Annotated in this window: 420 protein-coding genes, 2 tRNA genes, 4 pseudogenes and 1 riboswitch; of the genes and pseudogenes, 194 read left to right on the forward strand and 232 right to left on the reverse strand. The window is 69.9% G+C overall.

Annotated elements, in window-relative coordinates:
- Positions 1-40 precede the first annotated feature (40 nt).
- The gene (locus OCS65_RS01080) at positions 41-1333 is read right to left on the reverse strand and encodes a lipase family protein (RefSeq protein ID WP_420833225.1); all 1293 of its coding nucleotides are present in this window, start codon (positions 1331-1333) and stop codon (positions 41-43) included.
- Positions 1334-1508: 175 nt separating this feature from the next.
- On the opposite strand from OCS65_RS01080, the gene OCS65_RS01085 reads away from it, so the two are divergent.
- Positions 1509-2189 carry a hypothetical protein gene (locus tag OCS65_RS01085; protein WP_043799086.1) on the forward strand — a complete coding sequence of 227 codons (681 nt, stop codon included), beginning with the start codon at positions 1509-1511 and terminating at the stop codon, positions 2187-2189.
- A 24-nt stretch (positions 2190-2213) separates the two neighbouring features.
- Here OCS65_RS01085 and OCS65_RS01090 read toward each other — a convergent pair.
- Positions 2214-2498, reverse strand: a pseudogene (locus OCS65_RS01090) (alpha/beta-hydrolase family protein); the annotation flags it as partial.
- A 155-nt stretch (positions 2499-2653) separates the two neighbouring features.
- On the opposite strand from OCS65_RS01090, the gene OCS65_RS01095 reads away from it, so the two are divergent.
- Positions 2654-3850, forward strand: coding sequence for a DUF7159 family protein (locus tag OCS65_RS01095; RefSeq protein WP_065923251.1), 1197 nt, complete (start codon positions 2654-2656; stop codon positions 3848-3850).
- 27 nt (positions 3851-3877) lie between these two features.
- Here the strand turns inward: OCS65_RS01095 and OCS65_RS01100 are convergent, their stop codons facing one another.
- From OCS65_RS01100 to OCS65_RS01115, 4 genes are all read right to left on the reverse strand, one after another.
- Entirely contained in the window at positions 3878-4837 is a 960-nt protein-coding gene (locus OCS65_RS01100; RefSeq protein WP_006934498.1) for a R2-like ligand-binding oxidase, read from the reverse strand.
- Positions 4838-4989: 152 nt separating this feature from the next.
- Positions 4990-6174, reverse strand: coding sequence for a Dyp-type peroxidase (locus OCS65_RS01105; protein ID WP_006934496.1), 1185 nt, complete (start codon positions 6172-6174; stop codon positions 4990-4992).
- Positions 6167-6676 carry a copper chaperone PCu(A)C gene (locus tag OCS65_RS01110; RefSeq protein WP_006934494.1) on the reverse strand — a complete coding sequence of 170 codons (510 nt, stop codon included), beginning with the start codon at positions 6674-6676 and terminating at the stop codon, positions 6167-6169. The genes OCS65_RS01105 and OCS65_RS01110 overlap by 8 nt, the downstream gene beginning before the upstream one ends.
- Positions 6677-6753: 77 nt before the next feature.
- Positions 6754-7254, reverse strand: a complete 501-nt coding sequence (locus OCS65_RS01115) for a hypothetical protein (protein WP_029546814.1) — start codon at positions 7252-7254, stop codon at positions 6754-6756.
- A 116-nt stretch (positions 7255-7370) separates the two neighbouring features.
- Here OCS65_RS01115 and OCS65_RS01120 point away from each other — a divergent pair, with 116 nt between their 5' ends.
- The 5 genes from OCS65_RS01120 to OCS65_RS01140 are packed head-to-tail and all read left to right on the forward strand — an operon-like array spanning position 7371 to position 10905.
- The gene (locus tag OCS65_RS01120; protein ID WP_006934490.1) at positions 7371-8501 is read left to right on the forward strand and encodes an FtsX-like permease family protein; all 1131 of its coding nucleotides are present in this window, start codon (positions 7371-7373) and stop codon (positions 8499-8501) included.
- Positions 8498-9184 (forward strand): ABC transporter ATP-binding protein, encoded by a 687-nt coding sequence (locus OCS65_RS01125; RefSeq protein WP_168578828.1) that lies wholly within the window; start codon positions 8498-8500, stop codon positions 9182-9184. Before OCS65_RS01120 ends, OCS65_RS01125 begins: the two co-directional genes overlap by 4 nt.
- A 17-nt stretch (positions 9185-9201) precedes the next feature.
- Entirely contained in the window at positions 9202-9789 is a 588-nt protein-coding gene (locus OCS65_RS01130) for a TetR/AcrR family transcriptional regulator (RefSeq protein ID WP_006934487.1), read from the forward strand.
- A 55-nt stretch (positions 9790-9844) separates the two neighbouring features.
- Entirely contained in the window at positions 9845-10456 is a 612-nt protein-coding gene (locus OCS65_RS01135) for a type 1 glutamine amidotransferase family protein (RefSeq protein ID WP_029546812.1), read from the forward strand.
- Positions 10453-10905: a MarR family winged helix-turn-helix transcriptional regulator gene (locus OCS65_RS01140; RefSeq protein ID WP_263508493.1), complete on the forward strand. Its 453-nt coding sequence runs from the start codon at positions 10453-10455 to the stop codon at positions 10903-10905. The genes OCS65_RS01135 and OCS65_RS01140 overlap by 4 nt, the downstream gene beginning before the upstream one ends.
- A 68-nt stretch (positions 10906-10973) precedes the next feature.
- Here OCS65_RS01140 and OCS65_RS01145 read toward each other — a convergent pair.
- From OCS65_RS01145 to dnaA, 18 genes are all read right to left on the reverse strand, one after another.
- Positions 10974-11046, reverse strand: a tRNA-Ala gene (locus OCS65_RS01145).
- A gap of 138 nt (positions 11047-11184) precedes the next feature.
- A tRNA-Ile gene (locus OCS65_RS01150) sits at positions 11185-11258 on the reverse strand.
- 75 nt (positions 11259-11333) lie between these two features.
- Entirely contained in the window at positions 11334-12530 is a 1197-nt protein-coding gene (locus OCS65_RS01155; RefSeq protein WP_043799099.1) for a DUF3566 domain-containing protein, read from the reverse strand.
- Entirely contained in the window at positions 12531-15035 is a 2505-nt protein-coding gene (gyrA, locus tag OCS65_RS01160) for a DNA gyrase subunit A (protein WP_006934483.1), read from the reverse strand.
- A gap of 150 nt (positions 15036-15185) precedes the next feature.
- A complete protein-coding gene (locus OCS65_RS01165) occupies positions 15186-16016 on the reverse strand; it encodes an MHYT domain-containing protein (protein ID WP_050034258.1) in 831 nt (276 codons plus the stop codon).
- A 157-nt stretch (positions 16017-16173) separates the two neighbouring features.
- Positions 16174-17010 (reverse strand): MHYT domain-containing protein, encoded by an 837-nt coding sequence (locus tag OCS65_RS01170; protein WP_029546809.1) that lies wholly within the window; start codon positions 17008-17010, stop codon positions 16174-16176.
- A complete protein-coding gene (locus OCS65_RS01175) occupies positions 17010-17564 on the reverse strand; it encodes a GTP-binding protein (RefSeq protein WP_006934480.1) in 555 nt (184 codons plus the stop codon). The genes OCS65_RS01170 and OCS65_RS01175 overlap by 1 nt, the downstream gene beginning before the upstream one ends.
- Before the next feature lie 13 nt (positions 17565-17577).
- Positions 17578-17952, reverse strand: coding sequence for a DUF742 domain-containing protein (locus tag OCS65_RS01180; protein WP_006934479.1), 375 nt, complete (start codon positions 17950-17952; stop codon positions 17578-17580).
- Between the two features lie 13 nt (positions 17953-17965).
- Complete coding sequence (locus tag OCS65_RS01185) at positions 17966-18382, reverse strand: roadblock/LC7 domain-containing protein (protein ID WP_006934478.1); 417 nt, start codon at positions 18380-18382, stop codon at positions 17966-17968.
- Complete coding sequence (locus OCS65_RS01190; protein ID WP_185713365.1) at positions 18379-21480, reverse strand: ATP-binding protein; 3102 nt, start codon at positions 21478-21480, stop codon at positions 18379-18381. The genes OCS65_RS01185 and OCS65_RS01190 overlap by 4 nt, the downstream gene beginning before the upstream one ends.
- Positions 21481-21818: 338 nt before the next feature.
- On the reverse strand, positions 21819-23852 hold the full coding sequence (gene gyrB, locus OCS65_RS01195) for a DNA topoisomerase (ATP-hydrolyzing) subunit B (protein ID WP_006934474.1): 2034 nt from the start codon (positions 23850-23852) through the stop codon (positions 21819-21821).
- Between the two features lie 166 nt (positions 23853-24018).
- Entirely contained in the window at positions 24019-24921 is a 903-nt protein-coding gene (locus tag OCS65_RS01200; RefSeq protein WP_006934470.1) for an alpha/beta fold hydrolase, read from the reverse strand.
- A gap of 8 nt (positions 24922-24929) precedes the next feature.
- Entirely contained in the window at positions 24930-26018 is a 1089-nt protein-coding gene (locus tag OCS65_RS01205) for a PDR/VanB family oxidoreductase (protein WP_044475807.1), read from the reverse strand.
- Positions 26015-26905 (reverse strand): metal-dependent hydrolase, encoded by an 891-nt coding sequence (locus OCS65_RS01210; protein ID WP_006934466.1) that lies wholly within the window; start codon positions 26903-26905, stop codon positions 26015-26017. Before OCS65_RS01210 ends, OCS65_RS01205 begins: the two co-directional genes overlap by 4 nt.
- Before the next feature lie 89 nt (positions 26906-26994).
- Entirely contained in the window at positions 26995-27543 is a 549-nt protein-coding gene (locus OCS65_RS01215) for a DUF721 family protein (RefSeq protein WP_006934465.1), read from the reverse strand.
- Positions 27540-28793 (reverse strand): DNA replication/repair protein RecF, encoded by a 1254-nt coding sequence (recF, locus tag OCS65_RS01220; RefSeq protein WP_006934464.1) that lies wholly within the window; start codon positions 28791-28793, stop codon positions 27540-27542. The genes OCS65_RS01215 and recF overlap by 4 nt, the downstream gene beginning before the upstream one ends.
- 27 nt (positions 28794-28820) lie before the next feature.
- Complete coding sequence (gene dnaN / locus OCS65_RS01225) at positions 28821-30005, reverse strand: DNA polymerase III subunit beta (RefSeq protein WP_044475806.1); 1185 nt, start codon at positions 30003-30005, stop codon at positions 28821-28823.
- Between the two features lie 535 nt (positions 30006-30540).
- Complete coding sequence (gene dnaA / locus OCS65_RS01230; protein WP_044475805.1) at positions 30541-32172, reverse strand: chromosomal replication initiator protein DnaA; 1632 nt, start codon at positions 32170-32172, stop codon at positions 30541-30543.
- A gap of 608 nt (positions 32173-32780) precedes the next feature.
- Between dnaA and rpmH the strand changes: the two genes are divergently transcribed.
- From rpmH to OCS65_RS01275, 9 genes are all read left to right on the forward strand, one after another.
- Complete coding sequence (rpmH, locus tag OCS65_RS01235; RefSeq protein ID WP_006934459.1) at positions 32781-32924, forward strand: 50S ribosomal protein L34; 144 nt, start codon at positions 32781-32783, stop codon at positions 32922-32924.
- 22 nt (positions 32925-32946) lie between these two features.
- Entirely contained in the window at positions 32947-33324 is a 378-nt protein-coding gene (rnpA, locus tag OCS65_RS01240) for a ribonuclease P protein component (protein ID WP_006934454.1), read from the forward strand.
- A gap of 11 nt (positions 33325-33335) precedes the next feature.
- Positions 33336-33617 (forward strand): membrane protein insertion efficiency factor YidD, encoded by a 282-nt coding sequence (gene yidD / locus OCS65_RS01245; RefSeq protein WP_006934452.1) that lies wholly within the window; start codon positions 33336-33338, stop codon positions 33615-33617.
- A gap of 70 nt (positions 33618-33687) precedes the next feature.
- Positions 33688-34806, forward strand: coding sequence for a membrane protein insertase YidC (gene yidC / locus OCS65_RS01250; protein WP_006934450.1), 1119 nt, complete (start codon positions 33688-33690; stop codon positions 34804-34806).
- Positions 34807-34827: 21 nt separating this feature from the next.
- On the forward strand, positions 34828-35373 hold the full coding sequence (locus OCS65_RS01255; protein ID WP_029546800.1) for a Jag family protein: 546 nt from the start codon (positions 34828-34830) through the stop codon (positions 35371-35373).
- Between the two features lie 149 nt (positions 35374-35522).
- Positions 35523-36203 (forward strand): 16S rRNA (guanine(527)-N(7))-methyltransferase RsmG, encoded by a 681-nt coding sequence (rsmG, locus tag OCS65_RS01260; protein ID WP_029546799.1) that lies wholly within the window; start codon positions 35523-35525, stop codon positions 36201-36203.
- Between the two features lie 836 nt (positions 36204-37039).
- Positions 37040-38044 carry a ParA family protein gene (locus tag OCS65_RS01265; RefSeq protein WP_006934446.1) on the forward strand — a complete coding sequence of 335 codons (1005 nt, stop codon included), beginning with the start codon at positions 37040-37042 and terminating at the stop codon, positions 38042-38044.
- Positions 38041-39099 carry a ParB/RepB/Spo0J family partition protein gene (locus OCS65_RS01270; RefSeq protein ID WP_029546797.1) on the forward strand — a complete coding sequence of 353 codons (1059 nt, stop codon included), beginning with the start codon at positions 38041-38043 and terminating at the stop codon, positions 39097-39099. Before OCS65_RS01265 ends, OCS65_RS01270 begins: the two co-directional genes overlap by 4 nt.
- Before the next feature lie 57 nt (positions 39100-39156).
- Positions 39157-39846, forward strand: a complete 690-nt coding sequence (locus OCS65_RS01275) for a hypothetical protein (RefSeq protein ID WP_006934444.1) — start codon at positions 39157-39159, stop codon at positions 39844-39846.
- A 9-nt stretch (positions 39847-39855) separates the two neighbouring features.
- Here OCS65_RS01275 and OCS65_RS01280 read toward each other — a convergent pair whose 3' ends face one another.
- The 3 genes from OCS65_RS01280 to trxB form a co-directional block, all read right to left on the reverse strand.
- Positions 39856-41040, reverse strand: a complete 1185-nt coding sequence (locus OCS65_RS01280) for an N-acetylmuramoyl-L-alanine amidase (protein ID WP_006934443.1) — start codon at positions 41038-41040, stop codon at positions 39856-39858.
- Between the two features lie 127 nt (positions 41041-41167).
- Positions 41168-41497 (reverse strand): thioredoxin, encoded by a 330-nt coding sequence (gene trxA / locus OCS65_RS01285; RefSeq protein WP_006934442.1) that lies wholly within the window; start codon positions 41495-41497, stop codon positions 41168-41170.
- Between the two features lie 31 nt (positions 41498-41528).
- The gene (gene trxB, locus OCS65_RS01290; RefSeq protein ID WP_006934439.1) at positions 41529-42497 is read right to left on the reverse strand and encodes a thioredoxin-disulfide reductase; all 969 of its coding nucleotides are present in this window, start codon (positions 42495-42497) and stop codon (positions 41529-41531) included.
- Positions 42498-42749: 252 nt separating this feature from the next.
- Between trxB and OCS65_RS01295 the strand changes: the two genes are divergently transcribed.
- Entirely contained in the window at positions 42750-43445 is a 696-nt protein-coding gene (locus tag OCS65_RS01295) for a hypothetical protein (protein ID WP_044475803.1), read from the forward strand.
- On the opposite strand, the gene OCS65_RS01300 is transcribed toward OCS65_RS01295, so the two are convergent.
- Together OCS65_RS01300 and OCS65_RS01305 are read right to left on the reverse strand one after the other, a co-directional pair.
- On the reverse strand, positions 43390-46605 hold the full coding sequence (locus tag OCS65_RS01300) for an ATP-binding protein (protein WP_231772229.1): 3216 nt from the start codon (positions 46603-46605) through the stop codon (positions 43390-43392). The two genes, OCS65_RS01295 and OCS65_RS01300, sit on opposite strands and share 56 nt — an antisense overlap.
- Before the next feature lie 47 nt (positions 46606-46652).
- A complete protein-coding gene (locus tag OCS65_RS01305) occupies positions 46653-47852 on the reverse strand; it encodes an NADH:flavin oxidoreductase (RefSeq protein ID WP_006934434.1) in 1200 nt (399 codons plus the stop codon).
- An 81-nt stretch (positions 47853-47933) separates the two neighbouring features.
- On the opposite strand from OCS65_RS01305, the gene OCS65_RS01310 reads away from it, so the two are divergent.
- Positions 47934-48509 carry a TetR/AcrR family transcriptional regulator gene (locus OCS65_RS01310; protein ID WP_231772230.1) on the forward strand — a complete coding sequence of 192 codons (576 nt, stop codon included), beginning with the start codon at positions 47934-47936 and terminating at the stop codon, positions 48507-48509.
- Positions 48510-48521: 12 nt separating this feature from the next.
- On the opposite strand, the gene OCS65_RS01315 is transcribed toward OCS65_RS01310, so the two are convergent.
- From OCS65_RS01315 to OCS65_RS01335, 5 genes are all read right to left on the reverse strand, one after another.
- Entirely contained in the window at positions 48522-49235 is a 714-nt protein-coding gene (locus tag OCS65_RS01315) for a hypothetical protein (RefSeq protein ID WP_231772231.1), read from the reverse strand.
- A 52-nt stretch (positions 49236-49287) separates the two neighbouring features.
- Entirely contained in the window at positions 49288-49833 is a 546-nt protein-coding gene (sigM, locus tag OCS65_RS01320; protein WP_006934425.1) for an RNA polymerase sigma factor SigM, read from the reverse strand.
- A gap of 83 nt (positions 49834-49916) precedes the next feature.
- The gene (gene murJ, locus OCS65_RS01325; protein WP_029546790.1) at positions 49917-53753 is read right to left on the reverse strand and encodes a murein biosynthesis integral membrane protein MurJ; all 3837 of its coding nucleotides are present in this window, start codon (positions 53751-53753) and stop codon (positions 49917-49919) included.
- Positions 53750-56089: a DUF6049 family protein gene (locus OCS65_RS01330; protein WP_029546789.1), complete on the reverse strand. Its 2340-nt coding sequence runs from the start codon at positions 56087-56089 to the stop codon at positions 53750-53752. The genes murJ and OCS65_RS01330 overlap by 4 nt, the downstream gene beginning before the upstream one ends.
- The gene (locus OCS65_RS01335; RefSeq protein ID WP_006934418.1) at positions 56086-56679 is read right to left on the reverse strand and encodes an NUDIX hydrolase; all 594 of its coding nucleotides are present in this window, start codon (positions 56677-56679) and stop codon (positions 56086-56088) included. Before OCS65_RS01335 ends, OCS65_RS01330 begins: the two co-directional genes overlap by 4 nt.
- Before the next feature lie 98 nt (positions 56680-56777).
- On the opposite strand from OCS65_RS01335, the gene OCS65_RS01340 reads away from it, so the two are divergent.
- The 8 genes from OCS65_RS01340 to OCS65_RS01375 all read left to right on the forward strand — a co-directional run bounded on the left by OCS65_RS01340 (position 56778) and on the right by OCS65_RS01375 (position 68440).
- Positions 56778-58232: a CCA tRNA nucleotidyltransferase gene (locus tag OCS65_RS01340; protein WP_231772232.1), complete on the forward strand. Its 1455-nt coding sequence runs from the start codon at positions 56778-56780 to the stop codon at positions 58230-58232.
- A gap of 132 nt (positions 58233-58364) precedes the next feature.
- Complete coding sequence (locus tag OCS65_RS01345; RefSeq protein WP_029546787.1) at positions 58365-58808, forward strand: Fur family transcriptional regulator; 444 nt, start codon at positions 58365-58367, stop codon at positions 58806-58808.
- Positions 58809-58848: 40 nt separating this feature from the next.
- Positions 58849-61035 carry a catalase/peroxidase HPI gene (gene katG, locus OCS65_RS01350; protein WP_102800330.1) on the forward strand — a complete coding sequence of 729 codons (2187 nt, stop codon included), beginning with the start codon at positions 58849-58851 and terminating at the stop codon, positions 61033-61035.
- 268 nt (positions 61036-61303) lie between these two features.
- The gene (locus tag OCS65_RS01355) at positions 61304-65359 is read left to right on the forward strand and encodes a bifunctional nitrate reductase/sulfite reductase flavoprotein subunit alpha (protein ID WP_231772233.1); all 4056 of its coding nucleotides are present in this window, start codon (positions 61304-61306) and stop codon (positions 65357-65359) included.
- Between the two features lie 60 nt (positions 65360-65419).
- A complete protein-coding gene (locus OCS65_RS01360; protein ID WP_006934412.1) occupies positions 65420-65824 on the forward strand; it encodes a TOBE domain-containing protein in 405 nt (134 codons plus the stop codon).
- A 38-nt stretch (positions 65825-65862) separates the two neighbouring features.
- The gene (modA, locus tag OCS65_RS01365; protein WP_231772951.1) at positions 65863-66594 is read left to right on the forward strand and encodes a molybdate ABC transporter substrate-binding protein; all 732 of its coding nucleotides are present in this window, start codon (positions 65863-65865) and stop codon (positions 66592-66594) included.
- Positions 66591-67385: an ABC transporter permease gene (locus tag OCS65_RS01370; RefSeq protein WP_231772234.1), complete on the forward strand. Its 795-nt coding sequence runs from the start codon at positions 66591-66593 to the stop codon at positions 67383-67385. The genes modA and OCS65_RS01370 overlap by 4 nt, the downstream gene beginning before the upstream one ends.
- On the forward strand, positions 67382-68440 hold the full coding sequence (locus OCS65_RS01375; RefSeq protein ID WP_029546782.1) for a sulfate/molybdate ABC transporter ATP-binding protein: 1059 nt from the start codon (positions 67382-67384) through the stop codon (positions 68438-68440). The genes OCS65_RS01370 and OCS65_RS01375 overlap by 4 nt, the downstream gene beginning before the upstream one ends.
- A 78-nt stretch (positions 68441-68518) precedes the next feature.
- Here the strand turns inward: OCS65_RS01375 and OCS65_RS01380 are convergent, their stop codons facing one another.
- Together OCS65_RS01380 and OCS65_RS01385 are read right to left on the reverse strand one after the other, a co-directional pair.
- The gene (locus tag OCS65_RS01380) at positions 68519-70063 is read right to left on the reverse strand and encodes a DUF4185 domain-containing protein (RefSeq protein ID WP_251549963.1); all 1545 of its coding nucleotides are present in this window, start codon (positions 70061-70063) and stop codon (positions 68519-68521) included.
- A 73-nt stretch (positions 70064-70136) separates the two neighbouring features.
- Complete coding sequence (locus OCS65_RS01385; RefSeq protein ID WP_029546780.1) at positions 70137-71414, reverse strand: MFS transporter; 1278 nt, start codon at positions 71412-71414, stop codon at positions 70137-70139.
- Positions 71415-71536: 122 nt separating this feature from the next.
- On the opposite strand from OCS65_RS01385, the gene OCS65_RS01390 reads away from it, so the two are divergent.
- Positions 71537-72406: a class II glutamine amidotransferase gene (locus tag OCS65_RS01390; RefSeq protein ID WP_231772236.1), complete on the forward strand. Its 870-nt coding sequence runs from the start codon at positions 71537-71539 to the stop codon at positions 72404-72406.
- A gap of 3 nt (positions 72407-72409) precedes the next feature.
- On the opposite strand, the gene OCS65_RS01395 is transcribed toward OCS65_RS01390, so the two are convergent.
- Complete coding sequence (locus OCS65_RS01395; RefSeq protein ID WP_263508543.1) at positions 72410-73336, reverse strand: NAD-dependent epimerase/dehydratase family protein; 927 nt, start codon at positions 73334-73336, stop codon at positions 72410-72412.
- Between the two features lie 129 nt (positions 73337-73465).
- Here OCS65_RS01395 and OCS65_RS01400 point away from each other — a divergent pair, with 129 nt between their 5' ends.
- Positions 73466-74161 carry a TetR/AcrR family transcriptional regulator gene (locus OCS65_RS01400; protein ID WP_231772238.1) on the forward strand — a complete coding sequence of 232 codons (696 nt, stop codon included), beginning with the start codon at positions 73466-73468 and terminating at the stop codon, positions 74159-74161.
- A 55-nt stretch (positions 74162-74216) separates the two neighbouring features.
- A complete protein-coding gene (locus OCS65_RS01405) occupies positions 74217-74825 on the forward strand; it encodes a YqgE/AlgH family protein (protein WP_006934398.1) in 609 nt (202 codons plus the stop codon).
- Between the two features lie 12 nt (positions 74826-74837).
- Here OCS65_RS01405 and gad read toward each other — a convergent pair whose 3' ends face one another.
- Together gad and OCS65_RS01415 are read right to left on the reverse strand one after the other, a co-directional pair.
- Positions 74838-76226 (reverse strand): glutamate decarboxylase, encoded by a 1389-nt coding sequence (gene gad / locus OCS65_RS01410; RefSeq protein WP_006934397.1) that lies wholly within the window; start codon positions 76224-76226, stop codon positions 74838-74840.
- Between the two features lie 97 nt (positions 76227-76323).
- The gene (locus OCS65_RS01415; RefSeq protein WP_231772239.1) at positions 76324-77277 is read right to left on the reverse strand and encodes a DUF1648 domain-containing protein; all 954 of its coding nucleotides are present in this window, start codon (positions 77275-77277) and stop codon (positions 76324-76326) included.
- A 135-nt stretch (positions 77278-77412) separates the two neighbouring features.
- Between OCS65_RS01415 and OCS65_RS01420 the strand changes: the two genes are divergently transcribed.
- Positions 77413-78066: a hemerythrin domain-containing protein gene (locus OCS65_RS01420; protein ID WP_029546775.1), complete on the forward strand. Its 654-nt coding sequence runs from the start codon at positions 77413-77415 to the stop codon at positions 78064-78066.
- 34 nt (positions 78067-78100) lie between these two features.
- Here the strand turns inward: OCS65_RS01420 and OCS65_RS01425 are convergent, their stop codons facing one another.
- Positions 78101-79246 carry a response regulator transcription factor gene (locus tag OCS65_RS01425; RefSeq protein ID WP_231772240.1) on the reverse strand — a complete coding sequence of 382 codons (1146 nt, stop codon included), beginning with the start codon at positions 79244-79246 and terminating at the stop codon, positions 78101-78103.
- A gap of 121 nt (positions 79247-79367) precedes the next feature.
- On the reverse strand, positions 79368-79772 hold the full coding sequence (locus OCS65_RS01430; protein WP_006934385.1) for an SdpI family protein: 405 nt from the start codon (positions 79770-79772) through the stop codon (positions 79368-79370).
- Positions 79773-79876: 104 nt separating this feature from the next.
- Here OCS65_RS01430 and leuS point away from each other — a divergent pair, with 104 nt between their 5' ends.
- On the forward strand, positions 79877-82756 hold the full coding sequence (leuS, locus tag OCS65_RS01435) for a leucine--tRNA ligase (protein WP_231772241.1): 2880 nt from the start codon (positions 79877-79879) through the stop codon (positions 82754-82756).
- A gap of 30 nt (positions 82757-82786) precedes the next feature.
- On the opposite strand, the gene OCS65_RS01440 is transcribed toward leuS, so the two are convergent.
- Entirely contained in the window at positions 82787-83602 is an 816-nt protein-coding gene (locus tag OCS65_RS01440; protein ID WP_029546772.1) for an alpha/beta hydrolase, read from the reverse strand.
- Positions 83603-83894: 292 nt separating this feature from the next.
- Here OCS65_RS01440 and OCS65_RS01445 point away from each other — a divergent pair, with 292 nt between their 5' ends.
- From OCS65_RS01445 to OCS65_RS01465, 5 genes are all read left to right on the forward strand, one after another.
- Positions 83895-85265: a hemolysin family protein gene (locus OCS65_RS01445; protein WP_231772242.1), complete on the forward strand. Its 1371-nt coding sequence runs from the start codon at positions 83895-83897 to the stop codon at positions 85263-85265.
- The gene (locus OCS65_RS01450) at positions 85258-86271 is read left to right on the forward strand and encodes a hemolysin family protein (RefSeq protein WP_231772243.1); all 1014 of its coding nucleotides are present in this window, start codon (positions 85258-85260) and stop codon (positions 86269-86271) included. The genes OCS65_RS01445 and OCS65_RS01450 overlap by 8 nt, the downstream gene beginning before the upstream one ends.
- Before the next feature lie 126 nt (positions 86272-86397).
- Positions 86398-86781 carry a nuclear transport factor 2 family protein gene (locus OCS65_RS01455; protein WP_050036209.1) on the forward strand — a complete coding sequence of 128 codons (384 nt, stop codon included), beginning with the start codon at positions 86398-86400 and terminating at the stop codon, positions 86779-86781.
- A gap of 145 nt (positions 86782-86926) precedes the next feature.
- Positions 86927-88213: a hemolysin family protein gene (locus OCS65_RS01460; RefSeq protein ID WP_231772244.1), complete on the forward strand. Its 1287-nt coding sequence runs from the start codon at positions 86927-86929 to the stop codon at positions 88211-88213.
- A 51-nt stretch (positions 88214-88264) separates the two neighbouring features.
- On the forward strand, positions 88265-89290 hold the full coding sequence (locus OCS65_RS01465) for a DUF6777 domain-containing protein (protein WP_231772982.1): 1026 nt from the start codon (positions 88265-88267) through the stop codon (positions 89288-89290).
- Between the two features lie 7 nt (positions 89291-89297).
- Here OCS65_RS01465 and OCS65_RS01470 read toward each other — a convergent pair whose 3' ends face one another.
- Together OCS65_RS01470 and OCS65_RS01475 are read right to left on the reverse strand one after the other, a co-directional pair.
- Positions 89298-89969 (reverse strand): SDR family oxidoreductase, encoded by a 672-nt coding sequence (locus OCS65_RS01470; protein WP_231772245.1) that lies wholly within the window; start codon positions 89967-89969, stop codon positions 89298-89300.
- A gap of 9 nt (positions 89970-89978) precedes the next feature.
- Positions 89979-90611 carry a SanA/YdcF family protein gene (locus OCS65_RS01475; protein ID WP_373566456.1) on the reverse strand — a complete coding sequence of 211 codons (633 nt, stop codon included), beginning with the start codon at positions 90609-90611 and terminating at the stop codon, positions 89979-89981.
- A 69-nt stretch (positions 90612-90680) separates the two neighbouring features.
- Here OCS65_RS01475 and OCS65_RS01480 point away from each other — a divergent pair, with 69 nt between their 5' ends.
- On the forward strand, positions 90681-91709 hold the full coding sequence (locus tag OCS65_RS01480) for a PHP domain-containing protein (protein ID WP_006947543.1): 1029 nt from the start codon (positions 90681-90683) through the stop codon (positions 91707-91709).
- Between the two features lie 4 nt (positions 91710-91713).
- Here OCS65_RS01480 and OCS65_RS01485 read toward each other — a convergent pair whose 3' ends face one another.
- A complete protein-coding gene (locus OCS65_RS01485) occupies positions 91714-92601 on the reverse strand; it encodes a spermidine synthase (protein WP_043799140.1) in 888 nt (295 codons plus the stop codon).
- On the opposite strand from OCS65_RS01485, the gene OCS65_RS01490 reads away from it, so the two are divergent.
- The 3 genes from OCS65_RS01490 to OCS65_RS01500 all read left to right on the forward strand — a co-directional run bounded on the left by OCS65_RS01490 (position 92600) and on the right by OCS65_RS01500 (position 94574).
- Positions 92600-92860, forward strand: coding sequence for a four helix bundle protein (locus tag OCS65_RS01490; RefSeq protein WP_043799142.1), 261 nt, complete (start codon positions 92600-92602; stop codon positions 92858-92860). The two genes, OCS65_RS01485 and OCS65_RS01490, sit on opposite strands and share 2 nt — an antisense overlap.
- A 425-nt stretch (positions 92861-93285) precedes the next feature.
- A complete protein-coding gene (locus OCS65_RS01495; protein WP_050036205.1) occupies positions 93286-94113 on the forward strand; it encodes an alpha/beta fold hydrolase in 828 nt (275 codons plus the stop codon).
- A gap of 86 nt (positions 94114-94199) precedes the next feature.
- On the forward strand, positions 94200-94574 hold the full coding sequence (locus OCS65_RS01500) for a helix-turn-helix domain-containing protein (protein ID WP_050036204.1): 375 nt from the start codon (positions 94200-94202) through the stop codon (positions 94572-94574).
- 107 nt (positions 94575-94681) lie between these two features.
- Here the strand turns inward: OCS65_RS01500 and OCS65_RS01505 are convergent, their stop codons facing one another.
- Positions 94682-95344 (reverse strand): TetR/AcrR family transcriptional regulator, encoded by a 663-nt coding sequence (locus OCS65_RS01505; RefSeq protein WP_029546761.1) that lies wholly within the window; start codon positions 95342-95344, stop codon positions 94682-94684.
- Positions 95345-95485: 141 nt separating this feature from the next.
- On the opposite strand from OCS65_RS01505, the gene OCS65_RS01510 reads away from it, so the two are divergent.
- Genes OCS65_RS01510 through mhpA form a run of 5 tightly spaced genes read left to right on the forward strand, consistent with a single transcriptional unit; the run spans position 95486 to position 101331 of the window.
- Positions 95486-96619 (forward strand): VOC family protein, encoded by a 1134-nt coding sequence (locus tag OCS65_RS01510; protein ID WP_029546760.1) that lies wholly within the window; start codon positions 95486-95488, stop codon positions 96617-96619.
- Positions 96616-97554 (forward strand): fumarylacetoacetate hydrolase family protein, encoded by a 939-nt coding sequence (locus tag OCS65_RS01515; RefSeq protein ID WP_029546759.1) that lies wholly within the window; start codon positions 96616-96618, stop codon positions 97552-97554. The genes OCS65_RS01510 and OCS65_RS01515 overlap by 4 nt, the downstream gene beginning before the upstream one ends.
- Entirely contained in the window at positions 97551-99440 is a 1890-nt protein-coding gene (locus tag OCS65_RS01520) for an acyl-CoA synthetase (RefSeq protein ID WP_029546758.1), read from the forward strand. Before OCS65_RS01515 ends, OCS65_RS01520 begins: the two co-directional genes overlap by 4 nt.
- Positions 99437-99793, forward strand: a complete 357-nt coding sequence (locus OCS65_RS01525; RefSeq protein WP_006947529.1) for a DoxX family protein — start codon at positions 99437-99439, stop codon at positions 99791-99793. Before OCS65_RS01520 ends, OCS65_RS01525 begins: the two co-directional genes overlap by 4 nt.
- Positions 99790-101331, forward strand: coding sequence for a bifunctional 3-(3-hydroxy-phenyl)propionate/3-hydroxycinnamic acid hydroxylase MhpA (mhpA, locus tag OCS65_RS01530; RefSeq protein ID WP_231772246.1), 1542 nt, complete (start codon positions 99790-99792; stop codon positions 101329-101331). The genes OCS65_RS01525 and mhpA overlap by 4 nt, the downstream gene beginning before the upstream one ends.
- Positions 101332-102079: 748 nt before the next feature.
- On the opposite strand, the gene OCS65_RS01535 is transcribed toward mhpA, so the two are convergent.
- A complete protein-coding gene (locus OCS65_RS01535) occupies positions 102080-102322 on the reverse strand; it encodes a hypothetical protein (protein WP_231772952.1) in 243 nt (80 codons plus the stop codon).
- A 483-nt stretch (positions 102323-102805) separates the two neighbouring features.
- On the opposite strand from OCS65_RS01535, the gene OCS65_RS01540 reads away from it, so the two are divergent.
- The 3 genes from OCS65_RS01540 (at position 102806) to OCS65_RS01550 (ending at position 104003) form a co-directional block, all read left to right on the forward strand.
- Entirely contained in the window at positions 102806-103291 is a 486-nt protein-coding gene (locus OCS65_RS01540; protein WP_231772247.1) for a hypothetical protein, read from the forward strand.
- The gene (locus tag OCS65_RS01545) at positions 103288-103578 is read left to right on the forward strand and encodes a hypothetical protein (RefSeq protein ID WP_029546754.1); all 291 of its coding nucleotides are present in this window, start codon (positions 103288-103290) and stop codon (positions 103576-103578) included. The genes OCS65_RS01540 and OCS65_RS01545 overlap by 4 nt, the downstream gene beginning before the upstream one ends.
- Positions 103579-103715: 137 nt before the next feature.
- Complete coding sequence (locus OCS65_RS01550; RefSeq protein ID WP_006947522.1) at positions 103716-104003, forward strand: hypothetical protein; 288 nt, start codon at positions 103716-103718, stop codon at positions 104001-104003.
- Positions 104004-104180: 177 nt separating this feature from the next.
- Here OCS65_RS01550 and OCS65_RS01555 read toward each other — a convergent pair whose 3' ends face one another.
- From OCS65_RS01555 to OCS65_RS01570, 4 genes are all read right to left on the reverse strand, one after another.
- On the reverse strand, positions 104181-105416 hold the full coding sequence (locus tag OCS65_RS01555; RefSeq protein ID WP_029546753.1) for a fatty acid desaturase family protein: 1236 nt from the start codon (positions 105414-105416) through the stop codon (positions 104181-104183).
- A gap of 256 nt (positions 105417-105672) precedes the next feature.
- Positions 105673-105900, reverse strand: coding sequence for a hypothetical protein (locus OCS65_RS01560; RefSeq protein ID WP_006947519.1), 228 nt, complete (start codon positions 105898-105900; stop codon positions 105673-105675).
- A gap of 1 nt (position 105901) precedes the next feature.
- Entirely contained in the window at positions 105902-107632 is a 1731-nt protein-coding gene (ctaD, locus tag OCS65_RS01565) for an aa3-type cytochrome oxidase subunit I (protein ID WP_029546752.1), read from the reverse strand.
- Positions 107633-108287: 655 nt separating this feature from the next.
- Complete coding sequence (locus OCS65_RS01570; RefSeq protein ID WP_029546751.1) at positions 108288-109397, reverse strand: alcohol dehydrogenase catalytic domain-containing protein; 1110 nt, start codon at positions 109395-109397, stop codon at positions 108288-108290.
- 214 nt (positions 109398-109611) lie between these two features.
- Between OCS65_RS01570 and ggh the strand changes: the two genes are divergently transcribed.
- Complete coding sequence (ggh, locus tag OCS65_RS01575; RefSeq protein WP_006932115.1) at positions 109612-110949, forward strand: glucosylglycerate hydrolase; 1338 nt, start codon at positions 109612-109614, stop codon at positions 110947-110949.
- A gap of 46 nt (positions 110950-110995) precedes the next feature.
- Here ggh and OCS65_RS01580 read toward each other — a convergent pair whose 3' ends face one another.
- Both OCS65_RS01580 and OCS65_RS01585 read right to left on the reverse strand, forming a co-directional pair.
- Entirely contained in the window at positions 110996-112453 is a 1458-nt protein-coding gene (locus tag OCS65_RS01580; protein ID WP_029546750.1) for a catalase, read from the reverse strand.
- A gap of 118 nt (positions 112454-112571) precedes the next feature.
- Positions 112572-114389: a sigma-54-dependent Fis family transcriptional regulator gene (locus tag OCS65_RS01585; protein ID WP_029546749.1), complete on the reverse strand. Its 1818-nt coding sequence runs from the start codon at positions 114387-114389 to the stop codon at positions 112572-112574.
- A 164-nt stretch (positions 114390-114553) separates the two neighbouring features.
- Here OCS65_RS01585 and OCS65_RS01590 point away from each other — a divergent pair, with 164 nt between their 5' ends.
- From OCS65_RS01590 to OCS65_RS01635, 10 genes are all read left to right on the forward strand, one after another.
- Entirely contained in the window at positions 114554-116185 is a 1632-nt protein-coding gene (locus OCS65_RS01590; protein WP_029546748.1) for a ferritin family protein, read from the forward strand.
- Positions 116186-116269: 84 nt separating this feature from the next.
- Positions 116270-117313 (forward strand): 2Fe-2S iron-sulfur cluster-binding protein, encoded by a 1044-nt coding sequence (locus OCS65_RS01595; RefSeq protein WP_043801009.1) that lies wholly within the window; start codon positions 116270-116272, stop codon positions 117311-117313.
- A 50-nt stretch (positions 117314-117363) separates the two neighbouring features.
- Positions 117364-118470, forward strand: coding sequence for an aromatic/alkene monooxygenase hydroxylase subunit beta (locus tag OCS65_RS01600; RefSeq protein ID WP_029546746.1), 1107 nt, complete (start codon positions 117364-117366; stop codon positions 118468-118470).
- Positions 118467-118808, forward strand: a complete 342-nt coding sequence (mimD, locus tag OCS65_RS01605; RefSeq protein WP_029546745.1) for a propane 2-monooxygenase effector subunit MimD — start codon at positions 118467-118469, stop codon at positions 118806-118808. Before OCS65_RS01600 ends, mimD begins: the two co-directional genes overlap by 4 nt.
- A 78-nt stretch (positions 118809-118886) precedes the next feature.
- Positions 118887-119930, forward strand: a complete 1044-nt coding sequence (locus OCS65_RS01610; protein ID WP_029546744.1) for an amidohydrolase family protein — start codon at positions 118887-118889, stop codon at positions 119928-119930.
- Positions 119927-120685: an iron-sulfur cluster assembly protein gene (locus OCS65_RS01615; RefSeq protein ID WP_006932129.1), complete on the forward strand. Its 759-nt coding sequence runs from the start codon at positions 119927-119929 to the stop codon at positions 120683-120685. Before OCS65_RS01610 ends, OCS65_RS01615 begins: the two co-directional genes overlap by 4 nt.
- Positions 120682-121707: an NAD(P)-dependent alcohol dehydrogenase gene (locus OCS65_RS01620; RefSeq protein WP_029546743.1), complete on the forward strand. Its 1026-nt coding sequence runs from the start codon at positions 120682-120684 to the stop codon at positions 121705-121707. The genes OCS65_RS01615 and OCS65_RS01620 overlap by 4 nt, the downstream gene beginning before the upstream one ends.
- 39 nt (positions 121708-121746) lie before the next feature.
- Complete coding sequence (gene groL / locus OCS65_RS01625) at positions 121747-123396, forward strand: chaperonin GroEL (protein WP_006932131.1); 1650 nt, start codon at positions 121747-121749, stop codon at positions 123394-123396.
- A 106-nt stretch (positions 123397-123502) separates the two neighbouring features.
- Entirely contained in the window at positions 123503-123823 is a 321-nt protein-coding gene (locus OCS65_RS01630) for a putative quinol monooxygenase (RefSeq protein WP_029546742.1), read from the forward strand.
- A gap of 13 nt (positions 123824-123836) precedes the next feature.
- Positions 123837-123983 (forward strand): hypothetical protein, encoded by a 147-nt coding sequence (locus OCS65_RS01635; protein ID WP_263508558.1) that lies wholly within the window; start codon positions 123837-123839, stop codon positions 123981-123983.
- Here the strand turns inward: OCS65_RS01635 and OCS65_RS01640 are convergent.
- Positions 123977-127123 (reverse strand): NAD-glutamate dehydrogenase domain-containing protein, encoded by a 3147-nt coding sequence (locus tag OCS65_RS01640; protein WP_231772249.1) that lies wholly within the window; start codon positions 127121-127123, stop codon positions 123977-123979. The two genes, OCS65_RS01635 and OCS65_RS01640, sit on opposite strands and share 7 nt — an antisense overlap.
- A 177-nt stretch (positions 127124-127300) precedes the next feature.
- On the opposite strand from OCS65_RS01640, the gene gabT reads away from it, so the two are divergent.
- Genes gabT through OCS65_RS01660 form a run of 4 tightly spaced genes read left to right on the forward strand, consistent with a single transcriptional unit; the run spans position 127301 to position 132498 of the window.
- A complete protein-coding gene (gabT, locus tag OCS65_RS01645) occupies positions 127301-128659 on the forward strand; it encodes a 4-aminobutyrate--2-oxoglutarate transaminase (RefSeq protein WP_029546739.1) in 1359 nt (452 codons plus the stop codon).
- A 34-nt stretch (positions 128660-128693) separates the two neighbouring features.
- Positions 128694-129887, forward strand: a complete 1194-nt coding sequence (locus OCS65_RS01650; RefSeq protein WP_006932150.1) for an acyl-CoA dehydrogenase family protein — start codon at positions 128694-128696, stop codon at positions 129885-129887.
- Positions 129888-129919: 32 nt separating this feature from the next.
- Positions 129920-131386 (forward strand): aldehyde dehydrogenase family protein, encoded by a 1467-nt coding sequence (locus OCS65_RS01655; RefSeq protein ID WP_231772250.1) that lies wholly within the window; start codon positions 129920-129922, stop codon positions 131384-131386.
- Positions 131383-132498 (forward strand): CaiB/BaiF CoA transferase family protein, encoded by a 1116-nt coding sequence (locus OCS65_RS01660; RefSeq protein ID WP_006932154.1) that lies wholly within the window; start codon positions 131383-131385, stop codon positions 132496-132498. Before OCS65_RS01655 ends, OCS65_RS01660 begins: the two co-directional genes overlap by 4 nt.
- 112 nt (positions 132499-132610) lie before the next feature.
- On the opposite strand, the gene OCS65_RS01665 is transcribed toward OCS65_RS01660, so the two are convergent.
- Entirely contained in the window at positions 132611-133765 is a 1155-nt protein-coding gene (locus OCS65_RS01665; protein ID WP_006932156.1) for a hypothetical protein, read from the reverse strand.
- A gap of 403 nt (positions 133766-134168) precedes the next feature.
- Between OCS65_RS01665 and OCS65_RS01670 the strand changes: the two genes are divergently transcribed.
- Positions 134169-134459 (forward strand): type II toxin-antitoxin system Phd/YefM family antitoxin, encoded by a 291-nt coding sequence (locus OCS65_RS01670; protein ID WP_006932157.1) that lies wholly within the window; start codon positions 134169-134171, stop codon positions 134457-134459.
- A complete protein-coding gene (locus OCS65_RS01675; protein WP_006932158.1) occupies positions 134456-134737 on the forward strand; it encodes a type II toxin-antitoxin system RelE family toxin in 282 nt (93 codons plus the stop codon). The genes OCS65_RS01670 and OCS65_RS01675 overlap by 4 nt, the downstream gene beginning before the upstream one ends.
- Positions 134738-134798: 61 nt before the next feature.
- Here OCS65_RS01675 and OCS65_RS01680 read toward each other — a convergent pair whose 3' ends face one another.
- Positions 134799-136349, reverse strand: a complete 1551-nt coding sequence (locus OCS65_RS01680; RefSeq protein ID WP_263508562.1) for a PucR family transcriptional regulator — start codon at positions 136347-136349, stop codon at positions 134799-134801.
- A 28-nt stretch (positions 136350-136377) separates the two neighbouring features.
- Complete coding sequence (locus tag OCS65_RS01685) at positions 136378-137937, reverse strand: PucR family transcriptional regulator (RefSeq protein WP_006932166.1); 1560 nt, start codon at positions 137935-137937, stop codon at positions 136378-136380.
- A 111-nt stretch (positions 137938-138048) separates the two neighbouring features.
- On the opposite strand from OCS65_RS01685, the gene OCS65_RS01690 reads away from it, so the two are divergent.
- From OCS65_RS01690 to OCS65_RS01730, 9 genes are all read left to right on the forward strand, one after another.
- Positions 138049-140112, forward strand: coding sequence for a hydantoinase/oxoprolinase family protein (locus OCS65_RS01690; protein WP_029546737.1), 2064 nt, complete (start codon positions 138049-138051; stop codon positions 140110-140112).
- Positions 140109-142070: a hydantoinase B/oxoprolinase family protein gene (locus OCS65_RS01695; RefSeq protein ID WP_050036190.1), complete on the forward strand. Its 1962-nt coding sequence runs from the start codon at positions 140109-140111 to the stop codon at positions 142068-142070. Before OCS65_RS01690 ends, OCS65_RS01695 begins: the two co-directional genes overlap by 4 nt.
- A gap of 158 nt (positions 142071-142228) precedes the next feature.
- On the forward strand, positions 142229-143572 hold the full coding sequence (locus OCS65_RS01700; protein ID WP_050036189.1) for a purine-cytosine permease family protein: 1344 nt from the start codon (positions 142229-142231) through the stop codon (positions 143570-143572).
- Positions 143573-143743: 171 nt separating this feature from the next.
- Positions 143744-145228 (forward strand): amino acid permease, encoded by a 1485-nt coding sequence (locus OCS65_RS01705; protein WP_050036188.1) that lies wholly within the window; start codon positions 143744-143746, stop codon positions 145226-145228.
- 158 nt (positions 145229-145386) lie between these two features.
- Positions 145387-146847, forward strand: coding sequence for a class I adenylate-forming enzyme family protein (locus OCS65_RS01710; RefSeq protein WP_263508564.1), 1461 nt, complete (start codon positions 145387-145389; stop codon positions 146845-146847).
- Positions 146848-146934: 87 nt separating this feature from the next.
- Positions 146935-148734: a DUF3556 domain-containing protein gene (locus OCS65_RS01715; protein WP_263508567.1), complete on the forward strand. Its 1800-nt coding sequence runs from the start codon at positions 146935-146937 to the stop codon at positions 148732-148734.
- Positions 148731-150158 (forward strand): phytoene desaturase family protein, encoded by a 1428-nt coding sequence (locus OCS65_RS01720; protein ID WP_263508569.1) that lies wholly within the window; start codon positions 148731-148733, stop codon positions 150156-150158. The genes OCS65_RS01715 and OCS65_RS01720 overlap by 4 nt, the downstream gene beginning before the upstream one ends.
- Positions 150151-151446, forward strand: coding sequence for a PucR family transcriptional regulator (locus tag OCS65_RS01725; RefSeq protein ID WP_050036186.1), 1296 nt, complete (start codon positions 150151-150153; stop codon positions 151444-151446). Before OCS65_RS01720 ends, OCS65_RS01725 begins: the two co-directional genes overlap by 8 nt.
- A 61-nt stretch (positions 151447-151507) precedes the next feature.
- A complete protein-coding gene (locus OCS65_RS01730; RefSeq protein ID WP_263508571.1) occupies positions 151508-152227 on the forward strand; it encodes a haloacid dehalogenase type II in 720 nt (239 codons plus the stop codon).
- 52 nt (positions 152228-152279) lie between these two features.
- Here the strand turns inward: OCS65_RS01730 and OCS65_RS01735 are convergent, their stop codons facing one another.
- From OCS65_RS01735 to OCS65_RS01755, 5 genes and pseudogenes are all read right to left on the reverse strand, one after another.
- A complete protein-coding gene (locus tag OCS65_RS01735; protein WP_263508572.1) occupies positions 152280-154355 on the reverse strand; it encodes a PhoX family protein in 2076 nt (691 codons plus the stop codon).
- A 207-nt stretch (positions 154356-154562) separates the two neighbouring features.
- Positions 154563-155099: pseudogene (locus tag OCS65_RS01740) on the reverse strand (substrate-binding domain-containing protein); the annotation flags it as partial.
- 286 nt (positions 155100-155385) lie between these two features.
- Positions 155386-156822: an MFS transporter gene (locus OCS65_RS01745; RefSeq protein WP_263508574.1), complete on the reverse strand. Its 1437-nt coding sequence runs from the start codon at positions 156820-156822 to the stop codon at positions 155386-155388.
- Positions 156823-158353: 1531 nt separating this feature from the next.
- Positions 158354-159361, reverse strand: coding sequence for an NADP-dependent oxidoreductase (locus tag OCS65_RS01750; RefSeq protein WP_231772253.1), 1008 nt, complete (start codon positions 159359-159361; stop codon positions 158354-158356).
- Positions 159362-159386: 25 nt separating this feature from the next.
- On the reverse strand, positions 159387-160322 hold the full coding sequence (locus OCS65_RS01755; protein ID WP_168580446.1) for an amidohydrolase family protein: 936 nt from the start codon (positions 160320-160322) through the stop codon (positions 159387-159389).
- A 287-nt stretch (positions 160323-160609) separates the two neighbouring features.
- Here OCS65_RS01755 and OCS65_RS01765 point away from each other — a divergent pair, with 287 nt between their 5' ends.
- From OCS65_RS01765 to OCS65_RS01780, 4 genes are read left to right on the forward strand one after another with little or no spacing between them, the layout of a single operon-like run.
- Positions 160610-161551 (forward strand): zinc-binding dehydrogenase, encoded by a 942-nt coding sequence (locus tag OCS65_RS01765; RefSeq protein ID WP_420833256.1) that lies wholly within the window; start codon positions 160610-160612, stop codon positions 161549-161551.
- On the forward strand, positions 161548-161994 hold the full coding sequence (locus OCS65_RS01770; RefSeq protein ID WP_168580444.1) for a hypothetical protein: 447 nt from the start codon (positions 161548-161550) through the stop codon (positions 161992-161994). The genes OCS65_RS01765 and OCS65_RS01770 overlap by 4 nt, the downstream gene beginning before the upstream one ends.
- Positions 161995-161997: 3 nt before the next feature.
- Positions 161998-162360 (forward strand): hypothetical protein, encoded by a 363-nt coding sequence (locus tag OCS65_RS01775; protein WP_168580443.1) that lies wholly within the window; start codon positions 161998-162000, stop codon positions 162358-162360.
- A gap of 25 nt (positions 162361-162385) precedes the next feature.
- Positions 162386-164038, forward strand: coding sequence for a 3-(methylthio)propionyl-CoA ligase (locus OCS65_RS01780; RefSeq protein ID WP_168580442.1), 1653 nt, complete (start codon positions 162386-162388; stop codon positions 164036-164038).
- Between the two features lie 203 nt (positions 164039-164241).
- Here the strand turns inward: OCS65_RS01780 and OCS65_RS01785 are convergent, their stop codons facing one another.
- Complete coding sequence (locus OCS65_RS01785) at positions 164242-165300, reverse strand: YeiH family protein (protein ID WP_420833226.1); 1059 nt, start codon at positions 165298-165300, stop codon at positions 164242-164244.
- A gap of 98 nt (positions 165301-165398) precedes the next feature.
- Here OCS65_RS01785 and OCS65_RS01790 point away from each other — a divergent pair, with 98 nt between their 5' ends.
- On the forward strand, positions 165399-166313 hold the full coding sequence (locus OCS65_RS01790) for a LysR family transcriptional regulator (RefSeq protein WP_168580441.1): 915 nt from the start codon (positions 165399-165401) through the stop codon (positions 166311-166313).
- 83 nt (positions 166314-166396) lie between these two features.
- On the opposite strand, the gene OCS65_RS01795 is transcribed toward OCS65_RS01790, so the two are convergent.
- The 7 genes from OCS65_RS01795 to OCS65_RS01825 all read right to left on the reverse strand — a co-directional run bounded on the left by OCS65_RS01795 (position 166397) and on the right by OCS65_RS01825 (position 173227).
- Positions 166397-167827, reverse strand: coding sequence for an NAD(P)(+) transhydrogenase (Re/Si-specific) subunit beta (locus tag OCS65_RS01795; protein WP_050035005.1), 1431 nt, complete (start codon positions 167825-167827; stop codon positions 166397-166399).
- Entirely contained in the window at positions 167824-168168 is a 345-nt protein-coding gene (locus OCS65_RS01800; RefSeq protein WP_006940142.1) for an NAD(P) transhydrogenase subunit alpha part 2, read from the reverse strand. Before OCS65_RS01800 ends, OCS65_RS01795 begins: the two co-directional genes overlap by 4 nt.
- Before the next feature lie 140 nt (positions 168169-168308).
- On the reverse strand, positions 168309-169454 hold the full coding sequence (locus tag OCS65_RS01805) for a Re/Si-specific NAD(P)(+) transhydrogenase subunit alpha (protein WP_231772254.1): 1146 nt from the start codon (positions 169452-169454) through the stop codon (positions 168309-168311).
- Between the two features lie 99 nt (positions 169455-169553).
- Positions 169554-170549 (reverse strand): ABC transporter substrate-binding protein, encoded by a 996-nt coding sequence (locus tag OCS65_RS01810; RefSeq protein ID WP_168580439.1) that lies wholly within the window; start codon positions 170547-170549, stop codon positions 169554-169556.
- Positions 170550-170601: 52 nt separating this feature from the next.
- The gene (locus OCS65_RS01815; RefSeq protein ID WP_231772255.1) at positions 170602-171420 is read right to left on the reverse strand and encodes an ABC transporter ATP-binding protein; all 819 of its coding nucleotides are present in this window, start codon (positions 171418-171420) and stop codon (positions 170602-170604) included.
- A gap of 36 nt (positions 171421-171456) precedes the next feature.
- Positions 171457-172296, reverse strand: a complete 840-nt coding sequence (locus OCS65_RS01820; protein ID WP_168580438.1) for an ABC transporter permease — start codon at positions 172294-172296, stop codon at positions 171457-171459.
- 136 nt (positions 172297-172432) lie between these two features.
- A complete protein-coding gene (locus tag OCS65_RS01825; protein ID WP_168580437.1) occupies positions 172433-173227 on the reverse strand; it encodes a TauD/TfdA dioxygenase family protein in 795 nt (264 codons plus the stop codon).
- Between the two features lie 365 nt (positions 173228-173592).
- Between OCS65_RS01825 and OCS65_RS01830 the strand changes: the two genes are divergently transcribed.
- A complete protein-coding gene (locus OCS65_RS01830) occupies positions 173593-174321 on the forward strand; it encodes a GntR family transcriptional regulator (protein ID WP_231772256.1) in 729 nt (242 codons plus the stop codon).
- Between the two features lie 60 nt (positions 174322-174381).
- Here the strand turns inward: OCS65_RS01830 and OCS65_RS01835 are convergent.
- Positions 174382-174575: pseudogene (locus OCS65_RS01835) on the reverse strand (acyl-CoA dehydrogenase family protein); the annotation flags it as partial.
- A gap of 128 nt (positions 174576-174703) precedes the next feature.
- On the opposite strand from OCS65_RS01835, the gene OCS65_RS29900 reads away from it, so the two are divergent.
- Positions 174704-174973, forward strand: a complete 270-nt coding sequence (locus tag OCS65_RS29900) for a hypothetical protein (RefSeq protein WP_210432788.1) — start codon at positions 174704-174706, stop codon at positions 174971-174973.
- On the opposite strand, the gene OCS65_RS01845 is transcribed toward OCS65_RS29900, so the two are convergent.
- From OCS65_RS01845 to OCS65_RS01860, 4 genes and pseudogenes are all read right to left on the reverse strand, one after another.
- Complete coding sequence (locus OCS65_RS01845) at positions 174966-175727, reverse strand: SDR family NAD(P)-dependent oxidoreductase (protein WP_168580435.1); 762 nt, start codon at positions 175725-175727, stop codon at positions 174966-174968. The genes OCS65_RS29900 and OCS65_RS01845 overlap by 8 nt on opposite strands.
- Positions 175728-175747: 20 nt before the next feature.
- Complete coding sequence (locus OCS65_RS01850) at positions 175748-177541, reverse strand: acyl-CoA dehydrogenase (RefSeq protein ID WP_231772257.1); 1794 nt, start codon at positions 177539-177541, stop codon at positions 175748-175750.
- A gap of 21 nt (positions 177542-177562) precedes the next feature.
- Positions 177563-178294, reverse strand: a complete 732-nt coding sequence (locus OCS65_RS01855) for an SDR family oxidoreductase (protein WP_168580433.1) — start codon at positions 178292-178294, stop codon at positions 177563-177565.
- Between the two features lie 15 nt (positions 178295-178309).
- Positions 178310-179526: pseudogene (locus tag OCS65_RS01860) on the reverse strand (acetyl-CoA C-acetyltransferase).
- Positions 179527-179679: 153 nt separating this feature from the next.
- Between OCS65_RS01860 and OCS65_RS01865 the strand changes: the two are divergent.
- From OCS65_RS01865 to OCS65_RS01905, 9 genes are all read left to right on the forward strand, one after another.
- Positions 179680-180288: a TetR/AcrR family transcriptional regulator gene (locus OCS65_RS01865; RefSeq protein WP_168580432.1), complete on the forward strand. Its 609-nt coding sequence runs from the start codon at positions 179680-179682 to the stop codon at positions 180286-180288.
- Positions 180289-180618: 330 nt separating this feature from the next.
- Positions 180619-181635 carry a LysR family transcriptional regulator gene (locus OCS65_RS01870; RefSeq protein ID WP_210432787.1) on the forward strand — a complete coding sequence of 339 codons (1017 nt, stop codon included), beginning with the start codon at positions 180619-180621 and terminating at the stop codon, positions 181633-181635.
- 232 nt (positions 181636-181867) lie between these two features.
- Positions 181868-183124, forward strand: coding sequence for an MFS transporter (locus tag OCS65_RS01875; RefSeq protein WP_168580431.1), 1257 nt, complete (start codon positions 181868-181870; stop codon positions 183122-183124).
- Complete coding sequence (locus OCS65_RS01880; RefSeq protein ID WP_168580430.1) at positions 183121-184311, forward strand: CaiB/BaiF CoA transferase family protein; 1191 nt, start codon at positions 183121-183123, stop codon at positions 184309-184311. The genes OCS65_RS01875 and OCS65_RS01880 overlap by 4 nt, the downstream gene beginning before the upstream one ends.
- Before the next feature lie 47 nt (positions 184312-184358).
- Positions 184359-185507, forward strand: a complete 1149-nt coding sequence (locus OCS65_RS01885; RefSeq protein ID WP_168580429.1) for an acyl-CoA dehydrogenase family protein — start codon at positions 184359-184361, stop codon at positions 185505-185507.
- Between the two features lie 60 nt (positions 185508-185567).
- Positions 185568-186332, forward strand: coding sequence for an SDR family NAD(P)-dependent oxidoreductase (locus OCS65_RS01890; protein WP_168580428.1), 765 nt, complete (start codon positions 185568-185570; stop codon positions 186330-186332).
- Entirely contained in the window at positions 186329-187108 is a 780-nt protein-coding gene (locus OCS65_RS01895) for a crotonase/enoyl-CoA hydratase family protein (RefSeq protein ID WP_168580427.1), read from the forward strand. Before OCS65_RS01890 ends, OCS65_RS01895 begins: the two co-directional genes overlap by 4 nt.
- Before the next feature lie 30 nt (positions 187109-187138).
- On the forward strand, positions 187139-188299 hold the full coding sequence (locus OCS65_RS01900) for a thiolase family protein (protein ID WP_168580426.1): 1161 nt from the start codon (positions 187139-187141) through the stop codon (positions 188297-188299).
- Positions 188300-188572: 273 nt separating this feature from the next.
- Positions 188573-188719: a hypothetical protein gene (locus OCS65_RS01905; protein WP_168580425.1), complete on the forward strand. Its 147-nt coding sequence runs from the start codon at positions 188573-188575 to the stop codon at positions 188717-188719.
- 160 nt (positions 188720-188879) lie between these two features.
- Here OCS65_RS01905 and OCS65_RS01910 read toward each other — a convergent pair whose 3' ends face one another.
- The 4 genes from OCS65_RS01910 to OCS65_RS01925 form a co-directional block, all read right to left on the reverse strand.
- The gene (locus OCS65_RS01910) at positions 188880-192194 is read right to left on the reverse strand and encodes a protein kinase domain-containing protein (RefSeq protein WP_168580424.1); all 3315 of its coding nucleotides are present in this window, start codon (positions 192192-192194) and stop codon (positions 188880-188882) included.
- 552 nt (positions 192195-192746) lie between these two features.
- Positions 192747-193772: a VOC family protein gene (locus OCS65_RS01915; RefSeq protein WP_263508585.1), complete on the reverse strand. Its 1026-nt coding sequence runs from the start codon at positions 193770-193772 to the stop codon at positions 192747-192749.
- A complete protein-coding gene (locus OCS65_RS01920) occupies positions 193769-194632 on the reverse strand; it encodes an alpha/beta fold hydrolase (RefSeq protein ID WP_263508587.1) in 864 nt (287 codons plus the stop codon). The genes OCS65_RS01915 and OCS65_RS01920 overlap by 4 nt, the downstream gene beginning before the upstream one ends.
- Complete coding sequence (locus tag OCS65_RS01925; RefSeq protein ID WP_263508589.1) at positions 194629-196227, reverse strand: bifunctional 3-(3-hydroxy-phenyl)propionate/3-hydroxycinnamic acid hydroxylase; 1599 nt, start codon at positions 196225-196227, stop codon at positions 194629-194631. The genes OCS65_RS01920 and OCS65_RS01925 overlap by 4 nt, the downstream gene beginning before the upstream one ends.
- Positions 196228-196376: 149 nt before the next feature.
- Here OCS65_RS01925 and OCS65_RS01930 point away from each other — a divergent pair, with 149 nt between their 5' ends.
- Complete coding sequence (locus OCS65_RS01930; RefSeq protein WP_029546733.1) at positions 196377-197003, forward strand: TetR/AcrR family transcriptional regulator; 627 nt, start codon at positions 196377-196379, stop codon at positions 197001-197003.
- Positions 197004-197075: 72 nt separating this feature from the next.
- Here OCS65_RS01930 and OCS65_RS01935 read toward each other — a convergent pair whose 3' ends face one another.
- The 6 genes from OCS65_RS01935 to OCS65_RS01960 all read right to left on the reverse strand — a co-directional run bounded on the left by OCS65_RS01935 (position 197076) and on the right by OCS65_RS01960 (position 204315).
- Positions 197076-197819, reverse strand: coding sequence for an amino acid ABC transporter ATP-binding protein (locus tag OCS65_RS01935; RefSeq protein ID WP_065923277.1), 744 nt, complete (start codon positions 197817-197819; stop codon positions 197076-197078).
- A gap of 3 nt (positions 197820-197822) precedes the next feature.
- Positions 197823-199625, reverse strand: a complete 1803-nt coding sequence (locus OCS65_RS01940) for an ABC transporter substrate-binding protein/permease (RefSeq protein WP_263508591.1) — start codon at positions 199623-199625, stop codon at positions 197823-197825.
- 50 nt (positions 199626-199675) lie between these two features.
- Complete coding sequence (locus OCS65_RS01945; RefSeq protein WP_263508593.1) at positions 199676-200617, reverse strand: winged helix-turn-helix transcriptional regulator; 942 nt, start codon at positions 200615-200617, stop codon at positions 199676-199678.
- A gap of 10 nt (positions 200618-200627) precedes the next feature.
- On the reverse strand, positions 200628-202145 hold the full coding sequence (locus OCS65_RS01950; protein WP_006932208.1) for a carotenoid oxygenase family protein: 1518 nt from the start codon (positions 202143-202145) through the stop codon (positions 200628-200630).
- A gap of 10 nt (positions 202146-202155) precedes the next feature.
- On the reverse strand, positions 202156-203382 hold the full coding sequence (locus tag OCS65_RS01955) for an acetyl-CoA acetyltransferase (protein ID WP_043800967.1): 1227 nt from the start codon (positions 203380-203382) through the stop codon (positions 202156-202158).
- 138 nt (positions 203383-203520) lie between these two features.
- A complete protein-coding gene (locus tag OCS65_RS01960) occupies positions 203521-204315 on the reverse strand; it encodes an LLM class F420-dependent oxidoreductase (protein WP_029546728.1) in 795 nt (264 codons plus the stop codon).
- A 92-nt stretch (positions 204316-204407) separates the two neighbouring features.
- Here OCS65_RS01960 and OCS65_RS01965 point away from each other — a divergent pair, with 92 nt between their 5' ends.
- Entirely contained in the window at positions 204408-204911 is a 504-nt protein-coding gene (locus tag OCS65_RS01965) for a nitroreductase family deazaflavin-dependent oxidoreductase (protein ID WP_168580419.1), read from the forward strand.
- On the opposite strand, the gene OCS65_RS01970 is transcribed toward OCS65_RS01965, so the two are convergent.
- Positions 204892-205530, reverse strand: a complete 639-nt coding sequence (locus OCS65_RS01970; RefSeq protein WP_006932215.1) for a TetR/AcrR family transcriptional regulator — start codon at positions 205528-205530, stop codon at positions 204892-204894. The two genes, OCS65_RS01965 and OCS65_RS01970, sit on opposite strands and share 20 nt — an antisense overlap.
- A 203-nt stretch (positions 205531-205733) precedes the next feature.
- Here OCS65_RS01970 and OCS65_RS01975 point away from each other — a divergent pair, with 203 nt between their 5' ends.
- Positions 205734-206906, forward strand: coding sequence for an acyl-CoA dehydrogenase family protein (locus OCS65_RS01975; RefSeq protein WP_029546726.1), 1173 nt, complete (start codon positions 205734-205736; stop codon positions 206904-206906).
- Between the two features lie 9 nt (positions 206907-206915).
- On the forward strand, positions 206916-208052 hold the full coding sequence (locus OCS65_RS01980; RefSeq protein WP_185713323.1) for an acyl-CoA dehydrogenase family protein: 1137 nt from the start codon (positions 206916-206918) through the stop codon (positions 208050-208052).
- An 11-nt stretch (positions 208053-208063) separates the two neighbouring features.
- Here the strand turns inward: OCS65_RS01980 and OCS65_RS01985 are convergent, their stop codons facing one another.
- From OCS65_RS01985 to OCS65_RS02030, 10 genes are read right to left on the reverse strand one after another with little or no spacing between them, the layout of a single operon-like run.
- Positions 208064-208357, reverse strand: coding sequence for a gas vesicle protein K (locus tag OCS65_RS01985; protein WP_072636705.1), 294 nt, complete (start codon positions 208355-208357; stop codon positions 208064-208066).
- Positions 208350-208583 carry a gas vesicle protein gene (locus OCS65_RS01990; protein ID WP_043800949.1) on the reverse strand — a complete coding sequence of 78 codons (234 nt, stop codon included), beginning with the start codon at positions 208581-208583 and terminating at the stop codon, positions 208350-208352. The genes OCS65_RS01985 and OCS65_RS01990 overlap by 8 nt, the downstream gene beginning before the upstream one ends.
- The gene (locus OCS65_RS01995) at positions 208580-209368 is read right to left on the reverse strand and encodes a GvpL/GvpF family gas vesicle protein (RefSeq protein ID WP_263508599.1); all 789 of its coding nucleotides are present in this window, start codon (positions 209366-209368) and stop codon (positions 208580-208582) included. Before OCS65_RS01995 ends, OCS65_RS01990 begins: the two co-directional genes overlap by 4 nt.
- Positions 209361-209750: a gas vesicle protein GvpJ gene (gvpJ, locus tag OCS65_RS02000; RefSeq protein WP_043800943.1), complete on the reverse strand. Its 390-nt coding sequence runs from the start codon at positions 209748-209750 to the stop codon at positions 209361-209363. Before gvpJ (OCS65_RS02000) ends, OCS65_RS01995 begins: the two co-directional genes overlap by 8 nt.
- Complete coding sequence (locus tag OCS65_RS02005; protein ID WP_006932231.1) at positions 209747-210082, reverse strand: gas vesicle protein GvpO; 336 nt, start codon at positions 210080-210082, stop codon at positions 209747-209749. The genes gvpJ (OCS65_RS02000) and OCS65_RS02005 overlap by 4 nt, the downstream gene beginning before the upstream one ends.
- Positions 210079-210342, reverse strand: coding sequence for a gas vesicle protein GvpG (locus tag OCS65_RS02010; protein WP_006932239.1), 264 nt, complete (start codon positions 210340-210342; stop codon positions 210079-210081). Before OCS65_RS02010 ends, OCS65_RS02005 begins: the two co-directional genes overlap by 4 nt.
- Before the next feature lie 3 nt (positions 210343-210345).
- The gene (locus OCS65_RS02015; protein ID WP_006932240.1) at positions 210346-211143 is read right to left on the reverse strand and encodes a GvpL/GvpF family gas vesicle protein; all 798 of its coding nucleotides are present in this window, start codon (positions 211141-211143) and stop codon (positions 210346-210348) included.
- Positions 211143-211553, reverse strand: coding sequence for a gas vesicle protein GvpJ (gvpJ, locus tag OCS65_RS02020; RefSeq protein ID WP_006932242.1), 411 nt, complete (start codon positions 211551-211553; stop codon positions 211143-211145). Before gvpJ (OCS65_RS02020) ends, OCS65_RS02015 begins: the two co-directional genes overlap by 1 nt.
- A complete protein-coding gene (locus tag OCS65_RS02025; RefSeq protein ID WP_006932243.1) occupies positions 211550-212818 on the reverse strand; it encodes an SRPBCC family protein in 1269 nt (422 codons plus the stop codon). Before OCS65_RS02025 ends, gvpJ (OCS65_RS02020) begins: the two co-directional genes overlap by 4 nt.
- Before the next feature lie 5 nt (positions 212819-212823).
- Entirely contained in the window at positions 212824-213555 is a 732-nt protein-coding gene (locus tag OCS65_RS02030; protein WP_029546724.1) for a hypothetical protein, read from the reverse strand.
- Between the two features lie 292 nt (positions 213556-213847).
- Between OCS65_RS02030 and OCS65_RS02035 the strand changes: the two genes are divergently transcribed.
- Positions 213848-214069: a CsbD family protein gene (locus OCS65_RS02035; protein ID WP_263508602.1), complete on the forward strand. Its 222-nt coding sequence runs from the start codon at positions 213848-213850 to the stop codon at positions 214067-214069.
- A 26-nt stretch (positions 214070-214095) separates the two neighbouring features.
- Here OCS65_RS02035 and OCS65_RS02040 read toward each other — a convergent pair whose 3' ends face one another.
- On the reverse strand, positions 214096-214611 hold the full coding sequence (locus OCS65_RS02040; protein WP_006932256.1) for a TIGR04338 family metallohydrolase: 516 nt from the start codon (positions 214609-214611) through the stop codon (positions 214096-214098).
- Positions 214608-215417 (reverse strand): DUF2786 domain-containing protein, encoded by an 810-nt coding sequence (locus OCS65_RS02045; RefSeq protein WP_065923284.1) that lies wholly within the window; start codon positions 215415-215417, stop codon positions 214608-214610. The genes OCS65_RS02040 and OCS65_RS02045 overlap by 4 nt, the downstream gene beginning before the upstream one ends.
- An 85-nt stretch (positions 215418-215502) precedes the next feature.
- On the opposite strand from OCS65_RS02045, the gene OCS65_RS02050 reads away from it, so the two are divergent.
- From OCS65_RS02050 to OCS65_RS02075, 6 genes are all read left to right on the forward strand, one after another.
- Positions 215503-216576 carry an ABC transporter ATP-binding protein gene (locus OCS65_RS02050; protein ID WP_029546720.1) on the forward strand — a complete coding sequence of 358 codons (1074 nt, stop codon included), beginning with the start codon at positions 215503-215505 and terminating at the stop codon, positions 216574-216576.
- A 146-nt stretch (positions 216577-216722) separates the two neighbouring features.
- Complete coding sequence (locus tag OCS65_RS02055; protein ID WP_006932272.1) at positions 216723-218000, forward strand: ABC transporter substrate-binding protein; 1278 nt, start codon at positions 216723-216725, stop codon at positions 217998-218000.
- A 14-nt stretch (positions 218001-218014) separates the two neighbouring features.
- Positions 218015-219097, forward strand: a complete 1083-nt coding sequence (locus OCS65_RS02060; protein WP_029546719.1) for a carbohydrate ABC transporter permease — start codon at positions 218015-218017, stop codon at positions 219095-219097.
- A complete protein-coding gene (locus OCS65_RS02065; RefSeq protein ID WP_006932281.1) occupies positions 219094-219945 on the forward strand; it encodes a carbohydrate ABC transporter permease in 852 nt (283 codons plus the stop codon). Before OCS65_RS02060 ends, OCS65_RS02065 begins: the two co-directional genes overlap by 4 nt.
- Positions 219942-220139: a hypothetical protein gene (locus tag OCS65_RS02070; RefSeq protein ID WP_006932283.1), complete on the forward strand. Its 198-nt coding sequence runs from the start codon at positions 219942-219944 to the stop codon at positions 220137-220139. The genes OCS65_RS02065 and OCS65_RS02070 overlap by 4 nt, the downstream gene beginning before the upstream one ends.
- Before the next feature lie 168 nt (positions 220140-220307).
- Entirely contained in the window at positions 220308-222449 is a 2142-nt protein-coding gene (locus OCS65_RS02075; protein ID WP_050036163.1) for a transglycosylase domain-containing protein, read from the forward strand.
- Here OCS65_RS02075 and OCS65_RS02080 read toward each other — a convergent pair.
- Complete coding sequence (locus OCS65_RS02080; protein WP_065923287.1) at positions 222352-223056, reverse strand: TetR/AcrR family transcriptional regulator; 705 nt, start codon at positions 223054-223056, stop codon at positions 222352-222354. The genes OCS65_RS02075 and OCS65_RS02080 overlap by 98 nt on opposite strands.
- 116 nt (positions 223057-223172) lie before the next feature.
- On the opposite strand from OCS65_RS02080, the gene OCS65_RS02085 reads away from it, so the two are divergent.
- Positions 223173-223892: a class I SAM-dependent methyltransferase gene (locus tag OCS65_RS02085; protein WP_263508605.1), complete on the forward strand. Its 720-nt coding sequence runs from the start codon at positions 223173-223175 to the stop codon at positions 223890-223892.
- On the opposite strand, the gene OCS65_RS02090 is transcribed toward OCS65_RS02085, so the two are convergent.
- A complete protein-coding gene (locus OCS65_RS02090; protein ID WP_006932287.1) occupies positions 223870-224433 on the reverse strand; it encodes a TetR/AcrR family transcriptional regulator in 564 nt (187 codons plus the stop codon). The two genes, OCS65_RS02085 and OCS65_RS02090, sit on opposite strands and share 23 nt — an antisense overlap.
- An 82-nt stretch (positions 224434-224515) precedes the next feature.
- On the opposite strand from OCS65_RS02090, the gene OCS65_RS02095 reads away from it, so the two are divergent.
- The 3 genes from OCS65_RS02095 to OCS65_RS02105 are packed head-to-tail and all read left to right on the forward strand — an operon-like array spanning position 224516 to position 227582.
- On the forward strand, positions 224516-225766 hold the full coding sequence (locus OCS65_RS02095) for an acyl-CoA dehydrogenase family protein (protein WP_263508608.1): 1251 nt from the start codon (positions 224516-224518) through the stop codon (positions 225764-225766).
- Positions 225763-226833 (forward strand): phosphotransferase family protein, encoded by a 1071-nt coding sequence (locus OCS65_RS02100; RefSeq protein ID WP_043800920.1) that lies wholly within the window; start codon positions 225763-225765, stop codon positions 226831-226833. Before OCS65_RS02095 ends, OCS65_RS02100 begins: the two co-directional genes overlap by 4 nt.
- Entirely contained in the window at positions 226830-227582 is a 753-nt protein-coding gene (locus OCS65_RS02105; RefSeq protein WP_006932290.1) for an SDR family oxidoreductase, read from the forward strand. Before OCS65_RS02100 ends, OCS65_RS02105 begins: the two co-directional genes overlap by 4 nt.
- A 96-nt stretch (positions 227583-227678) precedes the next feature.
- On the opposite strand, the gene OCS65_RS02110 is transcribed toward OCS65_RS02105, so the two are convergent.
- The 5 genes from OCS65_RS02110 to OCS65_RS02130 all read right to left on the reverse strand — a co-directional run bounded on the left by OCS65_RS02110 (position 227679) and on the right by OCS65_RS02130 (position 231664).
- Positions 227679-228767 (reverse strand): inositol-3-phosphate synthase, encoded by a 1089-nt coding sequence (locus tag OCS65_RS02110; protein ID WP_006932291.1) that lies wholly within the window; start codon positions 228765-228767, stop codon positions 227679-227681.
- The gene (locus OCS65_RS02115; RefSeq protein WP_006932293.1) at positions 228760-229317 is read right to left on the reverse strand and encodes a PadR family transcriptional regulator; all 558 of its coding nucleotides are present in this window, start codon (positions 229315-229317) and stop codon (positions 228760-228762) included. Before OCS65_RS02115 ends, OCS65_RS02110 begins: the two co-directional genes overlap by 8 nt.
- Before the next feature lie 120 nt (positions 229318-229437).
- Positions 229438-229989, reverse strand: coding sequence for a hypothetical protein (locus OCS65_RS02120; protein WP_231385976.1), 552 nt, complete (start codon positions 229987-229989; stop codon positions 229438-229440).
- Complete coding sequence (locus OCS65_RS02125) at positions 229986-230813, reverse strand: DUF1707 SHOCT-like domain-containing protein (RefSeq protein ID WP_029546712.1); 828 nt, start codon at positions 230811-230813, stop codon at positions 229986-229988. Before OCS65_RS02125 ends, OCS65_RS02120 begins: the two co-directional genes overlap by 4 nt.
- A 23-nt stretch (positions 230814-230836) precedes the next feature.
- Complete coding sequence (locus tag OCS65_RS02130) at positions 230837-231664, reverse strand: DUF1707 SHOCT-like domain-containing protein (RefSeq protein ID WP_263508615.1); 828 nt, start codon at positions 231662-231664, stop codon at positions 230837-230839.
- 97 nt (positions 231665-231761) lie between these two features.
- Between OCS65_RS02130 and OCS65_RS02135 the strand changes: the two genes are divergently transcribed.
- From OCS65_RS02135 to OCS65_RS02145, 3 genes are all read left to right on the forward strand, one after another.
- Entirely contained in the window at positions 231762-232184 is a 423-nt protein-coding gene (locus OCS65_RS02135) for a DUF5318 domain-containing protein (protein ID WP_065923290.1), read from the forward strand.
- A gap of 334 nt (positions 232185-232518) precedes the next feature.
- A complete protein-coding gene (locus tag OCS65_RS02140; protein WP_263508618.1) occupies positions 232519-235047 on the forward strand; it encodes a transglycosylase domain-containing protein in 2529 nt (842 codons plus the stop codon).
- Between the two features lie 9 nt (positions 235048-235056).
- Positions 235057-236634 carry a glycosyltransferase family 87 protein gene (locus OCS65_RS02145; RefSeq protein WP_263508620.1) on the forward strand — a complete coding sequence of 526 codons (1578 nt, stop codon included), beginning with the start codon at positions 235057-235059 and terminating at the stop codon, positions 236632-236634.
- A gap of 99 nt (positions 236635-236733) precedes the next feature.
- Here OCS65_RS02145 and OCS65_RS02150 read toward each other — a convergent pair whose 3' ends face one another.
- The 4 genes from OCS65_RS02150 to OCS65_RS02165 form a co-directional block, all read right to left on the reverse strand.
- On the reverse strand, positions 236734-237147 hold the full coding sequence (locus tag OCS65_RS02150; protein ID WP_263508622.1) for a DUF2752 domain-containing protein: 414 nt from the start codon (positions 237145-237147) through the stop codon (positions 236734-236736).
- Positions 237148-237158: 11 nt separating this feature from the next.
- On the reverse strand, positions 237159-237509 hold the full coding sequence (locus OCS65_RS02155) for a CD225/dispanin family protein (RefSeq protein ID WP_006932305.1): 351 nt from the start codon (positions 237507-237509) through the stop codon (positions 237159-237161).
- Positions 237510-237585: 76 nt separating this feature from the next.
- Positions 237586-238185 (reverse strand): GNAT family N-acetyltransferase, encoded by a 600-nt coding sequence (locus OCS65_RS02160; protein WP_263508626.1) that lies wholly within the window; start codon positions 238183-238185, stop codon positions 237586-237588.
- Positions 238182-239525 (reverse strand): glycosyltransferase 87 family protein, encoded by a 1344-nt coding sequence (locus tag OCS65_RS02165; protein ID WP_231385974.1) that lies wholly within the window; start codon positions 239523-239525, stop codon positions 238182-238184. Before OCS65_RS02165 ends, OCS65_RS02160 begins: the two co-directional genes overlap by 4 nt.
- Before the next feature lie 130 nt (positions 239526-239655).
- Between OCS65_RS02165 and rpsF the strand changes: the two genes are divergently transcribed.
- The 5 genes from rpsF (at position 239656) to dnaB (ending at position 244966) form a co-directional block, all read left to right on the forward strand.
- Positions 239656-239943 carry a 30S ribosomal protein S6 gene (gene rpsF / locus OCS65_RS02170; RefSeq protein ID WP_003938619.1) on the forward strand — a complete coding sequence of 96 codons (288 nt, stop codon included), beginning with the start codon at positions 239656-239658 and terminating at the stop codon, positions 239941-239943.
- A 64-nt stretch (positions 239944-240007) separates the two neighbouring features.
- Positions 240008-240517, forward strand: a complete 510-nt coding sequence (locus OCS65_RS02175) for a single-stranded DNA-binding protein (RefSeq protein WP_006932313.1) — start codon at positions 240008-240010, stop codon at positions 240515-240517.
- A gap of 43 nt (positions 240518-240560) precedes the next feature.
- On the forward strand, positions 240561-240803 hold the full coding sequence (rpsR, locus tag OCS65_RS02180) for a 30S ribosomal protein S18 (protein ID WP_003938621.1): 243 nt from the start codon (positions 240561-240563) through the stop codon (positions 240801-240803).
- A gap of 19 nt (positions 240804-240822) precedes the next feature.
- Positions 240823-241278: a 50S ribosomal protein L9 gene (rplI, locus tag OCS65_RS02185; protein WP_006932315.1), complete on the forward strand. Its 456-nt coding sequence runs from the start codon at positions 240823-240825 to the stop codon at positions 241276-241278.
- Between the two features lie 472 nt (positions 241279-241750).
- Complete coding sequence (gene dnaB / locus OCS65_RS02190; protein WP_072636687.1) at positions 241751-244966, forward strand: replicative DNA helicase; 3216 nt, start codon at positions 241751-241753, stop codon at positions 244964-244966.
- Positions 244967-245076: 110 nt separating this feature from the next.
- On the opposite strand, the gene OCS65_RS02195 is transcribed toward dnaB, so the two are convergent.
- The 3 genes from OCS65_RS02195 to OCS65_RS02205 all read right to left on the reverse strand — a co-directional run bounded on the left by OCS65_RS02195 (position 245077) and on the right by OCS65_RS02205 (position 247740).
- On the reverse strand, positions 245077-246396 hold the full coding sequence (locus OCS65_RS02195; protein ID WP_006932321.1) for an MFS transporter: 1320 nt from the start codon (positions 246394-246396) through the stop codon (positions 245077-245079).
- A 308-nt stretch (positions 246397-246704) separates the two neighbouring features.
- A complete protein-coding gene (locus tag OCS65_RS02200) occupies positions 246705-247121 on the reverse strand; it encodes a TIGR03618 family F420-dependent PPOX class oxidoreductase (protein WP_006932325.1) in 417 nt (138 codons plus the stop codon).
- 58 nt (positions 247122-247179) lie between these two features.
- Positions 247180-247740: a dihydrofolate reductase family protein gene (locus OCS65_RS02205; RefSeq protein ID WP_029546700.1), complete on the reverse strand. Its 561-nt coding sequence runs from the start codon at positions 247738-247740 to the stop codon at positions 247180-247182.
- A gap of 197 nt (positions 247741-247937) precedes the next feature.
- Between OCS65_RS02205 and OCS65_RS02210 the strand changes: the two genes are divergently transcribed.
- Positions 247938-249695: a cutinase family protein gene (locus OCS65_RS02210; RefSeq protein ID WP_263508636.1), complete on the forward strand. Its 1758-nt coding sequence runs from the start codon at positions 247938-247940 to the stop codon at positions 249693-249695.
- On the opposite strand, the gene OCS65_RS02215 is transcribed toward OCS65_RS02210, so the two are convergent.
- From OCS65_RS02215 to OCS65_RS02250, 8 genes are all read right to left on the reverse strand, one after another.
- Positions 249686-250357 carry a hypothetical protein gene (locus tag OCS65_RS02215; RefSeq protein WP_263508638.1) on the reverse strand — a complete coding sequence of 224 codons (672 nt, stop codon included), beginning with the start codon at positions 250355-250357 and terminating at the stop codon, positions 249686-249688. The genes OCS65_RS02210 and OCS65_RS02215 overlap by 10 nt on opposite strands.
- An 81-nt stretch (positions 250358-250438) precedes the next feature.
- Positions 250439-250867: a CBS domain-containing protein gene (locus tag OCS65_RS02220; RefSeq protein ID WP_029546697.1), complete on the reverse strand. Its 429-nt coding sequence runs from the start codon at positions 250865-250867 to the stop codon at positions 250439-250441.
- Between the two features lie 138 nt (positions 250868-251005).
- Complete coding sequence (ggt, locus tag OCS65_RS02225; RefSeq protein WP_231772277.1) at positions 251006-252967, reverse strand: gamma-glutamyltransferase; 1962 nt, start codon at positions 252965-252967, stop codon at positions 251006-251008.
- Between the two features lie 169 nt (positions 252968-253136).
- The gene (locus tag OCS65_RS02230) at positions 253137-254180 is read right to left on the reverse strand and encodes a YeiH family protein (RefSeq protein WP_231772278.1); all 1044 of its coding nucleotides are present in this window, start codon (positions 254178-254180) and stop codon (positions 253137-253139) included.
- Positions 254181-254299: 119 nt separating this feature from the next.
- On the reverse strand, positions 254300-254968 hold the full coding sequence (locus OCS65_RS02235) for a methionine ABC transporter permease (RefSeq protein ID WP_065923583.1): 669 nt from the start codon (positions 254966-254968) through the stop codon (positions 254300-254302).
- Positions 254965-255975, reverse strand: a complete 1011-nt coding sequence (locus tag OCS65_RS02240; protein ID WP_231772279.1) for a methionine ABC transporter ATP-binding protein — start codon at positions 255973-255975, stop codon at positions 254965-254967. Before OCS65_RS02240 ends, OCS65_RS02235 begins: the two co-directional genes overlap by 4 nt.
- On the reverse strand, positions 255972-256799 hold the full coding sequence (locus OCS65_RS02245) for a MetQ/NlpA family ABC transporter substrate-binding protein (protein WP_231772280.1): 828 nt from the start codon (positions 256797-256799) through the stop codon (positions 255972-255974). Before OCS65_RS02245 ends, OCS65_RS02240 begins: the two co-directional genes overlap by 4 nt.
- Positions 256796-257860, reverse strand: a complete 1065-nt coding sequence (locus tag OCS65_RS02250) for an isopenicillin N synthase family dioxygenase (RefSeq protein WP_006943670.1) — start codon at positions 257858-257860, stop codon at positions 256796-256798. Before OCS65_RS02250 ends, OCS65_RS02245 begins: the two co-directional genes overlap by 4 nt.
- 498 nt (positions 257861-258358) lie before the next feature.
- Between OCS65_RS02250 and OCS65_RS02255 the strand changes: the two genes are divergently transcribed.
- The 6 genes from OCS65_RS02255 to OCS65_RS02275 all read left to right on the forward strand — a co-directional run bounded on the left by OCS65_RS02255 (position 258359) and on the right by OCS65_RS02275 (position 262564).
- On the forward strand, positions 258359-259477 hold the full coding sequence (locus tag OCS65_RS02255) for an LLM class flavin-dependent oxidoreductase (RefSeq protein WP_231772281.1): 1119 nt from the start codon (positions 258359-258361) through the stop codon (positions 259475-259477).
- 94 nt (positions 259478-259571) lie between these two features.
- The gene (locus OCS65_RS02260; RefSeq protein ID WP_263510392.1) at positions 259572-260435 is read left to right on the forward strand and encodes an NADPH-dependent oxidoreductase; all 864 of its coding nucleotides are present in this window, start codon (positions 259572-259574) and stop codon (positions 260433-260435) included.
- Between the two features lie 95 nt (positions 260436-260530).
- Positions 260531-260602, forward strand: a complete 72-nt coding sequence (locus OCS65_RS29905) for a putative leader peptide (RefSeq protein WP_353852504.1) — start codon at positions 260531-260533, stop codon at positions 260600-260602.
- Positions 260603-260666: 64 nt separating this feature from the next.
- A complete protein-coding gene (locus OCS65_RS02265) occupies positions 260667-261230 on the forward strand; it encodes a flavin reductase family protein (protein WP_043796867.1) in 564 nt (187 codons plus the stop codon).
- Between the two features lie 101 nt (positions 261231-261331).
- On the forward strand, positions 261332-261844 hold the full coding sequence (locus OCS65_RS02270) for a winged helix-turn-helix domain-containing protein (RefSeq protein ID WP_043796865.1): 513 nt from the start codon (positions 261332-261334) through the stop codon (positions 261842-261844).
- A 228-nt stretch (positions 261845-262072) separates the two neighbouring features.
- The gene (locus OCS65_RS02275) at positions 262073-262564 is read left to right on the forward strand and encodes an NADPH-dependent FMN reductase (RefSeq protein ID WP_231772282.1); all 492 of its coding nucleotides are present in this window, start codon (positions 262073-262075) and stop codon (positions 262562-262564) included.
- Between the two features lie 10 nt (positions 262565-262574).
- On the opposite strand, the gene sfnG is transcribed toward OCS65_RS02275, so the two are convergent.
- From sfnG to OCS65_RS02420, 30 genes are all read right to left on the reverse strand, one after another.
- Entirely contained in the window at positions 262575-263696 is a 1122-nt protein-coding gene (gene sfnG, locus OCS65_RS02280) for a dimethylsulfone monooxygenase SfnG (protein ID WP_065923584.1), read from the reverse strand.
- A gap of 100 nt (positions 263697-263796) precedes the next feature.
- Entirely contained in the window at positions 263797-265170 is a 1374-nt protein-coding gene (locus OCS65_RS02285) for a styrene monooxygenase/indole monooxygenase family protein (RefSeq protein ID WP_006943660.1), read from the reverse strand.
- 29 nt (positions 265171-265199) lie between these two features.
- A complete protein-coding gene (locus OCS65_RS02290; RefSeq protein WP_006943659.1) occupies positions 265200-266612 on the reverse strand; it encodes an LLM class flavin-dependent oxidoreductase in 1413 nt (470 codons plus the stop codon).
- Complete coding sequence (locus OCS65_RS02295) at positions 266609-267826, reverse strand: acyl-CoA dehydrogenase family protein (RefSeq protein ID WP_006943658.1); 1218 nt, start codon at positions 267824-267826, stop codon at positions 266609-266611. Before OCS65_RS02295 ends, OCS65_RS02290 begins: the two co-directional genes overlap by 4 nt.
- Before the next feature lie 122 nt (positions 267827-267948).
- Positions 267949-269163, reverse strand: coding sequence for an SfnB family sulfur acquisition oxidoreductase (locus OCS65_RS02300; RefSeq protein ID WP_231772283.1), 1215 nt, complete (start codon positions 269161-269163; stop codon positions 267949-267951).
- 1 nt (position 269164) lies between these two features.
- Positions 269165-270337, reverse strand: coding sequence for an LLM class flavin-dependent oxidoreductase (locus tag OCS65_RS02305; RefSeq protein WP_043796858.1), 1173 nt, complete (start codon positions 270335-270337; stop codon positions 269165-269167).
- A 171-nt stretch (positions 270338-270508) separates the two neighbouring features.
- The gene (locus OCS65_RS02310; RefSeq protein WP_006943653.1) at positions 270509-271087 is read right to left on the reverse strand and encodes a hypothetical protein; all 579 of its coding nucleotides are present in this window, start codon (positions 271085-271087) and stop codon (positions 270509-270511) included.
- A 242-nt stretch (positions 271088-271329) separates the two neighbouring features.
- Positions 271330-272484, reverse strand: a complete 1155-nt coding sequence (locus OCS65_RS02315) for an LLM class flavin-dependent oxidoreductase (RefSeq protein WP_065923300.1) — start codon at positions 272482-272484, stop codon at positions 271330-271332.
- Positions 272481-273257: a DUF1684 domain-containing protein gene (locus tag OCS65_RS02320; RefSeq protein WP_050036143.1), complete on the reverse strand. Its 777-nt coding sequence runs from the start codon at positions 273255-273257 to the stop codon at positions 272481-272483. The genes OCS65_RS02315 and OCS65_RS02320 overlap by 4 nt, the downstream gene beginning before the upstream one ends.
- Positions 273254-274624 (reverse strand): NtaA/DmoA family FMN-dependent monooxygenase, encoded by a 1371-nt coding sequence (locus tag OCS65_RS02325; protein ID WP_102800098.1) that lies wholly within the window; start codon positions 274622-274624, stop codon positions 273254-273256. The genes OCS65_RS02320 and OCS65_RS02325 overlap by 4 nt, the downstream gene beginning before the upstream one ends.
- Before the next feature lie 14 nt (positions 274625-274638).
- The gene (locus OCS65_RS02330; RefSeq protein WP_102800097.1) at positions 274639-275742 is read right to left on the reverse strand and encodes an LLM class flavin-dependent oxidoreductase; all 1104 of its coding nucleotides are present in this window, start codon (positions 275740-275742) and stop codon (positions 274639-274641) included.
- Positions 275732-277333 carry a dipeptide ABC transporter ATP-binding protein gene (locus OCS65_RS02335; RefSeq protein WP_102800096.1) on the reverse strand — a complete coding sequence of 534 codons (1602 nt, stop codon included), beginning with the start codon at positions 277331-277333 and terminating at the stop codon, positions 275732-275734. Before OCS65_RS02335 ends, OCS65_RS02330 begins: the two co-directional genes overlap by 11 nt.
- Positions 277330-278223 (reverse strand): ABC transporter permease, encoded by an 894-nt coding sequence (locus OCS65_RS02340; protein ID WP_072636660.1) that lies wholly within the window; start codon positions 278221-278223, stop codon positions 277330-277332. Before OCS65_RS02340 ends, OCS65_RS02335 begins: the two co-directional genes overlap by 4 nt.
- Entirely contained in the window at positions 278216-279247 is a 1032-nt protein-coding gene (locus OCS65_RS02345) for an ABC transporter permease (protein ID WP_231772284.1), read from the reverse strand. Before OCS65_RS02345 ends, OCS65_RS02340 begins: the two co-directional genes overlap by 8 nt.
- A 3-nt stretch (positions 279248-279250) precedes the next feature.
- Positions 279251-280882: an ABC transporter substrate-binding protein gene (locus OCS65_RS02350; RefSeq protein WP_231772285.1), complete on the reverse strand. Its 1632-nt coding sequence runs from the start codon at positions 280880-280882 to the stop codon at positions 279251-279253.
- Between the two features lie 204 nt (positions 280883-281086).
- A riboswitch (SAM riboswitch) is annotated at positions 281087-281178 on the reverse strand.
- Between the two features lie 45 nt (positions 281179-281223).
- Entirely contained in the window at positions 281224-282645 is a 1422-nt protein-coding gene (locus OCS65_RS02355) for an MFS transporter (protein WP_231772286.1), read from the reverse strand.
- A gap of 12 nt (positions 282646-282657) precedes the next feature.
- The gene (locus OCS65_RS02360; RefSeq protein ID WP_231772287.1) at positions 282658-284016 is read right to left on the reverse strand and encodes an NtaA/DmoA family FMN-dependent monooxygenase; all 1359 of its coding nucleotides are present in this window, start codon (positions 284014-284016) and stop codon (positions 282658-282660) included.
- Entirely contained in the window at positions 284013-285257 is a 1245-nt protein-coding gene (locus OCS65_RS02365; protein ID WP_231772288.1) for an LLM class flavin-dependent oxidoreductase, read from the reverse strand. The genes OCS65_RS02360 and OCS65_RS02365 overlap by 4 nt, the downstream gene beginning before the upstream one ends.
- 226 nt (positions 285258-285483) lie before the next feature.
- The gene (locus OCS65_RS02370; protein ID WP_231772289.1) at positions 285484-285987 is read right to left on the reverse strand and encodes a GNAT family N-acetyltransferase; all 504 of its coding nucleotides are present in this window, start codon (positions 285985-285987) and stop codon (positions 285484-285486) included.
- Positions 285984-287114, reverse strand: a complete 1131-nt coding sequence (locus OCS65_RS02375; protein ID WP_102800094.1) for an FAD-dependent oxidoreductase — start codon at positions 287112-287114, stop codon at positions 285984-285986. Before OCS65_RS02375 ends, OCS65_RS02370 begins: the two co-directional genes overlap by 4 nt.
- Positions 287115-287141: 27 nt before the next feature.
- Complete coding sequence (locus OCS65_RS02380; protein ID WP_231772956.1) at positions 287142-288101, reverse strand: ABC transporter substrate-binding protein; 960 nt, start codon at positions 288099-288101, stop codon at positions 287142-287144.
- A gap of 20 nt (positions 288102-288121) precedes the next feature.
- Positions 288122-288904 carry an amino acid ABC transporter ATP-binding protein gene (locus tag OCS65_RS02385; protein ID WP_231772290.1) on the reverse strand — a complete coding sequence of 261 codons (783 nt, stop codon included), beginning with the start codon at positions 288902-288904 and terminating at the stop codon, positions 288122-288124.
- Complete coding sequence (locus tag OCS65_RS02390) at positions 288901-289872, reverse strand: amino acid ABC transporter permease (protein WP_006943626.1); 972 nt, start codon at positions 289870-289872, stop codon at positions 288901-288903. Before OCS65_RS02390 ends, OCS65_RS02385 begins: the two co-directional genes overlap by 4 nt.
- A gap of 281 nt (positions 289873-290153) precedes the next feature.
- Entirely contained in the window at positions 290154-291167 is a 1014-nt protein-coding gene (locus OCS65_RS02395) for a sulfate/molybdate ABC transporter ATP-binding protein (RefSeq protein ID WP_231772291.1), read from the reverse strand.
- Complete coding sequence (gene cysW, locus OCS65_RS02400; RefSeq protein ID WP_010594194.1) at positions 291164-291970, reverse strand: sulfate ABC transporter permease subunit CysW; 807 nt, start codon at positions 291968-291970, stop codon at positions 291164-291166. The genes OCS65_RS02395 and cysW overlap by 4 nt, the downstream gene beginning before the upstream one ends.
- The gene (gene cysT / locus OCS65_RS02405) at positions 291967-292839 is read right to left on the reverse strand and encodes a sulfate ABC transporter permease subunit CysT (RefSeq protein WP_050036481.1); all 873 of its coding nucleotides are present in this window, start codon (positions 292837-292839) and stop codon (positions 291967-291969) included. The genes cysW and cysT overlap by 4 nt, the downstream gene beginning before the upstream one ends.
- A gap of 16 nt (positions 292840-292855) precedes the next feature.
- Positions 292856-293887, reverse strand: coding sequence for a sulfate ABC transporter substrate-binding protein (locus tag OCS65_RS02410; RefSeq protein WP_006943619.1), 1032 nt, complete (start codon positions 293885-293887; stop codon positions 292856-292858).
- A 210-nt stretch (positions 293888-294097) separates the two neighbouring features.
- On the reverse strand, positions 294098-294190 hold the full coding sequence (locus tag OCS65_RS29910; RefSeq protein WP_312026504.1) for an Ms4533A family Cys-rich leader peptide: 93 nt from the start codon (positions 294188-294190) through the stop codon (positions 294098-294100).
- 10 nt (positions 294191-294200) lie between these two features.
- Entirely contained in the window at positions 294201-294371 is a 171-nt protein-coding gene (locus OCS65_RS02415; RefSeq protein WP_231772292.1) for a hypothetical protein, read from the reverse strand.
- A gap of 107 nt (positions 294372-294478) precedes the next feature.
- Positions 294479-296053, reverse strand: coding sequence for an FMN-binding glutamate synthase family protein (locus OCS65_RS02420; protein WP_168580398.1), 1575 nt, complete (start codon positions 296051-296053; stop codon positions 294479-294481).
- Between the two features lie 167 nt (positions 296054-296220).
- Between OCS65_RS02420 and OCS65_RS02425 the strand changes: the two genes are divergently transcribed.
- A complete protein-coding gene (locus OCS65_RS02425; RefSeq protein WP_231772293.1) occupies positions 296221-298590 on the forward strand; it encodes an FdhF/YdeP family oxidoreductase in 2370 nt (789 codons plus the stop codon).
- Positions 298591-298597: 7 nt separating this feature from the next.
- Here OCS65_RS02425 and OCS65_RS02430 read toward each other — a convergent pair whose 3' ends face one another.
- On the reverse strand, positions 298598-299584 hold the full coding sequence (locus OCS65_RS02430) for a GlxA family transcriptional regulator (RefSeq protein ID WP_185713297.1): 987 nt from the start codon (positions 299582-299584) through the stop codon (positions 298598-298600).
- A 153-nt stretch (positions 299585-299737) separates the two neighbouring features.
- Between OCS65_RS02430 and OCS65_RS02435 the strand changes: the two genes are divergently transcribed.
- Complete coding sequence (locus tag OCS65_RS02435; RefSeq protein ID WP_231772294.1) at positions 299738-300316, forward strand: hypothetical protein; 579 nt, start codon at positions 299738-299740, stop codon at positions 300314-300316.
- Positions 300317-300332: 16 nt separating this feature from the next.
- Here OCS65_RS02435 and OCS65_RS02440 read toward each other — a convergent pair whose 3' ends face one another.
- Positions 300333-302651, reverse strand: a complete 2319-nt coding sequence (locus tag OCS65_RS02440; protein ID WP_231772295.1) for an FHA domain-containing protein — start codon at positions 302649-302651, stop codon at positions 300333-300335.
- A gap of 289 nt (positions 302652-302940) precedes the next feature.
- Between OCS65_RS02440 and OCS65_RS02445 the strand changes: the two genes are divergently transcribed.
- The 6 genes from OCS65_RS02445 (at position 302941) to OCS65_RS02470 (ending at position 309752) form a co-directional block, all read left to right on the forward strand.
- Positions 302941-304608 carry a class I adenylate-forming enzyme family protein gene (locus tag OCS65_RS02445; RefSeq protein ID WP_102800090.1) on the forward strand — a complete coding sequence of 556 codons (1668 nt, stop codon included), beginning with the start codon at positions 302941-302943 and terminating at the stop codon, positions 304606-304608.
- A gap of 101 nt (positions 304609-304709) precedes the next feature.
- Positions 304710-306011, forward strand: a complete 1302-nt coding sequence (locus OCS65_RS02450; protein WP_029546660.1) for an MFS transporter — start codon at positions 304710-304712, stop codon at positions 306009-306011.
- Positions 306012-306192: 181 nt separating this feature from the next.
- Positions 306193-308778, forward strand: a complete 2586-nt coding sequence (locus OCS65_RS02455; RefSeq protein WP_231772296.1) for a cation-translocating P-type ATPase — start codon at positions 306193-306195, stop codon at positions 308776-308778.
- A 69-nt stretch (positions 308779-308847) separates the two neighbouring features.
- Positions 308848-308988: a hypothetical protein gene (locus OCS65_RS02460; protein WP_231772297.1), complete on the forward strand. Its 141-nt coding sequence runs from the start codon at positions 308848-308850 to the stop codon at positions 308986-308988.
- A gap of 6 nt (positions 308989-308994) precedes the next feature.
- Positions 308995-309225, forward strand: coding sequence for a hypothetical protein (locus OCS65_RS02465; RefSeq protein ID WP_029546658.1), 231 nt, complete (start codon positions 308995-308997; stop codon positions 309223-309225).
- A 35-nt stretch (positions 309226-309260) separates the two neighbouring features.
- Positions 309261-309752: a TspO/MBR family protein gene (locus OCS65_RS02470; RefSeq protein ID WP_006943512.1), complete on the forward strand. Its 492-nt coding sequence runs from the start codon at positions 309261-309263 to the stop codon at positions 309750-309752.
- A gap of 13 nt (positions 309753-309765) precedes the next feature.
- On the opposite strand, the gene OCS65_RS02475 is transcribed toward OCS65_RS02470, so the two are convergent.
- The 4 genes from OCS65_RS02475 to OCS65_RS02490 form a co-directional block, all read right to left on the reverse strand.
- Complete coding sequence (locus OCS65_RS02475) at positions 309766-310935, reverse strand: globin domain-containing protein (RefSeq protein WP_043796911.1); 1170 nt, start codon at positions 310933-310935, stop codon at positions 309766-309768.
- Positions 310936-311335: 400 nt separating this feature from the next.
- Positions 311336-311827, reverse strand: coding sequence for a DUF6069 family protein (locus tag OCS65_RS02480; protein WP_420833228.1), 492 nt, complete (start codon positions 311825-311827; stop codon positions 311336-311338).
- Between the two features lie 45 nt (positions 311828-311872).
- A complete protein-coding gene (locus OCS65_RS02485; RefSeq protein WP_065923311.1) occupies positions 311873-312319 on the reverse strand; it encodes a hypothetical protein in 447 nt (148 codons plus the stop codon).
- Positions 312271-312621 carry a sigma factor-like helix-turn-helix DNA-binding protein gene (locus OCS65_RS02490; RefSeq protein ID WP_006932498.1) on the reverse strand — a complete coding sequence of 117 codons (351 nt, stop codon included), beginning with the start codon at positions 312619-312621 and terminating at the stop codon, positions 312271-312273. Before OCS65_RS02490 ends, OCS65_RS02485 begins: the two co-directional genes overlap by 49 nt.
- A gap of 138 nt (positions 312622-312759) precedes the next feature.
- On the opposite strand from OCS65_RS02490, the gene OCS65_RS02495 reads away from it, so the two are divergent.
- Positions 312760-313743, forward strand: coding sequence for a DUF389 domain-containing protein (locus tag OCS65_RS02495; RefSeq protein WP_102800089.1), 984 nt, complete (start codon positions 312760-312762; stop codon positions 313741-313743).
- A 9-nt stretch (positions 313744-313752) separates the two neighbouring features.
- Here OCS65_RS02495 and OCS65_RS02500 read toward each other — a convergent pair whose 3' ends face one another.
- The gene (locus tag OCS65_RS02500; RefSeq protein WP_080688417.1) at positions 313753-314592 is read right to left on the reverse strand and encodes an esterase/lipase family protein; all 840 of its coding nucleotides are present in this window, start codon (positions 314590-314592) and stop codon (positions 313753-313755) included.
- Between the two features lie 47 nt (positions 314593-314639).
- On the reverse strand, positions 314640-315320 hold the full coding sequence (locus OCS65_RS02505) for a class I SAM-dependent methyltransferase (protein WP_043796830.1): 681 nt from the start codon (positions 315318-315320) through the stop codon (positions 314640-314642).
- A gap of 258 nt (positions 315321-315578) precedes the next feature.
- Between OCS65_RS02505 and OCS65_RS02510 the strand changes: the two genes are divergently transcribed.
- The 3 genes from OCS65_RS02510 to OCS65_RS02520 all read left to right on the forward strand — a co-directional run bounded on the left by OCS65_RS02510 (position 315579) and on the right by OCS65_RS02520 (position 318310).
- Positions 315579-316409 carry an oxygenase MpaB family protein gene (locus tag OCS65_RS02510; protein ID WP_043796829.1) on the forward strand — a complete coding sequence of 277 codons (831 nt, stop codon included), beginning with the start codon at positions 315579-315581 and terminating at the stop codon, positions 316407-316409.
- Positions 316410-316502: 93 nt separating this feature from the next.
- Positions 316503-317648 (forward strand): LLM class flavin-dependent oxidoreductase, encoded by a 1146-nt coding sequence (locus OCS65_RS02515; protein ID WP_006932509.1) that lies wholly within the window; start codon positions 316503-316505, stop codon positions 317646-317648.
- Positions 317645-318310 (forward strand): FMN reductase, encoded by a 666-nt coding sequence (locus tag OCS65_RS02520; protein WP_050036127.1) that lies wholly within the window; start codon positions 317645-317647, stop codon positions 318308-318310. Before OCS65_RS02515 ends, OCS65_RS02520 begins: the two co-directional genes overlap by 4 nt.
- Before the next feature lie 65 nt (positions 318311-318375).
- Here the strand turns inward: OCS65_RS02520 and OCS65_RS02525 are convergent, their stop codons facing one another.
- Positions 318376-319023 carry a maleylpyruvate isomerase family mycothiol-dependent enzyme gene (locus OCS65_RS02525; protein WP_029546648.1) on the reverse strand — a complete coding sequence of 216 codons (648 nt, stop codon included), beginning with the start codon at positions 319021-319023 and terminating at the stop codon, positions 318376-318378.
- Between the two features lie 241 nt (positions 319024-319264).
- Here OCS65_RS02525 and OCS65_RS02530 point away from each other — a divergent pair, with 241 nt between their 5' ends.
- Entirely contained in the window at positions 319265-319711 is a 447-nt protein-coding gene (locus OCS65_RS02530) for a MarR family winged helix-turn-helix transcriptional regulator (protein ID WP_080688420.1), read from the forward strand.
- A 46-nt stretch (positions 319712-319757) separates the two neighbouring features.
- Here the strand turns inward: OCS65_RS02530 and OCS65_RS02535 are convergent, their stop codons facing one another.
- The 5 genes from OCS65_RS02535 to OCS65_RS02555 all read right to left on the reverse strand — a co-directional run bounded on the left by OCS65_RS02535 (position 319758) and on the right by OCS65_RS02555 (position 324699).
- Complete coding sequence (locus OCS65_RS02535; RefSeq protein WP_029546646.1) at positions 319758-321161, reverse strand: FAD-binding oxidoreductase; 1404 nt, start codon at positions 321159-321161, stop codon at positions 319758-319760.
- Complete coding sequence (locus OCS65_RS02540; protein ID WP_006944155.1) at positions 321158-321799, reverse strand: hypothetical protein; 642 nt, start codon at positions 321797-321799, stop codon at positions 321158-321160. Before OCS65_RS02540 ends, OCS65_RS02535 begins: the two co-directional genes overlap by 4 nt.
- A gap of 52 nt (positions 321800-321851) precedes the next feature.
- Positions 321852-323678 carry a glycoside hydrolase family 15 protein gene (locus OCS65_RS02545; RefSeq protein WP_231772299.1) on the reverse strand — a complete coding sequence of 609 codons (1827 nt, stop codon included), beginning with the start codon at positions 323676-323678 and terminating at the stop codon, positions 321852-321854.
- Positions 323679-323691: 13 nt separating this feature from the next.
- Positions 323692-324168: a hypothetical protein gene (locus tag OCS65_RS02550; protein ID WP_006944153.1), complete on the reverse strand. Its 477-nt coding sequence runs from the start codon at positions 324166-324168 to the stop codon at positions 323692-323694.
- Between the two features lie 81 nt (positions 324169-324249).
- Positions 324250-324699, reverse strand: a complete 450-nt coding sequence (locus OCS65_RS02555) for a hypothetical protein (protein WP_006944152.1) — start codon at positions 324697-324699, stop codon at positions 324250-324252.
- Positions 324700-324791: 92 nt separating this feature from the next.
- Here OCS65_RS02555 and OCS65_RS02560 point away from each other — a divergent pair, with 92 nt between their 5' ends.
- Positions 324792-325520 carry a helix-turn-helix transcriptional regulator gene (locus OCS65_RS02560; RefSeq protein ID WP_029546643.1) on the forward strand — a complete coding sequence of 243 codons (729 nt, stop codon included), beginning with the start codon at positions 324792-324794 and terminating at the stop codon, positions 325518-325520.
- Between the two features lie 19 nt (positions 325521-325539).
- Here the strand turns inward: OCS65_RS02560 and OCS65_RS02565 are convergent, their stop codons facing one another.
- Positions 325540-326442 (reverse strand): LLM class F420-dependent oxidoreductase, encoded by a 903-nt coding sequence (locus tag OCS65_RS02565; protein ID WP_231772300.1) that lies wholly within the window; start codon positions 326440-326442, stop codon positions 325540-325542.
- Positions 326443-326597: 155 nt separating this feature from the next.
- Here OCS65_RS02565 and uraD point away from each other — a divergent pair, with 155 nt between their 5' ends.
- The 3 genes from uraD to pucL are packed head-to-tail and all read left to right on the forward strand — an operon-like array spanning position 326598 to position 328361.
- Positions 326598-327116: a 2-oxo-4-hydroxy-4-carboxy-5-ureidoimidazoline decarboxylase gene (uraD, locus tag OCS65_RS02570; RefSeq protein ID WP_231772301.1), complete on the forward strand. Its 519-nt coding sequence runs from the start codon at positions 326598-326600 to the stop codon at positions 327114-327116.
- Positions 327116-327442, forward strand: a complete 327-nt coding sequence (uraH, locus tag OCS65_RS02575; protein WP_006944145.1) for a hydroxyisourate hydrolase — start codon at positions 327116-327118, stop codon at positions 327440-327442. Before uraD ends, uraH begins: the two co-directional genes overlap by 1 nt.
- Before the next feature lie 4 nt (positions 327443-327446).
- A complete protein-coding gene (pucL, locus tag OCS65_RS02580; protein ID WP_161996257.1) occupies positions 327447-328361 on the forward strand; it encodes a factor-independent urate hydroxylase in 915 nt (304 codons plus the stop codon).
- A 10-nt stretch (positions 328362-328371) separates the two neighbouring features.
- On the opposite strand, the gene OCS65_RS02585 is transcribed toward pucL, so the two are convergent.
- A complete protein-coding gene (locus OCS65_RS02585; protein ID WP_065923588.1) occupies positions 328372-329844 on the reverse strand; it encodes a PucR family transcriptional regulator in 1473 nt (490 codons plus the stop codon).
- Positions 329845-329986: 142 nt separating this feature from the next.
- On the opposite strand from OCS65_RS02585, the gene OCS65_RS02590 reads away from it, so the two are divergent.
- From OCS65_RS02590 to OCS65_RS02600, 3 genes are read left to right on the forward strand one after another with little or no spacing between them, the layout of a single operon-like run.
- Positions 329987-331357: an 8-oxoguanine deaminase gene (locus OCS65_RS02590; RefSeq protein WP_006944138.1), complete on the forward strand. Its 1371-nt coding sequence runs from the start codon at positions 329987-329989 to the stop codon at positions 331355-331357.
- A gap of 4 nt (positions 331358-331361) precedes the next feature.
- Positions 331362-332171: an FAD binding domain-containing protein gene (locus OCS65_RS02595; protein WP_231772302.1), complete on the forward strand. Its 810-nt coding sequence runs from the start codon at positions 331362-331364 to the stop codon at positions 332169-332171.
- Positions 332168-334882, forward strand: coding sequence for a molybdopterin-dependent oxidoreductase (locus OCS65_RS02600; protein WP_231772303.1), 2715 nt, complete (start codon positions 332168-332170; stop codon positions 334880-334882). Before OCS65_RS02595 ends, OCS65_RS02600 begins: the two co-directional genes overlap by 4 nt.
- A 109-nt stretch (positions 334883-334991) precedes the next feature.
- Here OCS65_RS02600 and OCS65_RS02605 read toward each other — a convergent pair whose 3' ends face one another.
- From OCS65_RS02605 to OCS65_RS02620, 4 genes are read right to left on the reverse strand one after another with little or no spacing between them, the layout of a single operon-like run.
- The gene (locus tag OCS65_RS02605) at positions 334992-335669 is read right to left on the reverse strand and encodes an SRPBCC family protein (RefSeq protein ID WP_006944129.1); all 678 of its coding nucleotides are present in this window, start codon (positions 335667-335669) and stop codon (positions 334992-334994) included.
- Between the two features lie 20 nt (positions 335670-335689).
- Positions 335690-336547: an FAD binding domain-containing protein gene (locus OCS65_RS02610; protein WP_029546635.1), complete on the reverse strand. Its 858-nt coding sequence runs from the start codon at positions 336545-336547 to the stop codon at positions 335690-335692.
- Positions 336544-338931, reverse strand: a complete 2388-nt coding sequence (locus OCS65_RS02615) for a xanthine dehydrogenase family protein molybdopterin-binding subunit (RefSeq protein ID WP_006944122.1) — start codon at positions 338929-338931, stop codon at positions 336544-336546. The genes OCS65_RS02610 and OCS65_RS02615 overlap by 4 nt, the downstream gene beginning before the upstream one ends.
- A complete protein-coding gene (locus tag OCS65_RS02620; protein WP_006944121.1) occupies positions 338928-339434 on the reverse strand; it encodes a (2Fe-2S)-binding protein in 507 nt (168 codons plus the stop codon). Before OCS65_RS02620 ends, OCS65_RS02615 begins: the two co-directional genes overlap by 4 nt.
- Before the next feature lie 216 nt (positions 339435-339650).
- On the opposite strand from OCS65_RS02620, the gene OCS65_RS02625 reads away from it, so the two are divergent.
- A complete protein-coding gene (locus OCS65_RS02625; protein WP_006944120.1) occupies positions 339651-341117 on the forward strand; it encodes an aminotransferase class I/II-fold pyridoxal phosphate-dependent enzyme in 1467 nt (488 codons plus the stop codon).
- 22 nt (positions 341118-341139) lie between these two features.
- On the opposite strand, the gene OCS65_RS02630 is transcribed toward OCS65_RS02625, so the two are convergent.
- The 13 genes from OCS65_RS02630 to OCS65_RS02690 form a co-directional block, all read right to left on the reverse strand.
- Positions 341140-342279, reverse strand: a complete 1140-nt coding sequence (locus tag OCS65_RS02630; protein WP_006944119.1) for an XdhC family protein — start codon at positions 342277-342279, stop codon at positions 341140-341142.
- Positions 342272-343387, reverse strand: coding sequence for a vWA domain-containing protein (locus tag OCS65_RS02635; RefSeq protein WP_263508673.1), 1116 nt, complete (start codon positions 343385-343387; stop codon positions 342272-342274). Before OCS65_RS02635 ends, OCS65_RS02630 begins: the two co-directional genes overlap by 8 nt.
- Before the next feature lie 8 nt (positions 343388-343395).
- Entirely contained in the window at positions 343396-344286 is an 891-nt protein-coding gene (locus OCS65_RS02640; protein WP_043796805.1) for an AAA family ATPase, read from the reverse strand.
- 9 nt (positions 344287-344295) lie between these two features.
- Positions 344296-345066 (reverse strand): alpha/beta fold hydrolase, encoded by a 771-nt coding sequence (locus OCS65_RS02645; RefSeq protein ID WP_006944115.1) that lies wholly within the window; start codon positions 345064-345066, stop codon positions 344296-344298.
- Positions 345063-346118: an isopenicillin N synthase family dioxygenase gene (locus OCS65_RS02650; RefSeq protein ID WP_102800204.1), complete on the reverse strand. Its 1056-nt coding sequence runs from the start codon at positions 346116-346118 to the stop codon at positions 345063-345065. Before OCS65_RS02650 ends, OCS65_RS02645 begins: the two co-directional genes overlap by 4 nt.
- On the reverse strand, positions 346099-347481 hold the full coding sequence (locus OCS65_RS02655) for a uracil-xanthine permease family protein (protein ID WP_263508676.1): 1383 nt from the start codon (positions 347479-347481) through the stop codon (positions 346099-346101). The genes OCS65_RS02650 and OCS65_RS02655 overlap by 20 nt, the downstream gene beginning before the upstream one ends.
- Positions 347482-347655: 174 nt before the next feature.
- Positions 347656-348624: an allantoicase gene (alc, locus tag OCS65_RS02660; protein WP_263508678.1), complete on the reverse strand. Its 969-nt coding sequence runs from the start codon at positions 348622-348624 to the stop codon at positions 347656-347658.
- Positions 348621-349955 (reverse strand): allantoinase AllB, encoded by a 1335-nt coding sequence (gene allB, locus OCS65_RS02665; protein ID WP_263508680.1) that lies wholly within the window; start codon positions 349953-349955, stop codon positions 348621-348623. The genes alc and allB overlap by 4 nt, the downstream gene beginning before the upstream one ends.
- Positions 349943-351223 (reverse strand): DUF6986 family protein, encoded by a 1281-nt coding sequence (locus OCS65_RS02670; protein ID WP_263508682.1) that lies wholly within the window; start codon positions 351221-351223, stop codon positions 349943-349945. The genes allB and OCS65_RS02670 overlap by 13 nt, the downstream gene beginning before the upstream one ends.
- 196 nt (positions 351224-351419) lie before the next feature.
- Positions 351420-352406: an ROK family glucokinase gene (locus OCS65_RS02675; RefSeq protein WP_006944107.1), complete on the reverse strand. Its 987-nt coding sequence runs from the start codon at positions 352404-352406 to the stop codon at positions 351420-351422.
- Positions 352407-352450: 44 nt separating this feature from the next.
- Complete coding sequence (locus OCS65_RS02680; protein ID WP_006944106.1) at positions 352451-353893, reverse strand: sugar porter family MFS transporter; 1443 nt, start codon at positions 353891-353893, stop codon at positions 352451-352453.
- Between the two features lie 212 nt (positions 353894-354105).
- A complete protein-coding gene (locus tag OCS65_RS02685; RefSeq protein ID WP_161994660.1) occupies positions 354106-355272 on the reverse strand; it encodes an ROK family transcriptional regulator in 1167 nt (388 codons plus the stop codon).
- Between the two features lie 22 nt (positions 355273-355294).
- Positions 355295-355924 (reverse strand): GntR family transcriptional regulator, encoded by a 630-nt coding sequence (locus OCS65_RS02690; protein WP_263508685.1) that lies wholly within the window; start codon positions 355922-355924, stop codon positions 355295-355297.
- Between the two features lie 190 nt (positions 355925-356114).
- On the opposite strand from OCS65_RS02690, the gene OCS65_RS02695 reads away from it, so the two are divergent.
- The 5 genes from OCS65_RS02695 to OCS65_RS02715 are packed head-to-tail and all read left to right on the forward strand — an operon-like array spanning position 356115 to position 360662.
- The gene (locus tag OCS65_RS02695) at positions 356115-356954 is read left to right on the forward strand and encodes an ABC transporter permease (protein WP_203329775.1); all 840 of its coding nucleotides are present in this window, start codon (positions 356115-356117) and stop codon (positions 356952-356954) included.
- Entirely contained in the window at positions 356951-357700 is a 750-nt protein-coding gene (locus OCS65_RS02700) for an ABC transporter ATP-binding protein (protein WP_263508688.1), read from the forward strand. Before OCS65_RS02695 ends, OCS65_RS02700 begins: the two co-directional genes overlap by 4 nt.
- A 31-nt stretch (positions 357701-357731) precedes the next feature.
- The gene (locus tag OCS65_RS02705; RefSeq protein ID WP_050036111.1) at positions 357732-358817 is read left to right on the forward strand and encodes an NrtA/SsuA/CpmA family ABC transporter substrate-binding protein; all 1086 of its coding nucleotides are present in this window, start codon (positions 357732-357734) and stop codon (positions 358815-358817) included.
- Positions 358818-358851: 34 nt separating this feature from the next.
- Positions 358852-360189: an LLM class flavin-dependent oxidoreductase gene (locus OCS65_RS02710; protein ID WP_263510355.1), complete on the forward strand. Its 1338-nt coding sequence runs from the start codon at positions 358852-358854 to the stop codon at positions 360187-360189.
- 32 nt (positions 360190-360221) lie between these two features.
- Positions 360222-360662 carry an OsmC family protein gene (locus OCS65_RS02715; protein ID WP_050036476.1) on the forward strand — a complete coding sequence of 147 codons (441 nt, stop codon included), beginning with the start codon at positions 360222-360224 and terminating at the stop codon, positions 360660-360662.
- Positions 360663-360684: 22 nt separating this feature from the next.
- On the opposite strand, the gene eda is transcribed toward OCS65_RS02715, so the two are convergent.
- From eda to zwf, 3 genes are read right to left on the reverse strand one after another with little or no spacing between them, the layout of a single operon-like run.
- A complete protein-coding gene (gene eda, locus OCS65_RS02720) occupies positions 360685-361308 on the reverse strand; it encodes a bifunctional 4-hydroxy-2-oxoglutarate aldolase/2-dehydro-3-deoxy-phosphogluconate aldolase (protein WP_043799984.1) in 624 nt (207 codons plus the stop codon).
- Between the two features lie 11 nt (positions 361309-361319).
- Positions 361320-363152: a phosphogluconate dehydratase gene (gene edd / locus OCS65_RS02725; protein WP_029546631.1), complete on the reverse strand. Its 1833-nt coding sequence runs from the start codon at positions 363150-363152 to the stop codon at positions 361320-361322.
- The gene (gene zwf, locus OCS65_RS02730) at positions 363149-364612 is read right to left on the reverse strand and encodes a glucose-6-phosphate dehydrogenase (protein WP_072636582.1); all 1464 of its coding nucleotides are present in this window, start codon (positions 364610-364612) and stop codon (positions 363149-363151) included. The genes edd and zwf overlap by 4 nt, the downstream gene beginning before the upstream one ends.
- Positions 364613-364780: 168 nt before the next feature.
- On the opposite strand from zwf, the gene OCS65_RS02735 reads away from it, so the two are divergent.
- A complete protein-coding gene (locus OCS65_RS02735; protein ID WP_263508693.1) occupies positions 364781-365965 on the forward strand; it encodes an ROK family protein in 1185 nt (394 codons plus the stop codon).
- A gap of 5 nt (positions 365966-365970) precedes the next feature.
- Here OCS65_RS02735 and OCS65_RS02740 read toward each other — a convergent pair whose 3' ends face one another.
- The gene (locus OCS65_RS02740) at positions 365971-367146 is read right to left on the reverse strand and encodes an ATP-binding protein (protein WP_102800201.1); all 1176 of its coding nucleotides are present in this window, start codon (positions 367144-367146) and stop codon (positions 365971-365973) included.
- Between the two features lie 171 nt (positions 367147-367317).
- Between OCS65_RS02740 and OCS65_RS02745 the strand changes: the two genes are divergently transcribed.
- The gene (locus tag OCS65_RS02745; protein ID WP_050036107.1) at positions 367318-367932 is read left to right on the forward strand and encodes a TetR family transcriptional regulator; all 615 of its coding nucleotides are present in this window, start codon (positions 367318-367320) and stop codon (positions 367930-367932) included.
- The gene (locus tag OCS65_RS02750; protein WP_263508695.1) at positions 367929-369563 is read left to right on the forward strand and encodes an MDR family MFS transporter; all 1635 of its coding nucleotides are present in this window, start codon (positions 367929-367931) and stop codon (positions 369561-369563) included. The genes OCS65_RS02745 and OCS65_RS02750 overlap by 4 nt, the downstream gene beginning before the upstream one ends.
- On the opposite strand, the gene OCS65_RS29820 is transcribed toward OCS65_RS02750, so the two are convergent.
- The 7 genes from OCS65_RS29820 to OCS65_RS02785 all read right to left on the reverse strand — a co-directional run bounded on the left by OCS65_RS29820 (position 369481) and on the right by OCS65_RS02785 (position 375105).
- On the reverse strand, positions 369481-369903 hold the full coding sequence (locus OCS65_RS29820) for a sigma factor-like helix-turn-helix DNA-binding protein (RefSeq protein WP_338049255.1): 423 nt from the start codon (positions 369901-369903) through the stop codon (positions 369481-369483). The two genes, OCS65_RS02750 and OCS65_RS29820, sit on opposite strands and share 83 nt — an antisense overlap.
- A 180-nt stretch (positions 369904-370083) precedes the next feature.
- On the reverse strand, positions 370084-370665 hold the full coding sequence (locus OCS65_RS02760; RefSeq protein WP_006944086.1) for a P-loop nucleotide/nucleoside kinase family protein: 582 nt from the start codon (positions 370663-370665) through the stop codon (positions 370084-370086).
- Between the two features lie 234 nt (positions 370666-370899).
- On the reverse strand, positions 370900-372462 hold the full coding sequence (locus OCS65_RS02765; RefSeq protein WP_263508697.1) for a CotH kinase family protein: 1563 nt from the start codon (positions 372460-372462) through the stop codon (positions 370900-370902).
- Positions 372462-373139 (reverse strand): DUF4956 domain-containing protein, encoded by a 678-nt coding sequence (locus OCS65_RS02770; protein WP_006944084.1) that lies wholly within the window; start codon positions 373137-373139, stop codon positions 372462-372464. The genes OCS65_RS02765 and OCS65_RS02770 overlap by 1 nt, the downstream gene beginning before the upstream one ends.
- Positions 373140-373207: 68 nt before the next feature.
- Positions 373208-374116, reverse strand: a complete 909-nt coding sequence (locus OCS65_RS02775; protein WP_203329779.1) for a polyphosphate polymerase domain-containing protein — start codon at positions 374114-374116, stop codon at positions 373208-373210.
- A gap of 264 nt (positions 374117-374380) precedes the next feature.
- On the reverse strand, positions 374381-374902 hold the full coding sequence (locus tag OCS65_RS02780) for a DnaJ family domain-containing protein (RefSeq protein ID WP_006944077.1): 522 nt from the start codon (positions 374900-374902) through the stop codon (positions 374381-374383).
- 32 nt (positions 374903-374934) lie between these two features.
- A complete protein-coding gene (locus OCS65_RS02785) occupies positions 374935-375105 on the reverse strand; it encodes a hypothetical protein (protein ID WP_006944075.1) in 171 nt (56 codons plus the stop codon).
- A gap of 26 nt (positions 375106-375131) precedes the next feature.
- Between OCS65_RS02785 and OCS65_RS02790 the strand changes: the two genes are divergently transcribed.
- Positions 375132-375653: a CGNR zinc finger domain-containing protein gene (locus tag OCS65_RS02790; RefSeq protein WP_006944073.1), complete on the forward strand. Its 522-nt coding sequence runs from the start codon at positions 375132-375134 to the stop codon at positions 375651-375653.
- A gap of 10 nt (positions 375654-375663) precedes the next feature.
- On the opposite strand, the gene OCS65_RS02795 is transcribed toward OCS65_RS02790, so the two are convergent.
- The 9 genes from OCS65_RS02795 to OCS65_RS02835 all read right to left on the reverse strand — a co-directional run bounded on the left by OCS65_RS02795 (position 375664) and on the right by OCS65_RS02835 (position 380741).
- On the reverse strand, positions 375664-376446 hold the full coding sequence (locus OCS65_RS02795) for a putative protein N(5)-glutamine methyltransferase (protein ID WP_263508701.1): 783 nt from the start codon (positions 376444-376446) through the stop codon (positions 375664-375666).
- A 17-nt stretch (positions 376447-376463) separates the two neighbouring features.
- Positions 376464-376754, reverse strand: coding sequence for a GNAT family N-acetyltransferase (locus OCS65_RS02800; RefSeq protein ID WP_263508703.1), 291 nt, complete (start codon positions 376752-376754; stop codon positions 376464-376466).
- Between the two features lie 17 nt (positions 376755-376771).
- Positions 376772-377233, reverse strand: a complete 462-nt coding sequence (locus tag OCS65_RS02805; RefSeq protein WP_006944066.1) for a MarR family winged helix-turn-helix transcriptional regulator — start codon at positions 377231-377233, stop codon at positions 376772-376774.
- Positions 377234-377278: 45 nt separating this feature from the next.
- Positions 377279-377743 carry a carboxymuconolactone decarboxylase family protein gene (locus tag OCS65_RS02810; RefSeq protein WP_006944065.1) on the reverse strand — a complete coding sequence of 155 codons (465 nt, stop codon included), beginning with the start codon at positions 377741-377743 and terminating at the stop codon, positions 377279-377281.
- Positions 377740-378216, reverse strand: coding sequence for a bacterioferritin (gene bfr, locus OCS65_RS02815; RefSeq protein WP_006944064.1), 477 nt, complete (start codon positions 378214-378216; stop codon positions 377740-377742). The genes OCS65_RS02810 and bfr overlap by 4 nt, the downstream gene beginning before the upstream one ends.
- A 45-nt stretch (positions 378217-378261) precedes the next feature.
- The gene (locus tag OCS65_RS02820; RefSeq protein ID WP_006944063.1) at positions 378262-378459 is read right to left on the reverse strand and encodes a (2Fe-2S)-binding protein; all 198 of its coding nucleotides are present in this window, start codon (positions 378457-378459) and stop codon (positions 378262-378264) included.
- Positions 378460-378625: 166 nt separating this feature from the next.
- Entirely contained in the window at positions 378626-379381 is a 756-nt protein-coding gene (locus OCS65_RS02825; protein ID WP_072636572.1) for an AIM24 family protein, read from the reverse strand.
- The gene (locus OCS65_RS02830) at positions 379378-380079 is read right to left on the reverse strand and encodes an AIM24 family protein (RefSeq protein ID WP_231772958.1); all 702 of its coding nucleotides are present in this window, start codon (positions 380077-380079) and stop codon (positions 379378-379380) included. Before OCS65_RS02830 ends, OCS65_RS02825 begins: the two co-directional genes overlap by 4 nt.
- A gap of 41 nt (positions 380080-380120) precedes the next feature.
- Positions 380121-380741: an AIM24 family protein gene (locus OCS65_RS02835; protein WP_006944059.1), complete on the reverse strand. Its 621-nt coding sequence runs from the start codon at positions 380739-380741 to the stop codon at positions 380121-380123.
- Between the two features lie 57 nt (positions 380742-380798).
- On the opposite strand from OCS65_RS02835, the gene OCS65_RS02840 reads away from it, so the two are divergent.
- Both OCS65_RS02840 and OCS65_RS02845 read left to right on the forward strand, forming a co-directional pair.
- Positions 380799-381563, forward strand: a complete 765-nt coding sequence (locus OCS65_RS02840; protein WP_044476359.1) for an IclR family transcriptional regulator — start codon at positions 380799-380801, stop codon at positions 381561-381563.
- A gap of 98 nt (positions 381564-381661) precedes the next feature.
- Complete coding sequence (locus OCS65_RS02845; RefSeq protein WP_263508711.1) at positions 381662-382846, forward strand: 4-hydroxybenzoate 3-monooxygenase; 1185 nt, start codon at positions 381662-381664, stop codon at positions 382844-382846.
- A 150-nt stretch (positions 382847-382996) separates the two neighbouring features.
- Here the strand turns inward: OCS65_RS02845 and OCS65_RS02850 are convergent, their stop codons facing one another.
- On the reverse strand, positions 382997-383689 hold the full coding sequence (locus OCS65_RS02850) for an SDR family NAD(P)-dependent oxidoreductase (protein WP_263508713.1): 693 nt from the start codon (positions 383687-383689) through the stop codon (positions 382997-382999).
- A gap of 132 nt (positions 383690-383821) precedes the next feature.
- Between OCS65_RS02850 and OCS65_RS02855 the strand changes: the two genes are divergently transcribed.
- The 8 genes from OCS65_RS02855 to OCS65_RS02890 all read left to right on the forward strand — a co-directional run bounded on the left by OCS65_RS02855 (position 383822) and on the right by OCS65_RS02890 (position 393662).
- On the forward strand, positions 383822-384715 hold the full coding sequence (locus OCS65_RS02855) for a LysR family transcriptional regulator (protein WP_050036100.1): 894 nt from the start codon (positions 383822-383824) through the stop codon (positions 384713-384715).
- A 146-nt stretch (positions 384716-384861) separates the two neighbouring features.
- On the forward strand, positions 384862-386226 hold the full coding sequence (locus OCS65_RS02860; protein ID WP_006944053.1) for an MFS transporter: 1365 nt from the start codon (positions 384862-384864) through the stop codon (positions 386224-386226).
- Between the two features lie 67 nt (positions 386227-386293).
- Positions 386294-387232: a shikimate dehydrogenase gene (locus tag OCS65_RS02865; RefSeq protein WP_263508717.1), complete on the forward strand. Its 939-nt coding sequence runs from the start codon at positions 386294-386296 to the stop codon at positions 387230-387232.
- The gene (locus OCS65_RS02870; protein WP_072636571.1) at positions 387229-389181 is read left to right on the forward strand and encodes an oxidoreductase; all 1953 of its coding nucleotides are present in this window, start codon (positions 387229-387231) and stop codon (positions 389179-389181) included. Before OCS65_RS02865 ends, OCS65_RS02870 begins: the two co-directional genes overlap by 4 nt.
- Positions 389178-390014, forward strand: a complete 837-nt coding sequence (locus tag OCS65_RS02875) for an aldo/keto reductase (protein WP_029546614.1) — start codon at positions 389178-389180, stop codon at positions 390012-390014. Before OCS65_RS02870 ends, OCS65_RS02875 begins: the two co-directional genes overlap by 4 nt.
- Positions 390014-391108 (forward strand): Gfo/Idh/MocA family protein, encoded by a 1095-nt coding sequence (locus tag OCS65_RS02880; RefSeq protein WP_029546613.1) that lies wholly within the window; start codon positions 390014-390016, stop codon positions 391106-391108. Before OCS65_RS02875 ends, OCS65_RS02880 begins: the two co-directional genes overlap by 1 nt.
- Positions 391105-392835 (forward strand): FAD-dependent oxidoreductase, encoded by a 1731-nt coding sequence (locus OCS65_RS02885; protein WP_050036096.1) that lies wholly within the window; start codon positions 391105-391107, stop codon positions 392833-392835. Before OCS65_RS02880 ends, OCS65_RS02885 begins: the two co-directional genes overlap by 4 nt.
- Complete coding sequence (locus OCS65_RS02890) at positions 392832-393662, forward strand: sugar phosphate isomerase/epimerase family protein (RefSeq protein WP_263508722.1); 831 nt, start codon at positions 392832-392834, stop codon at positions 393660-393662. Before OCS65_RS02885 ends, OCS65_RS02890 begins: the two co-directional genes overlap by 4 nt.
- A 99-nt stretch (positions 393663-393761) precedes the next feature.
- On the opposite strand, the gene OCS65_RS02895 is transcribed toward OCS65_RS02890, so the two are convergent.
- The 3 genes from OCS65_RS02895 to OCS65_RS02905 are packed head-to-tail and all read right to left on the reverse strand — an operon-like array spanning position 393762 to position 397409.
- Entirely contained in the window at positions 393762-394919 is a 1158-nt protein-coding gene (locus OCS65_RS02895) for an acyl-CoA dehydrogenase family protein (protein ID WP_263508724.1), read from the reverse strand.
- 34 nt (positions 394920-394953) lie between these two features.
- Positions 394954-396147 carry an acyl-CoA dehydrogenase family protein gene (locus OCS65_RS02900; RefSeq protein ID WP_263508727.1) on the reverse strand — a complete coding sequence of 398 codons (1194 nt, stop codon included), beginning with the start codon at positions 396145-396147 and terminating at the stop codon, positions 394954-394956.
- Complete coding sequence (locus OCS65_RS02905) at positions 396144-397409, reverse strand: CoA transferase (protein ID WP_006944023.1); 1266 nt, start codon at positions 397407-397409, stop codon at positions 396144-396146. Before OCS65_RS02905 ends, OCS65_RS02900 begins: the two co-directional genes overlap by 4 nt.
- 316 nt (positions 397410-397725) lie before the next feature.
- On the opposite strand from OCS65_RS02905, the gene OCS65_RS02910 reads away from it, so the two are divergent.
- From OCS65_RS02910 to OCS65_RS02925, 4 genes are all read left to right on the forward strand, one after another.
- Positions 397726-399066, forward strand: coding sequence for an MFS transporter (locus tag OCS65_RS02910; protein WP_263508730.1), 1341 nt, complete (start codon positions 397726-397728; stop codon positions 399064-399066).
- Between the two features lie 135 nt (positions 399067-399201).
- The gene (locus tag OCS65_RS02915) at positions 399202-400332 is read left to right on the forward strand and encodes a thiolase family protein (RefSeq protein WP_263508732.1); all 1131 of its coding nucleotides are present in this window, start codon (positions 399202-399204) and stop codon (positions 400330-400332) included.
- Between the two features lie 37 nt (positions 400333-400369).
- Positions 400370-401134, forward strand: a complete 765-nt coding sequence (locus tag OCS65_RS02920; protein ID WP_006944010.1) for an SDR family NAD(P)-dependent oxidoreductase — start codon at positions 400370-400372, stop codon at positions 401132-401134.
- Between the two features lie 10 nt (positions 401135-401144).
- Entirely contained in the window at positions 401145-402827 is a 1683-nt protein-coding gene (locus OCS65_RS02925) for a class I adenylate-forming enzyme family protein (RefSeq protein WP_050036474.1), read from the forward strand.
- A gap of 168 nt (positions 402828-402995) precedes the next feature.
- Here OCS65_RS02925 and OCS65_RS02930 read toward each other — a convergent pair whose 3' ends face one another.
- On the reverse strand, positions 402996-404180 hold the full coding sequence (locus OCS65_RS02930) for an acyl-CoA dehydrogenase family protein (protein WP_263508734.1): 1185 nt from the start codon (positions 404178-404180) through the stop codon (positions 402996-402998).
- A gap of 207 nt (positions 404181-404387) precedes the next feature.
- On the opposite strand from OCS65_RS02930, the gene fabG reads away from it, so the two are divergent.
- On the forward strand, positions 404388-405128 hold the full coding sequence (gene fabG / locus OCS65_RS02935; protein ID WP_006944004.1) for a 3-oxoacyl-ACP reductase FabG: 741 nt from the start codon (positions 404388-404390) through the stop codon (positions 405126-405128).
- A gap of 52 nt (positions 405129-405180) precedes the next feature.
- Positions 405181-406389 carry an acetyl-CoA C-acetyltransferase gene (locus tag OCS65_RS02940; RefSeq protein ID WP_263508736.1) on the forward strand — a complete coding sequence of 403 codons (1209 nt, stop codon included), beginning with the start codon at positions 405181-405183 and terminating at the stop codon, positions 406387-406389.
- Positions 406390-406483: 94 nt separating this feature from the next.
- Here OCS65_RS02940 and OCS65_RS02945 read toward each other — a convergent pair whose 3' ends face one another.
- The 11 genes from OCS65_RS02945 to OCS65_RS02995 all read right to left on the reverse strand — a co-directional run bounded on the left by OCS65_RS02945 (position 406484) and on the right by OCS65_RS02995 (position 419485).
- On the reverse strand, positions 406484-407353 hold the full coding sequence (locus tag OCS65_RS02945) for a LysR family transcriptional regulator (RefSeq protein WP_043799932.1): 870 nt from the start codon (positions 407351-407353) through the stop codon (positions 406484-406486).
- A 4-nt stretch (positions 407354-407357) separates the two neighbouring features.
- Positions 407358-408233, reverse strand: a complete 876-nt coding sequence (locus OCS65_RS02950; protein ID WP_006941753.1) for a LysR family transcriptional regulator — start codon at positions 408231-408233, stop codon at positions 407358-407360.
- A 4-nt stretch (positions 408234-408237) separates the two neighbouring features.
- Complete coding sequence (locus OCS65_RS02955) at positions 408238-409296, reverse strand: MBL fold metallo-hydrolase (protein WP_006941752.1); 1059 nt, start codon at positions 409294-409296, stop codon at positions 408238-408240.
- Entirely contained in the window at positions 409293-410855 is a 1563-nt protein-coding gene (locus OCS65_RS02960; protein ID WP_263508739.1) for a long-chain-fatty-acid--CoA ligase, read from the reverse strand. Before OCS65_RS02960 ends, OCS65_RS02955 begins: the two co-directional genes overlap by 4 nt.
- Before the next feature lie 243 nt (positions 410856-411098).
- Positions 411099-412604 carry a TerD family protein gene (locus OCS65_RS02965; protein WP_263508741.1) on the reverse strand — a complete coding sequence of 502 codons (1506 nt, stop codon included), beginning with the start codon at positions 412602-412604 and terminating at the stop codon, positions 411099-411101.
- A gap of 4 nt (positions 412605-412608) precedes the next feature.
- Positions 412609-413913, reverse strand: coding sequence for a TerD family protein (locus OCS65_RS02970; RefSeq protein WP_263508744.1), 1305 nt, complete (start codon positions 413911-413913; stop codon positions 412609-412611).
- Positions 413914-413930: 17 nt separating this feature from the next.
- Complete coding sequence (locus OCS65_RS02975; protein ID WP_050036473.1) at positions 413931-414773, reverse strand: HAD family hydrolase; 843 nt, start codon at positions 414771-414773, stop codon at positions 413931-413933.
- Between the two features lie 35 nt (positions 414774-414808).
- The gene (locus OCS65_RS02980) at positions 414809-415915 is read right to left on the reverse strand and encodes a cysteine protease StiP family protein (protein WP_006941747.1); all 1107 of its coding nucleotides are present in this window, start codon (positions 415913-415915) and stop codon (positions 414809-414811) included.
- On the reverse strand, positions 415912-417180 hold the full coding sequence (locus OCS65_RS02985; RefSeq protein ID WP_006941746.1) for a phosphoribosyltransferase family protein: 1269 nt from the start codon (positions 417178-417180) through the stop codon (positions 415912-415914). The genes OCS65_RS02980 and OCS65_RS02985 overlap by 4 nt, the downstream gene beginning before the upstream one ends.
- Positions 417177-418367 (reverse strand): HpcH/HpaI aldolase/citrate lyase family protein, encoded by a 1191-nt coding sequence (locus tag OCS65_RS02990; protein WP_029546599.1) that lies wholly within the window; start codon positions 418365-418367, stop codon positions 417177-417179. Before OCS65_RS02990 ends, OCS65_RS02985 begins: the two co-directional genes overlap by 4 nt.
- Positions 418364-419485, reverse strand: a complete 1122-nt coding sequence (locus OCS65_RS02995; protein WP_263510356.1) for a hypothetical protein — start codon at positions 419483-419485, stop codon at positions 418364-418366. The genes OCS65_RS02990 and OCS65_RS02995 overlap by 4 nt, the downstream gene beginning before the upstream one ends.
- A gap of 234 nt (positions 419486-419719) precedes the next feature.
- Between OCS65_RS02995 and OCS65_RS03000 the strand changes: the two genes are divergently transcribed.
- The 4 genes from OCS65_RS03000 (at position 419720) to OCS65_RS03015 (ending at position 424416) form a co-directional block, all read left to right on the forward strand.
- Positions 419720-420295, forward strand: a complete 576-nt coding sequence (locus OCS65_RS03000) for a TerD family protein (RefSeq protein WP_006941734.1) — start codon at positions 419720-419722, stop codon at positions 420293-420295.
- 126 nt (positions 420296-420421) lie between these two features.
- Entirely contained in the window at positions 420422-421507 is a 1086-nt protein-coding gene (locus OCS65_RS03005; RefSeq protein ID WP_263508748.1) for a DUF475 domain-containing protein, read from the forward strand.
- 81 nt (positions 421508-421588) lie between these two features.
- Complete coding sequence (locus tag OCS65_RS03010) at positions 421589-422275, forward strand: TerD family protein (protein WP_263508750.1); 687 nt, start codon at positions 421589-421591, stop codon at positions 422273-422275.
- Positions 422276-422388: 113 nt separating this feature from the next.
- Positions 422389-424416, forward strand: coding sequence for a TerD family protein (locus OCS65_RS03015; protein WP_263510357.1), 2028 nt, complete (start codon positions 422389-422391; stop codon positions 424414-424416).
- A 34-nt stretch (positions 424417-424450) separates the two neighbouring features.
- Here OCS65_RS03015 and OCS65_RS03020 read toward each other — a convergent pair whose 3' ends face one another.
- A complete protein-coding gene (locus OCS65_RS03020; protein ID WP_263508752.1) occupies positions 424451-425452 on the reverse strand; it encodes an MBL fold metallo-hydrolase in 1002 nt (333 codons plus the stop codon).
- A 124-nt stretch (positions 425453-425576) separates the two neighbouring features.
- Between OCS65_RS03020 and OCS65_RS03025 the strand changes: the two genes are divergently transcribed.
- Entirely contained in the window at positions 425577-426581 is a 1005-nt protein-coding gene (locus OCS65_RS03025; protein ID WP_043803098.1) for an NAD-dependent epimerase/dehydratase family protein, read from the forward strand.
- Between the two features lie 7 nt (positions 426582-426588).
- On the opposite strand, the gene OCS65_RS03030 is transcribed toward OCS65_RS03025, so the two are convergent.
- The 5 genes from OCS65_RS03030 to OCS65_RS03050 form a co-directional block, all read right to left on the reverse strand.
- Entirely contained in the window at positions 426589-428418 is a 1830-nt protein-coding gene (locus OCS65_RS03030; RefSeq protein WP_102800568.1) for a sugar phosphate isomerase/epimerase and 4-hydroxyphenylpyruvate domain-containing protein, read from the reverse strand.
- 153 nt (positions 428419-428571) lie between these two features.
- Positions 428572-429030, reverse strand: a complete 459-nt coding sequence (gene aroQ / locus OCS65_RS03035) for a type II 3-dehydroquinate dehydratase (protein WP_006941726.1) — start codon at positions 429028-429030, stop codon at positions 428572-428574.
- A gap of 55 nt (positions 429031-429085) precedes the next feature.
- A complete protein-coding gene (locus OCS65_RS03040; protein WP_050036087.1) occupies positions 429086-430081 on the reverse strand; it encodes a LacI family DNA-binding transcriptional regulator in 996 nt (331 codons plus the stop codon).
- 133 nt (positions 430082-430214) lie between these two features.
- A complete protein-coding gene (locus OCS65_RS03045; RefSeq protein WP_231386039.1) occupies positions 430215-431156 on the reverse strand; it encodes an aldo/keto reductase in 942 nt (313 codons plus the stop codon).
- 112 nt (positions 431157-431268) lie between these two features.
- Positions 431269-431691: a MerR family transcriptional regulator gene (locus OCS65_RS03050; RefSeq protein ID WP_029546595.1), complete on the reverse strand. Its 423-nt coding sequence runs from the start codon at positions 431689-431691 to the stop codon at positions 431269-431271.
- 145 nt (positions 431692-431836) lie between these two features.
- On the opposite strand from OCS65_RS03050, the gene OCS65_RS03055 reads away from it, so the two are divergent.
- The 4 genes from OCS65_RS03055 to OCS65_RS03070 all read left to right on the forward strand — a co-directional run bounded on the left by OCS65_RS03055 (position 431837) and on the right by OCS65_RS03070 (position 433215).
- Positions 431837-431977 carry a hypothetical protein gene (locus OCS65_RS03055; RefSeq protein WP_263508755.1) on the forward strand — a complete coding sequence of 47 codons (141 nt, stop codon included), beginning with the start codon at positions 431837-431839 and terminating at the stop codon, positions 431975-431977.
- Positions 431978-432073: 96 nt separating this feature from the next.
- Positions 432074-432256 carry a hypothetical protein gene (locus tag OCS65_RS03060; RefSeq protein WP_006941721.1) on the forward strand — a complete coding sequence of 61 codons (183 nt, stop codon included), beginning with the start codon at positions 432074-432076 and terminating at the stop codon, positions 432254-432256.
- A gap of 95 nt (positions 432257-432351) precedes the next feature.
- Complete coding sequence (locus OCS65_RS03065; protein WP_050036084.1) at positions 432352-432888, forward strand: DinB family protein; 537 nt, start codon at positions 432352-432354, stop codon at positions 432886-432888.
- A 138-nt stretch (positions 432889-433026) separates the two neighbouring features.
- Entirely contained in the window at positions 433027-433215 is a 189-nt protein-coding gene (locus OCS65_RS03070) for a hypothetical protein (RefSeq protein ID WP_003938775.1), read from the forward strand.
- 65 nt (positions 433216-433280) lie between these two features.
- Here the strand turns inward: OCS65_RS03070 and OCS65_RS03075 are convergent, their stop codons facing one another.
- Genes OCS65_RS03075 through OCS65_RS03085 form a run of 3 tightly spaced genes read right to left on the reverse strand, consistent with a single transcriptional unit; the run spans position 433281 to position 435726 of the window.
- Entirely contained in the window at positions 433281-434897 is a 1617-nt protein-coding gene (locus tag OCS65_RS03075; protein WP_006941717.1) for a solute symporter family protein, read from the reverse strand.
- Complete coding sequence (locus OCS65_RS03080; protein WP_006941716.1) at positions 434894-435235, reverse strand: DUF485 domain-containing protein; 342 nt, start codon at positions 435233-435235, stop codon at positions 434894-434896. The genes OCS65_RS03075 and OCS65_RS03080 overlap by 4 nt, the downstream gene beginning before the upstream one ends.
- Positions 435232-435726 carry a nuclear transport factor 2 family protein gene (locus OCS65_RS03085; RefSeq protein ID WP_006941715.1) on the reverse strand — a complete coding sequence of 165 codons (495 nt, stop codon included), beginning with the start codon at positions 435724-435726 and terminating at the stop codon, positions 435232-435234. The genes OCS65_RS03080 and OCS65_RS03085 overlap by 4 nt, the downstream gene beginning before the upstream one ends.
- Positions 435727-435849: 123 nt before the next feature.
- Here OCS65_RS03085 and OCS65_RS03090 point away from each other — a divergent pair, with 123 nt between their 5' ends.
- From OCS65_RS03090 to OCS65_RS03120, 7 genes are all read left to right on the forward strand, one after another.
- The gene (locus OCS65_RS03090) at positions 435850-436452 is read left to right on the forward strand and encodes a TetR/AcrR family transcriptional regulator (RefSeq protein ID WP_029546592.1); all 603 of its coding nucleotides are present in this window, start codon (positions 435850-435852) and stop codon (positions 436450-436452) included.
- Positions 436453-436540: 88 nt separating this feature from the next.
- Positions 436541-437737: an acyl-CoA dehydrogenase family protein gene (locus OCS65_RS03095; RefSeq protein WP_006941711.1), complete on the forward strand. Its 1197-nt coding sequence runs from the start codon at positions 436541-436543 to the stop codon at positions 437735-437737.
- Entirely contained in the window at positions 437734-438468 is a 735-nt protein-coding gene (locus OCS65_RS03100; RefSeq protein ID WP_263508763.1) for a hypothetical protein, read from the forward strand. The genes OCS65_RS03095 and OCS65_RS03100 overlap by 4 nt, the downstream gene beginning before the upstream one ends.
- Positions 438465-439322 carry an alpha/beta fold hydrolase gene (locus OCS65_RS03105; RefSeq protein WP_263508765.1) on the forward strand — a complete coding sequence of 286 codons (858 nt, stop codon included), beginning with the start codon at positions 438465-438467 and terminating at the stop codon, positions 439320-439322. Before OCS65_RS03100 ends, OCS65_RS03105 begins: the two co-directional genes overlap by 4 nt.
- A complete protein-coding gene (locus OCS65_RS03110; protein ID WP_043803128.1) occupies positions 439319-441016 on the forward strand; it encodes an AMP-binding protein in 1698 nt (565 codons plus the stop codon). Before OCS65_RS03105 ends, OCS65_RS03110 begins: the two co-directional genes overlap by 4 nt.
- A complete protein-coding gene (locus OCS65_RS03115; protein ID WP_006941705.1) occupies positions 441003-442238 on the forward strand; it encodes an acetyl-CoA C-acetyltransferase in 1236 nt (411 codons plus the stop codon). Before OCS65_RS03110 ends, OCS65_RS03115 begins: the two co-directional genes overlap by 14 nt.
- On the forward strand, positions 442235-443401 hold the full coding sequence (locus OCS65_RS03120) for a CoA transferase (protein ID WP_043803132.1): 1167 nt from the start codon (positions 442235-442237) through the stop codon (positions 443399-443401). The genes OCS65_RS03115 and OCS65_RS03120 overlap by 4 nt, the downstream gene beginning before the upstream one ends.
- 52 nt (positions 443402-443453) lie before the next feature.
- Here OCS65_RS03120 and OCS65_RS03125 read toward each other — a convergent pair whose 3' ends face one another.
- A complete protein-coding gene (locus tag OCS65_RS03125; RefSeq protein ID WP_006941703.1) occupies positions 443454-444029 on the reverse strand; it encodes a TetR/AcrR family transcriptional regulator in 576 nt (191 codons plus the stop codon).
- 140 nt (positions 444030-444169) lie between these two features.
- Between OCS65_RS03125 and OCS65_RS03130 the strand changes: the two genes are divergently transcribed.
- From OCS65_RS03130 to OCS65_RS03175, 10 genes are all read left to right on the forward strand, one after another.
- Positions 444170-444733, forward strand: coding sequence for an FAS1-like dehydratase domain-containing protein (locus OCS65_RS03130; RefSeq protein WP_006941702.1), 564 nt, complete (start codon positions 444170-444172; stop codon positions 444731-444733).
- A complete protein-coding gene (locus OCS65_RS03135; protein WP_006941694.1) occupies positions 444733-445143 on the forward strand; it encodes a Zn-ribbon domain-containing OB-fold protein in 411 nt (136 codons plus the stop codon). The genes OCS65_RS03130 and OCS65_RS03135 overlap by 1 nt, the downstream gene beginning before the upstream one ends.
- On the forward strand, positions 445140-445550 hold the full coding sequence (locus OCS65_RS03140) for a hotdog family protein (protein ID WP_006941693.1): 411 nt from the start codon (positions 445140-445142) through the stop codon (positions 445548-445550). The genes OCS65_RS03135 and OCS65_RS03140 overlap by 4 nt, the downstream gene beginning before the upstream one ends.
- The gene (locus OCS65_RS03145; protein WP_102800566.1) at positions 445547-446746 is read left to right on the forward strand and encodes a lipid-transfer protein; all 1200 of its coding nucleotides are present in this window, start codon (positions 445547-445549) and stop codon (positions 446744-446746) included. Before OCS65_RS03140 ends, OCS65_RS03145 begins: the two co-directional genes overlap by 4 nt.
- 29 nt (positions 446747-446775) lie before the next feature.
- The gene (locus OCS65_RS03150; protein ID WP_006941691.1) at positions 446776-447981 is read left to right on the forward strand and encodes a DegT/DnrJ/EryC1/StrS family aminotransferase; all 1206 of its coding nucleotides are present in this window, start codon (positions 446776-446778) and stop codon (positions 447979-447981) included.
- Between the two features lie 118 nt (positions 447982-448099).
- On the forward strand, positions 448100-449236 hold the full coding sequence (locus OCS65_RS03155) for a steroid 3-ketoacyl-CoA thiolase (protein ID WP_029546581.1): 1137 nt from the start codon (positions 448100-448102) through the stop codon (positions 449234-449236).
- 3 nt (positions 449237-449239) lie between these two features.
- Positions 449240-451441 carry an acyl-CoA dehydrogenase family protein gene (locus OCS65_RS03160; protein WP_231772320.1) on the forward strand — a complete coding sequence of 734 codons (2202 nt, stop codon included), beginning with the start codon at positions 449240-449242 and terminating at the stop codon, positions 451439-451441.
- A gap of 32 nt (positions 451442-451473) precedes the next feature.
- Complete coding sequence (locus OCS65_RS03165) at positions 451474-452682, forward strand: acyl-CoA dehydrogenase family protein (protein WP_006941685.1); 1209 nt, start codon at positions 451474-451476, stop codon at positions 452680-452682.
- 1 nt (position 452683) lies between these two features.
- Complete coding sequence (locus tag OCS65_RS03170) at positions 452684-453811, forward strand: acyl-CoA dehydrogenase family protein (RefSeq protein ID WP_029546579.1); 1128 nt, start codon at positions 452684-452686, stop codon at positions 453809-453811.
- A gap of 130 nt (positions 453812-453941) precedes the next feature.
- The gene (locus tag OCS65_RS03175; protein WP_231772321.1) at positions 453942-454193 is read left to right on the forward strand and encodes a hotdog fold domain-containing protein; all 252 of its coding nucleotides are present in this window, start codon (positions 453942-453944) and stop codon (positions 454191-454193) included.
- 78 nt (positions 454194-454271) lie between these two features.
- Here the strand turns inward: OCS65_RS03175 and OCS65_RS03180 are convergent, their stop codons facing one another.
- Positions 454272-455099: an IclR family transcriptional regulator gene (locus OCS65_RS03180; protein WP_231772322.1), complete on the reverse strand. Its 828-nt coding sequence runs from the start codon at positions 455097-455099 to the stop codon at positions 454272-454274.
- A gap of 239 nt (positions 455100-455338) precedes the next feature.
- Between OCS65_RS03180 and OCS65_RS03185 the strand changes: the two genes are divergently transcribed.
- Positions 455339-457024, forward strand: coding sequence for an AMP-binding protein (locus tag OCS65_RS03185; RefSeq protein WP_231772323.1), 1686 nt, complete (start codon positions 455339-455341; stop codon positions 457022-457024).
- 170 nt (positions 457025-457194) lie between these two features.
- Here OCS65_RS03185 and OCS65_RS03190 read toward each other — a convergent pair whose 3' ends face one another.
- The gene (locus OCS65_RS03190) at positions 457195-457515 is read right to left on the reverse strand and encodes a GYD domain-containing protein (RefSeq protein WP_010594059.1); all 321 of its coding nucleotides are present in this window, start codon (positions 457513-457515) and stop codon (positions 457195-457197) included.
- A gap of 156 nt (positions 457516-457671) precedes the next feature.
- Here OCS65_RS03190 and OCS65_RS03195 point away from each other — a divergent pair, with 156 nt between their 5' ends.
- A complete protein-coding gene (locus tag OCS65_RS03195; protein ID WP_231772324.1) occupies positions 457672-458082 on the forward strand; it encodes a PPOX class F420-dependent oxidoreductase in 411 nt (136 codons plus the stop codon).
- A 21-nt stretch (positions 458083-458103) separates the two neighbouring features.
- Here OCS65_RS03195 and OCS65_RS03200 read toward each other — a convergent pair whose 3' ends face one another.
- Positions 458104-458697, reverse strand: coding sequence for an HdeD family acid-resistance protein (locus tag OCS65_RS03200; RefSeq protein ID WP_037201226.1), 594 nt, complete (start codon positions 458695-458697; stop codon positions 458104-458106).
- Positions 458698-458745: the final 48 nt, after the last annotated feature.

The raw sequence follows: 458745 nt of genomic DNA on the forward strand, positions 1-458745 counted from the left end.
GGCTGACCGCCCCTTGCGGCGGATCCAACGCCGTGGTGGGTCAGAAGGCGCCGCAGTTGGACGGGGCGGGCCGATTCGCGAACCGGTCGTTCAGGTAGGCGACCGCCTCGGGCATCCCCGCGACCAGAGGAAGCGCGTGATTGACGGCCAGGCCCGGCAGGACGGGCGGGGTGGTGTTCGGGGAGAACTGGACGGTGGCGCCGAGGGCGCACCAGTCCGCCGCGAGCTGGCGACCCTGTCCGTAGGGCACGATGTCGTCCATCGTCCCGTGCTGCACGAGTACCGGCACCGACGGCTGCAGACGTCCGATCCGCTGCGCGGCGATGGCTTCCTTCGCCTCCGGCAACCGATCGACGACCACGCTCAGCGGTTCACCCGTGCGGGTGTAGTCGCTCGTGCGCTGGAAGCCGTAACGGAAGATCGTCTCCGGCGCGCACTGGTTCGCCACCGAATGCAGCATCTCGCGTCCACGGTCGTTGACCTCGGCGTCGACGAGATCCCGGAGCTCGGGGTAGGCCTCGCCGAGGCCGTTGATCGTGTAGCCGATCACGCCGGTGAGCGCCGTTCCGTCGACCTGGCTGAGCGTGGCCTCGAGGTCCGCGGGCGGCGCGCCGGCATAGGCCCCCACGACGTTCAGCTCGGGCGCGTAGGTCGGCTGCAGTTCTGCGGCCGCAGCCACGGCACCGCCGCCCTGGGAGTACCCCCACAGGCCGACAGGACCGTCGGGGGTGATGGACGTGGCGGGCAGGCTCTGCGCCGCCCGGACCGCATCCAGCACCGCGTGCGCCTCGGCGAGCCGGTTGACGTACGTGTGGTGCCCCGGTGTGCCGAGCCCGTCGTAGTCGGTGACGACGACGGCGATGCCCTGCAGCAGCATGGTGTTGATCGAGAGCAGTTCGTACTCGGTGAACAGGTCGAGCGGCGGGGTGTAGGACACGAGCGAGTTCAGCTGCTTGGACGGTGCACACTGGTCGCCCTGGCCCTGGGTGCCCGGCGCGATGGCGACGAGCGGTCGCGGCCCCGGCCCGTTCCACGGCAGCGACGGCTCGAGGTAGGTGCCGCCGACGGCGCTGGGTTCGCCGGTGGCGTCGAGGCTGCGGTACAGCAGCCGGGTGCCCTGCGCGGGGAACACGCCCTGCGGCGACGGGACGCGAATGGAGAGGTCGGACGGCCCGCTGCGGAGGACGTCGCCGGAGGCTCCGAGCAGGTCGAGCGGAGGATCGTAGAAGTTCGCATCCGCGCTCGCCGTCGCCGGCGTGGCAAGCATCGCTCCTGTCAGTGCCGCGGCCGTCGCCGCAGCGCCGATCCACCGTCTTGTGATCCCCATCCCCATCCCCATGGTCCCTTCACAGGTAGCTGTCCGTGTGTCGGACGACACAAGCGGTACGCACTGTAACACCTAACTTACCGGCGCGTAAGTACGTGATCCGGGGGCTCGTGAACCCCGATTCGCACCGCGGTCCGTCGTTCGCCCCCGGGCATCGCCGCTGGTCGGGGACAATCCGGTCATGACCGGGGAGCGCAGCGAACCGCAACTGCACCGACTGACCACACCGCACACCGCCGCCGTCGTCGGGATCGTGTTCGCCGTCCTGTTCGCGACGAGCATCGTCCTGATCCGTCAGGCGATCCCCGCCGATCCCTTCGGCAGCACCGAGTGGCTGGACGCCGGCCGCTCACGGCTCACCGTGGCGCTGACGCTGGCCCAGTTCGCCTGTATCGCGTTCCTGTGGTTCATCGGTGCGCTCCGGCACCGGCTGGGAGACCTCGAGGACCAGTTCTTCTCGACGGTCTTCGTCGGTAGCGGCCTGTTGTTCCTGGCGCTGATCCTCGTCACGATGGCCAGCGCCGGCGGGCTGCTCCTGGCGGACCGGGCGGAGGCGGTGCCCGCCCAGGAATCCGCCGCCTTCGCGCACGCGCTGATCCTGCAGATCAGCAACGTCTATTCGATCCGCATGGCCGCGGTCTTCATGATCTCGCTGGCCACCATCTGGCTGCGCACCGGACTCATGCCCCGATGGCTGGTCCTACCCACGTACCTGCTCGCCCTGGTCCTGCTGTTCGCGGTGACCGAGGCGCTGTGGCTCACGCTCGTCTTCCCGGCGTGGGTGATCGTGATCAGCGTGTTCCTGCTGACCCACGCCCGGCAGGCGTTCCCGCCCCGGCGGGCGTTCCGGCCGAGAACCTGACGGTGCCACGGCGACGGAGCGGCGTCACTCGTCGCCGGGCTGGGCGGGCAGGGCGTTCTGCACCCGGTGGGTGGCCGCGTCGTCCCAGCCGTCGGGGGCGAGGATGTCCGCCCACAACTGCGCGGCCTCCGGCCCGTACGCGTGGCCGAACCCGGACGGGACGTCGGCGGAGAACACCATGTCGAGCGTGACCTGCCAGAACGTGACGAACGGCAGCCACCGCATGCCCGGATCCACATCCGGGCCGAGCGGCTCGCGCAACCAGTCCGGCTCCCGCAGCAGCAGCGCGAACGACCACCGGGTGATCGGCCTGGTAACCGCAGGGGCACACGGGCTGTGCTTATGTCACGCGCGGATCCTAGTGGGCACGGCAATCTCCCGCGCGGTCCTACGGCGCGGCTTCCCCGGACGTGGCCGAGTCGGTAGCAAGATGTACGCCGATCGTTGTCTACGGGAGGTGTGACATGGCTGTGGGAGTCGGTCTCCGGATCGGGAGCGTGGTGTCCACCGCGGTGCTCGCCTCCAACGACCCCGGCAGCCCCGATCCCGTCGTCATAGCCCGTGACACCGTCCTGCACATCGACTCCGACGGCACCACCGTCCTCGGCGGCGCCCCGCATCCCGCCGGCGAGGCCCGCTACCTGTCGGGCTTCCTCGGCCGCGTCGGCGATCCCGCCGGCGTCACCGCCAGTGACGGGCGCATCTACCGGGCCGAGGACTCGATGGCCACGGCGATCGCCTGCCTGTTGCACGAGTGCCAGCCGCTGCCGCCGGACGGCGGGCCCGACGGGGGTCTGCCCGCTGTCACCGCCACCTACCCGTCGCGGTGGGACCAGTCCACGGTGGCCGCGCTGCGGGCCGCGCTCGACTACGCGGATCTGCGGCACATCGCCCTCGTCTCGGACGCCGAGGCCGCGGCCACCTGGTACGCGTCGGAGATCTCGGAGACCCCCGGACAACTCGTCGGCATCTTCCACGTCGACGACGGCGGCTCGACCGTCAATCTCGTGCGCTCCGGTGTGTCGGCCGGCAAGGCGTTCCGCTTCGCCGCCAAGAGCGCCCCGTCTCCCGCGGCCCAGCTGGCTACCGCGCTCGGCGCGTTCGGCTGGCTTTCGCACAACCTCGACGCCGTGGTGGTGATGGGCGACGGGTTCGTCGCGCGCGACCGCTCGCATGTGCAGTCCATCGCGGACAGCCTCGCCGCGAAACTCGGCGTGCGCACTCTCGTCGGCCCCGGCCCCGAGCAGACCGCCGCCCTCGGTGCCGCCATCCTGGCGGCGGGTTTCACGCCCGCGCGCGTGGTCAAGGCGCGGATCGGACTGCCACCGTCGTACGACGTCACCGACGTCCTCACCGGTGGCATCCCACGTATCCGGGAACTCGAAGCGGCCGAACGAGCGCGGGCCGAGGCGGCCGCGGAACGAGACAGGGCGGCCGGCGCACCGGGGAGCCCCGCACCCGTCCCGGCGACGACCGCCTCCGACCCCCGGTCCGGCGACGCCCGGTCCGATGACACCCGGTCCGATGACAGCAGCGCCGACGAGGCCTTCGGGGCGACGGTCACCACCGTCACCACGCGGCCGAGCAGGAACTACTCGGCGATCGGGGCCGTGGTGGCAGTGATCCTGCTGCTGGCCTTCGCGGCCGTCGCGCTGCTCTGACCGTTCGGATTGTTACTACCGCGGAGTTCAGCCCTCCGTGAGCGAGTTCAGCTCCGCGGCGTCCTCCGCGCCGAACTTGTCCTCGAGCACCTCGGGGCTGTAGTCGAGGTCGATCTCCTCGACCGGCCGGCCGCGCGCGGATTCGATGGCCCCGAGCCGCCGCTGGGCCCGGTCGGCCGCGTAGGCGACGAACTCGTCGGGGTCGAGGCCGAAGGGCTGCTCCTCGAACTGGTCGTTGACCCACTGGATCATGCCGAGCGCCAGCGGCAGCAACTCCCCCATGCGCTGCTGTACGACATCCCAGTTCGAGTCGTCGGCTGCGACGTGGCGGCGGCAGGTGAACGTGCCCCACGCCATGTGCCGGCGTTCGTCGTCGCCGATCCGGCGCACGAGTTCCTGCATTCCGGGCAGGATTCCGCGTTTCGTGCACACCTTCTGCCAGGCGTAGTACCCGGTGAGGGCGAGACTGCCCTCGATGACGTGGTTGTAGGTGACGCTGGCGCGGACCTGATTGGCAGGACTCGGATCGGTCTCGAGGACGCGCAACGAATGGGGCAGTTCCTCGTAGAACAGCTGCCGGTAGTACGGATTGTCCGCAACGTAGGAGTGCAGGTCCGCGGTCAGGCCCACCGCGTCCATCCACAGGCGGAAGACCTGGGTGTGCTTGGCCTCCTCGAAGCAGAACTGGGTCAGGTACATCTCGTCGCCGAGCCGGCCCTCGGCGGCCATCGCCCGTAGGAACGGCTGGATGTCCTGTGTGACGGCCTCCTCGCCGGCCACGAACTGCGCGACGAGATAGGTGGCGCTGCGGTGCTGTTCGCTGTTGAGCTCGTTCCAGTCGGCCGCGTCCCGGCTGAAGTCCAGCTCGAGCGGATCCCAGAACTTCGCGTTACCCTTCGCGAACAGCCGCAGCGGGAAGGCGTCCCAGTGCAGACCTCCCGCGCGCAGCGTTCCGAAGCCCTGACGTTCCGGCAGTGCTGTGGTCATGAGTGTGCCCACCCTCCCTCGCCCCGATGGACGCGTGTCCATCTCGACGGTAGCGCCATTTCGGCGGGGCGTGACGGGAACCATACAAACTGTAGGTACGACGGACCCCCGGCCGGGATCGTCGAGCAGATCCCGGCCGGGAGCGCTGCCCGTCAGCCCTCGAGCAGGGTGTCCCCCGGATATCCGCCGGGGCCGAATCCGGGTGGGACGGCGAACACCGCCGACCCGATCGGCGTGATCCACGGGTTCAGCGCGTCGTGCTCGGCGAGCCGCTGCTGCACCGGAACGAACTGGGCGTCCACGTCGGCCTGGTACGACGCGAACAGCAGCCCGGCGCCGTCCGGGTCGTCGTAGTTGTAGCCGCGCCGCAGGAACCGCTCGTTCGCGTTCCGGGGCCGCGCCCGCGCGACGTGCGATTCCGGGGGGATCACCGGAATGCCGTGCACGTCGGTGGCGGCGAAGTCCGGATCGTCGTGCTCCCGGTTGCCGGTCAACGGCGCCCCCGAGGCCAGGTCCCGGCCCACGGCGAGTTCACGGGCCGGCCGGTCCAGCTCGTCCCACGTGTCGAGTTCCATGCGGATACGCCGCACCACCACGGACGTGCCCCCGGCCAGCCAGGCCGGGGTGCCGGGATTCCACACCTGCCGGTCGAAGTCCGTGCTTCCCGCGGCCGGGTTGACCGTGCCGTCGACCTGGCCCATGAGGTTGCGCATCGTGGTGCCGGCGGGCTTGGTGCCCGCCGCGTTGCGGAACCCGCGCTGGACCCAGCGCACGGTGGCCAGCGACCGCACGCTCTTGGCGAGCGTGCGGGTCGCGTGCGAGACGGTGACCGGGTCGTCGGCGCAGACCTGAACCAGCAGATCACCGCCCGACCAGCGCTCCTCGAGGCGATCGATCGAGAACGCGGGCAGCGGCCGCAGCCACTCGGGCCGCTGCGCCGCCAGGCCGGCCGCGTCGAACACGGCGGGACCGAATCCGACGGTCACGGTCAGCCGCGCGGGATCGTGGGCGAGTTCGGGCTCGGTGTCGCCGAGGGCAGGGCTGCCCTCGGTGAGCCGGCGGCCGTCCTCGGCCCACACCTTCATGATCCCGACGAGCGCCCGCCGGTCGAGGCCCGGGCGCAGATCCAGGGCGACGAACGCGGCGAAGGCCTGCGGTTCGGTGTCGATGCCGGCCTGGTGCACGCCGTGGAAAGCGACGGTGCGCCCGCCGGTGGGCTCGGGCTCCCGCGTGGCGGCATAGCCGAGGCCCGTCCCGATCCCGGCCGCGCCGATGCCCGCGACGCCGAGGACGGCGGCGCCGCCCCCGAGGAGGCGCCGCCGGCTCAGCTCAGCCACCGTGGTTCGCCCCCATGCCGGCGCTCGGCTGGTAGTTCTCCCGTGCGCCGGAGAAGTCGCGGACCTGCGCGGTGAACTCGGTGGTCGAGCCGTCCTCGAAGGTCAGCTCGAAGGTCACCTCGGTGCCGGGCAGGACGGGCTCGACGAGGTCCATCAGCATCAGGTGGTCGTTGCCGGGCGCGAGGGAGTGGGTGCTGTGCGCGGGAATGACCAGGCCGTCCTCCTTTTCGCGCATCACCATGGCGCCGCCGTCGCCGGCCGCCATCTCGTGGATCTCGGTGCGGGCCGAGCTGGGGCTGGCGGCGGAGACGATGTGGATGTCGGAGTCGCCGGTGTTCTCGAGCTCGGCGAAAGCACCGGTCATGCCGGATTCGGCGGCCTTCGCCCACGCCGAGGAGACGGTGAGCGAGTCCGCGGAGGCGGCGGCCGGCTCGTCGGACGAGCATCCGGCGGCGAACAGGGTCGCGGCCGCGGCGGCAGCGAGGAACAGGGTCTTCTTCATGAGGTTCTCCGAAATCGGTCCGGGTGCGCACGCGTGCGCGCAGTCCCGCGTAGCGGTGACCGTGAGGTGGGCTGGGATCAGACCGTGTGGGGAGGACCTCGGGTGCCGAGACCTGCGGCGACGAGCAGGCCGCGCCGCACCCGGGGATGGTGTGCGACGGGCGTCCAGCCGGGAACGGCGACGGGCGCCGGCGCGAACGGCGGCACACTCGCGCGCCGCACCGCGGTGAGCCCGACGCGGCAGCCGTGTTCGGCGCCGCGGACGAGCAGCGCCGCGACGACGATCGCGGCCGTGTGGGCGGCCAGCATGCCCGCGCCGGGGACGTGGACGTGTCCCGTGTCGAGGGAGAGGACACCGTGGCCCACCACCTGCCCGGCGGCCAGCACGCCGACGATCGGCAGGCGCGTGCCCGCGGCGAGCAGACCCACCGCGGCCGCGGCGGCGAGCAGCAACACCGCGGATGCCTGTCCCGGCGCGGCCCCGCCGGCGAGCGCATGGGCGGCGATGCTCACCGCCCCCGACATGCCGCCGACGAAGGCGCCGCGCACGCGTGCGGCGAAGTCCTTCTCGGCAGACATGCAGCCAGGATACGCGCCTCCTACTACCGGAAGTAGTAACCGGCCTCACAGAACTTACCGACACATTGTCGATAAGATGTCGACTGTCCGTCGGTAAATCTTCCTCAGGAGCCCACATGTTCCTCGCGCTGCGCGAACTATGGTTCGCGCGCACCCGCTTCCTCCTCATGGGAACCGTCGTAGCCCTGGTGGCGGTGCTGATGGTCATCCTGTCCGGCCTGTCCTCCGGCCTCGTGGCAGACGGCGTCTCGGCCCTCCAGCGCACCCCGGTCCAGGCCTTCGCCTTCGCCGAGGGCACCCGCACCGACTCGGCGTTCTCGCGATCCGTCGTCACCGAGGACCAGGCCGCCGCGTGGCGCGCCCGGCCGGACGTCGCCGACGCCGCGCTGCTCGGCAACGCCATCGTCAACGCCCGGACCGCGTCCGGCACACCGGTCGACCTCACCCTCTTCGGCGTCGAACCCGGCTCGTTCCTCGAACCGGCGCCCGCCGAGGGGCGTCCCCTCACCGGCGACACCGACATCCTGGTCAGCGACACCGTGCGCGAGGCGGGCATCGCCGTCGGCGACACCATCGTCCTCGAGCGCCTCGGCACCGAACTCACGGTCGCCGGCTTCACCGCCGACAAGCGCACCTTCGGCCACGTCGACGTCGCCTACCTGCCGCTGCGAACCTGGCAGGCGATCCACGCCGGCACGCGGGCCGGCGAGCTACCCGATCCGCGCGTCTACACCGAGGCGAGCGTCGTCGCCGTCCGGGGTGTCGACGACCGGCTGCCCGACCTCGCCGCGGGCGATGCCGCCGCCGGCACCGCCGCCAAGACCCTCGAGGAATCCTTCGACGCCTCCCCCGGCTACTCCGCCGAGATGATGACGATGTCCCTCATCAAGGGCTTCCTGTACGCGATCTCCGCCCTCGTCGTCGGCGCCTTCTTCAGCATCTGGACCGTCCAGCGCTCCCGGGAACTGGCCGTGCTGCGGGCCATGGGCGCCTCCACGGGTTTCCTCCTGCGCGACGGCCTGGCACAGGCGACGGTCGTGCTCCTCGCGTCGGTGACCGTCGGAGTCCTCCTCGGCCTCGGCCTCGGGTCGGGCCTCGAGGGCAGCGGCATGCCGTTCGCGCTCGAGACCGGCCCCGTCGCGTCCGGCGCCGCGATCCTGGTCCTGCTGGGACTGCTGGGCGCGGCCGTTGCCGTCGTCCGCGTCACCCGCGTCGATCCCCTCACCGCCCTCGGAGAGAACCGATGACCACCTCGACCATCCCCACCACCGGCCTGGCCCTGTCCGGCGTCACCCTCCGCTTCGGCGACGGCGACAACACCGTCGTGGCACTGGACGACGTGAACCTGCACGTCGCCGCCGGTGAGCTCGTCGCGATCGTCGGGCCCTCCGGCGCCGGCAAGTCGAGTCTGCTGGCCGTCGCCGGCGGTCTCACCCGCCCCACCACGGGTGTCGTCACGCTGGCGGGGATCGACGTCTCCGCCCTGCCGAATCGGGCGCTGACCCGGCTGCGGCGAGAGCGGGTGGGCTTCGTCTTCCAGTCCGGGAACCTCGTTCCCGCCCTGACCGCCCGCGACCAGCTCCGGCTGGTCCCGAAGATCACCGGTCGCCCCGGACGTGATCCGGACGAGCTGCTCGGGGCGGTCGGGATGAGCCATCGCGCCGACCGGCGACCCGGACAGCTCTCCGGCGGCGAACGCCAGCGGGTCGGCATCGCCCGGGCCCTCGTCTCGCGGCCGGCGCTGCTGCTCGTCGACGAACCGACCGCCGCCCTCGACCGCACCCGCAGCCACGAGGTGGTCGAGTTGCTTGCCCGGGAAACCCACGATGCGGGGGTGGCTGGCATCATGGTCACCCACGACCACGACGTGCTGGAGCATTGCGACCGCATCCTGGAGATGGTGGACGGCAGGCTGCACGCCCGCGGCTGACCGCACGAGGAGGGCCCGTGCCGAAGATCTCTGCGGCTACCGTCGCCGAGCATCGCGCAACCCAACTACGGGCACTCCTCGATGCGGCTCACGCACTGTTGACCGAGTCGCCGGAGCGCCCGCCGAGCCTGGGCGAGGTCGCGGCCCGGGCCGGGCTCGCCCGCTCCAGCGTCTACCACTACTTCCGGTCGCGGGAGGATCTGCTGCGCGCGGTCGTCGAGGACATGTTCCCGCGCTGGAACGCGAAGGTGATCGCCGCCATGGACGAGGCCGGCGATCCGGCCGGCCGGGTACTCGCGTACGTCGACGCCAACCTCCGGCTCGTCGCCGAGGGCGAGCACGCGCTCGTCGGAGCGCTCGCCACGGTCACGCCGCAGGCCTTCACCGACGAACGCATGCAGACGCTGCACCGCGAGCTCGTGCTCCCCCTCGTCGAGGCCCTGCGTGAGCACGGGACCACGCATCCGGAACTGGCCGCCGAACTGGTCGGCGCCGTGGTCCACAAGGGCACCGAACTCATCGAATCCGGCCGGAACCTGGAGGAGGTCCGCCGGGCGGTCCGCGATCTGCTCGAGCTCATCGACGTTTCACGTGAAACGGGCTGAGATCTTCCGGGTGCCCCCTATTGACAACAGGCTGTCAAATCGACAGCATATTGTCATGACTGAGACAGTGCATGTCGCCGTGTACGACACCTTCGCCGACTGGGAGGTCGGTCATGCGATCGCCCACATCAACAAGCCCCTCTGGCACAAGCATCCCGGCCGCTACGCCGTCGCCACCGTCGGCGCCACGCGCGAACCCGTCACCACCATGGGCGGAATCCGCATCCTCCCCGACACCACCCTGGACGAGGTGCGGCCGGAGAACAGCGCGATGCTCGTCCTGGCGGGCAACGACATCTGGAACACCGAGCAGTTCACCCCCTTCGCCGAACGGGCGCGCGACTTCCTCGAGGCCGGGGTCCCGGTGGCCGCGATCTGCGGGGCCACGGGCGGGCTCGCCCTCGCCGGCCTGCTCGACGATCGCGCGCACACGAGCAACGCCGCCGAGTTCCTGGCGAGTGTGGGCTACGCGGGCGGGGATCTCTACCGCGACGAACCGGCCGTCACCGACCGGAATCTGATCACCGCGAGTGCCACCGCCCCGGTCGAGTTCGCCCGCGCGATCCTCGAATGCCTCGAGGTGTTCGAGCCGCACGTCCTCGAATCCTGGTTCAAGCTCTACGGCCGACGCGACCCCGCCGGCTTCTACGAACTCATGGCCGGATGAGCGAGCGCCCGGAACAGGAACTGCTCAGCGGCCTCGCTCTGACGTCGTTCCGGCTCAACGGACGGTTCCTCGAGGTCGCCGAATCCCTCGCGCGCCCGGCCGGGCTCACCGCGGCGTGGTGGCAGGTCCTCGGTGCCGTGCTGCGCGAACCCCTGCCGGTCGCCGGCATCGCCCGCGCGATGGGGATCACCCGCCAGAGCGTGCAGCGGATCGCCGACCTGCTGGTCGAGCGAGGCCTCGCCGAGTACCTGCCCAACCCGGCCCACCGGCGCGCCAAGCTCGTCGCGCCGACCCCGGCGGGACGCGAGGCGGTGTCCGGGATCGATCCGGCGCATGCCGCCTTCGCCCGTCGCCTGGCCGACGCCGTGGGCGAGGAAGACCTGGCCGGCGCACTGGCCGCGATGCGCCGGCTCTCGGCGGTCCTCGACGAGCTCGCCGAGGAGAAGTGACCGGGCACGACGACAGGCCCGGACATCCGTGATGTCCGGGCCTGTCGTCGATATTCGAGTGTGCGTTGTGGAGCCTAGGAGATTCGAACTCCTGACATCTGCCTTGCAAAGGCAGCGCTCTACCAACTGAGCTAAGGCCCCGTCTGCCGCCTCAGCGGCCGGTGACCTCGTGCCATTCGTCCTCGCTCCGCAACATCCGAGCGAGTCCGACGGCCACCAGCACCACGGTTCCCACAGTGAGAAGAACCTTCATGCTCGCTGCCCTTTCGGCACGGGGAGTGGGCCTAGGAGGACTTGAACCTCCGACCTCTTCGTTATCAGCGAAGCGCTCTAACCGCCTGAGCTATAGGCCCTCGAACCGAGTTGGAACACTACCCCACCGAGCCGCGAAGTCCAAAATCGGCTCGGCGGGGTCACGTTTTCCCAGCTCAGTCCGGGTCTGCGAGGGTGACCTGCACGCCCCCGACGAGGTCGGTGCACAGGTTGTAGATGAACGCCCCCAGGGTGGCCAGAGCGGTCAGCAGGATCGTGTTGACCAGCCCGATCACCGTCGCGTACCCGAAGACCTGGCCGGCGGTGATGAGGCCACCCCCACCGGTGTCGGACACCATGTCGGTGAAGGCGCTGTTGAGCCGTTCCCACACGCCCATGCCCGCGAGCACGCCGTACAGCAGACCCACGGCGACCATCCACACGAAGAACAACGAGACGGAGATCACCGAGGAGATCTTCAGCATCGACCACGGATCGATGCGGCGCAGCTGCACGGTCGCCCGCAGCGGCTCACCCGGGACCCGGGCCGCGGCCGCCACCACGGCAGCCGGTTGCGCAGCCGCGGATTCCTCGGCCGGCGCGGACGGCAGCGGATGCTTCACCGTCGACAGGTCCGGCAGGTCCTTCGCCAGGTCCTTGCGTTCGATGTGCCGCGTCGGACCGTCGATGACGGCCGCCTTCGTCTTGGCCGCCGACCGGTCCGCACCCGGCATCCCCGTCGTGGGCGCGTTCATCGAGGCGGCCGCCGTGCCGGTGACCACCGGGCGGGTCGGCGGCGTCGCGGCACCGGACCGGCCGCCGGCCGGATTCACGCCGGGGCGAGCCGCCGCCGGCTTCGCCGGGCCCGGCTGCTGTCCTGCGGGCTGCGCCGATCCGGTCGGGGCCGCGCCGCCGGGCCGCGTGGCGGTCTTGTCACCCCCGGGCCGCGTGGCGGTCTTGTCACCCACAGCGCCGCCCGAGGTGGGCACCGCGGGACGCCCGGTCGAGGACGACGTCTGACCCGGGCGGGCCAGATTCGTCTGCGGCACGTTCTGCGGCGCCTCCTGCTGACTCCCGCGCTGCCACGGCGGCGTGGGAGGCCCACCCGGCCGTTGCTGCCCGGGACGCCCCGCCGGCGACGTCCCGCTCTCCGGCGTGGCGGGACCCTGCTTCGCCGCGCCGTCGGCCGGCGCTCCCGGGTTCGCTCCCGCGGCGGGGTTCCGGGCGGCACCCGGCGCGTCCGACGGCGCCGCAGCGCCCTCCGGCTTCACCTCGGGAGCCTGCTTCCCGGGCACCTCTCGTCCGTTCTGTCCCTTCGGCGGCTGAGCGGGCGGCCCCTGCTCGGCCCCGTTCGGTCCCTGGGGAGTGCTCACTTACGACTCCTTCGCTTCGAGTACGGCGCTCTCCTCGGGCTCGTCGGCGTTGCGTGCGATCGCCAGCAACGTGTCCCCCTCCCCCAGGTTCATCAACCGCACACCCTTCGTCTGTCGGCCGGCCTTGCGCACCTGCTTCGCGGGGGTCCGGATGACGCCACCGCCCGAGGTGATCGCGTACAGCTCGTCGTCGTCGTCCACGATGAGCGCTCCGACCAGAGTGCCACGCTTGCGGTCGTACTGGATGGTCAGCACGCCCTTGCCGCCGCGGCCCTGCGCCATGTAGTCCTCGATCGGGGTGCGCTTGGCGTACCCGCCGGACGTCGCGACCAGCAGGTACGTGCCCTCGCGGACCACGTTGAGGGAGAGCAGGGCGTCGTCCTCGTTGAACCGCATGCCCTGCACACCTGAGGTCGCCCGGCCCATCGGCCGCAACGCCTCGTCGCTCGCCGCGAAACGGATCGACTGTCCCTTCGCGGACACCAGCAGCAGGTCGTCGTCCGACGAGCACAGCACCGCGCCGACCAGTTCGTCGTCACCGCGCAGGTTGATCGCGACGATGCCGCCGGACCGGTTGGAGTCGAAGTCCGACAGGCGCGACTTCTTGACCAGGCCGTTGCGGGTCGCGAGCACCAGATACGGGGCGTCCTCGTAGGACTTGAGCCGGATGACGCCCTGGATCCGCTCGTCCGGCTGGAAGGCCAGCAGGTTGGCCACGTGCTGGCCGCGCGCGGTGCGGTTGGCCTCCGGCAGCTCGTAGGCCTTCGCCCGGTACACCCGGCCCTTGGTGGTGAAGAACAGCAGCCAGTCGTGCGTGGACGTCACGAAGAAGTGCTTGACGATGTCGTCCTGCTTGAGGTCGGCACCCTTGACGCCCTTGCCGCCACGCTTCTGGGACCGGTACAGGTCGGTCTTGGTGCGCTTGGCGTAGCCGGTCTCGGTGATGGTGACGACCACGTCCTCGCGGGCGATGAGGTCCTCGTCGGAGACGTCGCCGTCGGCCGCGACGATGCGGGTGCGGCGGTCGTCGCCGTACTTGTCGACGATCTCCTTCAGCTCGTCCCGCACGATCGCGCGCTGGCGCTCGGGCTTGGCGAGGATGTCCTTGAGGTCGTCGATCTCGCGCTCGATCTCGGCGAGTTCGTCGACGATCTTCTGTCGTTCCAGAGCGGCGAGGCGGCGCAGCTGCATCGCCAGGATCGCGTCGGCCTGGATCTCGTCGACGTCGAGCAGCCCGATCAGGCCGGTGCGCGCGTCCTCCACCGTCGCCGAGGCGCGGATCAGCGCGATGACCTCGTCGAGCGCGTCGAGCGCCTTGACGAGTCCGCGCAGGATGTGGGCCCGCTCCTCCGCCTTGCGCAGCAGGTACCGCGTCCGGCGGACGATGACCTCGACCTGATGGTTGACGTACAACCGGATCATCTGGTCGAGCCGCAGGGTGCGCGGCACGCCGTCGACGATCGAGAGCATGTTGCAGCCGAAGCCGGTCTGCAGCTGCGTGTGCTTGTAGAGGTTGTTGAGGACGACCTTCGCCACGGCATCACGGCGGACGGTGACGACGATGCGCATGCCCACACGGTCCGACGACTCGTCGTGGATGTCGGAGATGCCGGCGATCTTGCCGTCCCGGACCTGCTCGGCGATCGAGGTGATCAGGTTGTCCGGGTTGACCTGGTACGGCAGTTCGGTGATGACGATGGAGGTCTTCCCCCGGGCGTCCTCCTCGATCTCCACGACACCGCGCATCCGCACCGAGCCGCGGCCCGTGGTGTACGCGTCCTTGATGCCCTGGCCGCCGACGATCAGGCCCGCCGTCGGGAAGTCCGGCCCCTTGATGCGCTCCATGACGGCCGCCAGGGTGGCTTCCTCGTCGGCCTCGTAGTTCTCGAGCGCCCAGTAGATCGCCTCGGCCACCTCACGGAGGTTGTGCGGCGGGATGTTGGTGGCCATGCCCACCGCGATGCCGCCGGAACCGTTGATCAACAGGTTGGGGATACGGCTGGGGAGAACCACCGGCTCGAGCGTGCGGCCGTCGTAGTTCGGCTGGAAATCGACCGTCTCGTGGTCGATCTCCCGCAGCATCTCCATCGCGAGCGGCGTGAGCCGGCACTCGGTGTACCGCATCGCGGCCGCACCGTCGTTGCCGCGGGAACCGAAGTTGCCCTGGCCGTCCACGAGCGGGTAGCGCATCGACCACGGCTGCGCGAGTCGCACGAGCGTGTCGTAGATCGAGGCGTCGCCGTGCGGATGGTAGTTGCCCATCGTCTCGGCGACGGCACGTGCCGACTTCACGTAGCCGCGGTCCGGGCGGAACCCGTTGTCGTACATTGCGTACAGGACGCGGCGGTGCACCGGCTTGAGACCGTCCCGCACATCGGGCAGGGCGCGGCCCACGATCACGCTCATCGCGTAATCGATGTAGCTGCTCTGCATCTCCTGCTGGATGTCGACGGGCTCGATGCGGTCGTGCCCCGGCCCCTCCGGCGGCAACGTGGTGTCGGTCATGAGCTCCTTCTTCTACTCGGCTCGAACGCCGCGGGCTTCCGCCCGGCGCGCGTCTCGCAACCACACGAGTCTATAGGTGCAGGTCAGCTCGCACACCGACCGATGCGGCGATTCCGCTCGACCGACCCTGCACGTCGCCCGGAATTCACGTCACGATCGCGCCGGAACGGTCCGCGACGAGTCGGTGCCGTCGTCGGTGGTCCAGCGGGCGAACTCCTGTTCCAGTGCCAGATCCCTCCGGCTGGGCGCGAGCAGCAGCGCCGCGATGGGCACGGTGAGAACGACGATGCCGAGCACGAAGGAGGGGAACAGCAGGGCGGTGACGGTCTGGCCCGCCGGCAGCGGGACGGTCGGGTCGACCTGGACGCGCACACCGGCCATGCCGGTGTAGTGCAGCGCGACGACCGCGCAGCCCATGAGCAGGGCGGCCGGTACCCGGAGCGTCCACCGGTCCGCGGCCTGCGCGAGCCACAGGGCGACCGTGGCCGCGACGACACCGATGGCCACCGAGGCCACGACGAACGCCGTGTCGTGCTCGAGCGAGCCCTGGATCCGGATGGCCCACATGCCGCTGTAGTGCATGAGGCTGACCGCCAGGCCCATCCCGAGACCGCCGACGAACAGGCGGACGAGAGACGGGACGCGGTTCACCCACGCGGCGCGGGAGCTCACGAGCCAGAGCCCGAACCAGGTGGCGGCCACCGACAGCGCGACGGAGAAGACGGTCGGTCCCAGCGCGTAACGGACCGCGGTACCCGGGACGTCGAAGCCCATCATCCCGATGAAGTGCATGAGCCAGACGGCCACACCGCCGACGGACAGGGCGGCCATGGCCATCCAGCGGCGGTGGCCGCGGCCGGTCGGGGCGATCAGCGCCTGGCGGGCGCAGGAGAGCCCGACGAACGATCCGACGACGGAGGTGGCATAGGCGAGGAAGAACACCCACATCCCCATGGAGAAGTGGTGCATTTCGTGCGACATCGTGACCTTCTGAGCGTGGCACGCGGAAGTCGGTCCGCACTCGTGCGGTGGCGCGCCACACCGAATCGATACGGGCTGCGACTTCGCCCCCTCGACAGCGATCGGAGCGTATCGCATCGATGTAATTCGCACGGGGGCAGGTCCCGCCCCCGTGCGCTCAGGTGGCCGGATGCCGGGGATCGGCCGGGCTGTGCTGCTGCGCCCACGCCTCGGCCTCGGCCTCCAGTGCGGCCGCCACCCGGTCGGGAGCCATGAGCAACGCCATGATCGGGACCGTCAGGATCAGCATGCCGAGCACGAACACCGGGAAGAGGACGGCGAACACCTCGACCCCCGACGGGGCCGCGGTCGCCGGATCCACCGTCACCTGCACCGCCGCCATCGCGAGGAAGTGCACGCCGATCACCGCCGCGCCGGCGAAGATGCTGCCGCCGATCCGCATCCACCTGCTGTCGGCGACCGTGACCAGCCACAGGACCACCACCGCGGTGAGGCAGGCCGCCACCACGGACGCCGCCACGTAGGTCAGGTCGTATGCGACGGTGCCCTGCAGTTCCATCGCCCACATGATCGAGTAGTGCACGCCGGCGATCCCGGCGCCGAGGACCAGCGACCCGCCCAGCAGCCGTGCCGCCACGGCACCGCGCGACGGCCGGGCCCGGCGCGACACCCGCTTCGGCTGCACGACCACCATGGCGACGAAGGCGGACACCAGCGCCACCGCCATCGAGAAGACGATGCCGAGCAGGTCGTATCGGATGATGCTGCCGTCCACCGTGAAACCCGCCATCGGCAGGAAGTGCGCCAGCCACACCCCGACGCCCCCGGTCGAGAGCGCGGCTCGCATCAGCCAGTACAGCCGCGCCCGTTCCGAACCGGCGGACAACGACTTGCGGGCACTGGCCAGTCCCACGAGCAACCCGATCGCCGACGTCGCGTACGCCAGGACGATCACCCACGTGCCCATGCCGAACAGGTGCACGTGCGTGTCCATCAGGGCGCTACCGGCTGATGCAGCTTGCGCAGCGCGTACTCGGTGACCGTCACGAGCGCCGACTTGGCGGACTCGCGCTGCCGAGCGTCGATCGAGACGATCGGCACGTCCGCCGAGACCGCGAGGGCCTGACGGATGTCCTCGGTCGGGTACCGCGGGGCGTCGTCGAATTCGTTGATCGCGACGATGAACGGCAGGTTCCGGGCCTCGAAGAAGTCGACCGCCGCGAAACTCTCGTCCAGACGCCGGGTGTCGATGAGCACGATGGCACCGATCGCACCTCGGATCAGGTCGTCCCACATGAACCAGAACCGGTGCTGCCCCGGCGTACCGAACAGGTACAGCACGAGATCCTCGGCGAGGCTGATCCGGCCGAAGTCCATCGCGACGGTCGTGGTGGCCTTCTGCGGCGTCGCGCTCAGGTTGTCGACGCCGTCGCTGGCGTTGGTGACCAGCGCTTCGGTGCGCAGCGGAACGATCTCCGAGACCGCCCCCACCAACGTGGTCTTGCCGACACCGAAGCCCCCGGCGATCACGATCTTCGTCGAGGTCACCCGCTTCGGGGAGTTAGAGTTCGCGAAGTCCACTGAGGACCCTTTCAATCAGCTCACGACGCTCCGCGTCGCTCGAATCGTCTTTCAGGGTGGCCAGGATCCGTACGTGCCCGGCTTCGACGAGATCCGCCACGAGTACGCGCGCCACCCCGATCGGCACACCCACCCGCGCCGCGATCTCGGCGACCGACGGGGACTCTCTGCACAAAGCCACGATCGTGGCATTGATGTTGTCCAGGTCCCGGGCACGGTCGTCCGTGCCCGGGAGGACCTGGATCAGTGCCTCCAACGCCAGCTCGACCGCGGGGCTGGTCCGTCCCGAAGTCAGTGAGTACGGCCGGACCAGACTGGGCTGGGCCGGCGGCGACTCCGGCTTGCGTTCTTCCATGGCCACCTCGACGTCAGGACCCCAGACCGATGCGCGGAGTGGCCTCGACCGACGCCCCCACACGATCGACCAGGAGTGCCATCTCGTAACCGACCTGTCCGATGTCGCATTCCGAGGCGGTCAGGGTCGCAAGGTGCGAGCCGTCACCCACGCTCATCAGCAGCAGGTAACCGTGCTGCATCTCCACGACGGACTGGAGCACTCCGCCGCCCTCGAAGAGCTGGGACACGCCGTTGGACAGGCTGGCCAGGCCGGACGTGACGGCAGCGAGCTGCTCGGCACGGTCGACAGGCAGGTGTGCGCTGGCCGCCATCAGGAGGCCGTCCGCGGACACGAGCACGGCGTGGGAGACGCCGGGAACCTCGCGCGCGAAGTTCGACACCAACCAGTCCAGAGGACGAGTTACGTCGGATCCATGGTCAATGTTCATCGAACTCCCTGTTCGTCGGTCTGGGTGGACGCGTGCGCGGAGGCCCGCCCGTTGCGAACCCCTTGCTGGTGACGGCTCAGGTTGGCCCGGATGGCCTCCGGGTCGCGCCGCCGAACAGCCGGCACAGATCCGGTCGCCGGGGAGGCGACCGCACCGGGCACCAGCCTATGACCGGGTGCACGTCGCGGAAGACCCGCGGTGGTGAGTTGCTCCACCGGGGCTTGCGCCGCCTCCTGGGCGGCCCTCCAACCGACGTCCGCCCGCGAGTTCCACTCCGGCCGACGGTCCTCCGGCAGGCTCGTCGGATCGACGAGCCAGCTCGACATCATGTCGGCGAAGATCGGCGTGCCGGCACCCGGACGCAGCGAGTTGACGTCGGGGCGCGGCTGGAAGAACGCGGCCGTCTTGGCCGGGTTCGTCCGGTACCGATGCCGTGCGGCGCGGCCCGGCTGCCCGTCGGCTGCTGCGCTGCCGTGGCCGGCGGACGCGGCGGCCGGGTCTGCGGACTGCTCGAAATGCTGCTGCGGCAGGGAGGAATCGGCGGCGGCCGGCGGCGTCGGCAGCCCGGGAGTGCTCCCAGGGCGGCGCTGCGGCAGACCGTTGCCCGACGCACCGCTGCCCGACGCACCGTTCCCCGACGCACCGTTCCCCGACGCACCGCTGCCCGGCACAGCAGCGGACGGCTGCGGCGACAGGCCCGGCGTGGCACCCGGCCGGCGCTGCGGCAGACCATTGCCCGCGGTGGCCGGAGCCGGCTGCGGCGACAGACCCGGCGTGGCACCCGGCCGGCGCTGCGGCAGACCGCTGCCCGCGGACGACGGAGCCGACTCGGGCGAGGCCGGAGCGGCCGCGGCGGGAGCAGGAGCAGACGAGACCGTCTCCGAGCGGCGCGGCGGCAGGACCGGCGTCGGACCGGGTTGCCGTCGGGGCAGTTCCGACAGCGGCGTGGGCTGGCGCGGCACAGGACCCGGGGTGACACCCGGCTGACGCTGCGGCAGACCGGGAGTCGAGCCGGGGCGGCGCTGCGGCAGACCGGGAGTGGTCCCCGGCTGGCGCTGCGGCAGACCCGCGGATGGCTCCGGAGGAACGGGTGCCGGCTGGCGCTGCGGCAGCGGCGATTCCGGCGCGGGGGTGCGTTCCGGCAGGGCCGGGGCCGCGACGTCGCGCGGCGGCCGCGGAGCCAGGGCCTCGGCCGGACGGCCGTCCTCGCCCATGCGCGGCTGCGGCCCGGTCTGCGACAGGGCGAGCGGCGAGACGAGGAGCACGTCGGGAATGTGGACGCTGGCGGTGATGCCCGGGTTGCGTGCGGTGTCGAACGTCGGGCGCAGCCGCACGGTGAGGCCGTGCCGCGCCGCGAGGCGCGAGACCACGAACAGACCCATGTGGCGGGCGGTGTCGGGACCGACCTCGCCACCGAGAGCAAGCCGCTCGTTGATCGCGTCGAGTTCCTCGGCCGGGATCCCGATACCGCGGTCGGCGATCTCGACGAGCAGGCCACCGTCGACAGCCCGTGCGAAGCTGAACGTCACGGTGCTGTCCGGCGGGGACGCCCGCAGCGAGTTGTCGACGAGCTCGGCGAGCAGGTGGACGATGTCCGTGGCGACCGTGCCGCTGAGTGCGCCTTCCGGCGTCGAGCCGATCTGGACGCGCTGGTAGTCCTCCACCTCGGACATCGCGGCACGCAGGATGTCACCGAGCTGTACGGGCGCGGAGTGGCCGCGCCGCATCCGGGTGCCCGAGAGGATCAGCAGGTTGTCGCCGTTACGGCGCATGCGCGCCGCGAGGTGGTCGAGTCGGAACAGGCTCTCGAGCCGGGCCGGATCCTTCTCCTCGTACTCGAGTCGTTCGATGAGGCCGAGCTGCTGCTCGACGAGCGACTTGCTGCGCCGGGCGAGGGTCTCGAACATGTCGTTGATCTGCAGGCGGAGGTGGGCCTGCTCGCCGGCGAGGCGCAGGGCCTGCCCGTGCATGTCGTCGACGGCGCGGGCGAGCTGGCCGACCTCCTCGGTCGTGTGCACCGGGACCCGCGTGAACTCGATGTCCTCGACGTTGTCACCCACCTTGATGCGGTCGATGGCGTCGGGGAGTTCCTGCCGGGCGACCTTGAGAGCGCCGTAGCGCAGGCGGCGGATCGGGCCGACGAGCGACCGCGACACGAGAAGCGCCAGGACGAGCGCGGCGAGCAGGGCACCGAGCACGATCGCGGTGTCGCGGAGGGCGGCGGAGCGGGTGTCGGAGGCGCGGGCGAGAACGGTCTCGCTGATCGCGTCGGACGCCTCGTCGATGAGGGTGCCGTAGACCTCGACGCTCTGCAGCAGCGACGAGCGCAGGTTCAGGATGGGCAGCGGCCCGTCGCCGGCGGCGTCGATCATCGCGGTGCGCTCGGCGACGCCGTTGCGCAGCTCCTGGATCTGGGCGTCGGACGCCGGATACGACCGGGCGAGCGTCTCGAGCATGGCGAGCTCGGAGCCGGACGCGGACACCAGGGTGGTGCCCGGCTGGTCCGGGTCCCGCAGGATCGCCACGATGCCCATCACTTGATCGAACAGGTAGCGCTGCGACGCCCAGGCGTCGACGAGCCGGGTGCCCTCGGCGAGCACGGACGGATCCTCGATCGGCTCGACGATCGCCTCGACGATGCGGATCAGGTCCTTGCGGATGGCATTGGTCTGCTCGTTGAGCTCGGGGAGCGGGATGTTGCCGGCCGCGATACGGTCTCGCAGCGCCTCGGCGGCGGCCACGGTGCGGGTGAGGTCCGCGGCGATGACCGGATCCAGCTCCGGATTCTGGGACACCGCCCGGACGCGTTCCAGTGTCGCGTCGAGGTTCTCGATCTCGTTCGTGATGCCGGTGCCGGCCGCCAGCGTCGCGGAGGCGGTACCGAAGGCGGTACCGAAGTCGACGAGGTCGGGCACGACGGCCACCTGGTCGGCAGCGGACGAGAAGTGGACGGCGTTGGAGAGCTCCTGCTGCACGCGCAGGCCGCCCAGCACCATTGCCACGGTCACGGGAACGGCGAGAACGGCGGTCACCTTCCAGCGAAGGCCCCACCCTTCGATGTTCCACCACCGCTGCCGAGGTGGCGATTCGTCACTCATCTTCACAGCTCACTTTCCACCCGGTTTCCGCCGCCGACCCACACCCGCGCCACACCGCTCGGTGTCGAGGAGGTGCGGCTGCGGGTGGAGTGGTCGGAAGAGACGTTCCTGAGTGCACGCACCATATCCGTCCGAGTGCGGATAACGAAAGGAGCACGACCACTCCCGGAACCGGCGGGAGTCGCGCCCCGAGCCGGTCACCGAGCCGAAAACTCTACCGACCAGTAACATTCGCGGCCCGGGAACGCGCACCCGACGCGCCGAAGGGCGGCGAAAGCGGTGGTGTGAACCTCGTCACACACCCCTTCCGCCGCCCTCTCCGGCGCCGTGGAACCCGGTCAGACGTCCAGGAAGCGAACGTCCTTGGCGTTACGGGTGATGAAACTGCGACGTGCCTCGACGTCCTCGCCCATCAGGATGCTGAACAGCTCGTCGGCTGCGGCCGCGTCGTCGAGCGTCACCTGACGCAGCACGCGCACGCTGGGATCCATGGTGGTCTCCCACAGTTCCTTGGCGTTCATCTCGCCGAGACCCTTGTAACGCTGGATGCCGTCGTCCTTGTTGATCTTCTTGCCGGCGGCGAGACCGCGCTCGAGCAGGCCGTCACGCTCCCGGTCGGAGTACGCGAACTCGGGCTCGGAACGCTGCCACTTGAGCTTGTACAACGGCGGCTGCGCCAGGTACACGTGGCCGTGCTCGACCAGCGGACGCATGAAGCGGAACAGCAGCGTCAGCAGCAGCGTGGCGATGTGCTGGCCGTCGACGTCGGCGTCGGCCATCAGCACGATCTTGTGGTAGCGCAGCTTCGCGATGTCGAACTCGTCGTGGATACCGGTGCCGAAGGCGGTGATGATCGCCTGGACCTCGTTGTTCTTCAGCACGCGATCGATGCGCGCCTTCTCGACGTTGATGATCTTGCCGCGCAGCGGCAGGATCGCCTGGTACATCGAGTCGCGTCCCGACTTCGCGGAGCCACCGGCGGAGTCGCCCTCGACGATGTAGATCTCGGACTTGCTCGGGTCGTTCGACCGGCAGTCCGCCAGCTTGCCGGGCAGCCCGCCGAGATCGGTGGCGGACTTGCGCCGGACCAGCTCGCGCGCCTTGCGGGCGGCGACGCGGGCCTGCGCGGACGAGACCGCCTTCGTCACGATGGTCTTCGCGTCGGCCGGGTTCGCCTCGAGCCAGTGCGACAGGTGCTCGTTGCAGGCCTTCTGCACGAACGACTTGACCTCGGTGTTGCCGAGCTTGGTCTTGGTCTGGCCCTCGAACTGCGGTTCGCCGACCTTGACCGAGATGATCGCGGCCAGTCCCTCGCGGATGTCGTCGCCGGTGAGGTTCGGGTCCTTGTCCTTGAGGAGCTTCTTGTCCTTCGCGTACTTGTTGACCACCGAGGTCAGGGCCGCGCGGAAGCCCTCCTCGTGGGTGCCGCCCTCGTGGGTGTTGATCGTGTTGGCAAAGGTGTGGACCGACTCGGAGTAGCCCGAGTTCCACTGCATCGCGACCTCGAGCTCGTGGCCGGTGCCCTTCGCGGTGAAGCCGACGACCGAGTTGTGGATCGGCTGCTTGGTGCGGTTGATGTGCCGCACGTAGTCCTCGAGGCCACCCGGGTAGTGGTAGACGCGGGTCTTGACCTTGTGATGCTGTTCGGCCTCGGCCTGTTCCTGCTCCTCGGCCTTCTTCGGTGCCTCGGCGAGTTCGCTGACGACCTCGTCGGTGACCTCCTCGGGGGCGACCCGCTCGTCGGTCAGCGTGATCGTCAGGCCCTTGTTGAGGAACGCCATCTCCTGCAGGCGCCGCGCGACCGTCTCGAAGTTGTAGGTCGTGGTCTCGAAGATGTCCGGGTCCGACCAGAACCGGACGGTGGTGCCGGTGGCCCGCGTGGGCTCGCCCCTGATCAGTTCGCCGGGCTTCGACGACAGGTACGTCTGCTCCCAGTGGTAGCCGTCGTTGTCGATCTCCACCTCGAGCCGGGTGGACAGCGCGTTGACCACCGAGATGCCGACGCCGTGCAGACCGCCGGAGACGGCGTAGGCATCGGAATCGAACTTGCCGCCCGCGTGCAGCTGGGTCAGCACGACCTCGACGGTCGGGATGCCGGAGGCGTGCATCCCGACGGGGATGCCACGGCCGTCGTCGACGACCTGCACGCCGCCGTCCTCGAGGAGGGTCACCTCGACCTTGGTGGCATGGCCGGCCATCGCCTCGTCGACCGAATTGTCGACGACCTCCCAGATCAGGTGGTGCAGGCCGCGCTCACCGGTGGAACCGATGTACATGCCGGGGCGCTTGCGCACCGCCTCGAGACCCTCGAGGACGGTGATGGAGGAAGCACCGTACTCACTGTTGCTCTTGTTCGACTTCTGGGCAGCCACGGGTTGGTAGCTCTCCTTCTTCCGCCTGGGTCTCGCGCACACGCGCACGCATTCGGAATTCATCCTACTGCCCGGAAGCGTACTTGCCCCGCCCGACACAGGACGGGCCGCCGACGCCGCTCACCGGCCCGCAGGCGCGGCGTCGCGAGTACGGGAGGGTGAATCGCTAGGGCGACGAGGTTCGGACAGTGTGCCGCGCCTCGACGTCGCGCACGAAGCGCGCGGTCGCGGCCGCGAGCTCCCCGGCATGCGAGCGCGGCGACCAGTGCCCGGCGTCGAGCGGTTCCCGGCGCAGATCGGGGACCCACTTCTCGGTGTCCTCGTACCCGACCGGCCGCACCGCCCGGTCCCGCAGGCCCTGGATCAGCTGAACGGGGACGTCGGTGCGCCGCTCGCGCGGCGCGCGGAGCCGCCGGCGCAGGTTCGCCCGGTACAGCTTCAGGCCGTGCACCATGTCGTCGGCGAGCGTGGGCGCGACGGGTCCGATCAGGGCCGGGTCGGAGCGGTCGAAGAACCCGACGAATCCCGGCCAGTGCCGGGAGAACCACCACCGCAACGCGGGCACGGGCAGGCCGGGGGTCTGGAACAGCACCGTGTAGGACGACGCCACGGCCTGCTCGAGCGGGCCGAGCGGGCGCCGCTCCCCCAGCCGGCGACGCATCCACAGCGCGAGGTGGTCGAGGTTCGGCCCGGACACCGAGGTGTACGACGCGATCCGCTCCGCCGCCCCGGGTTCGCACACGGCCTCCCAGCCCAGCACCGACCCCCAGTCGTGCCCGAGCAGGTGCACGGGCGCGTCCGGGCTCACCGCGTCGATCACCGCGAACAGGTCCGCGGCGAGCAGTTCGAGCCGGTAGGCCGCGACGTCGCGCGGCACGGTCGACGCGCCGGCACCGCGGTTGTCGAACCGGACGATCCGGAAGTCACCGGCCAGCGCGGGCACCACGCGGTCCCACAGGGCATGCGTGTCGGGCCAGCCGTGGACCAGCACGAGGGTCGGCCCCTGCGGGTTGCCCTCCTCGACGAGGTGGAGGCGGACGGCTCCGTTCGTGACGGTACGAGTGGTCATGTTCTCCCTCAGAGGTCGAGTACGAGCCGGCCACCGTCGGCGCGCGAGACACAGACGAGCATCTCCTCGCGACGTTCCTCGGGGGTGAGCCGGTTCTCGCGGTGGTCGGGGGTGCCGGACAGGACCCGCACCCGGCAGGTTCCGCAGAACCCCTGCCGGCACGAGTAGCCGATGCCGGGCCGGCGCCGGCGGATCACTTCGAGCGCCGATTCGTCGGCCGGGACGGCGAGCACCTCTCCGGTGCTCGCCAGTTGGACCTCGAAGGCCCGGCCGTCGACGACGGGTGGGGCACCGAACCGCTCGAAGTGCAGGGCCGACGCCCCCGTGGCATCGATGCCGGCACGCACCGCGTCCAGCATCGGGGTGGGCCCACAACAGTAGACGGCCCCGCCGGCGGGGGCGCCCGCGAGCAGGTCGGCGCCCGTCGGCGTGCCGTGCTCGTCGTCCGGGCGTACGAAAACCCTTGACGGATCCCATGTTCCGATCTCGTCGAGGAACGGCATCGCGGCCCGGGTGCGTCCGGTGTAGACGAGCCGCCAGTCCATTCCGGCACGGTCCGCGGCGCGGGTCATCGCCAGGACGGGAGTGATGCCGATCCCGCCGGCGACGAACAGGGCCGCACCCTCGGCGACGAACGGGAACCCGTTGCGCGGACCGCGCACGGCCACCGGGTCGCCCGGTTCGAGGGCATGCATCTCGAGCGACCCGCCCCCGCCGCCGGAGATCCGGCGAACCGCGACGGTGTAGCGGGTGCGGTCCTCGTGATCGCCGCACAGCGAGTACTGCCGTCGCCGCCCGGAGGGCAGATGGAAGTCGAGGTGGGCACCCGGGTGCCACGCCGGCAGCTCGGCGCCGCCGGGGGCACGCAGCGTCAACCGCACCACGTCGCCGTCGACTGTCACCGGGTCCTTTTCGGTGACAACCAGATTCAGCTGCAGATCGGGGTCCCCGGCACCGGCGGCGCCGTCGTAGCCGAGAGCCGTGACGAGACGCAGGTAGCTCTCCACGACGGATCCGAGCAGGCCCATCGCACGGTCGGTCCGGTTCCGCCCGTGCAGGTCCGACGGGCGACGGTGCCGCGGCAGCACCCCGGTCATCGGGCTGCCGCCCGGGCCGCGGGGGAGGACGCCAGATAACGGACCGCCTGACCGGTCGAGCCCTCGTGGCTCGGGTGGTACGAGCGGTGGAAGTACCGCGACATGCGCCTGCCGAGGTCCACCGGGCCGGGTAGCGTGCCGCGGCGACTCGCCGCCAGCCAGTCCGAAAGATGGGGTGCACGCACATGTTTCGATGCACGCGCCAGGTCCGGGTCGTGGGCCATGAGGAATCGGGCACCGCGGATCCACAACCACACGAGGACCGGGGTGACGAGGAGCTGGGTGCGGATCCGCCGGGCCTCCCCGGGGTCGAAGTAGCGCATCACGTCGTAGGCGACGCTGCGATGCTCGACCTCCTCGGCGCCGTGCCAGCGCAGCAGGTCGAGCATGGTCGGATCGGTGCCCGCCGCGTCGAGGCCCTTCGCATTGAGGACCCAGTCCCCGAGGAACGCGGTGATGTGCTCGACGGCGGCGATGATGGCGAGCCGCTCGACGAGGTAGTTCTCCGCGCGCAGTCCGGTCAGCGGTCGCCGGCCGAGCAACCGGCCGAACAGCCACCGCATCTGGTCCGTGAACGGGGTGGGATCGAGACCCTTCGACTCGAGTTGCTCGAGTACCCCCTGGTGAGCGTGGGAGTGCACCGATTCCTGGCCGATGAATCCCACGACGTCTTCGCGCAGTTGTTCGTCTTCGATGAGCGGCAGCGCCTCCTTGAACGTCTCGACGAACCACTCCTCCCCCGCCGGCAGCAACAGATGCAGGACGTTGAGCACGTGGGTGCTGAACGGATCGCCCGGCACCCAGTGCAGGGGCAGCGTGCTCCAGTCGAACTCGACGTTGCGGGCCTGGAGCAAGACGCGGTCCGGTTCGATGAGTGGTGTGGACATGGACGTACCTCCCGATGCGGACGTGTGCGGCAGCGCACAACCGGCTGATTTCAACGTAACATCGGGTTACATATAAATCCAGGGTCGGATCAGCCGTATGTGTCCCGGGGTCCGCGGCCGCGGACGTGCCGCTCCCCCTTACGCCAGCTCGGCGCCGTCGGCCCGGTGATCCGCAGCTCCTTGACCACCCCGTGCCCGACCGCGGCGGCGATCTTCGCGAGGATCTGCGCCTGCATCATGCGCAGCTGGGTCGCCCACGCGGTCGACTCCGCCGACACGTGCAGCACCCCGTCGCGCAGCGTCGTCGGCGACGCGTGCGAGGCGATATCGTCGCCGACCACGCGCGCCCAACTGCCCAGCACCGTGCCCTCCGACACGCGCCCCGACCATCCCCGCTGCTTGGCCAGCGAGTTCGCCAGCGCGCCGAGCGGCTGCGGGTCCCGCTCGTCGGGGCCCGGGCCCGACCAGCCGCGGCGGCGGCGCCGTGGCCGCAGCGCCCCGCGTGACGCGCGCCCCTGCCCCACCGACTTCCCGCTCGCCTTCGCCGCCGCACGGGCCTCCTCCAGCGCGCGACGGGCCAGGTCGATCCCGCGCAGCGGCGGCTCGGGGAGTTGTTCGCCCGGATTCTCGGTGCTCATCGCAGTGCTCCGTCCACGGTTCCGTCCAGATCCGGCTGCGAGGGATCGCCGCCGTCGAGCCGGGTCAGCACCGAGAGCCGTCCCCGGTCGGTGTCCTCGGCCCGCACCCCGAACCGGACCGCGGACAGCTCCGCCGGCACGTCCTCGGGAACCGCGGCGGTGATGAGTACCTGCTCGGCCGAGGCCGCGACGGCGGCGAGCGCGGTGCGACGACGCCGATCCAGCTCGGCGAACACATCGTCCAGCATGAGGACCGGGTCGGTGCCGTCGGCCCGCAGGAGCGAGAAGGCGCCCAGGCGCAGCGCCAGCGCGAACGACCAGGACTCCCCGTGGCTGGCGAATCCCTTGGCCGGCTGATCACCCAGGATCAGGTCGAGTTCGTCGCGGTGGGGGCCCACCAGGCACACGCCCCGCTCGATCTCCTTCGTCCGCGCCTGCGCCAGCCGGGTCAGGAACGCGGCCTCGAGCACCTCACGGTCGTCGGATCGCGGCACGCGGGCCGGGTCGGCGAACTCCGGCGGCAGCGCCTCGCCCACCGTGCTGCGGTAACGGAGCAGCGCCGGTCGTGACTCGGGGGCGATCGATCGGTACGCCTCGGCGACGTGCGGGGCGAGCTCGTGCAGCAGCGCGACGCGGGCCGCGAGCAGCTCGGACCCGTGTGCCGCGAGATGGCCGTCCCACACGTCGAGCGTCGCCAGTGCGCTCGCACCGTCGCCGGACCGGCTGCCGCGGCGCAGCGCACCCCCGGCCGTCTTCAGCAGGGCCGAGCGCTGTCGCAGCACCTTGTCGTAGTCGGGGCGGACCCCGCTCATCCGCGGGATGCGGGTGGCGAGCAGCTCGTCGAGGAACCGGCGCCGGTCGCCCGGGTCGCCCCGCACCAGCGACAGGTCCTCCGGCGCGAACAACACCGTCCGCAGGATGCCGAGGATCTCGCGCGGCCGCCGGGTCGGGGACTGGTTGATCCGGCCCCGGTTGGGCCGGCCCTCGTTGAGTTCGACGTCGATACCCAGTTCCCGGCCGCCGTTGACGACGACCGCACCCACCTGGGCGCGCGACGTCCCGCTCCGGAACAACGGGGCATCGCCGGACACCCGGTGCGAGGTCAGCGTCGACAGGTAGCCGAGCGCCTCGAGCAGGTTGGTCTTGCCGTGCCCGTTGCGACCGAGGAACACCGTCGGCCCCGGCGCCAGATTCAGCGAAACGGCTTCCCAGGAACGGAAGTCGCGCAACGAGAAGGTGCGAACGTACACGGGCTCCGACCGTTTCCTGCCCCCGGGTCAGCCCGGCAGGCGCACCGGCATCAGCAGATAGGTGTAGTCGCTGTCCGGGGCGGCGAACGTACCGGAAGCGTCGGGCTCGGGCGCTTCCTCGAGCGCCGGTCGCAGCACCGCGGGACGGCTCGGCGTCGTGAAGCCGAACGACACCTTCTCGCTGTGCAGCGAGCCGAGACCGTCGAGCAGGTACCCGGGGTTGAACGCGATGATCAGCGGCTCGCCCTGGAACTCCGCGGCGAGGGACTCCTCCGCGCGCCCGGCGTCGTCGCCACCGGCCGACAACAGCAGACCGCCTTCGGTGAACTCGAGCCGCACCTGCGCCCCGCGCTCGGCGACGAGCGCGACGCGCTTGATCGCGTCCACGAGCGGCGCGATGTCGACGGTCGCCATCGCGGTGTGCTCGGTCGGCAGCAACTGGCGGAACTTGGGGAATTCGGCGTCGAGGAGGCGGGTGGTGGTGCGCCGGCCGTCCGCAACGATGCCGAGCAGGCCCTCGGCGCCGACCGACGAACCGGCACCCAATGCGAGCTGGACGGGCGAATTAGAAGATCCGCCAACGGTTTTCGCCGACTCGGAGAGGGTCTTGGCCGGCACGAGGACCGCGGCGGTCGCGGTGTCGGCGGTGGGCATCCACTCGATCTTGCGGACCGCGAGGCGGAACCGGTCGGTGGCCGCGAGCACCATGTGGGTGCCGTCGATCTCCACACGGATACCGGTCAGCATCGGCAGGGTGTCGTCCTTGCCGGCCGCGACCGCGACCTGGCTGATCGCCTCGGCGAACACCTCCACGGGCAGCGAACCGGTCTGCTGCGGCAACTCGGGCAGCTGCGGGTAGTCCTCGACCGGCATGGTCGGCAGGGAGAACTTCGCGCTACCGCAGTTGATGAGCACCCGCGTTCCGTCGAGAACCACGTCGACGGGCTTGTTGGGCAGCGCGCGGGTGATGTCGGCGAGCAGGCGGCCCGACACGAGCACCTGCCCGGGGGTGATGACCTCTGCGGAGACATGGACCTGCGCGGAGACCTCGTAGTCGAACCCGGAGACGGTCAGTCCCTGCTCGTCGGCGCCGAGGAGGACGCCGCCGAGCACCGGCACCGGCGGCCGCGACGGAAGACTGCGCGCAACCCACGCGACGGAGTCGGCGAAGTCCTCGCGAGCGACACGAAACTTCATGCTTCCAAGCTCCATCGCCCGGCGGATCCTTTCGCTCTGATGGCTGTCGATCGATTCAACGAAGTCTGGCACAGGACCCCGACACCGAGGTCGGCAGCGGGGACGTCGCTCCACGGTATGCGCTCGTGGAGCACTTGGAAAGCCGGAGGCTCGAGGGGGACGCGGCTCTCGAGACCCTGTGCACTCGAGTCCTCCACAAGCCTGTTTTGAAAGAGGAATCTTCGAGAGAAAACACAGAAGTAGTAATAGGGGTTGTGGAATCTGTGGACGAACGACCGTCTACGCTGGTGGGGCGGGCTTCTCGAGCCCTGCACTCTCGAGGATGAACTCGAGGAATTCTCGAGGACGGATGTGGACATCTCGAGAGTGTTCAACATCGGTACACCGTCCGTCCACAAAGATCCCACGTTGTACACACGGTTGTCCACAGGTGTGAGTCACTGCCCATCCGTCTCGAGAATCACACCCACCGCCCACCGCCGGCCCGTCCCCGGATACGACGAAGGGCCCGGACGCGATCGTCCGGGCCCCTGCCACAGGGCGGTACGGCTCAGCGCTTGGAGCGCTGCTTGATGCGCGCGGTCAGCTCCTGCACCTGGTCGTAGACCTTCCGCCGCTCGGTCATCTCCTTGCGAATCTTCTTGTCCGCGTACATGACCGTCGTGTGGTCCCGGCCGAAGGTCTGCCCGATCTTGGGCAGCGAGAGGTCGGTGAGCTCGCGGCACAGATACATCGCGATCTGTCGCGCTTGGGCCAGCGGCCGCGCCTTGCCGGGCCCGCACAGGTCGTCGATCGAGGTGCCGAAGTACTCGGCGGTCACCGCCATGATGGTGGCCGAGTTGATCTCGAGAGCCGTCGAGTCGGGGATGAGGTCCCGCAGCACCACCTCCGCCAGCGTCAGGTCCAGCGGTTGCCGGTTGAGGGACGCGAAGGCCGTCACCCGGATCAGCGCACCCTCGAGTTCGCGGATGTTGCGTTCGATCCTGCTGGCGATCAACTCGAGGACGTCGTGCGGCACGTCCAGCCGGTCCATCCGCGCCTTCTTGCTGAGGATCGCGATGCGGGTCTCGAGTTCGGGCGGCTGGACGTCGGTGATCAGGCCCCACTCGAACCGGGTCCGCAGGCGCTCCTCGAGCGTCGCGAGCTGCTTCGGGGGACGGTCGGACGACACCACGATCTGCTTGTTCGCATTGTGCAGGGTGTTGAAGGTGTGGAAGAACTCCTCCTGGATACCTTCCTTGCCCTCGATGAACTGGATGTCGTCGACGAGGAGGATGTCCGTCTCGCGGTACCTGCGCTTGAACGCCACCTTGCGGTCGTCGCGGAGGCTGTTGATGAAGTCGTTCGTGAACTCCTCGGTGGAGACGTACTTGACCCGCATGCCCGGGAACAGGCGCTGCGCATAGTGCCCGGCGGCATGCAGCAGGTGCGTCTTGCCCAGGCCGGAGGCACCCCAGATGAACAGCGGGTTGTACGCGCGGGCGGGCGCCTCGGCGATCGCCACCGCGGCCGCGTGGGCGAACCGGTTCGACGCTCCGATGACGAACGTGTCGAACGTGTACTTCGCGTTGAGGCTGCTGCTGCCGGTCGGTGCCGCGGCGGCGGGCGGCGGCGGCTGGGTGAAGTAGGACGGCCACGACTCCCGGACCGCGGTCATGGCCTCCCGGTCGTCGTCGACCTCCTCGAGTTCGCCCGTGTCGACCTCGAGCATGCCGTGGTCGAGGGAGGAGGGGCGGCGCCGCCGGAACGGATGCACCATGTCCCGGGGGTCGGTCTCGCGCGGTCCGGTGGGAATCGGCCGCGTATCGAACGCGTGGGGCTCGGGCGCGCGGGGGTCCGGCGGCAGGCCCTCGAGGGGCAGCGTGTCCCGGGGCACGGCGTAGGGGTCCTCGGCGGGATCGTCGACGGCCGCCGAGGGTTCGATGCGCACGCCGAGTCCCTCGACGCGATGGCCGAGGGTGCGGTGGAGCGCGCGGAGGATCGGCTCGCGCAGATCCCGCTCGATGGCCTCCTGCGCGAACGAGGACGGAACCGACAGGAGGGCGAAACCCTGCGCCAGGGTGATCGGCCTGACCAGGGCGAGCCACGCCTTCTGGCCCTTGCTGAGGCCCTCGCCGTCGGCGGTCAGCTCCGCGACGACGTCCGGCCACACGTCGGCCAGCGCGTTCGGCTCGTCGTTCACGTCGCGTCCTCCCCAGTTCTCTCGATCCGAATTCCACACGATTATCCACAGATGTGGACAACCACAGGGTGGCGGCCTGTGGGATGTGGATTGGGAGTTGTAGAGAGCGGGGCACACCGAGGACGAGACGCGAGGTCCGGCTCGGACACGAAGTGCCCAGTGTGACATGTCTCGAGAAGCCCGGCGCGCGCGGCCCGGGCTAACGACTGCGCGTGCCGGCCCGCGCGCAGACCGGCGGCCGGGCGCAGCGCCGGTGCCCGCGCGGCGGAAGCGAGTGGCCCCGCTCACCGCGGTGGTGGGCGACGAGGAACAACCCCGGCGAAACCATGAACGGGAGCGTACCGGAATGTGAACGGAGTCACACGACTTCGTGTTGTGAACGTGACGCACGGGAAAATGGGTGTGCGGCGTGTCGTCTTGCGTGTGCCGAGCCGGCGCGGTTTGATTTCGTGCTTGCCGCCGAGTAGCCTCGAACAGTCACTCATACAGCAGTGACGGATCCGTGCTGCCACGCAGTATTTTTCGCGTACGGCACGTGTCATGCGATTTCCGTACACGTTGGACCGAGGACGCCGACCGGCGTCATAGAACTTCGAGGAGTGTTGACCGTGGCCAAGGGCAAGCGGACGTTCCAGCCGAACAACCGACGCCGCGCGCGCGTTCACGGCTTCCGTCTCCGGATGCGGACCCGTGCGGGTCGTGCGATCGTGTCGGCGCGTCGCCGCAAGGGCCGCACCTCGCTCACCGCCTGATCCCCGATTCCGGGAGCTCGGGGTGCTACCTGAGCCGTATCGCCTGCGGCGCCGCGCGGACTTCTCCGAGACCGTTCGTCGTGGCCGCCGACAGGGGCGGCGAGATCTGGTCGTTCACGCGATCGAGCGGGAGCAGGCCGAGCTGGTGGTGAGTTTCGGCGGTCCGCGGTTCGGATTCGTCGTGAGCAAGGCTGTCGGGCCGGCGGTGATTCGACATCGAGTCGCCCGCCGGCTTCGTCATATCTGTGCGACTCTCGTCGACGAGGTTCCCGCCGGCGCAGACGTCGTCGTCCGGGCGCTTCCGGGTGCCGCCTCGGCCTCCTCGCAGGAACTCGACCGGCAGGTTCGCTCCGGCCTCGCCCGACTGGGTCTGGTCGCGACGGCGCGGCGGCCGGGATGAACACGGACGGGATGAACGCGGACGGCGTGCTGCGGTCGGTGCGCTCCGCACCGGCCCGGATGTTGATCTTCTGCATCGAGCTCTATCGCACGTACGTGTCTCCGACACGCATGCCGACCTGCCGTTTCACCCCCACCTGCAGCGAATACGCCGTCGAGGCGCTGCGAACCCGGGGGTTCGTGGTCGGCTCCGTGCTGACGGTCGTCCGCCTGCTCAAATGTGCGCCCTGGCACCCTGGGGGTTGGGATCCGGTGCCCGAGCGGCGGCATCGATCGGTCGACCGGGGTCCCTGACCGGCACTGAAGACTTCGGACCGACGCCGCTGGGTGGCGACCTTGGACGACCTGAGGAGTACATAGAGCCGTGCTCGACTTCATCTACTATCCCGTGTCCTGGATCCTCTGGGTCTGGCACAACGCCTTCACGGCCCTGCCCGGACTGGAGCCCGACGACGGCGCGACGTGGGCGCTGTCCGTGGTGTTCCTCGTCTTCACGCTGCGCGCGATCCTGTACAAGCCGTTCGTCAAGCAGGTCCGGACGACGCGGCAGATGCAGGAACTGCAACCGCAGATCAAGGCGCTGCAGAAGAAGTACTCCAACGACCGGCAGCGGCAGGCCGTCGAACTCCAGAAGCTGCAGAAGGAACACGGCTTCAACCCGCTGATGGGTTGCCTCCCGGTCCTGTTGCAGGCGCCGGTGTTCATCGGTCTGTTCCACGTGCTGCGCTCGTTCAACCGCACCGGTGAAGGATTCGGTCAGCTCGGCCTGTCACCGGAGGAGAACGCCCAGCTCGGAAACTATGCGTTCAGCCCGGAGGACGTGCAGTCCTTCCTCAGTGCGCGCCTGTTCGGCGCGCCGATCTCGGCGTGGATCACCCAGCCCGAGGCGTCGCTGGTGGCTTTCGAGCCGTTCGGCGGCATCCCCTCCCGCCTCGACATCGCGCTCGTGGCGATTCCGCTGATGATCGTCGCGGGCATCGCGACCCACTTCAACTCCCGCGCCTCCGTCGCGCGGCAGAGCGCGCAGGCCGCGGCGAATCCGCAGGCCGCGATCATGAACAAGCTGGCGCTGTGGGTGTTCCCGCTCGGCGTCATCGTCGGCGGCCCGTTCCTGCCGATCGCCATCCTCCTGTACTGGGTGAGCAACAACATCTGGACCTACGCCCAGCAGCACATCGTCTTCCGCAAGATCGACCAGGAGGAAGAGGCCAAGAAGCAGGCCGCGATCGCACGCCGCAGCGACAACGCCCCCAAGCCGGGTGCCCGTCCCGATCGGGCCGCGAAGAAGAAGGCTCCGTCCACCACCGGGGAGGACGCTGTCGCCGGTGCCGCGGACGCTTCGGAGATCTCGCTGGAGAAGCCGGCCGCGGACGACACCTCCGGCGGTGCCGGGCCGTCCGCCCCGCCGGCCGGAGGCCCGAAGAACGTCGCCGGATCGAAACGCCCCAGCGGCTCGAAGAACTCCAAGCGCAAGCGGCGCTGACCGAAGAAGAGAGAGCGAATCATGGCCAGTGACCTGGACAAGGCACAGGAGGATGCCGACGTGACCACCGAGACGCCGGATCTCGATGCGGATTCCGACTCCGAGGACGATCTCCTGATCGAGGAGGGCGAAATCGCCGGCGACTACCTCGAGCAGCTGCTCGACGTCCTGGACTTCGACGGCGACATCGATCTCGACGTGGAGGGCGACCGTGCGGTCGTGAGCATCGACGGCGGCAAGGATCTGTCCAAGCTCGTCGGCCGCGACGGCGAGGTACTCGATGCCCTGCAGGAGCTCACCCGCCTCGCGGTGCAGCAGGTCACCGGCGAGCGCAGCAAGCTGATGCTCGACATCGCGGGGTGGCGGGCGGGCAAGCGCGCAGAGCTCAGCCAGCTCGGTACGGCCGCCGCGAAGCGGGTACTCGAGACCGGGGAGCGCGAGGAGCTGACCCCGATGACGCCCTTCGAGCGCAAGATCGTCCACGACGCCGTGGCCAAGATCGAGGGTGTGTCCAGCGAGAGCGAGGGCGCCGAGCCGCAGCGCCGGGTCGTCGTCGTCAAGAACTGACCGGACAGCAGTATCGATCGGACAGCAGTATCGATCGGACAGCAGTAGCGATCGGACAGCAGTATCGATCGGACAGCAGTGCGTGGGAGGGATCTCGGCGGGTGCGTCGGGATCCCTCCTTTCTTCGAGGCCAGTGTCGTCGGGAGAGGATGTTTCACGTGGAACAGGACGAGGCGCGCATCCACGAGATCGCCGTTCGCGTCTTCGGTGAGCGACTCGGTCTTGCCGAGCAGTACCGGGATTCCCTCGCTACCGACGGTGTGGAGCGCGGTCTCATCGGTCCGCGCGAGGTCCCCCGCCTGTGGGACCGCCACCTGCTCAACTGCGCAGTGCTGGGTGAACTGATCGACGAAGGCGAACGTGTCGTCGATGTGGGCAGCGGTGCCGGGCTTCCGGGTATCCCGTTGGCGATCGCCCGCCCCGATCTGCATGTGACCCTCGTCGAACCCCTGCTGCGACGGTCGGTGTATCTGGCCGAGTTCGTCGAAACGCACGGCCTGACCAACGTGCTCGTCATCCGCGGCCGTGCGGAGCAGCCCGGCGTCGTGAAGGAAGCCGGCGGATCCGACGTCGTCACCTCGCGTGCGGTGGCGCCGCTGGCGAAGCTCGCCAAGTGGTCGCTGCCGCTCGTGCACGAGGGCGGACGGATGCTGGCGCTCAAGGGCTCCAGCGCGGCGGAGGAAATCGAACGCGATCGCGACGAACTCGCCCGTCTCGGTGCCGGCAACCTCGAGGTCCTCGAGTGCGGCGTGGGTCTGCTCGAGACCCCCACCCTCGTTGTGAAGGCGGAGCGGATGCCGCGGCCGGTGCGACGGCGCAAGAAGCGCTGATCAGGTTTCACGTGAAACCGCCCCCCTCCCCACTCGAGCGGCCCCCCGCCTCGAGTGCGCCGACTCGAGATGTGCGCGACTCGAGACTCTCGAGCTGAACGATTCTCTCGAGCAGGCGCCACTGTTGTCGCTGCAATCCGTGCGAGCCGCCCCTCGCGTCCCGATGGCGTGACGCGGAAGGCTGCATCCTGACGGCACCTGCATCACCCGCCGCTCACCGCGTGCGCCGCGTCCGGAAATCCCCTCCTCGACTGCGAACTCCGGTTCTGCGCCGCCGAGACCGCGTGGAAGTCCGCCGTCTGCCGTTCCTTTGATCCCAGTTTCGCCCGAAGTTGTTGCTTGCCTTGGCTTTTGGGATCACGAACGGAATTCGTCCGGGAGTGCGGATCTTTCGCGGCAGCCGCCCATCCATCCACTCGATGGCATTTCGTCACTGTGACAGATAATTTCCCGTCCGCTCGGATGGCGCCCGGTCTGCCGCCGCCACCCGGTGGCGTTTCACGTGAAACGACACCGGCGGGGATCTCTGTTTCACGTGAAACGTCAGGTTTCACGTGAAACATCATCTTCGTCGGCGACGTCGTCGCACTCCTCCGGAAGGTGGATGGGATACTGGTCGAAACGAGGAAACGGAGTGGGCCGGCAGGGTCGCCAACCTGCGCTGGCGCAACCCGCTTTCCGAGTTCACGCATCAGCCACTACGCCTCGGCTCACTCCGCCCGGTCGCGGGACCGAAACGGTGGCCGGCCGGGGTGGTCGGTCGTGGACCACCGGCGTGGTTTCGCGAGGGGGATGTACCGTGCCAACCGGGTGTGTCGACAACAAAGGAGCGGTCAATGTCGGGTGGATCTGAATCCGCTGTTTCACGTGAAACCGAGGCGCAGAGGCCGACGGGAGCCGAGTCCGAGTCCGTCGAGGACGAGTTCTCTCCGATTCCGTACGAGGGGCTCTCGCCGTTGGACACACCGATCGGCGCCGCCGCGCACCGAGCCAGCCAGGTACTTCACCCGAGTTCCGTGAACGCACTCCCCAAGCCGGCGCACCGCCGCGTCATCACGATCGCGAACCAGAAGGGTGGCGTCGGCAAGACCACGTCCACGGTGAACCTGGCGTCGGCCCTCGCCGTTCAGGGGTTGACCGTCCTCGTCGTCGATCTCGACCCCCAGGGCAATGCCAGCACCGCCCTCGGGGTGCCGCACCACTCCGGCGTCCCGTCGAGCTACGAGGTGCTCCTCGGGGAGGTGAAGGCCGCCGAAGCCATCCAGCAGAGCCCGCACAGCGAGCGCCTGTTCTGCATCCCGGCCACCATCGACCTCGCCGGCGCCGAGATCGAACTCGTCTCGATGGTCGCGCGGGAGAACCGTCTCAAGAACGCTCTCTCCCCCGCCGCGCTCGGCGATGAGGACTTCGACTACGTCATCATCGACTGCCCGCCGTCGCTGGGTCTCCTCACCGTCAACGCGCTCGTGGCGGCGAAGGAGGTGCTCATCCCCATCCAGTGCGAGTACTACGCGCTGGAGGGGGTCGGCCAGCTGCTGCGCAACATCGAACTCGTCCAGTCGCACCTCAATCCCGAACTGCACGTCTCGACCGTGCTGCTCACCATGTACGACGCCCGCACCAAGCTCGCCGATCAGGTCGCGGAGGAGGTTCGCGCCCACTTCGGCAGCGCGGTGCTGCGGTCCGTCATCCCCCGCAGCGTGAAGGTCTCGGAAGCTCCCGGTTACGGGATGACTGTTCTCGACTACGATCCAGGTTCGCGCGGTGCGATGAGCTACCTCGACGCGGGACGCGAACTGGCGGCACGCGGATACCGGAACGAGAAGCAGGGGAACGAATGAGCGCGACACGCAAAGGCGGGTTGGGGCGGGGTCTGGCATCGCTGATTCCGACCGGCCCGGCGGCCGCCCCCGGCCTCGGTAACGCTGCGGCCGACGTGATCATCGGCGACAACCGCAAGAACGCCGCTCCGAAAACCACGTCGAACAAGGCCACCGCCACCGAACAGGCGACTCCCCCGGCCGCGAAGGCCGCGGGCAACGGCGCCCCGGCGCCGGCGGACACGCCCCTCCCCTCCCCCGCCGGAGCGGTCTACCTCGAGATCGAGGCGGACAAGATCGAGCCGAACCCGCGCCAGCCGCGGCAGGTCTTCGACGAGGAGGCGCTCGCCGAACTCGTCCACTCCATCCGTGAGTTCGGGCTCATGCAGCCCATCGTCGTGCGCAGGCTCGACGGAGAGCGGTACCAGCTCGTCATGGGCGAGCGCCGGTGGCGGGCCGGCCAGGAGGCCGGTCTCGCCACGATCCCGGCGATCGTCCGTGAGACCGACGACCAGTCCCTCCTGCGTGACGCGCTGCTGGAGAACATCCACCGGGTCCAGCTCAACCCGCTCGAGGAGGCGGCGGCGTATCAGCAGTTGCTCGAGGAGTTCGGCGTCACCCACGAGGAACTGGCGGCCCGCATCGGCCGATCCCGGCCGGTGGTCACCAACATGATCCGTCTGCTCAAGCTGCCGATCCCCGTCCAGCGGCGGGTGGCGGCGGGTGTGCTCTCCGCCGGGCACGCTCGCGCGCTGCTGTCGCTCGAGGCCGGACCCGACGCCCAGGAGGTGCTCGCCGCGCGCATCGTCGCCGAGGGCCTTTCCGTGCGGGCCACCGAGGAGGCGGTCATGCTGGCGAACCGCGGCGACGGGAAGGACCCCGCACCGCAGCAGCGCCGCAAGCCCATCCAGATGCCCGGCCTCCAGGACGTCGCGGAGCGCCTGTCCAATTCCTTCGACACCCGTGTCACAGTCAGCCTGGGCAAGCGCAAGGGCAAGATCGTTGTGGAGTTCGGCTCGGTCGACGACCTGGAGCGGATCGTGGCGATGATGGAATCTCAGGCCAACCCCTCTTGACGCCTCGGCACGTCAGGACGACAGTCGAGGATACGGACTTGGAGGCTGAGTAACCCAGTGTCGACTCGAGTCACAACACTCACCCTGGGCGGAATGGATCAGCTGTCGGCACACGCCCGGCGCTGTGTGTTCTGGGAGATGGACCCCGCGGCGGTACACGACGCGGGCGGGTTCTACGATCCGGAGTTCGAGAAGGAGGCATGGCTGTCGATGGTCATGCTCCAGTGGGGTTCCTGCGCCCAGGTCGCCACGCTCGACGACAAGCCCGCCGGTAGCGCGTTCTACGCCCCGCCGAACATGGTGCCGCGCGCTCAGCTGTTCCCGACGTCCCCGGTGAGCGCGGATGCCATCCTGCTGACCACCGTCCGGATCGAGCCGCTCGCGGAGGGCAGCGATCTCGGGGCGGCACTGATCCGCGCGGTGATCTCCGATCTGGTCCGCCGTAACGTGCGCGCGATCGAGGCGTTCGGGTATCGGACTGCCGGCGAGGACGAGAGCGACGTTCCCGGGGCAACGGCCGCACGGGACTGCTCCCCCGCCGAGTGCATGGTCGAGGCCGGCTTCCTCGAGGACATGGGTTTCGAGGTCGTCGCTCCCCACCACCGCTTCCCGAGGTTGCGGCTCGAACTCGACCGCGACCACGAATGGAAGGTGGGGGTCGAGGCGGCGCTGGATCGACTGCTCGAGGAGGCCGCGCTCACCGTCGCGGGCATGTCGGGGCGTACCCCGGTGGGGGCGGCCCGCTGAGCGAACCGCTCAGCGGGTCTCGGTGATCGACAGTTCCTCGGCGAGCAGTTCGGCGAAGGTGTAGGTGCCGGTGGGCTGGTCGTCCTGACCGAGCAGGTACAGCCGCTTGACCGAGATGAGGATGGCTTCGGCGATGATGTCGCGCGAACGCGGGTTGGCGAGGACCGCGGCGTCCTGCGTGTTAGTGAGGTAGCCGAGGTCGATCTGTACGGTCGGCATGTTCGTCAGGCGCAGCAGATCCCAGGTGCGACCGTGGCTACGGCAGTCCCGCAGCGGCGTGCGGGCCGTCACCTCGCGCTGGATGAAGCCGGTGAGCACCTGACCGATCATCGACTCGGAGCCGTGCGCGTTGCCGTAATGGAAGCTCGCGATGCCGCTCGCGGCCGGATTGGGGCTGCTGTCGCAGCGCAGGGAGATCATCAGGTCCGCGCCGAACGCGTTGGAGGTGCCGGCCCGCTCGATGTTCGACGGATTCGCGTGGTACGGCCGGGAGAGGAAGGTCTCCATTCCGGTCGCGGCCATGCGGCCCTCGAGGCGACGAGCGAGGTCCCACAGGATGTCGGCCTCGGAGATGTCGCCGTGCGGGCTGCGCACGATGATGCCGTGGTCGCGGCCACCGAGGCCGGGATCGATGACGATGCGCTTGCCGCTCAGGTGCGGACCGGACCGGCGGACGATCTCCTCCTCGCTGATGGCGTGCGGCGATCCGCCGGTGACCCGGGTGCCGAGCAGTTCCAGCGACCGGAGGGTCTCCGCGCCGCAGATGCCGTCGGGTGCGAGGCCGATCTCCCGCTGGAAGGAGCTCAGGGCCTCGTGGGTGCGCGGCCCGAAGTAGCCGTCGACCCGGTCCACGTAGAACCCGAGATCCTGCAGGCGCCGCTGCAACGTCGCGACGTCGTCGCCGTAGAGCGGTGCGGAGAGCTGATAGATGAGGGTGCGGGCGCCGAGCCGATACGAGGCTTCCTTCAGCGACCGGTATGTGGCGGGACCGACGATGCCGTCGACGAGCAGACCGCGCTGCTGCTGGAACGCACGCACCGCGCTGTCGAGCTCACGGTCGAACACCGCATCGGAGCCCACCCAGCTGTCGCCGGCGGAGACGTCGGACTCGCCGTGCAGAAATCCGAGGCCGGTGAGGGTGCTCCGGATTTCGGCGACGGCAGGGCCATGGTCGCCGTAGCGCAGTCGGTGCATGTCTCGGCCCTTTCCGTGCTGCTGACCTGCTGTGCCCGGTGTGACACCAGACCATCGTTCGATTGTCGCAGATGCGCCCGGATCACGAATAATCCGGGCGCATCCGTGTCGACGGGGAAACGGTGACTCAGAGCACGTCGGCGAGGTCGCGGAGGAGAGCCGCCTTGCCCTTCGCACCGACGATCGTCTTCACCGGCTTGCCACCGGAGAACAGGATCATCGTCGGGATCGACATGACCTTGTAGTCGCGCGCCGCGGCGGGGTTGGCGTCGATGTCGAGCTTGGCGATCTTGAGCTTCTCGGAGTGCTCCCCGGCGATCTCCTCGAGAACGGGAGCCACCATCTTGCACGGGCCGCACCAGGTCGCCCAGAAATCGACCAGTACCGGCTTGTCGGACTGCAGGACGTCCTCGACGAACGAGGCGTCGGAGATGGTGACGGTGTTCTTCTCGGCCACGATGGCTCCTACTCGATGGGTGTGGAAGGGGTCAGTATCCGGCGTTGACGGTGATCGGGTGGCGGTCTTCCTGCTCGGCGAGCCAGCGTTCGGCGTCGAGCGAGGCGGAACAGCCGGTGCCGGCGGCGGTGATGGCCTGGCGGTAGAGGTGGTCGACGAGGTCGCCCGCGGCGAAGACGCCCGGCAGGTTGGTGGCGGTGGTCGGGGTCTGCACCTGGACGTAGCCGGCGTCGTCGAGGTCGATCTGGCCGCGGACGAGTTCGCTGCGCGGGTCGTGGCCGATCGCGACGAACATGCCGGTCACCGGGAGGGTGCTGCGCTCGCCGGTAACGGTGTCCTCGAGGACCAGGCCGGTCACGGCGGTGTCGCCGAGCACCTCGACGGGCTTGGCGTTGGTGACGATGCGGATCTTCTCGTTCGCGCGGGCGCGGTCGAGCATGATCTTCGAGGCGCGGAATTCCTCGCGGCGGTGGATGAGGGTGACGCTGCGGGCGAAGCGGGTCAGGAAGGTGGCTTCCTCCATGGCGGAGTCGCCGCCGCCGACGACGGCGATGTCCTGGTCACGGAAGAAGAAGCCGTCGCAGGTGGCGCAGGCGGACACGCCGCGGCCGAGGAGCTGCTCCTCGCCGGGGATGCCGAGGTAGCGCGCGGCGGCACCCATCGCCAGGATGACGGCGCGGGCGTGGTAGGTCTGTCCGTTGGCGACGACCTTCTTGACCGGGCCGGTCAGGTCGAGTTCGTCGACGTCCTCGGTGCGGATGTCGGCGCCGAAGCGCAGGGCCTGCTCGCGCATCTGGTCCATCAGGTCCGGTCCCGTGATGCCCTCGCGGAAGCCGGGGAAATTCTCGACTTCGGTGGTGGTCATCAGGGCGCCGCCGAACTGGGTTCCCTCGAACAGCAGCGGGGACAGCTCGGCGCGGGCGGCGTAGATCCCGGCGGTGTATCCGGCCGGGCCCGAACCGACGATGATCAGGTCGTGGATCGTGGATTCAGTGGTCATGCGAGCCTTCCGGTGTCTGCTGGTACTTCTGTCTGCTGGTACTTCGATACGGGACGGTCGAGCCTGGAGGCCCGTGACCGGGACGTCAGTGGTCCACAAGACGTCAGTGGTCCACAACATGGGTCAACAACAGGGTAAGGGGTGTTGTTCCTCGAGTGCCGTGCGTCACGCCACACCGAGGCGTACCCTGCCCCACCCGGACGGCAAGCGGACGGCAAGGGAACCGCAAGGCCGAATCGTCACGCTGACGGTATGACCGTAACTCCCGCACTGCTGTACCGCCTCGGCGCGGTGTCCGTCGTCGCCGCGTTCCCGTTGAACCTCGCCGGCGGCCTCCTGCATCCCGTCGTCGACGGCGCCGCGCATTCGGTGCCGGCGCTGTCCGCTCCGATCAATCCCCTCCCCCACGTCCTCCTGCTGTCGGGAACGCTGCTGTTGATGCTCGGTGTGCCCGCGCTGTACGCCTGGGTCGCCGCCGGAACCGGAATGCTCGGTCTCGTCGCGTACGTCACATACTTCCTGTCCTCGGTGCTGGTGGCGTTCTCGCACCTGGTGATCGAAGCCTTCGTCTCCGTGCCGTTCTCGCGCGATCCGGCGACGGCAGGGGTGATCTCCGGGTCGGACACCCTCCTCGACTACGAGCCCTATGTGCTCCTGCAGACCGTCAGCGGACTCGTCTTCATGGGCAGCATGATCCTGTTCGGCATCGCGCTGATCCGTTCGCGTGCGGTACCGGTGTGGATCGGCGCCCTCATGGCGGCGGGCGGTGTCGTTCTCCTGCTGCCGATTCCGGCGATGCCGGGCGTGACCGGACTGGTCGTCGAAATTCCACGCGGTTGCGCGTTCGCGGCGATCGGGCTGTGCGTCCTGTCCGCGACACGACGGAACGGGCTCAACGCCACGCCGCCCACGCCGGGTCGTGCAGTTGTGCCGACACCGTCGCGGTGAGTGTCGCGGCCGCATCGCGGAATCGGTGTGCCGAGTCCGCATCGCCGAGCAGCGCCGCGGTCTCGGCGAGGGCAGCGTCCACGGGGCCGGCGTGGAACGAGCCGGAATCCAGGCCGGCGATGCGGCCGCTGAACGGCAGCAACTGCGCATGGCAGTCCCGGGCCGTCGCCGTGTCCGCGAGCCGGGCCGCGGCACGGGCGCGCAGGCATGTCATGGCCAGCCAGTAGTAGTCGCGCCGGAACGGCCGCTGGGCGCGCCACAACTGCCGCGCCCGTTCGTGTTCACCGCTGTCGAGCAGGGCGAGGACCAACGGGAACCGGACACTGTGCGGCCGTGCCGATTCGAGTGCGGACAACTCGGCGACGAGCGGAGCGAAGTCGTCGCGCGCCGTGGCCACACCGATGCGTCCGACGGTACCGATCCACCGGGCCGAGGCGGTACCCTCCGCCTCGAGTTGTGCTGCGACGGTGTCATATCCGCGCTGTGCGCCGTCCTCGTCGCCGGCGAGGAGGCGCACCAGGGCTCGGAACAGTTCGACCACGCCGAGCAACTGGGAGAGCTGCCGGCCGGCCGCGTACCGCACGGCGAGTTCGGCGTGGCGACGGGCCTCGTCGAGTTCGGTGTCTGCGGCGGCGGCGAGGAACCACTGGAAGTGTGCCTGCGCCTGATACGCGGCGTCCCCCGCGTCGCCGGCGACGGTGAGGAGTTCCGCGGCGATGTCACGCCGCTGCGCCACGAGGTCCGGGCCGTACGCGACGAATCCGAGGGCGTTGAGCGCACGGCAGCGCAGCCCGGCGTCGGCGGTTCCCCGCGCGAGGGCGTGCGCGCGGCGGGCCGCGGCGAGGGCGGCCACCGAGTCGGCGCCCTCGAGTTCGAAGACGGCGGTGACGAGCAGCAGGACCCGGTCGTGGTCGCCGAGGGCGGTGGTGGCGAGGAGTGACTGCATGGGGTCGAGGATGCGCCGGTCCGGTTCGTCGTCGACCCGGACGGTCCAGGTGACCGGCGCGGACCACGAAGTGAGCGCCGCAACGAGGGCCGGCGGGTCACCGATCCGCCGGGCGAGATCCACGGCGCGTTGGCGCACGACGCGTGCGGTGACCACGTCGCCGGTGTGGGCGAGCGCTCCGACGTATCCGGTGAGCAGTGGCAGCAGGCCGTCTTCCGGTACGACGGTGGACATCTCGTGTGCCGACACCGCAGCGCCCCACAGGGTGACCGCATCGGCTCGGGCGCCGAGAGCGTCGGCGCGACGGGCCGCCGCGGTGAGGTGCGCGACGGCGTGGTGGGCGGTGGACGGGGTGGCCGCGAGCGCCGCATGGTGTGCCGTCGCGGCCACCTCGGCCGGCCGCAGGGCGGACAACGCCGCGAGGGCCGCGCCGTGCAGACGGGTGCGCCGGAGGCGTGACTGCCCCGCGTACAGGGTTTCCCGGACGAGATTGTGGGTGAACCGGATCCGCTCGGGCGCGGGTTCCTCGAGCAGGCGGGCGCGCAGGGCCGGCTCGAGTGGCTCGAGGAGGGACTCGAGGTCGGTTCCGCACATCGCGGCGAGCACGTCCAGGTCGGCTTCGCGTCCGAGGACGGCGGCCGCGGACAGCACGGCGACGGTGGCCTCGGGCAGCGTGTGGATGCGGTGGTGCAGTACGTCGGCGATCCCGGCCGGCACGTCGTGATGGAGTGCCCGGACGCCCCGGTCGGCGATCAGCAGAGCAAATTCTCTGACGAACAACGGATTTCGGTCGGTCCGGGCGACGAGCAACGCCATGTCCTCGGGCGCCAGGGCGACGACGCCGCATTCGCGGACGAGGTGGGCGATGCCGTCGTCGGTCAGCGGGGCGAGGCGGAGCTGCCGGCCGGGGCATGCGTTCGTCGCCGCGCGGACGGCGGCGAGTTCGCTCCCCGCCTCGGTGGGCCGATAGGTGGCGACGGCGAGCAGCGGCCGGGTTCGCAGGGCGGCGAGGGTGAGGCGCAGCAGGTGCAGGGTCGGTTCGTCGGCGCGGTGCATGTCGTCGAAGACGAGCAGCACCGGACGGTCGGCGGCGATGCGGCCGAGGTGCCGCGTGAGCGAACGGGCGAGCCCGAACGTGTCGAGGCCGGTGCCGGGCACGGCCAGCCGGGACGTCATCGTGGCCGTGCCGTCGGGGTCGGTGTGGGCGAGGGCGTCGAGGATCTCGATCCAGGGCCACCCCGGTGGCGCTCCGTCCACCTCGGGGCAGTTGCCGCGGGCAACCTGCCAGCCGTCGCCCTCGAGGGCGACGGCGAGCAGCGTGGTCAGATGGGTCTTGCCCGCCCCGGGTTCCCCGGCCAGCCACGTCAGACGCGTCTCACCGCGGGCGGCGCGTCCGGCCTCGTCCAGCAGGACGCCGAGTTCGGCGGGGCGGACGTGGTCGGCGATCGGCGCTCGGTCCCGGGCAGGACCGGCCGTACCGGTGAGGATCTCGTGCTCGGCGGCCCGTAGTGCCGGACCGGGGTCGAGGCCCAGTTCGGTGGCCAGGTACTGCCGCGAGCGGCGGATGACGGCGAGGGCGTCGGCCGGGCCGTCGGCGCGGTACCGGGCGCGCGCCAGGAGCCCGACGGCGCGTTCGCGGCCGGGGTCCGCCGCGACGATGTCGCTCAGCGACGCGATCAGCGGCGCGACGGGAGCACCGAGTTCGAGCGCGGTCTCGGCGTACTGTTCCACCGCCGTGCGGCGCAGTTCCCCGAGCCGGTCGGATTCGATTGCCGCCCAGGGATATCGATCGATGTCGGGCAGCGGATCCCGCCACCGCTGGAGGGCCTGCCCGAGGTGCCGGAGCCGGTCGTGGGGTGCGGTGACGGTGCGGGTGACGGCGTCCTCGAACGCCCACGCGTCCACCGCGGCGACAGGCAGGTTCAGCGCGTACCCGGCGGCGCTCCGTGGCAGCGGGTCGTGGCCCGGACCGAGCACCCGGCGCAGGTGGGAGATGTGCGCCTGCAGCGCCGCCACCGGTTTGGCCGGCGGTGCCCCGCCCCACAGGTCCTCGACGAGCCGGTCGGCGGAGACCGGGTGCCCGCGTGCCGCCACCAGCCGGGCGAGCAGCGCACGACGGACGGGACCGCCGAGGGCGACGGGCTGCCCGTCGACGAGCGCGGCGACGGCGCCCAGCACCCGCACCTGCACGGGCGGGGTCGTCGCGTTCGTCACCGCCCACCGTCCATGGTGTTGCAGGATAGCTGTGGGCCGGCGCACCGTCAGGTGCTGTGCTCCACGTCGCGCAGGGATTCGCGCACGACGCACCGGGTTCCGGTGTAGATGGTGGGCATGCACTTGTTGCAGTGGATGCACAGCCCTTCGCGCACGTGCTCGTCCCGGAACTTGTTGACGAGGTACGGGTCTCGCAGCAGCGCCCGGCCCATCGCGACGAACTCGAATCCCTCGTCGAGCGCATTCTCGATGGTGTCGATCCGGTTGATGCCGCCGAGGAGGATGAGCGGGGTGCGCAGCTCGGACCGGAACTGCCGAGCCATCGGGCGGAAGAACGCCTCCTCGAAGGGGTAGGTCGGGAAGAGCCGCGGCCCGTAGAACCGCAGTCCCAGCCCCACGAGCCTGGGCTGGGACGCGACGAACTCGGCCAGCGGGACGTCGCCGCGGAAGAAGTACATGCCGTTGAGCAGGGAGCTGCCGCCGGTGAGTTCCATCGCGTCGATGTGGCCGTCGGATTCGATCAGCCGCGCCATGGGCAGGCTCTCGTGGAGCCACAGTCCCTTGGGGACGCCGTCCGTCATGTTGAACTTGACGATGACGGCTACCGAGTCGCCGGCCGCCTTGCGGACCGCCTCGAGAACGCGCCGGGGAAACGCGGTTCGGTTCTCGAGACTGCCGCCGTAGCGGTCGCTGCGCTTGTTGAGATTCGGGCTGAGGAACGAGCTGAGCAGATAGTTGTGCCCCAGGTGCACCTCGAGCGCGTCGAATCCGGCCTCGACGGCGCAGCGGGTCGCGTTCTCGTAATCGGTGACGACCTGATCGAGCTGCGCGAGACTCGCGCCCCGCACCAGGCCCATGGCGGGGGCGCTGATGCGGGTGGACGGGGCGAGGGTCTTCGTCCCGTTGGAGATCTGGTTGGCGACGAGTCCGGCGTGCCCGATCTGCGCCGAGGCGAGCGCGCCCTCCGCGTGCACAGCGTCGGTGAGGCGGCGCAGGCCCGGCACGGTGTCGCGGTCGAGGACGACGGTGTTGCGGTGTACGCGTCCGCCGGGTGCGACGGCGCAGTACGCGACGGTGGTCAGTGCGGTGCCGCCGCGGGCGACCTCGGCATGGAACTCGACGAGTTCGTCGGTGACGCGACCGCCGGGCATGACGCCCTCGAACGTCGCGGCCTTGAGGATGCGGTTGCGCAGGGTGAGCGGTCCGAGCCGAACGGGTTCGAACACGGCGGGTCGCGACGAGGTCATGCCCCTACTTTCGATGCCAGTGGTTCTGTAACGTGTTGCAACTATAGTGCCGCGCCGTGCCGTGCACCACAATTACCGGTGATGACCGCATCCCACCGCTCCCCCACGCCCGCCGGCCGCCCCCGCGATCCGCGCATCGACGCCGAGGTCCTCGCCGTGACCCGCGCGATGCTGCTCGAGGTCGGCTGGGAACACCTGAGCCTGCGCGGCATCGCGGCCCGGGCCGGGGTGAGCCGGGCGGCCCTCACCCGGCGGTGGCCGTCGAAGGCGCACCTCGTGCTCGACTCGCTTCTCGGTTCCGCGCCGGACCTGACCCCGATGCACGGGACGGACCGCCGCGGCTGGATCGAATGGGTCGTCAGGGGCAGCGCGGACCTGTTCGCCCGCCCCGACGTCCGCGCCGCCCTGCCCGGGCTCATCGCCGCACTCCGCGATCACGACGATCTGCGGAACACCCTGTGGCGCACCTTCAGCGGCCCCAGCACGACACTGTTCTCCCACGGCGACGGCTCCTCTCCCGCCGACCTCGACGCACGTGCCGTGCTCGTCCTCGCCGCGGGTGCGGCGCTGTTCGCGAGCATCGTTGCGGCCGAGGACGACACGTCCGCCCTGCGGGAGCGGATCCTCGATCTGTTGCTGCCCGCCGCGGACGGTTGAACTCCCTGCGGCTCAGCCGATCTGACGGATCACCAGAGTCGCCGGATCGGAAGCGCCGCATCCCGTGCCCACCACCAGTGCCGTCAACCGCGGCGACGCGGCATCACCCAGGATCAGCGCGACCGCCTCCCGGCCGTCGAACCGGATCGTGCGTGACCCCAGCAGTGGCCGGGATTCGTCGATGCCGTTGGCCTCGAGGCATTCTCGGAGTACTCCGTGATCCGACAGCGGGCCGGGGTCGGACGCGCCGATCATCGCGCGCCAGGTCGCCGGGTCGAGCACGTCGGCACCGGGTGCAGCAGAAGCCGGTGCAGCAGAAGCCGGCGCGGCAGCGGCGGGCGCGGCCATCGGCGCCGCGGCATCGGGGCGTCCGGCGCCGTGGGCGGTGACGGCGAATCCGATCGCCACCGCGGCCGCGGCCCCCGTCCCGGCCGCGGCGAGCAGCCACCGTCGCCGGCGGCGCGCGGCGGCGTCGGCGGTCAGTGCCGCATCGATCCGGGCCGCCACTTCCGGCGGGATCTGCGGGCTCTCAACATCTTCGGCCGCACCGAGGGCCCGGAGCCGGCGGCTGACGGAGTCGAGCGCGGCGATCACCGCCATGGCGTCCGGATCCCGCCGCACCGCCGGCCACAATCCGGCGGTGACGTCGTCGTCCAGGACCCCGGCGTGCAGGTCGGCGAGCAGGTCGGCAGAATACGGCGGCCGCGGCAGCTCGTCCTCGGTCATCCGCTGTCCTCCCCGCCTTCCGGTGCCCTCACCAGGATAAGACGGCCGCCGATCACGATCGGTTCCCCGTATCCCGCAGGTCACCGAGAAGCACCGCGAGCCGCCGGCGCCCGCGCGCGCAGCGGCTCTTGACCGTGCCTTCGGGAACACCGAGCCGCCGGGCCGCCTCGCTCACCGGCCAGCCCTCCACGTCGACGGCGACGACCGCGGCGCGTTGCTCCGGTGGCAGGGTGAACAACGCCGCCTCGATATCGAGCGCGATCTCCCGCTCCGCGATGCGATCCCGTTCGTCGCGGGCATCGGTGCCGTCGTCGTACAGCGGGACGGTCGGTCGCGCCTTGTTGCGCCGGATGCGGTCCAGGCACGCGTTCACCACGATGGTGTGCAGCCAGCTGCGAACCGCCGCGGTGTTCCGGAATTTCCCCGCCGTACGATGCGCCGACAGCAACGCCTCCTGCAGGGCGTCCGCGGCATCCTCGGGCGAATAGCTGGTGCGGCGCGCCACCTGCCACAGATGGTCGTAGTGCCGTTCGAGCAGTTGCGCGAACGCGCGTCGGTCCCCCGCCGCGTGCGCCGCCAGTAACTCGGCGTCGGACACGGCAATTCCTGCGATCCCCCCCAAAATTCGCACGCGCGGATGGTAGCCGATCGAGGTGGGCGACCGGAGGCGCGTGCGCCGGGCTATTCGGCGGCGGTGAACGTCACCTCGGCGATCGAGCTCTTGTTGCCGCCGCCGGACGTGCTCAGCCCCGTGATCCACACCAGCACATCGGAGGTGCGGCCCTCGGCCTCGACGGGGATCTCCGTGACGCCGGACCGCAGCGTCGCCGAGCCGATCACCTGGGTCTGGTCCAGAGAGGCCTGGTCCGACGGTGCGCTGCGGATCTCGACCTTCGTGCCCGGGCTGTCCGACGTCACCGACACCGACGAGAGCGCGGCCGGCTCGGCGAGCGCCACCATCAGTCCCACACCGTTCTTCAGGGCGGGAAACGGCTGGAAGTAGGCGTCGGTGCTCCACTCCGTCGACGGATCACCGTCGATGGCCAACCGCGCCGTCGCCGGCGAATCCGGGGTGCCCTGCGGGGAGAACACCGACACCGCCGATGCCGCCACCGGTCCGGCCGCTGCGGCCGGGGCCGGCGCCTGGGCGACCGGCTCCGACGGCGCCTCGGAGGTCGGGGTGAGGCCGAAGTCCTGGCTCGTGAGCGGCTCGTCGGAGTTGCCTCCGGCGAGCAGGTTCGCGATCCACCAGCCGATCAGGGCGAGGAGCACCACCGTGGTGATGCCGAGGCCGACGAGCGCGAACAGCATCCGCTCGGATCGCTTCTTCTCCTCGGCGAGAGCCTCCGGGTCCGCGAGGGCGTGGTCGGTGGCGCCGGCACTGCGCTGGCCGAGCCGCAGCGCCGGGATCATGTCGGTCTTCTGGTCCACGACCGAGGCCTGGCCGAGGATGTGCTGCACGGTGGCCGCGGTCCGGATTCCGCCGTCGGCGGCGAGCGCACGCACCGCCACCGCGGAGATCTCGAACGGCACCTCCGGCCGCAGCGTGCGGGGCTCGACCGCGATGCCCTCGGCGGTCAGGTCCGCCGGGCGCATCCCGCCGATCGTGCCGCCGGTGTGCGCCGGGGGCTGCTCCCCGGGCGCGGCCTGTTCGGGCAGCGGCCAGCGGGCGGTGATCAGGCCGTAGAGGCTCGCGCCGAGGCCCCGGACGTCGGAGGTCACGTCCGCGTCGGCGAAGGTGGCGGGGAAGGCCAGCACCGCGTCGCCGGCGACACTGATGCGGATCCGGTCGGGGTGATCGATCGAGAGGGCGCCGCCGCTGCGGTGCGCGGCCTCCGCCGCGGCCGCGAGGGCCTGCACAGCGCGGGCCGCGCCGAGCGGGGACGGCTCGGTGCCGGACATCTCGCGCAGCGAACGACCGGGCGTCCACTCGGCGACGACGATGCCGCCCGAGCTGCCGCGGACCACGTCGAGCACCCGTGCGAGCCCCGGTGAGTTGATCCGGCCCAGCCGCAGGGTGCGCGACAGGATGGCCTGCGGACCGTCGGGACCGGTAACGTCCCCGGCGCGCTGCTCGGCGTCGACGAACGTCAGCGCCACCTCGCGGTCGAGCTTGACGTCCTGCGCCTGCCAGAAGCGCAGACCGCGCGCGCCGCCGTGCGGGGCGAGCAGACGGTAGCGGCCACCGGCGACCGACGCGCCGGGGATCAGCTTCGGCCCGCGCATCGGGGTGCGCGGCGCGGACCCCGGCACACGCAGCGGAGGCAGCTGGGGCGAGCCGATCGGGATGACGCCGGTGTCGACGTGGGGATCGCGGCGAGGCCGGCCGGCACCGGAGCGGTTCTCGGCGGGGCTGCCGGCGGACTTCTGCGGCGAGGCGGAACGGTCGGGGATGCCGGCCTGCGGGGACTGCGTCGACGTGCCGTCGGCGTCCGTGGACACCGAACCCGGGTCCGTCGATGCGGACTCATCGACCGTGGACTTACCGGTAGCGTGGTCGTCGCTCACCCTCACTCCTTCTTGTTCGACTCGCCCGCCCCGGAGGTAACCGGGAGGCCGTCCGGCATCCGCGAACCGGCGCGATCCGTCCCGGGTGGTACGAACCTGCCGTCGACCAGGGTACGGGAGTTGCCGGTGTGCATCGATGTGGCTCGGCACGTCCCTGATGGCGGGAATCACCTCGGTGACCGCGTCGTACGGGGCCACCCCGTAGTCGCCGTAGTCCAGGCGCGGCAACACGATGGTCTTCTCGGCCTCCGATTCCTCGAAGCGGGCCGCCTCGAGTTCGGCGATCTCGTCGGCATCCGCCTCGGCGACGGCCGGCTCGACGGGCGTGCGTCCGCGCAGCGCGTCGACCTTGCGCCGGACCGCCGCGGTGATCGCCAGGATCTCGGGCACCTTCAGCAACCACATCACCGTGAGGGTCACCAGCAGCATCAGCGCGCCGGTGATCGCGACCCGCACCATCGAGCCGATGCCGCCGAACCGGTCGCTCAGCGCACCGAGCCGCAGCAGCCGATCGGTGAGCAGCATCGCCGCCGAACCTGCGGCCGAGGCGATCACCACGTGCCACACGGTCCGGCCCACGTTCGCCATCCGCAGGTCGCCGAGGGCGCGGTGCAGCAGGAAGCCGCCGATGCACGCCCCGACGGTGAAGGCCAGGCCGGTCGCCACGCCCAGCAACAGCACCACCTGGTCGTCGTTGCGGGCGACGACGGGCGCGATCGCGGACAGGCCGATCTTCACGGCGGTGATGCCGAGGATGATCCACGTGGGGGTCCACGCCTGCTCGCGTGCGTAGAACACGCGCAGATGGATGAGGACGAGGGCGTACGGGATCAGGGTGAACGCCGACCAGCTGACCGCCTGGCCCAGCCGTTCGGCGTTGCCCTCGCCGAAGCTGCCGTAGCCGTACAGGGCCGTGCCGATCTGCGGGCCGGCGACGGTGAAGAACACGACGATCGGGATCAGCGCGATCATCGTCAGCCGGGTCGCGACCGACAGGTCGTCCACCACAGCGGGGGTGTCCTCCTCGGCGGCGTTGCGGCTCAGCCGCGGCATGATCGCGGTGAGCACCGTGACGCCGAGGACACCGTACGGCAGCTGCAGCAGCAGCCACGCGTTGTTGTAGATCGCCGGACCGGCCGCGTCGGCGCTCGACGAGACGTGTGTCGCGAACACCATGCCGGCCTGGCTGATGAGCACGTACAGCACGATGGCCGCGGCCATGCCGCCGAACTGGCGCAGCCGGTCGTCGAGCCCCCACAGCGGCTTGAGGCTGATCCCCTCGCGGCGCAGCGCCGGCACCAGGGACATCGCCTGGGTCACCACACCGAGGGTGACGCCGCAGCCGAGCAGCAGCAGGTGCGGGTCGCTCATGCGCACCGGGTCGAGGGTGATCTCCCCGGGCAGCAGGAAGTACAGGACCAGGACCGTGATGACGACGATGTTGTTCAGCACCGGCGCCCATGCGCCCGGTTTGAACACCTGCCGCGTGTTCAGGATGGCGGTCAGCAGCGCCGACAGGCCGTAGAACAGGATCGCCGGCAGCAACAGATACGTCAGCGCCGTGGTCAGCGTCGTCGACACCTTGCCCGTGTCGTCGAGGAAGAACCGGGTGACGAGGACCGGCGCCGCGGCGGTGGCCAGCAGGGCGGCGAGGCCGAGCACGGTGACGGAGACGGTGAACAGGCGCCGGACGAACGCCGTACCGCCGTCCGGGTCCTCGCGTTCCGCGCGGACCAGCACCGGCACGACGATCGAGGTGAGGACGGCGCCGAGCACCAGCTCGGAGATCATGTTCGGGATCTGGGCGGCCACCGTGTACGAGCTCGCGACGGCGGCGCCGAGCAGGGTCAGCAACAGCACCTGCTTGACGAAGCCGGTGATGCGGCTGATCAGGGTCGCGAAGGCGATCGAGCCGGTCGCGGCGAGCAGGCCGGGGTTCTTGCGCGGGGCCGGCTCCGCCGCCGCGGGGGCGGGCGGGGCGACGTCCTCACGGGTCGGGTTCCCGGTCATCGTTTCTCGTACCCTTCGTCGGCTGGATCGGGCTCGCCGCGGAAGCGGTGCAGGAGACGACGGCCCGCCAGGAACAGCAGCAGCGCCCCCGCACAGCCGGTGACGATCGCGAGAACCTGGCCGTACGCGTTGGACCGTACCGTCACGTTCGTCGGGGTGCCGAGCGGCAGCCCGGACTCCGTGGTCAGGGCGAACTCGACACCGATCTTCCGCGAGTCGCTGATCTGCGCCGGCACCGTGAGGGTGCGGCTGCCGCGCGGGGGCAGCTGGGTGGGCCCGATGTCGGTGATCTTCATCGCCGACGGCGCGTCCACGTGCAGCCGCACGGTGATGCCCACGGGCAGATCGTTGCGCGCGACCAACAGTAGGGGACTCTGTTCCGAGGTCAGCGTGTAGACACCGCCCGGTGAGAGCACGGTCACTCCCGCGAACATCCCGTCGACGGCGTCGCGTACCTCCTCGCCGCGCTGCCCCGCGTCGCGCGCGGCGGCGCCGGGGTCGGGCCCGCGCCGGCCCGCCAGGCTCATCGCGCGCAGCAGGTCCTCGCGCAGCGGTGCGGTGAACTGCTGCGGTGTCAGCTGCGCCTGCGGATCCTCGACGAGCGCCTCCTGGAACGAGTCGAGCCGGGGTGCCTGCTCGCGGGCCGCGTCGATCACCTCGGCCGACGCACCGTCGACGATGGCCTGCTCCGGGTAGGACAGCGCGACGGTGGGGGCGTCCCCGGCGGCGGGTGCGAACAGGGTGTCGAACGGACGCGGGGTGGCCAGGCCGGAGCGGATCAGGGTGCCGACCATCGACAGGACCGCGGCGGCGTCGTCGCCGGACGCACTCCACGACTGCGGCGGCACGAACAGCGCGGAGCCCGGGGCCGCGGACGCGCCGTCGCCGGTGGACACGGTCCGGGTGGCGCTCTCCGACGTGCGCAGCGCGGACCAGCTCAGGGCGCCCAGCGCGTCCTGCAGCCGGGCGCCCGGGGAATCCTCGGTGAGGTCGTAGCGGGCGTCCTCGGCGGTGAACGACGGCGTCTGGGGAGCGTCGCCCAGCGCGGCGAGCGCGGTGGCGGCGGCGCTGTCGAACAGGACCGTGGACAGGCCGTCCACCCCCCGCACGGGCATCGGACCCGTGCCCGCGTCCGAGTCCGCGGCGTCGACCGCCGTGTCGGCGAGCAGGGTCGTCACCGGGCCGTCGGCGGCGAGCAGCGCCCCCGCCTGCTCGGTGAGCACCCCGGCGTCGGGCCAGACCACGTCCTCCCGGGTCGTGGTGATCCCGAGGATCGTGTTCACGATCTCGGTCGGTGCGGCGAGCGCGGGCCCGGCGAGAGAGGCGTCGTCGAGTTCGGCGAGGGCGGCCACGTCGACCTGGGCGAAGGGCACCGCGACCGTGCACATCGACGCGGCCAGGGTGCGCAGCCGTTCCAGCCACGCGACGGCCGCGGCCGTCCCCTCCCCGTCGTGGGCGTCGCCCCTCGGCTCGGCCGTGTCCTCGACCACCAGGTAGCCGCGGGTCATGTTGGCGACGGTGACGAGCAGATCGGGGTCGACGGCCAGGCACATCGCGTCGGCGACGCGGCGGTCCTCGGCGGTGGCCGCGCGCTCGGCGGCGTCGAGCAGTCCGTCGAGCCGGCCGCCGTCGGCGAGCGACGTCGCGAGGTCGTCGTCGACGAGACGGACCGGGTCCGTCGCCGATCCGGGCACCCCCGCCGCGAGGCGCGGCCGGTCCGCGAGCGGCCACAGCATGGTGACCCCCACGGGTGCGGACGTGTCCGGGGGCACGGGCCGGCTCTCGCTGCTCTCGCCCGCGGGCACCCCCAGCACGGGCAGCAGGAACCGGGCGTCGTCGAGCCGTGCCTGACCGCCGTACTCGGGAGCGCCGTTGACGTTGACGAGCAGCGGATACACCCCGGGGGTGTCGATACCCAGCGAAGGGCTGTCGGCCGAGCGCAGCGCCAGCTCGAGGCGGAACTGCCGCTGCTCACCCCGCTCGAGGACGTCGGTGACCGATTCGAACGGCCCGGTGCGGTCGTAGGCGGTCTGATCCCACGTCAGCGCCGTGCGCAGCTCCTCGGCGGAGCCGACCGCCGGGGCGCGCTGCAGCCGCACGGCGATGTCCTCGACATCGCGGTCGCCGACGTTCTCGAGCGTGCCGGTCACGGTCACCACCGGCTCGCTGCTGGTGGACATCGTCGTCGGCGTCACCGAGTCGATGCGCAGCTCGAGGAAGCGCGGGGCGTCGGACGCGTCGCTGCGCGGCTGGGCGACGGCCACACCCGCCGTCGTCAGGACGAGCGCGAGCACGGCGAGAACGGCCGCCGCGGCCCGGCGAGCTGCCGAGGTCATCCGAGACGGGCCTCCGGTCCGCCGGGTCCGAGCAGCATCGACGGATCCATCTCGGCGATCAGCTGGTCGGCGACGTCGGCGAGCCTGCGCTCGTCCGCGTACGCCAGGCGCGAGCGCAGCTCCGGCAGCGGCACCCAGGCCACCTCGGTGACCTCGACGTCGGCGTCGGAGAGCTCGCCGTCCAGGTAACGCAGCAGGTAGTGGTGCACGGTCTTGTGGACGCGCCGGCCCTCGGTGACGAACCAGTAGTCGATGCTGCCGAGCGTGGCGAGGACGGTGCCGTGGATCCCGGTCTCCTCGTGGACCTCGCGCATCGCCGTCTGCTCGGCGGTCTCGCCCTTCTCGATGTGTCCCTTCGGCAGCGACCACAGCAGCCGGCCGCGCCGGTCCGTGCGGCCGATCAACGCCGCGCACAACTTGTCGGGGGGCCCGCCGAGGCCGTCGACCACCAGTCCCCCGGCCGATGTCTCGCGGACCGTGCGCAGGTGAGGCTTCGCCGCGTCGGAGGTGGCTCGGCCACCGGACTTGGCGCCCGCGCCACGCCGCCGCGAGGTGCGGCGGTTGCGGTTGGCACGTTCTGCGGGCGACACCTCATCGATACTAGTTGGCGGGACGTGCCCGGCGGTCCAACCAGGCACGTCCGGATCGCGCGACTGCGCGTTCGGCCACCTCGGTAAGGTTCGAAGACGTGAACTCTCCCTCCACCGACACCGAGCGGCGCGCCCGACTGCTCGCCGGCGCCGACGCGACGCTGCGTGCGCTGTCGGACATCCTGGCCCCGCTCGGTGAGCGCTTCACCGCCGCCGGTCACGAGCTGTACCTGGTGGGAGGGAGCGTCCGCGACGCGGTGCTCGGTCGCCTCGGCACCGACCTGGACTTCACCACCGACGCGCGGCCCGAGCAGGTGCAGGCGCTGCTGCGCGGCTGGGCCGACCACCAGTGGGACACCGGCATCGACTTCGGCACGATCAGCGCGGTCAAGGGCCCGGAGCAGGTCGAGATCACCACGTTCCGCAGCGACGCGTACGACCGTGTCACCCGCCACCCGATCGTCGAGTACGGCACCAGCCTCGAGGACGACCTGATCCGTCGCGACTTCACCGTCAATGCCATGGCGGTGCGGATCGGCCCGACCGGCGCGGAGGACTTCGTCGACCCGCTCGGCGGGATGGACGCCCTGCTCGCCGGGGTCATCGACACCCCCGCGATGCCGAGCGAGTCGTTCCACGACGATCCGCTGCGGATGCTGCGCGCGGCGCGGTTCGTCTCCCAGCTGGGGTTCGGGCTGGCGGAGCGGGTGCACGACGCGATCGTGGCCATGGGCGACGAGATCCTGCGGATCAGCGCCGAGCGGGTGCAGGCCGAGCTCGACAAGCTGATCCTCGGTGCCTACCCGATCGAGGGCATCGACATCATGGTCGAGACCGGCCTCGCCGAGCGGGTGATCCCGGAGATCCCGGCGATGAAGCTCGAGATCGACGAGCACCATCAGCACAAGGACGTGTACTGGCATTCGCTGACCGTGCTCAGGCAGGCCATCGACCTCGAGGACGGGGATCCCGATCTCGTGCTGCGCTGGGCGGCCCTGTTGCACGACATCGGCAAGCCCGCCACGAAGCACAACGAGCCGGGCGGCGGCGTCAGCTTCCACCACCACGAGGTCGTCGGGGCCAAGCTGGTCCGCAAACGGATGCGGGCCCTGAAGTACTCCAAGCAGATGGTCGACGACGTCAGTCAGCTCGTGTTCCTGCACCTGCGGTTCCACGGCTACGGCAAGGGCCAGTGGACGGACTCGGCGGTCCGGCGCTACGTGCACGACGCCGGTGACCTGCTGCCCCGGCTGCACAAGCTGGTCCGGGCGGACTGCACCACCCGCAACAAGCGCCGGGCCGCGGCGCTGCAGGCCACCTACGACGATCTCGAGACGCGCATCGAGCGGATCGCCGAGCAGGAGGACCTGGCGAAGGTGCGGCCCGACCTCGACGGCAACGCCATCATGGAGCTGCTCGGCCTGAAACCCGGCCCGCAGGTCGGGCAGGCCTGGAAGTTCCTCAAGGAGCTGCGGCTCGACCGTGGTCCCCTCGACCGCGACGAGGCCGAGGCCGAGTTGCTGAAGTGGTGGGCGCAGCAGCCGAAGCCCTAGCGGCCGGGTAGCCGGACGGGTGAGGGTCCGCGCGACCGCCGCCCGCGCCACCGAACACACGCGCGAGTTCTGATCACGCTGCGGTTACCCAAAGTCGTGACTCATTCCAGAAAAGTGCGTCATAGTATCCACGTGCCCTCGACGCGGGATTACGTGGAGCAGTTGCGTACGGCGGAGCTGCGCGTGACCCGGCCCCGGATCGCGGTGCTGGAGGCGGTGAACCAGCATCCGCACGCCGACACGGAGACGATCTTCGGAGCCGTGCGCACCGGTCTGCCGGAGGTTTCCCGGCAGACCGTGTACGACGTGCTGCACGCCCTGACCGGTGCGGGTCTGGTGCGGCGGATCCAGCCGTCCGGTTCCGTCGCCCGGTACGAGTCGCGTGTCGGGGACAACCATCACCACCTCGTCTGCCGGTCCTGTGGGGCCATCGCCGACGTCGACTGTGCCGTCGGCGAGGCGCCCTGCCTGACCGCGTCCGACCACAGCGGCTTCCTCGTCGACGAGGCCGAGGTCATCTACTGGGGCATGTGCCCCGACTGCTCGGCAGCACACGCTTCGCGATCACATCCGTGATCACCGTCCGATTCACCGAAACCCGGAAGGAAGGGCCGACGTGTCCAACAGTGAAAGCGAAAATCCGGTAATCCCGTCCCCCGAGCCGAAGCCGCATCGGCCCAGGACCAACCGGGACTGGTGGCCGAACCAGCTGGACCTGCAGGTTCTCCACCAGCACTCGCCCCTCTCCAATCCGATGGGCCCGGACTACAACTACGCCGAAGAGTTCGCGACCCTCGACGTCGAGGCCCTGAAACAGGACATCTTCGAGTTGATGACGACGTCGCAGGAGTGGTGGCCGGCCGACTACGGCCATTACGGGCCGCTCTTCATCCGGATGAGCTGGCATGCCGCGGGCACATACCGCATCGCCGACGGCCGGGGCGGCGGCGGCAAGGGCGCCCAGCGCTTCGCCCCCCTCAACAGCTGGCCCGACAACGCGAGCCTCGACAAGGCGCGGCGGCTGCTCTGGCCGATCAAGCAGAAGTACGGCCGGAAGCTCTCGTGGGCGGACCTGCTGATCTTCGCCGGCAACTGCGCCTACGAATCGATGGGGTTCAAGACGTTCGGTTTCGGCTTCGGACGCGAGGACATCTGGGAGCCCGACGAGGTGTTCTGGGGACCCGAGGACACGTGGCTCGGGGACGAGCGTTACGCCGGCGACAGGGAACTGTCCGGCCCGTTCGGCGCCGTGCAGATGGGCTTGATCTACGTGAATCCGGAAGGGCCCAACGGTAACCCGGATCCGATCGCCGCGGCCCGGGACATCCGGGAGACGTTCGGCCGGATGGCGATGAACGACGTTGAGACCGCGGCGCTCATCGCCGGTGGTCACAGCATCGGCAAGACCCACGGCGCCGCCACGGCCGACCACGTCGGTCCCGAGCCGGAGGCCGCTCCCATCGAGCAGCAGGGTCTCGGCTGGAAGAACTCCTTCGGCACCGGCGTGGGCGGGGACGCGATCACCAGCGGTCTGGAGGGCGCCTGGACGCCCACCCCCCGGCAGTGGGACAACAGCTTCCTGGAAACCCTGTACGGCTACGAGTGGGAGAAGACCAAGAGCCCCGCCGGTGCGTGGCAGTGGATCCCGAAGGACGGGGCCGGCGCCGACGCCGTCCCCGACGCCCACGACCCGTCGAAGCGGCATTCGCCGGTGATGCTGACCACGGACCTCTCGTTGCGACTCGACCCGATCTACGGACCGATCACCCGGCGCTGGCTGGACAACCCGAAGGAGTTCGAGGAGGAATTCGCGAGGGCCTGGTACAAGCTGCTGCATCGCGACATGGGACCCGTCGCGCGCTACCTCGGACCGTGGGTCCCCGAGCCGCAGCTGTGGCAGGATCCGGTTCCCGCGGTCGATCACGAACTGATCGGAGCGGACGACATCGCCGCCCTCGGGAGCAAGATCCTCGAATCGGGCCTGTCCATCCCCCAGCTGGTCGCCGCCGCGTGGGCGTCGGCGGCGAGCTTCCGCGGCACCGACAAGCGCGGCGGGGCCAACGGGGCACGCATCCGTCTCGAGCCGCAGAAGAACTGGGAGATCAACGAGCCGGGCCGGGTGGCCGAGGTGCTGCAGACCCTCGAACGGATCCAGCAGGACTTCAACGGCGCGCAGTCTGCGAAGAAGGTCTCGCTCGCGGACCTGATCGTCCTGGCCGGCTGCGCCGCCGTCCAGCAGGCGGCGAAGAACGCCGGCGTCGAGATCACGGTCCCGTTCACGCCGGGCCGCACCGATGCCTCGCAGGAACAGACCGATGTGGAGTCGTTCGCCGTGCTCGAACCCGCGGCCGACGGGTTCCGCAACTACCTGCGCGCCGGCGAGAAGCTGCCGCCGGAGCGGCTGATGCTGGACCGGGCGAACCTGTTGACGTTGACCGCTCCGGAGATGACGGTTCTCGTCGGCGGGATGCGTGCCCTGAACGCCAACTTCGGGCAATCCGCCCACGGCGTGTTCACCGATCGGCCCGAGGCACTGACCAACGACTTCTTCGTGAACCTGCTCGACATGCGCACGGAGTGGAAGGTGTCCGAGTCGACCGAGAACGTGTACGAGGGTCGTGATCGTGCCACGGGCGAGGTCAGGTGGACGGCCACGGCCGTCGACCTCGTCTTCGGTTCGAACTCGCAGCTGCGCGGTATCGCCGAGGTCTACGGCAGCGCCGACGCGCAGCAGAAGTTCGTGCAGGACTTCGTCTCTGCGTGGAACAAGGTGATGAACCTCGACCGGTTCGACCTCGCCTGAGCAGCGCTCGATGATCGGCCCCCGGGGCCGATCATCCACACCCCTCGTGCGGCATCCCGCCGGCTGACACAGCCCGCGGGGTGCCGTGCGTCGTTCCGGCGCCCGGGGGCCGCCGATCGGGCCGTTCGGGCCCTCTCACCGCCGCGCGCGGCGAATCGTGAGCCAGATGTCACCGGGGACTCACCACGGTTAATGCCCACGAAACACGGTGTCGGGAGCATGAGACCTGGCCGGAGGAACGTGGCCGACCCAGGTGAGGAGCGGTTCGATGCAGGGCGAGATCACGAAGGTCAAGACCGCCTGCTCATACTGCGGCGTGGGCTGCGGCATGGTGCTCGAGGTCGGCCTCGACCCCGCCACCGGCGCCCGCCGGGTGCTCGACGCGTACGGCGACAAGGAGCACCCCACCAACCTCGGGCGCCTGTGCACGAAGGGGGCGACCAGCGCCGAGATGCTGGCCGCCGGCGGGCGGATGGAGAGCGCGTACCGTCGCGCCGAACGCGGCGGTGCGCCGGTGCCCGTGGAGGTCGACGCCGCGATCGCCGAGACCGCCCGCCGGTTGCGGGAGGTGCTCGACGAGCACGGACCCGACGCCCTGTCCTTCTACGTCTCCGGCCAGATGTCCCTCGAAGCCCAGTACCTGATCACCAAGCTCGCGAAGGGGTTCGTCGGCACCAACAACGTCGAGTCCAACTCGCGGTTGTGCATGGCCAGCGCCGGCACCGGCTACAAGCAGTCGCTCGGCGCGGACGGCCCGCCCGGCTCCTACCAGGACTTCGACCACGCGGACCTGTTCTTCGTCAGCGGCGCGAACATGGCCGACTGCCACCCCATCCTCTTCCTCAGGATGATGAACCGGGTCAAGGCCGGTGCGAAGCTCGTCGTCGTCGACCCCCGCCGCACGGCCACCGCCGAGAAGGCGGACCTGTTCCTGCAGATCGCGCCGGGGACCGACCTGGCGCTGCTGAACGGCCTGCTGCACCTGATCGTCGAGAACGGGCACGTCGACCGGGCGTTCGTGGCGGAATTCACCGAGGGCTGGGACGCCATGCCCGGGTTCCTCGCCGACTACACCCCCGCACGCGTCGCGGAGATCACCGGACTGGCCGAGGAGGACATCCGCACGGCCGCGCGGTGGATCGGCGAGGCCGGTGACTGGATGTCGTGCTGGACCATGGGCCTGAACCAGAGTACCCACGGCACCTGGAACACCAACGCGATCTGCAACCTGCATCTGGCCACCGGCGCGATCTGCCGCACCGGCAGCGGCCCGTTCTCGCTCACCGGCCAGCCCAACGCCATGGGCGGCCGCGAGATGGGATACATGGGGCCCGGCCTGCCGGGGCAGCGCTCCGTCCTCGTCGACGCCGAGCGGGCCTTCGTCGAACAGCAGTGGGGGCTGCCGTCCGGCGCGATCCCCACCACGGTCGGCAAGGGCACCGTCGACATGTTCGAGCAGATGGCCGCGGGCGTCATCCGGGCCTGCTGGATCATCTGCACCAATCCGGTTGCCTCCGTGGCCAATCGACGCACCGTCGTCGAAGCTCTCGAGAAGGCCGATTTCGTCGTCGCGCAGGACGTCTTTCTCGAGACCGAAACCACCGCGTATGCAGACGTCCTGCTGCCGGGAGCGCTGTGGGCGGAGTCGGAGGCGGTGATGGTCAACTCCGAGCGCAACCTGACGCTGCTGCAGCAGGCGATCGATCCGGTCGGCCAGGCCCTGCCGGACTGGCAGATCATCGCGCGCGTCGCCTGCGCCATGGGCTACGCCGAGGCGTTCACCTACTCCTGCCCCGAGGAGATCTTCGAGGAGATCACGCGCTTCTGGAACCCCAAGACCGGATACGACCTGCGCGGAATCACGTACGACCGGTTGCGCGAGACCCCCGTGCAATGGCCGTGCCCGCCGGACGCCGCGACCGACCGGAACCCGATCCGCTATCTCAACGACGGGGTGAGCCAGACCCTGCTGAGGTCGGAGGACGGCACCGCCCCCCGGCTGCGGTTCGCCACCGCCACCGGCAGGGCCGCGTTCCACCCCCGACCACACATGCTGCCGGCCGAGATGCCCGACGACGACTTCCCCGTCGTGCTCGGCACCGGCCGCGTCCAGCACCAGTGGCACACTCTTACCAAGACGGGGAAGGTCGCCAAGCTCAACAAGCTGAACCCCGGACCCTTCGTCGAGATCAATCCCGGCGATGCGCAACGACTCTCGATCGCGGACGGTGACCAGGTGGAGGTCGCGTCCCGCCGGGGCCGGGCGGTGCTGCCGGCCGTGGTCACCGACCGGGTACGGCCGGGATGCTGCTTCGCCCCGTTCCACTGGAACGACATGTTCGGGGAGTACCTGTCGGTCAACGCGGTCACCAACGACGCCGTCGATCCCGCGTCGCTGCAGCCGGAGTTCAAGGTGTGCGCGGTGTCGCTGACCAAGGTGGCAACGCCCGCCCGGCCCGAACCGTCGGGTGCACCGGCCGACCGGCTCGCCTCGACGCTCGGACTGGGGGACGTCGCGCCGCCCGTGCTCGATGATCTCGAAAAGCGTTATCTGACTGGATTTCTCACGGGATTCCGGGAGTCCGGACAGGCGGGTGTGCCGGTGCTCCCGGCGTCGGCTCCCCTTCCGGCTGCCACCCGGGCATGGGTGGACGGGCTGCTCGCGGGGCACTTCGCGCACGCCGCACCGGACCGCGACGAGGCCGACGGGGCGCCGCCGGTGGTGGTGGCGTGGGCGTCGCAGACCGGCAACGCCGAGGAGTTCGCCCGGATGTGCGCCGAGCGCCTCCGCGCCGCGGGCCGGCCCGCCGCCCTGGTCGGGATGGACGACTACGACGTGTCCGCGCTGACCGGGGTGCGCGACCTGCTCGTCATCACCAGCACCTTCGGCGACGGCGACGCCCCGGACAACGGCACCGCCTTCTGGAACGCCCTCAACAGTGACGACACGCCCCGCCTTCCCGACACCCGCTACGCCGTGCTGGCGTTCGGGGACTCGAGCTACGACGACTTCTGCGGTCACGGCCGCCGCATCGACGAGCGGCTCGCCGAACTCGGGGCCACCCGGCTCACGCAACGGGTGGACTGTGAGCCCGACTACGACGAACCGGCCGGCGAATGGCTCGCCGTCGTCGAACAACTCGTGCGTCCCGACGGTGCCGCACCGGCCGCGCCCACCCCGGGACCCCCGGCGAAGCCCGAACCCGCCTACAGCCGGAAGGTGCCGCTCGTCACCCGGCTGACCCGGAACGTCCCGCTCAGTGGACCGGGGTCGTCGAAGGACGTGCGCCAGTTCGGATTCGAGCTGTACGACCCGGACTTCGTGTACGAGGCGGGAGACGCGCTCGGCGTGATGCCCACCAACGGACCCGAGACGGTCGACGAATGGCTGCAGGTCACCGCGCTCGACCCGGAAACACCCGTGGAATTCGCCGATCTGCCGACCATTCCCCTGCGCGAGGCCGCCACCCGGCACCTCGAGATCGCTCGGGTGACCCCGGAGCTGCTGCGGTTCGTCCACGAGCAGACCCAGAGCGCGGAGCTGGCCAAGCTGCTGCGACCGGGTAACAAGATCGAGCTGCAGCAGTGGTTGTGGGGCAAACAGGCGATGGACGTGATCTCGGCGTATCCGTTCAAGGCGCCGATCGAGGAGTGGCTGCCCGTGCTCAAGCGGCTGCAGCCCCGCATGTACTCGATCTCGTCGAGCCCGCGGACCAACCCCCGCGAGGTGCAGCTGACCGTCTCGGTGGTGCGTTACAGCTACGAGGGCATCGGCCGGGCCGGGGTGTGCTCGAGCTTCCTCGCCGACCACAGTCACGGCGTCGACATCCCCATCTTCGTCCAGCGCAGCACCCACTTCCGGCCGCCCCGGACGCCGGACACCCCGATGATCATGGTCGGTCCCGGCACCGGCATCGCGCCGTTCCGCGCCTTCCTGCACGATCGCCGCGAGATGGGCCACACCGGCCGGAACTGGCTGTTCTTCGGCGATCAGCGGTCCTCCACCGACTACCTGTACCGGGACGAGATCGAGGCGATGCACGCCGACGGCTTCCTCACCCGGCTCGACCTGGCCTTCTCCCGCGACCAGCGGCAGAAGGTCTACGTGCAGGACCGGATGCGCGAGCACGGGGCGCAGCTGTGGAAGTGGTTGCAGGACGGTGCCCACTTCTACGTGTGCGGCGACGCGAGCCGGATGGCCAAGGACGTCGACGAGACGCTGCGCGAGGTGGTGCAGGTCCACGGCAGGCTCGACGAGGAGGACGCCGAAACGTACGTCAAGCAGCTCGCCGCCGAGAAGCGCTACGTGCGCGACGTGTACTGATCCGCAAATTCGTTTCCCTACGCTTGATAGGTCCGCAGAAGTGGAAGTAGTGTCTGTTTCGTGACGCAGATTCGCATCAAGGATGCCGCCCGGCTGCTCGGCGTCAGCGACGACACCGTCCGGCGGTGGATCGACCAGGGCGCCCTGCCGGCCGGCAAGGACGGGGCCGGCCGCAAGATCGTCGAGGGGGCCGACCTTGCCGAGTTCGCCCGCCGTCAGGCGGACGAGGCACCCGATCTGCTCGGCGTGGGCAGCTCCGCCCGCAACCGGTTCGCGGGGATCGTGACCCGGGTGGTGTCCGACACCGTCATGGCGCAGGTGGAGATGCAGTGCGGCCCGCACCGCGTCGTCTCGCTGATGAGCACCGAGGCCGTCCGTGAACTCGGCCTCGAACCGGGCAGCCTCGGGGTGGCCGTCGTCAAGGCCACGACGGTGATCGTCGAAACCCCGGCGGGTGCGTCGTGAGACGGCGGGAGGCAGTCGTCGTCGTGCTCTCGGCGCTGATGCTCGCCGCGTGTGGCTCCGGTGGTGACGGCGACCCTGCGCCCGCCACGGCGGTCACCGGCGAGCTGACCGTGTTCGCGGCCGCGTCGCTGCAGGTACCGTTCCGGGAGATCGAAGTGCGGTTCGAGGCCGAAAATCCCGGCACGGATGTTGTTTTCGACTTCGCCGGCTCGGCCGACCTCGTCGCGCGGTTGTCCCAGGGTGCCCCCGCCGATGTCTTCGCCTCCGCCGACACGGCGAACATGACCAGGGCCGTCGATGCCGGTCTCGTGGCCGGCGAACCCGTGAACTTCGCGGCCAACACCCTCACCATCGTCACCGAACCCGGAAACCCAGAGGACGTGCAGACTTTCGCGGATCTGAGTCGTCCCGGACTCGACGTCGTCGTGTGTGCGCCGCAGGTACCGTGCGGCGCCGCGGCCGCCCGCGTCGAGGACGTCGCCGGCGTCACCCTCGAGCCGGTCAGCGAGGAATCCTCGGTGACGGACGTGCTCGGCAAGGTCGCCACCGGGCAGGCCGACGCCGGGCTCGTCTACGTCACCGACGCTCTGCGCGCCGGCGACGACGTGACCGCCGTGCCGTTCTCCGAGTCCGCGGCGGCCGTCAACACCTACCCCGTCGCCGTCCTCGCCGAGGGCGCGAACCCCGTGACGGCGGCGGCGTTCGTCGCGTACGTGACCGGCCCCGAGGGACGACGGATCCTCGCCGAGAAGGGATTCGCGGCCCCGTGACGCGCGTCCGACCGGCCGGGCTGCCGACGTGGATCCACGTCCCCGCGATCGTCGGCGGACTGTTCGTCGCCCTGCCGCTGCTGTCACTGATCCTCGCCGTCGACTGGCGGCGCTTCCCGGAACTGGTGACGTCCGAGGCATCCCTGCAGGCCCTGACGCTGAGCCTGCGCACCGCGGTGGCCGCCACGGTGCTGTGTGTCCTGCTCGGCGTGCCGATGGCGACCGTGCTCGCGCGCAGCACCGTGCGTTTCCTTCCGGTGCTGCGCGCGCTCGTGCTGCTGCCGCTCGTGCTGCCGCCCGTGGTCGGCGGGATCGCACTGTTGTACACCTTCGGGCGCCGCGGACTGATCGGCGAGCACCTCGAGCTGCTCGGAATCCGTATCGCGTTCTCCACCACGGCAGTTGTCCTCGCGCAGACGTTCGTCGCGCTGCCGTTCCTGGTGATGAGCCTCGAGGGCACCCTGCGCACCGCCGGCACCCGGTACGAGACGGTCGCCGCGACGCTCGGGGCGCCGCCCACCACCGTCTTCCGCAGGGTCACCCTGCCGCTCGTGCTGCCGGGCCTCGCGTCCGGCACCGTGCTGGCCTTCGCGCGGGCCCTCGGCGAGTTCGGGGCCACCCTCACCTTCGCCGGCAGCCTCCAGGGTGTCACCCGCACGTTGCCGCTCGAGATCTATCTCCAGCGCGAGACCGACGCCGACGCGGCGGTGGCGTTGTCGCTGCTGCTCGTCGTGGCCGCCCTCGTGATCGTCGTCGCCGCGCGGGGGCGGCGGATCGCGGGCGGACTGTGACCGGCCTGCGGCTGCGTGCCCGGGTCGGGTCCCGCGACGTCGACCTGGCTGTCGCCGTGGAGTCCGGCCGCGTGCTCGCGGTCCTGGGACCCAACGGCGCCGGCAAGTCGACGCTGCTGAACGTGATCGCCGGATTGCTGCAGCCCGACGACGGTCGCATCGAACTCGACGGGTGCGTGCTCACCGACACCGCGGCGGGCGTGGCCGTGCCGCCGCACCGTCGCGGGGTGGCCCTGCTCGCGCAGCAGCCGCTGCTGTTCCCGCACCTGAGCGTCCTCGACAACGTCGCCTTCGCTCCCCGCAGCGCGGGCCGAGGCCGATCGGCCGCCCGCGCCGCGGCGTTGCGGCAGCTCGCCGCCGTCGACGCGACGGAACTCGCCGACCGCCGGCCGCACCAGCTCTCCGGGGGGCAGGCCCAGCGCGTCGCGATTGCCCGCGCGCTGGCGGCCGACCCGCGTTTGTTGCTGCTCGACGAACCGATGGCCGCCCTCGACGTGACGGCCGCCCCGGCCGTGCGGTCGCTGCTGCGCACCGTCCTGCGCGGTCCGGGACGCACGGCGCTGGTGGTCACCCACGACCCCCTCGATGCCCTGGCGCTCGCCGACCGGGCCGTGGTGCTCGACGACGGCCGGATCGTCGAGGAGGGCACGGTGCGCGACGTGCTGTCCCGGCCGCGCAGTGCCTTCGCGGCCCGCATCGCGGGCCTGAACCTGCTCGCCGGCACCGTCACCGCGGACGGACTCGACACCCCCGTCGGCCGGGTCCGCGGTGTGCTCGACGACGACTGTGCCCCAGGGAATTCGGCGGTGGCGGTGTTCACCCCCGCCGCCGTCGCGGTCTATCCCGGGGAACCCCACGGCAGCCCCCGCAACTCGTTCGCCGTCGTCGTCGGCGAACTCGAGGTCCACGGTGCCACCGTCCTCGTCCGGGCCGCCGAGTCCGGAATCACCGCCGAGGTCACCACGTCCGCGGCCGCCGATCTCGCGCTCGCACCGGGTGCGACGATGTGGTTCGTCGTCAAGGCCACCGAGGTCCGCATCCATGCCGCCCGCTGACCGAGCGAATGTATCGTTCCGTCGGACTGAGGAGGTGAACGATACATTCGCTCGGCTCACGCTGCGCGCGAGAGTGATTCAGTTCAGGCGGGCGCGCATCAGGTAGACGTTGTAGCTGTCCCACTCGGACACGGTGAAGTACAGGTCCGCGCCGTGGGACCACGGGTGCATGAAGCCGCCGTATGCCTTCGGGTAGTCCGAGGTCCGTACCAGCGTCGCGGCATCGGACCAGACGCCCTGCGGCGAATCCGACTCGCGGAGAACGATTTCGCCCGCAATCGGTTCCAGGTAGCTCATCTGCCAGCGGCCTCGTCCGGCGTCGAACCGCACCGACAGCTCGCTCGCCGCGCCGTCGGCGAGCGGGGTGGCGAGCTGCTCGAAGACGGGCATCCAGCGGTCGTGCACCCAGTACTGGTACGCGGAGGGATCGAGCACGTCGTCGACCGGCACGCGGGCCAGGCCCACCGATCCGACGCGGCCGTTCGGAGTGCCGAACATGTAGACGTGGTCGCCGTGCGGCACCATCGTCGCGACCTGGAACCGGCCGAGCCCGAACACGTTGTCCCAGCGGGCATGCGGGTCCTTCGTCCACGTCTGGCCGTGGTCGTCGGAGTAGGCGATGCCGCCGTGGTTGGTGTACCACATGCCCGGCACGACGCTCCACCGTCGCACCGACATGTAGCTCAGGTACTGGCGGTCGCCGATCGCGAAGCCGGAGGTGGGGATGACGGTCGTCTCGAAGTTCTTCACATGCCGGGCGTCGAGGATCTCCGCGGCGTGGCAGGGGCTGTCCTGCACCATCGCGTCGATGGTGAGGCCGTCCGCCAGGTCGGTGTCGCGGCTGAATGCCAGGACGTTGCTGCGCCAGTCTCCGCCGGCCCCGCCCGGCGGCGTCCATTCGAGCCCGAACGTGTCCCCGAAGGCGAGGGCGACCTCGCCGGGGCGCGTCTCCCACACGATGCCGAGGTCGGTGCCGTGCACGGCCCAGCGCGCATCGGTGCGGTTCTCCGAGCCGGGACCGGTCAGCTGGGAGACCAGCTCGACGTCGCCCACGGCGGGGGCGGGCGGCCGGGCGGTGACGGTACCCGGCTCGAACGGCGGATTCTCCCGTGGCGGGGCCGGTGGGACGGGTGCACCCGGCGCGCCAGGCACGGGAATCGGGATCGTCTCCGGCTGCGGATCCAGCTCGACGCGCGGCAGGTAACTCGAGGACCCGCTCGAGCCGGCGGACCCACTCGAGCCGCTCGAGCCACTCGAGCCACTCGAGCCGCCGGGCAGGGCGTCGGGAGCGCCCGTCGCGAGACCGAGGTCCGGGCACGGGTCGGCGCACGGGTCGGCGGGCAACGGCTCCTGCGGCACGCGGGTGTTGTCCGGCGCCGGGCCGGGGACCGGGACCGGCACGAGCTCGGGGTACGGCAGGGGGATCGTCACGACGGGCGGGATGTCGATCCGTGGCAGCTGCGGCGCGTCGGGGTCCGGGGGCTCGACCGCGGGATCGAAGCCCGGTTCGCCGCACGAGTTGACGGGCGGGGCGGGCGACGCCTGGGCGGGCAGCGCGAACAGCGGCAGGATCGACGAGACCAGGGCGAGAACAGTCAGCGGCGTGCGGTGCCTGCGTGCCATCGCGTTCTCCTCCGGATACTCGGGGAAATGCCCCGGAGAACCTAACAAATCCGGCGCCCGAAACCGCGGAGACTCACATGCGGAGCCGCCGGATCGTCGTCGCCGCGACCAGACCGGCGACGTACACCGCCACCCCGGCGAGCGCGAGCGCCGGGCTGCGGCCGTCGGGCGCGACGACCAGGGCGCCCGCGACGATCGCCGCGAGGAACGCCATGTTGAACACGGTGTCCTGCAGGGCGAAGACCTGCCCGCGACGGGCGTCGTCGATCTCGATCTGCATCGCGGCGTCCCCGGTGAGCTTGATGGTCTGACCGACGAGACCCAGCAGGAACGCGGCGACGAGCAGTCCCGTCTCGTCGAACCCGGTGACGAGGACGAGCTGGACGACGCCCGCGCAGATCAGTGCCGTGACGACGGTGCGGGGCCGGCCGAGGCGCGGGATGACGAGCGGGGCGGCGACCGCCGCGACGAGCATCCCGGTGGCGGTGGCGCCCACGGCGACGCCGAACCCGACGAGCCCGCCCGGCAGCGTGGCCCCGTCGGCGTCGCGCAGCACCAGCACCATGATGAGTGTGTCGATGCCGAACACGATGCGGTGCGCACCGATACCGATCATCGCGACCGTGACCCCCGGTGCCTCCCACACCGCCGTGGCACCGGTGTGCAGACCGGCGGCGACGGCCCGGATCGGGTGGCGCAGCACGGCACGGTCGGGACCGAGCGCATGACGGGCGAAGCCGCCGGCGGCGAGCGCGGCGACCACGGAGCCGGAGACGCCGAGCGCCACCGCCACCCCGGAGCCGAAGTCGCCTTCCCCGACGAGGCCGATCGTGGTGACCGCGATGCCCGCCCCGAGGGCAGAGATCCCCGATCCTACCGTCGCGAGCACGGAATTGACCGGTACGAGCCATGATTGGCGCACGACGTGCGGGAGGGACGCCGACACCCCGGCGAGCACGAAGCGACTGACGCCGACGGCGGCGAGCGCGAGCAGCAGCAGCGCGGTGGATCCGCCGCCGGTGAGGAGCAGCGCCGACATGGCGAGGATGAGCACGCCGCGCAGGGCATTGGCCGCGAGCAGCACCAGCCGGCGGTCCCAGCGGTCGAGCAGCGCGCCGGCGAACGGCCCGACCACCGAGTAGGGCAGCAGCAACACCGCGAATCCCGCGGCGATCGCGGCGGGATCGGTCTGGCGCTCCGGATTGAACAGGATCGCCCCACCGAGGGCGGCCTGGAACAGTCCGTCCCCGAACTGGCTGGCGAAGCGGACGACCGTCAGCCGCGCCAGTCCCGGCGATCGGCGCAGAGCCGTCGCCGTGGATCGCCACGCCTGCCGTCTCGACTCCCGCACAGTGTCCGACACTATCCGTCCGGTGCGGGGTCGCCCCGCGACGACGGTTCCGCCTCCCCGGCGAGGTTTTCCGGCCTACCCTCGGCGCAACCGGCAACTTCCGGAAGAGGGGACGTCCCGTCATGTGCCGACTGTTCGGGTTGACCGCCGCGCCGCACCGGGTGCACGCCACCTTCTGGCTGCTCGACGCATCGGATTCGCTCGCCCGGCAGAGCCGGCGTGAACCGGACGGCACCGGGCTCGGGACGTTCACCGACGACGGCCGCCCGGTGGTGGAGAAGCAGCCGCTGGCGGCGTACGAGGACCGCGCGTTCGCCACGGAGGCGAAGGAGCGGCGGTCACAGACGTTCCTCGCACACATCCGGTTCGCCTCGACGGGAGGCCTGGACGTGGGCAACACGCACCCGTTCGAGCAGCGCGGGCGGCTGTTCGCCCACAACGGCGTCCTCGGCGATCTGCCGCGGCTCGAGGCCGAGCTCGGCCCGTACCGCGACCTGGTGACGGGCGAGACGGACTCGGAGCGCTTCTTCGCGCTCGTCACCCGTCGCATCGACGAGCACGGCGGCGACGTCGGCGCGGGGCTGACCGCCGCGGTCCGGTGGGCCGCCGAGAATCTGCCCGTCTACGCGTTGAACGTCGTGCTCACGACCGCGACGCAGTTGTGGGCGCTGCGTTATCCGGACACCCACGACCTGTTCGTCCTCCAGCGTCCCGCCGGCGGCCCGCACGGCGGCCGCCATCTCGAGCATGCCAGCGAGGCCGGCACGGTCCGGGTGCGCTCGGGCCACCTGGCACGGCACCCGGCGGTCGTGGTCGCCAGCGAGCGCATGGACGAGGATCCGGGCTGGTCGGACCTGCGCTGCGGGGAGCTGCTGCACGTCGACGGCGAGCTCCGGGTCACCCGCACCGTCGTCGTCGACGAGCCCCCGCGGCACCCGATCACGCTCGCGGACCTCGACGAGCGGGCGGCCGCCTCCCAGACCGGGAAGTGAGTGTCACCGCTCGCGCCACCATCGCACCGTCGCGGCCGCGGCCTCGGGCAGCGGCGTCGGGCGCAGGCCGAGGAGTTCCTCGCTGTACGCGGAGTCCATGACGAACGGATCGGTGAACTGGTAGAGCATCTCGGTCAGTTCGCGGGCGTCGCGGTTGGCCAGCGCGGCGCCGCGCAGCATCCAGGTGGGAATCGTGCCGACCTTCGGAGCCGGCACCTGCGCGGCCGCGGCGAACGCGGCGACGAGGTCGCGCTGCGTGCCGGCCGGACCGGTGGGAGCGTGCAGGACCCGGTTCCACACCGCGGGATTCGCCGCGGCCGCGATCATGGCGGCGGCCAGGTCCGGCACGTACGTGAACGAGTGCGGCACGTCGGGTGAGCCGAGCACGCGGGGGCTGCGCCCGGCCAGGATGGCCGGCACCATCCGCTCGCCCGCGTGGGCGGTGCGGGCGTGGGGGCCGAAGAAGTCGGACGCGACCACGCTCACGGTCGGGGTGGCGCTTTCGGCGCGGCGGTCCAGCAGCCGGGCCCGCACGCCCCGCTTGCCGGTGGTGCTCGCGCGCGGCGAGTCCTCGGTCATGACCCGGTCCGGTTCGCTGTAGGAGTACAGGCTCTCGGGGAAGACCACCACCGCGCCCGTGCGCCCGGCCGCCTCGAGGACCGTGCTCTCCGCCGCCGGCAGTTCGCGCTCCCAGATGTCGGCGCGGTAGGCCGAGCCGTGGATGCAGTGGTACACGGCACCGGCACCCTCGAGCGCGGGGCCGAGCCGGGCGGGATCGGAGACGTCGACCCGGCGGCGTTCGACGAGCGGGTGCTCGGGGCCGTTGCCGGACCGGGTGAGGACGCGGACGCGGTGGCCCCGGTCGGCGAGTTGTTCGGCGACGGTCCAGCCGACCGGCCCGGCTCCGGTGACGACCTGCAGATTCGACATGGTGGTCAGCTCCTTCGAAATGTGAGCACTGCTCTCTGTCTGACATCACGATGCGCCCCCGGGTGCGCAAAGTCAAGAGCAGTGCTCACTTTTGTTGACGGTGCTCGCACATCTGGCAGGGTGAGGGACATGACCGGAACCCCCCGCGCCCGCGCCCGGCAGCAGACGATGGCCGACATCCTGCGGATCGGCCGCGAACACCTCGCCACCCACGGAGCCGCCGCGCTGTCCCTGCGCGCCGTCGCCCGCGACCTCGGCGTCGTCTCCTCGGCGGTGTACCGCTACGTCGCCAGCCGCGACGAACTGCTCACCCTCCTCGTCGTCGACGGCTACACCGAACTCGCCGACACGGTCGACGAGGCGCTCGCCGACGTCGCCGCGGACGCCCACGCCGAGCAGTTCCATGTGCTCGGCCACGTGGTGCGCGCCTGGGCGCTGCGCGAACCCGCGCGCTACGCCCTGCTGTTCGGCAGCCCGGTCCCCGGCTACCACGCCCCCGCCGAGCGGACCACGGGTCCGGGCACCCGCGTCGTCGTCCGGCTCGTCCGCATCCTCGACGACGCCCACGCCGCCGGCACCCTCCGCATCCCCACCACCGTCGCCGTGCCGGACACCCTCACCGCCGACCTGGGCCGGATCCGCGCCGAACTCGGCACCGGCGTTCCCGACGCCGTCCTCGCGCGCGGCGTACTGGTCTGGGCCGCCCTGTTCGGGTCCGTGAACTTCGAGGTCTTCGGCCAGTACGGCACCGACACCTTCACCGACCCCGGGCAGCTGTTCGACCATCACCTCGCGGTGCTCGCCGAGACCGTCGGGCTGTCCTGAACAACTCCCCCGCCTTGCCGCCACGCGCCGTCGGCGACGGTGGGATGATGTCGGGGTGGCGCAGCATCAGGACGAACCCGAGGACCGCACGGCACCGGCGACACCGGCCGTCCGGCCCGGAACCCTGCTCGTGTCGGCCACCGACCTCGTCGAGCCGACCTTCCGGCGAACGGTCGTCTACATCATCGAGCACGGCGACGTGGGCAGCCTCGGCGTGGTGCTCAACCGCACCAGCGACACCGCGGTCCAGGCCGTGCTGCCGCAGTGGACGGCGCTCAGCGCCGATCCGAAGGCGCTCTACGTCGGCGGCCCCGTCCGGCGCGACTCGGCCCTGTGCCTGGGCACGCTGCGCGTCGGCGTCTCCGTCGAGGGCGTGCCGGGGGTGCGCCGGATCGACGGGCGGGTGGTCATGATCGACCTCGACTCCGACCCGGCCGTCATCGGCCCGCTCGTGGAAGGCATCCGCATCTTCGCCGGCTACGCCGGGTGGAGCGCCGGCCAGCTCGATGGCGAGCTCCGCAACGACGACTGGATGGTCATCTCCGCCCTCCCCCAGGACATCCTCGGACCGCCGCGAGTCGACCTGTGGGCGCGGGTGCTGCGCCGGCAGCCGCTACCGCTCGCATTGCTGGCCACCCACCCCATCGAGGTCGAACGGAACTGAGCGACCCGGCGGTCAGTGCGCGAAGTGCTGCTCGCTGGAGTGCCGGAGCGGTCCCTCCTTGCGCAACTCGGCGCACACCCGCTCGAGGTCGGCGAACAGCTGCCGCGCGAGGTCGGCGCTGAACCCCTCCCGGACCACGATCCGCAGGACTGCCACATCCTGGGCATCGGCCGGCATCGTGTAGGCCGGCACCTGCCAGCCGTGCGTCCGCAGCTCGTGCGAGACGTCGAAGACGGTGAAGCCCGGATCCCCGGTGAGCTCGAACGCGATCACCGGGATGGCGGTGCCGTCGGAGATCAGGCGCATCCCCTCGATCCCGGCGATCTGCCCGGCCAGCCGGCTCGCGGTGGACCGTAGCGTCTTCATCACCCGGCGGTACCCGTCGCGGCCGAGCCGCAGGAAGTTGTAGTACTGGCCGACGATCTGGTTCCCGGGCCGGGAGAAGTTCAGGGTGAAGGTCGGCATGTCCCCGCCGAGGTAGTTGACCCGGAAGACCAGATCCTCGGGCAGGTACTCCTTGTCGCGCCACACCACGAACCCGATACCGGGGTAGGTCAGGCCGTACTTGTGCCCGCTGACGTTGATCGACACCACCCGCGGCACCCGGAAGTCCCACTCCAGTTCCGGATGCAGGAACGGCACGACGAATCCTCCGCTCGCCGCGTCGACGTGCAGCGGCACGTCGGGACCGCCCTCGTCGGCCACGTCGTCGAGCATCCCGGCGATCTCGGCCACCGGTTCGAGCTCACCGGTGTACGTGGTGCCGAGGATCGCGACGACACCGATCGTGTTCTCGTCCAACGCCTCCCGCACCTGCTCGGGGGTGATCACGTAGCGGCCGGGCTCCATCGGCAGGTACCTCGCCTCCACGTCGAAGTAGCGGCAGAACTTCTCCCACACCACCTGAACATTGCTGCCCAGCACCAGATTCGGGCGTGAGGTGTCGTCGCCCGCCGCCTGCCGCCGGGCCCGCCAGCGCCACTTGAGCGCCAGGCCCGCGAGCATCACCGCTTCGCTCGAGCCGATCGTGGACACACCCGTCGCGGACGCCGGATCGACGTCGGACAGTCCCGGCGCGTGGAACAGGTCGGCGACCATCGCCACGCAGCGTTCCTCGATCGCCGAGGTCGCCGGGTACTCGTCCTTGTCGATGAGATTCTTGTCGAACGTCTCGGCCATGAGCACATCGGCCTGCGGCTCCATCCACGTGGTGACGAAGGTGGCGAGATTCAGCCGCGAACTGCCGTCGAGCATCAGCTCGTCGTGGATGTACCGGTACGCCTCCCCCGGATCCATCGAGTGCTTCGGCAGCCGCAGCGCCGGAACCGGCTCACTGTCGATGCGCCCGGTGTACGCCGGTTCGAGGACTCCGTCTGGGTGCAACTGCTTCCGATGGCTCACGTCGGCCTCCGTACTCGTCGGCAATCGCTCCCATTAGACCGGATCAGCCGCGTACGCGCGGGCTGTTCGCGTAGCCCGCGTCCTCGGATCGCACCGATCAGCGACGATCGGCGAGGGTGTTGAGCGCGCCGGCCATGCGCTCGGCCTGCGACGCGGTGACGGTGAACTCCTGCCCTCCGGCGACGGTGACCACGAGCGCGGGACCGGTGATCGTGACGAGGCCGTACCGGCCCCGGCCCCTGGCGCGCAGTCCCCACCCGCCCCAGTCCTGGAAGGGACGCACGTGAGCGACCTTCGCGCCGACGATCTCGTCGAGACCGTAGTCCACCGCGGTCATCCCGAGGTTCTGCACCCGCACGCCCGTGTCGTCGACGACGACGCGGAACCGCAGCAGGCTCAGCACGAGCACGGCGACCGGCAGGAAGATCGCCAGCGGCCACCAGCTGCGCGCCGCGCCGCACACGAGGACCGCGGGGGCCAGGACCAGCGCCGCGAGCACGAGGGTGGTGCGCGTTCCGGTGCCGACCTGCTCGACGATCGGCAGCTCGACCGGGCCGCGCGGCAGCGCCGGATCGGGGCGGGCGACGGCGGATCGCCGGACCCGGTGGTCCCGCAGCAGCGACGCCCCGAGTATCCCGACGGCGACGCCGAGCGCGACGCCCGCCCCGATGCTCCACATCGGCAGCTGCGCCTGCTCGGCCGGCGCGTCCAGTTGGCCCACGAGCACCGTCGCGTACAGGGCGAACAGCAGGCCGGTCACCCCGAGACCGAGCACCAGCATGTAGCGCCGCATCATCAGCATTGCGGGGGCCAGCGCCGCGATCGCGCTGCAGCCGCCGCCGACCAGCAGGATCACCAGCGCCATCGTCCACGAGAACGACGCCGGGTCCGAGAATCCGTCCGGTGCCGACCCGGACCAGTGCGTGGCGATCCGCGGGGGCAGGCGCGACTCCCACAGTCGCGGCAGCAGCAGCGCCGCCCCGGCGGCGACGAGGGGCAGCCCCAGCCCGAACAGGGCCCCGGCGGGGTCGATCACGCGGCGGGTGGTCACGGGCCCAGCGTAGGGAACGGTGAACCGCCGCCGCCCGCCCTCCCGATCTCCCCCGAATGTGGGATTGAGCGCCGCCCTCGCCGGTCGCACGCTCGAAAGCAAGGGTTCGAGCACGACGGGATCGAGGTCGACGACATGACCACCACCAAGTCCACTGCATTGACCGACGACGACATGGACGTGATGACGCTGCTGCACGCCGCGTTCCGCCGCGACGCCACGCGCCTGGCGCACGTGGCCCAGACCTACGGCACCGAGAACGACGAGACGCACGACGCCCTGCTCGTCGGGTGGCGCGGCTTCAGCCGGGAACTGCACCACCATCACCGGATCGAGGACACCCACATCTGGCCGCTGATGCGCCGCAAGCTCGCGGACCGCCCCGACGACCTCGCGGTGCTCGACGACATGGAGGCCGAGCACTCCCTCATCGATCCCACGCTCGCCGCACTGGAGGACGCGTTCGACGACCGGGAGCACGGCCCGCGGCAGGTGCCGCATCGGATCGACGACCTCGTGGCGCTGCTGCAGTCGCACCTCGCGCACGAGGAGCGCGACGCGTTCCCGCTCATCAAGGAGGTGATCACCGCGCAGGAATGGCAGGCGCTGTCCAAGGCCGCCGTCAAGGAACTGGCCTACAGCGACATCGCGCAGCTGGGTCCGTACGTCGTCGAGGGGGCCACCCCCGAGCAGGCCCGCCGCGTGCTGAGCGAGCTGCCCGTGCCGCTGCGGCTCGTGCACCGGTTCTGGTGGAACCCGCGCTACCGGCGCGTGCGGCGCTGGGAATGAGCTTCGCAGGCCGAGTCGCCGAGGGGCGCGCGGTTCAGCTCTTCGGGGCCGAAGCCGGCTCCGGGGAACGTCGTTCGGTGAAGAAGCCGTCGGGGCCGATGCGCTGACCGAGGCGCGGTGCGTACTCGGTGTGGGCCAGCTTGGCGACGAGACTCGCGCGGCTGTTGACGCCGGTCTTGGCGAACACGGCCTTGAGGTGATCCTGCACCGTGTACGGGCTGATGCCCAGGACGCGGGCCATCTCGTGACGGGTCCTGCCGGCGAGAACCTGCGTGAGTACCTCCGACTCGCGCCGGGTCAGCCCGTGTGCTGCCGCGGCCAGGCTCACGATCTCCGGGAGTTGCGCCCGCTCCACGGTCATCAGCACGCGCCGCGGCGGGTGCTCGCCGTCGAACCGCCCGACGCGGATCACGACCCACTCACCGTCGAGGGTGCGGGCCCGCAAGACCGCGGAATCCGTCCCGGATCGCCGCAGCCACAGTGCTGCCGACACCGCGGGCGCGGTGGGCACGGGCCTGCCGGGCGGCCCCCAGCCGAGCCGTTCGAAGTACTCGAGTGCGGGGACGGTGATCGACTCGAACTCGTCGTCGGGGCCGACGATCGCGACGGCAGGTCCCTCGGAGCCGGGGTGGGGGGTGCGGGTGCCGTCGCGGAACAGGGTGGTGCGCAACCCCTCCCCGATGTCGGTGAGCACCGTGCCCAGGGTCTCGAGCTCCTCGTCGGCGAACTCCGGGCCGGGCCGCCTGCTCATCGTGCACGCGCCCCAGCAGGCTCCGTCGCGGCCGCGGAAGAGCATGCGTACCTCGTCCTGCATCCCGTAGGGCGCGAGCAGTTCGGCATACTGCCGGCTGCTCCTGACGCGGTTGCCGGTCACCTCGCGGAGCGTCCGGATGGGGACCTCCCGGTGCAGCAGCGAGTCGAACCGGCCCGGTTGGGGGTCCTCGCCGTACTCGAACTCGAGGGCGGACGCATAGGCCCGCGGAACCTCGTATCCGCGGGTCGTCAGTGTGGTCGGGACGAGAGCCGCGGGATCGATGGTGGCCAGACAGACCCCGTCGTACGGCACCCGGGCGCGGATCGCGTCCAGGACGACCTCCCGGAACTCGGCGGAGTCCGTCGCCGCGGCGGCCGCGTCGCGGATCGTCGACTTCAGCCGGGCACCGGCCAGTGCCGGAGTCACCCTGTCAGTATCTCCCCCGGACGCGGGGTTGAGAACCTCTCGACCGGAGGGAACCGCGCTCAGGCGGTCACCCTGCGCCGTGCGCTGCGCTCAGGCGGTCACCCTGCGCCGTGCGCTGCGCTCAGGCGGTCGGCTCGCAGGCGCCGCGCAGGCTGCACGCCCCGCACGACGTGCCGCACCCGGCGGTCTCGGCCGGTGCGCTGGCCGCCGCGACGCGGGCGCCGATGGAGCCGCCCACACCGGCGGTGAAGAAGGCCGCGATCACGGCACCCACGACGGCGATCAGACCCGGGACCGTATCGAGCGCGAGCGCGCCCACGCCGCCGAGGACGAGCAGGCCTGCCGCACCGAGCTGACTGGGGGCGGCGACCTTGTTGGCCAGGGCAAACGTCGTCTCGTCGCGCAGGGCGTCGGCGGTGCGCACGCCCGCCCACCGGTTACGCGGCAGCCGCCCGGTCAGTCCGGCGACGGCGATCCCGCCGACGGCGAGAGCGAGCACGAACAAGACGATGGCGACGATCAGCACCCCTCGAGGATACGTGGGAGGCACAGCCGCTGGTCGGGCCGGGTCGGGCCAGGCTCTACCCTGGTCGGAGGTAAATGACGTCAGCCAAGTAGATAGCGACCACCGTGACTCGTCCTGCGCAGCCCTCCACACCGTCGTCCGACGCCACCCCGCAACACCGATACACCGCCGATCTCGCCGGCCGGATCGAGCGGCGTTGGCAGGATCTGTGGCGTGAGCGCGGCACGTTCAACGCGCCGAACCCGGTCGGCCTGCTCGCCGGCGACGTTCCCGAGGACAAGCTGTTCGTGCAGGACATGTTCCCCTACCCGTCCGGGTCGGGCCTGCACGTGGGTCACCCCCTCGGCTACATCGCCACCGACGTGTACGCCCGGTACCACCGCATGCTGGGCCACAACGTCCTGCACACGCTGGGCTACGACGCGTTCGGGCTGCCGGCCGAGCAGTACGCGGTGCAGACGGGCACGCACCCGCGCACCACGACCGAGGCGAACATCGAGAACATGCAGCGGCAGCTGCGCCGGCTGGGGCTGGGCCACGACGAGCGCCGCTCGGTCGCGACGACGGACGTCGACTTCTACCACTGGACCCAGTGGATCTTCCTGACGATCTACAACGCCTGGTACGACCCGGAGCAGAACAAGGCGCGCCGCATCGACGAGCTCGCCGCCGAGCTCGACGCCGGCACCCGCACCCTCGCGGACGGACGCGACTGGGCGTCGCTGTCGAAGGCGGAGCGGCTCGCCGCCCTCGACGAGTACCGGCTGGTGTACCGCTCGGACTCCCTCGTCAACTGGTGCCCGGGTCTGGGCACGGTGCTGGCCAACGAGGAGGTCACCGCCGAGGGCCGCTCCGAGCGCGGCAATTTCCCGGTGTTCCGCAAGCACCTGCAGCAGTGGATGATGCGGATCACCGCCTATTCCGACCGCCTCATCGACGACCTCGAGTACCTGGACTGGCCCGAGAAGGTCAAGACCATGCAGCGCAACTGGATCGGGCGCTCGCACGGGGCGCAGGTGACGTTCGCCGTCCGGGGCGAGCCAGGCGCCGGGGAATCCGCCGCCGGCCGTCCGGATGCCACGATCGAGGTGTTCACCACGCGCCCCGACACGCTGTTCGGCGCGACCTACGTCACGCTGGCGCCCGAGCACGCACTCGTCGACGAGATCGTCGCCTCTGCATGGCCGGAGGGTGTCGACGAGCGCTGGACCGGTGGCGCCGCCACCCCGGCCGAGGCCGTCGCCGCCTACCGGGCGTCGATCGCCGCGAAGTCCGATCTCGAGCGGCAGGAGAGCAAGGAGAAGACCGGCGTCTTCCTCGGCGCCTACGCCGTCAACCCGGTGAACGGGCAGTCGCTGCCCGTGTTCATCGCGGACTACGTGCTCACCGGGTACGGCACGGGCGCGATCATGGCCGTGCCCGGCCACGATCAGCGCGACTGGGAGTTCGCCACCGCGTTCGGCCTGCCGATCGTGGAAGTGATTGCGGGCGGAGATATCTCGGAGGAGGCGTACACCGGCGACGGGGCGCTCGTGAACTCCGGCTACCTGAACGGGCTGAGCGTCGCCGACGCGAAGAAGGCGGTCGTCGCGAAGCTCGAGGAGTCGGGTGCGGGCACCGGCACCATCCAGTACAAGCTGCGGGACTGGCTGTTCGCCCGGCAGCGGTACTGGGGAGAGCCGTTCCCCATCGTCTACGACACCGACGGCAACCCGCACGCTCTGCCGGAATCTGCTCTGCCGGTGGAACTTCCGGACGTCGAGGACTATGCGCCGGTGTCGTTCGATCCCGAGGACGCGAGCTCGGAGCCGTCGCCCCCGCTGGCCAAGGCCGACGAGTGGGTGAACGTCGAACTCGACCTCGGCGAGGGGCTGCAGCACTACACCCGCGACACCAACGTCATGCCGCAGTGGGCCGGCAGCTCGTGGTACCAGCTTCGCTACATCGACCCGACGAACCCGGACGAGTTCTGCGCCAAGGAGAACGAGGCGTACTGGACCGGTCCGCGCCCGCAGATCCACGGCCCGCACGACCCCGGCGGGGTCGACCTGTACGTCGGCGGTGTCGAGCACGCCGTGCTGCACCTGCTGTACGCGCGGTTCTGGCACAAGGTGCTGTTCGACCTCGGCTACGTCACCTCGTCCGAGCCGTACCGGCGCCTGTTCAACCAGGGCTACATCCAGGCGTACGCGTACACCGATTCGCGCGGCGTGTACGTGCCCGCCGACGAGGTCGAGGAGCGCGACGGGAAGTTCTTCCACCGGGGTGAGGAAGTCCACCGCGAGTACGGGAAGATGGGTAAGTCCCTGAAGAATTCCGTTGGGCCGGACCAGATCTGTGACGACTACGGCGCCGATACGCTGCGTGTGTACGAGATGTCGATGGGCCCGCTGGACCAGTCCCGGCCGTGGGCGACGAAGGACGTCGTCGGGGCGCAGCGGTTCCTGCAGCGGGTGTGGCGGGCCGCGATCGACGAGGAGACCGGCGCGCTGCGGGTCACCGACGCCGAACCGACCGACGAGACGCTGCGCGCCCTCAACAAGGCGATCGCGGGCGTGTCCGACGACTACGCGGGCCTGCGCGACAACACCGCCATCGCCAAGCTGATCGAGTACACCAACCACCTCACCAAGGCGTACCCGGACGGGGCGCCGCGGACGGCGGTGGAGCCGCTCGTGCTCATGCTGGCCCCGGTGGCCCCGCACCTCGCCGAGGAGCTGTGGTCGCGGCTCGGGCGCACCGAGTCGCTGGCCCACGGTCCGTTCCCGGTGGCGGACGAGAAGTGGCTCGTCGAGGACACGGTCGAGTACCCGATCCAGGTCAACGGCAAGGTGCGCAGCCGTATCACCGTGCCGGCCGACGCGGACCGGGAGGCGATCGAGGCCGCGGCGCTCGCGGACGAGAAGATCGCCGCCCTCCTCGAGGGTGCCGCGCCGCGGAAGGTGATCGTCGTACCGGGCAAGATGGTGAACGTGGTCAAGTAGGCGGCTGCGCCGCCGTGGTGTCCTTTCGGATCACCCCCGATCCGGAAGGACCCCACGCACGAAATCGACGACGTCGTCGAGCACGTCGTCACGGTTGGTCTCGTTGAAGATCTCGTGCCGTGCCCCGGGATACACCTTCGACGTCGACCGTGGTCCGGCAAACGTGGCCCAGCCCTCGCGGCTGCCCGGGAGCGGGACGAGCTGGTCGTCCTCGCCGTGCAGCCACAGGACGGGCACGTCGCCGACGGTGCCTGCCCCGGTGACGGCGTCGAGGCAACGCTGCAGTGCCTCGACGGTGGGCCGCTTGAAGGGGCCGTGCCAGACGAGTGGATCGTCCACGTACGCGCGGCCCACCTCCGGGTTGCGCGACAGCGTCGCGGGGTCGATGGGTGCGTCGGGGATCTCCTCCGCCGCGAGCATCGCCTCGAGGGCGGGCCAGCGGCCCAGCACCGGGCCGGACAGCACCACCGCGGTCAGTTCGGAACCGTAGCGCTGCGCGTAGCGGGCGGCGATCAGCCCGCCCATGGAGTGCCCGACGAGCACCACCGGCAGGCCGGGGTGCTCGCTGCGGGCCTTGACGTCGAGCAGACGGAAGTCGTCCACGACCTTCTCGAAGTCCTCGATCAGGACGCGTTCCCCCTCGCTGAGCCCGTGCCCGGCGTGGTCGACGGCGTAGACCACGGCACCGTCGGCGACCAGTCGGGTGGCCACGTATTCGTAGCGGCCGGCGTGCTCGCCGTAGCCGTGGCACAGCAGCACGACGTACCGCGGGTCGTCGTGGACCCAGCACCGGGCGGACAGGGTGCCGGCGTGCCCGGGCAGGGGGAAAGCGGTGGTGTCGCTCATCGAGGCTCCTCACGATGTGGCCGTCTGCCAGAACAGCCAAGCACTGCCGACGGCTTCGGCGCGGTATTCGCGCCGTCGTCGCCCGGGTGTCGCGTCGTCGTGCGGTGCCGGACCCCTGTGACCGGGTCGGCACCGCACGAGGGAACTCGTCGCCGGCCCGATTCGTCGTATTCTGTGACAGGAAGTCGTCGTCTATTGCAGAGAGAGCCATGAGACGCGCCAAGCGCAAACCTCGAAGACCCTCCCCGCCCCCGAGTGACGCCCCGTCCGTCACCGCCCCTCGGAGCCGACCGTGCTGACCGTCCTCGGTATCGCACTCGGCATCCTCGTGGTCCTGGCCATCACGGCCCTGACCGGCTATTTCGTGGCCCAGGAATTCGCCTACATGGCGGTGGACCGGTCCCGGCTCAAGGCGCGTGCCGAAGCCGGCGACGCCGCCGCGGCCCGCGCCCTGTCGGTCACCCGCCGCACCTCGTTCATGCTCTCCGGCGCTCAGCTCGGCATCACCGTGACCGGCCTGCTCGTCGGCTATGTCGCCGAACCGCTCATCGGCAGCGGCCTCGGGGAGCTCCTCGGTGGTGTCGGCATCCCGACCGCGGTCGGGGTGGCGGTCGGCACGGTGCTGGCGGTGTTGTTCTCCACCGTGGTGCAGATGGTCTTCGGGGAGCTGTTCCCGAAGAACCTCGCGATCGCGCGGCCCGAGCCGGTCGCTCGATGGCTGGCGCTGTCCACCACGCTCTACCTGAAGCTGTTCGGCTGGTTGATCCGGTTGTTCGACGCCTCGTCGAACCTGCTGCTGCGCGCGCTGCGGATCGAACCGGTGCACGACGTGGAGCACTCGGCCACCGTCCGCGACCTCGAGCACATCGTGGCCGAATCGCGCGACGCCGGCGATCTGCCCACGGAGTTGTCGACCCTGCTCGACCGGATCCTCGACTTCCCGACCCGCACCGCCGAGCACGCCATGATTCCGCGTGCCCGCGTGGACTACGTCCGCGCGGGGGAACCCGTGATGCGGGTGCTGGCGAGGATGAGCGAGGGCCACACCCGGTACCCGGTCGTCGGCTTCTCCGCCGACGACCTGCGCGGGGTGGTGCATCTGCACGATCTGCTCGCCCTGGACGCGACGACCGGGACGGCCGGGACGGTGTGCCGGCCCGCGGTGATCGTGCCCACGACGCTGCCGCTGCCCGAGGTGCTGGCCCGGTTGACCGAGGGGCAGGAGGAGATGGCGTTGGTGGTCGACGAGTACGGCGGCTTCGCCGGCGTCGTCACCGTCGAGGACATGGCCGAGGAACTCGTCGGGGAGATCGCCGACGAACACGACACCGCCGTCGAGACGCAGGTGATCACCCGCCAGGGTGCGGGCTGGGTCATCCGCGGCGACGTGCACCTCGACGAGGTCGCCCGCACCCTCGACCAGGAGCTGCCCGAGGGCGACTACGAAACCCTCGCCGGCCTGGTCATCGCCGAGTTCGGCGGCCTGCCCGCCGTCGGCGACACCGTCGCGATCCCGCTCGAGCCCGACCCGGCCGATCTGGTGCACGAGAGCGCACCCCCGGCGCGGACGCTGATCGCCGAGGTCCGCGAGATCGACCGGCGCGTGCCGTCCTCGGTGCTGGTGACCGTGCGCACCGACGGCGAGGTGACCGGCGATGAGTAATCCCTGGATCGTGCTCGCCGTGACCGTCGGACTGATCGCGGCGAGCGCCTTCTTCGTCGCGGTCGAGTTCGCGCTCATCGCCGCCCGCCGGCACCGCCTCGAGGACGCCGCCCCGCACAGCCGTGCCGCCCGCGCGGCGCTGCGCAGCGCCTCGGAGCTGTCGGTCCTGCTCGCCGGGTCCCAGCTCGGCATCACCGTGTGCACCCTGGCCCTCGGTGCGGTGACCAAGCCCGCCGTGCACCACTGGCTCACTCCCGTGTTCGAGGACTGGGGCGCTCCGCTCTGGCTGGCCGACGTCGCCGGCTTCGTCCTGGCGCTGATCATCGTGACGTTCCTGCATCTGGTGGTCGGGGAGATGGCCCCGAAGTCCTGGGCGATCGCGCACCCGGAGAAGTCGGCGACCATGCTCGCGCTCCCGATGCGCGCGTTCATGTGGTTGACCCGGCCGGTGATCGTGCAGCTCAACCACCTGGCCAACTGGTGCCTGCGGCGGGTCGGGGTCGTCCCGGTCGACCAGGTCGGCGCCGGACAGGACCCGGATGCGTTGCGGCACCTGGTCGAGCACTCGGCCACCGTCGGCACCCTCGACGAGCGCTACCACGGGCACCTGACCAGCGCGCTCGAACTCGAGGCCCTCACCGTCGGCGACATCGTCCGCCCCAACGCCCGCCCGAGCAGTGTCACCCCTGACGCCACCGCCGCGCAGATCCGGGACACCGCCCGGCGCACCGGGCACCTGCGGTTGCTCGTGCGGGGCAACGGGCACGTCGACGGGGTGGTGCACGTGCGCGACAGCCTGCACGCCGCCGACGGGGTGACCGCCGCCGAGTTGATGCGCCCGGCGCTGACCCTCGAGACGGCGGTGCCGGTGTACGAGGCGCTGCGCACCATGCGCGAGACCCGCAACCACCTGGCCACCGTCACCGACAACGGCCGGGTGGTCGGGTTGATCACCCTCGCCGACGTCCTCGAACGCCTGCTCCCGACGGCCGACGCGGGGGCCTGATCCCCCGGCGTGGGGGTCCCGGTGCGCGGGCCGAGGCGCAGCGGCGGCAACGCCGGGCATTCCCAGTCCCGGCGCGCGCTGCTAACCTCCGTTGCTAGAACACGTTCTAGCAACGGAGGTTTTCGCATGGCCCCGACTCCCGCCGCGATCCGCGCCACCGTCGAGTCCTACATCCGGTCGGTCGCGAAAGGGACCACCGACGAGGTGCTCGCCCTCTACGCCCCCGGTGCCACGGTCGAGGACCCGATCGGCACGGACGTTCGCACCACCGAGGCGTCCCTGCGTGAGTTCTACTCGATGATCGAGCCGCTCACCCAGACCGGCGAGTTGCTCACCCTGAAGATCGCCGCCGGCAACGCGGCCTTCCTGTTCCGGCTCACCACCCACCTCGGTGAGCAGGATCTCGTCATGGAGGTCATCGACGTCATGACCTTCGACGACGACGCGCGGATCACGAGCATGAAGGCCTACTGGAGCCAGGAGGACATGCAGACCCTCCCCGCCTCCTGAACCCGAACTGTTTCACGTGGAACATCCCCCTCCGGAGGCCGTGCGATCGGTATCCGAACCGCCGCCGCGTTCCTAGACTGGGAGCCGTATCCCGCGTCTTCCCGGTGAGGAGACACGACATGGCCGACGGTCCCGGGTGGCCGCCATGACCGGGTCGGCGCTCGTCGACATCCTGCTGGTCCTGGTGTTCGTCCTGATCGGCGGCGTCTTCGCCGGCACCGAGCTGGCCCTGGTGTCGCTGCGCGAGAGTCAGATTCGTGCACTCGAGGAACGCGGCCGGCGCGGCCGCCGGACGGCCGCGCTGGCGAAGGATCCCAACCGTTTCCTGTCCGCGGTGCAGATCGGCGTCACGGTGGCCGGGTTCTTCTCCGCTGCCTACGGCGCCTCGACCATCGCACCGAACCTCGCCCCGGCCCTCGAGTCGTGGGGGCTGCCCGCCGCGGCGGCGAGCGCCGCCGCCCTCATCGGCACCACACTCGTGATCGCCTACCTCTCCCTGGTGCTCGGCGAACTCGTCCCCAAGCGCATCGCCCTGCAGCGGGCCACCGGGGTGTCGCTGCTGACCGCACCGGCCCTGGACCGGTTCGCCACCCTGATGCGACCGGTGATCCGGCTGCTGTCGGTCTCCACCGACGGACTCGTCCGGCTGCTCGGAGCCGACCCGGCGCGCCGGAGCGAGGAGATCACCCACGAGGAGCTGCGCGAACTGCTGCTCGGCCATTCGGCAGTGCCGGAGGACGAGCGCACGGTGCTCGCGGAGGTGTTCGACGCCGGACAGCGATCGCTGCTCGAGGTGATGCGCCCGCGCACCGAGGTCGACTTCCTGCCCGCCGACACCGCGATCCCGGCGGCGCGCGAACAGGCGCTGGCGGGTACGCACAGCCGGTACCCCGTCGTCGGATCGTCGCTCGACGACGTCGTGGGCTTCGTGCACCTGCGCGACCTGCTGCTCGCCGATCCGGCGAACGCCTCGACCGTCGCCGACGTGTGCCGGCCCATCCTCTCGTTGCCCGGCTCCAAACCGGCACTCGCGACACTGTCGCTGATGCGCCGGAACAACGACCAGATCGCCCTCGTCGTCGACGAGTACGGCGGCACCGCCGGGATCGCGACGCTCGAGGACATCGTCGAGGAGATCGTCGGCGAGATCGGCGACGAGTTCGAACCGACCGAGCAGGCCTCGGTCACGCCCGCTCCGGCGCAGCCCGATACACAGCAGGTGGACGGTCTGCTGATCGTCGAGGACTTCGAACGCGCCACCGGGATCGGGCTGCCCGACGGCCCCTACGAGACCGTCGCGGGGTGCATGCTGCACCGCCTCCAGCGCCTTCCACGACTCGGCGACAGCATCACCGTCGACGGCCATCGCCTCACCGTGAGCGAGTTGGACGGCCGTCGGATCGCCCGCCTCCGCCTGACGCCCGAGGGCTGAAGCCGACCGAAACCGCCCGAGATGCGGAGGGGTTCCGCCTACCATGGGCGGGTGGCCGCCGGCACCGCTGCGCGCGGATTCGGGATGGTACTCGCGCTGACTGCGCTCGCCGTGGGGGGATGCTCCACGGACGGTCCGTCGCGAACCGAGCCGGTACGCCTGGACCTCGCGACGTCGCGCGGTGAGCATCCGTGGAGCGTCCTGCTCCTGCCCGACCAGGTACCGGTCGCCGTTCCACCGGCACCGCAGGCCGAGCTTCCCGTTCCCGACGACGGCCCGGTGACGGTGTCCGGAGACCGGACCGGGCTCTACGGCGGCAGCCTGGAGCGCGAGCTGTGCGACCGCGAGCGGCTCGCCGGCACGCTCGAGCAGGACCCGGCCAAGCAGGAGGCCTGGCTCGACGTATTCGACGTCGCCGACGCCCGGGGATACCTGCGCACACTGACGCCGGTGCTGCTGCGTGCGGACACCCGGGTCACCGATCACGAGTATCGCGGCGGGCGCGCGGTGCCCGTGCAGTCCGTCCTCGAGGCCGGAACCGTCGTTCTCGTCGACGACCGGGGCGTCCCCCGCGTGCGGTGTGCACCGGGGAGCCCGCTGCTCTCCCCCGTCCTGTCCTCGGGTCAGGATCTCGAAGGCGAGGGCTGGTCGGGCCTCGACGAGGAACGGCTGTTCGTGGTGCAGCCGGGTGCGGCGCCCGTCGGTGAATTGACCGTCGTCGACGTCACCACAGGCAATCTGCTGGCGGTGCCCATCGGTGCCGGCCCCAAGCAACCGGCACCCGGGGCGATCGACCCGGTACCGCCGCCCGCACCGGAACCGTCTTCCGCGTTGGTGCCGGACGTGGACATTGCGGCGCCCGCGCCGCGGGCCCCGGCGCCACCCCCGGAGCCGCCGCCACCACCGCCGCCGCCACCGCCACCGCCGCCGCCACCACCGCCGCCTCCCCCGCCGCCTGCGCCGGAGCCGCTTCCCCCGGCACCGGCACCTGCTCCGGCGCCTGCCCCGCCGCCACCACCGCAGATCCGCATCCAGCTGCCGAACGGGGCGCCGGTCGTGATTCCGCTGCCGTTCTGACGACGGCTCAGCGGGGCCGCAGCACGATCTCCGTCGGGTGCGCGTCGGCCGGTGTCTGGACCGCCTGGCGCACTGCGCGCGCCACGGTCGACGCCTTCAGGAAGCGTTCCGGTTCGTAGGTCCGGCCCTCGCTCGCGACGATCGCACGCTGCATGTCGGTGTCGATCCGGCCAGGATGCACCGATGTCACCCGCAGCGCCGGCTCCTCCTGCCGCAGGACGTCGGAGAACGCGCGCAACGCGAACTTGCTGGCGGCGTACGCACCCCAGCCGGCCTTCGCGTTCAGCCCGGCCCCCGAGTTGAGCAGCACTACATGGCCGTTCGCGGCCCGCAGCGCCGGCAGGAGCAGACGCGTCAGCTCCACCACCGCCACCACGTTCGACTCGAACATCTCCCGCCACTGCGCGATTCCGCCGTCGGCGATCGTCCCGAGTTCGGCGAGGCCCGCGTTGTGCACCAGCACGTCCAACCGGTCGATGCTCGAGCAGGCCGTGGCCACCGCCTCGTGGTCGAGCAGGTCGACCGGCCACGGCGCCGCCTCCGGGATCTCCTCGCAGATCGCCCGGAGCGACTCCGCGCGCCGGCCCCCGAGCAGCAGGTCGTGGCTGGAGGCGAGTTCCCGGGCGATGGCGGCGCCGACGCCGCGGCCGCCACCGGTGATCAGGGCTGAAGGTCGCATGCGACGACCCTAGGTGAGGATCCCGGTCGACGCGCCGTCCGCGACCGACCCCACGCGCGGCGGCCGCGGAAAGTGCATCTCCACAAGCGCTTTCGGCCGCGACAGCAGATACTCGCGCAGCACGTTGCGCACCCGGGTGCGCAGCCGGCAGTCGCACCCGGCCACCACGCCGGCCATGTCGATCCCCGCGCGCCGCCCCAGCGCGACGGCCCGCGGAAGATGGAAGTCCTGGGTGGCGATCAGGGCCGTCGTCACGCCGTAGACCTGTGCGGCGCGATGGCAGGTGTCGTATGTGTCGAGCCCGTAGGGGTCGGTGGCGATCACTTCCCGTCGCACGCCGTGCGCCACCAGATAGCCGGTCATCGCCGCGATCTCGTCCCCGGACCGGCCCCCCGCGTCGCCCGAGACGAGCACGCTGCGGGCGCGGCCGTCCGCGAGCAGAGCGACGGCGACGTCGAGGCGCCCGCGCAGCATCGGCATGGGCCATCCGTTCCGGACCCGGGCACCCGGCACGATCACCACCGGCGCCGTCGGCGCGTCGGCGAGGGTGTACAGCCGCCCCGCCGCGGGCGCCGCAACCCGGGCCGAGACCCCGGCCAGCGCCAGCGTCCCTCCGGCCACCCCGATCGCGGTTCCGGTCACCGTCCGCCGCCACCTCGCATTTGTGCGCATGCGCCCCACGCTACGGACCGCCGTGGCGAGAATGGACGCATGGACCCGGTGGACGCCCTGCGGGAGGTCGCGTTCTGGCTCGAACGCGACCGGGCCGAGAGCTACCGCGTGAAGGCCTACCGCCACGCCGCCGACGTCGTCGCCCGGTTGAGCCCCGAGCAGCGCGCCGCCCGGCGCCGTACGGACAGCTGGACCGCCCTCGCCGGCGTCGGCCCGAAGACCGCCACCGTGATCCGGGAAGCCTTCGACGGGGTGCCCGCGTACCTGCAGCAGCTGCGCGCGGAGGCCGAGCCGATCGGCCGCGGCGGCGCGGAACTGCTGGAGGCCCTGCAGGGCGATCTCCACGTGCATTCGGACTGGTCGGACGGTGGCAGCCCGATCGCCGAGATGATGCGGACCGCCGCGGCACTCGGGCGCCGATACTGCGCGCTCACCGACCATTCCCCCCGGCTGAAGGTGGCCAACGGGCTCACGGCCGAGCGGTTGCGCACCCAGTTGGGGGTCGTCGCCGACCTCAACCGCGTCCTCGCGGACAGCGGCCGCCCCTTTCGCATTCTCACCGGGATCGAGGTGGACATCCTCGACGACGGCACCCTCGACCAGGACGAGGGTCTGCTCGCCGAACTCGACGTCGTGGTGGCGAGCGTGCACTCGAATCTGCGGGCCGACCGGGCGGTCATGACGAAGCGGATGCTGAAGGCGGTGCAGAACCCGCACGTCGACGTGCTCGGGCACTGCACGGGCCGGCTGGTGCAGGGTGGTCGCGGCACCCGCCCGGAGTCGCGGTTCGACGCCGAGGCGGTGTTCTCGGCGTGCCGCGACCACAGCACCGCGGTGGAGATCAACGCGCGCCCCGAGCGGCAGGACCCGCCCGAGCGGCTGATCGACCTCGCGCTGAATCTCGGTTGCCGCTTCGCGATCGACACCGACGCACACGCACCCGGACAGCTGGACTGGATCGGGTACGGCTGCGAACGGGCCGCCGAACGCGGGGTCGAGGCCGGGGACGTGATCAACACGTGGCCGGTCGAGGACCTGCTCGCCTGGACCGCCGGCCGGACGGGTTGACGGGTCAGCCGGTGGCCACCTCGTCGGCCGGGACCGTGGCCGGCGGGCGGCACTCGGCGTCGAGGAGGACGCGGGCGTCGGCGGCGAACCGGCGGACCTGTGCGTCGGTCCAGACCTGGGCGGGCACTCCCCCGCCGAGCAGGTCCCTGGCCAGGGCCGGGGACTGCCCGAGCGGTGCGTCGCTGCCGGCGATGACGATGTTGCCGTAGCGGCGGCCCTTGAGCATCGCCGGATCCGCGATGATCGCGGTGTGCTCGAAGATGCTGCCGATGGTGGCCGCCTCCCGCCGGGCGGTGGTCAGATCCCGGGTGTCACCACAGTTGACGACGTAGACGCCGCCCGCATCGAGCACCCGGCGGGCGTGCCGGGTGAACTCGACCGTGGTCAGCGCGACGGGCGTCCGGTTGATCGCGAAGACGTCGCGGACGATCACGTCGCGGGTCGCGTCGGTCAGCGAGGCGAGGACCGCCCGCGCCTCCCCCACCCGGATCCGCAGCAGCGGGGCACGGGGCAGGTCGAACCAGTCCCGGACGAGTTCGGCGAGCCGGCCGTCGATCTCGACCACCACCTGCCGCGCGTTCGGATAGGTGGCGGCGAGGTAGCGGGCCATGGAACAGGCCCCTCCGCCGAGGTGCAGCACGCGCAGCCGCTCGTCCCGGGGCCGCTGTGATTCGAGCAGTTGCGCGATCCACCGCATGTACTCGAATTCGAGCAGCGTGGGATCGGCGAGATCGATGTGGGAGCTGGGCACCCCGTTGACCTCGAGCACCCAGCCGTCCGGCAGGTACCGGTCCTTGACGAGCTCGCAGGTGCCGGTGTCGATGTCGTAGATGCCCTCGGCCGGACCGCGACCGGACCCCGGCGCGGCCCGACGCTCCCGCTGCCTGCCCATGACATCGAGGGTAGCCGGGCCGCGAGGGCCGTCGGGATCCGGTCTCCGGGCGCGCTCGGTCGGCGCGCTCCGAGGGTTCCTGGCCGAGGGAACCGAGCGCGCCTACGCGAAGGACTACCGACTGTTCTTCGGGTTGCTGTATCGGCGCGAGAAGTACTGGGACGAGACCGATTACGAGGAGATCTACGACGACGAGTTGTGGCGTCGGCGGTCGGTGGACAACTCGCGCCGCATCGGCGGCAGCACATGGGCGCGGTAGTTGTCTGTGTTCAAGCACGGGATTTGTTGTGCGACAGTGGTTTACAGCTGTATGGAGGTGGGGGACCGCTGCCACCGGACGGCGTGGGAGGACCGCCTCGACCGTCGCGTGAGGACCCGATCCGGGTGATCGGCGAAAGGGAACGCCCCCTCCCGCCGCCCACGGCGTGTCCCGCTCTGTGTCATCGGGTTCATGGTGCATCGCCGGTGTCGCGCGTGAGGGCCTACGTGAGCGCACGGAATGTCGGATATGTTGTCCGACAATGTCTCTGCGCAGCAGGGCTGCGGCTCGCCGACCGCCCCCCGTCCGGCGAGCCTGGTAGCTCTCTAGCTGATGTGAAGCTTGCAAGCAAGCACTCCGAGGGGCGACTGTCTCACAGTCGCGTTGCACTCCAGGCGCGGGGTCAACCGAGAGGCGGTCATCCCATGCAGAAGAAGACGCCGAGCGCTTCGACGCTGGAAGAACCACAGTTCATGAAGACGGCGGGGCTGCGTGTCCGCTACCGAGTCCGGGGCGACGGGCCGGCCCTGCTGATGATCAACGGTATCGGCCTCCCCCTGGAGTTCTGGCGTCCACTCGAGGCCCGGCTCGGGCGGTTTCGGACCATCACGGTCGACCCGCCGGGCTCGGGGCATTCCTCGGTCCCCCGCGGCCGCTTCGGCGTCCGCGAGCATGCGGGCGTCATAGATGATCTCCTCGAGCACCTCGGGATCGACTCGGCCGGCGTGCTCGGCCTGGCGTTCGGCGGGATGGTGGCGCAGGAGCTGGCGCGCCGGAGTCCCGGACGCGTCGAGAGGCTCGCGCTTGCCTCGACGAACTGCGGCCTGGGCGGCATGCCCAGCCCGCCGAGGGCGCTGACCGCCGTCTTCAACCCGGTGAGCTTCTACTCCCCGGCGTATTTCCGCAAGGTCGCCCCGCTGATCTACGGCGAGGGGATCGTCGACGATCCCGCGCTCCTCGACGAGCACCTCGAGATCCGCCGGGACTGCCGGCCGTCGTTGCGGGGCCATGTCGTCCAGCTCCGCGCGGCCTTCGAGTGGACCAGTCGACCGTGGCTGCGCCACCTGCCGATGCCCGTGCTCGTGATCGCGGGGAGCGACGATCGGCTCGTGCCGACCGTCAACGGCCGGATCATCGCCAAGGCCGTCCCTCACGGCCGCCTGGAGATCATCGACGGGGGCAGCCACCTGTGCGTGCTCCAGGAGACCGCCCGGGCGGCGCAGCTCATCGGGGACTTCCTCGATGAGGACTGAGCCGGCCGCGCCCTGCGATACTGCGCACGTGTTCCACGGGCTTCGAGCGTGTGTTCAGCCCCGAGCGTGTCAGTAAACTCGCGTGTATGAGGAGACCGTCGGCACAGCTCGGGGAAATCATCCGACGGCAGCGAGAATTCAACAAGTTCACCCTGCGGCAGTTCGCCGAGATGGCCGGGATCTCGAATCCGTACCTCTCGCAGATCGAGCGCGGACTGCGCGCCCCCTCGGCAACCGTCATCGATGCCATCGCACGCTCGCTGAACATCAGCGCCGACATTCTCTACGAGCAGGCCGGCTTTCCCGTGGGCGACCGCGAGGGCGACGACGCACGTGCACGAATCGAAGCCGCCCTCGAGGCCGACCCGGCCCTCGCGCCTCGACAGCGACGCGCCCTGATGGAGATCTACGACGCCATGGTGATGGCGGGTCCGGTTCCTCGCCCGCGCCGCCGCAGTTAGTCCTCGCCGCGTGATGCTCGGCAGTCGATCCGCACCAAGGATTCGAGGTTCCAGATCACGGCGGGTGGGATGCCGCGCCTGCCGACGATCCTGACGAAGCAGACGAGCTATGTGGCGGTTGCGGCTGGGGGCTGATAGTCGGCGTCGGGTAAGGGGCGTCGGCAGATTTCGTGGGCTTCGTCGGCCGAGACGCCGAACATGCGCAACAGGTCCTCGGTGACCTGGTCGGTGGCCTCCGCGTCGTCACGTTCGGGGTGGTCGTGCAGCAGTTGACCCAGGCATAGCGCGGCGCCTGCTGCGATTGTCATGGCCAGTTCGGGATCGCGCACGCTGAACCGGCCCGACCGGGCAGCTGCCTCGATGTCCCGGCGAGCTCTCGGCGCCAGGCCCTTGTCCGAGCCGATCAGACTCAGACCGTTGCTGAGCAGAACCTTGCTCAGCTCGGGATTCCTGCGATGGAGGCGTCCGGTCAGACGGAAGCTCTGCGCAAAGACCTGGGCGGGGTCGTCCAGATCTGCGGTCAGTTCGTCGAGCACCGCCCCATGGCGGTCGAGGGCCTCCTCCACGGCAGCGTGGAAGAGCTCCTCTTTGGTCTGGAAGTGGTTGTAGAAGGACCCCATCCCGACATCTGCGGCTTGGGTGATCTCGAGAATCGGGGCGGTCGGTTTCCCTGCCGCCATGAACGACTGGGCTGCGCGTACGAGTGCGGCGCGGGTGCGCGCCTTGCGCCGGTCCAGACGGTTCGGTGCATCGGTGTTCTGCTCGGTCATGCCTGCGTGCCCTTCTCTCTGATCCGTCCGACCTGGCCTTACCCTACGGCGCGTCATCAATTGTGACGAATTCCTCAAAAACTCTTGACTGACGATATCTTCGTAAGTGACGATATCGTCATAACTTGAAGGGAGTGGTCCATGAGTGTCCACCATGACCCGCATTCCGGACTGCACAGTGAGCAGGGCGCGCTGGCGGGCGAGCACCGGGGGAAGGCCGCCGAGCCGATCATCAAGGTGTTCGACCTCGCGTGGCTGGAGTTCGAGAAGCCCGACCTCGATCGGGCGGAGGCGTTCGCCCATGCCTTCGGTTTTGCGACGGCGCTCCGAACGGCGCACGAACTACAGTTGCGCGGCACAGACCCCGGTTCGCCCTGCGTGCTCATCCGCCGAGGCCCGCGTTCGCGGTTCGTCGGTCCCGCCTTCCGGGCAGCCGACTCGACCGACGTGCTGCGACTCGCGGACGCAGTCGGAGGTGCGGTCGTGCCCCTCCCCGAGAGCCTCGGCGGGATCGCTGTCGATCTCGTGGATCCAAGCGCTCTCGGAGTCCGCGTGGTGTCCGACACGTTCGAGTTGCCGGCGCTGGCCGCCCAGGCTCCGCTCCACTTCAATTTCGGACACGACCGCGGGCGGGTGAACGCCACCCAGCGGCCACCCCGCGCGCCGGCCACCGTGCAACGGCTCGGTCACGTCGTGCTCCAGACGACGAAGTACCTCGAAACGCTCAACTGGTACCTCGAGCACCTCGGACTGATCGTCAGCGACTTCCTCTACTACCCGGGGCAACGGGCCCGGGGCCCGATCATGAGCTTCATCCGCTGCGACCGGGGTGCCACGCCCACCGACCATCACACTCTCGCGATGGTTCTCGGCCCGGCCAACCGCTATGTGCATTCGGCATATCAGGTCGCCGACCTGGACTCCCTCGCGGCGGGAGGCGAGTACCTGCTCGACCGGGGCTACCGCCGGTCCTGGGGCATCGGCCGGCACATCCAGGGCAGCCAGATCTTCGACTACTGGCGCGACCCCGACGGATTCATGGTCGAGCACTTCAGCGACGGCGATCTCTTCGACAACACGCTCGAGGCGGGCTGGGCACCGATGACCGCGTCCGGACTGGCCCAGTGGGGGCCGCCCGCCACCAAGGACTTCCTCGGACTGAGCCCCGGTCGGGACTCACTCCAGGAACTGCGCGCCATCGCCCTCGCGCTGCGCGCCGACAACGAATTCGACCTCCACCGCCTACGCGGCCTTCTGAAAGTTGCCAGCTCATGACCATCTCTGTCCTCCGCACCGCCGACGCCTGGTGGGTCGTCACACCGACGGGTGCTGCCCGGGTAGACACCGAGGCCACCACCACCGCTCAACTGCTGGCCGACCGACCAGCCGTCGAGGCAGCGGCGTCCAGCGAGGGCACCGTGCCCGTCGAGACCCTCTCGTTGCTCTCCCCGGTCACCGCCCCCTGCCGTGTGGTCGCACAGATGACGAACTTCGCCTCGCACGTCAAGGACGCGGGGATGAACCCCGACACCATTCCGTTGACCTTCTTCCGAAAGGCATCCGGTTCGATCGGCGGTCCCCACGACGACGTGATCCGTCCTGCCCATGTCCGGCTACTGGACTACGAGGTGGAGATCGGGCTCGTCTTCGGGCGTGAACTCCCCGTCGGCACCACGATCACCGCAGACACTCTCGCCGATCACGTCGCCGGCCTGGTTGTCACCAACGACATCTCCGCGCGCGACGTCCAGCTTCCCAAAACGCAGTTCTACGAGGCCAAGTCGTACCCGACGTTCACCCCGGTCGGCCCCGCGCTCGTACTGCTCGATGCCGACGAACTGAAGCGGTTCACCGACCTGCGCCTGCGGCTCTGGGTCAACGGTGAGCCTCGCCAGAACATGACCGTTGCCGACATGATCTACCAGCCGGCCGAGACTCTGCAGGCGCTGACCCGGTTCCAACGCCTCGATGCCGGAGACCTGCTGCTGACCGGAACACCGGTCGGGACGGCGCTGAGCGCCCCACCGAAGCCGATCGAAATCCTCTCCTCTCTGCTGCCGCCGGCCGTCAAATGGAAGCTCTTCTTTGCGGGCCAGGCCCGGAATTCGAACTATCTGCAGGACGGCGACGTCATCGAAGCCACCGTCGCCACAGACGACGGGACGATCGACTTGGGGCGGCAGCGCACGGTGGTGAGGTACGCGCGATGACCACCGACCTGCTGTGGCCGCGGTACGCAGCGCCCACGGATGTGACGGCGATCGAGGCCGTGCCGCTGCGAGATCGGGGGCTTCCGGAGTCCACCTATGCCTTGCTCACCCGAGCGGCCCGCATGTGGCCGGACCGCCTCGCGCTCACCGTCCTCCCGGACGCCGCACGGTGGCGGGAGCCGTTGCAGCGCAGTTTCTCCGAACTACTCGACGATGTTCACCGCTACGCGAACCTGCTCCATCGTCTGGGCGTGCGGCGCCACGACCCGGTCGCCTTGATGGCGCCCAACTGCGCCGAACTGATCCCCGCGACTCTCGCCGCGCAGCTTGCCGGCATCGCTGCCCCCATCAACGCGGCACAGTCGCAGCAGCACATCGCTGAACTGTTACGCCGCTCAGGTGCCCGGGTACTCGTCGCGGCCGGTCCGGAACTTGCGGCCGACACATGGGAGGTCGCGCACGAGATTGCCGTGAGCGGAGGGGTGGATGCAGTGCTGGTCCTCAGGCCCACCGGTGCCGCCGGCGTCCCTGCGGACCTGCCCGAAGTCGACGGAGTGCGGATCGGCTATTTCGGTGCGCTGTCGGCCGACATCGACTCCTCCGGCTTCGCCGGTGATCCCCCCCGTGGGTTCGACATGGCGGCACTGTTTCACACCGGTGGTACCACCGGTGTTCCGAAGCTGGCCGCCCACACCCACGACAACGAGGTCGCCAATGCCTGGATGCTGGCCGCGAACTCGTTGTGGGACCAGGACTCCGTGGTATTCGCCGCCCTGCCGCTGTTCCATGTCAATGCCTTGATGGTCACGCTGTTGGCACCGCTGTTCAAGGGCCAGGGTGTGGTGTGGGCCGGCCCGCTCGGCTACCGCGACCCGGTACTGCTCAGCGAATTCTGGAAGATCGTCGAGCACTACCGCATCGCGTCGATGAGCGCGGTGCCCACCGTATACGCGGCCCTTGCGGAGCGCCCGGTCGACGCCGATATCAGTAGTCTGCGATTCGCCATGGTCGGAGCGTCGCCTCTGCCGACTGCGCTCGTCGAGAAGTTCCGGGAACACACGAGTGTGCCCCTTCTCGAAGGCTACGGCCTGACGGAGGCAACCTGCGCGAGTGCACGCAGCTTCACCGACGCCCCACGACCCGGCGCGGTGGGCCTACGGATGCCCTATCAGCAGGTCAAAGTGGTACGCGTCCGCGAAGACGGCAGCTGGGAAGACCTGCCCACCGGAACGACCGGCGTGCTGGCCATCAGCGGTCCGACGGTGTTCGCCGGCTACGCTGCCGCCCACGACGAACACGGACACGTGCTCGACGGTATGGGCAAACTGGTCGACGGGTGGCTCGATACCGGCGACCTGGCGCGCGTCGACAGCGACGGTTTCATCTACCTGGTCGGACGCGCGAAGGACGTCATCATCCGGGGCGGGCACAACATCGATCCAGCGGTCATCGAAGACGCCCTCCTGGCCCATCCGCAGGTCACCGCGGTCAGCGCGGTGGGACGACCCGATGCCCACGCGGGCGAAGTGCCCGTCGCGTACGTCACCGTTGCCGCAGACGCCGGCATCACCGAGGATGAGCTGCACGCCTGGGCGGGTGAGCGTGTCCCCGAACGGGCCGCGGCCCCCAGAACGGTGACCATCCTCCACGCCTTGCCTGTCACGGCGGTAGGCAAGCCCTACAAGCTCGCACTGCGCGCGGACGCGACACGGCGCGAGCTCGAGCAGGCCCTCGCCACCACCGCAGGGGTCGACAGCATCCATGCGTCCGTAGCGGACGGTTCGATTCTTGCCACTGTCGAGATCGACGGATCTGCCGGCGAACCGGCGGTCAAGGCGATCTTGGACCGATATGCAATCAATTGGAAGGTAATGGTGCGCAAATGATTACCGCATCCCTAGTTCTGGCGGTCTCGCTCGCAGTCCTCTACCTCCTGCTCGGCGTGAGCAAGATGGCGGCAACCTCGCCGATGCGGGAACGGGCAGCCCACGTCGGTATTTCCGTCAGCACGTATCGGGGTATCGGTGCGCTCGAGGTCGCCGGTGCAGCCGGTCTCCTGCTCGGCGGACTCGTGCCGGCGCTCGGCGCCGCGGCCGGCGTCGGGCTCCTGCTCCTGATGGCAGGGGCCGTCGTTACGCACGTACGCAACGGAGATGGATTGCGTGAGATGACGCCCGCCATCCTCGTCAGCGCGCTGATCCTCGCCTACCTCGTCGTCCTGTTCGGATCGATCCGATGAGCGAGCGGGTTGTCCCGGTCGTCATCGTCGGTGCCGGACCCACCGGACTGACCGCCGCCACGCTGCTTGCTCAGCACGGGGTCGAGTGCCTGGTACTCGAGCGCTGGGAGGGCGTCTATGCGCAGCCGCGGGCGGTCCACCTCGACGGTGAGATTCACCGGATCCTGGCGCACCTCGGGATCGCCGACGAGTTCGCGGCGATCTCCCGGCCGTGCCTCGGGTTGCGGCTCCTCGACCGGAACATGCGAATTCTCACCGAGTTCCACCGAGACCCCCGCCCGGGCGTACACGGCTACCCCGAGGCCAACATGTTCGATCAGCCGCAGTTCGAGGAGATCATGCGCGCCAATCTGGAACGGTACCCGGGGGCCTCTCTGCGCGGCGACGTCGAAGTAACCGGGCTGGCCCACGACAAGGCCGGCGGCATTCGCGTCGACTTCACCGACCGAAGCACCGGCGTGCACGAATCGGTACGGACCAGATACGTGTTGGGCTGCGACGGCGCCAACAGCATGGTCAGAGAACAGATTCAGGCAACGATGCGGGATCTGAAGTTCGAACAACGCTGGCTGGTTGTCGACGTCGCCACCACCGCAGACCTCGGCGAGTGGGAGGGCGTGCACCAGGTGTGCGACCCCGTGCGCGCGGCAACATACATGCGGATCGGAAAAACGCGCTACCGCTGGGAGTTCCGTCTGAATCCCGGTGAGAGCGCCGAGGACTATCGCGAAATGGCCCGACTGCATCCCCTCATCTCGCCATGGACAAGGAACACACCGGCCGAAGACCTGGAGCTGGTCCGTCTGGCCGAGTACACCTTTCGAGCCCGAATCGCGGACCGATGGCGCGACCGGCACGTGTTTCTGCTGGGCGACGCCGCCCATCTCACACCGCCCTTCATCGGACAGGGGATGGGGGCGGGGATGCGGGACGCGATGAACCTCGCCTGGAAACTTGCAGGCGTCCTCCGCGGGGATCTGCCTGAGAGCGCTCTGGACACCTACGAGATCGAACGCAAGCCCCACGCACTGGCGCTGATCCGGCGGGCCAAGTTCGTCGGAATGGCCATGACCGAGGGCGGCGAACTCGGTAATCTCATCCGCCGCGTCGCCCTACCGCTGTTGCACCGCGTGCCGGGCCTCAGCGACAAGATCATGGACAACGAGACCCCGGCTCTCCGCCGCTCCAGTCTCATCGAGCGACCCCGACTACGCAGAAGCCGAGCGGGCCGCCTGATCCCGAATCCGGTCCTCGACGAGGGTCGCCGATTCGCCGAGGTCGTCGCCGGCCGGTTCGCGGTGGTCACCTCCGTCTCCCCGACCCCGGAAGAACGCACCGCCATCGAACAACGGGGTGGCACAGTCCTGCTGGCCCGGCCGGATACCGATCTGCACCGCTGGCTACGCCGCGGCCGGGCGCGCGCTGTCATCGTCCGGCCCGACGGCACCGTCCTTCGTAGCGGCAACGAACTGTCCGCCCTCTGCGCCGCCCTGCCCCGCTTCCACACCGACCACTCGCCAACGTTCCTCACACAGTGAGCCACCCCTGACGGGTCTCCACTGCGCACGCGTGCGGATGCTCCGAGCTGCCGGCCGCCGAGTGCTCACGCCACGTCATCCTCGATTCCGACCCGATTCCCCCGCGCTTCGCCGACTCGGACCGGTGGTGTGGTTGTCGCGACAGGGATTGTCCGATAAGGACACTCCCCATCGGCGACCGACGGACCGCACCCGCGCGGGGGCGTGTGGCGGGTCCGTCGAGACCCCGGCGGATGTGGGTCGGTAGGGCCGTGCGGCGGTTCCGACCCTACGGTGCGGCCTCCGGTATGCGGGCTGTCGGCAGGTGGCTCGTGCCGGCAGTCGCGGAGGTTGAGGCGGCGAACTGTCAGCAGGACGAGGGTGGGGACGCCGATCAGCAACAGGACGGGGGCAAGAGCGTCGAACATCGGGATTCTCCGATCGGAGTGAGAGGTCACGCTCGCACGGGGTGGCGTGGACCGAGGCGAGACGGTTGCGGGTGTGGCAGACGACGGCATCGGCCACCGGCACACGTACCGGCGATGCCGGAACGTCCGGCGGACCGTGCACATCCCGGCCACCAGCAGCGGCAAAGCAACCGCGAGGAGCCAGGCACCGGCGGTGCCGGCCAGGACCGTACCCATACCACTGAGCAGTATCCGCATGCGCCACCCGTGCCCACGCGTGCACCATCAGTGCCGCACCATCGCCGTTTGGGCAAGGGTGAAATCGACGAACACGCCGATCGCGCACAGCGGCACGGGGGTGGTCATCCGACCGCGATCAGCAGCAGCACATCGTCGTCGGCCGGCGGGAATTGCCGTCGAGTCCGCTCTGCGGCCGGAGCCGGCGAGCTGTAGCGGACCACCGGGATCCCAGAAGGCGGCACCGGCGGGCGGCGGACATAGCGCAGCGGTGCCCGGGCCGTCGGCCGGTCCGAAGCGGTGTTGAGGTAGCGGATGACCAAGGCGGCTGTCACGAACGCCCCGAGGAGCATCCACGTGGTCAGCATGTCGCTCACGCGCACGTATCCTTCCTTCGCGTCGACGGGTTTCGACCACCAACGAGCATCGGCCCGCCCCGACCCGGCAGGGAAGACTCGCCGTCGGATCCTTGCGAAATCTCTACGCCTCCGGACCGAGGAGCCGCCGCCCCGTGCCCGTCACGGCGGGCAACAGCACACCGCGTTGTGGCCTGCGCCCCGATTCGCTTCTCCTGCATCGCTCGATCGAACCCGACCGCCGGCACGGGATGCGCTCCGATGCTCGAGTACTCCGATCTGCATGCCGAACGCTCCGAGCCTCCGACAGTCGCCCCCGTTCCGAGCGAGGGCGCCACGGGCCCCGCGAAGCTGGGTGATGAGTAAGCACCGCATCAAGCTTTCGGTCCAGAGCATAAGGAAAGCGTCAAGACGCATCCGTTTCGATCCTCGGCGGCGGTATGGGTGGAAGGACCCGCAACGGCGCGGGCCACCTGATCAAGGAGAAGGTCCGCAATGCTCGCCCATTGGCACCTGTTCGCCCGATCACGGCCGAAGCAGAACGTCTGGATCGACGTGTCCGAGTGCGCCGCGGACGTCGGCACGATCGATGCCGGCGTCGAGCGGGTGTTGCACCGACAGCACCTGCGCCTGGCGGGGATGTGCTGCGCACTCGAGACTCCCGGGGCCGGGGAACGCTGCCTGGACGCGTGTATCGACCGTGCGGTCGCCGCGATGGAACACATCCGGCGCCGCCACGGGGTGCTACTGAGTCAACTGGCGATCACCATCGCGGACGCGAGCATTCCTGCGGCTGCGGCATTGGAGCAACGCGAGGTGAGTGCCGTGATCGAGGACTGCCTTGATGCGGCCTGCGCCCGCTACCGTTACCCGCGCCCGACCGTGACCCTGCTGCTCCACACTGTTGCGAGCACTCCGACCGGCTCCTCGCACGCCAGCACACTCGACATGGTCCGCGACGCGACCCTCGAACTCTCATGATCATCGCATCCGTCCGCCCCGGCCCGGTGGGGCCAGCCGATGCCGAGGCTGCGGCCCGCCGTGCCGACCGGGCACAGGCTCAGCTCTTTCTCGGCGTGCTGGAGCGAGAGTTCGAGCAGGTCACAGTGCGGATCAACTTTGCTGAGCACTGCGCCGCCGATGAACAACGGCACGGCTTCGCGGTCAGTGCCCAACGATTCGAGGACGAAGCACGCAGACTGTGGGTCACCCTCGGTGAACTCCACCGTATGATCGCCGCCCTGCGTGCCCGGCAGACCCGGCCTTGACGCACGGACGCCGGTCACGGCATGCGCCGCGGCCGAGCCGAGACGCCCCTGCCCGGCGCACGGGTAGTGCGGCGAGATCCAGCGGTGCGAGGCACCATGGACGGACATGATCGCCTCGTCCTGAATGGGGAGCTGGTATGCCGCCACACCGTTCCACCGAGTCGCCGTTCCGCAACGGTGCGGGTAGCACCGCGCTTGTCGCGGGAATCACCGCCGCGGTGTTCGCCTTCGTTCCCCTCATCGGTGACCTGATCACGATTCCCGCCGGGCTGGCCGCGGTGGTCTGCGGCTGGGTCGGCCTGGACCGGGTCGACAAGGGCCTGGCAACGAACCATCGGGAGGCCCTCACCGGTGCCGTGCTCGGTACCGCGGCACTGTTCGTGGTGTTCGTCGTCTTCGCCGCAACCCACAGCGCCGGCGGATGACCATCGGCCCGCCCCCGGGACTCGGCGACCGTGGTGAGGTCGGTGCACCTGGTGCGCCGGGGTCCGGTGCAGGCGGGGGTGCGGCGCCACTGGTTCGGCGGGTGCGCGGCGATCATCTCGTCGCCCGTGCCCGGCTGTGAGTCCGCACGACGGCACTTCGAAACACCTACGCGTCGATCAGCGCATCCCCAGAAGTCGGCGCACGCCACGAATCCGGCGGTTCGCGCGGATCGTGGTGGCCAGTCCGCGCCGCCGGCCGGTGACGGGATCGACAACCGGCATCCCGCCGAAGCCGCGTTCGGATGCGGTCTCGGGGGCGGCGTCCGAAGTGTCTTTGAGGTACTTGTTCGGCAGCGACAGTTTCGCGATGGTGCGCCACGTCTTGAGGTACTGCACCGCGAGCGGACCGCTGGTGTAGGGCAGGTCGTATTTGCCGCACAATGCGCGCACCCGCACGGCGATCTCGGCATACCGGTTGGACGGCAGGTCCGGGAACAGGTGGTGCTCGATCTGATAGCTGAGGTTGCCCGTCATGAAATCCATCAACGGACCACCGGAGATATTGGCGCTGCCGAGCATCTGTCGCAGATACCAGCGGGCCTGGCTCTCGTTGTCGACGTCCGCCCTGGTGAACTTCTCCGCGCCGTCGGGAAAGTGCCCACAGAAGATCACCGCGTTGGTCCACAGATTACGGATCACGTTGGCAGTGATGTCGGCCGTCAGGGTGGACTTCCACGCCCTCCCGGTGAGGGCCGGGTACAACACGTAGTCCTTGCCGATCTGTCGGCCCACCTTCCGGCCCACCTCACGCAGCTTACGGCTGGTTTCGGCACGGTCGTCCCGGCCCCTGGCGACCTTGCCGAGTTCGAGGTGCTGGATGGCGACGCCGTATTGGAACAGCAGCGCTAGCAACGCGTTGTAGACGAGGTTGCCGGCGTTGAACGGCTTCCACCGTTGGTCCCGGGTGACCCGGATCAGGCCGAATCCCACGTCGTCGTCCATGCCCAGGATGTTGGTGTACTTGTGGTGCAGATAGTTGTGGGTCTGCTTCCAGTGCGCTGACGGGTCGGCGTTGTCCCATTCCCAACTCGCGGAGTGGATCTCGGGATCGTTCATCCAGTCCCACTGCCCGTGCATCACGTTGTGCCCGAGTTCCATGTTGTCGATGATCTTCGACACGCCGAGCAGACCCGTGCCGAGCAACCACAGCGGACGGCGCCGGCTGCCGAACAGGGTCACTCGCCCGGCGAGTTCGAGGCTGCGCTGCAACCTGATGGTGTTGCGGATGTATCGGGCGTCGCGTTCGCCGCGGGAGTCCTCGATGTCGCGACGGAGGGCATCGAGCTCTCGGCCGAGGGCCTCGACATCCGCGTCCGTCAGATGCGCGAATTCCTGAAGATCTGAGATGGCCATGCGACTACCCTAGCGTAAGTTACGACACCGTAAGTTACGGCACCGTAAGGATGTGGTGGCGGCCGGAGCCTCGCGTGCACACGCCGTGGCGCCGTACCCACGCTCCCGCAGGGGCGCGACGACATGCTCCACGGAATCTCCGCCTGGTGCCGGCACTGGTCGAACTGGCGCAGCGCCGGCCGGACCAGTGCCCGCGCGCCACCACACACCCCCCACATCAGACACTGTCGATGCAGTACTCAGCCCGGGCGGGACGTCAAGACCACCGGGTCGGCACGATCGTCCTCCGGCTGGTGGCACCGACCGCGACCGTGCCGGCGAGGGCCGCGACGATCAGCAGCACGGCCGGGGCCGGGGCCAGCCACCACGGGGACGCGAGCAGCACCGCCAGCACCAGCATCGCGATCAGCAGGGCCGTCGGGTCGGGGCGGGTGCGGGTCTCGCCGAGCGTCGTGTACCGGCGGAACCGGCGTCCGTCCTCCATGTCAGTGCTTCCCCTCGATCGCGCGAGCGGTCTGGGCGTGCGAACCCCAGCCCACGTGCGCCTCGGACCGCATTTTTTCGCTCATGTGCGGGTAGTGCAGCTCGAACGCCGGGCGCTCGGAGCGGATGCGCGGCAGCTCGGTGAAGTTGTGCCGCGGCGGCGGGCAGCTCGTCGCCCACTCGAGGGAGTTGCCGTAACCCCACGGGTCGTCGACGGTCACGACCTGGCCGTACCGGTAGCTCTTGAACACGTTCCACAGGAACGGCAGGGTCGAGGCGCCGAGCACGAAGGCACCGACGGTCGAGATGATGTTCAGGGTGGTGAACCCGTCCGAGGGCAGGTAGTCGGCGTAGCGGCGCGGCATGCCCTCGTTGCCCAGCCAGTGCTGCACCAGGAACGTGGTGTGGAAGCCGAGGAAGGTCAGCCAGAAGTGCCACTTGGCGAGACGCTCGTCGAGCATGCGCCCGGTCATCTTCGGGAACCAGAAGTAGACGCCGGCGTAGGTGGCGAAGGCGATGGTGCCGAACAGCACGTAGTGGAAGTGCGCCACGACGAAATAGGACTCGTGCAGCTGGAAGTCGAGCGGCGGGCTGGCGAGGATGACGCCGGACAGGCCGCCGAACAGGAAGGTGACGATGAAGCCGACCGAGAACAGCATCGGCGACTCGAACGTCAGCTGGCCCTTCCACATGGTGCCGATCCAGTTGAAGAACTTCACGCCGGTGGGCACCGCGATCAGGAACGTCATGAAGGAGAAGTACGGCAGCAGCACGGCGCCGGTGGCGTACATGTGGTGCGCCCACACCGCGATCGAGAGCGCCGCGATGGCCAGGGTCGCGTAGACCAGACCCGAGTAACCGAAGATCGGCTTGCGCGAGAACACCGGGAAGATCTCCGAGACGATGCCGAAGAACGGCAGCGCCAGCACATACACCTCTGGGTGACCGAAGAACCAGAACAGGTGCTGCCACAACATGACTCCGCCCGTTCCGGGGTCGAAGATGTGAGCGCCGAACTGGCGGTCGACGAACAGGGCGATCAGCGCCGCCGCGAGCAGCGGGAAGATCAGCAGGATCAGCAGCGAGGCGATGAAGGTGTTCCAGGTGAAGATCGGCATCCGGAACATGGTCATGCCGGGGGCGCGCAGGCACACGATGGTGGTGATGAGGTTGACCGCACCGAGGATCGTGCCGAGACCGCCGACGGTGAGTCCGAGGATCCACAGGTCGGCACCGACGCCGGGCGAGTGCAGCGAGTTCGTCAGCGGCACATACGCCGTCCACCCGAAGTCGGCCGCGCCTCCGGGGGTGAGGAAGCCGGTGGCGGCCATGAGCCCGCCGAAGACGTAGAGCCAGAAGCCCACCGCATTGAGTCGGGGAAAGGCCACGTCCGGAGCGCCGATCTGCAGCGGCAGCAGATAGTTGGCGAAGCCGAAGAACACCGGAGTCGCGTACAGCAGCAACATGATCGTGCCGTGCATGGTGAACAGCTGGTTGTACTGCTCGTTGGACAGGAACTGCAGGCCGGGCACGGCGAGCTCACCACGGATGAGCAGCGCCATGAGGCCGCCGATGAGGAACCACGCGAAGGCCGCCACGATGTACATCACGCCGATGACCTTGTGGTCGGTGGAGGTGACGACCGTGAGGATCGTCGAGCCCTTCGGGCGGCGGGTCGGAGGATACGGCCGCTGCGCGTCCGGCCTCCTCAGTATCGGCGCGACATCAACCATGACCACGACTCCTGACTTCGGCCCCACCGTCGTCCGGGTGGGGCATCGAGCTCCGACCTGCTGCCGCGAGAGGGTGGATCCGCGTCCTCCCGTTCGGCCGACGAGACGGCGGCGCAGGCGTTCGTCCCGGAACGGAGCGGAGCCGTCGACCGTCGGCGCGCTGACTCTTGCACCGTGGCATCGGCATCGGCAATGAGACGTGGAGCACGTCCGCGGGGCGGCGAAGGCCCGGCGGCGGGTGTCGGCAACGGCCGCTGTGCCCGGACAGACGGGACGGGCGCGGGAGCCGAGGCGGTAGTCGATCGGGTCGAAAGGTACTGATCAACAGGTTGTTCCACAGGTGTGGACATGCTCGCGCGCAGGCGAGCCGGGCGGTGCGGGCACCGACCGCACACCGGCGGGACCGGGAGCGCTCCCTCGACTCTGTCGCCGTCGGCGGGACCGAGGACTCGGAGAAAGGGCCCAAAGTCTCCCGCCGACTGTGCCCATCGGCCGGAGCACTCCGGCGCCCAGCGAGGGACCGAGTGGCCGGGTCGGCCGGGCACCTCGTCCCGTGCCGCTCGACGGGTCGCTCGGCCGTCCGGAAAACCACTTCCCGCAAGATATCCGGTCCGGGACCTTGGTCCCGGACCGACCGGCACCCGGCCTCTTACCGTCAGTCGTCGAACATGATGACCTGACGCACGGCCAGCCCGTCGGCGAGCTGGTCCATGGCCTCGTTGATGCGCGACAGGGGGATCCGTGCGGAGATCAGTTCCTCCACCGGGAGCCGGCCCTCCCGCCACATCCGCGCGTACTGGGGGATGTCGCGGCGCGGCACGGCCGAACCGAGGTAGCTGCCGACGATCGTGCGTGCCTCCGCGGTCACCGTCAACGGGGAGATCGCCGCCGTCGCGGCCGGCGCGGGCAGGCCGACCGTCACGGTCGTGCCGCCGGGCGCCGTGAGACCGAACGCGGTCTCGAACGCCCGTGCACTGCCGGCACACTCGATGACGTACCGGGCCTTGACGCCCCGCTCGACCGCCTCGGCCGGCGTGTAGGTTTCGTGTGCTCCCAGCTCGCGGGCGCGGGTGAGCTTGTCGTCGAGGGTGTCGATCGCGACGATGCGCGAGACGCCCTGCGCGACGGCCGTGAGGAGGGCGGCCATGCCGACCCCGCCGAGGCCGACGATCGCGACGCTGTCCTGCGGCCGCGGCCGGGCCGCATTGAGAACGGCGCCCCCGCCGGTGAGCACGGCACAGCCGAGCACCGCGGCGACGTCGGGCGGCACGTCGTCGTCGACCGCGACGGCCGACGCGCGGTCGATCACCGCGTGCGTCGCGAAACCCGAGACCCCGAGGTGGTGGTGCACCGGGTGGCCGTCGCGGTGCAGGCGACGGCCGCCGTGCAGCAGTTCCCCGGCGTTGTTGGTGGCGGACCCGGTCGTGCAGGGCAGCCGGCCGTCCTCCGCGCAGCTGTCGCACGCCTCGCATCTCGGCAGGAACGACATGACCACCCGCTGCCCCACCCGGAAGTCGTCGACGGAGGAGCCCACCTCGACGATGCGGCCGGCCGCCTCGTGCCCGAGCAGCATCGGTACGGGGCGGACCCGGTTGCCGTCCACGACGCTCAGATCGGAGTGGCACACCCCGGCCGCCTCGATCTTTACCAGCAGCTCGGTCGGTCCCGGCGCGTCGAGCTCGAGTTCGGACACGTTGATCGGTTTCGACTCGGCGAACGGCCGCGGCCGGCCGATCTCCTCCAGGACTGCGCCGGTGATCCTCATCTGCCGATACTCCTCGGGTCCGCGGGACGGTTTCCGGATCCCACCGTAGGTCTCGTGCGGGAAGGTTGGTGGGCGTCGGCACCGATCGATGCGCCGTTTCGGACAGAAACAACGGTCGGGACGCGTGAAGATGTCCGATTTCCGGCACCCCGCGACGGGCGGTCCACCTGCCCCTCGGCGCGCGCCCACGCCGGGACGGTCGCACAATGATGCGATGCCGGACCGCGGATTCACCCACACCCAGCTCGCCGCGCGGGCTGCCTACCTGCTGCGCGGTAACGACCTCGGCACGATGACCAGTGCCGCCCCGAAGCTGTATCCGCACATGTGGAGCTGGGACGCGGCGTTCGTCGCGGTGGGGCTGGCCCCGTTGAGCGTCGAGCGGGCCGTCGTCGAACTCGACACCCTGCTCTCGGCGCAGTGGCGCAACGGCATGATCCCGCACATCGTGTTCGCGAGCGGGGTGGACGGTTACTTTCCGGGTCCGGCGCGCTGGGCCTGTACCGATCTCGCCGCCGCCGCGCCACTGGGCCCGCAGACGTCGGGCATCACCCAGCCGCCCGTGCACGCCATCGCGGTGCAGCGCATCCTCGACCACAGCCGCCGGCACGGCCGCAGCACCCGCGCCGTCGCCGAGGAGTTCCTCGACCGCCGCTGGCCCGACCTGGTGCGCTGGCACCGGTGGCTGGCCCGCGCCCGGGACCTCGACGGCAACGGCCGCATCGCGCTCTACCACGGCTGGGAATCGGGCATGGACAACTCGCCCCGGTGGGACGCGGCCTACGCGAACGTCGTCGCCGGCGCGGTGCCGACGTTCCGGCGCGAGGACCTCGCCCACGTCGGCGACCCGAGTCAGCGGCCGACGGACGCCGAGTACGCCCGCTACCTGTGGCTGCTCGAGGAGATGAAGGAAGTGCGCTACGACGACGACGCCCTGGCCACGGCCATGAGCTTCGCCGTCGAGGACGTGTTCGTCAGTGCCGTGTTCGCGCTCGCGTGCGACGTGCTCGCCGTCATCGGGGAGGAGCATTCGCGTCCGAACGCCGACGTCCGCGAGCTGCACGAGTACGCCGACCGGTTCCGCCGCGGCGTGCTCGACACCACCGATCCGCGCACCGGCGCCGCCAAGGACTTCGACCTGCGCAGCGGCCGCTGGATGGCCACCGACACGCTCGCGATGTTCGCGCCGTTGTTGTGCGGTGGCCTGCCCCGCGGCACCGAACGGGCCCTGCTGCGCACCTTCGAGGGCCCGAAGTTCTGCGGCCACCCCGACCTGCGCTACGCGGTGCCGCCGTCCACCTCCCCCGTCTCCCGGGATTTCCGTCCGCGCGAGTACTGGCGCGGGCCGGTGTGGCCGGTGATGACGTGGCTGTTCTCGTGGACGTTCGCCCGCCGCGGGTGGGCGGAGCGCGCTCACCTGCTGCGAGCGGAGGGTCTGCGGCAGGCCAGCGACGGCTCGTTCGCCGAGTACTACGAGCCGTTCACCGGCGAGCCGCTCGGCAGCATGCAGCAGTCGTGGACCGCCGCCGCGGTACTGGACTGGCTGGGGTGAGGCGGTGTCCCCCGCACCCGCACGGGGCCGGGGGACACCACGGGACTCACAGCGCGCCGAGTGCCTCGCAGGCCTTGCGAACTCCCTCGCCGTAGGCCGGATCGGCCTGGGTGCAGTTGGCGATGTGCCGCTCGATCGTCGCCGCCGATGCCCCTGTGATGGCACGCGCGGTGTTCTCGAACAGCACGGTCTGCTGCTCGGCGGACATGCCGCGGAACAGGATTCCCGGCTGCTCGAAATAGTTCTCGTCGTCCGCCCGATGGTCGAACCGGTCCGCGACCGCGCCCACCGCGAGCGGCGGTTCGGCGTACTCGGGCTGCTCCCGGAAGCGGCCGTACGAGTTCGGTTCGATGCTCGGGACGCTGCCCTGGTTGCCGTCCACGCGCATCGCGCCGTCGCGGTGGAAGGAGTTCACGTGCGCGGCGGCCCGGGGGCAGTTCACCGGGATCTGGTGGTGGTTCACGCCGAGCCGGTAGCGCGCGGCGTCCCCGTACGAGAACAGCCGGCCTTGGAGCATCCGGTCGGGTGAGAACCCGATGCCGGGAACGATGTTCGCCGGGGAGAAGGCGGCCTGTTCGACGTCGGCGTGGTAGTTGTCCGGATTGCGGTTCAGTTCCAGCTCGCCGACCTCGATGAGCGGGTAGTCCTTCTTGGACCACACCTTGGTCAGGTCGAAGGGGTGGTACCGGTACGCCGCCGCGTCGGCCTCGGGCATGATCTGCACGTACAGTGTCCACTTCGGGTGGTTGCCGGATTCGATCGCCTCGTACAGGTCCCGCTGGGCGGATTCGCGGTCGCCGGCGATCACGGCCGCGGCCTCCTCGTCGGTGAGGTTCCTGATGCCCTGCTGGGTGCGGAAGTGGAACTTCACCCACGAACGGGTGCCCTCGGCATCGACGAACGAGAAGGTGTGCGAGCCGAATCCGTGCATGTGCCGGTACCCGTCGGGGATGCCGCGGTCGGACATGACGATCGTGACCTGGTGCAGTGCCTCCGGCAGGTTGGTCCAGAAGTCCCAGTTGTTCTCGGGATCGCGAAGATTGGTCCGGGGGTCCCGCTTCACGGCGTGATTGAGGTCGGGGAACTTGAGCGGGTCGCGGAAGAAGAACACCGGCGTGTTGTTGCCGACGACGTCCCAGTTGCCCTCCTCGGTGTAGAAGCGGACGGCGAAGCCGCGGATGTCGCGTTCGGCGTCGGCGGCACCGCGCTCCCCCGCGACCGTGGAGAACCGGACGAACACCTCGGTCTGCTTGCCCACGGCGGAGAACACTGCGGCCCTGGTGTGCCGGGTGATGTCGTGCGTGACGCGGAAGGTGCCGAATGCTCCGGAACCCTTTGCATGCATCCGTCGTTCGGGGATGACCTCGCGGTCGAAGTGCGCGAGCTTCTCGAGGAACCACACGTCCTGGAGCAGCATGGGTCCGCGCGCCCCGGCCGTGAGACTGTTCTGGTTGTCCGGCACCGGCGCGCCGGCGGCGGTGGTGAGTCCGTTGTGGTCGGTCATCGATCACTCCTGTCTGGTCACCCCAGGCTGGCGGGGCGAACGTCTCTGCGCTCAGCAGTGTTTCCTGAGGAGCGGTGTCCCGGTGTCTCAATTTGACACGGGCACTTGATATTCGGAATCAGAGGGTGATGCCGAACTCGCGGATCTTGCGGTAGATCGTCGCCCGCGACATGCCGAGCGCCTTCGCGGCCGCCGCCTTGTCGCCTCCGTGCAGGGCCAGTGCGTCCACGATCGCGTCCCGCTCGAGGGACTCGAGCCGGGTCAGGTTCCGGCGGGTCGTCGCCCGGCACTCGGCGGGCAGGTCGCCGATCTCGACGGTCCCCGAGCGGCGGCGCCGGCAGGTCTCCTCGAGGACGCTGCGCAGGTGGGTCACGTTCCCCTGCCACGACAGTCGCATGAGCTGGTTCGCCGCGGCCGGCGAGAGCGTGAGGTCGGTGGCGCCGGCGGCGTCGAGGAGGAAGCGCACCAGCTCGGGGACGTCCTCGAGATGATGGCGCAGCGGGGGAACGGAGAGCGTCTTCGGAAAGAGTCGGAGCAGGGAGTGGGTGTCGCTCTCCTCCTGCGGGGGTTGCATGGTCAGCGCCACCCACGGGTCGTCCGGAAGGGTGTCCGGCGTGACGGTCTGCAGGAGCTGGCCGAGACCGGCGAGATCGTCGTCGCCGAGCGCATGGGCGTGCAGCACCGCCAGGTCGGAGCCGCCCTCGAGCGTAGCCGACGCCTGCTCCAGCAGCTCCCCGCCGTCGACCGCGGCCGCGTCGAGCACCGCGAGGCCGCGGTCGCTCCGGACGTGCTCGTGCGCGGCCCGGATCAGCGCGGTCTTGCCGACTCCGGGCTCGCCGTCGAGCACGAGCCATTCCCGTCGCCGGCAGGCCTCGACGACGCCGTGGACGGTGTGCTGCCACTGCGCGCTGCGACCGGCCAGCGCGCGCAACGCCGGCTGCTTCGCGGCGCGCGGGCTCCGGGTCCGGGCGAGTTGCTCCTTGATCCGCACGACCCCGCCCGCGAGCCTGTCCTCGACGAAGGTCGGCTGGTAGGACAGCCGCGCCGTGATCCCGCTCGGCAGGTCGGCGAGCATCGTGAACGGTTCGGCCCGCCCGCGGGCGTCGCGGGTCCGGTCGATGATCGCGGCCTGGTCGCGTGAGTCGAACTGCTGCTGGGTCTGGGCGTTCATCATCAGGACCTCGTCGCCGACGGCGATGACCGGGCGACCCGAATGCTGGCAGGCCGCGTGGTAGTCGTGCAGGAGGGCCCGGTCCAGTTCGTTGGCCTCCTCGAGGATCCGTTCCCTGATGCGGGTGGCGGCCAGCTTGGCGAAGGACAACAGCAGCGAGTTCGTGTTCTCGGTCTTGGTGGTCAGGTCCACGACGCCGAGGAGTGTCCCGGTGATCGGGTGCGTCACCAGGGCCCCGGCGCAGGAGAACAACCGCAGGTGCCCGCTGTAGTGCTCGTCCCCCCGGATCAGCAGGGGTGCACCGACCTCGAGCGCGGTCCCGATGCCGTTGGTCCCCACCTGGGACTCGGCGTAGCGGAAGCCGGGAGCGAGGTCGACCCGGTCCAGGGCGGTCAGCAGGCCGCGGTCGCCGCCGTAGCGGCTGAGCACGGTGCCCTTGGCGTCGGTGAGGATCAGGGACACCGGCTCGTTCTCGATCTCCGCCGACAGCGCGGACAGCACCGGGCGGGCCGCGCGGGTGAGGACGGTGTCGACCGGGAGCGGTTCGACGTAGCCGGCGCTCGGGCGGTCCACGTCGACCTTCGCCGCCCGAGACCGCAGCCACGAGACCCGCAGCCAGTTCCGGACCCGGCGGTCGCCGGGATCGTCCGCGGCCTGATCGGCCGAGTGGAACGCCTCGCGTGCCTCCCGGAGTGACGTGTGGTCCTGGGAACTGCTTCGGCTGAATTCACCCACCTCGGTCTCCCGGTCGTCTGGAGTTGTCACGGGGACATTCTCATCGGGCCCTGCGTCCACAAGGGTAATTGTGCCGAATGTGACCTGCGTCTCACATTGAGACAGATCGGGGTGGCGCCCGCGGGTTGTATCTGCATCCACACCCCACCGTCCACGGCTGGCACCGAGCCGGCTCCCGATCCAGGAGGCGCACATTGAGTAGGCAGAGCCTGACCAAGGCCCATGCGAAGATCACCGAGCTGTCGTGGGAACCGACGTTCGCGACGCCGGCCACCCGCTTCGGCACCGACTACACGTTCGAGAAGGCCCCCAAGAAGGACCCTCTCAAGCAGATCATGCGGTCCTACTTCCCCATGGAGGAGGAGAAGGACAACCGGGTCTACGGCGCGATGGACGGCGCCATCCGCGGGAACATGTTCCGGCAGGTCCAGCAGCGCTGGCTGGAGTGGCAGAAGCTGTTCCTCTCGATCATCCCGTTCCCGGAGATCTCGGCGGCCCGCGCGATGCCGATGGCCATCGACGCGGTGCCCAACCCCGAGATCCACAACGGGCTCGCCGTGCAGATGATCGACGAGGTTCGTCACTCGACGATCCAGATGAACCTCAAGAAGCTCTACATGAACAACTACATCGACCCCGCCGGGTTCGACATGACCGAGAAGGCGTTCGCGAACAACTACGCGGGCACCATCGGCCGGCAGTTCGGGGAGGGCTTCATCACCGGTGACGCGATCACCGCGGCCAACATCTACCTGACCGTGGTCGCGGAGACGGCCTTCACGAACACCCTGTTCGTGGCGATGCCCGACGAGGCGGCCGCCAACGGCGACTACCTGCTGCCCACCGTGTTCCATTCGGTGCAGTCCGACGAGTCGCGGCACATCTCCAACGGCTACTCGATCCTGCTCATGGCGCTGGCCGACGAGCGGAACCGGCCGCTGCTCGAGCGGGACCTGCGCTACGCGTGGTGGAACAACCACTGCGTGGTCGACGCCGCGATCGGCACCTTCATCGAGTACGGCACCAAGGACCGCCGCAAGGATCGCGAGAGCTACGCCGAGATGTGGCGGCGGTGGATCTACGACGACTACTACCGCAGCTACCTCATCCCGCTCGAGAAGTACGGGCTGACCATTCCGCACGACCTCGTCGAGGAGGCGTGGAAGCGCATCACCGAGAAGGGCTACGTCCACGAGGTGGCCCGGTTCTTCGCGACGGGCTGGCCGGTGAACTACTGGCGGATCGACGCCATGACCGACGCGGACTTCGAGTGGTTCGAGCACAAGTACCCGGGCTGGTATTCCAAGTACGGCAAGTGGTGGGAGAACTACAACCGCCTCGCCTACCCCGGCCGCAACAAGCCGATCGCGTTCGAGGAGGTGGGATACCAGTACCCGCACCGCTGCTGGACGTGCATGGTGCCCGCCCTCATCCGCGAGGACATGGTCGTGGAGAAGGTGGACGACCAGTGGCGGACCTACTGCTCGGAGACCTGCTACTGGACCGACGCCGTCGCGTTCCGCAGCGAGTACGAGGGACGTCCCACCCCGAACATGGGCCGCCTCACCGGTTTCCGTGAATGGGAGACCCTGCACCACGACAAGGATCTCGCCGACATCGTGCAGGACCTCGGGTACGTGCGCGACGACGGCAAGACCCTCGTCGGTCAGCCGCACCTCGACCTCGACCCGAAGAAGATGTGGACCCTCGACGACGTGCGGGGCAACACCTTCCAGAGCCCGAACGTGTTGCTGAACCAGATGTCCGACGCAGAACGCGACGCCCACATCGCCGCGTACCGCGCCGGCGGCGCAGTTCCTGCCTGATTCAGGCTCGGTGGGTGGCGCCGCGGCCACTCCGGCGCCACCCACCGCCTCACCATTCATTCCACGAGCCCAGGAGACACCCCCGTGGCCGACAAGCACCGCATCAATTTCGAGCCCGTCGACATCGAGATGGAAGTCGGCGAGGACGAGTACATCCTCGACGCCGCCTTCCGGCAGGGCATCCATCTGATGCACGGCTGCCGCGAGGGGCGTTGCTCGGCCTGCAAATCCTTTGTCCTCGACGGCGACATCCAGATGGAGGACTATTCGACGTTCGCCTGCAACGACGCCGAGACCGACGAGGGGCACGTACTGCTCTGCCGCTCGACTGCATACAGCGACTGCACCATCGAACTGCTCAATTTCGACGAGGACGAACTCCTGGGTGGTATCCCCATCCAAGAAGTGCGCACCCGGATCACCGCGATCGAGCCGATGACCAAGGACATTGTGTCGCTGCAACTGCAGCCCGTCGAACCCACGGAGTACGAGTTCAAACCTGGTCAGTACTCCGACCTGCAGATACCGGGAACCGAGGAACATCGGTCCTTCTCCATGGCGACGACCCGATCGACGCCGGGACATGTCGAGTTCCTCATCAAGAAGTACCCCGGTGGCAAGTTCGCCGGCTTGCTCGAGGACGGCATCTCGGTGGGCGACGAGATCACCCTGACCGGACCGTACGGATCCTTCACCCTCAAGGACGGTCACGTCCTGCCGGTGGTCTTCATCGGCGGCGGCGCCGGCATGGCCCCGATCCTCTCGCTCCTGCGGCACATGAGCGAGACCGGCAGCACCCGGCCCGTCCGGTTCTACTACGGTGCCCGCACGCCGGCGGATCTGTTCTACCTCGAAGAGATCCTCGAACTGGGAAAGACCCTGACGGACTTCGTGTTCGTGCCCTGCCTCTCGGAGTCGGCGGAGCCGGTGCCGTCCGGACTCCCGGAGGTCGAGGAAGGCAACGTCACCGACATCGTGGACCGCCGCGAGCCGGACATCCATCGGAGCGAGGTCTACCTGTGCGGGCCACCCCCCATGGTCGATGCAGCCCTGGAATTGCTCGAGGTGCACAACACCCCGAAAGACCAGATCTTCTACGACAAGTTCACCAGCCCCGCCTTCGAGTAGGCGCCGTAGGAAACCACCCTGCTCCTTCACCGACAGAAGTGAGAAACGAGATGACCGCATCTACCGACTCCAAGCACCGTAGCTTCCCGAAGATCGAGTTCACCGACTCCGAAGCCGGCGCGCTGGACTTTCCCAGCTCCCGCAGCCGCACCTTCACCTACTACACGCCGGCCAAGAAGCGGTCGACGATGTACGAGGACGTCACCGTCGACGTGCAGCCCGATCCCGAGCGGCACCTGTCGCAGGGCTGGATCTACGGCTTCGGCGACGGACCGGGCGGATACCCGAAGGAATGGACGGCCGCGAAGTCGTCGAACTGGCACGCCTTCCTCGACCCGAACGAGGAGTGGGACCAGACGATCTACCGCAACAACGCGGCGGTCGTGCGCCAGGTCGATCTGTGCCTGCAGAACGCCAAGCGCGCCCGCGCCTACGACGGCTGGAACACGCCGTGGCTGAAGTTCATCGAGCGCAACCTCGGCGCCTGGATGCACGCCGAGAACGGCCTGGCGCTGCACGTGTTCACCTCCATCCAGCGGTCCGGGCCCACGAACATGATCAACACCGCGGTGGCGGTCAACGCGGCACACAAGATGCGGTTCGCGCAGGACCTCGCGCTGTTCAACCTCGACTTGTCCGAGGCCGGGATACCGTTCGACGGGGCCGCCCACAAGGAGGTCTGGCAGTCGGCGCCCGAATGGCAGCCCACCCGCGAGGTCGTCGAACGGCTCACCGCGGTGCCGGACTGGTGCGAGCTGCTCTTCGCCACCAACATCGTCTTCGAGCAGCTTGTCGGCTCGCTGTTCCGCAGCGAACTGGTCATGCAGATCGCCGCCCGCAACGGCGACTACATCACGCCGACGATCGTCGGCACCGGTGAGCACGACTACGACCGGGATCTCGCGTACACGCGCAACCTCTTCCGGCTGCTCACCCGCGACGAGCAGTTCGGCGAATCGAACAGGGAGCTGTTCGGGACCTGGCTGGCGACCTGGGTGCCGCGCTGCCTCGACGCCGCGCGCGCCCTGCAGCCGATCTGGTCGCAGCCGGCCGACAAGGCGGTCACCTTCGCCTCCAGCCTCGAGGCGGCCGAGGCGAAGTTCCGTTCCCTGCTCGAGGACATCGGGCTCGACATCGCGAAGGAGCTGGACAAGTGAGCATGCAATTCGGATCGGCCACCGAGTTCTCCAACATGTGTGGCGTCACCCTGATGAACACCCCGATCGGCCGCGTGGTCGCCGAGGTCATGGGCGCCAAGGACGGCGTGCAGCTGACGGAGTACCCGTCGATGATCCGCGTCGACGGCGTCAACCGCCTCGAGTTCGACTACGAGGAACTCACCGACGCTCTCGGCTCCGACTTCGACGGCTCCGTCTTCGAGGAGATCAGCTCCACCCACTACGGGCGCATGGTGCACCTCGATGACAAGACCATGCTCTTCGCCAGTCCCGAGGACGCCGCCGAGTACATCGGATTCGATCTCACGGCGCACTGACCGCGGCCGTCCGGGCCCGCAGACCGGGCCCGGACGGCTCCCGATCCACCACCGGCACACGACAGAACGAGGGAAGCGATGTACGAGAAGGACGGGCAGCAGTACTTCATCGTGGACGGGCACGTGCACATCTGGGACGGCCGCGAGTCGAACCAGAAGAACGTGCACGGGCGGCAGTTCATCGACTGCTTCTACGACTACCACAAGAACCTCAGCCCCGAGGAGGAGGTGTGGGACTACGACACCTACACCTACTACGGCGGCGAACGCCTCATGAAGGACCTGTTCGTGGACGGTCACGTGGACCACGCGATCTTCCAGGCCACCCTGTTGAGCGACTTCTACCGCAACGGGTTCGGGCAGACCGAGGAGGCGTTCGGGCTCACCCGCAAGCACCCCGACAAGCTCACGTACAACCATGCCTACGATCCCCGTTACGGGGAGGCCGGCCTCGAACAGCTGCGCCGGGACGCCGAACGGATGAACCTCCAGGGCGTCAAGCTCTACACCGCCGAATGGCACGGCGACTCCCGCGGATACAAGCTCGACGACCCGTGGTCGAGGCGCTACCTCGAGGAGTGCATCGAGCTGGGGATCAAGAACATCCACGTGCACAAGGGCCCCACCATCCGGCCGCTGGACCGTGACGCCTTCGACGTCGCCGACGTGGACAAGGTCGCCACCGACTACCTCGATCTGCGCTTCGTCGTCGAACACGTGGGCCTGCCCCGGCTCGAGGACTTCTGCTGGATCGCCACCCAGGAGTCCAACGTGTACGGCGGTCTGGCCGTGGCGATGCCGTTCATCCACACCCGTCCCCGGTACTTCGCCCAGATCATCGGCGAATTGCTCTACTGGATCGGCGAGGACAAGATCCTGTTCGCCAGCGACTACGCGCTGTGGACCCCGAAGTGGCTGATCGAGAAGTTCGTGGACTTCCAGATCCCGGAGGACATGACCGAATACGCGCCGATCACCGTCGAACAGAAGAAGAAGATCCTCGGCCTCAACGCCGCGGCGCTCTACGACATCGACGTCCCGGAACACCTGCGGCTGCCCGAGCCGGCCGGACAGGAGGGGGTCGAGGTCGCCGCGGGAGCCCAGCAGGCGGTGTCGTCGTGACCGCGGCTCCGGTGTCGGGCAGCGACGTGCTCGCCGCGCTCGGCACCGTGGTCGATCCCGAACTGGACGAACCGATCACCGATCTCGGCTTCGTGCGGTCGGTGGTCCTCGACGACGACGGGGTGACCGTGCACCTGCGGCTGCCCACCGCGTTCTGTTCGCCGAACTTCGCCTACCTCATGGCATCCGACGCGCAGGACGCCCTGCGGGCGATCGAGGACATCGGGCACGTGCGGATCCTCCTCGACGACCACCACGACAGCGGCAAGATCAACCGCGGGCTCGCCGCTGACGCCGGCTACCGGGGCACCTTCGGCTCCGAGGCGGAGGAGAACCTCGACGAGTTGCGCCGCACGTTCCGGCGCAAGGCGCACCTCGCCGCCCTGGAACGCTGCCTCGAGAACCTGCTGAAGCACTCGGAGCTCACCGTCGACGACATCCCGTCGCTGACGCTGAGCGACATCCCGCCCGGCCGGCAGAAGGCGGCCCTGATACGCCGGCGGCTCGACATCGGCCTGAGCCTGTGCCCGGCCAGCCGGGTGTTCGTCGACGACGACGGGCGGCCGATCCCCCGTGAGGCGGTACCGATGCGGCTGCGGTTCGCCAAGTCCGTGCGGATCTCCATGGAGGGGAACGCACACTTCTGCCGCGGGCTGCTCGCGACCCGGTACGCCGACAGCGACGGCGGATCGGCAACACCCCGGGTCGCCGACGTCCGAACCAGTTGTTCCGCAATCGTCAGGAGAGTGTCATGAAGGCCGTGCAGGTGGTGGGGTACCACACCAAGCTCCAGCTCGAGGAGATCCCCGAGCCGAAGATCGAGGGCCCGCTCGACGTCGTCGTCCGCATCGGCGGAGCGGGCGTGTGCCGCACCGACATCCACATCCTCGAGGGGCAGTGGGCCGAGAAGAGCGGCGTCGTCCTGCCGTACACGATCGGCCACGAGAACGCCGGCTGGGTCCACGCCGTCGGCGACGCCGTCACCAACGTCGCCGTCGGCGACAAGGTCATCCTCCACCCCCTCATCACGTGCGGACTCTGCCGCGCGTGCCGGTTCGGCGACGACGTGCACTGCGAGAACAGCCGGTTCCCCGGCATCGACACCAACGGTGGCTACGCCGAGTACCTGCGCACCACCGCGCGCAGCGTGGTCCGGATCGACGACTCGCTCGAGCCGTCCGACGTCGCAGCCCTCGCCGACGCCGGGCTCACGGCCTACCACGCGGTCGCCAAGGCCGCGCGGGCGACGCGACCGGGCGACGTGTGCGTCATGATCGGCGCGGGCGGCCTCGGCCACATCGGCATCCAGGTCCTGAAGGCGGTCTCCGCGGCGACCCTGATCGTGGTGGACCGCAACCCGGCCGCCGTCGCGCTGGCCGTCGGGATCGGTGCCGACCACGGCATCGTCGCCGACGGCACCCACGTGCAGCAGGTGCTCGAGCTGACCGGCGGCCGCGGCGCCGAGGCCGTCGTGGACTTCGTCGGCGAGGGCGGCGCCACGAGGGACGGCGTCGCGATGCTGCGCCGCGCCGGCAACTACTACGTGGTCGGATACGGCGAGAACATCGACGTCCCCACGATCGACGTGATCTCCACCGAGATCAACTTCATCGGCAATCTCGTCGGCTCCTACAACGACCTGCAGGAGCTCATGGCCCTCGCCGCCCAGGGAAAAGTCACGCTGCACACCACGAAATATCCGCTCGAGCAGTTCCAGCAGGCGATCGACGACCTCGACGCGGGACGGGTCCGCGGCCGCGCGATCCTCGTCCCCTGAACCGCACCCCGCACAGTCAGCACGAAAGGAAACCCAGCCATGGCCAAGGATCTGCGGTTCAACCAGGAGGCACGCCTCCTTCTCGAGTACGGGGTCAACGCGCTCGCCGACGCGGTCAAGGTGACCCTCGGCCCCAAGGGCCGCAACGCGGTGCTCGAGAAGCTGACCGGCCCACCCACCATCACCAACGACGGTGTCACGATCGCCCGCGAGATCCAGCTGCGGGACCCGTTCGCCAACATGGGCGCGCAGCTGGTCAAGGAAGTGGCAATGAAGACCAACGGCGTCGTCGGTGACGGCACCACGACCGCGACCGTGCTGGCGCAGGCCATGGTCCGCGAGGGGATGCGGGCCGTCGACGCCGGTGCCAATCCCATGCGGGTGCGGCGCGGCATCGAACGCACCGTTCCCGTCGTCGTCGAGGCACTGCGGGACCGGTCGGTGCAGGTCGACGGACGCAAGGATCTCGAGCGCATCGCGACCCTCGCCGCGAGCGACGACGAGGCCATCGGCGAGGCCATCGCCGAGGCGGTCTCCCACGTGGGCAGGTCCGGCATCGTCACCACCGAGGAGAGCGAGACCCTCGGGATGTCGGTGAGCGTCGTCGACGGCATCGAATTCGACCACGGCTACATCTCCGGCTACATGGTGACCAACCCCGAACGCATGGAAGCGGTCCACGAGAATCCGCTGATCCTGTTGACCAACAAGAAGATCACCCAGGTGCAGGAGATCATGCCGAGCATCGAGGCGGCCAAGCGCGCCGATCGGCCCCTCGTCGTGCTGGCCGAGGACGTCGACGGCCCCGCCCTGCAGCTCCTCGTCGGCGGCAACATGCACAACACCATGCAGTCCGTCGTCGTGCGGGCGCCCGGCTTCGGGCACCGGCGCGTCGCCGAGCTGCAGGACCTCGCGGTCGCGCTGGGCGGGCACGTCGTCGCCAAGGACACCGGCGTCGAACTGTCCGAGGTGACGGCCGAGCACCTCGGTTCCTGCGACCGCATCACCGTCACCGAGAACGAGACGACGATCGTCGGCGGCCACGGCGATCAGAGTCTCCTCGATGCGCGGATCGCGCAGCTCGAGGCGCAGCTCGGACGGGCCCGGATCGACGCCGACCAGGACAGCCTCCAGCTGCGCATCGCCCGGCTCACCGGGCGGGTCGCCGTCATCCGCGTCGGCGGCGCCACCAGCGTCGAACTCAAGGAACGCATGCTGCGCGTCGAGGACGCCCTGGCCGCCACCCGGGCCGCCCTCGAGGACGGCATCGTCGCCGGGGGCGGCACCGCCCTGGGGCAGGCGCACCGGGCGCTGGCCGAGCTCGACCTGCCCGGCGACGAAGGCATCGGCCGCGACGTGGTGCGGCGTGCCCTGCCCGAGCCGCTCCGGTGGATCGCGGTCAACGCCGGCTTCGACGGCGACGAGGTCGTGGAGGTCGTCGCGGGGCTGCCGTCGGGACACGGGTTCAACGCGCTCTCCGGCAAGTACGGCGACATGTTCGACGAGGGCGTCGTCGACCCGTTCAAGGTCACCCGCGCCGCGCTCGAGAGCGCCGCGTCCATCGCGGCGCTGCTCATCACCACCGAGACCGCGATCGTGGAGGAGGTCTTCGGCAACCCCGGGGCGATCCACGCGCCCGGCTTCGGGGACCTGGCCGAGGGCATGGTCCGCCCGTCCAACATCTACTGATCGCCGGGGGATCGTCTCGGCGGCGGCCGGGCCTCGTCGGTCGCTTCCCTCCGAGGCAACCGGCCGCCGCCGTGCCCACCACGGCTCGACAGGAAGGGAGTGCGCAATGATCTTCATCGTGGTCAGGTTCCGGGTCCGTCGCGAATACCGGGACGACTGGGTCGCCCTCACAAAGGAATTCACCGAGTCGACGCGGGCCGAACCGGGCAATCTGTGGTTCGAGTGGTCGCGCAGCGTGGACGACCCGTCCGAGTACGTGCTCGTCGAGGCGTTCCGCGACGGTGAGGCCGGTGCCGCCCACGTCGGTGCCGACCACTTCCGCAAGGGGCTCGACGCCATGCGCCCGGCGCTGAGCGAGACCCCGCGGATCCTCCACACCGAGATCCCCGGCGTCGAGTGGTCCCGCATGGGCGAACTCGAAATATAGGCGGCTCGCCGCCGTGACACTGTGGCGGCTCGCCGCCGTGACACTGTGGCGGCTCGCCGCCGTGACACTGTGGCGGCTCGCCGCCGTGACACTCTGGTGGCTCGCCGCCGTGGCGCCCTTTCGGATCTCCCCCGATCCGAAAGGGCACCACAATCAATGACTCTCGCGCACGAGCAGGCGCAGTTCCGCGCCGAGCGTGCACGCCCGCGGCAGATCGACGAGCCCGTCCTCGCGCAGTTCGGTGGTCAGGCGCGTCACCCGGGCGATCGCGTCCGGGACCCGCCGCTGCCACCGCGCCAGGACCTCGTCGACGTCGGCCGGAGCGATCGGGGTGCCGTCCCGGCGCAGGATCGCGGCGACGAGGGCGTGGTGGCGTTCGGCGAGCTCGTCCCGCACCGTGGCGATCGCCGTGCTGTCCCACCAGGTGTGGGATCCGGCGGACAGGTCCGGCGACGTCCCGTCGAGCCCCAGCAGCGAACCCGTGCCGGCGTGCACCCGGGCGACGGTGCGCGCCGGGCAGTTCAGCGTGTACGCCGTGTCGACCAGGGCCGGGTACTCGCCGAGTAGCCGGAAGTCCGGCCCCCCGTCCGCCCCGGTGTCGCTCAGCAGGTCCTCCACTCCGGCACGCAGCCGGGTGATCTCGGCGCTCACGTCGAGCGGCGACGGCCGCAGCCGCAGGATCCACGAGGCCGCATGCTCGACGAAATTCTGCACGGTGCCGAGCCGCGCCCAGCGTTCGGCGCCGGAACCGGGGCGGTCCCGCGCCTCGGCCCACAACCGGTCGGTGTCGAACACCGCCCGGATCACCGCGTACGCCCGTGCGACCGCCGGCGTGCGCACCCCGAGTCGTTCCTCGAGCTGATAGATCATCCCCGGTCCGACGTGGTCGACGAGGTCGGAGGCGATCCGGGTCGCGACGATCTCGCGGCGCAGGGGATGATCCCGGATCTCGTCCTGCAGCAGTCCGCGCATGCGTTCGGGGAAGTACGCCTGGGCGACGTCGGCGAAGACGGGGTCGTCGGGCACATCCGACTCGAGCAGGTCCCGGCACACGACGTTCTTCGACCGCGCGAGCAGCACCGCGATCTCCGGCCTGGTCAGCCCGCGGCCGGCCCCGGCCCGCGCGGCCAGCTCCTGCACCGTGGGCAGTACCTCGGTGCTGCGGCGGATCCCGTCACCGGTCTCGAGGTGGCTGATGAGCCGCTCGTGCCGGCCGAGGAGCCGGGCCGCGCGCGAGACGGCGAGCCCGAGCGCCACCGACTGGTCCCGGCTCGTGCGCAACACCGTGCGGGCCACCTCGTCACGGGCGTCGCCGAGCAGGCGGTTGCGTTCCTCGAGTGTCAGACGTCCGCTGCGCCGGGCGGATTCGAGGGCGATCTTCAGGTTCACCTCGGCGTCGGAGGTGGCGACGCCGGCCGCGTTGTCGATGAAGTCCGCGTTGATGCGGCCGCCCGCCGCCGAGAACTCGATGCGTGCCCGCTGCGTGAAACCGAGGTTGCCGCCCTCGCCGACGACGCGGCAGCGGAGCTGTGAGGCATCGACGCGGACGTCGTCGTTACCCGGATCGGCTGCATCCGTGTGACTTTCGGAGGTGGCCTTGACGTAGGTGCCGACGCCGCCGTTCCAGAGCAGATCCACCGGTGCGGTCAGCAGCGCCTTGATCAATTCGCTCGGGGTGGTGGTGGGGTGCGGCAGACCGAGCAGGCGCCGTGCGGGTTCCGGGACGGTGACGGACTTCGCGGAGCGAGGCCACACCCCTCCGCCGGGCGAGAGGACGTCGCGGTCGACATCGTCCCAGCTCGATCCGGGACGCTCGAACAGCCGGCGGCGCTCCGCGTAGGCGCGGGCCGGGTCCGGGTCCGGGTCGAGGAAGATGTGGCGGTGGTCGAACGCGCCGACGAGGCGCAGGTGCGGGGAGAGCAGCATCCCGTTGCCGAAGACGTCGCCGGACATGTCTCCGATCCCCACCGCCGTCACCTCGGTGGTGTCCACGTCGACACCGAGGTCGGCGAAGTGCTCGCGAACCGCGACCCACGCGCCGCGCGCGGTGATGCCCATGGCCTTGTGGTCGTATCCGCTGGATCCGCCGGAGGCGAAGGCGTCGCCGAGCCAGTAGTCGTACTCCGCTGCGATGGAGTTCGCCAGGTCGGAGAACGCGGCGGTGCCCTTGTCCGCGGCCACCACCAGATATCCGTCGTCCCCACCGTGGACGACCGTACGGTCCGGGTGCACGATCTTCCCGTCGACGATATTGTCGACGAGATCGAGCATTCCCCGGATGAACGTCGAATAGGCCTGGGCCGGAGAGATATCCGGGTTTCGCCGCACGAACGCGCCCTTGGCGCCGACGGGGACGATGGGAGCGTTCTTCACCACCTGGGTTTTCATCAGGCCGAGTACCTCGGTGCGGTAGTCCTCCGGGCGGTCCGAGAATCGCACACCGCCGCGGGCGACGGTGCCGCTCCGCACGTGGATGCCCTCCATGTCGTCCGAGTGGACGAAGATCTCGCGGTGGGGGACGACGGGCCCTGGATCGGCGAGACGTCCGGAATCGAGCATGAATGCGCCGTACGATTTCGGTGCGCCGTGTTCGTCGCGCTGGTACCAGTTGGTGCGCACGGTGGCGGTGACGAACGACTCCAGGCTGCGCAGGATGCGGTCCTCGTCGAGGCTTTCCGCCGCGCCGCGCCGCGCGGCGAGCGCCCGCTCCGCCCGCTCGGCGGCGACGTCCCGGTCGCGCCGGTCCGGGTCGAAGCGCGCGGCGAAGCAGGCGACGAGGGCCTCGACGAATCCTGGATGCCGGCAGAGGGTATTGACGATGTACCGCTCCGACATGATCAGACCGGCCTGGCGGGCGAAGCGGCCGGCGGCCCGGACCAGGGCGATGTCCCGCACGTCCACATCGGCGACGACGGCGAGGCGGGCGTACCGGTCGACGACGGTGCGGCCCTGCGCATGGGCGTCGACGACCGCCGCTACCCGGCAAGGCGAACCCGGCCCCCACTCCGGGGGCGTGACGAACGCGAACCGATGCACCCGGCGATCCTCGCCGTCCCCCGTCAGGTGTTCGTGATCGTCGATCCGCAGCCCGAAGTGTTCGAAGGTGTGGACGGAGTCGGACAGCGACGGATCGCGGCCCGGCCACCTCATGACGGCGTCGGCGACGCCGTCGCGGGCAGCGCGCTCGACGAACAGGAGGGCCGGATGCTCCCCGCGTGACCCGGCGAGGTGCCGCGCGGCCCCGGCGACGTCGGTGGGCAGCGGTTCGTGTCGATGCGTGGTGGCGGTATCGGTGGTCATCGGCGTGTCCTTTCGATCACCCGGTGTGGGCCGTGGTGTGCCGCCAGTCTGCGGGCGACCCCTGGAGACGGACATGTACTCGATGTCCATGTATGCGGCGGAACTTGTACTTCCGGTCCATGAGTGACCGGCGTTCTCGCCCCTACAGTTCGAGGAAACCGACGGAGGGAGAAGGACATGACCGCAGTGGAACTCGTACGGGGCGGGCCCGGACTCGAGCAGGCACGCCGCATCGTGACGGAAATCCCGGGCCCCAGGTCCCGCGAGCTGGCGCAGCGCCGTGCCGCCGCGCTGCCGGCGGGCCTGGCCAGTGGCGCCGAAATCTACGCGGCGGCGGGCGGCGGGGGTGTGCTCGTCGACGTGGACGGGAACTCCTTCATCGACCTCGGTTCCGGCATCGCCGTCACCACCGTCGGCAACTCCGCGCCGCGCGTCGTCGAACGCGCCACCGCGCAGCTGCAGCAGTTCACCCACACCTGCTTCCTCGCCACGCCGTACGAGCCGTACATCGAGGTTGCCGAGGTCCTCAACCGGCTGACCCCCGGAACCCACGCCAAGCGCACGGCACTGTTCAACACCGGCAGCGAGGCCGTCGAGAACGCCGTGAAGTACGCCCGCGCGGCGACCGGTCGTTCCGCCGTGGTCACGTTCGACCACGCCTTCCACGGCCGGACGCTGATGACGATGACCATGACGGCGAAGAACCAGCCCTACAAGCACTCCTTCGGTCCGTTCGCCCCGGAGGTCTACCGCGCGCCGATGGCCTACCCCTACCGGTGGCCGAGCGGGCCCGACCGCGCCGCGGACGAGGCGTTCGAGCAGTTCCGGCTGCTCGTCGACGCCCAGATCGGCGCGGACCAGGTGGCGTGCGTCGTCGTCGAACCCATCCAGGGCGAAGGCGGGTTCATCGTCCCCGCCGACGGATTCCTCCGCCGCGTCGCCGATTTCTGCCGGGACCGCGGCATCCTCGTCGTCGCCGACGAGGTGCAGACCGGCATCGCCCGCACCGGAGCATGGTTCGCCTGCGAGCACGAAGGCCTGGTGCCGGATCTGATCGTCACGGCGAAGGGACTCGCCGGCGGACTTCCGCTCGCGGCCGTCACCGGCCGGGCCGAGATCATGGACCGCGCCCACCCGGGCGGCATCGGCGGCACCTACAGCGGCAACCCCGCGGCGTGCGCGGCGGCCCTCGGGGTGTTCGAGACGATCGAAGCGGAGCATCTGCTCGACCGGGCTCAGGAAATCGGCGCGCTGATGCTGCGGGAACTGCGCGACATCGGCACCCACCACCCCGTCGTCGGCGACGTCCGCGGACGCGGCGCCATGATCGCCGTCGAACTCGTCGAGCCCGGTACGACCACTCCCAACCGCGAGGCCGTCGCGGAGATCGTCCGGTACTGCCAGGCCCACGGGGTCCTCACCCTGACCGCCGGCACGTTCGGGAACGTGCTCCGTTTCCTGCCGCCGCTGTCGATCTCCGACGAGCTGCTCACCGAGGCGTTCTCGGTGCTGCGCGACGCGTTCGCCGCCCTCTGACCACCACCGCTCCCTACTCCGCGAGGACCAGCACATGACCACCACCGCACCCGCCCGCACGACCGGTCCGCTGCGACCGCTCGAACTCCTCGGCGCCGACACACTGCTCGACGCCGACGAACGCGACATCGCCGCCACCGTCCGCCGCTTCGTCGAGACCCGGCTCGTCCCCGAGGTCGGCGACTGGTTCGAATCCGCGACGCTGCCCAAGGAAGTGGCGAAGGAGTTCGGCGCCCTCGGCGTCCTCGGCATGCACCTGGACGGGTACGGCTGCGCCGGCACCAACGCCGTCAGCTACGGCCTGGCCTGCCTGGAACTCGAGGCCGGCGACAGCGGATTCCGCAGCTTCGTATCGGTGCAGGGTTCGCTGTCGATGTTCTCCATCCACCGCTACGGATCCGACGAACAGAAGCAGGAATGGCTGCCCCGCCTGGCCTCCGGAGACGCCATCGGGTGCTTCGGCCTGACGGAACCCGACTTCGGGTCCAACCCTTCGGGAATGCGCACCCGCGCCCGCCGGGACGGTTCGGACTGGATCCTCACCGGCACCAAGATGTGGATCACCAACGGCAATCTCGCGGACGTCGCCACGGTGTGGGCCCAGACCGACGAGGGTGTCCGCGGGTTCCTGGTTCCCACCGACACACCCGGCTTCACCGCCAACAGGATTCACCGCAAGCTGTCGCTGCGGGCCTCGGTGACCTCCGAGCTGGTCCTCGACAACGTGCGCCTGCCGGGCTCGGCCGAGCTTCCCCTCGCCCGCGGCCTCGGGGCTCCCCTGTCGTGCCTCAACGAGGCCCGTTTCGGCATCGTGTTCGGCGCGCTCGGCGCGGCCCGGAACAGCCTCGAGACCGCGTTGGACTACGCCGCCTCCCGGGAGGTCTTCGACCGCCCGCTCGCCGCCTACCAGCTCACCCAGGAGAAGCTGGCCGACATGACGCTCGAGCTCGGCAAGGGCTTCCTGCTCGCACTGCACCTCGGCCGCCTCAAGGACGAGTCCGGTGTCACCCCCGAGCAGATCAGCCTCGGCAAGCTCAACAACGTGCGCGAGGCATTGGCCATTGCCCGCGAATGCCGGACCATTCTCGGCGCCAGCGGCATCACCCTCGAGTACTCGCCGCTGCGGCACGCCAACAACCTCGAGTCGGTGCTGACCTACGAGGGCACCAGCGAGATGCACCTGCTCTCGATCGGCCGCGCCCTGACCGGTCACGCCGCATTCCGCTGACCCGCACCGTCGAAGCGTCGAAGGGACACACGATGACGACACCCGTTCTGCTGCAGCACTACATCGACGGCGAGTGGTTCGACGGCGGGGCCGAGGCCCTGGCGAGCATCAGCCCCGCCGAGCCGGACGTCACCGTGGCCCGCGGTCGTGCGGCCACGGGCGACGACGTCGACCGGGCCGTGGGCGCCGCGCGCGCCGCGGCCCGGCCATGGGCGAGAACCCCGGCGCACGAGCGCGGTGCCGTCCTCGCCCGGGCGGCTGCCGTCGTCGAATCGTCCGCGTCGCAATGGGGCGCGGAACTTGCCCGGGAGGAGGGCAAGACGCGGGGCGAAGGCGTCGCCGAGGTGCTCCGCGCGGCCCAGATCCTGCGCTTCTACGGCGGCGAGGGCGACCGGGAGGCCGGCGAGATGTTCGCCTCCCCCCGCCGCGGTGAGCAGATCCTGGTCGCGCGCAAGCCCGTCGGCGTGGTCGGGGTCATCACCCCCTTCAACTTCCCCATCGCCATCCCCGCCTGGAAGATCGCCCCGGCACTGACCTACGGCAACACCGTGGTGTGGAAGCCGGCGGGCACCGTGCCGCTGCTGGCCATGCGGCTGATGCAGGCCCTCGCCGACGCCGGCCTGCCGCCGGGGGTGCTCAACCTCGTCATCGGTGGCCGGGCGGTCGGCGCCGGCATCGCCGACCATCCGGGTGTCGACGCGCTGACCTTCACCGGTTCCACGGCGGTGGGCCGGAGCCTCGCGGCGGCGGGAGCCGCCCGGGGGGTGCCGGTGCAGGCGGAGATGGGCGGCAAGAACGCGGCGGTGGTGCTCGGCGACGCGGACCTCGATCTCGCCGCCGAACAGGTGCTGCTCGGCGCGTTCCGGTCGTCGGGGCAGAAGTGCACGGCGACCTCCCGGCTCATCGTCACCGACGACGTCGCCGACGAGTTCGTCGGTGAACTCGTCGCCCGGATCGGGAAGTGGACCGTCGGCAACCCCCTGGACGAGGACGTCCACATGGGTCCGGTGGTCGACGCCGCGGCGCGGGCGTCGATCCGGGCGGGGGTCGACGAGGCGGTACGCCAGGGTGCCCGAGTGTTGTGCGGGGGCCGGCCCTACGAGGACGGTGAACTGGCGGCCGGGTTCTACGTGCCGCCCACCGTGCTCGAGCTGCCCGGCACCCGGCTCGACGTGTGGCGCGAGGAACTGTTCGGGCCCGTACTGGCCGTGTGCCGGGCGGCCGACGCCGAGTCGGCGTTCGCGCTCGCCGACGACAGCGAGTACGGCTTGTCGGCGGCGGTGTTCACCCAGGACCTCACCCGCGCCCTCGGGGCGCTCGACGACCTGGACGTGGGCATCCTGCACATCAACTCCGAATCCGCCGGCGCCGACCCGCACGTCCCGTTCGGCGGCGCGAAGAAGAGCGGGTACGGCCCGAAGGAACAGGGCCGCGCCGCACGGGAGTTCTTCACCCACACCACGACCGTCTACCTTCGCGGCGGGAGGCCGATCGCATGAGCAGGGGCGCACTCGACGGCATCGTCGTCGCCGACTTCACCCGGGTCCTCGCCGGCCCCTACGCCACGATGATGCTCGCGGACATGGGTGCCGAGGTCGTCAAGATCGAACGTCCCGGCACCGGCGACGACACCCGCGCGTGGGGACCGCCCTACGACGACGAGGGCTCGGCCACGTACTTCAACTCGGTGAACCGCAACAAGACCTCCGTGGTCCTGGACCTCGCGTCGGAGGACGGCCGCGCCGAGGCCCGCCGGCTCGTGGCGCGCGCGGACATCGTGGTCGAGAACTTCCGGGCGGGCACCATGGAGCGGCTCGGCCTGGGCTACGACGAGCTGCTCGACGTGAACCCGGGGCTGATCTATTGCTCCGTCACCGGGTTCGGGAGCGGGGACGGAGCGGCACTGCCGGGCTACGACCTGCTCGTGCAGGCCGTCGGTGGGCTCATGAGCATCACCGGACCCGAGGCCGGTACGCCGACGAAGGTGGGTGTCGCGGTCGTCGACGTGCTCACCGGCCTGCACGCCCTCGCCGGCATCCTCGCCGCTCTGCATCATCGGGAGCGCACCGGCGAGGGGCAGCGCGTCGAGACCAACCTTCTTTCCGCGCTCCTGTCGTCGCTCGTCAATCAGGCGTCGGCGTACCTCGGTGCCGGGGTGGTGCCCGGCATCCTCGGAAACCGGCACCCCAGCATCGCCCCGTACGAGGTGTTCACGACCAAGGACCGGCCGCTGGCGCTGGCGGTGGGCAACGACAAGCAGTTCACGCGGCTCGCCGAGACGATCGGCGCGCCGGAGCTGGCCACCGATCCGCGCTTCCGCAGCAACCCGCTGCGCGTCGCACACCGCGAGGAACTGTGCGCCGAGATCACCTCGATCCTCGTCACGGCCGGGGCCGACCACTGGTACGACGAACTCTCCCGCGTGGGTGTTCCGGCCGGACCCATCAACGACGTCGCCGAGGCATTCGAGTTCGCGCGGCGTCTCGGCCTCGACGCCGTGGTGTCCGTGCCGGGAAGCGCCACGCCGCAGGTCGGAAATCCGTTGAGCTTCTCCAGGACTCCGGTCCGGTACCGTTCGGCCCCGCCACCCCTGGGTGGAGCCGCGGACTGACCGGCAGGAACCGGAGGAGTGCCCGTCCCGTCGCGTCCGGCCGCGGCGGGACGGGCGTCGTGCCGCACCGAACCGAACGGCGGGCGCCTCCGTCGTCCGTCCCCTCCCTCGATCAGGGATGCGCGACGGCGCGATCCTCGGGGGCGGGAACGGTGGCTGCGGGCCGTCGCAGACCGAAGGACTCGAAGCCGACGACGTACAGGAGCGTCACCAACGCGAACAGGTCCATGAATCCGAGGGCGTTGCCGTGCAGGCCGCCGGCGACGGCCGGCTCGTGGAGCACGATCTCGGCGATCACGTAGTAGTACAGGACGAACGTGGTCACGGCGAGGGCGAACGTGATCGCTGCGCGGGACAGCAGGTTCACCACGGCCCCGCCGCCCGTCGGCCTGTTACCGAAGGCGTTGGCCCACAGAATCATCCATGCGACCCAGCACACGCCCAGCTGGGCCGGGAACTGATCGAGCGGGAAGCCCGGTTCGGCTGCCGTGCCGGGTCCGACGAGCACCGCACACACCGCACGCAGTGCCGCGAACAGCACGGTGCCGAGCACGATGTTGCCGACCGTCGAGACCAGTGCGACCCGCATGCGGCTGCCGGCGAGCCGCCACGGCCAGTTCTCCCAGGTCTGTCCGGTGAGCACGATCGCGACGATGATCGAGTAGTACCAGCCGAGCAGTGTGTCGATGCCGAGCAGTGCTGTGCCTTCCCGAACCGTCTCCGAGACCGCGGGTACACCCAACACGAGATAGAGGAGTGCGGTGGGGACGAGGAGGGAGACGATCTCGCAGGCGCCGACCCACGGCTGTTTCAGGCCCAGATCGGTCCACGGCCAGTGTCCCCAGTTGAGCACCACCAGGACCCACGTGGAGAAGCCGAACAGGACGAACAACGCGCCCGTGAAGTAGCCCAGGCCGTCGGGACGCGCGGCCGCGTAGTCGGGATACAGGTGGCCGATTCCGCTCGCCAGGGCATACGTGACAACGACGGCGAAAGCCGATGCGGCGCCGAGGAACGCAATGCCGCGCCAGGGTTGCCGTAGCCGGTCGAATCCCCAGAGTTCGAGGTTGAATCCGGCCCACACGACGAACAGCAGGGCCCAGAACAGGGCGGCGTTGAACGGCAACGGATACAGGTCGAACGGGCTGAGCCGCGGGTCGGCGAGCAGATACCACGCCGCGACGGAGGCGGTGGTGATCACGGCGGTGTTGGCGACACCGAATCCGAGCCACCCCGGGGACGTGTCGGCGTGCGAGCGTTCGGGCATGGGGTACCGAAACCTTCTGTGATGCCCTCGAAACGAGGGGCGAGGGGAACGTCGGCCGAGGAGATCGGTGAGTGGTGTGGTGGCCGGAGTCGGCTGCCGGATCGCGGACCGTGTCCTCGGGGGTTCTTCGTCAGCTCCGCCGGCGCAGTTCGGGACCGGCCGTGGGAGCGTGGAGCATCGGAGTGTCCTTCCCGTGAGAATGCGACTCGTGAGAATGTGACTCGGAGCACACTCGAAACGATCGCGCGTCACAACTGTTGCGCCGCGTTGCATCCCCCGCTCGGGTCCGGATCGTCCGCCACGGCCGCCCGGCATCTCCCGGACCTCGACGGCCGCTCACCACTCCGGCCGGGTGTGGATCGAGTCGAGGTCGCAGCGGTCAGCCGAAATGTTGGCTACAATTATGTACATGACGACTCTTCCGGTGGCCGAGGCGCGGGCGCAGTTCTCCCGTCTGGTCGACGAGGCCGAGCGCACCCACGAGCGGTTCGAGATCACCCGAAATGGGCACCGGGCCGCGGTGCTGCTCGGTGCCGACGACTACGACGCGCTGCGCGAGACCATTGCCGTGCTGGCCGAGAAGTCCCTGCTTGCCGACCACCTCACGGGAATGGCCGAGATCGAGGCCGGGGACAGCCTCGATGCCGCATCCCTCGCCGAGATCATGTCGGCGGGCAAGCCCGGCGACGAGTGAGCGTTCCCGGCGAGCCCTACACCCTGATCGTGGCCCGTACCGCTGCCCGTGCGCTCGAGCGGACCCTGCCCGAGAAGGTCGCCGCCGCTGTGTACGAGTTCCTCACCGGACCCCTCCTCGAAAACCCGCACCGGGTCGGCAACGAACTCGCCCCACCGTTGGCACCGGCCTGCTCCGCCCGCCGCGGCTCCTACCGGGTGCTGTACCTGATCGACGAGAACACCCGCCAGGTCCGAGTCACCGCGATCTCCCACCGCGCCGACGCGTACCGCACCTGAATCTTCCGGGGCGCGGCCGGGGTGAGGATCTCGTCGAGGCGCTGCGACCGGACGTCGGCACCTATCCGCCACGGCCGTCCAGCATCTCCCGGGCCTTGACGGCCAGCCACCACTCCACCCGGGTGTGGATCGAGTCGAGGTCGCGGCCGGTGAGTTCGGTGATGCGGGCGAGCCGGTTCCGCAGGGTGTGCCGGTGGATGCCCAGCGCGGCGGCGGTGCTCTCGGCCTGGCCGTTGTGCTCGAGGTACGCGGCGAGGGTCTCGACCAGTCTTCCGCTCGATCCGTGCTTCGCGTCGTAGGCATCGAGTGCTTCGAGTCCGGTGCGGGCGATGGCCTGCAGCGCGTCCGGGTCCTGCATGCCCAGCAACACCGAGAAGGTACCGAGCTCGGCGAACGCCACCGGTGTCCGGCCCCCGTTCCGCGCTGCCCTGACCGCCGAGAGAGCCTGCTGCACACTGGTGTTCGCGTCCTTCACGCCGCACGGACCGCCCAGCCCGCACCGGACCGGCCGGCCGAGCTGCGCGCGGACCCGGTCCTGGACCCGGGTCGCGATCTCGCGTGCCCGGTCGGCCGGCACGACCACGGCGACATCCGCGCCGACCGAGGCCGCCAGATGGGGTACGCCCTCCGCGGCGAGGACTGCGCCGACCTGTCGTTCCGCCGGCAGCAGCGGGCCGACCTCCGTCAGCACGGCGACCGCGACGGTGTCGGTCGGTTCGAACCCGAAATAGCGGAGCAGGCCGGCGTCCATGCGTTCGGGTGCGTCGAAGAGTGTCCGGGTGACGACGGCCCGCAGCCGCTGTTCCGCGCTCTGCACCTTCGCGGGCTTGCCGAGCTCGATGGAGATCAGCGACACGGCGTGGGCGAGGAGCAGACGGTCGGCCGGCGGGAGCGGTTCCGCGGTGCCGACGGCGAGGTATCCGTAGAGGTCCTGGGCCGCCGCGATGCTCTGAACGGTGTAGTGCCCGGCGGCGTCGGCCAGCACCTTGCTCATCTGCCGCCGCCGCGGAGATCGGGACGCCGACTCCGCCACCCCGCGCGCATGCCGGACCGCCCGCGTCGTGTCGGACCCGTATTCGGCGAGTACGCGATCGTCGGCGTCGACGACGGCGACGGCTCCGGCGAGGGCCTGACCGAGCGCGGTCACGACCGCGGGCACACCCCCGCGCAGTGTGGCCCGGGCCAGCCGCTCCTGCTGATCGACGACCCGCTGCACCGCGCGGACCTGGTCGGCGGTCAGTTCGTCGATGACCGCCCGGGTGATGGCGATGAAGGGCGTCGAGGCGGGCACGGCGAGCACCGGGAACCCCAGCGCGTCACCCGCGGCGCGCAGACCGTCGGGCACGCGGTCGAACCGGGTTCCGGTGTCGAACGCCAAGGCCGCGCAGCCGGCCCCCACCAGACCCTGGAGGTACGCGAACTGCTCGTCGGCGCCGGCGCCGATCTCCAGTCCGGTGGTCATCACGAGCTCTCCACCCGAGAGCCACGGGGTGGGGTCGGGAAGCTCGATCGGATGCGCCCACTCGATGACACGGTCGGCTCCGTCGCGACCCGCCACGAGAGTGAGCCCGAGCTCCGGCAGCGTCGTGAGCCGACGCACGGTGATGGCCATGATGACGATCCTTCCCCGCACCGGGCGGCTAGGAGGTGGGGTGTTCGGCGAGGACTTCGAGGGCCAGATGCACGTCGGTGACGTCCCGGGGGGAACGCAGGGACCGGCCCAGCAGGTCCTCGACTCGTTTCACCCGGTGCCGCACGGTATTCGGATGCAGGTTCAGCTCCCGCGCCGTCCGCCCCACGTCCAGGTCCCGGGCCAGGTGGAGCACGAGGAAATCGACCAGGTCGTCGTGGCCGTCGAGCAGTGGGGCCAGGACCGCGGTGGCGCGCGCGAGAGCGGGCCCCGGGTCGCGGCCCGCCAGCAACCAGTCCGCGAGGCTCACGTCCTCGAAGCGCTGGGTGCTGCGGCCGAGCCGCTCGGCGGCCCGTCGCGCCCAGCGCGCCTCGCGCAGTTTGTCGGGCCCGCGCGCGGGATCGGTGAACGGCTCGCTCGAGCCGCACGTCAACCCCTGTGGAAGGTTGTTCGACCAGGAGTCGAGAGCCTCCGCCCGGGCGGGGACCACTCCGACGAGGCCCCCCTCGCCCCGGGCGAGCAGCAGGGTCAGCCCGATGTCGCGGGCCAGCCCGGACACGTCCGTTTCGACGGCATCGAGCAGCGAGTTCGCCCGGAACACCCATCGGCGGTTGTCGTAGTCGGGTGCGGCGGACAAGGCCAGCATCCGCATATCGGGCTCGGGGCCGAACCGCAGCATCTCGAGCTGGTCCAGGACGGTGTCGGAATCGGCCGGATCGCCCGACGCCAGCGCCCGCACCAGTGCGGCGTGCCGCGCGCGGTTCTCGATGGTGGCGCGCTGGCGGGTGCGTTCGATCGTGTTGAGCAGCCTCAGCGACACCTCGACGGCGGGCGCGGTGAGCGGATCGGTGAGTTCGTTGCTCTTGGACGCGAGGGCGAACCAGTAGTGCTGGCCGCCCGGCGAGATCGAGTGCGCGCTCACCGACCATCGGCCCACCCGGAACAGCAGCCGGCCGTCCCGGCCGCGCAGCTGATTGCGGATCAGGTGCACCGGTGCGCCACCCGCCGAGGCCACGACGTCGCCGACCTCGTTGTAGAGGACCACGCTGCTGCGGAGCAGCCCGGCGAGCCGGGCCACGAGGTCGGCCTCCGGGGACTCGGCCGTCATCGCCTCGAGCAGGTGGTTCTGCATCTGCAGCGTGCGGCGCAGCAGCATCGAGTCCTGCGCCTGCGCCGCGGCATTGACACGTCCGACCACCTCCATGAACGGCAGTTCCGGCGGGATCGCCACCACGGCGAACCGATGGCGCTCGGCCTCGTCGAGCAGGGGCCGGGGGACGTCGTCGGTGATCACCCCGACGCCGTACCCGAGCGCGGCGATGCCGGACCCCACGAGCTCGCGGATCAGTTCGCGATAGGCCTGCTGCGGGTGCTCGTGGCCGGGGAAGCGCGAGCCGGTGGTGAGCATCATCGACCCCGGCCGCAGCCACCGGGTCGGGTTCTCGATCTCGATCGGGTGCGCGCCGGTGATTCCCACGTTGGGGTCGGCATCGGTCGCCAGCCGGAGCCCGAGGTCGGGTTCGAGCAGCAGGTCGACGAGCCGGAAACGGTCCGGAAGCATGCCCGACATCTTTCTCCCATGGGTGTGAAGATCTCCAACGATTCGGGGAACTCGATTCACTTTCTCCAATTGATGGCCCCGCGACCAGGCCGAATACTGGGTTCCACCCGACCCAGGAGTATGACGATGATCACATCCCGCAATCCCCACCTGCGCGTCGCCGTGGACGTCGGAGGCACCTTCACGGACGTGTGCATCTTCGACGAGAGCGCATCGACCACCCGCATCGCGAAGGTTCCCTCGACCCCGGACGATCCCATGCGCGCCGTGATCGACGGTGTGCGCACCGCGGGCATCGACCTGACCGAGGTGACCCTGTTCTCCCACGGCACCACCGTCGCGACCAACGCGCTCATCACCCGCAACTTCCCGCCCGCGGCCCTCGTCACCACCCGCGGGTTCCGCGACGTGCTCGAGATCCGCGACGGCACCAAGGACGAGTTGTGGGACACGTACGTCGACGTCGGCACCCCCTACATCCGCCGCCGTGATCGGTACGAGGTCACCGAACGCATCGACTACGCCGGCGAGGTCGTCACCCCGCTCGACGAGTCGGAGGTCCGGGAGATCGCCCGCATCCTGCGCCGCAAGAACATCAAGACCGTCGCGGTGTGCCTGATCAACAGCTACGTCAACAGCGCACACGAGCAGCGCGTGCGGGCACTGCTCGAGGCCGAGCTGCCCGACGTCACCGTCTCCACCTCCAGCGAGATCCTCCCCGAGATCTTCGAGTACGACCGCGCCTCCACCACCGTCGCCAACGCCGTGCTCGCACCCCTGGTCAGCGGGTACGTCAACCGGCTCGAAGCGCAGCTGCGCACCGACGGATACGACGGCGACCTGCTCCTGCTCCATTCCGGCGGGGGCTCGATGACCCCCGCGATGGTGGAGAAGTATCCCGTCCGGCTCGCCGCCTCCGGCATCGCCGCCGGCGCGATCGCCGTGGCCGACATCGCCACCCGCTGCGGATACCCCAACGCGATCGGCCTGGACATGGGCGGTACCAGCACCGACATCTCGCTCGTCTACGACGGCGAGGTCCGCACCACCAAGCAGTGGCAGGTCGAGTACGGCTTCCCCATCTCCTTCCCCAGCATCGAGGTGCTCACCATCGGCGCCGGCGGCGGATCGCTGGCCTGGCTCGACGAGGCAGGCTCGCTGCGCAACGGGCCGCAGTCGGCCGGCGCCTCCCCCGGACCCGCCTGCTACCTGCGCGGCGGCACCGAGCCGACGAACACCGACGCCAACGTGCTGCTCGGCCGCCTGGGCACCACCCTCATCGGCGGCGGCCTCACCCTGGACGTGGCGGCCGCGGAGAACGCGATCAAGCAGAGCGTGGCCGGACCGCTCGGTCTCGACGCCGACACCGCGGCCGGCAACATCATCCAGGTGGCCAACGCCAACATGGCGGATGCGGTGCGGCTGTTGTCCATTCGGCGCGGCTACGATCCGCGCGACTTCGTCCTCGTCGTCTGCGGCGGCGCGGGCGCCCTGCACGGCGCGGCCCTCGCGAAGGAACTGTCCATTCCGACCGTCGTGGTGCCGCCCCATCCGGGCATCACCTCGGCGCAGGGGTGCCTGCTCGTCGACATCCGGCACGACCTGTCGGCCATGTTCCAGGGCCGCGTCGACGAGGTCGACACCACCGCGCTCGAGCGCGAATTCCTGCGGCTCGAGCAGGAGGGCACGCAGCGTCTCCGCCACGAGGGGGTCGAACCCGAACGGATGGTCCTCGATCGTCATATCAGCATGCGCTACGCGGGGCAGTGGCGTTCGCTCACCGTCGCGGCCGGCAGCGGCCCCGGCTTCCTCGCGGAGGCCGTCGAGCGGTTCCACGAGGAGCACGAACGGGACTACTCGTTCCGGCGCGACGACACACCCGTGGAGATCTACCAGATCGGGCTGCGCGCGGTGGGCACCACGCCGAAGCCGAACTTCCCGCGCACCTCCGAACCCACCACCGCGGAGCCGGCGCCCGTCGAGCGGCGCAACGTCTACTTCGACGAGGCGCGCGGCCGGCTCGACACCCCCGTCTTCGACCGCGACACACTGGAATTCGGTACGCGCATCCCCGGCCCGGCCGTGATCACCCAGCTCGACTCCACCACCGTCGTCCCCCCGGGGACCACCGCCACGATCGACGAGTGGGCGAACATCCGCATCGACATCCAGGAGACCCGATGACCACCACGTCCCCCACCCTCGATCCGGTCACCTTCGAGGTCCTCAAGAACGCGTTCGCCACCTCGGTCGACCTGATGTCCGAGCAGATCCTGCGCACCTGCTACTCGTTCGTCATCTACTCGCGGGACTTCTCCTCCGCGCTCTGCGACGCCGAGGGCAACACCGTGATGCAGGGCAGCCAGGACATCGCGGTCCACGTGGGCACCCTCCACTTCCAGTGCAAGGCCGTGCTCGAGGAATTCGGCTCCGACATCAACCCCGGCGACATCTTCATGGTCAACGACCCCTACCGGGGCGGCACCCACCTCAACGACGTCAGCTTCGTCCGGCCCATCTTCGCCGACGGCGTCCTCATCGCCTTCGCGCAGAACAAGGGCCACTGGGCCGACATCGGCGGCAGCGTCCCCGGGTCGTTCGACGTGACCGCCACCGAGCATTTCGGTGAGGGCCTGCGGATCACCCCGGTCCGGGTGTGGCACGAGGGCCGATTCCTGGCGGACGTCGCGAAACTGCTCGTCGCGAACACCCGGTCCCCGGAGATCAGCATGGGCGACCTGCACGCCCAGGCGGAGGCCACGGGCGTGTGTGAACGTGAAATCCACCGACTCGTCGACAAATACGGGCGCGGTACCGTCACCGACGCGATGCGCGAGGTCCAGGACTACGTCGAGCGCATCGTGCGCAGCCGGGTCGCCGACCTGCCGGACGGCACGTGGACCACCGAGGACTACCTCGACTCCGATCCCGCCCGGCCCGAGGGGCTCGTCCCGATCCGCGTCACCATGACGATCGAGGGCGACCAGCTCAGCTACGACCTGACCGGCAGCGCACCGGCGGTCGCCAGCTTCCTCAACAGCGGCTACGGCACCGCGTTCTCCGGGATCGTGGCGGGCACCAAGTCGTTCTTCCCCGACGTGCCGCTGAACTCGGGCCTGTACAACGCGATCCGCACCGACCTCGGACCGGAGGGCACCGTCGTCAACGCGGGCTGGCCGCACGCGGTGACCGGGTTCTGCTCCGGTCCCTACGAGAAGATCATGAACGCGATCTTCGAACTGTGGTCGAAGGTCGTGCCCTCCCGCGCCATCGCGTGCTCGTTCAACCTCGAGTACCTGCTCGTCGGCGGCCGCGACGCCCGCACCGACGACCGGCCGTTCTTCATGTGGTACGACTGGATGGCCGGCGGCTGGGGCGGACGCAGCTCGAAGGACGGATCGAGCGCCACCGCACCGGTGTTCGGTATCGGCCTGGCCGTGCAGCCGTGCGAGGGGCAGGAACGCCTCACCCCCGTGCTGACCAGCGAGCACGCCATCATCACCGATTCCGGTGGACCCGGGGAATACCGCGGCGGGTGCGGCCTGTCCAAGGGCGGCATCCTCACCGACAGCGACAGCAGCGTGATGTCGTACTGCTGTGACCGTTCCCGCTCGGTCACCTGGGGCATCGAGGGCGGCCTGCCGTCCATCCCGCACGGTGTGTGGCTCAACCGCGGCACCCCCGAGGAGCGCTTCCTCGGGTCCGTGTTCTCGAATGTGCCCGTCCAGTCCGGAGATTCGTTCGAGCGGCCGTCGGCGGGCGGTGGTGGCTACGGGGATCCGCTGCAGCGGGACCCGGACGCCGTGCTCGAGGACGTGATCGACGGATATGTCTCCGTCGAGCGCGCCGCCCTGGACTACGGCGTCGTCGTCGTGCCGGTGGACCCCGAGATCGACCGCTACGAGCTCGACCACGACGCCACCGAGCGCGTCCGCGAGGAGATCCGCGTGTCGCGCAAGGGCTGGCTCGACGAGGACCCCGAAACCGTCGCCGCCCGCTACCGCAGCGGTGAGCTGTCCATGCTCGACCTCGTGCGCCGCTACGGCGTGATCGTCGACTGGGGCACCGGCGAGCTGCTGCCCACGACCACCGCCCAGTTCCGCGATCTGCTGCGGACCCGCTCCGTCGCACACTGGTCCTGAATCCCCGTTGCGGGGCAGTGACACCGCTGCCCCGCAACGGGTTTCGCGCTCTCCACCCTCCCTCGAAGCTCCCCTGCCGAACCTCCCGCCCCCGGTGCTGCGGGCGGTCGTGCGCCCCTGCGCCGGTTCGGATTCCCTCCCCCCCGAGAGGCGACCCCATGTCCGATCACCTCACCGAATCTGCTCCCGGATCCCCCGCGGAGCGGGAAATCGTGCCCGAATCCGGGCGTCTGTCCCGCTGGTCGCTGACGATGGCCTGGTGGGCCATGTTCAGCGCCATGTTCTGGCTCTACATCGCGGTTGCCTCGGCCGGCGCGGTCGGGGTACCGGCCACCCTCGCCGGGATGGCTGCCTCGATCGCCACCTTCGGCGTCGTCAATCTGGTGCTCTCCCGCTATGCGATCCACACCGGCCTGTCGGTCGAGCTGCTGTCCCGGCGCATGTTCGGCGCCGTCGGCTCACTGCTCGCCCCGGCGCTGTTCGCGGCCACCGCGCTCTACTACGGGGTCTTCGAGGGTTCCATCGTCGCTGTGGCTCTGCAGGAGTACTTCGGCGGCGACATCAGGCTGTGGTACCTGCTCTGCACGGTGTACATGATTCCCGTGGTGATCGGGGGTGTCGCCGCGTGGCTCGACAAGCTCAACGGGATCCTGCTGCCGTTCTATCTCGTCGGCATGGTCGCCGTCGTGGTGGCCGCGACCGTGCAGCAGGGCTACCCCACCGGATGGCTCACCGCCACGGTGGCATCGGGTCCGCTTCCGGGCTGGCTCACCGCCTACCTCGTCTACATGGGCGTCTGGGTGCTGATGATGTACACCTTCGACTACGCGAGGCTCGGTCGCCGCACCGACGCCGCCTTCCACGGCACCGTCACCTTCGGCTGGGTGTTCTATGCGCTGACCTTCGGTGTGAACGGGCTCGTCGGCCTCTATCTCCTCGGCGCCTGGGACATCGCCGGAACCGAGACCGGCGTGGTCGAGGCGGTCGTCGGCTCCCTCGGCTTCGCGGGGGTGCTGCTGATCATCGTGTCCCAGACCCGCATCAACTCGGCCAACTTCTATCTCGCCTCCACCAACCTCCAGGTGTTCGTCCACCGGGCACTGCGCATCGACGTGCCCCGAGCGGTGTGGGTGGTGGTCACCGCCGTGCTCGCATACCTGCTCATGCTCACCGACGTGCTGGGGTACCTGCTGCAGGCCCTCGCCTGGCAGGGCGTGCTGATCACCGCCTGGGTGGCGATCGCGGTGGTCTACGTGCTGCGGGATCGGGGCCACGCCATGCCCCGCACCGCGTCCGGTGGGGCGCTGGCGTGGCTGATCTCCTCGGTCGCCGGCATCGCGCTCACCGTGCAGGAGGTCAGCGCGACATGGGCGCAGCTCGCCCCGGTGGTGACGGTGCTCCTGGCCGCGGGCAGCTACGTGCTGCTCACCCCGCGCGCGGGCGCGACGGTTCCCGCGCCGTCGGGCGACGAAGCGTCGCCGGACGCGCCGCAACCGGTCTGAATCCGGCGGACAATCGCCGCCACGGCGAGTGTGACACCGGCCCCTGTACGCGGCGGCCATGTCGTGGGTCACATCACGGCCATAGTGTTCTCCCATCCGAGCGACAGCGCCGCCGTAACGCCGGAACCGGCACACGACGGCGGCCGCACATCAGGTCTCGAAGGGAGTGCCGTGCATACCGATCCACCGGCCGAAAGGTCCGACACCCTGGGCCACGCGCTGAAGAAGCGCCATCTCACCATGCTGTCCATGGGAGGGGTGATCGGGGCCGGGTTCTTCGTGGGGATCAGCGCGATCATCGGTCAGGCCGGCCCCGGCGCCATCCTCACCTGCCTGATCTGTGGGCTGATCGTCTTCCTGGTCATGCGCATGCTCGGGGAGATGGCCGTCGCCAAGCCCTGCACCGGCTCGTTCACCGAATACGCCCGCGACGCCATGGGCAACTGGGCAGGCTTCGCCACCGGCTGGCTGTTCTGGTACTTCTGGGTGGTCGTCGTCGGGATCGAGGCCGTGGTCGGGGCCACCCTGCTCGCCCGCTGGCTCCCCGGCGTGCCGCTGTGGCTGATGGCCGCCGGCCTGCTGCTGATCATGACCGTCGTGAACCTGTTGTCGGTCGGCAACTTCGGCGAGGCCGAGTACTGGTTCGCCGGGATCAAGGTCGCGGTGATCATCGCGTTCCTCGTCCTGGCCGGTCTCTACGTGCTGGGCGTCTGGCCCGGGGCCGAGCTGTCCTTCGGCAACCTGACCGCACACGGCGGCTTCCTGCCCCACGGCTTTACCCCCGTCATGGTCGGGGTGGTCGCCGTCATCTTCTCGATGACGGGGGCCGAGCTCGTCACGATCGCCGCGGCCGAGTCGAAGGAGCCGGCCGCGGCGATCCGCCGCGCCACCAGCACCGTCGTGTTCCGGATCCTGGCGTTCTTCGTCGGCGCGACGTTCCTGCTCGTGACCATGCTGCCGTGGGACAGCTATGTCGTCGGCGAATCCCCGTTCGTGGCCGCCCTCGACGTCCTGGGCATCCCCGGGGCCGCCGAGATCCTCAACTTCGTGGTGCTGGTCGCCGTGCTCTCGTGCCTGAACTCCGGGCTCTACACCGCCTCGCGCATGCTGTTCGTGCTCGGTGCCCACCGCGACGCACCCGCGTGGATGACGGCCGTCAACTCCCGCGGTGTCCCGCTGAAGGGCGTGCTGTCGTGCACGTTCGTCGGATACGTGTGCATCGTTGCGGCCTACGTCTGGCCCGACACGATCTTCCTGTACCTGGTCACGTCGTCCGGTGCGATCTGCCTGTTCGTGTACATCATGATCTGCCTGTCGGAGCTGGTGCTGCGCCGCCGCTGGGAACGCACGTCGCCGGAGATCCTGCAGTTCCGGGTGTGGCTCTACCCGGTCCTGCCGGTCGTCGTCACGGCGGTCATCGTCGCGATCCTCGTCGGCATGTGGTTCACCGGCGCCCGCGCCGAACTGGTGCAGTCGCTGATCGCGCTCGCGGTCATCGTCGCCGCGTACCACCTCAAGACCCGGTACCTGCGCCGGCGCGGGGGCGAACGGGCCACCCCGCCGGAGGAGAGGGCGCTGGCCCGGGCGATGCACGTCGACGCGGAGCCGCGACCCGGCGGGCCGCAGCCCGCCCCCTCGGGCAATCCGGCCCACTGACGATCCGCTCCGCGCCGCCGGCTGCAACGACAGCCGGCGGCGCGGTGTTGTGCTCGGAGGACAACACCCCGTCGGAACTCGAGCCCGCGAGGCCGTAGTCGGGACGTGATCCCCGTCACTACCGTTGTGGTCAGCCGAAGAGAAAAGGACCGACGGTAGTGACGATCGAATATCTGGTGTGGCACCGCGAATCGGACCGGCCCTGCGTGCGGGACGACGACCGGGAACTCACCTACGCCGAATTTGCCCGCAGAGTCGACGGTTTCGCGGCGCAACTCCAGCAGCACGGGATCGCTGCGGGTGACGTCGTCGCGGTGATGCTGCCGAACCGGGCCGAACTCCTCGTCGCCCTCATGGCGGCGTGGCGGCTGGGTGCGACGGCCACCCCCGTCAATCCCGCGTTCACCGCGACCGAGGCCGAGTACCAGATCGACGATGCGGGAGCCGTACTCGTCCTGGGCGCCGGTCCCGACGCCCCGTCGGGCGGCCGCCCGCTGATCCACGTGGACGACATGGCTACCGCCCCGCCGGCCGGATGGTCGGCCGGCGCCGATCCCCGTCCCGACGACACCGCCCTGCTGATCTACACCTCCGGCTCGACCGGCCGCCCGAAGGGCGTGCAGCTCGCCCACGCGAACCTGCAGTTCATGGCCGACTCGTTCCGCACGCACCTGCAGCTGACCGAGGCCGACCACTGCCTGCTGATCCTGCCGCTGTTCCACGTCAACGCGATCGCGGTCAGCTTCCTGGCGCCGATCCTGGCCGGGGCGCAGCTCAGCATCACCGGCAGGTTCTCCCCGGCCCGGTTCTTCGACGACGTGGCACGGCTGCGGCCGACCTACTTCTCGGCCGTGCCCACCATCTACGCCCTGCTCGTCTCCCAGCCGCTGGACACCCCGGTGGACACCTCGTCGCTGCGCTTCGCGATCTGCGGCGCGGCCCCGATCTCGAAGGAACTTCTCGATCGGGTCGAGCAGCGCTTCGGCCTGGTCGTGGTCGAGGGCTACGGGCTCACCGAGGGCACCTGCGCGTCGGCGTGCAACCCGATCGACGGCCCCCGCAAGCTCGGCACCGTCGGCCCCGCGCTGCCCGGCCAGCAGATCGCCATCGCCGGACCCGACGGGCGGCACCTGCCGGCCGGGGCCACCGGCGAGGTGCTCATCAAGGGGCCCAACGTGATGCGCGGCTATCTCGGCCGACCCGAGGAGACCGCCCGCACCGTCGTCGACGGCTGGTTGCACACCGGCGACGTCGGCCGGCTCGACGAGGACGGATACCTCACCCTCGTCGACCGCATCAAGGACATGATCATCCGCGGCGGGGAGAACCTGTATCCCAAGGAGATCGAGAACGCCCTGGCCACGCACCCCGCGGTCCTCGAGTCCGCCGTGATCGGCGCGCCGCACGAGGTGTACGGCGAGGTTCCCGTCGCGTACGTCGTGACCTATCCCGAGCGGACCGTCACCGACTCCGAACTGCTCGCCTACCTCGCCGAGCGGTTGACGAGGGTCAAGGTGCCCGCCGAGGTGCACGTCGTCGCCGCCCTGCCGCGCAACCCCGTCGGCAAGATCGACAAACCCGGCCTGCGGCGCAGCCACGGTGCTCCCGTGCACGCCTGACCGCTCCCGAGGACACCACACGCTCCACCCCGACTCGCCGGCCCCGGGCCGGTGGGGCGGCAACCCCTACTCGAAAGGCGAATTCCCATGGGTTTCAAGACCGGCCACTTCCCGGAAGTGGACCCCGCCACGTTCCGCGACCTCCCGTTCCGGGGTCGGTTGCGGGCCATGTCGACCCACTGGGTCGACTACGGATTCGGCACGCCGAAAATGGTGCACACCGTCTACATCCTCAAGCTGCTGTTCCTCTACATCGGCGCCGGCACCGCCCTGGCGACGCTGACCTCGGGCCTGTCGTGGCTCGACGTCTCGTCGTGGTGGAACCAGCCGATCGTCTACCAGAAGCTGATCCTGTGGACCGTGCTGCTCGAGGCGCTCGGTCTCGCCGGGTCGTGGGGTCCGCTCGCCGGGCACTTCAAGCCGATGACCGGTGGCTTCCGGTACTGGCTCAAGCCCGAGACGATCCGGCTCCCACCGTGGCCGGGCAAGGTGCCCGGCACGTCCGGTGACCGCCGCACCGTCGGCGACGTGGCGCTCTACGCCCTTCTGCTCGCCAATCTGATTGTCGCCGTCGTTCTTCCGGGTGTGCATTCCGCCTCCGTCGACGCGCTCGTCGCCGACAACGCCGGCCTCGTCCGCCCCGCGGTCGTGGCGCCGCTGATCGTGCTGCTGATCGTGATCGGCCTGCGGGACAAGGTCATCTTCATCGCCGCCCGCAGCGAGCAGTACCTGCCGGCGATGGTGTTCTTCACCTTCCTGCCCTTCGTCGACATGATCGTGGCCCTCAAGCTGCTCATCGTCACCGTCTGGGTCGGCGCCGGCGTCTCCAAGTTCGGCCGCCACTTCGCCATGGTGGTCCCCCCGATGATCAGCAACACCCCGTGGATGCTGTCCAAGCGGGTCAAGCGCATGCACTACCGCAGCTTCCCGAACGACCTGCGGCCCTCGCACCTCGGCAGCGGCGTCGCCCACGTCCTCGGCACGTTCGTCGAGATCGTCACCCCGCTGGTGCTGCTGTTCTCCACCAACCGCACGCTCACGCTGCTCGCGGTGCTGCTGATGGTGGCGTTCCACTTCTTCATCGCCTCGACGTTCCCGCTCGCGGTGCCGCTGGAATGGAACCTGCTGTTCGCCTACGCCACGGTCTTCCTGTTCTGGGGCTTCCCCGCCTGGGACGGCTACGCCGTGACCGACATGTCGTCGCTGTGGCTGGCGGGCGCGATCACCGCCGCGCTGTGCTTCTTCCCGGTCCTCGGCAACCTGCGCCCCGACCTGGTCTCGTTCCTGCCGTCGATGCGGCAGTACGCCGGCAACTGGGCCTCGGCCACTTGGGCGTTCGCCCCGGGTGCGGAGGAGAAGCTGAACCGGCACATCGTGCGGGCCGCCGAGAACACCCGCACCCAGCTGCTCGCGACCTACCCCGCCGACGTCGCGGACGTCGTGATGCACCAGCTCCTGGGCTGGCGGTCCATGCACAGCCAGGGCCGGGCGCTGATCTCCCTGATGATGCGCCACCTCGGGGACGACATCGACACCTACGACCTGCGTGAGGCCGAGTTCTCCTGCAACTCGATCGTCGCCTTCAACTTCGGTGACGGGCACCTGCACAACGAGCACCTGATCGCCGCGATCCAGCGGCGCTGCAACTTCGCGCCCGGCGAGTTCGTCGTCGCCTGGATCGAATCCCAGCCGATCCACAAGGGCACCCAGGAATACAAGGTGATCGACGCGGCCCTCGGCGTGATCGAACGCGGCACCTACAGGGTCGCCGACGCCGTCGCCGAGCAGCCCTGGTTGCCCAACGGGCCCATCCCGTTCGACGTGCAGTGGACAATGGACCGCGAGGGCGCCCACCGGGCAGCCGCACAGCGGGAGGTCACAGCGTGAGTACGGCGGTCGTGGTCGGTAGCGGACCCAACGGGCTCGCTGCCGCCGTCCACCTCGCCCGCAGCGGCGTGGACGTCCAGGTACTCGAGGCAGCCGACGAGATCGGTGGCGGCACCCGCTCCGGCGAGCTCACCGTCCCCGGCCTGGTCCACGACCACTGCTCCGCCTTCCACCCCATGGGTGCCGGCTCCCCCTACCTGCAGACCCTCGGCCTCGATCGCTACGGGCTGCGGTGGCGGTGGCCGGAGATCGACTGCGCCCATCCCCTCGACGGGGGCGAGGCAGCCCTGCTGCACCGATCCCTCGACGTCACCGCGGCCGGCCTCGGCGAGGACGGCCCGCGGTGGCGGCGGATGTTCGCCGACCTCGCAACCGGGTTCGACGGGCTCGCCGCGGACCTGATGCGGCCGGTGCTCAACGTCCCGCGGCACCCGCTGCGGCTGGTGGCGTTCGGGCCCCGGGCCCTGCTGCCCGCCACGGCCTCGGCCCGCTGGTTCCGCACCCCCAAGGGACGTGCCCTGTTCGGCGGGGTCGCCGCTCACGCCTACCACCGGCTGGACCGGCCCGCCACGTCCGCCGTGGGTCTGATGATCACCGCCGCCGGCCATCGCTACGGGTGGCCGGTGGCGGAGGGCGGCTCCGCCGCGATCGCGCGGGCACTGACCGCGCAGCTCGCGGAGCACGGCGGCAAGGTGCACACCGGGGTCCGGGTCCGCCGTGCCGCGGATCTGCCGCCCGCGGACGTCGTGCTCCTCGACGTCGCCCCCGAGGCCGCCCTCGGCATCCTGGGCGACGCGGTACCCGCGCGGATCGCCAAGTCCTACCGCAGGTTCCGCCATGCTCCCGGCGCCTTCAAGGTCGACTTCGCGATCGACGGTCCCGTTCCGTGGGCCGACCCGGAATGCGGGAAGGCCGGCACCGTCCACCTCGGCGGCGAGTTCGCCGAGATCGCCCGGGCCGAACGGGACGTCGCGACGGGACGCATGCCGGAGCGGCCGTTCGTGCTGCTCGGCCAGCAGTACGTCGCCGACCCGACCCGCTCCCGCGGCTCCGTGCATCCGCTCTACGCGTACGCCCACGTCCCGGCCGGCTACACCGGCGACGCGACGGACGCGATCGTCGCCCAGATCGAGCGGTTCGCCCCGGGGTTCCGGGACCGCATCGTCGCCACCGCGGTCACCGCGCCCGCCGACCTCGCGCGACAGAACCCCAACCAGGTCGGCGGTGACATCATCGGGGGCGCCAACGCCGACCTGCAGGTGGTGTTCCGGCCGCGAATTGCTCTGGACCCCTACAGCACCGGGGTTCCCGGGGTCTACCTGTGCTCGGCCTCGACCCCGCCCGGGGCGGGCGCGCACGGGATGTGCGGCTACAACGCCGCGGAATCGGCGCTGCGGCACCTGCGGAGCGCCGGCCGTGGCTGAGCCGGTGGTCTCGGGGCGGTCGACGGGCGCACCGTCGGCCGCCGACGAGGTTCAGCGCGTCGTCGCCGAGGTCGCGCGCCGGTTCGACGCCCGCCAGCGGGAGATCACCCGTTCCATGACCGCGATGATGGCGCGGGAGATCGCTCACCTCGACGAGGATCCGCATCTCGTCGAGCTGCTCGAGGCGAGCGTGCACGGCAACATCGCGACGATCATCCACGTGCTCACCAACGAGATCCCCGCCGAACACCTCCAACCCACCACGGCGGCAGTGGAATATGCGTTGCGGCTGGCGCAGCGCGACGTGCCGTCGCACTCGCTCGTCCGTGCGTACCACATGGGACAGAACGACCTCATGCGGCTGTGCTTCGACGAGGTGCGGTCGATGAACCTCCCGCCGCAGGTGACACTCGACGTCATCGAGCACATCTCCGCGGTGGTCTACCGGTACATCGACTGGATCACCCTGTACGTGTTCGACGCGTACGAGAAGGAACGGCGCCGGTGGTCGGCCGTGCGCGGCAACGTGCACTCCGCCCTCATCCACGGCCTCGTCGACGGATCCGAAACCGACGTCGCGGCGTTCGAGGCGGAGACCCGGTACCGGCTCGACCGCTGTCATGTCGGGGTGATCGTCTGGACGACAACCGAATCCGCGGACGGCGCGATCAATCCCCTGGACCGGCTGGTGCGCGCGGTGGCGGTGCACCTCGGGTCGGATGCCCCGCCGATCCTCACCGCCATCGACCGGCGCACGGTGTGGGCCTGGCTGCCGTTCGATCGGCACCGGCCGACGATCGACACGGCAGCACTCGATTCCGTCGTCCGATCCCATCCCGCCGGCCGCCTCGCGCTGGGCCTGCCCGGCTCCGGCCTCGCCGGTTTCCGTCGCTCGCACGAACAGGCCGAGGCCGCGTATTCGATCGCGGTGGCCCAGGCCACGTGCACCCGGCGGGTCATCGGGTTCGGGGATCGCGGCGTCGCCGTGGTGTCGCTGCTCGCCCGCAACCTCGACGCCGCGCGGGCGTGGGTGGGCGAGATCCTCGGCCCGCTCGCCGACGACACCGAGCAGGCCGCGATGCTGCGGGTCACGCTCGGCACCTACTTCGCCACCGGTGAGAGCCACCTGCACACCGCCGAACGGCTGAACCTGCACCGCAACACCGTCAAGTACCGGATCAACAAGGCCCTCGGCGACCCGACCCGCGCGCCCGCGGTGCACGACAAGCTGGACATCGCGCTGGCGTTGCAGGCGTGCGAGTTCCTCGGGGAGGCGGTGTTGCGCTGACGCGCCGGGTATCCCGACTGTGACAACATCGGCACGGTCGGTCGATTCCAGGAGGCACCGTATGAGCATGTCCGGCGTGAAGGCACTCGTCTTCGACGTGTTCGGCAGTGTGGTGGATTGGCGCACCAGCATCGCGCGCGCGGCGGCACCGTTCCTGGCTCGTCACGGGAGCAGTGTCGAACCCGCGGAGTTCGCGGATGCCTGGCGCGCGCGCTACCAACCGGCCATGCAGGCGGTACGCGAGGGCAGGCGGCCCTTCGTGCGTCTCGACGTGCTGCACCGGGAGAACCTGGACGACGCCCTGCGCCGCTTCGGCATCGACCCGGCGGGCATACCGGGGCACGAACTCGATCAGCTCAACCGTGCCTGGCACGAACTGGATCCGTGGCCGGACGCCGTCGAGGGGCTCACGCGGCTGAAGCAGCGCTTCGTCGTCGCGCCGCTGTCGAACGGCAACGTCAGCATGATGGTCGATATCGCCAAGCGCGCGGGTCTGCCCTGGGATGCCATCCTCGGTGCGGAGGTCGCCCAGGCCTACAAACCCATGCCCGAGGCCTATCTGCGCACGGCAGACATCCTGGGCCTGGAGCCGGGCGAGGTGTGCATGTGCGCCGCCCACAACGAGGACCTGGCGGCCGCGCGCGCCTGCGGCCTGAAGACCGCGTTCTTCGCGCGACCCACCGAACACGGCCCGGCCCAGACCACGGACCTGCACGCCGAACACGACTGGGACGTGATCGCCGACGACCTCGTCGACCTCGCGCGCCGCCTCGACGCCTGACGGCGCCCGTGCGCGCTTCTGGTAGCGGCTACTACCAGAAGCGCGCACGGGGTCAGGCGCCGATCAGGCCGTCGGACTTCCAGGCCGCGACGACGGCCGGGCGCGGTTGGGCGGTGCCGCCGTCGGGCCAGTGCGACGACGGGGCGTCCCACGTGGCGTCGTCGGTCTCGCCCGGGTGCTGCACGCACACCACGACGCGGTTCTCCTGCACGATCGGCCCGCACGTCTCCGCGCCGACGGGGACGGTGAGGAACTGCCGGGTCTCGCCGCGGCGCGGACCGTCGAGCACGACGCTGAACAGCCCGTCGTTGGACTTCAGCGCGTTGCCGTCGGTGGAGATCCACAGGTTGCCGTGCGGGTCGAACGCCAGGTTGTCCGGGCACGAGATCGGGCTGACCTGAGCCTTGTCGAAGCCGCCGAAGTAGGTGTCGGCGGCCTCCGGATCGCCGCAGACCAGCAGCAGGTTCCACGTGAACGACGTGCCCGCGTGGTCGTCGTCGAGCTCGAGCACCTGCCCGTTCTTGTTGTTGTTGCGGGGGTTCGCCACGTCGGCCGCGGCCTTGCCCTCCTCGCCGCGCTTGGAGTTGTTGGTCAGCGCCACGTAGATCTTGCCGGTGACCGGGTTCGGTTCGAAGTCCTCGGGCCGGTCCATCTTGGTGGCCCCGACCTTGTCCGCGGCCAGACGGGTGAACACGGCGACCTCCTCGGCGGTCATGCCGTCGACCAGGGACTCGCCGCGGCCGTCCTCGGCGGTGCGCAGCAGCGGGATCCACTCCCCCGTGCCGGTGAACGTGCCGGAGGCGGGAAGCGTACCGCTGCCGTCGATCTCGTCCGGCGCATCGCCGGTCAGCTTGGCCACGTACAGGGTTCCGGCGTCGAGCAGCGTCATGTTGTGCCGCATCGCGGCCTGCGACGTGCCGCTCTGCATCGTCCGGGAGGAGACGAACTTGTACATGTAGTCGAAGCGTTCGTCGTCGCCGCTGTAGGAGACGACGGTGCCGTCGCCGGTGACGTGGATCGTCGCGGCCTCGTGCTTGAACCGGCCGAGCGCGGTGTGCTTGACCGGCACGGACGTCGCGTCCCACGGGTTCACCTCGACGACCCAGCCGAACCGGTTGACCTCGTTGGGGGTAGCGACGATGTCGAAGCGCGGGTCGAAGCGCTCCCACAGCCGTTCCGAGGCGCCGCCCTCGAGGCCGTACCGGGCCAGTCGCTCGGCGGCCACGGGATCGGTGACGTTCTCGGCGTTCGCGAAGTACTGGTTGAAGTTCTCCTCGCCGGAGAGCACGGTGCCCCACGGGGTGAGCCCGCCGGCGCAGTTGTTCAGGGTGCCGAGCACGCGGGTTCCGGTCGGGTCGGCGGCGGTCTTGACCAGGTCGCTTCCGGCGGCGGGACCGGTGAGGGCGAACTCGGTCAGGCCGGTGATCCGGCGGTTGTACGGGCCGAATTCGGGTGTGAGGCGCCCGGATCCGGCCTCGCCCTTGACCTGCACGACGGACAGCCCGTGGTTGGCCCAGCCGATGCGCACCTGCTCCTCGGTGGGGTTCTCGGCGTCGTAGCCGGCGAACATGAACGGCTCGGACGTGTACTCGTGGTTGACCACCAGCAGGTAGGTGTTCGGCACGCCGTCGACGGGCAGCAGCCCGGCGAAGTCGTTGTTGTAACCGAACTGCTTCTCCTGCGCGGCCGCGGTCTGGTTGCCGATGTCGAAGGCCGGCGCGTCGGGCAGCACCGGGTCACCCCAGCGGATCACGACGGCCTGGTCGTAGCCCTCGGGGACGGTCACGGCGTCGTCGGTGTTCGGCGCGACGGCGGTGAAGTCGGTGCCGGGGGGCACGGGGCCGAGGTCCGCCGGGCCCGACGTCGTGGTGCCGCCGGTGCTGCCCGCGTCGTCGGAACACGCGGCGAGCACGCCGCCCGCACCGACCGCGAGAACCGCCATCGCGCCGCCGCGCAGCACGCCGCGCCGGGTCAGGGCGGTGCGCACGATGTCGCCGAAGTACTCGCCCCCGGAGGTGTTGGGCACCGCGTGGGAACACGCGTTGCCGCACTTGTAGCGGCAGGTGACGGCGGCGCGCGACGATGTGCCGTCGTGCGTGACGATCAGCGGCAGGGGCTTCGGACTCACAGGTACTCCCTCGTCGAATCGGTTCAACGCGGGCACCGTAGGAGACCGAAACCAGGTAAAGGGAACGAGAAGGTGAACGGGCGGTGAGCCCGGGCCGATCCGCGAACGGGAAGCGCCCTCGAGATCCAAGCGGGCATCTGCTCCGAGACTCGACATCGTCCGTCGCACCGGCCGAGCGCGGTACGGACGCACCGGTGAGTCGGCTTGTCAGCGCAGGGATTCGGCGCTGGCTCTGTGTAACCCCGAGAAGGGTCTGGGGATCAGGGCGGGTAGGGCGCGGCGGATCGGATCGGCTGTGGGGCCGAGCATCAGATCGGGTGCGGTGGCAGCGAGCAGATCGAAGGGCGTGCGTTCCGACGTCAGGGGAACCGGAAGTCGTTGCGACAACGAGATGTCATGGTATCCGACGAGGTCGATATCGTCGCCGATCGCCAGCGACCGCTGGGGAGTTGCCGTCATGACCCTGAGGTGGTCATGGCGGCGAAGGCGGCTGTAGCGTGTGCCGAGGAGGCGAAGAGCCGTCGTCCGGCTTCCTCGCCGCTCTCTATACCGAAGCCTGTCTCGACGATCCGGTCCGGGTCGACTTCGATCTCGGCCTCTGGAACGTCCTCCTCGCGCCGGCGAGGCGTCCGGAGGCGGTCGAGGTGAACAACGGGCCGACAGGACGGCGATGTCGGAATGTCAGAGATCGATCAGGTGTCGGGTGGCGAGGTAGCCTAAGGCCTGGTCGTCGCCGATCGGGGATCAACCGCAGTCGCTCGACCGAGGGTCCAGCAGTTCGGAGAACGCCGGCAAGATCACCTCCTGCCCAGCACTGCAGCGAGGCGACCGTGAACCGCAGAAGTGTCCACTGTCTCGATGTTCTGTCGACGCTGACGCGCCCGCCGTGAACGGCAGGGACCACCAAGCAATTGAACGCGAAGCCGGCGAGGACCGAGGCCCTTCCCGGTCTCTTGGCGACGAAGGCCACGGTGATTGCATGTTCCGGCCTCCCACGTGGTCAGGCTGCGTGGGGTCTGCGCCGGAACCGTCAGGACTCGTCGCCGGCGGAGCGGTCGGCCCTGGTCAGCGTGTCGATCGCCGCGATACGGGCGCGATCACGCTCGGGATTCACGGTCAGCGCCATCACCACGGCACCGATGATCGCCACGACACCGAAGATCTCGAAGGCCGTCGTGTACCCCTCGGCCGGTGTCGACGCCGCATCGACGAGACGACCGGTGAGCCACGGCGCGAGGATGCCCGAGGTCGAAAACAATGCGGTGAAGACCCCCAGGGTGGATGCGACCTGACGCTCCGGGCTGATGTGCGCCACCGCGACATTCATCAGCGGATAGCTGGCCACCCCGGCTCCGTATCCCGCAACGACCAGGAACACCGCCAGCCACGTGCTGGTCACCAACGGGATGGCGGCCATCATGCCGCCACAGACGAACAATGCGACCGCCGAGACCATTCCGCGCGAGATCCGCACGGTCACGCCACGGCCGGCCAGCCGGTCGGTGATGTAGGACACCAACAACATCGAAGCCATCCCGGTCGCGCTCGGCAGGGCGAAGAGCAGCCCCGAGTCGACCCGGCTGAAGCCCAGCCCTTGCTCGAAGTAGGACGGCAGCCAGGTCAGAATCACTGCGACCATGCCATAGAGGGCGAACATGCCGAGTACCCCACCCCAGAAGGTGGGCAACGCGACAATCCGCAGGAGACTCACCCGTTTCACCTTGCCCGCGGTACCGGACTGGGCCACCTCGCGCGCACTGCTCACGGAGTACGGCCCGTCCTTTCCGACCATCAGCCATACGGCCGCCCACACCAGGCCGACGATCATCAGCGTCCAGAATGCGGACTTCCAGCCGTATGCCGCGACGATCACCGTGAGCGCTGGTGCCATCAGAATTTTCGACAGCGACGTACCGGAGCTGACCACCGCCGAGGGAAGGCCGCGTTTGTTCTTGGGGAACCACCCGAACACCGCGACGTTGTTCACAGCACTCGCGGGGCCTTCCGCCGCCCCGAGCAGTACGCGGCTGACGATCAGCGCGGTAAACGTGCCTACCAGCAGTACCGGGATCTGAACCAGCGACCACAGCAGGGCCAGAGCCAGAAGTACCCAGACGATGCGCACACGGTCGGCGATGAAGCCGCCCACCAACCCGGTGACCACGAACAGGACGTAGAAGACGCTCCCCAAGAGTCCGATGTCTGCGTTCGACAGACCCAGATCCTCGGACAGTGGTCGGGCGACGATCCCGAGTACGGCCTTGTCGGCGAAGTTGATCGTCTGCAAAATCATCACGAGGAACGTGATGCTCCATGCGGTGCGGGCGGTCGGAGCGCTCACCGCCGCGGTGGTCCTGGTGCCGCCGTCGGCGGGGTCGCCTGCCCGTTCGGCATCGTCCGTGACTGTCATGACGGCATCCTCGTCTTTGTCGTTGTGATGCAAGCCGTCTCCTTGGGCACTTTCCATGATCGACGTGTGAGTGCCGATCCACCCGGTCCGGCAGCCGCGCTTACCGATGGCTGATCGATAACTTGCATTGTCGCTCCAATCAGTGAGCACCGCACCTGACTTGCCCCCGGTAGTCGACGCGGACGGGGATGGACCTGTTCGTGAGGTATCGCTGCCCGGGGGCTGTGGCCGCCGACGGTCCGGACCGCTTACGCCGAGACGTCACCGTGGAGGGTGGTGCGGTTGGGCACCCGTTCCGGGCAGTCATGGCCGTGAATCGCGTAGTGCATGGTGCACTGGTTGTCCCGGAACCTGGCAAACGCGATCTGCGCCGGTGGATTTACGAACTGATCGCGGAATGCGAGCGTGCGCCGCTCGCGGAACGCCGCGCGCAGCGGTCTCGGAGCTCTGCTCGTCGATCGGTTCGTCCGGACGAACGCCGCCCACTGCAGCACCGATGGATCCAGTCAGGGGGGTGACACAAACCTTCACGAGGGCTCCCGGATGTCGGCTGGTTCTCCACGATGCGGATGACGGCAAAGGTCGGGCAAGTGGTGCCAGTCACAAACGTAACAGGTATCACCATTTATGTCGACAACAATTTTGAACCAGTTCAGGCGCACACCGACCGGGCGCACGACCACGGCAGGATCCGCACCCGAAGTGTTGTGCTGTTCATAGAGGCTCTCGATAACCCGCCCGGTTGTTCCCGTGCGACTGAATCAGTCGATGTACTCGGCGACCGAGAATTCGAGGTCCCGATCGCCCTCCACGGACCCTTGTTTCGGATCGGTTCGGCCTTGAAACAGCGAGTTGAATGCGTCCGCCACCGCGTTGTGGAAGGAGTCCCGAGTGCTGCCGACCGAGGCGACCGCGCCGACGTAGGCCAGGCCCGGCGTGTACCGGATGGCCCGAGACCTTCTGTCGGAGTCGGGGCACAACAATCGATTGGAGGAGATGGAGCATGCACAGGCGGCTCGTGGTCCACCAGCCACCCATCGATCAGCGGCGGCAGTTGAGTAACGTCGTGACGGTTTCCTCTGGTCCGCGACACCGCCTACGGAGTCCGTGCCGGCCGGCGATCACAGGTACTTGCTGCCGCCGCGACCACGATCGACCGGTGACGGCCCGGTGTGATCTCTCTTTCGAGGGCTTGCGCATACGAGCCGTCGACCGCGACGTCATCCATCTCGAGCAACCCGGCGGTGCGCGCTTCCGCGCGCACCGCCACGTGCAGCCGGGGCCGCGCCCCGACGTCGGTCACATGCGCAACCCGCACCGGATGTCACTCCACTGCATCCGATCTTTCGGTGGACAACATGCCTCCAACCGGCGTTGGCGGGCCGGATGAAGACGACGCAGGCCGGAGCGAGACGATCGTCGATCGGCTCGTGTCCCGTGAACCGAGACCGGCGGTCAGGCCGAGGTGGAAGCAAGTGGCTTTCCGTGCCCGCGGATCGTCGGAAACAAGATCATCCGATACTGTCGACACGACCCCCGGCGGTTCCGCGCTTCATCTGCCACGCCGAACTCGTTCTGGAACGGCCGGTCAAGATGCAGCCACGTCCACGAGTTGCTTACCGAAGTTCTTGCCCGTCAACATCTCGATGAACGCCTTGGGTGCAGTGTGCAGTCCTGGGGCGAAATCTTCTCGGTAGCACACCTTGCCTTCACGGACCCATTGACCGATCTCCGCGATGGCACCCGGCCAGTACTCACGGTGGTCGGCGATGACGAAGGCAAACACGCTGACCCGATGCACCAGCAGATAACGCATTCCGGTGACGCCGTACGGCTTGTCGACGTTGTATTGACTTACGTTTCCGCACAATGCGATTCGTGCATGGTCATTGATCCGGGTCAGAACCGCATCGAAGATGGGGCCGCCCACGTTCTCGAAAAGTACGTCGACATAGTTCGGCGTAGCGGCAGCGAGCTGCTCGACGAAATCGGGGGCGCGATAGTCGAGACACTCGTCGAAGCCGAGTTCTTCTCGAACGTAACGGCATTTTTCGGGTCCCCCCGCGATGCCGATCGTTCGGGCACCGCGGATCTTTGCGAGCTGACCGACGACGGATCCGACCGCCCCCGATGCGGCGGTCACGACAACGGTCTCACCTGGCTGAGGCTTGGCCAGCTCGAGCAGTCCATAGTGCGCGGTCGCGCCCGTCATTCCGAGCACATGCAGAGCTGCCGAGGTTGGCCCTGCCTCCGTATCGACCATGCGGCATGTGGCGGGCGTGACGATCCCGTATGTCTGCCATCCGAGCATCCCGGTCACGATCGAGCCGACCGGAAGTGACGGCTCGTTGCTTTCGACGATTTCGCCGACGGTTGCACCAGGCATCAGGTCGCCGGGGTTGAGGTGCGGCACATATGACCGCAACGGGTCCATCATCGGCCGCATGTACGGATCCAACGACAGGTAGTGGATCTTCACCAGAGCCTCACCGGCACCGGGCACGGGTACGTCCACGCTGACGATATCGAAGTCGTCCTCCGTCACCATCCCCTCCGGATGTCGGCGCATGTGGACTTGTAGGTTCTGCTCACCCATGGGCTATTCTCCTTCGCTGTTCCGGTCAGCGGCCCAGAACGGGACGCAGCAGGCTCTCGGCGTTTCGGTACATGTAGGCGTCGAGCGCGTCGTCGGTCAGGTCCAACTCGACGGTTCTGAGCACCGACTCCGCAACGCCAGCAAAGGAGTACGCAGAGGCGTAGACGAAGCGGTTGGGCAGCCAGTTCACGCCCTTGACGAAGGTCTCGCCGCCCGGGGCGAACATATAGACGTCGGGCGAGACGAACACGTTGTGGACACCGGTCGCCTCGCTCTTGAAGGCGAGCGCCACGGCCTCATTGGCGTAGGGATAGCATCCGTGCCCCAGGATCACGGGCATCGACGGGTGCCGGCGGGCGACCCGGTCGAAGCGCACGGGATCGGTGTAACTGATGTCGGGGCCGGCCAGCGGACCGGACATGAACAGCAGCGGGACACCGAGATCGGCGATCTTCTCGTAGAGCGGGAACAACCGCTCATCGTCGGCATACATGGGTTCGCGGGCGAGGCCCGGTTCGAGGCAGACACCGACGAGCCCGTGTTCCTTCATCGCGATGTCGAGACCCTCGATGATCTCTTCCGTGGGCTTGTCGAAGTCGACACCGGCGAGCCCGAGGACGCGGTTGCCGGTGCGCGCGCTCAGCTCCGCGAGGTCGCTGTCTTCGATGTGGACGGGCACGGGACGGTTGACCGAGTGACGACCGTTCATAACGCCCAGTCGGACACCGACCGAATCCATTTCGTCGACAAGCGCCGCAATCGCACGGTCCTCGGCGTTCGGGAACGGATCCGTACTGATCGAGTACGAACGCGGCGTGGGCATCCCGAGAATCCGGTTCACCGCGCCCACCACGGTCGGCGTGAAGAAGTTGCGGTACGGGCCGGTAGGCGGACGAAGCCGGAAGTCGACGATCTTGCCACGGAGGCGGTCGAGGCGCTCGGCACTTCTGGTCTGGGTCATGTCCCCTCCTGGGATCGGGTGCTAGGACTTCGACCTGAACCCCGTCAGGTCTTGGATGACCACACTAGCCATCATCGCGTTTATTGTCGACATAAATATTGAAGGATGTCGGCGGCCCGCTTTTCGTCCGGGGTTTCGCGACCCACGTCCGATGCGCGATCGAGCCCTGGACCCCTGGCGATACACGCTGAAATTTATTAATGTCGACATAATTATTCGTCGACCCAGGAGTGAACATGCAAGCTGCACGCATCGTCGGTGACCCCGCCGGCGGCAAGGTCACGGTCATGGAGGTCCCGCGCCCCACCCCGGGCCCGGACGAAGTGCTCGTGAGGGTGAAAGCGTCGGCACTGAACCGGGGTGAAATCCTGCAGGCCGGTCGTGTCACCTCCGGCGACCCCGTCCCCATCGGGGTCGAGTTCGCGGGAGAGGTGGAACAAGTAGGAGCGCAGGTGCGGCGATGGCGCGTCGGAGATCGCGTCATGGGCCACGGAACCGGCGGGCAAGCCGAGTACGTGGTGGCCGCGCCGCTGGCCCTGATTCCGGTGCCGGACACGATCTCGTGGGTACAGGCCGCGGCCTTTCCCAACGTCTTCGTCACCGCTCACGACGCGTTGATCACCAATGCTCGAATGCGGCCGGGCGAAACGGTACTGGTGAATGCCGCGTCGAGCGGGATCGGGTTGGCCGCGATCCGAATCGCCCAGGCGATGGGAGCGGGCCGCATTGTCGCGACCACACGTTCGGACGACAAGGCCGAACGCCTGAAGGCGTTGGGGCTCGACTGCGTCGTCAACGTCTCGGTGCATGACCAGGTCGCCGAGGTCCTGGCCGCCACCGACGGAGCGGGTGTCGATGTCATCATCGACTCGGTCGGCGGGACGGTGTTCGAAGCGAATCTCGAGTGCCTGGCCGTGCAGGGACGCCTGGTGAACATCGGACGCCTCGGGTCCGCGACAGCGTCGATCGACCTCAACACCCTCTGGCTGAAGAGGCTGCACCTGATCGGCGTCACCTTCCGGACCCGCGCCGAAGCGGAACGCCTCGAGTGTGTTCAGGCCGCCGCACGCGACCTGATGGCACCGCTCGCTGCGGGACTGCTGAACATGCCGATCGACCGCACGTACCCGATCGAGGACATCGCCGCCGGACACGAGTACATGACGACCGATCGACACTTCGGCAAGATCGTCCTACTGGTGGACCCCGCGCTGGAAGAAGCCGCATGAACATCGCATCGCATCTGGACAAGTTCGAACGGCTGTGCGACCTGCGGGACCGGCTCCACCCCCTCGAGGACTTCGAACTGTGGTACTGGACCACGCTGACCGCAGGTACGAATGCCTACAACGCGTCACTGCACGACGCAGGCCTGACACGCGACGACAGGCTCTTTTCCACAATCCCCGGAGTCCACGTGGCACCTCAACCCGATGGCACGTATCGGCGGATCCTGTGCGGTCTCGGTGATGTGAGCCACGTGGGCTGGCCTTCCGTACCCCGGCCGATTCCGCCCGACATCGAGGCACTCGAACACGCCCTCGAAACCATCGAGCACCATCGCGACCCCTGCCTGCGCGGGTACCACACCCCGGACCGGCACATCGTCGACGAGTGCGAACACGCGTTCTCGCAGGTACGGGCCACGCTGACCACACGAACACGAGGATGACCGATGGACCCCGAACGACACTGCCACCTCGCACAACGAATCGAGCAGTCGATCGCGCTCTGCGGTGAGCAGGATTGGGAGATCACGATCGAAGCCGCGATGCTCGCGGGCACCCACTGGGCGAACTACGCGTTGCACCGACACGGCGTTTCGACGGAGGACGAGGACATCGTCCATACATCGATGCTGGTCGTGAACACTCTACGCAAGTACAAGATCGTCGAACCCGAATTGCTCGGTGCTCTCGACGAGATCGAGGAATTGCGCCCGCTGCATGTTCGCGGAGACGCGGCAGGCGGGCGTGACGCCGCACAACGTGCACGCGCTCTCCTCGAAGAGATTTCGATGCGCGCCCAGAAGTCCTGAGGCGCCGCACAGACAGGAGTTTCCCGTGATCGGTCAGATGATGCAGCAACCCCTGCTGGTCTCCTCGTTGCTCCGACATGCGGAGCGTCACCACGGTGGGCAGGAGATCGTCTCCCGGCGCGTCGAGGGCGATATCCACCGCTACACATTTCGCGATCTTGCCGACCGTTCGAGAAGACTCGCACAGGCATTGGAGCGTCTGGGCATCGAACCGGGCACCCGAGTAGCGACCCTGGCATGGAACGGCTACCGACATCTCGAACTCTACTATGCCGCTTCCGGTTCGGGTGCCGTCCTGCACACCGTCAACCCCCGGCTCCACCCGGACCAGATGGCGTGGATCATTGCCGATGCCGCCGACGACGTGCTCTTCTTCGATCTCACGTTCCTGCCACTCGTGCGTGAACTCGGTCCGCGACTCGCGAGCGTACGGCATTACGTCGTCATGAGCGACCGCGAGCACCTACCCGGCGACATCGGCGATGTCCTCGTGTACGAGGACCTCATCGCACAGGAATCCGGCAGCTACCAGTGGCCGACCTTCGACGAACAGACCGCATCCTCACTGTGCTACACCAGTGGCACGACAGGCAATCCCAAGGGTGTGCTCTACAGCCATCGGTCGACCGTTCTACACACGTTCGCCGTGGCCCTGCCCGATTCGATGGGCCTGTCGGCGAGCGACAGCGTGATGCCGGTGGTGCCCATGTTCCACGTCAACGCCTGGGGCCTGCCGTACGCGGCGTGCATGGTCGGAGCGAAGGTGGTCTTGCCCGGCGCCGATCTCGACGGCCGCTCCCTGTACGAGTTGCAGGAGGCCGAGCAGGTCACCCTCTCGGCGAGTGTACCGACAGTGTGGCAAGGCCAACTCCGGCACGCACAGGAGCACGGCGTGCGCTTCACGACGCTCGAACGGGCGGTGATCGGCGGCGCTGCGTGCCCTCCGTCCATGTTGCGCGAGCTCGAAAAGCTACACGGCGTCAACGTGATCCACGGGTGGGGCATGACCGAAACCAGTCCTTTCGGCACTGCGTCCGTACCGAAGCACACACATCAGGACGTCACGGACGACGAACGATTCGCGGTGCAGGCCAAACAGGGACGATGCGTGTTCGGGATGGATCTGAAGATCGTCGACGACGTCGGCAACGAACTCCCTTGGAACGGAAGGGCAGCCGGCCACCTCATGGCCCGGGGCCCGTGGGTACTGTCGACCTACTACCGCCGCGAGGAGGCCGATCCACTGATCGACGGATGGTTTCCCACTGGGGACATCGCAACCATCGACGCGGACGGATTCATGCAGATCACCGACCGCAGCAAGGACGTGATCAAGTCCGGCGGCGAGTGGATCAGTTCGATCGACCTCGAGAACATCGCCATGAGCCACCCGGGCATCGCCGCCGCAGCATGCATCGGTGTCCGCCATCGGAAATGGGACGAACGGCCATTGCTCGTCGTGGTCCGCGCTCCCGACGCGGATGTCACCGGCGAGGGGCTCCTCGCCTACTTCGAGGGCAAGGTCGCCAAGTGGTGGCTGCCGGACGATGTGGTGTTCGTCGATTCCCTGCCGATGGGTTCGACCGGCAAGGTGCTCAAGGCCCCGCTCCGAGAACGGTTCCAGGACCACCTGATGCCTTCCCGGACCAGGGTGTCGGCGACCTCGACCGAACACTGATCGCGCACGTTTACGGTTCCAGGACCACCTGATGCCTTCCCGGACCAGGGTGTCGGCGACCTCGACCGAACACTGATCGCGCACGTTTCCTGTCGGCGGCGCTCTGGGTGGTCCGCCTTCGCCCAGGGGGTCGACAACCGACCCGAGAGATCGGCGCCGATCCCCGTGAGGGAATCGGCGCCGATCGTCGCGAGGTCCGACACTCACACGACGAGCAGAACACCGACGAGAGCGATCGAGGCCACCCATGCGGTGGAGACAGTGGCGAGAACAAACGGTCGAGGACCGACCTTCTTGATCAGCGATACTCGCACGCCGGCGCCGAGCGCGAACATCGCCGCGGTGAGCAGGAGCGTCTGGGCGCTCTTGGCCAGCGTCAGCGCGTTGTCGGGCACGATTCCGGTGGTGCGCAGCGCCGCACATGCCAGGAAGCCGAGGACGAAGAACGGCACCAGGGGCGGCCGTTCGGCCTGCCCGGTCGTATCGGTCGCCCGCCGGCGCTGCAGGATGCCCAAGGTTGCGATCACCGGTGCGAGCATCAGGACGCGGGCAAGCTTCACGATCGCGGCGACAGTCAGCGCGCCGCCGCCGATGATGCCGCCCACCGCGACCACCTGGGCCACCTCGTGGATCGCCCCGCCGGCCCACAGGCCCGCCACGGTGGGCTCCAGTCCCAATGCACCGGCCACGAGAGGAACCGTCGGGATCATGAGCGTACCGAAGATGACCACTAGCGCGACTGCGGTGAGGACCTCCTCTTCGTCCGCATCGACGACACCGTCCGTGGCAGCCACCGCCGCGGCTCCACAGATGGAGAAGCCACATGCGATGAGCACCCGCTGGGTCCACGAGAGTCCCAACAGCCTGCCGACAAGCATCGTGCCCACGATGCCCAAGGAGACAACGGCGACGACCACAGCCATGATCTTCCAGCCCAATCCGAAAATGTCGGCCAGCATCAGTTGCAGGCCGAGCAATGCGATGCCCACACGCAGCAGCTTCTTCGACGAGAAGGTCATCCCGGGCTGGAGTCGTTGGGGGACGGTGAGCAGGTTTGCGCCGACGGCCCCGATGACGATTGCAATCAGCAGGGGGCTGACCGCAGGCAGGAATCGAGCCGCTGCCATGGACAGGATCGCGACGATGAGGCACATCGCGACGCCGGGAGCCAGTTCACCACTGAGCTTCCCGATCCGTGACATGCCGGCGGGTGTGGCTTTCCGATGCGCGGTGGGACGCATCCGCTCTTGTATCGGGTTCATTGTTCAACAGTCGGGCATTTCAGAAGCCTTTGGTAGACACCAGAATACCAACACCCCATATCGATTCGATATGTTCTCAGCGGAAGTGTGACCAGCCCATGTCGACCAGACACATCGACGTTCGATCTCTCGAATTATTGTCAGGGATAGAGCAATACGGGAGCGTGGCGGCTGCGAGTCGGAGGGCGGGAATGGCCCCGCCGGACGCCGGCCGTCATATCCGGCATCTGGAGCGACGTTTCGGCACGCAGCTGCTCCAACGCAATCCGACCGGCTCCACTCTCACCCCGCACGGACGGACGATCATGGAGGCTGCCCGAAAAGTGTTGGAGGCCATCTCCGATATGGTCGCCGTGGCGGAGGGATTGCGCCACGACGAACATGCCCAACTCGACGTGTGCGCCAGCACGACGATCGCGGAGCAGTTGATGCCCGTGTGGCTGAACCACTACCGTGGACGGTTTCCCGACGTAGGGATACACCTACAGGTTCGGAATTCGACACAGGTGCTCGAGCAGGTGCACGACGGTTGCTGTCATCTGGGCTTTGTCGAGTGCCCGGATGTTCCGGAGTTCGCACACAGCGCCGTGGTCGCCCACGACCGTCTCGTCGTCGTCGTGAATTCGGCTCATCCGTGGGCGCGTCGTGCGGCACCGATCACCGTCTCGGAGTTGGCTGCCACCCCGCTGTTGGTTCGTGAGGTGGGTTCCGGAACCCGCATGACCATCGATCGCGCGTTGGACGGACACACCGCATCGCCGTTGCTCGAACTGGGGAGCACAGGAGCGATACGCAACAGCGTGCTCGCTGGCATAGGTCCGGCGGTGGTGAGCGGCCTCGCCGTCGCGGACGATCTCGCATCGGGCGCCCTGCGTCAGGTCTACGTGCACGGCCTGAAACTCGAACGGACTCTTCGTGCGGTCTGGAGAGCCGACCGGCCATTGTCCAGGGCTGCCCACGATCTTGTTTCTCTGGTGACTAATTCCGGTGAAAGCAGATGCGCCGGTAGGTGACTCGAGAAATTCAGGCCGACGTGCCAGTGCCCGCCACTGTGTTCACGGGGGCGGGCACTGGCAGGGTTCGGCGGTTGCGGCGGTTACAGCGCCTTGAGTTCCTCGGTGACCTCGGAGACCATCTTCTTCGCGTCGCCGAAGAGCATGGAGGTGTGGTCGGCGGTGAACAGCGGGTTGTCGATGCCGGCGTAGCCGGAGCTCATCGAGCGTTTGAGCACGATGACCGACTTGGACTGGTCGACGTTGAGGATGGGCATGCCGTAGATCGGGCTGGACGAATCCTGCCGGGCGGCGGGGTTGGTGACGTCGTTGGCGCCGATGACGACGGTGACGTCGGTGCGGGAGAACTCGCCGTTGATGTCGTCCATCTCCTTGAGCGCCTCGTACGGCACCTCGGCCTCGGCGAGCAGGACGTTCATGTGCCCGGGCATCCGGCCGGCGACCGGGTGGATGGCGTACTTGACCTCCACGCCCTTCTCCTCGAGCAGCGCCGCCATCTCCTTGACCGCGTGCTGCGCCTGCGCCACCGCCAGCCCGTAGCCGGGCACCACGATGACCTGGTTGGCGTAGGCCATCTGGACCGCGGCATCGGAGGCGGAGGTCGCCTTGACGGTGCCGCCGGCCCCGCCCGCGGCCGCACCGGCACCGCCGTCGCCGCCGAACGAGCCGAACACGATCGCCGGGATGGACCGGTTCATCGCCTTGGCCATCAGGTTGGTCAGGATCGAACCCGACGCACCGACGATCATGCCGGCGACGATCATCGCCTGGTTGTTCAGCGCCAGGCCGGCCGCCGCGGCCGACAGGCCGGTCAGGGCGTTGAGCAGCGAGATGACCACCGGCATGTCGGCGCCGCCGATCGGCAGCACCACGAACAGGCCCATCAGCCCGGCCACGACGAGCAGCGCGACGATCCACACCGCCGAGGTCGGATCGTTCGCCGGGTCGGCCGCGAGTCCGATGTACACGGCGAGCGCGATCGCCGCGAGCGCGAGCACGATGTTCGCCAGCTGGAAGGCCTTGGCCGCGCCGACGAGGCGGCGCTCGAGGTTCTTGTTCAGCAGCTCCTGCAGCTTGGCGAACGCCACCAGCGAACCCCAGAACGACACCGATCCGATGATCGCGGCGAACAGCGAGCCGACCACCACGGGCACCGTCGGTTCCTCGGCGAGGGTGGTGAAGCCGTCCGAGTCGAGGAACTCCGCCCACGCGATCAGCGCGACGGTGCCGCCACCGACGCCGTTGAACAGCGCCACCAGCTGCGGCATCGCCGTCATCTTCGTGCGCAGCGCCGGCGGGACGCCCAGGACGACGCCGACGACCAGGCCGGCGACGATCCAGCTCCAGTTGTCGGTGTCGCGGATGTCGATCAGCACGGCGAGCACCGCCACGGCCATGCCGACCGCGGCGATGTAGTTGCCGCGGACCGCGGTCTTCGGGCCGGTCAGGCCCATCAGACCGTAGATGAACATCGCGAACGCGACGATGTACAGGACGGAGACGAGGTAGCTCATTTCGCGTCGGCTCCCTTCTGCTCCGCCGGGGCGGCCGACACCGGCACCCGCTTCTTGGGCTTGAACATCGCGAGCATGCGGTCGGTGACGACGAAGCCACCGACGACGTTCAGCGTGCCGAACACCAACGCGACGAACAGGATGACCTTGATGCTCCACGGCGCGCCGGCCGGCAGGTGGCCGAAGACCACCAGCGCACCGAGCACCACGATGCCGTGGATGGCGTTGGTGCCCGACATCAGCGGGGTGTGCAAGGTGTTGGGCACCTTCGAGATCACGGCGAAGCCCACGAACCCGGCCAGGACCAGGATCGCGATGTTCGCCAACAGTTCGGTATACATCTACGCCCCCCAGATCGACGCGGAGTATTCATGCCACTCCGACGGTTCGTGTACTTGTACGGAAATCAGCCGGTCGAGTGCTACGACCGCGACGGCCGACGTCCACAACACCGAGGTGGTGAGCAGGTTGCCGAGGGTCTTCAACGGAGTACTCCCACCCTCGTGGCCGAGTCGTCCGCCTCGGCGGTGCGGGTCACGCAGGCGCCGTCGAGGATCTCGTCCGAGAAGTCCGGCGCCAGGGCACCGGACTCGTCGAGCATCAGCTCGAGCAGGGCCACGACGTTCTTCGAATACAGCTGCGAGGCGTGCTCGGGCATGGTCGCGGGCAGATTCAGCGGCGAGCAGATGGTCACGCCGTGCTTGACCACCGTGCGTCCGGGTTCGGTCAGCTCGCAGTTGCCGCCGGTCTCGCCGGCCAGATCCACCACCACCGAGCCGGGCTTCATGCCCTCCACGGCGGCGGCGGTGACCAGCCGCGGCGCGGGCCGGCCCGGCACCAGCGCGGTGGTGATCACCACGTCGAAGCCCTTGATGGCCTCCTCGAGCGCCGCCTGCTGCTGCGCACGCTCGTCGGCGGTGAGTTCGCGGGCGTAGCCGCCCTCACCGGCGGCGTCGATGCCCAGATCGAGCCACTGCGCACCGACCGACCGCACCTGGTCGGCGACCTCCGGACGCACGTCGTAGCCGGTGGCGCGCCCGCCCAGGCGCTTGGCCGTGGCCAGCGCCTGCAACCCGGCCACCCCCACACCGAGCACCAGCACCGTCGCCGGCTTGACCGTGCCCGCGGCGGTGGTGAGCATCGGGAAGAACCGCGTCGACTCCGTCGCGGCGACCAGCACCGACTTGTACCCGGCGACGTTCGCCTGCGACGACAGCGCGTCCATCACCTGCGCCCGGGAGATCCGCGGGATCGACTCGACGGCGAACGCCTGCACCCCGGCGGCGGCCAGCGCCCCGATCTGGTTCTCGGCGTTGCGCGGGGCGAGGAACCCGATCAGCGCCTGCCCCGACCGCATCCGGGCGACCTCCGCATCCGACGGCGGCGCCACCTTGAGCACCACATCCGCCGACCACGCATCCCCGATCCGCGCACCGGCCTCGACGTAGGCCTCGTCCGGGATCAGCGCACCGAGCCCGGCCCCGGACTCGACGACCACGTCGAGCCCCTTCTTGATCAACGACGGGACGATCATCGGCACCAGCGCGACCCGCCGCTCGCCGTCGCCCGTTTCCCGAACGACGCCGACGGCGAGAACGGGCGGGGCCCCGTATCGAGTGGTATCCATGAAGCAACTTTCTTTGTTCGAGCGAAACCTACCGCCGCCCTGCACGGACGACCGGCGGGAGGCATCGCATGATGGCGAGCGATCGGTTGTTGCCCCGATCTACAGTTGTTCGCCGCAATCCGTCATCACATGGTCGGTATACGGGAGTTCCGAGGTGTTCTCCTCCAAGACCCAGGCACTGACCTTGTCCCACTTCTCTTGGTCGATCCGGTACGTCCAGGACAGGTGCGTGCGATCCCAGATCTTCTCCGCGGTCTCCTGCGGGACCGCCAGCAACGTCGACAGTTTCTGCGCTCCCGCGTCGCGATTCGCATCGTCGGCGATCCATGCGCCCGCGCGGTTCATCGCCGTGCAGAACCCGTCCACGATCCCGGGGTGCTGCTGCTGGAACGGGGCGGTAGTTGTCCACATGGTCTGCATTCCGAAGGTTCCCGCTTCGCCTCCGGTCCCGTCCAGGGAATTCGCCAGCGTGCGGACATCGAGTCCGTGTTGTTCCAGCAGGGCGACCGTGGATGTCGCGCCCACTGTTGCATCGACCTTTCGATTGCGCACGGCCGGTTCCATGGTGGCACCGGAGCCCACCGCGACATACGTGACGCTGTCGGGGTCGAGACCGTGATCGGCGATGACGCTGCGCGCGAACTTCTCGGAGAAGCTGCCGCGCTGCACGACGCCGACCTGTCTTCCGGCGAGAGCCGAAATGTCCTCGATTCCACTGTCTGCCAAAGTGACCAGCGACATGTCGAGCCGGCCGAACGGCGGAATCGTGAGGATGTCCTGTCCTTGGGCCATGGCCGGCATCACATTTTCCGGCGTTCCGACGGCGATCTGTGTTGTGCCGCCGATGAGTGCTGCGGTCAGTTCCGGTCCGGAGACGGAGTTGACGGTGTCGACCCGCAACCCCACGTCCGTGAAGAATCCCTCTTCCTGCGCCACCAGCAGCGGAAACGTGAGGGAGTTGCTGTTCATGTTGCCGACGGTGACCGAGGTGAACCCGTCCTCTGCCGTGGCGGATTCCGGTCCGCCGCATGCGACCAGTGCACCCACCGAAACCAAAGCGCCCACTACGGCGAGCGTGCTGCGGGATCTCGACATCGATTCTCCTTGAAATGTTGAAACTCTTGTGTGGGTCACTCGACCGGCGACATCAGTGCAGCTGCGCGCGAAGGCGCTCATAGATCGACTGGTATTGACTGTCCCCGGCAATGGCGGCGAGGTCACGGGGACGATCGAGGTCGACTCTCACGTCGTCGAGGACCTTTCCCTCGCCCATGAGGACGATCCGGTCCGCCAGGGCGACGGCTTCGCCCAGGTCGTGCGTGACGAAGACGACCGTGCGATGCTCCTCCTGTTGCCACAGCTGGAGGAACTCCTGTTGCACCGACAGTCGTGTGTTTACGTCCAAAGCCGCGAACGGCTCGTCCATCAGCAGCACGTCCGGATTCAGTGCCCAGGTTCGAGCCAGCGCCACTCGTTGCCGCATTCCCTGTGACAATTGCCACGGCCAGAGCCGCTCTGCCTCGCCGAGGTGGACCGCGTTCAGCCATCGGCGTGCGATGCCGCGACGCTCCGACTTGCTCATTCCGCGCAGCTCGAGACCGTACTCCACATTGCGCAGCGCAGTTCGCCAGGGCAGCAGCGCATCTCGTGCCGGCATGAAACCGAGGTGATTTCGGGCTGAACGTGGCTTCTTGTCGAGGACCGAGACCGTGCCCTCGGTAGGTTCGACCAGGCCGGCCACCATGTTGAGCAGTGTCGTCTTTCCGCATCCGCTGCGTCCGACTACGGCTGTGAATTCCCCTGCAGGAATGGACAGGTCGATGTGGGACAGCACCGTCCGTATACCGCCGGCAGGATTGGGGAAGTCGACCTTCACTCCGGTGAGCACGATCGCGTCGTGACGACGATCCTGCGTCGCATGTGCAGTGGGGACAGAGCTCTGTCGCGCCATCGAGGTTGTGCTCACTTCTTCACTCCAGTTCATTTCCGAGCAACGGATCTGTCAGCGGTCGACCGGCGGTTGCCAGCGCAGGAACCGGCGTTCGGCCAATCCCATGACCTGATTGAGGACGACTGCGATACCTGCGAGCAGCAGGAGGATCGCATAGACCGCCTCCATCCGATAGGTTGCGGAGTACGTTGCAATCAACTGGCCGAGCCCGTTTCGCGCCGATATCAGTTCGGAACCGACGACGCCGAGCAGGGAGTAGATCAGTCCGAGCCGGAGCCCCGCGAAGATGGCCGGAGTTGCCACCGGGAGGAGCACCTTCAGAAAGATCTGGTGCTTACGCGCTCCGAGAACGGTGGACATACGCAGCCACTCCGCATCCGTGGACCGCACGCCGGCACGAGCGCCTGACAGCACAAGGAAGAACACCAGCGTGGACGCCAAGGCGACCTTCGCGGATGTATTGATGCCCAGGGCGACGATGAACAACGGCGCAAGAGCAATACGGGGCATGGCATTGGCCGCTTCGAGATACGGCGTGAGCACGCGCTCTACCCGGGGCAGCAGACCCAGGGCCACGCCGACGACGACGCCGACCGCCCCGGCAAGTATCCAGGCGATGAGGACGGCGATCATCGTGTATCGGGTGTTGCTCCACAGCTCACCGGATTGCGCTGCGACGACAATGTAGTCCCACGACTGTCCGGGAGACTTCGCGAGGACGGGGTCGAGCCATTGCTGTGTGGCTGTCAGTTGCCACAGTCCCAACCACACCACGGCAAGCAGGATCTGTGCCGCGAGAACCACTACGTTCTCCCGCGAGAAACGTACCCGCCTGCCCCGGGATCTCGCGCGGTCCTTCTTCTGGGTCGAGGGATCGTCAGTGAGTTGCATGGATGCTCCGATCGGTGGCCACGAACGACGTTGACGTTCGTTCCGCCCGCTTCTTTCGTCAGGGAGTTCGCTCATGGCGAGCGGTCGGTCGCGCCTGCGGGCCCAATGGCACTTTCGGCCCGAACACCGCGGGGATTCAGATCGGCTTCTCGCCGTGGAGGGTGACGCGATTCAGGACGCGCTCTTGGTCGCCGTAGCCGTGCACGGCGTAGTGCATGGTGCAACGGTTGTCCCACATGACCACGTCGCCCTCCCGCCAGCTGTGCCGATAGACGTTGTCCGGGGAGACCGAGTTCCGGTAGAGGTACTCGAGCAGGGCTTCACCCTCCTCGCGGGTCCATCCCTCGATGCACACGTTCTCGCGGTGTCCGACGTACAGCGCCTTCCGTCCGGTTTCGGGATGGGTGCGCACAAGTGGGTGCACTGCGCTGGGAATGTCGGCTTTCGCCACTTCCAGCATGCGCCCGAGCCGTGTCCCGTGGAATCGGATCCGGAGAGTGTCGAGAACCCTCCGCATGTCCGGGCTCAGTCGTTCATAGGCGCGGTACTGGTTCGACCACATCGTGTCGCCGCCAACCGGAACCGTGACGGCGGACAGGATGGAAATCTTCGGGGGCACTTCGGTGAACGCAGCGTCGTAGTGCCACGCCTCGGTGGCCGTCGTTTCCTTCCTGACGTTGGCGATCTGGACAACTTCAGGATTGCCGTCGAGCGGATTGAGCATTGCTGTGACGACAGGATCACCCCACCATCGCGCGAACTCCACCTGAGCTGAAGGCTTGATGTGCTGATCGGGGAACACCAGAGTGCAGTGTGTGAGAAATGCCTCGTGCAGTTCGTCGAACACAGTTGCGTCGAGGGGCTCATCGAGCCGAATTCCCTCGACGGAGGCACCGATCGTGCCGGTGAGGGGAGTGATCTCGAGCTTCATAACTTGACCTCACTTCTGAAGTGCGCCTTGGGGGCGCGCGGCCAGCGAGTGTTGCAGATCACAAGCTAACACTCGGTCCTGTTTATGTCGACAAAAATCTTGAAAGAAGAGCCGTCTACGGCGGCCTGCCCGTCGGAGGTGTGAACACCGCTCTTCGGTGGGGTAAGAGGCCGCACGTCGAGGAGTGCCGACCTGGGCTCGAGACTCAAGACCGGATACAATTGCCGTCGACAATAAACTGAGCTTGTCCACTACGAATCAGGGCAAGGCGGCGAAGAATTCACGCAGGAGTGTGACGCATGGCACGCCGGAGAACCCAAGACCTGCCCGACCCCTCTGCGCTAGTGCTCCCTCGCAACGAGTGGATGGTCGCCATCGAGCAGGCAATTCTGCGTCGGCAGCAAGAGGCCATAGCCGCCACCCCGCTGCCGGAGCAAATCGCCGCCAGGCTCGCAGCAATCATCGTTCTCGATTACGTTCATGCAGGCCAGCGCCTCCTGGAGCAGGACATCAGCGCCGCGCTCAAGGTGAGTCGGGCACCGGTACGTGAGGCACTGCGCATCCTCGAACGTGATCGACTTGTCGAGTTCCAGGCGCGTCGCGGAGCGACGGTTCCGGTGCCGCGAGCGAAGGACCTCGGCGACGTCTTCGATGTCCGGTCCCGGCTCTATGGACTGATCCTTCGCCAGGAAATGCTGGAACAGCACGAGGATCTGGTCGCGTTGTTCGACCGCCATATTCCACGAATCATCCAGGCGGCTGATGAGTCGGTCGACGCATACGCCGTCGCCACCTTCCTTCTCAACAGTGAGGTGGCGGAACTGTCGGACAACCGCATCCTTGCCGACCTGCTCCAATCCGTGTCCCTGCAGACGCTGCGGTACGTGCGTTTGGCTCTCGCGGCCAACCCCGACACCATCAGGCTCAATCTGGAGGGTTGGCGGGCCCTGCACCAGGCGATTCGCGACGGTGACATCGAACTTGCCGTGAATCTGGCCCGGAACAGGATCGCCAGGATCCGCGCTTCTGCCGAGGAGCATCTGGGCAGCGACGAGACGGAAGCCGAGGACAGCTTCGTCGAGGCTGGCTCATGAGTGCACGCACTCGGCCTCGCCGGGGGGCCGACGGCGTGAACCGGATCCGTCGAGTGTCGACAGACCCGGCGACTTGGAAATGACGCTCTTCATGACCTCACCGGTACCGCCGAAGATGGGGTGACGCAGGTATGGGCGTACAGGCGGGCGATGGGATGTTCGGTCATGCAGCTGTCCTCGCCGTGCAGTTGCAGACACTTGTCGATGACCCGCGCCTGCATCTCAGTACAGAATCGATTCACCTTCGCCGGATCCGACGGGCACCGGCGCGGGAAACCGTACCTTGTTTCAGTCCGTAGTTCACAGCCGTCGGGCCCCTCGGACGTCGAGTATCCGGGCGACCATGTCGCTCAGCAGCGACAGGGTGAGGTAGCCATGCGTGATGGGTCCGCCGAAGGGGGCTTTCGGTGCGGATGCGATCGACGTCGACGTGAATCCACTGGTGATCGTCGGTGGCCTCGGCAAAGAGATCGACACGATCCTGGGTGATCTCGATCCAGTCGCCGCTGGGGAGCCGTTGTCCGCCGAGACTGGCAGGTCGTCGGGCTCGTCGATGGTGGTGGACATCGTTTCCCTTCTTTCGAGCGTGCGGGGTGGGCCGCAACGCGTCCTCGGTGGTGTCCGCCTGGTGGATACGAGGTACTTCAGGTGATGGTGACGCCGCCGTCGACCGCAAGGGTCTGTCCGGTGACATAACCGGCTGCGTCGGAAGCCAACCAGACCACCGTCGCAGCCAGTTCGATCGGGTCACCGGTCCGTCCGAGGACCATGCGTGGGGACAGCGACTCGAGGTATCCGCCCTTGTATTGCTCGGTCATTTCGGTGGCGAAAAACCCCGGCGCGATCGCGTTGACACGAATTCCCTTGCGTGATCCCCACTGCTGGGCCAGATCCCGGGTCAGTCCGATGATCGCGGCTTTGCTCGCGCTGTAGGCGGCTTGCGGTAGTCCGGCTGTGGTGAGCCCGATAACGCTGGAGATGTTGACGATCGAACTGCCAGGTTGCATGACACGGCCGCAGGCCTGGGTGGCCCAGTAGGAACCGTTCAGGTTGATGTCGATCACCGAGCGGAACTGCTCCGGCGTCTCACGGACGGCCGGAACGGCCGTCCCGATCCCGGCGTTGTTGACGAGAACATCGACACGGCCGAACTCGTTCATCGCCGCCGAGACCATTGCGTTGCACTGATCGGGGTCCACGACATCGGTGGCCACGGTGAGGGCTCGGCGCCCCGCGACGCGAACGAGAGCGGCGGTGTCGTCGAGCCTGTCCGCCCGTCGGGCCGCCAGGACGATGTCTGCGCCGGCCTCGGCGCATGCTTTCGCAAACGCGATCCCGAGACCGGACGATGCGCCGGTGACGACGACGACACGGTCGTCGAGACGGAACTTGTCGAGCACACTCATGGGTAGTGTCCCTTCGGAAGTCAGAAGACAGCAGGATTCAGGTCGACCAGGGTGCGGTCCATGCGTCCCAGAAGCTCGAGCTGCGGACCGACCTTGCTGAGCTCGTAGGTATAGAAGTAGTGGGTGGCGGCCCGCTTTCCGTCGTAGAAGTCGCCGGTCTTGCCGTCGACCGAGGTGAGCTGCTCGAGCCAGATCCACGCGATGACCGTGTGCCCGAACGCCTCGAGGTACACGGACGAATTCGCGAGTGCGGCTGCCACGTCCTGCGCCGACAGCAAGGCGCTTGTGACCTCGACCATTCGATCCCACACGCCCTCGAGTTCGTCGGCGTACCGCGCGGCGTCGGAGCCGATCTGTCGTGCTCGTCCGATCGTCTCGGCGATCTTCGATCCGAGCAGCGTCACGCCGGCGCCGTCGTGCATGGCGACCTTGCGCCCGAGCAGATCCAGCCCCTGGATGCCGTGTGTGCCCTCGTGGATCGGGTTCAGGCGGTTGTCGCGGTAGAACTGTTCGACGTCGTAGTCGCGGGTGTAGCCGTACCCTCCGTGTACTTGGATCGCCAGGCTGTTGGCCTCCAGGCACCATTGCGACGGCCAGCTCTTCGCGATCGGTGTCAGGACGTCGAGTAGCAGTCCGGCGTCTGCGCCGGCGGACTCGTCGAACGCGGTGTTCTGTTCGTCCACCAGCCGAGAGCAGTAGAGACCCAGTGCGAGGGCCCCCTCGACATAAGACTTCTGCGCCATCAGCATTCGCCGCACGTCGGCATGATCGATGATCGGGACCGGCGGTGCCGACGGGTCCTTCGCGCCGACCGGTCTGCCCTGTGTCCGTACCTTCGCATATTCGAGCGACTGCAGGTACCCGGCGTAGCCGAGTGCCGTTGCAACGAATCCCACACCGATCCGAGCCTCGTTCATCATGTGGAACATGTAGGACAGGCCGCGGTGTTCTTCTCCGACAAGGAAGCCGATCGCGCCAGCCTGGCCGTGTGGTGAATGCGTTCCGTCGCCGAACGACAGCAAGGTGTTGGTGGTTCCCCGGTTGCCCATCTTGTGGTTGAGCCCGACGAGCGTGACATCGTTGCGCTCCCCGAGTACGCCGCCGGATCCCGGGAGGAACTTCGGGACGATGAACAACGAGATGCCCTTGACGCCGGTACCACCGCCGGGAGTCTTTGCCAGTACCAGGTGCACGATGTTCTCGGACAGCTCGTGATCGCCGCCGGAGATCCACATCTTCGTGCCGGTCAACCGGTAGCTGCCGTCCTGGGGCAGCGCTCGGGTGGTGATGTCTGCCAGTGACGACCCGGCCTGCGGCTCGGACAGGCACATCGTGCCGAACCAGCGGCCCTCGAGCATCGGACGAACGTAGTCGTCGATCTGCTGTGCGGTGCCGTATGTTGCGATGAGATTCGCGTTGGCCGCAGTCAGGAACGGGTACGCGGCGGTGCCGGCGTTTGCCGCCTGGAACCAGGCCATCGCCGCCCGTGCCACCGTAGTGGGCAGCTGCATGCCCCCGACGGTTTCGTCGAACTGCCCGGCGGTCAGTCCGGCGGCCGAGAAGATGTCGAGTGCCTGCTGGACCTCCGGGATCATCTCGACAGTGCCGTCCGGACGCATGGTCGGTTCGTTGGCGTCGGCCTTCTTGTTGTGCGTGGCGAAGTGCTTGTGCGCGATGTCGGCGCTGAGGTCGAGCACCGCGTCGAACGTGTCCTTGGAGTGTTCGGCGAAGCGCTTGCGGGTGGTCAGCGACACCACGTCGAGCCACTCGTACAGCAGGAAGTCGATGTCGCGCCGGGAGAGTACGTCGGTCATGGGTGTCCGTTCGATGGTGGGTCAAATGGAGAGTCCGCCGTCGACCGGGAGGACGGCGCCGGTGATGTAGCCGGCTTCCTCGGAAGCGAGGAAGCAGATGGCGTCGGCCATCTCGGACGGGTCGGCGAACCTCGGGATCGGGCCCGTGACCTCGGCGATCTTCTCTTGCGGGATGGAGGCGGTCATCCGGGTGGCTGCGTTCGGGGAGACGGCGTTGACGGTGACGCCGAACGCGGCGAGTTCTTTCGCGGCGGTCTTGGTGAAGCCGATGATGCCGGCCTTGGCGGCGGCATAGTTGGCTTGGCCGCGGTTGCCACGCAGTCCGGTGTAGGAGGTGACGTTGACGACCCGCCCGAACTCCTGCTTGCGAAAGTGCGGCACACAGGCTCGGGTGAATCGGAATGTCCCACCGGCGTGGACCTCGAGGACCTGGTTCCAGTCGTCGTCGGTCAGCTTCCACAGCACCCTGTCCCGCAGGATGCCGGCGTTGTTGACCAGGACATCGACCCGGCCGGTCTCGTCGATCACGGTGGAGACGACCCGTTCGACGTCCTCGGTGTTGCTGACATCGGCGGGGATGCCGATGGCTCCGACCTCGCGGGCGGCCTGGTCGAGCTCGTCCTTGTCGAAGTCCACCATGAACACCGTCGCCTTGGCTTCGGTGAAGTGGCGGGCGAGGGCCCGGCCTATGCCGCGGGCGGCGCCCGTGACGACGACCGAGCGGCCGGAGAAGTCGAAAATGATGTTGCCCATTGATTTTCCTGTCTGTCAGCGAAGTCGTTCGAGGACCATGGCCATGCCCTGGCCGCCGCCGACGCACATGGTCTCAACACCGAACTGCTTGTCGTGGGTTTGCAGGTTGTTGAGCAGGGTGGCGGTGATGCGGGCCCCGGTCATGCCGAACGGGTGTCCGAGAGCGATCGCGCCGCCGGAAACGTTGAGCTTGTCCTCGTCGATGCCGATCTCCCGGACCGAGCCCAGGACCTGCACGGCGAACGCATCGTTGATCTCGAACAGATCGATGTCGGACACCGTCTTACCGGCCAGGGCGAGGGCCTTGCGGGTGGCCTCGATCGGACCGAGACCCATGATCTCCGGCGACAAACCCGACACTCCGGTCGAGACGATCCGCGCGAGCGGGGTCAGGCCGAGCTCCTGGGCTTTGGTGTCGGACATGATCACCAGCGCGGCGGCGCCGTCGTTGAGCGGGCACGCGTTGCCGGCGGTGATGGTGCCGTCGGGACGGAACACCGGGGCGAGTCGGCTGACCGCCTCGTAGGTGGTGCCCGGACGGGGACCGTCGTCGGTGGAGACGACGGTACCGTCGGGCAGCGTCACCGGGGTGATCCCCCGTTCGAAGAAGCCGGACTTGATCGCGTCCTCGGCGCGGTTCTGCGAGCGCACCGCCCGACGGTCCTGCTCCTCGCGGGTGACGCCGGTGATCTGGGCGACGTTCTCGGCAGTCTGGCCCATCGCGATGTAGGCGTCGGGGACCTGCCCCTCCTCGCGGGGGTCGACCCACTGCTGTCCGCCTCGGGCGAGCTTCTCGGTGCGGACCTGCGCGTCAGCGTAGAGCGGATTCTGGGTGTCGGGCAGTGAGTCGGAGTTGCCCTTGACGAACCGCGACACCGTCTCGACACCGGCGGAGACGAACACATCCCCTCACCGGCCTTGATCGCGTGAAAGGCCATGCGGGTGGTCTGCAACGACGACGAGCAGTAGCGGGTGACGGTGGTGCCGGGCAGGAAGTCGTAGCCCAGCTCGATCGCGACATTGCGGGCCATGTTGAAGCCTTGTTCACCGCCGGGCAGGCCGCAACCGAGGAGCAGGTCGTCGACGTCCGTAGGATCGAGTTCGGGCACCTTCGCCAGCGCCGCGGCGACCATCTGCGTGGCCAAGTCGTCCGGCCGCATACCTACCAGCGACCCCTTCATGGCACGCCCGATCGGCGAACGGGCGACGGAAGCGATCACAGCCTCGGACATGGCGACTCCTGGTCAGCGGCGGAAGGGGGTGTGCAGACGAGGTCGAGCACACCGAAGAAATATGCAAACGCATATTTTCTATGCGATTGCATATACTGGTCCCGTGAATGGAGCCCTGTCAACCCCTCCCCCCTCCGAAAGGCGGTCGTACGCGTGAACGCACCGCTGGAGGATCTTTCCTACGAGGTGGGCACGTCGAAGGCCGCGGCACGGATACGGGCCGCAGCCACCGAGGTCTTTGCCGCCAAGGGATACGGAGCGGCCAGTACCCGAGAAATCGCTGCACGTCTCGACCTCAGTCCCGGCGCGGTGTACCCGCACTACAAGACCAAGGAGTCGCTCCTCTTCGCCATCGCCCTCGAGGGCCACCTCGCAGTTCTCGACACGATCACCCGAGCATCCGACACGGCGACACATCCGCGCGATCAGTTGGTCGCCGCGGTATCCGCCTACGTCAAGTGGCATGCGCGCCATCATGCAATTGCGCGGGTTGTCCAATACGAGTTGCGGGCACTGTCCGACGAGCACTTCCAGGCAATCGCCAAAATCAGGCGTGCGACCTCGAAGGTGTTCGACCGTATCCTCGAATCCGGCGATGCATCAGGCGAATTCCACACCCTCGACTCCGCGGCGGCCACACTGGCGATCACCTCGCTGGGCATCGACGTCAGTCGCTGGTTCCCTTCGAATGCGTACTCCGATCCCGAGTCGCTGGCCGAGCGCTTTGTCGAATTGGCATTGCGGATGGTTGGGTACATGTGAATCCGCGCGCTCCCGTGTTGGCCCGGGAACCCACGCAGCCGCAGGATTCGTACTGTCCGCACCGGAACCGCGGTAGTACCCGGCCCTGGGGAGATCCGCATGCGTGTCCGGCGTGCAGGAATTCGACCTTGTCCCAGGCGACGGCATAGAGATCTGATTCCGCATTGAACTCTCGGCCCGCTCGCTGCTGCGGTGCCGTATGCGGTTCTGGTAGGTGGCACTACCGAATACGCGCACGGGCAGCGTCAGCTGCCTGATCGGGATTCGGATCGTCGAGCCCCGGATTGGCGTTTCGGACGCCACGACCGGTGCAGCCTCTAGATTCGGGTCATGGACCTACGCCAGATCGAGTACTTCCTCGCCGTCGTCGACTGCGGCGGGGTGACACGAGCTGCGGCGCAGCTGCGGGTAGCGCAGCCCTCCCTGTCACAGGCGGTGCGCAAGCTCGAGAAGGATCTCGGTGTCGAGTTGTTTCACCGGGTCGGGCGGGGGCTGGTACTTGCTCCCGCCGGCGAGGCGCTTGTCGGCCCGGCCCGCACCATCCTGCGCGAGGTGGGCGCTGCGGAGAATGCGGTCCGAGATGTCGGTGCAATGCGCGGCGGTCGGATCGATATCGCCTCTCTGTCGGATCTGTCCTCGGATCCATTGTCTGTGTGGGTGGCCAAGTTCCGCCATCAGTATCCGGACATCCGCTTCCGGATCGAGGAACGCGAAGAGACCGCCGATGTCGTCTCCCTGGTCAAGTCGGGAGCGTGCGAGCTGGGCATCCTCGCGCTGCCCCTGCCCGCCGAGGAGCTGGTGGGCGAGGAACTGATCGATCAGCAGCTGGTCCTGGTGTGTCCGCCGGGAACCGATGCGCGGTGGCCGGACCCGGTGCCGATCGAGCAGCTGTCCGGGGTCCCTTTCGTGATGAGTGGGCGCGGTACGGCGACCCGCGACTTCATCGAGCGCTCGTTGCGCCTGCACGGAGTCGAGCCGGATGTCGCGGTGGAGGTGCGCCAGCGTGGCGCGGTGCTGCCGATCGTCCTCGCCGGCGGTGGGGTGTCGATCGTCGCGCTGCGTAGCGGTCTCGACGCGATCCTCCGCGGCGGGGTCGTACGGGAACTCTCGCCGCGCCTGACCCGCAAGATGGGCGTCGTCCACCGGCCCGGACGGATCACGGAGGCATCGACCGAGTTCCTGGTCTGCGCCCGGGCATCGTTCGAGGAGTTCGCCCAGTCCGTCGCAGGGTACATGGCCAACGGACTGTCCCTGGTCGAAGCCGGAAGACTGACGCGCGAAGAAGGCGACCGCCGACTACGGGAGGACAATGCCCGAGCCTCCATGATTCATAGGCAATTACAGTAGGTCTTCTACTTTTTTGGTCTTTGACTCGATCGATCTCCGCGCCTTGAATGGTGTGTACCACATCACGTCATTGCGGCGCGCCCGGCTCCATCACCTAATGATCATCCTTCGGAGCGGACATCGCCCCGCTCGTCGGTGCGCCACTGCCGCTCGTTCTCGAAGGGATCCCACGATGCACACAACAACGCCGACGAACCCGTCGGTACGGTCACGGCCGCCACGGTCGACGCAGATGCGACGTGCCTGGCTCGTCGTCGGCCTTCTCGTCCTCTTCATGCTCATCAACCACGCCGACAAATCCGTCATCGCGTTCGCCGGGGTGCAGATCCAGCGCGACCTGGGGCTGAGCTCGCAGCAGTTCGGACTCCTGCAGAGCAGCTTCTTCTGGTTGTTCGCTGCCGGCGCACTGTTCTTCGGCTGGCTCTCGTCTCGGGTAAGCCTTCGCTGGCTGCTCGCCGGCCTGATGCTGACCTGGGTCGCGACGATGATCCCACTGCTCGGCACGGTCAGCTTCGGCGTCCTCATCGCCTGCCGTGTGATCCTCGGATTCGCCGAAGGTCCAGCGTTCGCGCTGGCCAACCACGCCGCGCACTCCTGGTTCCCGCCGGAGAGGCGGGCGATGGCGGGCGGCTTCGTTTCCGCGGGCGCCTCGATCGGCACTCTGATCGCCGCGCCCGTACTCACCTGGATCATCTTCTACTGGGATTGGCACGCCGCGTTCTATGTACTCATCGCGATCGGCATCCTGTGGGCGGGGGCCTGGCTGATCCTCGGCCGCAGCGCCGGTGAAGGCGAAACGGCTTCGGTTTCCACGGTGGTGGTCGAGACTGTCGACGCCCCCTACAAGACGATCCTGAAGACCGGCACTGTAATCGGCATCGCGGTACTGATGTTCAGCTCGTACTGGTCGACCACCCTGAAGATCGCCTGGCTGCCCGTCTACCTCCAGGAAGGCCTGGGCTACGACACCGCCACCGCCGGTCAGCTCATGATGCTGCCCTACGGGCTCGCCGCCGGCGGCGCTATCGCCGCGGGCTGGTTCTCCGGCCGGCTGATCTCGCGGGGCGTCTCCCGACGGGTCGCCCGCGGCTACTTCAGCGCAGCGCTCGTCGCCGCCGCCGGAATCTCGATGGCCGGGTTCACGCTACTCCCGCAGGGCGGACTGCAACTGGTCCTGATCGCCCTCGCGTTCTCGCTGAACACCGCAGCCTTCGGTGTCGCACTCTCCGCGATCGCCGACGTCGTCCAGGCGAAGAAGCGCGGGATGGTCCTGGGCATGCTCTCGGCGGTCGCAAGCATCTCCGGCATGGTGGCGCCGCTCGTGCTCGGCTTCGCCGTCGGCTCGTCCGTCGACAAGATCACCGGCTATGCGATCGGCTTCCAGTCCAGCGGCGCCCTGATGATCGTCGGCGCAGTCATCGCAGTCTTCATGGTCAACCCCGAGCGCGACATCACCCTCATCCGCCGTCGAGTCGAGGAGACAGCATGAACATCAACAGGCCCCTGGACGGTGTCCGCGTCGTCGACTTCGGGCAGTTCATCGCAGCCCCCGCCGCCACCCAGATCCTCGTGGACCTCGGGGCGGACGTGATCAAGGTCGAACCGGTGCACGGCGAGTCCGCCCGCGGGATCGGACCAGCCGGCGAGGCCATGCTGCAGAACTACAACCGCGGCAAGCGGTCCATCGCGCTGGACCTGAAGGACCCCCAGGCACAGGAGATCGCCCGGAAACTGATCGCCGGCGCCGACATCGTGGTGCAGAACCTGCGCCCCGGCGTCATGGAGTCGTTCGGACTCGGCGCCGAGCAGGTCCTCGCCGCCCACCCCTGGATGGTCTACGCGACCGTCAGCGGATTCGGTCTGCACGGACCGTCGAAGTACCGACCCGGGCTCGACATCGCGGCGCAGGCCGAGAGCGGGATGATGTGGGTCACCGGGGAAGCCGACAGTGAGCCGCAGAAGGTGGGGGCCCAGATCGTCGACGTCGCCTCCGGTTACGTGTGCGCCCAGGCGATCCTGGCGGCCTATGTGCGCCGGCTCCGCACCGGCGAAGGCGACACCGTCGAGGTCTCGCTGCTCGAAGTCGCGCTCCACCTGCAGGGCACGAACTGGGGCCAGTACCTGATCACCGGCGAGGAGCCCATCCGCAAGGGCAACGGACAGCCCAGCATCGCCCCCGCCGCGGACGTGATGACAACCAAGGACGGCAACCTGGTCCTGTCCGCCTACTCGGACGTGCACTTCCACCGATTGTGTCGCCTCATCGGGCGCCCCGACCTGGCCGAGGACCCGCGCTTTGCAAGCAACACCCTGCGGGTGGCGAACCGGCAGGCAATGCTGGTCGAGCTGCGCAGCGCATTCTCGACGATGACGAGCGACGAGGCCATGGAGTTGCTGACCACCAACGGAGTTGTGGCCGGCAGGATCAACACCTACCCCGAGGCCATGCGCAGCGCCGACGTCGAAGCGTCCGGGTTGTTCATCGAAGTCAGCGACACGGACGGGGCATCGCACACCGCCCTCGGGTCACCCTGGCACCTTGGCAGCATGCCCAAGCCCGGCAGCGAAGGCGACCCGGACCTGGGTCAGCACACCGCCGAGCTGCTCGCCGAACTCGGCTACCCCGCCGCCGCGGTCGACGCCCTGGTCGCCTCCGACATCGTCCGCCTCCGCTAGACATCGGAACCCGCCTGCCGACAGCCCGCCTTCTCAAAGGAATCACCATGCAACGCAACATCTTCACCGAAGACCACGACGCCTTCCGCGACACGGTCCGCCAATTCATCGCCAAGGAAATCACTCCGAACCTGCCCGACTGGGAGGCTCAGGGCTGCATCCCCCGCGACTTCTACAAGAAGACCGCAGAGATCGGTATCAACGGTCTGCAGGTTCCCGAACAGTACGGCGGCGGCGGCATCGACAGCTTCCTGTTCAACACCGTCGTCTACGAGGAGATCGGCTACGCCGCCGCCTCGCTCGGCGGATTCCAGGTGCACCTGAACACGGTGCTGCCGTACTTCCTCGAGTACGCCAACGAGGAACAGCGCGACCGTTGGTTCCCGGGCTTCGCCGACGGCAACCTGGTCAGCGCAATCGCCATGACCGAACCCGGCATCGGCTCGGACCTCGCGGGCGTCGCCACCACCGCCGTCCGGGACGGCGACGACTACATCCTCAACGGCAACAAGACCTTCATCACCGGCGGAATCAACGCCGAACTGGTGATCGTGGTGGCACGCACTTCCAAGGATCCGGAGAACCGCCGCAAAGGACTGTCGTTGCTCGTCGTCGAGGGGGACATGCCCGGATTCATCCGGGGCCGCAACCTGCACAAGATCGGCATGAAGTCGTCCGACACCGCCGAGTTGACGTTCGACAACGTCCGCGTACCGGCCAGGAACCTCCTCGGCGAGGAGGGCGCCGCATTCGCGATGCTGGCACACAACCTGCCGCAGGAGCGACTGTCGATCGCAATCACCGGTCTCGCCACCGCCACCGCGGCAGTCAACCTCGCCCTCGAATACGCCCGGGAACGCCAGGTGTTCGGCACGCCGCTGGCCAACTTCCAGAACACCAAGTTCGTACTCGCCGAATGCGCGACCGACCTGCAGGCGGGGCAATCGATGGTCGACCAGGCGCTCATCGCCCTCGACAACGGCACACTCACCCCGGCGGACGCAGCGAAGGTGAAGCTGTTCTGCACCGAGCTGCAGGCCCGGGTAATCGACAAGTGCCTGCAGCTGCACGGCGGCTACGGCTACATGACCGAGTACCCCATCGCCCGGCTGTACGCCGACGCCCGGGTCACCCGGATCTTCGGCGGCACCAGCGAAGTCATGAAGAGTGTCATCTCGAAATCGATGGGGCTCTGAGCCTCTCAACGCACCCGCTCCGGTCGCCACGCGTCCGGACCGCATCGAAGGATCATCGAAGTGCAGATCAAGGACATCAACGCCGTCGTCACCGGCGGCGCATCCGGACTCGGACTGGCGACCGCCACCCGTCTGGTCGAGTCCGGCGCCACCGTCACCCTGCTCGACCTTCCCGGCTCACCGGGCGCCGAGCAGGCCGCAGCGCTGGGCCCGGCCGCGCAGTTCGTGCCGACGGACGTCACCGACTCGGACGCCGTCGCCGCCGCATTCGCCGCGGCCGCCGAGCATGGCCCGGTACGTGCGGTCGTGCACTGCGCCGGCCGCGGCAAACCGATGCGCATCCTCACCAAAGAGGGCAAGGCCGCCGACCTCGAGCCGTTCGAGTCGGTCATCCGCCTCAACGTCATCGGTACCTTCAACGTGCTTCGCTACGCGGCCGAATCGATGGCCGCCAACGAGCCCCTCGACGGCGACCGCGGTGTGTGCGTTCTGACCGCGTCCGTCGCCGCCTACGAGGGCCAGATCGGGCAGATCAACTATGCGACCTCCAAGGCTGGGGTGGTGGGGATGACCCTGCCTGCGGCCCGCGACCTCGCCAGTGTCGGAGTCCGGGTGTGCACGATCGCGCCCGGCGTGTTCGCCACCCCGCTTCTGCTGAACGCCCGCAGCGATATTCGCGAGGCCCTGGCGGCCTCGGTCCCGCACCCGCAGCGCCTCGGTGAGCCGTCCGAGTTCGCCTCGCTGGCCGCGCACATCATCGAGAACGGCATGCTCAACGGCGAGACGATCCGCCTCGACGGCGCAATCCGGATGGCGCCCCGATGACCGGCGAGACTCCCGAGCACGTGGTACTGACCGAACGGCGAGGTCGGGTCCTGGTGATCACGCTCAACCGTCCGAAAGCCCGCAACGCCGTGGATCGGGAGATGGCGAGTGCGCTCGCATCGGCGATGGACCGGCTCGACAACGACCCGGATCTGAGTGTCGGCGTACTCACCGGCGCCGGCGGATACTTCTGTGCCGGAATGGATCTCAAGGCTTTCCTGCGGGGCGAGAGCCCCCGCATCGAGGGTCGCGGGTTCGCCGGGCTGGTCGAGGCGCCTCCTGCCAAGCCGCTGATCGCCGCCGTCGACGGTCCGGCGCTCGCCGGCGGATTCGAGATCGTTCTCGCAGCCGATCTCGTGGTCGCCGCACCGACCGCCACGTTCGGTCTGCCCGAGGTGCGTCGCGGTCTGGTCGCTGCCGCCGGTGGCCTGACCCGGCTGCCGGTGCGGCTGCCGCGCGCGGTGGCACTGGAGATGATTCTCACCGGGGCATCCATGACGGCCGCTCAGCTGCACCCGCTCGGCCTGGTGAATCGACTGGCTCCCGAGTCCGAGGTGCTGACGGAGGCGCTCGCCCTCGCGGAGGAGATCGCCGCCAACGGCCCGCTCGCGGTGCAGGCCAGCAAGAAGGTGGTCGTCGAGTCGCCCGGCTGGCCGCCCGTCGAGGCCTTCGAGCGAACCAGGCGCATCGTGATGCCGGTGTTCGGCTCGAACGACGCGCGTGAGGGTGCGGCCGCCTTCACCGAACGGCGCACCCCGGTCTGGACCGCGTCGTGACTACCGACAACGAGAGAAGAGGAACACCCCATGCGTGATGCAGTCATCGTCGAAGCCGTCCGGAGCCCCATCGGGCGTCGCAAGGGCGCGCTGGCGGACGTCCACCCAGTCGATCTGTCCGCGACCGTCCTGACCGCGCTGCTCGATCGCACCGGGATCGATGCCGGGTCCGTGGACGACGTCGTGTGGGGGTGTGTCGGCCAAGTCGGCGAACAAGCCGGCAACATCGCACGCAACGCCGTCCTCGCCGCGGGCTGGCCGGAGTCGGTGCCCGGCACCACCATCGAGCGGCAGTGCGGATCCAGCCAGCAGGCACTGCATTTCGCCGCCGCGGGTATCATTTCCGGCCAGTACGACATCGCTGTTGCGGGTGGCGTCGAATCGATGACCCGGATCCCGATGGGATCGGCGCGGCGCGTCGGCCTCGGTGACCCGAACAGCGACGCGATCCGGCGGCGATACGAGGGTGTCGAATTCAACCAGATTCGAGGTGCCGAGACTCTCGCCGGCCGGTACGAGTTGAGCCGCACCTGGCTCGACGAGTACAGCCTGCGCTCACACCAGCGGGCGGCCCGTGCGGTCGACGACGGTCGCTTCGCCGGTGAGATCGTGCCGGTGACTCTGCCGGACGGCACGAAGCTCGAATTCGACGAAGGAGTTCGCCGGGCCACGACCCTCGAGAAGCTCGGTCAGCTGGATCCGGTCCTCGGCGAGGACGGGCGGGTCACCGCGGGCAACGCGTCTCAGATCTCCGACGGCGCAGCCGCGCTGCTGATGATGTCCGGAGAACGCGCCCGGCAGCTGGGACTCACACCACTGGCGCGGGTGCACACGGCGACGGTGGTCGGCGACGACCCCGTCACCATGCTGGCCGGGCCGATCCCCGCGACGGCGCGGGTACTCGACCGGGCAGGCCTGACCCTCGAGGACATCGGCGCCTTCGAGGTCAACGAGGCGTTCGCCAGCGTCGTCGGTGCATGGCTCCGAGCGACCGGAGCCCCGGAGAATCGTGTGAATGCGCTGGGCGGGGCGATCGCGGTCGGCCATCCGCTCGGCGGCTCGGGAGCGCGCCTGGCCACAACTCTCGTCCACCACATGCGCGCCGAGGGTATCCGGTACGGGCTGCAGACGATGTGCGAGGGTGGCGGTATGGCCAACGCCACCATCTTCGAGAACCTCGTTGATCGCTGACCCGACACCCCGAATAAGCCTCCGCGGTGAATCCCGTTCCCAGGTGGGGATTGTCAGGGGTCGGGACGCGCCGTCCATGTACCGGCCGTGCCGTTCCAACCGCAGACGAGCCACTTGTCGGCATCCGCCACTTTCGCGGCTTCGGCCGCGGACTTGCATCCGGACCTGTCGTTCTTCACGTACACCGCTCAGTTCTTCCGTCGCTGGACCTGCGGCGCCGCGTGCGTCACCTGAGCCGCGACCAACCCCGCTTCTAGAGCCAGGAGCTCTGAGATGAATATCATTATCGACAAACTCTTCACTGTACCGATGTCATGGTTGCTGGCCGTGCCGATCGTGCTGCTCGACCGCCTGTTGGCCCCTGATCTGGCCGAACTGCCGGACTGGGACGACACGTGCCGAGTCGAAGCAAGATGCTGACCGGGGTACATCAGCCCAAAGTGCCCCTCCAGCCTCCAATCCGCCGAAGACCAGCCGACTGCCGTCTTATCCCTCCCGAGAGCGTCTGATGCAACCGCACCAGCGACCTATCGGAGCCTCGGGAGGCGCCGTTGGGCCGTGCACGGTATGCGAGACACGTTTATCTCTCATCAGCCCCGCGATCGGCGGCCTGTCCGGCGGTCCAGGCCGCAATCTGTGTGCGGGAGGAAATACCGAGTTTTGTGAGGACGTGCTCGACGTGGCTCTGTACGGTGCGCGGGGAGATCACGAGTCGGGCGGCGATCGCTCTGTTGGTCAGGCCCTGTGCGACCAGGTCTACGACCTGGCGTTCGCGTTTGGTGAGTACCGTCGCGGGACCGACGTGTGGTGATGCAGTCGATGCCTGTTCATCGAGGGCATAGGCGGCACCGGCGGCGAAACCCAGCGCTTCGCCCTCGCGGGATGCGGCCGCGAACGCCCGCGGTCCGAGTGAGCGGCGCGTGATGCGCTCGCATTCCTCGTGAGATTCGGTCAAGTCCGGGATTTGAACGATGGAGGTGCCCACCCTCCGTCGTAGTACCTCGGCAGCTGCCATCAGGACAGCGGCGCGGTGGAATCGGTTCTCGTGGGACGAGATCCAGGCGAGGATTTCCAGGCACCAGGTGGCCCCGAAGGGATCGTCGACCAAGCGGGCCAGTTCGAGTCCCTTTCGCAACAGCATCACGGCGCGATCACGGTCGCCCTCTCGCCACCTCACTAGCCCCAGAGTCAAGGCCGAGCGGCCGCAGGACACCGATTCACCGTGTGATTCGGCAATTCGGATCGCCTCTTCGAGACAGCCAGCAGCGTCTTCGGCGTGCCCAAGAATCTCGTGGGCCAATCCCAGTGCGTGCAGAGTCGTGATGTACGCAAGGAGGCTGCGTGCGCCGCGCAGTACATCGAGGGCCGCGGTGAAAGAGCCCACGGCGCGCTCCGGATGGCCGCTGTGCAGGGCGTGAACACCGGCGGCGTGCTGCATGAGCGCACGATCGAGTGCACTTCCATGGGCCTCGGCCAGGACACGGCCTTCCTCGGTCAGCGCGGCTGCCCGCTCCAGGTCTTCGTGACGGCTGGCAAGGATGCTGGCCGAATACAGCACCTTGACCCGAAGGGCGGTGTCCTGTTCATCCCGCAGCGTCAGCGCTCGGTCGAGCCAACGGCGTCCCTCGCGGAGCAGGCCCCGGGAGAGCCAGAACGGAAACAAGGCGGTGACGATCTCGAGCCCCGCCTGGGCCGAAGCGTCGTCGGCCTCGGGCAGGCTGAATTCCATCGCTTCGCGCAGGTTGGATTGTTCTCGCTCGAGCCGGGAGAGCCATCCGAGCTGGAGAGGGCTGATCCATCCGGACTCTGCGTCCAAGGCCAGCTGCCGGTACCAGCTGCGGTGACGTCGGCGGAGGTTTACGAGCGCGCCCGCCTGCTCGAGCTTGTCCCTGCCATAGTCGCGTAACGTTTCGAGCATCCGGAAACGCACCATCGCCCCCGAGTCCCCACGAATGAGGATCGACTTGTCCACCAGCGACGCGACGAGATCGGCGAGATCGGCGGGTTCGGCGTCGTACATGCACACCTGCTCGGCAGCATCGAGTTCGAAGCTGCCGGCGAAGACCGACAGCCGGGCCCAGAGCTGCTGTTCTGCAGGGGAGCACAGTTCATAGCTCCAGTCGATACTCCACCGCAAGGTCTGCTGACGGGTCGGCGCGCTGCGGCTGCCGCGGGTCAGCAGCGCGTACCGGTTGGTCAACCGCTGCAGGATTTGGTCCGGCGACATCGTGCGCAGCCGCGCCGCCGCCAATTCGATAGCCAAGGGCAGACCATCCAGCCGGGCGCAGATTCGAGCGACAGTGCCCGCGTTGTCCGCGGTGACCTCGAAGCCGGGCACCGCGGCGGCGGCCCGCTCGGCGAACAACGTCACTGCGTCGTAGCTGGGCAGCCCCTTCAGCGACGGTTGCCGGTCTGTTTCCGGAACAGTCAGCGGTTGCACGCGGAGGACGGCTTCCCCGGGAACATCGAGGATTTCGCGACTCGTCGCGAGAATCCGCAGGCCAGGGCAGGTGCGCAGCAGTGTCTCAATGAGGTCCGCCGCCGCGTCCACAACCTGCTCACAGTTGTCGAGCACCAGCAGCATCTGCCGAGCTGCCAGGAACTCCACGAGGGTCTGCAGAGGTTTCGGGGAGCGGTTCCGTATCCCCAACCCGGCCGCGACGACCTCGCCCACCAACGAGCCGTCGCGCAGGTCGCCCAACTCAACCAGCCGGGCTCCGTCGGCGAAGCCGCGCCGGGTGTTGGTCGCGACTCGCAACGCCAGTCGGGTTTTTCCGACACCGCCGATCCCGGTCAAGGTGACCAGTCGTGACCTCGACAGTAGTCTCTTGGCCTCCGTGAGCTCTGTTCGCCGGCCGATGAAGCTCGTCAACTCCAGGGGAAGACCGCCATCGACAACCGTTCCCGGTTGCAAAGGAGACGGGAGTCGCTGGGCGGGTGACCGCCCTGCCGACAGAGGCACAGGGTCGCCTGTGTCCCGCTCTGCGTCGAGGACAAGGCGTAGCGCCATCTCGTCGACGGGGACACCGCGGTGGAGTTGGACTTCCTGCAGTGCCTCGCCCAGCGCCGCCGCCGTGGGTCGCTCGCCCGCATCCCGGGACATCGCGCGTTCCACCACCGCGGCGACGTCGGCTTCGATACCGGATTCGCGGAGGCTCGGCGCTGGTTGGGTGGTGATCCGTAGGAATTGGGCCACCACCTGTTCACCGCTACGGCGCTCGAATGCCGCATGCCCGGTCAGCGCCGCGAACAGTGTTGCCCCGAGCCCATATACGTCGGAGGAAGGAGTCGGCGGGTCACCACCGAGCACCTCCGGGGCGGTGAACGCGGGAGATCCGGCAATCGTGCCGGTCGCGGTTTCGAAACCACCGGTGATGTGCGCGATACCGAAGTCGGTCAGCGACGGTTCGCCGTAGTCGGTGAGCAGGATATTGCCGGGTTTGACGTCGCGGTGCACTATGCCTAATCGGTGCGCCGTTTCGAGGGCACCGGCCATCTTCACTCCCAACCGCAGCGTCTCCGGCACCGAGAGCGGGCCGTGCCTGCGAATCCGCGCGTCGAGCGAGTTCTGCGAATGGTAGGGCATTACCAGGAAGGGACGTCCGCTGTCGGTGACGCCGACCGCGAGCACACTCACGACGTTCGGGTGCCCGGTCAGTCGGCCCATTGCCTGCTGCTCTCGGAGGAATCGGGCCTGGTTCTCCTCGTCGAGGTCGTCGGTGAGCACCTTCACTGCCACCGTGCGATCCAGAGCGGACTGGGTGCAGCGATAGACCACACCGAAGCCTCCGCGTCCGATCTCCTGGGCGTCATCGAACCCGGCCGCGCGCAGCTCGTTCACCGTCGCGGAGACGGTATCGCGCTGGGTTCGGAGCGGCTCGTCGTCGATCGCCAACGTGCTATCCGTCCCTGTACCGCCCGGGAATCCCTGGTGCCATCCGCCTACCTCTCGACGACGCCCTTTCAGGGTATCTCCATATCGCAGCTATCCGAACCATGGACAGAGACAGGCTCGGGCCCATCTGCCGTGACGGCCGCCATCAGCTGCCGAGGAGGGTTCGTTCGCGGAGCGGGTCGAAGCCGGCACGTCCGTACGTCTTACGTGTGAACACTTGATGCGGTTCCCGTGCCCTGCGACGGCACCGGGACTGTAGGCAGGGGTCAGGCCGTGACTCTGACCCCGTCGTGGCGGTATCGAGGCCGCGAACGGAGCGCACGCGGGGCCGACCGGCCCGAGGTGCACTCGGTAGTCCGTCGGCGCAGTCGGCGCGGTAGAACCGCCGAAGCGCATCCCCCGCCGCCAAGGCCGCCTACCAAACCACTCAGCGACCAACTCGACGAATTCGCCGCAAGCCAACCCCGCAAGCGCAGGGCACTCATCCACAAAGCCGTCGACGAATACCTCCACAGGTGCACCCATAGTCGCCGGTCCTACCGGCACCGCCGTTCAACGGATTCGTATCGAGCAGTCGTCGGCGATTCCGGTTCCGCTGAGCGCGGGGACGGTCTGCTCGGGGCGGCGCAGCGACAGTGCGGCCGTCTTGAACTGGGCCAGCTTGTCGACGACGGTCTGCCCCTCGGGGGTGTGGCCCCAGATGCTGATGCCGCGGTGCGTGGTCGGCTCCCAGGTGGATTCGTCGACCACGATGGGGTTCCAGCCGACCTCCCACTCGAACCCGGACGGAGTGCGAGCGTAGTAGGACAGCTCGCGATCGTTTGTATGCTGGCCGACGCCGAGGGCCATGTCGAAGCCGAGTTCCTTGACACGCTGGTAGGACCGGGTCATGTCGTCGAGCTCGGTGACCTGGATGTTCAGGTGCTGGATCCGGGTGCGGACCGGGTCGACGGGAAGACCGCGGACCGCGGCGATCGCCACCGAGTGGTGGCGTTCGTTGACGCGCAGGAAGCGGATCTTGAGTTTGGCACCGCTGATGGTTTCGTCGATGTAGTCGGACAGCCGGGCGTCGAAGACGGTGCCGTAGTAGCCGTGCAGCGTGTGCGGCCGGGTCGAGGTGATCGCGACGTGTCCCATTCCCGATGCGCCGGTGACGAATCCGGCGTTGCTCATCGCCAGCGGCGTGGTGGTGGTGCGGGCACGGGTGAAGATCTCCTGGTCGATGTCCTTCGGCCCGGGGAAACGCAGCAGGCGTTCGACGCCGCGCAGGGCCGCCTCCTCGTCGGTGCCTTCGGTGACCGGGACGCCGCGGTCGCGCACCCGGGCGACGATCCGGTCGAACGATCCGTGATCGTCGATCTCCCAGCCCAGGGCGGTGACGTCCTCCGCGTCGCCGCGTTGCAGCAGGAACCGGCATTCATGGTCGTCGAGCCGAAATCGCATGGCCTGGGCGGAAAGCCGGTCGGCATGCAGGCCGATCGCGTCGCGGCCGAAGCGGTGCCAGTCGGCGAACTTGTTCGTCTCGATGACGACGTAACCGAGGTGGACGGAGCCGAACAGCGAGTCCGCGGTGGTCATCGGGTGCTCCCGGTGAGGAAGGCCGTGGTGACGGCGTTGAAGAAGTCGGCGCGTTCCCACTGCACCCAGTGGCCGGTGTTCGCGGCGAGCAGCAGGTCGCAGTTAGGCATGGTGTGTGCCAGCATGCGGCCACCACTCGGACGATTGACCTTGTCGTCGGCGCCCCAGATCACCAGCGTGGGGGTGGCGAGCCGGCGCAGTCGCCGGTCGCGGGTGAAGTCCATGCCCCACAGCGTGCGCAGGGCGCCGGGCCCGGAGGGACGGCGCAGCGGCGGATCGGCCACCACGGCCGGATCGATGCTCGACCGGTAGCGTTCGTCGATCACCTCGTCGGGTACGGTGGCCCCGTCGAAGACCAGGTACTTGCGAATGAAGCTTTCGAGCTTGCCGCGTGAGGGACCGTCGCCGGTGTAGTACGACAGCAGCGATTGCAGGCCGGGAGTGGGCAGCCCGCGCGTGGTGCCGATGCCACCGGGGCCCATGAGCACCATCTTCTCGACCCGTTCCGGGGTGTCGAGAGCCAGGCGGAGGGCGCAGGCACCGCCGTAGGAGTTGCCGACCAGGTGGGCGCGGCCGAGGTTCAGGGCGTCGAGCAGTCCGCGGATGTTGTCGGCGAGGTAGCCGAACGGATCGGACCGGTCGACGCCCTTGCTCGAGCGTCCGTAACCGGGCAGGTCCGGCACGATCACCCGGAAATTCCGGGCGAGCTCGTCGATGTTGCGGGAATAGTTGGACACCCCGGAGGCGCCGGGCCCGCCGCCGTGCAGCAGTAGTACCGCCGGCCCTTCTCCGGTTTCGGCGAAGAAGATGTCCTTGCCGGCGACGGTCACGGTGCGTTCGGTCAGCGCTGTGCGGGTCATGCGAGGGTCTCCGTTTCCTCGGAAAGGCGAATGGATGAGGCGGCTTTCATTCCCGGCGGGGGCGGCGCCAGGTTGGTGTCGGGTCCGGCGGCGGCGTAGACGACCCCGTCCGGCCGCAGGGCCAGGACGGTGGCACCCTTGGCGCGCATCCACCGGATCAGGGTGCCGTTCGTGTCGACGACGGTGTCGGCGGCCGGGGCGGCGCCGGGACCGGCCAGGCGGACGGTCGGTACGCCGGCGGTGCGCCAGCCGGGCCACGAGTCCGGCGAGCCGACATGCAGGATCGTCCATCGCCCACCGAGCACGTCGTCGAGGCGTTCGAGGCTGCCCTTCTCGTCCAGCACCCACGGCTGCGGTACGAGCCATCCCACCGCCGCCGACGCGACCGCCTTCGGGCCGGCCAGCAGGCCTCGGGGGTAGAAGGCGTCCGGGATCCACCGATTGTCCCGTAGCCATTCGGGAATCCCCGGTACCCGCATGGCAATCCGGAAGAACCGATCACGCACGGCCGCGAGTACAGGGTGCCGCTGGGTGATGAGCCGGCCCACCTTGACCGCGCGGTCGGTCACCTCCCGCACATGAGGTAGGCGTTCCAGTTGATAGCTGTCGAGGATCGATTCGGGCAGGGTGCCGTCGAGCACTGCGGCGAGCTTCCAGCACAGGTTTGCCACGTCGCGCACCCCGGCGGACATGCCCTGGCCGATCCACGGCGGCATCGCGTGGGCGGCGTCGCCGGCGAGGAAGACCCGGCCGACGCGCCAGCGGTCGGCGAAGCGCACGTGGTGGCTGTAGACGACTGCGCGGAGAATCCTCACCTGCGTGTCGGTGATGCCCTGGTTGTTGAGTACGCGCCAGATCGCTGCGTCGGTGACCAGTTCGTCCTCGTCCTCGTCGTCGCGGACCGGGAATTCCCACCGGTGGTGTCCGAGCGGTGTCGGGCAGTCCACGGTCGGACGGTCGGGGTTGCAGTGGAACCGGAGCCGATCGTGGCCCGGCCACTCCTGCAGCACCTTCGTATCGATGACCACCCACCGTTCGGCGTAGGTCCGGCCCTCGTAGCCGATCCCGAGCTGAGCACGGGTGGGGCTCGCGCCACCGTCGGCGGCGATCACGTAGGACGCACGCACGCGTTCGAAGGCGTCGTTCCGTAGGTCGGCCAGCATCAGCTCGACCCCGGTCGCGTCCTGGAGGACCCGCAGGCACTCGTGCTCGAGCAGGACATCCACGTTGGGGAATCGTTCGACGCCGCCGCGCAGCACTTTCTCGAGTGCGGGCTGGTAGATGAACTGCTGAGGCGGGTGACCGGATCCGTGGGACACCGGTGCGATCTCCGTGAACGGTGCGCCGTTCGCGTCGACGAAGGTAGCGGCGTTGCCGGCGAGCATGTCCTCCTGCAGGCGGTCCGCCAGGCCGACCTGCTGCCAGATTCGCAGCACCTCCTCGTCGGTGGAGATTGCCCTCGCCCTGCCGTAGATATCCGGATTGCGCTCGATCACAAGCACTTTCAATCCGATCTGGCCGAGGATGTTCGCGGCGGTCACGCCGGTGGGGCCGTAGCCGATGACGGCGACGTCGTAGTGCGGGATGTCGGTCACGTCGAGACCTCTCGTCGAGCGGGGAAGGGTGTCGATCGGCGGGGTGGAATCCGGCCGCCGAAGATCAGGGATTGTTCCTGTAGTGGTCACTACAGTAAGCTGGCGTGCAGTGTGAGTCAATACACACCGTCGCAACCTGAGGAGCGCTCGTGGACGAGCAGAAGAGGACCCGGCAGCGCCGCGCGAACGGCGAGGAGTCCCGTCGCCGGATTCTGGACGCCGCCGTGGAGGTCGCCGCCGAGCGCGGCTACGAGGGCACCAGCATTGCGCTGGTGAGCAAGAAGTGCGGTCTGCCCGCGAGCTCGATCTACTGGCATTTCAAGGACAAGGACGAGCTGATCGCCGCGGTGATCGAGCGCAGTTTCGACACCTGGCTGTCCGGGTGGACCGTACCGGACGGCGACAACCCACGCGAGCGCATCGTGGCCCTGGCGATGCAGGTCGCGAAGACGCTGTTGGATTCACCGGACTTCCTGCGGCTGGGGCTGATGCTCACCCTCGAGCGGCGCCCGGTCGAACCGAGCGCCCGCACAATGTTCTTGCAGGTGCGTGAACAAGCACGCCTCCGCCTCGTCGACGCAATCCGCGACCTCGCGCCCGGCCTGTCGGACGGCTCGGTCGCCCTGCTGACCACGTACGCGATGGCCGGCGCCGACGGGCTGTTCATCGCCAAGGAGATCGGCGGCGACAGCGTCGATCTCGTCGCCCTGTTCGAACTACACGCCCATTCGCTCTACGACGCCGCGCAGCGGTTGAGCACTTCCGAAGGAGGCTGACCTCGCGCACCGCGCCGGTGCGTCCTTTGGGCGGCTGGGGCAACCCGAAGGACGCACCGGCCGCGGAGCGGCCTACAGCACCTGCGACAGGAACTGCTGCAGTCGTTCGGTCTTCGGGGCGTCGAACAGTTCGTCGGGGGGACCGGTTTCCACGACCGCGCCGTGGTCCATGAACACCACCGTGTCCGACGCCGAGCGGGCGAAGCCCATCTCGTGGGTGACGACCACCATCGTCATGCCGCCGGACGCGAGATCGGCCATCAGGGCGAGGACCCCCTTGACCAGTTCCGGGTCGAGCGCCGAGGTGGCCTCGTCGAAGAACATCACCTGCGGGGCCATCGCGAGCGCGCGGGCGATCGCGACGCGCTGCTGCTGCCCGCCGGACAGGTTGCCGGGACGGGAGTCGGCCTTGTGCTTCAGGCCGACGAGATCGAGTTGTTCGAGGGCGAGCGCGCGGGCCTGCTCCTTCGACAGCCCCTTGAGCTTGCGGGGGCCGAGCGCGATGTTCTCGGCCACCGTCTTGTGCGGGAAGAGGTTGAAGTGCTGGAACACCATCCCGATCCGCTGCCGCAGCTCGTCGGGGTTGTCCTTCAGCACCGAGCGGTCGTCGAGGAGGATGTCGCCGGCGTCGGGTTCGTGCAGCCGGTTGAGCACGCGCAGCAGGGTCGACTTGCCCGAGCCGGACGGGCCGATGACGGTGACGGTCTTGCCGGCGTCGACGTGGATGTCGACGCCGCGCAGCACCTTGTTGGTGCCGAAGGCCAGGTGCAGTCCGGTCCCGGTGAGGGACACGCTGTCCCGGATGGTGGTCGGCATCGGTCAGCCCCTCTCCACGACGAGTTCCTGCTCGAGCGGGTCGAGGGTGGCCTCGGGCCGGCCGGTGCGCAGGCGGTGGTCGATGTAGTTCACGAGATGAGTCAACGGCACGGTGAGGATGAGGTAGAACAGGCCCGCCGCGACGAGCGGCGAGAGGTTGCCGGTCTGCGCGTTCAGGTCGCGGCCGACGGCGAACAGTTCGCGCTGGGTGGCCAGCAGACCGAGGAAGTAGATGAGCGACGAGTCCTTGATGAGCGAGATGAACTGGTTCATCAGCGCGGGCAGCACGCGCCGCACGCCCTGCGGGATCACCACCAGTGTCAGCGCCCGGCGGTAGCTGAAGCCCAGGGCCCGGGCCGCCTCCATCTGCCCCGGTTCGACCGACTGGATGCCGGAGCGGAAGATCTCCCCGATGTATGCGGCCGCGAGCAGCGCCAGCGCCGCCGCGCCCAGCCAGTACGGGTTGTTGCCCGTGGCGCCCTGCACCACCGGGCCGAGGCCGAGGCCGACGAGCAGGATGATCACCACCGCGGGCAGGCCGCGGAAGATGTCGGTGTAGACGCGGGCGGGCCAGCGCAGCCAGCGGGTGCGCGATATCCCCGCCATGGCGAGCAGCATGCCGAGGACCGTGCCGGCGAGCCCGGAGGTCAGCGCCAGGATCAGGGTGTTCGGCAGACCGGTCTTCAGCAGATCCGGGAAGGCGTGCCGGTACAGCTCCCACGAGAAGAACGTCTCGCGCAGCTGTTCGAGCGTGGACTTCGGGGCCGTGGCCGCCGGCTCCTCGCCGCTGGCGGTGTTTTCGGCGGCCAGCGCCGCGAAGTCCGGCAGGTCGGGTTCCGGCGCGGCCTTGCTGCCGGGCTTCCAGCCCTCGGGCAGTTCCCGGGGGACCCATTCGGTGTAGAGCTCGGCCCAGGTGCCGTCGGCGATCACGGCGTCGAGCCCGGAGTTGAGCGCGTCGATCAGCGCCTGGTTCTCCCGGGACACGGCCCAGCCGACGTAGTTGTTGAGGCTGAACGTGTTCTGCACGATCGACGTCGGATCACCCGGCGCGATCGCGCCCTCGGCCTGCTGCGACGGCGCCACCCACGCGTCGATCTGGCCGGTCTTCAGGTTCGCGTACGCGGTGTTGTAGTCCGGGAACTTCACCGGATCGAGACCGAGGGTGTTGACGACGTAGTCGTCCTGGACGGTTCCCTGCACGACCCCGATGCGGGTGGACGCGTTCAGGTCCCCGAAGCCGCGGATGGGACTGCCGTTCTGCACGACCAGCGAGAAGTAGCCGAAGTCGTAGCCGTTGGTGAAGCCGACCAGCCGGCGACGTTCGTCCGTGGTGGTGATCGACGACGAGCCGACGTCGAAGCGCCGGCCGGCCACCTGGGCGAGCAGGCCCGCGAACTCGGTGCCGACGAACTCCACGCGGAGACCGAGTTTCTCGGCGACGGCCTTCAGCAGTTCGTTGTCGTAGCCGGTGAACTCGCCCTGGGAGTTCACGCAGATGCTCGGTGGCGCGTCGGAGAGCGTGCCTACGGTGAGCACACCGGGGGTGATGAGATTCAGCCCGGAAACGTCGATCGACTCGAGCGGCACCACGCCCGGGGTGGTGTAGCGGTCCTCCGCGGCGGCGGCCGACGTGTCGAGATTGGTCGGTGCGGCGGAGGCCCCGCCGACCCCGGGCGGGGAACACAGGTCCTGGGGAGCCGACGGTCGACCACCGCCCGAGGAACAGGCCGTCGCAGTCAGCGCCAGGAGCACCGCCAGGAGCAGCGCCGCCACGGTGCTCCGTTTCGCCATCACGGATTCGGGCATGGTGGGAGCCTAATCCGAATCGCGCCGTCCGACGGGTGTGCCGGGGCGGGTCAGCCGCCGGTGGGTTCGATCGAGACCGTGGAGGCCCGCAGCCGCTCCCTGCAGTGACTGCACGTCAGTGCGGGTGCGAAGGTGTGGCCGCAGTGGCGGTGACGCAGGACGATCGCCGGTCCCTCCGGTGCGCGGAACCAGCGCAGCCCCCAGTCGATCATGCAGGCGACGACGGGGAAGAACGCCCGCCCCTTGTCGGTGAGGTGGTAGGTCACCCACGCCGGGCGGTCGGGATTGGGCAATTCCTGCAGGACGCCCAGCTCGGTGAAGCGCCGGAGCCGGTCGGCCACCACCGTCGGAGGTGCCCCCATGCGCTCGGCGAACTGCCCGTAGCGGGTGGCGCCGAGGAACGCCGCCCCGAGCAGCGCCGCCGACCACCGGTCGCCGAGCAGTTCCATCGTGTGCGGCAGGATCTCCGGCGCGCGAGCACGGCCGGACCGTCGGCGACCGGTCGCGGCCGGCACGCTGCGCGGCCACTGTCCGCTGGGGCCGAGCTGCGCGTCCACGTCGGGTGCGCCGGCGGGCCGGTCGCAGTGGCCGCAGACGAGCACCGGTGTGAACCGGGCGCCGCAGACCGCGTGTCGCCTGGCCGGGAGCTGTCCCCGGTGGTCGGGCGCCCACTGCTGTTCCCACGCCCACATGGTGAGCAGAACCGGCCACACGCCGTGGCCGCGGGCCGTCAACCGGTACTCGTGCCGAGCCGGCCGCTCCTGGTACTGCACCCGCTCGAGGAGTTCCGCGTCGGTGAGGCGGGCCAGGCGCGCGGTCAGCACCGCGTTGGAGATCTCCCCCCGCTCGATCCAGTCCCGGTAGCGGCGGTCGCCCTGCAACGCGTACCGCAGAATCCACAGGTTCCACTCGTCGCCGAGGATGCCGAGGGTGACCGCGATCGCGTTGTCACCGCCCGGCTCGAGTTCGGTGACCGTGCCGGAACCTGCCATCGACAGCTGATCATAGGTTCAGGACGTCGCCTGCCCGGTCCGCGTCCCGCCACCCCGGGAGGTCCGAACCCGCCGCCCAGGTCGAGTGGGTGCCGCTCGAGACCCGTTCGGGGAGTCCGATCCGCGCGAGCGGTCCGTCCCCCGGTTGCCGCGCGTCGAAGACCAGGCATTCGGACCGGTCCCGGTTCATGTCGGTGGTGATCGTGATCAGGTAGCCGTCGTCCTCGGCGGCCGACCCGGTGCGGGGCGCCATCACGGTCTCGCTGCCGAAGACGCCCTCGCCGAACGAGTAGTGCTCCTCCGCCCCCGTCTGCACGTCGTGTTTGACGAGGCCGTCGAAGAGGAACCAGCCCGGCACCCCCGTCGCGGCGTAGGTGTAGCGGTGGCGGACGCCGCCGTGATGCGGATTGATCATCCCGAATTCGGTGACGGACTCGGACAGCCGTTCCTCGGTGAGCGAGCCGGTGCGCAGGTTCAGCCGCCAGCGGTGCAGGTGGGTGCCCATGCGGTCGAGCGCCAGCGAACGGAACAGCCGCCGGTAGATCGGTCCGGTGCCGTCGTCCGGCGGTTCCGGTGTCTCCTGATGGAATCCCTCGAGCACGATCTCGTCGCCGTCTTCGTAGGCGTTGGTCCAGTGCAGCACGTAGGTCGGGTCGGCGTCGAACCAGGTGATCTGGTCGGGACGGCCGCGCCGGGGAATCACGCCGAGCCGCATCGGCAGGTCGGGGTGGTAGCGCGGCACGTACTTGCCGCGCGCGAGGGCCTCCGGGATCCAGAACAGGGGGCAGTCGTTGAGGATCGCGTAGTTCTCGGTGAACGCCATGTCGTGGGGCAGGCGGGGGCCGGGCAGGGGGATGTCGACGTAGTGCACCAGCCGATCGTCGGCGTCGACCACGCCGTAGTGCAGGTACGGGGCGTCGGTGCCGTAGTTGAAGAACAGCAGTTCGCCGGTGCGGACGTCGACCTTGGGATGCGCGGAAACGCCCCAGTCGGAGGGGAATCGGCCGTCCCACGTCGCCTTGCCGAGGGTCTCGAGCGTGGTCGGGTCGAGGCGGTAGAGGTCCCCGCACTGCCAGAAGCTGGTCAGGGCGACGCCGCGATGCACGGTGACGTCCGTACTGGAGGCATCCTTCATGCGGCCGCGGGCGCCCCAGCCGTCCTGGCGGATCGAGTTCTGCGGCCGTTCGGCGATGCCCGCCCACAACGGGCCACCGGCCTCCTGCTCGGCCAGGAAGCCGTCGGTCTTCACGAATCTGTTACGGTAGAAGGCTTTTCCGTCGCGAAATCCGACGACGTGAATCATGCCGTCACCGTCGAAGGGATGATAGAGACCTTCGAGTGCCGGGTGCGCCGGGTTCTCGGTGTTGCGCAGGTACACGCCGTCGAGGTCGGCCGGCAGGTCGCCGATCACCTCGAGGTCGTCGGCACGCCGCTCCGTGTGCTGCGGGCGCCACGGACCGGTGCGGTACGGGTGGTCGTCGTCCGCGGGCAGGGTGGACAGTGCCCGTCCCAGAATCTCGAGTTCCATGGATGTCCTTTCAGCCGACGACGAAACTGACCGTGGTGGTCGTACTTCCGCCGATGTTCAGGGTCGCGGCTCGCGTGGCGCCGGGGACCTGGTAGTCGCCGGCGCGGCCGGTGATCTGGCGGTGGCAGTCCAGCAGCATCCGGACTCCGGTGGCGCCGACCGGATGCCCGCCGCCGAGAAGGCCCCCGCTGGGGTTCATGGGGATGCGGCCGCCGATTTCGAGGTCGCCGTTCTCGATCGCCTGCCAGCTCCGGCCGGGGGCGGTGATCCCGAAGTGGTCGACGGCCAGGTATTCGCTGACGGTGAAGCAGTCGTGTGTTTCGATCAGGTCGAGGTCCCGGACGCCGCCGATGCCGCTCCGCTCGAACGCGTCGACGATCGTGGCGCGCACGTGGGGCATGACGAGGGGATCGTCGCCGTCGCGGGCGAGCTTGCCGGACAAGGACAGTCCGACCGTGCGGTGGCCCCAGCCGAGGATGCGGGACATGTCGTCGACGGTGCGTGGGTGCCGGCTCAGGTAGCGGTTGCTCAGCAGCACCACGCCCGCGGCGCCGTCCGTCAGCGGACTGCAGTCGGTCCTGCGGAGGCGTCCCTCGACCACCGGATTGGCGGCCTCGTCCGGGCCGAAACTGCCGGGTCCGTAGGTCCGGTTGCGGGTCTGCGCATTCGGATTGGCGCGGGCGTTGCGGATGTTCAGTTCCGCGATCGCCCTCAGGTGCTCGTCGTCGAGGCCGTAGCGGCGGTCGTATTCGTCGGCGATCTTGTCGAACATGTACGGCCACATGTACTTCGCGTCGGCGCCTTCCTGTCCCACCCAGGCCGCGGCGTTCATGACCCGGGTGCCGGCGTCGCCGGGGACGCACCGTTCGAGTTCGACGCCGAGCACGAGGGCGCAGTCGTAGCGCCCGGCCTCGAGATCGGCCATCGCGGCGAGCACGGCAAGGGAGCCGGACGCGCAGGCCCCCTCGTGCCGGGTGGCCGGGATCCCCCACAGCTCGGGCAGCACGGAGGCCGGCATGCCGCCGAGGTGTCCCTGGCCGGTGTAGAGCTGTCCGAAGGCATTGCCGACGTGGATCACCCCGACGTCGGCGACGTCGATGCGGGCGTCGCGCAGCGTTTCCGTCACCGTCTCCGCGACGAGGTCCGCGATGTTCCGGTCCTCCCGAGTCAGGTTCCGCGCGAAGTCGGACTGGTATCCACCGGCGATCCACACGCCTTCAGGGTTCACGCCGCTCACCGCCTTCCGCGGGGGTCGACCATACGTGGCTTCAACTACAGTAAACAGAGTGACCAGGCGGACGCAACGACGATGTGCGCGCGGGCAGCCGGGAACCGGACCGCCCGGTTGCCGCGTCCCGGCCCTGGAGCCGCCCGGTCAGGCCAGCCCGGACAGCGGCGGTGCGGAGTTCTCGTCCCGCCACCCGATCGCCTCGAGGAGGCCGCTCAGGTCGTAGTCGGGACCGCCGACACCGACGGTGAACAGGGTGACGCCCGCATCGACGAAGGCGGCCGCGTGCGCGGTTCCGGGCCACGGCACGGACCGCTCGACCTCGTTCGGTGAGCGGCCGGCGTCGGCGCAGCGCGCCGCGAGGATCTCCGCCTTCTCCGTGTGGGTGTCGAGGTCCCCGAAGCTGTGCCAGATGTCGGCGTACTGCGCCACCAGCGGGATGGTCTTGCGGGGTCCGCCGCCGCCGATGAGCAGCGGGATGTGCCGGGTCGGCGGGGGGTTGAGCTTCGCGAGCCGCGCGGTGATCCGGGGCAGGTATTCGCCGAGCAGTTTCAGCCGGGAACCCTTGGTGCCGAAGTCGTAGCCGTACTCGACGTAGTCCTTCTCGAACCAGCCCGCGCCGATGCCGAGGATGAGCCGGCCGCCGCTGATGTGGTCGACGGTGCGGGCCATGTCGGCGAGCAGATCGGGATTGCGGTAGCCGCCGCCGGTGACGAGCGCTCCGATCTCGACGCGCTCGGTCTGTTCGGCCCACGCGCCGAGCATCGTCCAGCATTCGAAGTGGGCGCCGTCCGGGTCCCCGGAGAGGGGATAGAAGTGGTCCCAGTTGAAGACGATGTCGGCGCCGGCGTCCTCGGCGCGGAGCACGGTGTCGCGGATCTTCCCGTAGTCGGGCTGATGCTGGGGCTGCAGTTGAAGACCGATGCGAATGGGACGGTGCATGAGTCAACGGTAGGGCCGTCGCGCCGGTCCCGCAGCCGATCCGTGTGGGCGTCCCGGTGGTGCAGCGGACGGATCGGGCGCACAGTGAAGGAATGCGCATCACCGAGCCCGCCGCACCACCGACCGGACTGCGCCGCCGATTCCTGCGCGCTCCGATCCACCTCTACCGGATCGGGCTGGGGCGGGTGCTGGGCCGCCGGTTCCTGCTGCTGCACCACGTCGGCCGGCGCAGCGGACTGCCGCGGCAGACGGTGCTCGAGGTGGTGAACCACGAGGACACGTCCGGTGGATTCGTCGTGGCCGTCGGCTTCGGGAAGCAGACCGATTGGTACCGCAACCTGCGGGCGCATCCCGCGGCGCGGATCGAGTCGGGCCGCGAACGAGTCGCGGTGGCCGCGGAGTTCCTCGATCCGGAGGAGGCGGCGGAGTTCATGGCGCGGTACGGGCGCCGGCACCCGAAGGTCGCGCCGCGGTTGTGCGCGGCCATGGGCTTCGACGTCGACGGCAGCGAGGCCGACTACCGGGCGGCGGGCCGGCATCTGCGGTTCGTGCGGTTGCGCCGTACCTACAGACCGGTCAGCGATCCGCGCCGGTGAGGCTCGCGAACCGCTGCGCCAGGCCCTGCAGGAACGACTCGAGCGCCAGCTCGAAGCCGTCGCGGTCGATCTCGTCCGCGTGCTCGCGCAGCCGGTGTGCCTGGGACAGATGGGGATAGCGCTCCCGGTAGATGGTGAGGTCGTCGAGGAAGCCGCCCGAGAACGAGGCGATGGCCGAGCCGACGACGATGTACTTGATCGACGCGCCGATCAGGGTCGCGGTCCGTGGCGGCCACCCGGCCCGGGTCAGGCCGCCGTGCACGGCGTTGGCCTGATCGAGCGCGACCTCGCGCCGGCCCGGGCTGCGCGCGAGGAACGGTACGAGGTTCGGGTGCTCGGCGAGAGCGGCGCGGTAGGACCTCGCCCAGACGCGCAGCGCCTCCTGCCAGTCGTCGGTGTCGAATCCGCTGATGTCGACGGACTCGCCGACCTGGTCGGCGATGTCGTCGAGCAGCTCGTCCTTGTTCGAGTAGTGGCTGTACAGCGACGGCGCGCTGACATGGAGCTCGGCGGCGATCTTGCGCATGGACAGTTCGTCGAGTCCGTGCGCGTCGACGAGGCGCAGGGCGGTCTCGCGGATGAGCGGGCGGCTGAGCAGCGGGGTACGGGGTCGTGCCATCGGCGCTCCTTCCTCGGCGTCGGTCCGGGGGTCGGTCCCGGGGTCGGCCTGGACAACCTAACAGTGTCAAGTTACAGTACGGGTGTACGCAGCACCAGGGCGAACGAGCCCCCATCCCTCCGCGAATCATGCAGCGTGAAAACGGGATCGGGCCGTGGTCCCATGCTGCGCTCGCACAGGCACAACCGTGACGGAAGGCCCCCATGAACCTGAAGCTCACCGACGAAGAGCTCGCGTTCCGCGACGAACTGCGCACGTTCTTCACCACCGAGTTCCCCGCCGAGATCCGAGAAAAAGTGGCTGCCGGCCGGCACCTGGACCGCGACGAGGTCGTCCGGAGCCAGCAGATCCTCAACGCCAAGGGTCTGGCGGTGCCGAACTGGCCCGTCGAGTGGGGCGGCAAGGACTGGACCCCCGTGCAGCGAAACATCTGGCTCAACGAGATGCAGCTCGCCTCGGTGCCCGATCCGCTGCCGTTCAACGCATCCATGATCGGTCCCGTGATCGCGCAGTTCGGCTCGCAGGAGATGAAGGAGCGCTTCCTGCCCGCCACCGCGAACCTCGACATCTGGTGGTGCCAGGGATTCTCGGAGCCCGAGGCCGGCTCCGACCTGGCCTCCCTGAAGACCCGCGCGGTGCGAGACGGCGACGACTACATCGTCAACGGCCAGAAGACGTGGACCACCCTTGCCCAGCACGCCGACTGGATCTTCTGCCTGGTGCGCACCGACCCGGATGCACCGAAGAAGCAGGCCGGCATCTCGATGCTGCTCATCGACATGACCACGCCCGGCGTGACCGTCCGCCCGATCAAGCTCGTCGACGGCAGCTACGAGGTCAACGAGGTTTTCTTCGAGAACGTGCGGGTCCCCGCCGAGAACCTGGTCGGCGAGGAGAACGCGGGCTGGAGCTACGCGAAGTTCCTGCTCGGCAACGAACGCACCGGCATCGCCCGCGTCGGCGCCACCAAGGTGCGGCTCGCCCGCGCCAAGCAGCTCGCCGCGCAGACCCGGACCGGATCCGGCACCCTGATCGACGACCCGCTGTTCGCCGCGCGCCTCGCCGAGCTCGAGAACGAACTGCTCACGCTCGAGCTCACGCAGCTGCGGGTGGTCGCCGGGTCCGCCGACGGCAAGCCCAATCCGGCGTCGTCGCTGCTGAAGCTGCGCGGCTCGGAGCTGCAGCAGGCGGTCACCGAACTGCTCACCGACATCGCCGGACCCGACTCGCTGCCCGTCGGCGCCGCGGGCATCGACTCGCCGGAGTGGGCGCAGCACACCGCCCCGACCTACCTGAACTACCGCAAGGTGTCCATCTACGGCGGGTCGAGCGAGGTGCAGCGCTCGATCATTGCCTCCTCCATCCTCGGATTGTGAGCCACTGTCATGAACTTCGAACTCGATACCGAACAGGACCTGCTCCGCAAGACCGTCCGTGACGTGCTCTCGGGCACCTACGACACCGAGACCCGTAACAAGGTCGCCGACACCGACCGCGGCTGGAGCGACGACGTGTGGCGCCAGCTCGCCGAACTCGGCGTGCTCGGCCTGCCGTTCGCCGAGGAGCACGGCGGAATGGGCGCCGGACCGGTGGAGGTCATGGCCGTCATGGGCGAGATCGGCCGAGCGCTGGCCCCCGAACCGCTGCTGAATGCGGTGTTCCTGCCGGGCGGCCTCGTCGCCGAGGTCGGCACCGACGAGCAGCGCGCGGACCTCCTGCCGCGGCTGTCCGAGGGCGCGCTGCTGCTCGCGTTCGCCCACGACGAGCCCGGCAGCCGGTGGCCCGCCACCGAGGTCGCCACGACCGCCGCCCGCACCGGCGACACCTGGGCCCTCACCGGCCGCAAGAACCCTGTGCTGCACGGGGATTGCGCCGAGACGTTCGTCGTGTCCGCCCGTCTTCCCCAGGGCGGTGTCGGGCTGTTCCTCGTCGACGCCGACGCGGCCGGCGTCACCCGCACCGCGTACGGCACCCACGACGAGCGCCGCGCCGCGCAACTCGTCCTCGACTCGGCCGCTGCCGTGCCGCTCGGCGAGGCCGTGGACGCCACGGCGGCGATCACCGCCGCCCAGGTACGGGCCCAGGCAGCCCTGTGCGCGGAGGCGGTCGGTGCGCTGGCCGAGACGCTGCGCCTGACGACCGATTACCTCAAGCAGCGCAAGCAGTTCGGCGCCCCCCTCGCCCGCTTCCAGGCCCTGACCCACCGCGCGGCCGACATGTACGTGCTGCTCGAGCTGGCGTCGAGCATGAGCCTGTACGCCACCATGGCCCTCGCCGACGGCATCGTCGACCCGACCATCGCGTCGCGGGCCAAGCTGCAGGTGGGCCGGTCGGCACGGAAGGTCGGGCAGGAGGCGATCCAGATGCACGGCGGTATCGGCATCACCGCCGAATACCCGGTCGGCCACTACGTGAGCCGGCTGACCGCGATCGAGCACACGCTCGGCACCGTGGAGGATCACGTGCGGATCCTCGCCGGGGCCGTCGCGGACCACGACCGCATCGAGGTCGCCGGCATGTGAGCGGCGCGGGCTCACTCCCGGGGCAGCAGCGTCCCCAGCGGTCCGAGGTCGATGTTGAGATCCTCGGGGGTGAGCCCGAAGTGGTCACGCAACTCCCCCATGCGTTCCTCGAGCAGCATGAGGGTGGTGCCGATGCGCTCGATCTGCTCGTCGCTCAGGTCCCCCTCGTCCACGCGCCGCAGCGCCTGCCGCTCCATCAGCTGCCGCAGCAGCTCCACGAGGGTGAGGACGAGCGTGACCAGCCCACGCTCGACCGACTCGGGATCCGAGTCGATACGCGGTGAAATGCCGTCGAATTCACTCATCCGGCGCCTCCAGGGCGTCGCGAGGGACGGGCGGTTCGATCCCGGTTGCCGACAGCGTGCTGATGGACGAGATCAGGGCACGCAGCGAGATCTGCACCATGTCGACGTCCGCGATGGAGAGCTTGATGTCGCCGGTGATGACGACCCCGCCGGCGAGCACCCGGTCCAGCAGGTCGATGAGGGCGATGCGGCGCTCGCCGTCGGCGCTCTCGCTGACGTGATTCATGGGGATGTCCGCTCCACACCGGCGAACGAATACGGCGGCCACGGCCCGGTCAGCTCGAGCCGGATCCCGGGAAACTCCTTGCCGAGTTCCTCGACCGTCGCCGCGAACTCGTTCGCGCGGTCGTCGTCCACCAGATAGGTTCCGTTGAGCACCATCCAGTCCCGCCGGCCGCTCAGCGCCGGATCCGTCGCGGCCTGACGCCGGCCCGCGGCGGCCTGTCGCACCAACCGGGAGTGGATCTCGTCGGCGCGGGCCGCGGCGTCGCGCTCGACGGACTCCTGCGCCGACAGCTGGGCGCGGCGGCGGAGCAGGTAGGCGGTGCCGGCGCCCTTGGCGCTGCCCGCGATCTGCGCCTCCGCCACCGCGTCGGCGAGGACCCGCCGGTCGCCGTACGCCTTGACCCCCCACTCCGTGCGGCCGGTCACCAGGGCCAGCGCCGACTCGAAGTCCGCACGCCGCTCGTCCAGCAGATCGCGCACGCGGGCGTCGTCGAGATAGACGGTGGCCAGGCGCAGCGGGATCACCGCACCCCGCCGCACGAGGGCGGACACCACGGCGTCGTGCGCCCGGGCCGTCGCCTCGAGCCACTGCAGGTCCTCGAGGTTGCGCCGCAACGGCTCCTCCCCGAACACCTCGAGCGGCACCGAACCCACGACGGCGGCGTGGCCCCCGGCGGTCACGGCGCGCACCGCCTCTCCCGCGACGCCGGTGAGCCCGCCGAGGTCCTCCTCGGCGAGCCCGTCGTCCGTCACGGCGTACAACCACACTCCGGTTCCGTCAGTCACGATCCTCCTCTTCCACCCGGGCGCTCTCGACGGCCTCGCGGCGGCCGTGCCCGGACTCGAGTTCGGCGATCCGCTCGCGCAGCCGCCGATTCTCGAGTTCGAGCTTGTCGTCCTCCCGATCGATCTCGCGGTTGCGGGCCTTGCTGCTGAGCCACGGATCCGACTCCCACCAGTCGATGCCCACGGCCTTCGCCGTCTCGAGGGAGGCGATCACCAACCGCAGTTTGATGGTGAGCAACTCGATGTCGAGCAGATTGACCTGGATGTCGCCGGCGATCACCAGGCCCTTGTCGAGGACCCGCTCGAGGATGTCGCCGAGGTTCGTCGACTGGTGACCGCCCCCGGACGGCTGCGGCGACGAGCTGCCCCCCATCACGGTCATCGCCGGGCCCTTTCGCCGATGTCGCTGCTGCCGCGGCCGTAGCGCTTGGTTCGGCGGTATGCCAGCAGGTTTCCGTCCAGGTCGATCTCCACCTCGTAGAGGGCCAGCATGTCCGCCGACGACGGGATGCGCCGATCCTCGAGCACCTCGATCTCCACGGTCCAGCCGTGATCGGCCGGCTCCACCGAGGTGGCCCCCTGGGGCTCCTTCGAGGTCAGCTCCACGAGGTGCTCGAGGGCGGCCGCGGCGGCCTCCCCTGCCGTCAGGGGCGGCGGCTGCTCGTCGTCGTCGTAGACGTCGTCGGAATCCTCGGGCGTCGCCCTGCCGCTCACAGGTTCTCACTCCCCCCGGCGGGTGCCGTACCGCCGCCAGGCCGGATCATGCGGTCGAGGACCGCCTGCTGCGCCTTCTCCTTCTCGTCCTCCGACAGTCGACCGGCCGCCGCCGCCTCGTCGATCTCCTCGAGTTCCCTCCGAATGGTCGCCGGGTCGTGGAGTGTCTGCTCGACCTGGTCCTGGATGACTTCGCCGAGCCAGAGCACGCCTTTGACCGGGGCGAGCGGCAACAAGAGGATGGACGAGATCAGTCCCATGTGTCAGCCCTCCGGTTCCCGCTTCATCACGAAGTCGTACGCCGCCATCGGGCCCAGCAGCGTCATCTCGACCCGGCCGTCCCACTCGTGCGCGAGCGAACCCACCGCCTCCTCGAGCTCGCCCTGACGGTCGAGTTCGACGAGGACGGCGACGTGGGCCGCGTCCTCCTCGTGGGTGGGCTGCCGCTCGTTGACCATCGGTTCGAGGGCCTCGAGGGCGTCGATCACCCGGCGGGTGTCCTCGGCGCGTTTGGACTCGATCGCCTGGCTGATGATCTCCCCGAGAGCCATGCGGGCGTCGCGGGTGGCGTCCTCCGACTTGTCGCGGATCTCGTCGCGCAGCCGGGCGGCCTCGGAGTTCTCGTCGAGCACCTCGCGCAGGACCGCGTTCTCGACGTAGCGGCCCTTGATCACGAACTGCGCACGCCCCTCGAGCTCGTCCAGTGCTGCCTTCAGCTCGTCGTGGTTCTCCTCGAGCAGCTCCCGCTCCACCGCCTCCGCATCCGTCATCACCGCCCCGAACCGCAGCGGCAGCACGGGTGCGACGGCCGCGGAACCGTCCAGCAGTTCCGCGTGCGCCTTCAGATCGTCGGGCGTGCCGAGCGGCCGGTCGACCGAGATCTCGCTGACCAGTGCGGCGATGTCGCCGTGGCGCACCACCGCAACGTCGCTCTGGGGCTTCCCCACGCCCTTCGCGTGCTCCTCGGGCTCCACGTCGGCCGGCACGATGCCGTAGACGTACATCGCGGTGCTCTGCCCGCCTTCGCTCTCGGGTGCCTCTGCGGCCTGATCGGTGGACATCAATCCCCCCTTCTCTTCGGTCGGCTGGCCGTCTGCCGCTTGTCTTCCACGTCGCCGAGGAAGTCCATGACCTTCTCGCCCGCGGCCTCGAGCGCGCCCTTGGTCTTGTGCTTCGCCCCGCCCTGGGTGATGTCACCGACGAGGTCGGGCAGGCCCTTCGGTTCGTTCTGCGAGATCTCGAGCCGGTTCACCGCCTCGGCGAACCGCAGATAGGTATCGACACTGGCCACCACGATGCGTGCGTCGATGGTCAGCAGTTCGATGCCCACCAGCGACACCCGCACGAACGCGTCGATGACGAGTCCCTTGTCCAGGATGGTGTCGATGACGTCGGCCAGACCGGAGGAGTTGGGGCGGGCCATCGTGCCGCCGCCACCTCCGCCGCCGCCGCCGGCGGGTTGGATGGTCATGTGCGTGCTCCTCGCCTGGCACCCTTGCGGGTGCTTGTGCCCGCGCGCCGTCGACGTGCGGGTGCCGGTTCCTCCTCCGGCTCCTCGTCGGCTTCGTCCTGCAGGCCCTCGTCTTCCTCGTCCTGATCCTCGGGGAGCTCCTCCTCGTCCTCCTCTTCGGAGAGTTCGTCCTCGGGGAGTTCCTCCTCGTCCTCGGTCTCGTCCTCGGGGAGTTCGTCCTCGGTCTCGTCCTCGGCGAGTTCGTCCTCCGCGCCTTCGTCCCCGACGTCCTGCTCCTGGTCCTCCTGCTCCTGTTCTTCCTCTTCGCGCCGGGCGGTCTCGTCGTCCTTGACGACCTCGCTGTCGCGGATCTCGCCGTGCCAGCCCTGGATGTCCTCGGCGTGCAGGACGGCCTCGGTCATCACATGGCGTTCGAAGTGCTTGAGCTCCAGTCGTGCTCGTCGTCCCACGGCTCGCCACAGGTTGGCCGTCTTCTCGAACAGCCCCTTGGGGTGGTACTCGAGCACCATGATGATGCGGGTCAGGTTGTCGGTGATCTCGTGGAAGGTCACCGCCCCGTCGATGTAGCCCTTGGCGCCCTTCGAGCGCCACACGATCCGATCGAACGGAACCTGTTCGAGGATCGTCGACTCCCAGTTGCGCCGGGACCAGAACACCTTGCCGGTCCACTGCAGCTTCTCGTCCGAGGCCTGCTCGACCTGCTCGACCTTCTTCATGAACTTCGGCCAGTCCGCGAACAGGGTCCACTGGTCGTAGGCGAGCCGGATCGGAACGCCGACGTCGACCTGTTCGACGATATTGGTGAGCTTGATCTTCTTGCCGCCGCCGCCCTTACCCTTGCCGCCTCCGCCGAGGGATTCCTTCACGTCCTCGAACTTGTCCTTGGCGGTCTGCTTGATGTTCTCCATGGCTCCGCTGAACCGCGACTCGCCCTCGCCGGACTTCTGCACACCGGTCACCGCTCCGAGCAGGTTCCCGCCCCCGCCCTCGGCATAGTCGTTGAGGCGCCCGGCAGTCCCGGTCACCTTGTCGGAGACCGCCGACAGGGCACGCTCGGCAAACGTTCCGGCCAGACCCTGCAGTGATTTCTGCAGGTGCTTGGTGGGTGAGAGGTCCTGCACCGCCTTGCCGGCGCTGCCGGCCGCCCCGGTGGCCGTCTTACCGGCCTGTCCCGCGGTGCCGGCGGCGGTCTTGCCGGCCTTGCCCACGGTCTCCGTGGCGGTCTTGCCCAGCCGGCGGGTGGCCTCTCCGAGTGTTCGCGTCATCGGACTCACTTCCTCGTCCGCCGGACCGGAGCGCGTCCGGTGGCGGATGCCGCGGCGCGGGTGCTGCGCCGCCGGGGCTTCGACGGCTCCTCGTCCTCGTCGCCGGCCTCGTCCGGTTCCTGTGGCTTCGACTTGGCCCGGGATGCCTTGGGACGGCTCGCGGATTCCGCGGTACGCCGTCGGGCGGCGGGCCGCCGCCGCGCGGGCTTCGGGGCCTCCTCCTCCTCGGCTTCTTCCTCCTCGGCTTCCTCGGCCTCTTCCGGAGCGCCCTCTTCCTCCTCGTCGGCCTCTTCCTCTTCGGCTTCCTCTTCCGGGTACTCCTCCTCCTCGGCGGACTCCTCGGCCGGCTCCTCCTCGTATTCGCCTTCGGCGTACTCGTCTTCGGGTCCCTCGTCGGCGTACTCCTCTTCCTCCGGCTCCTCCTCGGCAGCCTTGGAACGTCCGGCGGCGCGCTGCTGGAGCCGATCGTTGAGCGAATCGATCCGGTTGCTCGCGGCGGTGACCGCGGCCGCGCGGGCGGCGCTCATCAGTTCGCCACGAACCGAATCGGTGATCTTGACGAGTTCCGGTGAGGACCCGACCATCGAGGCCCCACGCTTGAGGATGTCCTGCGGGTTGCTGGGCAGGCGTCCCGTCAGGCCTGCCCCCGCGAGCATCAACGCCAGCCGCATCTTGTGCGTGCGACCGAGGAAGTACCCGATACTCACCCCGGCGGCAACTCGTGCCCCACCTTTCATGACCATTCTCCTTCGCCTGCAAGTGGCCGCGATGCGGGCAGGTTCTCGGCTGCGCACGATGTCTGGTCCGGTGCGTCGGGCCCGCGGTGCGGTTCGAATGTGGTGTAGCCCACACTACGCATTTCAAACATCGGTTCGCTGACGATCAACAGGAATGCGCGTGCGGCACCACCAGGGTGTGATAAAGGACCGATCGGTATGTCCCGGAGGTGTTTCCCGGCGGCACCCCTGGGGTATGACAACCCTCGACGGGGCGCGGCTCCGTCCCCGCAGAAATGCTAAGGAGGGCACCATGGCTCACCTCGCCAACAAGGTGATGCACAAGGCCGAGGAAGTGGTCGGCAACACCCGGTACAACCTGGGCAAGCGGACCGGAAACAAGAACCTGCAGAGCGTGGGCAGGCGCGGCCAGGTCTCCGGGCGCGTCAAGCAGTTCGGCGACCACCTCACCCACGCGGTAAGGAATGCCCAAGGGCGATTCAAGAACAGGTCACATCGTTCCGATCTCCGCTGAGCCTCCCCGCGCACCGTCGGCGGGCGTCACTCGCAGGCGGCGAAGCCGCAGGCGCGCAGGGCGAACGCCGCCTCGGGCCCGATGATCTCGCCGACCAGGGTCAGGAACCGGTCGACGAACGCGGGTCCGTGCGGCGGCTCCGCCGGATCGTCCGGATCGGACGCATCCAGATGGTGCGCCAGCTCGTGCAGCACCACCAGCTCGCGGAACGCCCACGCGGTGTTCGCGCGGTGCTCCGGGAGCGCGATTGTGGCGCAATCGCTTTCGTAGTGAGCGGCGGCATGGCCGGCGCGTGCCCGAACGCGCACCCGCACCGACGCCCGCGACCAGCGCGCCCGCACCCAGTTCAGCGCCAGCACCGAGTCCACGTACGCCTGGACGGAATCAATGGAGGCGAAGCGCCGCTCCACCGGCAGGGTCACCTGCGACCCGGCCAGCTCCACCACCCGGAGTCCGCGCTCGTCGGCGCGGTCGAACATCTTGCGTACCAAGGACTCCGCCTCGTAGACGGCGGTCCTCTGGGTGTCGCGCAGCCGGGTCACCGCGGCAACCGCCGGGCCGGAGTCGGCAGTTCCGGAGTCGTTCCCAGGCGCGCCTGCCGTCCCGCCCGGTCCCCCGCGCGACGGGCGTCGGACGAGTGCCCCACCCCCACCCCCGGCCCGCGCCAGCTGCCGCGCGCCTCGGACGTGCTGCGGTAGAAGTCTCGCAGCTCGATCTGCTTGTCCCGCAGTGCCAGGGCCGTGCCCGGTGCGGCGGCCGCCGCCTCCTGCTCCGCGTCCTGCTTCGCCTCCGCGAGCCGCCGGCCGATCCGCGCCGCGAACGCCGACTGGAAGTTCAGCCGCGCGGTGACGGCCGCGACGGGCCGGCGCACCCGGGCCCGCACCCGCCGTCCCCCGCGGGTCTCGACCACCGTGCGCACCGTCGTCTCCTCCTTGTAGGTGCCCGAGCGCAGGTACGCGTCGGAGGCGCGGACCATCTGCACCAGCAGCGAGGAGTACAGCGCCTCGCACACGTCGATGTCGGAGGCGAAGCCGTAGGCGTAGATCACCGTCGACGTCGTGGTGATGTCGCACTGGACGTCGTTGGCGGCGGCGATCGCCAGGAACAGCTGCGCGTACGTCCGCAACCCCTTCCGGCCGGCCTCGCCGATGGTGATCAGGCGCTGCACGGGGGTGGCCCGGCGCTCCCGGCCCGCCGTGTGGGCACGCGCCACCGCCAGATCCACCGACGCCGCCGTGGCCAGCCGCTGCGCGGCGGCGAGGAACGCGTCGGCCTCGTGGGGGTTGTCGGTGGATTCCGCCTGACGGAGCAGGCCACCGATGCGGGTCAGCATCTTCTCCGAACTCACCCAGGCAGGCTACGCCGTGGTGCCCTTTCGGACCCGTGGTGATCCGAAAGGACACCACGGCGACGGGGTCGCCTATTCTCCTGCCATGGCCCCAGTGACCTTCGACCACGCGACCTGTCTGTTCCCCGGGTCGACCACGCCTGCCGTCGACGCGTTGAACCTGGAGATCGAGGACGGCGAGTTCCTCGTCCTGGTCGGCCCGTCCGGCTGCGGCAAGTCCACCTCCCTGCGGATGCTCGCGGGACTCGAACAGGTGCACAGCGGACGCATCCTCATCGGCGGCCGCGACGTCACGGCGCAGGAGCCCAAGGACCGGGACATCGCGATGGTGTTCCAGAACTACGCCCTCTACCCGCACATGTCCGTCGCCGAGAACATGGGCTTCGCCCTCAAGCTCGCCAAGACGCCGAAGGCGGAGATCCGCGCACGGGTCGAGGAGGTCGCGAAGATGCTCGACCTCGAGCAGTACCTCGACCGCAAGCCCAAGGCGCTGTCCGGTGGGCAGCGGCAGCGTGTCGCCATGGGCCGCGCCATCGTCCGCCAGCCGCAGGTGTTCCTGATGGACGAGCCGCTGTCCAACCTCGACGCGAAGCTGCGCGTGCAGACCCGCACCCAGATCGCGCAGCTGCAGCGCCGCCTCGGCACCACCACCGTCTACGTCACGCACGATCAGGTGGAGGCCATGACGATGGGCGACCGCGTCGCCGTGCTCGACAAGGGGATTCTGCAGCAGTGCGCGTCGCCGCGCGTGCTCTACAACAAGCCCGCCAACGTGTTCGTCGCCGGATTCATGGGCTCGCCGGCGATGAACCTGTTCAGGCTGCCGGTCTTCGACCGCGGGGTGATGCTCGGCGACACCGCCGTGCAGGTGCCGCGCGACGTCGTCGGCCGGGTCACCGAGTCGGAGGTGGTGGTCGGCATCCGTCCCGAGCATTTCGAGATCGCGCCCGACGGCCTGGGGATGGACGTCGACGTCGTCGAGGAACTCGGCTCCGACGCCTACATCTACGGCCGCGCCCAGATCGCCGGCCGCCCGCAGCAGGTCGTCGCGCGCGGGGACTGGCGCAATCCGCCCCACAAGGGCGAGCGGGTGCACCTGCGGTTCGACCCGGACCAGGTGCACGTCTTCACCACATCCGACGGCCGTCGCCTGGGCTGAGCCGAGCGGCAGGGCACGACACGGAACCGATCAAGGTCGCGCGGAATCCCTGCACTCCGGTGCCCTCCATGCCAGAGTAAGGGCCGATGTCGGTGGCCGGGTGCCGCCGACGAGGCTTTTCTCACGATCTCAACGGGGAGTCATTCATGATTCTGAACTCGAAGGCGATGCGCCGCGCGGCGGTCGCGGCGTCCGCCGCGTCGCTGCTGGTGCTCACGGCCTGTTCCTCCGACGGCGGCTCGGACTCGGGCAGCGAAGGGGGCACCGCCGCCGGCGGTGAGGGCCGCGGCCCCATCACGATCGTCGAGGGTCAGGATCCGCTGAACACGGCGCTCGAGAGCATCATCGCCGACTGGAACGCGGAGCACCCGGACGAGCAGGTCACCTTCAAGCCGCTGGGCAAGGAAGCGGACCAGCAGCGCGACGACATCACCCAGCGCATGCAGGCCCAGAGCGACGAGTACGACCTCATCGCCGTGGACGTCACCAACACCGCCGAGTTCGCGGCCAACGGCTGGCTGCGGCCGCTCGAGGGTGACTACGCGATCGAGACCGGCGGCCTGCTGCCCGCCACGGTCGACTCCGCCACCTACAACGGCACCCTGTACGCGGCGCCGAAGAACACCAACGGCGCGTTCCTGTACTACCGCACCGACCTGGTCGACAAGGCCCCCGCCACGTGGGCGGAGCTGAAGGAGCAGTGCCCGAAGGCGCAGGAGGCGGGCATCGACTGCTACGTCGGCCAGTTCAAGAACTACGAGGGCCTGACGGTCAACGTCTCCGAGATCGTCAACGCCTACGGTGGCAGCTTCGTCGCCGAGGACGGCACCACGCCGGCCATCGACGACAAGACCGCCGAGGGGCTGCAGTTCGTCGTCGACTCGTTCAAGGACGGGACGATCCCCGAGGCCGCGCAGACGTACACCGAGGGCGAGTCGCAGAACGCCTTCGGCGAGGGCCGCGCCCTGTTCATGCGCACCTGGCCGGGCTTCTTCACCGACGGTGAGTCCTCGTCGGTCGCCGGCCGCTACGGCATCGCGGTGCTGCCGGGCGTGGACGGCCCCGGCGCCTCCACCCTGGGCGGCTACAACGTCGGCATCAGCGCGTTCTCCGATGCGCCGGCGACCGCCCGCGACTTCCTCGAGTTCATGCAGACGCGCAAGTCGCAGACCTACTACGCCGAGGCCGGTGGCGCGCCGGTCCTCGAGGAGGTCTACGACGACCCGCAGATCCTCGAGCAGTACCCGTACTTCGCGACGCTGAAGGAATCCCTGGCCAACGCGCAGCCGCGTCCGGTCACCCCGTACTACTCGCAGGTCTCCAAGGCCATCCGCGACAACGCCTACGCGGCGATCCGCGGTGAGAAGACGGTGGATCAGGCGCTCGCGGACACCAAGGCCGGCATCGAGACCGCCGGCAACTGATGCAGGAGTAGTACATGGCGAAGCCGCAGGTCGAGCCCGCGGACCAGTCGCCCACCACCACGGTCGGGACCGCAGTGATCGGTCCCGACCGTGGCCGTGGAGGCGGCCGGCACCGGGCTCCCGAGCCCCCCGAGCCGCCGGCCGCGGCAGTGAAGGCGCGCCGGCGGATACCGGTGTGGGCGTTCGTCGCGCCGACACTGGTCGTGCTGGCCGTCGTCATTCTGTATCCGCTCGGCCGGGCGGTGTGGATGTCGTTCCACGGCGACGCGAAGAAGCTCGATCCCGAGACGGGCCGGTTCGTCACCGGCGGCTTCGTCGGCGTCGAGAACTACGTCCGCTGGATCACGCAGAGCTGCGGCACCGCGACGGGCTCGATCCCGTGCCCGCCGGGCACCCTCGGCTCGCAGTTCTGGGGTTCGGTGGGCAACACCTTCTTCTTCACCGTGGTGACGGTGGCGCTGGAGACGGTCATCGGGTTCGCGATGGCGCTGGTGATGGCGAAGTCGTTCCGCGGTCGCGGCCTGCTGCGCGCGTCGGTGCTGGTGCCGTGGGCGATCCCCACCGCGGTCACCGCGAAGCTGTGGTTCTTCATCTTCGCCAACGACGGCATCGCCAACCAGATCCTCGGCACCGAGATCTTGTGGACGGCCGACCCGTGGCCCGCGCGGTTCGCGATCATCGTCGCCGACGTGTGGAAGACCGCGCCGTTCATGGCGCTGCTCATCCTGGCCGGGCTGCAGATGATCCCGTCGGACGTGTACGAGGCCGCCAAGGTCGACGGCGCGTCCGCCTGGCAGCGGTTCACCCAGATCACGCTGCCGCTGGTGAAGCCGGCGCTCATGGTCGCGATCCTGTTCCGCACGATGGACGCGCTGCGCATGTACGACCTGCCCGCCATCATGATGGGCTCCAACCCGGCCACCTCCACCATCTCGGTGCTGGTGGTCGACCAGATGCGCCAGGGCGCGAACTCCGCGTCGGCCCTGTCGACGATCACGTTCCTCATCATCTTCGCGGTGGCGTTCGTCCTGGTCCGGTTCCTCGGCGCCAACGCGGTGCGCACGCAGGAAGAACAGCGGAAGGGGACCCCGGCATGAGCCGACCGGGCACCGGCAAGGCCCTGCGCGGCAGCATCGGCACCTACGCCGGCGTCGCACTCATCGTCGTGTGGGGCCTGGCCCCGTGCTACTGGATGATCGTCACCGCGCTGCGCGACCCGGCGGACACGTTCAGCACCACGCCGTGGCCGACGAACCCGACGCTGCAGAACTTCGCGGACGCCCTGGACCCGTCCGCGAAGGTCAACTTCTCCCGGGCGCTGCTCAACAGCGTGATCATCGCCGGGGCCACCACCGCGATCGCGCTGCTGGTCGGTGTCTTCACCGCCTACGCGCTGTCCCGGTTCGACTTCCGCGGCAAGTACTTCGTCACCGGCATCATCCTCGGCGCGTCGATGTTCCCCGTCGTCGCGCTGGTGACGCCGCTGTTCCAGCTGTTCACCGACATCGGCTGGATCGGCAGCTACAAGGCCCTGATCATCCCGAACATCTCGTTCGTGCTGCCGCTGACGATCTACACGCTGACCTCGTTCTTCTCCGAGCTGCCCTGGGAGCTCGAGGAGGCCGCCCGCATGGACGGCGCCAGCCGGGGCCAGGCGTTCCGGATGATCATGCTGCCGCTCGCGGCGCCGGCGCTGTTCACCACCGCGATCCTCGCGTTCATTGCGACCGTCAACGAGTTCCTGCTCATGTCGCAGCTGTCGAGCGAGAAGACCGCCCCGGTGACCGTGGCGATGGCCCGGTTCACCGGGACCGACCCGTATGTGACGCCGTATGCGTCGATCATGGCGGGCGGCACCCTGGTGATGGTGCCGCTGGTGGTGATGGTGCTGATCTTCCAGCGTCGCATCATCGCGGGCCTGACCGCCGGCGGCGTCAAGTCGTGAGCCGCCGGCCGTCGCGCCGGCAGCGGCTCGAGCTGCTGCTCGGGTTCCTGACCATGGTCACGCTGCTGGCGCTGGTCGGTGCGGTCGCCGAGCTGCTGTCCGCCTCGCCCGGGGTGGTCCCGTCGCTGGTGCTGCTCGGGTGCGTGGCGGCGTGGGGGCTGACGTTCCGGGCCTGGCGGCGCGCGGGCTCCTAGGGTGCCGTATCGCCGCAGCTCGGAGGCGGTTTCTCCGCGGGGGCGCGCGGGCCGGGCGGTGTCCGCGCGGCCTGCGGTACCCGTCACATCGGGACGGAACTCCGTACCATGCGATCGAGAGGGTGCGATCATTCGTCGGACCCGGATCTTTCCGAGAAAGTGGTACGTGTGAGTTCTACGACCCCGTCGAACCCCCAGCACAGGAAACCCACCGCCGCTGCGAAAGCGCGGCGGTGGCGCATCGTCGGCAACATCGCGCTCGCCGTGGTGGCCGTTCTGGTGCTCGTGCCGGCGCTCGCGTTCGCGGTGGCGTACATGTCGACGGACGTGCCCCGCCCGTCGGACATGAGGACCAATCAGGTCGCGACGGTCTACGCCGCGGACGGTACCACCGAGCTGAGCCGGATCGTGCCACCCGAGGGCAACCGTGTCGAGGTCGACCTCGCGGAGATCCCGGAGCACGTGCGCAACGCCGTGCTCTCGGCCGAGGACCGCAACTTCTACAGCAACCCGGGCTTCTCGGTCAGCGGCTTCGCCCGCGCGGCCCGCGACAACGTGCTCGGCAAGGAAACCGCCGGCGGTGGGTCCACCATCACCCAGCAGTACGTCAAGAACGTGCTCGTCGGCGCCGACCGGACCGTCACCCGCAAGATGCGGGAGCTGGTGATCTCGACGAAGATGGCCAGGCAGTGGTCCAAGGACGAGATCCTGCAGGCGTACCTGAACACCATCTACTTCGGCCGCGGCGCCTACGGCATCGCCGCCGCCGCGCAGGCGTACTTCGGCAAGCCGGTCGGGGAGCTGTCGGTGGCCGAGGGCGCTGTGCTCGCCGGGGTGATCCAGACCCCGTCGGCGCTCGACCCCGAGTTCAACCGGCCGGCGATCGAGGCGCGCTGGAAGTACGTCCTCGACGGCATGGTCGAGATGGGCGAGCTCGACACCGCCGAACGCGAGGCCCAGGAGTTTCCTCCGACGGTGCCGGCCGCGCAGGCGACGCAGGCCAACGAGGCCGGCGGGCCGGAGGGGCTGCTGCGCACCCAGGTGATCCGCGAGCTCGAGGCGGCGGGCATCAGCGGCCAGGTGCTCAGCACCGAGGGCCTGCAGATCACGACGACGATCGATCCGCGGGCGCAGCAGGCGGCGATCGACTCGGCTCGCGAGACCCTCGAGGGCGAACCGGCGAACCTGCGCACGGCCGTCGTGTCGATCGATCCGCGCACCGGCGCGGTCCGGGCGTACTACGGCGGCGAGGAGGGCGCCGGGTTCGACTTCGCGCAGGCACCCGTGCAGACCGGCTCGGCGTTCAAGGTGTTCGGCCTCGTCGCGGCGCTGAAGGACGGCATCGGCCTGAACGCCCGGTTCAGCAGCGCTCCGCTGACCGTCGGCAATCTCGAGATCGGCAACGTCGAGGGCGAGTCGTGCGGCGTGTGCACCATCGCCGAGGCGCTGAAGCGGTCGCTGAACACCAGCTTCTACCGGCTGATGCTGGCCATGGAGGACGGGCCGCAGAAGATCGCCGACGCCGCCCACGAGGCCGGCATCCCGCTCGAGATTCCCGGCATCGAGGGCCCCACGCTCAGCCACAACGGCGGCGCGCCGGAGGGCGGCATCGTGCTGGGCCAGTACCAGTCGCGGGTGATCGACATGGCGTCGGCGTACGCCACGCTCGCCGCGTCGGGGACCTACCACCAGCCGTACTTCGTGCAGCGGGTCGTCAACGCGGAGGGCGAGGTGCTGCTGGACCGGCCCGCGTCCCCGGGCGAGCAGCGCCTCGACCCGGCCGTCGCGGACAACGTCACGCAGGCGATGCAGCCGATCGCCGCGTACTCGCGCGGACACGCGCTCGCGGGCGGGCGGCCGTCGGCGGCGAAGACCGGGACCACCCAGCTCGGTGACACCGGCCTGAACAAGGACGCCTGGATGGTCGGGTACACCCCGTCGCTGTCGACCGCGGTGTGGGTCGGCACGCCGGACGGCACCGCGATCACGAACAGCTGGGGCGGGTCGATCTACGGTTCGATGCTGCCGTCGGACATCTGGAAGGGCACGATGGACGGTGCCCTCGAGGGCACCGAGGTCGAGAGCTTCCCGTGGCCCGAGCCGATCGGCGGGCAGGCGGGCGTGCCCGTCGACACCGGGGTGACGGCCCCGTCGAACAACGTCCCGGCGCCCGTGCAGCTGCCCCAGCTGCAGCTGCCGGAGCTGCCGCCGATCACGATCCCGGCGCCGCCGGTGGAGCTGCCGCCGGAGATCCAGGTGCCGCAGCAGATCGAGGTCCTGCCGGGCGTGACGATCCAGATTCCCGGATAGGTGATGGCGCCGCCGTGGGGGTGAGCGGTACCGCCGCCGGACCCCCGGGTCGGACCGGCCCGGGGTCCGAGAGACGCCACGGCCGCGCCGCGGCCTCGAACGTGGCGAACGCCTGCGCGGCCGTCAGCTCGCCCGCGGCGACAGGACCGAACAGGCCGACGATCCCCCACGCGAGGAACCGCACCGCCGGATCGCACTCCGCCTCCCCCGCCTCGCACTGTTCGCGCAGGTGGCCGGCGAGGACCTCGTGGACCATGTGGGTGGTGGCGCGCACGAGCACGGCGTCGCTGCGCCGGCCGGCCAGCGCCTCGTACAACCGCGGGTGCTGCTCGCACAGGTCGAACACGGTGCGCACCGGTCCCCACGGCGTCCGCCGTCCCCGAGCGCGTTCCTCGACGGCCCGCTGCACGTATTCGGTGCAGCTGACCACCAGCAGGTCGTCCTTGTCGCGGAAGTGGTGGTAGAACGTGGAGCGGCCGACGTCGGCGCGATCGAGGATGTCGCGGACGGAGACGCGGTCGTAGCCCTTCTCGGTGAGCAACTCGATCAGCGCTCGGTGCAGTTCGTTGCGGGTCCGTCGGACACGGCGGTCCTCGGTGGGCGGCATGGGTTCTCCTGTGGTCGTCGGCGTTACCGCACATTGTGCGCCCGAGTGTCCGGAACCGGACACTTTCCGGGGTTTCGCTCCTGGCGTCGCGCGGCGACGGTCGTAACCATGGAGCCATGAGACACAACGACTTCCAGCGACAGTCCACCGTCCACGACGACGGACCGGGGGTGCTGATCACCCGGGTCCGTGGTTATGCCGCCTTCAACACGCTCTTCTTCGCCGGTCGGCGATCGCGGGTCGACGCCGCGGCGGCGGACCTGCTCGGCCTCCAGCGCGGGCAGGCCGTTCTCGACATCGGTTGCGGACCGGGGGCATTCGCCCGCGTTGTGGCCGAGCGGGTCGGTCCCACGGGGCACGTGGTGGGGGTGGACCCGTCGCGGCAGATGATCGACCACGCGACCGCACGGGCGCGAAGGCTGCCCCACTGCGAGTTCCGCGTCGGTACGGCGCAGGAGCTCGACGACCCCGACGAGTCGTTCGACGCGGTGACCGCGACGTTCTCGATGCACCACATCCCCGAAGGCCGGCGCGACGACGCGCTGGCCCAGTTCTTCCGGGTGCTCCGTCCGGGCGGCCGGTTGCTGCTCGCCGACATGTACCCCACCGACCGGATCCGCCCGATCACGGTGCGGGTCCTGACCCGTGCGATGCGCCACCGTCACGACGAGGCCGGCGCCTCGGACGTCGCCCGGGCGGTCGACCCGATCGCCGCCGTCGACGTCCGCAACTACGCGGGCGCACTGCGGAGGGCCGGATTCGACGAGCCGGCCTTCCACGAGATCCGGCCGTCGACCGGCTGCCTGGTGGCGGTCAGACCCGGTCCTCGCGGATGAGCCGGACGGCATGGTCGACGACGTCGTCGACCGACACGGACGGCTCGGCGGTCCGGTCGATCGAGAGCGACTCGACCATCGCCCACCAGCCCCGCAACCGCATGATCGTCCATGCGTCGCCCTCGGTGCCGAGCGCGGTCAGGGTCCGTTCGACCATGGTGCCCCGCATGGCCTCGCGGATCTCCCGGATCTGTGGGTCGGCGCCGAATCCGCCGTGGAACAGCGCCTGATAGTTCTGCCCGTGCCGGTCGATGAACGAGACGAAGGCATACACGACGGCGCGCAACGGATCGGTGTCGTCGGGATCAGGGACCGCGGCCCGCAGCAGGCGCCGCGCGGCCGCGGCCACGACGGCGACGTAGAAGTCCTGTTTGGTGGGGAAGTAGCGGAACAGCAGACCCCGGGAGATCCCGGCGATCTCGGCGACCCGGTCGACGGACAACGCATGGATGGGCCGGGCGGCCAGTTCCTGCAGGCCGATGGCGACGAGCTGGCGTTTGCGTTCCTCCGGAGGCAGGCGCCGCCGCTTCTCGGTGCTCACGGATGGTCCCTCCCTCTTGATGGTGTGCTGCGCGCCCGGCTAGTCTAACTAAGCATTGCTCAGTTAGAGCCACGGAGGCCTCATGGATTTCGGTCAATCGGAACGCTCGCGCGAGTATCTCGAGCGGCTGCGCAGCTTCGTCGCCACCGAGGTGGTGCCCGTGGAGGAGCGGCTGCGCCGGGAGCGGGTCGCCCCCTCCGCGGCGCGCGGCGACAGCTCGGGTGCCGCGACGTGGTCGGTGCCCGACGAGTTCCGCGAACTGCAGCGCAAGGCCCGCGCCCAGGGCCTGTGGAACCTCTTCCTCCCCGATTCCGAACTCGGTGCGGGCCTGTCGAACGTCGAATACGCCCCCCTGGCGGAGGAGATGGGCCGCTCCCCGTTCCGGTCGTCGATCTTCAACTGCGACGCCCCGGACACCGGCAACATGGAGGTGCTCTACCACTACGGCAGCCCCGAACAGAAGGAACGCTGGCTGCGTCCCCTCCTCGACGGCGAGATCCGCTCGGCGTTCTGCATGACCGAGCCCGGTGTCGCCTCGTCGGACGCGACGAACATGGCGGCCACCGCCGTCGTCGAGGGCGACGAGGTGGTGCTCAACGGAAGCAAGTGGTGGAGCACGGGCATCGGCAGCCCCGACTGCAAGATCCTCATCTTCATGGGCCTCACCGACCCGCAGGCACCCAAGCACCAGCAGCACTCGATGGTGCTGGTGCCGATCGACACCCCCGGGGTGAAGGTCGAGCGGATGCTGTCCGCCATGGGCTTCTACGACGAGCCCGGCGGCCACGGCGAGGTGTCGTTCACCGACGTGCGCCTGCCGCTCGACGCGATCATCGCCGGCCCCGGCCGCGGATTCGAGATCGCCCAGGGCCGCCTCGGTCCCGGCCGCGTCCACCACTGCATGCGCCTGATCGGGCTCGCCGAGCACGCCCTCGAACTCGCCTGCCGCCGGGGCCTCGACCGCGTCGCGTTCGGCAAGCCCCTGGTCAACCTCGGCGGCAACCGCGAGCGCATCGCCGACGCCCGCATCGCGATCAATCAGCTGCGGCTGCTCGTGCTGCACACCGCCTGGCTGCTCGACACCCAGGGCCTGTCCGGCGCGCGTTCCGCCGTCTCCGAGATCAAGGTCGCCACCCCGCGCGTGGTGCAGCAGGTGATCGACTTCGCCATCCAGATCCATGGCGGCGCAGGTCTTTCGGACGACTTCCCGCTCGCCGGTGCCTGGACGGCCGCGCGGGCGCTGCGCCTGGCCGACGGCCCCGACGAGGTGCACCAGGGCCTGGTGGCCCGCTTCGAACTCGGCAAGTACAACAACCCGGAGGGGCGCAAGTGACGATTCCCGACAACGCCCGCGCCGTCCGCGACGAGGACGCCTTCGACGTCGCGGCCGTCGCGGCCTGGCTCGGCGAGCACGCCGGCATCGCCGGGACCCCCGAGGTCCACCAGTTCTCCGGTGGCGCTTCGAATCTCACCTATCTGTTGCGCTACCCCGACCGGGACCTCGTGCTGCGCCGGCCGCCGGTGGGAGCCAAGCCGTCCTCCGGTCACGACATGGTCCGCGAGTACCGCATCCAGTCGCTGCTCGCGCCCGCCTACCGGTACGTGCCGCGCATGGTCGGCCTGTGCACCGACCACAGCGTGCTCGGCAGCGACTTCTACGTGATGGAGCGGGTACCGGGGACGATCCTGCGGGCGAACCCGCCGGCCGAGCTCGACCTGACACCCGAGCGCACCCGCACGCTGTGCCTGCGGATCGTCGACCTGCTCGTCGAACTGCACGGCGTCGACCCCGCGTCCACGGGTCTGAGCGAATTCAGTCGCGGCTCGGGGTATGTCGCGCGCCAGGTCGCGGGATGGACCGCGCGCTACGAGAAGGCGCGCACCGAGAACGTCCCGGACTTCGCGCGGGTCACCAAGTGGCTGGACGAGACCCAGCCCGCCGACGTGGCATCGGCGGTCATCCACGGGGACTTCCGGCTCGACAACGTGGTGCTCGACGAGCACGACCCGCTGCAGCCCGTCGCGGTGCTGGACTGGGAGCTGGCCACCGTCGGCGATCCGCTCATGGATCTCGGCTCGTCCCTCGCCTACTGGGTGCAGGCGGACGACGATCCGATGCTGGTCGCCACCAAGCGGCAGCCGTCGGACCTGCCGGGCATGCTCACCCGCCGCGAGATCGTCGACTACTACTCGCAGAAGACCGGCCTCGCCGTGGACAACTGGGGCTTCTACGAGGTCTTCGGGCTCTTCCGGCTCGCGGTGATCGCCCAGCAGATCTACTACCGCTACCACCACGGGCAGACCACCAACCCGGCGTTCAAGGACTTCTGGGTGATCGTCGGCTACCTGGACTCGCGGTGCAACACGCTGATCGACGAGATCGAGGGGGGACGCGCATGAGCACGCGGAGGAACATCCTGATCACCGGCGCGAGCTCCGGCCTCGGCGCCGGCATGGCCCGCGAATTCGCCGCGCGGGGACGCAACCTCGCCCTCGCGGCGCGACGGATCGAGCGACTCGAGGAGTTGCGCGACGAACTGCTCGCGAAGCACCCGGGCATCACCGTCGCGGTGCGGCGGCTCGACGTGGACCGGCACGAGGACGTGTTCACGGTGTTCCGGGAGTTCGACGACGAACTCGGCGGCCTCGACCGGGTGATCGTCAACGCGGGCCTGGGCAAGGGACAGCCGCTGGGCACGGGCTACTTCCGCGCCAATGCGCAGACGGCGAACACCAATTTCCTGGGCGCGCTGGCGCAGAGCGAGGCCGCCCTCGAGCTCATGCGCCCCCGCAACGCCGGTCACGTGGTGCTGATCTCGTCGGTGAGTGCGGTGCGCGGGATGCCGCGCAATCTCACGACGTACGCGGCGTCGAAGGCCGCCGTCGCGGCGCTCGGCGAGGGCATGCGTGCGGACCTGGCCCGCACGGGCATCCGGGTGAGCACGATCTTCCCGGGGTTCATCCGCTCGGAGATCAACGAGAAGGTCGAGAACGTGCCGTTCATCGTCGACACCGAGACCGGGTGCCGCGCGCTGGCGGCCGCGATCGAGAAGGAACCGCACAAGGCGTACGTCCCGAGCTGGCCGTGGACGCCGCTCGCCTATGCGATGAAGGTGCTGCCGCTGTCCGTCGTCAGCCGGATGGTGTGAGTTCCCGCCCCCGACGCGAAGTGGCCGAATGTCACATTCCTTCAGTTGGATCGAAGGAATGTGACATTCGGCCACAGAGGCGGTGGAAGCCGCGGATCAGGCGTCGGCGCCGATGATGAAGGCCTCGAGCTCGGCGCGAGCCTTGTCGTCGGCCATCTGGACCGGCGGGGACTTCATCAGGTAGGCGGAGGCCGGCAGCACGGGGCCGCCGATGCCGCGGTCCTTGGCGATCTTCGCGGCGCGGATGGCGTCGATGATGATGCCGGCCGAGTTGGGCGAGTCCCACACCTCGAGCTTGTACTCGAGGTTCAGCGGCACGTCACCGAAGGCGCGGCCCTCGAGGCGGACGTACGCCCACTTGCGGTCGTCGAGCCAGCCGACGTGGTCGGACGGGCCGATGTGGACGTCGTTGGCGCCCATCTCCTTCTTGAGGTTGGAGGTGACGGCCTGGGTCTTGGAAATCTTCTTCGACTCGAGGCGCTCACGCTCGAGCATGTTCTTGAAGTCCATGTTGCCGCCGACGTTGAGCTGCATGGTGCGGTCGAGCTGCACACCGCGGTCCTCGAACAGCTTCGCCATCACGCGGTGGGTGATGGTGGCGCCGACCTGCGACTTGATGTCGTCGCCGACGATCGGGACGCCGGCCTCGGTGAACTTGGCGGCCCACTCCGGGTCGGAGGCGATGAACACGGGCAGCGCGTTGACGAAGGCGACGCCGGCGTCGATGCAGCACTGGGCGTAGAACTTGTCGGCCTCTTCGGAACCGACGGGCAGGTAGGACACGAGCACGTCGACCTTCGCGTCCTTCAGCGCCTGCACGACGTCCACGGGCTCGGCCTCGGAGAGCTCGATGGTCTCGGCGTAGTACTTCCCGATGCCGTCGAGGGTGTGGCCGCGCTGGACGGTGACGCCGCTCGGCGGCACGTCGGCGATCTTGATGGTGTTGTTCTCGCTGGCGAAGATCGCCTCGGAGAGGTCGAAGCCGACCTTCTTCGCGTCCACGTCGAACGCGGCGACGAACTGGACGTCGCGCACGTGGTACCGGCCGAACTCGACATGCATCAGGCCCGGAACGGTGGTGCCCGCCTCCGCGTCCTTGTAGTACTCGACGCCCTGGACCAGGGACGAGGCACAGTTCCCCACGCCTACAATGGCCACGCGCACCGAGGTGCTGTTCTCACCCATGGTCGGGTTCTCCTTCTGTGTTGCGTTGTGCTGTCGACTGCTCGGCGGCGATCAATTCGTTGAGCCAGCGGACCTCGCGCTCGCTCGACTCGAGCCCGAGCTGATGAAGCTGACGGGTGTAGCGGTCCAAGGTGCCGCTCGCCCGCCCGATTGCGTCGCGGAGCCCTTCTCTGCGCTCCTCGACCTGGCGGCGCCTGCCCTCGAGGATCCGCATCCGCGCCTCGGCGGGGGTGCGGCTGAAGAAGGCGAGGTGCACGCCGAAACCGTCGTCGGTGTAGTTCTGCGGCCCGGTGTCGGCCACCAGCTCGGAGAAGCGCTTACGGCCCTCCGGGGTGAGCTGGTACACGCGACGGGCTCGTCGCATGACGGTGCCGGGTGCTCCCGAGTCCTCCTCGATGAGTCCGTCGGCCTGCATACGTCGCAGCGTCGGGTAGAGGGAACCGTAGGAAAAGGCGCGGAACGCGCCGAGCAGTCCGGTCAGTCGTTTGCGGAGCTCGTAGCCGTGCATGGGCGACTCGAGGAGCAGCCCGAGGATTGCCAGCTCGAGCAAAGGGCCTCCTCCGCCGTGTCGATGAACTTATCCGAGTGATGCGATTGTCGATTATATCGCACCGATATATAGGACGATACTGGAGCGGAGTGCATGTAACAACGGGTATCGGTAAATCGGTCAGGGTTCGTACGGGAACACCGCGATCGGCGTGCCGTCGAACGCGAAGACGAGATGCCCGCCCTGATCGGTGCCGGGACGCTGCGCGTGGACCACGACCGTGGCCCGGCCCTCGTCGTCGACGTCGACGCCGACCTGCTCCACCCGGCCGTCGGGCACCCGCAGCGTCGCGGGAGCGCCGAGGATCATCTCCGACACCGCGACGAGGTCCAGGCCCGCCAGATCGAAGGCCACCGCATCCGACGGCCGGGTACTCGGACTGCTCCACGAGTCGAACTCGCCGTCGAAGGTGTACGAGAGATACCGGTGCGGATCGCCGGCCACCGCCCGGTCGAACGACGCATGCTCCGGGAACAGGGTCAGGTCGTCGACCAGCGTGTCGCCGAACTCGGCCCGATAGTCCTCGACGAACCGAGCCAGCCCCTGCGGCGACGTCAGGTCCGGCAGCGGCTCCGGCCCGTCCGCCGCGTTCCCGACGACTCCCGCCAGCGCGCCCGTCACGGCCCCCACCGCGACGGTCGTCGCCGCGATCACCACACGCCGGGCCCTCACCGGGTCCCCCGGTTCTCGAACCGATGCAGCTCGATCAGTTCGCCCTGCGGCGTCACCTCGAGGAATCCGGTCTCGCCCGCCGTGTTGCGCACGAAGATGCGCACCGACGGCTGGTCGTACGAGAAGCCGACGGAGATGTGGCCGACCGTGCCGTCCGGCACGCCGACGCTCTGCGGCGCCCCCGCGACGTAGCGGGCGATCTCGTCGACGTCCAGCGTCGCCAGGTCGACCACCGGGGTGTCCACGGCACGGGTCCGGGGCGCATGGTCCGGGTCGAAACCGCCGCGGTAGGTGTACGACACCATGCGGTCCGGGACGTCGGGGACGGAGCGGGTGATGCTCGCGTGCTGCTCGAAGAAGTCCACCTTGTCGACGAGCGTGTTCCCGAACGCCGCCAGGTGGTCGGCCCGGTACTGCTCGAGGCCCGCCCGGGTCACCAGGCTCGGCGTCGGCACCACGACCGGCCGCAGCGCCGCCGGGTCGAGGTACAGCGCCTGCTGCGCCCCGGCGGGTGGCGGGTCGGCGCGCACCCAGCGGAACGTCGCCACCCCCGCCACCACCGCCGCCGTCACCACGGCCCCGGCGAACACCCAGGGACCCCAGGCGCGGACCCGTGCCGCCGCGGCGGCGCCCGGGCTCGCCTGCAGGTCGGCGACCAGTTCGTCGAGCTCGCCGAGCGTGTCCGCCGCACCGGCGCGCGCATCCCGGACCTCGTGCTCGGCGCCCGAGAGCTGACCGTCTGCATACGCCGCGTCGAGCCGCGCCCGGACCGCAGCCCGATCGGCGTCGCGTGCCCTGGTGGAAGGCGAATGGCGGCCGATCATGCGGGAGATCGTAACGACGCAGCTCAGAACACGCCCAGCACGCCGCCGTCGAACAGAATCTTCACGTACCGCGTGCCGTCGCCGGACTCGACGTAGATGGTCACCGCCGGGGTGCCGTCGTGGGCGAACGACACGTGCGAGACCGTGCCGCCGGGCAGGCCGACCAGCGCGGGCGCCTCCGCGATCCGGGCGGTCACGGCCCCCGCGTCGACCGCGCCGAGGTCGAAGTCCTGGTAGCCGGGGAAGCGCTGCACCGTCACCGGTTGGGCCCGCAGTGCCCCACCCGCGTAGGTGTACGTCGCGATCCGGCCCGGCTCGTCCGGCAGCGCCCGTTCGATGTGGGCCCGCTCCGGACGGAGGACCAGCCGGTACACGACCGTGTTGCCGAAGCGGTCCCGCACCGCCGCAAGAACCGCCTCGAACCCGCCGGGCTCGAGCGGCCGGACCGGGGTCACCACGATCGGATCGACACCGTCGTCGGGGACCGCCACCGGCGCGGCGGGCTGCTCCCGCACCGCCGCGGGTCCCGGCGCCGGGCCGTCCCCATCCGACAGCATCACCGCCGCGCCGGCCGCCGCAGCCGCCACCGCGACCGTCACGGCGGCGGCCCGGCGCAGACCGGGCCGGCGGCCCGGCGGCGGCGCTGCGAGGTCCCCGGAATCCTCCGGTGGCTGCAGGTCGCGGACCAGGTCCGCGAGCTCGCCCAGCGTCTTTGCGGACATCGCCCGGGCCGTCCGATCCCGGTGCTCCCCGAAATCGAGCTGGCCGTCGGTGTAGGCGGTGTCGAGACGGCCACAGACCAGTGCCCGGTCGATGTCGCGTGCCCGCGTTCGCGGCGTGTGTCGGCTCACCACCCGGGCAGCCTAGAACGCCCGATATGGGCGCGTCGCGCAGTCGCGCGCCCCACACCCCGCCCACCCACGTGCCGTCCGCACGTACTCTGGACCCGTGCGGATACAGCGGCAGGTGGTGGACTACGCGCTGCAGCGCAGGTCGCTGCTCGCCCAGGTCTACTCGGGGCGGACCGGCGTCGCAGAGGTGTGCGACGCCAGCCCCTACCTGCTCCGCGCCGCCAAGTTCCACGGTCGGGGCAGTGACGTGGTCTGCCCGATCTGCCGCAAGGAGCAGCTGACACTCGTGTCGTGGGTGTTCGGCGACAAGCTCGGCCCGGTGTCCGGGTCGGCCCGCACCGCGGAGGAACTGGTCCGCCTGGCCGCCAGCCAGGAGGAGTTCTCCGTCCACGTGGTCGAGGTGTGCCGCACGTGCAGCTGGAACCACCTTGTCCAGTCCTATGTCCTGGGGGCGGAACCCGCGCCCAAGCGGCCCCGCCGCAGGTCGACCGGCCAGAGCCGCCGCACCGCGAGCGAGTGAGCCGTGCGCGACCCCTGCTGAACCGCCCCGTCCCCGGTGACCCCGTCCCCGGTGACCCCGTCCCCCTGTGACACTGCACTGCCCGAAGAACACTGCACTGCCCGAACGCGCGCTGCCCGACGAGACCGAAGTCTGCAGACGTGAAACGAGGACGCGTGCCACCGCGTCCGCGCTACCGGTTGGAGATGAGTACGTGAGTTCCCCCCACAACGATCCGCAGGGCGAACGGCCGAGGCCGCCGCACGGGAACGGACCGGCAGGTCCCCCGCCGCCGCGGCGACCGGGACCCGTGGGGGGACCCCCGCCCGGACGCGCACCCGGGGGTGGGCCGCCCATGGATCGGCGGATGCCGCCGCCGGGACGCCCCTATCCGCCGCAGCCGCGCCCCCAGCAGGGCGGGCCGCAGCCGTACCCGCCGCAGCAGTTCGCCGCGGGGAACCCACAAGCGCCGCGACCGCAGCAGCCGCCGCAGGACCGCACCCGGCAACTGCCGCCCCAGAACCGGCCCCCGGTGCCGAACCAGAACCGTCAGCAGCCGCCCAACCGGCCGGCCGGCGGCCCGCCCGGGCCCGGCGGGCGTCCCCCCACGCCTCCGCCCACCGCGCGCGGCGGTGGCGACGAGCCGCCCCGCGGTGGTGGCGAGCCCACGTCGACGCGCTGGCGCACCGTGCGGCGCGTCGGCTACGCGGCCGTGGCGCTGGCTCTGGTACTGCCCATCCTCGCGTTCATGCTGGCCTACGTCGTCCAGGAGGTCCCGCGACCCGGTGACCTGAAGACCAACCAGGTGGCCACCGTCTACGCGGCCGACGGCTCGACCGTCATCACCAAGGTGGTGCCGCCCGAAGGCAACCGCACCGAGGTGCGGCTCGACGAGATTCCCGAGCACGTCCGCAACGCCGTGCTCGCCGCCGAGGACCGCGACTTCTACAGCAACCCGGGATTCTCGGTCAGCGGCTTCGCCCGCGCGGCCCGCGACAACATCCTCGGCCGGGAGAGCGCCGGCGGTGGTTCGACCATCACCCAGCAGTACGTGAAGACGGCGCTGGTCGGCTCCGAGCGCACCCTCACCCGCAAGATGAAGGAACTCGTCCTCGCGTCCAAGATGGCCAACCAGTGGTCCAAGGACGACATCCTCGCCGCCTACCTGAACACCATCTACTTCGGGCGCGGTGCGTACGGCATCGCCGCCGCCTCCACGGCGTACTTCGGCAAGCCGGTCGGCGAGCTCAGCGTCGAGGAGGGCGCGGTGCTCGCCTCCTCCATCCAGCTGCCGTCGCTGCTGGACCCGGAGACCAACCCGGAGGGCGCCCAGGCGCGCTGGAACTACGTCCTCGACGGGATGGTGTCCGCCGGCACCCTGAACGCGGCCGACCGGGCGTCGATGCAGTACCCGCGGTACGTGCCGCTGGCCGAGGTCGACAACGGCGGCCAGAGCAACGGGCCGGAGGGCCTGCTGCGCAACCAGGTGCTCCGGGAGCTCTCCGAGGAAGGCATCGACGAGACCCTGCTCAACACCGAGGGACTCCAGATCACCACCACGATCGACCCACAGGCGCAGGAGGCCGCGCTCGACGCCGTCCGCACCAACATGGAGGGCGAGCCGGAGGAGCTGCGCACCGCCGTCGTGTCCGTCGATCCGCGCAGCGGCGCCGTCCGCGCCTACTACGGCGGCGACGACGGCGCCGGGTTCGATTTCGCCCAGTCCGGCCTGCAGACCGGATCGTCGTTCAAGGTGTTCGGCCTGGCCGCCAACCTCGACCAGGGCAACCCGTTGTCCGCCATGTACGACAGCGGCCCGCTCACCGTCAACGGCATCTCGATCGGCAACGTCGAAGGCGAGAACTGCGGTACCTGCACCATCGCCGAGGCGCTGAAGCGGTCGCTCAACACCAGCTTCTACCGGATGATGCTCGAGATGGACAACGGCCCGCAGGCCATCGCCGACATGGCGCACCAGCTCGGCATCCCCGAGGAGATCCCCGGGGTCGGCGAGACCCTGACCGAGCCGGGCGGCGTCGGCCCCAACTACGGCATCGTGCTCGGGCAGTACCAGTCCCGCGTGATCGACATGGCGTCGGCGTATGCGACGCTCGCCGCGTCCGGCACCTACCACGAGCCCTACTTCGTGCAGAAGGTCGTCACCGCCGACGGCACGGTGCTGCTCGACCGCGGCACCCCGGCCGGGGAACAGCGGGTCGACGAGGCCGTCGCCGACAACACCACCGCCGCGATGATGCCGATCGCCGCGTACTCCAACGGGCACGCCCTCGCCGGCGGCCGGCCGTCCGCCTCCAAGACCGGCACCGCCCAGCTCGGGGACACCGGCTCGAACAAGGACGCCTGGATGGTCGGCTACACGCCGTCGCTGTCCACGGCCGTGTGGGTCGGCACCGAACAGGGCCTGCCCCTGGAGAACAGCTGGGGCGGCATGATCTACGGCTCCGGCCTGCCGTCGGACATCTGGAAGGACACGATGGACGGCGCCCTCGACGGCACCGACGTCGAGAAGTTCCCGACGCCCGAACCGATCGCCGGACAGGCCGGCGTGCCGGCGTACTCCGCGCCGGCGCCGCCGAAGACCACGACGCCGACCCCCACGACGACCGAGCGGACGACGCCGGAGCTGCCCACGCCGCCGGAGATCACGACCCGCAACGTCGAGATCCTCCCGGGCGTGACCATCCCCATGCCGGGGGTGGCGCCGCAGACGACCACGCAGCGGGTGCCCACGCCGACTCCCACCACGGAGGCGGACACGCCGGGCTTCGGGACACAGGACGACTCGACCGGCACCGGTGAAGACCAGCAGTCCGGCAACAGCCGGTTCCAGGAGGACCCCGTCGGCGCCACACCCGGCGGGTAGCCTCGCGGGGTGACCGAGAAGAGAGAGCTCGCGTCGCCGGGTCCGCTCGTCGCAGACCGCCGATCCGCGGACTGGCGCGACGCACCCGGATGGACCGACCCGACGGTGTCGCGCCTGTCCACCGTCATCGGCGGACCCGTCGGGCGGTACGCCCTGCTCGGACGCACTCGCTTCTTCACGCCGCTGCGCGCGATGCTGCTCCTCGCGGTGGTGTTCCTCGCCCTCGGCTGGTTCACCAAGGCCGCCTGCATCCAGCAGGGACCGGTCGGCGAGGGCGGCGCGCTCGGACTGGACTGGAGCGACAACCGGCAGTACGTCGCCATGTGCTACTCCGACGTCGTGCCGCTCTACGGCGCCGAACGCCTGAGTACCGGCGCCTTCCCGTACAAGACGTCGTGGGAGGAGCCCGGCCCGGACGGGCAGACCCAGGTCCGGTACATGGAGTATCCGGTCCTCGCCGGCCTCTACCAGTACGTCTCGATGCGGGCCGCGAAGGCCTGGGACGCCACGTCGTGGCTTCCGGGCGGCCTGCAGGTGGCGATCTACTTCGACATCGTCGCCGTCGGTCTCGCCATGGCCTGGCTGGCCACCGTGTGGGCCACCGCCCTCTCCGCCGGCCGCCGCATCTGGGACGCGGCGCTCGTCGCCGCCTCGCCGCTGGTCGTCGTGCACGCCTTCACCAACTTCGATGCGCTCGCCACCGCGTTCGCGGCCGGCGGGTTGCTGGCCTGGGCGCGACGGCGACCGGTGCTCGCCGGGGTGCTGCTCGGACTCGGTGCCGCCACCAAGCTGTATCCGCTGCTGCTGTTCGGCCCGCTGTTGCTGCTGTGCCTGCGCACCGGGAAGCTGCGGGCGCTCGGGCAGGCGGCCGGTGCCGCGGCCGTCGCGTGGCTCGTGGTGAACCTGCCGATCATGGTCCTCTACCCGCGCGGCTGGGCCGAGTTCTTCCGGCTCAACACCGACCGCGGCGCGGACCCCGATTCGATCTACAACGTCGTGCGGTCGCTGACCGGCTGGTCCGGCTGGGACACCTCCACGCTGAACTCGGTGTCGCTGCTGCTGTTCGCCGTGGCCTGCGCGGGCATCGCGTGGCTTGCGTGGACGGCTCCGCGCCGCCCCCGCCTCGCCCAGCTGTGCTTCCTCGTGGTTGCCGCGTTCCTGCTCACCAACAAGGTGTGGAGCCCCCAGTACTCGCTGTGGCTGGTGCCGCTCGCCGTGCTGGCTCTGCCGCACCGGCGGATCCTGGTGGCGTGGATGACGATCGACGCCCTCGTCTGGGTGCCGCGCATGTACTTCTATCTCGGCGCCGAGAACAAGGGCCTGCCCGAGCAGTGGTTCACGACCACCGTCCTGCTGCGCGACCTCGCGGTCGTGGCGCTGTGCGCGCTCGTCGTCCGGCAGATTCTCCGGCCGGCCGAAGATCTCGTGCGCTACGGCTTCGTCGACGACCCCGTGGGTGGCGTGCTCGACCATGCCCCCGACGCTCCCCCGCGCCGGCTCCCGGGCCGTCTCCGTCCCGGCATCCGGCGGACATCACCTCCCGAATCGGCCGATCGGCAGACACCCGCGACGAGCACCGTCCCGTAGCCCCGGCCCGAGCCGCGCGCGACGGGTGCTGTCTGCGCGCGTAAAAACTTGCGCGGGAAGCATTTTCGCGCGCGAGTGCTCGTCCGCGACGAGCGCCGTCTACACGCGGAGTTCGTTGAAGGGCGCGACGGGGAGGTTGCGGACGACGAACCAGCCCAGCACGACCCACAGCACGAGCTGCGGCGCCCACCGCCACTGGTACCACTGGGCGATCCGGTGGCCACGGACCCGGCCGGCCGTCCACACGGCGAACGACCACCCCAGGAGAAGCACGGCGAGCACCCCGAGCGCGTTGTACCGCAGGGCGGCCGGAACATCGAGATGCAGCAGCGAATACAGCATCCGCGACGATCCGCACCCGGGACACCAGACGCCGAACAGGACGCGGGTCGGGCACGGCGGGATCGGGCCGCCCGGCGTCGTCGGGTCGGCCCACGCGACGGCCGCGCACACACACGCCGACACGGCCGCCACCCCGACGGGTGCGGCGAGCCGGGCGGCGAGCGTCTGCACGACCGGATGCCTCAGTAGCTCGACGACGAGACCGCCGCGGCGAGGACGACGATGTAGAAGACGACGATCACCACCCACACCGCCACGCTCGCCACCACCGACCAGATCGCCCACTTCTTCGCGTCGTCGGCCGCCCGGCGTGCGGCATCGAACTGGCCCTGCGCCCACAGGGAGTTGACCTGGCTCGCCTTGATGATCGAGACGACACCGAGCGGCAGGCAGCACAGGATCGTCGTGAGAATGCCCCATACCAGGTTGTTCTCGGGCGGCGGCCCGAACTGCGGGCCGGGGTAGTACCCGTATCCGCCCGGCGGGGGATAACCGCCCGGATTGTTCGGCGGGTACTGCGGATAGTCGCTCATCGTCGTCCTCGATCACCCCATCGGGATCCCAGCCTGTTCCGGGGTCCCCCCGCGCGGAAGGGTAGACCAGCCGCGGTCACCTGGCGAGGCGGTCGGCCACCCGCGCCTCGAGACCCACCCGGGCGGCCGGCCAGTCGTCGTCGGTCATCGCGAACAGCGCGGTGGTGCGCCAGCTGCCGTCGCGGCGCCGCCGATGCTTGCGCAGCAAGCCCTCGAACCCGGCGCCGAGCCGGGTGATCGCCGCGCGCGACTGCGCGTTGTGTTCGTCGGTGTGCCACTCCACGCGGACCGCGCCGAGAACGTCGAAGGCGCGGCGCAGCAACAGCAGTTTCGACTCGGGATTGGCGGCGCCACCGTGCACCGCGCGCGAGAGCCACGTGTGCCCGACCGCCAGCGTCCGGTGCCGGGGATCGATCAGGTAGTACGACGTGGTGCCGACAACGGCGCCGACGGACTTGTCGACGACCGCGTACGGCAGGCGGTCCGGATCGTCGAGCGCGGTACGGACGAACGCGTCGGCGTCGTCGCGTGTCCGGAGGTCGGCGGACGTCCACCGGAAGATCGCGTCGGCATCGTCGACGGCCGCGAGCAGGCCGGGCGCGTGTCCCGCGGCCAGCGGTTCGAGGCGAATCCGCGTGCCGTCGAGCACCGGCTGCTCGTACCAGGCCGTGCTCATCCGGGTTTTCCGCTCATCGCCGGCATCCGGGGCCGCTCCTCGTCGGGTGGGGTCGGGTCGGGCCGGCGCAGCGGCGCGCCGGCGAACACGAAGAACAGTACGACGAGCAGCACGGCCCGGCCCCACACCCCGACGAGGGTGAGCAGCAGCGGGATCGTGGTGTCGGTCCGGGTCATGGTCGCGTCGAACCACAGGAACACGCCGATGCCGATCGCGAGGTCCACGGTGAGGTACGAGACGATCAGCGGCCACCGCACCCGCAGCAGCACCAGGAACGGCAGCAACCACAGGGTGTACTGCGGCGAATGCACCTTGTGCAGCAGCAGGAATCCGCACAGCATCGCGGCGCCGACCGCCACCCAGGGATAGCAGCCGTCGCGACGGTACCGCCGCCACCCCAGCCACAGCGCCAGCGCGAAGGCGGCGCAGATCAGCAACGGCGAGACGACGGAGACGAGGTCGTTGTACTCGGCCGTGACCTCGGTGTCCTGATAGCCCCCGACGAGGGGCCGCAGCCCCCAGTACCAGATCGAATTGCTCGTGGCGTCGGCCGCGCGGTTGCCCTGGAACTCGAACGATGCGCGCCACCCCGGATACCCGAGCAGCGCGAACGGCAGGTTCACGGCGATCACCGTCGCCGCCGCCGCGGCGCCCACCGCCACCGCGCCCCGCACGTCCCGCCGCGGCCCGGGCTCGTCCCCGCCGGTGAGGACGTATGCGATCAGCGGCAGCACGAAGATGCCGGGATACACCTTGAGGCAGAACCCGATGGCGAGCAGGACGGCGGCGATCACCGCGCGGGTGCGCAGCGGCCAGCGGCGCACCCCGAGCACGGCGACGGCCCCGACGGTGGTCGCGACGACGGGCAGGTCCCAGTTCAGGAACGCGTACATCACGAGGGGCGGCGTGGCCGACCAGAGCAGCGCGGCCCACCCGGCCAGCCGGCCGAGGTACCAGGCGACGAGCAGGCCGAACGGTGCCAGCAGCAGCGCGGAGTGCAGGAGGAACTCGGCGTCGGTGTCGGCGCGCAGGGCCCCCACCCACATGAGGATGCCGCTGAGCACCGGGTACTCGACGGTGCCGCCGGTGAGCACGCCGTCGCGGGTGATGCCGCCGTCGAGGAACGGGAACAGGTGCAGGTTGATGCCGCGACCGATCCACAACTGCTGGATGTCGGAGTAGCAGACCGTGGCGTCCTTGACCGCGTCGAAACGCACGCTGCGCCCCTGCGGGTCGAACGGTGGTGCGGCGCAGCGGGCCTTGTTCAGGTAGCCGAGCCACATGGCGAGCGCGCACGTCACGACGGCGACGAGCGCGGGCGTCCGGGAACTCGTGCGCATGTTCTTCACCCTAGGCGAATTTCGCTGGTCAAGGGCGCATCGTGTAGCCTGCATGGGTTGCTGACGCAACGACCCTCCTGTCACGGACCGTCCGTGACCGCCCATAGTCCATAGGAGGTGATGAGGTCTTATGCGTCATTACGAACTGATGGTCATTCTCGACCCCAGCCTGGACGAGCGCACTGTCGCCCCGTCGCTGGATACGTTCCTCAACGTCGTTCGCCAGGACGGCGGCAAGATCGACAAGGTCGACGTGTGGGGTAAGCGTCGTCTCGCGTACGAGATCGCCAAGCACAGCGAAGGCATCTACGCGGTGATCGACATCAGCGCTACGCCCGCCACGGTTGCGGAGCTGGATCGCCAGCTCGGCCTGAACGAGTCGGTGCTCCGCACCAAGGTTCTGCGCCACGGCAAGTGAGTCTGTCGGCGTCCGGCCGTAGGCTCGGGCGCATCAGGACTCCACACACAGCAGGAGGAACCACATGGCAGGCGACACCGTCATCACCGTCATCGGCAATCTGACGGCTGATCCCGAGCTGCGTTTCACCCCGGCGGGAGCTGCGGTCGCGAACTTCACCGTCGCGTCGACGCCCCGCATCTTCGACCGTCAGTCCAACGAGTGGAAAGACGGCGAGGCGCTGTTCCTGCGCTGCAACATCTGGCGCGAGGCGGCGGAGAACGTGGCCGAGAGCTTGACCCGTGGCTCGCGCGTGATCGTGCAGGGCCGCCTCAAGCAGCGCAGCTACGAGACGCGTGAAGGCGAGAAGCGCACTGTCGTGGAGCTCGAGGTCGACGAGATCGGCCCCTCGCTCCGCTACGCGACGGCCAAGGTCAACAAGGCCAGCCGTGGCGGTGGCGGGGGCGGCTTCGGTGGTTCCTCCGGAGGATCGGGTGGGGCTCGTGCCAGCGCGAGCACCGGCGGGGACGACCCGTGGGGCAGCGCGCCGGCGGCGGCGGGCTCCTTCGGCGGGGACGACGAACCCCCGTTCTGATCCGACCTTCGATCGGAACATTCGGAAAGTACGGAGAAAGACCATGCCTAAGGCGCCCGCGCGCGAAAAGGTTTTGAAGAAGAAGGTCTGCACCTTCTGCAAGGAAAAGAACGTGCAGATCGACTACAAGGACACGACGTTGCTGCGTAAGTACGTCAGCGATCGCGGCAAGATCCGCGCTCGCCGTGTCACGGGCAACTGCGTGCAGCACCAGCGCGACGTTGCCATCGCTGTGAAGAACTCGCGTGAGGTGGCCCTGCTTCCTTACGTCTCGACGGCTCGCTAAGGAAAGGGAGGGACACACGATGAAGCTCATTCTCACCGCTGACGTGGACAACCTCGGTGCGCCTGGCGACACCGTCGAGGTCAAGGACGGCTACGGCCGCAACTACCTGCTGCCCCGCGGCCTGGCGATCGTCGCCACCCGTGGTGCCCAGAAGCAGGTCGAGGGCATCCGCCGCGCCCAGGAGGCTCGTGCGGTGCGCGGCCTCGATCATGCCAAGGAGCTCAAGGCCGCCATCGAGGGCCTCGAGAACGTCTCCCTGGCCGTGAAGACCGCCGGGGACTCGGGCAAGCTGTTCGGCTCGGTCACCGCGGCCGACGTCGCCGGCGCCATCAAGGCCGCCGGTGGCCCGGTCGTCGACAAGCGCATCATCGAGCTGCCCAAGGCGCACATCAAGTCGACCGGCAAGCACACGGTCGTCGTGAAGCTGCACCCGGACGTGACCGCGAAGTTCGATCTGAACGTCGTGGCCGCCTGATTCCGGCTCCCGAAGAGCCCTGCACACACTGTGTGCAGGGCTCTTCGTCGTCTTTCCACAGGGGCTGTGGATAACCGCACAGGGGTACCGGTAGGTTTGTGATCCGCGGCACGGCATTCCGGGGCCGGGAGGACGGAACACGCCCGGAAACACATCCGTGGCGACACGCCGAATCGATTGTTCTCCACACCTGTGAAAGTCGATTTTCCCGGTCTGAACAGCAGCGATGCGAAGTGTGAGATGCGTTGTCCCCAGGTTGTCCCCAAGGGGTGCACAAGGCCGTCCTCCCCTTTCCACAATTCATCCACAGTTGTGTGCACAGGCGGATTTGGACGCCGCCCTCCGAGTGCCTAACGTCGAGCGCGCGCGTCCCGGACGACGTGTCGGTGGGGCCGGGTAGAAGTGGTGTCGAGCGCCGGTGGACGGGGTCTGTCCGCGGCGGAGGTGCCGAGAAGGGGAAGGACGGCGTCGCGTGGCTGTAGTAGACGATCGGGGCCATTCCGACTACCCGGGACCGCCCGAGGAGCCGGCCGGCGACTTCGGCCGCCAGCCCCCGCAGGACATGGTTGCGGAGCAGTCCGTGCTCGGTGGCATGCTGCTCAGCAAGGACGCCATCGCCGACGTGCTCGAAGTGCTGCGGCCCGGCGATTTCTACCGTCCCGCCCATCAGGCCGTCTACGACGCCGTCCTCGACCTCTACAGCCGCGGTGAGCCCGCCGACCCCGTCACGGTGTCCGCGGAACTCGACCGGCGCGGAGAACTCCGCCGCATCGGCGGCGCCGCCTACCTGGTGACCCTGACCCAGACCGTGCCCACCGCTGCGAACGCGAGCTACTACGCCGAGATCGTCGCCGAGAAGGCCATCCTCCGCCGCCTCGTCGAGGCCGGAACGCGCATCGTCCAGTACGGCTACGCCGGCTCCGAGGGCCAGGACGTCGCCGAGGTCGTCGACCGGGCCCAGGCCGAGATCTTCGAGGTCTCCGAGCGCCGCACATCCGAGGACTTCGTCCCGCTCGAAGAGCTGTTGCAGCCCACCATGGACGAGATCGACTCGATCGCCAGCCGCGGCGGCATCTCCCTCGGTGTGCCCACCGGATTCGCCGAGCTCGACGAGGTCACCAACGGTCTCCATCCCGGGCAGATGATCATCGTCGCCGCCCGTCCGGGCGTCGGTAAGGCGCTGGCCCTCGACACTCCCCTGCCCACCCCCGGCGGTTGGTCGACCATGGGCGAGGTCGCCGCCGGCGACGAACTCCTCGACGCCCACGGCCGCCCCACCCGGGTGCTGGCCGCCACCGAGGTGCTGCACGGCCGGCCGTGCTTCGAGGTGGAATTCTCCGACGGCACCGTCCTCGTCGCCGACGAACAGCACCAGTGGGTCACCTCCGACGGCGGCCCGTCGCGCGTGCGCACCACCGGGGAGATCGCCGCGTCCCTCGCGGACGGTCACGTCGTCGGCAATGTCGCCGCGCTGCAGCTGCCCGTCGCCGATCTGCCCGTTGCCCCGTTCACCCTCGGCGCCTGGCTCGGCGGCCCCTCCGCCGATCCCCACGTGCACATGCGGGTGCAGGGCGAGGGCGGGTTCGCCGAGGAACTCATGACGCTCGGCGCCCGCATCCCCGGCGCCTACCAGCGGGCAGCGGAACGGCAGCGGCGCGAGCTGCTCGCCGGTCTGCTCGACGCCGGCGGCCACGTCGGTGACGACGGCACCGTCCGCTTCGAATCCGACTGCGCCCGTCTGCGCGACGACGTCGCCGAGCTCCTGGCCGGCCTCGGCTACACCTGCACCACCACCGGTTCCACGGTGCGCTTCGCCACCGACGACGACGTCTTCGTCCTCCCCAGCAAGGCCAAGGCACACAAGGAGACCCGCACGGCGGTGCCGCGGGAACGCCGCATCGTCGCCGTCCGCCCCGTCGAGTCCGTGCCGGTGCGGTGCGTCGAGGTCGACGGCGAGCACCTGTACCTCGCCGGACGGTCCATGATCCCCACCCACAACTCCACGCTCGGCATGGACTTCCTGCGGTCCTGCTCCGTCAAGCACGGCATGGCCTCCGTCATGTTCTCCCTCGAGATGGGCAAGACCGAAATCGTCATGCGGCTGCTCTCGGCCGAGGCGAAGATCAAGCTCGGCGACATGCGTTCGGGCCGCATGACCGACGACGACTGGACCCGGCTCGCCCGGCGGATGAGCGAGATCAGCGAAGCGCCGCTGTACATCGACGACTCCCCCAACCTGACGATGATGGAGATCCGCGCAAAGGCGCGGCGCCTCAAGCAGAAACACGACATCCGGCTGATCGTCGTCGACTACCTGCAGCTGATGACCTCCGGTAAGAAGGTCGAGTCCCGCCAGCAGGAGGTCTCCGAATTCTCCCGTAGCCTCAAGCTTCTCGCGAAGGAGCTCGAGGTCCCGGTGGTCGCGATCTGTCAGCTCAACCGTGGCCCCGAGCAGCGCACCGACAAGAAGCCGATGGTCTCCGATCTTCGCGAGTCGGGTTGCCTCACTGCGAGCACCCGCGTCCTGCGCGCGGACAACGGCTGCGAGGTCACCCTCGGCGAGTTGCTGGCCAGTGGTGAACAGCCCGTCGTCTGGTCGCTGGACGAGCGCATGCGTATGGTCGCCCGCCCGATGACCAAGGTGTTCCCGAGCGGACGCAAGGAAGTGTTCCGCCTGACGCTCGACTCCGGGCGTCAGGTCGAGGCCACCGCGAACCATCCCTTCCTCACCGTGGACGGGTGGATTCCCCTCGGCGAGCTGACGGCCGGGGAGCGCGTCGCAGTACCCCGCGCGGTTCCTGCCCCCCTCGAGACGCACGCCGTCTCGGAGGACGACGTCGGCGCCCTGGCTGAGCGCACCGTCGCCGATAGCTCTGTTCCGCCACAGGCATTCTCGCTGCCGAAGGAACAGATCGCCGCGCTCGTGTGCCACGTCTGGGAGGGCAACGGGATCGTCGCGTGGGACGCGGTCGAAGGACGAGCCGCTGTCCGGTATCCGTCCGCAGACCGGCGCCTCGCCGACGACCTGGCCCGCCTTCTCCTGCGAATCGGTGTCTTCGCTCGGATCGCCGCGGCCGGAACAGGCTCGGGCTGGGATGTTGTCGTCACCGGTCCGGAGAATCAGGCCGTCTTCCTGCACGACGTGGGTGCACACGGCACTGCGGCGCAGTGGGTGCTCGCTCAGCTCGGGCCGAAGCTCGTACGCCACGACGCCGACACCCTGACACCCGACGTCGAGGCGACGCTGAGCCGGCTCCTCGCAGTCGAGGAGCTCGCCCCCCGTGAGCTGGTCGCGGCCGCGGCTTCGCGGTCCGCAGGGGGTTCGCGATCGAGTCTGGCCCAGGTGGCGGGCGTCCTCGACACCGCCGACATCGAAATGCTCGCCACCAACAATGTGTACTGGGACGAGATCGTGTCCGTCACCAGCATCGGTGAGCAGGACGTGTTCGACGGGACCGTCCCGGGCACACACAACTTCGTTGCCGACGGCATCTCGGTGCACAACAGTCTCGAGCAGGACGCCGACATGGTGATCCTGCTGCACCGGCCCGACGCATTCGAACGTGACGACCCGCGCGGCGGCGAGGCGGACCTGATCCTCGGCAAGCACCGCAACGGTCCGACCGCCACCATCACCGTCGCGCACCAGCTGCACCTGTCGCGGTTCGTGGACATGGCGCGGGGCTGAGAGATCCGGTTCGCATCACTTAGCGACGTCCGACGGATTCGCTCACCGATTCGGAATCTACCCACGCAATTGACGCGGCAAATTCCGAATCAGTGAGCAAGTTTCGAGTGTTACCGCACCGGCCGGCTCGTCGACAGCGCGAGGGCGCCGAGTACGCCGACGGCGGCGAAGGCGTAGAAGCCCCAGGGGTAGGCGACGCCGGCCTGCAGCAGCGCGCCGCCGAGGATCGGACCGCAGATCGCGCCGATGCGGCCCACGCCGGCGGACCAGCCGAGCGCCGTGGCGCGTGCCTCGGCCGGGTAGGCCGCGCTCGTGAAGGCGTAGACGAGTACCTGGGAGCTGAAGACGAAGCACCCGGCGAGGAACACCAGCACGTAGACGCCGTAGGCGAGGTTGATGCTGAGCGTGGCGAGGAACAGCGCGGCGAGCGTGAACCATGCGATGCCCGCGGTGCGGGCACCGATCCGGTCGGCGACGCGGCCGGCGACGAGCAGGCCCGCGACGGCACCGGCGTTGAGCACGAGCAGCAGCGACAGCGACGCACCGAGGTCGTATCCGGCTTCCCGCATGATCGTCGGCAGCCAGGTGTTGAGGCCGTAGACCAGGAGCAGGCCCATGAATGAGGTGACCCAGATGGACACGCTGGTGCGCAGCAGCTGCGGCGAGAACAGAGTCCGCACCGGCGATCCCGGTTTCGAGGTCTTCGCGACATCCGCGGGGCAGTCGGTGTCCGACGGCACCGTGGTCACATCGATGGGCGGAAGTCCGTAGTCGGCGGCGATGCGCTCGGATTCGTCGTGCCGGCCTCGCACCGACAGGTAGGCCGGCGACTCGGGCAGGTAGCGGATCATCAGCGGGACGAGGACGAACGCCGGCAGGGTGCCCGCGATGAACATCGAACGCCACCCCGAACTTTCGAGGAGAACGAGGGCCAGCAGCGCGGTCGCCACGGCGCCGACGTGATAGCCGGTCATGACGGTCGTCGACGCGGATCCCTTTTTGCCGGGCATGAATTCGGCGACGATCGCCAACGCGGTGGGCAGTGCGCCGCCGAGCCCGAGACCCGCGAGGAAGCGCAGGCCGCCGAGCATCTCCGGCGAGGTCGCGAAAGCACACGCGAGTGTCAGCACCGAGAAGGCGGTGACGGAGAAGATGAGGGTGCGTCGCCGGCCGAGGACGTCGGTGAGGGTGCCGATAGCCAGGGCTCCGAGTGTCATGCCGACCAGGCCGGCGGTCGAGATGACCGTGAGGCCGCCTGCGTCGAGGTTCCAGTCCGGGTAGTCCAGCAACGCCGGATTCACCGCGCCGAGAACGACGAGGTCGAAGCCGTCGAGAAGTACCGCGACCCAGCACAGCGCGACGACGAGACTCGCGGAGCGGGTTGCGTGTCGGGGCGCCTGGGCGGCGGTCCGATCCGAGCTTGTTCGCATAGTGCACACCTGTTCGTAACCGAGTGATCGTTCGGATTGTGACTGCGCGCGCTGCGATACGTCAACTCGGCCGCGGCGCGGGGTCGACCGCGAAAATTGATCAGGTAGAATCTATTTCACTCAGCGAAAACGGCCATTGTGCTTACGGTCCGGGGATGGTGGGGGTCGGGATCCGCTCTGACCGAAAATTCACGCGCCGCACCGGAATTCGCTGCGGCAGTTCAGCGCGCGAATTCCGGTGCGGCGTGCGGATCACGGTCGCCGTCGCGCCGGGGCGGCCCGGGAACCGATCGTTCGAGTGTTGTGGCTCAGGTTCCGGCGTCCGAGGGATGTCGGAACGGGAGATCCTGCAGGTGAACTCGCTCGGGTTCGATGAGCGACACGATCGCTGAGCGCATGGGGAAGTCGCTGCCGATGTAGCGGTTGCTCATTCGGTCCATGATCGCGACCGCTTCGTCGCCTTCGAGTTCCTCGACGACCCGGCCGCGGACGACGACCGACCGATACGGGTTGTGCTCATCGCAGACCGACACGGCGACGCGCCCGTCACGGCGCAGATTGGCGACCTTCCGGTTCTCCTGAGCGGAGAATATCGCCAAGTGATCACCTTCGACCGCGATCCACACCGGGGAGACGTGCGGCGAGCCGTCGGGCATGAGCGTCGCGACGTGCGCCATGTTCCGCGCCCCGAGCAGAGCCCGCACGTCGCCGGACAGATCGGCCATGCCCGGTAGCCTACTCGCGCCGCCGACGGTGCCGAGGCTGTTTGCCGCCGCAGGGGAATCAGCCCGCCGCGTAGCGGGAGAAGGTGATGCCGGAACGGAAGGCGTTCGCTGCGAGCAGGCGCAGCCGCGGCAACGCGAATCCGTCCGGAAACAACCGGCGTCCGCGGCCCTGCACGACGGGATGGACGAACAGCCGGTATTCGTCCACGAGTCCGGCCTCGATCAGGGCGTGGCACAGCGAGATGCTGCCGGTGACCACGATGTCCCGGCCCATGCGCGCCTTCAGGGCGCGTATCGCGGCCAGAGGCTCGGCGGAGAGGACGGTGGTGTGCTGCCACTGCGGATCCGTCACGGTCGAGGACACCACGTACTTCTGCACCTGGTCGAGATACGCGGAGATGCCCGTGGGATCGTCGGTCCGCCCCGGCCAGTAGCCCCGGAAGTCCTCGAACGTCCGTCGGCCGAGCACCAGCGCGTCGGACTCGCTGTCCTGCCGGTGCAGTTCCGCCAGATGATCCGAATTGTCCACCTCCGCCTGACCCTGGGGGTCGAACCAGTCCCCCAGCATCTCGATCGAACCGTCGAGGGTGACGTTCTGGGTGATGGCAAGTGTCCGCAACGGGTCCCTCCTTCCGACGTGATGCCCGTGTCGCTCCGCCTACCGGATACCGACCGCCCGGGCGCCGGGAACTCATCGCGACCACGCCTACGACGCGGACATGTAACACGATTGCCGTCTCGAACGACTTTCCGACCGACGCGTCGACACCACAATCAGGGTCGTCGGCACGGACCGACTTCGGATGGGGATTGACCATGGCACTTGACTGGGCGGTGCGAAACAAGCGGATTGTCGCGGCTGCGGTGGCACCCGTGGCGCTGGGCGCGGCGGCGGTGGTCGCCGTCGCTGTCTCGGAACCGTCGGCTCCGTCGACGGCCCCGACGACGCTGACCGCCTCGGTCACCGAGTGCCACGACATGGTCAGCATCGCGGTCGGCGGGCGCAACGACAGTCCCCGCCCCGGCACCCACGCGATGCTCCTCGACGCCGACGGGAACCCCCTGCCGGCCGCATCGTCCACCGACTTCAGCAGCCCCTGGGTCGACGAGGTCGTGAACGCGCCGCGGGACGACGTGCCCGAGGGTTCCTACTCCGCCGTGTACGTCGAGTACCCGGCGAACATGTCGTCGTACGACGACGCCGTCGAGGCCGGCGTGGACAACGCCGAGACCGTGATGCAGGCGATCCGCCAGGCATGCCCCGACACGAAGTTCGCCGTCGTCGGGTACAGCGAGGGCGCCGACGTGGCGCGCCGCGTGGCGATGGAGATCGGCAACCAGGAAATCGCCGAGGACGGGTCGTACGAGATCGTCGATCCGGATTCGGTCGTGGGTGTGGTCATCCTGGCCGACGCCGGGCGCACGGCGGGTGAGGGACCGTTCCCCGGCGCGGAGGACGAGTTCCGCAACCCGGACGGATTCGACCTCGCCTACCAGTCGGGCCGGAACAGCGCGTCGGGCAGCGGTTCGCTGCCGGGCACCTCGGGGAGCTTCGGGGCGCTGGACGGCAAGGTGGCGTCGTTCTGCTCGGAGGGCGACCTGACCTGCTCCGCTCCGGAGAACATCGCCCTGCTGCAGCTCGCGGTGAACGTAGGACGGCAGTTGAACGTCGACGCGCTCGAGCGCGACGGGCTCACCCCGGAGACCGCGCTGGACGTCGCCACGGTCCTCGGGCGGATCGCCATGGCCGCGTTCGCCGACATCCAGTCGCAGGAGAACTGGATGCAGAGCGACGAGACCTTCCTCGACGTCCTCATCAAGGTGTCGGATCCGTCCTACGAACCGGCCGCCCGCGACGTCGCCTCGACCGGCACGGACGGCGAGATCACCTCCGGTGAGCTGATCGACCTGACCTATCTGCCCGCGAAGCTGCGCAACGAGGTCATCGGATTCATCGCCGACAACGAGAACACCCTCGAGGTGGCGCTGAGCGATCCGTACCAGCAAACCCTCGGTCCGGACACCGGGCACCACTTCGACTACTGGCGCGATTCCGACCCCGAGAACGGAAAGCCCCTGACGTCCGCGCAGTACGCGGCGGCATGGCTGACCCATCTGGCGAAGCAGGCCGAGAGCGGCGAGCTCGACAAGGCCGAGGCCGAGGCGACCGCTCCGCAGCTCGTCGTCTCGTCGAAGCCGATCGATCCGGCGCCGCTCCCGCCGACGACGGACGGCGACGTGGAGAAGGCCGCCGCCGGGGCCACCACGACCACGCCGACGACCACGTCGTCGACCCCGGCGTCGCCGACTCGGGCCGCGGCCTCCTCGTCGGCTTCGCCGGCACCGGTGCCGCCCGTCCCGGCTGCGGCCCCGGCTCCCTCGCCCGCGGCCCCGGCTCCCTCGCCCGCAGCGCCGTCCCCGCTGCCGGCCGTGGAGCCCCTGCCTGCCGTGGAGCCGCTGCCGACCGTCGAGCCGACGACCGTCGCCCCGACGACCGCGGAGTCGAGTGCCCCCGGGACCACGACGCCGGCCGCAACCACCACCCCGACGACCACGCCGGTGCCTCAGCCGTAGGCCGGCTGAGGGCTCGCCTCGCGGATCGCCCTGGCCCTGGTCGTCGACGCGACGACCAGGGCCAGGGCGGCGAAGGCGGGCAGCGGATGGCCGAGCAGAGTCGCGACGGCGAGGTCGGCGGCCACCGCGCCGGTCGCCATGGCGAAGACCCACGGCGGCGCGGCGGGCAGCTTCGCTTTCCCGGCCGACCACGGGGTGCGGCCCCACGGTTTCGCGACCGACAACCACGCCTGGAACGCGAGGGCGCTGATCATCAGAGCGGTGCCCGCGATCATCGGTCCCGCCGGTCCGGACGTGCCGTCGCGGACGGCGGCCACCGAGCCGTTCAGGCCCGCCGACAGCAGGAAGATCCCCAGGTTCACCTGGACCACGGTGAGGACGAACTTGATCGCCACCCACCAGTAGCGCAGGAATCCCCACGGCGTCGCCGCCGCGAGGAGAAAGCCCGTGAATGCCGACGTGTTGGCCAGCGGAGCGAGCAGCGTGCCGTCGAGGTGCTGCGCCATGGTCGTGCCGGCCACCCGCACGGCGGGATCCACCGCGGTGCGGCTCAGCGTCAACAGGACGAGCAGCGCGAGGGCCTGGCCCATCCATCCCACGGACGTGACCACGTGCAGCCACACCGTCGCCTGCCGCCACCGCTGCCCCGGACGCTTCGCCATATGGTCCACTGTCGTCCGGCAGGCGCCGCAGAGTAATCCGGGATCACCCGGAGAATCCCCCTGAAATCCGGTGCCCCGGGTTCAGCCGTGCTCGATGTACGACTCGAGTTGGTCGCGTTCGCACTGCAGTTCGTCGATCCGGCTCTTCACGATGTCACCGATGCTGACGATGCCTACCAGGTGGCCGTCCACCACGACGGGCAGGTGCCGGATCCGGCGTTCGGTCATGGTCTCGGCCAGGCTGTTCACCGTGTCGGTGGGCAGGCACGTGGACACCGTCGTGCTCATGATGTCCCGGACACGGGCGTCGAGCAGGGCGGGACCGTGCTGGTGGAGCCGGCGCACGACGTCGCGTTCGGAGACGATGCCGATCACGGCGTCGCCCTCCACCACGACGAGGGCGCCCACGTTGTGGCGGGCGAGTTCGCCGATCATCTCGTCGACCGAGAGGTCCGGATCGACCGTGGCCACGACCGGCCCCTTGTTCCGCAGCACGTCCGCGATCCGCATCCGGGCACCCCGATCCATCCGCTCCCAGTCATCCGCCGTGACGGCGATCGATGGTTGTCGATCTTATTCCTGCAGGTCGACGAGACCCCGTGTGGTTATCCAGTCGTGACTCGATGGGCCGTACCGCGCGTCGGATCGTTATCCGGTGGCGTCGCCCATCACCGCGCCCTCGCGACGGGGGTCCGCGCCGCCGACCCATCCCGACTCGTCCCGGCGGAGCGCACTCAGTCCGCTGGACTGCGGGAGCACCGCCACCTGATGGCCTCGCGCGCGCAGCTCGGCCACCAGCGGATCGCGTGCGCCGTCGTCGCTGCCGTCGATCGCCGGATGCTCGCCCCCGACCCCGGTGACCGGGGTGTTCGCCGCGCCGAACGCTACCGCCGACACCGCCTGCTGCGGGTCCAGGCCCCAGTCGAGCATCCCGACGAGCGTCTTGACCACGTACTGGATGATGACGGAACCGCCCGGCGAGCCGACGACGATGCGCAGGTCGCCGCGGCTGCCGTCGGGATTGCGATCGAAGACGAGCGTCGGCGCCATCGAACTGCGCGGTCGCTTGCCCGGTTCGACGCGGTTGGCCACCGGCACCCCGGCCTTGTCCACGGGTTCGGCGGCGAAGTCCGTCAGCTGGTTGTTCAGCAGAAAGCCGTCGACCATGTGGAACGACCCGAACGCCGATTCGATCGTCGTGGTCATCGAGGCCACGTTGCCGTATTCGTCGGCGATGGAGATGTGGCTGGTGCCGTGTTCGCGATCCTGTGGTGGGGTGCCCAGGGGCACCGGCCCGAAGTCGCCGGGTTGTGCCGTGCCCATGCTCCGGCCCGGGTCGATGAGGCCCGCACGCCCGCGCAGGTAGTCGTCGTCGAGCAGCGTCTGCGGCGAATTGCCGGGCAGGGGAACGAAGTCCGAGTCCGCCACGTACTTGTCGCGGTCCGCGTACGCGAGACGCTCGGCCTCGGAGATCAGGTGCACGGCGTCGGCGGTCGGCTCGCCACCGTTCTCGTCGACGTCGGTCGGTCCCAGCGCGGACAGGTCGAAGTTCCCGAGGATGCCCATCGTCGCCGCCACCGCGATCCCGCCCGAGGACGGGTTCGGCATGCCACAGACCTCGTGCGCCCGATACGGCGTGCAGAGGGGGGTGCGCTTCTTCACCTCGTAGCCGGCGAGGTCGTCGACCGTCATCGTCCCGGGGGTGCGGCTGCCCGCCTCGGTGGCGGTGGCGTCGACGATGTCCCGGGCGAGGGCTCCGGTGTAGAAGGCGTCGGCGCCGCCGGACGCGATGGCGCCGAGCGTCTTCGCCATGGCGGGGTTGACCAGGACGGTGCCCGCGGTCTTGGGCGTGCCGTCGGGGTTCAGGAAGTACGCCCGCGCCTCGTCGTCGACGGCGAGGTCGGACGCCGAGTCGGCGATCGACTCGGCCATCCGGTCGCTGATCACCACCCCGTCGTCGGCGAGGGAGATGGCCGGGTCGAACAACCGGGCCCACTCCGTGCCCCCGTGTTCGCGGTGCACCTCCTCGAGCAGGCGCACCACTCCGGGCACCCCGATCGAGCGGCCGCTGGCCCGGGCGTCGGGCCGGGGCGCGGTGCGGTCGGTGTCGCTGATCCAGCGCAGGTAGTTCTCGGTGGCCGACATCGGTGCCGTCTCCCGGCCGTCGTACGCCTGCACCTGCCCGGTCTCCGCGTCGTAGTAGAGCAGGAAGGCGCCGCCGCCGATCCCCGACGACTGGGGCTCCACGAGCCCGAGCACCGTCTGCGCGACGACCAGCGCGTCGGCGACGGTGCCGCCGTCGCGCAGCACCTTGCACGCCGCCTCCGTCGAGACCGGGTTGGCGGTGGACACCGCGTACGACGCGGTCGTCACCGCCGTCATGTCGTCGCGGTAGCCGGTGGCGACCTCGGGGTTTGTGGCCAGGTCCCTTTCGGACGTCGACGGGGCAGGCGGCGCGGCGGACAGCGGGGTGCCGTTGGGGACGTGGATGCATTCGGTGGTCCCCGACGAGTCGTCCCCGGCCGACGTGCAGGCGCCGAGCAGCGCGACGTACAGTGCCGCGGCGATCGCGACGCGGATCGTGGAGCCCACCTTCGCCACCGGTGTCATCTCGCCGACGGTAACAGCGGCCACCGGTGCCCGAAGTGCTTCCCGCGAGATCCGTTTCGGCCGGGCCGTCGTGCCGGGCCACCGCGTCCAGCCGCGAACCTTCCGGTCACCCGCGTGCGGCACGACTGTTGTGTGTGGCCGATCGGCGCGCGGCTGTGGAGCGTATCCGCTATCCCAGCAGCACAATTCCGGTGAGGGCGATCGCCGAGACCCACACCGTGGATGCGGCGGCGAGCGCGAAGGGCCGCCAGCCCACGCCCCGCAGGACGTCGATGCGTACGGCGGCGCCGAGCGCGAACATGGCGGCGGTGAGCAGCGCCGTCTGCGTGAGCCGGGCGACGTCCAGAGCCGGGTCGGGGAGCAGGCCGGTGGCGCGCAGGGCCACGCAGCCGAGGAAGCCGAGCAGGAACAGCGGCACCAGCGGGGGCCGCCGCATTTCGGTCTGCTCGCGGCTGCGGCGGCGGGACACCGCGCCGATCCAGGCGACCACGGGCGCGAGCATCGCGACCCGGGCGAGCTTCACGGTCACGGCCACCGCAAGGGCACTCGCGCCCAGCGCCCCGGCGTTGCCGGCGTCCACGGCTTCCCCCGCGGCGACGACCTGCGCCACCTCGTGGATCGCGGCGCCGGCCCACATGCCGGCCTGGGTGGTGTCGAGTCCCAGCGCGGAGGCCGCGAGCGGCAGGCCGGGGATCATGGCGGTGCCGAAGACGACCACCAGTGCGACGGCGGTGACCACGTGCTGCTTGCGAGCGTCGACGACCCCGTCCACCGCGGCGACGGCGGCGGCGCCGCAGATCGAGAAGCCGCAGGCGACGAGCAGGCGCTGCGTCCAGTCGAGCCCGAGGATCCTGCCCAGTGCCATCGTTCCGGCGATGCCGCCGACCACCACGGCCACGACGAGGCCGAGCACGCCCCAGCCGAGGGCGAGCACGTCGGTGACGAGGAGTTGCAGACCGAGGAGGGCGACCCCGATCCGGAGCAACCGGCGCGAGGCCACGGCCAGGCCGGGTTCGGTGGACGCCGGGAGCGAGGTCGTGTTGGCCAGGAGTGCGCCGAGGACGATGGCGATCAACAGGGGGCTGATGCCCCCGGCGAGCCGGGCGGCGACGAGGGCCGCCGCTGCCGCCGCGGCACAGACGGCGAGGCCCGGAAGCGGAGCGCGCAGGCGTACCGCGGCCGGGGCCGAGAGCGCCTGGAGAGAAGTGGCCATGGTCTCCACCCTGGCGGGTGGCGCGCGTCGCGGATAGACGGTGTTTCGGCATCACCTCATATCGATTCGATATGAGACGGGGCCGCGGTAGGCATGGCCGCGCCGCCGCGAAGCGAACTTCATCGCCGGTGTGCGAGCGCCCGCACCGCGACGTCTCCCGCGGTCTGCAGCGCCTGCACGAGCACGATCAACACCACCACCGCGACCATCAGGACCGGGGTGTTGAAGCGCTGGTACCCGTAGACGATGGCGAAGTCGCCGAGCCCGCCGCCGCCGACGACCCCGGCCATCGCGGAGTAGCCGACCAGCAGAACCGCGGTGAGGGTGGCGCCGGAGATCAGAGACGAAAGCGATTCGGGAAGAAGTACTTTGGTGACGATCTGCCGGTTCGAGGCCCCCATGGCCCGGGCCGCGTCCACCCGCCCACGCGGAACCTCTCGCAGCGCGCTCTCGACGATGCGGGCAAAGAACGGGATCGCGCCGATCGTCAAGGGGACGAGCGCGGCGGTCGGCCCGATCGCAGTCCCGACCACCAGACGGGTCACACCGATCAGCGCGATCAGCAGGACCAGGAACGGCAGCGAACGGAACACGTTGACCACGGCCCCGACCACGAGATACAGCGTGCGGATCGGGCGCAGCCCGTCCGGCGCGGTCACGTGCAGCAGAACACCCACGAGCACCCCGCCCACGACGGTGAGGAGGAAGGCGACGCCCACCATGTAGAGGGTGTCGAGCGTGGCGGCCCACACCTCGGGCAGGGCGTCGTACCAGCTGAGTTTGTTCATGCCCCGACCCTCGCCACGACGCCGGTCGTCCACGCGACGGTGACGTCGGGCAGGGCGGCGAAGAATCGGTCCACCGCGTCGCGATCCACGTCGCCGTCGAAACGCACGTGCAGCTTGCCGATGTCGGTACCGGCGACACGGTCGACCCGGCCGCCGACGACCGCGACGTCGACCCCGACGTCGCGGGAGAGCCGGGACAGCCACGGCGTGGCGACGGCAGAGCCGCGGGCGGTGACGAGCGCGGTCACGTCCCCGTTCTGCTCGCCGACGCCCGCCGGCAGCAGCGCATCACCGAGGCGGGAGACGGGGTCGGCCACGAGATCGGCCACGGGACCGGATTCGACGATGCGGCCCCCGTCCAGCAGCGCCGCCGACGTGCAGATCCGGCGCACCACGGACAGCTCGTGGGTGACGACGACGATGGTGACGCCGAGGGTCCGGTTGACGGTCGCGATCAGATCGAGCACCTGCTCCGTGGTGGCCGGGTCGAGGGCACTGGTCGCCTCGTCGCACAGCAGGACGTCGGGCTCGGCGGCGAGTGCGCGCGCGACGCCGACGCGCTGCTGCTGCCCGCCGGACAACTGCGAGGGGAAGGCGTCCCGCTTGTCGGTGAGCCCGACCAGCTCGAGCAACGTCTCGGCCCGGTCCCGTCGCTCCGCCCTCCGTACGCCGGCGACCTCGAGCGGAAACTCGACGTTCGCGCGGACGGTGCGGGAGTGCAGGAGGTTGAACTGCTGGAACACGGTGCCGATGCGGCGACGGGACGCGCGCAGCCGGCCTTCGGACAGGTGCGAGAGGTCCTCGCCGCGCAGGAGGATGCGTCCGCTCGTGGGGCGTTCCAGCAGGTTCAGGCACCGCAGCAGCGTGGACTTGCCGGAACCGCTGGGGCCGACGATGCCGAAGACCTCTCCCTCGTCGATCCTCAGGTCGATTCCGCGGAGTGCGTCGATCGTGCCGGTGCCGCCCGTTGCCGGGTACGACTTGGTGAGTCCGTCGACGACGATCACGCGCCGACCTCGTGGACGGGTACGACCGCGCCGTCGTAGTTCTCGGCGATCCAGGCGGCGACCTCGGGCGACTCGAGGGCGGTGACGGCGGGATCGGACGCATCCTCCGATCGCACCACGAGGATGTTCTCGAACGGGTTGTTGTCGACGGATTCCCGCACGATGCTGTCGTCCGCGGGGTTGAGCCCCGCTTCGAGCGCGTAGTTCGAGTTGACGACCGAGGCCGTGATCGCCGGATCGTCGACGGTGCGCGCGAGCTGCGCGCGTTCGAGCTCGACGAATTTCAGGTTCTTCGGATTCGAGACGATGTTCGCGGCAGTGACCGTCGCGATGTCCGCTTCGGACAGCGGCTTGTCGAGTTCGAGCAGGCCCGCCGACTCCAGGAGGTAGAGCGCACGCGCGAAATTGGTCGTGTCCTTCGGCAGCGCGATCGTGTCGCCGTCCTTCAGGTCCGCGACCGCGGCGATCTTGTTCGAGTACAGGCCGAGCGGTTCGAGGTGTACGGCGGCGACCGACTCGAGGTTGTCCACGCCCTTCTGCTGCTGCCAGTCGGCGAGGTACGGGTGGTGCTGGAAGAAGCTGGCGTCGACGTCACCGGCTTCGAGCAACTCGTTCGGGTCCACCTCGCCGGTCACGGGCTTGATGTCGAGGACGACGTCGCCGAGCGCACCGGATTGCCGCACGTGTTCCAGGATTTCGACGTGCGGTGTCGCGGAGGCGGAGATCACGAGCGTGTCCTCACCGGTCCCGGAGGCGGAGCAGGCGGCCAGCCCGGTGGCCAGGGCGACGGCGGAGACCACGGACAGGGTGCGGCGCAGAGTCATTCGGAGTGTTCGCTTTCGTCGAGATCGCCGGGCCGGCCGGCGAGGAGGGGGGAGTTCGAGAGGTCGGCGTGATGGCGCTCGGTGACGTTGGGGTGTGCCCGCAGCCGTGACTTGAGCGCGTTGAGCCCGTACACGGCGTGCAGGGCGTCACCGTGCTCGTCCGCACCCACCCCGCGGGCCTCGGCGGCGAGTGCGCCGGGCAGCGGCACATGCGGCAACGCCTGATCCAGTGCGGGATTGAGGAAGAACGGCAGGGATACCCGGTCGGTGCCGGGAGCCGGCGGAAGGACCCGGTGCGTCGTCGCCTTCAGGTAGCCGCCGGTGGCCAGTTCGAGGAGTTCGCCGATGTTGACGACGAAGTGTCCGGGCAGGGGTTCGACGTCGACCCAGGTGCCGTCGATCTCCACCTGGAAGCCGGTGCTTCCGGGTTCCGGATAGAGCAGCGTGAGAACTCCCACGTCCTTGTGACTGCCCACACCCTGTCCGGTGATCGATCGGTCGTGGCCCGGGTACCGTACGATCTTCAGCAGCGGATCGGGGTCCGCGAACGCGCCGTCGAAGAAATCGGCTGGTGCGGAGAGGGATTCGGACCATGCCCGGAGGAGTCGACGGCCGACCGCGCCGGCCTGCTCGATCCACTGCAGCGCGAGCGTCCGCAGCTGCGGCACCCGGCTCGGCCACAGGTTCGGACCGTGCAGCACCTCCCACGGCCGCTGGGGGTCGAACTGTGCCACCGGAGCCCGTTCGGGGCCGATGTCGAGTTGCTCGCGCCAGTCCACATATCCCTGGGTTCGTTCACCCCCGACGCGGGTGTAGCCGCGGAAATGAGGCGAGTGGGAGTTCTCGATCTCCAGCTTCACGGCGTCGGGCAGGGCGAAGAACGCGCGTGCCGCCGCGATCAGCCGGTCGGCGAGGGCCGGGTCGATGCCGTGGCCGGCCAGGTGGAAGAAGCCGACCTCGTGCGTGACCCGGCGCAGCCGGTCGAGCAGGGCGGCCCGGGTGGCGGCATCGCCGTCGAGGCCTGTGAGGTCGACGACGGGCAGGGTGGTCGAGGGAGGCATCGCAGGGAGTCCTTTCGGGCCACGTCGAGCGCCGGGTGCCCGGGAAACGGGCAACGCGGCACCGGCGGCCGGAGGAGATGTCGGTATCGGGAGACGCGGGTGCGTCCGGTGGGACGGCTGTCAGCGACAACAACACGCCGGGGCGTGCGTGCCCACGACGCGTGCGATCACGACCTGCGCGTGACTGGTGCCGACCATCTTTCCTCCGATGGGCCGCGGGCGCGGCCCGTTCGTGGCGGGAATCCGCCCTCGGTGCTGCCGGACGGTCACGCTATCCAGTGGACGGGTCTCGGACAACCCACGCCCTTTCGGGCGGGTCCGACCTGCACCGATTTCGGATCACGACGATCGCAATCCTGGTCCGCACCCCGGTGCACGGCTACCGTGACGCCGATGCCGAGACGACGACGGCGACGTGTCCGGCCGGGCGCAACGGTTCCGATCACCTCGAGGACAACCCTTCGCGGACGCCCACCGGGACGGCAGACTCTGTAGTTCGTGCGCTTCCAGATCCTCGACATCATCTTCAACCCGCCGCATCCGGTCACCGGCGACGTCGTCGCTCCCGCGGAGCGCCTGAACCGCGTCGTCGAGATGGCCGTGCTCGCCGAGCAGCTCGGCATCGACAGTTACTCGGTCGGCGAACGTCATGCCGGCGACGTGCTCTCGTCCAGCCCGATCGTCGTCCTCGGTGCCATCGCACAGGCCACCGAGCGGATCCTGTTGTCCACGGGTGTGACCGTGCTGTCGGTGCTCGATCCCGTGCGCGTCGCCGAGGATCTGTGCACCGTCGATCAGCTGAGCCGGGGCCGCCTCGAGATCGTCATCGGCAAGGGCAACGAGGTGCTCCAGTACCCCCTGTTCGGCCTCGACATCGGCAAACAGTACGACTACCTCACCGAGAACTACGAACTGCTGCGCCGGCTGCTGCGGGAGGAACACGTCGACTGGTCGGGTGAGTACCGAGCGGCACTCGCCGATGTCACGACGCTGCCCCGCCCGTTCGACGGGCCGTTCCGCATCTGGCACGGATCCGCCACGTCGGCGCGGGCAGTGGACCTGGCGGCGAAGTGGGGAGACCCGATCGTGACGGCCAACGCCCTGCAGCCCCGGGAGAACTACAAGGTCCTGATCGATCGATACCGCGAGCACTACGCCGCACACGGTCACGACCCGGCGAAGGCCTACGTCGGATCGGGTTCGGGCGGGTTGTTCCTCGCAGACACCACGGAGAAGGCGATCGAGGAGTACCGGCCCATCTACGAAGGTGCGGTACGCCAGGCCGACAAGAGGAAACATGATCCGGGCGCCGTCGGCAAGACCACCAGCTTCCGCACGATCGAGGAGGCGGTCGAGCGGGGTCCGGCCCTGGTCGGTTCGCCGGATCGCGTGGCCGAGAAGATCCTCGACTACCACGAGTGCTTCGGCCACGTCCTCCAATCCGTATCCGTCAACCACGTGCTCGACTTCGAACGCCAGAAGGACACCCTGCGTCGATTCGCCGAGGAGGTCGTGCCGCTGGTGCGCGCGGAGATACCGCCGACGACGCTGTGGAGCGAATCCGACACTGAGCGCGCCAGAGGGTTCACCGCCGATTCGCCGGTGGGCAGCCGATAGCGATCCGTCGACCGGCCGGGAACCGGCCAGAAGGGCTCCACTCGTGACCACGTCTCACCCACTCACAGCGAACCCCGGCGCCGGCGCGGATCGGGTGGTCGCTCGCTCCGATGCTCTCGAACGACGCGATGCTCTCGAACGACGCGATGCTCTCGAACGACGCGATGCTCTCGAACGACGCTTCGGTGCTGCCGACACGGCCGGCCCCTGGAACGCGGTGCTGGCGACTCAGCTGGCGCACCGGTCGGTGCGCCGGTTCCTCGACCGTCCCGTCCCCGAGGATCATCTGCGCGCCGTCGTCGCCGCCGCGTCGTCCGCGGCCAGCTCGAGCAATCTGCAGCTGTGGTCCGTCGTCGCCGTCACCGACCGCGAGCGGATCGATGCGCTCGCCACCCTTGCGGGCGATCAGGATGCGGTCCGCCACGCGCCGCTCTTCCTGGTCTGGCTCGCAGACTTCGCCCGCTCGGAGCGCATCGCTACGGTCCACGGCCGAGAACTCGTCAACGCGGACTTCGCCGAGGGCACCCTGCTCGGCGTGGTCGACGCGGCCCTGGCCGCGCAGAATGCCGTGGTCGCGGCGGAATCGGTCGGCCTGGGCACCGTGTACATCGGTGGCATCCGCAACGAGCCCGAGCGCGTCGCCGACGTCCTGGAACTGCCGCAGCGGGTCTTCCCGGTCGTCGGCCTCTCGGTCGGCTTCCCCGATCCGGCGGAGCGGGCCGAGGTCAAGCCGCGACTCGGTTTCGACGTGGTGTGCCACCGGGACCGTTACCGACTCGAGGCGCAGGACGCGGGTATCGCCCGGTACGACACCCGCGCCGAGGACTTCTACCGTGGACAGGGCCTGCCGGGCAGCTGGACCGGGCGAATCGTGGCACGACTGACGGATCCGGGTACCCTGGGATCGCGCCGCCGACTTCGAGACGCGTTGCGCGAAAGGGGTTTCCCGACGAGCTAGGGGCGCCGGCAACCCCGGCACCGCCTCGGCTGTGCCCCGACGAAGACCGTCGGGGACGGCCACGATCGACTGCAGACAGGTGAGGATCGAGCACTATGACCGAAACAGCGTGGAGCCGCAGGCACGTGGACCTGTGCCGCACCCGCTCGTGTCTCTGTGCCTCCTGACCTGAGTACGAGTCTTCCCGATTCCTCCCTCCGTCTCGGTATGTACCTCCTTCAAGGAACGGCTATGTCCCTGTCGATGTCGAATGCCCTCGAATGCTCCGCCACCGCCGCATCGGAGCACGCTCCGGGCGTCCGTGGCGACCAATACCGCTCGGCCCTTCGGCGGCACCCCGCCGGGGTCACGATCGTCACTCTCGAATCCGGCTCCGGCCCGGTCGGGTTCACTGCGACGTCCTTCGCTTCGCTCTCCCTCGATCCGCCGCTGGTCTCGTTCAACATCACCGACACGTCGTCGAGCATCGGCGCCGTCCGCTCGGCCGAGTCGTTGGTGATCCACCTGTTGGGCGAGCATCAGCAGCATCTCGCGCAGCGCTTCGCGCGCAGCGCGGCGGAGCGGTTCTCCGACGAGTCGCTCTGGACCCGAATCGAATCCGGTGAACCCGTCCTGCACGGCACGCCGGTCTGGCTCCGGGTTGTCGTCGACCGGTTGATTCCGCTCGGTGACAGCACTCTGGTCGTCGGTGTCGTGGTTCGTGCGCACGAGGACCCGAATCCGGCGGAGGGAAAGCGTATTCCGTTGCTGTACCACGAGGGTGCCTACCACCGCCCCGTCGCATTGGAGGAGTGAATCATGAGTCGCCTGCCGAGTCTCCGGAACGAGTGTCCGAGCTGTCGCCGCACCGCATCGCCCGTCAGCTCGTCGGATCCCCTCCTCGACCGGAGCCTCACATGGAAATCCTCGACACTCGCAATGACGTAGTCACCGACGCCGGTGCCGAACTCGTTCTCGTCCTGCGACTGCCCGACATCGGAACACACTCCTCGCGTGACCTGGCGGCGCTCGCCGATGCCCTTCGCGAGGCCGCCCAGGATCTGGTTCCGGGCGTGAGCACCCATACGGTGCTCAGCCCGACCCCCATCCCGTTGATCATCGACCTTCCCGCCCGCGACGTCCTGCTCGACGGCCGGCGAGTGCTGCTCAGCCACAGCGAGTTCGAGATCCTCGCCTATCTCGTCCGCAACCCGAGGACCGTGGTGTCCCGGGCCGTCCTGCGTGACCTCGGGAACGGGGTGCGGGAGGTGGACAGTCGTGGCCGGAACGTCGATGTCCACGTCTCCCGGATCAGGACCAAATTGCAGCAGTTCGGCAGCATCATCTCCACGGTCCGCGGCAGCGGATACCGCTTCGACCCGCACCCGGCCGTGCACATCACGGAACTGCTGACGAGGCGGTGCGCATGACGCCCGGGCACGACGACCTCCCCACAGGTCGCCCTTCGGCGGCCGCACGCGAATCGGAGTGCGAGAGGCAAGGTCTACTGCGGCGGCTGTTCGCCGAGGTCCGGTGGCCGGACGTCGCCACCACCTACGCGGTGATAGAGCTGTGCACATGGTGAGCGCGGTCCGACCAGAACCTCCCGGCAGCGCACCGCGCCGGGATATCCCGAATGTGTGTGGAAAGGCCCCTGCGTGAAGACCACCGTCGTCGCCGGCAACCCCAAGCCCGGCTCCCGCACCCTCGACGCCGCCACCCTCCTGGCCACCGAGCTCACCGGCGCCGCACCGAACCACGTCGTCGACGTGATCACCCTCGGACCCGGCCTGCTCGGCTGGGGCGACGACGCCGTCAAGGCGGCGGTGGACACCGTCGCCGCCTCGGACCTCGTGGTCTTCGCCAGCCCCACGTTCAAGGCCACCTACACCGGCATCCTCAAGCTCTTCCTCGACCAGTTCGCCACCGGCGACGGCCTGCGCGATGTCACCGCCGTGCCGCTCATGCTCGGTGCCGGCCCGGCCCACGCCCTGGCCCCGGACCTGCTGCTCGAGCCGGTCCTCGTCGAACTCGGTGCCACCACCCCGGCGCCGGGTCTGTACCTGCTCGACTCCACCTACACCACCGACACGCGGATCGCGGACTACGCCCAGCGCTGGGCGCCGGTCCTGCGATCCGCGTGGCGGTGATCGGGCCGCGTCAGACGACCACGGGCTCGCGGTCGTCCTGATCGGCGGCCTCGAGTTCACGCACGAGCGGCAGCACCTTCTCGCCGAAGTACTCGATCTCCTCCTGGAAGTGGAGGAAGCCGGCCAGGATGAGATCGACCCCGCGCCGGCGGTATTCGACGATGCGGTGGGCGATCTGCTCGGGCGTGCCGATGAGCTGGGTGCGGAAGCCGTCGTTGTACTGGACCAGGTCCTCGAATGTCGAGTCGGCCCACATGCCCTTCTTGTCCCCGGTGGACGCACCGGCCTGCTGCACGGCGCCGCGGAAGCCCTCGACCGCCGGGCGGTTCGCCTTCTCGATGATCTCGCGGAGCGTGTCGCGCGCTTCCTTCTCGGTGTCGCGGGCGATGATGAACCCGTTGAGGCCGACCCTGACCTCGCGCTGGTGCTCGCGGGCGACGGCGCGCAGGTCGGCGATCTGGTCGCTGATGCCGTCGTAGTCCTTGCCGTTGCTGAAGTACCAGTCCGCGTAGCGGCCACCATTGGCGATCGCGGCGGTGGAGTTACCGCCCTGGAACAGTTCGGGATTGGGCCGCTCGGGCGTGTTGGCGGGCTTGGGCTTGAGGGTGAAGTCGTGGATGCGGTAGAAGTCGCCGCGGAAGTCGACATCGTCCTCGGTCCAGATCTTGCGCAGCACCTGCAGGAACTCGGCACTGCGGCGGTAGCGTTCGTCGTGCTCGAGCCACGGCTCGCCGAGGTGGGTGAACTCGTCCTTGAACCAGCCGCTGACGACGTTGACGGCGAACCGGCCGCCGGAGAGCTGGTCGGCGGTGGCACCCAGCTTGGCGAGCACCGCCGGCTGCCACAGTCCGGGATGGACGGCGGCGATCACCTTCAGGCGCTCGGTGGCCAGCAGGAGAGCGAGGGAGAAGCTGGTGGACTCGTGCTGGAACTCCGCGCCGTAGCTGGCCTCGTACCGCACCTGGCTCAGGGCGTACTCGAAGCCGTTGTTCTCGGCGGTGCGGGCGAGCCGGACGTTGTAGTCGTAGTCCCAGCTGGTGCGTTGTTCGATTTTCGAGGTGACCAGGCCGCCGCTGACGTTGGGCACCCAGTAGGCGAACTTGATCTCGGGGGTGATGTGTTCGGTCGACATGGGCACCAATTCAAGCGTCCGCACCCGCCGCACCCAATCGTTGGAATCAACCCGATCCCAACCGTCGCGAGCGGTCGCGACGGTCGGGACCGGGTCGTCGTCAGGCGGGCTGGACCGCTGCGCCGGCGCGCGGCGACGCGGTGAAGCCGCCGCTCGGCTGGAACCGCGCCAGCACGTCCTCGGCCGGCTCGCCGGCATGCGCGGTGATGAACGCCAGCACGTCGTCGCGGGTGTCGATTCCGAGCAGCGTGCCGGGTTCGGACAGGAACCCGAACAGCGCGGCGGCCACCGGCTCACTCACGGTCGCCGCGGGGAAGAGCAACTCCGCGTGCACGGCGTACTTCGGATCGCCGAGGAACAGCCGGGTCACCTCCGCGGCGGCGTGACCGCGGGCGTCCCAGTGCTTTTCGAACTGCTCCGTGAGCCAGTCGGCGGTGAACTCGCCCTCGTGGCCGCGTGCCGCCTCGATCAGCGCCGCCACCTGCACCACGGTGTTCTGTGCGCCCTGGCCGGCGATGGGGTCGAACGCGATGGCGGTGTCGCCGATCGCGGCGACGACGTGGCCCCCGGCCGTGCGGCCCACCGCCCGCCGCACCGTCGGGGTGACGGCCCCGCGCAGCCACGAGTGCGGATCGGCCTCGATGACCTCGAGCTTCTCCACCTCGGGGGCGTCCTGCGGGAAGTAGTCGCGGTACAGCTCGACGACGGTGCGACGGGCGCTGTGGACGTCGGTGACCGCCTCGAACCGCTCGACCCACGGGCTGCCCGGCTTGGCGAAGCCGAGGAAGCTCCACGTCGGACCCGCGTCCTTGTGCAGGTACGGGCCGAGCCAGGCCTCGCCGTACTCGGTGTGCAGGTTGAACAGGTTGTGGGCGCCCCCCGCCTCGGAGCGGTAACCCCACGTGTCCGGGCCGTGCCCCAGTCCCCGGAGCGTCACCAGCAGCAGGGTGCGCTGGGGCTCGCGGTAGACGGTGCGCTCGGCGTCGACGGGAAACAGCGACGACAGGCCGCCCTTGCCGGTCGCGACGAGCGTCAGGTCGTGCTCGGCGGCGATCGCATCGAGACTCTCCGGCGTCACCGCGCGCACCTCGAACCGGCCACCCCGGTCGAGGAAACGGCCCAGCCGGTCGTCCGCCCGCAGCCGGACGTCGACGCCCTGCGCGACGTACCGGAAATCCGGGTCGAACTCGAGGACCTCGGCGCGGGTGTCGCCGTCGCCCGAATACAGGCGCGTGCTCATGCCGGTCGAATGGGGTCCGTCGGCGTACAGATCCTCGATGATCCGGGCGTCGGACTCGCGGGACTTGCCGAAGTAGACGGCCGTTCCGGTCGCCGGTACGTCGTTGCGCAGCGACTCCCGATCCCGATCGCTGAGGACGGTGACGTCGAATCCGGCATCGAGGAAGCCGAGCGCGGCCGTGGTCCCGGCCAGTCCGGCGCCGACGACGGCGACGGAACGTCGAGTGGTGGTCATGGAAACTCCTCGTGGTGGGCGGTGATGGATCAGCCGACGTAGGCGCGGTGGCGGTCGGTCACGGTCGAGAGGGGCGCGCCGAGCCGGTAGCGGGCGCCCCGATGCTCGTCGGGGAGGCGGTCGCCCTTGCCGAAGAGCTTGTGGCGCAGCGTTCCCTCGGTGTAGGTCGTCGGGTAGGCACCGCGCTCCTGGAGGACGGGGACGACGTGGGTGATCACGTCCTCGAACGAGCCGGGCGTGACGGCATAGGCAAGGTTGAACCCGTCGACGTCGGTTTCGGCCACCCACTCCTGCAACCGGGTGGCGACGGACTCGCCGGAGCCGACGAAGCGGGGGCCCAGTCCGCCGATGCTCGCCCACTCGGCGATGTCGCGGACGCGCCATTCGCGGCCGTCGTCGTCGGCCTCCTGGAACGCCGCGACCGCGGAGCGGATGGCGTTGCTCTCGACGTTGCCGATCGGCTCGTCGAGGTCGTAGCGGGACAGGTCGATACCCATCCAGCCGGAGGTGAACACCAGCGCGCCCTCGAGGCTGGCGTACCGCTTGTACTCCTCGTGTTTGGCCGCGGCCGCCTCGTCGGTGGCGTCCGTGACGATCGTGGCGAGGGCGTAGATCCGCGCGGAGTACGGATCGCGGCCGGCGTCGACGAGCGCGGCCCGGATGCGGGCCACGGTGTCGCGCAGGACCCGCTTGGACGGCGGCCCGACGAAGATCGCCTCCGCGTTCTCCGCCGCGAAGCGCACGCCGCGCGGCGACGCCCCGGCCTGATAGATCACCGGAGACCGCTGCGGTGACGGTTCGGACAGGTGAATGCCGGGCACCGTGAAATGCGCACCGCGATGCCCGATGTGGTGCACCTTCTCCGGGTCGATGTAGAGGCCGCGCTCGGCGTCCCGGACGACGGCGTCGTCCTCCCAGGAGCCCTCCCACAGCTTGTAGAGCACCTCGAGGTACTCGTCGGCGTGGTCGTAGCGGGTGTCGTGATCGAGCTGGTCGGCCTCGCCGAAGTTGCGGGCCGCGGACGGCAGGTATCCGGTGACGACGTTCCATCCGATGCGGCCGCGGGTGAGGTGGTCGAGGGTCGAGAGCCGCCGCGCGAACGGGTAGGGATGCTCGAATCCTGTTCCGGTGGTGATGCCGAAGCCGAGATGCTCGGTCGCCGCGGCCATCGCGGAGACGAGCAGGAGCGGATCGGCCACCGGGACCTGCGCCCCCTGCCGCAGCGCCGCCTCGTCGGTGCCGCCGTAGACGTCGTACGTGCCGAGCACGTCGGCGATGAACAGGCCGTCGAACAGGCCGCGTTCGAGGAGCCGGGCAAGTTCGGTCCAGTACCCGAGGTCGGTGTAGCGGTGCGACCGGTCCGCGGGGTGGCGCCACAGTCCGGGGGACTGGTGGGCCACGCAGTTCATGTCGAACGCGTTGAAGCGGATGTGCCGGGTCACGCGATGACTCCGGGGCGACGGCCCGCGCTCCACGCGTAGGGGAGCGGATCCCCGTTGAGCACATGGGCGCCGACGGCCTGCTGCTTGTAGATCAGCGGGTTGTGCGCCGCGACGGTCCGTGCGTTGCGCCAGTGCCGGTCCAGCGCCGCCTCCGACGAGGTGATGGACGCGCCGCCGACCTCGAACAGCTGCGCCGTCGCGTCGAGGACGAGCCCGATCACCACCGACTGGGCGCGGGCGGCGGAAGCCTCGGCGCGGTCGAGCAGTTCGGGGTCGTCGGCGCCCGCGTCGAGAAGGACGTCGAGGTCGTCGGCGACGGCGAGCACGGCGGCGCGGGCACCGAAGGCCGCGGCCGACAGCTTCCCGATCACCTGCTGGACCAGCGGGTCGTGCCGTGGCAGGTCGGCCACGGCGTGGGTGAACGTGCGGGTGCGCGCCCGAACCCAGTCGACGGCGTCGGCCTCGGCGCGCCGGGCGATGCCGGCGAGCACCGCGAGCTGCACCAGCTGCAGGTAGGCGGTCGCGTAGGTGCGGCCCGGGGCGCCGTAGCCGGGCCCGAGGATGCGGTCCTCCGGCACCACGACTCCCGTGAAGGTGGTGGTACCGCTCGCGGTGAGCCGCTGGCCGAAACCGTCCCAGTCGTCGGTCTGCTCGACGCCCTCCTGCCGCGCGTCCACCAGTACCGAGACCCGCTCGCCGTCGCGGTCCGCGGCGACGAGGATGTGGTCGGCGTACAGGCTTCCGGTGCTGTAGTACTTGATTCCGTCGAGGGCCCAGTCGCCGCCCTTGCGGGTGAGGGTCGTGCGGTAGCGGTCGGCGGCACCCACGCCCGGTTCGGTGATGGCGTTGCCGACGAGCGTGCCGTCCGCGGCGGCCGCGAGCCAGTGCCGGGCTCGTTCGTCACCCGCGAGCCGCTGGTCCTCGACGAAGCTCCAGTGCACGCGCAGCGCCTGTGGCAGGTTCGACTCGGCGGCAGCGAGGTCGATCAGCAGGTCGAACAGCTGACGGATCGTGGCACCGAAGCCGCCGAACTCGACCGGCACCCGCAGGGCGCCGAAACGGGCCTCCCGCAGCCACTGCACCTCGTGGAACGGCAGCCGGCGCTCGTGCTCGCGCTGGACGGCTCCCTCGGCGATCCGGTCGAAGATCGGCCGGAAGCGCTCCCGGAGTTCGTCGTCGGTCACGGCCGGCGTCTGGATCGTTGAACTGCTCACCTGTCATGCTCCTCGGTGTGGCGTCGATGTCGACACAACGATGGACAATCGGGCCCGCGATGGCACCGGTTGCGATCGGCCAGAGTTCAATACTGGCGCCGGGGAACGGGCGTGCGGTCGTCTCAGATCACCCCGTGCCGCGGTGGAGATGTCCCGTCCAGCGTCCAACGGCCGATGTGCTGCAGTTTCCAGCGCGTCGCGTCGTGCAGGGTGTGGGTGCGTGCGTCGCGCCAGTAGCGGGACAGGTTGGCCGCGCCGGATGCGCTTCGGGTGCCGCCCAGTTCGAACACCGCGTTCGCGGCGTCGAGCGCGGCGCGGGTCGCCGCGACCTTCGCGGTGGCGACGTCGATCGATGCCGCCGCGGCGGTGTCGGCGTCGAGGTCGGCGCGCGCGGAGTCCACCGCGCGGGCCGCGACGGTCAGCAGGGCCTGGGCCGCCCGCACCGTGACGGTCACCTCGCCGGCGAGCTGAGCCAGTAGCGGATCGTCCACCGCGCGGTCGACTCCCGCCTCGAAGTGGGGACGGGCGCGACCGGCCTGCACGACCGCCTCGCGCAGGGCGCCGGTCGCGATCCCCACGTCGATCGCGGCGTGCAGGATCTGTGCCTGTGCCCCGTAGGTGGTGGGCCCGTCGAACAGCCCCGAGTACTGGACGATCGACGAGGCGGGCACCGTCACGCCGTCGAGGGTGACGGTGCCACTGGCGGTGGTGCGCTGCCCCATGCCGTCCCAGTCGTCGACGACGGTGAGCCCGGCGGCGTCGCGGGGCACGAACGCCACGGCCTTCGGAGTGCCGCGGCCCGGGGTGCCGCCGTCGCCGACCACACTGGCGCGCACGGCGATCCAGTCCGCGAACAGGGCGCCCGTGCTGTAGAACTTGCGGCCCGAGAGCGTGAAACCCGCACCGGACGGGACGAGCACCGTGGTGTCCACGTCGACGGGATGGGGGCCGCGTTCGCTCTGCGCGTTCGCGAACAGGGCTCCGGACCGCACCTCACCGTAGAAGAACTCCTGCTGATCCGGGGTTCCCTGCGACCGGAGCAGTTCGAGGAAGGTGAAGTGGGACTGGGGGATCTGCGCGATACTCGGATCCGCCTCGGCGAGGAGCCGGAAGATCTCCACGAGCGTCTCGGTGGGCACGTCGATCCCGCCGTACGCGCGGGGCACCGTCACCGCGCCGAGGCCCGATCCGGCGAACTCGCGGATCTGGGTGTGCGGCAGTTCGCGGTTCGCGTCGCGGAGCGTGGCGTTCTCGGCGAATCGCCGGCCCAGCACCATGGCCGTCTCGAGCGCGTGGTCGCCGTCGACGATCCCGGATGTGACCTCGGCAGTGCCCATCTCAGCGGACCCCGGCGGGAAGGAAGGGAACGCTTCCGGACACGGCGCCGTCGGCACCGCCGGTGAACAGGCCGCGTTCCCGCAGGACCGGTAGCACCCCCTCGCCGAACCAGTACAGCTCCTCGAGGTGCGGGTATCCCGAGAGCACGAACTCGTCGATGCCCAGCGCGGCGTATTCGGCGATCCGGTCGGCGACTTCGGTATGGCTGCCGACCAGCGCCGTCCCGGCCCCGCCGCGCACGAGACCCACCCCGGTCCACAGGTTCGGCGCCACCTCCAGGTTGCGGGCGTCGCGCCAGTCTCCGCTGCGCCGGTTGTTCTCGTGCAGGGCGAGCATGCGGCGCTGTCCTTCGGACTCGCTGCGTGCGAGACCCGCCTGTGCCGCGGTCACCGTGTCGGGGCCGAGTGCCGCGATCAGCCGGTCGGCCTGCGCCCACGCATCGGCGGCGGTGTCCCGGGTGATGACGTGCAGGCGGATGCCGAACCGGATGGTGCGTCCGCGCCGGGAGGCGAGTTCGCGGATCCATGCGATCTTTTCGGCGACGGCCGCCGGCGGCTCACCCCAGGTGAGGTAGACGTCGGCGTGCTCGGCGGCCACCGGGCCCGCGGCGGCGGACGATCCACCGAAGTACAGCGGGGGGACAGGACTCGGGAGCGTGGCCAGCGCGGCTTCCGAGATGTTCAGGTGCGTGCCGGAGTGGGTGACGGTCTCGCCGGCCCACAGCCGTCGGACGATCGAGAGGAACTCGTCCGCTCGGGCGTACCGCTCGTCCTTGCCGAGGTGGTCGCCGTACGCGCGCTGCTCGTGGGCCTCGCCGCCCACCACCACGTTGAGCAGGATCCGCCCCGGGGCGTGCAGTGAGAACGTCGCCGCCATCTGCGCGGCGAGGGTGGGGCTGATCAGTCCCGGGCGGAACGCCACGAGGAAGGCGAGTCGCTCGGATTCGCGCGCCACCATTGCCGTGGTGAGGAAGGCGTCCTCGCACCATGCGCCGGTAGGGGTGAGTGCGCCGGCGAATCCGAACTCCTCGGCGGCGCGGGCGATCGACGCCAGGTACCCGACGGTGGCGCGCCGATCACCGCGGGCCGCCCCGGCGGGCGTTCCGTGGCCGCCGCCGACGATCAGGCGGCTGTCGCCGTAGGTGGGAAGAAACCAATGGAATGCGAGGGACATTGTTGCGAGGTTAAGGGCGGGGCGGAGCGCGGGCCACGGTTGAAATCGGTCCGATTCCAATTCTGGTCCTCGCCGGACGGCGCCTGGCGCCGCTGCCGAGCGGGACGCGCGGACCGGACGACGAAAGGCGGGGCGAGAGAAGAAGCTCTCGCCCCGCGTCTCGAACGACGGTCAGGAGGCCAGGATGAGCCCGCGGTCCCCGGTGCCGAAGCGGCGCAGGACCTCCACCACAGCGGGCGACGGCGTTGCCAGCCCCCGTGATTCGAGCCACGGCAGGGTGCCGTCGACGATGTGCTCGATCGTGAACTCGGCACCGAGCGGGAGGAGCGTCACGCCGTCGGCCACGCGGGTGGTGTGGATGTCGGCGATCAGTCCGGCGAGGCCGTGCGGGGTGCCGATGTAGGACAGGGTGTCTGCGCGACGACGGCCGTCGAGCAGCGCATACTGCTTGCGGGCGCCGCGGGCCTCCTCGGCGACGAGCACCTCGAGATCGACCAGGACGCTGATGCTGTCGGGATCGCGACCGTCGGCGCGGGCTTCGGAGCGTGCCCGTTCGCGGAGCTTCGCGCTCTCCCTCAGGTCGGCGGCGCGGATCCGGACCACGTTCGACGGCGAGGCGCTCAGGTCGAGCGCCGGTTCGTCGGCGCGTCCGGCGGTCAGATCGGCCCAGTAGTGCGGTCCCTCGGGCCCGGCAAGCTCGACGGCGATACGCAGGGGACGATCGATGGTCCGGGTAGCGTTGTGCGACAAGGGTTTTCTCCTGGAGAATGCGCCGCTCCGGTGGTACTCCGGCGCGACGTGGCGGAAGGGGCTGTGAGCGGTCAGCCCGTACAGATGCCCGAGGAGGTCCGGCCCAGATCGACGTGACGACGGCACCAGCGGGCGACGACGGTCGCTGCGGTCTCGGGTGCCATGGGCGATATCCTACACAATCGGTCGGGAATGCTCGATTCGGTGGTGAACCCGCCGTCCGGGCGGGTTCACCACCGGGGTCATGCGGCGCGGAGCGCGGCGAGCCCCCACTCGCGCGCCAGCAATTCGTACGAACGCAGCCGGTCCTCGTGCCGGTGCGTCACCGACGTGACCACGAGCTCGTCCGCCCCGGTAACGCGCTGTAGCGACTCGAGCCGCTCCGCCACGGTGGCGGGAGCGCCGACGAACTGGGTGATCAGCCGGTCGTCGACGAGGCTGCGCTCCTCGTCGCTCAGCGGTGCCGACGTGGCCGGGTCCGGGTACGGGACGGCCCCGTGGCCGGACCGGATGCTGTGCGTCCAGTGCCCGTACGTGGCCGCCAGGTCACGCGCGGTGGCGTCGTCGTCGGCGACGACCGCGTCGGCGGACACCACCACGTACGGTCGGTCGAGGAAGCGGGACGGGCGGAACGCCGCGCGGTACGCCTCGACCGCCTCGACGGTGGTGCCGGGACTGACGTGGTAGTTCGCACCGAACGGCAGACCCAGCCGTCCGGCCAGCGACGCCGACGGCCCCGCACTGGTCCCGAAGACCCACAGCTCGACGTCCGCGCCCTCGCCGGGGCTGGCGTGCAGCTCGATCCCGTCCTCGGTGCGATAGGTCCCGTCCAGCAGAGCGAGGATGTCGTCCACCTGCCCGTCGAAGTCCGGGGCCTGCGCCCCCGGTTGCTGCAACGCGGCGAACCCGGCGGCCAGGCGCGGGGAGGACAGCAACGGCCCGGGCTGGTACGGCGGCGGAATGACCAGGCCGTCGCGCACCTCGGTGGCGCGGTGCGATTCCTCTTCGGCGGCCCCGGACCGGGCGGCCGCGAGCGCCTCCGCCCGGCGTTGTCCCGACCGGCCGAGTCCCAGGTCGATCCTGCCCGGATACAGCGCGTCCAGCGTGCCGAACGCCTCGACCACACCGGCCGCGGTGTTGTGACCGAGCTGAACCGCGGCGGCGCCGACGCGGATGGTGCTGGTGGCGGCGGCGATTGCGCCGATCAGCACGGCCGGCGACGACGACGCGACGGCGACGAAGTGGTGCTCGGCCACCCAATACCGGCGGTACCCCCACCCTTCCGTCCTCCGGGCCAGGTCGACGGTGTTGTGCAACGCCTGCGCCGTGGTGGATCCCTCGCTGACGGGGGAGAGGTCGAGGACCGAGAGCGGCACCGGATTCGATGCGGTCGTCACCGGGCCTCCTCGTCGCGCGGAGTGCGTTCGCCGGCCTCGACGGCGAACGGCAGCCGGTTCTCCGCCGGGGCGATGGGGCACGTCGCCGCGTCGGTGAACGCGCACGGCAGGTTGGCGGCACGGGTGAAGTCGAGCGTGACCGAGCCGTCGGCGGTCGGCGCGGCGACTTCGAGGATCCGCGCGGCCGGGTAGGTCGTCACGCCGCTGGTTCCGTCGGTGAACAGCACGCGCAGCGGACCCGAGCCGTCGCCGAAGGCGACGAGGCGGTGCTCGGCGCCGTCGTGGGTGAAGCGGATCAGCCCGGCCGCGCTGTGGTGGTGCTCGAGGCCGTCGACCACGGCGCCGGTGGTGACGGTCCGCACCTGATCGAAGGCCTCGAAGCGGCCCTGCAGCACCCACTCCGGCGCAGGCTCGTACGCGGGGATTCCGGTGAAGGCCGTCAGAGCCGGCGACTTCGGGTCGTGGATGCGGACGGCGAACCGGCCGGTGCGGCGGATGATCTCGGCGTAGCCGTCGCCGGCCGCGACCCGGACACCGGGTGCGCCCTCGATCGGCTCGTGCACCTCGGTTCCGCCGTCGGATTCGAGGAGCACGCGCTCGCCGTCCACCCGCCACAATCCGGGCACCTCGTCGAGGATCGTGGGCTCGGTGTCCAGCCAGTACAGCCCGGTCAGGCTGAGCCAGCCGTCCGGGCGGCGCAGCGCCTCCTCGCGGGCTGCGTGCCAGCTCCGCCAGTCCTCGGTGAACGTCTCTCGGTCGAGTGTGGTGGTCACGATGCCTGAACTCCTTCGTCGATCTCGTGCGGGTGGCGCAGGTCGAGGTGACTGCGCAGGGTGGTGCCCTCGTATTCGGTGCGGAAACTGCCGCGTTCCTGCAGCAGCGGCACGACCTTGTCGACGAATTCGTCGAGGCCGCCGGGGGTGAGGTGCGGAACCAGGATGAAGCCGTCGCTCGCGTCGGTCTGCACATAGCGGTCGATCTCGGCGGCGACGTGATCGGGGGTGCCGACGAACTGCTGCCGCGCGGTGACCTCGATGATCAGTTCGCGGATGCTGAGCTTCTCGGCCTCGGCCTTCTCCCGCCAGGCCAGCGCGACGGCGCGCGGATCCTTGGCGTGGCGGACGCGGCCGCGCGTGATGTTCAGGTTGTCCTCCGGTTCGACGTCCGGCAGCGGCCCCTCGGGGTCGTACCCGGACAGGTCGCGGCCCCACACCTGCTCGAGGAACGCGATCGCGGTCTGCGGGCTCACCTGCTGCAGCCGGATGTGGCGGGCCCGCTCGGCCGCGTCCTCCGCGGAGTCGCCGAGGACGAACGTCGCGGCCGGCAGGATCTTCAGGTCGGCGTGGCTGCGCCCGTACTTCGCGAGGCGGCCCTTGACGTCGGCGTAGAAGGCGTGGCCCTCCTCGAGGGCGCCGTGGCCGGTGAAGATGGCGTCGGCCTTGGCGGCGCCGAATTCGCGGCCCTCGTCCGAGTCGCCGGCCTGCAGGAGCACCGGGTGTCCCTGCGGGCTGCGTGGCACCTCGAACCGCCCGGAGATGTCGAACTGCGTGGTGTGGATGTCGAACGGAGCGATGTCGGAATCCGCCGCGAAGATGCCGTTTTCGCGGTCGACGACCGGTGCTCCGGGGCGCCAGCCGTCCCACAGCCGCCGGGTGACGTCGACGATCTCGTGGGCGCGGACGTAGCGCTGCGAGTGGTCGAGATAGCCGCCACGCCGGAAGTTCTCGCCGGTGAAGGCGTCGGAGGAGGTGACGAGGTTCCACGCGGCGCGGCCGTCGGACAGATGGTCGAGGGTGGCGAACTGCTTGGCCAGTTCGTACGGCTCGTTGAAGGTGGTGTTGATCGTGCCCGCGAGCCCGAGGTGGGTCGTCGCACCGGCGAGGGCCTCGAGAACCGTGAGGGTGTCGGGCCGGCCGACGACGTCGAGATCGTGGATGCGGCCGCGGTGCTCGCGCAGCCGCAGTCCCTCGGCCAGGAAGAAGAAGTCGAACAGTCCGCGTTCTGCGGTCCGGGCCAGGTGCAGGAAGGACTCGAAGTCGATCTGGCTCTTCGATTCGGGATCCGCCCACACGGTCGTGTTGTTGACGCCCGGGAAGTGCGCGGCCAGGTGGATCTGCTTTCGAACGGTGTTCTGCGGCATGGTGATCGGCCTCCTCAGGCGGTGGCGTAGCGGTTGGCGGGGCGCGGCAGGCCGAGACGGTCCCGCAGGGTTCCGGTGGACGTCGGGACCTGCGGCCGCAACACCGGCAGGACCCGTTCGGTGAGCGCCGCGACCGTGCCGGCGAGGGCCAGCGGACGTAGCACAACGCCGTCCAGGCCGTCCACGTCCCCGAGGAGTGCGAGCAGCCCGGCCGGGCCGCCTCGGTAGAACAGCGACTCCGGGGTGTAGGCAGCGCCGGCCCAGTTCTCGAGCTGGGCCAGGTCCGCGGCGGCGGTGGCGTCGTCCGCGGCGAGCAGCACGTCGATGTCGAGCAGCACCGCCGGTCGCCGATCACCGGCCTGCGCGCGCAGGCGTTCGGCCAGGTTCGCGGCGGACCCGAGGTCGGCGGCCTCGATACGCACGAGATCGGCGCGCTCCGCGGCGAAGTCGAACGACTGCTCGTCCGCTGCCGCAACCGCGACGAGGGGCCGGCCCTGGGGTGACCGGGGCGTGATCGACGGACCTTTGACGGAGAAGTGCTCGCCGACGAAGTCGATGTAGTGCAGCTTGTCCCGGTCGACGAACCGGCCGGTGGCGACGTCGCGGATCTCGGCGTCGTCCTCCCAGCTGTCCCACAGGCGGGCCGCGACCTCGGCGGCCTCGGCGGCCTCGGTCCACAGTGAGCCGGTGTCCTGGGTGCCCTTGCGGCCGAACAGGGCGGCCCGGTCCTCACCCTCGGAGACGGCGACCTGCCACCCCGCACGGCCGGCCGTGGTGTGGTCGAGGGTTTGCACGGCCTTGGCCACGTGGAACGGTTCCGTGTGGGTCACCGTCGCGGTGGGGATCAGCCCGATCCGCGAGGTGACGGCGGACAGCCGGGCGGCGACGCCGACCGCTTCGAGCCGGCCGCGCACGGTGTCCGCACCGGAGTCGATGCCGAACGAGTCGGGGAGGAAGGCCAGGTCGACGCCGGCACGATCCGCGCGGCCCACGAGATCCGCCCAGTAGCGGGCGGTGAACACGTCCTCCGCGCGTGAATCCGTGCGACGCCACGAATGCGGATGCGTTCCGGTTCCGCGGAATTCGAGGGCGAGCAACAACTGTGAACTATCGGGCATGCCGAACCTTCCCTGGAATGGCATCGAGCAGCAGTTTCGTGTACTCGTGCTGTGGTCTGTCGAAAATCTGTGCGGTGGTCCCGGATTCGACGATTTCGCCGGACCGCATCACCGCGACGGTGTCGCTGATCTGCCGGACCACGGCAAGATCGTGGGAGATGAACAGATAGCTCAGCCCCAGCTCGTCCTGCAGGCGGGCGAGCAGGTCGAGGATCTGCGCCTGGACCGACACGTCGAGCGCGGAGACGGGCTCGTCGAGCACGAGGAGTTCCGGGTGCAGCGCGAGCGCGCGGGCGATCGCCACGCGCTGTCGTTGTCCGCCGGACAGTTCCGCGGGTCTGCGCTCGAGGTGTGCCGTGCTCAGCGCCACCTGCCCGAGCAGCTCCGCAACACGTTCGGCGCGCTCGCTTTTCGTGCCGATGCCGAAGGCTTCGAGCGGTTCGGCGACGACGTCGCGGATGCGGAGTTTGGGATTCAGGGCCGCATAGGGGTTCTGGTGGACGATCTGCACCCGGCGGCGGAGCTCGCGCAGGTCCCGGCCGCGCAGCGCGGTGATGTCCCGCCCGTCGAACCGGACCTGCCCGGACGTGGCGGATTCCAGTCGGATCGCGATGCGGGACACCGTGGACTTGCCGGAACCGGACTCGCCGACCAGGGACAGAGTGCGACCGCGCGGAACCGAGAAGGAGACGTCGCGAACCGCCTCGAGCGACGTGCGCCGGTCGATGCGGAAGGTCCTCGAGACCCCGGACACGGTGAGCAGGGGTTCCGCGGGTCCGCGGCCGGGCCGGGCCGCGGCGCCGGCGAGGCTCGGTGCGGCGGCGACGAGCGCCCGGGTGTACTCGTGCCGGGGGTTCTCGAGGATCTGCCGGGCCGGCCCGGTCTCGACGATCCGGCCCTGGCTCATCACGACGATGCGGTCGGCGCGGTCGGCAGCGACGCCGAGGTCGTGGGTGATGAGCAGGACCGCGGTACCGGTCTCGGCGATGCGGCTGTCGAGGTGGTCGAGGATGCGCCGCTGCACGGTGACGTCGAGCGCGCTGGTCGGCTCGTCGGCGATGACGAGGTCCGGCCGGCATGCGAGCGCGATGCCTATGAGCACGCGCTGCCGCTGCCCGCCGGACAGGTCCTGCGGGTACTGCCTGGCACGGAGTTCGGGATCGTCGAGCCCGGCTTCCGCGAGGATGCGCCGCGCGTCGATCTTCGCGGTGCGCCGGTCGGCGCGACCGTGGATACGCAGGACCTCGGCGACCTGGTCACCGATGCGGACGACCGGGTTCAGGGACGTGGTGGGGTCCTGGGGCACGAGTCCGATGCGGGCACCGCGCACCTTCTCGAAGGCGCGTTCGGGCAGGGTGTCCAGTCGCTGCCCGTCGAACGTGACGGTGCCGCCGGTGATCCGGCCGCTGCCCGACAGCAGGCCCAGGATCGCGTGTGCGGTCGTCGACTTGCCGGAACCGGACTCGCCGACCACCGCGACGACCTCACCCCGGGAAAGCGTGAAGCCGACCCCGTCCACCGCGGTGACCGGGTCGCGACGGCTGCCGTACTCGACCCGCAGGTCGCGTACGTCCAGCAGGGGCGCGGTCATCGAGTGCTCCGTTCTTCGATGGCGTGACCGAGGCGATGCGCCGACAGGACGACCGCCACGATGACCAGGCCGGGCAGCGTCGTCATCCACCAGGCGGTGGCCAGGTAGTTCCTGCCCTCGGAGATCAACGATCCCCACTCCGGGGTGGGCGGCACCGCGCCGAAGCCGAGGAAGCTCAGCGACGACACAGCGAGCACGGCCATGCCGAACTCGACCGCCGCGAGCGCGACGACGGGGGCGTACGAGTTGCGCAGCACGTGCCGGCGCAGGACGGTGTGCCAGCGGGCACCGCATGCGAACGCCGCCTCGACGTACAGGGCGCGGCGCACGCGCAGGACCTCCGACCGCATGACGCGGGCGAAGTTCGCGACGAGCCCGACGCCGACCGCGATCGCCACGTTCATGGTGCCGAATCCGAGCGCGGTGACGAGCGCCAGGGACAGCAGCAGAGCGGGGATGGACAGCAGAACATCGACGACCCGCATGAGTAGCCCGTCGACCGCTCCGCCGACCGCACCGGAGAGCAACCCGACGAGCGAGCCGACGACGAGAGCGATTCCGACGGCGACGAGCGTCGCGGTCAGGGACAGGCCCGCACCGTGCACGACCCGGGTGTACACGTCGCGCCCGATGTTGTCGGTGCCGAACCAGTGCGCCGCGGACGGCCCCTGCAACTTGTCGGCCGGGACGCCCTGCAGCGGATCACCGGACGCGAAGACCGAGGGGAACAGGGCGAAGCCGACGGCGAGGAGCAGCACGGTCGTCGAGACCACGAGAACCCCGTAGCGGCGCAGGGCGCTCGTCGCTCCCCGGAGCCGGGACGGTCCGTGTGGCCCGGCCGCGGCCTGCGCGGATGCGGCGACCGGTTCCCGGATCAGGACGTCAGACATGAGCCTTCCTCTCCTCCTCCACCGCGAAGCCGGTGAGTTCGGTGGTCACCTCGGCGGGCGTCGGATGCGAGGGCGAACCGCCGCCGCGACGGCCGTCGGCGATGCGCGGATCGATGAGTGGATAGACCAGGTCCACCGCGAGGTTGACGAGCACGAAGATCACCGCACTGAAGACCACGATGCCCTGGACGACGGGAATATCCTGCGCCAGAACCGAAGTCTGGGTCAGACGACCGACACCGGCGCGGGAGAACACCGTCTCGACGACCACGGACCCCGCCAACAGGTTGCCGACTGTCACCCCGGCGATGGTGAATGCGGGGATGCTGGACAGCCGCAGTGTGTGCCGGGTCTGGAGGCGCCATCGGGACGCGCCCTTGGCGCGAGCTGCTTCGACGAACGGTTGCCGCCATGTGGTCTGCAGGCTCGCGGCGAGGACCTGCGCGATCACCGCACCGGTGGGAAGCGCGAGGGTGATCGCGGGCAGCACCAGATGCTCGATGCCCTGGTCGCCGAATGCCGGAAGCAGCTTCATCTGGAACGAGAAGAGCTGGAGCAGAAGAAGTCCCACCCAGAAGGTCGGAACCGCGACACCGAGCGGCGGCAGCGAGAACAGCGTGCTGCGCAGCCACCGGGCGCGCGTATACGTGGCGACGAACGCGATCGAGGTGCCGAGGAGCACGGCGAGCGCCAGGGCGACCGCGGCCAGGGCCAGGGTGCTGGGTACGGCGGCGGCGATCGCGTCGGTCACGGGTTGTCCCGTGACGATCGAGATGCCGAAGTCACCCCGGACGGCGTTGCTCAACGCAGTGAGGTACTGCTCCCACAGCGGCCGGTCGAGCCCGTACCGCTCCTGCAGTTGCGCGACAGCGGCCGCATCCACCGGTGTGCCGCTGCCGGCGCCGTCGACCGCGATGCTCACCGGGTCGGACGGCAGCAGGTACAGCACGCCGAACGAGACGGTGAACGCCGCACACAGCACCAACAGCGCCTGCACGAGCCGGGAACCGAGATACCGGGCCATGGTCTACTCGCTCAGCCAGGTGTCGAAGAACTGCAACCGGGCGGAGGCCTCGAACTTCAGGTCCTGCACCGCCCCCGCCGCACCGATGGCCTGGGACAGCTCCACGGTCGGCAGCCACAGGCCGTTGTCGAGGACGAGCTGCTGTGCCTGCTCGATCAGCTCGCCGCGTTCGGCCGGGTCGGTGGTGCGCAGCTGCGCGGACAGGACCTCGTCCAGCGCCGGGATCGGGCCGCGGTTGTTGAGGTTGCGCCCGTCGAGTCCGAACGTGGTGCGCAGGATGTCGCCGTCGGCGCGTGTGCTGTTGTAGTAGGTGGCGTCGAAGTCCTTCGCGCCCTGCCGGGCAGTGGCTTCCGGGGTGGAGACCAGGTCGAGCTGCAGGTCGATACCGACCTCGCGCAGCTGCTGCTGCACGAGCTCGAGGATCGCCTGGTTGCCGGCGAACACCGAACTGAACAGCACCGAGAAGGACAGGCGGTTGCCGTCCTTGACGCGGATGCCGTCCGGGCCGGGAACCCAGCCGGCGGCGTCGAGGATCGACTTCGACTTCGCCGGGTCGTAGGTGACGTCGTCGAGTGCGGCGTAGCCGGGGGTGCGGGAGGCGAGGGTGCTGGTCGCGGGCCGGAAATCGGGGCCGAGGACGGTGTCGACGAGTTCCTGGCGGTCGAGGGCCGGCACGATCGCAGCGCGCACCGCCGGATCGGTCAGGACGCCACGGGTGACGTTCGGCTGGAAACCGAACGGGACACCCGGGTTCGGCGTGGTGAGGATCCGTCCGCCGCTGCCTTCGATCTGGGAAGCGTCCTGCGGCAGCGCATCGCTGATCGCGTCGAGCTGGCCGGATGCGAGGCTGCCGGTGCGTACACCGGACTCCGGGACGATCGTGAACTCGATGCGATCGAGGTAGGCCTCGCCGTCGTGCGCGAAAACGTCGGATCCCCATGAATATCCGGTGCGCTTGACCAGCGTGGCGGACTTGTCCTGCTGGTAGTCCTCGTAGACGAAGGGACCGGTGCCGGACAGGTCGCCGGCGCAGCGCTCCTCCGCGGACTTCGCGACGTCCCTGTCGGACAGGAAGCCGAGTTGCAGCGTCGACGACGCCTGCAGGAACTGCGCGTTCGGTCCGGCGAAGGACACCTGGGCAGTGAGCGGATCGAGCACCGTGGTGCCGGTGTACCCCGACAGGTAGCTCGCCGCCAGCGCTGCCTTGGCGCCGGTGAGGGTCTGGACGATCGCGTCGAAGTTCTTCTTCACCGACTCCGCGGTGAACGGGGTGCCGTCACTGAATGTCACGCCGTCCTTCAGCCGGAACGTGAACGCCGAGGCGTCCCCGTTCACCTCCCAGCTTTCGGCGAGCCACGGCTTCAGTTCACCGGTCCCGGGGTCCTGATCGGTGAGCGAGTCGACGATCTGACGGGCGACGTAGATGGTCTGGTTGCTGCCGGCCTGTGCGGGATCGGCACACGTGGGGGCCTGGGACAGGCCGTAGCGCAGGGTGCCGCCGGGCTGCGGGGTGCCGCCACCGGAGGAGGTGCCCGCCGTGTCGGTGCCGCACGCGGCGAGCCCACCGGCGAGGATTGCGGCGGTGGCGCCCGCGACGGCGCGACGTCGGGCGGCAGAGGTGAACGGAACAGGCACCGGGGAACTCCATGATCTCGTGAGGCGCCGATGGCACCGCGCTTCGCGATGCCACCGGCCGGGCAGACGGTCGTAGTTCTTCGACTGGGTTGCGCCGCTCAGGCGCGACAGGATCGGGGGCGACAGATGCCCGAGCACTGACGGCACAGGTCGACGTGCAAGCGCGCCCACGCGCCCACGAACCCCTCGCCTGCCATGCCTTCTCCTCCATCGTTCCCGGCGGTAGCACCCTCACCTGCGGCAGGGGGTTGCTGCGACGTCGTCGAGCCGGGTCTCTCGGTCGCTCTGGATGGTTCCCGGTGACCGTACGCGTTGCGAACGAGTTCGGAGAACCCTTTCGCTCACCGTGATCGAAACCCGGCGCCGGCACGACGGCGCCGGTCGGCGAGCGCACAGAGCAGCGACACCGCGAGCATGGCGGCGCACACCGCGAGGCCGGCCGACGCGGCACCGGCGACGTCGTCCCCGTCCGTCGCCAGCGCCGACAGATACAGGCCGGACACCGCGGCGAGGGCGACCGTCGCGGACAACCGCTGTGACAGCTGCAGGAACCCGGCCGCGACACCGTGACCACCCGCCGGGGACGACTCGAGCGTCAGCGCCCGGTTGGGTGCATCCACGAATCCACCCGAGAGACCCGACAGAGCGGCCAGCGCCACGAACACCGGCATCGTGGCGTCGTGCCGCACAGCGGCGGCGTAGCCACCGACGACGGCGATCTCGGCCGCCACCGCCACGACGACCGTCACCCGGCCGTATCGCGCGACGACCCGCCACCCCACGGCCGAGGCGACGGCCATCGCCGCGGCGGCGGCGGACAGCACGGCGGCGGCCTGGACCGCGGCATAGCCGCGCCCCTCGATGAGGTACAGGCTCACGACGGTGTTCAGGGATAGCACCGCACCGAACCAGAACAGTGCGACCAAGGTACCGAGGACGTATCCGCCGGATCCGGTCAGTTCGGGAAGCAGCACGGGCTTGCCGCCGCGCACGGCGACACGGCGTTCCCACCACAGGAAGGTGGCGAGTGAGACCGCCGCTCCCCCGACGGCGAACACCGCACCCACCGGACCCGGTTCGGAGACCACGGGCACCATCACCAGCGTCGTGGCCGCCGCGAGCAGCGCGAGGCCCCCGGCATCGACCCCGCTGCGGGCCGACGGTCGTCCCCGATCCGGGGGCAGGCGGCGGGCCGCGAGCACGAGTGTGACGAGTGCGCACGGCACGTTGAGAATCAGCAGAACACGCCACCCGTAGTCCCCGGGTGCAGCGCCGAGCACCAGCCCACCGACGAGTGGACCGCACAGCCCGGCGAGGCCTCCGGCCGTGCTGTAGGCGGCCAGGGCCCGGGCGCGCGCCGGGCCGGTGTAGTTCTCGGCCAGGATCCCGAGCACCTGCGCGCTGATCAGGCCCGCCCCGACCCCCTGACCGGCCCGTGCGGCGACGACCGTCCAGGGGTCGGACGCGACAGCTCCGCACACCCCCATGACCGCGAAGAGGGTCATGCCCGCGAGGAACAGCCGCCGCCGGCCGGCCACATCGCCGAGCCGGCCTGCCGGGACCAGCGCAAGACCGAAGCTCAGCGAGTATGCGGCCAGGATCCACTGCACCTGCGAAACGCCCGCGTCGAGACCGGTCCGCAAGGCGGGAAGGCCGATGTTCAGCACCGACGAATCGAGCAGGGTGGTGAAGCCGGCGGCCGCACAGACCGGCACCACCGACGTCGTCTGCCGGGGCGTCTGCGCCCGATCGGTGAGTGTCACGCGGGAGGTGGGTTAACCGCCGACCGCCACCGGATCGGCCGGCACCCGCAGCCCGAGGTTGTGCCGCAGCGTGGTTCCGGTGTACTCGGCGCGGAGGACACCACGGTCCTGCAGCAGGGGCACCACCTCGTCGACGAAATCGTCGAGCCCCCAAGGCACGAGGTGCGAACCGAGGATGAACCCGTCCGAGCCGTCGTTCTGCACGAAGGCGTCGATCTGCTCGGCGATCCGTGCCGCGGTACCGACGAGGGGTCCGCGCTCGAACTGGTCGATCACGACCTCTCGCAGCGTCAGCTTCTTCTCCTCCGCGATCGCGCGGAGCCGTGCGACGGTCTCGAACCGGTCCTGGTGGACGAACGCCCGTCCCTGGATGATCGGCTCGGCGTCGGGGTCGGGATCGATGTCCGGCAGCGGGCCCTCCGGATCGTATTCGGACAGATCCCGATTCCAGATCTGCTCGAGCAGGATCAGTGCGGTCTGCCCGGTGACCTGCTGGTTACGGATCTCGTGGTACTTCTCGACGGCCTCGGCCTCGGTGTCACCGATCACGAAGCTCGCCGACGGCAGGATCTTGATGTCGTCGGCGGAGCGGCCGGCAGCGATCGCCCGGGCCTTGACATCTCGGTAGAACTCCGTGGCCTCGGGCAGCTTCCCGTACGGGGAGAAGATGGCGTCGGCGTTCGCGGCAGCGAAGTCCCGGCCCTGCGGGGACACCCCGGCCTGGAGGATCACCGGGCGTCCCTGGGGGCTGCGCGGAACCGTGAACCTGCCGTGCACGTCGAAGTGGTTGCCGTGGTGTTCGAAGGCGCCGGCGTCGGGTCGACGCAGGAACCGGCCGCCGGCCTTGTCGGCGACGATGTCGTCGCTACGCCACGAATCCCAGAGTCGACGGATGAGCGTCAGGGTCTCCTCCGCGCGCTCGTACCGTTGGGAGCGATCCAGGAAGCCGCCGCGGCGGAAGTTGCGCCCCGTGAAGGCATCGAAGGAGGTGACCACGTTCCACGCGGCCCGGCCGCCGGAGAGGTGATCGAGAGAGGCGATCTGCCGAGCCAGCTCGTACGGCTCGTTGAAGGTCGTGTTGATGGTGGCGGCCAGGCCGAGGTGGTCCGTGACGGCGGCCAGCGACGCGAGGACCGTGAAGGTGTCGGGCCGGCCGATGATGTCCTGATCGAAGATCCGGCCCGCGCGCTCGCGCAGCACGAGGCCGTCGGCGAGGAAGAAGAAGTCGAACTTGCCGCGCTCGGCGGTACGGGCGGTGTGCTCGAAGGTCGAGAACTCGATCTGGCTGCCCGCCCGGGGATCCCACCATGCGGTGTGGTGATTGACACCGCCGAGGTAGGCCCCGAGGATGACCTGCTTGCGTGTGCTCATCGGTCGTGTCCTTCGGTTCCGGCCGTGGTGACGGCGTAGCGGTGGGGAATGTCGGTCGGCAGATCCAGAAGTCCGCGCAGGGACGTGCCGGGGTACTCGGAGCGGAACACCTCGCGCTGTTGCAGGATCGGGACGAGCGCGTCGACGATGACGTCGAGGTCGTCGACTGCCACCCCGGGCCGGAGCCGGAAGCCGTCGATACCCTGTCGACGCCACTCACCGATCCGGTCGGCGAGTTCGGCCGCCGACCCGGTGAACACGAGTGCATCCGAGTCGAATGCGCTGCCCGCGAGTGCGTCGAGACGCCGGAGCCGCTCGGCGCCGCTCTCGCGCGGCGTGTCGAGGAAGACCATGAGGTCCGCATACACCCGCAGCGGTTCACCGACACGCCCGACCCGCACGCCCGCCGCCGTGACCTCGTCGACGAGGTCACGCACGCGGCGGGTGTCCGCCGGGGTGACGAACACCAGATCTGCCTGCCGCGAGGCCAGTTCGTACGGAAGGTCGCGGTGGGCCAGCAGTGCGACCACCGGCTGTCCCTGCGGCGGTCGGGGCGTGATCGACGGCCCTCGAACGTGGAAGAACCGGCCTTCGAAGTTGATGTAGTGCAGCTTGTCGCGGTCGATGAACCGTCGTGTCTTCACGTCGCGGAGCTCCGCGTCGTCCTCCCAGCTGTCCCACAGCCGCCGAACGACCTCGACGGCGTCGGCGGCCTCGTCGAACAGGTCGTGGACGAACTCGGGCAGGCGATTCTCGGCGAGCGCCTGCCGGTCGCGCTTGTCGAGTCCGGGGATGTCGCGCCGGCCGAAGTGTGCGGCCTCCTGCGCGGAGGAGGACACCTTGACCTGCCAGCCGGCGCGGCCGTGCGATGTGTAGTCGAGGGTGGCCAGCGCCTTGGACACGTGGAACGGTTCGGTGTGCGTGGTGGTGATCGTCGGGATCAGCCCGATGTGCCGGGTCGACGGTGCAACCCGCGCGGCGATCAGGTGCGCATCGAGCCGGACCCGTACCCGGTCCACCGCGTCGGGGTCCTCGCTCGTGTACGGGTTCGCGGGTACGGCAAGGGAATCCTCGATCGTGACGAAGTCCAGCAGCCCGCGTTCCGCGGTGGTGACGAGATCGGCCCAGTACGTGGGTGAGGTCAATTCGTCGGGGCGTGAATTCTCTTCACGCCACGCGGCGGGATGCCAACCGGCGCCGTCGAGCGCGACGGCGAGGTGGACGGGTGTTGTCGAGGTCATCGGCGAGACTCCTGGTCGGTGTGCGGCGGGGATCGGTGGCGTCACAGGGGCGTCCGGCAGCAGGGCGCACCGGCAGCACCGCGGGCTCGCGATGCTGCCGGGCCTGGTGGGGGGTCTTCGGGAGGATCGTGGCGGCGGAGAGTTCACACGAGAATCGGACGTCCGCACCCGTCACGACGGCTGCGGATGTCCGATTCGTGCACTGCTTCGAGCCGCTCGGCGCGGTTCAGTCCGTCCGCAACCGGATCAGCGTCTTCTCGAAGGGGTGCGGCCCGATCTCCTCGGCCGGTCGGCCGGGATCGAACAGGGCGGTGTATCCCGCGGCCAGGTACAGCGCGACCGCCTCGGGTTGACGCCACCCGGTGGTCAGGTAGATGCGGGCGTACCCCCTCCGGGCCGCCTCGGCCTCGAGTTCCTCCAGCACGAGTCTGCCGAGTCCGCGGCGGCGGTGCGCCTTCGACGTCCAGATGCGCTTGAGCTCTGCGGTGGTCGCGTCGTAACGGCGGAACGCGCCCCCGGCGACGGGTTCTCCGTCCTCGACGAGCATCAGCAACGTCCCGTCGGGTTCGGCGAACTCGTCGGCCGGGTGGGTGGTGAGGGTGTGGATCTGCTCGTCGAGCGGACGTTCGTAGCGGGTGCTGTATTCGACGGCGAGTTCGGTGAGCAGCGGGGCGGCCAGCGGGTCGTCCTGCCGCACGGGGCAGACCTGGATGCGGCGGGCGGTGGTCATCGCGCGGTCACCGCCTCGCGGGTGCCGAACCGGAACGGCTCCGGCGCGACGGCCGTGCCTTCGACGAGCCCCGCGATCAGCTCCCCGATTGCGGGGGCGAACTTGAAGCCGTGCCCGGAGAAGCCCGCGGCCACGACGACGGCGCCGATGCGGTCCACGACGAAGTTGCTGTCGGGTGTGCTGGTGTACAGGCAGGTGTCGGCCACGGCGCTGCCCGGGTCGACGCCGGGCAGCCACCGGGCGGCGTAGGCGGCGAGCCGCGCGAGGCCGGCGGGGTCGGCCCGGAAGGTTCTCGTCTCGGGCGTCACTTCGGGTCCGGTGCCGTGCTCGCCGATCTTGATGCCGTCCTCGGAGCCGAGCCCGTAGATGCCGGCTGTCGTGAGCAACGCGCCGGGGTGATGGACGAAGCTCGGCCAGTCGGGGCCCGTGACGGGAACGAAGTGCGCGGGCTGCTCCTGCGTCGTCCGCATCGCCGGGAGGCGGGGCGCCGGATCCGAAGCCCGGGTGAGCAACCGGTGCGACCATGCGCCGGCCGCGACGACGACATGCCGGCCGCGCACCACCGCGTCCGGGGTGACCACGTCGACGCCGTGTCCGTGGCTGTGCAGGCTTTCGACCACGATCCCGTGCCGCACGTCGGCCCCGGCCTGCGCCGCGGCCTCCTGGAACGCGGCGACCGCGCGGTCGGCGTGCAGCCGGCCCGCCTCGGGATGATGCACGACGGCTGTGTCGAACCGTATCCCGGGCCAACGACGTTCCGCGGAGCACGGCTCGAGGACCTCGTGCCGGATTCCGAGGGCGGCCAGCGACCGGGCACGCGACTCGACGACGGCGGGCAGTCCGTGGTCGACCGCGCCGGTGAGGGTCAGTACCTCCGTGCCCGTGGTGTCCTGCAGGTGCCGCCAGAGCGGCAGGGCACGGCCGGCGAGCGCCGTGTAGAACTCGCCGTCGTAGGCCTGCCGGTAGATGCGGGAACTGCCGTGCGAGGCGCCGCGGCGATGACCCGGCTCGAACTGCTCGAGCAGGGTCACCGACTTCCCGCGGGTGGCCAGACGCCACGCCGCCGCCGATCCGATGACGCCACCCCCGACGATCACGACGTCGGCCCGGGGCTCCACCCGGCTCATTGCTGTCCCTCCCTGGCTGTCGTCCGGTTACTGCTTCTTCGGCAGGCCCGGAGGATTGATCACCGACGTCTCGACCGCCTCGTTCGCGATACCCCATCGGTCGAGCACCTGCTGGTAGGTGCCGTTCTCGATGACGTGGTTGAGCGCCGCGTTGATCGCCTCGATCAGGCCGTTGTCCTTCTTGGTCAGGACCGCGATTTCGCCCTGCAGGTCCGGGCCCGCGCCGGAGAACGTGCCGGCGATCTCGGTCTCACCGGCCTGGATGACGTGGAACGACGCGGACGGATTGGGCCCGAAGTAGGCGTCGATGCGGCCGGAGCCGAGCGCGAGGTAGTAGTCGGTGGCGTTCTGGAAGTAGAGGATTTCGGTGGGCTCGAGGCCCGCGGCGACGTTCTGCTCGTTCCACTCGACGAGCAGCGCCTCCTGATTGGTGCCGGAGCTCACGCCGACCTTCAGACCCGCGACATCCTTCGGGTCCTTCACCTCGATCCCGCTGTCCTTCTTCACCTCGAAGGCGAGGTTGTCGAGGCGGTAGGTGGAGAAGTCGTACTTCTCCTTGCGTTCCTCCGTGACGGTGACATTGGAGATGAACACGTCCGCCTCACCGGAGTCGACGCGCACGAAGTTCTGCGCCCAGTCCGCGGCGGTGAGCTCGACGTCGAGGTCGAGAACGTCGCCGAGGAGATGCGCGAAGTCGGTCTCGGAGCCGATGATGGTCTTGTCGTCGTCGGCGTAGAACCGCAGCGGAGGTGCGGTGCCGGCAGACCCCGTGACGATGAGGGTGCCGCGGTCGCGGATGGACTGCGGGACCTCGGCCGCGATCTCGGGTACGGGGTCGGTGGTGATGCGGTTCTGGTCGGCGGTGAGGTTGTAGCCGGCGGTGCCGGCCGCGTCGGGCTCGTCGGTGCCGCAGGCGGCGACCGACAGCAGGGCGACGGCGGTCAGGGCCGAGGCGACCAGCCTCGTGCGTCGGGTCAACGCGGACATCATTGCCTTTCGGGAGGACTTCAGAGGACTTTGGACAGGAAGGCGCGGGTGCGCTCCTGGGTGGGCCGGTCGAGAACCTGCGCGGGCGGACCTTGTTCGACGACGACGCCGCCGTCCATGAACACGACGGTGTCGGCAACCTCACGCGCGAAGCCGATCTCGTGGGTGACGATCACCAGGGTCGCACCGTCGCGGGCCAGGTCGCGGATCACCTCGAGCACCTCGCCGACCAGTTCGGGGTCGAGCGCGGAGGTCGGCTCGTCGAACAGGATCACGGCCGGGCGCAGCGCGAGGGCGCGGGCGATGGCGACCCGCTGCTGCTGCCCACCGGACAGCTGTTTGGGGTAGTCGTGGATCTTGTCGCCGACGCCGACCCGGTCGAGCAGTTCGCGGGCGAGCGTCTCGACCTCGGCGCGGTCGCGGCGCTGCGTGGAGATCGGCGCCTCGATCACGTTCTCGAGCACGGTCAGGTGCGGGAAGAGGTTGAAGTTCTGGAACACGAATCCGATGCGCGACCGTTGACGGAGGATGTCCCTCTCGCGTAACTCGTGCAGCTTGTTGCCCCGGCGGCGGTAGCCGACGAGTTCGCCGTCGATGCGGACCGTGCCGCGGTCGACCTTCTCGAGGTGGTTGAGGGTGCGCAGCAGGGTGGACTTGCCGGAGCCGGAGGGGCCGAGGATCACCGTGACCTCGCCCTTGCGGACCTTCAGGTCGACACCCCTGAGGACCTCGAGGGATCCGAACGACTTGTGCACGCCCCGGACGTCGACGGCGTACGGGGTGGGATCGACCGGCGTGGTCACCGGGTGGCTCCCCGGGGTGCGGCGATACCCGAGTCGCGGATCTCGCGGAACTTGGCGACGGTCTTCTGCCAGGGGGTGAGCGGGAGGGCGCGGGACGAGCCGCGCGCGTAGTGCCGCTCCACGTAGTACTGGACGATCGACAACGCGGTGGTGAGCACGATGTACCAGACGGTGGCCACCATGAGCAGGGGCACGACCCGGCCGTTGCGGCCGAAGACGACCTGCACCTGATAGAACAGCTCGGCGATCGCCATCGTGGAGACGATCGAGGTGCCCTTGAACAGGCTGATGACCTCGTTGGCGGCGTTGGGCAGGATCGATCGCATGGCCTGCGGCAGAACGATCTTGAAGAACTGCCGGCGGCGAGGGATGCCCAGGGCCTGCGCCGCCTCGATCTGGCCGTGGTCCACGGAGATGATGCCGGCGCGGATGATCTCCGCCGAGTAGGCGGCCTGATGCAGGGCCAGGCCGATCACCGCGGCGGTGAAGCCGGAGATCACGCCGGTGACCTCGAACTCGAAGAACGACGGTCCGAACGGGACACCCAGCGACAGTGTTCGGTACAGGTACGCGATGTTGAACCAGAACAGCAGCTGCACGATGAGCGGGATGGATCGGAACGCCCAGATGTACACCCAGGAGATCACCTGCAGGACGGGATTCCTGGACAGCCTGCCGACGGCGAGCAGCACGCCGAGCCCGAATCCGAGAACCGTTCCCCACACGGTGAGTTCGATGGTCACCACCAGGGCCGAGAGCACGGACTGTGCGGTGAAGTACCGAGCGAACGTCGCCCAGTCCCAGCCCGGGTTGGTAGCCAGGCCGTGCACGAACTGCGCCACCAGGACGAGGGCGAGGGCGGCGACCAGCCAGCGCAGCGGGTGGCGGGCGGGGGCGACGACCAGCCCGGCGTCGTCGGGCTCGGCGGTGCTCGCCGGCGCGGGACGGATCCCGGTCGGCGCGCTCACGCCGACCCACCGGGGAAAGCGTTCATCGGGTAGTACCTTTCACGGATCTCGGGTGAGTGATCGGCGTGCACACCGAGCGGGCGGGGCGCGTGGAGATCACTGTCGCCCGGCGGGGTCCTGCTCGTCACGGATTCCGATCCGGGTGATTCGAACCCGCCGCAGGACCCGAGCAGTCCGCGGGGTGATACCGCACGCCTGAATGGCCGAATGTCACACGGGTTCGATCCAACTGAACCTGTGTGACATTCGGCCGAGTGAGGCGCCGGTGGGCGGGCGTGGCTCTAGCCGATCGGCACCCGCGTCGTCTCCGGCAGCGCCGGTTCCTCGGTCGCGCGCGCATAGACGGTCTCGCCGGGCGCGAGACCGAGAGCGCGTGCGTCGCCGCGGGTGACCTGCGCGGTGAAGTCCTCACCGGTCGCGGCGTTGCGCAGCTCGACGCGGACCTCGAACCCGAGGTGCACGACCCGCTCCACCGTCGCGCGGGTGACACCCACGGACCCGGCGGTGCCCGCGTCCTGGGCGCGGGCGAGATCGGGTTCGCGACCGAGACGGATGTCGTGCGGCCGCACCAGCTTTCCGTTCAGCCTGGAGACATTGCCCAGGAACGACATCACGAAGTCGTTCGTGGGCCGGTCGTACAGGTCCCGCGGGGTTCCGACCTGCTCGATGCGGCCCCGGTTCATCACGGCGATCCGGTCGGCGACGTCGAGCGCCTCCTCCTGATCATGGGTGACCAGCACGGTGGTCACGTGCACCTCGTCGTGCAAGCGGCGCAGCCACGTGCGCAGGTCGGCGCGCACCTTGGCGTCGAGCGCGCCGAACGGTTCGTCGAGCAGCAGCACCTTGGGATCGACGGCGAGGGCGCGGGCCAGGGCCATGCGCTGGCGCTGGCCGCCGGACAGCTGTGCCGGATAGCGTTGCTGGAACCCGTCGAGCCCGACGATGCCGAGCAGTTCGTCGACGCGGCGGCCGATTTCGGTCTTGGGCCGCTTGCGGATCTTCAATCCGAACGCGACGTTCTCGCGGACGGTCATGTGCTTGAACGCCGCGTAGTGCTGGAAGACGAAACCGATGTCCCGCTTCTGCGGGGTCACGCCGGTCACGTCGTCGCCGCCGATGCGCACGATGCCGTCATCGAGGGTTTCCAGTCCGGCGATGGACCGCAGCAGCGTCGACTTACCGGACCCCGAGGGTCCGAGCAGCGCGGTGAGCGACCCGGACGGGATCTCGATGTCGACGTCGTCGAGGGCCGCGAAGTCGCCGTAGTTCTTTCGTGCGCCCGTGACGGTGATCATCTGGTACTCCTCTTGCGGTCGAGCAGGGTCATCAGCAGCAGCACGATCACGGCGATGGCCATGAGCAGGGTCGCGGCGCAGTAGGCGCCGAAGGTGTTGTGGTCGTCGATGTAGCGGGAGTGCACCAGCAACGTCAGGGTCTGGGACACGCCGGGGAAGCCGGAAGAGACCATGATGACAGCCCCGAACTCGCCGAGCGCGCGGGCGACGGTGAGGACCACGCCGTACGTCAGGCCCCACCGGATCGAGGGGAGGGTGATGCGCCGGAACGTCTGCCAGCCGTTCGCGCCGAGTGTCGCGGCGGCCTGCTCCTGTTCCTGGCCGATCTCGTGAAGCACCGGTTCGACCTCGCGCACGACGAACGGCAAGGTGACGAAGATCGTGGCGATCACCATGCCCGGTAGCCCGAATATCACCTTGAATCCGAGGGATTCGACACCTCCGAACCACCCGCCGGCACCCCACAGCATGATCAGGGCGACACCGACGACGATCGGCGAGACGGCGAACGGCAGGTCCACCACGGCTTGCAGCAGCCCGCGGCCGCGGAACCGGCCGCGCACGAGCGCAAGTGCGACGACGACACCGAACACGACGTTGACGGGCACCACGATGGCGACGATCAGCAGCGACAGGTTCAACGCCGAGATCGCCGCGGGCGTGCTGATCGACTGGAGGAACGCACCCACGCCGTTCTCGAATGTGCGGTAGAGGATCACCCCGATCGGAACGAGCAACAGGACCAACAGGTAGCCGAGTGCGATCGTCCGCAGCGAGATTCGCGTCCACGGGGAGACCTTCATCGGTCCTCCTCCTCCCGGCGCAGGCTGCGTCCGGCTGCCAGGCGCAGCACGAACAGCACGACGAAGGCGATGAGCAGCAGTGCCACGGACACCGCGGCAGCGTTCACCGGGCGGTCGATCTCGATCTGCTGCTGGATGTACTGCGACGCCACCTGGGTCTCGTACGGGATGTTGCCGCCGATGAGCACGATCGATCCGTATTCGCCGAGGGCACGGGCGAACGCGAGCCCGGCACCGCTGACGACAGCCGGGGTCAGCACGGGCAGTACCACGGACCGGAAGATGGTCAGGTTGTTCGCGCCGAGGGACGCCGCGGCCTCTTCCACCTCTCGGTCCGCTTCGAGGAGCACCGGCTGCACCGAACGCACCACGAACGGCAGCGTCACGAATGCCAGCGCGACGACGAGCCCCGGCTGGGAGGCGTTGAGATGGATACCGATCGGGCTCTCCGGCCCGTACAGCGCCAGCAGCACAATGCTCGCCACGATGGTGGGCAGCGCGAAGGGCAGGTCGATCAGGGCATTGACGAACTTCTTGCCCGGGAACTCGTCGCGCACCAGTACCCACGCGATGAGGGTGCCCATGACCACGTTGACGACCGCGACGATTGCGGAGACGACCACGGTGATCCGCAGCGTCGCCAGCGCGGCCGGGGCGGTGACGGCGTTCCAGAAGCCACTCGGACCGTCGGCGAACGCCTCGGTGGCCAGCGCCGCGAGCGGCAACAGAACGATGACGGACAGCCACAGCACGGCCACTCCGATGCCGAGCGGTCCGACCGTGCCGGTGGCTGCACGCAGCGGAGTGCGGCGGCGCGCCGCCGGGGCGGGAGCCGGCCTCGATCCCACCCCGGTGGCGCTGTCGGTGATACTCACTGTCCGGGCTCTACTTCGTGGCGTTGTCGTAGATCACGGCGATCGAGCCGGTCTCGGCCTTGAACAACTGCTCGTCGACGGCCTTCCAGCCGCCCAGGTCCGCGATCGTCCACAGCTTCGCCGGCTGCGGGAAGTCGGCCGCGAACTCCTCCGCCACCGCGGGGTCGACGGGACGGAAGCCCGCCTCCGCCCACAGACGCTGCGCTTGCGGGGTGTAGAGGAAGTCCGCGAACGCCCGTGCCTTCTCGGCGTTCTTCGAATTCGTGAGCACTGCAGCCGGATTCTCGATCTTGAAGGTGGTGGGCGGGGTGACGTGCTCGACAGGGTCGCCGTTGCGCTCGATGAACAGCGCCTCGTTCTCGTAGCTGAGCAGCACGTCGCCGGAGCCCTGCAGGAACGCCTCGGTGGCCTCGCGACCGGACTTGGGCTGGATCTTGACGTGCTCGTTCACGAGTGTGGTGACGTAGTCCAGACCCGCCTGCGGGTTCGCGCCGCCGTCGCTCTTCGCCGCGTAGGGGGCGAGCAGGTTCCACTTGGCCGAGCCGGAACTGAACGGGTTGGGCGTGACGACCTCGAGGCCGGGCTGCAGCAGGTCGTCCCAGTCGGTGATGTTCTTGGGGTTGCCCTCGCGCACCACGATCGTCACCACCGAACCGAAGGGAATTCCGTTGTACGGACCGGAGTTCCAATCGGCCTCGACGAGCCCGGCGTCGACGAGACGGGTGATGTCCGGCTCGACGGAGAAGTTGACGAAGTCCGCCTCGGCGCCGTCCTTGACCTTCCGGGACTGATCGCCGGAGGCGCCGTAGGACTGCTGGAACTCGACGTCCGCACCCTCCTCGGTGGCCTGGAAGGCGGGGATCAGCTTGTCGAATCCGGGCTTCGGCACGGCGTACGCGTACAGGTTGATCGTGCCGCCGGAGCCGTCGCCGCTGCTCTCACCTCCGCCCACGGTGTCGCTGGATCCGCCGGAGCACGCGGTCAGCACGGTCGCGCCGAGGGCGGCGAGGGCGGTGACGAACAGACCCGATCGTCTCTTCATGAGGTGATGCCTTTCCTGCAGGAGTGTCTCTGTGCGAGACCGGGGGAGGACGCGGGCACACCGGTTCGAGGAGACGCTCCGCAGGACGGACGAAGGTGGTGGAGACGTGGACCCGAACGAGTCGGGCCGACGAATGTCACGCCGGACGGGGCGACGCGACTCCTCGGCAACCGGGGGCGGCAACGATGCCGCAAGGGTTGGTGACGGGAGTCAGCGACGACAGTCGACGTCGGCGACTGCGCGCACGCCGACAGCGATCAGCGCCAGTTCATGGCGGACGCGAGGCACGGCGGTAGCGGACACGCGGCAGACTCTAGCAGAGGCACTCGGCCTGTTCGGCGGTGTCGCCCGGAAGCGCGCGCAGTCCGGGGACGCGACCGCCGCCCCCGCCGCCCATCGCGTCCATCGCCTCGCCGAGGAGCAGGCAGCCGGCGAACACGACACCGCCGACGGTGAGAACCGTGGCGTACATCTTGTCGATCACGATCTGCCTCCCGGCGGGTTCCGCGGTGTCGCGAGTGGTCGTGCTCCAGCGTGACGCGGGCTCGGCGCCCCGAACTGTCCGGATTCTGGACAGCGACCCGACCCGCGTCACGGCACCGTGCGCGCGCCGGGCGAGCCCTCGCCCCCCTCGGCCGCGGCGACCCCGAGCATCAGCCGCGTGATCTCTTCCCGGTCCGACGCGCCGGGCAGGCCCCAGCCGGGCTGGTAACCGTACATTTCCGCGATCGTGATCGCGCGGCGGTTGCCGTCCGCCACCTCGACGTCGGTCGGGGTGATCAGAGCGGGATGCGCGACGCCGCACGCCTCGGCCAGCTTGAAGATGTCCCGGCGCAGCGCCCGGATGTAGTTGGCGGCGCGCACCGACTTCAGCTCCACGTCGAGCCCCCGCTCGAGCCACGGGTTCTGGGTGGCGACGCCCGTCGGACACCGGTCGGTGTGGCACTTCTGGGCCTGGATGCAGCCGATCGCGAGCATCGGCTCCCGCGCGATGTTGACCATGTCGCAGCCCAGGGCCATCGCCACCACCGCGTTGTCGGGCAGTCCGAGCTTGCCGGCGCCGATGAACGTCACGTCGTCGCTGAGGCCCGCCTCCGTGAACAGCTTGTAGACCCGGGCGAAGCCGCTGCGGAAGGGCAGCGAGACCGCGTCCGTGAACACGAGCGGCGCGGCGCCCGTGCCACCCTCGCCGCCGTCGATCGTCACGAAGTCGACGCCGCGGTCGGAGTTGCACATCGCGTCGACGAGGTTCTGCCAGAACGCCATGTCGCCGACCGCCGACTTGATGCCGACCGGCAACCCGGTCTCGTGGGCGATCAGCTCGATCCAGTCGAGCATGCTGTCGACGTCGTGGAACGTGGTGTGCCGCGACGGGCTGACACAGTCGCGACCCTCCGGGATGCCGCGGATCTCGGCGATCTCGGGGGTCACCTTGGCTCCGGGCAGCAGGCCGCCGAGGCCGGGCTTGGCACCCTGGCTCAGTTTGATCTCGATCGCCCGCACCGGCGCCGACTCGACGACGGCCTTCAGCCGGGCCAGGTCGAACCGGCCCTCCTCGTCGCGGCAGCCGAAGTACGCGGTGCCGATCTGGAAGATCAGGTCTGCCCCGTTGCGGTGGTAGCGCGACAGCCCGCCCTCGCCGGTGTTGTGCAGGCACCCGCTGGCGGCGGCACCGCGGTTGAGCGCCGAGACGGCGGCCCCGCTCAGCGAGCCGAAGCTCATCGCCGAGATGTTGACGATCGACTGCGGCCGGAACGCCTTCGCCCGCCCGCGCGCCCCGCCGAGGATCTTCGCCGACGGGATCTGCAGCTCCTCCCCGGCGTGCGGCGCCGCCGACGGCGGGGTCTCGGAGAACGTGCGGTGCTTGATGATCGTGTAACCGTCGGTGTATTCGACGTCGTTGTCGGTGCCGAAACCGAAGGTGTTGTTCACGAGTTTCGACGACGCGTACACCCAGCGACGCTGATCGCGGGTGAAGGGGCGCTCCTCGTCGTTGCCGGTGGTGATGTACTGCCGCAACTCGGGACCGACCGCTTCGAGCAGGTAGCGGCCGTGCCCGACGACGGGGAAGTTGCGCAGCAGCGCGTGGCGTCGCTGCAGCAGGTCGTACGAGGCGACCGCGGCCATCGCCGCGGCGGGGATTCCGAGGGCTTTCGACCACTTCATGGGGCCACCGTACGACGCTGCCGCGATGCCCGCCGACCTTCGTGAACGCGGTTTCGGGAGCGGGCCGCGCGGGTAGGCAGTGCACCGACACGCGTGCGCGGGGCACCCGGGCGCGCGGACACGGTGTGGACGACCGCGGACACCGTGTGGACGACGAGGGGCCGGCGATGCGCAGACACGATCGGGACTACAACGAGCGCGACCTCGAGGTCGACGACGCCGAGGATCACGCCGCGGGCCCGACCGCGGTGGCGGTGTCGCTGAAGCGGTCCCTCGAACGGATGGGACCGATCCGGACGGCGCAGACGCTGTTGCGGCTGAACCAGGCCGAGGGCTTCGACTGCATGAGCTGTGCGTGGCCCGATCCGGACCCGGGACATCGATCGGTCGCCGAGTTCTGCGAGAACGGTGCGAAGGCGGTGGCGGAGGAGGCGACCCGGCGCCGTGCCACTCCCGAGTTCTTCGCCGCACACAGCATCGCCGACCTGGATTCGCACAGCGAGCACTGGCTCGGCCGGCAGGGCCGCATCACGCATCCGATGATCAAGCGGCCCGGCGCCACCCACTACGAGCCGATCGACTGGGACGAGGCGTTCGCCCTGATCGGTGCGGAACTCGAGGCGCTCGACAGCCCCGACGAGGCGATCTTCTACACCTCCGGGCGTGCCTCGAACGAGGTGGCATTCGCCTACCAGCTGTTCGCCCGGGCCTTCGGCACGAACAACCTGCCCGACTGCTCCAACATGTGCCACGAGTCCACCAGCATCGCGCTGCAGGAGTCGATCGGCATCGGCAAGGCGAGCGTCACGCTCGACGACGTGTACCACGCGGAGCTCATCGTCCTGCAGGGCCAGAATCCGGGAACGAACCATCCGCGCATGCTGACCGCCCTCGAGAAGGCGAAACGCAACGGCGCCACGATCCTGTCGATCAACCCGCTGCGCGAGGCGGGCCTGGTCAACTTCCGCAATCCGCAGACCCCACGCGGAGTCGTCGGCCGCGGCACCGACCTGTCGGACCTGCACCTGCCGATCGCGCTGAACGGCGACCTCGCGCTGCTGCAGGCGTTCGGTTCGCTGCTCGTGGAATGGGACGCGCTCGACCACGAGTTCATCGAACGGCACACCCACGGTTTCGAGCAGTGGCGCCACCACGTCGCCGGCGTCGACTGGGACGTCGTCACCACCGCCACGGGGCTGTCGCGGGAGCAGATCACCGAGGCGGCGACGCTGCTGCGCGACTCGCGCGCGACGGTGTTCTGCTGGGCGATGGGCCTGACCCAGCACCGCAACGCGGTGGCCACCATCAAGGAGGTCACCAACCTGGCCCTCGCGCAGGGCAACATCGGCAAGCGGGGCGCGGGTCTGTTCCCCGTGCGCGGGCATTCGAACGTGCAGGGCGACCGCACCATGGGTATCTGGGAGCGGCCGCCGGCCCACTTCCTCGATGCGCTGCAACGGGAGTTCGGCTTCGATCCGCCGCGCGAGAACGGCTTCGACACCGTCGACTCCATCCGGGCCCTGCGCGACGGCCGGGCCCGCTTCTTCATGGGGCTCGGGGGCAACTTCGTGCAGGCCGCGCCGGACACCCACGTCACCGCGGCGGCGATGCGCAGGGCCCGGATGACGGTGCAGGTCTCCACCAAGATCAACCGGTCGCATCTCGTGTGCGGCGAGACGGCGCTGATCCTGCCGGCCAAGGGCCGCACCGAGCAGGACGTGCAGGCGTCGGGCCCGCAGTTCGTGACGGTCGAGGACTCCACGTGCTCGGTCCACGCGTCCCGCGGACCGTTGCCGCCGGCGAGCGCGCACCTGAAGTCCGAGGTCGAGATCGTCTCCCGGATCGCCGAGGCCACGCTGGGGGACCGGTACGGCCTCGACTGGAAGGCGATGCGCGACGACTACGGCGTCGTCCGCGGCCTGATCTCGCGGGTGGTGCCCGGGTGCGAGAGCTACGACGTGAACGTGCGGCGGCCGGGCGGCTTCGTCCTGCCGCATCCGCCGCGCGATTCGCGCTCCTTCCACACCGCCTCCGGGCGGGCCGAGTTCGCGGTCTCCCCGATCGACGTGCTGCAGGTGCCCGCGGGGCACGTGATCCTGCAGACCCTGCGGAGCCACGACCAGTTCAACACCACCGTCTACGGGCTGAGCGACCGGTACCGCGGCATCGAGGGCGGGCGGCGGGTGATCTTCCTGCACCGCGACGACATCGCCGCCCTCGGCTTCGACGACGGCGACCTGGTCGACCTGTTCACCCGGTGGGACGGCGACGAGCGGGTCCGGTGCGCGCGGTCGTTCCGGATTGTCGAGTACGACACGCCGCGCGGCTCGGCGGCCGCCTACTATCCCGAGACCAACGAGCTGGTACCGCTGGATTCGACTGCACGCCAGAGCAATTGCCCTACCTCGAAATCCGTCGTGGTGTCCCTGGCGCGCGCGGGCGAGCGCAGCGGCGAGTGCCCGGAGGACTCGCACCAGGGCCGCCTCGGGTCGGACTGGTCGCACAAGACCTGCCCGGACCCCGAGTACCTGTCCTGAGACCCGCTCAGCCGACCCCGGTGTGCCGGGCCGCGGTACGCGAGTGACCGGCGCGGAACGCCGCCGGTGACGCCCCGTAGCGACGGGTGAACGCCTGCCGCAGCGTCTCGGCCGTGCCGAAGCCGCAGCGCGCCGCGACCGCCGTGACCGGTAGCGACGTGGTGGTGAGCAGGACGGCGGCGGACTCGAGCCGAACCCGGCGGACGTAGCGGGCGGGTGTGTCGTGCAGGTGGTGCAGGAACATCCGGGTGAGGTGCCGTTCGCTCATCCCGGCGAGCGCGGCGAGCGCGGCGGCCGACAGATCGCCGTCGAGGTGGGTGGTGATGTGGTCGACGAGGCGCCGCATCCCGCGGTCCTTCGGTTCGGGGGCCGTGGTGAACATGCTCATCTGCGCCTGGTTGCCCGGCCGCTGCAGGTAGGTGACGAGGGCCCGGGAGACCCGGCGGGCCATGTCGGGGCCGTGGTCCTCCTCGACGAACGCGAGGGCGAGGTCCAGGGCGCTGGTCACGCCGGCGGCGGTGGCGACGTGCCCGTCGCGCACGAAGATCGGCAACGGATCCACCTGCACCTGCGGATACCGCGCGGCGAGCCGATCGGCGAACGCCCAGTGGGTGGTGGCGCGACGGCCGTCGAGCAGACCGGCGGCCGCGAGGACGGAGGCGCCCGTGCACACGGACGCCACCCGGCGGCTGTCCCGCGCCAGGCGGCGCACGTGGCCGACGAACCGGGCGTCGTCGGCCATGTCGATGTGCCCGAAGCCACCGGAGACCACGAGGGTGTCGAGCGTTCCGACGAGCCGCTCGAGCCGTCGCTGTCCGGCCAGCACGAGCCCGGTGTCGCAGGTGATCGCGGCCCCGCCGGGGGTGGCCAGCTCGACCCGGTACGCCGGGACCGCGCCGAACCGGTTCGCCGCCGCGAACGTGGTCGTCACGCAGGCGATGTCGAGCAGCTCCGCCCGGTCGTAGCCGACGACCACCACGAGTCGTTCGTCCACACCGTCGACCGTAACCGGGGCCGGGCCCGGACGCGACGTGTCCGGCGGACAGGGATCCCAAATTTCCGGACCTGTCCGGCGCCCGGGTCTCGCCCGGCCGGCCCCGGCCGCCGATCGTGGAGGCATCCCCCACCACTGCCCCCGGGAGACCTCATGGACACCACGACGGCCGTGAGCACGGCCCGCCCCGCATCGCGCCGCTCGGCCGGGCCGGCCTTCCTGGCGCAGCGCTGGCCGACGGTGGCGGCTCTTGCGTTCGCCCTGATCGGCACGCCCGCCGAGGCGAGCGTCGAGATCCTCACCGAGATGATGATGCTGCTGCCGTTCCTGTATCTCGTCACGGCCGTGCTCGACCGCCCGCGTGCGGTGTGGGCGGTGTTCCCGGCCTCCTACACGGCGTGGTTCGTGGTGCGGGCGCTGGACGTCGTGCCGTCGACGGTGCTGATCGGCGCCGCGGCGGCGGTCGTGGTCGTCGTGGGCGCGGTGCGCGGCCGGCTGCGCGACCGCCGTTTCCTCGTCCAGGCGGCCGGCATGATCGCCTTCGGGGCGCTCGGCCTGGTCGCGCTCGCCGTCGATCCGGACGTCGCCCGGTACATCGTCGCGGCCGGATGGTTCCTGCACGGCGTGTGGGATCTCGTCCACCATCGGCTCCGCGTCACCGTGGACCGTTCCTTCGCCGAGTTCTGCGCCGTCCTCGACATCGCGGTCGCCGTCGCGCTCGTCCTCGTGTGAGACATCGGCATCGCGCTCACCGGGCGCGCAGCCGCAACCGGGTGTAGGTGAACGTGGCGTAGACGATGCCGAGGAGGAGCAGCATCCCGGCGGAGAGCAGCCACCACGACGGGGCGTGCTGCCACAGCACGTCGGCCTCGGCGGTCGGGTCCTTGGCACGCAGATCGACGGTCGAGGCGGTCGCGGCATAGCCCCAGCGCGACGGCGACAGCCACGACAGCTGGGCGAGCACGGCGCGCCCGGTGATGGGAATCAGGCCGCCGCTGAGCACGAGTTGCACCATGACCGTCACGACGAGCAGCGGCATCACCTGTTCGCCGGACCGGGCGACGGCCGACAGGGCCAGGCCGACCACCACGCAGGCGCACGTGGTCAGCGCGATGTCGACGACGAGTTCGACGCTGCCGGAGGGGATCACGCTGCCGGGCCCGGGGGTGCCCTTGCCGACGAGGACGACGAGGACCAGCACGAGCGACTGCACGATCGCGGCGGCGCAGAACACCACGATCTTCGCGATCAGGTACGCCGAGGGCGCGAGCCCGGCGGCGCGTTCGCGGTGGTAGATCATCCGTTCACCGACGAGGTCCCGGACGGTGAGCGACGAGCCCATGAAGCAGGCGCCGAGGATCAGCAGGATGAGGATGAACGCCAGCTCGCCGGGCTCCGCCCCCGGGCTCGGTGGGCCGAATCCGTCGCTGCCGGGCACCAGGATCGACAGCCCGCCGAGGATGAACGGCAGCAGTGACAGGAAGACGAGGTAGCCGCGGTCGGCACGGATCAGCCGCATCTGCCGCCGGGCGACGGTGCTCAGCTGTCGGCGGCGGGAGGTGTGGGCGGGGCGGCCCAGCGGCCCGGGGGCGGCGGCGGGGGGATGGTCGACGGCCGCGCTGCGGGCGAGGTGCTCGGCGTGCACCGCGTCGGGTTCGGCCGCGACGCGGGCGAAGATCTCCGCCCAGTCGGTGCTGCCGAGGGCGGCGCCGACCTCGCCGGGCGGCCCGACGTAGGCGGTCTTGCCGCCGGGGGCGAGCAGCAGCACCTGGTCGCACAGTTCGAGGTAGGACAGCGAGTGCGTGATGACGAGGACGACCCGGCCGGAGTCGGCGAGGCGGCGCAGCGTGGTCATGATCTGCCGGTCGAGCGCCGGGTCGAGGCCGGAGGTGGGTTCGTCGAGGATCAGCAGCGACGGCCCGGTGAGCAGTTCGAGGGCGACCGACGCGCGCTTGCGCTGGCCCCCGGAGAGGCGGTCGACGCGGGTGCCGGCGTGCTCGGTGAGCTGTAGCTCGGCGAGCACCCGGGCGATCACCTCGTCGCGGTCGGCGCGGGTGGTGTCCGGCGGCAGCCGCAGTTCGGCGGCGTAGCCGAGGGCCTCGCGGACGGTGAGTTGCCGGTGGAGCACGTCGTCCTGGGGGACGAGACCGATCCGGGAGCGCAGGGCCTGGTATTCGGCGTGCACGCTGTGGCCGTCGAACTCCACGACCCCGTCGGTGGGGTTGCCGGTGCCGGACACGATCTTGGCCACGGTGGATTTGCCGGCGCCGGAGGGGCCGATGACGGCGGTGAGCGTGCCGGGCGGCGCGGCCAGGGTGACGTCGTGGAGCAGTCGACGATTCCCGTCGATGGTCAGCCCGACGGCGCGGACCCGCAGGCCACCGGTCGCGGGAGCCGCCACCTTCTCCCGGGGGACGAGGGTGCCGTCCCGGACGACGAGGTCGGTGTTGCCGATCGTCACGACGTCGCCCTCGGTGAGGGCGGCGCGGGTGATCCGGGTGCCGGCGACGAAGGTGCCGTTGACGCTGCCGAGGTCCTCGATCTCGAGACCGGACGGTCCGGTGCGCAGGGCCGCGTGCTGCCGGGAGGCCAGGACGTCGGGGACGACGACGGCGTTGTCGGCGGCGCGGCCGATCGACACGTCGCCGGGCCGGGGCGCGGGGCGGGGCCGGCGCAGCGGTCCGCGGGTGTCGCCGGCGCGGACCGCGGTCAGCTGGTCGAGCAGGCCCCATCTGCGTTCGCGGGTCGCCTCGGGTTCGGCGACGGAGATCCGGAGGTCGGGTCCCTCGGCCCGGTCGCCGAGCCTGGCGACGACGGTCCCGGTGACCCGGACCCGCTCCACCCGGCGGCCGTCGACGAAAAGCCCGTTCTTGCTGCCGGAGTCGACGAGATACCACCCCTCGTCCCAGTGCAGGAACGCGTGTTCGCGGGAGACCACCGGGTGGTCGAGGGTGACGTCCATCGATCGGTCGCGGCCGATGCGCACCGTCGCGCCGGGGCCGTAGCCGGCGCGTCCGTCGTCCCATTCGAGCAGGACCTGCGCGTGCCGGGTCTCCAGGTCGTCCATCGTCTCGGCCTTCCGTCAGACGTGTCCGCTCGCACCGACGTGCGGTCCTCGACCGCCCACCGACGATTTCCGACCGCTCGTCGCATCGTGCGCCGGGAGCCGGTCGATCTCCGATTCTCCCACTCCGGGAATGCCCAGGCCAGGCCGTCGACGCGGACGGCGCGAGTGTGGTGTGCCCGATTTGACAGGCGCTTGTGTGGCCCAGGACACTACTAACAGACCGCTTACCGACCGAGCGATCGGTCGTGGCGGTGGGAAGGTTCCGCAGTCGAGTGGAAGGAACTGCGTCGTGACGTCCGAGAAGCGCCCCTGGACCGCGCTCTACCCGAACGGGCTCGATCCCGAGCCGGCGGTGCCGTTCGTCTCCCTGGTGGACGCGTGGCGCGCCCGCGTGGATGCCAACCCGGACGGCAAGGCCATCGCCTACTTCGACGGTGTGCTGACCGCCCGCGAGACCGACGAGCTCTCCGACGCCCTCGCCGTCGCCCTCGCCGCCCGTGGCGTCCAGCGCGGCGACCGGGTGGGCATTTACCTGCAGAACATCCCCCAGTACGCGCTGACCCTGCTCGCGTTGTGGAAGCTCGGGGCCGCGGCGCTCGTGCTCAACCCCATGTACCGGCGGGCCGAACTGCGCCGCCTCGTCGACGACGCCGAGATCGTCGGCATCGTGTGCGCCGACACCGCCGTCGCGGAGACCGCGGACACCGTCCGCGACAGCTCCGTGCGGTGGATCTTCAGCACCAGTGACCTGGACTTCCAGACCCGCGACGACGCCCGGGTCTTCCCGTCGACGGACCGCGCCGTGGCCGCGCCCGACGGTGACCTCGTCGAGCTGATCGAACAACACCGGGGCCGGCGGCCGCCCCACGTCGAGATCACCGGCGACGACGTCGCGTTGCTCGCCTACACCTCCGGCACCACCGGTCCGCCGAAGGGTGCGATGAACACCCACGCCAACGTGCTGGCCGTGGCCACCACCTTCGGTTCCTTCGTCGGCCTGGCCGCCGGCGACGCGGTGTTCGCCGTCGCCCCGCTGTTCCACATCACCGGCGCCGTCATCAACGCCACGCTGGCGCTGGTGCACGACACCGCCCTGGTCTTCGCGAACCGCTTCAACGCCGAGGTCGCGCTCGAGGCCCTCGTCGAGCACGGGGTCACGTTCACGATCGGCTCGATCACGGTGTTCAACGCCCTGTACGAAACCCCCGGCGCCGAGGCCCGCCACTTCGCCTCGATCAAGACCCTCTACTCCGGCGGCGCGCCGATCCCGCCCGCGACCGTGGAGAAGTTCGAAGCGAAGTTCGGCAAGTACATCCACAACGCCTACGGCATGACCGAGACCTCCTCCGGCGTGATCGCGGTACCGCCCGGGCGGCGGGCACCCGTCGACCCCGCCAGCGGCACCCTCGCGATCGGTGTCCCGCTGCCCCTGCTCGACGCGCGTGTCGTCGACGCGGACGGCGCCGACGTCGAACCCGGCAAGCAGGGTGAACTGGAACTGTCCGGCCCGCAGGTGATCTCCGGGTACTGGCGCAACCCCGAGGCGTCCGCCGCCACCCTGCCGGACGGGCGGCTGCGCACCGGCGACGGTGCGATCATCGACCGGCACGGCTGGGTCTACCTGGTGGACCGCCTGAAGGACCAGATCAACGTCTCCGGATACAAGGTGTGGCCCCGCGAGGTCGAGGACGCCCTGTACGAGCATCCCGCCGTCCACGAGGCCGCCGTCGTCGGCCAGCCCGACGACTACCAGGGCGAATCCGTGGTGGCGTACGTGTCGCTCGAACGCGACGCCCACGCCACCGAGCGCGAGCTCGTGGACTTCGTCCGCGACCGCCTCGCCGCCTACAAGCGGCCCCGCCGGGTCCACATCGTCGAGAACCTCCCCAAGACCCAGACCGGCAAGATCCGGCGCAGCGACCTGCGCGACCGCACGATCCCCACCCCGACCGCCTGACGGTCCGTCCCCTCCGGCGTGACCGAATGTCACACGGGTTCGGTCACATCGAACCCATGTGACATTCGGCCACCGCTCCCGCGAACGAAAAGAGATACGACGTGAACACCGACGTCCGGAACACCCGGGGTGCGGTCGACACCGCGCCCACCCTGGCATCGAAGAAGAAATCGCTGTTCGCCAGCGCGGTCGGCAACGTGCTCGAGTGGTACGAGTGGAGCGCCTACGCGGTCTTCGCACCGTTCATCGCCGCGGTGATGTTCAACAACTCCGATCCGATCTCCGCGCTGCTGTCCACGCTCGCGGTCTTCGCCGTCGGCTTCCTCATGCGCCCCCTCGGCGGCATCGTGTTCGGCCGCATCGCCGACCGGCGGGGCCGCAAGTTCGTCCTCGTCACCACGATGCTCATGATGGCGACGGGCAGCCTCGTCATCGGCATCATGCCCACCTACGAGTCCATCGGGGCGTGGGCGTCGCTGATCCTGCTCGCCGCGCGGATCATGCAGGGCTTCGCCCACGGCGGCGAATCGGCCACCGCCTACTCGTACGTCGGTGAGATCGCCCCGCCGCACCGTCGCGGGATGTGGGGCAGCGTCGCCTTCATCGCGATCTTCGGTGGCTCGGTCCTCGCCTACAGCATCGGTGGCGCCGTCACCTCGTCGCTCTCCGAAACCGCCGTCGCCGAATGGGGCTGGCGCATCCCGTTCCTCATCGGCGCCTGCCTGGCCCTGGTCGCCCTGTACCTGCGTCGCAGCATGGACGAGAGCGACGTGTTCGACGCCCACCAGGAGCAGGACGAGCAGCCGCGCATCCCGCGGAAGACCGTCGTCCGCGCGATCCTGCTGATGATCGGCATGACCTCCGGCATCACCGCCGCCCACTACACCTGGACGTCGTACGTCGCCACCTACGCCATCACCCAGCAGGGGATGGACCCCGACGTCGCCTACTGGATGTCGGTGATCGCCCAGTCGATCGCGCTCGTCTCCCTGCCCTTCTGGGGCATGCTGTCCGACCGGATCGGCCGCCGCCCGATGCTGTTCGCGTTCGCCGCACTGATGCTCGTGCTGCAGCTGCCGCTGACGATGATGATCTCCTCGGCCGGATGGACCCTGCTCGTCGCGACGACCGTCGCGCTGCTCGTCGTGTCCGTCCCCGCGTCGGTGCTGTCGGCGACGCTGTCGGAGAGCTTCCCCACCCGGCTGCGGACCCAGGCGATCGGCTTCGCGTACTCGTTCTCCGTCGCGGTGTTCGGCGGAACCGCCCCGTACCTGAATCAGCTCCTGATCGGCCGCGGCATCGGATGGGCGTTCAGCGTGTACATCATGGTGCTGTGCGTGCTGACCGGCATCGCCTGCGTCTTCATGAAGGAGACCAAGGGCATCCGCCTCGAACACGCCTGACGGACGATCGGCTGCGCCCCGCCGGCACGGAACCGGCGGGGCGCAGCCGTGTCCCGTGACGTCCCGCGGCCCGGACCGGATGCCGTTACGCTGGGGCTGCCGCAGCGGCGGGACCGGTCCCGGTGTGCTGTACCCGCTCCTCGTCGCGGTGACACGTCGATCCCGTGGGCGAGGAGGCGGTGTGCAGGCAGATTCCGGTGCGCGGCTGCTCGACAGCGACGGGCTCACCGGCCGGGAGGCCGCCGCGCGGCTCCGCCGGGACGGGCCGAACCAGCTTCCGGCCGCGCGACGGGTGCCGTGGTGGCGCAGGCTGATCGCGCAGCTCACGCACTTCTTCGCGCTGCTGTTGTGGTTCGCTTCGGCCCTCGCGTTCGTTGCGGGCATGCCGGAGCTGGGCATCGCCGTGATCGTGGTGATCGTCGTCAACGGCATCTTTGCCTTCGTGCAGCAGGAGCGCGCCGAGAAGGCCGCCGAACGCCTGGGCGAGCTGCTGCCCACCACCATCGTCGTGCGGCGCGACGGGGCGGTGCGCACCGTCGACGCCCGCGACCTGGTGGTCGGCGACGTCGTCGTGCTCACCGGCGGCGACCGGGTCCCGGCCGATCTGACCCTCGCGGTCGCGGGCCGCTGCACCTTCGACGAATCCACCCTCACCGGGGAGAGCGAACCGGTGCTCCGCACGGCCGGCGCGGCCGTGTTCGCCGGAACATTCGTCGCCGAGGGCGAATCCGAAGGGATCGTCACGGCGACGGGTGCGAACACCCGCCTCGCCGGTATCGCGGCCCTGACCACTTCGGTGCGACGTCCACCCGGCCCGCTCGATCTGGAGATCCAGCGCATCGTCCGGACGCTCGCCTTCGGTTCCGTCGGCGTCGGCGCGGTGTTCTTCGCCGTGTCTCTCCTGGTGGGGATCTCCTGGCAGGACGCCTTCCTCTTCGCGGTGGGCATCACCGTCGCCCTCGTGCCCGAGGGACTGCTGCCCACCGTGACGCTGTCGCTGGCGATGGGGGCGCAGCGCATGGCCCGCGACAACGCGCTGGTGCGCAATCTCGAGGCCGTCGAGACCCTCGGTTCGACGACGTTCATCTGCACCGACAAGACGGGCACGCTCACCCAGAACCAGATGAACGTCGTCGAGGCGTGGACCCCGGCCGGGACCGTCGCGGTGCGCGGGGAGGGGTATGCGCCCACCGGTGAGGTGACCGGCCCGGAGCCGGCGGTGGCGGCGGCCGCGACCGCCGGTCTCGCCGGTGCGGCCGCCTCGAAGGGTGGGATCACCCTCGACGACGACGAGTGGCGGGCGGTCGGTGACCCGATGGAGGCGGCGATCGCCGCGTTCGCGGCCCGTCTCGCCGGCCCCGGCGCACAGCCGGGGCCGGTCACCCGCCGGTTCGTGTTCGACCCCCGGCGCCGCCGCGAATCGGTGATCGTGGGCGGGCAGCTGCTCCTCAAGGGCGCCCCGGACGCGGTGCTTCCGCGCTGCGCCGACCCGGGCGAACTCGTCGACCGGGCGGAGGAGGCGCTCGCGGACATGGCGTCGCGGGGCCTGCGGGTGCTCGCCGTCGCCCGCCGGACCCTGACCGATCCCGGCGTGGAGACCGACCCGGACCTCGCCGAACGCGACCTCGAACTCCTCGGCCTGCTCGGCATGGAGGATCCGCCGCGGACCGCCGTCCCGGCCGCGTTGCGGGCCGCCCGCAGCGCCGGCATCAAGGTCGCGATGCTCACCGGCGACCATCCAGAGACCGCGCGCGCCATCGCCCGCGAGATCGGGCTGCTCGGGCCCGCGGGCCTGGTGGTGCAGGGCAAGGACCTGCCCGAGGACGATCAGCTGCTCGGTGCCCTGCTCGACCGGGACGGCATCGTGATCAGCCGCGTCTCGCCCGAGCAGAAGCTGCGCGTGGCCAAGACCCTGCAGGACCGCGGCCACGTGGTGGCGATGACCGGTGACGGCGTCAACGACGGACCGGCCCTGCGGCAGGCCGACATCGGGGTGGCGATGGGTGAGGGCGGCACGGACGTCGCGCGCGAGGCCGCCGATCTGGTGCTGCTCGACGACGACTTCGCGACCATCCTCACCGCGGTGGAACAGGGCCGTGCCACCTACGCCAACATCCGCCGCTTCCTCAGCTATCACCTGACCTCCAACGTGGCCGAACTGACGCCCTTCGCGCTGTGGGGCCTGTCGGGCGGGCAGTTCCCGCTCGCCCTGGGGGTGCTGCAGATCCTGTGCATCGACATCGGCACCGATCTGCTGCCGGCGCTCGCCCTCGGTGGCGAGCCCCCGAGCCGGGACACGCTGAAACGCCCGCCGGAACGCCGCCACCTCGTCGACGGAACCCTGTTGGTCCGGGTGTTCGGTGTGCTCGGGCCGACGGAGGCGATCGTCGAGATGAGCGCGTTCCTCGTGGCGCTGCTCGTCGCGGGCTGGCGCCCCGGGGGCGAGTTTCCCACCGGGACGGCACTTCTCGCTGCCTCCGGTGCCGCGTTCACCGCCGTCGTCCTCGGTCAGGTGGGCACCGCGTTCGCCTGTCGCAGCGCGACCCGGCCGCCGTGGCAGCTCGGGTGGGGCTCGAACCGGCTGCTGCTGTGGGCCGTGCTCGCCGAACTCGTCGCCCTCGTCGTCTTCCTCGGCGTCGGCCCGGTCGCCGACGTTCTCGGGCACGCGGTTCCGCCGCTCGAGGCGCTGGGGGTCGCGCTTCTGGGCATCCCCGCGGTCCTCGTGGTCGACTCCGTGTACAAGCGGGTGCGCCGTCGCCGGCAGTGAGCCCCCGGGGCGTTCGGGGTGCGGGCATCCCGCCGCACGCGCACGATGGGACCGAAGGGGAGGAGTCGCATGGATGTCGTCACGGTCACGGATCTGCACAAGCACTACGGAGACGTGCGGCCGTCGACGCTGTTGACGTGCCGAACCTGGGGTTGCGCCGCCGCGGCACCGGGTATCCCCGGAACACCGCTCGCCGATGATCGGAAGTGACCCGCCATGATCGTCCCCGGCCTGACCGCACCGGACCCGGACACGGAGCCGGGCTCGCCCGAGCCTGCCCCGCCGATCCCGCCGACGCCCACGCCGCCGCCGCCGTTCCCACCGGAGCCGAACCCGGTGCCGACCCCACCGGAGCCGCAGCCGCCGTTCCCGCCGGAGCCGGATCCCGAGCCCTCGCCGCCGCATCCGCAGCGGCCCTTCCCCCAGATCCACGACCTCGCGATGTGATGACCTCGCCGACGGCGGGAGTAAGGAGAGCAGGTATGTCGAGCATGTTCGGCCGCACGTTGCTCGGAACGACCGCGGCGACCGCCGCGACGGCGGTGGTGGGATCGATTGCCTCCCGGGACGTGGACACACGCTGGTACCGGCGACTGCGCAAGCCGTCGTTCCAGCCGCCGAGTGCGGTCTTCCCCGTCGTGTGGACGGCGCTGTACGGCGACATCGCGGTGAGTTCCGCGGTGGCCATCGACGAGCTCGAATCGGAGGCGCGGGTCGACGAGGCCACCTATTACCGGGCCGCCCTCGCGGTGAACCTGGCACTCAACGCGTCCTGGTCGTGGGTGTTCTTCAAGGCGCATCGGCTCGTGCCGGCGACGGTGGTCGCCGGGGCGCTCGCGGTGAGCAGCGCCGACCTGGCGCGCCGCGCCGCCCTCGCGAAGCCGGCGGCGGGGGCCGCGCTCGGCCCGTACGCGGTGTGGTGCGCGTTCGCCACGGTCCTCAGCGGCCGGATCGCGCGGCTCAACCGGTCCTGACCGAGCGCGGTCGTCAGTAGAGCGGGTCGTGGCGGATGCGGTCCGCGGGCACGCCGGTGGCCTGCAGCCGGAACTTGGTCGCCTGGATCATGGCGGGGGACCCGGCGATCTGCACGTCGTGCCCCGACCAGTCCCCGGCCTCGGCGACGCACCGGCTCACCGGGCCCTCCAGGAGGGACAGCCCGGCCGGCGGATCGGTGGGGCCGGTGAACCACCACGGGTCGGTCGGCGACTCGGTCACGGGCACGACCGTCAGCCACGGGTTGGTGCGGGCGAGGTGCCACAGGGTCGGCAGGTCGTAGAGATCGCACGGGTAGCGCCCGGCGTAGAACACGGTGACCGCCCGCGTGGCGGGACGCCGGGCGAGGGCCATGAGCTGGGCCCGCATGGGGGCGATCGCGGTACCCGACGCGATCATCAGCAGCGGGCGCGGCCGACCGGGGCCGGGCCGCATCGTCTCCGCCCCCAGGGCGCCGATCGGTGAGCCGAGCACCCACGTCTCGCCGACGCGGGCGTGGCTCACGATGTACGGGCTCACCCAGCCGCCGGAGACGCGACGGACATGGAACTCCACGGCGCCGTCCGCGTCCGGCGGCGTCGCCGGTGACAGGTAACGCCACATGCGCGGCCGCCCCGGAACCTGCACGCTCACGTACTGTCCCGGCTCGTACGCCATCGGCTGGTCGAGCCGCAGGCGCACGACGGCGACGTCGTCGAGCGGTCTGCGGTGCTCCACGACGGTGCCCACCCAGGCGGCGGGGCCGGTTTCGGCGGCCGCGGCCTCGGTCATCGTGGTGGCGACGAGGTGCAGCGCGTGGTGCCATGCGTCGTCGAGCTCGGTGGTCCAGTCGTCGCCGGCGGCCTGCGCCACCGCATCGATCAGGGCCTCGGTGAGCGCCTTGTACTGCCACAGCTCGATGCCGTACTTGCGGTGGTCGCGGCCGAGCTGCTCGAGGAACGGGACGACGGTCTCGGGTCGGCTCAGCCGGTCCACCACGTGGACGACGGCGTGCAGGATGCGTTCGCGTTGCTCGCCCATGGCGGCGGGAAAGTACTGCCGGGTCTCGGGATGACGCGCGAACAGGTTGGCGTAGAACGCTTTCGACAGGGTTTGCAGGCCGTCCGGGCGGGCGGACACGGCCTCGACGTTACTGCGGATCAGCGCACACAGTCTCGGGTCCACAATGTCCGCCACCTCCGCGATCCTGTCCGTGTGCGGCGCGGCGCATGCCGGACGCGTCGCACCGGGGAGCGACTCTAGGGCGGAATACTGCTTGTCGCGAATCGCCCTGTGCCCGGAACGGTCGGCCGGGGAACAGATCTCGGGACGTACGTCCCGGGCGGTCGGGTACTTCGGTCCTGTGGACGAAGCATGTGGACGAAATGCCGGCGCCGCGTGTGCGACCGGCACCACCTGCAGGCGGTGCCCGCATCGCCGCGAAGGTGCCTGGGGAGGAACGGAAGACGCGTCGGTCTCCGTGCCGTAGGTCACCGTCGCCGGAGGGTGCGGCGGCGGCCCGAAGGTCCCGCGACAATCGGGACCTTCGGGCCGGTTCCCCGGGACGGTTGCGTCGCCCCGGTGGTTACTGCTGGGCTGCAATGCGGTTGCGCATCGCCTCGAGCCCCGTGACGACGACAAGTGCGATCACCACGTGCATCAGCGACAGCGTGATCGTGCTCGGGGTGTCGAAGTCGGCGACGATCGTCGACGCGATGGTGCCGAGCGCGGCCACCGCGCCGACGACCTCGGCGACGCGGATGATGCCGAACCAGCGCAGGCTGAGCAGCGCCGCGAGACTCGTGCCGACGGTGAGCGGGACGACGGTCATGACGAGAACGCCGCCCGGGGCGGCGCTTTCGACGGTGTCGCCGTTGGTCACCTCGAACGAGCCGCCGGCGGCGAGGCCGACGAGCCACAGTGCGACGTTGGCGACGAGAGCCACGACGACCGGGACGAGCACCGCCATCGGACGGCTGAGCGAGAAGGCGGGCAGGGTCGACGTGGTGGTGCGGTCGAGAGGCTTGACAACACTCATGGTGTCCTCCGGAAGGGCCGATGAACTGACGTCGCTCATCGTTCAACCTCGAGTCGACTCGAGGTCAAGTCCGTTCCGCGCAAGCTATGCCGCGGCCACCGCGCACCAGTCCACGGTGACCGAACGGGCACCGGAATGCGCGAGCATCGAACGCACGGGGCCGCCCAGGCACAGCTGCCGGTCGAGCTCCCGCTGCTCCGCATCCGGGTCGCGGGCGTCGGGGGCGCCCACGAGGATCTCCGCCGGCTCGGTGCTGCGCGCACCCTCCACCAGCAGTCGCTCCTCGTCGACCACCCGCACGGGCACGTCGTCCGATCCGGCCACGTCGCCGACCAGCAGGGCCACGTAGTCGGCGTCGTCGTCGGCGTCGTGATAGGCCAGCAGCCGGCCGCGGACGGTGCCCGAGGCGACCCGGTGATCGAGAGTCAGCCCGGACTGCGTGGGTGTTCCCGCCGCGACGGCACGCAGGCAGTGCGGCAACGTCACCCGTCGTGAGGTCCAGCTGAAGAAGGCCCCACACCCCGTTTCCATGGCACTCGCTCCTCCTCGGTACGTCCGGGCGAGGTGGTCCCCGGTTCTGTGATCAGTGTGCGCCGGGGGTCCGACATGTTCCGGGAGTGGCCGAGCTGCTGCCGGAGCAGGTTCAGGGCGTGGTGCTGGGCGAGCCGGACGGAGGTGGCATCGGTGTTCAGGGCACGGGCCGTGTCGGTGATCGACAGGCCACACGCGATGCGCAAGTGCAGCACGGCACGGTAGCGGTGCGGGAGGGCAGCGATCAGCGTCGAGGGTCGTGTCGCCGCCTTGTCCGTCGTCACCGCCTCGTCCGTCGTCACCGCGTGCGTCCTCCTCCGTCCGGTGCGGGACATCGTGTCGCGACCGGTGTCCCGGACGGAAGGGACCGGTGTCCCGATCCTGTGGGCGCGCGGCGTCTGCTGTGATGCACTCGCGGAACGACGCACCAGGAGGCTTTCGTGAGACCCACCACCGAGGACATCGAGCGGATGACCTCCACCCTGTTCCTGTCCGAGGACGCCCGGCCCCGTTCCCGGCGCGCGACGTTCTGGACCCTGCTCGTGCTGGCCGCGGTCATCGCCTCGGCGGGCGTCGTCGCGGACTCGACCGCCACCGTCATCGGCGCCATGATCGTGGCGCCGCTGATGACGCCGATCGTCGGGACCGCGCTGGCCGTCGTCCTCAACGACCACCGCAACCTGATCGCCTCCGCGCTGCTCGTCGTGGCAGGATCGGCCGCGGTGGTCGCGACCGGATTCGCGGTGGGCCTGCTCGATCCGCTGGACGTGCTCGCGCAGAACAACAGCCAGGTGGCGGGACGGGTCGCGCCGCGGATGATCGACCTCGTCGCCGCCTTGGCCACCGGTGCGGTCGGGGCCTTCGCGCTGGTGCGCCGCGATGTGTCCGACACCCTGCCCGGGGTGGCGATCGCGATCTCGCTCGTGCCGCCGCTCGCGGTGGTCGGCCTGACCCTCGAGTCCGGCGCGCCGCGGCAGGCCGGTGGGGCCCTGTTGCTGTTCGCCACCAACGTCGCCGCCATCGTCGCCACCGGCACCCTGGTCTTTCTGCTGGCGGGGGTGCGCGGGGCGGCGCACCGCGCCGGCCGTACGGTCGGGGACCTGCGCGGCCTCAGCGTGCTCACGGTCGTCGCCGCGGTCGTGCTCGTCGCGGTCCCCCTGGGGGTGTCCAGCACGCGAGTGATCCGGCAGGAGACGCTGAAGGCCGACGTCGCCCCCGTCGCGGAGCAGTGGGCGCAGGAGCAGGGCTGGGTGATCACCGACATCGGATTCCGCGAGTCCGTGCTGTGGATCGAGGTGCTCGGGCCGCCGCCCGAGGCGGATCCGGCGACCCTGCGCGACGCCCTGAACGAGGCCGGGCTGCGCGACGTCGACGTGGAGGTCACCCTCGTGATCGGCGGAACGCGGCGCCTGCCCGGCGGGTAGGGGCGGCGCTCAGCACACGACCGGCCGCGCCCCGGCCGGGTCCAGCGCGGCCAGCACCAGCTGCTCGGCGACCGGATCGTAGGGGATCGAGACGTGGTCGGCGGTGTTCGCGGGGCACACGTCCTGCAGCAGGATGTTCTGCGCGCCGGGCCCGGTGAGGAACGACGCCGTGTAGGGGATGATCACCTGGTCGTATCTGGTGGCGACGACCGTGTAGGAGACGCCCTCGACGGTGTCGCTGCCGGCGTTGAGCTCGGCGAGCACGGCATCCTGCGCGACCGACGGCGGCCCGAGCGAAGGGTAGTTCGCCGGCGCCAGCCCGACGATGCGGCTGGTCTTGTCCGCCCCGCCGAGGAACCGCACGTACCACCGGGGGACGGCGCCGCCCTTGGAGTGACCGACGATGCTCACTCGCTCGGCGCCGGTTTCGGCCAGGACGGTGTCGACGAACGCCGCCAGTTCGCCGGCGGCGTCCGGGATCGGCTCGCGCGCCTTGAACGGCTCGCCCGGCGGTGCGCCGTAGTCGAGTGCGAACACGCAGTACCCCTCGGCCTTCAGCGCCGGTGCCAATCCGGCCCAGTTGGCGTAGGAGTTCTCGAGGAAGCCGTGGACGAGCACCACCGGTTCGGGGTGCGCCGGTGTGGGCACGCAGTCGACATCGTTCGTCCCGGCCGGGACGACGCCGGGATGCGCCAGCGAGTAGGCGAGCGCGGCGCCGAAGGTGCCCTGCGGCGGGCCGGTCGTTGCCTCTGCGGCACGCTGTTCGGCGCCCGCCGTGGGTGCGGCGGTCGCGATGCTGCACGCCGCGATCAGCCCTACGAGGGCGAGCCTGCCGACCATGTCGCCCATCCTCGCGTCCGGCGGGTGTCCGGGGGCGCGAAATGCGCGAAAGGGCGTCATCCCGCGGGCGTGGGCCGGATCTTCTGCTGCGTGACGCGCCACAGTCGCCGCGGCAGGCCGCCTTCCTCGAAGGCTTCCACCTGCGGTTCGGTGAATCCCTGCGCCAGACGCTCGACGAGTGCCCGATCGAAGAAGTGGACGACGAACCCGCCGTGCTCGGTCAGGTTGTCGCCACGGTCCGTCCCGGTGGCGAAGTGGGCGTCGCCGGTGTGCCGCACGGTGTAGACGTGCCAGCCGCCCGGGCGCAGCACCCGATGCACTTCGGTGCCGAGCGCGTCGATCTCCTCGGTGGTGAGGGCCATGTTGAAGAGCATGTGGCTGTAGACGGCGTCGACGGACGCGTCGGCGACGGGCAGGGGTTCACGCACGTCGTGCACGCGGGTCGTGAGCCGGTCGGCCACGCCGGCCTCGGCCGCGCCGCGCCGGAGTTCGCCGAGGCCCTCGGGCGCGTAGTCGAGCGCGGTCACCGACAACCCGGCCCGGAGGAAGGCCAGCGTGTCCCGGCCCTGGCCGGCGCCGAGTTCGAGGACCTCACGCACCTGCTCGCGGTCGAACAGCTCGAGGGCGCGCCGGGCTGGCTCGCTCGGTGCGGGCCCGTACATCGTCGGGTTGTCGCGATAGGTGCGCTGCCAGTGTCCGCGCTGGGCGTCCAGGGCGCCGCGGTCGACATGTTCCATGCCGTGCCTTCCTCGTGACTTCCGGCCGTGGACGGCCGGCCCTGTGCGGTCGGGCGCGCCGGCGTCGATGCCGATCGACACATGGTGCCTCGGCTGCCTCCGAGGGCGGGCCCGAATCGTGGACCCGGCAGACGGTCCCGCTCGCGTCCCGCTCCGTAGCGAGCACCCGGCGACGCTCGATCGAATGGTCTGCGGGCCGTTGAGGTGGGGTCGATGTGCAGCGTAAAGTGAGTACGATCGTTGTCAGATGGAGGGTGTATGCGGACGATCCGTACCGTCGGTGATCTTGTCTCGCCTCTGGGGGGATCGATCAACGCGGCGAATGTCATCATGCAACTGGCCGTGCCCGGAGTGGGGCAGGGAGTGATCGAGAGCGCGGTGCACTCCGGCCGGGCGGATCTGCATCCCGTCAAGCGCGCCCGCACCACCACGACGTACCTCGCGGTGGCGGTATTCGGCAACGAGGACGATCGCGCCTACGTGCGGGAAGCGGTACGGCGAATCCACGCCCGGGTCGTGTCCGGGCCGGATTCGGTGACCCCCTACAGCGCCAACTCTCCCAAGCTGCAGTTGTGGGTGGCGGTGTGCCTGCTGAAGTACTTCGTCGACCAGTACGAATACCTGCACGGTCCGTTGACCGACGCCGAGTACGAGCGGGTGCTTCGCGACGGGGCCACGTTGGGCACCACCTTGAACGTGCGGCCCGGGGCGTGGCCGGTCACGCGCGAGGAGTACGACAGCGTGTGGCGTGCGGGCCTGGACGAGGTGTCGATGACGGACGAAGTCCGTACCTATCTCGCCGCCCTGGCGGACCTCCGTTTCCTCGAGGTCCGGCTGGGCCGGGCCGGCTACGCGATACACCGAGCGCTCGGCCGCCCGTTCCGGCTCGTCACACGAGGAGCGTTACCGCCGGAATTCCGCGCGGTCATGGAATTCGAGTGGTCGTCGGACGACCAGCGCGCCTTCGCCCGGTACCTGCGCCTGCTGCGCGCCGTGCACCGGCTGACGCCGGGACTGTGGAGCATTCCGTGGAAGGCGTATCTGGTCGACCTGCGCCTGCGGCGCCGCTTGGGCCTGCCCGTCTTCTGACATGCCGCCGCGCCGGTGTCCGGGTGGCCGGAATATCGCCCGCACCGCACCGGTTCGTATAGTTGAGTAATCAACTATTGACGGAGGCTCATCGTGCAGTTCGGCATCTTCACCATCGGCGACGTGACCCGCGACCCCACCACGGGCCGCGTACCCACCGAGCACGAACGCATCGTCGCGATGACGGAGATCGCGCTGAAGGCCGAGGAGGTCGGGCTCGACGTCTTCGCGAGCGGCGAGCACCACAATCCGCCCTTCGTCCCGTCGTCGCCCACCACCATGCTCGGCTGGATCGCCGCCAGGACCGAGAAACTGATCCTTTCCACGGCCACGACGCTGATCACGACGAACGATCCGCTGAAGATCGCCGAGGACTTCGCGATGCTGCAGCACCTCTCGGGCGGCCGCGTCGACCTCATGATGGGCCGCGGCAACACCGGCCCGGTCTACCCGTGGTTCGGCAAGGACATCCGCCAGGGCATCCCGCTCGCGATCGAGAACTACCACCTGCTGCGCCGCCTGTGGCGGGAGAAGGCCCTCGATTGGGAAGGCAAGTTCCGCACCCCGCTGCGCGGCTACACCTCGACCCCCTGGCCGCTCGACGACACCCCGCCGTTCGTGTGGCACGGCTCGATCCGCTCGCCGGAGATCGCCGAGCAGGCCGCGTTCTACGGCGACGGCTTCTTCCACAACAACATCTTCTGGAACCGGGAACACATCCAGCAGATGATCAGCCTCTACCGCACCCGGTTCGAGCAGTACGGCCACGGCGCCGCCGACCAGGCGATCGTCGGCCTCGGCGGCCAGGTGTTCATGGCGGAGACCGAGGAGAAGGCCAAGCGCGTCTTCCGGCCGTACTTCGACAACGCCCCCGTCTACGGTCACGGACCGTCGCTCGAGGACTTCTCCGCGACGACCCCGCTGACCGTCGGCACCCCCGAGCAGGTGATCGAGCGCACCCTGGGCTTCGCCGACTACGCGGGCGACTACCAGCGGCAGCTGTTCCTCATGGACCACGCCGGTCTGCCCCTCGACGTGGTGCTCGAGCAGATCGAGATCCTCGGCCGCGAGGTCGTGCCCGTGCTGCGCACCGAGTTCGAACGACGCCGCCCGGCGCACGTGCCGTCGGAGCCCCCGACGCACGCCTCGCTCGTCGCCGCGGGTCCGGATTCCCCGCACCGCCTCGTGGTTCCCGCAAAGGTGGATCTGTCCGCCGCCGAGGAGGCCGACGCCCGATGAGCCGCCGCATCGTCGTCGTCACCGCCGGGCTCTCGCAACCGTCGTCGACGCGTCTGCTGGCGGACCGGATCGCCGCCGCCGTCACCGCGGCGGTCGGCGCGCGGGGTGAGTCCGCGGATGTCGAGGTGATCGAACTCCGCGATCTCGCAACCGATCTCGCGATCACGGTCGCCACCGGCGGCCTGCCGGCCCCGGCCGTCGCGCGGGCGCGTGAGCAGGTGTCGCACGCCGACGGTCTGATCGCCGTCACTCCGGTGTTCACCGCGAGTTACAGCGGCCTGTTCAAGATGTTCTTCGACGTGCTCGACACCGACGCGCTGAACGGCATGCCCACGATCGTCGCCGCGACCGCGGGCTCGGCCCGGCACTCGATGGTGCTCGACTTCGCGATGCGTCCACTGCTGACGTTCCTGCGCGCGGTGGTCGTCCCCACGGGCGTGTTCGCCGCGACCGAGGACTTCGGCGACGGGGAGGCCGGCGCCGCCCTCGGCAGCCGGATCCGGCGGGCGGCCGAGGAACTCGCAGCGCTCGTCGTCGGTGAACGGACCGGTGTGGACGGCTTCACGCCCGCGTCCTCCCCGGCGCGGCCGCGCTCGTCGGGGAACTCGCTGCGCGCCCCCGGCACGCCGTTCCAGGATCTGCTGCGCGCCCACATGGGTTGAGAACTCGTCGTACCGCGGTGTGGCGCGGAGCGGACCGGGCGGGCCGTGCCGCATCCGAAACCTGATCACCCGGCCGGCAACCGCGCGCGCAACTCGTCCGCGCCCGGCCCGGACACCAGGGGCAGCGCCACGCGGCGGCCGGTGAGCAGCAACAGGATCGCGGAGATCGGCCCCCGGATCTCCGGCCCCTCCCCGGCCGACCATTCGACGTCCGTGGCGGTGAGCCGGTAGCCGCGCAGCGGAAGGGAGCGGAAGACCCGGGCCTTGCCCCTGCCGCCGAAGGACCACACGCGGGTGGCCGCCGCGGCCGCCGCGGTCACCGGCATCTCGAGGTCGCGGTGCAGCGGGATCGCGATGTCCTGGCCGTGCACGAGGATGTCGCTCAGGGGCTCGAGGCTGGTCAGCCCCACGTTGCGGCGGCGGGAACCGATCGTCGCGCGCAGGTCCGCGATCAACCGGTCGGTCGGCAGGGTCGCCCGTCGGCGGGCGGCGGCGCAGATCATCGAGTTCAGCGGGCCGGGATGACGCAGAACCATCCGGACGCAGTCCCCGACGGTCAGCTGCTGCAGGGTCAGGTGGGCCGCGACGTCGCGTACCGTCCAGCCGTCGCACAGCGACGGCTGTACCCATTCGTCGTCGGACAGCTGCCCGAGCAGGTCGGCCGTGCGTCGTCGCTCGCTGTCGATCGCGGCCCACACCTCGTCGTCGTTCATCGCCGGAGCCTTCCGTCTCAGCGGAACACCGGTGCCCGGGTCCTGGTGCGTTCGAGCTCGAAGACGTCCGCGAAGCCGGACAGCACTCGCGCCCTCGAAGACGCGCACGGCGTCGTGGCCGCGGGGAATCGAGTCCCCGGCGATCGGTTCGCCGGTCATATCGCACCTCCCGGACGGGCACAATCAGTACGATGTTGGTACCAATATAGTTCGATGATCGGACTATCGGCAAGGGAGGATGATGGCCGAGGACCTCAGTGCCGCCGTGCTGATGTTCATCGCCCAGCGCTCGGCGGAGAACCGCATTCTCGCGGCGCTGCGGCGCGCCGGCTACGACGACATCACGCTCGCCCAGGCGCGGGTGGCCGCCCGGATCGGACCCGGTGGGACCCGGCTGACAGTTCTCGCCGAACAGGCCCAGGTGGCCAAGCAGACAGCCAGCTTCCTCGTCGACCAGCTCGAGCGGGCCGGCTACGTCGAACGCACGGTCGACCCCACCGACGCCCGCGCGCGACTCGTGCGGATCGCTCCGCGCGGCGCCGAGGCCGGCCACGTCGCCCGGGCCGAGGAGGCGCGGATCGAGGCCGAGTGGACCGAGCATCTCGGCGCGCGCCGGATGAAGCAGCTGCGCGAGGCGCTCACCCTGCTCCGTGAGATCACCGATCCGTATCGGCCGTCGGGGGAGTAGTCGCCCGGTCACGTCCCACCGGACGTGGGGCGGTCATCCGTCGGTGTCACGCGCGCCGTACATCGGGAACGATGTTGGCGTTCCGATGAAAGACGTTGTGCGGATCGTACTTCGCCTTGATCTCGGCCAGTCGGGCATATTTGGTGGGGCCGTAGGCGGCGCGCACCCGGTCCTGTTCGAACTCGGCCATGGAGTTGACGTACGCGCCGATGCCGACCGAATACGGGCGCAGGGCCTCCCAGACGGACCGCACCCACGCCCGCTCCGGTGGCAGCAGACCGGGATCGGGGCAGACGCCGACGATGAAGACGGCGAAGCGTGGCGTCCGTCCGCCGCCGAAAGCGGTGTCGTCCTCCCTCGTTTCGCAGTACGCCTCGTCCAGCCGGTAGAACAACAGGAGCGACAGGGGCGAGTTCTTCTGCGGCACGACATCGACGACTGTCGCGATCAGATCGTCGGAGAGATCTTCGACGTAGCAACCCTTGTCGTAGCAGTAGAAGCCCCACGCGTTGCCCTCGTCGAGCAGCTGCTGCACGTCGACGTAGGGCATCGGCGTGACGAACTCGAACAGCGGTGGCAGAGCGCGCCGAATCCGCGCCAGCGCGTCCTCGTGCGTCTGCGGTGCTCCGAAACCGGTGACAAGGAAGGCATAGCCGGGCTGGAGGTGGTATTGCTCGGGCACGAACGGGGCGGGTGGGGCGTTCACGCCGGCGATCACGATGTTCAGCTCGCGGGGCAGCGTATCGATGACCTCCCGGGCGAGCCGCAACACCTCGGTGCCTTGATCCAGGCCCCAGAACAGGAGCCCGAACTGCACGACGGGGCCGGCCTCGTGCAGGCGGAACTCGAACTCCGTCACCACCCCGAAGTTGCCGCCGCCGCCCCGGATCGCCCAGAACAGGTCCGGATTCTCGTCCTCGGCGGCACGCAGGATCCGGCCGTCGGCAGTGACGACCTCGGCCGACTCGAGGTTGTCGATGCTCAATCCGGCCTGCCGGGTGAGCCAGCCCATTCCTCCGCCCAGCGTCAGTCCCGCGACGCCCGTGTGACTGATCAGACCGGCCGGGACGGCGAGCCCGTGGGCCTGCGTGGCGGCATCGAGGTCACGCAACAGTGCGCCCCCGCCGACCCGTACTCGCCTGCTCTCCGGGTCGACGACGACGTGATCCATCGATCCGAGGTCGATCACCAGGCCGTCGTCGACGACCGAGGCGCCCGCGGTGCTGTGCGCACCCGCGCGCACGGCCATCTCCATTCCGTGCTCGGTCGCGTAGGCGATCGCCGCCTTCACGTCGGCGGTGCTCCGGCATTGTGCGATCGCGGCCGGGCGGCGGTCGATGTCGGCGTTCCACACCGTGCGCGCTTCGTCGTAGTCCGCGTCGCCGGGTCCGAGAACCGGGCCCTCCATCGCGGCCCGCAGCATGCCGAGGTCGCCGGTCGTACGAGTCATGTGTCCTCCAGACGTTGCCGGGAACAGGCGGGATCGTCTCCGGCGAGGCGTTCGGCGCGTTCCCGGATGCCGAGCAGCATCCTGCGCATCATCGGAAAATCGGCCAGTTCCATCAGCGCGACGGTGAGCGGAAGCGACGGCGTGGGCCGGTAGGAGGCCTTCAACCGGCTCACGAGCCGGGTCCGTCGCCCGTCGTCGATGGGATCGAGGCGCCACGACCACGTCGAATCCGGCTTCGCCCAGACGAGGCAGCGCCCCGGATCGAAGGAGTGCACCCGGAAGGACGTCGCCGCCGTGGCCCGACTCGCCATCGGCGCCGCCACGTCGCCGACCTCGATGCACTGCAGGCGCGGATCGATCGTCGTCGCGCTGGGCCGCCCCAGATTGTCGAGACGGTCGTAGGAGTAGAAGCCGGCCCGGTTGTAGCCGACCTGGACGATCCACGGCCACACGCACTCGGCCGGCGCCTCGATCGTGAGGGCACGGGTCGCAGTGAACGTCGCCGAGGAGAGGATGTCGTCTCCGGGCATCGCACCGGCGTGCTCGGCGGTCGTCGCTCCCCACCGCAGGTGCCACCGGCGGTAGAAGGCGAATGCGCTCACCGCTGTCGCGACGCCTGCGATCGTGAGGATCGCCATGAGGAAACTGTTCCACACCGGAGCCGGGGAGAGAAGGTCCCGGAGGCCCCGCTCATCCGCTTCCCCCGTGAGCCCGGAGGGCGAGGGCGGCCTGTACCACCGCGGCATGGGTGAGCGCCTGCGGGTAATTGCCGAGGTAGGCGCCGGTGCCCGGGTCCACCTCTTCCGGGAGCAGGCCGAGGGGGCCGGCGCGCCGCAGCAGCGTTTCGAACAGTTCCCCGGCTTCGGTCCGCCGGCCGGTGAAGGCCAGCGCCTGGACCAGCCAGAAGGAGCACGGCAGGAACGCGCCCTCGACGCCGGGCAGCCCGTCCTGTCCGGGGGGATATCGGTAGAGCAGAGGGCCTCCGGCCGACAGCTCGCTGCGGATCGCGTCGATCGTGCCGCGCACCCGGTGCGAGTCCGGATCCTCCATGCCCAGGACGGGGACCACCAGCAGGGCGGCATCGATGTCACGCGACCCGTAGGTGCGGGTGTACCGATTTCCGATCCGGTCGAAGCCGCGGGCGAGCACCTCGTCGGCGAGGTCGTCGCGCGCCGCGAGCCAGCGCCGGCGACGACGGCTGGACAGGCGGTGGGTCTCGGCGATGCGCAGGGCCCGGTCGAGGGCGAGCCAGGCCATCATCTTGGAGTGCACGTGGTGGTCGGCGTCGCCCCGGATCTCCCAGATGCCGGCGTCCGGGTCACGCCACCGTGCACAGACGTGATCGGCGAATCCCCTTACCATGCGCCAGGTTTCCGAATTCAGCGGCCGACCGGAGCGGACGAACGTCCATGCGGCGTCGACGACCCAGCCGTAGCCGTCGAGCTGATGCTGATCGGCCGCGTCGTTGCCGAGCCGCACGGGTACGCTGCCCGCGAAGCCCGGCCATCCCGGCAGGGTGCGTTCGGCGGGGGCGTGCCGGCCGTCGAGGGTGAACAGGACCGGCAGGCGGGGCCGCTGCAGGCGGCTGGCGTGCAGGAGCCATCCGAGGAACCCGCGTGCCTCGTCGACCTTGCCCGCGCCCAGGAAGGCTGCGACGCCGATGCTGGCGTCGCGCGGCCAGGCGTAGCGGTAGTCCCAGTTCCGGACCCCGCCGGGCCACTCGGGTAACGACGTCGTCGGGGCGGCGATCGGCGCCCCCGACGGGGAATACGTGAGCAGCCGCAGCGTCAGCAGGCTTCGCACGACGGCCTCACGACAGGGCAGATCGTGAGCGATCTCCGCCGTCCACGCCCGCCAGCGTGCCTCGTCCTCGGTCACGAGCTCCCAGGCCGCGGCGGGAGGGAGGTGGATCAGCGGCTCGCGGTGGGCCACAGTCAGGACGACGGTGACCGGATGCCGCGGGGTCACGAGGATCGAGGTCGGCCGGCCCGGCGGGATCGGGGTGCCGGAGTCGCAGGCCAGGGACAGGGCGAGCGAGCCCCACTCGCACACGAGGTCGGGACCGTGCCGCACCTTCGGGGGGCGGTGGCGTTCACCGAGCCTCGGATCGAATTCGACGACGGCGCGCGCGGTTTCGCCCTCGACGGAGAGGCGACGCACGAGGACGGTCGCCGGGAGCAGCCGTCCGGCCACCTCCGCGATCATCGCCTCGCTCAGGGTGAGCCGGGTGTTGCCGAGGTCCCAGGTGGTTTCCAGCGTTGCGGTGTGCGTGCGGTAGCGGCGCCGGACGACGGTGGCATGCCCCTCGGGCCCGAGCCGGAACCGCCCCGCCGGCGCTCCGCCGACGAGTCGGCCGAAGACGGGATCTCCGTCGAAGCGGGGCACGCAGAGCCAGTCGAGCGATCCGTCGCCGGAGACCAGGGCCGCGGTGCGGGTGTCGCCCAGCAGGCCGTAGTCCGCGATCCGGGTCTGCGTGCCCGCCCTGTCCTCGATGCCACTCTCGTCGAAATCGGTCATTCTGAAAGTCATTTCAGCGCACCTGGAGAAGAAGGCCGAGTGCGGTGCCGTAGACGAGATGGGCGGCGACGGCGACGGCGGGGGTCTGCGCACCGTAGTTCAGGCCGAGCAGGCCGGGTGGTTCGAGGACCGCGGTGCTCCGCGGCCCGGCTCGATGGGAGGCCATGCGCGGATGCACGCCCGGCAGTAGTGGCAGCAGGACCGTCAAGGCGACCGCGACGTGCAGCAGGCCGAGCAGCATGCCGAGCCACCACGTCGCCCGGTGGAGCAGCGCGAAGGTGGCGGCGTAGCCGAGTGCGAAGGCCTGGCCGATCGCGAGGTGGATGAAGAATCCGACCACCCGGGCACGATCCGGGTCGGCGGTGACGACGGTGCCGAGCACGAGCGGCAGATCCAGGCGGCTGTAACCGGCCAGTTGGGCGGCGATCATGACTGCGGTCAGGGCGGTGGTGGCCACCGATCCGAAGAGCGCCCATCCGGCCCAGTCCATGGCGGAGTCACCTTTCGGTGGGGAGGTCGCTGCCGCCGGTCCACGGTCGCCGTCGGACGTCCGTGAACCGGTGGCTCGGTTTCACGATGTGCCCGGGGTGGGTCCGCGGCGAGTCACCGGGGCGGTGGCCAGTCGGGCCAGGGCGAGGGCGGCAACCGCCAATCCGAAGTCGCGCAGCGCGATGTCGAGGTAGCCGCCGAGGGTGACCAGGTCGACGATGATGCCGAGCAGCCATGCGGCCACGACGTAGCCGCCGATGGCGGGTCTGATCGCGACGACGATGCCGGCGAGGATCTCGACCACGCCGACCGCGAGCATGGCTTGGTGGGCGGTGCCCGGGACGAGGTCGTCGATCCAGGGTGCGAGGTAGCGCTCCCAGTCGGTGAGCAGGTTCGCGAACTTGTCGAGACCGAAGGCGATCGGGGCCACCGTGAACACGGTCCGGAGAAGGACGAATGCCTGGCGGGCGCCGGCGTTCGTGCCGGCCGGGGTGGAGTGGAGCGTGGTGGGGGAGGTGGGCGTGTGGCTCATCGAAGTCTCCTGACTTCTAAGAGAGAGTAGATTTGATTTTAGAAGTGTGACGTAGATTACGTCAAGAAGTTTCTCTTTTAGAAGGGGGAATCGTGCAGGACGAGTTCGCCGAACAGGCGTCGGGGATCGGTGCGCTGGCAGACCCGGCTCGAAGGTCCCTCTACCGCTACGTCGCCGCACAAGCGGACGCGGTCGGGCGCGAGCAGGCTGCGGCCGCGGTAGGCCTGCCGCTGCACGCAGCGAGGTTCCACCTCGACCGGCTCGTGGAGGAGGGCCTGCTCGAGACGGAGTACCGCAGGCTCTCGGGGCGGACGGGCCCGGGTGCAGGACGGCCGTCGAAGCTCTATCGGCGCTCGTCGCGCGAGCTGTCGATCTCCCTGCCCGAGCGGCGCTACGACCTCGCCGGGGAGGTTCTGGCGGCCGCGATCGAGCGGTCGATGCGCGACTCGGTGCCCATCGCGGAGGCGGTGCGGACCGCTGCCGTCGAGCACGGCCGGCGTATTGCCGCGAATGCGGCCACCCCGGCCGTGCCCGCCGGAACGGTGCCCGGTCCTATGGACGCGGGAGGTACCGACCTCGAACGTATGGCGCGGCTGCTCGCCCGGCACGGCTACGAGCCGCGCCTGTCCGGCGACGGGCAGATGCGGTTGGCGAACTGCCCGTTCGACCGGCTGGCGAACGAGCACCGTGAACTGGTCTGCGGGATGAACCTCGCCCTGCTCGACGGGGTCGTCGCCGGACTCGGGACCGACCGGCTCTGCGCGGAACTCGCCCCGGAACCGGGGTTCTGCTGCGTCCGGATCCGGGGCGTAGAGCGGTGAGTCGTCGCGGTTCCGGGCCTCAGAGCGCGAGCGCCGCGGCGACCTCCCGCAGGGCCGGAACCGGGTCGTCCCGCATCGGCAGGGCCTGGACCGCGACGTGGTCCGCCCCGGCGTCGAGGTGCTCCCGCAGACGCGACGCGATGTATTCCGCGTCGCCGTGCGCGACGAGCGCGTCGACGACCCGGTCGGTGCCGTCGTTGTCGAGTTCCTCGGCGGTGAAGCCGGTGCGTTCCAGATTCGCACGGTAGTTGCGCAGCTTCAGATACGGGTTGGCAACGGCCTTGCGGCCGATGGTGCGGGCCGTGGCGACGTCGGTGGACAGCACGATCTTCTGCTCGGGGGCGAGCACGGCGCCCGGGCCGAGAACGGCGCGCGCCTCGCGGGTGTGCTCGGGGGTGGTGAGGTAGGGGTGGGCTCCGGCGGCCCGGTCCGCGGACAGCTTCAGCACCTTCGGTCCCAGCGCGGCGAGGACCCGCCGCGCCTCGGGCACGCCCTCGCGGTCGAGCACGTCCAGGTACTCGACCAGTGCCGCGTAGGGCTTGCGGTACGTCTCACCGTGCGCCTCGGGGTGGCCGACGCCGACACCGAGCAGGAAGCGGCCGGGATGGCGTTCCTCGAGCCGGTGGTAGGAGGCCGCGATCTCGTCGGCGGGGGCGGTCCAGATGTTGACGATGCCGGTGGCCACGACGATGTTCTCGGTGGCGTCGAGGAGGCGTTCGGCCACCTCGAGGTCGGCGGGCGGCGAACCGCCGATCCAGATGGTGCCGTAGCCGAGCTTCTCGATCTCGGCTCCGGTCTCCGGTGGGAGGCCGGTCGCGTGCCGCCAGACGCCGAAGCGGCCGAGCGGGGGAGTCTGCGTCGTGTTCTCTGCCTTCGTCGAATCCGTCACGCCGGGTCCAACCTCCGTCGCCGCCGGTTTCATTCCGGGCGGTCGATCGGTGGCGGTCGGCCCGGACCGCGGCCCTGGATGATCGTCCAAACCCCTCCGCCGGACCGCGGCCGACTTTGTAGCTGCGGGCACCCCGGGAGCCGCCCCGCCTGCGCGAGGGTGGAGACACCGGAACGAAGGAGGCTCCCGTGCCGTACACCGTCGCCGAGTTCGACGCCCTGCCGGAACCCGAGGCCGTCGCGCTGCTGACGACCTGCTGCGCCGGCGCGACCTGGGCCGCCCGGGTGGCCGCCGGACGCCCGTACGGCGACCGTCCGGCCCTGCTCGACGCCGTGTCCGTCGCGATCGCGGGTCTCGACGACCACGGCCGGGCCGAGGCCCTGGCCGGGCATCCGCGCATCGGGGAACGTTCGGAGAGCGCGTCGTCGCAGCGGGAGCAGTCGGCCGTCGCCACCGCCGACGCCCGGATCCTTGCCGCCCTCGCCGCCGGCAACCGTGCCTACGAGGACAGGTTCGGGCACGTGTACCTCGTGCGCGCGGCCGGGCGGTCCGCCGCCGAGCTGCTCGACATCCTCCACCGCCGCCTCGGCAACGATCCCGCCACCGAGGCCGCGGAGGTGCGCTCCGCCCTGGCCGACATCACCCGGCTCCGGCTCGAACGTCTCGTGCTCGACGAGGCCGACGTCGCGTCCCGTGGGGGCGGGTGATGAGCACCCTCAGTACGCACGTGCTCGACGCCACCACCGGGACTCCGGCAGCCGGAGTGCACGTCGCCCTGGCCGGCGCGGACGGCAGCGTCCTCGGGACGGGACGCACCGACGACGACGGCCGGATCCGCGCACTGACCGACGAGCCCCTGCCGCCCGGCACCTACACCCTCACCTTCGGCACGGGCGACTGGTTCGCCGAGCGCGACATCGTCCCCTTCTATCCGGAGGTCGTCGTCACCTTCCGGATCTCTGTGGCCGGCAATCACTTCCACGTGCCGCTGTTGCTGTCCCCGTTCGCCTACTCCACCTACCGCGGGAGCTGACCCCATGACCGAACTGACCGGCAAGATCGTTCTCGGACCGCACCAGTACGGCAAGGCCGAGAACCGCGTGGTGCGGATCCATCGCGACACCCCGCGGCACGAGATCCGCGACATGAACGTCTCGTCCTGCCTGCGCGGCGACTTCGGCGCCGCGCACCTCGAGGGCGACCAGGGCACCGTCCTGCCCACCGACACCCAGAAGCAGACGATCTACGCCTACGCCAAGGGCGTCGAGTTCGTCGAGACCTACGCCCTCGCCCTCGCGCGGCACTTCGTCGACGACGTCGAACCCGTCCACTCGGCTCGCATCGAGATCGAGGAATACGCCTGGGAGCGCGTCGCCGTCGACGGTGTGGGGCACGACCACACCTGGACCCGGAAGGGCTCCGAGGTACGCACCGCCGCGGTGACCGTCCAGGGTTCCGGCCGGGCGCGCCGGGAATGGGTGATCGGCGGGCTGAAGGACCTCGTCGTACTCAAGTCCACCGGTTCCGAGTTCGCCGGGTTCCTCACCGATCCGTACACGGTCCTCGAGCCGACTCGCGACCGGGTGATGGCGACGAGCCTCGTCGCGAAGTGGCGGTTCACCACGACCGACGTCGACTGGGACGCCACCTACGCCGGGATCAAGGCGACCATGCTCGAGCGGTTCGCGAACCTTCAGTCGAAAGCACTGCAGCAGACTCTTTTCGAGATGGGACGCGCCGTGCTCGAGAAGTACCCGTTCGTCGCCGAGATCCGGCTGTCGGCCCCCAACAAGCATCACTTCGTCTACGACCTCGAGCGGTTCGGCGTGGCCAACGACAACGAGGTCTTCCACGCCGACGACCGGCCCTACGGCCTCATCCAGGCGACGGTGCAGCGCGAGGACGCCCCCGACGCCGGGATCGCCTGGGACGCCTACACCGGCGCCGTCTGACGCGCCGCCCTCACGCCAGGGCGCGCACGGCGAGGTACACGTCGAGTCGGTCGCCGATGCGTCCGAGGTCGCGGCCGGTGAGTGCCTCGACGCGGCCGATCCGGTAGCGGACCGTGTTCAGGTGCACGTGCAGTCGGTCCGCCGTGCGGCGCCAGGAGCCGTCGCAGTCGAGGAACGCCTCGAGGGTGGCGAGCAGCCCGGCGTCGGTGCGCCGGTCGTGCTCGAGCACGGGCCCGAGGATGCGCCCGGCGAACGCGCGGCGCAACTGATCGGGAACGGCGGTGAACAACCCGAGCGCGGAATCGAGCTCGGCCGCCCGCACGCACACCGCCCCCGCGTCGCCGCGCGCCGCGGCGACGGCGGCGGCCGCGGAGCGCACCGCGCCGTCAACGGATTCACCTGTGCCGCAGGCACTGACACCGACGAGTAGGCGAGTCCGGGCCAGCGCGGGAGCGAGGCGCCCCAGGCGCCGCCGCAGCGCGGCAACCACCTCGGACTCGTCGCCGTCGACCAGCGCGACGACGCGCCCGGCGACGTCGACGGTGGTGACGGCGCCGGACAACGCGTCCTGCACGGCGGCCCGCATCGCGGCGCGCTGCTCCGGGGTGCCGGCCGGGGCACGGTCGACCACCACGGCGACCGGTGATCTGCCGCAGTCGATGTCGCCCCCGGGGGGCGTCCGGTCCGCGGCCTCCCACCCGAGCCGGCGGCGTTCCTCCCGCCGCACCCGGTCGAGGGCCGCCACCGCGGCGAGTTCGCCGAAGGCGTCGAGGCACTCCGCGTCCGGGGTGCCGGCGTGCCGGACCACGAGGTACCACGAGCCGATCCGGTCGGCGAGCCCCGAACCGACGGGCAGCACCGTGTATCCCCCCGCCACCTCGGCGGGCAGGCGATCGGCGGTCAGCGCGGTCCTGGTGAGGGCGTCGACATCCTCGTCGGGCAGGGGATCGGCGCCGGCGACGGGCATCCCGGTGGCGGTGAGCAGCCACGCCGACACCCCGAACTCCCGGGCGGTCCGGTCCGTGAGTTCGTCGAGGCTGCACCCGTCGGCGACCGCGGTGAGCAGCCGTCGCTGCCGGGCCAGGCCGGTTTGCAACCGGTCCATCCGCGCCCCGGCCATCCGGCCGGTCATGTACTCGATGACCCGGCTGAACGGCACCTCCTCGGGCACCGAGAGCAGCGGTATCCCGTGCCGGACGCAGGCCTCGACCACGTCGGACGGCACCTGCCCGTGCAGCGCCTCCCCGGCGGCGAGGGCGGAGACCCCGGCGCGGGCGAGCAGCGTGACGAACAGGTCCGCGTCCGCCGCGGTGCGCCGCCAGACGAGGCCGGTGAACACCAACGATCCCGCGCTCACGTAGCGGGTGGGATCGGGCATGTCGGTCGTGCACGCCCGCAGCACCGGGCGGGTGAGCGCATCGGAGTCGCCGTGCAGCAGGCGGATTCCGAGCTCCGGTGCGTCGAGGACATCCTGTAGCAGCACGGCGTTCACCTCCGGGTGACGGGTTTGGACGATCGCACAATACGAAGCCGATATTTCGGTTCCGTTTCGTGTGTGCCGACCGGGATGTTGCGGTTTCCGGGGCGTTGACTGGGAGCGTCGACGAGCGTGAGGAGCAACGCCGATGCAGCCGAACACCACCCGGCCGATCGTGATCCAGGGCGCGCACGTGGTGACGATGGACGCCGGACGGGCCGAGTACCGGCGCGGGCACGTCGTCGTCGAGGGCAACCGGATCGTCGCCGTGGGCGCCGGCGAGCCGCGCGGCTACGCCGACGCCACCCTCGTGGACGGCACCGGCTGTGTGCTGACGCCCGGCCTGGTGAACACCCACCACCACCTGTACCAGTGGATCACCCGAGGCCTCGCCGTCGACCACACCCTCTTCGAGTGGCTGACGACGCTGTACCCCGTCTGGGGCGGGATCGACGCCGACGCCGTGCACGTCGCGGCGAAGGGCGCCCTCGCCCACCTCGTCCGCACCGGCTGCACCACCAGCACCGACCACCACTACGTGGTCCCGCGCGACGGCGGCGACGTCTTCGGTGCGGAGATCGCCGCGGCCGCGGACGTCGGCGTCCGGTTCCACCCGTGCCGCGGATCCATGGACCTCGGCGCGAGCGCGGGCGGCCTGCCGCCGGACCACGTCGTCGAGGACCTCGACACCATCCTCGTCGAGAGCCAACGGGCCGTGGAGAGGTGGCACGATCCGTCGTTCGGGTCCATGCTGCGGATCGCGCTCGCACCGTGCTCGCCGTTCTCGGTGAGCACGGAGTTGCTGAAGCAGTCCGCGGTGCTCGCCCGCGATCTGGGGGTGCGGCTGCACACCCACCTCGCGGAGACCCTCGACGAGCAGGACTTCTGCATGGAGCGGTTCGGCTGCAATCCGGTGCAGTACATGGAGTCGCTCGACTGGACGGGCCCCGACGTCTGGTACGCGCACGCCGTGCACCTGGACGACCGCGACATCGGGGTGCTCGCCGCCTCGGGCACGGGCGCGGCGCACTGCCCGACGTCCAACGCCCGCCTCGGTGCCGGCATCGCCCGCGCCGCCGACCTGTACGCGGCGGGGGTGCCGCTCGGTCTCGGGGTCGACGGGGCGGCGAGCAACGAGTCGTGCTGCATGCTCGAGGAGGCCCACCACGCCGCGCTGTTCGCCCGGGCCCGCAGCGGGCCGCGCGCGATGACGGTCCGGCAGAGCCTGGAACTGGCGACCGTCGGCGGGGCGCGGGTCCTCGGCCGGGAGAACGAGATCGGCTCCCTGGAGGTCGGCAAGCTTGCCGACCTCGCGCTGTGGCGGATCGACACGCTCGCCCATGCGGGCATCACCGATCCCGTCGCGGCGCTCGTGCTCGGCTCCCAGCCGCCGCTCGAGCTGCTGCTGATCGACGGTCGCGAGGTGGTGCGCCGCGACGAGGTGCGCACCGTCGACGAGACGTCGGTGGCCGCGGAGGTTGCCGCCGCGCACGACGCCCTGGTGGCGAAGGCGGGGTGAGCGCATGGACCTGCACACCGTGACTGCATACGACATAGCCTGTACCCGAGAGGATCTCGTCGCCGACGCTGCTACGGCGTTCGTCGGCGGCGGGACGTGGCTGTTCTCCGAGCCGCAGCCGCACCTGCGCCGGCTGCTGGACCTGTCCGGCCTGCGCTGGCCCGCTCTGACCGTCACCGACGCCGGTCTCGAGATCGCGGCCACCTGCACCGTGGAACGCCTCGCCGCGCTGTCGGGCACCGAAACATGGCCGAGCGCAGCGCTGTTCCATCAGTGCGCGGCGGCACTGCTCGCCTCGTGGAAGATCTGGAAGCGCGCCACCGTCGGCGGCAATGTCTGCCTCGCGTTCCCGGCGGGGGCGATGATCTCGCTGTCGACGGCGCTCGACGCCACCGCCCTGATCTGGGCGCCCGGCGGCGCGGAGCGCCGGATTCCCGTGCAGCAGTTCGTTACCGGAAACGGCACGAATCTGCTCGGGCCGGGCGAGGTGCTGCGCAGCGTGCACGTCCCCGCGGCGGCGCTGGCGTCGCGCACCGCGTTCCGCAAGATCGCGCTCGCCCCACTCGGCCGCTCCGGCGCGGTGGTGATCGGCCGCGTCGGCCCCGACGGCGCCTTCACGCTGTCGGTGACCGCCGCGACCGTGCGGCCCTACGTGTTCCGATTCCCCGATCCACCCACGCCCGGCGAACTCGCCGACGCGCTGCGTACCGGTGTGCCGGCCGACGCGTACTTCACCGACGCGCACGGCGCCGCCGACTGGCGCCGCGCCGTCACCGCCGTCCTGGCCGACGAGATCCGGGAGGAACTGTCGTGAGGTTCACCGTCAACGGCCGCGAACTCGACGCCGACCCCCGGCCGGGACAGTGCCTGCGCACGCTGCTGCGCGAGCACGCCCACTTCGAGGTCAAGAAGGGCTGCGACGCCGGCGACTGCGGCGCCTGCTCGGTCCTCGTCGACGGAGAGGCGGTGCACTCGTGCGTCTTTCCCGCCGTGCGTGCCGAGGGCCACGCCGTGACCACCGTCGCCGGCCTCGGCACCGGTGACGATCTGCATCCGCTGCAGCAGCGGTTCGTCGACGCCGCCGGGTTCCAGTGCGGATTCTGCACGGCCGGAATGATCGTCACCGCCGCCACCCTGACCGACGACGATCTGACGGACCTGCCGAACCGGCTCAAGGGGAACCTGTGCCGGTGCACCGGCTACCGATCCGTCGACGACGCGCTGCGCGGCGTCACCAACGTGGAGGCGCCCGCGCCCGGGCCCTCCTGCGGGCGGTCCCTGCGTGCCCCGGCCGCCGCGCGGGTGGTGACCGGCGCCGAGCCCTACACCTTCGACACCACCGTCGCCGGTGCGCTGCACGTCGCCGTGCTCGGCAGCCCGCACGCCCACGCACGGATCGTCTCGATCGACACCACCGCCGCCGAGGCACTGCCCGGCGTGCACGCGGTGCTCTGTCACCGCGACGCCCCGGCCGTCGCGTACTCCACGGCCCGCCACGAACACCGGGACGACGACCCCGACGACACCGTACTGTTCGACCGGATCCTGCGCCACCACGGGCAGCGGGTCGCGGCCGTCGTCGCCGAGACCCCGGCGCTCGCGCAGGAGGGATGTCGCCTGCTCGCCGTCGAATACGAGGTGCTGCCGTACGTCCTGGACCCGGACGAGGCGCGCCGGCCCGGCGCTCCGCTGCTGCACGCGGACAAGGGACCCGAGAACCGCATCGCCGATCCGTCGCGCAACCTCGTCGCCGAACTGCACGGCGAGGTCGGTGACGTCGACGCCGGCGTTGCCGCGGCCGCCGCCGTCGTGCGCGGCCGGTGGCAGACGCAGCGCGTGCAGCACACCCACCTCGAGACCCACGGCGCCATCGGGTGGATCGACGGCAGCGGTGATCTCGCGACCGGGGGCCGCCTGGTGATCCGCAGTTCCACGCAGGTGCCGTTCCTCGTTCGCGACGAGCTGTGCCACATCTTCGGTCTCGACCGCGATCGGGTACGGGTGTTCGCCGCGCGCGTCGGCGGCGGCTTCGGCGCCAAACAGGAGATGCTCGCCGAGGACGTCGTCGCGGCGGCCGTCCTGCGCACCGGACGCCCGGTGCAGTGGGAGTTCACCCGCACCGATCAGCTCACCGTCGCGCCGTGCCGGCATCCGATGCGCGTGGACGTCACGGTCGCGGCCGGTGCCGACGGCGTCCTCACCGCCCTGGCGATCGATGTGCTCTCCGACGCGGGCGCCTACGGAAACCATTCGGCGGGAGTGATGTTCCACGGATGCGGCGAATCCGTCGAGGTGTACCGGTGCCCGAACAAGCGGGTCGACGCCCAGGCCGTGTACACCAACAACCGTCCCTCCGGCGCGTTCCGCGGTTACGGGCTGGGGCAGATCGTCTTCGCAATCGAGTCGGCGATGGACGAGCTCGCCGTCGAACTCGGCATGGACCCGTACGAGTTGCGGCGGCGCAACGTCGTCGTGCCCGGCGACGACCTGGTGGGTGCGCACCCGGAGGGCGGCGATCTGATCTTCGGCAGCTACGGGCTGGACCAGTGCCTGGACCTGGTGCAGGACGCGATGCGCCGAGGCGGTGCCGGGGAACCGGCCGGGCCGCAGTGGCGCGTCGGTGAGGGCATGGCCCTGGCGATGATCGCGTCGAACCCGCCGGGCGGGCACGTCGCCGACACGTCCGTCGAACTGCTGCGCGACGGCACCTATCTCGCGCGGGTCGGCACCGCCGAGTTCGGCAACGGCACCACCACCGTGCACACCCAGATCGCCGCCACCGAGCTGGCCACCCACCCCGACCGCATCCGGATCCGCCAGTCCGACACCGACGTCACCACCCACGACACCGGTGCGTACGGATCGTCGGGGACGGTCGTCGCCGCCAAGGCCCTGCTCGCCGCCGCGCGGGAACTGCGCCGGCGGATGGTCAAACTCGCCGGACAGATCACCGGCACCGACCCCGACGACGCGGTGCCCGAGGCGGACGGGGTGCGTGCGGGCGGCCGCCTCGTCAGCCCCGGCGAACTGCTCGACGCGGCCGGCGGCACGCTGCGGGCCGAGGGCAGCCACGGCGGCCTGCCCCGCTCGTTGTCGTTCAACGTGCAGGCCTTCCGCGTCGCCGTCGACGTGCGCACCGGCGAGCTGCGGATCCTGCAGTCGGTGCAGGCCGCCGACGCCGGCGTCGTGGTCAACCCCGAGCAGTGCCGCGGCCAGGTGGAGGGCGGCGCCGCCCAGGCGATCGGGGTCGCGCTGTACGAGGAACTCGTCACCGACGACACCGGCCGCGTCGTCACCGATGCGCTGCGGAACTACCACATTCCGCAGTACGCCGACCTGCCCCGCACCGAGGTGTATTTCGCCGACACCTACGACGCGCTCGGCCCGATGGGCGCGAAGTCGATGAGCGAGGCGCCCTTCAACCCGGTGGCACCCGCGCTGGCGAACGCTGTGCGCCGCGCGATCGGGGTCCGGCCGCACGAGCTGCCGCTCTCCCGCGACCGGATCTGGCGGCTGCTGCAGTGATCGGCGCCGGTTCCGTCGGCCCGCCCGTGCCGAGCGAATGTATCGCTCACTCGATCAGGCCGACGGAACGATACATTCGCTCGAGGAGGGGAGGGGCGAACAGGCGGTCTCAGGGGTGGCGGCGCCGCAGCAGCAGGTAGACGATCAGGGCCACCAGCGCCGACACGGCCACTGCCGGGCCGACGCGCTTGAGCACGGACCCGCGGGCGTACTGCATCAGGTCCAGCGGCGCGGCCTCGGTGGGCTGTGGTGCCGCCGTCACCGGCACGGCCGGGGTCACCTCCGGGGCCCCGCCCGCCGGGGGTGGGGGCGCGGCGGCCTCCGGCGTCGGCACCGGGGCGGGCGGGCCACCGAGCTTGTCCGCCAGGCACGCCGTGAACTGCTCGATGATCTTGCCGCCGACGTCGGAGATCATGCCCCGCCCGAACTGGGCGGGCTTGCCGGTGATGGACAGGTCGGTCACGACGGTGCCCTCGGTGCGGTCGCCGTCGCCGACGAGGGTGATCGTGAACGTCGCGTTCACGGTGCCGTTGCCGCGCGAGTCCTTCGCGGCGGCCTCCATGACCGCCCGGCGGGCCTGCTCGTCGGTCTCGACGAACTCCCCGGTGCCCTTGTACAGCAGCTGTACCGGTCCCATCTTGATCTTCACCGTGCCGGTGAAGGTGTTGCCGTCGACGCCGGTGAGGGTGGCGCCGGGCATGCAGGGTGCCACCTTCTCGGGGTCGAGCAGTGCCGTCCACACCTCGTCGATGGGTGCCGGCACGGACATGTGGTGTTCGAGTTGCATGGTTCGTCTCCAGTGTGTGCTCAGGCGACGTCCGCTGCCGTTGCCACGGCACGGCGCGTGAGCACCCGCGCGAGCTGGCGGCGGTAGTCGGCGTCGGCGTTGCCGTCGCTCATGGGTGAGGTGCCCTCGGTGGCCTGCTCGGCGGCGGCACGGACGGTGTCCGCCGTCGCGGGCTGCCCGACGAGGGCCCGCTCGACGGCGTGCGCCCGCACGGGCACGGCCGCCATGTTCGTCAGCGCCACCCGGGCCTGACGGATCGTGCCGCCGTCCGTCTGCACGGTGGCGGCGACCGCGACGATCGACCAGGCGTGGGCCACCCGGTTGAACTTCTCGTACCGCGCCGCCCATCCCGTGAGCTTGGGGATCCGCACCTCGACGAGGATCTCCTCGGGCTGCAGGGTGGTGGTGAAGTAGTCGTCGAAGAACTCCGCGACGGGGATGCTGCGCCGCCCCGACGGTCCGGCCGCGACGAGGGTGGCCTCGAGGGCGAGCACCGGCGCGCCGAGATCCCCGGCCGGATCGGCGTGGGCCAGGGCCCCACCGAGGGTGCCGCGGTGCCGGATCTGCGGGTCGGCCACCGTGCTCGTGGCTTCGGCGAGCAGCCGCGCGTGTTCACGCACGAGCGGATCGTGGATCACGTCGTGGTGGGTGGTCATCGCGCCGATCACGAGGTCGCCGCCGTCCTCGCGCACCCCCCGCAGGTCGGGGACGCGCCCGAGGTCGACGAGCGTGGTGGGGGCGGCCAACCGCAGCCGCAGCACCGGCATCAGGCTCTGCCCGCCGGCGATGATCTTGGCGTCCTCCCCGGCCGCGGCCAGCGCGGCGACGGCCTCGTCGATGGTGGTGGGCGCGACGTAGTCGAACGTCGACGGAATCATCGGGCGCCTCCCTGAGCCGATTGCCGAGCTGATTCGACGGCGTGCCACACCCGCATCGGGGTGCACGGCATCTCGATGTCCCGCACGCCGAGGTGGCGCACGGCGTCGAGGACGGCGTTGACCACCGCCGGCGTGGAGGCGATCGTGCCGGACTCGCCGACCCCCTTGACGCCCAACGGGTTTCCGGTGGCGGGGGTCTCGGTGCGGTCGGTGGTGAACGTCGGCAGGTCCGCGGCCGACGGCAGCAGGTACTCGGCGAACGAACCGCTGAGCAGGGTGCCGGACTCGTCGTGGACGGCCTCCTCGTACAGGGCCTGCGCGATGCCCTGGGCGAGGCCGCCGTGCACCTGCCCCTCCACGATGAGCGGGTTCACGACGTGCCCGACGTCGTCGACGCACACGTACGAGCGGATGCGCACCTGCCCGGTCTCGGTGTCCACCTCGGCGGCGCACAGGTGCGTGCCGTGCGGGAACGAAAAGTTGTCCGGGTCGTAGGTGGCCTCGGAATCCAGGTTCGGCTCGATGCCTTCGGGCAGGTCGGCCGCGGTGAACACCGCGAGCGCGATGTCGCTCATGCCCACGGCCTTCTCGGTACCCCGGACCCGGAACCGGCCCTCGGCGAACTCGAGGTCGTCCTCCGAGCACTCCATCATGTGCGCCGCGATCGGGCGGGCCTTCGCGATCACCTTCTCCGCGGCCTTGACCACGGCCATACCGCCGACGGCGAGGGACCGGGATCCATAGGTGTCCAACCCCTTCGGCGAGGTCTGCGTGTCGCCGTGCAGCACCTCGATGTCCTCGAACGGCACTCCGAGCCGGTCGGCGACGATCTGGCTCCACGCCGTCTCGTGGCCCTGCCCGTGCGACGACGAACCGGTGACCACCTCCACCCGGCCGGTGGGCAGCATGCGGATCGCGGCGTGCTCCCAGCCGCCCGCCCCGTAGTTGAGCGAGCCGAGTACCCGCGACGGCGCCAGGCCGCACATCTCGGTGAAGGTCGACACCCCGATGCCGAGCTGGACCGGGTCCTGCCGGCGGCGGCGTTCCTCCTGCTCGCGGCGTAACTCGTCGTACCGGAACAGATCGCGGGCCTTCGCGGTGGCCGCCTCGTAGTTGCCCGAGTCGTACGTCAGGCCCGCGACGGTGTCGAACGGGAACTCCTCGTGCCGGATCCAGTTCTTGGCGCGCAGCTCGAGCGGATCCATCGACAGCTCGGCGGCGAGCTCGTCCATGATCCGTTCGATCCCGAACGTCGCCTCCGGCCGGCCCGCCCCGCGGTAGGCGTCGGTGGGCACCTTGTTGGTGAACACGTTGGTGCACGAGAAGTGGTAGGCGCCGAACTTGTAGATGCCGTTGAACATGAACGCGCCCAGGATCGGTACGCCCGGGGTGACGAGCCTCAGGTAGGCGCCCATGTCGGCGAGCAGCTCGACCTTCAGGCCGACGACGGTGCCGTCGCGGCGCGCGGCGAGGGTGAGCTTCTGGATCTGGTCGCGGCCGTGATGCGCCGCGACCATCGACTCGCTGCGGGTCTCGGTGTACTTGACCGGTTTCCCGAGCCGGCGCGCGACGAGCAGTGCGAGCAATTCCTCCGGGGTCACCTGCAGCTTGCCGCCGAAACCACCGCCGACGTCCGGTGCGATCACCCGCAGCTTGTGCTCGGGGACGCCCAGCGTCATCGCCAGCATGATCTTGAGGATGTGCGGGATCTGCGTGGCCGACCACACGGTGATCTGCGGCCCGGTCGGGTCGACGACGACGGAGCGCGGTTCCATGAACGCCGGGATGAGCCGCTGCTGCCGGAACGTGCGCTCGACGACGACCTCGGCGTCGCGGATGGCCTGCTCGACGTCGCCGCCGGTGCCGGCCTCGGCGGAGTCGAACGTCCAGGTGGCGCTGACGTTGGTGCCGAGATCCGGGTGCACGAGGTCGGCGCCGTCGCGGGCGGCGGTCGCCAGGTCGAGGACCACGGGCAGCTCGTCGTAGTCCACGTCGATCGCCTCGAGGGCGTCGTGGGCCTCGTAGGCGCTGCGCGCGACGACGAGGGCGACGGCCTCCCCGGCGAAGTTGACCGTGTCGACGGCCAGGGACGGCGCGGGCGGGATCTTCATATCGGGGGTGATCACCCACGCGCACGGCAGGCTGCCCTGCTCCGGCGAGGCGTCCGCGCCGGTGAGCACCGCCACCACGCCGGGTCTCTGCCGTGCTTCCGACGTGTCGATCGAGGTGATGCGGGCGTGGGCGAACGGGCTGCGCAGGATCGCCATGTGCAGCATCCCGGGGAGGACGAGGTTGTCGGTCCAGCGGGTGCGCCCGGTGACGAGGTGCTCGTCCTCCTTGCGCCGCCGCGACTGGCCGATCTCGGGTTCGACGGTGCTGGTCATCGCCCGCCTCCTGCCGTCGTGTTGTCCGTCTGCAGTTCGGCGGCCCGGGCCTTCTGCGCCGCGTCCAGCGCCGCCCGCACGATGTTCTGGTAGCCGGTGCAGCGGCACAGGTTGCCCTCGAGACCCAGCCGCACCTCGTGCTCGTCGGGATCGGGGTTCTCCTCGAGCAGGTCGATCGTCGACATGATCATGCCGGGCGTGCAGTAGCCGCACTGCAGTGCGTGGTTGTCGTGGAATGCCTGCTGGACGGGGTGCAGCACGCCGTCGCGGGACAGGCCTTCGACGGTCGTGACCTCCGCACCGTCGGCCTGCACGGCGAGCACCGAGCAGGATTTGACGCTGCGGCCGTCGAGGTGCACGGTGCAGGCACCGCAGTTGCTGGTGTCGCAGCCCACCACGGTGCCGACCTTGCCGAGCCGGTCGCGCAGGTAGTGCACGAGCAGCAGCCTCGGTTCCACCTCGTCCGTGTAGGTCGTCCCGTCGACGGTGACAGTGATGCGCATCGGGCCTCCAATGCCGGGAACATCCGGGATCCAAGATCGTCGAGAAGTGTTCACTGACACTGTGCTCCAACGATGACCACCGAATACGCCGATTCGCCGAATCGGTGGCGGAACAACCTCGTTCCCGCGCGGGTGGCGGCGGGACGGGGGAATCCGACTCGCGAAGCCGACCCGCGGCAGGGCATTTTCGGTCCGCGTGTGGGGTACCCCCCGGGCATGGATCAGTCCGAAACTCCCCTGCTGGATGCACTGGATCAGTACCACCGGCTCGACCGTTACGGCTTCTCTCCGCCCGGCCACCGCCAAGGCCGCGGTGCCGACCCGCGGGTGAAGAAGGTCCTCGGGCTCGACACGTTCCGCTCGGACGTGCTCGCCTCGGGCGGCCTCGACGACCGGAAGTCGGGCAACGGCTACCTGTCGCGGGCCGAGCAGCTCATGGCCGAGGCGGTCGGAGCGGAGCAGGCGTTCTTCTCCACCTGCGGCAGCTCCCTGTCGGTGAAGGCCGCGATGATGGCGGTGGCGGGCAACGATCCGGGGGGACTGCTCGTCGGCCGGGACTCGCACAAGTCGATCGTCGCCGGGCTGATCTTCAGCGGCGTCACGCCCCGCTGGATCACACCCCGGTGGGACGAGGAGATGCACTTCTCCCATCCGCCGTCGCCGGACCAGGTGCGCGCGACGTGGGAGAAGTACCCGGATGCGGCCGGCGCGCTGATCGTCAGCCCGAGCCCCTACGGCACGTGCGCGGACCTCGAGGGCATCGCGAAGGTCTGCCACGAGCGGGGCAAGCCCCTCATCGTCGACGAGGCGTGGGGCGCGCACCTGCCGTTCCACGACGACCTGCCCACCTGGGCCATGGACGCCGGCGCCGACATCTGCGTGGTCAGCGTCCACAAGATGGGTGCCGGATTCGAGCAAGGATCGGTGTACCACCTGCAAGGCGACCTGGTGGACGGGGCGCACCTGTCGGCCTGTGCCGACCTGCTGATGACCACGAGCCCGAACGTGATGATCTACTCGGCCATCGACGGGTGGCGCCGGCAGATGGTCGAGCACGGCGCCGAGTTGCTCGGTGACGCACTGCAGCTGGCTCGGCGTACCCGCGACCGGATCGCCGCGATCGACGGGCCGACCGTCCTCGAGGACCGGTTGCTCGGCGAGGAGGCCTCGCACGATCTCGATCGGCTGCAGATCCTCCTGGACGTGAGCGAACTCGGCGTCTCCGGCTATCAGTGCAGCGACTGGCTGCGCGAGCACTGCCGGCTCGACCTCGGCATGACCGATCACCGGCGCATCCTGGCCACCCTCTCCATGGCGGACGACGAGGGCACCACGGACCGGCTCGTCGCGGCGCTCGAGTCGCTGTCGCAGGCCGCGGAGTCGTTCGATCCGCCGCCGAAGATGTATCTGCCGAGCCCCGGCGAGCTGCAGCTCGACTCGGTGATGTCGCCGCGCGACGCGTTCTTCGGCAGGGCGGAGATGGTCGACGCGGGCCGGGCCGCCGGGCGCATCGCGGCCGAGCAGATCACCCCCTATCCGCCGGGCATTCCCGCCGTCGTGCCGGGTGAGCGGCTCGACGACGCCGTCGTCGACTACCTGCGCAGCGGCGTGAACGCCGGGATGGTGATTCCCGACGCGACCGACACCTCGCTCGAGAAGTTCCGGGTCGTCGCCGAGGGCTGAGTGCGGCCGCCCCGGGCAGCTCCTACTGCCCGGGAACCGCGCTGTCCTCGTGGGCGTGGATCGGGCCCTCGGTGCGGGCGAGGTGCTCACCCCGGCCACCCCATTTCAGCGCGATGATCTCCGCCGCGATCGACACCGCGGTCTCCTCCGGAGTGCGCGCCCCCAGATCCAGGCCGATCGGGGAGCACAGCCGCGCCAGCTCGTCCTCCGTCATCCCCGCTTCGCGCAGGCGCGCCAACCGGTCCTCGTGCGTCCGCCGCGACCCCATGGCACCGACGTACGCCAGGTCGAGCCGCAATGCCACCTCGAGCAGCGGCACGTCGAACTTCGGGTCGTGGGTGAGCACCGTGACGACCGTGCGCGAGTCGACGCGCCCCGCGGCCGCCTCGGCGGCGAGGTAGCGGTGCGGCCAGTCCACGACCACCTCGTCGGCGGCCGGGAACCGGGCGGCGGTGGTGAACACGCCCCGCGCGTCGCACACCGTCACGCGGTAGCCGAGGAACGAGCCGAGCTGTGCCATGGCGGCCGCGAAGTCGATGGCGCCGAACACCAGCAACCGCGGCGGCGGCTGGAACGAGTGGACGAACACCGACATGCCCTCGCCGCGGCGCTGCCCGTCCGGCCCGTAGTGCAGCGTCGCGGTCCGGCCCGCGGCGAGCAGACCCCGCGTGTCGTCGGCGACGGCGTCGTCCGCCCGCGCCGACCCCAGCGCCCCGTGCGCGCGATCCGGCCACACCGCCATGCGCCGACCAACCCACGCCGGATCGGGATGCTCGGTGACGGTGGCGACCGCGACGGGTTCCCCGGCCCGCACCGACGCGACGACCTCGCCCAGCTCGGGGAATCCGGCGACGTCCACCCGTTCGACGAACACGTCGATGATGCCGCCGCAGGTGAGCCCGACGGCGAAGGCGTCGTCGTCGGACACGCCGTACCGCTGCAACACGGGCACACCGTCCTCGATCACCTGCTGGGCGAGCTCGTACACGGCGCCCTCCACACAACCGCCGGAGACGCTGCCGGTCACGGTGCCGTCGCCGGCGACGAGCATCGCCGCGCCCGGTGCGCGCGGCGCGGAACGGAACGTCGAGACCACGGTTCCCAAGGCGACGGTGTCGCCGGCCCGGTAGCGACGGTCGAGTTCGTCGAGAACCTCACGCACGGTGGACCTCCTCCAGCAGTTCCTGCAGCGTCGCGAGGCTGTGCCCGGCGAGCAGACGGTCGAGATGCGGCAGGGCGGCCGCGATGCCGGACTGCACCGGCTCGTACCCGGCCGCCCCGGCGTGCGGGTTGACCCACAGCACGGCGCGGGCGAGGCGGCGCAGCTGGGCGAGCTGCTCGGCGAGCAGGCCGGGATCGCCGCGTTCCCAGCCGTCCGAGAAGATCACCACGACGGCACCGCGCGCGAGCCCCCGACGGCCCCACCGGTCCAGGAACGCCCGCAGGGTCTCGCCGAGCCGGGTGCCGCCCGCCCAGTCGGGGACCGCCCGGCCCGCCGCGGCGAGGGCGAGTTCCGGGTCGCGGGCCCGCAGCGCGCGCGACAGCCGCGTCAGGCGTGTGCCGAGGGAGAACACCTCGGTGTGGGCGGGATCGGCGCGGGTCACCACGTGCGCGAACCGCAGCAGTGCGTCCGCGTAGGGGCTCATCGATCCGGAGACGTCGAGCAGCAGCACCACCCGGCGCGCACGGGTCGCCTTGCCGTGCCGGCTGGGCCGGACGGGCTCGCCCCCGGCCGCGAGCATCCGGCGCACCGTGCGGCGCGGGTCGATGCGGCCCCGGCGCGACGGGCGCAGCCGCATCGCCGGGCGGGTGGGCGGTCGCGGATGCAGCGTGGCGATCAGCTCGGCGAGGTGTGCCCGCTCGGCGTCGGACAGTTCCGCGATGTCGCGACGGCGGAGCACGTCGGCGTCGTCCGCGGCGACCCGCAGTTCCGGACCCTCCCCGGCGGTCTCGTCACCCCCCGCGGATGTGAGTCCGGCGATGCGGGCCCGACGCGGGGTGCGGGTCTGCGGCGACGTCACGCCGGGTGCCGTTCCCCCGAACCAGCTTTCGAACGCGAGGTCGTAGCGGGGGATGTCGGCGGGGTCGTGGCACAGGGTGGCACGTCCGGTCCAGTACACCTGCCGGCGGTCGCCGAGGTCGATCTCGCGCAGGGCGCGCACGTAGGCCTCGGCGGCGTCCGAGGCGACGGGCAGGCCGGCCGCGGCGAGGGCGCGGGTGAACCCGGCGATCCCGACGAGGGGACCTCCGACGTCCGCGGCCGTCGTCATCGCGGGCCTCACCCCGTCAGGAGCCGGTCGAGCCCGGTGCGGACCACCCGGTCGAGGTCCTCCCGGTACTTGAGGACGGCGCCCAGCGTCGCGGCCGCGGTCGTCGCGTCGAGCACGTCGCGGTCGAGTTCGCGCAGCGCTCGGGCCCAGTCCAGCGACTCGGCGACGCCGGGCGGCTTGAGCAGATCCATCCCGCGCATGGTCTGCACCGCGTGGGCGACCTGCTCCGCGAGGTGTTCGGCGATGCCCGGGATGCGGCGGCGCAGGATCTCCACCTCCCGCGCGAGGTCGGGATGTTCGAGCCAGTGGTACAGACAGCGGCGTTTGAGGGCGTCGTGCACCTCGCGGGTGCGGTTGGAGGTGAGCACCACCAGCGGCGGCGTCCGCGCCCGCACCTGCCCGAGCTCGGGGATGGTGACGGCGTTCTCGTCCAGCACCTGCAGCAGGAACGCCTCGAACTCGTCGTCGGCCCGGTCGATCTCGTCGACGAGCAGCACGCACGGCGCGTCGGTGAGCGCCTGCAGCAGGGGCCGCGCCAGCAGGAACCGCTCGGTGTACAGCGAGCGTTCCGCCTCCTCGGCCTCCAGGTGGCCGCCGCTCGCGGCCTCGAGGGTGCGCAGGTGCAGCAACTGCCGGGGGAAGTCCCAGTCGTAGAGGGCCTGGGACGCATCGATGCCCTCGTGGCACTGCAACCGGATCAGCGGCAGGGCCAGCGCGTCGGCGAGGGCAATGGCCAGCGATGTCTTGCCGGTGCCGGGTTCCCCCTCGCAGAACAGCGGGCGGCCCATGCGCAGCGCCAGGAAGGCGACCGTTGCGAGGCCGTCGTCGGCGAGATAGCCCGTCGTGTCCAGCGCCCGCGCCAGCTCCTCCGGTGAGCCGATCGCCGCCGATGCCGTCATGCTGCGAGCCTATGGCAGCGCCGCTGCCGTGGCGTCCTTTCGGAGCTCCGGAAGTCCGGAAAGGCACCATTGCCGAATGCCGTCCACCAGCTCGTCGCGGGCCGACAGCTGCGGCGCGTGATCGGTGTCCAGCGTGATCACCCGGGCCCCGGGCACGAGCCGCTGCATCTCGCGCTGGGCGACCAGCGGGACGGTGCGGTCGAGGGTGGCCTCGACGTACAGCCGGGGCACGGTCCCGAACCGCTCCGGTGTCCAGGCCGGCGCCATGAGGCGGGCCGTCTCGAGCTGCGGGACGAGCCGGCGCGCGGCGGCGACGGCGTCGGCCGGGGCGGCTTCGTGGAAGAACACCGCCGCCCCCGCTTCCGGGGGCACCACGGTGCCCCGTCCGTCGGCCGTGGGCCGCAGCCACCGCGAGATCCCGACCGGTGGTGCGAGACCGAGGGCGTCGCACAGCTGCCCGAACCCGGTGCCCGACGGCAGCATCATGCCCGCGACGTACACCACCCCGGCGATACGGTCGGGGAGCTGCTCCGCCACCTGGGTGACGACGATGCCGCCGCCCGAGTGCCCGACGAGGAACACCGGGCCGTCGAGCGTGGTGACGTGCGCGGCGACGTGGCCGGCGACGTCGTCGAGGGTGACGTCGGTCGCGCCCCACGTGCCGGCGCCCGGCAGATCCAGCGCGTGCGGAGTGAACCCCGCGGCGCGCAGCGGACCCAGCACGGTGTCCCACACCCAGGCCCCTGCCCAGGCCCCGTGCACCAGCACGACGTGTGTCACGGCAGGTCCCGCCCCGCGGCGGCGAGCACGCGGGCCGCCTCACGGACGGCGGCGGTGTTGGCCCGGCCCTGCCGCGACCCGGCCAGCTTGGCTCTGATGTGCTCGCGCACGGTGATGGGCTCGTAGCACTCGTCGCCGGCGAACTCGGGGAGCGTGGCGATCACCGCGTCGACGTTGCCGTCGTGGAAGAACGCGGCCGAGCGGCGGCGCACGATGGTGCCGTCGACGATCGGCGGCTTGACGCGGTGCAGTGTCGACATCCAGCGGTCGCCCGTCAGCCGCGCCGTCAGATCTCCGAGGTTGACGAGCAGGCCGCCCTCGATCGGGGCGACGTCGTGCCAGACGCCGTCACCGCCGAGCACCTGTAGTCCGGCGACGCGGTCGGCCCACAGCACGGTCACCAGACCGAAGTCGGTGTGCTCTCCCATGCCGGTGAGTTCGCCGTCGAGCCGGACGGTGCCTTCGGGCAGGGCGTAGTTGTTCATCCGCAGCACGTCGATGGAGTGGTCGGTGAGCGCGTCGAAGAAGTCCGGCTCCCGGCCCAGCGCGTCGGCGAAGATGCGGGTGAGGGTGCGGGCCACCCGCGCGGCGTGCGCCCGGTAATTCTGCACCGCCGCCCGGAATCCGGGCACGTCCGGCCACACGTTGAGACCGTAGTCCTCCTCCGGCAGCGACACTTCGGGGAACGAGCGTGCCTCGGTGCCGATGTTGAACGCCTCGAAGAAGTCGTTCATCCGCCCGGCGGATTCCACCCCGAGGCTCAGGCTCAGCGACTCGCTCTTCGGCGGACTGTAGCCGCGGTTGGCGCCGGCGACGCGGTAGCGGTTCTTCGTCTCGAGCGGGAGGGCGAAGAAATCGTCGAGGGCGGTGGTGAAGTCGTCGAGGATCGTCCCGGGGATGCCGTGACCGAGGATCTGCACGAATCCGACGCGGCTGCAGGCCTCGTCCATCTGTTCGGCGATCCGGAGTCGGTCGGAGTCCCCGCCGCCGGTCACATACGGACCGATGTCGATCGTCGGGACCTCGAAGGGCTCACGCGTGGGCAGGGACAACGGATTCTCCTGTGATCTGGTCGCTTTCGGTTCCGGGGGTGCCATCGGCGGATCGCCGGGCCGCGGCGCCGAGCCTGGTGTGGTTGAACAGCAGGTTGAGCGAGAACGCGGTGATCGCCGCGAGGGTGATGCCACTGCCGAGCAGGATCTGCGCGGCGGACGGGAACTTGTCGAACATGCCTTCCGCGAGTTCGGGGACGAGGCCGATGCCCACGGCGACCGCGGCGATGGTGGTGTTGATCCGGTCGGAGAGGTCCACCTTGCGCAGGGTGTTGATGCCGACGACGGCGACGGTGGCGAACAGGATCAGGCCCACCCCGCCGACGACGGGCTTGGGCAGTGCGGCGACGACCGAGCCGACCTTGGGCAGCGCACCCAGCACGACGAGGATGACGCCGCTGGTGGCGGTGACGTAGCGGCTGTAGACGCGGGTGGTGGCGACGGCACCGACATTCTGCGTGAACACCGTGTCGACGAACGCGTTGAAGATGCCGCCGAAGATGCCGGACAGGCCGTCGCCGGCGAGGCCGCGGGCGATGTCGGATTTGGTGACGGGCTTGCCGGTGATCTCGCTGACGGCGAGCATGCTCGCCGTCGACTCGGCGAACACGACGGCCATCACGATGCTCATGGCGACGACGGCGGTGATCGGGAATTCGGGCCCACCGAAGTGGAAGGGAGTGGGCACACCGAGCCACGCGGAACCGGAGACACCGCCGAGGTCGATCAGGCCCATCGGCAGCGCGGCGACGGTGCCCACGAGCAGGGCGATCAGCACGCCGAGCTGCGTCCAGATCCCGCGGCCGAGGCAGATGAATCCGAGGGCGACGGCCATGACCGCCACGGCGAGAGCGATGTTCGCGGGATCGGCGAACGTGGGCGCGGTGGGGTCGGTGCCTACGATGAGCCCACCGGCGACACCGATGAGGGAGATGCCGACGACGGTGAGCACGGCGCCGGTCACGAGCGGTGGGAAGAACTTGATCACCTTCGCGAACGGCCACGCCAAGGCCAGACCGACGATGCCACCGACGAGCATCGACCCGTACACCGCCTGCAGGCCGTATTCCTCGGCGATGAGGATCATCGGGGTCAGCCCGGCGAAGGTGGCGCCGCAGACGATGGGCAGCCGGACGCCGGCGAGTTTGCCGACGCCGAGGCTCTGGATGATCGTGATCAGGCCGGCGATCAGCAGGTCGGCGTTGATGAGCATCGCGACGGTCTCGCGGTCGAGACCCACGGCGGCGCCGAAGACCAGTGGGACGGTGATGCATCCGGTGTACATGATCAGGACGTGCTGGATGCCGAACGCCAACTGCCGCCCGAAGGGCAGTCGGGTGTCGACGGGATGGGCTGTTGCCATGGAGGGCTCCGTCCGGGACACAAGGCTGTATACGGTGATGAATACAGTTCTAGCCCAGCGCCTTTACGGGCGACAGCCACCACGTTTCGCGCAGGTAATCAATTTCTCACCACCGGCGGCTGACGCCGCCTGTGTTCCCTTTGGGCTGTTGCCGCCACCCAAAGGACGCACCGCCTACGTCAGCCGCCCGTGCACGCGCAGCCGGGCGATGCCCCCGTCGGGGTAGACGTCGAGCCGCACGTGCCGCAACGGCACGGCCGCGTCGACGCGGAACCGGTGCCGGCAGTCGGGCAGCAGTGCCGTCCGCGGCACGAGCTCGACCCACGCGGATTCGTCGGAGAGCGCTGCGCCGTCCGGGATTCCGATCAGTCGTGCCCACCCGGGGGCGTTGCCGACGAAGTACGAGGTGTCGATTTCGACGTGGTCGACGTGGCCCTCCCCGGCCAGGCGCACCACCACATGGTCGTTGCCGCCGTCGCGGCGGCGGGCGTTCTCCCAGCCCTCGCCCATGTGCCGCGCCCGGCCGGGGGCGATGATGTTGCGCGGGGACGAGTAGAAGCGGTTCGAGCAGTCCACCACGTCGGCCCCGTGCTCGAGCGCGGCGAGGTCGATCGTCCCGGTGAGGAACGCCGGGTCGGGCCGGGGCTCGCCGTGCACCCGCAGCCGGGCCACCCCGCCGTCGGGAAAGATGTTGAGCCGCAGGTGTGTCCATCGGAATTCGCTGTCGACCGCGAAGGTGTTGGCGGTGTCCCCGGCGAGGGCCACCTTGTCGAGGATCGGCTGCCACGGCGCCGCGAGCAGCTGGTCCGGTGTCGGATACCCCTCCGTCTCGACGGCGTCCACCGAGGCGAACGGCGGGTAGTTGCCGGTGAACCATGCGGTGTCGATCACCACGCCGCGCACGACTCCGGGCACCCCGAGCCGGACGATCGCGAAGTCGTGGCCGGGTTCGCGGCGCCGACGGGTCTCCCAGCCGTCGTACACCTTGCCCTTGTGCCCGAAGTCCCCGGTGTCGAAGGCCGGGGGTTCCGGGGTGACGAGATTCTCCCGCTGGGCGAACAGTTCGTCGTTGGCGTACACCACGGAGCCGGCGAGGGTCCGGGACGCGAGGTCGGGCAGCTGCAGGAAGGCGGCGTCGGTCACGGGTTCGTCCTCTCACGGTCGAGCAGGCGCCCGTTCGGTGTCCGGCCCACGGGGCGGCCGCCGAGCCACGTCCCGCGGACCACCCCGGCCAGCGCGGTCTCGGCATAGGGGGTGACGGCGTTGCGGTGGTGCAGGCGTTCGGAGAAGACGACGAACGCGTCGTCGGGGGCGAGGACGCAGAAGTCCGCGACGTTGCCGATCGCGATCTCGCCCCGGTCGGTCATGCCCACCAGGTCGCGGGGGCCTCGGGCCATCCATCGGGTTACCTCCGTCAGGGTGTGGCCGCGGCGCCTGGCCTGGGACCACACGATCGGCAGGCCGAGCTGCAGCGACGAGATGCCGCCCCACGCCTCGGCGAAGTCTCCGGTCGCGAACTTCTTCAGTTCCGGCACGCACGGCGAGTGGTCCGAGACCACCGCGTCGATCGTGCCCTCGGCGAGGCCGCGCCACAGGCCTTCCCGGTTGCTCGCCTCGCGGATCGGCGGGCAGCACTTGAAATGAGTTGCACCGTCCAGGATCTCCTCGCTGAACAGCGACAGGTAGTGGGGGCACGTCTCGACGGTGACGGGCACGCCGTCGGCCTTGGCCTGCGCGATCAGCGGCAGGCTCCCGGCGTCGGACAGGTGCAGAATGTGGGTGCGGCAACCCGTTTCCCGGGCGCCCTCGAGCACCTGGGCGACGGCCCGCGACTCCGCGGCCGGCGGACGCGACCGCAGGAAGCCGGCGTACCGGCGGCCCGCGGCCGGCGGCTGGGCTTCGAGGGTGGGCCCGTCCTCGGCGTGGACGATGAGCAGGCCCCCGAAGCCCGCGATCGTGCGCATCGCGGCGAACATCTGGTCCCGGTCGAGCGGCGGATACTCGTCCAGCCCGGAATGGGCGAGGAAGCACTTGAAGCCGTACACGCCCGCGTCCCAGAGCGGTTCGAGGTCGGCGAGGTTGCCCGGCACGGCGCCGCCCCAGAATCCGACGTCGACCGAGATCTGTTCGGCGGCAACCTTCTTCTTGACCTCCAGCGCAGCGACGTCGACGGTGGCCGGCACGGAGTTGAGCGGCATGTCCACGACGGTGGTGACGCCGCCCGCGGCGGCCGCGCGGGTCGCGGTCGCGAATCCCTCCCACTCGGTGCGGCCGGGGTCGTTGATGTGCACGTGCGTGTCGACCAGACCGGGCAGAAGAGCCTCGTCGTCGGCGAGGACGACCTCCTCGGCGCCCGCGGGGGCAGGGGCGTCGTAGGCCCCGATCGCGGCGATGCGCCCGTCCCGGAGCACGACCGAGCAGGGGTGTTCGCGGTCGCCGACGACGGCGCGTCGCGTGCGGATCACGGTGGGCATCCGGTGGGTCCTTCCTGTCGGCCCGCGAGCCGCGCCAGCCGGTCCGGCGTGGTCTCCGCGCGGTCGCGGACCTCGGTCTCGGTGAGGGCTCCGCAGGCGAGGCCGCGGAGCAGGAACGTGGCCAGGGCGCGGGCCGTCGCGGGTTCGTCGAGATAGCCGGAGTCACGCCCCGGCGACAGGTAGGCGGCGACGCGGGCCGCCGCGGTGGGGAACGAACGGCGGTAGAACGCGAAGGTCGCGGCATAGCGGGTGGGCAGTTGCGCGGGGTGCAGGTCCCAGCCCTGGTAGAACCCGCGGCGCAGCGACCGCTCCACCAGCCGGGCGTGCAGGCCCCACGCGGCCCGGATCTGTTCGCGGGTGCCGACGGGGAGGCGGTTGGTGGATCCGTCGGACAGGGGTACGCCGGTGCCGGCGGCGGCCACCTGCATGGTGGCCTTGGCGTGGTCGGCGACGGGGTGGTCCATGGCCTGGTATTCGGCGGCGATGCCGCACGCGGCGGAGTAGTCGTAGGTGCCGTAGTGCAGTCCCGCGCAGCGGCCCGCGGCGGCGTGCAGCATCCGCGCCACCTGGGCGGTGCCGTCGGGACCGCAGATCGCCTGCGGGGTCTCGATCTGGATCTCGAACCGCAGGGGAACGGTGAGCCCGTGCGCACGCTCGAGGTGCTCGCACACGGTGACCATCGCGGAGACCTGCTCGGGTGCAGTCACCTTCGGCAGGGTCATGACGAAACCGTCCGGAGCGGAGGTCTTCTCGACGAGAGCACCGACGAAGGCGTCGAGCGTGCGGATCCCGCGACGGCGGGTGGCGGGCTCGAGACACTTGAAGCGCAGCCCCACGAACGGGGTGGCGGAGGGATTGTCGGCGAGAACGGTGGCGGCCCGGGCGACGTGGGCGTCCTCGTCGGCGTCGCGGTGCGGGCCGGGCACGTCCGTCTGGGGAAAACCGTCCTCGAAGTCGATGCGCAGATCTTCGATCGGCTCGGTGTCGAGCTTGGCCCGCACGAGCGGTAGGACCTGTTCGGCGAGCTCCGGTTCGATCCCCGTCACGCCGGCCAGGTCGCCGGGGCCGGAGCAGTTCTCGTCGAGCACCCGGCGGGCGTGTGCCCCCCACTCGGCGACGGTCGTCGCGTCGTACCGGTGGGCCGGCACGTACACGGTGTGCACGGGTTGCCGCGCCGGTGTCGTCCCGGGATAGGCGGTGGCGTACGCGGCGTCGACGGGCCCGAGCGTCGCGTCGAGCGAGGCGTGGAGCCGTTCGAGTCCGTCCACCGCTGCACACTCCCGTCGTCTGTATCCACGGCTGTATACGCGTGGCTCCGCCGACGGTAGTGGCGTCGTGTCAAGCGAACGGTTAACCGCGGTAACGACGGTGTTACGCGGTGGACCGCGTGCGGCGAGCGAATGTATCGCTCACCTCCTCAGTCCGAGTCGGTGATACATTCGCTCGCCCCACCCGGGCGGGTGCTCAGCCGGCGGCCGAGAGATCGAGGCGCGTGGCCGACAGATCCGTGCGGCGCCGGGCCAGGTCAGCGGCGCCGACGATCCCGGCGTCGGGGCCGAGCTCGGCCAGCCGCACCGGGGCGGCCGGGCGGTGCCCGCGTCCGGTCAGCCGCTGGGCGAACGTGGCGACGGCGGGCCCGCGCAGCAGTTCCCCGGCCTCGCACACACCGCCGCCGAGGACGAACACCTCCGGGTCGAGGAACGCGGCGAGGTCCGCCATGCCGTGACCGAGCCACGTGCCGATCGTGCGGAAGCACTCGAGCGCGGCGGCGTCGCCCTCGCGGGCGGCGGTGGTGACGTGGTGCCCGGTGATCTGCTCGGCGCGCCCGCCGGCCAGCTCGAGCAGCCGGCCGGCGAGCGCGGGCGAGACGCTCGCGATCTCCTGCGCCTCCCGCACCAGGGCCCGCCCGCTGGCGTAACGCTCCCAGCAGCCGTGGTTCCCGCACCCGCAGCGACGGCCGTGCGGCTCGACGTTGAGATGGCCGAGTTCCGCGGCCAGCCCCGAGGCTCCGCGGTGCAGGGCGCCGTCGATGATCAGCCCACCGCCGATGCCGGTGCCGACGGTGAGCACGATCGCGGTGCGGGCACCCCGGCCGGCGCCGAATCGTGCCTCGCCCCAGGCGGCGGCGTTGGCGTCGTTCTCGACGACGGTCGGCAGCCCGCACGCGGCCTCGACGGCCTCGCCGAGCGGTTCGCCGCGCCACGCGAGGTTGGGGGCGAACAGCACGGTACGGCGATCGGACGCGACGAATCCGGCGGCGCCGATGCCCACCGCGCACACGTCGTGCGCGGCGCGGAGTTCGCGGACCACGTCGGCGACGACGTCCTCGGTGCGGGCGGGGTCGTCCGACGGGGTGGCGCGGCGGAGCCGGGCGTGCAGGGTGCCGTGTTCGTCGACCACGCCGGCGGCGACCTTGGTGCCGCCCACGTCGATTCCGATGGTCAGTGCCATGTCTGTTCTCTCCCTGACTGTTCTGTTACCGGGGTGCCCGGGATTCAGGCGGCGTCCATGTCCTCAAGCTCGCGGCCCTTGGTCTCCTTGACCCAGCGCAGGACGAACAGCAGCGACAGCACCGCGCACACGGCGTAGAAGCCGTACGACAGCCCCAGCGACAGTTCCTTCATGGCGGGGAAGCTCACGGTGATGACCCAGTTGGCCGCCCACTGCGCGCCGGCGGCGAGCGACAGTGCCGCCGCGCGGATCCGGTTGGGGAAGGCCTCGCCGAGCAGGACCCACACGACCGGTCCCCACGACATGCCGAACGCGACGACGAACAGGTTCGCGGCGATCAGCGCGATCGGTCCCTGCAGTCCGGTCAGGTGCGGGGTGGTCACACCGTCGACGACGGTGGTGGAGGCGGTGGCGAAGACGACGGCCATCGTGGTGAGGGTGACGGCCATGCCGGCCGAGCCGATGATCAGCAGGGGCCGGCGTCCGATGCGGTCGACGAACGCGATGGCCACGAGGGTGGTGGCGATGTTGACCACGGACGTGACGACGGTGATGACGAGGGAGCTGTTCTCGTCGAATCCCACTGCCTGCCAGAGGATGCTGGAGTAGTAGAAGATCACGTTGATGCCGACGAACTGCTGGAACACCGACAGCCCGATGCCGATCCACACGATGGGCAGCAGGCCCAGCGCGGGTCCCCTCAGGTCGCGCAGCGACGGGGTGCGCTCGTGGCCGAGGGTGGCGCGGATCGATTCGATGCGCAGGTCGATGCCCTGCTCGCCGAGCAGCGTGCCGAGGATGCCGCGGGCCTCCCCGATGCGGCCCTTCGCGACGAGATAGCGCGGGGACTCCGGGATGGTGAGCGTCAGGAATCCGTACACGAGGGCGGGAACGGTCATGGACAGGAACATCCAGCGCCACGCCTCGAGCCCGAACCACAGTTCCTCGCGGGAGCCACCCGCGAGGGCGGCGAGGGCGTAGTCGACGAGCAGGGCGGCGAAGATGCCGACGACGATCGCGAGCTGCTGCAGCGATCCCAGGCGACCGCGTACCCGGGCGGGGGAGATCTCGGCGATGTAGGCGGGGGCGATGACGGAGGCGAGTCCGACGCCGACACCGCCGACGATGCGGAACAGGACGAGAGTTTCGACGTTGAAGGCGAATCCGGTGCCCAGCGCGCTGACCAGGAACATCGCGGCGGCGACCTGCATGGTGGTGAGCCGGCCGTAGCGGTCCGCGATGCGGCCGGCGAGGACGGCGCCGCCGGCCGCGCCGAGCAGGGCCGAGGCGACCGCGAAGCCGAGGACGGCGGACGAGACGGCGAACCGGGATTCGATGGCCGACACGGCACCGTTGATGACGGCGCTGTCGAAGCCGAACAACAGGCCGCCGAGCGCGGCGATGGCGGCGATGCGGACCGGCACCGGGGCGCCGGCGGTGTCCGGTCCGGTGTCGGGGACGGTCGGGAGCGCGACGTGGTTGCTCATGGGACTCCTCGTGGGCGGCGGGACCCGGCCGCGGCGGTCCCGTTCCGGGAGGCGAGTGGCGGCGGTCACGCGAACTGTGTGCTGGACCACAGTAGGACGAAGCGGCGTCAGTCGTCAAGAAATGAATGAAAAAGCGTCTTGAGACGCTACTTATGTTCGAATTTGAATCTAGTTCTGGACGTGAGTCGGCGTCGAAGCCTCGAAGATGATCTTCAGCGGGGGCTGGCCGCCCGCAGTCCGAGGGCGACCGCCCCGAGTACCTGGGCCCGGGCGCCGAGCGCCGCCGTCCGTACCTGCACGGTGCGCGCGGCGCTGGGCACCGCGTACCGCTCGATCGCGCGACGCAGGGGCTCGAGCAGCAGCTCTCCCGCCAGGGCGAGTTCGCCGCCGATCAGGAGGAGCTGCGGATTGAGCAGGTTGCACAGGCTCGCCGCCGCGACCCCGACGTGGCGGCCGGTGTCCGCGAGCACCCGGGCACACCCGGCGTCGCCGGCCTCGGCGAGTGCCACCACGTCCGCGATCGTCAGGCCGGGCCCCCGGCTCGGCTCGAGCAGCCCGATCACCACGTGCGAGGCCACCATCGTCTCGAGGCAGCCGCGGTTGCCGCACCGGCACACCTGGCCGAACTCGTCGAGGGAGGTGTGGCCGATCTCGCCGGCCGTGCCGGCGCGGCCCCGGTACAGCCGCCCGTCCAGCACCAGTCCGGCGCCGACGCCGTCGGACAGCTTGATGTAGGCCAGGTCGTCCACGCCGCACCCGGCACCCCAGATGTGCTCGGCCAGCGCACCGAGATTGGCGTCGTTGTCGACGTGGACGGGAAGCGCGAGCCGCTCGGCGGCCAGTGCGGCCGGGTCGACGCCCACCCAGCCCGGCAGGATCGACGGCCCGCCGATCCGGTGCGTGGCGGACTCGACCGGCGCGGGCAGGCCCATGCCGACGGCCGCGACGGCGTCGCGTCCGCACCCGAGCTCGACGAGGGCGTCGTCGAGAAGTGCCCCGGCCCTTGTTATCCCGTCCTCGGCGCGATGTCCGGTCGCCAGCTCGACCCGCTTCTCGGCGAGGATCTCGTGCGACAGGTCGGCGACGGCGACAGTGAGATGCCGGTGCCCGAAATCGATTCCGACGGCCAGGCCCGCCGACCGGGTGAGCTTCACGGCCCGCCCCCGCTGGCCCGGGCGCTCGGCCGCGGCCACCTCCACCAGGCCGCTGGTGGTCAGTTCCCGCACCAGATTCGACACCGTGGCCGGGGCCAGACCGGTGCGCCGGGCGATCTCCGCCTGGGTGAGTTCGCCACCGGACTGCAGAACCCTTACCACCCGTTGCTGATTGGCTGTACGCAGCGACGACTGCGAGCCAGGGTGGTCGTTCTCCTCACGCATCTGCCCAGCGTACCGCCCGGTGCTACCGCTTCGATTCGACCATCTCGGCGATTCGCAGGTCGCGGGTCCTCGTCTGGTGGACAACCATCAACTCGCTCGCGCGCTCCCCGTCTCCGTCGACCACGGCGCGGTAGATCTCCTCGTGCTCGGCTTCGATCAGATCGAGATTGGCGGTGGATCGGGACGCGGTCCCGTCGTAGACATGGAGGCGGGCGTCGAGCAGTTCCATCAACTCGGAGATGGTGGGGTTGTGCGCTGCGACCCGCAGCGCGATGTGCCACTCGGCATGCGCCCGCAGACGTTCGTCGGGAACCCCGGTCCGTGCCGACTCGAGTGCCCGCCGCAACATCGCGAGGTCGAACTCGGTGCGTCGGAGTGCCGCGGAACGCGCCACGACGGATTCGAGTGCGATGCGTGCTTCGCAGATGTCGAGAATCTCCTCCGGCGACCGCTCGCGGATGACGAAGCCGCGCGACACCTTCGTCACGAGGCCTTCGAGTTCCAGCCGGATGAGCGCCTCCCTGATCGGTGTCCGGGACACCCCGAGTTCCTCACCCACTGTGGCCGGAACCAGTAGCGCGCCCGGGGCGTAGCGGCCGGAGATGATGCGTGTGCGCAGTTCGCTGTAGAGACCCGGGCCTGCAGATGTCACCGGCTTCCTTCCTGTCAGGGCGGTTCGTGTCGAGGGATTCGTCAAGCCGTACCACGCTCGTGGGCGCGTGTACAGAGTTTGAATCCATGTGTATACAACTGACGACATGTGCGTGCACGTCTGGATAGCGTGACCGGCGTCCGACCGATCGAGGAGTGCCGCATGATCCGTTCCATCCCGACTTCGACTCATGAGTGAGGCAATCGCACCCGAGTCTGCGAGCGTGCAGGGCGGCGAGCGAACCGCCGGGATTCGACGGGTGCTGCCGTGGGCGTTGCTGCTGCCCTGGGCAGTTCCGCTGCTGGTTCTGCTGAGCTGGCAGTGGGCCTCCACCGAAGGAGTCGTCCCAGCCTCCGTCCTGCCGCCGCCGACCGACGTCCTCGACACCGCGCGTTCGCTGTGGTCCACGGGCGAGTTGCAGTCGCACATCGCAGTCAGCCTCCGGCGCATCGTCATCGGCTTCGTCATCGGCGCGACCATAGGTCTCGTCCTGGGTTTCGCCGTCGGCCTCTCCCGCATCGCGGAAGGGATATTCGACCGCACCCTGCAGATGGTGCGCGCACTCCCGCATCTGGCGTTGGTGCCCCTGCTCATCGCCGCGTTCGGGATCGGCGAACTGCCCAAGATCGTTCTCGTGATCCTCGGCGTCGTCTTCCCGGTCTACCTGAACACCGTCAACGGAATCCGCACGGTCGACGCAAAGCTGATCCAGCTCGGCCGCTCCTACGGCCTGACCCACTGGGGCATCATCCGCGAGATCGTGGTGCCCGGGGCCATGCCGGTCGTCCTCAACGGCATCCGATACGCGTTGGGCGTCGCCTGGCTCACCCTCGTCATCGCCGAAACCATCGCGACCCGCGAAGGAATCGGGTATCTCGCCCAGAACGGCCGGGAAATGCTCCGCAACGATCGCATCGTCCTTGCCATCGTTCTCTACGCGGTTGCCGGTCTGCTCGCCGACCAGATCGTCCGCCTGATCGAGGCACGCGTCCTGCGCTGGAATGCCAACTACCGAAGGGAGAACCGGTGAAGACGGTCGCAGACGAACTCGTCGGCCTGTGCCTGCGCGGCATCGGACAGCGGTATCGCGACCACTGGGTACTGAGGAATATCGACCTGGACGTCGCCCCGGGCGAGTTCGTCTCGATCCTGGGCCCGAGCGGGGTCGGCAAGTCCACGCTGCTCCGCATCCTCGCCGGTCTCGAAGTGCCCGCAGCCGGCACCGTCGAACCGACCGGAGGTGTGCCCGCCGGCGGCCACACCTCGCGGATGATGTTCCAGGAGGATCGGCTGCTGCCCTGGAAGTCGGTCCTGGGCAACGTCACTCTGGGCACCCGTGGAGCGCGTGCTCGTGCGGCCGAACTCCTCGGGCAGGTCGGACTCACGGGTCGGGAGAAGAACTGGCCGGCCGAACTGTCCGGCGGCCAGCGCCAGCGCGTCGCGCTCGCGCGGGCCCTGCTCCACCGGCCGGAGGTTCTGCTCCTCGACGAGCCGTTCGGGGCTCTCGACGCCGTCACCCGCGTCACGATGCACCAGCTGCTCGAACGTCTGCTCGTGGAGCACCCGCGCACGGTCCTGCTCGTCACGCACGACGTGGAGGAGGCGCTCGTGCTGTCCGATCGCGTCCTGCTGCTCACTCCCTCCGGCATCACGCGCGACCTGCGCGTTCCCCAGGAGCGGCCGCGGCATCGCGGCGACGCGCAGCTCGCCGCCTGGAAGGAGGAGTTGCTCGCCGGACTCCTCGACGCCGAGCGTGCCGTCCATCCCGACCACTGATATCAGCTCGATCCGAGAGAGGTTGTCCCCTATGAATTCCCGCTCGCCACTTCCCGGATTCGGCCGCCGGCGATTCCTCGAGGCCGCGGGCCTCGGAGCGCTCGCGGTCACCGGCATCGGAGCGCTGGCCGCCTGCGGCACGAAGGACTCGTCGGGTGCCGCGAAGGCACTCACCGAAGTGCGCTACGCACTGATCGGCGACGGCAAGGCCGAACCCGGCACCGTCCTATCCCACAACCTCGGAGGCTTCGACCTGGCCTCGGATCTCGGCGTGCCGGTGACCTATCCGTCCGGCTTCCCTGCATCGCTGCCGGTGATGGAGGCCATCAAGGCCGGTAGCGTCGACTTCTCGTTCGCCACGGCCACCGCCGTCATCTACGCGATCGGCGGCAACGTCCCGGTCGTGCCGCTCGTGTCCTATCCGCTTCCCTCCAACGAGGTCGACATCCTCGTCCCCAAGGGGTCCGACATCAAGAGCGCCGCCGACCTGCGCGGCCGTCGCATCGCCGACCACCAGGGCACGACGGGCACCTACAGCCTGGTCAAGTACCTCGACTCCGCCGGGCTGACAATCAACGACGTGGACTACGTCAATCTCACTGCCGCCGATGCGGAAGCCGCCTTCGCCCAGGGGAAGGTCGACGCGTGGATCAACTGGCAGCCCACCATCGAGCTGGCCCGGCGCAAGCACAACGCGGCAACCCTGCCCGGAGTGAAGACGTACGACTACGCGTTCTTCGTCGCAAGCGAGGATTTCGCCTTCGATCATCCGGAGGTCGCCGCGACACTTGCCCGCAACGTGCGCGACGCCCAGCGCTGGGTCGAGGCGAATCCGGAGACGGCGGTCGACGAGTTCACGGCGCTCGGCGGGTTCGGTGACTCGACGCTCGAGCGGGACGTCTACCTCGATCTGGTGAAAGCCCGGCGATTGTCCTACTCCGGGGCGGGGCAGTTCACCGCCGTCGACGAAGGAGCGATCGCCGGCACTCAGGATCTCGCCGACAACTTCCACCGGCTCGGCGTGTACCCCGAGCCCGTCGATGTGCAGACCTGGTTGTCCGACAGCAGGTTCGATTCCGTTCGTGCCGCCGTCGCCGCTGAACTCGCCCAGGCCTGACCGTTCACCTCAGGAGACTCTCGTGACCGCACAGATGCACCTCGCTGCCTTCGTCACCGCCGGACCCGGACGACCGGGCGGGTGGCGCCACCCCGGCTCGGTGCCGGGATGGCTCGACGCCGACTACTACCAGAATATCGCGCGCACCCTCGAGCACGGCCGCTTCGACCTCGCCTTCTTCCCGGACATCCTGTCCGTCCCGAACCGGTTCGGAGGGAGCACCGATTCCCAGCTCCGCTACGGTGCTCTCGGCTCCCTTCGTATGGATCCGCTGCCGATCATCGCGTCGATGGCCGCCGCAACCCGGCATCTCGGACTCGCCGCGACCGTGTCCACCACGTACGCGCAGCCGTTCAACCTCGCCCGCACCTTCGCGACCCTCGACCACCTGACCTCCGGCCGCGTCGCGTGGAACATCGTTACGTCGTTCCAGGAATCGGAGGCCCGCAACTTCGACCTCGACGAGCAGTTCGACCGAGCCACCCGATACGAGCGTGCCGACGAATTCCTGCAGGTCACCGGCAAGCTGTGGGACAGCTGGGACGACGATGCGCTGGTCCTGGACCCGGACGAGCCGCTCTTCGCCGAGCCGGCCAAGGTGCATCGCATCGATCACCAGGGCCGGTTCTTCTCGGTGCAGGGACCGCTCAACGTGCCGCGCCCGCCCCAGGGGTACCCCGTCCTCATCCAGGCCGGAGCCTCCGCGAAGGGCAAGGATTTCGCCGCCCGCTGGTCGGACGTGATCTTCTGCAGTCACGCATCGAAGGAGTCGGCGCAGGCGTTCTACACGGAAATCAAGGAGCGGGCAGCGAAGTACGGCCGGGATCCGGAGTCCGTCAAGATCCTGCCCTCGATCACGCCGGTCGTCGGCCCCACGTCGGCCCGCGCGAAGGAACTGGCCGAGGAGATGTTCGAACTCGTGCCACCGATCGGTGGATTGTATACCCTTGCATACCATCTCGATGTCGACCTGTCGACGTTCCCGCTCGACGAACGGCTGCCGGAGGTGGAGGTGGCGGGAGTGGAGGGTCACTACAATGAGGTTCGCGAGATCACCGAGCGCGAGGGCCTCACCCTGCGTCAACTCGGCAAGCAGTACGGCGGGCGTTACGAGGGCGGGTTCATCGGGACCGCGGCCGAGGTCGCCGACGGCCTGCAGGAGTGGTTCGAGGACGGTGCCGCAGACGGATTCACGCTGCAGGCACCCCACCAGCCCGGCGGATTCGAGACGTTCGCCCGTGAGGTGGTGCCCCAGTTGCAGCGGCGTGGAATCCTCCGTACGGAGTACACGGGTGCCACGCTGCGGGAGAACCTCGGCCTGTCCCGCCCCGGGCACGGCGAGTGGGCCGAGCGCGCCGGAGTGCGCCTGTGAATGCCGGGCAATTCGCACACCATCCGGACGCAGTGGACGCGGCGCCGATCGCCGATGCAGTGGCCGTCGGCACCTCGGCCGGCGCCCCGGGCAGGTTCGTGCTCAGCGCTCGCGGCAACCACTTCGTCAGCGATTCGAGGCTTGCCGACGGTGAGGCCGTTCATGCCGGGGAACTGCTGCTGTCCGCGCTCGCCTCCTGCGCCCTCGCGAACATCGAGCACAATGCCGCCTCGGACGGACTCGAACTCGATGCACTCACCGCCCGCGCGTCCCACGTGCGGGGAACGGACGATCCGACCGTCTACGACCGGACGCTGCTCGAGCTCGAAATCCACGGCCCCGGGGTCCGCGACGCGGAGGAACTGGCCGCGAAATTCGTGGCCACCTGCCCGATCTACAACACGATCAGGCGCGGCAGTGGGGTGGAACTGCGCCTCAACGGACGAGGGCTCGCCCCCGTCGCGTCCGAGTAGGACGGGGGCGAGCCCGGTCGGCCTACGCCTCGGCCAGGCGTAGTTTCGTGGTCACCTGCGCGAGGCGGGTGATCCGGGCCCAGTCCCGGGTCTGCACCGCATCGGCGGGGGTGAGCCACGAGCCCCCCACGCAGCCGACGTTGGGCAGCGCGAGGTAGTCGGGGGCGGTTGCGACCGAGATCCCGCCGGTGGGGCAGAACCGGGCCGCGGGCACGGGGGAGTGGACGGACGCGAGGAACCGGGTGCCCCCCGCGGCCTCCGCGGGAAAGAACTTCATCTCGCGGTAGCCGCGTTCGAGGAGCAGCAGCACCTCCGAGACGGTCGCGGCACCCGGCAGGTGGGGCAGTCCCGTGTCGGTCATGGCCTTCAGCAGCGACTCCGTCGCGCCCGGCGACACCAGGAAGCGCGCGCCGGCCGCCGCGGCCTGCGCGGCCTGGCCGGGTTCGACGATCGTGCCGGCACCGACGGTGATCTCGGGAACCTCGGCGGCGATCCGCTCGATCGCCTCGAGGGCGCACGGGGTGCGCAGAGTCAGCTCGATCATCGGCACACCGCCGTCGACGAGGGCCCGGGCGATCGGGACCGCGTCCGCGGCATCGTCTATCACGACGACGGGAACGACGGGGGTCACGTCCAGCAGGCTCATCGGGGTCTCCTTCACGCGGGGTTGGGTTGGAAGACGCTGGCGCCGAGGGTGGCCGGGCCCACGGCGGCCCGCAGGCCCGCGAACAGTTCCCGGCCCGTGCCCGTCCAGGCGTCGTCGGTGGGGGCGTGGCCGGTCGCCACGCGGTCGGCGAGTGTGGCGTCGGACAGGTGCACGCACAGCGAGCCGGCGACGGCGTCGACGGTGATCAGGTCGCCGTCGCGGACGCGCGCGAGCGGGCCGCCGGCCGCGGCCTCGGGCGTGACGTGGATGGCGGCGGGAACCTTGCCGGACGCGCCCGACATCCGGCCGTCGGTCACCAGCGCGACCCGGCGCCCGCGGTCCTGCAGCACCCCCAGCGCGGGGGTGAGCTTGTGCAGCTCCGGCATTCCGTTCGCGCGCGGGCCCTGGTAACGCAGCACCGCCACGACGTCGCGGTCGAGTTCGCCCGCCTCGAAGGCCGTGAGGAAGTCGGCCTGGTCGTCGAACACCCGGGCCGGCGCGGTGACGATGTGGTGCTCCGGGGCGACCGCGGACACCTTGAGCACGGCCTCGCCGAGGTTGCCGTCGAGCACCTTGAGCCCGCCGTCCACGGCGAACGGGTCCACGACGCCGCGCAGCACGGTGCGGTCCAGGCTCTCGGACGGCCCGGCCTCCCACTGCAGCGTCCCGTCGCGCAGCCGCGGCTCCTGCGTGTACCGGTGCAGACCGGGGCCGGCGACGGTGGTGACGTCGTCGTGCAGCAGGCCCGCCGAGAGCAGTTCCGAGACGACGACACCGAGCCCGCCGGCGGCGTGGAAGTGGTTCACGTCGGCCGCGCCGTTGGGGTAGATCCGGGCGAGCAGCGGCACGACGGCCGACAGGTCCGCCAGGTCGCGCCACGTGAGCGTGATGCCCGCGGCCCGCGCGATCGCCACCAGGTGCATCGTGTGATTGGTGGAGCCGCCGGTGGCGAGCAGTGCGACGCAGCCGTTGACGACGGCCCGCTCGTCGACGACCTCCCCGACCGGGGTGAAGGCGGAGCCGAGCGCGGTGAGGCCGGTGACGCGGCGCGCGGCCTCGTCGGTGAGCGCGTCCCGCAGCTCGGTGCCCGGGTTGACGAAGCTCGCGCCGGGCAGGTGCAGGCCCATCACCTCCATCAGCAGCTGATTGGAGTTCGCGGTGCCGAAGAACGTGCACGTGCCGGCGCCGTGATAGGACGCGGCCTCGGCCTCGAGCAGGTCTTCGCGTCGGGCGCGGCCCTCCGCGTAGAGCTGCCGCACCCGGGCCTTCTCGCCGTTGGGCAGCCCCGACGTCATCGGCCCGGCCGGGACGAACACCGTCGGCAGGTGCCCGAAGCCCAGGGCGCCGATCAGCATGCCGGGGACGATCTTGTCGCAGACCCCGAGCATGAGCGCGCCGTCGAACATGTCGTGCGACAACGCGATAGCGGTGGACATCGCGATGACGTCGCGGCTGAACAGCGACAGCTGCATGCCGTCGCGGCCCTGGGTGATGCCGTCGCACATGGCCGGGACGCCGCCGGCGAACTGTGCGATGCCGCCTGCCTCGAGGACCGCGGCCTTCAGCCGCGCCGGGTACTCCTCGAAGGGCCGGTGCGCCGAGAGCATGTCGTTGTAGGACGAGACGATCGCGATGTTCGGCTTCACCAGCCCGCGCAGCGCGGACTTGTCGGCGGGCTCGGCCGCGGCGAATCCGTGGGCCAGGTTGGCGCACGCGAGGCGCCCGCGGGCAGGCCCCTTGTCGGCGGCGGCGCGCAGCCGCTCGAGGTAGGCGGCACGCTCGGCCCGGCTGCGCCGGACGATGCGGTCGGTGACCCGGGCGAGAACGGGATGGACGTGGCTCATGAGGAAGGTCCTTCGTACCAGGCGCGGCCGTCGCGCTCGATGAGGGTGATCGCGTCGGTGGGGCCGGACGTACCCGCCGGGTAGCGGCGCGGCACCCGGCCGGTGCGGTCCCAGGTCTGCAGGATCGGCTCGACCCATGCCCACGCGGTCTCGACCTCGTCGCGGCGCATGAACAGGGTCGGGTCACCCCGCACCACGTCCATCAGCAGCCGCTCGTACGCGTCGGGGGACGGACGGTCGAACGCGTCCACGTAGTTCAGATCCAGCGACACCGGACGCAGGCGGATCCCGCCGGGCCCGGGTTCCTTGGCGGTCATGTGCAGGCAGATGCCCTCGTCGGGCTGCAGCCGGATCACCAGGCGATTGGGTTCGGTGGCGCCCTCGGCCCGGGGGAACATCGGATGCGGAACGTCCTTGAACTGCACCACGATCTCGGAACTGCGCTTCTCGAGACGCTTGCCGGTGCGCAGGTAGAACGGCACGCCGGCCCAGCGCCAGTTGCGCACCTCCGCGCGCACCGCGACGAAGGTCTCGGTGTGGCTGTCCGGGTTCTCCACCTCGTCGCGATACCCGGGCACGGCACCGCCGTCGACCAATCCGGGTCCGTATTGCCCGGTGACGGTGAATCTTTCGACGTCGTCGGGCGTCATCGGCCGCAGTGCCTGCAGCACCTTGAGTTTCTCGTCGCGCACGGTCTCGCGGTCGACGACCGTCGGCGGTTCCATCGCCACCAGGCACAGCACCTGCAGCAGGTGGTTCTGCAGCATGTCGCGCAGCGCCCCGGAGGTGTCGTAGTAGCCGCCGCGGGTGCCCACGCCGAGGGATTCGGAGACGGTGATTTGCACGTGGTCGATCCACGTCGAGTTCCACAGCGGCTCGAGCAGGGTGTTGGCGAACCGGGTGACCAGCAGGTTCTGGACACTCTCCTTGCCGAGGTAGTGGTCGATGCGGAAGATCTGCGACTCGTCGAACACCTCGCCGACCGCGTCGTTGATCGCGCGGGCGGATGCGAGGTCGCGGCCGATGGGCTTCTCGAGCACCACCCGCGACGTCGGCTCGACGAGTCCGTGCCGGGCGAGGTGATGGGAGATCGGCCCGAACAGCGAAGGGGCGCAAGCGAGGTAGAACACGCGCACGGAGTCCGGGGCCAGGACGTCGCGCAGGGCGGACCAGTCGTCCCCGCCTGCGAAGTCGACGCTCACGTAGTCGAGGCGGTCCAGGAACCGCGTGAGGGTGCCGGCATCCAGCAGGTGGGCGGGTACGAAGCGCGCGAGCTCGCCGCGGACCTTGTCGCGGTAGCCGTCGGTGTCGAGGCCGGCGCGCGCGGCGCCGACGATCCGGCTGCCGGGTGGCAACTGGCCGTCGTGATCGCGCAGGTAGAGGGCGGGCAGGAGCTTACGGACGGCGAGGTCGCCGGTGCCGCCGAAGACGACGACGGTACAGGGAGCGGCGGGTGACATGGCTTGTCCTCCCGAATGAGGGGGTGAGGGCTGTCACTGGCAACCGTAGAACATCTTCCGCACTGAAACAACAAACTTACGCATTTCTAAGAACAAAGTCCGGTTCGACGCAGCACGCCGCGGCTGCACGAGGCGCTCTCGGGTGCGGTTCCTTGGTTCAATGGCGGTATGAGCCGATCCTCCAGCGCGCCCGCCACAGCGGGCGAGGTCTTCGCCCTCGTCCGCGCCGGCGCCGCGACCACCCGAAGCGAGATCGGGCACCACACCGGGCTCTCCCGCACCGCCGTCGCCGCCCGGGTCGCGGCACTCCAGGACCTCGGCCTCGTCGTCGAAACGGAGGAGGGGCCCTCCACCGGTGGGCGGCCACCGCTCACCCTCACCTTCGGGGCCGACGCGGGCATCGTGCTCGTCGGCGCGATCGGCCGCAGCCGCACCCAGCTCGCCGTCTGCGATCTCGCCGGGGAACTGCTCCGGACCGAGGACCTCGAGCAGGAGATCGGGGCGAGCCCGGGCGAGCTGATGCCGAAGATCGCCGCGCACCTCGCCGACCTGCGCGACGCGCTCGGTCCCGGCGCGCCCCGCACCGTCGGCATCGGGGTGAGCCTGCCGGGCACGGTGGACACGGTCCGCGGCTGCAGCCTCGACTCGCCGATGATGGCCGGCTGGGACGGTGTCGAGCTGCAGCCCTTCCTCGCCGGCCTCGGTGCGGCGCCGGTGTTCGTCGACAACGACGCGAACGTCATGGTGCTCGCCGAAAGGCTCGTCGAACGACGGAAATTCGATGACATGCTCCTCATCAAGGCGTCCACGGGCCTCGGTGCGGGCATCGTGTCGGGCGGTGTGCTGCAGCGCGGCGCGGTGGGCGCGGCCGGCGAGATCGGGCACACCAAGACCGCCGCCGCGCAGGGCGTCCTGTGCCGCTGCGGCGACGTCGGCTGCGTCGAGGCGATCGCCGGGGGCTGGGCCCTGGTCCGCGACCTGCAGGAGCAGGGCCGTGACGTGACCCACATCCGCGACGTCGTAGCCCTCGCCGTCGGCGGGGATGCGGAGGCGCGCCGCATGATCCGGGACAGCGGCCGGCGGATCGGTGAGGTGATCGCCGGTGCCGTCAACCTCCTCGACCCGGCGGTGCTCGTCGTGGGTGGCGACATGGCCGAGGCCTACGACGTGTTCGTCGCCGGACTGCGCGAAACCCTCTATCGCGACGCGGTGTCCGTGGCCACCCGCGCCCTGCAGATCCTGCCCTGGTCGCACGGCGATCGCTCCGGGATGATCGGCTGCGCCTCCATGGCTCTCGACCAGGTGCTCAGCGTGCGCGCCGTGGACCGGATGGTGGCCGAGCGGGGCCGCTGATCCGGCTACTCCGCCGGTTGACGGCGGATGAAGTCGGCCATACCCGGGACGGTGAAGGCGATGCGACCGTGCTCCGGTGCCCAGATCAGGCCCTTGCGGATGGCCGAGTTGCGGACGTCGCTGACACCGGTGGCGGTCGAGCCCATCAGCTGGGCGACCTTCCCGGACCGCGGGGTCTCCTCGCCGGTGGCGGCGAGCGCGGTGAGGTAACGGCGCTCGCGGTCGGTCGCCCGGTTCCAGCGCGACGGGAAGAATCCCTCGTCGAGGTGACGCCGGCCCACCTCGACGGCGAGTTCGGCATCCTCAAGCTGAAAGGGGCTGTGTGGAGCGATGTTCCAGATCGCCTTCCCGTACTCCTGGAGGAAGTACGGGTAACCGCCGCTGGCCTGGACGAGCACGGCGAGCGCGTCGTCGGTGAAGTCCCCGCCCTGACGGCGTACCGGGATGCGCAGGGCGTCGGCTGCGGCCGCCGGGGTGAGGGGGCCGATGGTGCTGTAGAGGAACTGTCGCTCCGCGTACGAGCGGTTGCCGGCCAGCACCGCGGGAAGATTGGGTAGTCCGGCGCCGATGAGGAAGAACGGCCATTCGCGCTGGCTCGCCCGGTGCTGGACGGCGAGCAGCGCCGACAGCAGATCGGAGTCGAGGTCCTGCATCTCGTCGATGAACAACCCGAATGCGCTGGATCTGGGCCGCAGTTCGGCGGTGATCGCTTCGACGAGTTCCTCGAGGTCGAGATCGATGTCGCCACTGGCTGCCGGACGCTGGTCGAGGGAGAAGCTTGCGGTCGCCGGGCCGAGGCCGAGGCCGAGGGAGAAGCCGCGGGCGAGGTCGATGAGCGGGTCGATCGCGTGCTGGATCCGGTGCTTGCGGCTGTAGCGGCGCAGTCCGACCGTCAGCTCCTGGGAGAGCTTGGCGCGGACCGCGGTGGTGCCGGCCTCGCTGGGGCGGGCCTCGATGGCGATGGTGAGCCATCCCTGCCGGTCGGCGTGCTCGACGAGGGTGTTGAGCAGGGTCGTCTTCCCGACCCCGCGCAGTCCCGACAGGATCGGGCCACGGTCGTAGTTCTGCCGTTTGCTGCGGGCGACCAGGAGTTCGAACGCCCCGATCTGCTCGTCGCGCCCCTCGAGCGCCGGCGGCCGGAGTCCGGAGCCGGGCTTGAACGGATTGAGCTCGAGGTCCATGGGGCGAGTATAGAGACTTATGGAGTTCTATCTGAAGTTCTCCATAAATGACCATAACGTCCCATAGTCGCCCGCAGACACCAGGCTTCTTTGCACTCTCGGGACAATGGTGCAATCATGCACTCTATGGATGAAAGTGCAACAACTCCGTCCGGGCGGCGGAACCGCCGGATGGAGCGCACCAGAGCCGCACTCGTCGGCGAGGCGCGCGCGCTCACCGCCCGACATGGTCTTGCCGGGTTCACCGTGGAGGAACTCTGCGAGCGGGTGGAGATCTCCCGGCGCACCTTCTTCAACTACTTCCCGTCCAAGGAGGACGCGGTCCTCGGCGAGCCCCCGCTCAGCCTGACCCCCGAGGAGGAGGACGCCTTCGTGGCCGCCGGGCGGCACGACGGGGACGGCATCTCCCCCACGCTGCTCCAGGACCTCGTCGCGGTGATCCTCGCCCAGATCGGGCGCACCGACTTCACCCGCGAGCACGCGAAGCAGTACCACGACATCATCCACCGCGAGCCGCAGCTGCTGCCCCGCATCCTGCACAACGGCGAGGCCCAGCTCCGGCGGTTCGCCGAGGTCGTCGCCCGGAGAGAGAACCTGCCTCCCGACGATCCGCTGCCGCGGACCGTCGTCTACGCGCTCGCCGACATCACCCGGCACACCGCCGACGAGTTCTTCGGCGACGACACCGATCGACCCTTCGCGGAGCTGCTGCTCCGCAACCTCGACATCGTCCGGCGACTGTTCGGACAGCGGCTCGACCCCATCGAAACGGCAGGAAACCCGTGACCGCAACGTCGTCCCGGCCCGCGGCACCACCGTTGGTGCTCACGCAGCGCCGGATCTGGCTCATCTTCTCCGCGCTGATCGCCGGCATGCTGCTGTCGAGCCTCGACCAGACCATCGTCTCCACCGCGATGCCGACCATCGTCGGGCAGCTCGGCGGCGTCGAACACCAGGCCTGGATCACCACCGCCTACCTGCTGGCGACCACCATCGTGATGCCGATCTACGGAAAGTTCGGCGACGTGTTCGGCCGCCGCACCCTCTTTCTCGTCGCCATCGCGGTGTTCACCCTCGCCTCCGCCGGCTGTGCCTTCGCCACCGACTTCTGGTGGTTCGTGATCTTCCGCGCGATGCAGGGCCTCGGCGGCGGCGGCCTGATGATCCTCTCCCAGGCCATCATCGCCGACATCGTCCCGGCCGACCAGCGTGGCAAGTACCTGGGTCCGCTCGGTGCGGTCTTCGGTGTGGCCGCCGTCGCCGGCCCCCTGCTCGGCGGCTTCTTCGTCGACCACCTGACCTGGCACTGGGCCTTCTACCTCAACCTGCCCGTCGGCGTGCTCGCCTTCGCGATCGCCTGGTTCACCCTCACGCTGCCCACGAAGCGGCCCGAGAAGAAGGTCGACTTCCTCGGCGTGCTCACCCTCTCGGCCGCCACCACGTGCCTGATCCTGTTCACGGACTTCGGTGGCGACCGGGGCTGGACGGATCCGCTGACCCTCGCGCTCGCCGTCGGAGTGCTCGTCGCGGCAAGCCTTTTCGTCCTCGTCGAGTCCCGCGCCGAGGATCCGATCATCCCGCTGTCGCTGTTCCGCAATCCGATCTTCGTCAACGCCACCGCGATCGGCTTCACCGTGGGCCTCGGCATGTTCGCGGCGCTGGCCTTCATGCCGACGTTCCTGCAGATGTCGTCCGGCACCTCGGCCGCGGTCTCCGGCCTTCTGATGATCCCGATGATGGCCGGCCTGATGGCCACCTCGATCGCCTCCGGCATCGCAATCACGAAAACCGGTCACTACAAGGCGTATCCCATCGCCGGTGCCCTCGTCACGGCCGCCGCGATGTTGTGGCTGACCACCCTCGAAGGCAGCACGCCGCTGTGGCTGATCTGCACGATGCTGTTCACCCTCGGCCTCGGCCTTGGTCTGATCATGCAGGTGGTCGTTCTCGTGGTGCAGAACGCCGTGCCGCCCACCGAGATCGGGACCGCGACCAGCACCAACAACTACTTCCGGGAGGTGGGCGCGTCCCTCGGCGTGGCGGTCTTCGGCACGATCTTCACCAACCGGCTGGCCGAGAAGCTCACCGCCGTATTCACCGGAGCCGGGGCCTCCCCGGAGCAGGCCGGCCAGGCGACGGCGACGCTCGATCCCGCGGCCCTGAACCAGCTGCCGGACTCCGTGCGCACCGGCGTGGTCGACGCCTACGCCGACTCCCTCGCACCGGTGTTCTGGTACCTGATCCCATTCCTGTTGGTGGCCTTCGTCATCGCGTGCTTCCTGCGGCAGATCCCGCTGTCGCACGAGGCGGGCATGGTCGCCCGCGGTGAGGCGGTCACGGAGGAACAGCTGACGCACGCGGCAGGCGCGCGACCGCACCCCGCCGAGGCCGAGGCCGGGAGTCGCCCGGCCCCGTGACGGCGCCCATGCGCGCGGGGTCGGCCAGCGCCGCCCGAAGGCGGGACAACGCGCGATGCTGACCCACACGAACGGCGCCGGGCGTCGTCCGCAGGACGGCGGCGGACTCCTCCACAGACAACCCCTCGACCACCCGCAGGCGCAGGATTTCGCGTTGCCTGCGGGTGAGCGTCGAGAGCAGCGCGTCGACGTGCTGCCGCTCGCAGCGCAGCACGCGCAGCTCCGGACCGTCCCTCTCGCATACGGAGTCCGGCCGATTCCCGCGTGCGGCGGCGGCGTCGGCGGTGTCGAGGGCCTGGGTGGGAGTTGTCATCGAGTCGTGCCTTCCTTGCTGGGGCATGACGCATCGCGTCCGTTCACGCACCCACACAACCGGACGACCCTCGGGCGTCCATGGGAGTGAGCCGTGGATCTGCTGGGAAGTGCGCCTTCGGTGAACCCGGCACGTGTCGGGGACACCGGTCACCGAGGTGCCGATGCCACTGCGGTGCCGGAGATCGTCACTGCGTACCGGAGATCGTCACTGCGCGCACGGGGATCCGCCGCCGAGTGCGCAGCGGTCCGTCCCGTCCTGCGTCAGCAATCCGAACACCCGGCTCTTCGCATCGTCGCGAGTGGTGACGACGACGTGGTCCCACGGACCCCCGGCCGGGGCGTCGTCCTCGCGGGTGAGGTGCGGTCGCAGAGCCGTCCACCGATGCCAGTGCCGCGCGAACGACGACTCGTTCACCACGCGCCCGCGAGCGTGCTGTCCGGCCCGCGCGACATCGCGGGGCACGTCGAGGAAGACCAGCACCGGCGTCCAGCCTCGTCGCCGTGCCAGGCGGGCCGTCCAGTCGCGTCGGCGCCTGCGCGTGGCGGTGTCGTGAACGGCCACAGGCCCTTCGCTCCGGTGCGGTCCGGCCAGGAGGGTGCGCACCACGTCGAGGGTGTGCATGAGATGGACCAGTGGCCGATACCAGCGATACGGCAGGCCCGGCGGAAGCGCGGCGGCGAGGCGTTCGGCCCGGCGCTCCGGATCGAGAACGGTCAGACCCGGGATGTCGTGCTCGATCCGGCGAAGCAGGGTGCTCTTACCCGCTCCGGGAACGCCACCGGTCATCAGGAAGACGGCACCGGTGTCGCGCCCGGACGGGTGTCCCGGGTGGGGGACCGTCGGGGCTGAGGTGGTTATGACGATTCCTTTCCCTGCGGGCAGATTCGTGATCGATTCTGCCGTCTCCAGGATGCCGGCAGGGACTGGGCCGACGCTGAGTCCTTCCTGAGGTCCGGCTGTGAAACCGGGCCGCACCTCGCGCCCGGCGCTCGCGCCTCGTCCGGTCGACTGTCACGCAGCTCAGCTGTCACGCAGCTCCGCGAGCGCAGCGGTGCGCTGTTCGATCCAGGACCGCATCGAGTCCGCGCTCGACTGGAGGGAAGCGGCCGGGAGTGCGTCGCTGACAGGGACGGTCGAGACCAGGGTGTCGAGCACCTCGATGGCGCGTCCGCTGCCGTACATCTGTTCGTGGAGGTCCCGGTAGGCGTCCTCGTAGACCTGGGTGAAGGCGTCGGATTCGAGGAACCGTGTCTTCAGGCTGTTGCCGGACTGCACCCGGCCTGCCCCCTGCCCGCCCTGCGGTGCAGCTGCGCCCGGAGGCAGCATCCCACGCGGCTGGGGCATGGTGCCGGGGTCGGCCGCCGCGGTGCCGGCCTCGCCCTGCCCGGGGCCGCCCATCGCGCCGGGTGCCATCGAGACGGTGTCGTGCGGGCCGGTGGTGGCATCGCCTTGCATGGCCAGGTTCAGGTCCCAGGACACGACGGAGAGCTTGCCCGTCTGCAGGTCGTACCAGAGGTAGTAGTTCTGGCCCGGCCCGCTCATGTCGTCACCGTTGACGAGCAGGTTCTGCGTGGCGACGTACCGCGCGAACGAGTCCACGTCCACCCACTCCGACAGGTGTGCGCCGAACTCCTCGTCGCTCGCCGAGTCCAGCCATTTCAGGAAGCTGACGACCGGCTGCAGGTTCCCCGTCCCGACCGCATTGATCTGCTCGAACTGGTCGGCGTAGTCCGACTGGTCGTCGCCGATGTACTCGAACCGCGACGACGCGTCCGCCTTGTACAGGTAGCCGTCGGAGTCGAACAGGGAGTTCGCATACGTGTCGTCGGGGTGTTCGAGCAGCAGGCGCGTGGTGGTGGCGCTGTCGTTGACCGAATAGACCGTGTACGCGTAGCGCTGCGTCGGCTGCCCGGTCTCCGCGGTCAGCGACAGGGCCATCGCCTCGTTGAGCACGGGCGAGCCGGGGCGCACCGAGATCTCGGTCATGCCCTGGTAGGCGCGGCCGCCGGCGTTCTCGTCGAAGCTGATGAGCAGCGGCAGCGACGTCGGATCGTCCTCGGACGCCTGCGCCATGCCGCCCGGGCCGCCCATGGCCGCCGGATCGAATCCGTCGGGCAGCTCCATCCCCTCCGGGGGCTCGAAGCCCTCGCCGCCGGGCCCGGCGTCCTCGCCGCGCACGCCCATGAGGGTGGAGTTGCCCTTCAACCGCACCGAGACGTCGGTGATCAGCGTGCCGTCGATGGTGACATCGGCGGTGACCCACTTCTTCTCGCCGGTGCTCTGGAAGGCGGTGATCATCTCGTCGTATTCCGCGTCGGTGATCTCGACCGACAGTTCGTGCGGGACCGAGGCGTCGAACAGGTCCACCGTGCCGGTGATGTTGTCGGTGATCTCCGAGGCGATGATCGTCGGGTCGCCGGTGATGTACGGGCGGATGCGGGTCGCCCCGAACACGGTCGCCAGGATCGTCACGAACGCGACGAACACAGCCAGGAGTTTCCAGTGCCGGCGCAGCGACGTCGGGACCCGGTGCCGGAGCCGGCGCCGCGGCGGCGACTGTCCGGCGGTGGGTGTGTCGTCCATCAGATGTCCGTCTGGTCGTATCCGGTCAGGACGGTCACCCGCTGGCCGGTGTTGACCGCACTCAGGGCCGAGATCAGCTCGTTCGGCTTCGTGCCCTTCTTCAGCTGCGCGGTGTAGTACAGCTCGGTCAGCGCACCGGAGCGAACGGATTCGGTCGAGACCAGTTCGAACTCGGAGCAGTACCGGATGAGCACGTCCTCGACCAGCGCGTTGTATTCCTGCTCCGGCGGCACCTGCACCTTCACGACCTGACGCTGGACGTCGAGCTTGAACCAGTTGAACTTGTTCATGATCAGCAGCACCAGGCAGATCGCGATCGTCGCGGCGATCGCCAGCAGGTAGAAGCGGGTGCCGGTCGTCATGCCGACGGCCATCACCAGGAAGATGAAGCCTACATCGCGAGTTTCCTTGATGGCGTTGCGGAATCGAACCACCGACAGGGCGCCGACGAGTGCGAACGCGCGGGCGATGTTGGAGCCGACGACCAGCATGATCAGCGAGATCACCATGCCGACCAGCACGAGGGTCTGCACGTAGGACTGGCTGTAGGAGACGTTCCTGTGGGTGTGGCGGTAGACCCAGCCGATGATCGAGGCGAGCACGAACGACAGCGACAGCGACACGATGATGTCGAACGTCGTGAACGTCCCGCTGAGGTCTTGCAGGTCGAAATTCATGATGGTCCTGGTTCGGTGTAGGGACGGGAACGGCGCCCGTGCGGGGACGCGGGCAGACGGTGCGGCGGTCAGCGCGCCATCGTCGAGGTCTCGAAGAGACCGGTCGGCACACGGTCGTCGAAGCCTTGCGGCAGAACGAGTTCGGGGGCGCCCATCCGGGAGCGCGGAGCGAGGCCGAACGCCTCGACGGACTGGCAGTACTTCGAGACGCGGACGACCGACATGTCCAGCCGGGCGGTCAGATCGGTCGCCCAGTACGGAACGCGTTCGTTGGCCTTCAGTTCGACGATCGCCAGCCTCGGCGGGACGACGAACCGGTTCTGTGCTCCCGAGGCGAAGTGGAAGTCGCGGTCGCGGCCGTGCACCTTGTGGTCGATCGTCACTCGCAGGCCGAGGTCGGCCTCGCGGCCGACGAACGCCTCCCGCAGGTAGCCGGTGGTCACGATCGGCCGCAGGTCGAGGTTGCCGATCAGCGTCGTCACCTCGTGGGCGAACGGGCGTTGCGAGGGTTCGCAGTCGATCTCCTGCCGTCCGTCGAGCCAGCGTCGCGCGTTCCCGTACGGCACTGCGATGCGCCGTTTCTGGGTGACGCGGTTGACGCGCTGCTTGATCTCGATGTGCACCGTCGTGTCGTCGGTGCATTCGGAAGGGTTGCCGTACAGGCGCATCCGCAGCTTGCGCCGGAACCGCAGGCCCTCGATCTTCTCCCAGTAGAACCGCAGGTCCGGCGTGTCGTAGTAGAGCGAGGTGACCGGGTACCCGCCGTGGGGCGAATACGGATCGGTGTCCATCCGCGCCGCGAGTTCCCGCCGCAGTTCGGGGACCTTCATCTCGTCGACGAAGTATTTGATCTCGTAGCGGTTGAAGGCGTGCAGCCTGCCGGCGGTCTGCTGGTAGCCGGTCGGTGCGGTGGGGACGTCCTCCGCCCGGTGCGTACCCTTCGCGGAGGACGTGCGGAATCGGTCGAACACTCCCATGGAACCGGCCTCTCGTCGGCGAACCGCTGTGCGGTGAACGCGATGCGAACGACACCAGTACAGCCGGTGACGCTCGAGGAACCTTGGGACGTTCCTGGCAGTCTGCTGGCAACGGGTACGCCGAGCGGGACGGCACTTTCGTCTCCGCGACACGAACCGACGAACGCCCCGACAATCAGCGAATGGTGGTCGCGGACGGCTGTGGACCGCGCGGCTGTGCGGTCGTGCGGATTCGGGGGAGCGAACTCGTCGCCGCTCTGCGCCTCAGGTTCCGGCGGACCGGATTCCCAGGACTCGGTGCCACCAGCGCCGACGCGGCGGCTCGGGGGCATACTCGCGCAGCACGGCGGCCGCTGCCGCGGCCCGCTCGGCGCGTTTCGACCGCAGCTCCGCCCGGTCCGCGGCCCACTGCCGGACCACCTCCTCCGGGTCGACCCTGTGGATGGGGACCAGGGGGCCGCTCGGTGCGCGCAGGCAGTCCACGATCCGCCGGTTCAGCTCCCGGACGATCTGCCGCACCGCCGGCTCGGAGGGCACGTCGAGCACGGTGCTGCGCAACCGCTCGATCTCCTTGCGCAGTTGCAGCGGGGGCGGCAGCAACGCCTCGGTCGACAGTCCTTCCCGGCGCAGATAGTCCTTCACCCACCACAGCTCGTCGTCGCTGCGATGCGGGATGGGTTTGCCGGCTCCCCTGAGGTTGTCGAAGTCGCCCCGCTCCTGCGCGACGCGGATCTGACGTTCGATCCACGACTCGAAGGTGATGTCCGGCCGCTTGCGCTCGGTCATGGAGGCGATTGTCCTCCGCGGGGCGCCGGGTTTCACGGTCGCGGGGTGACCGGGACCGTCGCCGACACGCCGATCGGATCGGAGACGAGGGGCGTCGCGACCATGTGCCAGCGGCCGCACGCGCAGCGCTGGTAGTGCACCACACCTTCGCTCGTCGGGTGGCGGGAGACCTCGGTCCAGTGGTGGCGATGGGATGTCTGCATGCCACCCAGCGTGATGTAATGGCATTGTGCATCTCAACCCTTACGGCGAATATGCCGTGCGGCTCGCCGCGGATCTGGTGAACGACCCACCCGTGACCGTCGACGCGCTGGTGCAGCGCTGCGTCGAGGCGGGCCTGGTGATCGACTTCCCGGTCGGTGCCGACGACCTGCTCGGCGTCGGCGCGATGCTCGGACGCTGGTGCCGCGTCGTCGACGCGACCGGGGACGCCGAGCGCGCCGCGCTGGTCAACGAGATGCTTGCCGCCGCATCGGCGTACCCGCGCATGACGAACCACGCCGGCGACGGCTGGCACCTGCACTACCGGGACGACCAGCATTCCCTCGCCGGTGTCGTCGAGGCCCTCGTCTCCGTGGGAACGGCCCTGCACCTGGTGGGCCGGGGCATGCACCGCCTCGGCCGCTGCGCCCTCGACGAGTGCGACCACGTCTACGCGGACACCTCCCGCAACGGGCGGCAGCGGTACTGCTCGCCGCGGTGCGCGAACCGCGACGCCGTGCGCCGGCACCGGGCCGCGCACGTCGGGTGAGCCCGGACGATCAGCGCGGAGCGGTGCCGACGACGACGGTCGCGAACGCGTCGTCGCTGTGTACCACCTGCGGGATCAGCCCGCTGCGGGCGAAGCACTCGGCGATCCCGGCGGCCTGCCGCTCGCTCGATTCGACCAGCAGGTGCCCGCCCGGTGCCAGCCATCGCCCGGCCGTCGCGGCCACCCGCCGCAGCACGTCGAGGCCGTCGGCGCCCCCGTCGAGGGCGATGCGGTCCTCGTGGTCCCGGGCCTCGGCGGGCAGCAGCGCCAGGTCCGCGGTCGGTACGTACGGCACGTTCGCCAGCAGGAGGTGGACGCGTCCGCGCAGCACCTCGGGGAGCGGGTCGTAGAGGTCGCCCTCGTACACCCGGCCGCCGAGCGCGGCGACGTTGCGGCCCGCGCACCGCACCGCGGCGGGATCGAGGTCCGTCGCATGCAGGTCCACCCCGGCAACGGCCGTCGCCACCGCGGCACCCAGGGCCCCCGAGCCGCAGCACAGGTCGACGACGACGGCGCCGGGCAGGGCGAGAGCGACGGCGCGATCGACGAGGAACTCGCTCCGCCGGCGCGGCACGAACACCCGGGGGTCCAGGAGGATGCGCAGGCCGTGGAACTCGGTCCAGCCGAGGATGTGCTCGAGCGGTTCGCCGGCGGCGCGCCGGTCTACCATGCCGGCGAGCTCGCCGGGCGTGCCGGCGGCCTCGACGAGCAGCCGCGCCTCCTCCTCCGCGAACACGCAACCCGCGCGCCGCAGGGTGGCCGCGACGGCGGAGGGATCCGGCGAAGTCGGCATGCGGCGGTGTCCCGGTCTCAGTCGGCGAGATCCTTGTATTCGGGGTGCTTGTCGATGAAGCCGTGGACGAACGGGCAGATCGCCACCACCCGCTTGCCGCGGGCACGCACGTCGTCGAGCGCGAACCGCACCAGCGTGCTCGACAGGCCCTGACCCGAGTAGGCGCGGTCGACCTCGGTGTGGTCGAACACGAGTTGAACGTCGCCGTCGGGGTGGTACTGGGTGTAGCCGACGACGGTGTCGCCGTCGCGCAGTTCGTAGCGCTGTTGCTGCGGATTGTGGACGGCGACGACGGACGGGTCGCTCATGGCATTCCTCCGGCTGTTCAGGTGTTGTCGAGCAGGTGCGCGCGCATCGCGGTGTACGTGTCACCGAAGCGGGTCACGTCCTGAGGGCTGAGCAGGTCGAACACGTAGGAGCGTACGGCCTCGACGTGTCCGGGGCTGGCCTGGGCCAGCTTCGCGGCGCCGGCCTCGGTGAGTTCGGCCAGCATGCCGCGCTTGTCCTCGTCGCATTCGACGCGTTGCACCCAGCCGGCGTCGACGAGCCGGCTGATCGCGCGGGTGACGCCGCTGCGGGTCGTGACGACGGCGTCGGCGAGGGCGCGCATGCGCAGCCGCCGGCCGGGGGCCTCCGAGAGGGCGACCAGCAGTTCGTAGTCGGTGAGGGACATCCCGGAGTCCTGGGTGAGCTGCTTGTCCAGGGCGCTCATCAGCAGCCGGGTGCTGTCGAGGTAGGCGCGCCAGGTGCGCTGCTCGTCGTCGCTGAGCCACCGGGTCTTCGTCATCCGTCGAGAATAACCGGGTGGTTGCTCAGGAAATCAATTCGGCCGTCACTGTTGCGGGGGACGTACCGGGTGCCGGCTGACGATGGAGATCCGGTTGAACGCGTTCATCGCCACGGCAACCCACGCGATCGCGGAGAGTTCGTCCTCGGTGAGCCGGGCGCGCGCGAAGTCGTAGTCCCGGTCCTGCAGGTGACTGTCGGGCAGCGTGGTGATCGACTCGGCGAGGGCGAGAGCGGCCTGCTCCTGCTCGGTGAACAGGTCCGTCTCCCGCCAGGCCCGCAGCACCGCGAGTCGCTGGGTGGTCTCGCCCTCGCGCAGGGCGTCCCGGACGTGCACGTCCAGGCAGTAGGCGCAACCGTTCATCTGGGAGACGCGTACGTTCACCAGCTCCACGAGCCGACGCTCGAGTCCGGCGTCGGCCGTGGCCTGGCGGATCGCTTTGGCTACCTCGATCTGCGCCCGGTACACCGGGCGGGTCTGCTTGTCGATCGGGACGCGCGCCTCGCTCACTCCGGCGGCGATACGTGCACGGAGATGTAGAGGGCTTCGCCGAGCTGCTCGAGCAGGCCCAGCTGGGTCTCCAGGTAGTCGATGTGCTCTTCCTCGTTCGCGAGGATCTCCTCGAAGATGCGGGCCGAGGTGATGTCGCTGACCGAGCGCATGTACTCGGAGCCCTTGCGGAGGCGGTCGCGGGCCTCGATCTCGACCTGCAGGTCGGCCTCGAACATCTCCTTGACCGTCTCGCCGAGCCGCAGCGTGCCGAGCCGCTGGTAGTTGGGCAGGCCCTCGAGGAACAGGATCCGGTCGGTGAGGGTTTCGGCGTGCCGCATCTCCTCGAAGGATTCGGCGCGGGTGTGCGCGGCGAGCTTGGTCCAGCCGTTGTTGTCCTGCATCTTCGAGTGCAGGAAATACTGGTTGATCGCCGTGAGCTCGGCGGTGAGCTGCTCGTTGAGGTACTCGATGACCTTCTTGTCGCCCTTCATGGCGCCTCCCGGGGACCGAACGCGGATCGACCGCCGGGTAGGGGTCTAGACGGCGGTCTCGAGTTCGATCCTCTCATCCCGCTCGCGGGATGCGCGAACGATCGCCGAGATATTTCGGACGCACCGTCCGCAGTCGGTGCCGGCGCGGCAGGCCGCACCGATCTCGCGGGTGCAGCGCGCCCCGGCAGCGATGTGGGCCTCGATGTGCCGGTGCGAGAGAGCGTGGCAGCTGCAGACGATCATCGAGACCCTCCTGGACGTACTACTTAGGTTCACCAAACCTTACCTCAATGAGGTGTGGCTTACCTGTGAGCGTAGTCACAATCCGGCCTCGGGCGCCCCGGGCAAGTGCCCAGTCCCGGCCCGGGGTGCCCTGAGGCCGGTGCTGCGGGGCTCAGGGCTGCCGAGTTCAGTGCTGCTGTGACTGCAACTGCGACGCCACCACCTGGTTGATCCGCTGCAGACCGCCGGGGGTCAGACCCGGTAGCTGTCCCTCGATGGTCCGGACGATCGTGCTGTCGTCGATCACCTTCTCGCTGGACTGGATGAGCACGGTCCCGGCGCCCGTGAAGTCGAACTGCCGCTCCTCCCCGGACTGCACACCGAACATGCGCGCCCCCGCCGCCACGAAGCCGTTGACCCACGCCTCGTCGTAGTGATGGCTCGGCGACGGGCAGTCCGCCCACCCGACGAGCGCCTCGGGATCGACCCGCAGCGGCGGCTCGGCGAACATCACGGGCCCGTTCGACGACGCAAGGAACTTGCCCGTCCCGATCAGCGTGAGGAAGCCCGGCACGATCGACTGGTTCAGCGACAGCCCGGGCTCGAACGCGAGCAGGTTCGCGGCCCGGATGGTGAGGTTGCCGTCGTCGAGGTCGTAGGAGTTGATGTCGTACCCACGGTCACCGAGGATCAGCTTCCCGTACCCCTCGGCGACGACGTAGTCGCCCATGTACAGCGGGGCCGAGAACTGGTGCGCCACCATCTGCAGCAGCTGCCCCTGCAGTCCGTGGGTGAGCGAGGTGAACTGCACCTGCCCGTAGTAGGCGATCATCGCGCCCTTGGACAGGAACCACGGGCTCTGCAGGTCGATGCAGAAGGCGTAGTGGTTGCCGGGCAGGTTGTCGCTGCCGACGAGGTGGGACGGGTTCAGGACGACGCTCACAGTTTCTCCTCCGACGCTTGCACGTAGACGATGCCCTGACCGATGCATTCGAGCTGGAGGCCCTCGCCGCCGCTGCGCCCCGCGGTGCGCCAGCTCATCGCGGACTTCAGTTCCGTCCGCACCGGTCCGTGGGCGGCGATGAAGGACTGCGGGTCGACGACGACCGGGGCCGGCCCGCCGACCTGCAGCTCGAGGAATCCACCGTGCCCGAGCAGCACCGCGGCCCCGCGCCCGGACAGCTGGGTGGTGAACATGCCGGTGCCGGTCACCATGCCGGTGGCGGCGCTGCGCAGCGCGCCCAGGAAGCCGCCACCGCCCGCGCCGCCCCCGGCCGGGGGCGCCGACATCGACACCACCGAGCTCTGCAGGCTCGCGGTGTATCCCAGCAGCCGCGACGCCTCCACCCGCAGCTCGCCGCCCGCGGACAGGTCCACCACGTGCACCTCGAGGCCGCGGAAGCCGTAGTGCACCACGCCGTTGCCCTGCGCGAGCATCGTGCGTTCGTGCTCGCCCTGCATCATCCGTCCCGCCATCCCGGCGATCCCGCCCATGCCCGGCATCCCACCGGCCCCGGGTACCTGGTGCGGAGCGAACTGCACCATGCCGGTGTAGAACAGCATCGCGCCGCGACGGGCGACGACCGGCCCGGACTGGTTCAGATCGACCTTGACGACCTTGCCGTTGATCTTCGAGAACACCGCTGCCTCCGTCATCGCTGTCTCCGTCATCGCTGCCTCCCTCACCGCTCCGCCGGCTGGATGGACACGACGCCCATGCCGTCCCACCGCAGCGAGAACGCCTCGCCGCTGCCCTGACCGACGAACGTGCGCCACGAGACGTCGGTGACGAACGACTGGCTCAACTGTCCCTTCGCGCACACGAACGCGTCCGGGTCGACGACGAGCGGGTACTGCGGCGAGACCTCGAGGTGGATCAGTGGGCCACCGGCCGACAGCAGCGCGACCTGCCCGCTGCCGGTGACCGTCGTGGTGAACAGGCCCTGGCCGCTCATGTTGCCGCGCACCCCGGCGAACGTGACGTTCGTGGTGAGGTTGCCGTTCAGGGCGAGCAGTTGCTCCGACTCGACCTGCAGCGTCTCGTTGTTCAACTCGAGCACCGTGACGTCCTGCCCCTGGTGGGCGAGATAGACCACGCCGTTGCCGGCGCACTCCATCAGCGACAGGCCCTCACCCGTGGCCCGCTGCCGCAGGCCGGCCAGCACGCCCTCGCCGCCGCCGAATCCGGCCGACTTGAACTGCACCTGGCCCTCGTACGCCACCATCGACCCCGACAGTGCCCGGATGCTGGTGTTGTTCAGGTGCGCCTCTATGACCCGTTTCGATCTCTCGACCAGTCGCATGCGCGAACACGATAGACGCTCGGCCGCCGGTGCGCCCTTCCGGCTCGCGCCCGCCCGATGCGGACACCCCACAATGGGTGCGTGCCCGATGTTCCCGACCGGACCCTGCTCGGCCGCGCCTTCGCCGTGCTGGGCGCGTTCACCGCCGAGCGCCCGCGCCTGACCCAGTCGGAACTGAGCCGCCGGACCGGGCTGCCCCTGCCGACGGTGTTCCGGCTGTGCGGCCAGCTCGTCGACGCCGGGGCACTCGAACGCCGTGCGGACGGCAGCTATCAGGTCGGGGTGCGGGTGTGGGAGCTCGGCGCCCTCGCGCCCCGCGCGCACGGCCTGCGCCAGGTGGCGATGCCCTATCTCGAGGACCTGTTCGACGCGACCCGGGAGAACGTGCAGCTGGTCGTCCGGGAGGGGCTCGAGGCGCTCTACGTCGAGCGGTTGTCGGCGCGCGGTGCCGTGGCCGTGGTCGGCCGGGCGGGCGGCCGGCTGCCGCTGCACGCGTCGAGCGGTGGGCTGGTGCTGCTCGCCCACGGCGGGCCCGAGCTGCTGCAGGAGGTGCTCGATGCCGGGCTCGAACGGTTCACCCCCGCCACGATCACCGACGAGGCCCGGTTGCGGCGCGTGCTCGACGGCGTCCGCCGCACCGGCATCGTGATCTGCCGCGAATACCTGAACGTGGGCACGATGGCGATGGCGGCACCGATCCGGGAGCGTTCCGGCCGGGTCGTCGCGGCGATATCGGTGGTGGTGTCGATCGATGCGGATCCCGCGCCGTTGATCCCGGCCATGCGAGCGGCGGCGAGCGGCATCTCCCGGCGGCTGACCTGAAAGCCGTCTTTCGCTGAGTGAAAGTGGGGGGTGACGACGTGGACCTTCCTTCGGGACAGTGAGGGTCGTCACCGCTTCCCGATCCCGAGGAGTCCCCCATGAGCGAATCCCGCACCCAGGTCGCCGTCGTCGGCGCCGGCCCCGCCGGGCTGATGCTGTCGCACCTGCTGCACCTGCGCGGCATCGAGTCCGTCGTGCTCGAGGCGCGCTCGCGGGAGGACATCGAGGCCACCATCCGCGCCGGCGTGCTCGAGCAGAACACCGTCGACCTCATGGTCGAGACCGGCGTCGGCGACCGGCTGAAGGCCGAGGGTTACGAGCACCACGGCGTGGAGTTCCGTTTCGGCGGCAGGGGGCACCGCATCGCGTTCGACGAACTCGTCGGGCGCGCGGTCACCGTCTACCCGCAGCACGAGGTCAACAAGGACCTCATCGCCCGCCGTCTCGCCGACGGTGGCGACCTCCGCTTCGGTGTCTCCGACGCGCAGGTCCACGACCACCTCACCGATCGGCCGTACCTGACCTACACCGACGCGCAGGGCAACCCACAGCGCCTCGACGCGCTGCTCGTCGCCGGCTGCGACGGCTCGCGCACCGGCACCCGCGGTCTGATTCCGGCGCCGCAGGTGCGCACCGACCACTTCCGGCAGTACCCGTTCGCCTGGCTCGGCATCCTCGCCGAGGCGCCCCGCTCGTCGGAGGAACTGATCTACGCCCGGCACGAGCGGGGCTTCGCACTGATCTCCACCCGCACCGCCGACGTGCAGCGGCACTACCTGCAGGTGGACCCGGACGACGACGTCGCCAACTGGTCCGACGACCGCATCTGGAGCGAACTGCACGCCCGGGTCGACGGGGAGGGGGCCGAGATCAAGGACGGCCGGATCTTCGACAAGTCGATCCTGCAGTTCCGCAGCTTCGTGTGCGAGCCCATGCAGCACGGCAACCTGTTCCTCGCCGGCGATGCCGCGCACACCGTCCCGCCGACCGGCGCCAAGGGGCTCAACCTCGCGGTCGCGGACGTGTTCGTGCTGGCCCGTTCGATGGACGAGTACCTCACCCGCGGTGAACGCGGCCGGCTCGACGGTTACACCGCGGAAGTGCTGCCGCGGGTGTGGCGGGCCCAGCACTTCTCGTGGTGGATGTCGTCGATGCTGCACGCCCACCCGGGCAGCAGCCCGTTCGACAACAAGCGCCAGGACGCCGAGCTCGACGCGATCACCCGTTCCGTCGCCGGGCGCACCCTGATCGCCGAGCAGTACACCGGGTGGCCCCTGGTCTGACGCGCCGACGCCTCCGCGCGCAGCCTGCTCCGGGTCGAACGGGAGCTTGTCGCGCCGAGCGGGCCGTGACGGCGGCGTCGGCCGAGTAGCTCCGACGACAAGTTCCCGCTGGACGCGGAAACCTCCCGCTCGTCGGCCGAGTGCGGACCGTCAGTACGACGCGCGGCCGCCGCTCGCGTCGTACACGGCGCCGGTCGAGAAGCTCAGCGCGTCCGAGGAGAGCCAGGCGACGAGTTCGGCGATCTCGTCCGGCCGGCCCATCCGGGCCATCGGCGTCAGGCTCTGCGACCGCGCCAGGATCGCCGGGTCCGTTCCGGCGTTCATCGGGCTCTCCACCGCCGCGGGCGCAACCACGTTGGCGAGCACCCCGGTCGTCGCGATCTCCTTGCCGAGCGACTTCGTCAGCGCGATCACCGCGGCCTTGGATGCCGAGTAGGCACTCTGCTTCGGATTGCCGTCCTTGGCCGCGATGCTCGCCAGGTTCACGACCCGGCCCCAGCCGGCGCCGATCATCGCGGGAACGAAGGCGCGGCACGTGAGGAACGTGCCGTCGACGTTGATGCGGAACGTGCGGTGCCAGTCGGACAGCTCGGTGTCGACCAGCGGCGCCGAGGGTCCCACGACGCCGGCGCTGTTGACGAGGATGTCGACCCGGCCCAGGCGTTCTCGCAGCCGTTCGACGGCGGCGGGGTCGGTGACGTCGACGCGTTCGTCGGCGCCGTCCGCGATGTCGGCGGTGACGACCCGGACGCCCGCGGCGGACAGCCGCCTCGCGCAGGCCGCGCCGATTCCGCTCGCCCCGCCGGTGACGAGCGCGGTCGCGCCCGAGGGATAGGTCACCATACGGCTGCTCCTCGCCGGTGTGTGGATAGTAGTCTGAATCCATGTGCGAAATCGAAATAATCGGAGACGCACCATGTATGAATCTGGATATACGGCTGTAGGTGCAGTCGTCAAGTCCCCGAAGGGATCGACATGGAGATCCGCTGGCTTCAGGCCTTCGTCGCCGTCGCGGAGGAACTGCACTTCGGCCGGGCCGCCGCCCGCTTGCAGATGGCGCAGTCGCCCCTGAGTCAGACGGTGCGCAAGCTCGAGAAGGACCTCGGTGTGCCGTTGTTCGAGCGCAATACGCGCAGCGTCGCCCTCACGGCGGGCGGTCACGCCTTCCTGCCCCACGCCTACCACATCCTCGAAAGCGTCGAGACGGCACGGCAGGCCACGCGCGCGTCCGCCGGCGGCGTGTACGGCCGCATCAAGATCGGGTTCACCGGTGTGCTGAACCATCTTTCGCTCCCGCCGCTGACCCGGGCGCTGCGACAGCGTTACCCGGACATCGAGCTCGACCTCGTCGGCCGCATCATGACCCGCGAGGCGGTCACCCAATTAGAGAGTGGTGCATTGGATCTCGCGTTCGTCGGGCTGCCGGTCCAGTCCACGGCGGTGGCCACCCGGCTGATCCGCCGCGAGTCGTTCGGTGCCGTGCTGCCCTCCGACCACCCGCTCGCCGGAGAGTCGGAGATCGACCTGCACGAACTCGCGGACGACGGCTTCATCACCACCCCGTTGTCGGCGGGGTCGGCCCTGCAGGAGAGCGCCATGCGTGCGTGCCTCGACGCGGGGTTCCGCCCGCGCGTGGTCCAGGAGATCACCGACCCGTACATGATCCTGGTGCTCGTCTCGGCCGGCGTGGGGGTGGCGTTGATGACGTCGAGCATCGCGACGATCACGCCGCCGGGCACGGTCTTCGTCCCCCTCGCCGGAGAATCCGTCTACATGCACCACGGGATCGGCTGGTCGCCCCGGCGCGTGTCGCCGGCGCTCGAGGTGGCCTTGAAGGTCGCCGAGGAGATTCTTCCGACGCCCGATTGAGACGATAAGGGTCTTTATCTGAGACTTTTTCAGTGTTGGACGCTGCATAGTGCGGCGTGTCACGCTCGTCTCGTTCCGGCGACTGTGAGGGCCATCACCGAATGGCCGACTCGGCGTCCGTCGGATCCTGGGACGAAAGGAACGCCATGGCGAACACGCACGCTGCCGGCCCCGACGGACGACCGAACGAGAACGCCCGCCGGGCGGCCATCTCCGGTTTCCTGGGCAGCACCCTGGAGTACTACGACTTCTTCATCTACGGCTCCGCCGCAGCCCTCGTCTTCGGGAAGATCTTCTTTCCCGGCGACGGAGCCACCTCGACGCTGCTGTCGATCAGCACCCTCGGCGTCGCATACATCGCCCGCCCGCTCGGCGCCGTGCTGTGGGGGCACTGGGGCGACAAGTTCGGCCGGCGCAACGCCCTCCTGGCCTGCCTGATGCTGATGGGCATCGCCACGTTCGTCATCGGCTGCCTGCCCACCTACGAGCAGATCGGCATCGCCGCGCCGGTGATCCTGGTGCTGCTGCGCCTGCTGCAGGGCCTGTCGGCCGGTGGTGAATCCCCGGGCTCGTCGTCCCTGACGCTCGAGCACGCCCCGGCGCACCGGCGCTCGTTCTTCACGTCGTTCACCATGAGCGGCATCATGTTCGGCATCGTCATCTCGAGCCTCGTGTTCATTCCGGTGGCATCGCTGCCCGACGAGGCGCTGTACTCGTGGGGCTGGCGGGTGCCGTTCTGGCTCAGCATCGTCGTCACGGTGGTCGCGGTGTGGCTGCGCCGCAAGCTCGACGAGCCCGAGGTGTTCGAGGAACTCCAGGAGAACGGCGAGACCGCCACCCTGCCGGTCGTCGAGATGTTCCGCTCGCACTGGCGCACCGTCCTGCGGATCAGCCTCAGCGCCACGTTCGCCATGATCAACACGATCGTCAACGTCTTCGCACTCGCCTACGCCGTGCAGGTCGAAGGCTTCGAGCGCTCCACGATGCTGTGGGCGATCGCCGCCGCCAACTTCGTGGCGGTACTCAGCCAGCCCGTGGCCGGGCTCCTCGCGGACCGGATCGGCCGCAAGCCGGTGTTCGTGTTCGGTGCCCTCGGCTCGGGCGCGATGGTGTTCGCTTTCTTCCACGCCATCGGAACCGGCAGCACGCCACTGGTGTTCGCCTCGGGGATCGTGCTGATCGGCTTCTTCTACGCCATGCCGAACGGTGTCTACCCGGCCTACTTCCCGGAGCAGTTCCCGGCCCGGGTCCGGTACACGGGCATGGCCGTGAGCCTCATGCTCGGTCTGCTCGTCGCCGGATTCACACCCGCCGTCGCGCAGATGCTCTCGGCGGGGGACACCAGCAACTGGGCCCCGGTCGCCTGGATGTGCCTGGGCTTCGCGGTGCTGTCGTCGATCGCCGCCCTCACCGGTCCGGAGACCTACCGCACCCCCACCGAGGACCTGGGCGAGCGTCGCCCGGCGCCGGCGGCGCGACCGGCGCAGGAACTCGTCCGCAGCGACGTCTGACCGGCCACCGAGCCCCGGCGCCCGACGCGCCGGGGCCACGGCCCGTCCCACCCCCGTAGGAGTAACCGTGACCCCGTCCACCGCCCGCCACCGCATCCGGCTCGTGGGGGCAGGCATCGCCTCGTCCCTGTCGCCGGCCCTCCACGAGCGCGAGGCCGCCGCACTCGGTGTGAGCGACTACCGCTACGAACTGCTCGACCTCGAGGCGGAGAACGTTCCCGTCGAACGCACCGGCGACCTGGTGCGCGCCGTCGTCGCCGGCGGCTGCACCGGCCTGAACATCACCCACCCGTGCAAGCAGGTCGTCATCCCGGCCCTCGACGGCCTGTCCGACAACGCCCGCCTGCTCGGCGCGGTCAACACCGTCGTCGTCCGAGACGGGCGCCTGATCGGCCACAACACGGACCACAGCGGATTCCTCACGGCGCTGCGCCGCGGGCTGCCCGATGCCGCCCTGGATGCGGTCGTGCTGGTCGGTGCGGGCGGTGCGGGCTCGGCGGTGGCCTACGCGCTCGCCGCCGCGGGTGTGGCGGACCTGCGGATCGCCGAGGTGGACACCGCCCGCGCCGCGGACGTCTGCGCGCGACTGTCCACCGCCTTCCCCGCGACACGGGCCACGGCTCTGCCGGCGGAGGCGATCCCCGCCGCCCTGCGCACGTGCACCGGGGTGGTCAACGCCTCGCCGATCGGCATGGTCGGCCACCCCGGAACGCCGTTCGACACCGGCGCCCTGCACCCCGGGCTGTGGGTCGCGGACATCGTCTACCGGCCGATCCGAACCGAGCTGATCGCGGCCGCAGCGGTTCTCGGCTGCGACGTGCTCGACGGCGGGCAGATGCTCGTCGCCCAGGCTGCCGACACGTTCGCGCTGCTGACCGGGATCCGTCCCGACGTCGACCGCATGCGGAAGCACCTCGACGAGCTGATCTCGGACCGGGTTCTCGTGGCCGCGCCGGTGGACCGTGCGCCGGCCGGACGTCCCGATGCCCACCAGGAGATGGAATGAACACCACCGCGTCCTTCGCGCAACCGCTGGACATGGGTTCGGTCCGTTTGCGCAACCGCTTCGTGTCCGCGCCCATGGAACGCAACTACTGCGAACTCGACGGCACGATGACCGACCGCTACATCGCCTACCTCGAGCGACGTGCCGCCGGAGGCGCCGCGCTCGTCTTCACCGAGGCGAGCTACGTGCGGGCCGACGGCAAGGGCCGCATCCGCCAGATGGGTGTGGACGTCGACGAACGCATCCCCGGCATCGCCCGGATGGCGGAGGCGGTGCACGCCCACGGCGCACTCGTCGGTGTCGAACTCAACCACGGGGGCCGCACCGCGCAGGGCGCGGTGAGCGGATTCGTCCCGGTCGCCCCCACCCCGATCCCGTGCGCGGTCGTCGGCGGCGAGATGCCCGAGCAGCTCGACAGCGACGACATCGAGCACCTCGTCGAGTGCTTCGGTGAGGCTGCGGCACGCTGCGCGGAGGCCGGCGTCGACGTGATCTCCCTGCACGGCGGGCACGGTTATCTCATCCACCAGTTCCTCTCGCCCGCATACAACCACCGCGACGACGAGTGGGCCGAGCCGACGCTGTTCGTCAACCGGGTCATCGACGCGGTCCGCACCATGGCGCCGGGTATCACTCTGGGACTGCGTTTCTCGGCCTTCGAGGCGGTCGACGGCGGGCTCGACGCCGAGACGACGCGCGAGCGCATCGACGCGATCGACACGCACCGGCTGGACTTCCTCGACGTTTCGGCGGGCAACTACGAGTCGGGGCAGTGGATCATCCAGCCGGGGGAGTGGCAGCGCGGTCTGCTCGCCCCGTACGCCGAACCGTATGCCCGCGACTTCGACATCCCGGTGGGCGTCGCCGGCCGGATCAGCTCACCCGAGACGGCGGAGCAGATCATCGCCTCCGGCCGGGCCGACTTCGTGAGCATGGCCCGGACCCTGCACGCCGACCCGGACTTCCCGAACCGTGCCCTCGACGGGGGTCGGTACCGGCCCTGCATCGCCTGCAACTACTGCATCGACAGCCTGGCGGCCGGGCCGATCCCGTGTTCGGTCAACCCGTGGGTCGGTCGCGAACTCGAGCAGCCCTCGACGCCGGCCGGGACCGCGGTGCGCGTCGCCGTCGTGGGCGGCGGACCGGCCGGCACGGCGGCCGCGCGTGAGCTCGCCCTGGCGGGCCACAGCGTCGATCTGTACGACGAACGCGGCAGTCTGGGTGGCGATTTCGCGTTGGCCTCCCGGCTGCACGAGTACCCGGAATACCACCGGATCGTCGACTGGTACCGCGACGAACTCGCGGACCTGAATGTCACCTGCCACACCGGTACGAGAGTCGATGCCGCCACGCTGGCCCCGCTCGACTTCGACGCGATCGTCCTCGCGACCGGCGGGCGCGGACCGGCGATCGACCTTCCCGGTGCCGGCACGCGACGGATCCGCGACGTGCGGGAGTTCCTCGCCTCCGGTGACCCCGCACCCGAGTCGATCACGATCTTCGGTGCCGACCGGGAGGCCGCGGCGGTGGCCGACGACCTGCTCCAGCACGGCACGAGGGTGGTGATGATCGGTCCGCAGGAGACGATCGCGCACGATGTCGGCCGTCGCGGCAAGATCGTCCTGCTGCCCCGGCTGGCGGCGAGCGAGAACCTCACCACGTACCTGTCGTCCGTCGTCACGCACATCGAGGCCGACCGGGTGGTCATCTCGACGAACGGGCAACAGCGCACCGTGCCCGCGCCCGGGGAACTGCTCGTCTCGCACGGCGTCGAGCCACGCGCCGGCCTGCTGACCGAGCTGCGGCGGCTCGCGCCGCGGCTCGGCGTCCACTCCGTCGGGGACGCGAGCGGCGACGGCGGCTCCCTTCATGCCGCGCTCGTCACGGCCGCCGACGTCGCCGTCCGCATCACCGCGGCCGCCGATTCGCGCGTGGGGGCCGACGCGTGAACCCGGAGACCACCGCGCCGGCACCGGATTCCGTGCGCACCGCGCTGCCGCGCCTCGGCCTGGGCACTTGGCCCCTCGTCGGGCCCGACGCCACGCGCGCCGTGCTCGCCGGTATCGAGGCCGGATACCGGTTGATCGACACGGCAGCGATCTACGGGAACGAGGACGCCGTCGGCGCCGCCCTCGCCACCTGCGGCGTGCCCCGCGACGACCTGTTCGTCACCACCAAACTCCGCGGCAGCGACCATGTTTCCGGCGACGTTCGCGGTGCCGTGGAGCGGAGCCTCGAGCGCCTCGGCCTCGAGCGGCTCGACCTGTTCCTCATCCACTGGCCGCTGCCGCGGTTCGACCGGTACGCCGCGGCTTTCGAGGCCATGCTCGAGTGCCGCGACGCCGGGCTCGTCCGCTACGTGGGGGTTTCCAACTTCCTCGGCCACCATCTGCGCAAGGTGGTGGCCGAGACCGGGGAGGCTCCCGCCGTCAACCAGATCCAGATGGACCCGTCGCTGGCCCGCCTGCCCGTCCGCCGCGCGAACGACGAGCTCGGGGTGTTCACCCAGTCGTGGAGCCCGCTCGGCCGCGGCGAGGTGCTCGGCGCCCCCGTGGTCGCCTCGATCGCGGACCGCGTCGGCTGCACGCGCGCGCAGGTCGTGCTGGCCTGGCACCTCGCGCAGGGCGTCGTGCCGGTCGCGCGGTCGGCGAACCCGGCGCGCCAGTCCGAGAATCTGGCCGCCGTCGACGTGGAACTCACGGCGGCGGACGTCGCCGCGCTGAACCGTCTCGACCGCGGCGAAGCCGCGGCCCGGGACGTCGAACGAGAGGAACACTTCTGATGCCCCTTCGTGCAGGCATCGTCGGATGCGGAAAGATCGCGGGCAACCACGCGCACGCACTGCAGCAGGTGCCCGGCGTCGAGGTCGTCGCGTGCTGCGACCCCGACCTGGAGCGCGCTCGCGCATTCGCCGCCCGGCACGGCATCGCCCACGCCGTCGGATCGGTGGCGGAGTTGTTCGCTCTCGGCCTCGACGCCTGCACCGTCTGCACACCACACCCCGTGCACGAACAGATCGTCCTCGCCGCCGCCGAGGCCGGGATCCACGTGCTGTGCGAGAAGCCGATCGCGGTGGACGTGGCCGCGGCCGACCGGATGATCGCGGCCGCCGACCGCGCGGGCATCACCTTCGGGGTGTTGTTCCAGCGCCGATTCTGGCCCGCGGCGCGCCGCATCAAGGCGGCGATCGACGACGGCCGCCTCGGCGTTCCCGTCCTCGGGGAGGTGTCGGTGATCCTGCACCGCCCGTCGACCTACTACTCGGCCGACGCGTGGCGCGGGCGGTGGGACACCGACGGCGGGGGCGTCCTCATGACGCAGGCCGTACACCAGATCGACATGCTGCAGTGGTTCATGGGTGCGCCGGTCCGCGTCAGTGGCTTCGTCGGCACCCGCTTCCACGGCGAGCACATCGAAACCGAGGACAGCGCCTCGGCCGTCGTCTCGTTCGCCTCCGGTGGCACCGCGACGATCACCGCCACCACCGGCGCCAACCACAACCTCGGCAACCGCGTGACGGTGATCGGCGCAACCGGGGCGATCGCGAGCGTCCTCGAGTTCCCCGAGGGGCGTGAGGGCGTCAACGAGCTGTGGACCGCGCCGGGCGAGGTGGAGCTGCGAACCCCGTATTCCCCCGAGGTCGACGCCAATCTCGACGTCCGCGACGTCAACGCCGGCCTCGCCGACTTCCACACCCTGCAGGTCCAGGACTTCGCCGAGTCCGTGCTGACCGGCCGCCGGCCCGCGGTGACCGGGCGGGACGCCCGCGCCTCCCTGGCCGTCGTCGCCGCGATCTACGAATCCTCCCGCACCGGCCGGGTCGTCGACCTCGCGCCCGCACCCACCCTCGTCTCGTCCGGCAAGGAGCTCCGATGACCCCCGACACAGTGTCCGAATCCCTCACCTACGACGTGGTTGTCGTCGGGTCCGGCGCGGGCGGGCTGTCCACGGCCGTGGCTGCCGCCCACGGGGGCGCCTCCGTGCTCGTCGTCGAGAAGGCGGACGTGTGCGGCGGCGCCACCGCCTGGTCGGGCGGGTGGATGTGGACGCCGCGGACCCTGTTCGCCCACGCCGACGGGGTGCACGAGGACCGCTCGGAGCCGCGCCGCTACCTCGAACACCGGCTCGGGGACAACTTCGATGCCGCCAAGGTGGACGCGCTCCTCGACGGTGCCCCCGAGATGGTCGAGTTCTTCGAACACCACACGGCGCTGCAGTTCGTCCCCGGCGCCGCCATCGCCGACATCCACGGTGACACCCCCGGCGCCGGCACGGGACACCGCTCCGTCGCGCCGAAGCCCGTGAGCCTGCGCCGCCTCGGACCCGACGTCGCCGCGCTGCTGCGTCGGCAGCTGTACGAGACCTCGTTCCTCGGCATGGGCATCATGGCCGGCCCGGACCTGCAGGCCTTCCTGCACTCGACCCGCTCGGGCCGGGCGTTCCTGCACTGCGCGCGCCGCGTCTCGACCCACATGTTCGACCTCGCCACCAGGCGTCGGGGCCAGCAACTGGTCAACGGGACGGCGCTCGTGGGCCGGCTGCTGCGCTCCGCACTCGATGCCGGCGCCGACATCCGCGTCGCCACCGCCGCCACCGCACTCGTCACCGACCCGTCCGGCCGTGTCGTCGGTGTCCGGCTCGAGGGCCCCGACGGCGCCTACACGGTGTCCGCCCGCCGGGGTGTCGTCCTCGCGACCGGCGGGTTCACCCGCGACCTCGACCGGCGGCGAGAGCTGTTCCCCCGCACCCCGACCGGACGCGAACACTGGACGCTCACGCCGTCGACGACGACCGGTGACGGCATCTCGCTGGGCGAATCCGTCGGTGGCCGCCTCGACCGTTCGCTCGCCTCGCCGGTGGCATACTGTCCCGTATCCCTCGTCCGGTACCGCAACGGCAGGCAAGGCGTGTTCCCGCACATCCTGGACCGCGGAAAGCCCGGTGTCATCGGGGTGCTGGCCGACGGACGCCGTTTCGTCAACGAGGCGCTCGGATATCACGACTACACACTGGCAATGGTCGAACAGGTGCCGGACGGCGAGGAGATCTGCTCCTGGCTGATCGCCGACCAGCAGTACCTGCGGTACTTCCCGCTCGGCATGGCCAAGCCCTTCCCGATCCCGACGTGGCCCTACCTGCGATCCGGATACCTCTCGAAGGGCCGGACGCTCCGCGAACTCGCGGAGCGGATCGGCGTCGACCCGGACGGGCTCGAGAAGACCGTCACCGCGTTCAACGAGAGCGCACGCCTCGGGGAGGACCCCGAATTCGGCCGCGGCACCACCCCGTTCAACGTCAAGTCCGGGGATGCGGACAACCCGTGGCCCAACCCGTCCCTCGCGCCGCTCGAGCGCGGACCGTTCTACGCCGTCAAGGTCGTCCCCGGCAGTTTCGGCACGTTCGCCGGCCTGGTCACCGACTCGTCGTCCCGGGTGCTGAACCGCGAGGACCGGCCGATCGACGGGCTGTTCGCGGTCGGCGTCGACCAGTCCAGCGTAATGGGCGGTCACTACCCCTCCGGCGGAATCAATCTGGGCCCGGCAATGACCTTCGGGTACCTGACCGGACGCCGCCTCGCATCGACCACAGGAGCCACCCGATGAGCACCCCGCTCGGCCTCGCCGCCCTCACCGTCCTCGACACACCGCCGCTGCAGCACGTCGATCTCGCCGAACGGCACGGATTCGACACGATCGGACTGCGTCTGCTGCCCGCGGCGCCCGGCACCACGGCCTACCCGCTGCATGAGGACGACGCCGCGCTCTCCGCGCTCGTCCGCCGTCTCGCCGATTCCCCGGTCCAGGTGTTCGATCTCGAGATCATCCGTCTCGGTCCGGATTTCGACCCGTCCGACTACGCTCCGCTGCTCGAGGCGGGCGCGCGGCTCGGGGCGCGGGCCGTCCTGGTCGGCGGCGACGACCCCGACCGGGCCCGTCTCACCGACTCCTACGCGCGGCTGGCGGAGCTGTGCGCCTCCTACGGCATCGTTGCGAGCCTCGAATTCATGCCGTGGACAGCGGTTCCCGACGCGAAGACGGCCGTCGAGATCGTCGCCGGGGCCGACGGTCCGGCCCGCAGTGTGCTCGTCGACGCGCTGCACGTCGCGCGCTCTTCCACGACCGTCGGCGAGCTGGCGGCCATCCCGCGCGAGTGGTTGCACTACGCCCAGATGTGCGACGGCGCCACCCCCGCCCCGCGCGATCACGCCGAACTGATCCGGCACGCCCGGGAGGAAAGGCTCGTGCCCGGCACGGGCGGCATCGACCTCCCGGCGATCTGGTCCGCCCTGCCGGAGGGGCTGCCGGTGAGCATCGAGCTGCCGAACGAGCCGCTGCGCCAGGCGATCGGCACGGACGCCTGGCTCGAGCAGCTGGTCACCGCCACCAGGGCCGTGCTCGGACGTGTCCCGGCCACCGCGATCGTCGAGTGAATCCGGAGCGCAACCGAATTCGCTCGCAGTACCGGAATCCGCCCACGCCGTGGCGTGGGCGGATTCCGGTTCTCCGCACGGATCCTGTGCGGGCGGAGGTCAGAGCCCGAGATCCTTGGCGATGATCGTCTTCATGACCTCGCTGGTGCCGCCGTAGATGCGGCTGACGCGGGTGTCGGCGTAGAGCCGCGCGATCGGGTACTCGGTGATGTAGCCGTAGCCGCCGTGCAGCTGCAGGCACTTGTCGATGACCCGGCCGGCGGACTCGGTGCAGAACAGCTTGGCCTTCGCCGCGTCCGCGACCGTCAGCTCGCCCGCGTCGTGCAGGTCGAGGGCACGGTCGACCATGAGCCGGATCGCCTCGACCTCGGTGGCGCACTCGGCGAGGACGAACTTGGTGTTCTGGAACGACGCGACCGGCTTGCCGAACACCTTGCGGTCCTTGACGTACGCGATCGCGTGCGAGAGCGCCGCGGCCGAGGACGCCGATGCGCCGAATGCGATGGTCAGCCGCTCCTGCGCGAGATTGTGCGTCAGGTACGAGAATCCGGATCCCTCCTCGCCGAGCCGATCCGTCACGGGCACCTTCACGTCGGTGAAGGACAGCTCGGCGGTGTCGGACGCCTTGAGGCCGATCTTCTCGATCTTGCGGCCCACGGCAAAGCCCTCGGAGGTGGTGTCGACGACGAGAATGCTCAGCCCCGCGCGGCGGTCCTCCGGCGTGGCGGGCGCCGTGCGGCACACCACGAGGATGCGGTCGGCGAGCGCACCACCGGTGATGAAGGTCTTCGCGCCGTTGACGACGTAGTGGCTGCCGTCGGCCGACAGCTTCGCCGTCGTCGAGATGTTCGCCAGGTCCGACCCGGTGCCGGGCTCGGTCATCGCGATCGCGAACATCAGGTCACCCGAGGCGAATCCGGGCAGCCAGCGCTGCTTCTGCTCCTCGGAAGCGTACTCGAGCAGGTACGGCAGGATCAGGTTGGAATGCACCGAGTAGCTGCCGAAGGACACGCCCGCGGCGGCCGTCTCCTCGGCGACGACGGCGTTGAACTTGATGGACTTCTCGCCGCCCCCGCCGAACTCCTCGGGCACCTGGATGCCGAGCACGCCGAGCTCACCGAGACGGCGGTAGAAGTCGCGCGGCGGATGCCCCTCGACCTCCCAGTCGTGGTGGACCGGCGCGACCTCCTTGGCGATGAAGTCGCGGACGAGCTTGCGGAAGGCCTCGTGGTCCTCGTTGAACACGGTTCGCTGCACGGAAAGGTTCTCCTTCGAATGGGGTCGATGCGGATCAGAGTGCGTAGCTGCGCAGTACGCCCTTGCTGATGATCGTCTTCTGGATCTCGCTGGTGCCCTCGCCGATGAGCAGGAACGGCGCCTCGCGCATGAGCCGCTCGATCTCGTACTCCTTGGAATAGCCGTAGCCGCCGTGGATGCGGAAGCTGGCCTGGGTGATCTCCGAGCAGTACTCGCTGGTGAGGTATTTCGCCATGCCGGCGGCGACGTCGTTGCGCTCGCCGGAGTCCTTCAGCCGCGCGGCGTTGACCATCATCAGATGAGCGGCCTCGACCTTCGTCGCCATCTCCGCGAGGGAGAAGGAGATCGCCTGGTGCTGCGCGATGGGCTTGCCGAAGGTGGTGCGCTGCTGCGCGTACCGGGCGGCGAGTTCGAACGCGCGGATGGCGACGCCGCAGGCGCGGGCGGAGACGTTCACGCGGCCGACCTCGACGCCGTCCATCATCTGGTAGAAGCCGCGGCCGGGAGTGCCACCGAGGACATCGGTCGCCTTGGCGCGGTAGTTGTCGAAGATCAGCTCGGTGGTGTCGATCCCCTTGTAGCCCATCTTGTCGATCTTGCCGGGGATGGTGACGCCGGGGACGACCTCGCCGAAGCCGGCGGGCTTCTCCACGAGGAACGTGGTGAGATTCTCGTGGGGCTTGGCGGCACCCTCCTCGGTGCGCACCAGCGCGGCCACGAGGGTCGAGCTGCCGCCGTTGGTCAGCCACATCTTCTGGCCGTTGATCACGTAGTCGCCGTCGGCGTCACGCTTGGCCTTCGTGCGGATCGCGGCGACGTCCGAGCCCAGTTCCGGCTCGGACATAGAGAAGGCGCCGCGGGTCTCGCCGGTCGCCATCTTCGGCAGGTAGTAGTTCTTCTGCTCGTCGGTGCCGTGCTGGCGCAGCATGTAGGCGACGATGAAGTGGGTGTTGATCACGCCGGACACGCTCATCCAGCCGCGGGCGAGTTCCTCGACGCACAGGGCATAGGTGAGCAGCGACTCGCCGAGCCCGCCGTACTCCTCGGGGATCATCAGCCCGAACAGGCCCATCTCCCGCATCTGATCGACGATGGCCTGCGGGTAGGTGTCCGAGTGCTCGAGTTCCTGCGCGTTCGGGATGATCTCCCGGTCGACGAACTGCCGGACGGTGGCGAGGATCTCGGTCTGGAACTCGGTGAGGCCGAGGGTCTGGGCGAGACGGGTCATGCGAAGTCCTTCTCGAGGGCGGGGAGGGTGCCGGCGGGGACACCGACGGTCCCGTCGGTGGCGAGACGATCGATCTCCTCGGGCGTCAGGCCGAGGTGTTCGCTGAGGACGGCGGCGGTGTCGTCGCCGTTGGCCGGCGCCGGCCGGGGTGCGGGGTGGAGGCCGTCGAACGACATCGGCAGGCTGGGGGCCAGGTGCCCGCCGACGCGGGGCTGCTCGACGTACTGGAACATCGGATTGGCGGTGACGCGAGGGTCTTTCGCGATCTCGGCGAAGGTGCGGTACCGCTCGTGCAGGATCGAGGTGCCCGACAGGGCGGTCTCCACCTCGGCGGCGGTGTGCTCGCGGAACCACACGGCGAACAACGCGTCGAGTACCTCGCGGTGGCGGTAGCGGGCGCCCTCGTCGCGGAAGTCGGCGCCGAGGGCGGCTTCGAGCGCGTCGACCGCGGCCGTCGTGCCGGTCAGTTCGGTCAGGTCGCGGAAGTGGCGCGGGGTCAGCGCGACGACCATGAAGGACGCGCCGTCGGAGGTGGTGAAATCGCGACCGTAGGTGCCGTAGACGGCGTTGCCGATCCGGTCGCGGTCGGGCCCGCCGAGCTGGGCCTCGGCGAGGTAGCCGAGGTTGCCGACGGTGGCGAGGGCGACGTCTTCGAGGGGGAGCACGATCTTCGCGCCTGCACCCGTGACCTCGCGGCGGTGCACCGCGGACGCGACCGAGAGCGCGGCGTAGAGACCGCATGCGACGTCCCACGCCGGCAACAGGTGATTGACCGGTCCGGCGTGGCCGACGGGGCCGGTGGCGAGCGGGAAGCCCGCGGCGGCGTTGACGGTGTAGTCGACGGCGGAACCGCCGTCCGCGCGGCCCAGGACCTGCACGTGGATCAGATCGGGGCGGATCGTGGCGAGCTCGTCGTAGTCGAGCCAGTCGCGTCCCGCGGCGTTGGTGACGAGCACCCCGGCGTCGGTGATGAGGTCCCGGATCAGCTTGTGCGCGTTCGGGTCCCGGAAATCTGCCGCGAGGGAGCGCTTGCCCTTGTTCAGGCCCGCCCAGTAGATGGACTCGCCGTCCTCGGTGACGGGCCACCGGTGGTAGTCGGCAGCGCCGCCGATCGGGTCGACGCGGACGACCTCGGCGCCGAGCTGCGCGAGCGTCATGCCGCACAGTGGGGCTGCGATGAAACTCGAGACCTCGATGACCCGCACACCGGCCAGGGGCGCGGTGGACGAGGGAAGCTCGTCGATGGAAGCAGTGGAGTTCATATCGCCTGTCCTCATCCGGGCGGACGCCGGAGCCCAGGGCGCGCCGGCGAAGCTGTCCGAGCAAATATGCAGCACCGCCGGGCCACAGGGCCAACACCGTTCGGCTATAGGTCGGTTAGCGCCGATCAATGGCCCTCGCATTGGAGGGCCGGAAGTCCATAGGTTTCGACGATCGATCGATTCGTCGACGGGACATTGCCTCAGTGACCTAGACCACGTTGAATGGATCCCGAGCGCCTGATCGGTGCATCTCCTTCGATCGCCGACGCACCGTCCCGATCGATATATCCCTTCGAGCCATTAAGGGGACACTCCGGTGACCACTGGCGAAATCTCGCACGACGCAGCGCACGGCGCCCCGCCGAAGGGGGCGACACCACTCGTCAGCGGCAAGCAGGCATGGGGCATGACCGGCCTCGTGATCTTCCTGTACGTCGTCAACTACGCCGACAAGGCGGTGCTGGGCATCATCGCGCAGCCGCTGGCTCGCGAGCTGGGACTGTCCTCTTCCCAGATCGGCCTCGTCGGATCCCTGTTCTTCGTGACCTTCACACTCGGCGGCTTCCTGGCCGGCCCGCTCAACAAGTACCTCACCCTGCGGTGGGCGCTACTCGCGCTGGGCGCGATGTGGTCGGTGGTCATGCTGCCGCTGGTCGTCTCGGCGAGCCTGGTGATGCTGATCGTCACCCGCATGCTGCTCGGCCTGGCCGAAGGCCCCAGTTCGGCGCTCATGCACACCGCCGCGTACTCCTGGCATCCCCCGGCCAAGCGCGGCCTGCCCGGCGCCTTCCTCGCCGGCTCGGCGTCGGTCGCCAAGATCGCCCTCGCCCCGGTCCTCGCCTACATCACGGTCGAGTGGGGCTGGCGGGCCGCCCTGGTCTCCCTGTCGATCCTCGGCGCCGTGTGGATGGCCTCGTGGCTGACCGGCTGGAAGGAAGGCCCGTTCACCGCGACGGCCGTGAAGAAGGGGACCGGCACCGCATCCACCGAACCGTCGGTGCCGTGGAAGAAGATCTTCCTCACCCGCACGTTCATCAGCTGCGTCGTCCTGATCATGGTCGTCTACGCGCTCACCACCGTCGTGCTGACCTGGCTGCCCTCCTACTTCGAGGTGGGCCTCGGCTACAGCGCCCTGCAGGCCGGTTCGATGTTCGCCCTGCCGTCGATCGTCGGTCTCGTCCTCATGGTCACCTCCGGTTCGGTCACCGACCGGCTCGCCCAGCGCGGCTACCGCTCCCGGGTCGTGCGGATCATCGTTCCCGGCATCGGCGTCCTCGTCTGCGGTTCGGTCCTGGTCTTCCTGCCCAGCATCGGCACCCCCGGCCTCGCCGTCGCGGCCGTGTCCATCGGCTACGGCTTCGGCGCGATCGTCTTCCCCCTGATCAACGCCGCCATCTCGGAGCTGTGCCCGCCGCAGCAGACCGCAGGCACGATGGGCGTGTTCCTCGCACTGATGGCGGTCGGCGGCCTGGTCGCCCCCTACGGCACCGGCGTGCTCGTCGACAACGCGGCCACCCCGGCCGAGGGCTACGCGACCGCCTTCCAGGTCATCGGTGCACTCGGCATCGTCGCGGCGATCCTCGTCCTGATCTTCGCGAACCCGGAGCGCGACCGCGCCGTCATCCGGGGCGAGTCGGACGCCACCGCGAAGGCATAGCTTCCGCCTAACGGAGTCATCCACCGAATGTCCTTTCCCCACCGGCCGGGTGCGTGATCGACTCGATATCGAGGACCACCACCCGGCCGGTCGTCGTCTCCGCTCCTCGCTCTTCTACTGCAGTAAGGAATCCCCATGCGCGATGCCGTGATCGTCGATGCCGTCCGTACTCCGATCGGGCGCCGTGGCGGTGCCCTGTCCGAGATCCATCCCGCCAACCTGTCGGCACACGTGCTCGGGGCCCTCGCCGACCGCACCGGGCTCGATCCCGCGTCGGTCGAGGATGTCGTGTGGGGTTGCGTGAGCCAGGTCGGCGAGCAGGCCGGAATCGTCTCACGCAGTGCCGTGTTCGCCGCCGGCTGGCCCGAGACGGTTCCGGCCACCACCGTGAACCGCGCCTGCGGGTCGAGCCAGCAGGCCGTCTCGTTCGCCGCGGCTACCGTGATCTCCGGTCAGAGCGACGTGGTCGTCGCCGGTGGCGTGGAGTCGATGAGCCGCGTCCCGATGGGCAGCGCGAGCAAGAACGGTGAGCACTTCCCGGCCGAGGTTCTCGAGCGGTTCGGTGTCGAGGGCTTCAGCCAGGGCACCGGCGCGGAGATGATGGCCGAGAAGTGGGGCCTGTCCCGCACCGCGCTCGACGAGTACTCGCTGCGCTCGCACGAGCTGTCCGCGGCCGCGACCGACGCCGGCGCCTTCGCCGGGCAACTCGCCCCGATCGCCGGCCTGAGCGCCGACGAGGGCATCCGCCGCGGGGGCAGCCTCGAGTCCCTGGCCAAGCTGAAGACCGTGTTCAAGGAGGACGGCGTGATCCACGCCGGCAACTCCTCGCAGATCTCCGACGGCGCCGGTGCCCTGCTGATCACCACGAGCGAGTACGCCGCGGCGCAGGGCTGGACCCCGATGGCCCGCATCCACACCGCCGTCGTCGCCGCCGACGATCCGGTCATCATGCTCACCGGTCCCATCACGGCCACCGAGAAGGCGCTGAAGCGGTCGGGCCTGTCCATCGACGAGATCGGCGCCTTCGAGATCAACGAGGCGTTCGCCCCGGTGCCGCTCGCGTGGCAGATCGAGACCGGCGCCGCGATGGACCGGCTCAACCCCCTCGGTGGCGCCATCGGCGTCGGCCACCCGCTCGGCGGCTCCGGCGCGATCCTCATGACCCGTCTCGTGCACCACATGCGCGACAACGGCATCCGTTACGGCTTGCAGTCGATGTGCGAGGCCGGCGGCATGGCGAACGCCACCATCCTCGAACTGCTCTGACACCCCGCTTCGCATTTCACGAAAAGGAACGAAAGATATGGAACTGAAGGGTCTTTCCGTCGCGATCACCGGCGGCGCCTCCGGTCTCGGCCTGGCCACCGCCCGCCGCGTCCTCGACGCCGGCGGCACCGTCACCCTCATCGACCTGCCGGGCTCGCCGGGTGCCGACGTCGCGAGTTCCCTCGGTGACGGCGCGGCCTTCGCCGCCGCCGACGTCACCGACGCCGAGCAGTTCGCCGCCGCCCTCGACGTCGCGCACGAGCGCGGCGGCCTGCGCGGACTCGTGCACTGCGCCGGCGCCGGCCGGAAGATGCGCGTCCTCGACAAGGAGGGCAAGGCCGGTTCGCTCGAGGACTTCGAGTTCGTGATCCGGCTGAACCTGATCGGCTCGTTCAACGCGCTGCGTCTCGGTGCCGAGCGCATGGCCGCGCTCGAGCCGGTCGACGGCGAGCGTGGCGCCATCGTCATGACCGCGTCGGTCGCCGCCTTCGAGGGGCAGATCGGCCAGATCAACTACTCGGCGTCCAAGGCCGGCATCGTCGGCATGACCGTCGTCGCCGCCCGCGACCTGGCCAGCAAGAACATCCGCGTCAACACCATCGCGCCGGGCATCATGGACACCCCGCTGCTCGCGCGCCTGCGCGACGATGTGCGTGCCTCGCTCGAGAAGACCGTGCCGAACCCGGCGCGCCTGGGCCGCCCCGACGAGTTCGGCCGGCTGGCCACCAACATCCTCGAGAACGGCTACCTCAACGGTGAGACCATCCGTCTCGACGGTGCCATCCGCATGGCCCCGCGCTGAGGTGGGACGGATGACCATGAACCTGCCGGATCCGTCGACGATGTCGCTGTCCTACCCGGACGTGACGATGGGCGTGTGGGCGCCGAGCATGGCCGCCCTCTACGGCGACCGCCCGGCGATCGTCGACGGGGAACGGGTGTGCACGTACCGCGAGCTCGACGAGCGCTCCGCGCAGTTCGCCTCCGCCCTGCAGGGAGCCGGTGTCGCCCCGCGCGACGTGGTGCTGCTGCACGTGGGCAACTGCATCGAGTTCATCGTGGCCTACTACGGTGCGCTGCGGGCCGGCGCCACCGTGACGCTGGTCAACCCGCTGCAACCGGAACCGGGCCTGCGCAAGCAGATCGAGGAGACGGGCGCCGTGGCGGCGGTGACCCAGCCGCAGCAGCTCGGTGTCCTCCTCGGCGCCGCGGCGGGCACCACGGCCGCGACGATCGTGGTGGTCTCCGACGAGCCGGTGGAGGTGGCCCCCACCTCCGCGGCCGTCGTGCGGTACGACGAGTTCCTCGCCGGGCAGCCCACGGCGTTCACGCCGGCGGAGGTCGCCGGAACGGACGTCGCGCACCTGGCCTTCACCGGCGGTACCACCGGCATCTCCAAGGGCGTGCGCGTGCTGCACCGCAACGTGGTCGCCAACGTGACCCAGATGTGCGGGTGGCGGGCCGCCCACCAGGTCGTCACCACCGGCGACGGGCTGGTCGCGCTGCGCCCGATCGAGGGTCTCGATGTGCACGGGGTGATCCCCGGCGAGGGCGCCACCGTCGTCGTGTCGCCCCTGTTCCATGCCCACGCGCTGATCAACACGTCGTTCCTGCTGCTGTGCGGCCTCACCCAGGTGCTCGCGGGCCGCTTCGACCCCGCCCGCATGCTCGAGCTCGTGGAGCGGCACCGCGCCAGCTACATCACCGGCAGCCCGGCCATGTGGCATGCGCTGGCCACCCACCCCGACGTCGCCCGCCGTGACACCACGTCGGTGCGGGTCGTGTCGTCGGGGGCGGCGCCGATCGACCACGTCACGCTCGAGGCGCTCGGTGCGGCGTTCCCGAACGCCCGCGTGGCCGAGGGCTACGGCCTGACCGAGGGCACGTGTGTGGTCACCGCCATGCCGCTGATCATCGGGTCCACCTATCGTCTCGGCAGTGTGGGCCTGCCCGTCTTCGACACCGAGATCGAGATCCGGGTCCAGGACGATCCGAGCGTCGTCCTCGGCGAGGGCGAGCGCGGCGAACTGTGGGTCCGTGGACCTCAGGTGACCGACGGCTACCTCGGCCATCCCGAGATCACGGCCCAGCAGTACGTGGACGGCTGGCTCGACACCGGCGACATCGCCTACCGCGACGCCGACGGCTACGTCTATATCTGCGACCGCGCCAAGGACATGCTGATCTACAAGGGCTACAACGTGTATCCGCGTGAGCTCGAGGAGATCCTGGTGTCCCATCCTGCGGTGTCGACGGCGGCGGTGGTCGGCCGCGAGGCCGGCAACGTCGGGCAGGAACCGGTCGCCTTCGTGGTGCCGGTGCCGGGCGCGCAGCCCGACCCTGCCGAGCTGATGGCATTCGTTGCCGAGCAGGTCCTGCCCTACAAGAAGATTCGCGAGGTCGTGCTCGTGGACGCGCTGCCCACCTCCGCGGCGGGCAAGGTGCTCAAGACGGATCTGCGGGCCCGGATCGAGCAGGCCGCGGCCTCACGCTGAACCGGCAGCCGGGTACCGCGACGGTGCCCGGCTGTCGCCGTGTCGCCGCGTCGCCGAGCGAATGGACCATGCTGTCGGTCTGATGAGGTGAGCGATACATTCGCTCGGACGAACAGACGAAAAGGGGCGGTGCCTTCGACAGGCACCGCCCCTCGTCGCGTTCCGGGGTCAGCCGCGCTGGGCCTGCTTGACCAGTCCGCCGCCGATGATCAGACGCTGGATCTCGCTGGTGCCCTCGTACAGGCGCAGCAGCCGCACGTCCCGGTAGATCCGCTCGACCGGCACCTCCCGCATGTACCCGGTGCCGCCGTGGATCTGCACCGCCAGGTCGGCGACCTTGCCGACCATCTCGGTGCAGAACAGCTTCGCCACCGACGGCGCGATCCGCCGGTCGGTGCCCTCCACCCACGCCCGCGCCGCGTCGCGCACCAGCGCCCGCCCGGCCATCACCCCGGTCTGCTGATCGGCGAGCATCGCCTGCACCAGCTGGAAGTTGCCGATCGCGGTGCCGCCCTGCGTCGCGGTCGCCGCGTACGCCACCGACTCGTCCAGCGCGCGCTGCGCCTGCCCCACCGACAGCGCCGCGATGTGCACCCGCCCGCGGGCCAGGGAGGTCATCGCGGCCTTGTAGCCGACGTCCTCGCTGCCGCCGACCAGCGCCGCGGCCGGCACCCGCACGTCGGTGAAGTGCACGTCCGCCGTCCAGGACCCCTCCTGGCCCATCTTGCGGTCCTTGGCGCCGACCTGCACCCCCGCGGTGTCGGCCGGGACCAGGAACACCGCGATGCCGGTGCCGTTCTCGTCGGCGGGGCGGGTGCGGGCGAAGACGACGAACAGGTCCGCGAGCGGGGCGTTGGTGATGAACCGCTTCTCGCCGGTGATGATCCAGTCGTCGCCGTCGCGCACCGCCTTGGTGCGCAGCCCGGCCGGGTTCGAGCCGGCGCCGGGCTCGGTCAGCGCGAACGACGCGACGACCTCGCCGGAGGCGATCTTCTCGAGCCACTGCGCCTTCTGCTCGTCGGTGCCGAACCCGACGAGGACCTGCCCGGCGATGCCGTTGTTGGTGCCGAACATCGACCGCAGCGACAGCGTGGTGTAGCCCAGCTCCATCGCCAGCTCGGCGTCCTGCGCCAGGTTCAGGCCCAGCCCACCCCACTCCTGCGGGATGGCGTACCCGAACAGGCCCATCTCCTTGGCGGCGGTGCGGATGTCGTCCGGAATCGCGTTGGTGTCGGCGATCTCCTGCTCGCGCGGCACCACCACGCCGCGCACGAACGCGCGGGTCTGGGCGAGGATTTCCTGGAAGTCGTCGTCGTCGACCTGGGCAGCCGGCGTCGCAGTCGAGGTTGTCATGAATCCACCATCGGTTTCCGGGGCGGCGGGTGTCCAATACGAATCACCCCATCGCCACATAGGCACTGTCGATGAATGGGGCGGGGTCGAATCACCGGTCCTCTCGGTATATTCGGAGCATCAGCCGACGGGCGTCGCCCGCGTCCTCGATTCATCGGTGCCTTCCCACCGTCCCCGGACCGGGTGGGCTCGTGCGAAAGGAACCTCATGTCACTGCTGGAGAACCGAACCGCCGTCATCACCGGAGGCGCTCAGGGCATCGGTTTCGCGATCGCACAGGAGTTCGTCGACGCCGGCGCCCGGGTCGTCCTCGGCGACCTCGACCTCGATGCCGCGACGGCCGCCGCCGAGAAGCTCGGTGGCCGCGAGGTGGCCCGGGCGGTGCGGTGCAATGTGGTGAACGCGGAGGAGTGGGACACGCTCCTCGCCGAGGCCGTCGACGGGTTCGGCTCGCTCGACGTCGTCGTCAACAACGCCGGCATCACCCGCGACGCGACGATGCGCACCATGACCGAGGAGGACTTCGACCTGGTGATCGCCGTCCATCTCAAGGGCACCTGGCACGGCACCCGCAAGGCGTCGGCGATCATGCGCGATTCCAAGCGTGGCGCCATCGTCAACATCTCCTCGCTCTCCGGCAAGGTCGGCATGGTCGGCCAGACCAACTACTCGGCCGCGAAGGCGGGCATCGTCGGCCTCACCAAGGCGGCCGCGAAGGAGATGGCGCACCACGGCGTGCGGGTCAACGCGATCCAGCCGGGCCTGATCCGTTCCGCGATGACCGAGGCGATGCCGCAGAAGGCCTGGGATCAGAAGATGAGCGAGATCCCCATGGGCCGGCCCGGCGAGGTGTCCGAGATCGCGTCCGTGGCCCTCTTCCTCGCGTCCGACATGTCCTCGTACATGACCGGCACGGTACTCGAGGTCACCGGCGGCCGATTCATGTGAGTCCCTGTCTCACGGTCTCTTTCACAATCACTCTCCTCTCCCGAAGGTCGTCATGCGCGAAGTAGCCATCTGCGAGCCCGTCCGCACTCCCATCGGCCGCTACGGCGGAATGTTCAAGTCCCTCACCGCCGTCGACCTCGGTGTCGCCGCACTGAAGGGTCTCCTCGACCGCACCGGAATCGCCCCCGACGCGATCGAGGACGTCATTCTCGGCCACTGCAACGGCAACAGCGAGGCCCCCGCCATCGGCCGCGTCGTCGCGCTCGACGCGGGCCTGCCGATCACGGTGCCCGGCATGCACATCGACCGTCGCTGCGGCTCCGGCCTGCAGGCCGTCATCCAGGCTGCGCTCCAGGTGGGCAACGGCGACAACGAGGTCGTCGTCGCCGGCGGTGCCGAGTCGATGAGCAACGCCTCGTTCTACTCCGTCGACATGCGCTGGGGCGGCGCCCGCACCGGCGTGCAGATGCACGACAGCCTCGTGCGTGCCCGGGCCACCGCCGGCGGCCGCTTCTACCCGGTGCCCGGCGGCATGATCGAGACCGCCGAGAACCTGCGCCGCGACTACGGCATCAGCCGGCTCGAACAGGACGAGCTCGCGGTGTCCTCGCACGCCCGCGCCGTCGCCGCGCAGAAGAACGGCATCCTCGCCGAGGAGATCGTCCCGGTCACCGTCACGACCCGCTCCGGTGACGACGTCATCGACACCGACGAGCATCCCCGCCCGGACGTCACCGTCGAGTCGCTGGCGAAGCTGAAGCCGATCATGGGCAAGCAGGATCCCGAGGCCACGGTCACCGCCGGTAACGCCAGCGGCCAGAACGACGCCGCGTCCATGTGCCTCGTCACCACCCCCGAGCGCGCCGCGGAGCTGGGCCTGACCCCGCTCGTGCGGGTCGTGTCCTGGGGCCTGGCCGGTGTGGCTCCGAAGATCATGGGCATCGGCCCGGTTCCGGCCACGGAGAAGGCCCTCGCCAAGGCCGGCATCACGCTCGCCGACGTCGACGTGATCGAACTCAACGAGGCCTTCGCGGCGCAGGCACTCGCGGTGACCCGCGAATGGAAGTTCGGCGCAGCCGATTTCGAGCGCACCAACGTCCACGGGTCCGGCATCTCGCTGGGCCACCCGGTCGGCGCGACCGGCGGCCGCATGCTGGCGACGCTCGCCCGGGAACTGCACCGCCGCGACGGCCGTTACGGCCTCGAGACGATGTGCATCGGCGGCGGTCAGGGTCTGGCCGCGGTGTTCGAGAGGGTGTAGGCCGCTTCGCGGCCGGTGCGTCCTTTGGGCTGTAGGAGCAACTCAAAGGACGCACCGGCGCGTCAGCGCCATGGCGCGGCACCGCCATGGTGCGTCAGCGCCGCCGTACCAGGTCGACGAACGCCTGACCCACCGCAGACAGGGTCGCCGGATCGAACGCGAGCCCGTACGTGCCCACCAGCCGCGGCTCGCATGCGCGCACCACGAGCCGGTCCCCGGCGGCCTCTGCCGGCACCCGATCCACGATCGACCCGCCGAGTCCGGCTGCCACCATCGGCAGCCGGACTTCGCGCTGGCCGACCAGGACGGAGATCTCCGGACGGGCACCGGCCGCGCGCAGCGCCGACTCCACCGCATCGACCATCGACCCACCGGTCGGCGCGAACACCATGGGGATGTCCGGCAGCTCGGACAGGTGGATCGGGCCCTCCGGCAGCTCGGATCCCGGCGGATACGCCAGCCACCACTCCTGCTCGCCCAGCTCGATCACCTCGAGTCCGTCGCCGCCCTCGAGCGGCAGGTGCGCAACGACGAACTCGCAGTGACCGTCGCGGATCAGCGACGCGACCAGCTCCTCGTCCTGCAGGGCCGAGAACCGCACCGCGACCTTGGGATATTCGCGGCGGAACCGCGCGATCAGCTCCACCAGCGGGCCAGCGGACAGTGCCGGGAAGGCCATGATGTCGAGCCGGCCCGCCACCGCGCCGTCCGACGTGGCGAGCAGCTCCTCGACCGCGGTCACGTCACGCAGGATCTGCCGGCTCGGGCCGATGAGGCTGCGGCCCGCCGCGGTGAGAACCATGCCGCGACCGATGCGGTGGAACAGCTCGACGCCGAGCTCGCGTTCGAGGCTGCGCAGGGCCTGCGACACCGTCGGCTGCGCGACGCCGAGCGCGGTCGCGGCCCCGTTGATGCCGTTGTTCTCGACGACCGCGAGGAAGTACTCCACCTGCCGGAAATCCACAGTCCTACACTCCCTGCCGCAGTGTCGAGGCGACGTCGAGGAACGCCGCCGCGGCCGGCGACGGCTCGCCCGCCCGCAGCACGAGTCCGACGGGCCGGGTCAGTGGCGGCTCCAGCGGCCGCACCGTCACCGTGGGCATCTGCTGTTCGGCCACCGGCCTGGGCACCACCGTTGCGCCGGTGCCCAGGCACACCAGTTCCCACGTCGCCGCCGGGTGGGCGCAGTCGACGACGACATTGGCGGCGTTCTCGGCGAGCAGCCCGCCCGCCTTCGCGGCGTTGGTGCGGTCGCCGAGATCGACGACGAGGGGTACGTCCCGCACACGGGTGCGCGGGATCGGGTCCGGCAGGTCGGCCGCGAGGTCGTGGTGGAGGGCGAGCACGAGTTCCTGCTCGAACAGCGGCACGGTGATCATGCCCGCGTGCTCGACCGACAGGTCGGTCACGCCGATCTCTGCCTCGCCGCGGCGCAGCGCGGTGTGCACCCCGGCGGGACCGTCCGTGTCGACGATCCGCACCAGGATGTGCGGGTAGCGGTCACGGAAGCGGCGGGCGAGCTCGATCATCGGGTCGAACGAGAACGACGAGTACGTCACCACGTCGACGCGGCCCGAGGCGAGTTCGCGTACCGCGGCGACCTTCGCCTTCGCCCGCTCGACGTCGGCGAGGATGCGGCGCGCCGCTACGTCGAGCCGGCGGCCGTCCTCGGTGAGCGTGAGCCGGCGCCCGGTCCGGTCGAACAGGGTTGTGCCGAGCCGACGTTCGAGTGTGCGGATGGCCTGCGACAGCGACGGCTGCGAAATGTAGAGGGACTGGGCGGCCTTCGTGATCCCACCCCGGTCGACGACCGCGACGAAATAGGTGATGAGGTGAAGGTCCACCGGCTCATCGTACGGGGACGGCGGTTGCCGGCATCCAGCGGTCCGGGTCGGTACCGCACCCGGTGACCACGTCCCGGTCGGCGAGAACCAACAGGTGGGCGTCGGTCTCCCGCACCGCGAGCCGGCACAGACGCGGCGACATCGTCTCGAACGGACGGGACCACGAGATCCGCGTGGCGACCTCCCACGCCGTGGAACCGGGATGCCGGGACACGGCCTCGGCGATCTCGGCCAGCCGTTCCTCGTGGTGGCCGAGCAGCGCCTGCGCGCGGGAAGCGACACCGCGGAAGCGGTATTCGTGGGCGGGGAAGACCTCGCCGTCGGGCAGGCTCGTGGTGGCGTGCAGCGACAGCAGGTAGCGGTGCAACGGATTCGGCAGTTCGCCCGGGACGGTGGAGATGTTGGGACTGATGCGGGGGAGCATGTGGTCGCCGCTGAACACCAGCTCGTGGGTGCGATCGACGAAGCACAGGTGGCCGGGGGTGTGGCCGGGCGTCCACACGGCGTGCAGGTCCCAGCCCGGCAGATCCAGGGGGGTGCCGTCGTCGAGCACGACGTCGAGCGACTCGCGCGGCCCGAACCGGACCAGTTCCATGACCTCGCCCGATCGGACCTCTTCGGGGGCTCCGAGCCGGGCCAGCTGCCGGGCCCAGGCCGCGGTGAACCCTTCCCGATCCGTGGCGGTGTGGTGGCCGAGCAGCGACGCGTCGGCGGCGTGCATCGCCAGTGCGGCACCGCTGACCTCGCGCAGCCGCGGCGCCAGGCCGAAGTGGTCCGGGTGCAGGTGCGTGATCGCCGCGAACCGGACCTCGGTGATGTCGTGCCCGGTCTGCCGGATTCCGTCGACCAGGGCCTGCCACGACTGTTCCGAGTCCCAGCCGACGTCGATCAGGGCCAGGCCGTCGGGCAGGGCCAGCGCGTAGACCAGCACGTAGCGCAGCGGGTTCTTCGGCATGGGCACGGGAATCGACCACAGCCCGGGCCGGACCTGCTCGACCGGTGGCAGCTCGCCGCGCCGCCACGCCTCCTGCTGCACGACGCCGACGACCTCGACCGCGGTCACGACACCTCCCCCGCGAGGGTGTCGCGCAACGTGCGCTTGAGGATCTTGCCGCTGGCGTTGCGCGGCAGCTCGCTCACGAAGTGGATGCGCTGCGGCTTCTTGTAGGAGGCGAGCCGGCTGGTGGTGAACGCGACCAGTTCGCTCTCGTCCGGCACGGCGGCACCGTCGGCCACCCGCACGACGGCGGTGACGGCCTCGCCCCACTTGCGGTCGGGGACCCCGACCACGGCGACCTCGGCGACGGCGGGATGCTCGGCGAGCACCGACTCCACCTCGATCGGGTAGACGTTCTCCCCGCCGGTGATGATCATGTCCTTCACCCGGTCGGTGACGAACAGGTAGCCGTCCTCGTCGAGGTGGCCGGCGTCGCCGGTGCGCAGGAATCCGTCGTGGGTGAACAGCGCCGCGGTCTCCTCCGGGCGCCGCCAATAGCCGGACGTGTTGTGGCGGGAGCGGCACACGATCTCGCCGGACCCTCCCACCGGCAGGTCCTCCCCGGTCGCCACGTCGCGGATGGCGATCTCCACACCGGGCATGGGGCGGCCCGCCGAGCGCAGCAGGTAGGAGCGGGGACCGGTCGGGTCGTGATCCTCGACGCGCAACGCGGTGACGGAGCCGCTCGTCTCCGTCATCCCGTAGCGCTGGACGAATCCGCATCCGAGGGTGTGCACGGCTCGGCGCAGCATCGACGGGGTGACGGGGGAGGCGCCGTAGAAGATCAACTGCAGGCTCGACAGGTCGAACCTGTCCAGGCCGGGCAGGTCGAGCAGCATCTGGACGGTCGCGGGCACCAGGAACGCATGGGTGATGCGATGGCGTTCGACGAGCGACGCGACGGTGCTTGGCTGGAACTCGCCGAGCAGGACGGCGTGCACACCGGCGGAAAGGCAGGTGCTCAGCCATCCGGCCCCGGCGATGTGGAACAGCGGCATCGCGTTCAGCGCCACCGAGTCGGGCCGCCAGTGGTAGATGCGCTGTCCCTCCTCGTCGTTGTGGAGGTTGCGGTGGGTGATGAGCACCCCCTTCGGCGTGCCGGTGGTGCCGGAGGTGTACAGCTGCAGCAGCGTCGTGTCGGGGTCGTCGCCGAGGCCGGGATCGGTGTCGGCGCCGGTGGCGGTGAGCCGTTCCCACGTCCACGCCCCGGGCAGCAGGTCGTCGCCGGGCTCGGTGTCGACGAGGACGACGGGCAGGCCGGGCAGTGCGGCACGGATCGCCTCGGCTGCCGCTGCGAACCCGGATTCGACGACGAGCACGTCGAGTTCCGCGTCCTCGGCGATGCGGGCGGCCTCCGCCGGGGTGAGCCGCCAGTTCAGGGGGACGAACACCAGCCCCGCTTTCCCGCAGGCGACGAACGTCTCGGCGGCCTCGAGCCGCATGCGCAGGAGCGCTCCGATCCGACCGCCGCGGCGGGCCAGACCGCTCAGGGCGGTCGCGAGCCGATTGGTGCGCCGATCGAGTTCGGCGAAGGTGACGGTGGTGTCGCCGCAGGTCAGTGCAAGTGCGTCCGGCCGTTCCGCCGCGTGCTGCCGGACCCGCTGCGGAAGGTGCAGACCGCTCACATCCCACTCCTCGTTCCGTTCGGCGAGCGCCTCGATGTCGGGCCGCCGTGCCCGATCAGTCGATCACCAGCGCCTCGGCGGAACAAAGTCCAAGATCCACAGCGACCGATAGCGAGTGCCTATGTCGGGACCGGCGGCGCGCGACTGTCCTTGCGCGCAGAGGTGCTTCCTGCGCGGGTACGGCCCCCGACGGACGCGCGCAAGGAGCACGGCCGCGCGCGGATGTTCGGCTCAGCCCGAGGCTCAGCGCCCGAGCGCAGCGACGACGCGGCGGAGCTCGTCGAGGTCCGGCGCAGTGTCCAACGTGAGCTGCCAGTCGGTGCCGGTCCACGGATCGGCCATGTGGGTGCCCGGCGCCACCGGTAGGTGCTGAGCCTCCTGCGAGAGCAGATCCAGCAACGGCTCGTCCGTCACACCGTCGTCCTCGCCGACGATGATCACCGAAACCGGCTGTGTCGCAGACGCCTCCACGATCCGGACGACGTGCATCAGATCGTCACGGGTGTAGCCGTGCGGGATACCCGCGAGCACCACGATCCGTGGCGCCGGTGGCTCGGCACCCGGATCCGCGGTCGCGGCCAGGGCGGCGAGATCGACCGCGTGCGCCACGTCGTGCAGCCGGGGTCCGATGTCCGGGACGTCGCGGACGACCGGGCTCGTCACTGCGAAGGACACCACATCGGTGAGGGCGGACAACGCACCGGCCGTGTCGACGATGTCGAGGCGCGCCGCCGGGTGCGCCGCGAGGAGCCGCACCACGAGGGCCGACACGATCGGGGCGGCGGCGACGGAGTCCCCGTCGACCCACAGCGGGCGCCGCAGCGGCAACGGGAGGCACAACGGAAGTGTCGGCGAGTCGCGATCCGGGGCCCCGAGTTCGCCTATCCGCAGCCCGTTTCCGCCGAGACCCGGCCGCTGCCACGCCGGTGCGTCCCACGAGGCCATCGCCGCGGGCAGGGCCGCGCCGACGGCGCGCAGTTCCTCGGTCAACAACGCGGTGTCGGCGGCGTGCCGGGCGCGAGCCGCGGCGATCAGCTCGTCGCATCGCCGATTCGCCTCGGCCCGAGCCTGGTCGGCGGCCGGTCCGGTGCGGCGGGCCGGGTCGGAGACGGCTGCGGACAGTTCCTCGTCGAGCCGGTGCAGTGCGTAGTCGTGCGCGGAGACGAACGCGGCGGCAGAGCGGGATGCGTCCTCGAAGATCTGCCAGGTCCGCTCCCACGCCTGCTCCGGTTCGACCGGCACCGTCGCCGGGGTATCCGGCGAGGGCGGAGCCGGCTCGTCGTCGACGTCCACTCCGTGCGCGCGGAACAGTTCGGCGAGTCCACCGGCATACCCCTGGCCCACCGCCCGCAGCTTCCATCCGCCGTCGCGGCGGTACAACTCCCAGCAGATCACCGCCGACTCGGCACCGCCGGCGGGCGCGTCGAACGTCGCCGGCCCGGATCCGGGCGGCCCGGTCAGGTCGGTGGACAGCGCGCCCACCGGCCCTCGGTCCGAGGAGACCGCCAACAGCACCGCGGCGGCCTGCGGGCACACCCGGTCGAGATCCACGACGACGGCGTCGCCGGCCAGGTCCACGCCCGGCGCCGCGGGCTGGTTGTAGAACACGGCGTCGGCGGAGGTGCGTACCTGCAGGTTCGTGTCGACCACCAGCGCGCACACGTCCAGCGGCCCCGCCGCGCGCGCCGTGAAGCGGACCCGGCGCGCCGTCAGCGGGGCGTTCTGCCCCGCCGCGAATCTCCCCGTCACGGCGTCAGGACACCAGGAACCGGCCGAGCTGCGGCGCGGCCTCCCCGGGATGCTTGGCCTGGATGCCCTCGCCGATCGCCTGAAGCTTCCAGTCCTGCCCCTGCCGGTACACCTTGGCCATCACCATGCCGGTGAACGGCATACCGCCCTGCAGGGTGTAGCGGGCCAGCTCGGCGTTGTTGGTGCCGTCCACCAGCCGGCAGAACGCGTTCGCAACCTGCTCGAAGGTGTGCCCCTTGTACGAGGTGACGATGAACATGACCGTCGTGATGTGGGCCGGGACCCGGGTGAGGTCGACGAGCACGACCTCGTCGTCGCCGGCGCCCTCGCCGGTGAGGTTGTCGCCCTGGTGCTGGACCGAGCCGTCCTTGGACCGCAGCTGGCCGTAGTACGCGACGTCGACGAGGTTCTGGTCGGCGAACAGCACGGCCGACGCGTCGAGGTCGATGTCGGCGGCACGGTTGCCGAACAGACCGCGCTTCGCGATCGGATCCCAGCCCAGCCCCATGCGCAGGTAGGTCAGGGCCACACCGCCCTCCTTGCGGAGGGTGACCTTCTGGCCCTTGACGAGGCTGACCGGCCGGCTCTTGGTGAGGCTGACCTCGGGCTGGGCGTCCTGCGCCGGCTGCGGCGCGGAGGCCTGCACGTACGGCTGCGGCGGGGCCGGCTGCTGGTAGGGCTGCTGAGCAGAAGGCGGCGGCGTGGAGTAGGCCGGCGGTACGGGCGGCGCGGCCGGGGCCGACGGCGGCACGGGCTGAGCCGGCTGCGGCGCGGGCTGAGCCGGTTGCGGCGCCGCCGCGGGCGCGTCGTCGACGCTCACCCCGTGATCGGTCACGAGCGCGGCGAACCCGCCCGCGTATCCCTGGCCGACGGCCCGCACCTTCCACGCGCCCTGCCGCCGGTACAGCTCGAGGGCGATCACGATCGACTCGCTGCTCAGCCCGTCGATCCGGTACTCGTAGAGGACGTTGCCCGCGGTGTCGGAGACCCGCGCGGACGGCGGGGCGAAGCGACCGAAGCTGCTCGACGCGTCGTCGAGGGTGATGACCGCGCGCACCTGGTCGATGTCTGCCGGCACCTGGTTCAGCGACACGGCCAGCGACGCGGCCTGCCCGGGAGTGCCCGGCACGAGCCGCACCCCCGGCCCGCTCGGCTGGTTGAAGAAGACGAAGTCGGCGTCGGAGCGCACCTTGCCGTCGGCCTTGACCAACAGGGCGGACAGGTCGGCCGGGGTGGTCAGCTCGAGCGAGACGACGACGTCGGTGGCGGTGAGGGGGCCGTTCTGACCCTTGGCGAGAGATACGGGCACGGGAGGGGTCCTCACTGTTACTGGAAACTCTGTCTTGGGGAACATGGAGCGTCACTGCCACTGTACGAACCCGCGCCGATCCGGGCGTATCGGGCGAACCAGGCCAGGATCTCCTCGCCGGCCCGGATCCCCGTTTCCCGGGTCACCGTCACCGTCGGGTGCCGCCAGTCCAGCGCTTCGAGTTCGCCGTGCCGCGGCCGGATCGCGGCGTCGGCGGCGACCAGCATCTCGGCGTCGAGCGCTCCGTCCCCGGCGGCGAGTACCGCGGCATCCGGGGCGAGCGTTCCGTCGGCGACCAGGCGCCGGCGGACCTCGGCGACGGCCTTGCTCTTGCACACCGCCGACGGCATCGTGTACAGCTTGCGGCCCTGCTGCGAGGCGCTCCATCCGCGGCCGCGGCACCAGTGGTCCCATTCGTCGAGGAATCCGACCGGCTGGGCGGCGACGTCGATCACGAGATAGCAGAACAACTCGTCGGCGATGCGGAACTTGTGCACCCAGTCGTCGGAGACGCGGCGCCGCAGTTCGGCGGTGACCTCGTCGAGTCCGGCGCCCTCGGCGCGCACGCCCGCGTCCACCGCCTGCCGCCACCCGGTGTCCGGCACACCGTCGGCGAGGATCACGCCGCCGTTGCTGGCGATCGCGTAGCGCCACGGTGCGCCGGGCAGCGCGATGCGCCGGAACTGTTCCGGGGTGCGCGTGGTGGTCGGCACCACCACCGCGGCGGCGGCCAGGTCGCGCAGGCGCTGCGCGGACGTGACGGTCAGGTACGACAGGGGCGCACCGTCGTAGTGCTCGACACACACCAGATCGCCGTCGACGACGGGCGATTCGCCCATCGCGGCGCGCGAGTAGATCATCGTGCGGTCGAGGTCGGTCGCGACGAGGGCGGTGGTCACGGCAGATCCTTGATCAGTCCCATGCAGGAATACGCCAGGTCGGGAACCGTTTCGACCGGCACGTCGCGGGCTGCGGCGAGCATCCGGATGTGCGCGTGCTCCTCGGCATCGGCCTCGCGGACCAGCACCCGCCACGGCACGCGCCGCAACAGCACCCGGGTGGTCTCACCGACACCGGGCTTGACGTAGTTGACGGTGGAGATGCCGTACTCGGCCCGTACCCTCTCCACCGACTCCCAGCCCGCCCACGTGGGGGTGCGGTCGGACCGCAGGATGTCCCCGGCGGCGGTGACTGCGGCGTCCCGGTCGCCGAATTCCGCGGCGACGGTGTCGAGGAGGACGGCCGAGACGTCCTCGCCGGCAAGTTCGGCGTAGAACTTGGCGCCGTGGAACTCGCCCGGGCCGATCAGGGTTTCGTTGAGGACGGTGCGTGAGACCAGGCCGGAGACAGTGGAATTCAGGCACGCCGAGGCGATGAGGAAGTCGTCGCGGGTGCCGTAGGTCCGCACGCAGTACCCGGGGTCGGCGAGCACGGCGAGGTCGCCGGAGAGTTCCGGACCGCCCGCGGCCCGGTACTCGGCCAGGGCCGCCGCGAGTTCGCGGGCGATGGCGCCCTTGCCGGTCCAGCCGTCGACGAACACCACCGAGGCCGGATCGTGACGCGCCGTCACGTGGTCGAGGGCGGCGACGTCGATGCCACGGCCCCGCACGATCGACACCGCGTAGTGCGGCAGGTCCAGCCCGTGGTGCCGCTGCGCCCAGCGACGGATCAGGATGCCGACGGGAGTGCCGGCGCGGGCCAGTGATACGAGCGTCAGGTCCCGGCCCCGTTCGGCGAGCAGCAGTTCGGTGACCGTACCGACGGCGTGGGCGAGGCGCCCCGCCGTCGCGGCGAGTACCTTGTCGAACAGCTCGCGGTAGGCGGCATCGGGTTGGTATTCGATCGGCAGCGTCTCGGCGTAGTGGGCGAGACCCGACTGGATGCGGCGTTCGCGCTCGGCGATGTCGGCCTCGAGGGCGACGTGCGAGAGGTCCTTGAGGAGCCACCGCACCTCGTCCGGGGCGTAGGAGCCGAAGTCGGGTCCGGCCAGCGGAACGGTCATCGTCCCTCCCGGGCGGCGCGCAGCACCGACGGGTCGGTGGCGGGCACGACGGCGACGACCACGTCCTCCCCGGCGGCGGTCAGCACGTCGAGCAGGCCACCGTCGGCCCGGAGGCGATCGGTGTCGGCGGGATCGTCGAGCACCAGCAGCAGCCGTGCCCGTTCCTCCGGCCACCGCGCGTTGTACAGGTACCGCGGGACATCGTCGGGTTCGGGTGCGATGAAGGTGAATCCGCGCCGAAGGGGGTAGCAGGGCACGTCCCGGACGTACGCAGGGGAGCGGGTGGTGGTCTGGAACCGCGTGGGGGTCCCCCGGCGGGCGAGCGCGTCGGCGATGCGCAGTGGCAGGTACATCAGTTCCTCGTGGCCCACCACGACGACCGGCCGTCCCGGTCCGAGGGCGGTGGCCACGGCCTCGGTCGTGTGCTCGATCGCGGCGTCGAAAGCCGCGGTGTCGGTGCGCAGGAAGCCGTGCCGCCCGCCGTCGGGCACGGTCGCCGGCCACGGCAACGTCACGAAATCCACGGAGCCTCTTTGTGAGGCAACGGGATTCATATCCGGATCGGGCAGTGCGGCGACCCGCTCGACGAGCCCGTCGGGAAGGATCGTGTGTCCCGCCGCGAGGCTCACGTGGTCGATCCGGGCGCCGAGTTCGGCGGCCGCCTCGTCGACCGCGCGACGGTGATCGGCGGTGCGCATGTCCACCAGCGACGCGACGACGTACCGGGCGCGAGGATGGTGCCGGTGCAGGGACCGGATCGCGTCGACGGCCGTGGCGCCGGTGGAGATCTCGTCGTCCACCAGGACCAGCGGTGCGTCGTTCGCGAACAGCTCCGGCGACGTCGGCTGGAGCAGGTGCGACGTGGCGTGCGAGTGGCCCTCCTCGAACCCGGCGAAGGTGCCGGCGCCGGGCACGTCGCGCCGGGTGGAGTGCAGGTAGCAGCGCGCTCGCAGCCGGCTGGCCACACAATGACCCAGGCCCGTTGCGGTTTCGGCGAATCCGAGTACGACCGTGTCGTGCGCAGCGGAGCCCAGCAGGTCCGCGACGAGATCGCCGAGCCGGTCACCCGCGCCGATGACCGCGGCCGGGTCGGTGGGAATGTGCTTGCCGAGCACCGTGGAGACCAGCAGGTGTGCGCGACGGGGGTTGCGGCGCAGCCCCGGCACGACGAGGTCCGGCACGGTGTCGCCGGTCGCCGAGTCGAAGTGCTGCAGTTCCAGGCCGAATTGCTCCGTCGCCCAGGGTGACTGCAATCCCGCCGTCACCGGTCCACCAATGCCGTCAGCAGGTCCACGAAAGTGACTCCCTTGTTGGTGACGCCGAACACCGAGGCGCGCAGCAACGTCTGCTGCGCCCAGGTGCGGTGCGGACGCCGCTCGTTCATCTTGTTGCGGTAACCGGAGGCCTGCACGCCACCTGCGTCGCCGCCGAGGATGTCGACCGCGTCGTGGTACTCCTCGTGGGTGACCGCGGACAAGGCGTGCACCGCGGCCACATGGGAGGGATGGATCACGGTCTTGCCCTGGATGCCGTTCGCCCGGTCGAGGGCGATCTCGCGGAGCAGCCCGTCGAGATCCCGGCTGACGAGCTGCTGGCGGAACATCACCGCGTCGTGCTCGGCGAACGGCGTGGCCCGCAGCATCGGGCGGAACATGCGCTCGTGATCGGCGAAGTACTCCCAGACGGGACCGGTGATGACGAATCCGGTGCCGTCGGTGCGGCCGAGGTAGTTGACGACATCCGCAATGACATCGACGACCACGCGCACGTCGTAGATGGTCAGGTCGCGGTCGCGGCGGATGCCGAACGTGCCGCACATGTCGGTGGCCCCGATCCGTACCGCCAGCACGCGGTCACGGTGCCCGGCGAGCAGTGCCGCGATCTGCTGCAGCTCGCCGTCGCGGGTCTGCCGGTGCACAAGCTCGGCGGACTCGAGCACCGGCATCGCGTACAGGTGCTTGCCGAGCCGCTCGGACGCCGCCGCCACCGCATCGAGGAAGGCCGGCCCCGACGCCGCGGTGAACTTGGGCAGAACGAATCCGGTCAACGCGGTGACGCCGGGCCCCAGGATGTCGGCGATGCGGTCGACACCGTCGGGGGTGCGCACCCGGACGAACAGCAGCATCGTCGCGGCCGCGGTGCCGGCGAGCTCGTCGAGGGTGGCGACCGCGTTGCGCAGGCCGTCCTCGACCTCGTGATCGGCGACGGCGTCCTCGAGGTCGATCACCATCGAGGCGACACCCTCGCGGGCTCGGCGGGCGATCGTGGCGGTCAGATCCGCGCGGGTGGCCGGGACGTACAGGGTGGCCCCGAGCGCGACGGCGAGCCGATCGCGCTCGTCGGCATCGGAGAATGCCTGCGGCGGATGCAGGAACAGCGTGTCCCGGGTCGCGCGGTCCATGTGGTGGAAATGGTGCATCGTGCGCATATCGGCGAAGGTTCCCCCACTCATGCCTCTTCCGTTCGTCCTCTCATTCGTTGCACCACGCCGGCGATGAAGCGCGAAACGGCGTCGAGCTCCCGGACGTACGCCCAGTAGTCGGGGTGTACGCCGGTGAGCGAACCGACTGCCCTGTCGATCCGATCGAGCTGCGCGTCGAGCACCGATCCCCATTCTGCGGTCAATCCCCGTTGCACCGCGAGTTGTTGCGCGTCGCGCAGACGGAACCGTACCTGCTCCACCTTCGCGGCCGGATCACGGCGGACCGCGCGGAGGACGGACAGCCGCTCGGTGACGGCGTCGACGTAGCGTTCCGCCTGGGTGAGCGATGCCCGGACCGCCGCGGTCAGCTCGAGCGCCTGCTCGGGCCGGTTCCCGGCCGAAGCCGTTCGCGCCGCGGTCACGTCGGCGTCGGCCCGGTCGAGGAACTCGCGGGCGGCGCGCTCGTTGCCGGACAGGTCGGCGGAGCTGGCCGCGTTGAACTCGCGCAGCAGGGCCGAGAACGCCGGCGCCAGGCTCTCGGCGCGGGTGCGGACCGCCGACAGACGGGTGGTGACGGATGCCACAGCTTTCCGGGCGGACTCGGCCTTGTCCGGCGCCTGCGCGAGGGCGCGACGCAGGGCGATGGCCGCCTCCTCGGCCCGCCGCGCCGCCGTTCGGACGGCGCCGGTTCCCACCGCCGAATCCAGGGCGCGGACCTCCGCGTCGAGCGCGTTCGCCGCGGCCCGCACGGACGGGTAGTCGGCGTATGCGGCGTGCTCGGGCGCGTCCACCAGCGCCGCCGCAGCCTGCGCCTCGGTGCGGACCTGCCGGGCGAGCTGCGGGACGGTCTGTGCCACCGCGACCGAATGCTCGAGGTGTGCGCGGTGGCGATCGTAGAACTGGTCGAGGGTGCGGGTGGCGAGACCGATCTGCTGCAGAGCCTGTTCGTAGGCCGGGGCGGGAGCGAGCGGATCGGTCGGTTCGGTGCGGGCGAGGTGCAGGTACGTCTCGGCCGCGCGGTAACAGGCTTCGCGGACGGGCTCCCACTCGCGGCGCAGGCCGCGCTGCGGCGCGAGGTCGTGCGAGGCCGTGACGCCGGCCTCGGCGACGGACTGGCGACGGTCCATGTCGAGGAACGCGGCGACCATCGCGTCGTAGGCGCCACGGGCCACCGGATCGTCGGTGCTCCCACCGCCGAAGAGGCGGCGCGTCCATCGGCTCGCCACGCCCCGAATGGTACTGGCCCGCGCGGTTCGGCCCCGTGCGCGCGCCCCGAGCATGGGGCGTCGGCGCGGAACAACTATTAGGGTGGAGTGACACGCGCAAATCGGGCGTGCCCGCCCGGGCACCTCGTCCGGACCGACAGATCGAAAGGACCCCGCATGGGCGTCAGCTTGACCAAGGGCGGCAATGTTTCCCTCACCAAGGAAGCGCCGAACCTCACCGCCGTGGCCGTCGGCCTCGGCTGGGACATCCGCAGCACCACCGGTGCCGACTTCGACCTCGACGCCAGCGCGATCGCGACCGGCGCCGACAAGAAGGTCGTCTCGGACCAGCACTTCGTCTTCTTCAACAACCTCAAGTCCCCGGACGGCTCGATCGAGCACATCGGCGACAACCGCACGGGCGAGGGCGAGGGCGACGACGAGGTCGTCAACGTCGACCTGAGCGCCGTGCCGGCCAACATCGAGAGCATCTTCTTCCCGGTCTCGATCTACGACGCCGACTCCCGCAGCCAGTCGTTCGGACAGGTCCGCAACGCGTACATCCGCGTCGTCGACCGCGCCAACGGCAACGAACTCGCCCGCTACGACCTGTCGGAGGACGCCTCCACCGAGACCGCCATGGTCTTCGGTGAGCTGTACCGGCACGGTGCGGAGTGGAAGTTCCGCGCCATCGGCCAGGGCTACGCGTCCGGCCTGGCGGGCATCGCCCGCGACTACGGCGTCAACGTCTGACGTCGCATCCGGATTCCGGATCCGGCCCCCGGCTTCGTCGCCGGGGGCCGCTTTCCTTGGTTCACCGATAAATTGCTGCAGTAACCACCCTGCACCGCCCCGATCCAGACAGAAAGGCCACGCTTCGTGGTTCTGCGCATCTTCGGCATATCGTTCGCCGTCACCGTCGTCTCCCTGGTGGTCGCCTTCCTCTACGGCGGACCCCAGGCACTGTTCCTCGCCGCGATCCTCGGCGTCCTCGAGGTTTCGCTCTCGTTCGACAACGCCGTCATCAACGCCACCGTGCTGCAGCGGATGAGCGAGTTCTGGCAGAAGATCTTCCTCACCATCGGCATCCTCATCGCCGTGTTCGGCATGCGGCTGATCTTCCCGCTGCTCATCGTGTGGATCGCCTCCGGCCTCGGTCCCGTCGAGGCACTCGACCTCGCCCTGAACCCACCGCCGAACGACGCCGCGTACTTCCCCGACGGCAGCCCCAGCTACGAGACCATCATCACCGACGCCCACCCGCAGATCGCCGGATTCGGTGGCATGTTCCTGCTGATGCTGTTCCTGAACTTCATCTTCGAGGAACGCGAGATCAAGTGGCTGGCCTGGCTCGAGCGCCCGCTCGCGCGGGCCGGCAAGCTGGACCAGCTCGAGGTCGTCGTCGCGTCGGTGCTGCTCGTGCTGACCGCCACGATCCTCGCTCCCGAGGACAAGGTCTCCACCGTGATGATCGCCGGCGTGCTCGGCATGATCACCTACATCGTCGTCAACGGGCTCGGCGAGCTGTTCCACATCCCCGAGGAAGAGGAAGAGCCGACGGGCGGGCCGACCCAGCTGGCCAAGGCCACCGGCAAGGCCGGGTTCTTCCTGTTCCTCTACCTCGAGGTGCTCGACGCGTCGTTCTCCTTCGACGGCGTGATCGGCGCGTTCGCCATCACCTCGGACCCGATCATCATCGCCCTGGGCCTCGGTTTCATCGGCGCGATGTTCGTCCGCTCGATCACGGTGTTCCTCGTCCGCAAGGGCACCCTGTCGGAGTACCGCTACCTCGAGCACGGCGCGCACTGGGCGATCGGTGCGCTCGCGTTCATCCTGCTGTACTCGATCGGCCACCACGTGAACGAGATCGTCACGGGTCTCGTGGGGGTCGCGCTCATCGGTGCCGCGTTCGCCAGCAGCATCCGCCGCAATCGTCAGGAGGCGAAGGCGACCGTCGCCGCCTGACCGCACGACTTCGATGGGAATCCTCGATCGGTTCGAGCGATCGAGGGTTCCCATCTTCGTATCCAGGGAAAGGTCTTACCCATGGCAATCGATTACACTCGACCCTCGAAGAACCCCGGCGACAAGCAGGGCGGAGTCGGCCTGAGCAAGATCAGCCTCACCAAGGCCGCTCCGACGGTCGGCCTCGCCAAGTCCGGAGCGGAGCGAGGGATCACCCAGGTGAACCTGAACTGGTCCCAGGGCGGATCCCCGGCCCCACGGAAGCAGGGGTTCCTCGCCAAGCTCACGGGTGGCGCGACGGGCCGCGGCGTCGACCTCGACCTCGCCTGCCTCTACGAGCTTGCCGACGGCTCCAAGGGCGTCGTCCAGGCCCTCGGGAACAGCTTCGGTGCGCTGGAGAAACCCCCGTTCATCGCGCTCGACGGCGACGACCGGACCGGCGCCGTATCCGGCGGTGAGACCATGCGCATCGACCTGGGCCAACCCGAACGATTCCGGCGGATCCTGATCTTCGCGATGATCTACGAGGGCGCCCCGAACTGGGCTGCCGTGGACGGTGTCGTCACCCTCACTCCGCCCTCCGGACCGCAGATCGAGGTGCGCCTTGACTCGCCGAACAATGGCGCACGCATCTGTGCCATCGCGATGCTGCAGAACACCGGCCGCGAGATCAGCGTCTCGCGGCTCGTCGAGTACGTCGACGGCAGCCAGTCCGACCTCGATCGTGCTTACGGTTGGGGCATGAACTGGGCCCCGGGCCGCAAGTAGCACCATCGCGCCCGATGGTGGCATTCGGCTGCAACGAATATCGGGCCGACAGCGATCCCTTCAGAGGTTCACCCCTTCGGGTGGAACGATGCCGACTACTCAGGGGGTTTGCCGTGACATCTCCGATTCTGTCCAAGGGACAGAACATCACTCTGCCGAGTGACCTGTCGCAGATCGACGTGGTCGTCGGGTGGGTCGAATCGGAGGTCGAGGTCGACGCTTCGGCGCTGCTGCTCGGCTCCGAACGAAAGGTACGTTCGGACGCGGACTTCGTCTTCTACAACCAGCCGGAGTCCGCCGACGGGTCCGTACGGTTCCTCGGCACGAGTACAACCGAAGAAGGAGCGCAGGCGCGGATCGCTGTCGTTCTCTCGGACGTGCCCGCCGACGTACACACGGTGGCGCTCGCGGGAAGCCTCGGTACCGGGAGATTCGGAGACCTGGGCAAGCTCACCCTGCGAGTGGTCGACCCTGCAGGGCATCCGGTGGCGGAGTACGTGACCGCAGATGCGACCAGCGAAGCTGCCTTCGTTTTCGGGGAGATCTATCGGCGCAACGGCGAATGGAAGGTCCGTGCTGTCGGGCAAGGATGGGATTCCGGTCTGTCCGCGCTCGCGACGGATTTCGGCGTCGACATCGACGAGGAACCGGGGGGACCGTCGCACGACGCCGGTGACACCGTCTCAGTGCGCGACTCCGCTCACACCGATGCCGGGGAGGCACCGACCGCTCCGGCCGCGGATGTCATCGAGGACCACGCCGGCACATCCGCCGCACCTTCAGCGAAGCGGCGCGGCGTACGAACCACCAGGCGAGTTGTCACAAAGGCGAAGCCGATCGATTTCAAGCTCGCAGAGCACGACGCCTGGCAACCTGCGCGACTCTTCTCCGTAGCTGGAGTGGGTAGCGGCGAAGAGCAGGAACGCAGGGCAACGTCCGCGCTTGTTGCGACTATGCAGGCGGTACGTCCTTTCGCCCGTGCCATCTGTTCCCGAGTCGGGGCGCCGGCAGGTGCGTTCGAGGGTTATTGCGAAGTGCAGTACGCCCAGGGCGAGTCGAAGGTGATTCCCGACGCCGTGCTGAAGGTGTCGCGTGGCGCCAAACTCTGGACCGCGTTGCTCGAGGTCAAGACGGGGAACGGCAAGCTCAGACGGGAGCAGTTGGAGAACTATCTCGATGTCGCGCGGAAGAACAAGTACGACGTCGTCGTGAGTCTTTCGAACGACATTCCTGCCAGTGCGGGCGAGCTTCCCATCGAGGTCGACCGCCGCAAACTCGCCAAGGTGGCCCTGCGGCATCTGTCCTGGTCGGAGGTAGCGCACGAAGCTCGCATGCTTCTGTCCCACGGTGGTGTCGACGATGCGCTGCAGGCGTGGATTCTCGGTGAGTTTCTTCGCTACCTGGACCACCCCCGGTCCGGTGCGGCCGAGTTCGTCGACATGGGACGCCATTGGGTTGGGGTCCGAGATGCCGTCGCGTCAGGAACTTTGCGTGCGGGCGACAAGAAGGCGGCAGCGGTGGCGGACACGTGGGTGTCCTTGGCGCGGCATCTTGCGCTTCGTTTGACCGCTGAATTGGGAGTGACGGTCAAACATGTTCTACCTCGGCGATACAACAACGACCCGAGTGCACGAAACGCCTACTTCGCAGAAAAGCTGGCGTCCGAGGGGACTCTCGAGGCCCTTCTCCGTATTCCGGAAACAGCCGGTGATCTCGTGGTAGTGGCCGATCTCCGCACCAACCGTGTCCGCTGCCGGACCACCATCGATGCTCCTGACGAAGGCACTTCGGCACGTCGATTGTCCTGGTTGCTGAGGCAACTGAAGGACGCACCGGGTGATGTCCAAGTGGAAGCAGTCTTCTCCGAGCGCGGAAACGAAGCCTGCGAGCATCTCGACGCCGTCCGTGCCGATTCCAAGATCCTCACCGAGGGGAGGGACGGCCGGATCGTCAGCTTCACCCTTCAGCAGGGCTTCCCTATGGGAGGCCGACGGTCGGGAACTGCCGCCGGATTCATCACCAGCGTGACCTCTTCCACCGATTCGTTCTATGCCGGTGTCGTCCAGCCCCTGAGGGGGTGGGTGCCGGCTGCTCCCAAACCGGCACCTCTCGGCGAACCGGCTGCTTCCGAGTTCGAATAGGCCCGGGGGAGGGCTCGCCCTACCGGCGGGCCCTTCATCGTTTCGCGGACAACTCGCGCAGCAGCGTCTCGGCGTCGACGAACGCCCGCGCCCGTCGCACGACGGTCGGCGCCGCTGGCGGATGCCCGTCCCACCCGTGGAACAGCGTGCTCAGGCTCAGGACGATCCGCTCCGGGTGGATCCAAACGCCCCACCGGACGAATTCGGGATCCCGCACCAGCTGCCGGGCCGCCTCGAGCGGCCCGGCGCCGCGCGCGTACTGTTCCCGGCCGGCCTGCTCGAGCCACACCCAGTAGGCGCGCAACTCGCGGATCTCCGCGGGTCCGCACAGCGGCCCGTGACCGGGCACGTAGAGGTCCGCGTCCAGGGCCAGCAGCCGGTCGATCGCGGCGAGCCAGTTCTCCAGCGGCCCGTGCCACAGGATCGGGGTCGAGCCGATGAACAGCAGATCGCCGGCGAACACGATGCCGGCGTCCGGCACGTGCGCGATGAGGTCCCCGGCGGTGTGGCACGGCCCGAGGCGCTCGAGCTGGACCGGACGTTGCCCCACATCGAGCCGCAGGATTGTGTCGAAGGTGTGGTCGGGCAGCCGAGGCGATCGCAGCGGCAGGCGGGCGCCGCCCGGCACCCGGCGCATGTAGGCGGCCGCGGCGCCCAGCATCCCGGGCAGCGCGGCGAGCGGACGTCCGGCCGCCGCGAGCGCCGCCACCGCGGCGGGAGGGAGATCCTCGCGCATGCCGCGCAGCGCGGCCGCACTCGTCGTGATGCGAGCCGTCGCCGGAAGCGTGTCGTTGCCCCACCAGTGGTCGCCGTCGGAATGGGTGTTGACGGCCTCGGTGATCGGTGCCCGCGACACCAGCGGCTGCTGTGCCTCGGCGATCCGCCGCGCCAGCCGCGTGTCCCACGCGGTGTCCACGACCAGCGACGCCGTGCCCGCATCGACGACGAGACCGGTGTTCGCTTCTCCCCAGCCGCCCGGCGTCCGTACAACCGCCCACACCCCGTCGCCGATCTGCGTCAACCCGCCGTCGCCCACCGTTCGCCCCCCGTCCGCAGTGGCGGTGAGTCTAACCGCACGAGCCGGACCGTGGTTTGCCCCCGGCCCGGCCCGGGAACGCGGTATGAATCGCACGGACGGCGTCACGAGCGAAGGGGATCCCATGGGAACGACGGTTGCGGTCACCGGCCCCACCGGCGAGATCGGCAGGGCCGCGGTCGCGGCCCTCGAACAGGACCCGCGCATCGACCGGATCCTCGGCATGGCGCGAGGCCCGTTCGATCCTGCCCGGCAGGGCTGGACCAAGACCGAGTACCGGCAGGGCGACATCCTCGACCGCGGCGCCGTCGACGCCCTGGTCGCGGAGGCCGACGTCGTCGTGCACCTGGCCTTCGTCATCATGGGCTCGCGCGCCGAGAGTCACCGGATCAACATCGCCGGGACCCGCAACGTCTTCGAGGCGACGGTTGCCGCCGCCCGGCCGCGGCGTCTCGTGTACACCTCGTCCGTCGCCGCGTACGGATACCACCCCGACAATCCGACCCCGCTCTCCGAGGACGTGCCCACGCGTGGCTCGCACGAGCACTACTACTCCGAACAGAAGGCCCAACTCGAGCGGGTGCTCGACGAGGTCACCCGCGGATCGGACCTCGAGGTGTTCGTGCTGCGGCCCTGCATCGTCGCGGGGCCGCACGCGACCGCCCTGGCCGATGCCATGCCGTGGCGGCAGGTCGCCGGGCATCTGCCCGGGGCCGTGCGGAAGGCCGCCGGCGCCCTGCCCCTGCCGCGCCCGGTGTTCCCGGACCCCGGTCATCCGCTCCAGCTCGTGCACCACGACGACGTCGCGAGTGCCGTCGTCGCCGCCGTGACGTCCGAGGGGCCGCCCGGCGCGTACAACATCGCCGGCGACGGGGTGGTGTCGCTGTCGGACGTCGCGGCCGCGCTCGGCGCCCGGCCGATCCGGGTCCCGGCGTCGGTCGCGACGGCCGCGTCGGCCGTGGTGGCGCGGCTGCCGTTCCTGCCCTCGATGGTCGAGTGGATCCACACGGGCCGCACGTCCGTCGTGATGGACACGACGAGGGCCCGGACGCAGCTCGGCTGGCAGCCTCACTACACGAGCGCCCAGACCCTCGCGGCGCTGGCGAGCGCGGTGGGTGGCGCCCGGTAGCAGTGGGTCAGCGTCGCGCGGCCGCGTGCGCGGCCATGCGGATCGGGGCGTTGACCGTGCCGTGACCCCGGTAGCCGCCGCGCCGCTGCACCAGTTCGAAGAACACCCGGGCACTGACGACCTTGGTGAACACCTGGAACAGCTCGCCGCCGTCCTCGTCCCGATCGTAGAGCACGTTGTATTCCCGCAGGGCGGCAAGCATTTCCGGATCCGGAGCCAGGCGCGCATCCAGATCGTCGTAGTAGTTGCGGGGGATCTCGAGCACCGGCGCTCCCGAATCATGCAGGGCGCGAGCGGCTTCCACCGCATCATCGACACCGAACGCGATGTGCTGGGGGTGCCGCACGCCCGGTGCCCATTCGCCGCGACGGAGCACGGGTGCGACCAGGCCGACCTCGAAACCGTCCGTGGCGAGGACGCGGCTGCGCACCAAGCCGAACGGTCCCGCGTATTCGGCGGCCTCGGCGTCGGTCAGGCCCAGCACCGACCGGTAGAACAGCGTGGCTTCGTCGAATCGGTCGTAGGCCTGGGTCAGCGCGACGTACTCGGTGCACCGCACGCCCACCGCCGTCGTCGGCGTCGTGCCGGTGGGGCGGAAGTCGTTGCGCCAGTTCGCCGGGCCGTCGCTCCGCGACGACAGGAACAGGGCGGTGCCGTCCGGGGAGACCACTGCGGACAACGGTGCCTCACCCGGGCCGACGACCCGCGCCAGCTGCGGTGCCAGCAGCTCGTGGGCGTGCCGGGAGACGGCGCCGACGTCCGCGACCTCGATCCCCAGAGCGGTGACGGCCGCGCCCTCGGCCGCGCTGTGGGCCGGGTTCGAGGTGTTCACCAGCACCCGCGCATCCCCCTGCTCCCACAGCTCCACCGGCTTGCTGTGATGCTGCCCCGAGTGGGTGAAGCCGAGCGAGGCGAGGGCCGCACGGACCGGCTCCGCAGCGGTGGGCGGAGTTCCGATCTCCGTGAACGCGTGCCCGCGCACCTGTACCGGGTTGGGGTCACCGTCGAGCCGCAGTTCCAGATCGAGCAGCGAGCGCATCGCGTCGATCGCCGTCGGCACCGGCGCCGCCTGGCGGAACACATCGTTGAACACCTCGAGCGAGAGCGGCCCGGTGTAACCCGCCGCGAGGACGTGCCCGACGAGTCCGACGAGATCGAACTCGCCCTCGCCCGGGAACACCCGGTAGTGGCGGCTCCACTGCAGGACGTTCATGTCCATCTCCGGTGCGTCGGAGAGTTGCAGGAAGAAGATCTTCTCGCCCGGGATGTCCGCGATGCCGGCGACGTCCTTGGTGCGGGAGAAGATGTGGAAGCTGTCGAGGCACAGCCCGAGGGCCGGATGATCGGCCCGGCGCACGATCTCCCACGAGCGCTGCCAGGTGTTCACGTGGCGGCCCCACGCCAGCGCCTCGAAGGCGATCCGCATGCCCCGCTGCGCTGCCGCATCCGCCAGTTCCCGCAGCTGCGCGGCCGCGAGATCGACATCGTCGACGGTGTGCGGCGACACCGACGAGCACACCAGCACGAGGTCGGTGCCGAGCTGTTCCATCACGTCGAACTTGTGCCGCGCGCGGCGCATGTTGCGGGCGTGGATCTCGGCCGGGACGGCCTCGAAGTCGCGGAAGGGCTGATACAGCGGGATGCTCAGCCCGAGTTCGGCGCAGCGCTCGCGCACCGCCGCGGGGGTGAGCGGGGAGCCGATCAGGTCGGGTTCGAACAGTTCGATGCCGTCGAACCCGGCGTGGGCGGCGGCGACGAGCTTGTCCTCGAGGGTGCCGGACAGGCACACGGTGGCGATTGCCTTGGCGCGCTTGGTCCCAGGACGGGGGTGGGTCATGGTCGGGCTCCTCCACGGTGCCGCCTGTGCGGGCGGACTCGGAATCGGGGACCGGTGCGCGAGGGCGGGTTCGCCCCGCACACCGGTATCGGCAGGGGTGGCTCGCCGCGGGTCGCGCGCGAGGGGACCGGTCTCGGGGTGTGGGGGCGCCGGTTACGCCTGCGCCGTGCGCTGGGCCACGAGCGCGCGCAGCGCCCACTCGTAGCCGGCGACGCCGAGACCCACGATGATCCCGGACGCGACCGGGGAGATGTAGGAGTGGTGGCGGAACCCCTCGCGGGCATGGACGTTGGAGATGTGCAACTCGATGAGCGGTACGTGGGCGCCCTTGATCGCATCGTGCAGGGCCACCGAGGTGTGCGTGTAGGCGCCCGCGTTGAACACCACCCCGAGGGACTCCCCGCGGGCGACCGCGGCGCCGGCGTCGTGGAGGGCGTCGATGAGGACGCCCTCGTGGTTGGACTGCCGGAAGTCGATGTCGACGCCCAGTTCCTTGCCGACGTTGCGGCACAGGGTCTCCACGTCCTCGAGGGTCTGCGCGCCGTACACGCCGGGCTCGCGGGTGCCGAGCAGGTTGAGGTTGGGGCCGTTGAGGACGAGCACCGAGGTCATGGACGAATCTCCTTTGCTTTCTTCGTGTTCCGGGGGCATCTCCCGGCCGGGTCTGTCAGCCGACGGGCAGGCCGGCGGTCACGGTGCTCGAGCGCACGACGAGGTGGGTGCCGAGTTCCACGGGCGCAGCGCGGGGTGTGGTCTTTCCGTCGAGGACGTCGCACAGCAGGTCGATCGCAGTCACGCCGGCCTCGTCGAACGCGAGATGCACGGTGGTCAGCGGCGGCGAGGTCATCTCGCAGAGCCACGAGTCGTCGAACCCGACGACGGAGTAGTCGCGGCCCGCCCGCAGTCCGTGCTCGGCGAAGCCTTGCATGAGGCCGACGGCGGCCTGGTCGTTGTACGCGACGACGGCCGTCGTCCCGGTGCCGACCAGTTCCTCGGCCGCCTTCCGGCCCGCGACGACGAAGTCGGGCTCGAGGGGGCCGAGCACCGTGCCGGTGATGCCCCGGCCGGCGCAGGCCTCCACGAAGGCGGCGCGGCGGCGGCGCTGGGCGAGCCAGTACTCGGGGCCGCCGAGGTAGGTGACGGCGGTGTGCCCGGCGTCGGCGAGATGCTCGACGGCCTCGACCATGCCGTCGTCGGAGGACAGCAGCACGGCGGGCAGATCGCCGGCAGTGTGGTTGACGAGCACGACGGGCGTGACCCGTGCGAGGTCCTCGAGGTCGGTGTCGGACATGCGCGGGGCGATCAGAACCAGTCCGTCGACCTGCCGGGCGATCGCGCGGACGAGGTCCAGCTCGTCCGCGGACCGTCCCTCGCCCGCCGCGACGAAGAGGGAGTAGCCGCGCGCGCGGGCCCGGTCCTGTGCCGACTCGACGGCGGGGCCGAACACGGGGTTGCGGATGTCCGGGACGAGGAAGCCCAGGTTGTGGGTGCGGCCGAGGGCGAGCGAGCGGGCGGTGGGGTTGGGGGTGAAGGACAGTGCCTCCGCGGCGGTGAACACCTTCGCGCGCGTGTCGGGACTGACGGCCTCCGGGCGGGAGAACACGCGTGAGACCGTGGCGGTCGAGACGCCGGCGCGCGCTGCGACCTCGCGAAGCGTCGCCATGGGTTCTCCTCAGGTGTGGGGTCCACCCACTGTGCAAGCGGTTACATCGCTTTGTCAAGCTGCATGTAACCGCTTGCACGGAGGGGCGGCCTGGGCGTCGCCCGCCGACCGTACCCAGCGGGCGACGCGTCGCTCACCCGTCGATGCTGGACATGTCCCCGTAGCGCTCCCCCACGACCGCCTCCCGGGGTACCGCCGACTCGATCGCGCCCAGCTCGTCCGCGGTGAGCGACACGGCCGCGGCCGCGACGTTCTCCTCGAGGAAACGCACCCGCTTCGTCCCCGGGATGGGGACCACGTCGTCGCCCTGGGCGAGGACCCACGCCAGTGCCAGCTGACCCGGGGTGCAGTTCTTGGACCGGGCCAGGCGGCGGACGGCGGTCACGAGCGCCAGGTTCGCCTCCAGCGCCGCACCCTGGAATCGCGGGAAATACGCGGTGCGGCGAGAATCCGAGCTCTCGAGATCGGACGGCGCCGTGATCGCGCCCGTCAGGATGCCGCGCCCGAGCGGCGAGTACGGCACGAGCCCGATGCCGAGGTCACGCAGGGCCGGCAGGATCTCGTCCTCGATGTCGCGGGTGAACAGCGAGTACTCGGTCTGCAGCGCGGTGATCGGGTGGACGGCGTGGGCCCGGCGGATCGTCTCCGCGGACGCCTCCGACAGACCCAGATGGCGGACCTTCCCCGCCTGCACCAGTTCGGCCATCGCGCCGACGGTGTCCTCGATCGGCACGGTCTTGTCCACGCGGTGCTGGTAGTAGAGATCGATGTGGTCGACGCCGAGGCGGCGGAGCGACGCGTCGCAGGCCGTGTGGACGTATTCGGGCCGGCCGTTGATGCCGAGGCGGGTGCCGTCCTCGGCACGCTCGTTGCCGAACTTGGTCGCGAGGACGACGCGGTCGCGGCGATCCGCGACGGCGCGGCCGACGAGGTTCTCGTTGGTGAACGGCCCGTACATGTCGGCGGTGTCGAGCAACGTCACGCCGAGCTCGAGGGCCCGGCGGATGGTGGCGACGGCCTCGGCCTCGTCCCCGGTGCCGTAGAACTCGGACATGCCCATGCACCCGAGTCCCATCGCCGAGACCGTCAGCGGCGACGCGGTGCCGAGCGTGCGGGTGCCGAGTGGGGGCCGGGAGGTGTTGTTCGTGGTCATGGCGTCGAGTCAAGACCTTCGAGCGCGCTCGAAGTCAAGCGCGAGCGCTCTCGCACGGTCCGTCGTCGCGGCCGCTCGTCCGGGAGAGGTAGATCTCGATCTTGCCGTCGATCGCGGCGAGGTGCTCGGTCACCTCGTCGAGCTGGGTGAGCACCCGCGCCCGGTGCGCGCGGAGCAGCGCGAGGCGGTCCTGTTCGTTGCCGCCGCCGGCCCGGCAGAGGGCCGCGTACTCGCGGATCTCGCGGATCGGCATGCCCGTCGCCCGCAGCCGGGTCAGCAGCACCACCCAGGAGAGGTCGTCCTCGGTATAGAGCCGGTGGCCGGAGGAGGAGCGGCCGATTTCACGCAGCATGAGGCCGTCGCGCTCGTAATAGCGGAGGGTGTGGGTGGTCAGACCGGTGCGCTCGGCGGCCTCGGCGATGGTCGCAACGGTCGTCGCGGAAGGGGCGGTCGTCATGGCTTCATGATCCGCCTCGGGGGTGGTCCTGCGCTCCGAAGGCGATCCGGGGTGGCCGCATCGGCACCACAGGGTGCCTGTCGAGGACCCGGATGGCGGCCGACGATGGGCGAACCCCGTTTCTCACCACCCTCAGGAGGCTGCCATGAAGACCCGGATCCGCACCACCGTCGCGGTCGTCGCGACCTTGTTCACCGTCGTCCTCGGCACCGCAGGCGCCGCGGACGCCGCCACCGCGAGCGCGTCCGTCAAATGCGGCCACGTGACCATCCACTGCCCGGGCTGAGCACGGGCGGCGTCGGGGACGTCGCCGTTCCCGACGCCGCCCACCGTGGGCGCGGTGCGCGGCCTCCGCGATGACGAACAGATGGATGATGAACAGATGATCGAGACACCCGTGATCGTGGGCATCGTGTCCATCTGCGTCGGATTCGTGCTCTTCGTGCTCGCCGCGAGCGGAACGCGCGGCGGATGGAACAGGAAGCTGACGATCACGCTGTTCGTCCTGTCGGTCCTGTTCCTGACGCTCGTGCCGGTGACCGGTGCGGTCTTCTTCGCCACCTGATTTCCGGTCACCTGTCGAGGACCGAAACTGTCCGCATTCGTCCCTACCGTCGTAGTCGTAGCCGCAGAATCGACATCACGAAGGGCGGAAGCGACATGACCGAGCGGACCCTCTCCGGAGAACGGGCCGACATCCTCGACATGCTGGCCGAGCAGCGGAAGATGTTTCTGATCACCCTCCGCAACCTCGACGACGAGCAGGCCCGCACCCGCAGCACCGTCAGCGACCTGACCCTGGGTGGGCTGCTCAAGCACGTCTCGACCACCGAGCAGCACTGGATCGACACGATCCGCACACTCGACGACACCGCCGAGTTCGACATGGAGTCCGCGATGGAGCAGTACTACATGCGCGACGACGAGACCGTCGCCGGTCTGCTCGAGCGGTACGAGGCGATCGCGGAGCAGACGGAGGCCTTCGTCGCCGGCCTCGCGGACCTCGACCTGCAGGTGCCGCTGCCCACCGCGCCGTGGGCGCCGGAGCGACAGTGGTGGAGCGCCCGAAAGGTGCTGCTGCACATCATCCGGGAGACCGCCCACCACAGCGGTCATGCCGACATCATCCGCGAATCCCTCGACGGGGCGAACACCACCATGCAGCAGGGCACCGACGCCGGCATGACCTTCGACTAGACGTCCGCGCGCGGCGGTGCTTCCCGCGCGCGTCCGTACGAGCGCGGGAAGCACTTTCGGTCGCGGGACGGCAGCCCGATCCGCGACACGCGCACGAATGTCGTTGGCCGTGCGCTCGACACGGAGCAGTATCGGGCCATGTCGGCACTCTGGGACGAAGACGGCCGCGTCGCCTGGGAACTGCACGCGTCCGGGTGGGACTGGGAACAGATCGGTCGCGAACTCGCGTGCCCCGAACACATCGCACGCGAGATGTGCGAGAGACACGGCGCGGTGCTCGCCGAACAGGCGCAGCAGGACCATCCGACGCTGTTCGACCTGCCCTGACGACGGCGACGCGACGGGCACCCCGCCCGGACCTGGCCGAGTGCGGGTGCCCGCCTGCGTCGTCGTCAGTGGGCGGTCGCGACCTCGGCCCCGATCCCGGTTTCCGCGCGCACCAGCATCTCGGCGAACTTCTCGTCCTCGTGCGCGGAGCGTCCGCGTCGCTTCTCGGCCACGAGTGAGCCGACGACGCACGCGGCAAGGCCGAGCGGCATGGTGACGATCACCGGAAGCTGGATCGTCAGGGGTGCCGGGCCGCTGCCGAGCCACAGCGCCTCGGTGAGCATGAGACTGACGATGGTCGAGACCAGGCCGGTGAGGATTCCCCACACGGCACCGGTGCTGTTGAAGCGCCGCCAGTTCAGGCTGAGCACCAGCGACGGCAGGTGGGCGCTGCCGGCCACCATGAACGCCATTCCCATGAAGTAGGTGATGTTCGTGTCGTCGCCGATCAGCATGGTCAGCCCGATCGCGACGGCGCTGAACGCCACCGCACCGAACCGGGCGACACGGGCCTGGGCGTTCTCCTCGCGCGTGCGCGCCGTGACGTCGAGTTCGTCCACCGGCGGCTTGCGGGTCAGCGCCGGCCAGATGTCGCGGGCGAAGGTGCCCGCGGCGGAGATCACCACGCCGGCGACAACGGCGACGATGCTCGCGAACGCGACCGCCGCGACCATCGCGAGGGCGATCGAGCCGCCGATCGTGCCCACGCCCCCGCCGAGTTCGGTGACGAGCACGGGCGCCGCGAGATTGCCGCCGGCGCCGACCCGATCGGCGCCGCCGTCCCCCAGCAGGGCTGCGGCGCCGAAGCCCATCACGATGACGATCAGGTAGAACATGCTGCACAGCGCGACGGTCCAGCCCAGCGAGCGTCGGGCGGTGCTCGCCTCGGGGACGGTGAAGAAGCGGATCAGGATGTGCGCCATGCCCGCCGTGCCGAGCGCGAACGCCAGCGAGTACGAGACGAGGTTCAGCGCGCTGGTCTGCCCGAAGATCAGGCCCGGGGACAGGACGGCCTCGCCCGCAACCGCGTGCTCGGTCGCGGTGTCGAGGACCTTCGGGAAGCTGAACCCGAACTGCGCGAGAATGCCCAGCCCGACCACGATCGCGAGGACCGACAGGATCGTGGACTTGATGACCTGCACCCACGTGGTGGCGAGCATGCCGCCGACGAAGACGTAGATGCCCATGAGGGTGCCGGCGACGATGACGGACAGCCAGAACGGGATACCGGAGACCGACTCGAGCAGCACCCCGGCCGCAACGAGTTGCGCGAGCAACACGAAGGTGCCGGTGGCGATGGTGCTCAACGCCACGACGACCCGCACGCTGCGTGCCTCGGTGCGGAACACGAGTACGTCGGCGAGGGTGTACTTGCCCACGTTGCGCATCTTCTCGGCGAGCAGGAACAGCACGGGCAGGAACGAGATCACCGAGGTGCAGAGGATGACGGCGCCGTCGACGCCCTTGTAGAAGATCAGGCCGGTGGTTCCGAGAAAGCTTCCGGCCGAGATGAATTCACCGGCGATCGCGAAGCCGTTCTGCCAGCTCGAGATCGAGCGGCCGGCGGCGAAGAATCCGTCGGCGCTGCGGGCCCGCCGGGACACGGCGAACGTGACCCACAGGGTCAGCGAGATCACGGCCGCGCAGATCGCGATCGCGAGGTAGTCGGCGTCGCCGGTCATGCCGCACGCTCCTGGTTCTCGAGGACGGCCGCGACGGCGGCGTCGGCGGCGGGCTGGATGTAGATGCGGGTGAGCCGGAAGTAGGCGTAGACGAGGACCCATGTCCCGGCGAACTGGGAGAACACGACCCACAGCGAGAGGGGAACTCCGAGGAGCTCGGTGTCACCGAGGAATTCGGGGAAGTAGGCGAAGCCGACGAGGAAGGACGCGAAGAGCGTGATCGCGAGGGCGCCGAGGGAGTTGGTGACGGTGCGCCGGCGGCGGCGCAGTTCGACGACCTCGGGCAGGGAGAGCATCGCGCTCCAGGTCGGTTGCGTTCCGGTCTGCAACTCGGTCACGGCCGCACCGCCGCCCGGCGTGCCGTCTCCAGTGCGAAGAGGTTCTCGTCCCAGCCCTGCTCGAGCGGACCGAAGAAGTGGAAGCGGACCTGCTTGACCCGGTAGCGCCAACGACCGTCGACCTTGACCACCTCGTCGGTGTAGCGGCCGGCGGCGATGGCGGGGGCGCCGTCGGTCACGCAGGGCTGCCACAGGAAGGACCGCACGGTGGCGCGGTCGCCGTCGAGGTCGATCTCCATGTTCGTGATGAAGTGCCAGAACGTGGTCAGCCCTCCGGCGGCGAGGCCCGCGAAGAACTCGCGCATCTCGGCCTTGCCGCGGGGATGGGACAGGCCGTCGAACTCGCCGTCGTCGGTGAACAGGTCCATCAGGGCGTCCCAGTCGCCGTCGTCGAGGTGACGGCAGTAGCGGGCGTCGAGCGAACGGATCGCCTCGAGGTCCTCGAGGCGGGTGATGCGCTCGGTGAGCGTGATGTCGGGGATGGTGGTCACAGGTGCGCCCTCCGAAGAAGTGGTTAACGCATGTTCATGTGAGGTGGACCATAGACGTGCGGCAACCGCACCGTCAAGACCGGCTTCTTGCTGGTCCCGACCTGGGCCTCTACCCTCCATCTCATGAACACTCGATCGGGCACGACCCTGATGGGCGTCCGGGACCGGATCCTCGACGCGGCGCTCGACGAGTTCTTCGCGGCCGGTTTCCACGGCGCGACGATGCGCACCATCGCCAATCGTGCTGGTTGCAGCGCTGCGAACGTCTACAACCACTTCGAGAACAAGTCGGAGTTGCTCGTCGAGATCCTCCGGGCGGCCAGCGACGAGCAATTCACCGCCACGCGCAACGCGCTGCGCAAGGCGGGTACGGATCCTGCCGAGCGCTGGCGGGCCGCCGTGGTGGCGCACGCGCTGTTCACCGCCCGTAATCCGCGTGAGTGCCTGGTGGCGAACACCGAGCTCCGGTATCTCGGCGAGGTGGATCGCAAGCGGGTGGTCGGTTCGCGGGACGCGCAGGAGCAGCTGTTCGTCGAGATCGCCGAACAGGGTTCCCGGATAGGGATTTTCGATGTTCCGCACGTGCACCAGGCCGTGACCGCGGTCCTCACGATGTGCGCCGGTATCCCGCTGTGGTTCCGCCCGGACGGGCCGCTCGGCGCGGCCGAGGTGGCCGACGACTACGGCCGGTACGCGCTCAACCTGCTCGGATACCGCCCCGCCTGAACTCCGGCGTTGACGCCCGGGCGGGGGCGTGCTGTACTTGGTGAACAAGCGTTAATAACCAGATTCTGGTTCACCGAGGGAGTCCCCCATGACCCACCGGCCGTCGCAGCCCCGTACCGACACCCCGCGGTACCTCACCGAAGAGCGCCTCGCCATCCGCGACCTCGCCCGTGACTTCGCCATGACGAAGGTGCTGCCCGTCGCCAACGAGCTCGACCCCGTCCAGGGCACCATCCCCGACTCGCTGAAGAAGGAGATGGCCGAGATCGGGTTCTTCGGCATCATGATCCCCGAGGAGCACGGCGGCCTCGGTCTCGGCGTGTTCGAGTACTGCCTGGTCGCCGAGGAGCTGTCCCGGGCCTGGATGAGCGTGTCCGGTCTCCTCGCCCGCGGCAACGGCATGGGCGGTGGCTTCACTCCCGAGCAGGAGGCCGCCCTGCTGCCGAAGGTGGCTCGCGGCGAATACCTCGGCGCGTACGCCCTGTCCGAGGCGGAGGCCGGCTCCGACGTCGCCAACATCTCCTGCCGGGCGACCCGCGACGGGGACGAATGGGTCGTCAACGGCACCAAGATGTGGTGCACCTACGCCGACGAGGCCGACTACCTGGTGCTGTTCGCCCGCACCGATCCGCACAAGGATCCGGCCAAGCCGCACCGCGGGATCAGCGCGTTCCTCGTCGAGAAGCAGCGCGGCGTGTTCCCGGAGGGAATCTCGGGCACCAAGGTCCGCAAGATCGGCTACTTCGGCTGGCACACCTGGGAGCTGTCGTTCGACAACTTCCGCATCCCCGCCGGCAAGATGCTCGGCGAGGAGGGCAAGGGTTTCTATCTCGCCGTCTCCGGGCTCGAGGTCGGCCGGGCCCACACCGCGGCCCGCGCGATCGGCCTCGCCCGTGCGGCCCTCGAGGACTCGATCGCCTACGTACACACCCGGCGCCAATTCGGCCGTCCCATCGGGGACTTCCAGCACCTGCGGTTCAAGATCGCGAAGATGGCGGCCGACATCGAGGCGGCCCGCCAGCTGATGTACTCCGTGGCCACCGACATCGACACCGGGCGGCGCTGCTCGCTCGAGGCGTCGATGTGCAAGCTCGTCGCCACCGAGATGGCCGAGCAGGTGACCAGCGAGGCCGTGCAGATCCACGGCGGTGCCGGCTACACCACGGACTTCCAGGTCGAACGGCACTGGCGCGACGCCCGCCTGACGAAGATCTTCGAAGGCACCAGCGAGATCCAGATGCGCATCATCTCCGACGAGCTGCTCGGAAGGCCGGAAACCGCATGAGCACCACACTGAACACCCTCCGCGTCGGCGATCGCACCGCCGGTTCCGGCCGGATGGCCGCCGACCTGCTCGCAGAGTCCGGAATCGTCCTCCCGACAGGGACGTTCGCGCTCGGGACCGTCGCCGCCGAGCTGCTCACCCCGCCCGTGCCCGCCGCGCACCGCACGGGACTGCGCTGGACGGCGATCACGCCGGTCACGGCGGTGGACCGGATCCGGTCGGAGGCCGTCGTCACCCGCGTCGAGGGCACCACCGCCGAGCGGTTCGTCCGCGTGCTCGATGCCGCCGGCGCCGTGCGGGAGGAGGGCACCGAGACCTGGCGGCTCGCAACGCCATCCGAACCTGTTCCGGCACTGGACTTCTGCACTCCGGCCTGGGGTGAGCTGCTCCGTGACCACCTCGAGGCCGACCCCGCCTTCGGGTCCGCCCTGGCCACCTGGGACGGCACCGTCGGCCTGCGCTGCGGCGACCGGGAACTGCACCTGCGGATCTACCGCGGCCGCATCGTCGACGTCACGCGGCGCACCCCGCACGGGGCCACCTTCACGTTCGTCGCACCCGACCACACCTGGGTCGACCTGATCCTCGGTGCGCACGACGACTTCATGCGCCGCGCAATCGGCGGCGAATTCTCCTGCACTGGAGACGGATACGAGTACCTCCGGCTCACCAAACCGCTGAACCTGATCATCGGCCACGCCCGTGCCGTCGCGAGAAAGGCCCGCTCATGATCGAGGCCCGTTACCTGGACATCGACGGAGCCCTCGGATTCGTCGAGATCGTCACCCCCGCCGGCGAACACGCCCCCGACACGCTTCCCACCGTGCTGTGCATCCACACCGCCGGGCAGAGCGGGGTGCAGTGGCGGCACGTCGCCCACGACCTCGCGGCCCGCGGCTACCGCGTGCTCGTGCCCGACCTGCCGGGACACGGCCGATCCGAGCCCGCCCCGGACGGGCCGGTCACCAGCCTCACCACGTACGGCGACTGGCTCACCGCCCTGCTCGACGCGCTCGACGTGCACCGGCCGTACGTGCTCGGCTGCTCGATCGGCGGCAAGCTGACCCTCGAACTCGCCACCCGACCGGACCGGCCGCTCGCCGGCGCCGTCGCGATGGAGGCCGAGGCCGGCCCCGGCCGCGTCAATGTCTCGGGTCTGCGCCGCGAACTCGAGGACGTCGCCGGGCCGTCGCGCGCCGAACGCACCTATCTGGGCACCCTCGCCTCCGTCGGGCGTTCGGTACCCGCCGCGACGGCGCACCGGATCGCCCTCATGCACAAGCGGGAGGACCCGGAGATCTCGTCGTCCGACCTCATCGGCTGGGGCACCCACGACGTGCGCGACCGGCTGCCGCTGCTGACCTGCCCGCTCCACCTCGTCGTCGGGGCCGACGATCCGTGGCTCGACCCGGACGCCGTCGCGGACCTCGCCGTCCGGATCAACGACATCTCGCCGGGACGGGCGCGGTTCACCCGGCTCGACGGCGTCGGCCACTACCCCATGGAGGAGGTGGAGGACTTCGCCGTCCTCGCCGACTCGTGGCTGACCGACCTGCGGGGCGCCACCGCGGAGGTGCTGTCGTGACCGCGACCACCACCTCCGGACTGGCCGCGTTCCTCGACGACCTCGTCGCCGCCGATCCCGGTGCCGTCGCCACCTACGACGTCGCCGACGGGCGGCTGCTGATCTGCAACAGGGCGGAGCTGCGGCGCCGCGTGCAGGCGGTGCGGGCCGAACTCGCGGCCGTCGGCGTCCGGCGCGGCCGGTGCATCGCGGTGCTGTTGCCCAACTGGTCCGACGCCCTCGTGTGGCAGTTCGCGGCCGCGGCGCTCGGCGCCCACGTGATCGGCGTGAACACCCGCTACAACACCGCCGAGGTGGCCCACATCCTCACCGCGGCGCGGCCGGCGGTCGTCGCCGTCGCGGCCGGCTTCCACGGCCTGGACCTGTTCGGCACGCTCCGTGCCGCCTCGGAGGTCGCCGCGGTGCCGGCTCCCGCGGTCGCGGTCGTCGCCGGACCCGGCGGGGGATCCGCCGATCCGGCCCCCTTCGACCTCGGCGCCGGGTCCTGGTGCGCGGGCGGCGGCGACACCCGCGGCGTGCGCGCCCCGGACACGCCCGACACCGCGACGCTCACGCCCGCCGGCGCGGAGGACGATCCGGCGGACCCGCTGGCCGTCGCGTTCACCACGTCCGGCTCCACCGGAACCCCCAAGCTCGCCGCCCACCGCGACTCGGCGATCGTGCGGCACGCTCGCGCCGACGCCGCGATCATGCGGGTCGAGCCCGGCGACGTCGCGCTGTGCGTGCTGCCGGTCTCCGGGGTGTTCGGCTACAGCACCGCCATGGCCGCGCTCGCCGGCGGTGCCGCGCTGCTGATGGAGCCGGTCTTCGATGCCGCGGCGACCCTGCGCCGCATGGAACAGCTGTACGTCACGCACGTCGTCGGGGGCGACGACCTGTTCGGCCGGCTCCACGACACGTGGCACGCCGAGATGCGCGCCGACCTGTCGGCGCTGAAGTGGCTCGGCATCGCCGACTTCCTCGGCCGCTCGCACGAGATCGCCCGCTGGGCGCGCGACGAGTTCGGCGCCCACACCTCGGGCGTGTTCGGGTCGTCCGAGGTGTTCGCGCTGGCGTTGCTGTGGTCGGCCGGCGACCCGGAGTCGGTGCGCTGGAACGGCGGCGGCCGCCCGGTCGACCCGTCGGTCGACGTCCGCATCGCCGACCCGCTCGACGACCGTGTCCTCCCGGACGGGGAACAGGGCGAGCTGCAGGTGCGCGGCCCCAACGTCGTCGACGCCTACCTCGGCAACCCCGATGCCGCCCGCCGCGCATTCACCGCCGACGGCTGGTTCCGCAGCGGCGACCTCGCCGTCGCGACCGGAGACGGCGGCTACACCTACGTGTGCCGGATGGGAGACGTGCTGCGGCTGCGGGGGTTTCTCGTGGACCCGGCCGAGATCGAGCACCGTCTCGCCGAACACCCCGGGGTGCGGACCGCGAAGGTCGTCGGCATCACCGGCGAGGGCGGCTACACCCGGGCGGTGGGGTTCGTCGTCCCCGTCGAGGACGCCGTCGAGTTCGATGCGGCATCGCTGAAGGCGTGGTGCGCCGAGACGCTGGCCGCGTTCAAGGTGCCGGCGACGATCCACGTGATCGAGACGATGCCCACGACGGTGGGCGGCAACGGCACCAAGATCCGCGCCGTGGAACTGCGTGAGTGGGCGCAGCAATGGACCGACCGCGAAAGGGACTTCAGACGTGACCGCAACTGATGTGACCGCAACCGATGTGGTGATCTGCGAACCGCTGCGCACACCGGTGGGCCGGTACGGCGGGGCGTTCGTCGACGTCCCCGCCACCGACCTCGCCGCCGGGGTGATCTCGGAACTGCTGGCGCGCACGGGCATCGACCCGGAGTCGGTGGACGACGTGATCTTCGGCCAGTGCTATCCCAACGGCGAGGCCCCCGCGATCGGCCGCGTCGCCGCGCTCGACGCGGGCCTGCCGGTGACGGTGCCGGGCCTGCAGCTCGACCGCCGGTGTGGGTCCGGGCTGCAGGCCGTGCTCGACGCGGCGATGCGCGTGCAGACCGGCGTCGCCGACGTCGTGATCGCCGGTGGCGTCGAATCCATGAGCCGCGCCGAGTACTACACCGAATCGATGCGGTGGGGTGCCAAGGGGGCTCCGGCCGCCCTGCACGACCGCCTCGCCCGCGGCCGGGTCACCGCCGGCGGCCGTCACCATCCCGTCCCCGGCGGGATGCTCGAGACCGCCGAGAACCTGCGCCGCAAGTACGGCATCGGCCGACGCGAACAGGACGAGCTGGCCGTCGAATCGCACCGGCGCGCGGTGGCCGCCATCGAATCCGGGGTGTTCGCGCAGGAGATCGTGCCGGTGGCGGTGCCCCAGCGCAAGGGCGACGACCGCATCGTGGACCGGGACGAGCATCCGCGCGCGGACGCCTCCGTCGACACCCTCGCGAAACTGCGGCCGATCATGGCGGCGCAGGATCCGGAGGCGACGGTGACCGCGGGCAACGCCAGCGGTCAGAACGACGGTGCCGCAGCCTGTCTCGTCACCACCCGCGCGCAGGCGGACCGCCTGGGCCTGCGTCCCCTGGGCCGGTTGGTGACCTGGGCGGTGGCCGGCGTCGCGCCGGCGGAGATGGGCATCGGCCCGGTGCCGTCCACCGAGAAGGCCCTGAAGCGCGCCGGCCTGACGCTCGCCGACATCGACCTGATCGAACTCAACGAGGCGTTCGCGGCGCAGGCACTCGCGGTGACCCGTGAATGGAACTTCGGGACAACCGATTTCGAGCGGACGAACGTCAACGGTTCGGGAATCTCGCTCGGCCACCCGGTCGGGGCGACCGGCGTGCGCATCCTCGCCACGTTGCTGCGCGAACTGGATCGTCGCGGGGCGCGCTACGGCCTCGAGACGATGTGCATCGGTGGCGGGCAGGGGCTGACGGCGATCTTCGAAAGGGCCGCATGACGACCCGGCCGCTCGAGGGGATCCGCGTCGTCGACCTGTCGAGCTTCGTCGCCGGTCCGACCGCCGGGCGCATCCTCGCCGAGCTCGGTGCCGACGTGGTCCGTGTCGATCCGGTCGCCGGCGCGGTCGACGGCGGGCGGTGGCCCCTCGCGGAGTCGGGGGCGAGCCTGTACTGGACGGGGTTGAACCAGGCGAAGCGGTCCGTCGCGGTGGACCTGCGCAGTGCGGACGGTCGTGCCGTCGTCACCGAGCTGATCGCCCGGTCCGGGGTGGTGCTCGAGAACGCGGCCCACGCACCGTGGCTCGCCCACGAGGTGCTCGCCGCGCGACGACCCGACCTGATCCACCTGCACATCGCCGGCAATGCCGACGGCACCCCCGCCGTGGACTACACGGTCAACGCCGCTGTCGGGCTGCCTCTCATGACCGGGCCCGTCGATGCTGCGGCCCCGGTGAACCACGTGCTCCCGGCCTGGGACCTGATCACCGGGGTGCAGGCGGCCCTCGGCATCGTCGCCGCGCTGCGCAGGCGGGACCGCACGGGGGAGGGCGCGTACCTCGAGCTCGCGCTCGAGGACGTCGCGGTGTCTGCGGTCGCGAGCATGGGCTGGCTGGCCGAGGCCGAGGAACGCGGCTCGGCCCGCGATCGGCAGGGCAACGCGCTCTACGGCAGCTACGGGTCCGACTTCGCCACGGCGGACGGCCGCGCCGTCATGGTTGTCGGCCTCACCCCCGCACAGTGGCGATCGCTCGTCGAGGTCACCGGCACCGCCGAGGTCTTCGCGGCGCTCGAACGGCACCGCGGGCTGCGGTTCGCCGACGAGGGTGACCGCTACGCCGCGCGCGACGAGATCACGGCGATCCTGCGTCCGTGGTTCGCGGCGCGCACGCTCGCCGAGATCGAGAAGGAACTGTCCGGCAGCCGGGTGCTGTGGGCGCCGTACCGGACCATGGACGAGGTGGCCGCCCGCGAGTACGCGGTGATCGAACGCGTCGAGCAGCCCGGCGTCGGCCCGGTGCCGACGGCGCGCTCCCCGTTGCGCTGGGACGGGACGTACACCGAGGCGCGCCCGGCGCCGCGCCACGGGCAGCACACCCGAGAGGTACTCGAAGAACTCGGTCTCTCCCCCGAGCGTGGAGACGAACCCGGCGGAGCGCGCTGACCGCGGCCGTGTCGAGTGCGCTGAGCGCCGTTCGGTCCGGTGACGAGCCCGGTCACTCCTCGGCGAAACCGCCGAAGAACAGCGCAACGAGCACGTCGGTGAACTCGTCGGTGGTGTATCCGTCCCGTCCCGGCCAGTGCATGCTCGCCCACAGCGCGTCCCGCACCGTGCGGTAGAAGACCTCGGCGGGGATGTCGGAGCGGAAGCTGCCGTCGGCGACGCCGGTGGCGATCGTGGTCAGCCAGTAGTCGCGCACCGTGCGCGACGGTGCGTCGACGACGTCGAGCAGGCCGTTGTCGCGCAGGTACTGCCGGTTCTGCTGGTAGATCGCCGTCGGATGGGGATGCTCCTCGATCACGACGAGGGTCTGGTGGATCAGGCCGCGCACAGTCTCGCGGGGACTCGTCGAGGTCTCCACGACGCGCCGGAAGCGCTGGTCGATGTCGGCCATGAAGCCGCTGAGGATCTCGGCGACGAGTGCATTCTTGGATCTGAAGAAGTGGTACAGGCTGCCGGAGAACACTCCGGCGCGTTCGCCGATGTCGCGGACCGTCGTCGGCCCGATCCCCTTGGTCGCGAAGAGTTCGGCCGCGAGCCGCATGATCTCGTCGCGTCGGTCCGACGTCATGGTTACCTCACCTTCCGATTCGCCGGTTCGGCGCGAGTTTTCCGCCCTCTGTTCCAACTGAGTGGGAGTGGGCAGTCCTGGCGGGGCGCCCGCGCCTACGGTACTGCACCAAGCGCTTGCTCAAGAAAGGTGGTGCGGACATGCCGACGCTGGAACAGGAGTTGGAACGCGAGTTCGAACAGTACGTCGGGAAGGTGGCCGAGCCCGCCCGGGTGGCCCGGTACGCCGTCGACGAGGCGATGATCCGGAACTGGGTCGAGGCCCACGACGACTACAACCCCGTCTACGTCGACCGGGACGCGGCCCGCGCGACCGGACGACCGGACGTGGTGTGCCCGCCCGCGATGATCTCGACGTGGGTGATGGCCGGCTACCGCCGCTGGCGCGAGGTGCAGCGGCTGCGCGCCGAAGGACGGACCGAGGACTTCGCCTACTCCGCGCTGATGACACTGCTCGACCGGCACGGCTTCACCTCCGTCGTCGCCACCAACGCCGAGCAGGACTACCACCGCGAACTCGTCCCGGGCGACCACGTCACCGCGCACTTCACCATCGAGTCGATCTCCCCGGTCAAGCACACCGGCCTGGGCCGCGGCTGCTTCGTCACCCTGCACAAACGCTACGAGAACCAGCACGGCGAACTGCTCGTCGAGGAGCGGTTCCGATTGCTCCGCTTCAATCCGAACACCACCGAGGAGGCGTGATGACGGCCGTTCCCAGGTTGACCGTCACCCAGGACAACGAGTTCTGGTTCGCAGCCGCCCGCGAGGGCCGGCTCGAGATCCAGCGCTGCAGCGACTGCGGCGCGCTCCGGCATCCGCCGGGACCGGCGTGCCCGAAGTGCCGCTCCTTCAAATGGGACGCTGTCGAGTCGTCGCGCCGCGGCACCCTGCACAGCTGGACCGTGATCCACCACCCGAAGGACCCGTCCTTCGACTATCCCCTCGCGGTCGGGCTGATCGACCTCGAGGAGGGCATCCGGATCGTCGCCGACATCGCCGGGGTCGAGCACGACCGGCTGCAGATCGGCATGGAGCTCGAGGTCGGCTTCGCCGAGCACGCGCACGGCGAAATCCTGCCGCAGCTGCGTCTTCCGGGCGGAGGTGCCGCATGAGCCTGCCGACCGTGTCCGTCGGCACCGAACTGCCGGCACTGGACCTGCCCCTCGATCGCAGCACCATCGTCGCCACCGCCATCGCCTCCCAGGATTTCGAGGACGTGCACCACGATCCGGGCGCAGCCGGAAAGCGCGGCACGCCCGACATCTTCATGAGCATCAACTCGACGAACGGATTCGTCGACCGCTACATCACCGACTGGGCCGGGCCGACCGCCCGCATCCGCCGCGTCGCACTGCGGCTGGGCGTCCCCAACTTTCCCGGCGACACCATGCGCCTGACCGGGACGGTGACCCGCGTCGACCCAGGCGCCGTCACCGTCGAGGTGCTCGGCCGTAACGCCCGAGGAACGCACGTGACCGCCGAGGTCACCGTCGCACCGTACGAAGGACAGACACGATGAGCGGCAGGATAATTCCCGGCGGGGGCTTCGCCCGCAGGGCGGCGATCGTCGGCATCGGCGCCACCGAATTCTCCAAGAACTCCGGGCGCAGCGAATGGCAGCTGGCCTGCGAGAGTGTGCTCGCCGCGCTCGAGGACGCACAGATCGGCGTCGAGGAGGTGGACGGCTTCGCGCTGTTCACGATGGAGACCAACCCCGAGATCGCGGTCGCCCGCGCACTCGGCATCCCCGAACTGACGTTCTTCAGCCGCATCCCGCACGGCGGCGGCGGCGCATGCGCACCCGTGCAGCAGGCGGCGCTCGCCGTCGCGAGCGGTGTCGCCGACGTCGTGGTCGTCTACCGGGCCTTCAACGAACGTTCCGGCACCCGGTTCGGCGCCGGCCCGCCGCCGTTCGCCTACACGGCCAACACCGATCAGGAATACCGCAACTGGATCAATCCCTACGGGCTGCTCACCCCCGCCCAGCAGGAGGCGTTCCTCGCCCGGCGCTACATGCACAAGTACGGCGCGACCAGCGCCGACTTCGGCCGCATCTCCGTGCTGTCGCGCAAGCATGCCGCAAACAACCCCAAGGCATGGTTCTACGAGCGGCCCATCACCCTCGACGAGCACCAGAACTCCCGGATGATCGCCGACCCGCTGCGGCTGCTCGACTGCTGCCAGGAGAGCGACGGCGGACAGGCCCTGGTGATCGTCAGCACCGAGCGGGCCCGCGACCTGCCGCACCCGCCGGCCGTCGTCTCCGCCGCCGCGCAAGGCGTCGGGCCCCAGCAGATCTCCATGAGCAGCTACTACCGCGAGGACATCGACGAGATGCCCGAGGTCGAGCTGGTGGCACGGCAGCTCTGGGATCAGGCGGGCATCGATCCGGACGACATCGACGCCGCAATCCTCTACGACGCGTTCACCCCGATGGTGCTGCTGCAACTCGAGGAGTACGGGTTCTGCGCCCGCGGCGAGGCCAAGGACTTCATCGCGGACGGCAACCTCGAACTCGACGGCCGTCTGCCCGTCAACACCCACGGCGGACAACTCGGCGAGGGATACATCCACGGCGTCAACGGAATCGCCGAGGGCGTGCGGCTGATCCGCGGCACGTCGGTGAACCAGCCCGGCAAGGACGTGGCGAACGTTCTGGTCACGGGCGGCTCCCCGGTGCCGCACAGCGCACTCGTGCTCTCCACCGACAACTGACCGACCACCCATCCAGAGGAAGTCCCGACATGACCGAACGCATCACCTATGCCCGCGCCACCCACGGCGAGGACGAAATCCGAGCGGTGGTCGACGTCCTGCGCAGCGGCCATCAGGGGCTGCGCATCGGCAAGAACGTCCTCGAGCTCGAACGCCGCATCCCCGAGCTGTCCGGGAAACAGTACGGCGTGATGTGCAACTCCGGATCCTCCGGCCTGTACCTCGCGGTCGAGCTGCTCGATCTGCCGAAGGGCAGCGAAGTCATCACCTCGCCGCTGACCTTCTCCACCGACGTCGCGCCCCTCGTGCGCGCCGGCCTGATACCGGTCTTCGTCGACGTCGAACCGAACACGTTCAACGTCGACGTCACCAGGATCGAGGCGATGGTCACCGACCGGACCCGCGCCGTGCTCATCCCGAACCTCGCCGGCAACTGCCCGGACTGGGACGCGATCCGGGCCGTCGCCGACCGGCACGACCTGAAGGTGATCGAGGACACCTGCGACACCCTCGGCGCCCGGCTGCGCGGCACGCCCACCGGCGCGCGCGCCGACCTGACCGTCACCAGCTTCTCCATGGCCCACATCATCACGTGTGCCGGCACCGGCGGCATGGTCATGATGGACGACGAGCAGACCCGCGATCGCGCACTCCTGCTGCGCCGGTGGGGACGTCGATCCGAGCCGAACCTGTTCGGCAACGGACGTGGACGCGTCTTCCGGGAGGATCTGGACGGGGTCGACTACGACAACGACTTCATCTTCGACCTGCTGCCGTGGAACTTCGAGCCGTCCGAACTCGGCGCCGCCTACGGTGTCGTGCAGCTGAACAAGCTCGCGCAGAACTACGAGCGGCGCCGCAAGACCTTCGCGGAGTTCACCGCCGCGTACGGCGCCTACCCCGAGTTCTTCAGCACGCCGGTGGAGACCGATGAACTCGACACCGCCTGGTTGTGCTATCCCGTCACGGTCACCGCCGACGCCCCGTTCTCCCGTAGCGACCTGCAGGAATTCGTCGACGCGCAGGGCATCGACACGCGAACCGTGTGGAGCGGCAACATCACCCGCCACCCGATGATGGCGGGCGTCGAGCACCGCGTGCCGGACGAAGGCCTGCCCGAGGCCGATGCGGTGTTCGAGCGCGGCATGACGCTCGGCATGAGCCACGGGCTGTCCGACGAGGAGGTCACCCGCGTGACCGACGCGATCCACGCCTTCGCCGCGAAGTGGAGGTGACCGCCGTGCCGTCTCGTTTCACCGGCCGCATCTGCGACAGCCTCGGCCTCGTCGACGAATTCGGGCGCGAGGTCCGCGGGCTCGACAATCGGCAGTGGACCCGGGTGCAGGTGCCCGCATGAAGCCCGTGATCGTCGACGCCGCACGCACCCCCTTCGGCAAGCGCGACGGCTGGATCTCCGGTCTGCACGCCGCCGAGTTGCTCGGTCTCGCGCAACGCGGCGTGCTCGACCGGCTCGACCTCGATGCCACCCTCGTCGAGCAGGCCGTCGGCGGGTGTGTCACCCCGATCGGGGAGCAGTTCGGCAACATCACCCGCACCGCGTGGATGCACGCCGGCCTGCCGTCCCACACCGGGACCACCACCATCGACGCCCAGTGCGGCACCGCGCTGCAGGCGGTGCATCTCGTCGCCGGGCAGATCGCGCTCGGCACCCTCGAGGTCGGCCTGGCGTGCGGCGTCGAACTGATGTCGCGGGTCCCGCTCACCTACAAGGTCGGCACCGGCGCCGGCACCCCGCGGCCGGCGTCGTGGTCGGTGGACACCCCCGACCAGTACACGGCGGCCGATCGCATCGCCCGGCACCGCGGCTTCTCCCGCGAGGACCTCGACGCGTTCGGCCTGCGGTCGCAGCAGCGGGCGCGCGACGCCTGGGACGCCGGGTGGTTCGACCGGCAGATCATCCCCGTCGCCGTCCCGAGCGACGACGGCGACACCACGGTCACCCGGGACCAGGGACTGCGCGAGACCGGCATGGAGGCGCTCGCGCGGTTGCGTGCCACGATCGAGGGCGGTCTCCACACCGCCGGCACCTCGTCGCAGGTGTCCGACGGGGCGAGCGCCGCGGTCCTGATGTCCGAGGACAGGGCACGTGAACTCGGTGCGGCGCCGCGGGCCCGGCTGCTCGCGCAGTGCGTCATCGGCGGCGACACCGAGTTCATGCTCGACGGTCCGGTGGCCGCGGCGCAGGTGCTGTTCGACCGCACCGGGATGACGGTCGCCGACGTGGACCTGTTCGAGGTCAACGAAGCCTTCGCGGCCGTGCCGATGTCGTTCGCCCAGGTGCACAAGGTCGACCCGGACGTGCTCAACGTCGGCGGCGGTGCCATCGCCCTCGGTCACCCGGCCGGCGCCACCGGAATCCGGCTGCTGGCCACCGCGATCGACGAACTCGAACGCCGGGACCGGCAGGTCGCGATGATCGCCATCTGCGCGTCGGCTGCCACCACGTGCATGATTCTGGAACGGATGTAAGTCATGGCCATTGCACTCGACGCCGACCATCGCGACCTTGCCGACTCCGTCGCGGGCCTCGCCCGTCGCCATGCCCCGATCGAACGCACCCGCGCCGCGTTCGCCGACCTGGCGGCGGGCAAGCGGCCCGAGATCTGGGATGCGTGCATCGCGCAGGGCCTGCACGCCCTGCACCTGCCCGAGGAGCACGGCGGCGGTGGGGCGGGACTGCCGGAACTCGCGGTCGTGGCCGAGCAGTTCGGCCGCGCCCTGGTACCCGGGCCATGGGTGTCCACCGTCGTGGCCGGCGCGCTGACCGCCACCCTCCCGGCCGAGGGCACCGCGGCGGAGTTGTTGCGGCGGTTCGCCGACGGAGCGACCGGTGCCGCCGTCACCACCCCCGGTCTCGTCGCGATCACGTCGGGGCGGGGATGGACGGTCACCGGTGTCTCCGAGCCGGTGCTCGGGTTGCCCGGCGCCGACGAGGTGATCGTGCGCGCCACCGCCGACGGCGCGCCCGTGTGGTTCAGGCTCCCGCCCGCGGCCGGAGAGGTCGAGCTCGCCGACGGCGTGGACCCCACCCGCTCGGTGGGACGACTGCGACTGTCCGGAGCGGCGATCACGCCCGAGCACCTGCTCCCGGCGATCGACGACGACGACGTGCAGCTGATCGTCAACACCGTGCTCGGCGCCGAGGCGGCCGGGCTTGCGGCGTGGGCGCTGGACACCGCCGTGGACCACGTCCGCAACCGGCACCAGTTCGGCCGCCCGGTGGGCAGCTTCCAGGCCGTGCAGCACAAGGCTGCGATGATGCTGGTGCGTAGCGAGATCGCCTGTGCCGCAGCGTGGGACGCGGCCCGGTCGGTGCAGCAGGGCCGGGAGCAGCAGCGGCTCGCGGCGGCGCAGGCAGGACTGACGGCAGTGCCGGCGGCCGTCGACGTGGCGCTCGAATGCGTCACCCTGCTCGGCGGTCTCGGCTTCACCTGGGAACACGACGCGCACCTGTACTGGCGACGGGCACTGTCGATCGCCTCCGTCGCCGGCCCGGAGGACGTCTGGGCACGCCGGCTCGGTGAGCTCGCACTGTCGGACGAGCGCGACTTCTCCTTCGTCGAGGCCGATGCGCTACCGGAGCTGCGCGCGCAGGTCGGCGCCGTCCTCGACGAGGTACGTGCACTGCCGGACGACGCGGTGCACAGCGACGGATGGGCGCCGGCGCGAGGCGGGGCACGTCGCGCCCGCCTCGCCGAGGCCGGTCTCGTCGCGCCGCACTATCCCCGGCCGTACGGGCTGGCCGCCGGACCGCAGGAGCAGGCCGTGATCGCGGACGAATTCGCGCGCCGCGGCCTCGAACAGCCGACCACCGTCATCGGCGAGTGGGCCCTGCCCACCCTGCTGCTGCACGGCAGCGAGGACCAGCAGCGCCGCTTCGTCGCGCCCACCCTGCGCGGCGAGATCGTCTGGTGCCAGTTGTTCAGCGAACCGGGCGCCGGCTCGGACCTGGCCGGGTTGTCCACCCGGGCCCGCAAGGTGGACGGCGGCTGGATCCTCACCGGACAGAAGGTGTGGAATTCGATGGCGCACGAGGCGGATTGGGGTATCTGCCTGGCCCGCACCGATCCCGATGTGCCCAGGCACGAGGGCATCTCGTACTTCCTCGTCGACATGCGCAGCGACGGGCTCGACGTGCGGCCGCTGCGGCAGGCGACCGGGCGCGCGGAGTTCAACGAGGTGTTCTTCGACGACGTCTTCGTCCCCGACGACTGTCTGGTCTCCGAACCGGGGCAGGGCTGGCGCCTCGCGGTGACCACGCTCGCCAACGAACGGCTCAGCATGGGCACACAGCTCGCGCACGGCGCGGCCGCGCGGGTGCGCGACCTCGTCGAGTCGGGCCGCTACGCCGCCGGCCGCGACGACGCGTTGCGCGTCCTCGGCCGCAACACCGGCCGCGAGATGGCCCTGTCGGCGATGAACCTGCGCAGCGTGCTGCGACGGTTGTCCGGTCTCGACGCCGGCGCGGAGATCAGCGTCCAGAAGGTCTTCAGCGCCCTCGCCCAACGCGACGGCTCGCGCGGGCTGGTCTCGCTGCTCGGCCCGGTCGGCGCCGTCGACGACGACGGCCACATGCTCGACCACATCGGCCTGCCCGCGGTGCTGTTCGGCGGCGGCACCATCGAGATCCAGCTCAACGTGATCGCCCGTCGCGTGCTGGGACTGCCGCGCTGACACCGAATCCATCACACGAACCTGGAGGGGCCATGCACCCGGAACTGTCCGACAACTCACGTCGGCTCCGCACCGAACTGCGCAACTACTTCGCCGAGATCATCGACGACGACGACCGGCGCGCACTCGTCGATCAGACCGAGGGCGGTCCCGTGTTCGACCGCATCCTGCGGCGGATGGGCCGCGACGGGTGGCTCGGTCTCGGCTGGCCCACCGAATACGGCGGCCGGGGAGAGGATCCCGAGGCCCTGTACGTGTTCTACGACGAGGTGATCCGCGCCGGCGCACCGCTGTCGCTCGTCACCCTCAACACCGTCGCGCCGGCGCTGATGAAGCACGGTACCCAGGCGCAGAAGGACTTCTTTCTGCCGCCGATCCTGGCGGGCGAACTCATCTTCGCCATCGGCTACACCGAACCGAACGCGGGCACCGACCTCGCCTCGTTGCAGACCCGCGCCCGCATCGAGGGCGACGAACTGGTCATCAACGGCAACAAGATCTTCACCAGCGCCGGAGTCTACGCGGACTGGATCTGGCTGGCCGTCCGGACCGATCCGGACGCGCCGCGGCACGAGGGCATCTCGGTGGTGCTGGTACCGACGTCGGCGGCCGGGTTCTCGGTGACCGAGATCCACACCGTCGGTGGCATCAGCACCTCCGCCACCTACTACGACGACGTCCGCGTGCCGCTGACCAACGTCGTCGGCGAGCTGAACCAGGGCTGGGGCCTGATCACCAACCAGCTCAACCACGAGCGGGTGGCGCTCGCCGCCCGCGGTGGCATCGCGAACGAGTTGTACGACGCCGTCCTGGCCTGGGCGCAGTCCGAGCCCCTGGGCGCCGGGACGGTCTACGACCTGCCCTGGGTGCGCGCCAATCTGGCGGAGACGTACGCGCTGCTCAGCGCCGCCGATCTCGTCAACCTCCGGCTCGTCGCGGACGTCGCCGCGAACACCCTCGGCGGCGGTGATTCCGCGGCGGCGAAGATCTTCGGCACCGAGGCGGTCGTCACCGCCTACGGCAAGATGCAGGAGATCCTCGGCGTGCGGGGTCTGCTCCGGCCCGGCAGCCCCGGTGCCGTCCTCGAGGGACGCGTCGAAACCCTGGCGCGCAGAGCCCAGAACAACACCTTCGGCGGCGGCACCAATGAGGTGATGCGCGAGATCGTCGCCGCCAAGTGCCTCGGCATGACGCTCGCCGCCCGTCGCCGCACCGACGCCCCCACCAGCACGAGGAGCTGACATGGATTTCGAACTCGACGACGACCTGACGAGTGTGCAGGACCTGGCGTCCCAGCTCTTCCGGCAGCTCGCGCCGGTCGATCGGGTTGTCGAGGTGGAAAAGAACGAGGGCGGCTTCGACGCGAAGCTGTGGAGTGCCCTGGCCGACGCCGGTCTGCTCGGCATCGCGGTGCCGGAGGAGTCCGGTGGCGCCGGGATGGGCCTGCTCGGCCTGATCACGGTGCTCGAACAGCAGGGCCGGCACGTGGCGCCGGTACCGCTGTGGTCGGTGACGGCGGCCGCATCGGCGATCGTCCGTTTCGGCACGGCCGAACAGGTCGAACGCCTGGTCCCCGGCATCGTGGACGGATCCCGACCCGTCGTCGCGGCGTTCGATGCGCCCTACGGTGAACTCACCTCGCTGTCGGCGGTGAGCAAGGGCGACGACCTGGTCGTCAGCGGAACCGTCGCCGGTGTGCCCGCCGCAGCCGTGGCCGCCGCGACGATCGTTCCGGTCCGGTGCGACGACGGGTCGCTCGCCGTCGCGGTGATACCGACCGGGGCGGACGGGGTCACGGTGGAACCGGTCGCCGCAACCGACCGCGGCAGCCTCGCCCACGTCCGGTTCGACGACGTCGTGGTGCCCGCGTCCGATCGCCTGCCGGGCGACGGCGCGGAGACGGTCACCTGGGTGCGCCGCCGGATCCAGCTCGCGCTCGCCGCGGTGCAGCTGGGCGTGTGCGGGCAGGCGTTGAAGACGACGGCCGAATACACCTCGCAGCGAATCCAATTCGACCGTCCGCTGTCGACCAACCAGGCGGTGGCGGTGCGGGCCGCAGACGCCTACCTCGACACCGAGGCGATCCGGCTCACCACCCGGAGGGCGGCGTGGCTGCTCGACGCCGGACGGGAGCAGGAGGCCGAATCCGCGGTTCTCGTCGCCACATGGTGGGCGTCGCGCGGCGGTCTGCGGGTGGTGCACGCGACGCAGCACCTGCACGGCGGTATCGGTGCGGACGTGGACTACCCGATCCACCGCTACTTCCTGTGGGGACGGCAATTGTGCTTCACCCTCGGCGGTGCGGACGCCACCGCGGCCGAGCTGGGAGACGTCCTCGGATCCGCACCCGGAATCGGGGCGCCCGCATGACGAACGCCGGGCAGCTCGTCACCGGCGCGAGCCGCGGCACCGGCCGGGCGATCGCTCGAGATCCACTTCGGCGCGGACGAGGCGCGCCCGGCTGGTCGCGAACGCCCTGCACGAGGGCCCGCCCGACAGCGTGCACGGCGGGTTCAGCGCTCACCTGCTGGACTGCATGCTCGGCATCCTCATGCAGGCACGGGGCAGTCGTTCGCTGACGGCGTCGCTCGACCTGCGCTACCTGCGGCGCACGTCGCTCGACGAGCCGCTGGATCTGTATTCGCGGATCGTCGAGATCGAGGGCCGGAAGACCGTCGCCGGGGGTTGGATCGAATGCCGCGGTGAGTGCACGGTCGAGGCGCGGGGAGTGGTCGTCCGCGTCGAGGAATGACCGGTTCCGTCGACGGAACAGTGTGCAGGCAGCTCGAATTCGCGGCGCGCCGGACGACCTCCGGCGCGCCGCCACGTTCTAGTTCACGACACCCACGTGCGTTCGGTGCGACAGACGGGTCCGCGCGGTGGAACCGGGCCGGCCGGGTGTGAGCATCCGCGAGGTGCGGCGCGCGGTGGCCCAGACCATCGGTGCGATGTGGGCGAGTTCGATCGTTCCGCGGCACGCCACCGAGATCGCACCCACGACGCCGTCGGGACCGACAACCGGTGCGGCGACCGCGCTGATGGACATGGGGCACGCGTGGCCGGGCACGAACGCGAGACCCTGCCGCTGGCGCACCCGGTTCAGACGGTCGTGCAGTGTCGACAGGTCGGCCCGGGACCGTACGTGCGGTCCGGCCGTCATGAGGGCGTCGACCTTCTCCGGCTCGAGACCGGCGAGCAGCGCCCGTCCGCTGACGGTGCTCTCGGCCGGCAGCCGGGCCGCGACCTGGGAGGGGATGCCCGCGCTCGCCGTGCCCCCGATCCGGTCGAGGAAATAGACGGACGAGCCTTCGAGCACCGTCAGGTGCGCGACTCCGCCGGTGCCGATCTGCAGGTCGTTGAGCATCCCCGCCGCTGCGGCGCGCAGCTGCGAGTAGTCCCGGGGTCGGGCCATCGTCTGCATCCGCAGACCGGGGCCGTATCCGCGGGAGTCGTGTTCGACCCAGTGAAGGTCGACGAGCTGGGTGAGCAGGCGGAAGGCGGTCGAGCGGGGCAATCCGGTGGCGGCCGTGATCTCCTCGAGGAACATCCGGTCGGGACCGGATGCGAACACGTCGAGGATCTGGGTGAACCGTTCCGCCACGCTGGGGCGTTGCTCGCGCGGCATGTCCGACGTCGGAATCGAGTCACTACGCGTCACTGTCAATGTCTGGCCTCCTTCGGTGCAGTTTACCTAGCATTTGCTTGGTGCGCTATGCGGAATGCGGTGCACTCCCGTCAGGCGGGAACGGGCCGTGTCTGCTGTGACTGCTCTGATGTGATGCGCTCGTACAGAATCGAGGCGTTGCAGCCGCGGCGACATTTCCGCACCGGACGGTTCCCGGCGGTGCGTCGAACCGGACGGCAGGCGCCGCATGCTGCACACAGCGGAGGTGGACGGTGGAGACATTCACGGACGTACTGCTCGCGCGGCGAGGCGACCCGAAAGTCGGACTGCGTTTCGAGGGGAGGGACTGGACCTGGGACGAGGTGGTGTCCGAAAGCGCCTGTAGAGCAGCCGCTCTCGAGGCGATCGTGACCGACCCGGCCGGTCGGCAACGCCACGTCGGGGTCCTGCTGGACAACGTGCCCGATTTCGTGTTCTGGATAGGAGCCGGGGCGCTCGCCGGCGCCGTCGTAGTCGGAATCAACGCCAGCCGCGGCGGGCCCGAGATCGCTCACGACATCGCCCACGCGGACGTCGACCTCCTCGTCACCGAGAACCGGCTCGCGCACCTGGTCCACGGTGAGGAGCACGGCCTTGCGGAAGAGCGGATCCTGAACGTCGACTCGGACTCCTACGCCGAACTGCTCGCACCGTTCCGCGGCGTGGAGCCGCCCGCCGCGACACCGTCGCCTGAGCAACTTGCCCTTCTGCTGTTCAGTTCGGGATCGACCGGGGCGCCCAAGGCGGTCGTCGTCGGCCAGGGGCGACTCGGCCGGCTGATCGACGTTCTCGTCGACCGGACACAGATGCGCCGGGACTCGGTCGCCTACCTGTGCATGCCCTTGTTCCACGGCAATGCGCTCATGCTCAACCTGGGCACGGCGATGCGCGTGGGGGCCACGGTGGCGATGGTCCGCAAGTTCTCCGCCTCGCGTTTCGGGGACGACATCCACCGGTACGGCGCGACGTTCGTCAACTACGTCGGCCGGGCCCTGTCCTACGTGCTGAGCCGGCCCGAGGATCCCCGGGACCGGACGGGCACACTGGAACTGGCGTTCGGCACCGAGGCCTCCGAGGCCGACGTCACGCGTTTCGCCGAGCGATTCGGCTGCACGGTGATCGAGGGTTACGGCCTCAGTGAGGGAGTGTTCCGGATCAACCGCACGCCCGGGACTCCGCCGGGCTCGCTGGGCCTGCCCGCCGGCGACGCCGACGTCCGGATCCTGGACGAGGCGACCGGACACGAATGCCCACGCGCCCGGTTCGACGCCACCGGCCGGCTGACGAACCCCGAGGCGGTGGGGCAGATCGTCGCGGTGGGGGCTGCCGGCATGTTCGAGGGCTACTACAAGAACCCGGGGGCGATGGCGGACCGCGTCCGGGGCGACGACTTCTGGTCCGGGGATCTCGGATACCGGGATGCCGACGGGTACTTCTACTTCGCCGGCCGCTCCTCCGACTGGCTACGGGTCGACAGCGAGAACTTCTCCGCGGCACCGATCGAACGGATTCTGCAGCGTCATCCGGCGGTCCTGTCCGCCCCGGTCTTCGCGGTGCCCGATCCGGTCACCGGCGACCAGGTCATGTGTGTACTCGAACTGTCGCCCGGCGCGCACCTGGACGGGCGACAGTTCGGTTCGTTTCTCGCTGCGCAACCGGACATGGGCGACAAGTGGTGGCCGCGGTTCGTGCGGATCGTCGAGCGAATCCCGTTGACAGGCAGCAACAAGGTGAACAAGGCGCCGTTGCGGTCCGCGGCGTGGCGCACCGACGATCCGGTCCTGGTCCGGGTGGGACGAACCAGCGAGTACGTTCCGTTCGACGAGGACGCGCGGGACCGCCACGAGGCCGAGTTCGTCGCGCACGGCCGGGCAGGACTGCTTCCGGCCCGATCGGTGGCCGCAACCCCGGTCGCCTGACCGGAACGACGGCACCCCGAGCCGGGCGGGGCGATCGGCGAAGTACCCGGAGACCTGTGCCTCGAGTTCGTCGCCGGTGCCCGGGGAGCGGCCCGCTCGGTGCTCGGGGGGAGCGGCCCGCTCAGTGCTCGGGGGGAGCGGCCCGCTCAGTGCCGGGGGGAGCGGCCCGCTCAGTGCCCGGGCGTCCGGTACGCGGCGTTGCGATGCACCGCGTCGTCCATCTCCTGCGGGGTGAGCAGCCGGATCGGCACGGAACGCGCGATGCCGGACGCCCGGGTGCGGAACTCGAGCGTGGCCGCGGCGAGGTCGTCGGGCACCTCCCCGATGACGTAGAGGTCGTGCCCGCCGAGTGCGAAGTGCACGGACTCGACGCTGCCGCCCACGCTCTCGACCATCTCGGTGATGGCGGAACTACGGACGGAACCACCCTCGGAGAGCAGCCCCTGCGCGCCCTCCGGGGTGTAGGTGACCTGCCACAGGTACTTCGGCATGTTCTCAGCTCCTCGGCTGTCGGACCATTCCATGGTCGGGCTCGTGGACCCTCCCATCGTCGGCCCGGAGGCCCTGTCGCGGGATGGTTTCCGCCGGAACCGGCGTAGGTTCGTGATCGAACATCCGCCACCGTCCGCCGAGGAAAGGACCACGCCGTGCCCGAAGCCCCGCTGCCGCAGGCCGTCGCCGAGATGCTGGCCCAGCCGAATTACGCCACGATCAGCACGTTGCGCGCCGACGGACATCCGGTGTCGGTGCCCACCTGGTATCTGTTCGAGAACGGCCGCATCCTGGTCAACATGGACGGCGGTCGCACCCGCCTCGGGCACCTGCGGCGCGATCCCCGGGTCAGTCTCAGCGCCATGGACCCGACGGACTGGGTGACGCACGTGAGCATCCAGGGCCGGGTCACCGAGTTCGCCGACGACCCGGAACTGACCGACATCGACCGGATCGCGCGGCACTACACCGGCAAGCCGTACGGGGTGCGCAACCGGCCGCGGGTGAGTGCCTGGATCGACATCGACCGCTGGCACGCGTGGGGCCGGCTCAAGGACGTCGCCTGAGCCGGCCCCGGGCGGCCGGGCTCACACGAGCCCGGCCGCCTTGGCCACCTTGCGGATCTGGAAGGAAAGGACGATCAGCAGCACGCCGAAGAGGATCGCGTAGATGCCGAGCAACCAGATCAGGCTGATGATGCCGCTGCCCGGGAAGATCAGCAGCACGACGCCGAGCAGGACGGCGAGGATCCCGGCGAACAGCGACCATCCCCACCCGGAGTTCGGTACCTTCCGGAAGCTCAGCGCACCGATGATGCCGGTGACGCCGAAGAGGATCGCATAGAACGCGATGATGTACAGCACCACGAGCGCGGTGGCCGCCGGCCAGACGAGGGCGACGATGCCGGCGGCGATGGAGACCAAGCCCATCGCGAGCCACCATCCCCAGCCGTCGAGGCGGGCCCGGTCACGAATCGAGTGGTAGACGAGCACCACGCCGTCGACGATGGCATAGATGCCGAACACCACCACCAGGGCCCAGACGGTGATCCCGGGCCACACCAGGGCGACCACGCCGAACAACACGGCGAGGATGCCTCGGATCAGCACCAACCACCACATCTGTTTGAACAGGGGACTGAACTGATCGTTTGCGGTGAAAGCTCTCTCGGACACGGCCACTCCTAGGATGCGGTCTCGTAGTTCGGGCACAGCGTAGGCCCGTGCCGC

This window comes from Rhodococcus aetherivorans (genome assembly GCF_025722975.1).
In the GTDB taxonomy this organism is placed as follows: domain Bacteria; phylum Actinomycetota; class Actinomycetes; order Mycobacteriales; family Mycobacteriaceae; genus Rhodococcus; species Rhodococcus aetherivorans.

Excerpts from the sequence above, each read along its gene's own strand:
- OCS65_RS01460 (WP_231772244.1), top strand. The coding sequence starts at position 86,927 with ATGACCGGGTCGGCGCTCGTCGACATCCTGCTGGTCCTGGTGTTCGTC.
- OCS65_RS02025 (WP_006932243.1), bottom strand. The coding sequence starts at position 212,818 with ATGACGCGAACACTCGGAGAGGCCACCCGCCGGCTGGGCAAGACCGCC.
- OCS65_RS01210 (WP_006934466.1), bottom strand. The coding sequence starts at position 26,905 with ATGTCCACACCACTCATCGAACCGGACCGCGTCTTGCTCCAGGCCCGC.
- OCS65_RS01825 (WP_168580437.1), bottom strand. The coding sequence starts at position 173,227 with ATGAAGCTCGAGATCACTCCCCTCACCGGCACGATCGGTGCCTCCGTC.
- OCS65_RS02695 (WP_203329775.1), top strand. The coding sequence starts at position 356,115 with ATGAGTGAGGCAATCGCACCCGAGTCTGCGAGCGTGCAGGGCGGCGAG.
- OCS65_RS02270 (WP_043796865.1), top strand. The coding sequence starts at position 261,332 with ATGGAAATCCTCGACACTCGCAATGACGTAGTCACCGACGCCGGTGCC.
- rplI (WP_006932315.1), top strand. The coding sequence starts at position 240,823 with ATGAAGCTCATTCTCACCGCTGACGTGGACAACCTCGGTGCGCCTGGC.
- OCS65_RS02520 (WP_050036127.1), top strand. The coding sequence starts at position 317,645 with ATGAGCCGCCGCATCGTCGTCGTCACCGCCGGGCTCTCGCAACCGTCG.
- OCS65_RS02365 (WP_231772288.1), bottom strand. The coding sequence starts at position 285,257 with ATGACCTCGACAACACCCGTCCACCTCGCCGTCGCGCTCGACGGCGCC.
- OCS65_RS03165 (WP_006941685.1), top strand. The coding sequence starts at position 451,474 with ATGCACCCGGAACTGTCCGACAACTCACGTCGGCTCCGCACCGAACTG.
- OCS65_RS02595 (WP_231772302.1), top strand. The coding sequence starts at position 331,362 with ATGGACCTGCACACCGTGACTGCATACGACATAGCCTGTACCCGAGAG.
- OCS65_RS01965 (WP_168580419.1), top strand. The coding sequence starts at position 204,408 with ATGCGCATCACCGAGCCCGCCGCACCACCGACCGGACTGCGCCGCCGA.
- OCS65_RS03150 (WP_006941691.1), top strand. The coding sequence starts at position 446,776 with ATGACCGAACGCATCACCTATGCCCGCGCCACCCACGGCGAGGACGAA.
- OCS65_RS02165 (WP_231385974.1), bottom strand. The coding sequence starts at position 239,525 with ATGCGCACGAGTTCCCGGACGCCCGCGCTCGTCGCCGTCGTGACGTGC.
- OCS65_RS02245 (WP_231772280.1), bottom strand. The coding sequence starts at position 256,799 with ATGACTCTGCGCCGCACCCTGTCCGTGGTCTCCGCCGTCGCCCTGGCC.
- OCS65_RS02995 (WP_263510356.1), bottom strand. The coding sequence starts at position 419,485 with ATGGTCGCCGCGTTCCTCGACATGGACCGTCGCCAGTCCGTCGCCGAG.
- OCS65_RS02900 (WP_263508727.1), bottom strand. The coding sequence starts at position 396,147 with ATGACCCGTCTCGCCCAGACCCTCGGCCTCACCGAGTTCCAGACCGAG.
- OCS65_RS01845 (WP_168580435.1), bottom strand. The coding sequence starts at position 175,727 with ATGAGTGTGCTCGACAAGTTCCGTCTCGACGACCGTGTCGTCGTCGTC.
- OCS65_RS02550 (WP_006944153.1), bottom strand. The coding sequence starts at position 324,168 with ATGGACTGGGCCGGATGGGCGCTCTTCGGATCGGTGGCCACCACCGCC.
- OCS65_RS01100 (WP_006934498.1), bottom strand. The coding sequence starts at position 4,837 with ATGACCACAGCACTGCCGGAACGTCAGGGCTTCGGAACGCTGCGCGCG.
- OCS65_RS01980 (WP_185713323.1), top strand. The coding sequence starts at position 206,916 with ATGAACTTCGAACTCGATACCGAACAGGACCTGCTCCGCAAGACCGTC.
- OCS65_RS02265 (WP_043796867.1), top strand. The coding sequence starts at position 260,667 with ATGTCCCTGTCGATGTCGAATGCCCTCGAATGCTCCGCCACCGCCGCA.
- OCS65_RS02410 (WP_006943619.1), bottom strand. The coding sequence starts at position 293,887 with ATGAAGAGACGATCGGGTCTGTTCGTCACCGCCCTCGCCGCCCTCGGC.
- OCS65_RS02930 (WP_263508734.1), bottom strand. The coding sequence starts at position 404,180 with ATGACAACCTCGACTGCGACGCCGGCTGCCCAGGTCGACGACGACGAC.
- OCS65_RS02775 (WP_203329779.1), bottom strand. The coding sequence starts at position 374,116 with ATGGGAGTGTTCGACCGATTCCGCACGTCCTCCGCGAAGGGTACGCAC.
- OCS65_RS03120 (WP_043803132.1), top strand. The coding sequence starts at position 442,235 with ATGACGACCCGGCCGCTCGAGGGGATCCGCGTCGTCGACCTGTCGAGC.
- OCS65_RS02375 (WP_102800094.1), bottom strand. The coding sequence starts at position 287,114 with ATGAGCCGGGTGGAGCCCCGGGCCGACGTCGTGATCGTCGGGGGTGGC.
- OCS65_RS01555 (WP_029546753.1), bottom strand. The coding sequence starts at position 105,416 with ATGGCCATCTCAGATCTTCAGGAATTCGCGCATCTGACGGACGCGGAT.
- OCS65_RS03065 (WP_050036084.1), top strand. The coding sequence starts at position 432,352 with ATGACCGAGCGGACCCTCTCCGGAGAACGGGCCGACATCCTCGACATG.
- OCS65_RS02685 (WP_161994660.1), bottom strand. The coding sequence starts at position 355,272 with ATGCGTGAGGAGAACGACCACCCTGGCTCGCAGTCGTCGCTGCGTACA.
- OCS65_RS02905 (WP_006944023.1), bottom strand. The coding sequence starts at position 397,409 with ATGAACTCCACTGCTTCCATCGACGAGCTTCCCTCGTCCACCGCGCCC.
- OCS65_RS03050 (WP_029546595.1), bottom strand. The coding sequence starts at position 431,691 with ATGACGACCGCCCCTTCCGCGACGACCGTTGCGACCATCGCCGAGGCC.
- OCS65_RS01115 (WP_029546814.1), bottom strand. The coding sequence starts at position 7,254 with ATGTCTGCCGAGAAGGACTTCGCCGCACGCGTGCGCGGCGCCTTCGTC.
- OCS65_RS01185 (WP_006934478.1), bottom strand. The coding sequence starts at position 18,382 with ATGAACATTGACCATGGATCCGACGTAACTCGTCCTCTGGACTGGTTG.
- OCS65_RS01970 (WP_006932215.1), bottom strand. The coding sequence starts at position 205,530 with ATGGCACGACCCCGTACCCCGCTGCTCAGCCGCCCGCTCATCCGCGAG.
- OCS65_RS02845 (WP_263508711.1), top strand. The coding sequence starts at position 381,662 with ATGAGCGAATCCCGCACCCAGGTCGCCGTCGTCGGCGCCGGCCCCGCC.
- OCS65_RS01790 (WP_168580441.1), top strand. The coding sequence starts at position 165,399 with ATGTCGACCAGACACATCGACGTTCGATCTCTCGAATTATTGTCAGGG.
- OCS65_RS02590 (WP_006944138.1), top strand. The coding sequence starts at position 329,987 with ATGCAGCCGAACACCACCCGGCCGATCGTGATCCAGGGCGCGCACGTG.
- OCS65_RS01715 (WP_263508567.1), top strand. The coding sequence starts at position 146,935 with ATGGGTTTCAAGACCGGCCACTTCCCGGAAGTGGACCCCGCCACGTTC.
- aroQ (WP_006941726.1), bottom strand. The coding sequence starts at position 429,030 with ATGACCTCGGTGCTCGTCCTCAACGGCCCCAACCTCAACCTGCTCGGC.
- edd (WP_029546631.1), bottom strand. The coding sequence starts at position 363,152 with ATGAGCCACGTCCATCCCGTTCTCGCCCGGGTCACCGACCGCATCGTC.
- OCS65_RS02860 (WP_006944053.1), top strand. The coding sequence starts at position 384,862 with ATGGCGAACACGCACGCTGCCGGCCCCGACGGACGACCGAACGAGAAC.
- OCS65_RS02540 (WP_006944155.1), bottom strand. The coding sequence starts at position 321,799 with ATGGCGATCCTCACGATCGCAGGCGTCGCGACAGCGGTGAGCGCATTC.
- OCS65_RS01540 (WP_231772247.1), top strand. The coding sequence starts at position 102,806 with ATGCTCGCCCATTGGCACCTGTTCGCCCGATCACGGCCGAAGCAGAAC.
- OCS65_RS01520 (WP_029546758.1), top strand. The coding sequence starts at position 97,551 with ATGACCACCGACCTGCTGTGGCCGCGGTACGCAGCGCCCACGGATGTG.
- OCS65_RS02625 (WP_006944120.1), top strand. The coding sequence starts at position 339,651 with ATGGATCAGTCCGAAACTCCCCTGCTGGATGCACTGGATCAGTACCAC.
- pucL (WP_161996257.1), top strand. The coding sequence starts at position 327,447 with ATGACCGAACTGACCGGCAAGATCGTTCTCGGACCGCACCAGTACGGC.
- OCS65_RS03090 (WP_029546592.1), top strand. The coding sequence starts at position 435,850 with ATGAACACTCGATCGGGCACGACCCTGATGGGCGTCCGGGACCGGATC.
- OCS65_RS02105 (WP_006932290.1), top strand. The coding sequence starts at position 226,830 with ATGAGCACGCGGAGGAACATCCTGATCACCGGCGCGAGCTCCGGCCTC.
- OCS65_RS03095 (WP_006941711.1), top strand. The coding sequence starts at position 436,541 with ATGACCCACCGGCCGTCGCAGCCCCGTACCGACACCCCGCGGTACCTC.
- OCS65_RS02500 (WP_080688417.1), bottom strand. The coding sequence starts at position 314,592 with ATGGGCGACATGGTCGGCAGGCTCGCCCTCGTAGGGCTGATCGCGGCG.
- OCS65_RS02840 (WP_044476359.1), top strand. The coding sequence starts at position 380,799 with ATGCGGACACCCCACAATGGGTGCGTGCCCGATGTTCCCGACCGGACC.
- OCS65_RS01935 (WP_065923277.1), bottom strand. The coding sequence starts at position 197,819 with ATGCCGACCACCATCCGGGACAGCGTGTCCCTCACCGGGACCGGACTG.
- OCS65_RS02085 (WP_263508605.1), top strand. The coding sequence starts at position 223,173 with ATGAGACACAACGACTTCCAGCGACAGTCCACCGTCCACGACGACGGA.
- OCS65_RS01470 (WP_231772245.1), bottom strand. The coding sequence starts at position 89,969 with ATGCGACCTTCAGCCCTGATCACCGGTGGCGGCCGCGGCGTCGGCGCC.
- OCS65_RS01500 (WP_050036204.1), top strand. The coding sequence starts at position 94,200 with ATGAGGAGACCGTCGGCACAGCTCGGGGAAATCATCCGACGGCAGCGA.
- OCS65_RS01480 (WP_006947543.1), top strand. The coding sequence starts at position 90,681 with ATGGACCCGGTGGACGCCCTGCGGGAGGTCGCGTTCTGGCTCGAACGC.
- OCS65_RS01135 (WP_029546812.1), top strand. The coding sequence starts at position 9,845 with ATGACTGAGACAGTGCATGTCGCCGTGTACGACACCTTCGCCGACTGG.
- OCS65_RS03190 (WP_010594059.1), bottom strand. The coding sequence starts at position 457,515 with ATGCCGAAGTACCTGTGGCAGGTCACCTACACCCCGGAGGGCGCGCAG.
- OCS65_RS02210 (WP_263508636.1), top strand. The coding sequence starts at position 247,938 with ATGGCACTTGACTGGGCGGTGCGAAACAAGCGGATTGTCGCGGCTGCG.
- OCS65_RS01305 (WP_006934434.1), bottom strand. The coding sequence starts at position 47,852 with ATGACCTCGTCGCGACCCGCCGTGTTCGAACCCGTTCGGCTCGGACCG.
- OCS65_RS01650 (WP_006932150.1), top strand. The coding sequence starts at position 128,694 with ATGACCACCACCGCACCCGCCCGCACGACCGGTCCGCTGCGACCGCTC.
- OCS65_RS02370 (WP_231772289.1), bottom strand. The coding sequence starts at position 285,987 with ATGACCACCGCCCGCCGCATCCAGGTCTGCCCCGTGCGGCAGGACGAC.
- OCS65_RS02620 (WP_006944121.1), bottom strand. The coding sequence starts at position 339,434 with ATGCGCATCACTGTCACCGTCGACGGGACGACCTACACGGACGAGGTG.
- OCS65_RS02055 (WP_006932272.1), top strand. The coding sequence starts at position 216,723 with ATGATTCTGAACTCGAAGGCGATGCGCCGCGCGGCGGTCGCGGCGTCC.
- OCS65_RS01535 (WP_231772952.1), bottom strand. The coding sequence starts at position 102,322 with ATGCTGACCACGTGGATGCTCCTCGGGGCGTTCGTGACAGCCGCCTTG.
- OCS65_RS01775 (WP_168580443.1), top strand. The coding sequence starts at position 161,998 with ATGGACCCCGAACGACACTGCCACCTCGCACAACGAATCGAGCAGTCG.
- OCS65_RS03040 (WP_050036087.1), bottom strand. The coding sequence starts at position 430,081 with ATGGCGACGCTTCGCGAGGTCGCAGCGCGCGCCGGCGTCTCGACCGCC.
- OCS65_RS02610 (WP_029546635.1), bottom strand. The coding sequence starts at position 336,547 with ATGATTCCGTCGACGTTCGACTACGTCGCGCCCACCACCATCGACGAG.
- OCS65_RS02250 (WP_006943670.1), bottom strand. The coding sequence starts at position 257,860 with ATGCCTCCCTCGACCACCCTGCCCGTCGTCGACCTCACAGGCCTCGAC.
- gyrA (WP_006934483.1), bottom strand. The coding sequence starts at position 15,035 with ATGACCGACACCACGTTGCCGCCGGAGGGGCCGGGGCACGACCGCATC.
- OCS65_RS02605 (WP_006944129.1), bottom strand. The coding sequence starts at position 335,669 with ATGCAACTCGAACACCACATGTCCGTGCCGGCACCCATCGACGAGGTG.
- OCS65_RS02080 (WP_065923287.1), bottom strand. The coding sequence starts at position 223,056 with ATGCCGCCCACCGAGGACCGCCGTGTCCGACGGACCCGCAACGAACTG.
- OCS65_RS01920 (WP_263508587.1), bottom strand. The coding sequence starts at position 194,632 with ATGACCCGCACAGCGCTGACCGAACGCACCGTGACCGTCGCCGGCAAG.
- OCS65_RS02800 (WP_263508703.1), bottom strand. The coding sequence starts at position 376,754 with ATGAGCGACCCGTCCGTCGTCGCCGTCCACAATCCGCAGCAACAGCGC.
- OCS65_RS02855 (WP_050036100.1), top strand. The coding sequence starts at position 383,822 with ATGGAGATCCGCTGGCTTCAGGCCTTCGTCGCCGTCGCGGAGGAACTG.
- OCS65_RS01400 (WP_231772238.1), top strand. The coding sequence starts at position 73,466 with ATGACCGGAACCCCCCGCGCCCGCGCCCGGCAGCAGACGATGGCCGAC.
- OCS65_RS02805 (WP_006944066.1), bottom strand. The coding sequence starts at position 377,233 with ATGACGAAGACCCGGTGGCTCAGCGACGACGAGCAGCGCACCTGGCGC.
- OCS65_RS01665 (WP_006932156.1), bottom strand. The coding sequence starts at position 133,765 with ATGCCCGAACGCTCGCACGCCGACACGTCCCCGGGGTGGCTCGGATTC.
- OCS65_RS03070 (WP_003938775.1), top strand. The coding sequence starts at position 433,027 with ATGTCGGCACTCTGGGACGAAGACGGCCGCGTCGCCTGGGAACTGCAC.
- OCS65_RS02675 (WP_006944107.1), bottom strand. The coding sequence starts at position 352,406 with ATGGCACTGACCATCGGAATCGACGTGGGCGGCACCAAGGTCGCCGCC.
- ggh (WP_006932115.1), top strand. The coding sequence starts at position 109,612 with ATGCCGGACCGCGGATTCACCCACACCCAGCTCGCCGCGCGGGCTGCC.
- OCS65_RS03030 (WP_102800568.1), bottom strand. The coding sequence starts at position 428,418 with ATGACCCACCCCCGTCCTGGGACCAAGCGCGCCAAGGCAATCGCCACC.
- OCS65_RS01190 (WP_185713365.1), bottom strand. The coding sequence starts at position 21,480 with ATGAGTGACGAATCGCCACCTCGGCAGCGGTGGTGGAACATCGAAGGG.
- OCS65_RS01820 (WP_168580438.1), bottom strand. The coding sequence starts at position 172,296 with ATGCAACTCACTGACGATCCCTCGACCCAGAAGAAGGACCGCGCGAGA.
- OCS65_RS02440 (WP_231772295.1), bottom strand. The coding sequence starts at position 302,651 with ATGGACGACCTGGAGACCCGGCACGCGCAGGTCCTGCTCGAATGGGAC.
- OCS65_RS01680 (WP_263508562.1), bottom strand. The coding sequence starts at position 136,349 with ATGGCCATCACCGTGCGTCGGCTCACGACGCTGCCGGAGCTCGGGCTC.
- OCS65_RS01485 (WP_043799140.1), bottom strand. The coding sequence starts at position 92,601 with ATGGGCAGGCAGCGGGAGCGTCGGGCCGCGCCGGGGTCCGGTCGCGGT.
- OCS65_RS01455 (WP_050036209.1), top strand. The coding sequence starts at position 86,398 with ATGGCCCCGACTCCCGCCGCGATCCGCGCCACCGTCGAGTCCTACATC.
- OCS65_RS01765 (WP_420833256.1), top strand. The coding sequence starts at position 160,610 with ATGGAGGTCCCGCGCCCCACCCCGGGCCCGGACGAAGTGCTCGTGAGG.
- OCS65_RS01515 (WP_029546759.1), top strand. The coding sequence starts at position 96,616 with ATGACCATCTCTGTCCTCCGCACCGCCGACGCCTGGTGGGTCGTCACA.
- OCS65_RS02940 (WP_263508736.1), top strand. The coding sequence starts at position 405,181 with ATGCGCGAAGTAGCCATCTGCGAGCCCGTCCGCACTCCCATCGGCCGC.
- OCS65_RS01660 (WP_006932154.1), top strand. The coding sequence starts at position 131,383 with ATGAGCAGGGGCGCACTCGACGGCATCGTCGTCGCCGACTTCACCCGG.
- rpsR (WP_003938621.1), top strand. The coding sequence starts at position 240,561 with ATGCCTAAGGCGCCCGCGCGCGAAAAGGTTTTGAAGAAGAAGGTCTGC.
- OCS65_RS01255 (WP_029546800.1), top strand. The coding sequence starts at position 34,828 with ATGGCCAGTGACCTGGACAAGGCACAGGAGGATGCCGACGTGACCACC.
- OCS65_RS01550 (WP_006947522.1), top strand. The coding sequence starts at position 103,716 with ATGCCGCCACACCGTTCCACCGAGTCGCCGTTCCGCAACGGTGCGGGT.
- OCS65_RS01120 (WP_006934490.1), top strand. The coding sequence starts at position 7,371 with ATGTTCCTCGCGCTGCGCGAACTATGGTTCGCGCGCACCCGCTTCCTC.
- OCS65_RS02285 (WP_006943660.1), bottom strand. The coding sequence starts at position 265,170 with ATGACCACCACTCGACGTTCCGTCGCCGTCGTCGGCGCCGGACTGGCC.
- OCS65_RS01850 (WP_231772257.1), bottom strand. The coding sequence starts at position 177,541 with ATGACCGACGTACTCTCCCGGCGCGACATCGACTTCCTGCTGTACGAG.
- gvpJ (WP_006932242.1), bottom strand. The coding sequence starts at position 211,553 with ATGACCATCCAACCCGCCGGCGGCGGCGGCGGAGGTGGCGGCGGCACG.
- OCS65_RS03105 (WP_263508765.1), top strand. The coding sequence starts at position 438,465 with ATGATCGAGGCCCGTTACCTGGACATCGACGGAGCCCTCGGATTCGTC.
- OCS65_RS01830 (WP_231772256.1), top strand. The coding sequence starts at position 173,593 with ATGGTCGCCATCGAGCAGGCAATTCTGCGTCGGCAGCAAGAGGCCATA.
- mhpA (WP_231772246.1), top strand. The coding sequence starts at position 99,790 with ATGAGCGAGCGGGTTGTCCCGGTCGTCATCGTCGGTGCCGGACCCACC.
- OCS65_RS01380 (WP_251549963.1), bottom strand. The coding sequence starts at position 70,063 with ATGGCACGCAGGCACCGCACGCCGCTGACTGTTCTCGCCCTGGTCTCG.
- OCS65_RS02920 (WP_006944010.1), top strand. The coding sequence starts at position 400,370 with ATGGAACTGAAGGGTCTTTCCGTCGCGATCACCGGCGGCGCCTCCGGT.
- OCS65_RS02990 (WP_029546599.1), bottom strand. The coding sequence starts at position 418,367 with ATGAGTGGGGGAACCTTCGCCGATATGCGCACGATGCACCATTTCCAC.
- OCS65_RS01310 (WP_231772230.1), top strand. The coding sequence starts at position 47,934 with ATGACCGCATCCCACCGCTCCCCCACGCCCGCCGGCCGCCCCCGCGAT.
- OCS65_RS02885 (WP_050036096.1), top strand. The coding sequence starts at position 391,105 with ATGACCCCCGACACAGTGTCCGAATCCCTCACCTACGACGTGGTTGTC.
- OCS65_RS03000 (WP_006941734.1), top strand. The coding sequence starts at position 419,720 with ATGGGCGTCAGCTTGACCAAGGGCGGCAATGTTTCCCTCACCAAGGAA.
- OCS65_RS02065 (WP_006932281.1), top strand. The coding sequence starts at position 219,094 with ATGAGCCGACCGGGCACCGGCAAGGCCCTGCGCGGCAGCATCGGCACC.
- OCS65_RS02425 (WP_231772293.1), top strand. The coding sequence starts at position 296,221 with ATGCGCAGACACGATCGGGACTACAACGAGCGCGACCTCGAGGTCGAC.
- sfnG (WP_065923584.1), bottom strand. The coding sequence starts at position 263,696 with ATGTCGACCGAACACATCACCCCCGAGATCAAGTTCGCCTACTGGGTG.
- OCS65_RS01165 (WP_050034258.1), bottom strand. The coding sequence starts at position 16,016 with ATGTCGCACGAAATGCACCACTTCTCCATGGGGATGTGGGTGTTCTTC.
- OCS65_RS01110 (WP_006934494.1), bottom strand. The coding sequence starts at position 6,676 with ATGAAGAAGACCCTGTTCCTCGCTGCCGCCGCGGCCGCGACCCTGTTC.
- OCS65_RS02655 (WP_263508676.1), bottom strand. The coding sequence starts at position 347,481 with ATGGCAACAGCCCATCCCGTCGACACCCGACTGCCCTTCGGGCGGCAG.
- OCS65_RS01750 (WP_231772253.1), bottom strand. The coding sequence starts at position 159,361 with ATGGGTGAGCAGAACCTACAAGTCCACATGCGCCGACATCCGGAGGGG.
- OCS65_RS01545 (WP_029546754.1), top strand. The coding sequence starts at position 103,288 with ATGATCATCGCATCCGTCCGCCCCGGCCCGGTGGGGCCAGCCGATGCC.
- OCS65_RS03155 (WP_029546581.1), top strand. The coding sequence starts at position 448,100 with ATGAAGCCCGTGATCGTCGACGCCGCACGCACCCCCTTCGGCAAGCGC.
- OCS65_RS01140 (WP_263508493.1), top strand. The coding sequence starts at position 10,453 with ATGAGCGAGCGCCCGGAACAGGAACTGCTCAGCGGCCTCGCTCTGACG.
- zwf (WP_072636582.1), bottom strand. The coding sequence starts at position 364,612 with ATGTCACCCGCCGCTCCCTGTACCGTCGTCGTCTTCGGCGGCACCGGC.
- OCS65_RS02035 (WP_263508602.1), top strand. The coding sequence starts at position 213,848 with ATGGCTCACCTCGCCAACAAGGTGATGCACAAGGCCGAGGAAGTGGTC.
- OCS65_RS01695 (WP_050036190.1), top strand. The coding sequence starts at position 140,109 with ATGACCACCACGTCCCCCACCCTCGATCCGGTCACCTTCGAGGTCCTC.
- OCS65_RS01215 (WP_006934465.1), bottom strand. The coding sequence starts at position 27,543 with ATGAGCACCGAGAATCCGGGCGAACAACTCCCCGAGCCGCCGCTGCGC.
- OCS65_RS02740 (WP_102800201.1), bottom strand. The coding sequence starts at position 367,146 with ATGGACCTCGAGCTCAATCCGTTCAAGCCCGGCTCCGGACTCCGGCCG.
- OCS65_RS02340 (WP_072636660.1), bottom strand. The coding sequence starts at position 278,223 with ATGTCTGACGTCCTGATCCGGGAACCGGTCGCCGCATCCGCGCAGGCC.
- OCS65_RS01940 (WP_263508591.1), bottom strand. The coding sequence starts at position 199,625 with ATGCCCGAATCCGTGATGGCGAAACGGAGCACCGTGGCGGCGCTGCTC.
- OCS65_RS02140 (WP_263508618.1), top strand. The coding sequence starts at position 232,519 with ATGGATCGGCGGATGCCGCCGCCGGGACGCCCCTATCCGCCGCAGCCG.
- OCS65_RS03125 (WP_006941703.1), bottom strand. The coding sequence starts at position 444,029 with ATGACGTCGGACCGACGCGACGAGATCATGCGGCTCGCGGCCGAACTC.
- OCS65_RS03075 (WP_006941717.1), bottom strand. The coding sequence starts at position 434,897 with ATGACCGGCGACGCCGACTACCTCGCGATCGCGATCTGCGCGGCCGTG.
- OCS65_RS01745 (WP_263508574.1), bottom strand. The coding sequence starts at position 156,822 with ATGGAAAGTGCCCAAGGAGACGGCTTGCATCACAACGACAAAGACGAG.
- OCS65_RS01280 (WP_006934443.1), bottom strand. The coding sequence starts at position 41,040 with ATGCACCGACTGCGCTACGGCGACCATGGCCCTGCCGTCGCCGAAATC.
- OCS65_RS02125 (WP_029546712.1), bottom strand. The coding sequence starts at position 230,813 with ATGATCGGCCGCCATTCGCCTTCCACCAGGGCACGCGACGCCGATCGG.
- OCS65_RS01770 (WP_168580444.1), top strand. The coding sequence starts at position 161,548 with ATGAACATCGCATCGCATCTGGACAAGTTCGAACGGCTGTGCGACCTG.
- OCS65_RS02680 (WP_006944106.1), bottom strand. The coding sequence starts at position 353,893 with ATGAGCAACCACGTCGCGCTCCCGACCGTCCCCGACACCGGACCGGAC.
- OCS65_RS02485 (WP_065923311.1), bottom strand. The coding sequence starts at position 312,319 with ATGGAAACGGGGTGTGGGGCCTTCTTCAGCTGGACCTCACGACGGGTG.
- OCS65_RS01700 (WP_050036189.1), top strand. The coding sequence starts at position 142,229 with ATGTCCGATCACCTCACCGAATCTGCTCCCGGATCCCCCGCGGAGCGG.
- OCS65_RS02640 (WP_043796805.1), bottom strand. The coding sequence starts at position 344,286 with ATGACGGCATCGGCGGCGATCGGCTCACCGGAGGAGCTGGCGCGGGCG.
- rsmG (WP_029546799.1), top strand. The coding sequence starts at position 35,523 with ATGTTTCACGTGGAACAGGACGAGGCGCGCATCCACGAGATCGCCGTT.
- OCS65_RS02760 (WP_006944086.1), bottom strand. The coding sequence starts at position 370,665 with ATGACCGGTGGCGTTCCCGGAGCGGGTAAGAGCACCCTGCTTCGCCGG.
- groL (WP_006932131.1), top strand. The coding sequence starts at position 121,747 with ATGGCCAAGGATCTGCGGTTCAACCAGGAGGCACGCCTCCTTCTCGAG.
- OCS65_RS02345 (WP_231772284.1), bottom strand. The coding sequence starts at position 279,247 with ATGGCCCGGTATCTCGGTTCCCGGCTCGTGCAGGCGCTGTTGGTGCTG.
- OCS65_RS02335 (WP_102800096.1), bottom strand. The coding sequence starts at position 277,333 with ATGACCGCGCCCCTGCTGGACGTACGCGACCTGCGGGTCGAGTACGGC.
- OCS65_RS01785 (WP_420833226.1), bottom strand. The coding sequence starts at position 165,300 with ATGAACCCGATACAAGAGCGGATGCGTCCCACCGCGCATCGGAAAGCC.
- OCS65_RS02535 (WP_029546646.1), bottom strand. The coding sequence starts at position 321,161 with ATGACTCGTACGACCGGCGACCTCGGCATGCTGCGGGCCGCGATGGAG.
- OCS65_RS01390 (WP_231772236.1), top strand. The coding sequence starts at position 71,537 with ATGTGCCGACTGTTCGGGTTGACCGCCGCGCCGCACCGGGTGCACGCC.
- OCS65_RS03060 (WP_006941721.1), top strand. The coding sequence starts at position 432,074 with ATGATCGAGACACCCGTGATCGTGGGCATCGTGTCCATCTGCGTCGGA.
- yidD (WP_006934452.1), top strand. The coding sequence starts at position 33,336 with ATGAACGCGGACGGCGTGCTGCGGTCGGTGCGCTCCGCACCGGCCCGG.
- OCS65_RS01730 (WP_263508571.1), top strand. The coding sequence starts at position 151,508 with ATGAGCATGTCCGGCGTGAAGGCACTCGTCTTCGACGTGTTCGGCAGT.
- OCS65_RS01450 (WP_231772243.1), top strand. The coding sequence starts at position 85,258 with ATGAGTAATCCCTGGATCGTGCTCGCCGTGACCGTCGGACTGATCGCG.
- OCS65_RS01950 (WP_006932208.1), bottom strand. The coding sequence starts at position 202,145 with ATGGAACTCGAGATTCTGGGACGGGCACTGTCCACCCTGCCCGCGGAC.
- OCS65_RS01510 (WP_029546760.1), top strand. The coding sequence starts at position 95,486 with ATGAGTGTCCACCATGACCCGCATTCCGGACTGCACAGTGAGCAGGGC.
- OCS65_RS02980 (WP_006941747.1), bottom strand. The coding sequence starts at position 415,915 with ATGACCGTTCCGCTGGCCGGACCCGACTTCGGCTCCTACGCCCCGGAC.
- OCS65_RS01085 (WP_043799086.1), top strand. The coding sequence starts at position 1,509 with ATGACCGGGGAGCGCAGCGAACCGCAACTGCACCGACTGACCACACCG.
- OCS65_RS02235 (WP_065923583.1), bottom strand. The coding sequence starts at position 254,968 with ATGAACAAACTCAGCTGGTACGACGCCCTGCCCGAGGTGTGGGCCGCC.
- OCS65_RS01655 (WP_231772250.1), top strand. The coding sequence starts at position 129,920 with ATGACGACACCCGTTCTGCTGCAGCACTACATCGACGGCGAGTGGTTC.
- OCS65_RS03010 (WP_263508750.1), top strand. The coding sequence starts at position 421,589 with ATGGCAATCGATTACACTCGACCCTCGAAGAACCCCGGCGACAAGCAG.
- OCS65_RS02160 (WP_263508626.1), bottom strand. The coding sequence starts at position 238,185 with ATGAGCACGGCCTGGTACGAGCAGCCGGTGCTCGACGGCACGCGGATT.
- OCS65_RS01490 (WP_043799142.1), top strand. The coding sequence starts at position 92,600 with ATGACATCGAGGGTAGCCGGGCCGCGAGGGCCGTCGGGATCCGGTCTC.
- OCS65_RS03145 (WP_102800566.1), top strand. The coding sequence starts at position 445,547 with ATGAGCGGCAGGATAATTCCCGGCGGGGGCTTCGCCCGCAGGGCGGCG.
- OCS65_RS01810 (WP_168580439.1), bottom strand. The coding sequence starts at position 170,549 with ATGTCGAGATCCCGCAGCACGCTCGCCGTAGTGGGCGCTTTGGTTTCG.
- OCS65_RS02510 (WP_043796829.1), top strand. The coding sequence starts at position 315,579 with ATGCGGACGATCCGTACCGTCGGTGATCTTGTCTCGCCTCTGGGGGGA.
- OCS65_RS02470 (WP_006943512.1), top strand. The coding sequence starts at position 309,261 with ATGTCGAGCATGTTCGGCCGCACGTTGCTCGGAACGACCGCGGCGACC.
- OCS65_RS02850 (WP_263508713.1), bottom strand. The coding sequence starts at position 383,689 with ATGGTGACCTATCCCTCGGGCGCGACCGCGCTCGTCACCGGCGGGGCG.
- dnaN (WP_044475806.1), bottom strand. The coding sequence starts at position 30,005 with ATGGAGCTTGGAAGCATGAAGTTTCGTGTCGCTCGCGAGGACTTCGCC.
- OCS65_RS02200 (WP_006932325.1), bottom strand. The coding sequence starts at position 247,121 with ATGGCCGATCTGTCCGGCGACGTGCGGGCTCTGCTCGGGGCGCGGAAC.
- OCS65_RS02175 (WP_006932313.1), top strand. The coding sequence starts at position 240,008 with ATGGCAGGCGACACCGTCATCACCGTCATCGGCAATCTGACGGCTGAT.
- OCS65_RS01990 (WP_043800949.1), bottom strand. The coding sequence starts at position 208,583 with ATGAATCACGTCAGCGAGAGCGCCGACGGCGAGCGCCGCATCGCCCTC.
- OCS65_RS02735 (WP_263508693.1), top strand. The coding sequence starts at position 364,781 with ATGAGCCGATCCTCCAGCGCGCCCGCCACAGCGGGCGAGGTCTTCGCC.
- rpsF (WP_003938619.1), top strand. The coding sequence starts at position 239,656 with ATGCGTCATTACGAACTGATGGTCATTCTCGACCCCAGCCTGGACGAG.
- OCS65_RS02705 (WP_050036111.1), top strand. The coding sequence starts at position 357,732 with ATGAATTCCCGCTCGCCACTTCCCGGATTCGGCCGCCGGCGATTCCTC.
- OCS65_RS01670 (WP_006932157.1), top strand. The coding sequence starts at position 134,169 with ATGTACATGACGACTCTTCCGGTGGCCGAGGCGCGGGCGCAGTTCTCC.
- OCS65_RS02420 (WP_168580398.1), bottom strand. The coding sequence starts at position 296,053 with ATGAAGTGGTCGAAAGCCCTCGGAATCCCCGCCGCGGCGATGGCCGCG.
- OCS65_RS02835 (WP_006944059.1), bottom strand. The coding sequence starts at position 380,741 with ATGCGACTGGTCGAGAGATCGAAACGGGTCATAGAGGCGCACCTGAAC.
- OCS65_RS02050 (WP_029546720.1), top strand. The coding sequence starts at position 215,503 with ATGGCCCCAGTGACCTTCGACCACGCGACCTGTCTGTTCCCCGGGTCG.
- gabT (WP_029546739.1), top strand. The coding sequence starts at position 127,301 with ATGACCGCAGTGGAACTCGTACGGGGCGGGCCCGGACTCGAGCAGGCA.
- OCS65_RS29820 (WP_338049255.1), bottom strand. The coding sequence starts at position 369,903 with ATGCCCCAGCAAGGAAGGCACGACTCGATGACAACTCCCACCCAGGCC.
- OCS65_RS02380 (WP_231772956.1), bottom strand. The coding sequence starts at position 288,101 with ATGTCCGCGTTGACCCGACGCACGAGGCTGGTCGCCTCGGCCCTGACC.
- OCS65_RS01875 (WP_168580431.1), top strand. The coding sequence starts at position 181,868 with ATGCGACGTGCCTGGCTCGTCGTCGGCCTTCTCGTCCTCTTCATGCTC.
- gvpJ (WP_043800943.1), bottom strand. The coding sequence starts at position 209,750 with ATGACCGTGATGGGGGGCAGCTCGTCGCCGCAGCCGTCCGGGGGCGGT.
- OCS65_RS02745 (WP_050036107.1), top strand. The coding sequence starts at position 367,318 with ATGGAGCGCACCAGAGCCGCACTCGTCGGCGAGGCGCGCGCGCTCACC.
- OCS65_RS02765 (WP_263508697.1), bottom strand. The coding sequence starts at position 372,462 with ATGGACGACACACCCACCGCCGGACAGTCGCCGCCGCGGCGCCGGCTC.
- OCS65_RS02360 (WP_231772287.1), bottom strand. The coding sequence starts at position 284,016 with ATGAGCACACGCAAGCAGGTCATCCTCGGGGCCTACCTCGGCGGTGTC.
- OCS65_RS01095 (WP_065923251.1), top strand. The coding sequence starts at position 2,654 with ATGGCTGTGGGAGTCGGTCTCCGGATCGGGAGCGTGGTGTCCACCGCG.
- OCS65_RS01125 (WP_168578828.1), top strand. The coding sequence starts at position 8,498 with ATGACCACCTCGACCATCCCCACCACCGGCCTGGCCCTGTCCGGCGTC.
- OCS65_RS02215 (WP_263508638.1), bottom strand. The coding sequence starts at position 250,357 with ATGGCGAAGCGTCCGGGGCAGCGGTGGCGGCAGGCGACGGTGTGGCTG.
- OCS65_RS01330 (WP_029546789.1), bottom strand. The coding sequence starts at position 56,089 with ATGACCTCGGCAGCTCGCCGGGCCGCGGCGGCCGTTCTCGCCGTGCTC.
- OCS65_RS01640 (WP_231772249.1), bottom strand. The coding sequence starts at position 127,123 with ATGACCACCGATACCGCCACCACGCATCGACACGAACCGCTGCCCACC.
- OCS65_RS01895 (WP_168580427.1), top strand. The coding sequence starts at position 186,329 with ATGACCGGCGAGACTCCCGAGCACGTGGTACTGACCGAACGGCGAGGT.
- OCS65_RS02780 (WP_006944077.1), bottom strand. The coding sequence starts at position 374,902 with ATGACCGAGCGCAAGCGGCCGGACATCACCTTCGAGTCGTGGATCGAA.
- OCS65_RS02060 (WP_029546719.1), top strand. The coding sequence starts at position 218,015 with ATGGCGAAGCCGCAGGTCGAGCCCGCGGACCAGTCGCCCACCACCACG.
- OCS65_RS01505 (WP_029546761.1), bottom strand. The coding sequence starts at position 95,344 with ATGACCGAGCAGAACACCGATGCACCGAACCGTCTGGACCGGCGCAAG.
- eda (WP_043799984.1), bottom strand. The coding sequence starts at position 361,308 with ATGAGCCTGCTGGACGTGACCCCCGTCGTTCCCGTCGTCGTGATAGAC.
- ggt (WP_231772277.1), bottom strand. The coding sequence starts at position 252,967 with ATGACACCGGTGGCGAAGGTGGGCTCCACGATCCGCGTCGCGATCGCC.
- OCS65_RS02220 (WP_029546697.1), bottom strand. The coding sequence starts at position 250,867 with ATGCGGATCGCGGACGTGCTGCGGAACAAGGGGCCGGTCGTGGCCACG.
- OCS65_RS02890 (WP_263508722.1), top strand. The coding sequence starts at position 392,832 with ATGAGCACCCCGCTCGGCCTCGCCGCCCTCACCGTCCTCGACACACCG.
- OCS65_RS02870 (WP_072636571.1), top strand. The coding sequence starts at position 387,229 with ATGAACACCACCGCGTCCTTCGCGCAACCGCTGGACATGGGTTCGGTC.
- OCS65_RS01960 (WP_029546728.1), bottom strand. The coding sequence starts at position 204,315 with ATGCACCGTCCCATTCGCATCGGTCTTCAACTGCAGCCCCAGCATCAG.
- OCS65_RS03025 (WP_043803098.1), top strand. The coding sequence starts at position 425,577 with ATGGGAACGACGGTTGCGGTCACCGGCCCCACCGGCGAGATCGGCAGG.
- OCS65_RS02565 (WP_231772300.1), bottom strand. The coding sequence starts at position 326,442 with ATGAAACCGGCGGCGACGGAGGTTGGACCCGGCGTGACGGATTCGACG.
- OCS65_RS01205 (WP_044475807.1), bottom strand. The coding sequence starts at position 26,018 with ATGACCGGGGTGCTGCCGCGGCACCGTCGCCCGTCGGACCTGCACGGG.
- OCS65_RS01945 (WP_263508593.1), bottom strand. The coding sequence starts at position 200,617 with ATGGCAGGTTCCGGCACGGTCACCGAACTCGAGCCGGGCGGTGACAAC.
- OCS65_RS02785 (WP_006944075.1), bottom strand. The coding sequence starts at position 375,105 with ATGCAGACATCCCATCGCCACCACTGGACCGAGGTCTCCCGCCACCCG.
- OCS65_RS01905 (WP_168580425.1), top strand. The coding sequence starts at position 188,573 with ATGAATATCATTATCGACAAACTCTTCACTGTACCGATGTCATGGTTG.
- OCS65_RS03130 (WP_006941702.1), top strand. The coding sequence starts at position 444,170 with ATGCCGACGCTGGAACAGGAGTTGGAACGCGAGTTCGAACAGTACGTC.
- OCS65_RS03135 (WP_006941694.1), top strand. The coding sequence starts at position 444,733 with ATGACGGCCGTTCCCAGGTTGACCGTCACCCAGGACAACGAGTTCTGG.
- OCS65_RS01685 (WP_006932166.1), bottom strand. The coding sequence starts at position 137,937 with ATGTCGGGCATGCTTCCGGACCGTTTCCGGCTCGTCGACCTGCTGCTC.
- bfr (WP_006944064.1), bottom strand. The coding sequence starts at position 378,216 with ATGAAGGGCGACAAGAAGGTCATCGAGTACCTCAACGAGCAGCTCACC.
- OCS65_RS02110 (WP_006932291.1), bottom strand. The coding sequence starts at position 228,767 with ATGGGTGAGAACAGCACCTCGGTGCGCGTGGCCATTGTAGGCGTGGGG.
- OCS65_RS02545 (WP_231772299.1), bottom strand. The coding sequence starts at position 323,678 with ATGACCGATTTCGACGAGAGTGGCATCGAGGACAGGGCGGGCACGCAG.
- ctaD (WP_029546752.1), bottom strand. The coding sequence starts at position 107,632 with ATGGTTGATGTCGCGCCGATACTGAGGAGGCCGGACGCGCAGCGGCCG.
- OCS65_RS02975 (WP_050036473.1), bottom strand. The coding sequence starts at position 414,773 with ATGATCTACTCGCGCGCCGCGATGGGCGAATCGCCCGTCGTCGACGGC.
- OCS65_RS02530 (WP_080688420.1), top strand. The coding sequence starts at position 319,265 with ATGGCCGAGGACCTCAGTGCCGCCGTGCTGATGTTCATCGCCCAGCGC.
- OCS65_RS02770 (WP_006944084.1), bottom strand. The coding sequence starts at position 373,139 with ATGAATTTCGACCTGCAAGACCTCAGCGGGACGTTCACGACGTTCGAC.
- OCS65_RS01180 (WP_006934479.1), bottom strand. The coding sequence starts at position 17,952 with ATGGAAGAACGCAAGCCGGAGTCGCCGCCGGCCCAGCCCAGTCTGGTC.
- fabG (WP_006944004.1), top strand. The coding sequence starts at position 404,388 with ATGTCACTGCTGGAGAACCGAACCGCCGTCATCACCGGAGGCGCTCAG.
- OCS65_RS01630 (WP_029546742.1), top strand. The coding sequence starts at position 123,503 with ATGATCTTCATCGTGGTCAGGTTCCGGGTCCGTCGCGAATACCGGGAC.
- OCS65_RS02710 (WP_263510355.1), top strand. The coding sequence starts at position 358,852 with ATGCACCTCGCTGCCTTCGTCACCGCCGGACCCGGACGACCGGGCGGG.
- OCS65_RS02015 (WP_006932240.1), bottom strand. The coding sequence starts at position 211,143 with ATGTCCACCGATCAGGCCGCAGAGGCACCCGAGAGCGAAGGCGGGCAG.
- OCS65_RS02925 (WP_050036474.1), top strand. The coding sequence starts at position 401,145 with ATGACCATGAACCTGCCGGATCCGTCGACGATGTCGCTGTCCTACCCG.
- OCS65_RS01690 (WP_029546737.1), top strand. The coding sequence starts at position 138,049 with ATGACGATGATCACATCCCGCAATCCCCACCTGCGCGTCGCCGTGGAC.
- OCS65_RS02230 (WP_231772278.1), bottom strand. The coding sequence starts at position 254,180 with ATGGCCACTTCTCTCCAGGCGCTCTCGGCCCCGGCCGCGGTACGCCTG.
- OCS65_RS01420 (WP_029546775.1), top strand. The coding sequence starts at position 77,413 with ATGACCACCACCAAGTCCACTGCATTGACCGACGACGACATGGACGTG.
- OCS65_RS01795 (WP_050035005.1), bottom strand. The coding sequence starts at position 167,827 with ATGAGCTACCTCGTCTCCGTCCTGTACATCGTCGCGTTCGCGATGTTC.
- cysW (WP_010594194.1), bottom strand. The coding sequence starts at position 291,970 with ATGAAGGTCTCCCCGTGGACGCGAATCTCGCTGCGGACGATCGCACTC.
- OCS65_RS01975 (WP_029546726.1), top strand. The coding sequence starts at position 205,734 with ATGAACCTGAAGCTCACCGACGAAGAGCTCGCGTTCCGCGACGAACTG.
- OCS65_RS03055 (WP_263508755.1), top strand. The coding sequence starts at position 431,837 with ATGAAGACCCGGATCCGCACCACCGTCGCGGTCGTCGCGACCTTGTTC.
- OCS65_RS02795 (WP_263508701.1), bottom strand. The coding sequence starts at position 376,446 with ATGCCGACTTCGCCGGATCCCTCCGCCGTCGCGGCCACCCTGCGGCGC.
- trxB (WP_006934439.1), bottom strand. The coding sequence starts at position 42,497 with ATGACCACTGAATCCACGATCCACGACCTGATCATCGTCGGTTCGGGC.
- OCS65_RS01855 (WP_168580433.1), bottom strand. The coding sequence starts at position 178,294 with ATGGGCAACATCATTTTCGACTTCTCCGGCCGCTCGGTCGTCGTCACG.
- OCS65_RS01200 (WP_006934470.1), bottom strand. The coding sequence starts at position 24,921 with ATGACCACTCGTACCGTCACGAACGGAGCCGTCCGCCTCCACCTCGTC.
- OCS65_RS02635 (WP_263508673.1), bottom strand. The coding sequence starts at position 343,387 with ATGACGACGGCCGCGGACGTCGGAGGTCCCCTCGTCGGGATCGCCGGG.
- OCS65_RS01600 (WP_029546746.1), top strand. The coding sequence starts at position 117,364 with ATGACCGCATCTACCGACTCCAAGCACCGTAGCTTCCCGAAGATCGAG.
- murJ (WP_029546790.1), bottom strand. The coding sequence starts at position 53,753 with ATGACCGGGAACCCGACCCGTGAGGACGTCGCCCCGCCCGCCCCCGCG.
- OCS65_RS29900 (WP_210432788.1), top strand. The coding sequence starts at position 174,704 with ATGGGTCCGCCGAAGGGGGCTTTCGGTGCGGATGCGATCGACGTCGAC.
- OCS65_RS01805 (WP_231772254.1), bottom strand. The coding sequence starts at position 169,454 with ATGGATACCACTCGATACGGGGCCCCGCCCGTTCTCGCCGTCGGCGTC.
- OCS65_RS02435 (WP_231772294.1), top strand. The coding sequence starts at position 299,738 with ATGGACACCACGACGGCCGTGAGCACGGCCCGCCCCGCATCGCGCCGC.
- OCS65_RS01900 (WP_168580426.1), top strand. The coding sequence starts at position 187,139 with ATGCGTGATGCAGTCATCGTCGAAGCCGTCCGGAGCCCCATCGGGCGT.
- OCS65_RS02030 (WP_029546724.1), bottom strand. The coding sequence starts at position 213,555 with ATGAAAGGTGGGGCACGAGTTGCCGCCGGGGTGAGTATCGGGTACTTC.
- OCS65_RS01315 (WP_231772231.1), bottom strand. The coding sequence starts at position 49,235 with ATGACCGAGGACGAGCTGCCGCGGCCGCCGTATTCTGCCGACCTGCTC.
- OCS65_RS02915 (WP_263508732.1), top strand. The coding sequence starts at position 399,202 with ATGCGCGATGCCGTGATCGTCGATGCCGTCCGTACTCCGATCGGGCGC.
- OCS65_RS03140 (WP_006941693.1), top strand. The coding sequence starts at position 445,140 with ATGAGCCTGCCGACCGTGTCCGTCGGCACCGAACTGCCGGCACTGGAC.
- OCS65_RS01080 (WP_420833225.1), bottom strand. The coding sequence starts at position 1,333 with ATGGGGATGGGGATCACAAGACGGTGGATCGGCGCTGCGGCGACGGCC.
- OCS65_RS01355 (WP_231772233.1), top strand. The coding sequence starts at position 61,304 with ATGCAGGGCGAGATCACGAAGGTCAAGACCGCCTGCTCATACTGCGGC.
- OCS65_RS01915 (WP_263508585.1), bottom strand. The coding sequence starts at position 193,772 with ATGACCACCGCGGACTCGCTGTTCGGCTCCGTCCACCTCGGTTACGTC.
- OCS65_RS02460 (WP_231772297.1), top strand. The coding sequence starts at position 308,848 with ATGGATGTCGTCACGGTCACGGATCTGCACAAGCACTACGGAGACGTG.
- OCS65_RS02300 (WP_231772283.1), bottom strand. The coding sequence starts at position 269,163 with ATGGGCACTGCCGAGGTCACATCCGGGATCGTCGACGGCGACCACGCG.
- OCS65_RS01440 (WP_029546772.1), bottom strand. The coding sequence starts at position 83,602 with ATGAGCGACACCACCGCTTTCCCCCTGCCCGGGCACGCCGGCACCCTG.
- OCS65_RS02330 (WP_102800097.1), bottom strand. The coding sequence starts at position 275,742 with ATGCCCGATAGTTCACAGTTGTTGCTCGCCCTCGAATTCCGCGGAACC.
- OCS65_RS01265 (WP_006934446.1), top strand. The coding sequence starts at position 37,040 with ATGTCGGGTGGATCTGAATCCGCTGTTTCACGTGAAACCGAGGCGCAG.
- OCS65_RS02095 (WP_263508608.1), top strand. The coding sequence starts at position 224,516 with ATGGATTTCGGTCAATCGGAACGCTCGCGCGAGTATCTCGAGCGGCTG.
- OCS65_RS03170 (WP_029546579.1), top strand. The coding sequence starts at position 452,684 with ATGGATTTCGAACTCGACGACGACCTGACGAGTGTGCAGGACCTGGCG.
- OCS65_RS02525 (WP_029546648.1), bottom strand. The coding sequence starts at position 319,023 with ATGAACGACGACGAGGTGTGGGCCGCGATCGACAGCGAGCGACGACGC.
- OCS65_RS01270 (WP_029546797.1), top strand. The coding sequence starts at position 38,041 with ATGAGCGCGACACGCAAAGGCGGGTTGGGGCGGGGTCTGGCATCGCTG.
- OCS65_RS01800 (WP_006940142.1), bottom strand. The coding sequence starts at position 168,168 with ATGTATACCGAACTGTTGGCGAACATCGCGATCCTGGTCCTGGCCGGG.
- OCS65_RS02505 (WP_043796830.1), bottom strand. The coding sequence starts at position 315,320 with ATGGAACATGTCGACCGCGGCGCCCTGGACGCCCAGCGCGGACACTGG.
- OCS65_RS02155 (WP_006932305.1), bottom strand. The coding sequence starts at position 237,509 with ATGAGCGACTATCCGCAGTACCCGCCGAACAATCCGGGCGGTTATCCC.
- OCS65_RS02480 (WP_420833228.1), bottom strand. The coding sequence starts at position 311,827 with ATGAGCGACGTCAGTTCATCGGCCCTTCCGGAGGACACCATGAGTGTT.
- OCS65_RS01620 (WP_029546743.1), top strand. The coding sequence starts at position 120,682 with ATGAAGGCCGTGCAGGTGGTGGGGTACCACACCAAGCTCCAGCTCGAG.
- OCS65_RS02195 (WP_006932321.1), bottom strand. The coding sequence starts at position 246,396 with ATGCGAACAAGCTCGGATCGGACCGCCGCCCAGGCGCCCCGACACGCA.
- OCS65_RS03100 (WP_263508763.1), top strand. The coding sequence starts at position 437,734 with ATGAGCACCACACTGAACACCCTCCGCGTCGGCGATCGCACCGCCGGT.
- OCS65_RS02465 (WP_029546658.1), top strand. The coding sequence starts at position 308,995 with ATGATCGTCCCCGGCCTGACCGCACCGGACCCGGACACGGAGCCGGGC.
- OCS65_RS02555 (WP_006944152.1), bottom strand. The coding sequence starts at position 324,699 with ATGAGCCACACGCCCACCTCCCCCACCACGCTCCACTCCACCCCGGCC.
- OCS65_RS01525 (WP_006947529.1), top strand. The coding sequence starts at position 99,437 with ATGATTACCGCATCCCTAGTTCTGGCGGTCTCGCTCGCAGTCCTCTAC.
- OCS65_RS01170 (WP_029546809.1), bottom strand. The coding sequence starts at position 17,010 with ATGGACACGCACGTGCACCTGTTCGGCATGGGCACGTGGGTGATCGTC.
- OCS65_RS01610 (WP_029546744.1), top strand. The coding sequence starts at position 118,887 with ATGTACGAGAAGGACGGGCAGCAGTACTTCATCGTGGACGGGCACGTG.
- OCS65_RS01885 (WP_168580429.1), top strand. The coding sequence starts at position 184,359 with ATGCAACGCAACATCTTCACCGAAGACCACGACGCCTTCCGCGACACG.
- OCS65_RS02615 (WP_006944122.1), bottom strand. The coding sequence starts at position 338,931 with ATGACCAGCACCGTCGAACCCGAGATCGGCCAGTCGCGGCGGCGCAAG.
- OCS65_RS01985 (WP_072636705.1), bottom strand. The coding sequence starts at position 208,357 with ATGAGTGAATTCGACGGCATTTCACCGCGTATCGACTCGGATCCCGAG.
- OCS65_RS02880 (WP_029546613.1), top strand. The coding sequence starts at position 390,014 with ATGCCCCTTCGTGCAGGCATCGTCGGATGCGGAAAGATCGCGGGCAAC.
- OCS65_RS01395 (WP_263508543.1), bottom strand. The coding sequence starts at position 73,336 with ATGTCGAATCTGCAGGTCGTCACCGGAGCCGGGCCGGTCGGCTGGACC.
- modA (WP_231772951.1), top strand. The coding sequence starts at position 65,863 with ATGCTCGCCGCGTGTGGCTCCGGTGGTGACGGCGACCCTGCGCCCGCC.
- OCS65_RS01880 (WP_168580430.1), top strand. The coding sequence starts at position 183,121 with ATGAACATCAACAGGCCCCTGGACGGTGTCCGCGTCGTCGACTTCGGG.
- uraH (WP_006944145.1), top strand. The coding sequence starts at position 327,116 with ATGAGCACCCTCAGTACGCACGTGCTCGACGCCACCACCGGGACTCCG.
- OCS65_RS02305 (WP_043796858.1), bottom strand. The coding sequence starts at position 270,337 with ATGTCCCTCGCATTCCATTGGTTTCTTCCCACCTACGGCGACAGCCGC.
- OCS65_RS02395 (WP_231772291.1), bottom strand. The coding sequence starts at position 291,167 with ATGATCACCGTCACGGGCGCACGAAAGAACTACGGCGACTTCGCGGCC.
- OCS65_RS01560 (WP_006947519.1), bottom strand. The coding sequence starts at position 105,900 with ATGGAGGACGGACGCCGGTTCCGCCGGTACACGACGCTCGGCGAGACC.
- OCS65_RS01755 (WP_168580446.1), bottom strand. The coding sequence starts at position 160,322 with ATGACCCAGACCAGAAGTGCCGAGCGCCTCGACCGCCTCCGTGGCAAG.
- OCS65_RS01870 (WP_210432787.1), top strand. The coding sequence starts at position 180,619 with ATGGACCTACGCCAGATCGAGTACTTCCTCGCCGTCGTCGACTGCGGC.
- allB (WP_263508680.1), bottom strand. The coding sequence starts at position 349,955 with ATGCCCACCGTGATCCGCACGCGACGCGCCGTCGTCGGCGACCGCGAA.
- OCS65_RS01580 (WP_029546750.1), bottom strand. The coding sequence starts at position 112,453 with ATGACCGACCACAACGGACTCACCACCGCCGCCGGCGCGCCGGTGCCG.
- OCS65_RS02010 (WP_006932239.1), bottom strand. The coding sequence starts at position 210,342 with ATGGGACTGATCTCGTCCATCCTCTTGTTGCCGCTCGCCCCGGTCAAA.
- OCS65_RS01495 (WP_050036205.1), top strand. The coding sequence starts at position 93,286 with ATGCAGAAGAAGACGCCGAGCGCTTCGACGCTGGAAGAACCACAGTTC.
- OCS65_RS01570 (WP_029546751.1), bottom strand. The coding sequence starts at position 109,397 with ATGAGGATCACCGGCGCAGTCCTGGAGGAGATCGGCCGGCCGCGGCCG.
- OCS65_RS02820 (WP_006944063.1), bottom strand. The coding sequence starts at position 378,459 with ATGATCGTCTGCAGCTGCCACGCTCTCTCGCACCGGCACATCGAGGCC.
- OCS65_RS02325 (WP_102800098.1), bottom strand. The coding sequence starts at position 274,624 with ATGCCGCAGAACACCGTTCGAAAGCAGATCCACCTGGCCGCGCACTTC.
- OCS65_RS01295 (WP_044475803.1), top strand. The coding sequence starts at position 42,750 with ATGACCGTAACTCCCGCACTGCTGTACCGCCTCGGCGCGGTGTCCGTC.
- OCS65_RS03045 (WP_231386039.1), bottom strand. The coding sequence starts at position 431,156 with ATGGGACTCGGGTGCATGGGCATGTCCGAGTTCTACGGCACCGGGGAC.
- OCS65_RS03160 (WP_231772320.1), top strand. The coding sequence starts at position 449,240 with ATGGCCATTGCACTCGACGCCGACCATCGCGACCTTGCCGACTCCGTC.